This window comes from Gilliamella sp. Bif1-4, assembly GCF_001690535.1.
GTDB lineage: Bacteria > Pseudomonadota > Gammaproteobacteria > Enterobacterales > Orbaceae > Gilliamella > Gilliamella bombi.
Genome location: NZ_LZHC01000024.1, coordinates 1 through 460,592, shown reverse-complemented (window position 1 = coordinate 460,592; position 460,592 = coordinate 1). Strand labels below are relative to the sequence as shown.

Genomic DNA, 460,592 nt, shown 5'->3' with positions numbered 1-460,592 from the left:
ATACTTTCCTACAGTAAACTTTTGACTAGTTCGAGCAAGCATTAATAGCTGTTCTACAGTACTGACTAATCGATCTATACGATCAATTAACTCTGTGCAATCAATGTTATTTTTATTTTCTAACAATTCTAGATGTAAACGAATGCCTGCTAAAGGTGTCCTCATTTCATGCGCTACGTCGGCGGTAAAAAGACGTTCTTGAGATAATGTTGTACTCAGCCTAATAAAAAGATTATTCAATACAGATGTAATCGATTTAATTTCACGCATATTGCTGATTGGCGCAATGGGTTTTAGGTTCTCCTCGGTACGTTGATTAAGATCTTTCTCTAAAATTTCCAACGGTTTTGTGATCCACTTGATCGCTTTGTATGCTAAAATTAGTGTTACTGCCATCATAGAAAAAGCAGAACAAAACAAAACGAAAATCGCTTCTAATTCTTCTTCTTCAACAACTTCATCAATTTTATTTTGACTTAGAGTCAAATTAACCAATACATCTATTTGTTCTTTACTTTCGTGCCATAACCAAAGGACAGTAATAATCTGACAAACCAACATGATAGAACCCAAAGTAAAAAATAGGTTCCAACGAATACTGTGGCGTATATTACTAAGTGATTCTGAAATCATATTTTAATTATCTAATTTAAATTAATCGATTTATCAACATCCATCAATAAGTTGATAACCATAACCTCGTATTGTGCGAATGAAATTTTTACCTAATTTATTACGTAACCCGTGAATATACACTTCTAAAACATTTGAGCTGGGGTCACTTTGCCAATCATAAAGATCATTTTGCAATAAATCACGGTGGACCTTTTCGCCAGCTTTTAGCATTAATCGAGATAATACAATAAACTCTTTTGGTGTTAACACTACTTGTTGGTTATTAACAGTCACTTTTTGTTGTTTTATATCAATAGTAATAGGGCCATAACTGATAAGATTATCTGCGGTACCTTGATCTCTACGAATTAACGCTCTTACTCTAGCTAATAATTCAGTTAAAGCAAAAGGTTTAATCAAATAATCATCGGCACCATTATCTAAACCATCGACTCTATCTTCTATGGTATCGCGTGCAGTTAAAATCAAAACTGGTGTTGAAATATGATTTTTTCGCCAGCGAATCAGTAAGCCAAGTCCATCGCAATCAGGTAATCCTAAATCGAGTATAATTAAACTAAACTGCCCAAATTGAATATAATCTTCAGCTTGTTTACCATTTGTAGCAACTTCACAAACATAACCATTTGACGTTATACCATCGTATAAACCTTTTTGTAGCAAGCTATCATCTTCAACAATTAATATTTTCATTGATAATTTACCTTAATATAAATGTTGGAATCACTAAGAATGCTCAATCGTATAATTATCAGTAATTATATACTTCACGTTACATATCTAAAGCTACTAATTGCGCTCTATAAGAACATACTTATTAAGAAACTTGTTAATACTTATCCAATTTTTATTAATTAAATACCTGGATTCAAACATGAAGTGCAATTCTTCTTAACTCCTTAGAATAAAAATCGGCAGGGCTTTTAAACTTATGCCGTTTTCTTGGGCGTGTGTTCAATAGATATTGTATTTTCTTTATCTGTTCGTCGTCAACTAATGAAATGGCCGCTGACTTTGGTATAAACTGACGTATTAAGCCATTGGTGTTTTCATTTGTACCTCTTTGCCAGCTTTTATAAGGCTCCGCAAAGTATACGGTAGTATTTAAATAATGCTCAATCGCATGATGATAATTAAATTCCATCCCATTATCAAAGGTGATGCTTTTAACCATTTTTTTAAACGGCGTTAGCAATTTTATTATCATATCTTTCGTTTCGGAGGCGGTGCGTTGATTAAGGCGTCCAATGAGTACGAGTCCAGTTTTGCGCTCAACTAACGTCAACAATGCTTGCTTATCTTTACGGCTAATTATGGTATCGCCCTCCCAATGTCCTTGCGTTTTCCGACTTTCTACATAACTTGGACGTTGTTTAATTGACCGTTTATATCGGCGGTCTCCTTCTTTAATACTCGGTGCCTTGCAATGCCGATAAGCTTTGCCTTTTCGCCTTAGATAAGGCTTGAATTGTTCATAGCGCGCTTTATTTTGATAAAGGTAGTTATAGATTGATTGGACGCTGATTTTCTTTAAACGTGCAGCAATCTGCTCTGGGCTGTAATAAAGCATGAGGTATTTTTCAACTTGACGCCATACTGAAGACTCTATTGGCTTACCATTACCGCTGTTTTTTCGCCTTTTCCGAGCGAGTGTCACCGCCTCATGTGCTTGATAGGTTTGATTAGGTTTTGAGTTTCTTTTTATCTCTCGACTTATTGTCGAAGGATGTCTATTGAGTAGCTGGGCTATCTCTTTTTTATTCTTTCCGGCTTGTAATAATACGAAAATCTGGTATCTTTCCTTCCTAGAAAGGTGATTATAATGCATAGCAATCTCCAAACTGTGGTGGTGCGAAGGTGCTAGTATAAATCACCTTTCTACTTTCTTCACTCCACCGTGTTTAAAATTGCACTTCATGTTTGAATCCAGGAAACGCTTGGTATCAAGGTGTGGCACTTCACCTGGATAGGTTTTGTTATAGCGTTTAACTTGCCGTCTTAATTTATATTCAATCTATTTTTCGACTTTTAACAGACGTTTAATTCCATAACGAATGGTTTTATAACGTTCATTCTTACTGGTTAAAGGCACAAAAAGCTTCAATCGGGCTTTCTTTAGTACATTATAAATGGTAGGCCGACTGACCATAAAGCGTTTTGCCAAATCAGTGACCGTTATTTTTTCTTTATGATATAAGCGCCATATCTCTTGTCTGTAATAAGGCGTTAGTTTTTTATGTATATTCAATACAGTACTGTATCAAATTACTGTAAACAATGCGGAAAATCCTCACATTGCTATCACATTGCTAGCTACTGAAGCCGATATTATTGATCTAGATAACAAATATCGGTCTTGTGCACAAGATAGATCAGTTGGTTTATTATAAAATTTGGTGACAGAATTAACTGTCACCTTTAACTATTAAATATACAAAATTTAGGATAGGTCTGGTGGCCTATCCAGTCTTTTCCTACAACTAATTAAAAACGCGATTAATAAGCTTATTAACAACTCCACCAACAATAACCGAGGTTACAAAACTAGCTAATACTCGCCCTTCTGTTTTTATTGATTTAAGATCTTCATCTTCTTCACACGCTTTTGCTATTTTATCTTGCGCAGTATATACTGCTGCTGTTGTTAAAAGAAGCCCAGAACCCACACTAATTAATTTAAAAATTGACATGTATAACTCCTTATTGTTTTATAGCTAAATAGATAAGCACAACTTTAATTAGAAAAATAAAAAACTTTTGTTAAAGATTTTTTCCCATTATTTTTTTAAGATCTATATTATTTTTTAATATATGATTCGTTATTTTTGCATCATTGTATTTTTTTCTTAAGGTTGCTATATATAAACAAGCTGGAATTGTTACACGATAAGCTGGTCCTGTAATATTAAATAGTAGCCATAAATGGTTTATTGCCAAACAAATAGATAATACTAATTCCTGATATCGCCTCGGATAAGGTCTTGGTAACATTACTGTCATTATATTTCCTGATTTAAAACCAAAATTGTTTAAAATGCTAAATATTAAATAATTTGAAATTAAAGAAGACGAAGTCATAAAATTTTGAATCCCCATCATTACCATGGATGGTGTAACTTTAGAATTAACATTACCCAATTCTGCTGCTATTTTTTTAAGGTCTTTTTGACTTATATTTTCTAATGATTGCTTGAGAAGTGAATTTAATAAAGCATCTTCAATTTTCTCAATAAAAAAAGATGATGGTTCATTCAATATTGTGTTAGTTTTATTGCATACATCTATTAATATTTCACGATAACATACCCCTTTACCTTGCCTTAATAGATTCATTCCTGAATTTGCACCAAATGTTTGAAGCTCTGCAGCAATAGATTTCCAATATAATTGGTGGTTAGGATAATGTCGTTTATAATTTGCATCACTTGTTAATGTTTCGGTAAACCGAAGGGCATTATCCTTAGGATCAACAGTCAATATAGAAATCAATAGTTTTAAATCTTCATTAGTACATTGTTTTAAAAATACTAGATCTGAATCATTTCTATAAGTAGCCATTAATACTCTCCTTATTAATTATTTATAATAACAACACTATAGCAATCAGAGTTTCCTTAATAAGGAATTTAAGATGTTTTTAGTTCCAATTTTGTTATTACTGGTTCATTTGCTATTTTAAATTCAAAATTTTGCATGCTATAGTGTTTATCTCGATAAACTCAACCCAACTATATTTATTTTTATAATTGAGTTGATATTGTTTATCTACACGGCAGATATCTGGCCTTGTTTCATAAATGGTACATAATTTTGTTTGATGATCATAATAGCGACATACCCCATTACCACTATCAAGAAATTGTGTTTCTTGTGAGCGATTAACACTGCAACAGCAAGCTCCACATTGATAACAAGGAAACGGGGGGGAATTACTCATAATGATTTTAACCATGAATTTACTGACTCAAGATTACCTGCTTCAAATGGTAATTTAATGCCACGACGAGTTACTTCCTCTTTTAACAGAAAGCTGCGTTCTAGTTCATTATTGGTCGTAGTAAGATGCAATGTAAATGACGCTAATTGTTGTGTATCCATATTGAACTCTAGCCTTGCCAACTCTTTTAAATAATTATCTAATTCAGCATTTACAGCTTTAAAAAAATCGAGAGTTCTTTCGTATTTATCTTTAAATTTATCCAAAAAAGCCCAAATTTTTTGAGGAAGAGTCCCTTTATCTAGATAGTGATTAAATGCTAATGTTAAAATACCAGTCGCTAGTGCACTACAAAATGCAGATAATTCGGTACCGAATGGAAAAGCAAATAATTGCGAACAGATACTATAAATAGCAGTACCACAAACAACTGAAATTCCAGCGCTAATAATTTTACTTACTTCTTTAACTAATTGACCTAAAGGTAATGAATTAGGGTTGCAAAAGATTAATTTTATAGCTGCCGTAATATGCCCCCACATTTCCCGAATCATTTTTCCAAGCATTTTTTGCGTAGTGAAAAATATATTAGTAACAGTAGTGGTTACACTCGATAATGCGCCACTAACAGCACCATCTTTGAAAGAATTAAAAAAATCTTTAAATTTTAATTTTATTCGTTCCCATATAGCATTAAATACATTGTTAACATCATTTAAGAAATTTTTTATAGAAAAGTTATATTTATTATTTGCATAAATAGAAGGAAATTGATCGCGTAGTTCAAACCATGCCTCAGCAAGAATAAGCCCTAGCATCTGTCTTGTTCCCATTTTAAAACCAGAAAGGGCTGATTGATAAGCGACATCTTTAGCAAACTTACTGCTAGTATAATAGGCTATATTGACAGTTCTCTCGTATTTAGCCCGTGCTTTTTTGTCTATTTCAAGCATCTTATTGAAGTTTGCTTTTTCTTTATTTTCTAACTTTTCTAATGACTTTTTTTCTTGATCTGTTAACGATTTTTTCTGTTTTAATATAGCTATTTCTTGACGAGTTTGAGTGAGTTCATTTTGAAGTTTGTTTACAAAGTCAGACATTGAACTTGCTTTCTTAGACTTATTTAATGTTTCATTAGTGAAATATAAATTGCTACTGTCATTAGCAAGGTCAGTTCCTGATAATTCAGCTAATATTCGACCTTGATCGTGATGTATTTCATTTGCAGCAATAACGTGATCTAAATTTTTTTTATCATGTTGAGCAAATATTTCCCCTGTGTAAGCATCTTTTAAGGTATTTGCTTGATGAGCGATTTTTCCTTGTCGATTTGTCTCAATATAATTGGCATGAGAATGATACTCATGTGAATCATATTTTGAGTTTTGTTCTTTTTTTATTCTTTCTCTATCGGTTGCGTAAATGTTTTGTCGTGCATTATGAACGGTATCAACATCTCCACCTACATTATCTTTAAATAATAAAAAATCTAATCCAAATGAAGTCACCAAAGATTTGACAACGGTATTATGTAACTCTTCGCCCCAATCCATTTCCTGTTTCATCATTATTTTTAGTCCTCGTTAATATAATCAACAAAACAAAAGCCAAGTTCCCTTGGCCTTTTATCATTACACTCCCAGAATAAAATCTTTGTATTCTTTTTCTTTATTAATTAATACATTATCTAATTCTTCTTGATTAAGAACATTGAATTCATCACTATCTTTTTCGACTTCAACAATACCATCTTCAGATACTTTTTTAATTTTAAAAAGTGGGGTTGTAATAATATCGGTCATAATAGCTGCCAATAAATAACCGTTATTAATAATTCTTAAACTCTTTTCCGAATTATCGCTAATATCTTCTCCCCAACCCAGAACCACTATCTTTTGATGCAATTCTTTTAATGCAGAAAAGTATTCATTAAAGGTCTGATTAATTTTTTCTAACGATGTATGAATTTTATCTACATAGTTATTTGTATTAGATAAATGTTTATCAATTAAATCCATTTTTGTTATTGCTTTGTCAGCTTCAGATCTTGATTTTTTTGCATTTTCTAAGGCTTTTTCAGCGTGGTTTGCATACGCAAAACCAGCAATAGCAATCATTGGCGCAATGGCTGCAGCGCCTAAAACCATCGCACCACCAGCCATTCCCCAACCCCCAGCAGCAAGTGATCCACCTCCAATAGCAGCCATAGTGGCATTATATGCAGCTACGCCAGATAAAGCGGCAATAGGCGTTCCTGTTGAAGCGGCGGCAAAAGCCATCACTCCGCTATATACAGCAAAACTTGCAGCTGCTCCTGCTGCACCTGATGCTGCAACCGTACCTAAAAACTCCACTGTAGAAAAAGAATACTCTTCAATTTTATCTATATCATTTTTAGGAATAGATAACGTGAGATCTTTATTGTCTTTTTGTTTCAATTGTTTTAATAATTCGTCGGAAATTTTTTTAAATTCACCAAATGATTTACCAATATTAAGTTCTAATGTACCTAATCGCTCTAATTTCTGTTCTGAAACTTTGTTTAATACATCCAGTTCATCTTTTCGTTTATTATATCGGCTTTTAGTTCTTTCTAAGATTTCATCAGCTTCTGATTTTAGTTGATAACCATCGTATGCTTTTTTGCCACCAACTGCTGCAGCGACTGCAGCTGCACCTGCAAGAATAATAGGTAATGCCATTGTTATTTCCTCGTTAAATTTATGTTAATTAAAATATATTATGTTTGTGTTACAACAAACTTAATATGTGATCATTTTTGCTTGCTCTCCAAACCCTCTAACCCAAGCGTTTAGCTCACGTTCACTAGATGTGGTGATAGTAAGAATAATTTCACCATTTTCGATCTCTTCGATTTTTTGTTCGTCGGACCAAATTCTTTCTTTAATATAACCAGCTGCTGATTTGGCAAATTGAATTGAAAAAGTACGAGGTTCATGTTCAGGTAAACCAAACATTGTTTTATTTTCAATTGGATCAGCTATTGATATAGAGGCTTTTTGATTAATAAAATCTAACTTTTGTATTCGGTGAATTGCCAAACAAGTACTGTGTTTTAATTCTGTCGCAACGTTATTTGAAATTGCGCCATAAACATATAAGGCATGATTCATTGCAATTACTTTTTGCGGAATAAAATAGTGGTTTTTTCCTTGTTGATTACCACTAGCAATATAATGAATGTGGCAAAAAGTCTTGTTTTCAATACACTTTAATAAGTCCTCAATAATGCTAACTTTCTCTGAATAATCAATCTTCCCTTTACTAAAAAAGGCAATAGGTTTACTTAGTGAAAAGTGTTCTCTTGTATCTAACTCTAATAACAACATAGAAAGATGCAATAATGTTTGATCAATACGTTCACCAATCTCGGGGGGAATAAAGGGTTTAGACAATTCGCGGCACAAACTTAGATATCGTAATTCCTGATAATTTAAACCTAGTGTATTTTTATGATTAATCTGCAGACTATACCAACGACGATTTTTTTCCTTGCCAGAGCAGAAACATTCAGGGAAAGATAACTCGATCTGTTCAGCTAGTCGTATTACTGTTTGAGCAGAACAGTTTAGTATTTCAGCTAAATCCGATTGATAATGCGGTTTATTATCTGATAGCAAAATGTGATACATTTTCAACAGTTTTTGTCCTGCACTAACATTTGAATCTTTCTTCCTACCCATCATCTATTTACCTATTGTAACCTTTTCCCTAATTAGAAATATTGCTTTATTTTTAATCAATTATTTTTACAGAATAATATAGCTTTTCTTAACTTAAAGTATTAACTGAATTTACAAATTAAACTTTATGCTTGATCTGAATAAAAATCCGATAACATTTACATTAATAATGTTATATTCTGATTACGCATTAAATTATCAGATTGTTTTTCCTATCTACGGAAAAAGAAATAAAAAGAATTATTTTTTTATTTAATTATTGATGAATAAGAGAAAATTGTCATATCGGAATTTTCGATCAATTAATGATCATTGATCGTTTATTTCGATCAATATTACTCAATTCTATCTTTTTTGTGCTTATTTTGATGTAATTTCAGTAGAGATTAGTTAGCTAGTTTATTAAATATAGCTGAACTCAGTTTTGATAAGACTTTAGACATAAAAAAAAACCAGCTTTAAGCTGGTGTTCTTTGTGACTTGGTGCCAGTGGTCGGACTCGAACCGACACGCTTTTAAGGGCGGCGGATTTTGAATCCGCTGCGTCTACCAATTTCGCCACACTGGCATTAAACGTGTAAATAAGTAAACGTTAGCATTATACTAAGCTTTACAATATCTGCAACAGGTATTATCGTAAAGCGTTTTAGTTGCATAAAAAATCAACTACCACTTGCGTTTCCAGGCAGGTAATTTTTTAAGGATTATATAAGCAGTTTGTTTAGCTACTGCATTATCAACATTGTGATTTTGAGCATATTGTAATGTAACTTCATGCCATTTTTCATCAAATGTTTTCATTGTGCCATCTTTATGAGCGCAATGTTTACAATAGTTTTTAGACATATCGAGCAACGGATAATCGGCAATAGCAGTCATTGGCATGCCACATGCAATACACATTTTCATATTTTAAATTCCAATAATATTAAAAAGGTGACTAAATAATTGCCATCTTTATATGTATAAAAATCCTACTCTGAGTTAAACAAGATTACAATATATATTAAAAATAGATAAATAGATTTAGAAATTGAGATCGAATTGAGGTGTTACTGGATTTAAGTCTTGTTGTTGTCGTTGCTGTTTTGATAATAGATAACGGCGTTTTAATGCCCGTTGTTTACATAAACGCAAAACTTTTTGCTTTTGGCTATCACTCAAGGTTAACCAACTAAATCTTTCTTCTCTTGAGCGATAACAAGCAATACAATAGCCTTGTTTATCAGTTACACAAACCCGTTTACACGGGCTTGGAATATCAAAAAATTCAATCTGATCCAATTTATTCCTCGTTTCCTAGGCAAAACGACATATTAACTAATGTTCTTTTAATCCTAACCCTTTACTTAATACTTTAAAACAGTCATCACAATCATGTGTAGCTGCATGAAATAATGTTTGAGTCGGTGCGTGGATTAATTTATTGGTTAAGCGATGTGAAAACTCAGCAAAAACATCGTCAATGTTTGCACCCTGCCTGATGGCATTTAAGGCTTTTATTTGTAACTCACGTTTAATACTTTCTGCATTACTACGATACTGCTTAACATAAGCAACTGCATGTCTAGTCTTAAGCCAATTAATGAAAAGTTCAGCTTGTTCTTGAATAAGATATTGCGCTTCTTTAGCGGCAATAGCTCTTTGCTCTAAATTACTTTCAACCGTTTTTTGTAAGTCATCAATAGTATAAAGATGCACATTATTGAGTTGACTAACCTCTTCCTCGACATCGCGAGGAACAGCTAAATCGATAAACAGCATTTTACGGTGATTTCTAGCTCGTAAAGTGCGCTCAACCATGCCTTTACCTATAATAGGTAAAGGACTCGCAGTTGAGCTGATCACAATATCAACATCTTTAAGTCGATTAGCAATATCAGGCAATGAAATGATTTCTGCATCAATATCAACCGCAAGTTTTAATGCCTTTTCACGGGTTCGATTGGCAATAATAACTTGATTAAATCCATGCGGTTTTAAGTAACGTGAAATAAGCTCTATTGTTTCACCAGCGCCAACAAGCATAATATTTAAATTAGAGGTATCAATAAAAAGATGGCGAGCAACTAAACAAGCAGCATAAGCGACAGATGCTGTATTAGTACCAATATTGGTTTCACTACGGACAATTTTTGCTACATGAAATACTTTTTGGAATAGTTTTTTTAATTGAACAGATAAACAATTTTGTTCTTGAGAAAAACTATATGCTTGCTTAACTTGTCCTAGAATTTGTGGCTCACCAATAATCATAGAATCTAAACCACTTGCTACCGACATCAAATGTTCAACAGCTTGTTGACCGTCATACCAATAAAATGAATCTTGATATAGATTAATATCAAGATGATGAAATTGTCCTAACCAACTTTCTACAGAGTGTTTTAATCTTAAATAGTCGGTTTGATGCTCATAACTAAGATAAATTTCTGTTCTATTGCAGGTAGACAAAATAACACACCCATCAACTAAAGGATGTTGGTATAAACTGTATAGTGCTTTATCGACAATCTCATTAGGAAAAGCAAGCCTTTCCCTTAAAGCAACTGGCGCTGTTTTATGATTAACACCAAAAATTGTAATAGACATTGCATCGCTTCTTTTTTGAAGGTTATTAGGTATAATTATTTTATTAAGAGTTCTTAAACGTCCATATTATACATAAAAAACAGTAAAGGTTCTTTTTCTTATTCAGTAAATTATCAGTTATAATACTGCACTTATTGACACAAACACTAACAACTAAGAGTTATTTTATGTCTAAAATCAAATATATATTTGTTTTCATATTACCTTTACTTATCACCGCTTGCCAAATAACAAAATCTCAAAACAACGCTTCGGTTGAACAGCAGTGGCAAATCCGCCAACAAAATCTAAAACAAATAAACACATTCCAAGTTAAAGGCAGTATAGCTTACATAAGTGATAAATCTCGTAATTATGGACGATTTTTAATAGCACAACAATCAACTGATAACTACCAAGTTAAATTAACCTCCCCCATTGGTAGCAATATTTTAACATTAAACGTCGAACCTAATTATGCCCAACTGGTTGATAAAGACGGTAGAAGTTACCAAGATACCAATGTTGAAAATCTTATGAAAAAGATATCCAATGTAAATATTCCACTTAATTCTTTGCATAATTGGTTAAAAGGATTTTCAGACAACACCAACACAGACAAGTTAGATAGTTCAGGAAGATTACTTTCAACTGTCTTTATACAAAATAACAATAAATGGACATTAAAAATTCCAAGTTACTCTACTTATACTCATAAAAACAAAAAGATAGATTTACCTGCAACTATAGAGCTTACGCATGATGACGAAGTTGTTCGCTTAAAAATTAGTGACTGGATTTTACGATAAAGGATAATAGTTATGAAACAGTGGTTATCACCTGCTAAATTAAATTTATTCCTTTACATCACTGGACGCCGTTCTGACAATTATCATAATTTGCAAACGTTATTTCAATTTATTGATTATTGCGACATCCTAGTCTTTAATGTACGTCAAGATAATAAAATTAACTTATTAACCGATTTTACAAATGTACTGGTTAATAAAAACTTAATTGTTGTTGCTGCTGAACAATTGAAAACCTATACCAACCGTAATGATTTAGGTGTAGATATTACAATTGATAAAAAAATTCCTATGGGCGGTGGATTAGGCGGTGCATCATCTAATGCTGCAACAGTATTAGTAGCACTTAATCAGCTATGGCAACTTAACTTATCAACCGAAATACTAATGGATATAGGACGAAAAATTGGTGCCGATGTCCCTATTTTTATTTATGGTCATACGGCTTTTGCCGAAGGAATTGGCGATCAATTTCACCCTGTAGATATTCCTGAATATTGGTATTTAGTCACTTGCCCCAATATTGAAATATCCACAGTTAAAATATTTAATGATCCTGAACTCACTCGTAATACGCCAGTTCAAAGCATTACTGATTTACTTTCATTGCAGTTTAACGAATTAAAAAATGATTGTGAGGAAGTAGTTAGGAAACGTTATCCGACAATAGATAATATAATTACTTACCTTTCCCAATATGGTACAACTCGATTAACTGGCACTGGTGCATGTGTTTTTACACAGTGTGAATCAAAACAACAAGCATTAACTATTCAAAAAAAGCTTAACGCATTATCTATAAATAGTTTTGTTGCTAAATCGTTAAACACCTCTCCTTTATTCACAAATTAAACAAAAACCTTAATCAACAATCACTAAATGGTTAAGGTTTTATTACGTCAATATTTATATATTAAATATAACCACATTTTGACAAAGATAGAATGTGGTAATCACCAATTATATTTATAAACCATAAAAACAGTAAAATAAAAATAGTTGTCGATTTTTCGGTTGCGATGCTTACTGTTTATTTAATATGCTAACCAGATTACAAAACCCAGTTATCAATTAACTAAAATTAAGATTTTAAAAATTATGCTTATTACCAATTTAGACAAAAGAAAACAATATTATCAGGCTTTACTTGCAAAAGACCAAGGCTATATTGGGATATTCTATGCTGGAGTTAAAACAACTTCGGTATTTTGTATTGCAACTTGTCGGGCAAAGAAACCAAAATATGAAAATGTAGAATTTTTTAGCACTTTCAAAGAAGCTCTTGATGCTGGATATCGTCCTTGTAAAATTTGCAAACCAACTGAAAATTCTAACGCAGCACCATCAGAAGTCATTAAAGCTATCGCATTAATTACCCAAAATCCTAAAACAAAAATATCCGATATGATATTAAAAGAGCATCAAATAAGCCCCGAAACGATCAGACGCTGGTTCAAAAAAAATTATGGTATTACCTTCCAAGCCTATCAAAGGATGTATCGAATAAATAATGCCTTTCAAGAGCTTAAAATTGGTAAAAATGTCATTAATACCGCTTATGATACAGGATATGAGTCATTAAGTGGTTTTGGATACACTTACAAAAAAATAATGAAAAATGCCCCATCTCAAAATACTAATAACGAAATTATTTTGGTTAATCGCCTAACTACACCATTGGGACCAATGTTTATTTGCGCCACTAATCAAGGTATTTGCCTATTAGAATTCGTGGATCGTCGAATGTTAGAAACAGAATTTAAACAACTACAAACGCAACTTAATACAAAAATTATTTTTGGAGAAAATAGTCATATTGTTCAAGCTAAAAATGAAATTAATGAATATTTTCAAGGGAGAAGAAAATATTTTTCAGTTAAATTACATACCCCAGGAACTAATTTTCAACAAACTGTTTGGAACAATTTAAAACAAATCCCTTATGGAAAACTAACTACCTATAAAAAGCAAGCAGAAAATATCAATAATCCACATGCTATTCGTGCAGTTGCAAGCGCAAATGGATTTAATCGAGTAGCAATTATCATACCTTGCCACCGAGTCATCGGCTCAAGTGGTGAATTAATGGGATATGGTGGAGGATTAGAAAGAAAAAGCTGGTTAATTGAACATGAAAAAAGACATTCTTAATTGTTCCATCTAATCGCAGCGCTAAGTATATTGAAGGTTAGTTTTATTAGTTAAATTATAAGTATTGCTAGATTTCAGCATGATATTACGGTTTCTTTGTTGCAACAAAAAAGTTTGCAGGTATATAATGTAAGATTAACAACTCTTATAGAAAAACTTAAAGAGCATTTAGATGAATCATTTACAAGAAAAACTTGCATTAATTAAAGACAGCATTCTTACTATTCCAAACTATCCCAAAGAAGGGGTTTTGTTTCGCGACATCACAAGTTTACTTGCTGAGCCTGCTGCATTTAAAACCACTGTTGAATTATTAATTGATCATTATCGTGATAAAAAAATTGATAAAGTAGTAGGCACAGAAGCCCGAGGCTTTATTTTTGCTGCACCAATTGCGTTAGCGTTAGGTGTCGGTTTTATTCCTGTTCGAAAACCTAATAAATTGCCTCGCCACGTATTTAAAGAAGAATACCAACTTGAGTACGGTACAGATACGTTAGAAATTCACACTGATGCCATTAAACCAGGTGAACGAGTATTAATTATTGATGATTTACTTGCTACAGGTGGAACAATTGCTGCAACAGCGAATTTAATTCGTAAAGCTGGTGGTATTGCTGAAAATGCCGCATTTGTAATCAATTTACCAGATTTAGGTGGCAAAACAAAGTTAACGGATATGGGAATTGATTGCTTTACTTTAGTTAATTTTGACGGCGAATAATAATTATTAAGGGCACAATTAGTGCCTTTTTCCATTTTGAATACTTTTATCTCTTTTCCTTTCTAAAATAAAACAAGTAAGTTATTTTTATTGCATAAAAAATAGATATGTACTGCCACTCTATCTAAATTCAGCTATACCAATCAAAATAAAAACTAATAAAATCGCCAATAACGAATAAAAATACATTTTACATCTTGATAAAGCTCTAAACGTGAATTATTATTCATAAATAAAGCATAATTATTTAAATAAAAAGGAAGTGGATAGAATGAAAAAATTTAATCATATTATTGCAAGAACTCCAGCTAAATCACTAATTAATGGTTTAACATCGGCTAACTTAGGCAAACCAAATTATCAAAAAGCCTTAGATCAGCACAACAATTATATTCGTGCATTACAGCAGTGCGATGTTGATATCACTATTTTACCATCCGACGAACGTTTTCCTGATTCAGTCTTTGTTGAAGACGCTGTGCTTTGTACCCCATATTGTGCAATTATTACAAGGCCTGGTGTAGAAAGTCGCCGAGCAGAAACCGAAATTATATCAGACACCATTGAGCGATTTTATCCCAATAAAGTTGAGCGAATCACCGTACCAGGCACCGTTGAAGCGGGTGATATTATGATGGTTGAAAACCACTACTATATTGGCTTATCTGCTCGAACCAACCAAGCTGGTGCTAACCAAATGATAGCTATTTTAGAGAAGTACGGATTAACTGGTTCGGTAGTTAAGCTTGAAAAAGTATTACATCTAAAAACGGGTTTAGCTTATTTAGAAAACAATAACTTATTAGCAGCAGGCGAATTTATAACTAAACCTGAGTTTCAGCGCTTTAATATTATCGAAATTCCCGAACAAGAAAGCTATGCTGCAAACTGTATTTGGGTTAATGATCACGTAATAATGCCGATGGGCTATCCAACAACAAAAGCAAAAATAGAAAAACTTGGTTATCAAGTTATTGAAGTTGATACATCGGAATATAAAAAGATTGATGGTGGCGTAAGTTGCATGTCACTAAGATTTTAATCGATCTATATTAAATATTAACCTTACTAAACCACATAATAAGACAACAACATGAATACATCGGTAAGAAAAAAGCTAGGCATCCTGCCACTCACACTGTTAGTGGTTGGCAGTATTGTAGGCAGCGGTATTTTCAGCCTACCACAAAACATGGCCGAAAGTTCGGGCTCTGGCGCTATTTTAATTGCATGGATAATAACCCTATTTGGCATGTTAATGCTAACACGGATATTTCAGTATTTATCGATTCGATTTTACAAAATCAATGATGGATTATATGGTTATGTGCGTGAAGGTTTTGGCGATTATATCGGCTTTAATGCCGCGTGGGGCTACTGGATATCAGCATGGATGTCGTGCACCAGCTACCTAGTGATTTTATTTAGTGCATTAGGATCTTTTGATTGCTTGAGCTTCTTTGGTCATGGTACCACATTACCTGCCGTTATTACGGCTATCATATTTTTATGGATAGTGCACTATTTTGTATTAAAAGGAATATATCGTGCTTTTTTATTAAATTGCCTAGTAACATTAGCGAAAATCGTGCCTATTGGTTTATTTATAGTTTGTGTTAGCCTTGCCTTTAAAATATCGACATTTAAGATAGATTTTTGGGGAACACCGCAATTAGGCTCAATTATCGAGCAAGTAAAAAACACTATGCTCTATACCGTTTGGGTCTACTTAGGGATTGAAAGCGCAACTGTGTATGCTGCTAGAGCCAAAAACATGATTAGCATTGGTCGTGCCACCTTCTTTGGTTTTGCCATTACTAGCTTATTACTTGTTTGTGTCTCTGTGTTATCGCTTGGTATTGTGCCACAACAAGAACTTGCACAAATGAAAAACCCATCAATGGCCTTAGTGATTGAACACGTAATTGGTAGCTGGGGAGCAACCTTTATTAACATTGGTTTAATTATATCAGTAAGTGGCGGATTATTATCGTGGCTAATGCTAGCCGCCGAAATGCTATTTTTAAGCGGTCAAGGCAAACAGCACACGGTGCCAAGTTGCTTTGGTAAACTCAACAAAGCAGGGACTCCTGCCAACGCATTATGGTTAACAACAAGCTTAATAACGGTATTAATTATCCTTGCTCATTTCTATCAATCGAGCTATAACACCTTAATCCAGTTATCAACTTCAATGGTGCTTATCCCCTACTTACTTTCTGCGCTTTTTGTCTTTAAATTAGCCATTAAACAAGGCAAAGCCTATTTAATTATGATTGGTGCATGTGGATCAATTTATGGTATATGGCTCATTTATGCTGGGGGTGTGTCTTACTTATTACTATCAATGATACTTTATAGTGCAGGACTGCTTTTTTACCTTTATGCCAGAAAGGAACGATCTTTGCCAGCATTTAGTTACTTGCATGACAAAGTGTACGCTATTGTAATCATCGTATTAGCTATCATCGCTATTTTACACTTCTACATAACACCAAATTAATTAGTTAGGCGTTATTTTCGAAATAGATAAAAGTCAGCTAATAGCTTTCTGAAGTCTTGAGAATAACGCCCATCACCATCTCGCATACACAATTGCTGCTCATCAATTTTATTAGCCTGGATAAATGAAAAAGCCAATAATGATAACGAAAAGTCTTTATCTGCACTATATCTAACATTCATCAGTTGGAGTAAATATAACTGATTAGATTCACATAATAACCTAAACTGATTGGATAAATGATAAGGTAAAACTAAACAAAATTGCCCTTTCGGTTTTAGTAAACGCTTAACTGTATCAATAAGCTGTTGAAAGTTCAAGCATTCGGTATAACGTGCCAACTGTCTTTGGGAATTGCGACAATCAACGGCAGATTCAAAATAAGGGGGATTGGTCACAATCAAATCATAGCCCACCGCATAACTTGGCTGAAATTGATTAATATCAGCATTAATCGCATTAATCGAAGTAAACCCAGCTTGTTGGCTATTTTGCTGACATTGTGCTACCGCCTGCATATCAATATCGATGGCATCAATTTGGCTGTTATCATGTTCTAACCGCTGAGCTAACATTAACGCAATTACACCACAACCACAGCCAATATCGAGTACTTTTTGCGGAGCAAAATCAATCGGAACCCAAGCTCCTAACAAACAACTATCGGTTGTTACCTTCATTGGACTTTTATCGTGCGCCACAAAAAAACGCTTAAAAGTAAAACCACCTTTTTTTAACGGTAATGAATTATTCTGCATAAATAAACTTCTTAAACAAAGGCTTGTTAGATGCTATCGCATCAGCCCAGCGAGTCGGTTCTGGTAAACGATAGCCCCGCAAGCATAAATTAACCCATTTTAAAGCACTATCTTGACTTACTCGGTGACCTGTTGAAATAAATAAAGGATTGCAATTATTTTTACTACATAAAACCCAACCAATCTGTTCTTGCTTGTCTTGTAAAGGTGTTACATTACCTGCTTGCTTAGGTAATATTTCGTATTGACCGCAAAGCCTTTTTTTAGCAACACCAATTGTTGGCATATCTAACAACAAACCTAAATGGCTTGCAATACCTAAACGCCGAGGATGAGCAACACCTTGCCCATCAACGAACAACAAATCTGGCTTCTGTGTTACCTGTTGCCAAGCGGCAAGTAGCGCAGGGTATTCCCGAAAAGACAAATAACCAGGAATATAAGGAAACCCTGTCTCAACCCGAGCAATATGATACTCAACAACCTCGAAAGTTGGATACCGCAAAATGACGATTGCCGCTCGAGTAATCTTGCCATTATCTTCAAAACCAACATCGGTTCCACCAACGTAATTTATTGACGAATTAAAATCATCTGCACATTTAACCTGCTTGGCTAACGCCTGCTGTGTTTGCTTTAATTTTTGTAAATTGATAGACATTTTAAATCTGCTGAGTATTATTAAGCGCAATAAATTGATTTTACCAGAATTAACATGCCATATACATTAGCAAATCTAACCGAATTAACAGAAGAGATTAAAAAAAGCCGCTTTATTGTCAAGGCTGCGCCGATTACCACAGCCGATCAAGCAATGCAATTTATCGATCACGTTAGCGATCCCAATGCAACTCACAACTGTTGGGCATGGAAGATTGGTCAACAATATCGATTTAATGACGATGGCGAACCCACCAGCACCGCTGGCCGCCCTATTCTTTCCGCCATTGAAGGGCAAGATTGCGATCAAGTTGTTGTAGTAGTAATACGCTATTTTGGAGGCATAAAGCTCGGCACTGGAGGTTTAATTCGTGCCTATGGCGGATCAGCTAGCCACTGCTTACAACAAGCTGAACTTATTGAACTTATTACTCGTATTCCGTTGCAATTTCATTGTTATTATAACGAATGGCCAATTATCGAAAACCGCCTAAAAGAACTCGACGCCATTATTGAAAATCAAGAGTTTGATGCTGAAGGTGTAAAAGTAGATATCGCTATCACAAAAGATAAATTACAACATCTACAAAAATCCATTAGCGACATTACACGTGGGCGAGTGGTTATTGAATTATAAATATCACTATAAAAAGTTTGGAAAAACATTTTAGATTTTTTATGCAAGACCGAAACAGTTTTATTTGGTACTATTCGATTTTGTTAAATAGGTTAAATGCTTTATGATTACCATTTTCTTAGGCAATCATAAAGCAAATTTGATTAGTTTTAATTGTATTTATTTGTTATGGCGTTACACAAGCAGCTCTATCATAAGTTTGATAGGGATAGTGCATACCTACATAACCACCGTCTGGATTAACATGATATTGCCGCCCATCATGATATGGCTGAGCTGTCCAAAAATTGACTCCCTCCCAATCACTACCACTATAATGGCTATTTAGAGTATAACCCCACTCGTTAAATAGCCCGCCTATCCATTTACCACTACCATCTCTATAACTGACTCTTCTCTGATAATTGTTAAAATCCCTGCCTGGTATACCACCAAACCAGTCATTTCCGTTCGAATTGGTATAATCATTAATATCTGGAACTCGATAACCATAGCCTAAGTTTTGACAAAAAGATCGAGCATTAGCATACCCTCCTCCGTCTCCTGGCTGAGCTATATACCAACGCTCTATTTTGAAGCTGTATAACAATTTGTTATGGTTACTATCTGAATATAGTTTAAATAATGAAGGGGAAAACCCTTTATTACCTGAATATCTATCTGGACCTTTTAATACGATTTTTAACGCATCAACACCACCAGTATAAGCTGATATATTTCCCCATTTAGGTGTTTTTTCTTTGCTTAATAACAGATTTACACCACTGCCATTTGTTGCATACACCGTATTACCGTTTGCTGCTATCACTTGCTCAGGAGTAATTCCACCTAATAATAGGTAGAAAAACAAGTTATTTGATCCTGTTGTTGGAAAATTAGTTGTCGTGTTGCTAACATCAGACACTTTAAATCCCTTATTGGCGAACCAATCTGGACCATCAAAATCCTCAAAAGTATAACCAAGCCCTAAATTATCAGCAAATAAATTTGGCTGCGCATAGCAAGTAATTGAGCTATCTTTATTAGGATTAATATAGTAACTGTGGCTATTGCCAGTAAAAGTACTACTATTAGGAATGCCATACGACGTTGATAAGATGCCACCTGTTGCCGTTATGGTTAGTTTATAAGGTGCATCACAAAAATTTAATATTGTATTGGGGCTGTTTTTGACTTGATTTGTTATATCTACGCCACTGTTATTTTGCCACTTAATCGTTAAGTTGCCAGTTGCATTGAAGTTATTATCACCATCGCCATCATCATCTCGTCCATAGTTATACGGTGAATTAACCAACTTAGTTAACGGAATTTCAGGATAGTTTTCAATAGGCACCATGGTCTGAATACTGGCGAAAGTATCGGTTATATTTGGCATCTCAATGGGATTATCCATGCTTGAAGTATCTATTATTGCATTTGGGTAAAGTGGGCTATTTATACCTGGAGGTATATAGCTACTATTTGGTAACTTTATGCCCAATAATCCTTCAACGCTCATTATCTTAGTTGCGCCATCATCAAACGTTAAATACGGCGCGGTTCCTTGAATAACGCCTGAAGTTTGCGCTGATAATGCCTGTAAACTTATCGAATACGGTAATAATAACAATGGAGCAAAAAACAACAACGATTTTGATAAAAATTTGCGCTTTAGCGAAAATTTGAGATATTTTGCCAGCTTCAATAACAAAAATAAGAATAGCGTCTGTTTTTGACTACTGTGATAATTAGAAAGATTTAGGGAATAAGATTGCCAATGCCTTGTGCCTAATATGATAGCGCATAACATTCTACCTGTCAAGTAAATTTTTATTTTATTTGAATTTTTAATAACTAATCACTTGTTTAATGAGCGATTAATACTGCAAAAGTGTCTGAATTATAGAATACTTAAAATGACTTCGCTAGTTTTTTGTTACTATTTGTAATACTTTATTAGGTTTGAGATTAAAGTATCTATCTTTGAGATGTTTTTTGATAATTATTAGTTTCTTAGCTTTAAGCGGTATATACTCCTAAATACTTTTTATAAAAGTATAATCTAAAAAGCAAATCATAGTTGTATAAATTCCCCCCATAATCAATACACGACTTACGTAGAAAATTATGGTATTTGTTTTAATATCTTATATTCTAGAAATATCATATATTTAATACATTACAAGATCTTTATTTTTTATAAGTAATAACTCAAATCATAATAAACAACGTGAATAATTTCTACAGTTTAAGTTAATTGACTTTAGTTTTTATCGATACTTTTATCTAGAGTTGTAATAATAAAAAATTTAACATAAAAATAACGAAAAGCTAGGTTAGTTTCTGATACAATAATACAAATTTATAATAAGTTAGTAATGTCATAACACTATAAAATAAAAGGTTTTTTTAATGATCATATCAGACGCTAATAGTGCGGTGTCATCCGTCGCTTATCGGGCAAACGAAGTCATTGCTATTTACCCAATCACTCCAAGCTCAACCATGGCCGAGCAAGCTGGCACTTGGGCAGAATTTGATAAGCCCAACGTATTTGGTGATACACCAAGAGTGATTGAAATGCAGTCCGAAGCAGGTGCAATTGCAACCGTTCATGGTTCATTAATGACAGGTGCACTTGCAACTTCGTTTACTTCATCACAAGGTTTGCTTTTAATGATCCCATCACTGTACAAAATAGCCGGCGAACTGACTCCTTTTGTTTTGCATGTTGCAGCGCGTACCGTTGCAACACATGCTCTTTCAATTTTTGGCGATCATTCTGACGTGATGGCAATTAGGCAAACTGGTTTTGCAATGCTTTGTTCTAGCTCAGTGCAAGAAGCGCAGGATTTTGCCTTAATTTCGCAAATGGCCAGTTTTAATAGCCTTGTTCCTTTTGTTCATTTTTTTGATGGATTTAGAACCTCACATGAAGTTAATAAAATCTATCCAATAAGTGATGACCAAATCCGTAATTTATTACCACACGAAGCCATTAAAGCCTATCGCTCACGAGCATTAACGCCTGATAAACCAGTAACTCGAGGTACATCTGCTAATCCTGATACATACTTCCAGTGCCGAGAAGCAATAAATACTTATTATGATAATGTTTATCAACATGTTGTTGATGCTATGGACGCTTTTGCAACAGAAACAGACCGAAAGTATCAACCTTTTGAATATTATGGTGCTAGTGATGCTGAGCATATTATTGTTATTATGGGATCTGGTGCTAGCACCGCAAAAGAAGTAGTTGATGTTTTACTTAAACAAAACGAAAAAGTCGGGGTTGTGATCGTTAGGCTATTCCGCCCATTTTCAGCCAATCATCTGCTCGAAATTATTCCAAGTACTGTTAATAAAATTGCTGTGCTTGATAGAACTAAAGAGCCGGGGGCCCAAGCCGAACCACTTTATTTAGATATTATGACCGCATTTGCTGAAAGCCTGTCGCGCAAAGAACGCGCAACTATGCCTCTTATTATAGGTGGACGCTATGGGTTATCATCTAAAGAATTTGATCCTCGTTGCGTACTTGCCATTTTTACTGAACTTGGATTAGATAAACCCAAACCACGTTTTACCGTTGGTATTTATGATGATATAACTGGGCTTTCTTTACCTTTACCTGACCAATCTATACCACAAAAATCTGCTCTTGAAGCGCTATTTTATGGGCTTGGCAGTGATGGCACGGTATCTGCAACCAAAAATAATATTAAAATTATTGGTGATAATTCTCCCTTTTATGTACAAGGATATTTTGTATATGACTCTAAAAAAGCAGGAGGTTTGACGACTTCACACTTACGAGTCAGCTTAGATCCAATTGATTCACCCTATTTAATTACCAGCGCACACTTTATTGGCTGCCACCAAGATCAGTTTATCGATAAATATCAAATTGTTGATAAATTAAAAGACGATGGCATCTTTTTGCTTAACACGCCGTATAGCAAAGACGAAATTTGGCATAGACTTCCAAAAGAAGTGCAAGCTCAATTAATACAAAAACGAGCACACTTTTACATTGTCAATGCGGCAAAAATAGCTCGTGAATGTAATTTAGGTGCAAGAATTAATACCGTTATGCAGGCGGCATTTTTTCATCTAGCTGGAATTTTTAAAAACGATTTTAATATCGCCCAATTAAAAGAAGTCATTGCCAAAAGTTACAGCAGTAAAGGACAAGATTTAGTTGAAAATAACTGGAAAGCGCTCGACTTAGCTATAGCTTCGCTTGAACAAATACCACTTAGCTGTGTTGATCAAAGCAGTTCAACAATGCCATCTATTGTACCTGCTAACGCGCCTGATTTTGTTAAAACAGTCACTGCTGCAATGTTAGCTGGTTTAGGCGATAACTTGCCTGTATCAGCATTTCCACCCGATGGAACTTGGCCTATAGGTACAACTAAGTGGGAAAAACGTAACATTGCTGAAGAGATCCCTATTTGGCAACCCGAACTGTGTACCCAATGTAATCATTGTGCGGTTGCTTGTCCTCATGCGGCTATTCGAGCTAAGGTTGTTGATCCTGATGAAATGATCAATGCGCCTGATTCATTAAGCTCACTTGAAGTAAAAGCCCGTGATATGAAAGGTCAACGCTACGTCCTACAAGTAGCGCCAGAAGATTGTACTGGATGCAACTTATGTGTCGAAGTTTGCCCAGCTCGTGATCGTAATAATTTTGAAATTAAAGCCATTAACATGCAATCACGTATCGATAATCTTGAGACTCAACGAGCTAACTTTGAGTACTTTACTGCATTGCCTGATCGTGATATTAGCACGCTTGAACGCATTGATGTGCGTACATCGCAATTACTTACACCGTTATTTGAATATTCGGGTGCTTGCGCAGGTTGTGGGGAAACACCATACATCAAATTGTTGACCCAACTTTATGGTGACCATTTAGCGATTGCCAATGCCACTGGCTGTTCATCAATTTATGGTGGCAACCTTCCATCATCGCCTTATACTACTGATCGAAATGGTCGTGGACCTGCTTGGGCAAACTCATTATTTGAAGATAATGCAGAGTTTGCATTAGGATATCGTATTACTTATAACCAACATAAAAAACGAGCGTTACGCTTACTTGATTATGTTGCTGGCGACATTTCGCCCGAAATAGTCATCGCCTTAAAATCGCCAGAAACCTCTATAGCTGAAAAACGTCAACAAGTCGAGTTATTACGTGAACAGCTTGCACACTTAGATTCTTCGCAAGCACAAGAGTTGATGATAGATGCAAATTATTTGGTAGATAAGTCAGTTTGGGCTATTGGTGGCGATGGTTGGGCTTACGATATTGGATTCGGCGGGCTTGATCATGTGATGAGCTTAACTGATAACGTAAATATATTGGTATTAGACACTCAGTGTTATTCAAACACTGGAGGTCAACAATCAAAAGCTACGCCCATGGGTGCAGTATCAAAATTTGCTGATTTAGGTAAGCATAAAGCACGTAAAGATCTTGGTGTTAGTGTAATGATGTATGGCCATGTCTATGTTGCACAAGTTGCATTAGGTTCACAACTTAACCAAACTCTTAAAGCCTTACAAGAAGCCGAAGCTTATGATGGACCATCTTTAGTTATTGCTTATAGTCCTTGTGAGGAACATGGCTATGATCTGGCTAAATCGCATGAACAAATGAAAGATCTAGTTAAATCAGGATTCTGGCCTTTGTATCGTTACGACCCACGACGTATGGCAGAAGGCAAACCAGGATTAGTGCTAGATTCAAAAGCACCAAATAGTGAGTCATTAACTGGTATCTTACTAAAAGAACAACGTTTCCGTCGTTTAGAAACACTTGAACCTGTAATTGCAAATACCTTGCATGAACGTTCAACAAAAATGGCAGATTCTAAATATAAATTCTTACAGATGCTAGCAACCTATTCGGATATTGAGACACCAGCAGATAGCTAACAATAGCTATACATGATAATTACAAGCCATTATAAAGGACTGTTATTAATAACAGTCCTTTTTTATTACCGCATTTGAGCAATAAAGCACCAGAATTGTGCATATTCAAATCACAATAGCTCACATAACAACCCAATATCACTAACTTTATGTTATTGAGTAATATACAAATCAATTATCCAATGATCGTTAAAAACTTGGTATTATTTTTGCATGATTAATAATTGACCATATAAAAATTAATTAAATGGGAGGTGAATCATGATATCCAATTTAAACGTCAGTAGAAGAAAATTAATCACATTTTCCAGTGCGGCAATTGCAGGGCTATCTATTAATCAATTATTATCTAAAGCTCATGCAATAGAAGCGCAGAGCTCGGTTTCATTCTCTCTACCTATGCTTGAAAATGCAGCAACACCTGATATTAACAATCCAGTAAGGCTCAACTTTAATGAAAATGCGCTTGGTATGTCACCACGAGCAAAACAAGCTGCAATTGACGCTGTACCAAAAGCTAATCGCTATGCCAAAGCCGAAATGCCATTGCTTAACAAACGATTAGCTAAACATCATAAAGTCGATGATACTCAAATTTTATTAACTGCAGGATCTTCAGAAGGTATTCGTAGTGCTATTGCTGCATTTGTTAAGCCAAATACTCAATTAGTCATTCCAGAGCTTACTTATGGTGATGGAGAACATTTTGCAAAGATCTTTAATTTAAAAATTACTAAAGTACCAAGTTTGCCAGATTGGCAGATCGATATAAAAGGCATACAAAAAGCTGCTGAAGATTATAATGGATTTTCAATTGTCTATTTAGTTAATCCAAACAATCCAACTTCGACAGTTTTTGCAACAAGTGAAATTGAATCTTGGATAAAAAGTAAGCCTAAAAATACTATTTTTATTGTTGACGAAGCCTATGCTGAATTTGTTAATGATCCTGCATTTGAATCAGTTGATAAATTAATTACACAAGGTTGTGACAATATTATATTGCTTAAAACATTCTCAAAAATCCATGCTATGGCAGGATTACGAGTGGGTTATGTGGTCAGCTCAGTTGAAAACGTTAAGAATATAGCTCAATATGTTGCTGGTGAAAAACTTAATTATTGTGGTGTATGCGCGGCTCTCGCATCAATAGATGATCAACCCTTTTTAACATACTCTAAAAAAGCGGTTGATGTATCAAGGCAAATTATGGAAAAAGCTTTATCAGAACTAGGGTTGCATTATTTAAAATCTCAAACTAATTTTATGTTTCATAAAAGTCCAATTGATTTGAAAGATTATCGAGAACTAATGAAAAATAATTTTGTATTACTTGGTAGAGATTTCGCACCAGCAACAAATTGGTGTCGAATATCGCTTGGTTCGCCTAGCGAAATGCTTTACGTTGTAAATGTAATGCGTGAATTAAAAGAAAAAGGAAAAATTTAAATTAACTGCTTATTCTAAAGCTCTTTAAATATTAGCTAATTTAAAGAGCTTTATTTTTATTATGAGCCGTTAAAATTGAATTATTCATTGAGAATAATGACGAAAAAAAGTTAGCTACCCATAATACGACGCGTCATCCAATAATGTTTTTTCCAATAACTATCATTTAAGTTTGAATAAATTACACCTTTTGATGTTGAAGCGTGTAAAAATTTGCCGTCTGCATAATAAATACCAACATGTAAACCACTACGGCTACGGCCTGTTTTAAAGAATACTAAGTCACCTGCTTTAGGGGTGTTTACCTTAACACCCAACCGAGCTTGCTCAGCAGCACTTCTTGGTAAGTTTTTTGAAAGTTTATTTTTGAAAAAGTTCATTACAAAACCTGAACAATCACTTCCAGCTAAAGTCGTACCACCATAACGGTATGGCGTGTTTTGCCATTTTTTATAGTGAGATTCTATTTTAGCTAACATGGTTAAATTAGGACTGGGTTTAGTTTTCTTAATAGAAACTTGACGTTGGGTAGTACTACAACCAAACAACATGAAAATAGAAAAAAACAATATAGTTATTAAAAAACGTTTTTTCACGTTAGTACAGTTGCCGAGCAACGTCCCTAATAGTTGATTGTCTTTTTTTATCATTTCTTTTTGTTCCTTTATTTAACGTTGACCAATACGAATAACGCCTAGCCAATTTTAAGCTTTTAGGCAACACGCCTTTTTCCCATTCAGTTTTATCTATTTTAGATAATCTAACTGGGCTAGTATCCGCATGGCTACGATGATTCAAACTTTCTTTAAGGCGAATTAACCGCAAAGAAAGAAAACAAATAATAACATCATCAACACTTAACTTTCTATATCCAGAAAGCTGATACCGAACTCTAGAACCATAATGTTTTGCAGTCTGCATTAAACTACCAACTGCGGCACCAATTAGCGCAGCTGAGCCAAGTGAGATGCCTCCGGTCGCTAAATCAATACTAGCACCAATTGTCGCACCCTGAACAAAGCCTTTAGTCAAATGAGTACCCATCATTTTTAGAGCATCAATATTAAATAGGTCAGCATTATAACGACCTTTTATTAAAGGTAGATTCTCTTCACTTTCTTGAGTTGAATCAAATTGATACAATTTTAATAATTCATTGATCGCTATTTGTTCTCGCTTTCTAACTTTATCTTGCATATCAGCAATTGCTTGCACATCTTCTGATTTAGCCATTTCATAAAAGGCTGTAACATCAACAAGTGTTTCGGCAATAATCAGATTAGCGGTTTGATTTCGAGAATTACGAGTTTGTGCGATTTTATCTAGCCAGCTATCTAATATACCTTTAGCAGGCTCAACCAGTAAGGCAAGGCTATGATATAAACGTTCTTCACCATCCAAAGGAGGAAATATAGCGTCAAATCTAATAATAGCATGAATCCCAATGCGCGATAGTAATCTTTTCCATTCCTTTTCATTTTGGTTGCTATCTGCAGTAAAATTTAAAACAGCTAATATGGGTTTATCACTATTGGCTAAAATAGCTAATTCATCGTGATACTTTGCCAATACTGGCTCTCGTACATCTATCACATAGATAGCCGCATCACTATTTAGCAGTTGCTTGATGACTTTAGCTTCTTGATTAAATACGTTTTCAGACTCTGGGCTTTGTAAAAAAAGTGTTAACTTATCGACACCATCAAGTTTTGCATCAGTAGGAACTAATTGGTTAATATAATCATAAAGTGCTAAACTGTCTTCTAATCCTGGGGTATCATAAAAAATTATTGATTTATTATGCTCAAGTGGCAATGTTATTGATTCAACGTGTCTTGTAGTGCCAGGGCTATCAGATACATTTCCAAAATGACTATTACGAATTAAGGTGCGTAATAAAGATGTTTTGCCGACATTGGCATGACCTACCACTGCTAATTTTAATGTTGATAGCATTTTAGAGTGCCTCGCTTAGCCAGTCAGGTTGAGCCAACTGTAAAGATAATAATTGCCAATTATGATACTGTTTACCTTGATTAATAAACCAAATACGAGTCTGCTGAGATTTATTAATCAGTTGATTAATAAAATTCAATACTCCCCTATCTGGTGCTCTATCGGTATCAACCGCAATTAATAATTTTTGAGCTGGCGTTAATTGCAAATAATCTAGAATATTACTACGCTGTTCACGGGTATTTAAAAAACCTAAAAATGAGACAGATTCAGGGTAATGCCAACTTTCTTGCACATCAATGGCAACCAAAAAATTACCTTCACCAGCTTCAATTGAATGTGTTGAAAAATGCCACTGGTGACTATTGTGAGCTAATTTATCAGCATCTTCAATATTCACAAATAATGACTGTAACCGATTTGCTAATATTTGATAATCAGGATGAGAAATATTTAGCTGAATTCGACGACAACTAATAAGCCAATTAACACCACAAAACACCATACACAAAAACCGCAGCATTAATCCATAAACAATAAATACACCTAACAGCCAAATAGCCCACGATGATCGAATTTCACCAGCGCTTAACGCATGTTCACTTAGTTTAATAATTTCGTCTTTAGGAATCTCAAAACCAAGTAATGATGGTAAATAGCCCAAATAGTGCGTTAAATCAATAATCGTATCAGAACTGAGCAAAGTAGTTTGCCATTCAAAACTATAATGTTTGGTTGAAAACAACACAACTAAAACTAATAATGCACAACTTAAAATCACAGCCCAAAACAGGTTAAGCACAAATCCAATAAGCCAACGAATACGAGAGCCAAATAGTTCAACAAATGCAGGGATCAGTTGTTGCACTGTCTTTTTTTGAGAAAGCTTTTTAGCCAACCATAACCAACAATGAATCAACAAGCTACCACCAAAATTGGAAAAGAGGAAAAACGAGCCAAGCCAAATAGTTAGTGTAATTAAATGAACTCCTAATAAACTAAAAAGCGCCCAATACAAATTGATAGGGTTTTGACTTAACGCCCCCAATGCTAATGAACCACCTAAAAAAACAGATAGTAACAGCAATAATGCAAAAGACAACTTTACCGATCGCAAAAGTACTTTTTGCGCCAAATACAATCCATTTTGTTTAGACAACATGATTGCACGCATCACAATTCGATCTGAAAGCGATATCTGTTCTGCCCTTACTTGTCGGTTGATATCTTGATCAGCAAACTGCCCAGATTCTGTTTCAATTAAATGGATCGTTTCGGTCAACCAGAGTGATTTTAGCTTTTGTCGCATTAGACTTAATCTTCAACATTATAATAAATAAAATATAAAAGAAACGCGACATAAGTCGCGTTCAAAAAGTCGAATCAATTATTGTGTAATTTCACCAATTTTACTTAATAAAGTTTGAATACGTTGTTGCCATACTTGCTGATCTTGTTTTAGCTTTTCGTTTTCGTCACGTAGTGCTTTCATTTCATCTGAACTATCATTAATTAATTGCTCTAACTCTTGATTGCCTTTTTTTAAGGTTGCAATTTCTTGTTGTAATGTATTGATAGTATTTATAGTATGTTGGATTCGACTTTCTAATTGATTTAGTATTTCTAATGACATATTTTTCCTCAAGCTCAAATTATTTGGTGTATAATGCTAACCATTATACCGAATTCATTCTAAAATCAACACCTTTTTAAATCTTAAGTTGGAGAAAATTATGCGAAAACCTCTCGTTATGGGTAACTGGAAATTAAATGGTAGTTTGGATATGGCTAAAAGCTTAGTCGCAGGACTAAAAAGTGAGCTATCAAACGACACAGCATGTGATATTGCAATTGCACCACCTGTTGTATACCTTGATTTTGTAAAACACCAATTAGGTGGATCTAATATTATTTTAGGAGCACAAGATGTTGGTATTAATTTATCAGGTGCTTTTACTGGCGAAGTATCAGTTAACATGTTAAAAGAAATTGGCGTGACTCATATTATTATTGGACATTCTGAACGCCGAACTTATCACAAAGAATCTGATGAATTTATTGCAAAAAAATTTGGTGTAATTAAAGAAGCTGGTTTAGTGCCTGTATTATGTATTGGCGAAACCGAAGCAGAAAACGAAGCTGGTCAAACACAAGCTGTTTGCGCACGCCAAATTGATGCAGTAATAAAAACGCTTGGTGTTCAAGCATTTAACGGTGCGGTTATTGCTTATGAACCAATCTGGGCTATTGGAACTGGCAAATCTGCAACTCCTGCACAAGCACAAGCTGTTCATAAATTCATTCGTGACCATATTGCTAAACAAGATGCAAAAGTAGCACAACAAGTAACCATCCAATATGGTGGTTCAGTTAATGATAAAAATGCTGCAGAACTATTTACTCAACCCGACATTGATGGCGCATTAGTTGGTGGTGCATCGTTAAAAGCTGACGCTTTTGCAGCAATTGTTAAAGCGGCTGAACAAGCTAAAAAATAACACTTAAATGTGTCGAATGACAAAATAAAAAGACGCTTAATATAGCGTCTTTTTATTATTTAACTTTATATCATTTTTTAGCTTTAGACGGATAACGTGAAGGCCAAATTTTTTCGACAGGTACTTGTAAATAATCAGAAATAATCCGTTCATACTTAGGACAATGGCGATATAATGCGTTTCTTAAAGTATCAGCCTGCAAACCACTAGCTCTAGACAATGCTCTTAAATTTCCGCCTCTAATTTTAATTTCGCCTACAACTCTAGATGGTGCCCAGTCTTGATCTTGCTCTCTCATTATGAGATCCTCTATTAGTTATATTCTTACTATTGTAAAGATTATCGGTAATACAATGTTTAAAAGGATATTAATTTATATAGAACAGAATAACACAGAAAAAGACGAATTAAAACAACAAAAACAATAAAAAAATGGAATAGAGGAAAATATGATCGAAAATAAAATAAAAAAACAAATAGAAAACGAAAAAACACGAACTTTAACTAATACAGGAGTTATTAATTTTAAAAATCGATTAAGCCTAGTGTTAGAAGGTCTTTCAGGTAATGCCTTTGCTAAAAAAGTTGGCATGTCAGAAGCAGTAATAAGAGATTACTTATCAGGCAAAACCTACCCATCACTAAGTAGATTAGCCATCATAGCCCAAAAATGTAATGTTCCTATTGAATGGTTAGTAACAGGAAAAGGAAAATGTAGATTATTATCTGATTCAGATACTCAAGATTCAGTATATATTCCATTCCACCATTTAAATAATATGATAAAATCTTACTCAAAAATCGAATCAATCCCATTTGATATTAACTTAGTAAAGCATCAAGGCTGTAATTACGAAGACTTAGTCGCCGTATGGGCAAAAGGTGATAGCATGGAGCCTACAATATCAAATCATGATATTCTTATTATTGATAAAGCACATTACAAACCGATTGATGGCTATTTGTATGCTGTTGAATATGAGGATCAAATCAGTATTAAACGCATTCAAAATCAAGGAGCAAACTTAGCATTACTTTGCGATAATCCTAAGTACCCAACAATTATTAAGGATAAGCATGAGCCACAAGAATTTAAAATTATTGGGCATGTCGTTTATCTTCTAAAAGATCTTAACTAAAACCCATTTAAGCTTGGGCTAATTACAGCTTTATCAGCTTCGACTGGTAAGGCTGTTTTAATTTATTGAACTCCCGTTTTTTCTATGAATACCAAAGTAAAAAAATGTAAAAAAGTTTCAGGTAACTATATGTTTAAGTATAAAATAAATGTAAAGCTATTATAAAAAATAAATTAACTTAACAATCGTTGTCAGCATAACTTTATGCTTTTTTCACTAGTTATGTTAAAATTAGCATTAAATTTTTTATTAGTTTTACCTATTAATATAATATTATGCTAAATATAAACACTCGAAAAAAAGTCGTTGTCGGAATGTCTGGTGGCGTTGATTCTTCTGTCTCTGCTTATTTATTACAACAACAAGGATACGATGTTGTTGGGTTATTTATGAAAAATTGGGAAGAAGACGACACAGAAGAATATTGCTCTGCCGCCGTTGACTTAGCCGATGCGCAAGCAGTTTGTGATAAGTTAAATATTAAATTACACACAGTTAATTTTGCTGCCGAATATTGGGACAACGTGTTTGAGCACTTTTTATCGGAATACAAAGCAGGTCGAACGCCAAATCCTGATATTTTATGTAATAAAGAAATAAAATTTAAAGCTTTCTTAGAATATGCGGCCGAAGATCTTGGCGCAGACTTTATTGCCACAGGACATTACGTCCGTAAACGCCAAACAGGCGATAAAGTAGAATTATTACGAGGGATCGACAATAACAAAGATCAAAGCTACTTTCTTTACACCCTTAGCGAAGCACAAGTAAACCAAAGCTTATTTCCAGTTGGTGAACTCGAAAAACCAGAAGTGCGAAAAATTGCACAACAGCTTGGTTTAGCAACCGCAGCTAAAAAAGACTCAACTGGCATCTGCTTTATTGGTGAACGTAAATTTAGTGACTTTTTAGCACGATATTTACCCGCTCAAGCAGGTAACATTCGTACCGTTGATGGTGAAGTTATCGGCCAGCATCAAGGTTTAATGTATCACACATTAGGACAACGCAAAGGGCTTGGTATCGGTGGCTTAAAACAAGCTGATGACGCACCATGGTATGTTGTTGACAAAGATCTTACCAATAACGAATTGATTGTGGTACAAGGCCATGATCATCCTGCACTCCTTTCTGAAGGATTAATTGCTCAACAACTTCATTGGGTTGATCGTAAAGTGGTAACAAAACCGTTTAGCTGTACTGTAAAAACACGTTATCGTCAACAAGACATAGCCTGCCAAGTCATACCATTAACCGATGACAATATTAAAGTCATATTTAATAACCCTGTTGTAGCTGTTACACCAGGTCAATCTGCTGTCTTTTATAAGGATGAAGTATGTCTTGGTGGTGGTATTATAGAAGAACGAATTACAAGCAGTAAGGAAGACTAACGTGAATAATAAATACCACCATATTGCTATTGCCCTCGCTGGTGCGACACAAAGTGCAATACTGGTGCCACAACTTGCTAACACAGGCGTTTGTAATGTTACACTTTATGAACAAGCAATAAAAAGTTTGTTTAAAACCTTACCAAAAACAACGGATGATGTTTATGATGGTATTAAGAATATCAAAACAGGATTACAAACAGTAATACAATTATTATTATCAGGACAAAAAGAACAAGTCCAAATTATTCGTTACCTGTTTGGTACAATTGGCATTACTAACAAATTATTAAAAAATGATGACGCATTAGATAAGATTGACCAACGATTAAAACGCATTTCAGGACTTTATCTAGATATAAATGATGAAACTGTTAATACTAATATTAATGATCTGTCCTATTCATTAGCGGGAATTTATTCTGATCTCATCAGCCCAATATCAACTAGAATAAAAGTTGTTGGCAAAATCGAATTTTTACAAAACACATTGGTACAAGCAAAAGTAAGAACAGCCCTTTTAGGATGTGTTCGATCGACTATTTTATGGTATCAAGTTGGTGGACATCGTTTTCAGTTTCTTTTTTGCCGTAAACGCATTTGCAAAGCAGCACAAGAACTATTAGACCAAATTAATTGCGCAAACTAATTTGCACTTTATAACTGATATTTCAAATATTGTAACGGAGTAAAACCGATGGAATTATCTGCACTCACTGCCCTTTCGCCAATTGACGGGCGTTATGGTGAAAAAACCACAGAGTTACGCACCATTTTTAGCGAATATGGTTTATTAAAATACCGTGTTCAGGTCGAGGTTTGTTGGCTACAAAAATTAGCTTCACAAGCAGATATTTTAGAGGTTCCCACATTAAGTCAATCAGCTATTAATCATCTTAATCAAATTGTAGACCAATTTAGTGAGCAAGATGCAAATCGCATTAAAGAAATCGAAAGAACCACTAATCACGATGTTAAAGCTGTAGAATATTTTCTAAAAGAGAAAGTGAGCACTCATGAAGAATTACACGCCATTAATGAGTTTATCCATTTTGCCTGCACATCAGAAGACATTAACAACTTATCTTATGCGTTAATGTTAAAAACAGCTCGAGAAGCTGTCTTAGTGCCATATTGGAATAAACTCATTGATAAAATCACCTCACAAGCTATCGCTTATCGTGATTTACCGCTACTTTCAAGAACACATGGTCAACCCGCTACGCCATCAACCATAGGTAAAGAGTTTGCTAATGTAGCCTACCGCTTAAAGCGCCAATTAAAACAACTAAAATCGGTTGAAATACTAGGTAAGATTAATGGTGCAACAGGTAATTATAATGCACATATGGTTGCTTATCCGCAAGTGAACTGGCATAAATTTAGTGAGAATTTTGTTAACTCGCTAGGACTAAAATGGAATCCTTATACCACCCAAATAGAACCGCATGACTATATTGCCGAATTCTTTGATTGTGTAGCACGCTTTAATACCATAATGATAGACTTTGATCGAGATATTTGGGGATATATTTCACTAAATCACTTTAAACAAAAAACTATTGCTGGCGAGATTGGATCTTCAACTATGCCGCACAAAGTTAATCCTATCGACTTCGAAAATTCAGAAGGCAACTTAGGGATTGCCAACGCAATCATGAACCATTTAGGTAGCAAATTACCGATTTCCCGCTGGCAGCGCGATTTAACTGATTCTACAGTGTTGCGTAATCTAGGTGTAGGTATTAGTTATGCCATTATAGCTTATCAATCAACCCTAAAAGGATTAAACAAACTCGAAGTCAACCAAGACCACTTACTTGAAGAACTTAATCGCAACTGGGAAGTATTAGCCGAGCCAATTCAAACAGTAATGCGCCGTTATGGTATCGAAAAACCTTACGAAAAATTGAAAGAATTAACTCGAGGCAAACGAGTTGATGCAAAAGGCATGCAAGAATTCATTGACTCATTAAATCTACCCGAAAGTGAAAAAACACGACTAAAACAGTTAACACCAGCTAACTATATTGGTTATGCCGTTAGCTTTGTTGACAATTTAGAATAACAACTTAAAGTCAATATTGCCTGATACAGTCACACTATATCAGGCAATATTGACTTTCAGGTGATCATATTAATCACACTAGTGTAGAAATTACTCATTAAATATAAATCACCTAAACAAAAAATAGGGAAATTAATTGAACATTCGCATTGCAACTCGTAAAAGCCCATTAGCGCTATGGCAAGCAAATTTTGTTAAGCAACAAATTTTAACTAATCACCCAAATTTGACAGTGGAATTAATTCCCATGGTAACTAAAGGTGATGTATTGCTAGACAGCCCTTTATCGAAAATTGGTGGTAAAGGTCTTTTTGTAAAACAACTAGAACAAGCAATATTAAATAACGAAGCGGATATTGCTGTCCATTCAATAAAAGACATCCCTGCTGAGTTTCCTGAAGGATTAACATTAGCCACAATTTGCAAGCGAGATGATGTACGTGATAGCTTCATTTCAAATAAATATTCAAATATAGATGAGCTACCCAATGGTGCAATAATTGGTACATCAAGTTTACGACGTCAATGCCAATTACGAGCAAAATATCCCCATTTACAAATTAAAGATCTTCGTGGCAATGTCGGCACTCGTTTAGCTAAACTGGATAATCAACAATACGATGCCATCATCCTAGCCTCAGCGGGTTTAAAGCGTTTAGCATTAGAAGACAGAATCAAACAATATATTGATACTAACTTAATTTTACCTGCTGTCGGACAAGGTGCTATTGGTATTGAAACTCGATCAGATGATAAACAAATATTAGAGATTCTTTCAGTGCTTGATGACAAACATAGCCGAGTTTGTATTGAAGCAGAAAGAGCAATGAATAAAGCCTTACAAGGCGGATGCCAAGTGCCCATTGCTTGTTATAGCCAATTAAATAACAATATTTTGTCATTACAAGGCCTTGTTGGACGCATTGACGGTTCTAAAATAATCAAAGGGACATTAGAAGGTAGTATAACTGAAGCCGAAAAGTTAGGACAAGAATTAGCAAAACGCTTATTAGATCAAGGTGCGAAAGCAATATTAAAGGAATTAAATGGCGAATGATTTATGTAACAAGACCCTCTCCAGAGGGTGAAAACCTTACCCAACTATTTGCTCAAGCAAACTTGCCAGTACAACATCTTCCCTTTTTTACTATTTCACAAGGCAATGACCTACTAAATTTACAACAACAACTGAATAAACTTTTACCTAACGATATTGTGATCGTTGTTTCACCACAAGTTACACACGTCATTAAAACCTATATTGACAATCTAATATTACCAACGAATATTCGGTATTACGCAATAGGTAAAAAGTCAGCACAATTATTTAACCAACTCACGACAACTAAAGTAAATTATCCAGAACAAGAAAACAGTGAAGGATTATTGATAAAACTACAACAAGAATCTGTACAAAATCATACTGTTTTAATTTTATGCGGTAATTCAGGTCGGCAATTATTAGCTCAAACACTAACAAATCGAAAAGCCAAGGTAAAACCAATAACGTGTTACTGTCGTAAACCAATCACCTATCCGCCAAAGATATTATCTAGTAATATTGAAAACCAAATCATCATTATCACTAGTCTAGAACACTTAATCCAGCTTGAGTTATATATCAATCTTGAACATAAAATGCTTGCTAATCTTGTAGTAACAAGCCAACGAATTTTTGCAAAAGCAAAACAACTTAATTGGCAAAAAATCCTACTGGTTAATAGCGCAAATAATCAAAATATTTTTAAAACGGTAATGATAAATTATACTATAGCCGATAATATAAATAATCTATGATACTTGCTTATTAAGACAATAATTAAAATTTATTTAAAACAATGTTAACTCTATGTCATAATGCCAACATAAATTTCTAGAAATCTAAATGAGGTTATTTATGCCGCCAAAATATTACGGTGCCAATGCAACACTTTCAACAATAAACACAACTTCGTTTAGTCAAATAACGATAACAGCGGTTCAAAATGAAGCGAATAACACTATGAAAGAAGATAAAAAAAAACAAACAACCACTCAATCCAATCCATCAATGGAGTCTAAAACCCAACCTAAAAACAGTATTAGCGGTAACACTAAGAACACCAGCAAATCACCTGTTTCAAAATTATCAATAATTGCTATAGCATTAACCGTTTGCTTAGGTGGTTTGGGGCTTTATTATGGTCAACAGGAAATTAAAAAACAAAAAAAAACCATCTCAATATTACAAACTGAACTGGCCAATTTAAAACAAACAACCAAGCAGAGTATAACAAATGATTTACAAAGTAGTATTACCGACGCAGTTAATAAACAAAATCAGCAATTCAATTCACTAGAACAGCGTATTGATCGTAAACTGAGTGAGCAACAACAGCTACAGCAACAATTAACAACTCAAATCAATGATTCACAAAAATTGACAGAACAAAGCTTACAAAATATCAATGAACGCTTAGCGGCAATGTCAACAAGTGATCACAATGTTTGGTTAATTTCACAAGCCAATTACTTAGTACATTTAGCTGGTCGTAAAATTTGGAGTGACCAAGACTACACATCCGCACGATTACTACTAAAAAGTGCCGACGAAAGCCTAACCCAAGCTGATGACCCAAGCCTATTGCCTGCAAGACAAGCAATTAGTAAAGATATTAATTCACTTGCTCAAGTAAGCTTTACTGATACCGATGGCATTATTATGAATTTAATCGGTTTATCAGAATCGCTTACCGAATTACCTTTAGTAGGTAATTATAAAGATATCGATCTTGGCATGACAAAATATGCCGAAGATACTACAAACACACCACAAATAAACATTAACAATATAGCTAATGATAATAATAGTGAAGTATCATCATCGGTTAACGATTGGTCTGATAATTTATTAAGCAGTACTAAGACTTTTATGGATAAATTTATAACCATAGAAAAACTTGATGACAAAGAGACCAACTTTAAGGCTTGCTTAGAACAAGCAGGACAAGACGAAAAACAAATCGTCAAATGCCAAATATTAAAAGCACCACTGAATTTGGAACAGTCGCTTTACCTACGTGAAAACATCCGCTTCCGTTTATTGATTGCAGCGCAAGCCGTACCAAGACATCAAGAACTTATTTACCAACGTGCACTAAATGAAACCGCAATTTGGGTTAATGCTTATTTTGATGGGAATGCTCCAAGCGTTAAAGCATTTATTAATGAACTTGAGAATTTGCAAAATCAATCAATCAGCAATCAAAATGTGCCTGAAAGCCTAACTAGCATTGGCGAACTTGAAAAACTAATGCAAACCCGCGTTCGCTCAATGTTGTCAAAATAGGAGAATAATAATGATAAAAATACTAATTATTTTCTTAGTACTAGTGGGTGGATTCTTTTTGGGACCATTATTACAAGGGCACCAAGGTTCAGCGGTATTTGAATTTGCCAAATATCGTGTCAGCATGTCATTTAATTCATTTATGATACTTGAATTAGTTGGTCTACTTTGCCTTTATTTAATTTACTGTTTGTTGAATAAAATTTTTAATTCTAAAACAGCATTAGGCAATTGGCTACGCTTAAAGTCGCCCAAAAAATCGATAAAACGTGTTGAACAAGCGCAAATGTTATTACTTGAAGGTGATTATAAGCAAGCTGCTAAACTATTTATCAAAAGTGCCAAAGGGGCAAAAAATACCACCTTATCATATTTACTTGCAGCACAAGCTCAAATTGATAATGATGAATTAATCCCGGCTAATCAGTCGCTAGAACAAGCCGCTAAAAGTTGCCAACCTAATGAATTATTTGCCTTTCAGCTAGTACAAATTAGATTGCAACTAAAAAACCACGAATACACAACTGCACGCATCACATTAGATCAGCTACTAAACGAAAAGCCTCGCAATGCTGAAGTACTTAGATTAGCAGATCAACTTTATTATGAAATGGGTGATTATCAAGCGATTATTGACCTATTGCCTGCAATGTACAAAGCTAAAGTGTACAGCGAATCGCAACTAGATCAGTTTAAACAAGCAGCCTATATTGGTCGAATTAAGCAATTATCGACTAATAGTGATGCACAAACACTAGTAAAATGGTGGAATGAACAACCAAGAGCCATTTTAAATAATATGGCTTATCAAAAAGCGATGGCTAATTATCTAACTCAACTAGGCCAAGCTAACGAAGCTGAAAAGATATTAAAATCGATTAGTAAACTTGAACAAAAAGAAAGAACATAAAAAAGAATATAACAAGAAAAACAGGGCAATTGCCCTGTTTTTGTTTGAACTCAAAATAATGATTATTGCCCAAATAGCCATTGAAAATAATGGCTAAAAATTCAGCTATTGATTGACACAAATCAAATCATAAAATAGCGAATTAACGCCATAAAGCACATACCAGTAACAACAATACACATCAGATTCTTAGTCAAAAAGGCTACAATTGCGGTTGGAATTGTCGCTAAGCAATATTCCATATTAAAATCTGGAAAATGTCCCTCCTTTGCCACAAATAAATTTTGCACAAATAGCGCTGTTAAAATACATAAAGGTACATATGACAAGAATTGAGTCACCACATTCGGTAACTGAAACTTGCGAACTAATATAAATGGAATCACTCTTGGCAACCAAGTTACTAACCCGCAACCTAAAATAATCAATAAACTATAAGTTGTCATGCTTTTTCTCCATCGCCATACCCATAAAACAACCGCCAAATGTACTGATTAAAATAGCCATTTCAGGTGATACAAAACGCATTAATAATATTAGCAAAACAGCAACGGCTAACATAGCTAAAAGCCGATTTTTAAGACTTTTGCTATTATCGCTAATCAATTGCAAATAGAGCAAACCAATAAACATGGCGACTAAAGCATAATCTAGACCAAATTGTGTAGGATCAGGCAACCACTCTCCGATTAAAGCACCAATAAAACAAGACAAAATCCAATTAATATAAGCAGTTAAATTAAGGTCATGCATCCAAGCAGCATTAACTGGCACTTTATTTGTAATCGCATTTATTGCCACGGCAAAACTTTCGTCGGTCAATAAACTACCGATACCAATATTATTTAACAACGAGAATTTTCGAAAAGCGGGGGCTGTTGCCATACTCATTAGAAAATGACGTGAATTAACTAAAAAAACAGTAAAAATAATTGCCGAAATAGGCGTAGCTGCTATCATTAATCCAGCAATAATAAATTGCGCAGCGCCTGCATAAACAATAATAGCCAGTAATGTAATTTCAAGTACCGATAAATTTGCCGATTTGCCCACAATACCAGCAGCAATACCAATACCGATATACCCTAATAGTGTTGGGATACAAGCATAAGCTCCATCTTTAAATGATAATGGCATAGATATTCCTTAATAATAACAATACCCTATAGATTAATATTGCCTATATTGCAAATACATATTAAAACTGACTATTTAAATCTATTTTGACTAAAAAACAATTTAAGTAACTTAATTTACAATAAGCCATAATATATTGCCGAATTTTGCTATAATATCGTTTAACTAATATTGATGACAATTAAAATAACTTAATAACAATTAACGTGACAAATATATCTATGTATACAGGAACTCTATTTATCATTTCTGCACCAAGTGGTGCTGGCAAATCAAGTCTAATTCAAGCTTATCTAGCTCAAAAAAAACAATATCAAGCTAAAGTATCAATTTCGCATACTACGCGCGATCCTCGCCCAGGAGAAGCGCATGGTGAACACTATTACTTTGTGGATCACAAACACTTTGAATCCTTAATTGATCAACAAGCATTTGTCGAATATGCCAACGTATTTGACCACTATTACGGCACATCTAAAGCCGAAATAGAACAAAGCCTATCACAAGGAATTAATGTTTTTTTGGATATTGATTGGCAAGGTGCAAGGCAAGTACGTGAAAAAATGCCACAAGCAAAAAGCATATTTATACTACCACCTTCGCTTAAAGAGCTTGAAAACCGCCTAGTTAAACGAGGGCAAGATGACAACAATGTAATTGCCAAAAGAATGCAAAAAGCCCGAGCTGAAATTTCGCATTATAACGAATATGACTATGTCATTATTAACGATGATTTTGACACCTCACTAAATGCCTTAAATGCCATTATTACCACAGCCAGCCTTGAGCAATCCAAACAAGCTATCACCAATAGGCAATTATTAGTAGATTTGCTAGAGGAATAATTCGAAATAAGATGAAAAAATATCGCCAAAAAAGTGGCGATATTTTTATGGAATAAATTAATTACCTAACGCTTTATCAGCTTGATCGTTTTGGATCAACTCTAACTTATAACCATCAGGATCCTCAACAAAAGCAATAATGGTTGAGCCACCTTTTACAGGCCCTGCTTCGCGCGTTACCTTGCCTCCAGCTTGTTTGACGTCATTACTCATTTTAGCAACATCATCAACACCAATAGCTATATGACCAAATGCCGAACCGTGCTCGTATTTATCGGTACCCCAATTATAAGTTAACTCAATAACTGAGCTAGTTGTTTCATCACCATAACCAACAAATGCAAGTGAATATTTATATTCAGTATTTTCACTGGTTCTTAACACCCGCATTCCCATTACACGAGTATAAAAATCGATTGAGCGCTGTAGATCGCCAACTCGAATCATAGTATGTAATATACGCATTACTTTATTATCCCTTTATAACAATTAATAATTTGTTTGAGTTTATACGTTAGTATTCAGACAGGCAAATTTTTGTTAAAAACTGAGTGATTATAGGTAAAAGACAAACAACAAGAATTATCTTAATCAAATTATTAGCCAAAGCACTTCGCTCATCATCAAGATGAGCGAAAATTAGTTGTTATTTAAAGGCAATATGTCTAAAACTAATAAAATTAGGCATTATTTTTTTGCACTACTACCATAACGTGGTGATGCGCTAATTTGTTTACCATTAGTGACTAAACGAACAGCCTGACCAGCATAAAAATCGTTAGCCGAACCTTTTTGTACAAGAACAATATTAGATCCGTTTTCTTGCTTGATTTCTAACTCAACAGCACTAGCTTGGCTAGATTTATTTTGAATAGCATCCCCCAAAATTGCACCACCAATAGCTCCTGTTGCAGTAGCTAACACACGACCAGTACCATTACCAATAGTATTACCTAAAACGCCACCTATAACAGCGCCACCAAGACTACCTACTATACTTTCACTTTTACCATCTGATGCATTGGCTTGAATTTTAACAGGTCGTACTGAAACAACTGTACCATAACTTACTTGCTGAACCTGTTTTGCTTGATCCGCTGTATAAACATCGCCAGAATAAACATCACTATTGCTACATCCAGATAAAATTGCAGCTAAAATAGTTAATGTGACGATTTTTTTCATAATTCATTCCTCATATAATAATAGTATAAGCTTGTTATACACGGTTTAGAATAATATTTTTTTTTTTAAACAACAATACTATTTTCATTATTTTATCAATAGCCAATACAATTTATGCTTAAGTTAAGTTATACTCAGCACAAAAATTTATCAACTATGCAATGAATATATGAAACGGTTATTTTTTCTATTAACATTATCAGTTATGATAATTGCCTGTCATGATGCAAATCAAGCACCTACAACAACCGATAATGCTGCCATTAAACAGCCATCGAATGATTGTTTAGATAACAAATCAGCCCATGATTCGCATTTAGGCAAAATTCCTGCTTTAGGATGTCCCGTGAAATAATAAAATAGGCACAAGTAACATAATGAAAACTATCGAAATCGACGAAGAATTATACCAATTTATTGCTGGTCAAACTAAACACATTGGCGAAGATGCATCAAGTATATTACGACGTTTATTAAACATAAACCAATCTACATCGGCAAAAAAACAGACTATTGTACAAAAAGAGAATCATTATTCCCTTTTTAATAATTTATTAACTAGCGACACTTTCACGAACGAGAAATCCATTATTAGTCGCTTTATATTATTGCTTGGTGCGCTATATAACTATAATCCGGCCCTATTTGCCATTGCCGCAACATCCTTACATGGAAGCAAGCGACAATATTTAGCCAAAGATAAACAATTACTAGAAACATCAGGCAAAAATACCAAACCCCGAGAAATCATTGGCACACCTTATTGGGTTATCAGCAACACTAATACTGCCAGAAAATTATATATTATTGAATCAATAATGAGTGACATGGGTATATCTGAAACCATGATAAACCAAGTCACCAACGCATTTTTACCTTAATAGGTTAAATAAAAATAAAAAAGCTAAAAACGTGATATAAACTCAACAGATTCACGTTTTTAGCATATAAAATATTATTTTATGAAAGAGGAGTAAAAAATGGCCAAGCAAAGCCGCGCAGGAATGTTAGCTCAACCATCAGATCTTATCAACGTTGAAACATTACGCAATAACTATTACCAAATCCAACCTGATACGGATAATGCTAGCCAATTAGTCATTTTTGGTACATCAGGTCATCGCGGAAGCTCAAACAAAGGCACATTTAATGAAGCACATATATTAGCCGTTGCTCAAGCGATTGCCGAATACCGCAAAGCGAACAACATTACAGGCCCTTGCTTTATTGGTCAAGACACACATGCCTTATCAGAACTTGCCTTAAAATCAGTGCTTGAAGTTTTTGTTGCTAACGAGCAAACAGTGGTTATGGCTCGTGATTGGGGCTATACGCCAACGCCAGTCATTTCCCATGCTATTTTAACTTACAATCAAAACAAACAATCACAGCTATCAGACGGCATTGTCATCACTCCATCACATAATCCACCAGAAGATGGCGGAATAAAATACAACCCAACCAATGGCGGACCTGCAGATACTGACATCACCAAACAAATTGAAAACCGCGCTAACGAATTATTGAAAAACAAACTCAATGGTGTAAAACGTGTTAACTTAGGCAAGGCTCTAAATTCAAATTACATCCACACCAAAGAATACGAAACCGACTATATCAACGATCTTGAAAATATCTTAGATCTATCTCTTATCAAATCATCATCGCTCAAAATCGGTGTTGACCCATTGGGTGGTGCTGGTATTACCTATTGGCCACGCATTGCCGAAAAGTATGGTATCAACCTTAATATTGTGAATAACAAAGTCGATCCAACTTTCAGCTTTATGCATCTAGATCATGACGAAGTTATTCGTATGGACTGCTCAAGCCGTTGGGCTATGGCTGGGTTATTAAAATTAAAAGACCAATTTGATTTAGCCTTTGGTAATGATACCGACTTTGATCGTCATGGCATTGTGACACCAAAAGGGCTAATGAACCCAAATGCCTACCTTTCAACCTGTGTTAATTACTTGTTCCAAAACCGTCCACAATGGCACAAAGATATTGCTATTGGTAAAACATTAGTCACAAGCTCAATGATCGACCGAGTTGCAAATAGCTTAAACAAACAGTACTTAGAATATCCAGTTGGTTTTAAATGGTATGCCGATGGGCTTTACAATGGTAAACTTGGATTTGCTGGCGAAGAAAGTGCAGGCGCATCGTTTTTAAGAACAAACGGCAAAGTATGGGCAACCGACAAAGACGGCATTATTTTATGTCTGCTTGCTGCCGAAATGACGGCTAAACTAGGCAAAAACCCACAAGAACAGTACCAAGAACTCGAAGCTAAATTTGGTGTTTCTTATTATGGACGAATCCAAGCGCCAGCCTCGTTTAGTGAAAAACAAAAACTAGCCAAACTAGATGCCAACCAACTAACCACAGACAACTTAGCAGGTGAAAAAATTACTCAATGTTTAACCACTGCACCAGCTAACAACGCTGCAATTGGTGGGCTTAAAGTGATAACCAAAAACGGCTGGTTTGCTGCTCGCCCTTCAGGAACAGAAGATGCTTACAAAATTTATGCAGAAAGCTTTATAAGTAACGAGCATTTAAATACACTCCAACAAGAAGCCCAAGAAATTGTGGCAAAAGCGATTAAATAACCGAAAAAACAAACGCAATAAAAAACAGCAGCCAAGCAAATAGCTGCTGTTTTTTTACATAAGTCTTTTATTAGAAAGCTCCTAGATTACACCATGTAGTGCAATTCGTCTTAACTCCTTAGAATAAAAGGCGGCAGGGCTTTTAAACCAATGCACTTTTTAAATTTTACTTTAAATTTAGTTTAAATCTTCATCACCTTCCTGCACCATAAACCAACGTTGCCAGCCGGTAGTCTGATCCTCGCCAAAAAATGGACAAAAGTCGCCGCTATGATATAAACAAAAATCATAGGAGACAAATATCATGGTCAGAAAATTTAGCACCGAATAAAACCAGCCGTCTATAGCCCCACTCCGCGAAAAAGCTTGCACCTATGTGTCGCCGAAAAAACACATGACCTGACGACGGCGTGCCGCTATCTATGCCATTTATACAGGGGAAATAACGATCTACACCACACTTCGCATTGGTTAAATCCCTTACCTTCGGTATGCGATAACCCAAACTATTACACCATGCTAACGCTTCACTATAACGTCCCCTATTGATCCCATGAACAATATCCCCGATGGACGAACCACTGCCTCAAAACAAATCCATATTTTACTACCTCATCACCGGTATTAATATCTCTACCCACTAACTCAAACGTCTGCGGTAACTTTGGTACAGTAATTCGACTAGGATTCGGATTGTACCATTGATTTCTTGACTCTGAACCTGTTAGCTTAACGCGGGCTACAACTTTTCCCTTATCCCAAACAGGAATCCATCCATTAGCTACAACATTTGTCACTGTTGCAGTAATTCCCTCATGCGTAACCGGTTCCCATGTCAACTCTTCTGGTTCTATTCCTGTTATGGGTAAATCAAAATATAAATTATGCATACCTGTGGTCGGGAAATTTAGGTTGTATGATTCAGGATTGATTGAACTAAAAAGCCCTTATCATGATTCCATATGTCAGCTGGGCCTGCAAACATGCCGAGAGACAAACGTAAAGTCGGCCTTGCATAATTGATAACTGGCGACTGTGGTAGCATTATTGCATCACTACGATTACCCGCTCGAGCTTTTCTGTCATTCGCCTGTACATTCCATGAAAATGACAATAATAACAGCCCCAACACCAATAAGCTTTTTTGGAAAAATTTCGATAATAATTCGAGAGATAATTTCGACGATATAAATGATTTTCGTGTAAAAACTCGTCGAATAGGATTATTTGATAAATTTAAGACATAGGTTTGCTTGTGCCTAATCGGCACATTTTGGTACCGTGATAAGGCAAACTTATTAATATTGTGGTGCTATAAGCGTGTTTTTTGCTCTAAAATCACTCAGGTAGAGTATTGATTTTATTGGAGTTTTTATTTAAACACCTGAGTGAAATCAAACACTTATAGGCTAGTGCTTTTGTTATTATGACTACTTAATTCCACTTTATAAGGTGCATTACATGTCGCTAATACATTACTACGGCCTACTGATTGGTTATTTTTATCTATAATACTCAACATCAAATTCCCGGATGTCGTTACTCAACTTTGTCCGTCTCCATCATCTCCCAATAGTCATAACATGTCACTAAGTCACTTATACTCATTAAGTTACTTGATCTTAATGTAGGAACCATCATGCCTATATCAGCAAAACTTTGATCAACCACTGGTAGCTCAATCGGGTTTGTCGCACTTGAAGTGTTGCTTGATGGTGTGATTTTTTGTTACAGTTATTTATTTTGTATTTTAACTTAGTATACGTTTTAGACTTAACTGTCAAGACTTACTATTTAACTATATCAACTTATTGATGAGAATAATCTGGCATTTAATTATTTTGTATCGAACTACTTGGATTATATAATCTTAACTTTATTATATAAAGGATTATGAGATGTGCTTACCTATGTTTAAATATCACCCAAATGCATATCAACTCGATATTTTTGTTAATGAAAAGGGAATTTGTTCCGTTTGTAATCAAAAACGAACAATAAAATATAATTTGGTACCTTATTGTGTTGAAGATCCTGATTATATCTGCCCATGGTGTATTGCCGATGGTTCGGCTGCAGAAAAATATCAAGGTCAATTCAACGATAATTATGGTATAGAAGATGTGCCATCCGAAATATTAGACGAAATAGTATTAAAAACCCCGAGTTATTCATCATGGCAACAGGAAGTTTGGTTATCGCATTGTAACGAACCTTGCGCTTTTATTGGTTATGTTGGAGCCAAAGAAATTGAACCCTATTTTGATGAACTCTTAGATGATATCCAAGACTATCCCGAAGAATTGATAAAATCGTCTTTATCGAAAGACGGGGCGTTCGTCGGCTATTTGTTTGAGTGTGTGCAATGTGCTAAAAAAAGGTTGCATATTGATTGCGATTGATTTTAATAACTCTATACAGAGTATCGATTTAATATGCAAAATTAAAATAAGAAATAATAGTGTGCAATATCCCACTGATAAAAGGAAATAACTAGGAAAACTGCAACCATGAAAAAAATACCATTGTTATTAACTATATTGTTGTTTAGTTGGTTTAATACTAATTATACATTCGCCAATACTCAAACTGCATCATCTCAATATAAACATAGGGAGCATTTTGCCACTTTTGATGATTTTTACCAAAGTTTACCCGTACTATCTATGCCGTTTGATACTCATACTCTGGCTAAAGGTAAATTTGTGGATAGCAAGTTTTTTCATTTTGATGACGATGATTATCAATATTATGATAATCCCGCCGATAAAAAACAACGTTATTTTACATTAAAAAATCTTACCGTTATTGGTCGTTTTGAAATCGATAATATTCGATTTGTGCTTTATAGCCTGACCTTTGATAGTGAAGGCGAAGGAATTTTAGAGGATTTAAATGTATTAAATGCTTTTGATGAAAATGGAAAATATTTAGATGAGCTTATTTTGTCAGCCAAAACTGGGCATGAAGATCATTTGTTCTTTTATTCGTCTTTAGTGCTTAATAATTTATTTCATGTGCATATCAATGCCGTTTATGAGCTAGGCTATTTTATTGATGTCAAAGGTAATCATTATGACTATAAAACGAATGTTAATTTAACTTATCAATTTAAAAATAATCAATTTTGGCGAGAAGAGCATAAGCCTAATTGCCAATCTCTTGACCTTAAAGGCTATTTAAACAGCCTCGATAAAAAGCAGTTTGCTGACGTTGCTGATGTTGCCGCTTTTAATGATTATATTGCTTGCTATCCCGTATCTGAACATCTTAATACATATAAAAAAATCGCCAGCCATATCAGAGATACTCATTACCATTTTTTAAGTGATGCTAACTATAATCAACTTGAAAATCAACTTAAAATCATCTTAGAAGATTAGCAGTTATATTTCAAAACTATTTCTTTTTCTTCCATGATCGTTATAAAAACCTTGTTCGTGGCGTATTGTGTATGCAATGACGCCACAAATAGATAACGCTAGGTTAGCGCGCTATTCAAGCAATAGCGAAAATAATTTGTGCTACGGTAATTTGATATGATCAATATACCCTTTTACAATATTGACACTTTTTTCAAAGAGTTGTTTTTCATTTTCGGTAAAGTCAAGCTTAATCACTTTTTTAATGCCATGTTGGTCTAAAATAGCAGGAACACCAATTGCAACATTTTTATAGCCATATTCGCCGTCTAAAATACAACTAAGCGCTAATGCTCGGTGGCTATTAGTGAATATATGTTGGCAGATTTCGGTGATAGTACTGGCAATACCGTATTCGGTGCAGTGCTTACGGTTAGCTATTTCAAAGCCCATTTTTCGAGCTTGGGTGCCAATTTGTTCAAAATCGATTTTGTTTTTTTCTAAATCATTAAGATTAATGCCATAAACCGATGAATGCGACCAAACTGGAAACTGTGAATCACCATGTTCGCCAACAATAAAGGCGTCGATGCTTTGTGGTCCAATATCCATTTTTTCGCCCAGTAATCGACGTAATCGTACCGTATCAAGCCATACCCCTGTACCAATTACGCGGTGCCGTGGTAGCCCTGATAGTTTCCAAACTTGATAAGTAATCGCATCACAAGGGTTGGTGGCAATTAAAAATATACCTTTAAAACCATTTTTCATCATATCAGGTACTATGCTGGCAATGATTCTAGAGGTTCCTGCAAGCTCTTCTTCACGGCTTTTTTGAGCTATGCCTGAAGTTACAGTGATAATCGCAATATCAATATCGGCGCAATCGGTCGATTCGCGTAAACTGACTTTAACCATGTTTTGCCGATAAGCCGCCGCATCTAATAAATCTTGCGCATGTCCATAGGCTAATTCTTTATTAAGATCAACAAGTGCGATTTCTTCACAAATACCTCGATTTACTAATGTATAAGCCGTTGTTGATCCCACATTACCCACGCCAATAATCATCACTTTTCTCAGTTTCATACTTATCCTCCCCTATTTTATTTGGATTAAAAAGGAACCACTTGTTTACCCTTATACTCTCGTTAATTAAAGATTCAAGTCAAAATGACTAATTAATGCTATTGTTAAAAATCTATAAGGTAACAATTCTATTAAGGTTGATTATTGAACAATAATTGTTTTATTGTTAAACTAAAATCAATTATAGACGAAAGGAAATTATTAGATGAAAAATAAAATAATTCTAGGATTAACTCTAGCCACACCATTAGCAGTAAATGCACTTGAATTACAAGGAACTCAAACCTACACTGATGAAATTAATGTCCCCGTTACTCACGATTTAAATAAAGTTAATGGAGAAATCACATCAGGTATCCGTATATTAGATAATAGTAATACTATTTTTGAAAAAAATGTCACTATCAATATCCAAAGAGAAGCGAATCGCACAGAAGATGGAGTATCTATTTCTGGAATGGATAATGCTTTTTTACCTAACTCTGTATCATCTAGCACCATTTTTAATGGTGATCTTACAATTCATATGCAAGGACATGATTCTGATGCAATTTCTTTACTTGGAAATTCAACTATCATCGTTAATGGAAAAACGACCTTAAGCGTTAGCGATCGTGAAGGTTCAGATGCAATTTCCGTAACTGATGGAAATTTAACGCTAAATGGTGAATCAGTTATTGATGGTGCTATTGTTGCTCATGATGCCGGGGTGATAAAAATCAATAATAAATCAATAATTAATGGCGATATTGAAACGTATTATGGCGGAACAATTATATTAGATTTAGCTTCTGGTTCCAAAATTGTAGGTCGAGTGTCAGGATTTGGTGATCCAGATGATCCTAATAGTGGTAATCCTGATACCACTGGAGTTATAAAAATGAATCTTGCCAAAGGCGCTTCTTGGGAAATAACCGATGAAGATTCTTATCTTACCGAACTATCAGGGCAAGGTTCGATAAAATTTGTTAATGATAATTCTAATGGTAATTATGGAGAGTTAACCATTGAGAATTTAAAAGGTGAATCAAGTTTTGATTTACGTACCGACATTGCTGCTGCAAAAAGCGATAAAATTATTATTTCAAAATCAGCTGACACAAATCGCCCTATATCAGCAGAAGGAACTCATACCCTAAATTTAACAAATAATGGAGCGTCTAATACCACAGGTAAAGAAAAATTGACGTTAGTTAAAATTGATGACAATGCAACAAGTACTGCTGAGTTTAAAATCAATCATGATGTTGAACTTGGTGGTTATCAATATTCTTTAAAAAAAGATGGGAAAGATTATGTATTAACTGCTAATCCTATTACTTCGTCGGCAATGGCTAGCGCCGGATTTCTTAACAGTAATTACTTAATGAGTTATATTGAAACCCAAACACTGCTAAAACGTCTTGGCGACATGCGAACAAGTGGGCAGTTTGGTGATGTTTGGTTACGCGGTTTTTCGGGAAAGTTAGATTCGTTTTCGGGTGGTAAATTAAGTAAATTTGATATGAGCTATCATGGTTTCCAATTTGGTGCAGATAAACAGCTATCTGAAGATTCACCTTTTGTAGTCGGTGCTTTTGTTGGGCAGACTTATGGTGATCCAAATTATCATAAAGGTGATGGCTCTTTAAAATCATTTAATACCGGCCTTTACGCAACATATTTAAGCAATGATGGATTTTATGTTGATGGCGTTGCTAAATATGCTCGCCAAAAAAATCACTTCAAGGTTAAAGATACTGCCAGTAATCACGTTCAAGGAACAGGCCATACCAATGGACTGGGCTTATCTTTAGAGTTAGGTCAAAAATACAAATTAAATGATTTTTATATTGAACCACAATCTCAATTATCTTATAGCCATCAAAACGCTACATCAATTAATGCGACTAACGGGCTTAAAGTAAAATTAGGTAATTATAATTCGTTAATTGGTCGAGCATCTGCATTATTTGGATATGAAATCAATTCTGATAGCAATAATATTAATATTTATGCTAAAACAGGAATTGTTAGAGAGTTTAATGGTGATACTTACTATAACTTAAATACTAGTAAAGAAAAGCATTCATTCAAAGGTAATTGGTGGAATAATGGCGTTGGTATAAGTGCACAACTTAATCAACGGCATAATATTTATTTAGATCTAGAAAGTTCGCCAGGTAACCGATTTGATTTATTACAAGTCAACGGAGGTTATCGTTTTTCTTTCTAGTTAGCCATAAAAATTACTACCGTTACACTATAAAAAAACATAAACCGCATATTTAAATATATGTGGTTTATGGAATCCATTAAATCATTTTTCTACTTTAACTATTATTTAAATAGATGGAATTAGCTACTATTTAATTTAGTTTTATATACAATGAATTAACGATATAACTGTGTCGTAAGTTAATAGAAGTTATAAATTAATTGAAACCGCGAACTTTAAAAATTGACTTTTACTTTTAAGTGATAATAATTCTCATTAACACTTGAATTTGTTACTATAAATAATTGGTAATGCAGTTTCACTACTATAAGTAATTAAATAGAAAGATATTTGTTTGATTTGTTAGAAATAATCACTGGATTTTACTATTTGTTTATCAGTTAAACGCTAGGAGTCGCTAATGAAGTTCAATTTTTTGAAAAATCCCAAAATATTATTAAAGGTTATTTTAACTTCGTTAATTATTTTGACTGGTCTGTCCAAATGCGCCTACGCAGCAGAAAAAAAATTCAAAGTGGTTACCACTTTCACTATAATTCAAGATATTGCGCAAAATGTCGCTGGCGATGCCGCTGTGGTTGAGTCAATTACCAAAGTTGGCTCAGAAATTCATGAATACGACCCCACCCCGCAAGATATTACCAAAGTGCTTTCAGCAGATTTAGTGTTATGGAATGGCCTTAATTTAGAGCTTTGGTTTAAACGCTTTTTTGAAGATGTAAAAGATGTCCCATCTGTTGTTGTGACTGAAGGTATTGAGCCAATGCCAATCCGAGAAGGAAGCTATAAAGGTAACCCTAATCCACATGCTTGGATGTCGCCAACTTTGGCGTTAGTTTATGTCGAAAATATCCGTGCAGCATTGGTTAAATATGATCCCCAAAATACCGAGATTTATAATAAAAATGCGGCTGATTATATTGCCAAAATTAAAGCACTTGATACCCCATTACGTGAGCGGTTAGCCAAAATTCCTGATGAAAAGCGTTGGCTTGTAACTAGTGAGGGGGCTTTTAGTTATTTGGCACGTGACTATAATTTGAAAGAAGCTTACCTATGGCCTATTAATGCCGAGCAGCAAGGTACACCTCAGCAAGTTAGACGTTTAATTGATTTAGTTAATAAAAATCACATCTCTGTCGTTTTTAGTGAAAGCACCATTTCAAGCAAACCCGCTAAACAAGTAAGCAATGAAACGGGCGCAAAATATGGTGGCGTTTTATATGTTGATTCGCTTTCAACAAAAGATGGGCCTGTACCAACGTATATTGATATATTAAAAGTAACGGTTGAAACCATAGCTAAAGGATTCGAAGAATAATGACTCAAATTTGCTTAAATGTTGATGACATCACCGTGACTTATAATAATGGTCACACCGCAATTCATGATGCTAGCTTCCACTTAAGTGGTGGCACTATTTGTGCTTTAGTTGGAGTAAATGGTAGCGGTAAATCGACTTTATTTAAAAGCATTATGGGGATGGTTAAACCAACTCGTGGTCGGGTGACGTTTAATGATATGTCTGTTAATCAAGCTTTAAAGCAAAATATTATTGCTTATGTGCCACAGACGGAAGATGTCGATTGGGATTTTCCTGTTCTTGTGTCAGACGTTGTGATGATGGGGCGATATGGGCATATGTCTTTTTTACGTATTGCAAGTAAAGAAGATAAAAAGCAAGTTGATATTGCGCTTGAACGTGTCAATATGCTTGATTTTAAGCATCGCCAAATTGGCGAGCTTTCTGGTGGGCAAAAAAAACGTGTATTTTTAGCCCGTGCTTTAGCTCAGCAAGGTCGTGTTCTATTGTTAGACGAACCTTTTACTGGCGTAGATGTTAAAACCGAAAATGCCATTATTGATCTTTTGAAAACTCTGCGTGCTGAAGGTCATTTGATTTTGGTGTCAACCCATAACTTAGGTAGTGTGCCTGAATTTTGCGATCAGGTGGTGTTAATTAACCAAACGGTGTTGGCATTTGGCCCAACTGAAACCACCTTTACACCGCAAAATTTAATGACTACCTTTGGTGGTGCACTGCGTTACCTTAGCCTATCGGGCGATAAATTGCACGAAGACGAAGATCCCCGTAAAGTATCGATCTTAACCGACGATGAACGTGCTGCCATTTTTTATGGTGAAGGTAAACATGATTCTCCTCATCAAGATTTGTTGGTTAACCATGTCGAAAACGAGCAAAAAAGGCCAAAATAAATGGAACTATTACTTGAACCATTCACCTATGATTTTATGTTCAAAGCTATTTGGGTAAGTAGTCTTGTTGGTGCGGCTTGTGCTTTTTTGTCAGCTTTTTTGATGTTAAAAGGCTGGTCGTTAATGGGCGATGCGCTTTCGCATTCAGTGGTGCCGGGGGTTGCAGGCGCTTATGCCTTGGGGCTGCCTTATTCAGTTGGTGCTTTTTTTACTGGATTGCTCGCTGCTCTTGCCATTACCTTAGTACGCGCTTTTACACGGTTAAAAGCCGATGCGATTATTGGTTTTATTTTTTCAACTTTTTTTGCTATCGGTTTGTTGATCATTTCGCTCAATCCGACCTCGGTCAATGTGCAAACAATTATTTTTGGTAATATTCTTGGCATTGACGATAGCGATATGTGGCAAGTACAAATCATTATTTTGGTATCTTTTATACTACTTTTCTTTTTTTGGAAGGATTTGTTAGTTGTCTTTTTTGATGAAACTCATGCCAGATCGATTGGATTAAAACCATTAAAACTAAAAATCCTATTTTTTACTATTTTAAGCGCATGTACCGTTGCAGCATTACAAACAGTTGGGGCTATTTTAGTAATAGCTATGGTTGTTACCCCTGGGGCAACAGCTTACTTACTGACTAATCGATTTTCTCGGCTATTGATTATCTCGGTTCTTATTGGCACTATAACTAGTGCTATTGGTGCTTGGGTTAGCTACTTTTTAAATGGCGAAACTGGTGGCATTATTGTAACGCTACAAACGCTGATTTTTATTGCCGCATTTTTATTTGCACCAAAGCAAGGACTTATTGCCAATCATCTTCAGATCCGTAAAAGCCGCTTAAATAAAGGGAAAAAGATATGACAGAGTTTTGGGAATTTATCTACTATCCTCTGACACTTCCTCTTATTCAGCGTGCAATTTTAGCTGCACTAGCAACTGGTATAGTTTGTGCCTTGCTTTCTTGCTTTTTAGTTTTAAAAGGCTGGTCATTAATGGGGGATGCAATTTCGCATGCGGTTTTACCTGGAATTGTGCTAGCCTATTTAGCAGGTATTCCCATTATAATTGGTGCTTTTGCTTCAGGTCTATTTTGCTCAGTCGCAACAGGTTACATCAAAGAAAACAGCCGATTAAAAGAAGATACCGTAATGGGAATTGTATTTTCGGGTATGTTTGCTTTTGGTTTAGTATTATTTTCAAAAGTAGACACTTCACAGCATTTAAACCATATCCTATTTGGTAGTGTACTTGGCACTAGTTATGACGAGCTTAAAAATATCATATTTATTGCTACAATTGTATCAATCTTAGTTATTATCAAACGCCGCGATCTTATGCTTTACTGCTTTGATCCTGTACAAGCCAAGGTTGTTGGACTACAAGTTAAACTATTACATTATGGTTTATTGAGTGTGTTAGCTTTAACCATTGTAGGTTCGTTAAAAATAGCGGGGATGATTTTAGTTATTGCTATGCTGATAGCTCCAGGTATAACTGCTTTTTCGTTAACTAAACGTTTTGAATGGATGTTAGTAATTGCTGTGTTGGTTTCCACATTTTCAACAGTGATGGGCACCTTGATAAGTTATTATGCAGATGCATCAACCAGTGCTTGTATTGTTATTTTGCAGGCAACCATATTTTTATTTGCTCAGGTTTATCAGTTTATTGCTAGCAAGAAATTACGCCACTAAAATTATTCTTGTAACTATTGCAAAGAAGCCGTTTTTAGAAATATTTTTTTACAGCTATAAAAAACAGCGTAATGATCTCTTTAAGCCATTTTACGCTGTTATTATTAATTTAATTGTTATTCATCATCCAAATATTTACTATTATCAGCATAATTATCAAAACGTGAAAATTGACCTTGGAATTTTAATCGAACTTTACCAATTGGCCCGTTTCGCTGTTTTCCTAGAATAATTTCTGCAATGCCTTTATGTTCTGAGGCTTCGTTATAAACCTCATCACGATAGATAAACATAATCACATCAGCATCTTGTTCGATAGAGCCTGATTCACGTAAATCAGAGTTAACTGGTCTTTTATCGGCTCGTTGCTCCAAACTACGATTAAGCTGAGATAGCGCAACAACAGGAACTTGTAATTCTTTAGCCAAGGCTTTTAGTGAACGCGATATTTCAGCAATTTCTAAAGTACGATTTTCAGAGATATTCGGTACACGCATAAGCTGTAAGTAATCAACCATTATCATACTTAAGCCTTTATGTTCCCGATAAATACGTCTTGCTCTTGAGCGTAATTCCATTGGCGTTAAGCCTGATGAATCATCGATATATATGTTTTTCTTTTCGAGTAATAGTCCCATTGTGCTTGAGATCCTTGCCCAATCATCGTCTTGCAGTTGTCCTGTTCGAATTTTCGTTTGGTCAACACGTGAAAGCGAAGCTAGCATACGCATCATGATCTGCTCTGATGGCATTTCTAAGCTGAATATTAATACTGGTTTTTCTTGTTCTAGCGCGGCATTTTCGCACAAATTCATAGCAAAAGTGGTTTTACCCATTGATGGTCTTGCCGCAATAATAATTAAATCGGAACGCTGTAAACCAGCCGTTTTTTTATCTAAATCGATATAACCTGTTGAAACCCCTGTCACACCATCATGTGGGCGTTGGAACAATTCTTCGATTTTAGCTACTGTTGCTTCTAGCACTTCGGTAATGCTTTTTGGACCCTCACCTTGTTTAGTTCGGCTTTCAGCAATTTGAAATATTTTGCTTTCCGCCAAATCTAAAATTTCAGTACTATCCCGCCCTTCTGTTGCATAACAGTTATCGGCAATATCATTTGAAGCACTAATTAATTCACGCAAAATTGCTTGTTGGCGAATAATATCACTATAAGCAACAACATTAATCGCACTTGGTGTGTTTTTAGAAAGTTCAGCCAAATAAGCAAAACCACCAACATCAGCTAAAACATCTTTACTTTCAAGACTTTCAGAAAGGGTAATTAAATCAATTGGTGTCCCTTTACTAACCAATGTATGCATTTCAGAAAAAATCAGTTGATGATGACGCGAATAAAAATCGCGATCAGTGATCATTTCAGATACAGCATCCCAACGCTGATTATCAAGCATCAAGCTACCAAGTACTGCTTGTTCAGCTTCAATTGAGTGTGGTGGAAGCTTGATATTATGCAAGTTTGATTTTTTCGCTTCTTGATTTCTAGAATCTTTATTTGCGCTTGTTCGATCAGTCTTCATTACATTCATCTTTTTAATTTAATTAACTTTTTATTGTTTACTTATTATCCAACTTATTTAAAAATAATGGACCTAATGCTTGGGTTGGTATTTGATATTCTGATGGATAATCCACCTGAACTAAATATAATCCTTCAGGTTTTGCTGTTGCAGCGGCTCTTGTTCTGTCTTTAGCCTCCAAAAGTTCGCTGATCCATTCTGGATGTCGATTACCCGCACCAACTTCAAGTAAACTACCCACTATGTTACGTACCATATGGTGAACAAATGCGTTGGCTTTAATATCAACAATAATAAATTCACCTTGTCGCCAAACTTCGATATGATGAATATTACGCCAAGGTGTTCTTGATTGGCACTGCGCAGCTCTAAAAGATGAAAAATCATTCTCACCTAATAAATACTGTGCAGCTTGATGCATTAAGGTTGCATCCAAAGGTAAATAATAATGCGATACTCCTTTAGCTAAAATTGCTGGCCGATAACGATGATTATAAATCACATAACGATAACGCCGAGCAGTCGCACTAAACCGGGCATGAAAACTATCATCAACTATTTGTGACCAACGCACCGCAATATTATCAGGTAAATGAGAATTCACTCCCATTGTCCAAGCTCTAACTGATCGTACAGCTTGGGTTTCAAAATGGATAACTTGCCCAGTTGCGTGTACACCTGCATCTGTTCGGCCAGCACAAAATACGTTTATTGGTGAATTAGCAATTGTCGATAGTGCGGATTCTAATCTTTCTTGAACAGAATCAAAAGATTGCTGACGTTGCCAGCCAAAGTAATTACTGCCATCATATTCAATACCAAGGGCAATTTTATATATAGTCATTAATAAGGATCTCAAGTGTCTCAATTAACATTGATGCGCCTAAATAACGAATATTATCAGCAACTGACCAAAATTGAATTTGCTCATAATGACCGTAACTGTGTCTCAAATTAGCCAATTTAATGGTTAGCTGACCTTCAGATTCTATGCTAACTTCGGTCACTGGAGTTGGCAAATTATCGCTTTGCATTTCAACCCCAAACTCGCTAAAACGTGCCATATCTAATTCAATCGGTAAGCTACTTGATACATTAATAGCTTGTGACACCCCATAAAAAACAGGCACAATCACTGACTCGATAGAGACAGGAAGTTCATAATTACTTAATATTTTACGAATCTGATTAACTTGTGACTTTTCACCTAATATTGAATCATCATGTTCGTGCGATACGGGTAATAAGTTAAATGCTAATTGCTTGTCAAATAACTGATTATCAACTGGCATACCATTTAATAAGCGAGCGCTTTGCCCAGCCAGTTCATCCACTCCTGGCTTACCATACAATGAGGCTGGAATAAAACTGGTGACATGTAAATTAGCTAATAACTCAATATCGGTTAACGACGCAACGCAACGCAACAATTGGCAGACGGTGGCACTAGCTACAGCTATAATGTTTTCATTACGGTATTCAGTTAATACACTGTTATTAACTTTAGGTACCACTAATGGAATATGATCCTGCTGAGCAAAATAGCCACTTGCATCAATCACTAAACAACCTGATTCTGCAGCAATTTGTGCATATTTTTCACTTATTTCAGAACCTGCAACAAAAAAGGCAAAATGACACTTGCTCCAGTCCATTTGTGCACTATCGGTAACAGTTAAATTTTTACCAGCAAAACGAACAACTTCACCAGCACTATTGTCACTACCGACCAAATAGAGATTTTCAATTTTTAGACTATTGTCTTGTAAACTACGTTGTTGTAATAATTCAACTAGCGCAGAACCCACTTGCCCTGTCGCCCCCACAATAGCAATATTCCATGCAGACATATTTATAAACCCAAATAAAAAATTTAACGGTAATTATATCACTATATTGTCGAATATAGCGGAAAAAGATATTTTTCAATTTTGGAACACAGATCGACAAAACAAAATCTGATCCCTTACAAATTAACTTAATATCCGTAAAGTAATAAGCCACTTTAATCAAAATTTATTCATTAATATGACAAAAATCACTCTATCGGATATTGCTACAAAAGCTAATATTTCAGTTGCTTCGGTTTCAAGAGTATTAAAAAAACCACATTTAACTTCCCCTCAAGCTCAACTACGCGTTTATCAAGCTATTGAGGAATTAAATATAGATACATCAAAAAATTTAAAACCCTTTCAATCAATACATAACAGTAGAAAGATATTAATTATTGATAATCAACTTTTTTCAAAAAGTTTAATCAATCTTGGTTTAGAACAAGCTTTGAAAAAAGAGCAGTATCAACTGTTTTATTTGCAGTTTCCTTATAATAATAGAAACGATATCCATCATATTATTCGTTATGTAGCCCAAAATGCATTTGACGGTATTATCATTATCAATGATGCTCCATATTTAAAAACACTGGTTTCTTATAAAGATACATTACCACCCATTGTGTTAGTTAATCACTTTTCGCTTGATTTTATTTGCGTTCACTTTGATCATTTATTGATCGGATATCAAATGACGAAATATTTAACTGAAAATTCTCATACCAAAGTTGCTATTTTGCTTAATAATGACCAATTGATAAATTCAGCACTTCTGCTACAAGGTTATAAACAAGCATTGCTACGTGCCAATATTGTTATTGAGCCTCGATATATTATTCAAGGTTGTTTTACTTATCAACATGCCAGATCAGCAATAGAAAAATTAATAAACGGCAGTAAATCGCCATCAGCCGTCATTTGTGCCGATAATTTTAGCTTAACCTATTTAGATGAAATTTATTATAAAGACCTACACAATCAATCTCCTGATAGCATGGTTTTAGGAGCGTTACATCAAGCCAATGAAAATAAATCAAAACTGATTCAACCACTCACTATCTCTTATTTTAGCTCTTCTAAAGAACTTAAATATAATGAATTAGATAATTTATGTAGAATTAATAAACCACTATTTAAAATGGGACAACAGTCTGCAACTTTACTATGTGATATTATTAAAGACACAACAAAGTCTATTAAACACAATAAAATTATCAATGTTGAATCGATGTTTTACTAATACGTGTACTATCTTTAAAAGATATTCCCTATTTTGTTTTTGCTCGCTTTCATTGCAAATAATTATCTTACCTTCTGATATTGCAGAGAGTAAAAATAATTCAGGAGTCTAGAGCGTTTAATTTTATTGAGATCTGATATCACATTAGCGCTTGGCAAATTGAAATAAGGAGGGTTATAAACAAGGCAAAGTATAGCCGTAATCTTTTTCCCAGATAGTAAGCTTTTAAGTTGAATAGCCGTTTATTAAATTTCATCCATTATCATTTACAGAACTTTACCCAATGTGAATAAATTAATATGAAATTTCAATATTCGAGTATTTTTAATATAAAATTATATAAAATTCGGTGATTAAATTGCCTTTCACCTTTAATTAGCAAATACACAAAATTTAGAATTAACTCTAAAAACAAGATAATTTTTCCAAATAACCTTTATTTATTCCATTTAAGATATTAGATAGCAATTATTATGTTTGTTTAAATGTTCGCTTTATAGGTAAGCTGCGTTTAATCAGTACATAAAAAGAGGGAAGCATCCCTCTTTTTTTACGCTCCAGCTCTATAATTTGGCGGTTCTTTGGTGATAAGTACATCGTGCACATGGCTTTCTTTCATTCCAGCACCAGTAATGCGATAAAATTTAGATTTAGTTCTTAACTCATCAATTGTTGCGCAACCAGTCAATCCCATACAAGATCTTAATCCCCCCATTTGTTGGTGAACTATTTCTTTTAGCAAACCTTTGTAGGCAATACGCCCTTCTATACCTTCCGGCACAAGTTTATCAGCAGCATTGTCAGTTTGAAAATAACGGTCAGAAGATCCTTTTGTCATTGCGCCAAGTGAACCCATTCCGCGATATGATTTATATGCTCTTCCTTGGAACAGTTCTATCTCACCTGGAGCTTCTTCAGTACCTGCAAACATTGATCCAACCATCACACAAGATGCACCTGCAGCAATAGCTTTAGCAATATCACCTGAATATCGAATTCCACCATCAGCAATAACAGGAATGTTGTGTTTTTGTGCAATTTCGACAGCATCCATTATGGCGCTAATTTGAGGTACGCCAACACCTGTTACAATGCGTGTTGTACAAATTGAACCGGGGCCTATTCCTACTTTAACGGCGTTAACACCTGCGTCAATTAAGGCTTTAGCGCCTTCGGCTGTGGCGACGTTACCGCCAATAATTTGTAAATCTGGATAGGACTTTCTTGCTTGACGAATACGCTCAAGCACGCCTTCTGAATGGCCGTGCGATGAGTCAATCAATAATACATCTACACCAGCTTCTACTAATGCTGCAATACGTTCTTCATTACCAGCTGCTGCGCCAACAGCTGCTCCAACACGCAGACGACCTTGCTCATCTTTACAAGCATTAGGTTTTTGTTCAGCTTTGTTATAATCTTTGACGGTGATCATACCTTTTAGGTGGAATCGACCATCAACAACAAGGACTTTTTCAACCCGGTATTCGTGCATTTTTTGCAGTACGATTTCACGTTGTTCACCTTCATTTACAGTCACTAAGCGTTCTTTGGGTGTCATCACCGCAGTAACAGGTAAAGAGAGATCCGTTGCAAATCGTACATCGCGTGCTGTGATAATGCCAACTAGTTCTTGAGTTTCAGTCACAACTGGGAAACCTGCAAAACCATACTCTTTAGCTAGTTCGATAACTTGCTTTATAGTTGCAGTTGGTAGGACTGATACAGGATCTTGTACTATGCCACTTTCATGTTTTTTAACACGTTTTACATGATTGGCTTGATTTCCAATTGACATATTTTTATGAATAAACCCAATACCACCTTCTTGAGCAAGTGCAATAGCTAAATCAGATTCAGTTACAGTATCCATTGCGGCAGAAAGCATTGGAATATTGAGCTTGATGGTTTGTGTTAATTGAGTACTAATATCAGCAGTGTTTGGTAATACAGTTGAGTGGGCAGGAACTAATAACACGTCGTCAAACGTGAGAGCTTCTTTGACTATACGGGACATGACAATATTCACCATTGAGTTAAATTGTTGATAAAATATTGCCGAGACATTCTACTTACTTTTAACTTAAAAGGCTAGGAAAATTTTATTCTATATTGAAATAAAAAAGTAAATAAAAACACAACAGAATTAAATATAAGTGAAGATATATTGAAAACACCTCACCAATTAAATAAAACTAGTGAGGCAAAAAATCGGCTCTTAATGTTTTATTAAATAAACATATTAATAGCTAAGCATCCTACTAATCCGCAAACGGAAATTATAGTTTCTAATAGTGACCAAGATTTCATAGTTTCAGCAATACTTAAATTGAAATATTCTTTGAATAACCAAAATCCAGGATCATTAACGTGCGAAAATACAACACTTCCTGCTCCTGTTGCAATAACCATCAGTTCAGGACTTACCCCAGTTGAAGCAATGAGAGGAAACACAATGCCTCCAGCTGTCAACGCGGCAACAGTCGCAGAACCAAGCGCTAATCGAAGCAATGCCGCAATTAACCAAGCCATTACAATAGGTGAAATATTCGATGAATGCATCATTTGTTCAATGTAAACTTTTACACCACTATCAACAAGCACTTGTTTAAATGCTCCGCCACCACCAATAATTAATAACATCATGGCAATAATTTTGATTGAATTAACTAGAGTAGCATTAACTTCAGCCATGGATCGTCCACGTAAAAGACCAAATGTAAATACCGCAACTAATACAGAAAGCAAAGTCGCAATGACTGGATCACCTAGAAATTCTACATAAGGTAACACTACATGTCCTTTATCTAAAGTCATATCGCAAACCGCACGAATTGACATTAAAATAACTGGAATTAAAGCGGTAAAAACACTGACTGCAAAGCTTGGCATTTGCTCATCAGTAAATTTTTTAGAATTATATAAGCCTTCTTCAATTGGATGATTAATTACGCGAATAAATGGTAATTTTGCTAATACAGGTCCAGATAAAATTACCGTTGGGATACCGATGATAGTACCATAGAGTAAAGTACGTCCCATATCTGCTTTAAAAATTTCAGCAATAGCTGTAGGGCCAGGATGAGGAGGTAAAAAGCCATGGGTCACAGATAAAGCCGCCGCCATAGGAATACCAATATATAGTGGCGATATACGTAACGTGGCAGCAATAGTTAATACTAATGGTAATAACAGAACAAAGCCAACTTCATAGAAAAGTGCAAAACCAACAATAAAACCGGTAAGTGTAACCGCCCATTGGATTTTCTTGTCGCCAAATGTTTCAATTAGCGTTGTTGCGATACGTTGAGCCCCACCACAATCGGCCAATAGTTTTCCCAACATTGCTCCAAAGCCCATAATTAAGGCTAAACTACCAAGCGTACCACCTACTCCATTTTTTATGGATTTCACCACATCCATAACTGGCATGCCTTCCATTACACCAACACTCAGCGCAACTAGAATTAGAGCAATGAAACCATTGACTCGAAGTGGTAACATTAAAATAAGTAGCAGTGCTACACCAACAGCAATTATTATTAACGGCATAAATAGATCCTCTAAAATAAAATATCCCTTGTTATCGGTAACATGCTAAATTATAGAGGATTTAAAAAAAAATACAGGGGGGAAATATCTAAAATGAGAATTTGATCACATTTTTAAAATGATTCTGATTTTTGTGCCATTAATATATAATTTATATCCACATTTGGACTTAATTTGAATTGATTTTTAAATAAAAGATATTCCATACCAATAATACCCTCTACATCTAATTTTGCTTGCTCAACAAGCGCCATTAACTCTGATGGGCGAATAAAGCGATTAAAGTCGTGCGTACCTTTAGGCACTAGCCGAGCAATATATTCTGCTCCATAAATTAATAATAATTTGGCTTTACGATTACGGTTAATAGTCGATAAAAATAGTTTACCTTCTGGTTTAAGCAATTTTGCACAAGATTGTATGACAGAAAAAGGATCAGGCACATGTTCTAATAACTCCATACAAGTAATGACATCATACTTGGCAGGGTATTGTTGTGCATGTTCTTCAACTGTTTGCTTTTGATAATCGATCGTAAGATCATTTTGCGTGGCATGTATTTTGGCTACAGCAAGCGATTCTTCAGCAAGATCAATAGCAGTAACTTTAGCTCCTAATTTTGCTAAACTTTCAGACAATATTCCACCTCCACAACCGACATCAAGCACCAGTTTGTTAGTTAGTGATCCACATTTTTGTTTTATATAATCCATACGCAGTGGATTGATGATGTGTAACGGTTTGCATTTGCCATTTGGGTTCCACCAATCGGCAGCAAGTTGTGAAAATTTGTTGATTTCGTTTTGGTAGATGTTTTGTGACATAGTGGCTCTTTGATATCAGTAAAATCTAAAATTAACTATATGCTATGTTCTTGCGATTATCAATAAATCAGCCTGATTAATCTTGTTTATCAAAAAAATAACATATTAAACACTGCTGTTTACTATATAATTTATCCTACAAAAAGGTTATTACGTCAATTAATGAGACAGCGAGAGGGAATCGTTCTTAAATATATTTATTCAGTTCAAAATATATCATAACTTTTAACAATTATAATTGACTTTCCCTTTAATTGGCAATTTTGTTATTTTTTATTGCAGATTTCTCCTTTTTGAGTGTTTTAAATATGTTTAATGTGGTATATCGATTAGTATAATCGCTTTAAAAATAAATATTATACATTCTTATCGCTACTCGCTAAAATTTTATACAGATATAACCAATAACTTGTATAATATCTTGTTTATAGAAGTATTCCATGGCATGATTAAAATTTCGTTTATAAAAGACACACTTTTTTCACAACGCAAATTAAACTAATTGAGATTAAAGGAAACAATATTAATGAGTACTAGTACTATGAAAAAAAGTCACTCTCAGTGGAGCTCACGCATGGGATTTATGCTAGCTGCGGCGGGTTCTGCTGTTGGGTTAGGTAACATTTGGAAATTCCCCTATATGGCAGGTCAAATGGGGGGGGCTGCATTTGTACTAACCTATTTGCTATTTATGTTTGTTATTGGCTTGCCAATTTTAGTTTTAGAATGGTTAATTGGTCGTCGTGGACAAAAAAATCCAATTCATACAATGGAAGATGTCGCTGTTTCAGAAGGTCGTTCTAGATCATGGCATTGGGTGGGCATTATTGGTGTAGTAGGTTCATTTTTAATTTTATCGTTTTATAGTGTTATTGGTGGTTGGGCGACCGATTACATTGTTTTAGCTGCACAAGGTTCTTTCGAAGGTGCAAATGGTGACGTTACAGGAAAAATTTTTGAAAGTTTCCTTGGTAACGTAAACCACCTATTAACCTGGCATACCGTATTTATGGCTGTTACTGCATTTATTGTTGCAATGGGGGTTGGTGCAGGTTTGGAACGTGCTTGTAAGATTATGATGCCAGGTTTAGGGATCTTACTACTAGTGTTAGTTGGATATGCCGCTTATGTGAGTGGGCCATCTTTTGGTGAAGCTTTTAAATTTTTATTTACACCAAACTTTTCTGCTATTAATGGTACTGCTATGTTAGCAGCATTAGGGCATGCGTTCTTTAGTCTATCTTTAGGTATGGGGATTATGATGGCTTATGGTTCATACCTTGGAAAGGATGTTAACTTGCTATCTACTGCTCGTACCGTCGTAATTTTAGACGTTATTGTAGCCATGTTATCTGGTATGGCTATATTTCCACTCGTTTTTGCTAATGGCTTACAACCTAGCGAAGGTCCTGGCCTTATTTTTGTTACTTTACCTATTGCATTTGGTAATATGGCTGGTGGTACTATTTTAGGTGTAGTATTCTTTATTTTCCTAACTTTTGCTGCATTAACATCTTCTATTTCATTACTTGAACCTACAGTTGAGTTATTGGAAGAAAAAACACCACTAGGAAGAAAATCAGCCACAATAGCAAGTAGTATTGTCATTTGGGCTTTGGGTATTGCTTGTTTGTTAGCATTTAATAAGTGGGCTGAAGTAAAATTATTTGGTGAAAATATTTTTGATTTACTTGATTATCTAACTAGTAAAATCATGTTACCTCTCACAGGATTAGGTACTGTGGTATTTGGTGCTTGGATGATGAATCAAAAACGCATCCGTGAAGAATTAAATCTAAGTGATTTTTGGTTTAGTGTTTGGACAGTATTAACTCGTTATATTGTTCCTGTTGCGGTAATCATCATTTTGGTTTATGGATTTTTATAAAAACTTAAGTTAATTTTAATTCAGATAAAAGCCTTGAGTTATCAGGGCTTTTTTTTTGCCTACCATTTCATTTTTAATAAAAAACAACCAAACAATGAATAAATTTGTCTATTTGTATTGAAATTCCATTTTTCATTCCCATATAGCAATAAATCAAACCATTATGTTAATTTTATTCGATTAATCTAACTGGCAATGCGCTATTAGAATGAGCAAAATGATAAAAGTTAGTTAATAACAAATCATTTTCGTCATTAGAATTAATTGAAATGACTAAATATAATAGAGGAACTAGTCAATGAGTAAGCAAGGCACTGAAACTCGTGGATTTCAATCCGAAGTTAAACAAATTCTACATTTAATGATTCACTCTTTATACTCAAATAAAGAGATTTTTTTAAGGGAACTTATTTCAAACGCATCTGACGCCGCTGACAAACTTCGCTTTAAAGCGTTAGAAAACCCAGATTTATACGCGGGTGATGGCGAACTTGGTGTGCGCATTTCAACTAATAAAGAAGCTGGTACCCTAACCATTGCTGATAATGGCATTGGTATGACGCGTGATGAAGTCATTGAAAACTTAGGTACTATTGCTAAATCAGGTACCAAAGCATTTTTAGAATCCATTGGTAGCGATCAAGCCAAAGATAGTCAACTAATTGGTCAATTTGGTGTTGGTTTTTATTCTGCTTTTATTGTTGCTGATAAAGTCACAGTAAGAACCCGTGCAGCAACTGCAAAAGCTGATGAAGCGGTTATGTGGGAGTCAGCCGGTGAAGGTGAATATACAATATCTGACGATAATAAAGAAACTCGTGGTACCGAAATCACTTTACACTTAAAAGAAGACGAAAAAGAGTTTTTAGATGATTGGCGTTTGCGTTCTATCATTAGCAAATATTCTGATCATATTTCACTTCCTGTTGAAGTACAAACCACTGACGAAGAAAGCAAAGAAGTTAAGTGGGAAAAAGTTAACAAAGCCCAAGCACTTTGGACACGTAGCAAATCAGAAGTCACTGATGAAGAATACAAAGAATTTTATAAACACCTGTCACACGATTTTGCTGACCCATTAAGCTGGAGCCATAATCGTGTAGAAGGTAAGCAAGAATATACTAGTCTACTTTATATCCCAGCAAAAGCGCCTTGGGATATGTGGAATCGTGATAATAAACACGGCTTAAAACTGTATGTACAACGTGTATTTATTATGGATGATGCTGAACAATTTATGCCTAACTATTTACGTTTTGTAAAAGGCTTAATTGATTCAAATGATTTGCCATTAAATGTATCGCGCGAAATTTTGCAAGATAACAAAATCACTCAAAACTTACGTAATGCGTGTACTAAACGTGTGTTACAGATGCTTGAAAAACTTGCTAAAGACGATAAAGAACAGTATCAACAGTTCTGGAATGAGTTTGGTTTAGTGTTAAAAGAAGGTACTGGTGAAGACTTTACAAACCGTGAAGCAATTGCAAAATTACTTCGTTTTGCGTCAACTCACACTGATAGCGATGCGCAAACTGTTTCGTTAGATGATTACATTAGCCGTATGCAAGAAGGTCAAGAAAAGATCTACTATATTACCGCTGATAGCTATGGTGCGGCAAAAAATAGTCCTCATCTTGAGCTATTCCGTAAAAAAGGTATTGAAGTATTGTTATTGTCCGATCGAATTGATGAATGGATGATGAGCAATTTAACTGAATTTGATGGTAAACCGTTCCAATCTATTAGTAAATCAGACGAATCTATCGAAAAACTTGCCGATCAAGATAGTGAAGAGCAAAAACAAGTTGAAAAAGAACTTGAGCCATTTATTGAACGAGTTAAAACTGCATTAGGCGATAAAGTGAAAGAAGTAAAATTAACGCATCGCTTAACTGATACACCTGCAATTGTTACCACTGCCGCCGACGAAATGAGCACACAAATGGCTAAATTGTTTGCAGCAGCAGGTCAAAAAGCACCAGAAATAAAATATACCTTTGAAATCAATCCAGATCATAAGCTGGTTAAACGTATTGCCGATACGCAAGATGAAAGCGCATTTAACGATTGGGTAGAACTACTACTAGATCAGGCTTTACTTGCTGAAAAAGGTTCACTTAGCGATCCAAGTAAATTTATTCAAACCATGAATAAATTATTAACACAATAATAAAATAATAGACTAAGCAGCCTCGATACATTAACCCTATCGGGGCTTTTTTATAGTAAAAGAAAAGCAATATTTTTTTAAAATATGATATTTATCACATTTCTTTATATTTTTGCTTCCGATTTTTTTATGGCTATTCATAATAAATAAACATATATAATTAATCATACCCAATGAAAGTTTATAAAATATTAAACAACAATGTTATTGTTACACTTGATACTAAAGGTAATGAATTAATTGTTACTGGTCGTGGAATTGGATTTAAAAAACGTGAAGGTGACTTAATTGATACAAGTCTCATAGAAAAGCAGTTTTCACTCGATAATAAAGAAACATACCCTAAATTTGAAGAATTGCTTTCAAAGATTCCTTTTGAAGTGTTAGCCACATCTGAAATTATTATTAATCATGCAAAACAATGCATAGATGGCATATTACAAGACAGCATTTATATTTCGCTGACCGACCATATCCATTTTGCTATTGAGCGCCACCAGCAAGGGTTTGATATTCCTAATGGATTTCTATGGGAAATCAAAAAGTTTTACCCTAAAGAGTTTCAAATCGGTTTGTATGCCTTATCAATAATAAAAGAACGATTATCTGTTGAATTACCTGAAGACGAAGCTGGTTTTATTACTTTTCATATTATCAATGCGCAATTAAATGACACAATGCCCAATATTGTTAATATGACTAAAATCATGCGCGAAATTCTTAATATAGTAAAATATCACTTTAACTTTGAATATGACGAAAATTGCCTATCTTATCAACGTTTTGTTACTCATTTAAAATTTTTTGCTCACCGTATTTTAAGCCACAGCAAGCAAACACAACAAGATAATTCTTTGTATGAATTAGTACAACAAAAATACGAACTAGCCTATATTTGTACTAAACAAATAGATTTACATTTAATACAACAATATCAACATCCACTTTCTGATGACGAAAGTCTCTATTTAACTATTCATATTGAACGATTACGAACTGAAAAATCAATAATGTGATATAAATCACACTTTAATCATTATATTTAAACAAACTATATTCATTATTCTTAAATCATGCTAACTTTATTAAATCATTTTTGGATTGTTATTGCATAGTAAAGCAGTTAGCTATGCAAGCAAAACCTAAATTCCTTAAATTAAAGGGATTTAGGTTTTTTTTTGCATTAAAAAGGATAAGGTATGAAAAACAAACAGCTTGCCGAATCAATTATCCAACATGTTGGGGGTAAGGACAATATTATCAGTTTAGTACATTGTGCTACTCGTTTAAGATTTGTATTGAAGAATGATAACAAAGCCAATGCAGAAACATTAAAAAAGCTAGTCGGTGTGATTACAGTTGTACAAAGTGGAGGACAATTTCAAGTTGTTATTGGTAATAATGTTGCCGATGTATATAGTGACATTATGCAACTGACAAATCTTAATGAAAATAACCAACCAGCCTCGCAATCAAGCAAAAAATCGGGGATTTTCTCTAAATTGATTGATCTAGTCTCGGGAATTTTTATTCCAGCACTTGCTATACTTGTTGCTGGCGGGATTTTAAAAGGTCTAATCTCGTTGTTACAAGTAATCAATGTCATTGTTCCTGAAACACCTACTTATAATTTCCTATTTGCCATTGCTGATGCACCTTTTTATTACCTACCTATTATTTTAGGATTTTCTGCTGTTAAAAAATTTGGTGGTAACCCCTATGTGGGTATGGCAATTGGTGGTGCACTAGTTCATCCTAATATTGTCGGTATGATGGGAGGCGCATTAGAATTACAAACCGAATTTTTTTCAATTCCAATTAGCCTGATCCCTTATGCATCATCGGTATTTCCAATTATTTTAGCAAGTTGGAGCTATTCAATATTTGAAAAAAATTTTAATAAAATATTGCATGATTCATTTAAAAAATTTATCTCGCCATTACTCAGCATATTAGTTACGGTGCCGTTAACTTTTGCGGTTATTGGTCCCGTTGTGTCAATGTTAAGTGACATTATTGCTTCTGGAATTATCTTCATCTATCAATTAAATTCTGTTATTGCTTCAATGATTTTAGCTGCTGCTTGGCAAATCATGGTAATCTTTGGAGTTCATTGGGGATTAGTACCATTTTCAATGAATAACTTAGCACTTTATCAAGAAGATTTCATGTTACCAATCCTATTTCCTGCTGTCTTTGCCCAAACAGGTGCGGCATTAGCGGTAATGTTACGTTCTAAAGATAAACAACTTAAAGGATTAGCAAGTTCATCTGTACTATCTGGAATTTTCGGCGTGACTGAACCCGCAATCTATGGTGTGAACTTACCTTTAAAAAGACCATTTATAATTGGTTGTTTATCCGCCTCTATTGGGGGTGCTATTATTGGTTATTATCATACTGTCACTTATTCATTTGGTTTTATTAGTATATTTGCATTCTTACAATTAATCCCACCAGAAGGAATAGATTCAAGGTTTTATGCAGTGGTAATTGCTTCAATTCTCTCATTTACCATTGCTACACTAGTAACTTATTTTTTTGGTATGCCTAAAGATAAATCTCAAATAGATGAAATTGATAATTCATCTTCTAATAACAATATGGAAACTGAAAATAAAACCACGATCTACAGCCCAATGTCAGGTAAGGTCATTCCATTAAGTGAGGTAAAAGATACTACATTTGCCAGTGAATTAATGGGTAAAGGTATTGCAATCATTCCAACTGTTGGTAAAGCTGTTGCACCTGATAATGGTGAAGTTGTGTCATTATTTCGAACCAAACACGCAATTGGCTTTCAAACCGAATCTGGAGCTGAAATATTAATTCATATCGGTATTGATACCGTTAAATTAGATGGTCAACATTTTGAGGCCCACGTAGAAGCTGGTAACAAAGTAAAAAAAGGTGATTTGCTAATCAGTTTTGATATAGAGGCAATTAAACAAGCTGGTTTTGAAGTTACCACGCCAATTATCATCACTAATAGTGATAGTTATCAAGATATACAATGTATCTTTGAACAAGATAATATTCAAAGCGGAGAGGCTTTATTAGCGTTATCCCAAAATAAGGAGTAAAACATGTCAACAAAATTTCCTAATGATTTTCTTTGGGGCGGTGCCATTGCCGCTAACCAAGTTGAAGGGGCTTACCGTGAAGGTGGTAAAGGTTTATCTACATCAGATTGTACGCCAAATGGTTTATTTGGTGACATAATCAATCGCAATGAAACTGATATTGCTAGTATTAAAGACAACGCTATCGATTTTTATCATCGCTATCCTGAAGATATTGCTCTATTTGCTGAAATGGGTTTCACTTGTCTACGCACATCAATTGCTTGGACACGCATATTTCCTAATGGCGACGAAGAACAACCAAATGAAGCCGGTTTGGCCTTTTATGACAAATTATTTGATGAAATGGCAAAACACAACATAAAACCGCTAGTCACTTTATCACATTATGAAATGCCCTATTATCTTGTTACTCAATATGGTGGATGGGGAAATCGTAAAGTCATTGAATTTTTCACTCGTTACGCTAAAACTGTGTTTGAACGCTATAAAAATAAGGTTAAATATTGGCTTACCTTCAATGAAATCAACATGTCATTACATGAACCTTTCACTGGTGTTGGTTTGGACAGAAACAGCACCAAACAGCAAATCTACCAAGCAATCCATCATCAATTAGTTGCCAGTGGTCGAGCAGTTAAACTCTGTCATCAAATCATTCCAGATGCAAAAATTGGTAACATGTTATTAGGCGCTGTGGCTTACCCTCTTACGCCAAAACCTGAAGATGTTTGGGAAACTCATCAAGAAAATCATGGTTGGTTATTTTTTGGGGATGTTCAGGTGCGTGGTTATTACCCTACCTATATGAATCGCTTCTTTAAAGAACATCATATTAAGCTTGATATTACTGAACAAGATAAACAAGATCTAAAAGAAACAGTCGATTTTGTTTCATTTAGTTATTACATGAGTTGCTGTGCAACAGATGATGAGTCACAAAAAACCAAAGGTAATATTTTAGATATGGTACCTAACCCTTATCTTAAAGCATCCGAATGGGGATGGCAGATCGATCCAATTGGAATTCGTTATCTTCTTAATTTACTTTATGAGCGTTATCAAAAACCGTTATTTATTGTCGAAAATGGCTTAGGTGCTAAAGATAAATTAGAAGCAGACAATACAATCAACGATGATTATCGGATTAATTATATGAATGATCATTTAGTACAAATCCGAGAAGCCATTAATGATGGTGTTGAAGTCATTGGATACACCTGTTGGGGACCAATAGATCTTATCAGCGCATCTAAAGCCGAGGTCACTAAACGCTATGGATTTATTTATGTAGATCTAAATCAAGATGGCACAGGCACATTAAATCGTTATAAAAAGAAAAGCTTTTATTGGTATCAATCAGTGATCTCATCTAGAGGTGAAAGTTTAAAATAGTCAGATAATTTATGGGATTATTGTAACTAATCCCCTATTATTCAAAAAATAATTTACAAAATAAATATATCTAAAAGTAACCGTTATCCATTCAAAGGGGAATAGCATGAAAAAAATACTAAGAAAAACATTATTAACTAGTACGTTAATTATTACTACAACCCTACTAGCCAGTTGCACCCAACATTCATCTAAAACAACAAATAATAATACTGACGGTGATATCACAATCTATTTTGCTCGTCATGGTAAAACCTTATTTAATACCTATGATTTAGTTCAAGGGTGGGCTGATTCACCGCTCACAGAACAGGGAATTGAACTTGCGCACTATCTTGGTGAAGGATTTAAGGATATTCAGTTTGATGCTTATTATACCAGCGATGCTGGACGACAACGAGAAACAATGCAAGAGCTCCTTAAGCAAAAAGGGGTTAAAGATTATAAAATTTGCGAACTTAAAGGGTTACGTGAAGTATTTTTTGGTGGTTTTGAAGGTGGACCAAATACCAAAATGGTATATGCCAGTATGAAACTAGCTGGATATAACTCTATTGATGCTTTTTATAAAAATTATCAAGCCGGTAATTTGCCTATAGATATAATGATAAATTCAATTGCTAAAACAGATCCAAAACATCAAGCCGAAAATTACCAACAAGTAAAAGCAAGAACACAAACCGCTTTAAAAACCATAGTCCAAAATGCTCAAAATAGTCATGAAAAAAATATCCTTGCTATTTCTTCAGGAATGTCAATGCAGGCGATGATTTCTGATTTAACTGACAATAAAGATAAAAACAAACCGTTATCAAATGCAGCTGTTGTCAAAATTATTTATAAAAATGGCCAATATACCATAAGCGAAATTGGTAATATGGAATATGTAAATAAAGGTAGAGCAGCACTAAAAGAATAAAAATGAAACTAATGGAGTAATTATTAATTTACTCATAATTGTATTAACTAATTAAAAATTTAATTTTAGTACTATTGGATTGTTACTGCTTTGGGCAGGCAAAACCTAAATACGAGTTAGAGAATTGTTCTCTAATTTGGTATTTAGGTTTTTTTTTAATAAAAATAAAGTTTAGGAGAAACAACAATGGAAATTAAATATCTCACAATGATATTACTAGGGATATCGAGTTCTTCGACACTGGCAAATGAAATGACAAATAATTCAGTTCTAGATAATCTATTCTCTAAAGACTCTAAGTTTGAATTTTCTACCCGTAATTATTGGAAATATTTAAAAGAAAGTGCATCCCAACCTAAAGAGGTACACAGCGCTTGGGGGCAAGCATTTAGCTTTGATTATAAATCAGGTTATTTATTTGATACGATTGGTTTTGATGTCACCTATGATAACATAATAAGATTAGGTGCTAGTGATTACTTTGCGACCCGTAACCTACTTTATAACGATGGAAAAGGCTATAAAAAACATAACGCTCACGGATTTAATAAATTTACCCAACGTTATGCCAAAATAAAATTAGGTAATGATGGTATTAATTTTAATGGTAAAGCTGGATGGCATAGCTTGAAAGATTTAGGCGTCATAAGTTCAACCAAACATCTTACTCGCAATAGTTATCTTGGTTATAGCGGAATTCTAAAATATGATAACGTTTATTTTTCATTAGCTTATATTGATAGCACCCTACCCCGCGAATCCGCTAAAAAATTGCGTTTTTTAACGGCAGATCGTAAAAAAGTCATTAATAGTATTTCAACAGCTGAAATCGCTTATAAAGATAAAGATCTCACTGTAGATTATTCTTATGGTATTGCTAAAAATTATTTAAGACGCCATGTAATTGAATTGTCTTATAAACCAATACAAAAATTAATCTTAGGTGGACAATTCTACGGAAGTTATGCTCTTGACAATTATGATGCCATGAAACAAAACAAAAAGGAGTTTGAAGATCACGCATGGCACTATGCAACCGATGTTGAATGGAAAGAAGAAGACTGGAGTATTAAAGTCGGTTTAGCTTATACAGATGCTAATAAACATAACGCTATCGGATATTATAATCGACATTTAGGTAAAAATACTCGTGCTCGTTTTAATGGTCTTGCCGCTGCTGGCTCTGATTATTTACGCGATGGTGAACTGGTACTAACAACAGTAATGAGTTATGATTTTGTTAAAGATAATAGCACTGGTCTATACATGAATTATGGACAATTTAACTACAAACATAATACATTAAAAAATGGTGAAATTAACATTTTTGATATATGGAAACCAACTAGTGGCGCTTTTAAAAATTTTTCTATTTTATCGAAGGTTGGATATGGTTGGTCTTATAAAACAGTCAGTGCTTCAGACCTTACACCTAAACTTAGACATGGAAAATACCAACGTTCACCTTCACTTTCGGCGGAAACGGTAATTGATTACCGATTTAATTTATTATAAAGAGGATAAAACAATGAAAAAATTTATTATATTAATTAGTACATTAATTATTTCAATAACAACCTTATCACAAGCTTTTGCTGATGATGTTTATCTCTATGTCACTCGCCATGGTAAAACTATGTTTAATAACGTACACCGTGCCCAAGGATGGTCTGATACACCGCTGACAAAACCAGGTGTCGAGGTGGCAGAACAACTAGGACGAGGATTGAAAGGTGTCAAATTTATTTCAGTCTATTCAAGTGATTTAGGTAGAGCACGACAAACTGCTCGCATTGTTTTAGAAACTAAAGGCGATAAAATTCAAATTAATGAAATGGAAGGCTTGCGTGAACAGTGTTTTGGCGATTATGAAGGAGATTTTGATCCAAACATGTGGACACCAGCTGCACAGCATTTAGGTTATGCGTCAGATAAAGAGCTAATGGCAGATATGGCTCAAGGCAAGGTTACCCTAAAAACAATGATGGATGCAATCGCCGCAGTTGAGAAATCAGGCGAAGCCGAAGACTACAATAAAGTAAAAAATCGTATGCAAGCATCATTAAAAGCCATTGCTGAATCAGCCAAAGCACAAGGCGGTGGCAACGTGCTTGTGGTATCTCACGGTTTAGCAATTATGTCTATGGTTCAAGAGTGGCAAGATAAACCAATTACAGCTGGATTAGGTAACGCAAGTGTCACTAAAATTCGTTACACCGAAGATGGTAAATTTATTGTTGAAAGCCTTGGAGATATGAGCTACGTCGAAAAAGGTAAAAATCAAGCAAAATAACTTCAAAATGTATGGCTCACCAGTGGGCCATATTCCACATTTACTATTAGCTCATTATATTACTCGATAAATTTGTAGTATTTATCGCCATAAACAAGCATAATTTAATAGTGTATTTATTAAATATTACTAAAAGGCCAATATGTTTTATTTATGCAATTATTCATCACCAGTGGGACTAATAACCCTAGCCAGTCAACAAAATAAATTAGTTGGGGTTTGGATTGAAGGTGAAAAATATTTTGGTCATATACTCAACACACAAACAGAAGAAAAATCTAATTTACCCATTTTTAACTCAACAAAAAAATGGCTTGACGATTATTTTTCAGGAAAAAGACCGAATCCATACCAATTAGAACTTGCCCCAATCGGCACGCCTTTTCGGCATTTAGTATGGGAAATTTTATGTAAAATCCCCTATGGCCAGGTTATTACTTATGGCGATATCGCAAAACAGATCGCCCTTAAAGCAAACAAAGCAAGCATGTCTAGCCAAGCCGTAGGCGGGGCTGTTGGTCATAATCCCATATCAATCATTATTCCTTGCCACCGAGTTATCGGCGCAAACGGTAATTTAACTGGTTATGCTGGTGGAATAGATAAAAAAATAAAATTATTAACTTTAGAAGGTATTAACACAGATCAATTCTTTATTCCAACCAAAGGGACTGCACTTTAATTTACAAATAGAAAAACTGTTGCCAATATTTTAAGAACACAATCAAATTTTTATTAAGGTATATTGGCATTATGATTTTTGTTACAGATTTATAATCCACTATGCAACAGATCCTCTTTATTTAATAGTTTTCTTTTGATAACAAAAGACTAAAATCAATTAACGCTATTACTAAATCAGATTTTTCGAAGAATGTATTATTGCAGACTTAAAAAAGCATTAAATCAATTATCATAATCATGCTGTAACTATCCCCTAAAATAGTACAGCAAAAAAGTAGAAAATTCTCTATGATAAAAGAAAAGGGGATTTAATTATGAAAAAAATGACTGAACATCAAATCGTAGTTATTTAAAAAGAAGCTGAAGCTGGTATTCCTGTCAAGGAACTGTGCCGTAAATATGGCATGGGTAATTCAACTTTCTATAAATGGCGGGAAAAATACGGTGGTATGGAAATTTCGGATATCAAACGCTTAAAAGAGCTGGAGGCTGAAAATCGCAAGCTTAAGCAGATGTTTGCCGAACTGAGCTTAAAATCCCAGCTTCAGGAAGAAATCATAAAAAAGCTTTAGTGCCCACAAAGGCACGTAAAACGTGGCACAGCAACTACAACAAAATCATTCTGTTACTATTGCTATGAGCTGCGCTATCGTTGGCTTAAGCCGTTGTGCTTACGATTATCAACCTAAGTAACAGGATGATTCGGTGATTATTTGGTGTTGAATGCTATCACAGACCGGCATTTACGCTGGGGCTTTCCTAAATGCTTTAATCGTATCAAAAAACTCGGCTATCAATGGAACCATAAGCGTGTTTATCGGGTGTATTGTGAATTAAAGCTTAATCTCAGAGTAAAGCGTAAAAAACGCATTCCTCCACGATGCCCAGAAAAGTCATTGGTGCCTAATAAACAAGGTGAATGTTGGTCAATGGATTTTATGAGTGACAGTAGCCGTAATCAAAGGACATTCAATGTCATCGATGACTTTAATTGTGAGGCGTTAGGTATTGATATTGCAGTAAGCTTACCGGCAGAGAGAATTACCCGTTACTTAGATAAACTGGCCGAATATCATGGGTATCCATTAAAAATACGGGTCGATAATGGGTCAGAATTTACAGGAAAAACCTTTATAAACTGGGCTAAATCCCATGATATAGCCATTGATTATTGATCCTCGCCAAAAAAGTGGACAAAAGTCGCCTCTATAATATAAACAAAAATCATAGGAGACAAATATCATGGTCAAAAAATTTAGTATCGAATTCAAATAACAATCAGTGGATTATGCGTTATCTAATGCACACTTTTCTATCAGCGAACTTGCCAACCATCTAGGCGTGAGTAAATCAACCCTAGATAAATGGATTAGGCAACTTTCCCCGAATAAAACCAGCCGTCGAGAGTTAACAGCTGAGCAACAACGGATTATGGCGTTAGAAAAAGAGATTAAAGAACTGAAAATGGCCAATGATATACTAAAAAAGGCGCATGTGTACTTCATCAACAATCCAAGTCGGTGAAGTACGCTTATATGAAAAATCATTTAACCTGCTATCCCGTTACTAGGATATGCTCATTACTTGGTGTCAGTTCATCGGGTTATTATGCTTGGTTAAAAAGAGCAAACAAGGTGGGCACTGTCTAATATTTTGGCGATGATCAGAAAGATAAATCGGCCACAGGTAAAAAAAATTGTTATGATTATAATGAAAAACAGCAAAGAGTCTTGATAACAATACAAAGTATTTATCATTATCAAAAATACAAATATATCAATATAAAAAATAGCTGTCAGTTTAAAAACATTGATACTCAAAAGCACAGAAAATGTAATGAAGATGAATATAACGCTTGTTTGTTAAACCGAAATAATATTAATCGAGAAAATCCGCATGTGATTGGTGAAGATAATATATTGTATAAAAATATGGTATGGTACAAAGATAAATTCATTGATGCCATTGTAGATGATGAATGATTATGATGTGGCTTTAGCTAGCAATAGTCTTATATAATCGTTATTTAGTATCATAATTTAGTTAAATTATTTACAATATAAAAGCTTTTTACTAACTATTTTGCCAAATTTTTACCGCATTGGATTAATACTGCTATTTATTCACGCCATAAAAACACAACTCTTCTCGATATAATTCATAGTTTGATGCTGATCATTATCAGCATCAAACTATGAATTATCCTTTACAAATTGCATATCCTAAATCAGGATCTTCAGCTAAAAAGAAACCAATAAACCCATCATGGTTATGCACAATATAATATATCCCATGTTCACGGACATTTATAGTCCAATATCTAGACATAAAATAATCAGGATTAAATTCTTGCCATTCTGAATCAGGGTAAGAAGATTTAGTGGTCCACCCCCATTCACCCAAAATAGAGTCTCCTATGGCACGAGTGTAACTATTAGAAATTGTCAGCTTATCTCTACCTAATTCTGCTGTTTGACCTTCATATCGTGGTGAGTTTGTTAATTGAGCTAGACTTATCATATTTTGTAAACCGCCACAGCGTTGTTGTACAGCATTAAACGTTCCCCTAAAATTTTGAGGTATTCCCCAAATTGCGGTTGGATTAAAGGTATAATCGTGAACAATTGAGGGATCTCTTTTTAAAGTAGCTCTCACTGTAACATTTCCTGATGGTTTGCTATTAAGTTTTACTAATCCATTTTGATCAACCGACACTCCTCCCCCAGGATTGTTAATTAATTGATATCGGTAATCTGTTTGCGCACCAGTCATCACCAATTGAAATTTAGCCCCAGGAAATCCCGTTGCTGGAAATGTTTTTGACGACACCACCGGTTTAACCTTAAAGCCATAGTCTGGTATATAATCTTGAGTATAACCGCCACCAACAAGAGGATGGCGATTAGCATATTCAGGTCGATTAGAATAATATGCCTCCGTTTTTAAATCAACTCCAATCCATTGGTGTTCTGGATGAACAATAGTAGAATTGGGTTTGGCATAACATAGTTCTGATTTTGGTGCTATTTGATATGTTTTAGATAAAGTTAATTGCTCGCTTTCTTTTGGAAAGCCATACTCAGAATAGGCTTTTACTTTTGTTTCAAGTATCAATTTTAATGGCATCGAAAAACCACTTCCGCAACCTATAATTTTTTTCTTATCATTACCTATTATTCTTACACCATTATTGTCATACCACCAATAATTAGTCGATTCAACTTTAAACGGCTCCTGTGGATCGGCACTATCACCATCTATATCACTGTAATTTTCAACTTTATCTAAGTTTGTTAAAGTATAAATCACCACTTTAAAATCATTGAGCGTTAAATTACCATCAAATTCTTTCACTTCACTAGATTTTATACTGCCACTCGCCTCACTATAAAAAACACCGTTGACAGTAAAACCATGTTTATCTGCACTCGATAACGCCACCACTTGCGGTGCATTCCCTGTAATAACCTGACTCGAAGTTGCTGTTAGTATTGCATTAGCCGAGCCAGCGAGTGTCCATTGTGATAATAAGATCAAACCCATTATTTGAGTAAGTTTCGGTTTTGAGTGAGCTATAAGTTTTGTTATTTTGACAACAAAGTGAGATTTGCAATGGAAGTGTTTAAAACAGGAAGATAACAGTAAAAATAAAACGTTTTGCCGTAATATTAAAGGTGAAATAAAACGATTAACAAAATGCCCGATGCCCGATGCCCGATGCCCGATGCCCGATGCCCGATGCCCGATGCCCGATGCCCGATGCCCGATGCCCGATGCCCGATGCCCGATGCCCGATGCCCGATGCCCGATTAAGTCCATATTTTATCATAATTTTATTATTCCTCATACTTATTTTCTTAAATTTATTGTTATAAAATAAACAGTTAATGTTGTTTTTAGTAATTTTAACATAAAATAGTATATAACTATGCTACTCTATTTTAGAATAAAAACTTCATTTTTCATCTACTTTTTTGTAAAGTTTTGTTAAGCGTATAAAAACTCATAACTGTAGGAATTACTCACATTGTTTATAGTAATTTGAGAAAATACTGTAATCAATAGACATAAAAACAAAACTAACACCTTATCAACAACAAGCAATATTGCGCATATATCATAGAAAATAACATCACTGATTTGACTAAATATTTTATAGTTAGCCATCCAACCATATATAATACTAAATGATCTCATGAGTCTAAATAACATGGCTACCATTGTATATAAAACATGAAATAAACAGCATAATTTTTTGTAAGTTGAGTGCTCAATATGGGCATTTACCTAAATTAGATTATATTTTTGTAAAAATATTCAGGATTCTATACCGTTTGGTGATTAAGAATTCTTCAAGCGTGTATGCACACCATTATATGAATTAAAATTTCACTAGACCTGCAGCCAGCAAATGAATGGGTGATCCGGATACAAGACTAGTGCTTTAATGGAGATAGAGTATAATCAGCAAATAGTAACAATTTAAAAGATCGAAACAAAAATTTGAGCGATTTACAACAAATCGCCTTATAAGTTTTTTAGAAGATTATTTTAATTATAAAGTGTAAACAACCCGATGCTTTCCTATACCTTCTATTTTTATAACCTTCCCCTTGGTAAGGATTATCCATTGATATTGCATACATATTATGCCTTAGGGGTTTAGTTTATCAAATTTATAAATTATGATTCATCCATAATATTTACCCAACTTGGTATAATAGGTGTTCGGCAGTAATAATTAGCTGAAGGCTGTATATCTTTATTTCTAATTTTTTGAAATTCTGGCGTTTGAGGATCATCAAATAGCTCAGGATCCCGACGACGATTCATTTTGAAAAACAAGAATTCTTCATACCAACTGTTGTGTAACCATGGTTTTGGATAACCTAAAGTGGCATAAATACGGTTACAAATAAAAGTTAACCTCCCACCAAAAACGAAGAAGAAAAAGGACACAAAAGCAACAAAGCCAATACAGCTTGTTTTGGTAATTTCTATCACTTCTGGAGAATCCCACTCATGATTGAATAATATGCTAATGAAAATAAAAACATCGGTACATAATATTATCGATCCAACACCAAACATACAATACTTCAGCAATTGCAACGTCGAAAGACCAACTCCTTTAGGGAAAAATAAAGCATGGTATTTAGGAAAGCGGACGGCATAAGCTTGATATTTGTTCTTATCAATTTGTTTGACAACCATTTCGACGTAATCACCATTTTTAAAAGCGACATTTTCTAGCTTACCTTTGACTTTGACATTACCGATATAACAAACAAATGGTGTGCCTTTCAATAGCTTGGTTTGTAGTAACCCAAAAGTAAATAAACTAAGCATGAATTCATAAACAAACTTACATATAGCTGCAGTTATTAGAATAAATCCACCGATCATCTCGATAATAAATAGCCCCAAAATTGACTCAATAAAACCACAGTCTTCTGTTTTTTTATTGTGATCCTTTTCTTGATCTACTTTCAATATTTTTAAACGTCTTACTTTACCTTTTAATAAACTATACTTTCCCATTACCTTTTTACTCCGTTTAAGTAGGCTTTGCTTTTTTTAAGCTAAAACCCAAACCCTCCATAGTTAAATAACGTAATAAATATCGGCATTATAAGTGTCAATAAAAAACCTTGCGCAATAGCCGCAGGCACTATGGCTATCCCACCACCTTTTTGTAGCATTGGTAGTGTGAAGTCCATTGATGTTGCACCACATAGTCCTAATGTTGTTAATTGATGACGTTTAATTAAGCTAGGAATTAAAATAATCGCACATAATTCACGCAGAATATCATTTAAAAACGTCGCACTACCAATAATTGGGCCATGAGCTTCGGTCATTAAAATACCCGATAACGAATACCAACCAAACCCCGACGACATTGCAAGACCAACACGCGCAGGTAAATTTAGAATAAATGAGGCAATAACTCCACCTAAAAAAGCGCTTAACGTAACTAATAGCGTTGTTGTTATGCCTATTTTGTTAAGTAGAATATGTTTGATTGAAATATTATTACTGCGTAATTGTATTCCGACTAAAAACAACAAAAAAACCAACACAACTTGGGTGGTAATTTCGGCGTATTGCCAGATAAATAAAGGAAATAATCCGCAAATAAACCCCAATATTAATGCAATACAAACACGCAATGACTCAAAAATCATTTTAAAACGTGATTCATAAGTTTGATTTGCTTTAACAGCTTTAACAGGAGAACAGTAATCAAAAATAAGCAAAACCAGAAAATTGCCACCAAATGTACAAACAAACAAAACACTGGCGTAGCATAAAATAGTTCGCAAATTAGTGGTTAAATTATCTAAATGAGCCAGTTCCGATCCCATAATGAATAAAATAAGGTAAATCATCCAACTTAACGCTTGGTTAATTTTGGTCATCAAATTATCATTTTTAATCTTAATTAAGTAACCAATAAACAATGGCACTAACGCAATAAGAATACCAAAATACATATTTTATTCCTTAACTATTCCTGACTTTTATTTTTAAATAATTGGATCAAACCTATGTTTTAAACATGTTACTGCTAATCACTAAGTCAATGATGCTAAATTTTGCTCAATATTAAGTTGAAGTTGATCCAATAAAGCGTAACGATTTCGATATTCTGAACGTTTTTTACTGGCGATTTCTTCAATGGATTTTCGATTAATTTGACTTGGTAATATAAATAAACCATTGGCATCTTGTTTGCTATCAAGTGTTAACCAAAAATCATCATAATCAGACAAAATACGTTCCTGACGGCTGTTATAACGCCAATTATTATAAATATGGGTTTTATTACCCACAGCAACAATTTGCGTTAACTGATAATAACGTGCAACCGTCAACGCAGCCTCAACAGCAATACGTTTAGGAAACAATCCATAGCACGCTTTAGTTGCTTTTTGCACACGCGTGCGCGCATCATCATGTCCTGTACCTTGTAAGCCAGCAATAAACAGTGTTGGTTTGGCTTGATATTCAACAATTGAAAACGTCAAAGTGGCTAAGTCGATGCCATCACTATCATAAAAATAAAAGCTAATTTCGCCCTCTCTTGCAAATTTATTACGGGCTTGCACTGCTATTTGAATGTTTTGTTCATTTTTAACTGTTACATCCGCCAATACAAAAGGAAATTGTGGATTATAAAAAGCCTTGCTTATGCTGTCAGGTTGTTTAGCTAAAAAATCATAATGATATGCCAAAGCGTCATAACGGGCTTTTTGACTTAAGCAAGATGCTAAATAAGGACGCTGTAATTTACACGGCAAATTTGTTTGGCACGAAAAATAATAGCCAAGTAGTGGATACTGCCTTAATTTATCAAGCCATTTCAAAGTGATTGGACTTAAAAATAAGGTTCTGAAAAAAAACTTATAACGATAAGTCGGATTAAGCCATAATTCGTTTAATGGTAATTTACCAGTATAAAGCCAGTTAAAAAGTTGCCATTTACTTTTTGGCCTAGACATATTCGTAATATTATTCATAAGTAGAAATTAAAATCGTGTTAGTTATTCTGTCAATTACTGGCGATTAAATCAATACGCATTGATATTTATAATCAGCCATAAAAAAATCAAACGATAAGAGTACAACACAACCTGAGTTGGTGCAACTGTTCCAATGGTTATGTAAGATTAAATAAAAATAAAAAACGGTGAACTAGTCACCGTTTTTTAAGCAATAACGTCTTTTATAAAAAAGAATTATTGACCTTTAACTTCTTTTAAACCGTTGAATGGTGCTTTTGAACCTAATGCTTCTTCAATACGGATTAATTGGTTGTATTTAGCAACACGGTCTGAACGGCTCATTGAACCAGTTTTAATTTGACCCGCAGCTAAACCTACGGCTAAATCAGCAATTGTTGAATCTTCGGTTTCACCACTACGGTGAGAAATAACCGCAGTATAGCCTGCGTCTTTTGCCATTTTAACCGCAGCGATAGACTCAGTTAATGTACCGATTTGGTTTACTTTAACTAAGATAGAGTTAGCGATACCTTTTTCAATACCTTGTTTAAAGATTTTAGTATTAGTTACAAATAGATCATCACCCACTAATTGGATTTTGTGACCTAATGCTTTAGTTTGGTAAGCCCAACCTTCCCAATCGCTTTCATCTAAACCGTCTTCGATAGATACGATTGGATATTCATTAGTTAAACCTTCTAAGTAATGAGTAAATTCTTGAGCAGTGAATTCTTTGTTACCTTCACCTTTCAATACATATTTACCAGTTTCTTTGTTATAGAATTCAGAAGCTGCACAGTCCATCGCTAAGGTTATGTCTTTACCTAAAACATAACCTGCTTTTTCTACTGCTTCTTTAATGCATGCTAATGCTTCAGCATTTGAACCTAAATTAGGTGCAAAACCGCCTTCATCACCAACTGCAGTATTCATACCTTTAGCGTGTAATACTTTTGCTAAGTTGTGGAATACTTCAGAACCCATGCGAATTGCTTCACGAACTGTTTTAGCACCAACTGGTTGGATCATGAATTCTTGTAAATCAATGTTGTTATCAGCGTGCTCACCACCGTTGATGATGTTCATCATTGGTAATGGCATTGAATATTGACCTGGAGTGCCGTTAAGATCAGCTATGTGCTGATAAAGAGGAACACCTTTAGCAGCTGCAGCAGCTTTAGCTGTAGCTAAAGATACAGCAAGAATTGAGTTAGCACCTAAATTAGATTTAAAATCAGTTCCATCTAAGTCAAGCATGATTTGGTCGATAGCTGCTTGATCTAAAGCATCTTTACCAACAACGGCTTTAGCGATTGGTCCATTTACGTTTTCAACCGCTTTTAATACGCCTTTACCTAAAAAGCGAGATTTGTCACCATCACGAAGTTCTAACGCTTCACGTGAGCCTGTTGACGCACCAGATGGCACGATTGCAAGACCAACAAAACCACCTTCTAAATGAACTTCGGCTTCAACTGTTGGATTACCACGAGAGTCGATCACTTCACGACCATGTACTTTAACGATTTTTGCCATGTTATTTTCCTCTATATGACAGATATATTACAAATGTTAATTTAAAACTATTTTTGTTGCTGCTCTTGATAAGCTTTGGCAGCTTTTATAAAACTACTAAATAGTGGATGTCCATCTCGTGGTGTTGATGTGAATTCTGGATGGAACTGACACGCAACAAACCATGGATGATCTGGGATTTCAATAATCTCAACCAACTTTCTATCCGTTGAAAGACCGGTGACTTTTAACCCAGCTTTAACCACTTCAGGTAATAAATTGTTATTTACTTCATAACGATGTCGATGACGCTCGGTAATCGATTCATTTTTATACATATCGTATACTAATGAATTTGACTCTAAATGGCAAATTTGCGAACCTAAACGCATTGTGCCACCTAAATCACTGTTTTCATTACGTTGTACTACATTACCCGATTCATCACTCCATTCTGTAATTAAAGCAATGATTGGGTTTGCACAATCTTTGACAAATTCAGTTGAGTTAGCATCTTTAATGCCTGCAACATTACGTGCATATTCGATCATAGCCACTTGTAAACCAAGGCAGATACCTAAGTACGGGATCTTGTTTTCACGTGCATAGCGAGCCGCCATAATTTTGCCTTCAACACCACGATAACCAAATCCACCAGGAATTAAGATAGCATCTAAACCTTCTAGCAAATCAGTACCGCGTGACTCAAGATCTTCTGAATCAATATAACGAATATTCACCGTTAAACGATTTTTTAATCCACCGTGTTTTAATGCTTCGTTCACTGATTTATAAGCATCCGGTAGAGCAATATATTTACCCACCATACCAATAGTCACTTCACCAACTGGGTTAGCTTCTTCATAAATGACTTGTTCCCATTGAGAAAGATCGGCTTCTTTACAATCAAGATTGAAACGTTTGCAAACAAAAGTATCTAAGTTTTGTGATTTTAATAATGCCGGGATTTTATAAATAGAATCGACATCTTTAAGTGAAATCACTGCACGCTCAGGCACGTTACAAAATAGTGCAATTTTAGCTCGTTCATGAGCAGGAATAATGCGATCGGAACGGCAAATTAACACGTCGGGTTGAATACCAATTGACAGCAACTCTTTTACTGAATGTTGCGTAGGTTTGGTTTTGACTTCACCAGCAGAGGCCAAATAAGGTACTAAGGTTAAGTGCATAAATAATGTGTGTTCACGTCCAACATCTACCGCTAATTGACGAATCGCTTCTAAAAACGGAAGTGATTCAATATCACCAACAGTACCACCAATTTCAACAATTGCGACGTCAAAACCTTTTGCTCCATCAATTACACGTGATTTAATTGCATTAGTGATATGAGGAATAACTTGAACCGTAGCCCCTAAATAATCACCACGGCGCTCTTTTCGTAACACATCAGAATAAATACGCCCTGTAGTGAAGTTATTTTTTCGCGTCATTTTAGTGCGAATAAAACGCTCATAATGACCTAAATCAAGATCGGTTTCTGCACCATCTTCAGTCACAAACACTTCACCATGTTGAATAGGACTCATTGTGCCCGGATCGACATTAATATAGGGATCAAGTTTGAGCATGGTAACATTTAAATTGCGGGCTTCTAAGATTGCAGCAAGTGATGCTGCGGCAATGCCTTTACCAAGGGAAGAAACGACACCGCCTGTAACAAAAATATAATTCGTGACCATTAATACCAGACCATTATTAATTTATAAGAACAATGTTGCATCAATTTTTAAAGCATAAAAACCAATATAACAAATAAGAATCAGACGGGAATGCAGTATAACAGAATCTGCCTTGTCCCACAATTGAATAATTAATTTTAACTGATAAGTTGCAGGAAAATACCGAGTTGTTTACAACTCATGATTAAAATAATCTTATTGTAAATCTGCAGTAACAAATTCTAAATGTCTAAGATGAGTATAATGATCCTCGTCAACAAATGGGATAAAACATTATCTAGGTATAGCAATCATCACGATAAATTGGCAAGAAATTATATTAGTATGGCCATATTGGCAGTTGTATGATGTAACTAAAAATGTATAAGGAAGCTTATAATTAATACAAAAAATCAATAGCCCGTAACTAAACTAAAATAAAAACCTCATTTTTAAAAGAGGCTTTTATTTTATATTTTAATTAAGATTCAGGAGTATCATCATCAGGTTTAGTATCAATTGGATCTGATATACCTTGTTTATTCATTTCTTCTAATGATTTAGAACCTGCTAGCTCTGAAGTTTTAATATCCTTTACAATACCCATTTCATCAAAATAGACAACATAAGTTCTTTGGCTAACAGCGCCATGCTGCGGTTGTTGACGGAAAACATAATACCAAACACGATCCCCAAAGACAGAAGTTAGCATTGGTGAACCCATAATAAATACAACCTGTTCTTTATTTTGACCAACTTGTAATAGGTCAATAGCATCCGGTGTTACATAATTACCTTGGTTAATATCGGGTCGATATACCCAACGATCAACAACCGAACAACCAGTTAATAAAACACTCGCTACAATTGTAAAAGAGGTAAACTTACGAAACAGCATCTAACTTTATCCATAAAAAAATAATGATATATATTATCGCTGATATTTTTCATAAGTGCTAGCCAAATTAATAAATTCTTCCACAGGTAGATAATGATTCTGTTATCAGCAAATCTTAACACGAATTATCACTTGACTTTTATTCTTATATCAACCAACTTAATACTGTCATAATAGACACTATTTTTAAACATCAAAGGTACAAAATGAAACTAGAAACAATAGATCAAAAAGCAAGTTATGCTATCGGTTTGCAAATAGGACAACAACTAAAAGAATCTAGCTTAAATAATTTAGAACTTAACGCATTAAAATTAGCAATGGAAGATGTTTTAGCTGGTAATCAACCAGTACTACCTTTGCAAGAGTTACATGAAGCATTACGTCATGTGCATGAACAAGCGACCAAAGAAAAGGCCAAACAAGCAGAAAAAATTGCTCAAGCAGGTAAAGATTTTCTAGCAGAAAACATCAAAAAAGATGGCATTAAATCAACTGAATCTGGTTTACAGTATGAAATCATTAAACAAGGTGATGGCGCTTTACCGAAAGCAACCGATCATGTGCAAGTTCATTATACGGGGCAACTAATTGATGGAACCGTATTTGATAGTTCTTTTGAACGTGGACAGCCGGCTGAATTTCCAGTCAATGGAGTGATTAAAGGCTGGGTTGAAGCGTTACAACTTATGCCTGAAGGTTCAAAATGGCGTTTATATATTCCTCAAGAATTAGCCTATGGCCCTCAAGGTGCTGGCGCATCAATTCCACCTTATAGCTCACTGATTTTTGATGTTGAATTATTAAAAGTTTTATAAGCAAGATGGACGCTACTTGGCGTCCATTTGTTTTCAACTATTATCGTTTAGGAAGATAATAGGCGCTAAATGCCGCCAGTAACAATAAAATACTCGCCGAACCAAACGCAACTAAATGAGTGTGTAAATGATCGTAAGCCCATCCACCTAACCATGAACCAATCATCGCACCAATTTGATGTCCTAAATAGGTTAATCCAGAAAGTAGTCCCACAATTTTTACACCATAAATATCTGCTGTAATAGCTCCAGACATTGACAAAGCGCCAGCCCAAACCAAACCACCCACTGCTGCAATAGTAAAAAGCTGCCATTTAGTTGATGCTAAAACAAGATCTATAAAACCTAAGCCTCGTATTAAATAGACCATCATCAAAATGTTTTTTTCGTTGTACTATATCAGATAGATAACCCAAAACTAAGGTACTAAAAATAGCGACTAAACCAATTAAACCAATACCATTAGAACTGGTGATAGGGTCAAATCCATGATCGATAAGCATTGGGACTCCATGTGTTCCTAATAAATTCATAGTGAAACCACAGGTAAAAAGCCCAAAACTCAGTTGCCAAAATGGACGTGTTTTTAACACATCTATAAGTTTGATATTAGGCTCTATTTTTTGATTGATAACAGGCTCTATACTAGAATTTTCTATCTCAGATTGATTATCTTTCATAATAAACAAAGCAATAGGCAAGGCGATAATCATAAAAATTACAGCAAACAAAATTAGCGTTGTTTGCCATCCATAAATAGGAATGAAGAAGGCAAAAACTGGTAACATCACTACAATACCTGCCATACTTCCTGTTGATAAAATAAATAAAGCCAATCCTCTACGCTTGATAAACCAACGTGCCACAATGAGCGTAAAACTGACAGAACCAACAAAGGAAGTACCAAAAGATAACGCAACACCAAAAGATAGAAAAAAGTTCCAATAATCAGTTGAGTTAGCAGCCCAAACAGTAGAAATAATAATAATGATGGAACCAAATATTAGGACAAAACGAGTACCATATTTACCGACTAAATATCCCGCTATTGGCATAGCAATTCCAGAGAAAAGCATACCTATAGCAATGATTCCAGAAGTACGCTACGACTAAAATTCAGATCATTTGCAATGGGCAGAAAAAAAACCATACTCATTCTTAATCCACTAGAAAGTAAAGTTAGAAAAGAGGCCGCAATAACAATATTCAAACCAAAATACCACGGAGATCGCATAATAAACTCCTGATTATTTTTTATAGAAAACGGTTCAAAAATTCTAGCATTTAAGTTTAGTCGATGTGTATAAGTTATTTATTTTCCGCTATAATATTTATTTATCTATATTCACAAAAAGTTAAGGAAAGTTATATGTCAACAAACATGATTCGTATTGCGATCACTGGTGCTGGTGGCAAAATGGGACGGCAACTTATCCAAGCTGTTTCGCAAATCGAAGGGGTTACCTTAGGCGCAGCATTTGAACGAGCAGGTTCATCACTAATTGGTAGTGATGCTGGTGAACTGGCTGGAATTGGTATTTGTGGCATTAAAGTCACCGATAATCTAGAACAAGCTAAAGATCAATTTGACGTATTGATCGATTTTACGCGACCTGAAGGTACCCTTAAACACTTAACCTTTTGTGTTGAAAATAAAAAAATGATAATCATTGGCACAACTGGTTTTGATGATGCAGGTAAACAAGCTATTGCTGATGCAGCTAAAAACATTGCCATTGTCTTTGCTGCAAACTTCAGTGTCGGTGTTAACTTAGTGCTAAAATTATTGGAAAAAGCTACCAAAATTATGGGCGGTTATACTGATATCGAAATTATTGAAGCTCATCACCGCCACAAGGTTGATGCGCCGTCTGGTACAGCATTAGCCATGGGTGAAGCCATTGCAGATGCACTTGATTGCAACTTAAAAGATCGTGCAGTTTACTGTCGTGAAGGTCATACAGGGGAAAGACCACATGGCGCTATCGGCTTTGCCACTATCCGAGCTGGTGACATAGTAGGAGAACATACTGCTATCTTTGCCGATATTGGCGAGCGCGTTGAAATTAGTCATAAAGCATCTAGTCGCATGACATTTGCTAATGGTGCTGTTCGAGCCTCGCTCTGGCTTGCCAAACAACCCGTTGGTTTATACGACATGCGCGATGTCCTGAATCTCAATAATTTGTAATTTGAAAATGTCAGATGAAATCTGGATGCGCCATGCACTCATGCTTGCTAAACACGCCGAATCGCTTGGAGAAATCCCTGTCGGTGCAGTGATTGTTGATGAAAATAATCAAATTATTGGAGTAGGCTTTAATCAGCCCATCAGCAAGCATAATCCCACTGCACATGCCGAAATGATAGCTATTGAACAAGCTGGTAAATATTTGAATAATTATCGCTTGATTAATACGACTTTATATACCACTCTTGAACCTTGCATTATGTGTGCTGGCGCCATTATTCATAGCCGTATTAAACGTGTAGTATATGGTGCAAGTGATTATAAAACTGGCGCAGCAGGTTCTTTTATCGATATTCTTGCTCAGCAAGGCATCAACCATTATGCAGAAATTAAAGACGGAGTGTTAGCTAACGAATGTAGCGCTATTTTAAGTGAGTTTTTTAAAAAACGGCGTTTACAAAAAAAAATGATTAAAAATAGTTGTCAAAAAGTTTCAGGTAACTAGGTGTTTGAGTATAAAATACGAAAATCTGTCCCCATGTTAGTTTAATAAAAAATGGGGGCGCTTATTCTTTTTATATAGGAAAATTGTTAGAATCTAATTTAATTTTTAAAAGTTAATTTGAGCACTATTAATGAAAAAACACACATTAGAAATGATGATATCAGCGGATAATATCCAAAAACGTGTAATTGAGCTAGGCCAACAAATAAGTCAAGACTATAAAAATAGCCAAAATGAACTTATTTTAGTTGGACTTTTACGTGGCTCTTTTATTTTTATGGCCGATTTGAGCCGAGTAATTACTGTCGGGCACGAAGTTGATTTTATGACTGCATCAAGCTATGGTAATGCTGTTATTAGTAACCGTGACGTTAAAATCTTAAAGGACTTAGATGAAGATATCCGTGATAAAGATGTATTAATTATCGAAGATATTATAGATACAGGTAATACCCTTAGCAAAGTCATGGCTATTTTAGAATTGCGCCATCCACGCAGTATTGAAATTTGTACGCTATTAGACAAACCCTCTCGCCGTGAAGTAAACGTTCCAGTTAAATATATCGGATTTTCAATTCCTGATGAATTTGTTGTGGGTTATGGTATTGACTATGCTCAGCACTACCGTCACTTACCTTTTATCGGTCATGTAACTTTACTTGAATCTTAATATTATACGAGGTATATGTGTCTCGATTCTCCTGTTCATTAGGTTTACTTTTAGTTATGACAGCTACGACAAGTTATGCTGATATGAAGTTAGCCATTAAGGGATTAAAAGGCGATCTTGCAGAAAATGTTGAGGCACGAACTTCATTAATTACACCTGACAAAGTTAGTGACACACCAAATTTTAAGCGTTATTTTGAAAGCGAAACAAAAAAAGCATTACGCGCATTAGGTTACTACTCTCCTAGCTTTGAATATAACGCACAAAACCCGAAGGTTCTTGTTGTTAATATATCACCTGGCGAACCCGTATTAGTTGAACAGCTTAATGTTAATATTACTGGTGAGGGGCAACAAGATCCAGATTTTCAATATTTACTTAAAAACAACTTACCAAAAATTGGCGATGTGTTAAATCATGGTATTTATGAATCATTTAAGAAAAGCCTGCAAAATTTATCACTAAAAAAAGGTTACTTTGATGCCAATATGCCTAAACATCAATTAGCTGTATCTATGTCTGATCATCAAGCCTTTTGGAATATTGATTATACAACAGGTAGGCGATATCGATTTGGTAAAGTTACTTTTCATAATGCCAAAATTCGTGATGACTATTTAGCTAATATTGTGCCATTTAAAGACGGTGAGGAATACACAGCAGAACAATTGTCATTATTAAATAGACGCCTTACTTCTACAAACTGGTTTAATTCAGTGGTTGTTGTCCCAGATTTTCCTCATCTAACCAAAGATAGAGTTCTTCCCATTGATGTAGAAACCTCACCTCGAAAAAAAAATAATATGGACTTAGGGTTGGGCTTTTCAACAGATAACGGCGTGCATGGTAAGGTTGGTTGGAATAAACCCTGGATCAATAGTCGAGGGCAAAGTTTTCAAAGTAACTTATCACTATCTTCGCCAGAACAATTGGTGACCATGAGTTACAAAATCCCTTTAAAAAAATCACCTTTAGAGCAATATTACACTATCCAAGGTGGTTATAAAAAGATAGATAATAATGATACTTACTCACGTTCTTATACGTTCGGGGCTTTACGTAATTGGGATAATTTTTATAGATGGCAAACGGCATTAGGGTTAAATGTGTTAAATGATGACTTTACCCAAGGTGATTCAAGTTTTAAAACATTTTTGTATTACCCGTCACTTAGCATATCAAGAATCCGTTCTGATGGTAATTTATTGGCAATGTGGGGAGATTCGCAACGTTATTCCGTTGAATCAGCTGGAGAGGTATTAGGTTCAGATATTAATCTAGTGCGATTTCAAGCACAACAAACTTGGATTCGATCCTTAAAAAAATCTCATCGATTTATAGCTCGTGGCAATTTTGGCATTATACAAGCGAGCAATTTTGACCGTGTTCCACCTTCATTTAGATTTTTTGCTGGTGGTGAACGCAGTATTCGAGGTTACAGTTATCAGTCTATTTCACCTAAGGATAAAAAAGGTAAATTAAAAGGCGCCTCTAAGCTCATCACTGGTTCACTTGAATATCAATATAATTTATCTGGCTCATGGTGGGGAGCCGCATTTGTAGATACAGGTGAAGCAATAGATAAAGTTGATAAAACTAAATTTTATACAGGAACTGGTTTTGGTATTCGTTGGGCTTCTCCGGTTGGACCAATAAAGGTCGATTTAGCAACACCACTTAACAAAGATACAGGATCTATTCACCTATACATTGGCTTAGGAAGCGAATTATAATATGACTAAAAATTCAGCTAGAATTAAAAAAGTAAAAAAATTAAATCTGATACGTAAATGGAAAAAACGAAGCATAGCCATTTTGTCTGTTATCGCCTTTCTAATTGTTTTTGTTATTTTGTTTATATACACCAGTCTTGGTGTAAAAATAACCACTTATGTTTTAAATAAATTTCTACCTGAGTTAAAAATAGCTCAAGTTGAAGGGACCTTTCATGATTTGCATGTACAAGGACTTTCACTTGAATTACCGGGTGTTAATGTTCAAGTTAATGATGCTTCATTTTCACTCGCAGGACTTTGTTTATTAAAAACTGAAGTCTGCGCCAATCAATTCAATGCTAATGGTGTAAATGTTTCAATTAATACTAAAGAAATCGAAAGTTCACCAAGTGAACCTACTACTGCTACTACCACAGAACAATATTTTGTGCTCACAACCCCATTACCTATAGCTCTTAGCAGCACGCACCTTACTAATATAAAAGTCACTGTTGATGATATGCAATTTGAAATGTCTGACTTCACCGGTAAAGCTACATGGGTTAATAATCAGATTCATGTTTATCCTGCTGTTGCCACAGGGTTAAGTGCTATTTTTACAGATAATCAAAGAGCAGATGTACCAGTAAAAACGTCCGATAAAGATATCGCACTTAATGAAAAAATCTCCCAACTTTTTAATCAACCGTTGATTGAATCATTGCCTCAAGTTAATATTCCATTAGATATTAATGTAACTAGTTTAAGAGGGACAAACTGGCTATTACATATGGGGGGACAAGATTACCTATTTGATAACGTTGCAATTCAAACCAATATTGTTAATAGCCGTATTATTATAAAACAATTAGATACAGATGCTATAACTCCCTATGCTAGCGGACATGCCTCACTTTCAGGTGAAATCACATTACACGATGACTGGCCTATATTAGCTTTAATAAAAGCAAATACCGAACAAAATCGACTTGATGCACAGTTTTCAGGCAAATTGCTTGGTGAGTTGTTAACTAACATAAACCTTGATGGTTTGAATCAAATGGTGATGAGTGGACACATCAATTTTATTGAAAAATACTTACCTATAATTACTCAAATTGAAGGTAAGCATATTCAATGGCCAATTGAAGGCAAAGCTCAATATCAATTAAATGATTTTTCCGCATCAATAAACGGTAATGTAAAACAGTTTCAAATGTCAGCCAAAGGTATTATTGAAGGAAAAGAATTAACTAATACCTCATTTGATATTGTTGGTAAAGGAACTAATCAAGATGCAAGCATTGATCATGGAATCATTAAATTACCTCAAGGTGAGGTTAATATAGATGGAAATATAAGTTGGCCACAAGCATTACAATGGAATATCAACATAAAACTGAATAATGTTAATATGAACAAAGAACTACCTAACTATCCGATTCGATTAAATGGTCAATTTACAACTACAGGCGTACTAAACAAGGATAAATGGGCATTTGATTTATCCGATCTACAACTGAAAGGTAATATTAATCGTGCTAATTTTTTAGCATCTGGTAACGTATATGTTGATTCTGAAAATTTAGCCACTGCAAATAATTTTGCAATTAAATGGGGAAAAAATCAGATTGATTTAAATGGTTCAGCTGAAAAAGGCAACTTACTGGCGAAGTTAAATCTCGAATCATTATCGTTATTAGTTGATGATATGCAAGGTTCAATTGTGGGTAATATAAAACTTAATCACACACCTAATAATGCAATCATAGATACTAGTTTAGCCATTAACTCGCTATCTTTTGACTCCATCAAAATAGCTAAAGCTAATCTTACAGGTAAAGTTGAGTATAAAGAACAGATCAGTGGCAACATTAAACTCACAGGACAATCAATAGAACTTTCAAACCAAACCATAAAAAAACTAAATGTTGATCTATCTGGTAGTGAAAGCCAACATATATTAACCGTTAATATTGATGGTGAACCTGCATCACTAAAAACATCGTTAACAGGAAAACTTGATAAGGAACGCACAAAGTGGAACGGAACCATTCCTAGTGCGCTACTCAATTTAAACAAAAATAACAATTGGCAATTAGCTAAATCTGTTGACTTATTTTATGATGTTAATAATCAAATCCCAGCAATTAATGCTCATTGTTGGATTAATGGGAAATCAAGCATTTGCCTTGATAAACAATTTTTGTTAGCTAAAAATACCGATACAAGTATCACCTTAAAAAACATTAATCTATCTAGGCTACCAATACCAAATGACGGTGAAACCAAACTTACTGGTAATGCAAATGGAAAAATAACTATACAATTTAATAATAACAATACAATACCATTAATAAAAGCAAATTTGACTAGTTATGATGTTTATATTCAACAAATGGTTACCTCCCAATCGTTGCTATTGCCTTTTGATCTTTTCAAAATAGATGCTGAATTTAATGAACAACAAGCTAAATTGGATTGGAAATTTGGTCTAAATAAATTAGGAAAAATAAACGGTAATCTTGTTATTAATGATCCAATTGAACAAAAAAAATTAAGTGGCCAATTGAGTATCGATCATTTAGCATTAGCCATTATTAATCCGTTATTAGATAGCAAAAATTATGCCAAAGGTGCTATTAACGGTAACGTTAAATTTTCTGGTTCATTAAATGAACCATTGCTAACAGGTAGCATTAACTTACAAAATAGCGAAATAAAATCAAGTCAATTACCAATTGATATTAAATCGGCTAAATTTGACCTCAATTTCAATGGTAAATCATCCACATTAAAAGGTATTTTAACAACTCAAGCTGGCAATGTTAATATTAATGGTAATGCCAGCTGGAATACTATAGATAAATGGCAAGCCTCGTTAGCTGTTAATGGCGCTGCCATGGAAGTTACTGTGCCACCAATGATTGTTATGTCAATTGTTCCAGATATTAAAATCAATGCAACACAAGATGAATTAACTTTGTTAGGTAAAGTTAGCATTCCAAAAGGAAAAATAACAGTTGAATCACTTCCCGCATCAAGTGTTGATGTCTCACCAGATGAAGTAATGCTCGATATAAATCGGAAACCTATTAGGCCTCAGGAATTTGGCATTAAAATCAATAGTCATCTTGAAATTGATATTGGTGATAACGTTACTGTCGATGCTTTTGGACTAAAGTCTTCGCTTAAAGGTAGTTTAATTGCGGCACAAACCAATAAAGGACTTGATTTGCATGGTGAAGTTTTGATTCCAACAGGTCGATTCCATGCTTATGGGCAAGATTTAATTATTCATAAAGGCATCATTACTTTTTCAGGATCGGCTGATCAAGCTACACTCGATATTGAAGCAATCCGTAATCCAGAAGCAATGGAAAATAGCAATATCATGGCTGGAATTCGAGTTACAGGATCTTCTGAATCGCCCAAAATTGAAGTATTTTCAGATCCCGCCATGTCACAGCAAGAAGCTCTCTCCTACTTAATCCGAGGACAAGGACTCGATAGTACAGAACAAAGTGATAGCGATATGATGACAGCGTTGCTGGTTGGTATTGGCACAGCGAAAACAGGTAAATATATTGGTGATATTGGTAATGTCTTTGGTATTAAAAATCTAACACTTGATACTCAAGGTGCCGGTAATAACTCTAAAGTTGTGGTTAGTGGCTACATATTACCTAATTTACAGCTTAAATATGGTGTAGGCATATTTGATTCGCTGGCAACCTTTACTTTACGTTATCGCCTAATGCCTAGTCTCTATTTAGATGCTACATCAAGCTTAGCGCAAACACTGGATCTTATTTATCAATTTGATTTTTAAGAAAAATTAAATTTAATGGAATGTTTGACCTTGCCAATTATTCTGGCAAGGCTACTCATTTTTATAACCAATTAACATTTCACGCTTTATCCCAAAACCTTTACGTTTAACTACTTTGAATCCAGCATTTAGTAAATTTCGTCGCACAAACCCTGCCGCAGTAAAGGTGGCAAAAGAACCATTTAAAGCCGTTAATGTATAGAAATCTTCAAATAATGATTTTACCCACATGTCAGGATTTTTCGCTGGTGAAAACCCATCAAAAAACCAAGCATCAATCATAACATTTTGCTTTGTTAAAAAATCTGAAAAATTACTAATATCATCATTACATATCTTTAAACTAACATCGTCAAACTGGAAAGTAGAATCAATTAAAAAAGCCTGAAGTCGTTTTGATAACGAAAGTAATGTTTTATTTTTAAAAAGTACACTATTATGAATCTTTATTAATTCATTTAACGATAACGGGTACTTTTCAACACTAAAAAATGTAAGATGTTTAAGTATATGATTCGGGTATTGACTTCTAAAATGTAAAAATGTTTCCCATAAAATCAAAAAACTTAGCCCTGAACCAAAACCTGTTTCTCCAACTATAAATGTATCTTGCTTGTGATTCAAAAAACGCTGACGTAAATCATTACCTTCAACAAATACATATCTGGTTTCCTCAATTGCGCCTTCAGTATTAAAATAAACATCATCGAAATAGGTAGAGACAGGAGTTTGGTTTTCGTCCCAAGTAATAGCTGATTTATGCATAATCATCCTTTAAACAGAAGCCGTTAACGAACTATATATTAGTCTTGATTATGTATATAATACGCTAAGTTAACTTATGAGGTAAATTATGGTATTTCTTTTTCGCTTAATTATTATTGCTATAGTTGGTATTATCGTTTGTGTTTTAGGCGTTATTTTTTGCCTATTTAACCCAAGAAATCCCAAAAATGTAGCAAGATTTGCTCATTTATTTAGCTTTTTCTTTAAACCTATATTGGGCGTAAAAGTTGATACTCGTACGACCTCTAATATCAATAAAATAGGTAGCTGTATCTATATTGCGAATCATCAAGATAACTATGATATAGTTGTAGCTGGTGATGTTGTGCAACCTAAAACGGTAACAGTAGGTAAAAAAAGTCTGGCTTGGATTCCTTTTTTTGGGCAACTTTATTATCTTACAGGTAACATTCTTATTGACCGTAATAATAAATCAAAAGCTCACGACACAATCGGACAAGTTGTTAATGAAATAAAAAAGCGCAGCATATCTATTTGGATGTTTCCTGAAGGTACTCGTAGCCGTGGACGGGGATTATTACCGTTCAAAACAGGTGCCTTTAAAGCTGCCATTGCTGCTGGAGTACCAATTGTGCCGATTTGTGTATCGCAAACTAATGATATTAAATTAAACCGCCTAAATAATGGGCATATCATTGTTGAAATGTTAGAACCTATCGAAACCAAAAATCTAGGCAAAGCGGATACTAGAGCCTTAATGGAACAGTGCTATAGCCTAATGGCAACTAAAATAGCGCAAATAAATGCTGAAGCAAAACAACTAAACAATCAAAAATAAGTCATGAATAAACAAGATCGTAATTTTGATGATATCAGCAATAAATTTGCACAAAATATTTATGGCACAACCAAAGGTCAAATTCGCGAAGCGGTAATATGGCAAGAACTAGAAAAAGTTTTAGCTACCTATCCACACAATAAATCATTAAATATTCTAGATGCAGGTGGAGGGCAAGGTCAGATCGCCTGTCGGCTGGCCAAACTTGGGCATCAAATAACGCTTTGCGATATCTCTGAACAAATGCTAGAACTGGCAAAACAAAAAGCTCAATCCGAAAAGATAAATATAGATTGTCTTTGTTGCCCTATTCAGCAGCTTGATAACTTAATAAACAAACAGTTTGATTTAGTCATTTGTCATGCTGTATTAGAGTGGGTTGCTGAACCAATTGAATTAATAAAATCATTAAAACAACACCTTAAATCTGATGGTTTTTTATCGTTAATGTTTTATAACTATCATGCGCTTTTGTTTAAAACGGTCACATTAGGCAATTTTGGTTACACAAAATCAGGGTTAGCTAAGCGTAAGAAAAAGACACTTTCTCCCGATTATCCAAGAGTTCCAACAGACGTATATCACTGGCTTACACAACTTGATTTTGATATTTTGCAAAAAACAGGGATTCGTATTTTTCATGACTATCTAATCAACAAATCCAAAGCAGAAACTCATTTTGAACAACTATTAGAACTTGAACAAAAATACTGCCAAACTGAACCTTATCTTAATTTAGCAAGATATATTTTAATTACTGCAAAAAATAAAATGAATTCATAAAAAACTCGTCTTGCCCATGCTTTTTTAAATGAGCACTCGAAAAATTTATCATAAATCGCTATTATAAGCAGATTAGTTTTATTGATTAAGGAAAATGATCATGATTGTTGTAACAGGCGGCGCTGGGTTTATTGGTAGTAATATTGTTAAAGGTTTGAATGACCTGGGGCACAAAGATATTTTGGTGGTTGATGATCTAACTGACGGCACCAAGTTTTCTAATCTAGCTGATCTAGATATTGCCGATTATATGGACAAAGATGAGTTTATCGCAGCTATTATTAGTCATGACGATCTTAATATTGATGTTGTTTTTCATCAAGGTGCCTGTTCGTCAACCACAGAATGGGATGGCAAATTTATGATGGAAAATAACTATGACTATTCTAAAGACTTGTTGCATTACTGCCTCGATTTCAATATTCCATTTTTATATGCTTCATCAGCCGCTACTTATGGTGGGCGCAGTGATAACTTTATTGAAGATCGCACTTACGAAAAGCCATTAAACGTATATGGATATTCTAAATTCTTATTTGACCAATATGTGAGACAATTACTACCCCAAGCTAATTCGCCAATTTGTGGATTCCGTTATTTTAATGTCTATGGACCACGTGAATCACACAAAGGTAGCATGGCTAGCGTTGCATTTCACTTAAATGAACAAATTAATAAAGGTGAAAAACCAAAACTCTTTGCAGGTAGTAAAAACTTTAAACGTGACTTTATTTATGTTGGTGATGTCGTTGCTGTCAATTTATGGTTCTGGAAAAATAAAATATCAGGAATTTATAACTGTGGAACAGGTCGAGCAGAGTCGTTCCAAGCTGTCGCTGATGCGGTTCTTACTTACCATAAAAAAGATGAAATTGATTATATCCCCTTTCCTGAACATCTAAAAGGACGGTATCAAAGCTATACCCAAGCAGATCTGACTAAATTTAGACAAACTAAATGCCCAATTGAATTTAAAAATGTTGCAGAAGGAACTGCTGAATATATGAAATGGCTTAATGAACAATAAGATGGAATTGATTAAATGAAAACACTCATTATTGGTCCTTCATGGGTTGGCGATATGATGATGTCGCAAAGCCTGTATCGTACATTAAAACAACTTGATTCTAATAACGAAATTGATGTTTTAGCTCCGGCTTGGTGTCGAGCACTATTAAATAAAATGCCAGAAGTGAATCAAGCAATTGCAATGCCATTAGGCCATGGTGAGTTTGCTTTTAAAAAACGTCGAGAAATAGGTAAATCACTACGTAATAACCATTATGATCAGGCTATTATATTACCTAATTCATTCAAATCAGCATTGATTCCATTTTTTGCCCAAATTCCTAAACGTACAGGTTGGAAAGGCGAGATGCGCTATGGTTTATTAAATGATCTTCGTAAACTTGATAAGCAAGCATTTCCGTTAATGGTTGAACGCTATATTGCTCTTGCTTATCCTAATAGTCAGATCCATTCGGCTTCCGATTTGCCACAACCACTACTGTGGCCAAAAATCAATGTCGAACAAGATGAAATAACCCAAGCTCTTTCAACTTTTACTATAACACAAGATGAACCATTAATTGGCTTTTGTCCTGGTGCTGAATTTGGCCCTGCAAAACGCTGGCCCGATTATCATTACGCGGCACTTGCTGATATGCTAGTTAAACAGCACGCTAAAATTATTATTTTTGGTTCCCAAAATGATCGCAAAGTAGGGGAACAAATTATTGCTAAAATGATACATCGCGAGAAGTGTATCAATCTAGCAGGTCAAACACAGTTAGAGCAAGCTGTTAGCCTAATTGCTGCTTGTAAAGCCATTGTGACTAATGACTCTGGATTAATGCATATTGCAGCGGCTTTAGGCAGACCACTGCTTGCTCTTTATGGGCCAAGTAGTCCAGATTTTACCCCTCCACTATCAGATAAAGCCGAAGTTATCCGTTTAATTACTGGTTATCACCGCATCCGTAAAGGCGATGCCGAACAAGGTTACCATCAAAGTCTGATCGATATTAAACCCGATATTGTTTTCGAAACCTTGATGAAGCTCATCATGCGCTGTAAAAAGAGTAATGAATAATGAGAGTATTAGTGGTTAAAACATCATCCATGGGGGATGTACTTCATTCTTTACCAGCATTAACGGATGCTGCTAACAATTTACCAAATATAACTTTTGATTGGGTAGTAGAAGAAAATTTTGCCCAAATACCTAGTTGGCACTTTGCTGTAAACCAAGTGATACCGGTTGCAATAAGACGCTGGAGAAAAAATTGGTTCGCTAAAGCAATTCGTCATGAGCGCCATGATTTCATTAATACCTTAAGACGACAACATTATGATGTGATTATTGATGCACAAGGGCTCATTAAAAGTGCGTTTCTTATTACTCGTAAAGCACGGGGTATTAAACACGGTTTGGATCGCAAAAGTATCAAAGAACCAATTGCTAGTTGGTTTTATGATATAAAACACAATGTATCTAAACAAATGCATGCTATTGAGCGCATTAGATTACTGTTTGCAAAAAGCCTGCAATACAAATTACCTGATTCAATGGGTGATTATGCTATTGCGCGTCACTTTTTATCTTCATTACCTAACAATAATCAGCAATATCTAATTTTTTTACACGCAACAACACGAGATGACAAGCACTGGAGCGAAGATGCTTGGCGAAAATTAATTAAACTAGTTGAACCTACTGGGTTAAAAATAAAATTACCTTGGGGAGCACCACATGAGCAAGCACGAGCAATTCGTCTAGCACAAGGATACCAACACGTAGAGATACTCCCCAAACTTTCACTTTCAGATATAGCAACCATTATTGCGGGAGCAAAAGCCGTTGTTTCGGTAGATACAGGTTTAAGTCATCTAACCGCTGCATTAGATCGTCCAAATATTACTTTATTTGGCAAAACCAATCCAAAATTGATTGGTGGCTATGGAAAAAATCAATTTAGCATTATCTCAAATGAAAAATGTATGCAAACAATTCAAGCCGAGCAAGTTTACAAACAATTAGCTGGCTTTTTATAAATGGAATAAAAAAGACATGAATTTAATGAATAAATATAGCGATCTTATTTATGAAAAATACGCACAAATTGGCAGTAATGATCTAGGTTATATTGATAATGCCTTAGGCGCTGTTATGCAAGTGTTAGACGAAGTTATTCGTAACGAAAATGTCCCACAAGAACTAAAAGATAAAGCCGCTTATGCAGCAGCTAATTTACTGATCAGCGACTTTGATATTAGATAGCGGTTGGTAAATTAATAATAAAGCGAGTTGATTGCTCGTCAGATTCAGCATAAATTGAACCTTTGTGCGTTTCAATAATGGATTTGACAATAGCAAGCCCTATTCCAGTACCCGAACTATCACTACGATGACGTGATTCGTCAACTCGATAAAACCGGTCAAAAAGGTGTGGCAAATGTTTACTGTCAACTTTCTTGCCTGGATTCGAAATGATGATTCGAACTCGCCTTTCGCTTACTTGACTTAAAATTATAGTGATAGTTTGATTTTCGGGTGTATAACGAATTGCATTGGATAAAATATTACTGATTGCCCTTCTTAACATCATCTTATCACCTTGAATATGGGAGCAATTTCCTTCAAGATTAAAGGCAATATTCTTCTCGTCGGTAAGTGGTTCAAAATATTCACACATCATTGTGATCAAGCTATGTAAATCAATATCGATTAAATTAGGCACCAATTGACGATTATCTGCTTGTGCTAAAAATAGCATATCAGAAATCATCTGTGACATTTTTTCGTATTCTTCTAAATTTGAATATAAAATCTCGCGATATTCATTAGTTGTTCTGGCATTACTCAGCACAATTTGCGTTTGAGTGGCTAAATTAGTAATAGGTGTTCTCATCTCATGAGCAATATCCGCTGTAAAATCACGTTGCCGTTGAAATACATTCTCTATCCGATTAAGCATATCATTGAATGCTTTTACTAAACTAACATATTTAATTGGTACTAAAGAAGTAGGAATGCGGTAATTCAGGCTTTTAAAATTAATTTTTTCTATTTTTTTAATCAACCGATTAATTGGTTTTTGGGTAAAATAGACACTAACAAAAGAACCAATTAAAGCCAAAATACAAGCAATAAGAATAAGCAATCCTAAACCATCGTGTAATCGCCGAATGAATTCGAGATGTAAGTCACGAGCAACAGCAACTATGGTGGTATATTGTCTACCATTTTCAATCGAAACTCGTGAAGCTGCAACTCGATATGATGCTTTATCTTGATTCCAAATAGCAGTACTATGATTTGCAATAATAATATCAAAATCAATATGATTTTTAGCTACTGTTAGATTAGGACCACGTGTTCGATAAACAATTTTCCCTTTCTCATCAATAACATAAACAAACAGACGATGATGACCTGTCAAAATTAATAATAAATTTTGAATAAATTCGTCACGATTCTCATCTGGAGAATAATAAACAAGTTCACGTTCTATAGAATCAATAACCGAGTTAAGTTCAGACACATTTTGTTGGATTGAAATTTTTTCAAAAGAACGTTCAATAAAAAAACTAAAACAATAAAGTAAACCACAGGTTAATAAACAAACAATAAGAGGCAAGCGAAATGAAATTAACTTATTCTGTTTCATCCAAGACATCTAACTTATACCCCATTCCACGAACTGTATGAATCAATTTTGGTTCGAAATCAGCATCAATTTTATTACGCAATCTCCGAATTGCAACATCAATCACATTAGTATCACTATCAAAATTCATATCCCAAACTTGAGATGCAATTAATGATCGTGGTAAAACTTCTCCCGGATAACGTAAAAAATATTCTAATAACAAAAATTCTTTATTGGTTAAATCAATGCGTTTATCCCCACGTGTTACCATACGTTTAGGAAGATCCATGACCAGATCTGCAATACTTAATTGGGAATTATTGACTTGAGGGACATTACGTCGGAGCATAGATTTCACACGAGCTAATAACTCAGCAAACGAAAAAGGTTTTACTAGATAATCATCAGCACCTAAGTTTAGGCCTTTAACTTTATCATCCACACTTCCCATAGCGGTAAGTAACATGATAGGTGTCTCTTTGCCTGCTTCACGCAGTGACTGAACAATTTTCCAACCAACTATATCAGGCAACATAACATCTAAAATAATAAGATCATAATCTTCTGTCATAGCTCTATGATAACCATCAAGACCATTATTTGTTAAATCAACAACAAACCCAGATTCAACTAAACCTTGACGAAGATACTCACCTGTTTTTTGCTCATCTTCAACTACTAACAATTTCATACTTGAATATTTCCTTTGTTATTTGTCTGGTTGTCGTAATTGCATAACACAGCTATAGAATAAATGATAAACACCAAACCAATCATGATGGTTTAATGACTATTTTGTAATCATAATGTCATTAATTAGTTGGTTTATCTTTGTTATAGTAGCTACACAATGATTCATGAGGCTAGACATTATTGTTTCATTGTTTTATTTCCTTTCATCCATTCCTTGCAATTTAATGCAGCCCTAGTTTATCTAGGGTTTTTTTTGTTCTAGATCGATATAAGTTTACATACCCCCGAAACAACAATTAGTTAGGTATAAATTAAGTATATTTTAACAAAAATACTCTACATTGAATATTACTTCCTTTTACTTTTTACACAACACAATACCCGTCTCGACATGATCTGTATAAGGAAATTGATCAAACATAGCAAAATGTTGAATTGAATGTGTTTTAGTCAATAACTGTAAATTGTCACGCAATGTATTAGGATTACACGAAATATAAATAATTTTTTTATAGGTTTTTAATATATTAATGGTATTTAAATCCACTCCACCACGTGGAGGATCTACAAGTACCGTATCACACTGATATTCATCCAAATTGATTCCTTTTAAACGATTAAATTCTCGTTCTTTTTTAATTGCACTAGTAAACTCTTCGGCTGACAACCGTACAATATCAAGATTATCAATTTGATTAACTTCAATATTATGCTGAGCTGAATAAACAGACGCTTTGGCTATTTCGGTGGCCAATACTTTGCGAAAGTTTTGTGCTAGTGCAATTGAAAAGTTACCATTACCACAATAAAACTCGAGTAAATCACCAGTTGAATTTTTGGTAACCGATATAGCCCACTGTAGCATTTTAATATTTACCGCAGCATTTGGTTGAGTAAAACTATTTTCAATTTGTCGATAAATAAACGTTTTATCCATTACTGGCAACACTTCATCAACATAATCCACATCAATTGCTATTTTTTGATTACTCGCTCGCCCTACAATATTAGCAACTACTCCAAGTTCAGCTAGTTGAGCTTTTAATTTTTTTGCTTCTATGATCCATCCATCACTTAACTTTTTATGATATAAAAGCGTAATTAATAGCTGACCACTTAAAGTCGAAAAATAATCAATTTGAAACAGCATATAGCGAAGTAACAGATTATGTTGTAACAAAGGTAAAATGGTTCGCATAGCTTGATTAATTAGTTTTGTTGCAATAGGAAATTCATCAACCCGTATTCGTTTTTTTGTTTTTTTATCATACATAATATGATAAAGATCTTCACCGTCATGCCAGATTCTAAACTCAGCACGCATACGATAATGACTAATAGGTGAACAATATACCGATAATTCGGGCAGTGAAAAATCTGATAATAATGCTTTTAAATTATCTACTTTTTTTTTCAACTGTTGATTATAATTATCATTCGAGAAACATTCGGTCATATTCATTATCTGATAGTTATTAAAGAAGTTTATTTAATATGGAAATTTGAGTCAATCCGTGTTAAACCACAAAATAATTAAACATTAATTATTTAAACCAATTTAACCTCGGTAGTATAAATAATCATTATGCATGCTATCGCAAACGGACGCATATCTTATCACAAACAGCTAACAATGATAAGTTTTGCTTAAATAAAACATCTAGTTTTAGATATAAAACTATATTTTACACTGCAATAACTAGCTTACAATTAATTGCTCCATAAAGATAGAATAATATTCCATCATATTTTTATTGATTGTAGTTATAACGATTAACGTTATAATGTGCCTTATAATTTTAGATGAAAAGAACACTATGACTGCACACACTTTTTCTGGTTTAGAATTAGATGGTATTTTAATTCACAATCTCCAAACACAAAATATAAATACTCCAACCGTAATCCAAGCACAAACAATCCCTGTTGCTTTAGATGGCAAAGATATTTTAGGTTCTGCACCAACAGGCACAGGTAAAACGCTAGCTTTTTTAATTCCGGCCGTACAACATCTACTCGATTTTCCACGCCGTAAACCAGGCCCACCACGAATTTTGATTTTAACACCAACGCGTGAACTAGCCATGCAAATTGCTGAACAAGCCAGATTATTAACTGAATCAACAAATTTAAGCATTGCAACTATTACTGGTGGTGTTGCTTATATGAATCACGCTGAAGTGTTTAGTAAAAACCAAGATATCGTTATTTCTACAACAGGCCGATTATTACAGTATATAAAAGAAGAGAATTTTGATTGCCGAGCGGTTGAAATGCTTATTTTAGACGAAGCAGATCGGATGTTAGACATGGGTTTTTCACAAGATGTCGAAATGATATCTGCCGAAACCCGTTGGCGTAAACAAACATTATTATTTTCTGCCACACTGGAAGGTGAAGGACTGCATAACTTTGCTACCCGCATTTTGAATGATCCAATCGAAATCAATGCCGAGCCTTCACGCAAAGAGCGTAAAAAAATCCTGCAATTTTATTATCGTGCCGATGATTTAACTCATAAAATAGCACTTCTTATTCACTTATTAAAACAAGAAGAATTAAAAAAAACGATTATATTTGTTCGTAAACGCGAACGTGTGCATGAATTAGTTAGCTTACTGCACCAAGCTGGTATCCATAGCTGCTATTTAGAAGGTGAAATGGTACAAGCAAAACGCAACGAAGCAATAAAAAGGATCAGCAATAATACTGTCAATGTACTTGTTGCAACCGATGTTGCTGCACGAGGTATTGATATTGACAATATTACTCATGTTATTAATTTTGATGCCCCAAAAACTGCCGATGTATATTTACACAGAATTGGACGCACCGCTCGAGCGGGAAAAAAAGGAACAGCTATTATGCTAGTCGAAGCGCATGATAACGAATTACTGCAAAAAATTGAGCGCTATATTAAAGAACCAATCAAATTAAGAACGATTGATGAATTACGCCCTAAAACTAAAGCACCAAAACCAGTAACTAAGAAAAAACCTTCACAAAAAGCAAAACAAAAAAGTGCGAACAAAAAGCAAGAACAAGCAAAAAAGAAAAAGATAAAACAACGCTATCGAGACACAAAAAATAAAGGTAAACCCAAAATCAATAACTAATACCGAATAATAATTATAACTTAATAGTTTAAACTTATGATACCAATCGTTTATAACAACTTTGACAATGGATTTGAATTGCTATAATGCTACGCTACATGAGTTGCTGTTAATTATAAAGGAGAAACACTATGACACTAGTCACTCGCAAAGCACCAGATTTTACATCAGCTGCAGTTTTAGGTACTGGTGAAATTATCAATAATTTCAATTTATTACAATACATCAATGGTAAATATGCCGTTGTATTCTTTTGGCCAATGGACTTCACTTTTGTTTGCCCATCTGAAATCATTGCATTTGATCACCGCCTAGAAGAATTCAAAAAACGTGGTGTTGAAGTAATTGGTGTTTCAATGGACTCTGAATATGTACATAATGCATGGCGCAATACTCCACAAGATAAAGGCGGTATTGGTGAAGTTAGATTCCCAATTGTTGCAGATATCAAACACTCAATTATGCAATCTTATGGTATTGAACATCCTGAAGCTGGAGTTGCGCTGCGAGCCTCATTTTTTATTGACAAATCAGGAATTGTACGCCATGAAACAATTAACGATTTACCAATTGGACGTAACATTGACGAAATGATTCGTATTGTTGATGCCTTCCAATTCCATGAAGAACATGGCGAAGTTTGCCCTGCTCAATGGACAAAAGGAAAAAAAGGCATGCAAGCAAATCCAAATGGTGTTGCAAGTTTCTTAAAACACCATGCTGACGAAATTTAATTCAGTATAATTTTTTATTCATCCATATCTTATTTTACGCTTTGCGTTACCGGAGTTAATCTCCGGTTTTTTATATATAAACGCAATTAATTATAGAGTGGCATGTAATCCCACAACACCAACGATAATAATGGTGAGACCAAATATACGAGGAAAATTTTTAGGTTCATTAAATAACAGCATATTGGCCAACACCGCACCTGAAGTCCCAAGACCAACCCAAACTGGATACACAACACTCAATTCAAGATAATGAAGCGAAAAATAAAAAAGCACAAAAGAGACAAAAAAACCTCCCCAATACAAAACCAATCTAAACAGGCTTTTTTGCTCAGCATATAATTTAAGGCCTATAGCACCAATTACTTCAAAAACTGATGCAATTAATATTAACAGCCATCCCATGATTAAATTGTCCTTATTAAAATATTAACTGTCGGCACGTTTTAGTTGTACAACACCAATAATAATTATCGCCACAAAAAAAAGTTGAATTAGCTTAATCTCTTTATTAAAAAGTAAGATATCAATCAGCGTTGCACCGACAGCACCAACACCTGAAAATATGGCATAAACCGTACTTGTAGGTATTGTCTTGCAAGCATTGGTTAAAAACGTAAAATCAATAATAATGAGCGATACAATAATAACCCATTGCCAAAGCTCGGTTGCGATGCTAAATCCTAAAATCCAACATATTTCAAAAAAGCAGGTTAGCACCACAAATGCCCACTCTTTATTCATGCTAAACATATAGCTACCTCGTTTATGCTACTTTATTTTATGTCGTAATCAATTTTCTACTGCAATGTGTTTTAAGTATTGATTATGCTCTATTGCCTAAAAGCAACGACAAGACAAAAGATGGTTCGCAAATAGAATTTGCCGCCAAAAGATATCAATTGTTATATGGTCCTACCCATTAAACCAAAACGCCTAACGTTTACGAAACATCATCACAATTTTTATTATTATTTTTCAAATAAGTAAGTAATTCTATAATGAAGATATATAAATGGCAAGTACAAAATTACACAATTCAATGTTAGAGAACTTATACAAGCTAGCCAATTCGCCTTCATAGAGTATTTAATTTGCAAGATATAATAAAGATTTGTGATTTATTAGAAAAAATTTGAAAAAGTTATATCTTTTTCAATTTAATCTAAAATCGTTATAGAATACTAAAAAAACACTTTTGAGGCATTTTTTAACTAAACTGTATAATAAACATTTTGTACTTATTAAATATTGTTAATTGTAACAATATTTAATATTTTTTAAACATTAGGAAAAAGGAAGGTAGCATGTCAAAAAATACAGATAATGAATTTAAAGTTGGTATAAAAGCCTATATATCACTAATAATAGCAATTTTATTTTTTTCAGGCTTATTTTTTAATGTAGAAGGCAAAGAATGGCTAGGAGCGTTTGATTTTACCAGCTTAAGCGGTAAATTTGGCACTATGCTACATCCTGAAAAAAATACTTTTGTGGGTGAAGGAGGTAACAGTGCAAGAGCTGGATTTATTTTTGCCTTATCACTTATACCTACAGTTATGTTAGCACTAGGCGTGTTAGAAATATTTACCCATTACGGCACAATTCGTGCTGCACACAAATTATTAACACCATTATTAAAACCAATTTTAGGTGTACCAGGTAAAACTGGACTTGCATTAATTACCGACCTACAAAGCACTGATGCTGGTGCTGTATTAACTAAAGAGTTATATGACGAAAAGCAAATTACTAAAAAAGACCTTATCATTATTAGTGCTTGGCAATATTCTGGTGCGGGTTTAATTAATAACTACTTCTCAATTGGTTCGGCATTATTTGCCTCAATGACTGTAGCTATTTTTATTCCTCTTGTCATTATGTTAGTGCTTAAATTTGTAGGCGCAATAATGGTTCGCTTAGTATTAAATTCAATTTATAAAAAGGATTTTATCAATGAATAATTCGCAAAAACAAACTAATAACCCTTTAGATATTTTTGTAATTGGTGCTCGCAAAGGATTCAACATTGCTATTAACAATTTAATGCCCAATATTTTAATGGCATTTGTAATCACCGAAATTCTAAAACGTTTAGGCATAATGCAATTAATAGGAACTTATTGTGCACCTGTAATGGAGATTTTTGGCCTACCGGGCGAAGCAATTACCGTATTACTGACTGCATGGTTATCAGCATCAGCAGGTACAGGCGTTGCAATTAACTTATTTACCGCAGGAACAATCAATCCAACAGCAATAACCATATTAGCCCCAGCTATTTTCTTAATGGGTTCGCAATTACAATATATGGGACGATTATTAGGTGTTGCCGATGTACAGAAAAAATACTGGCCATTACTTATGTTAACCAGTATTTTTAATGCATTAATTTCAATGATTATTATGCGATTTTTTGTTTAATAAAGGAGATAAGCATGTCTAACGTATTAGAACATTATCAGTATTTACATCTAATTCCAGAGTTGGGATTTGAAGAACACAAAACATCGGCATATATCGCACAGCAACTGGAACAAGCAGGTTATAAAGTAACTCGCAACATCAGTAACACAACAGGAATTGTTGCGCAATACGATAGCGGAAAACCTGGACCTGTACTCGCTTTGAGGGCAGATATGGATGCTCTAGGGCACATCATTGATGGCGAACCTTGCGCAAGACATACCTGCGGTCATGATGGCCACTCATCAATATTATTAACCTCGGCACAAGAGTTAATAAAAGAAGGTAACATCAAAAAAGGTCGATTGAAACTCATCTTCCAACCTGCCGAAGAACTTGGAACAGGTGCTTTAGCTATGATTGAAGGTGGCGTTATTGACGATGTTGACATGATTATCGGCCTACATTTACGCCCTAAAGATGAATGTCCTAAAGGCTTTGCCTCAGCAGCCATGTACTATTCGGCATCCACTACCGTTGAAGCAAGTATTCACGGAATACCTGCGCATGGTGCGCGCCCACATTTAGGCATTAATGCGCTTGATGCAGCAACACTTGCCATTCAAGCGGTTAACACCATTCACCTTGCACCAAACTTAACCTATAGCGTTAAAGCAACACGTTGCATTTGCGATGCAGGAGTAACCAATGTTATTCCATCTGAAGCATATGTATGCTGGGATCTAAGAGCACCAACTAACCCTGCCATGGATGAACTAAAAACCAAAACGTTAAATGCGATAAAACTTAGTGTTGAATCTATCGGTGCGAAAGTGGATATCAATGTCACTAAAGAAATCCCTGCCGCTGAAATTGATAGTGATGTCACAAAAATTATTGCCGAAGCCATTGTGGATGTACTTGGCAAAGAGGGGCTAAAAGAACCTATTTTCACCCCTGGTGGAGAAGACTTTTTCAATTATCCTTGTGAACGTAATGTCAAAGCTGGTTTTTGGGGATTAGGAGCTGATCTAACACCAGGATTACATCATCCTGAAATGAAGTTTGATACTTTAGCATTAGAAAATGGAGTCAAAATAACCAAAGTTTGTGCATTAAAAGTACTTGGGTAATTTCCACCATTCCGCCGATACCTTACTTCGGCGGAAGATGATTTAAACCACAAACAACGGCTCTTTCCCTACCTTGTATAATACTGTTGATAAGCACTTAACATTTTTAAGTTAGGATTTTCACTTCAATGGCAAATGATTACGATATTCAACAATATCTTCAATAGTCACAACAGGCATATGATACTGTTTAGCAAATTTAACAACCTCTGGCACTCTTGCCATAGTGCCATCGTCGTTGGTTAATTCACACAGTACTGCGGCAGGCTTTAAACCCGCTAATGTTACTAAATCAATAGACGCTTCAGTATGGCCTCGGCGAACTAATACACCACCCTCTTTAGCAACTAAAGGAAACACATGACCAGGATGATTAAGATCACTTGGTTTGGCGTTATCATTCACTGCGGCCTTAATGGTCGTAACGCGATCAGAAGCTGATACACCTGTTGTAACTCCATTTGCTGCTTCGATTGAAATGGTAAACGCTGTATTATTTTTACTAGTATTATTTTCTACCATCATAGGTAAATTTAACTCATCGCAGCGTTTTTGAGGCAAACATAAACAAACAATACCACTGCCGTAACGAATGGTTAGAGCCATTTGTTCACAGGTAATGGACTCGGCAGCCCAAATAATATCGCCTTCGTTTTCACGGTCTTCATCGTCTAAAACCAGCACACCTTGACCGGTTTGAATTGATGCGATCGCTTTTTTGACACGTTCAATGGGCGTGCCAAATTCATTTAAATTAAACTGATTCATGGTAAATACCTATATTTTTTTAACTTGCTCATTTCATTATTTACCTAATTAATTTTAACTAATTATTTTACGATGTAACGACTTTACTATTTATCCATTAAATTAATTAAGTTACAAATAAAATACCAGAATCAGGGCAGTGCTCGACCAGCATGGCTTGGAAAGATAAGCAACTCTCTTTTATCCAGACTTTAACTGTCGGCTTTGGAATTTCACCAAATCTGCTTGACCTTAACCTTTTAAAACTAACCGAATAATAAAAAATCATCACAGTTAACAAAACAAATTAAGCGCTCGTGGGCTATACCACCGGAGGGGAATTACACCCCGCCCTGAGAATTTTGCCAAAAAGATTAGCAAGTCACACTATAATACAAAATGATAAAAAAAACACGGAGATTTTAAAGCGAAATATTGCCGCAAAAAGCGGCAATAATAAAAAATACGGAGTGTTAATGTATACGAGTTTCATTTATTTGACGTCGTTCAGCTTTACGCATCCATAACCATGAAATAAATCCAATTATACCAACAATCAATAAAATAATAGTTGCAAGTGCATTGATTTGCGGATCGACGCCTAATTTTACTTTTGAAAAGATCAACTTCGGTAATGTCATGGCTCCTGGCCCCGTTACGAAATTAGCAATCACCACATCATCTAGTGATAAAGTAAAGGCTAATAACCAACCAGAAACTAATGCTGGTACAATCATTGGTAATGTAATAATAAAAAATACTTTCAATGGATTAGCACCTAAATCTAAAGCGGCTTCTTCAATTGATTTATCAAGTTCACGAAGCCTTGCACTAATCACCACTGTAACATAAGCCATGCAAAAGGTCGTATGTGCCATCCAAATAGTAATGGCGCCACGATCTTTTGGCCATCCAAGAATTTGCCCCATACCAACAAATAAAAGCAATAATGCCAAACCTGTAATAATATCAGGCATAACAAGTGGTGCTGTTGTCATAAATGAAAACAGATTTGCGCCTTTAAATTGTTTAAAGCGAACAATAGCATAAGAAGCAAGTGTACCCAAAACTGTTGCAAACGTCGCTGCACATGCCGCAATTGCTAAACTCAAACCAACAGCTTTAAATAGCTCTTCATTATGCATTAGAACAAAGTACCATTTAGTTGAAAATTCAGCCCATACCGTAACTAAGCGAGAACTATTAAATGAGTAGACAATTAAAATAATCATTGGGATATATAAAAAAGAAAATACCACCAATAAAATAAGCCCTTTAAGACATCGAAAAATGAGAGCTAATGTCACAATCACTGTCACAATCAGGCTAAATATTATACTGTTAACATATAAACTTATATTAGTAAGTAGACCTAACCCAACCGAACTAATCAGTACTGATAGTAATAACGAGCCTAATAGCAATGAGATAAATACAATCACAGAAGAACGCAAGATAACAGGTAAATCATTCATTTATTTACCCTCCATTTGTCGGCTTTGAAATTTATTGAAATAGTAAATTGGCACTATCAAAATCAACAACATAACTGTCGCAACTGCAGATGCTGCAGGCCAATCGGTATCTCGAGAGAAAATAGTCCAAATTTGCGTACCAATCATAATGCTTTGAGATGGCCCTAATAACTCAGGTATCACATATTCACCAACAGCAGGAATAAACACTAGCATACCGCCAGCAATAATACCGTTTTTTGTGAGTGGTACAATAATCTTGAAAAAGGTTTTAATTGGCTTACAACCTAAATCTAACGCTGCTTCAATTAACGTCGAATCTACTTTACTTAACGAAGTATAAATTGGTAATACCACAAACGGTAAATAAGAATACACAATACCAATATAAACAGCCAAATAGGTTTTTATAATCACTAGTGGCTGATCAATAACCCCTAACCACATTAAAAAGTGATTTAATAAACCTTCTTGATTTAAAATGCCGATCCACGCATAAACTCGAATTAAAAATGACGTCCAAGACGGCAAAATAATTAATAGTAATAAAATATTACGTGTAGATTGCTTACATCTTGAAATTGCCCATGCTAAAGGGTAACCAATTAAAATACACAATATGGTTGAAATAGCCGCAATTTTTAATGATTCTAAATAAGACTCAAAATAAATATTATCATTAACTAAGTTAATATAATAACCAAAGTTCAAAGTAATATTTAGTAATCCATCATCATAACTAAATAAATCAGTATAAGGCGGAATCGAAAAGATTTTTTCAGAAAAACTAATTCTAAAGACAATTAAAAATGGTAATAAAAATAGCAATAGCATCCATAAATAAGGGATGGCAATAACAATTAAACGTCCATAAAGTGTCATCAGATCGGTATCTGAACATTGTTGTCGCATTTTTTTATAAGCAAAATAAATTGCCACAAGCCCAGCAGGAACAAATAATATACTGCCTGCAATAATCAGCCGATAGGCAAACTTAGATGGCTTATAATTTACTAAATATAGCCCCAAACATGACAATAAAAAGCTCAATGTCATTGCGGTAAATAGCGCATCTAAAAATAAGTTATCAAATGCCCCTATTGTCACAAAACGCCAATAAACATTGAGCAACACAAATGCATTTAACAACAATCCTAATACAATGGATCGCATTATGATATCCTCTTTTGTTTATTCAGTAAGCACAACACAACTATCTACTTCCCAACTTAAGTTAATTATATCCCCCCAAGTTGGCATGCCTTTACGATAACGATGCTCATTTTGAAGTTGTGCAATTATAATTTGCCCACTTGGTAATTTAACATGATAAATCGACAGATCCCCAAGATAAGCGATTTCGACGACTTCACCTGTTGCCACATTGTAGCCATCTTCTGGGATTTCATCGCATAGTTTAATTTTTTCTGGACGTAATGCGACTTGTGTTGGCACGCCTTCAACCGCTGGCGAATCATAATCGACTTTTAATGGACGCTTAATCATAGGACAGCTAATGATCAAACCATCTTCTTGTGTTTCTTGCAAAATACCGTCAAAGACATTTACCGAGCCAATAAATTCGGCACTATAACGGCAATTTGGATGTTCATAAATCTCTTCAGGTTCACCAATTTGTACAAATTGACCTTTATTCATAATAGCTATACGGCCTGCCATGGTCATGGCTTCTTCTTGATCATGCGTCACCATCACACACGTTGCACCCACTTGCTCTAAAATGCTAACCACTTCAAGTTGCATACGATCACGAAGTTGTTTATCTAATGCTCCCATTGGTTCATCAAGCAATAATAATTTTGGGCGTTTAGCCAAACTGCGGGCCAATGCAACACGTTGTCGTTGACCACCAGACAATTGATGTGGTTTACGTTTACCAAATTGCTCCATATGCACAAGGGCTAACATTTCTTCAACACGCTGTTTTATTTCAGCTGCATTTAATTTATCTTGTTTTAAACCAAAGGCAATATTCTGCTCAACCGTCATGTGAGGAAATAAAGCATACGATTGAAACATCATATTAATCGGACGATCATAAGGCGGAACTTGTGATAAATCCTTACCATCAAGAATAATTTGCCCCGACGTAGGTTGTTCAAAACCTGCAAGCATTCGTAGTAGTGTAGATTTACCGCTACCTGACGCACCTAATAAAGCAAAGATTTCGCCAGTGTAAATAGTTAAATTGACATCATCAACGGCATAATAATCATCATTAAAAACTTTGGTTAAATTTTTGATCTCCAACAGTGGAGTTATCATCTTTTTTTTAGGCTGTACCTGATTTGTTGTTTTATTGTTCACTCTTTTTTCCTCATAACAACAAGCCAAAAAAAACGAGACGGAAAGGCTAAATAACCCATCCGTCTAGAATTATTATTTAAATTCGATATACAAAATATCGACTATTTACCCGTTTTAAGTTTAGTCCACGTACGAGTAATTACGCGCTCAAGTTTAGGATCTTTAACTTGCAAAGTGAATAGTTTCTCCATCACCTCAGGTTTTGGGTAAACCGCTGGATCATTTTTCACTTCTGGTTTTATAAAATTGTCGTTTGCTTCTTTATTAGCACTAGCAAAGTTCACATCGTTAGTTACTTGTGCGGCAATTTCAGGGTTCATAACAAAATTTAAAAACTCATGAGCTTCGTCTGGGTTTTCTGAATCTTTTGGAATCGCAAAAGTATCAAAAAAGACTAATGCCCCTTCTTTTGGAATTTGATAACCAATATGCACACCGTTTTTCGCTTCGTTAGCTCTATCACGTGATTGCAAAATATCGCCAGACCAGCCTAAAATCACACAAATATCACCATTCGCTAAATCGGTAATATATTGTGAAGAATGAAAGTAACGAATATTTGGACGAACCTTTTCTAACAACTCATAAGCAGCGCCTGTGTAATCCTTCACATCAGTGCTGTTTGGATTTTTACCTAAATATTGAAGTGCGCTAGCAAAGATTTCGGTAGGTGCATCTAAAAACGCCACACCACAATCTTTTAGTTTTTCCATATTTTCAGGTTTAAAAACTAAATCCCAGCTATCAACTGGTGCGTTTTCGCCCAAACGTTCTTTAACTTTATCAATGTTATAACCGATACCTGTTGTCATCCATACATAAGGGATGGCATATTTATTGTCAGGATCATGCGTTGCCATTAACTTCATTAAATTTGGATCAAGATTTTTCCAATTTGGTAACTTGCTTTTATCTAACGGTAAATAAACATCTGATTTAATTTGTTTAGCTAAAAAACTATCAGAAGGTGAAACCACATCAAAACCAGAATGGCCTGCCATTAATTTACCTTCAAGGATTTCGTTTGAATCGTACACATCATAAACAAGTTTGATGCCTGTTGATTTTTCAAAATCAGAAATAGTATTAGAACCGATTTGACCTGCCCAATTGTAAAAATGCACAACGCGATCTTTAGCAATAGCAGATTGAGATAACGCTAGTGAAACACCAGCCACGATTGAAAGAATTGTTTTACGTTGAGTAAACATGCTCACCACTTCTCCTCTAGTTGTAGGGATATTACATGTTAGACACAAGCCCATTGCAAAGACACAACGGACCCCCAAATTTTACTATCGACATTGTTAACAATAATAAAAATTATCAAAGTAACAACCATCTAGCGAAACCGAGGTAATCAGGCAATCATAAGTCATTAATAAAATAAATGAACTAGTAGAGCTAACCTTGCATTACGAGGGATAAAATACCTTTTTTTTTAAAGATGTCTACTTAAAAAATCAAATATTGAAACTTTAAAGATTGAGTGGTTGTATTTTAACCACCCAAGGAATAAGGAACAACCAATTAACAATCAGATAACAAAATTATTCAGCATTTGCTTGCATAGTTTTAGCATTTGGTTGCCAAACACGATATTTAACTTGCAAATCGTTCGGAACATAAAAGACTAACGGTAATTGGCTGTTATAGCTAAACAAACCTAAATTATGGTTAATTGTCACAAATTGATTTTTATTAGTACCTTCAGGGCAAGCCATTAATGTTGAAATGTTACCAACAGTCTTTTCAACTACATAATAAGAGTATCCCCAACCTTTAAGCTCTTCTTGCTTAACAACACCACCTAAATTTTGCAAATTACAATCAACATTCATTTCTTTACCAATGATCACCTCAACTTTCGCATTGTTTTCATTAGCAATAGTAGGTAAATGAATAGCATAACGCGTATAGCCAACTTGAGCTGCAGGGAATGGCGCTATATCATTGACACTTTGTGCAACAGGTTGCGTTTTTTGTGAATTTGCGCATGCTGTTAATGCTACACCTAATAATGTTAATAACAATAATTTTTTCATTTTTATCTCCTTTAACTAATTAATCATAAACACCATCGTATTAATTTTCAGTGATAATGCGTATAATAACACCATCTAGATTAATAAATTTGGTGTAAAAATGCCAGCAGAAAAAAACACTACCGACTTACTTAAATTGATTTTAAACCTGTTAATTATTGGTTTACTAATCATTATTACCTATCGTGTTGTTGAAGTTTTTTTATTTGGTTTCTTCTGGGCGGTGATGGTGGTAATTGCTACTTGGCCTTTAATGATAAAAATACAACGAAAATTATTTAACAAACGCTGGTTATCACTACTGGTAATGGCTCTAATATTAGCCTTTGTTTGCATTATACCTTTCATATTAATTATTAGCTCGGTAGCACAAAATGGTCACCACCTTATTGAATGGGCAAAAACGCTATCTCATCAAAAACTACCAACACTTGACTGGCTTGAAAGCATACCTGCCTTTGGCCCTGAACTACACCAAAAATGGTTAAACTTAATACAAACTGATGGTTCTGATTTAGTTTCAAGCATACAACCTTATATTGGCACCATGATAGGTTGGCTACTTGAGCAAGCCACCAATATTGGACTATTTATCTTTCATGCTGGTGTAATGATTATTTTTAGTCTATTACTCTTTTTAAAAGGCGAAAGTATCACCAAATACGTTTACCTGCTAGCCAACCGATTATCAAAACAATATGGCGAAACCACTGTCACATTAGCAGGGCAATCCATTCGAGCTGTAGCTCTTGGTGTTGTTGTTACTGCCATTACCTTAGCCTTAATTGGTGGATTAAGTTTTATACTAACTGACATGCCGTTACCAGGTATACTCACTCTAATTTTATTTATTTGCTGTGTCGCACAAATTGGTCCCGTGATTGTAATGCTTGGGTGCATTTTTTGGCAATTTTGGGCTGGCAACACCATAGCTGGTATCGTATTAATTGTTGTTGCAATTATCTTAACCACCTTAGATAGCGTAATGCGAGCCTACTTAATAAAAAAAGGTGCCAATTTACCGTTTTTACTTATATTATTTGGTGTGATTGGCGGCTTACTTGGCTTTGGTATAATGGGATTATTTATTGGTCCTGTCGTACTAGCTTTAACTTACAAAATAATTCAAACTTGGATTGATGAACAATCTTAAACAATTTATTATCACCCAGTAAGAAGCATAAAAGCATAAACAAATTGCTAAATACGCTACATGACTTAAAGCAACTGAGCTAAAATGCATACAAATTAGAAGGAGTGTTATTTTTACTGGCTTAGCTTATATTAGAAAACAAGTTTCTAAAGTAACTTGACAGTTATAATGACAAAAAATCATGCGAATACCATTTATAAAATACAATCACCAAAAGCATCTTGACGAATTAGGTAAAATTCAGCAAGATGCCAAGCAATATCATATCTGCTATACCCCAAAAGCATATCGACTGGCTTTAATTGAAAGTATAAAAAGAGCTCAGCACCGAATTTATATAGTTGCGCTCTATCTAGAGCAAGATGAGGCAGGTCAAGAAATTCTTAATGAACTGTACCAAATCAAACGGCAACGCCCTAATTTAGATATCAAAATATTTGTTGACTGGCACCGTGCACAGCGCGGAAGAATTGGCGAAGACAAAGCCCATACCAACGCTAATTATTATTACCAACTAAAACAGCAACATCCTGATATTGACATTCCCATATATGGTGTACCAGTTAATCGCCGTGAAGTATTAGGCGTGCTGCATCTAAAAGGTTTTATTATTGATAACACTGTCATTTACAGTGGTGCTAGCATTAATAATGTCTACCTACACAAACGTGATAAATATCGTTACGACCGTTATCACTTTATTACCAATCCATTATTAGCTGACAGCATGGTGCAGTTTATTCACGACCACTTTTTACCATATCAAGCGTTGCAACTACTTAATACTGGCACCCATAAAACCCGCAAACAAATTAAGTCTGAAATTAAAGAGCTACGCCAACACTTAATGAATACCAGCTACCAATATAACAGCAATACCGACAACAACACCTTATCGGTTGCACCAATAATGGGGCTTGGTCGCAATAACTCGCTCAACAAAATCATCCATCATTTAATCAACGTAACCGAACAAAAAATCATATTTTGCACGCCGTACTTTAATTTGCCTAACATCCTAGTTCGCGATATCATTCGCTTGCTTCGTAAAGGTCGCCAAGTTGAACTGATTATTGGTGATAAAGAAGCCAATGATTTTTATATTCCACCAGACCAACCTTTTAACATATCAGGTGGATTACCCTACTTATACGAAATCAATTTAAGAAGCTTTATTGAGCGCCTACAATCTTTTATTGACAAAGAGCAACTTATCATACGTCTGTGGAAGGATGGAGAGCAAACCTATCATCTTAAAGGTATCTGGGTGGACAATACTTGGGTACTTATAACAGGCAACAACCTAAATCCACGCGCTTGGCGACTTGATCTGGAAAATGGCATATTAATACATGATCCAAAGCAAGAATTAAGCCATAAATTTAACCAAGAACTTGACACTATTCGTCAAAAAACCACATTGATCACACATTTTCAACAAATCCAAGCGAGTCAATTTTATCCAAGTCAAGTTCATAAGTTGATAAAGCGACTGAGCCGCATTAAAGTGGATAGGATTATTAAGCGGTTGTTGTAAAGGTAAGATGTTTTGAAAGAAAAGGTTTCTTAAAAAACATAATAAAAACAATATTTTTTCAGCTAATTTTGAAAAAAACAGATAATTTTGCTATGAAATAAAAAATAATCATTCAAAGGTTTTTCCTGTAAATTCGGGTCCATTATCGACCCGTATTTTTAATGGATACCCATGATATTCGGCCAGTTTATCTAAATAACGGGTAATCCTTCCTGCCGGTAAGCTTACTGCAATATCAATACCTAACGCCTCACGATTAAAGTCATCGATGACATTGAATGTCCTATAGTGACGTTGATTACGGCTACTGTCACTCATAAAATCCATTGACCAACATTCACCTTGTTTATTAGGCACCAATAGCTTTTCTGGGCATCGTGGAGGAATGCGTTTTTTACGCTTTACTCTGAGATGAAGCTTTAATTCACAATACACCCGATAAACACGCTTATGGTTCCATTGATAGCCGAGCTTTTGATACGATTAAAGCATTTAGGAAAGCCCCCAACGTAAATGCCGGTCTGTGATAGTATTCAACACCGAAATAATTACTGAATCATCCTGTAACTTAGGTTGATAATCGTAAGCACAACGGCTTAAGCCAACGATAGCGCAGCAGCTCATAGCAATAGTAACCGAATGATTTTGTTGTAGTTGCTGTGCCCACGTTTTACGTGCCTTTGTGGGCACTAAAGCTTTTTTATAATTTCTTCCTGAAGCTGGGATTTTAAGCTCAGTTCGGCAAACATCTGCCTAAGCTTGCGATTTTCAGCCTCCAGCTCTTTTAAACGTTTGATATCCGAAGTTCCATTCCGCCGTATTTTTCTCGCCATTTATAGAAAGTTGAATTACCCATGCCATATTTACGGCACAGTTCCTTGACAGAAATACCTGCTTCAGCTTCTTTTAAAATAGCTACGATTTGATGTTCAGTCATTTTTTTCATAATTAAATCCCCTTTTACTTTTATCATAGAGAATTTTCTACTTTTTTGCTGTACTATTTTAGGGGATAGTTACCAGCTCTTCGGGCAACTCAAACAACAGCAAACAAGTAGCCCTTATATTGCCACACAAAATTTACGCTTTGCGGGGCAATACTACGATAAAGAAACCGGTTTACATTACAACACATTTCGGTATTATGACCCTAACTGCGGTCGCTTTACCCAGCCTGACCCCATAGGCTTAGCTGGCGGTATCAATCTTTATCAGTATGCACCTAATGGGTTGACTTGGGTCGATCCTTGGGGGCTTATATGCCATAAACATCACTCAGATCCTAAATTTGCAGGAGGCAAATCGAAACAACCATTAACAATAATTGATGAAGATATTCATCGACAGTTACATAAGGAGATGAATGCGTTTTTAGTCAAAAAAACAAAAAAATTAAATGATGAAAGGATAGTTCATATGCGACCACAGCGCGGTAATTCAGGGGGCAAAATCTTGGAAAATTTTGGTAGAAAAAAAGTATTAAATGCCTTAGCTGAATTCTATAAAGGTCCTGGTGCTAAATATACTGAAGTAGCGGAAGATTTTTTTAAACAACATCCGGAGTTAAAGTAATGGCTGATAATTTTATTGTAATAGCTTATGATTTAAGTGCGTTTGGAAATCATGCTTATTTTTTTGATGGCGCACCTGATACTATTTTTTGCAGTCAATGTGGCTGTTGTATCGATGATAGCTATCTACCTAAAAACCTTAAAATAAGTAATAAAACCGATATAGGATATACTTATGATCGGAGACCAATTGTTTCGCAAAGATTTAAGGAGTTCATCGAAACCCTTCCCTTTCCTGTAGATTTTTATTCTGTGAATCAAAACAACACTTATTTTTTAATGAAACCGCGGGATATTATTAATTATACCGCGTCGGAAAAGAATGACTATTGTAACAAATGTCATCAATATGTCGAGCAAGTCGCGCCTGCTCCTAGTTTTTATAAAGAAACAGGCTCTATATTAGAAAATGGAATATTTTCTACCTCAACTTCATTTGGTAGTGGTCCCTCTAAATGTCCATCCATTATATTAGGAATTAAGACAGCCAAATTAATTATGGATGCAATAAAAATTAATAAATTTAGAGGTCCGGATATTCATCCTAGAAAATGCCATATTGATTACTTAATAAAATAATAAATACGGTGACCTGATTAGTGTCACCGACCCCAACAACCAGCCAACCCACTACGTTTACAATGAGCTGGGTGACCAAATAGAAGTGATTGATGCTCTGGGTAATCATTACCACTATCGTTATAACCAACAGGGCTTATTAACCACACAAATTGATTGCTCTGGTTATCGTAGCACCTTGTTTTATGATGAATGGGGCGTCCCTGAACTTAGCCAAAACGCCGTGGGTGATTCGGTGAATTATACGTTCTCCAACGCGGGGCGGTTACGAGCAATAATTTACCCACTATCAGTACGATGCATTAGGTCGAATAACCCGCCGTACAAATCACGAGACAGTCACTGTGCAACTATCCCCTAAAATAGTACAGCAAAAAGTAGTAAATTCGCTTTGGTAAAAATAACAGAGTGCCAAATCGTCTTTATATTAAAAAATAATTTAGCAAGAATTTTCTGAACCTAATTTAGAATCACAACTTCTGCTGTACTATTTGCTTGTTTTTTACAGTGGGGTTTAAACTAAGCAAGACTAGTTGATGAATGTTGATATTAAACGCTTTGACGATAATTTGTTATTTTGCATTATACCAGCGCCAATAAATTGCTTGCCTTGATAAATTCGCACTAAGGTTTCAACTTGCGTGGAGCTTTCAAGTTCAATGGTTCGTCCTAATAATATGTCTTTACCTTGCGTATCGCTAAGGGTAACTTTTGGGCGATCTTGCAATGGGCTGTCAACGGGCATTAGTAGATCATCTTTAAGTTCGATATTTTGTAGCTGTTCTAAGGTGACCATGTTTTCAATCGGGTAATTGGAAACTTGTAAACGCCTTAAATAAATAACGTGTGCTCCGCAACCCAATAATTCCCCTAAATCATCAATAATGGTTCGGATGTAGGTGCCTTTTGAGCAGTGTATTTCTAACGTTAATTCGTTTTTTATTGCATCAAATTGGATAAATTGATTTTCGTAAACGGTAATTGGTCTAGCTTCACGTTCAACCACAATACCTTGGCGAGCATATTGGTAAAGCGGTTTTCCTTGATATTTTAATGCCGAAAACATAGTTGGCACTTGTAAAATATTACCGCGAAAATGAGTTAAAGCTTGGTTGATTTGTGATTCAGTCGCTTTAACAGGTTTGGTACATATAATTTGACCATCAGCATCAGATGTATTGGTTCGTTCTCCTAGTTTGGCGATCACACGATAACGCTTATCTGAATCCAATAAATATTGTGAAAATTTGGTTGCTTCACCAAAACAGATAGGAAGCATCCCTGTCGCTAGTGGATCAAGAGCTCCCGTATGCCCTGCCTTTTTAGCATTAAATAACCATTTTACTTTTTGCAACGCATCATTTGATGTCATGCCTTGCGTTTTGTCTAGCAACAAAACGCCGTGAAGATCACGGCGAGTTTTTTTTATATTCATCATTTTTATACTGAAACACATAGTTACCTGAAACTTTTTGACAGAGTTCAGGACTATTTTTTAATATTAATCTTTATGACGCTCATTATCTTGTTTGATAACATCCGCCACCAAACTCGACATTTGCATACCTTTAACGAGCGACTCATCGTAAAAGAATTTTATCTCTGGAATGATTCGCAAACGCATCGCTTTGCCAATTAAGGTTCGAATGTAACCTTTAGCATCATTAAGTACCGTTAATCCTTGTTCAATAACTTGTGGATCATCGTCATTCAAAAAAGTCACAAAAACTTTAGCATACGAAAGATCACGCGAGATATCAACGCCTGAAACGGTTACCATACCAAGACGGGGGTCTTTGATTTCTCGTTGTAAGATAATTGCAATTTCTTTTTGTAATTCATGCCCAACTCGAGATGAACGATTAAATGCTTTTGCCATATCTATTTCCCTTATAAATGAATAAGCAAGGACTATACCTTGCTTATAACATCAAATACGTTGTAATTAGATCGTACGTTTAATTTCGATAGTTTCAAAAACTTCAATCGTGTCGCCAACACGAACATCGTTGTAGTTACGCACACCAATACCACATTCGGTTCCATTACGTACTTCGTTAACATCATCTTTAAAGCGACGTAATGATTCAAGTTCGCCTTCATAGATAACAACGTTATCACGCAATACACGAATTGGGTTGTGACGTTTAACAACACCTTCGGTTACCATACAACCTGCAATTGCACCAAATTTAGGTGATTTAAACACATCACGCACTTGAGCAAGACCAATAATTTCTTGTTTGTATTCTGGTGCAAGCATACCGCTCATAGCTTGTTTAACTTCGTCAATTAGATCATAAATAACAGAGTAATAACGTAGATCTAAATTTTCTGATTCAATCACTTTACGTGCTGAAGCATCGGCACGAACGTTAAAGCCTAAAATGATCGCATTTGATGCAGCAGCCAGTGATGCGTCAGTTTCGGTTATACCGCCCACACCTGATCCAATAATTTTAACTTTAACTTCATCTGTTGATAGTTTAAGTAATGAATCAGAAATCGCCTCAGCAGAACCTTGAACATCTGCTTTTAGAACAATATTGAGTTCAGAAACATCGCCTTCTGTCATGTTGGTAAACATGTTTTCAAGCTTCGCTTTTTGTTGACGAGCAAGTTTTACATCACGGAATTTACCTTGTCTATAAAGCGCAACTTCACGAGCTTTCTTTTCATCACGTACAACAGTAGCTTCGTCACCAGCTGATGGTACCCCAGACAAGCCAAGAATTTCAACTGGTATTGATGGACCAGCTTCAGTCACTTCTTTACCTAGTTCATTGCGCATCGCTCGGATACGACCGTATTCAAATCCACAAAGTACGATATCACCTTTACGCAACGTACCTGATTGAACAAGTACTGTTGCAACTGAACCACGACCTTTATCAAGGAATGATTCAATCACAACGCCGCTTGCCATACCTGTTTCGTACGCGGTTAATTCAAGCACTTCAGCTTGTAGTAAGATGGCTTCAAGTAGTTGATCAATACCAGTACCTGCTTTAGCAGACACATGAACAAACTGAGTATCCCCCCCCCAATCTTCTGACATTACGCCATATTGTGCTAGTTCGCCTTTTACACGCTCTGGATCAGCTTCAGGTTTATCAATTTTGTTAACAGCAACAACAATTGGTACATTTGCCGCTTTAGCATGTTGGATTGCTTCTATAGTTTGTGGCATTACACCATCATCAGCAGCAACAACAAGTACTACAATATCCGTTGCTTTAGCACCCCGCGCACGCATAGAGGTAAACGCCGCATGACCTGGAGTATCTAAGAAAGTTATTTCTCCATTTGGTGTTTTAACATGATAAGCACCGATATGTTGTGTAATTCCACCAGCTTCGCCTGAAGCCACTTTTGCTTTACGAATATAGTCAAGTAAAGAGGTTTTACCATGGTCAACGTGTCCCATAATGGTAACTACAGGTGCACGAGAAACTTTTTCTGCACCAGTATCACGATCGCTCATAAGAGATTCTTCGAGCTCATTTTCACGGCGAAGTACTACTTTATGTCCCATTTCTTCAGCCACTAATTGTGCTGTTTCTTGATCTATAACTTGATTAATAGTTGCCATTGCCCCCATTTTCATCATAGTTTTGATCACTTCGGAACCTTTTACTGCCATTTTATTCGCTAATTCAGCAACGGTAATGGTTTCACCAATAACAACATCACGATTAACCGCTTGGACAGGTTTATTAAAACTTTGTTGCAACGTACTTTTACCTTTCTTTTTATGGCCGCCACGAGTCACGGCTCGAGCTTCTTCGCGTTCCGCTTTGCCTTCTGATAGCTTGTTGCCTTTTTTCTGTTTAGTTTGTTTAGCATTTCGACCACGCCCACGAGCGCTTTCAACTTCACGATCAGTTTCATCTTCTGCTGCTCTAGCGTATTTAGAGGTTGTCACATGATAATCTTCATCTTCTGTATGATCACTATCATCAACTTCATTATATTGTTCTGCTAGCTTACGAGCTTCTTCAGCCATACGCTTGGCATCTTCCTCTAATTTTCGACGATTTTCTTCTTCCGCTTTACGTTTAATTTCATTCGCTTCAGCTTCTAATCGTGCTTTTTCTTCTTGCGCTTTTTTTACTTTTGGATCAACTGCTCGCTCTTGTGCCGCTTTCGCTTTTTCCTCTTGAGCACGCTTTTTCGCTTCTTCTTCAGCTTTCTTTTCTTTTTCTTCCGCTTCTTTACGCGCTTTTAATTCGGCTTCTTGTTTCGCTTTTAATTCTGCTTCTTGGCGAGCTTTTTGTTCAGCTTCTAAGCGTGCTTTTTCTTGCTCCGCCGCAATTTCAGCTGGATCGCGTTTAACAAAAGTTCGTTTTTTACGAACTTCTACTTTTATTTCTTTGCTTTTGCCACCACCGCTCGACACATTTAAGGTTGAGTGCGTCTTACGTTGCAATGTTAACTTTGTTGGACCTTGCTGAGGTTTTAAATGAGCAAGCAAAGCTTCTTTCTCCTTTTGTGTGACAGTGTCTGTTGCAGATTTCTTCATACCTGCATCAGCAAACTGTTGCAAAAGTGTTTGCACTGGTGTATTGATTTCTTGAGCCAGTGTTTCTATTGATACTTTGGTCATGTATTACTTTTCCTCAATTATTCATCTGCAAACCAACAAATATTACGAGCAGCCATAATAAAATCGCCAGCTTGTTCGTTTGTTATACCTTCAATTTCAGCTAAATCATCAGTACCTTGTTCTGCTAAATCTTCCAAAGTAATGATGTCATGTTGTACTAATTGATAAGCTAACTCTTGTGTCATACCAGGTAGATTTAGCAAATCTTGAGCTGGTTGTTTTTCGCCACTATTTGCTAGTGCAAGTGTTGTTAATGCATCTTTTGCTCGCGTTCTTAATGCTTCAACAAGATCTTCATCAAGTTCTTCAATTTCAAGCAATTCGTCAACTGGCACATAGGCAAGTTCCTCAAGTGAGGTAAAGCCTTCTTCAACTAAGAGCTGTGCAAGCCCTTCATCAATATCAAGATGTTTCATCAAATTATTGATTGCAGCAAAAGATTCTGCATGATGTTTTTCTTGTAAATCTTCGTTACTCATCACATTTAGTGTCCAGCCAGTAAGCTGTGAAGCTAAACGGATATTCTGACCATTTCGACCAATGGCTTGTGGTAAAGTTTCAGCATTGACGGCTACATCCATGGTGTGTTTGTCTTCATCTACAACAATTGAAACAACATCTGCCGGCGCCATAGCATTAATTACGTATTGTGCAGGATTATCGTCCCATAAAACAATGTCAATACGTTCTCCACCAAATTCATTAGATACTGCTTGTACGCGCGCACCACGCATACCAACACAAGCACCAACAGGGTCAATACGACGATCATTACTACTAACTGCGATTTTAGCACGTGAGCCAGGATCACGAGCCACGCCTTTGATGTCAATCATCTCTTCACCAATTTCAGGGACTTCAATACGGAATAACTCTTCCATCATTTCAGGGTTTGAACGGCTAATGCATAGTTGTGCAGGTTTATTATTTTGTTCTACAAGATATAAAATACCACGGACACGATCGCCTATACGGAAGTTTTCACGCGGTAACATATCATGGCGTGACATCATTGCGTCTGCATTGTTACCTAAATCAAGAATCACGCTATCGCGATTGGTTTTTTTGACAATTCCGGTCACAATATCACCAATACGATTTCTAAACATGTCAATGATCATTGCACGTTCAGCTTCGCGTACCTTTTGTACAATAACTTGTTTTGCCGTTTGTGTGGTTATACGATCAAAAGCAACGGATTCAATTTGCTCTTCAACGTAATCGCCAAGTTTAACAGCTGGATCTTCGTATTGTGCAGCGTCTAATGTCATTTCTTTAGTTGGTTGCGTAACTTCATCAACAACAAGCCAACGACGGAAAGTGTCGTAATCTCCTGTTTTATGATCTATTTTAACAACAACGTCAATATCAACATTATGCTTCTTTTTTGTGGCCGTCGCTAATGCGGTTTCTAAAGCTTCGAAAATTTTATCACGTGTAAGCGCTTTTTCGTTTGATACAGCTTCAACAACAGCTAAAATTTCTTTATTCATCCTTTACATCCGTACTCTATTTAAGGTTAAAATTAGGTACAATATTCGCTTTTTGAATATTACTAAAAGCAAATACTTCATCTTTATCATCTACAGTTAATGTAATCATTTGGCTATCGATAGACTTAATTCGTCCTTTCCACTTACGGCGATTAGCAACAGGTATACGTAGACTGACTGTAACTTCTTCACCAATAAACCGCTGATAATGCTCAAGCGTAAACAAAGGTCTGTCCATTCCTGGTGATGAAACTTCAAGATTGTAAGCATCTTTGATCGGGTCTTCTACATCAAGCACCGCACTGATTTGACGGCTTGCATCAGCACAATCATCAACCGTAATACCATTTTCACTATCAATATAGACTCGTAGTATAGGATAACGACCACGAATATATTCAACTCCGACTAATTCAAAACCAAGTGCATTAACTGGCTCTTGGATAATATCGGTTAATTGTTGTTCTATATTAGCCAAACAAACCTCCACAGCAGAAAATAAAAAAGGGCATAAAGCCCAACATTCTTTTTAAACTTACGCTTAAATCATTACACGAAAAAAAGCCTCGACATGCGAGGCTTACATTCAAAAACTAACTATAATGAAGCCACTTTATTCGAACTTTCAGACAATAACAGGATAGATTGGTTTATGAATGAAAATTTAAGTGGTTGCGGGGGCTGGATTTGAACCAACGACCTTCGGGTTATGAGCCCGACGAGCTACCAAACTGCTCCACCCCGCGATAGATGAATGAGAATTATACGGCATTTTAAATAAAATGCAACCACAAATCACACTGGTTTTATCAAAAAACTTAAAATTATTAAAAATATGCTACATGTCAATTTTAATATATATACCACTTAACTTAAGCATAACTGTTTAACTTATATTGGCACAATAATTCCGTTTTCAAGCCTATTATTGTGCCCACTACTTAGTACTATAAAGTAATATAAATTACTTGCTAGTTGCCTGTTTCATTGATTGAACAAACTTGGCTAATTGGTTAAGCATTTGTTCGGGATTGTCGAGGTTTTTCTCAATAATTTTTACTGTTGCTGATCCGCTAATTGCCCCAGCTGCACCGGATTTAATCGCTTCGCTAACTTGAGTTGGTTCTGAAATACCAAACCCTTGTAACGCTGGTGGAGCGCCAAACTCAACTAATTTTTTGATCAGATGGGTAAGCGGTTTGTTAGCTCGATTTTCAGCACCAGTAACACCTGCTCGTGATACTAAATAAGTATAACCTTTGCCTTGCTTAGCAATACTTTGAATGACTTTATCATCAGCATTTGGTGGACAAATAAAAATTGGTGCTATATTGTATTTTTCGGCGGCCACTGTAAATTCTTGGGCATATTGAGCTGGCAAATCAGCAATCAATACTGAATCAACTCCCGCTTTGGCACACTTGGCATAAAAGTCGTCGATACCATTTTTGAAAACTAAATTAGCATAAATAAGTAATCCTATTGGAATATTGGTGTATTGCGCTCTGACATTGGTTAAAATTTCAAAACATTTTTCAACTGTTATTCCTGCTTTAAATGCCCGAATATTGGCATTTTGAATAGTTGGACCATCGGCCATCGGATCTGAAAATGGGATCCCTAGCTCTAGTGCATCAGCACCAGATTCAATTAAAGTTTGAATGATTTTAAATGACAGTTCTGGCGTTGGGTCACCAACTGGAACAAAAGGAACAAAAGCACCTCGTTTTTCGGCTGTTAATGTTGCAAACAGTTTTTGATAACGGCTCATTCTATTTCTCCTTTTGCTTTTAAAATATCATAAACGGTAAAGATATCTTTATCGCCACGCCCTGACAGGTTAACTATTAGTAGCTGTTCTTTAGTTGGATTTTCTTTTATCATTTTCATAGCATAAGCTAATGCGTGTGATGATTCTAACGCAGGAATAATACCTTCATGTCGTGATAATGCTTTAAATGCATCAAGCGCTTCATCATCAGTAATTGAAACATAATCAGCACGACCAATACTATCTAAATACGCATGCTGTGGACCAACTGATGGAAAATCTAACCCTGCCGATATTGAATAAGATTCTTCAATTTGTCCTTCTTCCGTTTGCATCATCGGTGATTTCATACCGAAATAGATGCCAAGCTTACCATGTTTTAACGAAGCGCCATGTTCGCCACTTTCAATCCCATGACCTCCTGGCTCTACACCAATTAATTTGACGGATTTATCATCAATAAAATTAGCAAACATACCAATTGCGTTTGAACCACCACCAACACATGCAATTACTGCATCAGGCAAACGTCCTTCTTTTTCAAGGATTTGTTGTTTAGCTTCACGGCTGATCATCTGTTGAAACTCACGTACAATAGTTGGAAAAGGATGCGGACCTGCTGCCGTACCTAACATATAATGCGCTTTTTCATAACTGCCAGACCAATCACGTAATGCCTCGTTACACGCATCTTTTAAAGTCGCTGAACCTGTTTCAACTGGAATGACTGTTGCGCCCATCAATCGCATTCTAAATACGTTAGGAGCTTGACGTTTAACATCTTTTGCACCCATATAAATTCGGCATTTTAAGCCAAGTAGTGCGCAAGCTAAAGCTGAAGCAACACCATGTTGCCCTGCACCTGTTTCGGCTATAATTTCAGTTTTGCCCATTCTTTTAGCAAGCAATGCTTGTCCTAAAACTTGGTTAGTTTTGTGCGCACCACCATGCACTAAATCTTCTCGTTTTAAGTAAAGCTTGGTTTTGGTGCCTGCCGTTAGATTTTTACATAAAGTTAATGCTGTTGGTCTACCTGCATAATTAACTAATAAATCGTTAAACTCCTTCTGAAAGTTTGGATCGTTGATTGCAGAGATAAAAGCATCTTCAAGTTGTTCAAGCACTGGCATTAATATTTGAGGGACATATTGCCCACCAAATTTGCCAAAGTAAGGATTTAACTTAGACATAACTATTCCTTTTTTTTTAAATAAAAATTAAATTTGTTCAAATACAGCTTGGATTTTTTGTTTATCTTTAATTCCGGGTGAAACTTCAACCCCTGAATTAAGATCAACACCAATCACATTCGTCGCTAAAGCTGATTTGATATTTTCTGGATTAATGCCTCCGGCTAAAATGACATTACTTAGCTCTTGATTATCAAGTAGCGACCAATCAAAACTTTTCCCTGTACCGCCAGTACCATGATCAAAGATATAACGAGACACTAATGGATTGGTATGTTCTGGCACAACCCCATCAATACTCAATGCTTGCCAAATTTGGCAAGTTCTGGGTAATTCTTGTCGCAACGTTTCGATATAGTTTTCATCTTCATTACCATGCAGTTGAACAGCATATAAGGATAACTGTTTTGCTATTTGGCATACGGTTTCGATCTCTTCATTTCGAAATACACCAACCCAATTAAGTGGTGCTGCAGCAATAACTTTTCGAGCCTTAATTGGCTGTATATAACGTGCTGAATTTGTGACAAAAATCAAACCACCATAAACTGCACCAGCTTGATAAGCACTAACAGCATCTTCGGGACGTGTTAAACCGCATACTTTATTTTCGCCTAACATCACCTTGCGAATTGCTAAAGTTAAGTTGGCTTCTGACATTAATGCACTACCAATTAAGAATCCATCTGCAAAATGACTCAGTTCTTTAACTTGATTGTGAGTATAAATACCTGATTCACTAATAATAATGCGATCGTTAGGAATTGATTTAGCTAAGACTTTTACCCGATCTAGATCAACCGTCAGATCCCTTAAGTTACGATTATTAATACCAATTACTTTCGCACCCAGTTGGATGGCTCTTTCAACTTCGTTTTCAGTACTAGCTTCTGTCAATATACCCATATTTAGCTTATGAGCAATGTTACTTAGATGACGATATTCATCATCCGTCAATACAGATAGCATTAATAGTACTGCGTCAGCTTGATAATAACGCGCTAAATAGATCTGATATTCATCAATAATAAAGTCCTTACAAAGCACGGGTTGTGTGATTTCATTACGAACTATGGGTAAAAATTCAAATCTACCTTGAAAATATTTTTCATCAGTCAATACTGAAACTACTGAAGCATAATCTTTATAAACTTTAGCAATAGCGGCTGGATCAAAATCATCCCGAATCAATCCTTTTGATGGCGACGCTTTTTTACACTCTAAAATAAAAACCGTTTTAGGTTGATTTAGCGCTTGATAAAAATTGCGATCACTAGGTATTACTGCTGATTTGAACATTGTAAGTGGATTTGTTTCCTGCTGCTGCGTTAACCAAATCTGTTTATCGTCAATGATCTTTTTTAGTACTGTTGCCATTTCAACATTTTTTTCTAATGCTGCAATTGCCATGTTATTCTCCACTTGTTATTTTGCTGCTAGTTGTTGTAATAATGCATAAGGTTTACCACTTTGCATCATTTCAATTGCCCGTTGTGCATTTTGTTTTAAATTTGACTCGCCAAATAAGCTCATTAACATCGCAACATTAGCGGCAATTGCTGATTGGTGTGCTGGTTTTCCGTGACCTTGTAAAATGGCAATTAACATATCACGATTCTGCTCAGGTGTACCGCCTTCAATATCTTTTAAGGTAAATGTTGGCAAGTCAAAATCGTCAGGTGTAAGCGTAAAATAACGAATTTCACCATCTTTAACTTCAGCAACTTCAGTTTCGCCATGAATAGCAACCTCGTCCATACCTGCGCCATGCACCACATAAGCATGTTTATAATTAAGCATTTTTAATGTTTCAGCAATCGGTTGGATCAAATCTGGATGATACACGCCTAATAAAATACGTTTAGGACGAGATGGATTAATCAATGGCCCTAACACATTAAAAATGGTCCGAGTTTTTAATTGTTGGCGTATTGGTGCTGCATGGCGAAAACCTGAATGATATTGCTGGGCAAATAAGAAGCACACGCCGAGTTCATCTAATGCCTGACGAGATTTTTGTGCTGACATATTTAATTTAATGCCTAAGGCAGAAAGTACATCGGAAGAGCCAGATTTACTTGATACACCACGATTACCATGTTTAGCCACTTTATAACCCAATGCTGCAGCCACAAAAGCACTAGCTGTTGAGATGTTAATGCTATTGGTGCCATCCCCCCCAGTACCAACAATATCAGTAAAATCATAATCTGGAGAATCAAAAAGATCGGCATTCTCAAGCAATGCTAAAGCTGCCCCTGCTATTTCATCCGGTTTTTCACCACGAACTTTCATACTAATTATTGCGGTAGCCAATACAGTTGGTTCAATCTTACCTTGAATAATTAAATTAAATAGTATTTTACTTTCCTCTTGTGTAAGGGCTTGCCCTAAATATAATTTATTAACAATAGGTTGAATATTGTACTCTTGCTTATCAACAATAGCTTCCTGTTTTGGCTTCTCTTGTTTTTGTGGAGGATTTAGTGCCCATTTTATAGTTTGTTCTAATAATTCTACACCTTGAATGGTTAATATCGATTCTGGATGAAATTGAAAACCACAAACCCGATCCTCATCATTACGAACTGCCATTACAATATTATTGCAAAGCGCATTGATGGTTAGTGTTTTTGGAATATTTTCACCTTTTAAAGAGTGATAACGAGCCACCGGTAGCGGATTTGGTAATCCTTTAAACATTGCTTGCTCATCATGCTCAATTAAAGATGCCTTACCATGCAAAATATCACCAGCTGGCACAATCGCTCCACCATAGGATTCCACAATAGCTTGATAACCAAGACAGATACCAATAATAGGCAATTTACCTTTTAAACGTTTTAACAGTTCTGGCATGCATCCAGCGTCACTTGGTGCTCCTGGACCTGGTGATAACATTAAAATAGGGTTTTGCATTTGTGACAATTTTTCAATAATTACATTTGCAGGAATAGTATTTCGATAAATCGTCACACAATGCTTACTATTACGTAATTGATCGACCAAGTTATAAGTAAAAGAATCAATATTATCAATAAATAAGATATTAGCCATTAGAATACACCTTCTACATTATGCGCTTCCATGATAGCTCGAATAACTGCACGTGCTTTATTACGTGATTCATCAGATTCTGATTGTGGCTTTGAATCTAGCACCACACCACTACCAGCTTGTACTGTCGCTATGCCATCTTCGACATAGGCACTACGAATCACAATACAGGTATCAAGATCGCCATTCGCGGTAAAATAGCCAACAGCACCACCATAGCTACCACGTTTAACTTTTTCTGATTCAGCAATTAATTGCATCGCACGAACTTTAGGTGCTCCTGTTAATGTTCCCATATTCATAGTGGCTTGATAAGCATGAAGCGCATCTAAATCACTTCGTAACTGACCAACCACACGCGAAACTAAATGCATCACAAAAGAGTAACGATCCACTTTTAACAAATCTTTGGTATAACGGGTACCGGGTTTACAGATACGTGCTAAATCGTTGCGCGCTAAATCAACTAACATTAAGTGTTCGGCTAGTTCTTTTTTATCGGTGCGCATTTCAAGTTCTAACCTACTATCTAAATCAAAATCAATTTCACCATTTGTGGTTAATCCACGTGGACGAGTACCGGCAATTGGGTAGATTTCAACTTGATTAGTTGCTTTAGTATACTTAAGTGCACTTTCAGGTGAGGCTCCAAATAACACAAAATCACTATCTTGCATATAAAACATGTAAGGGCTTGGATTATTGTTTTTTAATATCTGATAAGCCGATAATGGTTCAGGGCAAGGTAATTTAAAACGCCGTGAAGGTACTGCTTGAAAAATTTCCCCCTGCTCAATTGCATCTTGCATTTTTTTGATAACTGTATTGAAATCATCATCACTTTTATTACATGTCACATCGATATTAGCAAGGGACTGAGTATGAATGGCTTTCATTGTGCTATTTAATGTTGCTTGTAAATTAGTTAACCGTTGCGTTAAGCGCTCAGTTTCTTTTGAATCAGAAGTGAAAACCGTCGTTTTTAAAATGGATTTATGATCTTTATGATTTATTTCTAATATTGTTTCAGCTAAATAAAAACAGAAATCTTGACAACGCTGCTCTGTAGGTAACTTAGGTAAGTTTTCAAATCCAGCGACAAGGTCGTAACAAAATAACCCACCAACAAAAATCGCATCTTGACCACATTGTTCAGGGATATTCACAATAGTCAATAATGTGCGTAATGCATCAAAGACTGATAGCGACTTTAATCTTGAATCTTCATCTTGCATACTATCAATAGTAGGAAATACCAATTTAAGTGTTTGTTCATCCACTTGTACATTATCTAACTTGTCTGTAAAAGCCTGTTGCAATAAAGGTAATAGGTTTTCACCATTTGCGGTCAATGCCTTAAAAGTCACTTCATTATTTATTGCCGAAATACGTAATGCACTATCGACAATCATGACACTTTTAATTCCTTGTTTATTATCAATTTCTGCTGATTCTAGTAACAACGTTGCCGGTTTACTATCACACAATTGATAAAACACTTGAGTCGGATCTTGATAATAACCGATAGTTTTGGTTATCTGAGTTAATATTGGCTTATTCATTGTTGACTCTCTACATTTAAATTTTTATTTAGACTGATTCGTTTAACATCCAGAAACTAAAAAACCCGCATAAAGCGGGTTGTGTAAAAAAGACAATACATCATTACATCACCCGCAAAAGGTAACGCACCACCAACCAAAGTTAGTGAATTGACGAGAAATAAGATGTAAATATTGTACTTTCATAATTTTTATCGATTAAAAATAAATTTTGTACTATTAAACTAGTTTACTAGCTCACTGTCAAGAAATTATTTATTTTTAAAAACAAACTTCTCATTTATAACTAGGCAAAAAATTTAATAATCTATAAAATGGTTGACTCAATTTTATTATAAAAAATTATAAGGATTTTTGAACTATGCCAGTATTTTATATCGTCATTGGTGTTATTGTTTTGCTTGCGTTAATTACTGTCTTAAAGGCAATTACAATTGTTCCCCAAGGTTATCAATATACTATTGAACGTTTTGGTAAATATACCCATACACTTGAACCTGGTTTAAATATCATTATTCCGTTTATGGATGGTGTTGGTCGTAAAATTAATATGATGGAGCAAGTACTCGATATTCCATCTCAAGAAGTCATTTCAAAAGATAATGCTAATGTGCAAATTGATGCTGTTTGCTTTATCCAAGTACAAGAAGCAGCAAGGGCTGCATATCAAGTAAATCAATTAGAGCGTGCTGTCATTAATTTAATGATGACTAATATCCGTACTGTTTTAGGTAGCATGGAACTGGATGAAATGTTATCGCAACGCGATCATATTAACTCTAAGTTACTAAGTATTGTCGATGAGGCAACAAGTCCATGGGGAATCAAAATTACCCGTATCGAAATTCGAGATGTTCGCCCACCAGCAGAATTGATTGCTGCGATGAATGCGCAAATGAAAGCTGAACGTAATAAACGTGCCGAAATTCTTGAAGCAGAAGGTGTTCGCCAAGCAGCGATTTTACGCTCTGAAGGTGAAAAACAATCTGAAATTTTAAAAGCGGAAGGTGAAAGACAATCTGCCTTTTTACAAGCCGAAGCGCGTGAACGTGCTGCCGAAGCAGAAGCAAGAGCAACTCAAATGGTATCCGATGCGATTGCTGCAGGTAATATTAATGCAATTAACTACTTTGTTGCCCAAAAATATACTGAAGCATTACAACAAATTGGTTCATCGGATAACAGTAAAGTAATTATGATGCCACTTGATGCATCAAGTTTAATGGGTAGCATTGGCGGTATTGCTGAATTAATTAAAAACACGAAATAAAAAATCAAATTTTATACATAGGCAAAGTGTTCCCTGAAAACTTTTTAACAAAATCGTAAACTCTATATTTAGAAATTTCACTGAATGAATCTTAGAGGTGATTGATAATGAATGGTTTTTGGATGGTTTTCTATAATCCGCCTTATTGGGGATTTATTGTTCTAGGTGGTATTTTGCTAGTTATAAAATTACTCAATACTGGCAAATATGGTTTTTGGAGTGGGATCGCTACTTTTATTATTGTTTTAATTGCTTGGATTTTACCGTTTTCTTGGCCAATTTTGTGGATCATGGATAGCATTGGCGGTATTGCTGAATTAATTAATAACACGAAATAAAAAATCAAATTTTATACTTAAACATAGTGTTTCCTGAAACTTTTTAACAAAATCTATAAACGCTATGTTTAAGATTTTTACTGAATGTATTATAAAGGTAATCAACAATGACTGATTTTTTTATGGTTTTCTATAGTTCGCCCAATTGGGTATTTATTGCTTTAGGCGGTATTTTGCTGATTATAGAATTACTTGGTACCAGCGGATACGGGCTTTGGAGTGGAATCGCTGCTATTATTGTTGGTTTAATTGCTTGGATTTTACCTCTTTCTTGGCCAATTTTATGGATTTTATTCGCAATTCTAACGCTTGTATCTGCTTATCTTTGGTGGCTTTGGCTCAAAAAGCAAGGTAAAGATAAATCAAATAAAGGCGAAATCAATCAGCCACAACAAGATTTAATTGGTATTAAAACAGTTGTCACAGATGCTATTGTTAATGGCTCAGGTCGAGTAAAAATCAAAGATGGAACATGGTCGGCAAGATGCGTTGAAAATCTTAATGTTGGGCAGCGTGTTGAAATTATTGCTGTAGATGGTTTAATTTTAGATGTGCTACCTATAAATCAATAGTTTTTTGCTAGTTATAAAAATAAATAGGACGCATTAACAATGCGTCTTTTTTATTATAAAAGCGAAAAATGAATTACAAAAAAAAGATTTTCATTGGGGTATATGTCAGAAATTACTTTTTTCAAATCACTCAAAGTCATATTCTCTTGTTGGGCATGTTTTTCGGTAAGTTGATCAAATGTAATTTGTGTAATATTAACTATTTTAATTGTACAAAAATACTCATCAGTTTCAAAAATTCCAACACGAAGCTTATCACCAACTTTAAAATGTGATTCACTCTTATCTCGAATGGTAATGACTTTTAAACCAGCTAAAATATCAGACTTAAAACGTTGATAAAAAGTAATATCATTTTGCACAGCATTATCCTATATGAAAATTACCCAAATTACTTAACAAGTATTAATCAAGCAAAGTAAATGTTTGCTTGTCCTGAGTTGTCGAATCACTACCGATATACACATTAAATTTTCCTGGTTCGGCAACATATTGCATTTTATTGTTCCAGAATTTCAGCATATCATATTTAATCACAAATTTTACTTGCCCCTTAGAGTGCGGTTTTAAAGTAATATTATCAAAACCAATTAACTCTTTCACTGGGCGGCTAACCGACGCTGTCACATCTTGCAAATAAAGCTGGACGGTCTGCATACCTTCTCTATTCCCTGTATTTTCAACATTAACGGTGACAATAATTTCACCATCTCGATTCATTTTAGTACTTGATAACGAAAAGTCCATCGCAAAATTGGTATAACTCAAACCAAATCCGAAGGGGAATAACGGCTCATTAGGACTATCAAAATACGAGGTTGTATATTTGCCCATATTTTCCGTACCACGAGGACGGCCTGTATTCAAATGGCTATAATAGACTGGGATCTGCCCAACATTATAAGGAAAAGACATGGGTAATTTACCCGAAGGGTTATAATCACCAAATAGCACATCGGCAATGGCATTACCTCCTTCAGTTCCTAAAAACCAAGTTTCAAGCATAGCATCAGCTTGAGCATATTCTTCAGATAGTGTTAAAGGACGACCATTCATTAAGACAATGACCAAAGGTTTACCTGTTTTTTTCATTGCTTTAATTAATTGTTTTTGAGTTGCTTGCAAAGATAGATCTGTTCGACTTGATGACTCATGAGCCATACCTTCTGCTTCACCAACAAAGGCAATAACAATATCAGCTTTTTTAGCTATTTTCACCGCTTCTGCAATCATTTTATCGGCTGGTCGATTATCAAATTTAGATGTTTCTCCGTATAAATTTAAAAACCGATATAAATTTTCATCATCAGAAAGATTGGCACCAAATGCATAGCTAATTGATTCAGGATTTTTAACTGCATTTTTAATACCTTCTAATGGAGTTACCGCTAAATTAGCACGCCCAGCTCCCGCCCAACTTCCCAAAATATCACGTTTTGAATCAGCTAATGGACCAATCACCGCAATTTTCTTATTTTTAGCTAGCGGTAATATCTCATTCTCATTTTTTAATAACACAATACTGCGGCGTGCCACATCACGAGCTTCTTCACGATGTAATCGATTATCAGCAAACATTGTATCGATATCTAATTTTGGATCTAAATTACGATTAGGATCACTAAATAACCCCATATCATATTTAAGTTCAAGTACATGACGACAAGCTTGGTTTATTTCATCTTCTGTAATGGCACCTTCTTCGACTAATTCAGGTAAAAATTGTAAGAAATATTCATCATTCATACTTATATCAATGCCAGCTTTAATCGCAACACGTACAGCATCTTTCGGATCACTAGCTACGCCATGATTAATAAGTTCACGAATAGCCCCATGATCACTGACAACAACACCATCAAAATGCCACTGATTCCGTAGCACTTCGGTTAACAACCAATGATTCCCCGTTGCTGGAATACCATTAACGCTCACTAACGAAACCATAACTGCCCTGCTACCTGCATCAATTGCTGCTTTATAAGGCACAAGATATTCTTGGAACATTTTTCGTTCGCTCATATCCGTACTGTTATACTCACGCCCTGCTTCAACTGCACCATAAAGTGCAAAATGTTTTACTGATGTCACCAATGATTTTTTATCGGCAAGCGATTGCTTTTGCATCTTTTCAACAAAAATACGTCCAGCTTCTGAGGTTAAATAAGGATCTTCACCAAACCCTTCAGACACGCGTCCCCATCTAGGATCACGTGTAATATCAACCATTGGCGCCCAAGTTATATTTAACCCATCCGAAGTAGCTTCGTCAGCTGATACTTCAGCAGCTTTTGCTATTGCACTACGATCCCAAGTGGATGCAATACCTAAATTAATCGGGAAGACAGTTCTATGTCCATGAATTATATCAAAACCAAAAAATAGAGGAATTTTATTGCGAGATTTTAGAGCACGCTCCTGCATTTGAGAAAGGTCAGGTTCGACAACAGTATTAAAAATGCCGCCAATTTCACCTGCTTCGATTTTATCAAGTATTTTGTCTAACGTTAGATCGCCACCAACACTAATTAGGCGCAATTGTCCCGCTTTTTCTTGAAGCGTCATTTTTGATAATAGATTATCAATAAAAACTTTCTTTATTTCCTTTACTTCGCTATTAGGTTCTTGTGCAAACAAATGCCCAGAAAAGATAAGAAAAAATAAATATATAGCTACTTTTTTCATCATAATAAATATTGTTATAATTAAGAGGATAGACAAGCAGACAGCATAACGTATTTACAAAAAATCTCGTTTTTTATCTACTTACATTCAGGTTTAAAACATCATAATAGTTATTGCATCCCCTTATTCAAACACTGTCTTTTCTGAAATTTTTTACAAAGTTTAAGGGATAATATTGCCACAATTGTTGGCAATATCAACTCAATAACACATTAATCTCTAAAATTGGTAAATTGAAACGGTTGACCAAATTCGCTATTTTTAACTAATGCCATAGTAGCTTGTAAATCATCGCGTGATTTACCTGTAACACGGACTTGTTCACCTTGTACTTGAGCTTGTACTTTAATTTTGCTGTCTTTGATCGCTTTTACAATCTTTTTAGATAGCTCTTTATCAATACCCTGCTTAAGCTTAACCGTAATGCTATAAAGTTTACCGCTGTGCTCCATTTCTTCAGGAATTTCAAGTGCACCACCGTCAATACCACGTTTAGCTAGCTTATCACGCAGAATATCGAGCAGTTGCTGTACTTGGAAATCAGATTGGCTTGTTGCTTTAATCGTTTCATTTTTTTCATTTAATTCAAACGATGCTTCAACATTTTTAAAGTCCCAACGAGTAGCTAACTCACGAGTGGCATTTTCAACACCATTTTTAACTTCTGGCATTTGAATTTCTGAAACGATATCAAAAGAAGGCATAAATTCTCCTCTTCTAATGGTTATAAAACTAAAATTATCTAGTTAATAAATAGAATAATCGTCGCCTAACAATAATTTAGGCGACTTTAAAATATAAGCGTGAATTAATCGATAGTACGAAGCAATTCATTGATACCTACTTTACCTAAAGTTTTAGCATCAACTTTTTTCACAATAACTGCACAATAAAGACTATATTTGCCATCTTTTGTTGGCAAGTTACCAGAAACAACCACTGAGCCTGCTGGTACACGACCATAATGAACTTCACCTGTTGCACGGTCATAAATTTTGGTACTTTGACCAATAAATACCCCCATTGAAATTACGCTACCTTCTTCAACAATAACGCCTTCAACAATTTCGCTACGTGCACCAATAAAACAATTATCTTCAATAATGGTTGGGTTAGCTTGTAACGGTTCTAAAACACCACCAATACCAACACCACCCGATAAATGAACATTTTTACCAATTTGCGCACAAGAACCAACTGTCACCCATGTATCAACCATCGTACCTTCATCGACATAAGCACCGATATTGACATAAGATGGCATTAATACTGTATTTCGAGCAACATAGGCACCTTTACGAGCAATAGCAGATGGAACAACACGGAAACCTTCTTGTTGGAATCTTGCTTGATCATATTCAGCAAATTTTAATGGCACTTTGTCATAATAGTTAGTTGGACCGCCATCAATCAGTTGGTTTTCGTTAATACGGAAAGAGAGCAAAACCGCTTTTTTTAACCATTGATGAGTTATCCAATCACCATTGATTTTTTCTGCGACACGCATTTTACCACTGTCTAATAAAGCAATGCATTGGTTAATCGCATCACGTGTAACTGTATCAACATTTGACGGTGTAATCTCAGCACGACGTTCAAATGCTGCTTCAATAATAGTTTGTAATTGTTGCATCTCAAGTTTCCTTTAATTTATAGTCCGTTAGCAAATAATAATTAGATGGACAGTATAATATAATCTTTCTTGCTTTTTAAGTGGTTTAATCAAAACACCACAATCAATATCCAAGCAATCAAAAACAATCGAAATCTTAGTAAAGTCATAGGAAATCACAAAAAAACAGAAAAATAAAAGCTTTAATAAAAATCAATACCTTTTCTGATCACTTTTGGGATGTAATTGCACTGCTTTTTAACACAAAACAACTCACAAAAACCACCTAAGGCTATGTTATTTGTCTTATTCCGGCGTCAGACAAATTTGTCTGGAACAAATTTGAACATCTGAGTACAGCGAAGATGGCCTCGAAAAGGCGAGTATCAGGATGATACGAGTAGCGCCGTAGACACATTATGTGCTAAAGCGTGAGGATTGCAAAAGGAGTTCGCTCTAATTCCCCTTGCTAGGACGTATTCAAGATAGCTATTTTATTCCCCAAAGGTCAATACGTCCGAAACCTTGCCGAACTAAAATAGACCACAGCTTTAAACCGCCACAGCGTAATACTGGACTACCCGCCACGCTTTCAGCGTCGGCGGCGGCGGCGGGGGCGGCGCTATTGTGGCTTTGCCACAATAGCGCAACCCTAAGGAAAACGCCCCAACTTACGCGGGGGCTTTATTCTTTGTTATATTATCCTCTCAAGCACCGTAACCCCCTTCCGCACCCTAAGGATTAAGAACTAAACGCTAAAAGCTAAGGTGCGGTGCAAAGGCCAAAGCGGGTGTCGCCGGCACTGTCGCTGCGGACGCCGACGTAGCCGCCGACCGGGTAGACAACGAACTGGGTGCTACCTGTAGCGTCGCTTGCCCAGTAGTAGTGGCCGACTAATCCCGAACCAGGGTAGTACATGCCGCCCCACTCCGTGAAAAAGCCAGCGCCTATGTGACGCATGTAAAAATTACCTGATGAACTAGGTGCTGCGCCTGAAATAGAAGGATTAGCTTTTCTGACCGCATTGGTTAAATCTCTTACCCGTGACAAACGATAACCCAAACTATTACACCATGCTAACTGTTCACTATAAAAGCCCGCGTGCATCTCCCGATTGACGAACCACTGCTTTAACACAAATCCATATTTTACTACCTCATCACCGGTATTAATATCTCTACCCACTAACTCAAACGTCTGTGGTAACTGTGGCTTAGCAATTGGGTTAGGATGAGGATTATCCCGTTGATTGCTTGCCTCTGGACCTGTTAGCGTTACGCGAGCTACAACTCCCCTATCTTCATAAGGAATCAACCACTCATGAGCGTCAACATTTGTCACTGTTGCAGTAATTCCCTCATGCGTGACTGGTTCCCATTTCAATTCATTTATATCTACTCCACTTATGAGTAAATCAAAATATAAATTATCCGCACCTGTAGTCGGGAAATTGAGGTCGTATAATTCAGGATTGATAGATTGAACTAAAAAGCCCTTCTTAAGATTCCATATGTCAGCTGGACCTGCATATTTATCACCATCATAAGCTTCAGATAGATTCGGCCTTACATAGTTGACAAACATAGATGAAGGCAAAATTATTGCATCGCTACGATTATTATGTATTCGACTAGTTTTGCTAGTTAATGCCTGCAAATTCAATGAATGTAGCATTAATAACAATACCAACAAGATTTTTTGGGTTAATTTTGATAATGATTTGGAAGATATAAATGAGCTTCGTATAAAAACTCGTCGAATAGGATTATTTAATAAATTTAAGACATAGGTTTGCCAGTGCCTTGTGCCTTGTGCCTTGTGCCTAAAATGGTACTGCATTTCGTTTTACCTGTCAAGTAATATTTTGTTTTATTTGAATTTTTATGTTTATTCGCTTATTTAATAAGCTCATTTTTCTAAAACGATGAAAGTATAGCCGTTTAAGGGATGATTGACTAGTTTTTTAGCGGACTTTTTTGTAAAGAAATGTAAAGATAAAAACGATTGGCTTTATAGATAGGTGAATTTTTTAATTAAAATAGGGTGTTAGCTTTAGGACTTTTTAACTTTTGCGGAATAATTAATATTGCTGATAACATCTAAAACACAAACACGCCCAACAGCTCAGTTTGGCGTGCTAGCTTTACTTCGTTATTGGCACATTTTGACGCTCTAATAAAGCAAGCATATTAGCATTGGGGTGCTATCGATTTGTTTTTTGCTCTAAAATTGCTCAGGTAGACTATTAATTTTATTGAAGTTTTTTGTTAAGCTCCTAGATTGCATTATGAAGTGTAATTCGTCTTAACGCTTAGAATAAAAAGCGACAGGGCTTTTAAACTTATGCCGTTTTCTTGTGTGTAAGTTCAATAGATATTGTGTATAGTTATAAATACAAAAATCTAGTATCTTTCCTTCCTAGAAAGGTGATTATAATACATAGCAATCTTCAAACTGTGGTGGTGCGAAGGTGCTAGTATAAATCACCTTTCTACTTTCTTCACTCCACCGTGTTTAAAATTGCACTTCATGTTTGAATCCAGGAAAAACAAAATAAAAACCTTAGTAAAATCAATATACTTTCCAACCGCTTTTTGACGTAATTTTTAAATAAACTTTTCATCAAAACAAAAAGCAAAGTATTAACGAAAAAAACACAATTTATTTGAGCAATGTATCACAAATCTAGAATGTCAAATAACCAATTGTTTAATTAAAATGTACTCTGCAACTATCGTGATAGTTACCAAGACAATATTATGCAAAATTGGGGATTTTCATTACTAGAACTGTTAATAACTATTTGTATTAGTGCTATTTTAGTCACAATAGGCGTTGAGCATTGGAAAGAGCAACAACTGCGTAATGAATTAGCTTATACAACCAAACAGCTAGCTTATTTTTTATATGAAGTTCAAATAAAAGCATCAAGTAAAAATAAAAATTATATTATTCATCAATTTACATCACCTTGGTGCATTACAATTACTAATGATGAAAAACCCACCTCGTGTAGTGAAGGAGTACTTTATTTTATCAAACCGGATAATTCTGTTGAAATTAGTCAATTATCAAACAATAAAAGTGCTTTGATTTTAGGTCGACGCAACTTAGCACAAACAATGTCTTTTCAATTAAAAAATAAGGCAGGTACCAGTAGGATTTTTATTTCTTTGCTTGGACGTATTCGATTCTGTGCGGAAAGCAGCTATATAACAGGTCTACCACCATGTTAAAAGCATCTGGATATTCCTTATTTGAAATGCTTATTAGTTTAATATTATCAAGTCTAATTTTTATGGGTATAACCTCGTTTTACATTCAATTACAAACAAGTATGATGCAATATTATCAAAAAACACGTTTACAACAAGCAATTGAACTTGGATTAGCTGGTATGAAAAAAGACATAAGACGAGCTGGTTTTATTGCTAATGACCCAAAGAAAATAACAGCTAAAGCGATTAAAATCGATAAACAAGGAAAATGTATTGTTCTTCGATACGATAGCGAAATTCGCAATTCTTGGGTTTGGAACAAATTTACCCCTATGAAGTCAGATGTTTTTACCTATCGCTATAAAGAAAACAATATAGCCTATAAAACAGGAGCAATAGATTGTTTTGGAACTAAATGGGAAAACTTATTTGATTCAAACGAAATCAAAGTAACCGATTTTACAATAAAGCAGCTACCCTATGCCATTAGCCTATCTGTTACAGCTGAATTAAGAAAAAATAAACAGATCAATTATCACATAACTGAAATAATCAAAAATGAAAACCAGTTTTAAAAAAATTTATACTTCCTCTGGATTTAGCACTATTTTAATGGTAATTATTTTGATGGTTGTAGGATTGGTGCTATTAATTGGTTTTAATTTACTTATTGTCTCGTGGCAAAAAAACATCTTAATGGAAACCCAATACTATCAACAATTTAATCAAGCTAGTTCATCTTTAACTTGGGCAATAACTCAAAATTGGCAAACTCCTAAAACCAATTGGCATTGTATGACTGAACCCACTTATCAATTAAAAGCATGTATAAAAAAATCTTTATTAAGAATTGATAAGTATGTGTTAGTAAGGGGTGAAGCTAAAGATTTTTATTTATATACCCTCGCACATTTTGATAACAATCGATTGATTGTTGAAAAAGGTCACTGGCTCGATTATTGCCCAGAAAAAAAGGCTATTTATTGTGAATAACAAAAAGAAAAAAATAGCTGGCTTTAGTTTAATTGAAGTTATGATAGCAACGCTATTATTTTCAATTATTATGTTAGGATTTGTTAATTACCAACAAGCATTGTTTTATAAGCATCATTACTTTACAAACTACTTACATGCCAACAAAATTGCTTTCCAGCTACTTGATAGCTACCCTTATACCACAAATCAAATTATTCCTTCTGGTTGGCACTATAAGCTCACCAGTAAAACTTATAATGCCCAGTGTAAAATAGTTGTTATAACGGTTAATGCACCTAACAAACAAGTTGCCGAGCAGCAACGATTATTTTGTAATTCACTCTAAATATTTACAAATTAAATACCATTCATTCCTCTATCCAGTTATGTAGAAGTTGCAAAACTTGTGGTGTTTTTTCTGCATGAACATTATGCCCAGCATCTTCAACTACTTCAATTTTTGCATTAGGAAATTGTTCGAAAATCACTGGATAAGTTTCATTTGTAATATAAGAAGAGTTACCTCCCCGAATAAATAACGTCGGTTTTAACCAAGGTGAGATATTTTGCCAATCGCAAATATGACCATATTGTGAATTGATTGCTTCAATATTGAACAACCATTTATCATTTTTAAACGATTTTAGTAAAAAAAGAATGGTTGGCATGTTAATACCTACTTGTTCCATTAAATTGACGATCTGCTTTTTATCGGTAATTTGGTTATCAAGGCAATACATTAACACTCTTAAAATAGTGGCATTAGCCGAGCGGTGATATTTTATAGGCGCAATATCGATAGCAACAATTTTTTGGATAGAATCTGAAAGCATTTGCGATAATTGCAAAGCAACCTTCCCGCCCATTGAGTGACCAACTAAGATTATATCTTTTAATTTTAAATCATAACAAAGTTCAACCAAATCTTCAGCCATAGCTTGATAAGTTATCTTATCAGACCAAGGAGAATGCCCATGATTACGAAGATCAACTTGCACGGTTTGATAATGCTGCTCAAAATTTTTCGCTAGCATATTTAAATTATCTAAACTACCAAACACCCCATGTAAAAACACTATCGGTTGTCCATCACCCTGTAATTTATAGTTTAATTTCATACTCTAATTCGACCAATTATTTTAAGTAGCATTATTATACGTCTATTTTCAATACCATCACCGATTAATTCAATAACCACAATTTGCATAAATATGATAGAATCTGACACCAACTTTTTAACTAGTGTTAAGCATATGTTTCAAAATAACCCTCTACTTGCACAATTAAAACAAGAACTCCATGAACAAACACCACGCGTTGAAGGCACTATTAGAGCTCATGAAAAAGGATTTGGTTTTTTAGATGTTGATAATAAAAAAAGTTATTTCATCCCTATTGCTAAAATGAAAAGAGTTTGCAATGGTGATAAGGTATCAGGGACAGTAATAAGTAATAACGAAAAAGAGTCTTTTGAACCTGAATTATTAATTGAAAGTGCATTGCAAAAATTTATTGGCAAAATAGGCTTTCAAGATCGTGCAATGGTTATTTATCCTGAAAATATGTCAACTAATCTAGCCATTCGTTGCAAAATAAACAAGCAAGTTAGCGAAAAACTAAAAGAAGGCGATTGGGTTGTGGCAACGCTTGTTTCTCACCCTTTGCAAGAAGAACGAAATCAATTTCTTGCCGAAATTGTTCGTTTTGTTGCTGAAAGCAACTCACCTTATCAACCTTGGCTAAAAACGTTAGCGCGCTACGATTTAGAAACTCACGCCCCACAGTTCGATTCATTATCAATTAACGGTACTGAACTTGATAACCGTCAAGATTTAACCGATATTAACTTTTTCACCATCGATAGTGAAGATACAGAAGATATGGATGATGCAATTGCGATATCAAAAGGTGAACAAGGAGATTATCAATTGACGGTTGCCATTGCCGATCCAACCGCTTATGTATTACAAGATAGCGAACTTGATCGTATTGCCAAAATCAGAAATTTTACCACTTATTTGCCTGATTTTAATATCCCTATGCTACCCAAAGAGCTTGCCAATGATTTATGTTCATTAAAAGCAAATCAAAAACGTCCAGCAATGATATGTAAAATGAGTATTGACGAAACGGGCAATATTAATAGCGATGAGATCACTTTTATACCAGCTTGGATTGAATCAAAAGCTAAATTAGCTTATAACAATGTTTCTAATTTTTTAGAAAATAATGATGATTTAGAAACTAACAATACAATTATTAAACAGCAACTTAAACATTTAGCTGACTTAGCAAAAATCCGCATGACATGGCGGCAAAATCATGCATTAGTTTTTAAAGATAATGGAGATTATCGTTTTGAACTTGATGAAAACCGCCAAGTTAAATCAATAATTAAAGAGTCTCGTCGGATTGCTAATCAAATAGTAGAAGAAGTCATGGTTTTAGCTAACCAAGCTTTAACACTGCAATTAAAAAATAAAATTGGTTTTGGAATTTTTAATATTCATTCAGGTTTTGATAATAAATATATTGAACAAGTAGTGACTTTTTTAAATGACAACGGAATCACTGAATTTGATAAAGAATCATTATTATCTTTCGATGGCTACGTAAATTTGCGTCGTTTAATCGACAACACTCCATTTTTGTCCACAAAACTTCGCAAGTTCCAAAGCTCTGCTGATTTTTCAACTGAACCTAAGCCACATTTTGGTTTGGGATTTGATGCCTATGCAACATGGACTTCACCAATACGTAAATATGGTGATATGGTCAACCATCGATTAATCAAAGCATTTATCCGATCACAAGAATTAATCGCACCTGATAAAGATCAATTAAAAAACATGAATGAAAGACGCAAAACATTACGCTATGCAGAACGTGATATGGCCGAAAACCTTTATGCTCAATACTTATCAAATAAAGTAGGTGAAAGTTTTTCTGCTGAAATTATCGATATCAATCGTGGTGGGGCTCGAGTTCGTTTATGTGATATAGGTGCTTTTGCATTTGTGCCACTTTCAATGATTCATTCAGTCAAGGAAGAAATTATCTCGTTACCTGAAGAAGGAATCATCAAAATTAAAGATGAGGTTTGCTACAAACTTGCTGATACTATCTCTGTTGTTATTCACCAGGTTAAAAGTGAAAATCAATCAATTATTACAAAATTAGCCAACAATTAAAGAATAAAAGAAAATTATTCTTGCTTGAATTTACAGATTTTTTGCTGTTATTTCCCCCCTGATGTAAATCTGGGGGAATAATTAAGACTTTATGATATTTTTAATATCAAACCTCTTTTTCTTATTAAAAATATCTGTTATTTTTCGGGACTAGAAATAATGAATTAATCATTAAAATGAACAATAATTCAGGGAGACTATAATGTCAATTCATGGACACGAAGTATTGCATATGATGAATGGAAACAATTATACCGAATCTTCTTTACTTGATGCTATCAAAAGCAAGTTTGGGGAAGATGCCATATTTCATACTTGTTCAAAATCCAACATGAATGCCGAGCAACTAATCGCTTTTTTGAAAGCAAAGGGAAAATTTAAACCTTCAGTTGATCATGAAACTAGATTTACAGTCGATAATAAAAAAATATGCAAACATTAGAAAAAATTGGCCGTATATAAAGTACAATTTTTATAAATTTAATTTAATCTGCTAGTGTTTTTTAAATTAATAAGAGTATATAATTTTGCGCTACACCAATAATCGTTATAAGTGGCCGTTGTTACTAATAACGTGACTAAATTAGGGGCAAATTTGCTCGCTTTAAAATTAACCTAAAGAATATGCTCATGGAATTTGATAAATGAAAGTAAGTAATATCCTTATATGCACCTTTGTTGCTATTCTTGTTACAAATTGTGCAAAAAAAAATTTACCTTTAAAAAATAATGAACCAATTTCCGAAACAGAGCAACTATCTCTATTAAAACAACAAACTGAAACTAACGACCCTTATGTTGTTGATGCTAAAAATAAATTAATTCGGTTTGTTGGTGATAAAAACTTCGATAACTACATTATTAAACAAGGTATTCTAAATTGTAAAGGCGATAATAACCTCTCCTCTTGCGTATTGAATTTTTATTTAAATGAACTATATAAATTAAAGTATCATGTGCAACTCAAAAAAGTAGTTGAGGAAAACCAAGCCGAACATAATATGGAACTAAGTAAAATAAAAGCAACTGAAAACAATATAAAAAGTTATTGCCAGTATTCAGCTGATTTCGTTGCGGCAATTTATACAAAAGATAATGCAAAAATAACACAATATTTTCGACCACAATTTAGAATGTCAGAACAAGATATATCATCCTTAAAAGCAAAGATTACTAAAGATGACTATTCTTACTTCCTAATAAACGAAAATCCAAGCATTCTTCAAGAAATGAAAGTGGATTATGTTGAGAAATGCTTAGATGATCCAAAAAACAATATTATCAATTATTTCAATATTTTTAGATAATACTAACGCGAGTTTTTTATGTGCAATTTATTTCCAATTCGTAAGTTTAATAAAACTTTAATTTGCAAGGTGCTTTGCTTAGCTTCAGTTACTTGTATTAGTTTTTCTACATGGGCTTTTTCACTTGATGATGTAGTTGAAAAAGCTGAAAAACTATCTAAAAAGGCTTATGTTCAGCCATCTAAAAATATTCCTAATGAATTAGCATCTTTACAATTTGCTGATTACCAAAAAATTCTATTTAATCATAAAAAAGCTTACTGGGGTGATCAAAAAAGTCGTTTCAAACTTGAGTTTTATCATGAAGGGATGTACTTTGATGTTCCAATAAAGATTAATGAAATTGTTAATAACCAAATAACTCCAATACAATATGATCCTAGCTATTTTGATTTAAGCCAGATTAATCTTGATAAACTAGATACTAAAAATTTGGGTTTTGCTGGTTTTAAAGTCCATTACCCAATTAATAACCCAACAAAAACCGACGATGAAATATTTTCAGCTCTTGGTGGCAGTTATTTTCGTGCGGTAGGTAAAGATCAACGCTATGGTCTTTCGGCAAGAGGGCTTGCTATTAATACTGGAGAAATGTCTGGTGAAGAGTTTCCACGTTTTAAAGAGTACTGGATTGAAAGGCCAGAACCAAATCAAAAACATTTAGTTATCTATGCATTACTTGACTCACCAAGCGTAACTGGTGCTTATAAAATTACATTGATTCCAAGTATTGATACTACTGTTACAGTTCAAGCTAAGGTCTTTTTCCGAGATTCTGTAAAAAAACTTGGCATAGCCCCACTAACCAGTATGTTTTTATTTGGGCCTAATCAACCATCACCATTGTTAAATTATCGACCTGCAATGCATGATTCTAATGGACTATCAATTTTAGCAAATAATAACGAATGGATCTGGCGTCCATTAAATAACCCTAAACGTCTATCTTTTTCATCATATAGTTTAGAAAATCCAAAAGCTTTCGGCTTAATTCAGCGTGATAAAGGTTTTGATGATTATCAAGATCTTGACGATCATTATGAAAAACGACCAAGCGTATGGACTGAAATTTTAGGCGATTGGCAAAAAGGACGAGTCGAATTAGTTGAAATCCCAACAGCAGACGAAACTAACGATAATATTGTCACTTTTTGGGTGCCAGAAAAACAATATAAAGCTGGCGATGTGCTTGATATCAAATATCGATTACATTATTCATTACATGAATTACAGCGTTATCCTAATAATATCGCAAAAGCTATTAGTACCCGATTATCGCTAGGTGATATAAAACAAGCTAATTTAATTCGTAAACTTGATGGATCTAATGCGTACGTGATTGACTTTGCTGGTTCTTCATTATCAGAAAATGACCCAGTCAAAGTAGTTTCAAGTATTACTAATGGCTCTATTGTAAGCAGTGATTCACAGTACAATCCAATAATAAAAGGATGGCGTGTAATTGTTAGATTCAACGTCCAAGATAGTAAAAAGGCAACGGATATTCGTGTACAACTCGCTTCGCAAGCAACCAATGAAGTGATTTCTGAAACTTGGAGCGGGCAATACCCAGCACAATAGTAATGTAATAGTTATTATTATAAGATAAAAATATGAAAAAAGATTACTTTACAAATCTACCTGATGCTGAAGCTTGGCGTCAAAAATATGAAAATAATACAACACCACCTGATGATGTTGAGTTCTTAAAATATCGCTTAAACCAGATTGGCGATACTGGTTCTTTTATTGATGCCCGAAAACAACAACCAAGTTATCCCGAAGTTGAACGCGTTCCAATTCAACCTCAAATCTGGAGCCAGCGCTATATTGCTAAGTCAAAACATAATTTTAATATTCTAGCTATAATTCGACGCTTTATTATGTTTGCACTCATTGTTGTACAAACATACTATGGAACCACTTATCTATCTTCTTTATTACCATACCAAAGTTGGCAAAAAATCAATTTTATGACTAATTGGGATATCAATCCTGAATTAGCCATCTACAGCATAATACCTTATATTATACAAGGAGCGATTATTATCCTGTTTGCTATTTTATTTTGTTGGATCTCTATTGGATTTTGGACCAGTATTATGGGACTAATTTTAGCCGTCATGGGTAAAGACCGTTACACTATTCCTATTCCCAAGGATCCAGCATCACATATCGACGCAAAACATCGAACCGCTCTTGTTATGCCAATTTGTAATGAAGATGTTGCTCGAGTATTTGCTGGGTTACAAGCAACTTATCAGTCCTTAGTCGAAACAAGCCACGCAGCTTATTGCGATTTTTATATATTAAGTGATACTAACGATCCCGATCTATATGTTAACGAACTTAAAGCTTGGGCTGAATTTAATGCAGCAAAACAAAACAATGGTTGCAACGTTTTTTATCGCCATCGCAAACGTCGAGTAAAACGTAAAAGCGGTAATATTGATGATTTTTGTCGTCGTTGGGGGCATCAATATGAATACATGATGATCCTTGATGCCGATAGTATCATGACAGGTGATTGTATTTTAAAAATGATCGCCATGATGGAAATGACACCTAAAGCAGGTATTTTACAATCACCTCCAAAATCAGTCAGAATGACTACGCTTTATGGTCGTATTCAACAATTTGCCAACCAGATTTATAGCGATATATTTTGTTCTGGTACGCACTTTTGGCAATTAAGTGAAGCACAATATTGGGGACATAATGCAATGATTCGCTTAAAGCCTTTTATTGAGCATTGCATATTATCGCCATTGCAAAAACGTAAAGGTCCAATTCATATCTTATCGCATGATTTAGTTGAGGCGACACTTATGCGTCGTGCTGGTTATGGCGTCTGGATTGCTTATAATATAAATGGAAGTTATGAAGAACTTCCTGGTAATATGATTGAAGATTTAAAACGTGATAATCGCTGGTGTATGGGTAATTTAATTAATTTAAGACTAATCTTCAAGAGTGGTATTAAATTGACCCATCGTTTAATGTTTGCAACTAGTGGCATGGCTTATATTTCGTCATTATTGTGGCTGGTATTTTTAATATTCTCGACACTATTATTATTGGTGTTTAATATTTCTGAGCCTCAATATTTCTTCCAACCTAACCAATTTTACCCTACTTGGCCAAGATGGGATGAACAATTAGCCATTCAGCTATTATCGACCACAATGGTTTTACTGTTTGCCCCTAAATTCTTCAGCTACGGTATTATTATAGCCAGAACTGGAGCAAAAGATGTTGGTGGTATATTTAAATTAACCTTATCCATACTTATTGAAATGGTTTGGTCAATGGTTCTGGCTCCAATTCGCATGATCTTTCATAGTAAATTTGTACTAAAAGCATGGATGGGTAGTAAAATACAATGGAAATCACCATCCCGAAGTGACGATTCTTTAACATGGGGTGAATCATTTTATTTTTGTTGGCCACTTTCATTATTAGGTATTGTCTGGTTAGGTGTAATTATCTGGTTAAATCCACAATTTACTTATTGGTATATAGCCATATTGATACCTTTAACCATTTCGCCTTTAGTAATTAGAGTATCTGGACTTTCAAGTATCGGTATGAAGGCAAAAAAATTAGGACTATTTTTAACTCCTGAAGAAACGCACCCTGCAAGAGCGGTTACTCTTACAGGCGAATATTTAATAAAAACCGAAACTGCATTTATTGAACATGGTTTTATTATGGCATTGGTCGATCCTATATATAATGCGCTAACTTGTGCTTTATCGACTTCAAGACATAGAGTTAATAATAAAAACCAACAAAACCGCAATGAGCTTATTGAACAATACCAACACATAGACTTAGAAAAAATGAGTAAAGAAAAGCAATTAGCTATTTTAGAAGACCCAATTATTCTTTCCGCATTACATCGTTATATTTGGCAACAACACGAAAAATACGACAATTTGTTCTCAATATGGCAAAATGAACGCCAGCAATAAGAAATAGGGCTTTTGCCCTATTTCACTTCTTTTTAGTAATTAATCAAAATCCATGGATATTTTTATGACTTGGCAACCTTCTGCACCTATAAATAATTTACTTAAGCGCGCAAAAATCGTTTCTCAAATTCGTCAATTTTTTGCTGATCGCTGTATTTTAGAGGTCGAAACACCTATTTTAAGCCAATATGCTGTAACAGACGTACATTTAAGCTCTTTTCACACTAAGTTTTTAAAGCCTGGTGAAATTGACGATCAACAAGGGCGAAATATGTCATTGATTACCAGCCCTGAATATCATATGAAACGCTTACTAGCAGCTGGTAGTGGTCCAATTTATCAAATGTGTAAATGTTTTCGTAACCATGAAGAAGTCAGCCGTTATCATAACCCTGAGTTTACAATGTTAGAATGGTATCGCATTCAATTTGATATGATGCAAATGATTAATGAAGTCGATGACCTATTACAAACTCTTTTAGATTGTGAATCAGCTGAACGCATCTCTTATCAAAAAGCATTTCAACGACATCTTAATATTGACCCTTTGGAAGCCGATCACGCAACCTTAGCTAATGCAGCAAATCAGCTTGATATCGGACTTAATACAGATAATTATGATAAAGATGGATTGTTACAATGCTTATTTACTTTCGGTGTTGAACCGCATATTGGTCAAGACAAACCTATTGCTGTATTTAACTTTCCATCATCACAAGCTGCATTAGCCGCTATTAGCCCAGAAGATCATCGTGTAGCTAGCCGTTTTGAGTTCTATTACAAAGGTGTTGAACTTGCTAATGGCTTTAAAGAATTGACTAATGCACAAGAACAACGAATGCGTTTTGAACAAAATAATTTAGATCGTACTAATCAAAACCTACCAGCTCAGAGTATTGACATTGAATTATTGGCCGCTATGGAAGCTGGGCTACCTGATTGTGCTGGAGTTGCTGTCGGATTAGACCGTTTAATTATGCTTGCTCTAAATTGTAATAGCTTGAATGATGTAATGTCATTTACTTTTGAAAGGGCCTAATTATGTTCAATGCTTTAGGATTAACCGAATGGATTGCCATTATTATTGGGATTGTTGCCTTAATCTTATTTGTGTTTGTTATAAAATCTCAATCAACAATTAATAATTTACAGCAACTATTCGATCTACAACTAATTCAAAAAAAAGAAGAAAACCAAACTTTAATAATTCAAGTAAAACAACTTGAGTATGAATTGGAGCAGTATCGACAACAAAATTTAGAGCAGAATGTTAAAATTAGCGAACTCAAAACGCGTTTAGAAGAAACGTTAAGTGCAACACATGAACGACAAACCATACTAGAACAAAGCGAACAACGGCTTACGACTCAGTTTGAAAACCTAGCCAATCGTATTTTCGAACAGAGTGGCAAAAAGATTGAACAACAAAATAAGCAAAGCCTTGATTTTTTACTTTCGCCACTAAAAGAGCAACTAGAAGGTTTTAAAAAACAAGTGCAAGATAGTTTTGGACAAGAGGCAAAAGAACGTCACACACTGACGCATGAAATCCGTAACTTGCAACTACTTAATGAACAAATGAGTAAAGAAGCAACCAATCTAACTAATGCGTTAAAAGGTAATAACAAAACCCAAGGGAATTGGGGGGAATTTATTCTAAGTCAAATTCTGGACAATTCAGGATTACGTTCAGGTTATGAGTACGAAACACAAGTTAATCTAACTAACGAAAGCAATCAACGATTACAACCCGATGTCATTGTTCACTTACCGCAAGGGGGTGATGTAGTTATTGATTCAAAAGTGGCCTTGGTTGCCTACGAACGCCATTTTAATAGTGATGACGAAAACGTTAAAGCAAAAGCAATGGCCGAACATTTAACGGCTGTGCGTAACCATTTAAAACAACTTAGTCAAAAAGATTATCATAAACTTATTGGAATTAATTCATTAGATTATATTTTGATGTTTATTCCTGTCGAGCCAGCATTTTTAAGTGCAATAGATAATGACCCAACATTAATTAACGATGCTCTGAAAAGTAATATTATGATAGTAAGCCCCACTACTTTATTAGTTGCATTACGAACTATCCATAATTTATGGCGATTTGAATATCAAAATCGTAATGCTGAACTTATTGCCGATAGAGCAAGCAAATTATATGACAAAATGCGTGGCTTTGTTGAAGATATGGAAAATCTGGGCAGTTGTTTAGACAAAGCTCAACAAACCTATCAAAATTCCATGAACAAATTATGTAAAGGTCGTGGCAATGTAATTGGACAAATTGAACGATTTCGTGAAATGGGTATCGAAGTTAAAAAACCGATTAATCCAGATATTACCTTATTATCAATGGATGAATTGAATAACGAAAATGAGAGTAAATAAACAAAACCTAGATTCACGATTAGGGGAAATAAGTGTATACTCATCGCACGCAAAGAGGAATTGAATATGGCAAAAAAGCAAGACAAAGAAGTAAGTTTCGAAGAGACACTTAAACAGCTCGAAACCATTGTAGCTCAATTAGAAAACGGTGATCTACCATTAGACGAAGCACTAAATGAGTTTGAAAAAGGGATTAAATTAGCAAAAGCAGGACAAAAACAGTTACAACAAGCTGAGCAACGCATTCAGATTTTATTATCTGAAAATAGTGACGCTGAACTGTCAGAATTCTCAAATGATGATAATGAATAGTTTAAAACCATTACAAGAACGAATTGACTCGTTTTTAACTACCTATATTTCACAAATTGAATCATCTCAACTTCAACAAGCAATGAGCTACAGTTTGTTGGCTGGTGGAAAACGAATTCGACCTATTTTAGTCTATTTAACGGGACAAATGTTCAATTGCCCCCTTTCTAAGTTAGATGAAGCCGCTGCTGCCATTGAATCAATTCATACTTATTCATTAATTCATGATGACTTACCTGCAATGGATAATGATGACTTACGCCGAGGCAAACCAACCTGCCATATCCAATTTGGTGAAGCTCAAGCAATACTTGCCGGTGACGCCTTACAAAGTTTAGCCTTTTCAATGCTAGCAAAAAGTAAATTAATCGATGCTGAAACTAAAATTAATATGATAACTGAACTTGCCCATGCCAGTGGCGTTAATGGCATGTGCCTTGGTCAATCGCTTGATTTACAGGCCACACATCAATCTATTAGTCTTGAACATTTGCAAAAAATACATTGTTATAAAACAGGAGCATTGATCAAAACGGCTATCCGCTTGGGTGCTTTTGCATGCGGTGAAATAGCTAAACCTTATCAGCTAATACTTGATCGCTATGCTGAGGCAATTGGGCTAGCATTTCAAATTCAAGACGATATTTTAGATATAATTGGCGAACAATCTATTATGGGTAAACCCCAAGGTTCAGACCTTACTCATGAAAAAAGTACATACCCTGTATTAATTGGGCTAGATAGCGCAGTAAAACTAACCCAGCAACTCTATCAGCAAGCTATCGATAGTCTAAAACAAATACCTTATAATAATCAGCCATTACAGGAACTTGCTGGTTATATTATTAATCGCAATAGCTAATAACTAGCTAAAATACAACATTACATAATGAATTTAGATAATTACCCTTTGTTAAAACAAATAAACTCGCCTGAGGATCTAAGGTGTTTTCCTCAGTCACAGTTATCGTCTATTTGTCACGAGCTTAGACAATATTTACTCGCATGCGTAAGTCAATCAAGTGGTCATTTAGCATCGGGACTAGGTGTGGTAGAATTAACAACAGCCTTGCATTATGTTTATCACACACCTTTTGATAAAATTATTTGGGATGTTGGTCATCAGGCTTACCCTCACAAAATTTTGACTGGTCGACGAGACCAAATGCTCACTATTCGTCAAAAAGGGGGACTTCATCCATTTCCTCATCGTAATGAGAGTGAATATGATGTACTAACCACAGGTCATTCTTCAACTTCAATTAGTGCAGCACTTGGCATTGCAATTAGTGAACAAAAAAAACAATCCGGCAAAAAAGTAGCCGCTATTATTGGCGATGGAGCATTAACTGCTGGTATGGCATTTGAAGCAATGAATCACGCTGGTCATGTTAAGCCCGATATGTTAGTGATTGTCAACGATAATGATATGTCAATTTCTGCAAATACTGGTGCACTTAACCAACATCTAACTCAAATCTTATCAAGTAAAGCCTATACATCTTTTAGGGAAAATGGCAAACGTATATTAGCTAATATTCCACCATTAAAAGAACTTATAAAAAAAACTGAAGAACACTTAAAAGGATTGGTCACACCGGCTATCTTATTTGAAGAACTTGGATTTAATTATATAGGTCCTGTTGATGGACATGATATTAATGGATTGGTCGCAACTTTACAAAAAGTTCGCCAATTAAAGGGTCCACAACTGCTTCATGTAATAACACAAAAAGGCAAAGGCTACGCACCAGCTGAAAAAGATCCGACTTTATGGCATGGCGTACCAAAATTTAATCCAAATGATGGTATATTACCTACTACTCCAAAAGTTGCGCCAACATATTCGCAAGTATTCGGCGATTGGTTATGCGAAATGGCGCAAAATGATAAACGTTTAATGGCAATAACCCCAGCAATGGGAGAAGGTTCAGGTATGACAAAATTTGCAACTAGTTATCCTGACCAATTTTTTGATGTTGCAATAGCCGAACAACATGCGGTAACCCTTGCTGCTGGGTTTGCAATTAGTGAATTAAAACCTGTTGTAGCTATTTACTCAACTTTTTTGCAACGCGCTTATGATCAAGTGATTCATGATATTGCTATTCAAAACTTACCCGTATTGTTTGCTATTGATCGTGCAGGAATTGTCGGCGCCGATGGTGAAACTCACCAAGGTGCATTTGACTTAAGTTATCTACGCTGCATACCCAATATGGTCATTATGACACCGAGTGACGAAAATGAATGTCGACAAATGCTCTACACAGGCTATTTACATAATGGTCCTGCAGCAGTACGTTACCCACGTGGTGAAGGCACTGGAACGCCATTAATCCCATTAACAGCAATTCCTTTAGGGCAATCTAAATTGTGCCGGCAAGGTGAAAATATTGCTTTACTAAATTTTGGCGCTTTACTTACCGAAGCTTTACAAGCTGCAGAACAAATCAATGCTACAGTTATTGATATGCGTTTTGTTAAACCATTAGATGAAAAAGTCCTTTTGCACATTAGCCAAACTCATAATATACTTGTCACCATCGAAGAAAACAGTATCAAAGGCGGAGCAGGTAGCGCCGTCTGTGAATACTTATTATCGAAAAAAATAAAATGTGATATTTTAAATATTGGACTCCCTGACAAGTTTATTTCTCAAGGCTCTCAAAGCGAAATAAGGCAAGAAATAGGACTAGATAAAAAACACATTATCGATAAAATTAATCGTTTTATGAATCAATAGGTTAAATATGGAAACTCAAGCTGTCACTATTCAAATTTTTGGACGAACATTAAAATTTAATTGTCCTGTTGATGAAGTCGACGCACTTAACAATGCCGCAAAAGATTTAGATGCGCGCTTAACAAATTTACGAGAAAAGTCTCCACATGTTGGCAGTGATCAACTTATTATGACTGCAGCTCTAAACATTTCTTACGAACTCTCAAAAGAAAAAGAAAAAAGCAATGAATTTGGCGATCGGTTAAAAATGTTACAACAATTACTCGATTCTGCCCTAAATCCTAATAATTAACTACTTGAATTGTAAATTTAATACAAATAGTATTGTATGATCCGTCAAATTTTGTATTATAGCATACGACTCTGAGATGATCGCCATATGGGTTAGTCCCCTGAGCCGATATTCTAAACTTAAGAACGGAGTGACTTTTAATTGGTGTGTATGCCTTACTTGTAAGGAAACCTAAAAATTAAAACACAATGTTCACCTTGAACCTTGGGTTCAAGGGTTACGACCCTAACGACATCTTGGAGCGCTCTTTTACTTTTAAACAACAGTAAAACTGATGAATATAAGGCAAATCATTCGTCAAAAACGGCGACAATTATCTTCCAGTGAACGAGACATTGCACAACACGCTATATATCAAAAAATTGCCTGTCACCAAGCGATTAACAAAGCAAAAAATATTGCCATATTTTTATCATTTGATGGCGAAGTCGAAACCCAACCTATAATTAACTATTTATGGCAACAAAATAAATCTGTCTATTTACCTATTATTCACCCTTTTTCCTCTAAACATTTACTCTTCTTAAAATATACTAGCCAAACTCAACTTATAAAAAATAAATTTGGTATATTAGAACCAAAGTTAAATGTATTAAATGTACTTCCTTACCATCAACTCGACATTGTTTTTACGCCACTAGTTGCTTTCGATCAACGAGGTTATCGTATGGGAATGGGGGGTGGATTTTACGACCGATTACTAGCAAATTATCAAACTCAACAAATTTTACCAATTGGACTTGCTTTTGCTTGCCAAAAAGTCCAACATATTGATAACAAACCTTGGGATATTCGATTGCCCGAAATTATTTACGCTTAAGTTTACTGAAGACAATTTAAAAATTGTCAAAATTTTTATAGTTATCAAAGAATAAATGATTTAGTGTATTATTTCATTAAGAACCTTTAATTTAGAAGTATACAAATTAATAAATATAAATTAGATGTTGAGAGTTTAAATATATTTTAATGTATGAAGGACACCCAATATCCAACTTTTTACTATGCACTACCGTCCCATATATATGTTTTAGTAATTTTAAATTCAAAATTAATTGATTATTTTAATTTACAAAAACGCTTTAATATACTAGAAAGGAGTGTTGCAATGTCAGAAAAAAAAGAACTAACCACCAATAACGGTGCCCCAATAGCCGATAATCAAAACTCTCGAACTGCCGGTCCCCAAGGTCCTGTGTTGATAGATGATTTTCAGCTTATCGAAAAACTTGCTCATTTCAACCGTGAAAATATCCCTGAACGACGAGTCCACGCCAAAGGTTCTGGCGCACATGGTACTTTTACAGTTACCAATGATATCACCCAATATTCTTACGCTAGCCTATTTGCCAATGTTGGTAAACAAACTCCAATTTTTGCTCGATTTTCATTGGTAGGAGGAGAGAGAGGCTCATCTGATACAGCACGGGATCCACGTGGGTTTTCAGTCAAGTTTTATACCGACCAAGGCAATTGGGATATCGTAGGCAATAATACCCCCGTATTTTTTATTCGTGATCCACTCAAATTTCCTGACTTTATTCATACGCAAAAGCGTGATCCCAAAACTAATTTAAAAGATCCACAAATGATGTGGGATTTTTGGTCTTTATCGCCAGAATCACTTCATCAAGTCACTATATTATTTTCGGATCGTGGTATTCCTGATGGTTATCGTCATATGCACGGTTATGGTAGCCATACCTATAGCTTAATTAATAAAGATGGTATACGAACTTGGGTTAAATGGCATTTTCGAACCGAACAGGGGATCAAAAATATCCATCCTAAAAAAGCAACGGAAATAGATGGAACCAATCCAGATTCTGCACAAGAAGATCTATTTAAAGCCATTGAGCGAGGAGACTATCCAAAATGGCGGCTTTATATACAAGTTATGACTGAAGAGCAAGCCAATAACCATCCTGAAAATCCGTTTGATGTCACAAAAGTGTGGTCACAAAAACAGTTCCCATTAATCGAAGTCGGCGTAATGGAACTGAATCGTAATCCAGAAAACTATTTTGCTGAAGTTGAACAAGCAGCATTTGAGCCAAGTAATGTAGTTCCTGGAACGGGTTTATCACCAGATAAAATGCTTCAAGGTCGAATCTTTGCTTATGCCGATGCGCACCGCTATCGTATTGGTACTAATTATCAACAATTGCCGATCAATGCGCCAAAATGCCCAGTGCATAATTACCAACGCGATGGCGCAATGCGTTTTTATACCCCTGATAATGCCCCTAACTATGAGCCTAATAGCGTCGATAGCGCACCAAAACAACAACCACAATATGCCGAACCACCAATGCATGTACCTGCTGGCACAATGGACAGGCACGATCATCGTGTTGATGACGACTATTACTCACAACCACGCGCATTATTTAATTTAATGCACCCAGATCAAAAACAACTGCTTATAGATAATATCGTTGGCTCTATGAAAAATGTGAACCATGATATTCAAATCAGGCAGCTCAAACACTTCTACAAAGTGCATCCTGATTATGGTTCAGGCATTGCGAAAGGATTAGGCATTGATATTGACCTAATAAAAAGTTAGTACTAAAAATAACAATGCCGACAATTTTAGTCGGCATTTTTAATTATTGGCTGTAACTAATTACACAAATATAAATTGATTACGGTACAAAATTTATAAAAAATACTTCATTCATTTAGCAAAGTCCATTACATCAACTTTGAAGAAAGTCTATTTATATAATAAAAAATAAAACATTTTATAAAAGAGTATAAATAAGGATAAGATCACAACTTGTTAAAAAGCATTTAACGATCTAAAAAACAATATTTTTTTACTGAAACGTAGGGTTACCTGAAACTTTTTGACAAAATTATACTCATTGGTTTACTTAATTTTTTAAAGACAAATGAAAAATTCATGCTAATAAAAAAGATGTTTGTTAATATATTTTTACGATTGCTTTAATTAACCGTATTGAAATTAAATTAACATATTAATTTAATCTAAAATTTAAATATTTAGATAGCCAATACGATTATAACCATCTAAATTAGGTTCTGATAGCTAATTTTTGTTTAATTTCCATTGCATGACGCCTCTTTATTTATTTGATTGTCCTTGTGCCACCGCCTGCCACACTTTCTGCGTCGGTGGCGGGTGGCGGCGCGATTGTGGCTTCGCCGCAACAGAGCAACTCTAAAGAGGGATGGCCCCAACTCTCTCTGTGGGGGCTACATTCTTTCTTATATTGTCCTCTATTGGCACCATAAGCGCCTTCCGCACCCTAAGGACTAAGAACTAAACGCTAAAAACTAAGGTGTGGTGCAAACAGCATAATCGATGGCGCCATCGTGGCCGACGACCCAGCCGCCGTGCGAGTCGACATGGTACAGCCTGCTGCTACCCGGTGCGTTACTTGCCCAGCAGCCGTAGCGGACGAAGCCCGCATCAGGGTAGCTGAGCATTTCGCCCCACTCCGTGAAAAATCCAGCGCCTATGTAACGCATGTAAGAATCACCTGATGATGACGACGGCGTGGCGCCATCTACGCCATTTATACATGGGAAATTAAAATTTACACCACACTTCGTATTGGTTAAATCCCTTACCCTCGACATGCGATAACCCAAACCATTACACCATGCTAACTGGTCACTATAAATGTTCCATTCGTCCCCCCGATTGACGAACCACTGCCTCAACACAAACCCATATTTTACTACCTCATCATTAGTTTTTATATCTCTACCCACTAACTCAAACGTCTGCGGTAACTGTGGCTTAGCAATTGGATTAGGATGAGGATTGTCCCATTGATTTCTTGCCTCTGGACCTGTTAGCTTAACACGAGCGACAACTTGTCTCTTATCTTCTTTAGGAATCCAAATATCATTAGCTACAACATTTGTCACTGTTGCAGTAATTCCCTCATGCGTGACTGGTTCCCATGTCAACTCTTCTGGTTCTATTCCTGTTATAAGTAAATCAAAATATAAACCATCCATACCAGTGGTCGGGAAATTTAAATTGTATGATTCAGAATTGATTGATTGAACTAAGAAGCCCTTATCAGGACTCCATATGTCAGCTGGGCCCGCATATTTGCCGTTACCCAATTCTAGATTCGGCCTTACATAATTGATAACTGGCGACGGTATTACTATTGCATCACTACGATTACCTGCTCGAGCCTTTTTACCATTCGCCTGTACATTCCATGAAGATGACAATAACAGTGCTGATACTAGCAAAGCTGTTTTAGGTGATTTGAGCGATAATTTCGAAGATATAAATAAGTTTTGTGTAAAAACTCGTCGAATAGGATTATTTGATAAATTTAAGACATAAGTTTGCCAGGCCTTATGCCTAAAAGGGTACTGCATTTCGTTTTACCTGTCAATTAATATTTTGTTTTATTTGAATTTTTATGTTTATTCGCTTATTTAATAAGCTCATTTTTCTTAAACGATGAAAGTATAACCGTTTAAGGAATGATTGACTAGTTTTTTTGGCGGACTTTTTTATAAAGAAATGTAAAGATGAAAACAGTTCAGCTTTAGAGATAGGTGAATTTTATAATTAAAATAGGGTGTTAGCTTTAGGACATATTGGCTTTTGCGGAATGATTAATATTGCTAATAACATCTAAAACACAAACACACCCAACAGCCCAGTTTGGCGTGCTAGCTTTATTTCGTTATCGGTATATTTTGATGCTGTGATAAGGCAAGCATATTAGCATTGTGGTGCTATAAGCTTGTTTTTTTGCTCTAAAAATCGCTCAGGTAGACCATTGATTTTATTGAAGTTTTTATTTGCGTTTCTAAATAAAATCAAACATTTATAGGCTAGTTTTTTATTACGTTGCATTTGGCTTTTTAAGAAAATCGCTTTTGTTATTTGATGATAGCTATTTTATAACAACTTGTTAATAACAGTCAGTTAATAACAAAAGCGCAAGCTTTTAAGTCGTATCGGTCGGGGTGCTATTTTGATTTTCTGCCATTAAAGCGCAAGGCTCACAGACTTTGCCTGCTCAGCGCCCCAACTTACGCGGGGGCTTTATTCTTTGTTATATTATCCTCTCAAGCACCGTAACCCCCTTCCGCGCCCTAAGGATTAAGAACTAAACGCTAAAAACTAAGGTGCGGTGCAAAGGAGGCCAGTGTGGGAGCTCCTGACACTGCGGCGGTTGACGGTGCCGTAGTACGAGGAGACAGAGAACTGGTAGCTACCTGTTGCGTCGCTCGTCCAGTAGTAGTTGCTGACGAAGCCCGCACCAGTGTAGTTCCCCATGTGGCCCCACTCCGTGAAAAAGCCAGCGCCTATGTGACGCATGTAAATATTATCTGATGAGCTAGGTGTGGCGCCTACTGCGCCTTGACATATACTTCCTGAACCCCAACCAGAACAAACTGCATTGGTTAAATCTCTTACCCGTGGCATTCGATAACCCAAACTATTACACCATGCTAACTGGTCTCTATAAGTTTTCAATTGACCACCACGATGGACGAACCACTGCCTCAACACAAATCCATATTTTACTACCTCAACGCCATATATATCTCTACCCACTAACTCAAACGTCTGCGGTAACTCTGGCTTAGCTATTAGGTTAGGATGAGGATTGTACCATTGATTGCTTGCCTCTGGACCTGTTAGCGTTACGCGAGCTACAACTCCCCTATCTTTATAAGGAATCCAGTAATCATTAGCTACAACATTTGTCACTGTTGCAGTAATTCCCCCCAAAGTAACGGGTTCCCATGTCAAGTCTCTCACATCTATTCCTGTTATAAGTAAATCAAAATATAAATTATGCGCTCCTGTAGTTGGAAAATTGAGGTTGTATGATTCAGGATTGATTGATTGAACTAGGAAGCCCTTCTTAGGATTCCATATGTCAACTGGGCCTGCAAATACGTCATCATCCAAAAATAGATTCGGCCTTACATAATCGATAACTGGCGACGGTATTACTATTGCATCACTACGATTACCTGCTCGAGCTTTTTTACCATTCAATGCCTGTAAATTCGATGAAGATGACAATAATAACAGCCCCAACACCAATAAGCTTTTTCGGGACAATTTCGATAATAAGTTGAGAGATAATTTCGAAGATATAAATAAGTTTTGTGTAAAAACTCGTCGAATAGAATTATTTAATAAATTTAAGACATAGGTTTGCCAGGCCTTGTGCCTTGTGCCTTGTGCCTTGTGCCTTGTGCCTTGTGCCTTGTGCCTTGTGCCTTGTGCCTTGTGCCTTGTGCCTTGTGCCTTGTGCCTTGTGCCTTGTGCCTTGTGCCTTGTGCCAAAATGATACTGCATATCACATTCCTTGTGCTAAGTAATACTTTTTTATTTAAATTTTTATAACTATTCGCTTATTTAATAAGCTTGTTTTCCTATAGCGGTAAAAGTATAGCTATTTAAAAAATAGTTGGCTAGTTTTTTGGCGGACTTTTTTGTAAAGAAATGTAAAGATAAAAACGATTCGGCTTTAGTGATAAGTTAATTTTATAATTAAAATACGGTGTTATCTTTAGGACTTTTTGACTTTTACGGAATGATTAATATTGCTGATAACATCTAAAACACAAACACGCCCAACAGCTCAGTTTGGTGTGCTAACTTTACTTCGTTATTGGCATATTTTGATGCTGTGATAAGGCAAGCATATTAGCATTGTGGTGCTATAAGTGTGTTTTTTACTTTAAAATCTCTCAGGTAGACTATTGATTTTATTGAAGTTTTTTGTTTTTTCTTTTTCTTGGAAATAAACAACTTTTTTGCACTCTTTCCCTATTTGATGCAATATAGTATTCTAGTAGCTATTATTTGAACATACACCAAACCCAATACACCGTGCACACATTTATTTTGTCTTTACGTAAAGTCTTTTACAGCAGTAATCTTCTTTTTAGTCTTCGGATGTTAATTAGTTTAACTGGTTCGACTTTGGTTCCGTGGTATTTTGGGTATACTTCGCTAGTTATTCCCCTTACGCTTGGTGTTGTGGCAGCAGGCTTGACCGAGATCGATACTCGTCTATTAAGCCGTTGTATTAATTTAATTTTTACGTTGATCTGTTTTGCTATTGCCACTTTTTCAGTCGAGTTGTTATTTGATTATCCTGCATTTTTTATTATCGGTTTGGTTTCTTCAACGTTTATTTTTACCATGCTTGGTTCGCTTGGGCAACGTTACGGTGTGATTGCGTTTGGATCACTTTTAATTGCTGCCTATACCATGCTTGGGCATAATTTGTTTACCGATAATTACACCTTACCCTGTTTTTTGCTGTTAGGTGCGCTTTGGTATAATGTTGTTTCGTTAATTGAATCGATCATCCAACCTATTCGCACAACCCAACAATCGCTTTCACAGTGTTTTATTGATTTAGCACAGTATCTTGATGCTAAGGCAGCGATGTTTGATCCTGATGAATCTGACGGTTTTAAAAAACAAACTTTGCAATTAAACAATAGTAATAATCAACTCATTAGTGCTTTTAATAATACCAAACGTTCGCTATTTAATCGTTTAAAAAGCTATCGAGGACAAGCTTATATTAGAAAGTTACTAAGCTATTATTTTGTTGCGCAAGATATTCATGAGCGAGCAAGTTCAGCGCATGGACATTATCAAGCGCTTAGTGTGCATTTTAAACATAGTGATATTTTATTTAGATTTGCTCGTATTTTAAATTTGCAAGCAAAAGCTTGTGCGCAATTGGCAATGACAATTAAGTTAAATCAAACTTATCAGCATGATCCGCTGTTTTCACGTTATTTTTCGTATCTTGAAGAAGCTATTAATCAATATCATGCTAGTCATAAAAGCGATATGCTGATGATTAAAGCGCTTAAAAGTTTACATCAAAATTTGCTTTCTATCGATCTGTTACTTGCTAATATTGATACTGAACAACATTTGCCAAAGGCAGAAGAAGATAATCAGTTAATCGATGAAGAACTAACCAGCTTTTATGCTATTTTTACCAAGATTAGAAACAATTTAACCATAAAATCGGCACTATTTCGTCATGCAATTCGTATGTGTGTGGTGTTTTTGGTTGGTTATATGGTGATTCATTTTTCCGATTTACAGCATGGATATTGGATTATTTTAACCAGTTTGTTTGTGTGTCAACCTAACTATTCAACCACAAAATATCGGTTAAAATTACGGGTAATAGGTACCATTCTAGGGATTATTGTAGGTATTCCTTTGACGTTTTTATTTCCAAGTGTTCCTGAGCAGTTGGTGTTGATTATTATCACTGGTTGGCTGTTTTTTCTATTTAAGAATTCACAATATGCTTACGCTACTGCGTTTATTACGTTACTGGTGTTTTTTAGTTTTAGTTTAATTGGCGAAAGTAGTATTGAAGTTGCGGTCGCACGCATTATTGCAACGTTAATTGGTTGTTTTATTGCATGGTTTGCTGTGAGCTTTATTTGGCCTGACTGGAAGTTTAGAAATCTACCTAAACTCGTTGATCGTGTTTGCCATGACGATAGCCATTACTTAGCGTTAATTGGTCGTCAGTATTTGACTGGTAAAACTAATGATGTTATGTATCGTTTAGCTAGACGTGCGGCACATGATAGTAATGCAGATTTGTCGTCATTAATTAGTTTGATGACTAAAGAGCCACATATAAATCGAGTTGTTATCGATCAGGGATTTCGTTTGTTAACACTTAATCATACGTTAATTAGTTATCTTTCGACTTTAGGTGCGCATCGCGATAAACCTCTTTCAAAACAGACGTTCGATCTATTTGATGATTTGTCGGTCTATATTATTAATCTATTAAGCATTAAAAAGATCGATGGTGAATACCAAGCTATTAAAAAATCCGTTACCGATTATATCGAAACAATTTCGGCTGTTTCAATTGATGATGATAAAACGAATAATGATCTGTTAGTTATGCAACAATTGGCTTTGATTTTGGATATTTTGCCTGAGATTGTTGAGATTGCAACTCAATTGAAATGATGAAATTTTCTAATCGGCTCAGAAAAATAATGTGCCCGACTTAATGCCGAGCATCACACCTTGGAACAAAATAGTCGTGCAGTGGATGCATAAATCGAAAAACAGGAGTACACGAAAATGATGATGCTTTGAAACCAAATACAACAGGCGGTTCATTCTTTAAAATTTTACCTGTCCATTGATATATAAACTCATCTTTTTTATTTAAGCTAGTTAGTGGGTAAAACATGTCACCTTCAGTTATACCTTCAATCTCATTCGTTATTATATTGGAGTCTGAGTCTAATATAATTAAATGTCTTGCTATGATTTCTCCACTTTGGATAAGCTCACTTTTATCTTTGTTGGTATAGTTTTGTATAAAAAAACGAAAACCATTTGCTTCAGCCAAATAACTGTCTACTTTTTTCAAACTATCCATATTTCCCCAAAATGCTACAGCGGTAATCTCATCATCTTCATCAAGAACAGGAAAATCCTGTTCATCAATTTTGTTCCAGAATAAAGGCGTTAATTGCTCTTGCACAAAAGGGTTTTCTTTGCCGATATAAACAAGGCTAGATGGATGGTCTTTAATTATTTTAGAATCTAATTTAAAACCAAACATATAATCAGATAGATAAAAAGGACCGTCACCACTGCTATAAGGATTAACAACAGCTAAAGCTTTTAAACTACTAATAGGAAATGATTTTAAATAATTTTTTTCATAGTCGTAAATAAAAACCGTATCGTCTTCAGATATCCCAACTTCAAAAAAAAATTTAGCACGATATGAATCAGTCAATAAATATTCTTTCTTTTTGTAGTTTTCCTTTTCTCCACTAGGAATTAAAAAGACTCTTTCTTTATACTCTTCATCATATAAATTAATATCGTCAGATAATGAAATGAACATAAAATCAGAGTCATCTTCAATATAATCAATAGATCCTAGCGAATATACTCGAATATCTTTTCTATAACCACTACCATCAAATTCTTTCAATTTATTACGATCAAGGTCTTGAGAATAGCCATAAAAACTCAGTGGCACTAAGATAAAAATCAGAAATAAAAAATAGAACAATTTTTTTATCATCTGTTTATCTGCTCTTTTAACCAGTTTATTTCTTGCGTCCAGATGTCGGGATCAACTGTTTCTAAGATAAGCGGAATTTCATCAATTCTTGGATCTTGCATGATATATTTAAATGCAGTTTCACCAATATTGCCTTTGCCTAAACTGTGATGGCGATCGACATGGCTAGCAAATTCGCTTTTAGCATCGTTTAAGTGCATACCTCGTAAGTATTGAAAACCAACGATTTTTTCGAACTCAGCAAAGGTTTCTTGGCAGGCTTTTTCAGTACGCAAGTCATAGCCAGCGGCAAAAGCGTGGCAAGTGTCAATGCAAACTCCAACTCGGCTTTTGTCTTCGACTTGGTCAATGATTTGCGCAAGATGTTCAAATTTATAGCCTAAGTTAGAACCTTGTCCTGCCGTATTTTCGATAACAGCAACCACATTTTGTGTTTTATCGAGCGTAATGTTAATCGATTCGGCAATGCGTGCTAGGCATTCATCAACCGATATTTGTTTTAGATCGCTTCCTGGGTGAAAATTGAGTAATGTTAATCCTAATTGTTCACAACGTTGCATTTCGTCTAAAAACGCAGTGCGTGATTTTTCAAGCTGTTCACTATCGGGGTGTCCTAAATTAATAAGGTAGCTATCGTGTGGCAAAATTTGTTTGCTGGTAAAGCCATATTTTTCGCAACGTTTTTTGAAGCTGTCGATGATTGTGGGCTCAAGCGGTTTGGCGTGCCATTGTCGTTGATTTTTGGTAAATAACGCAAATGCGGTTGCGCCAATTTGATAGGCGTTAATTGGGGCATTGTCTACCCCACCTGCTGCACTTACATGTGCACCAATGTATTTCATTTTTTGTCCTAATGATGTTGTTAGTTTATGATTAGCGGATAATTAGTTTGAGCCGCTATTGCGTTGTAGCTGATCACGCAAATTAGGTGGCACACCTTTAATAACCAGTGAGTCAATCTGTGGATCCCATTTTATACGTTCACCTAACAAATTTGAATCGAAGCTTAAGGTTAATCCGCCACCGCTGCCCGAGAACTTTTTAAGTTGGCGCAATGCACTACGATCAACGGGAAAAGTATCTTCTAAATCGTATTCACTATTTTTAACAAATTCAATAAAGTTGTTATTGTCGCTTATTGGCAGTTCGTTGGCTAGGTTTTTTAGTTCAATTTCTTCACCAGCTTGTAATTGAGCTTGACAGTAATTGTAGACACTTTCACGTGCGTTGGTTTTGTCTTGTTTGTCAAATTGCATTTCTTGGCAGTAATCATCGACCGCTTTAACCAGTGTTTTGTTTTGTGCTTTCGCATCTAATCCTTCATTAGCACCTAGGTAGTCCATAAAAAAGTCAGATACTTTTCGCCCTACTCTTCCTTTTAAAAAGGTTAAATATCGTTTTGAGTCGGTTTGGGTTTCCCATTCGGTCATGTCTATACGGGCAATAATATCGGCATGGTCAATGTCTAGATATTGCGTTTCGCTAATATCTAAGTCTTCATTAACTAACATACTTAAACAACTATTTAACACCGCAATAATTAAGTATTCAACCGCCAAATAACGATATTGACAAAACACCACCGTTCCTCCTTCTGCAAAAGGATATTTGGCAAGTTCGTTGCGTAGTTGTTTGGTTGATTCTTGGCTGAAATGTAAGAAATCTTGATTGCCTAGCCGTAGTTCTTTTAGTGATTGTTCAAATAAGCTTTCGCTATTAAATAACCCATAGGCTTTGCTTTTGTTATTATAGATGCGGTTGATATCTTCAATTAGATTAACAACCGCTTGCTCGTTGTTGAGCATTGAGTCACGAAGTTGTAGTTCAATTTCGGTGTCGCTTTTTCTAATTAATTTATGCAGTATGATCTTTTCTATTTGTACGCTCATTGGTGAGGTTCCTATTGGATCGCTATAATCATTAAGGACATTATTTTATCAAAGCGCTGAAAAAGTGCTATTAACAATTTGCCAGTCTGTTAAACTAGCACAGTTAAATCACATGAAATCTATACTGAAACGTATAGTTACCTGAAACTTCTTTACAATATTTATCAACGGAAAATTAAAAGCAATGGCTCACTCTATTGATGTTTATAATGATTTTAAAAATAAAAAAATCAGTGCACTATTTTGGCAATATGCGCTGCCAGCAGTGATTGGAACGATTGTTAATACACTTTATAATATTATTGATGGCATTTTTATTGGTCATTGGATCGGGCGCGAGGCGTTAAGTGCTGCTGGTCTTATTTTACCTGTGATGAATTTAGCAGCGGCAATTGGCATGTTAGTTGGAATCGGTTCGGCCAGTCGGATTTCAATTTTTTTAGGTCGTGGTGAAAACGACAAGGCCGAAAAAGTCGCTGGAACATCGTTTATGTTAACGGCTGTGTTAAGCGGAATTACACTTTCTACACTGCTCTATTTTATTGATCCGGTGTTACACTTTGTAGGTTCAAGTCCTGTTAACCATGTTTATGCTAGAGAGTTTTTAGAGATTTTTCTACCCGGTAGTATCTTTTTGACCCTCACTTTTAACTACAACAATATGATGCGTGCAAGTGGTTACCCTTTTAAAGCCATGGTAACTATGTTTGTCAGTGTGATTGCCAATATTATTTTAGCGCCAATTTTTATTATTGGTTTAGGTTGGGGGATGCGTGGGGCTGCACTGGCAACAACGTTGTCGATGATGATTAGCTTTGTGTTTGTTATGCAACATTTTTTAAATAAGAATAGTAATATCAAGCTGTATCGTCGTAATTTTAAGTTGGACTTTTCAATTGCAAAATCGGTTATATCAATCGGTTTATCGCCTTTTTCAATGCAAATGGCGGCATCAATCGTTGTAGTGTTTATTAACTGGCAACTTAATCGTTATGCTCCACTTGCTGGTATATCTGGCGATGATTCAATTGCTGCTTTTTCTAATGCTAACCGGCTTATTACGTTAGTGATTATGATTGTCATTGGTATCAATCAAGGTATGCAACCTATTATTGGTTATAATTATGGTGCTAAAAATTATGATCGCGTTAAAAAGACGTTCTTTTATGCTGTTAAAGTGGCTACAGTGGTGACATCGCTCGGTTTTGTGTTAGGATTTTTTATTCCAGATATGTTGGTGCGAGCTTTTAGTTCCGAGGAAGATTTAGTGCAACTTTCGGCTATTGCATTACGATTTACTACGCTCTCTTTTATTTTTGTTGGATTCCAAATGGTTACCACTAGCTTTTTCCAATGTATTGGTATGGCAAAAATTTCGATTTTTCTGAGCCTTTCAAGACAAATTTTGATTTTGTTACCAGCACTTTATATTTTGCCATTATTTTTTGGCTTCAGTGGCGTTTGGGCCGCTGCACCAACGGCCGATCTGTTATCAACCAGTACAGCTTGCCTTGTGCTTTATTGGTATTTTAAATCACTCAAAGCTAGAAATTATTGTAATTAACACAGCTTTTAAACTGATCAATTAAATAAAAAGATAATGATAATTCCAATATAAATGCAAAGAAAATTACATTTATATTGGAAGAATGTACTAATAAGCAAGTATTAACATAATAAAATTACTCAATGTTTTGTACTTGCTCACGAATTTGTTCTATAAGAACTTTTAATTCAATCGCACTGCCGGTCACATAAGTATTAATTGATTTAGAAGCAATAGTGTTAGTTTCTCGATTAAACTCTTGCATCATAAAATCCAATCTACGGCCTATGGCTTCGTTTTTCTTTAAGATCGAATAAGTTTCTTTAACATGTGTCATTAGGCGATCAAGCTCTTCGGCAACATCAATTCGCTGAGCAATCATCACTATTTCTTGCTCTAGACGAGAATGATCCAGTTCAATATTAGCTTCAGCCAATTTACTTTTTAAACGTTCTTTTTGCCATTCAAGTATTTGCGGCATCCAATTACGAATCTTATCTACTTCTACGGTAATGGCTTCTAAACGTTTAACAATTAAATCACTAAGCGCTTTACCTTCACGTTCTCGTACAGCTTTAAACTCGTCGATAGCTGTATCAAGTAACGCTAGAATTTCTTGTGATATGCTGTCAAGATTTTGTTCTTTTGCCGATAATACGCCTGGCCAACGAAGTACATCAATCGGATTGGCTTGGCCTGATTGGTGCTCTGTTTGAATCCAGTTAGCAGCATTTAAAATTTGCTTAGCAAGATCTTTATTTAACGAAAGCTCTTGATTTTGCGCTGCAGGATCTAATTCAAAGCGTAAATTACATTCGATTTTACCACGAGTTAGACGATTACGGAGTCGTTCACGTATTATCGGTTCAAGTGAGCGAAACTGTTCTGGTAGGCGGATATAGGTTTCTAAATAACGTTGATTAACTGATCGGAGTTCCCATGAGGCGGTTCCCCAAGATTGATTTAACTCTTTTCTGGCATAGGCGGTCATACTGGAAATCATAATTGCTTCCTAAATTTGTAAAAAACTTGCTGGGCATTGTACCACATATTCTGTATAATATGCTCTTAGCTTAGGCTAAACATCAACCTTATCTTGTTGATGTCCTCCTAAATAATTAGCTCAAAAAAGATATTTTTTAATTGTAACATCTGGAGAATTGCATGCGCCCGTTAGGTCGATCTGCGGAACAAGTCCGCCCTATCAAAATAACCCGTCATTATACTAAGCATGCAGAAGGTTCTGTATTAGTTGAGTTTGGTGAAACTAAAGTACTTTGTAATGCCACTATTGATGAAGGTGTGCCGCGTTTTTTAAAGGGTCAAAACCAAGGTTGGGTAACCGCTGAATATGGCATGCTACCTCGTGCAACTCATTCACGAACTCAACGCGAAGCGGCTAAAGGAAAGCAAACCGGTCGCACTATGGAGATTCAACGCCTTATTGCTCGTTCACTACGTGCAATGATCGACCTTAAATTATTAGGTGAATATACCATCACGTTAGATTGCGATGTTATTCAAGCAGATGGTGGCACTCGAACTGCGTCAATTACTGGTGCTTGTGTGGCACTAAATGATGCAATCAACAAAATGGTTATAGATGGTAAAATTAAGCAAAATCCAATTAAATCATTAGTTGCAGCTGTTTCTGTCGGTATTGTCGATGGCCAAGCAGTGTGTGACTTAGAATACATAGAAGATTCAAACGCTGAAACCGATATGAATGTTGTTATGACTGACGATGGTCGTATGATTGAAGTGCAAGGCACTGCTGAAGGCGAACCTTTTAGTCATGACGAATTATTAAAACTGTTAGAGCTAGCAAAAAATGGCATCAAAACTATTATTGATGCACAAAAACAGGCCTTAAAAGATTAATTGGAGAGGATCGATGAAATCATATAAAAGTGAATTTATTGAATTTGCATTAAATAGGCAAGCATTAAAGTTTGGTGAATTCACCTTGAAATCGGGACGCAAAAGTCCCTATTTCTTTAATGCAGGATTATTTAATACAGGTAAAGATCTGGCTTTATTAGGTCGTTTTTATGCAGCCGCACTAATGGATGCTAATTTAGAATACGATGTCATTTTTGGTCCAGCTTATAAAGGTATCCCTATTGTTTCATCAACCGTTGTTGCACTATCTGAACATCATAATGTTGACATTCCTTACTGTTTTAACCGTAAAGAAGCAAAAGATCATGGTGAAGGCGGTAATTTAGTAGGTAGTTCGATCTATCAACAACGCGTTATGTTGGTCGATGATGTTATTACTGCCGGAACTGCTATTCGTGAATCGATGAAAATATTAGCAGATAACCAATCTAAACTTGCTGGCGTACTGATTTGTCTAGATCGTCAAGAAAAAGGTCGAGGTGAACTCTCAGCAATTCAAGAAATTAAACAAACTTATCATTGCAATGTTATTTCAATTATTACGCTTGATGATTTAATCCAGTACCTCTATAAAGATCCAGCTCGAAAAGATCAAGTAACGCAAGTTGAAGCTTATCGGTCTGAATTTGGGATAAAGTAATAACAATTTACTTTTCTATATTTATAAAAACTAAAGCATTGAAAGGTGCTTTTTATTTTCATATTTTATCTAGAAATTTTTTATTATCAGTAAGATAAATTCCACAATAAAGTAAAATAATTGCTTTTATTTTTTTAAGGTTTAATCATCATATCAAGCCTTTTAAATTTTATTTATTATGTAGGAGTTACTCGCGTGGCCTCCTTAGGTAATTAGTGAAGCTACTGTAATGAATCTTCATAAAATAAAATTAACGCCGTGTCACCAACAAGCGATATGGCGTTAATATCATAAAGAAAATTATTATCAATTTGAATAAACGTATTACGGCCATTCATTCAACCGTTTGTAATACAAAAAGACTTCATGAAGCACTAACTCTCCCAGACATATCTTTATATATTTCTAAACCGCCTACACGGCGGTAAACAATTTTATGATAGTTAAAGTATCAAAATAGGTGTTTCTAAATATTGGCCTCGGCGACCTCAGGACTAAGGTCTAAGGTCCAAGGAGCAAACAACATAAGTGCTGTAAAACGGGAAGTACCCATAGAAGTTGCCAAAGTGTGAGCCCACATTGAACGGGTGGCTATCCTTAACCTTAGCAGCTTCCGTCCAGTAGTCGTCGTCGGTATCGCTCATCCAGTAGTTGTCGTCGGTATCGCTCGTCCAGTAGCGGTTGTCGACAAAGTTAGCACCAGTGTAGTCGTACATGCAGCCCCACTCGGAAAAAAAGCCTGCACCAATATAGCGCATGTAATTATTATCTGATGAAGATGGGCTGGCGCCTACAGGAAAACGAACACCTGTACTAACCGCGTTAGTTAAATCCCTGATCCTTGGCATCCGGTAGCCTATATTATTACACCATGCTAACTGGTCACTATGACGTCTACCATTAACATATCCATTGGGATTATCCCGAACGACGAACCACTGCCTCAACACAAATCCATATTTTACTACCTCAATGCCATATCTATCTCTACCCACTAACTCAAACGTTTGCGGTAACTTTGGTACAGCAATTCGGCTAGGATTTGGATTATCCCATTGATTTCTGGCCTCTGGACCTGTTAACTTAACACGGGCGACAACTTTTGCAAAATCCTCCCAAGGAATCCAACCATCATTAGCTACAACATTTGTCACTGTTGCAGTAATTCCCTCATGCGTAACAGGTTTCCATGTCAAGTCTCTCACATCTATTCCTGTTATAAGTAAATCAAAATATAAATTATGCGCTCCTGTAGTTGGAAAATTGAGGTTGTATGATTCAGGATTGATTGATTGAACTAGGAAGCCCTTCTTAGGATTCCATATGTCAGCTGGACCTGCGTATTCGTCATCACCCAAAAATAGATTCGGCCTTGCATAATGGATAACTGCCGACGGTAGCAGTATTGCATCACTACGATTACCCGTTCGAACCTTTTTGCCATTCGCCTGTACATTCCATAAAGAAGACAATAATAACAATATCAATACTAACGGAACTTTTCGGAATAATTTTGATAATAATTTGAAAAATAACTTTGAAGATATAAACGTGGTGGGGTTAAAAATCCAACTAGTGTGTTTATCTGATAAATTTAAGACATAGGTTTGCCAGGTTTGGTGTTTGGTGTTTGGTGTTTAAAATGATAATGCATTACGGTTTACCTGTCAAGTAAATTAATGATTTATTTTAATTTTCATGTTTATTTGATTGTTTAATAAACTATTTCTTTAAGGAGATTAAAGTATAGCTATTTTAAAAAAACTTGGCTAGTTTTTTATGCAATTTTTTAATTAGAATACGGTGTTAGGTTTTGTAATTCTTAACTTTTGTGGAAATAATGAATATTGGTGATAATTTCTAAACCAAGGAATTAGTGAATTACCTAACAACCAATGAACATATAATCCTTACCATGTTATAAGATGTATTACGCCCATAAAATCGCTCAGGTAGAGTATTGATTTTATTTAATTTTTTACTTCTATTAAAATCAACCAGTTATACAGAAATTTCTATTTTTATACAAAAGACCGCCTACACGGCGGTGAAGTTTTATATTAAAATGCGTAATTTTTAAGCGCATTTCTAAACTGCCTACACGGCAGTGAACACCTTGGTTACTGGGTCGAACGTGTCAGCAATTTTCTAAACTGCCTACACGGCAGTGAACTGATGCACTGGGTATTATTAGCCGTAGAGAGGTTTCTAAACTGCCTACACGGCAGTGAACTCGCGTACTCCTCTAAAACTACAAGTTATATTTTTCTAAACTGCCTACACGGCAGTGAACCTGTTTTTTTCGTGACTAAATGACTACTTGTTTTTCTAAACTGCCTACACGGCAGTGAACCTTTCGGATATTTTTCTCCTGAACGATTCACTTTTCTAAACTGCCTACACGGCAGTGAACACATAGTTAACACAAAACTATATTAAAACTACTTTCTAAACTGCCTACACGGCAGTGAATTATCAAAAACGTTTTTTGAATATTTCTTGCTATTTCTAAACTGCCTACACGGCAGTGAACCAAGTCAACCGTTAAGACTCACTTCGTCTACATTTCTAAACTGCCTACACGGCAGTGAACATTTTAAAGGGGACAGGCACGAGAGATAAGTTTTTCTAAACTGCCTACACGGCAGTGAACTAGAAGCTAATATACTATCAATATAGTATGTAAAAAGGCAAATAGGTATTTAGGTTTTAAAAACCCTTTTTTTTGAGATAAATTTAATTTATTGATTTTATTGAATTTTAAAATATAGCTAAAAAAAGGGTTTTTGTTTTTAGATTTTGTTGCTTTGTTATTTCTTAATATTTCCCAAGTTTAAAATTTAAAATACCCATTGGCTGAGTTTTTAATAAACGCCCCAGATGGAAAAATAACAACAAATCAGCTATGCTATAACACCTATAACAGGTAGCTATAAAATGGCTAATATGAAAGTAAAAATCAGTGACTTTCTAATTAGGCTGCACCGATTTTTTATTTAGGAATTTTGAAAAATATGACATCTAATAACGCTAAATCAATCACCGAAACGCAACAACGCGATCAACTACAACGCCAAATTTGGAAAATTGCCGACGAAGTCCGTGGTGCTGTCGATGGTTGGGATTTTAAACAATATGTGCTTGGTTCTTTGTTTTATCGCTTTATTAGTGAGAACTTTGCCAATTATATTGAAGGTGGCGATGAGAGTATCGATTACAGCACATTATCCGACGATGTCATTAACGATGAAGTTAAAAAAGACGCAATAAAAACCAAAGGCTATTTTATTTATCCTAGCCAATTATTTTGTAAAATTGTAGCTGAAGCTAATACCAATCCAAGTTTAAATACTGACTTGGCAAATATTTTTGATGCGATTGAAAGCTCAGCCATTGGTTACCCTTCAGAAAGCGATATTAAAGGGCTATTTGCCGATTTTGATACCACTAGTAACCGATTAGGTAATACAGTTGCCGATAAAAACAAACGGTTAGCTGCGGTACTGAATGGTGTTGCCGAGCTTGATTTTGGTGATTTTGTAGACAATCAAATTGATCTGTTTGGCGATGCTTATGAGTATTTGATTTCTAATTATGCCTCGAATGCAGGTAAATCAGGTGGTGAATTTTTTACACCACCGAATGTGTCCAAGCTGATCTCACAACTCGCCTTACATAATCAAAAAAAGGTCAATAAAATCTATGATCCGGCAGCAGGATCTGGCTCTTTATTGTTACAAGCAAAAAAACAGTTTGACGAGCATATTATTGAGGATGGGTTCTTCGGTCAAGAAATTAACCATACTACCTATAACCTTGCTCGAATGAATATGTTTTTACATAATATCAACTATGATAAATTTGAAATTGCCTTAGGGGACACACTACTTAATCCAAAATTTGGCGACGAAAAGCCATTTGATGCCATTGTTTCTAATCCACCCTATTCAATTAAATGGATTGGTAGTGATGATCCAACATTAATCAATGATGACCGATATGCACCTGCTGGCGTACTGGCACCAAAATCGAAAGCCGATTTTGCTTTTATTATGCATGCATTAAGTTACCTGTCCGAGTGTGGGCGAGCTGCTATTGTTACCTTTCCGGGGATATTTTATCGTGGTGGTGCAGAACAAAAAATTCGCAAATATTTGGTCGATAATGATTTTGTCGAAACTGTAATCTCGCTCGCACCCAACTTATTTTATGGCACATCAATTGCGGTTAATATTTTAGTGCTTGCCAAAAATAAAACCGTCAAGACAACACAATTTATTGATGCTAGCAAACTGTTTAAAAAAGAGACCAATAATAATGTGCTCACTGATGAACATATTCAAGAAATTATGCAAGTATTTGCTAGCAAGCAAGATATCGAATATTTTGCTAAATCAGTCGATAATCAAACCATTGCGCAAAATGACTATAATCTATCAGTCAGTTCATATGTTGAAGCCGAAGATACCCGTGAAGTGATTGATATCACCCAGCTTAATGCCGAAATAAAAGATACGGTAGCTAAAATTGATAGCTTACGTTGCCAAATCGATGCAATTGTGGCGGAGATTGAAGCATGATTAAGAGTAGCAATATAACTGAGTTGCTGAAAGGTGTTAAAGTAGAATTTTTACCTTTATGGAAAGTAACCACATGGGATAAAAAGTTCAATTCTGTAGACAACCACAAACAAAAACACATTATTAAGTACAATTATTTACTTGCTAATGAACTGAAAGTACTTATCTCAAATAATGGAAATGTTAAATTATTGACAACCAATACTTCTGATCTTTGGACAACTGAGAAACTTGCAGGTAAAAGAGTTAGTGAAGGTGAAATTGTTGCCATTCCTTGGGGAGGAAATGCTAATGTTCAATATTATAAAGGTAAATTTCTTACAGCTGATAATCGGATAGCAACCTCAAATAATCCCAATTTACTCAGTAATAAGTACCTCTATTATTTTTTATTAGCAAAAAAAGAGCTATTAAATTCATTTTATCGTGGTTCTGGTATAAAACATCCTAATATGGCACAAGTATTAGATTTACTAATACCAATCCCACCTATTAGTATTCAAACCGAAATCGTCCGTATTTTAGACACATTCACAGCTCTCACAACAGAGCTCACAGCAGAGCTTACTACACGAAAAAAACAATACAACTATTATCGAGATAAATTGTTGACCTTTCAAGAGGATGAGGTTGAGTGGAAGAATTTGGGAGAGATTGCGAAAATTAAAAATGGTAAAGATTGGAAAAAATTAGGTGATGGCGATATTCCTGTTTATGGTACGGGAGGAGTTATGGGCTATGTTAATACACATGCATATAATAAACCGACAGTACTAATTCCACGTAAAGGTTCAATCACAAATATTTTTTATCTTGAATCACCATTTTGGAATGTTGATACAATCTACTACACAGAAATAGATGAAGAAGAAATCATCCCTAAATTTTTTTATTATTATATGAAAACAATAGATCTAACCAAGTTAGATACAGGATCAGGTAGACCAAGTTTAACTAAAGCTATTTTAGATAATATCAATATCCCCATCCCCCCACTCAAGGAACAAGCACGTATTGTTGAAATCCTAGATAAATTTGATGTGCTCACCAACTCAATCACGGAGGGTTTACCGCGTGAGATTGAATTACGCCAAAAACAGTACGAGTACTATCGGAATTTATTATTGAACTTTCCTAAGGTGGAAGATAAATAACACAAGATAATCATAATATGAATAATACACTGATAAATATTGCTGAGCAGATTGATAGAAACGCCCAAAGCACCCAAAAAAGGAAAAATGAAAACAAAGCCCAATTGATTTATGCCTTTAACGGCACCGGTAAAACACGTTTATCGCAAGCGTTTAAAGAATTCATTGTATCGCAGAATAAAGCGGATGAAGAAGACAGTAGTACCTTAACACGGCATAAGATTCTTTACTATAACGCATTTACTGAAGATTTATTCGTCTGGGATAACGATAAATATCAGCAAGGCGAGCATCAGCTAAGCATACAACCCAATTCATTTACGGACTGGATTCTGAAAGAGCAAGGGAAGGAGCAAGATGTGACCAGATACTTCCAGGCTTATACCCAGCAAAACCTAACGCCGCATTTCATTGAGGATTTTTCCGCTATTACTTTCTCGCTTGCAGCGGGTAATGATCAGCGTATTGATAATATTAAAATATCCAAAGGAGAAGAAAGTAATTTAATTTGGAGTATTTTTTTCACCTTGATTAGTTTGGTGATTGCCGATATTGATAAAGAAAGCGAGCGTTCCACTAATGAATTTGACCAATTACGCTATATTTTTATTGATGATCCGGTTAGTTCATTGGACGAGAATCATCTGATTCAATTAGCGGTAGATATTGCCCAATTAATCAAATCCAATAAATCTGACATTAAATTTATCATCACTACCCATAATACACTGTTTTATAATGTGCTTTATAATGAATTGAACTTGTCAAACGGTTATATTCTAAGACGATTAGCAGATGGCTATTTTGAACTAGAAGAAAAAAAAGGCGATTCAAACCACAGTTTTTCCTATCATCTGTATTTAAAACAGTTGCTGCAACAAGCGATTGAGGAAAATAAAATTGAAAAATATCATTTTACCCTATTACGTAACTTATATGAAAAAACCGCCAGTTTTTTAGGCTATCAGCAATGGTCAGAATTATTGCCTGGCGATAAAAAACTTTACTTAACACGGATTATCAATTTTACCAGCCATTCAACCTTATCTAATGAAATGGTTTCCGAACCTTCTGAACCTGAAAAGCAAACCGTTGCATTTTTACTGAATCATTTACTCGAAAATTATAATTTTAAATAGTTGGAATAGAATATGACGACTTATACAAAACCCATCGCCGAAACCAATAGCTATATTATTTTAGATAACTACAATAAACTTGAAGAATCAGCGGCTGTTTATCAGACTGAAACTGATTTAGAAAACGAATTTATTCATGATTTAGCTCGACAAGGTTATGAATACTTACCAAATTTAAATACGCATGAAAAATTATTAGCAAATATTTGCGAGCAGTTGCAAACACTAAACAAAATGCAATTTACCGATGATGAATGGCAACGTTTTGTATTAGAGTATTTGGATAAACCCAATGAATCGATGATCGACAAAAGTCGCAAAATCCACCACGATCATATTTACGATTTTGTTTTTGATGATGGTCATATTCAAAATATCAAACTGTTAGATAAAAAAGATGTCACCAATAATAAATTACAGGTTATCCATCAATTTCAGCAAACAGGTAATTATGCAAATCGTTATGATGTGACTATTTTAGTTAATGGCTTGCCGCTTGTTCAAGTTGAACTAAAAAAGCGTGGTATTGCTATTCGTGAAGCCTTTAATCAAGTACATCGCTATAGTAAAGAGAGTTTTAATCAAGACAATTCACTATTTAAATATTTACAACTGTTTGTTATATCAAATGGTACCGATACCCGCTATTTTGCTAACACGACAAAACGTGACAAAAATAGCTTTGATTTTACAATGAATTGGGCCAATGTTAAAAACGAGCCGATAAAAGATCTAAAAGACTTTACCGCAACTTTTTTTGCCAGCCGAACGCTGTTAAATGTGTTATTGACTTATTCGGTGCTTGATGTGAATGACACATTGTTAATTATGCGCCCTTACCAGATCGCCGCCACCGAGCGTATATTATGGAAAATAATTAGCGCTTATCATGCCAAAAAGTGGAGTAGCTTACAAAGTGGTGGTTTTATTTGGCACACAACAGGTTCTGGCAAAACATTAACCAGTTTTAAAACGGCACGCCTTGCAACCGAATTAGAATTTATTGATAAAGTTTTTTTTGTGGTGGATCGTAAAGATCTGGATTATCAAACCATGAAAGAGTATCAAAAATTTTCAAAAGATAGTGTGAATGGTTCAAATAGTACCGCAGGGCTTAAGCGCAATATTGAGAAAACCGATAATAAAATTATTGTCACCACTATTCAAAAGCTTAATAATTTAATGAAAAGCGATGATAGTTTAGCAATCTATGATAAACATGTGGTATTTATTTTTGACGAAGCGCACCGCTCCCAGTTTGGCGAAGCTCAAAAAAACTTAAAGCGTAAATTTAAAAAATATTACCAATTTGGTTTTACTGGTACGCCGATTATGCATACTAACGCAATCGGAACGCAAACTACAGCGGATGTTTTTGGTCGTGAACTGCACGCTTATGTATTAACCGATGCAATTCGTGACGAAAAGGTACTAAAATTTAAAGTTGACTATAATGATGTGCGCCCTAATTTTAAATCGATAGAGCAAGAACAAGATCTCGAAAAACTTAGCGCTGCTGAAAATAAAAAAGCACTGCTCCACCCAAACCGTATTGAGCAAATCACACAATATATTTTGAATAATTTTAAACAAAAAACCCACCGCTTAATGGGCAAAAGTAAAGGGTTTAATGCCATGTTTGCTGTAAGTAGTGTCGATGCGGCTAAACTCTATTATGAATCATTCAAAAAACTACAAGAAGGTGCAAATCAGCCGTTAAAAGTAGCCACGATATTTTCTTATTCTGCTAATGAAGAACAAGATGCGCAAGGTAATTTTGCCGATGAAAGTTTTGAAATAGATGCCTTAAATCAAAGTGCTAAAGAGTTTTTAGCTTCTGCGATATCAGATTATAATCAGATGTTTAAAACTAACTTTGATGTCAGTAGCGATCAATTTCAAAACTATTATCGTGATTTGTCTTTAAAAGTAAAAAATCAAGAAGTCGATCTATTAATTGTTGTCGGCATGTTCCTTACAGGCTTTGATGCCCCAACACTTAATACCCTATTTGTCGACAAAAACCTGCGGTATCATGGGTTAATTCAAGCCTTTTCACGCACCAATCGTATCTATAATGCCACCAAAACCTTTGGTAATATTGTGGCGTTTCGTGATTTAGAACAAGCTACCATTGATGCAATAAAAACATTTGGTAAAAGTAATACTCATGAAGTAGTGTTAGAAAAAAGCTTTAAGGAATACATGGAAGGGTTTACTGATAAAGATTCAGGTAATTTCCACAATGGCTATCTAGCCATCGTTGCCGAGTTACAAGAAAAGTTCCCACGCCCTGATGAAATTATCAAAGAAAAAGATAAAAAAGAGTTTGTTAAATTATTTGGTGAGTACTTGCGTGCTGACAATGTGTTGCAAAATTATGATGAATTTGTTGCATTAAAAGACTTCCAACAATTAGATATGACAGACGAGCAAGCTGTTTTAGCATTTAAAAACAAGCATTATGTGACTGATGAAGATCTGCAAAAAATGCAAGCTGTTAAACTACCAACTGATCGCGCCATTCAAAATTATCGTTCAACTTATAATGATATTCGTGATTGGCTACGCCGAGAAAAAGAAGCCAATCAACAAGATCAGCAAAGATTTGACTGGGATGATGTGGTTTTCGAAATTGATCTATTAAAATCACAAGAGATCAATCTGGATTATATTCTTGAGTTAATTTATGAACAAAATAAGCAAGAAAAAACCAAACAAGACATTGTCGAAGATACTCAGCGATTAATTCGGTCAAGTTTAGAAAATCGCGCTAAAGAGGAGCTAGTTGTCGAATTTATAAAACAAACCGATCTTGACGCTATTCCAGATAAAGCCTCGATTATTGATGCATTTTTCTTGTATGCACAGCAAGAGTTGCAGGTAGAGCTTAATTCCTTAATTGAAGAGGAAAATTTAAATGAAGCGGCAACAAAACGCTATATTGCCTCATCATTAAAGCGAAAATATGCAACCGAAAACGGTACAGAGTTGAACGAGATTTTACCAAAAATGAGCCCACTGAATCCCCAATATTTAATTAAAAAGAACCGAGTCTTTGAAAAGATCGCCGCATTGGTTGAAAAGTTTAAGGGTGTTGGTGGTGAAATTTAATTATTAACAGTTAAATTCGCTAATAATTAAAGGAAGATGACTGATCGATTTCTTATTCATCTTCCTAATAACTTATCATTCAAACTTACTTTGAGTGATTTTGTATGCAAAATCTTGCATGTTCATAATGATAAATGATTTTTGAAAAATCAAATGGTTCACCTGATGAGGTGTAAAATATTTCTTCAACACAAAGTGCTGGCTCACCTGCTTGTAATCCTAAATATTGCGCCATTTCAGCATCAAGCTTTATCACTTGCATATATTTATCAGAAAAACCAATATTAATATTATAATTTTCTTGAATATAATTGAAAATTGAATTTTCAACGATCTCTTTATTTAAATAACAAATTAACTTTTTGCGATAATATGACTGCTCTAAACCATATAATTTACCTTCAACGTAACGCAGTCGTTTAATAAAATAAACTTCTTCCTGATCATCACATTGCAGATTCTCTTTCACTTTTGCACAGGGCTTGATAATATCAACATTAAGTACTTTTGATGAGCCATAAACATCTTCTAGATCAACTGTAAAACCATGGCTTTGCAAAAAATTGAGATAGCCTCTTTTTTTACGTTCACGAACAAAAATACCGCTACCTTGCACTTGATAAATAACGCCCTGCCGCTCAAGACAGTTAAGTGCTTTAACAATTGTACTACGACTGACCTGATATTGATTAATTAGTCCATCAATATTGGTAAGTTGAGTGCCTTTAGATAATTGCTGTTGATAAATCATCTGCTTTATTTTTTTTGCAACAATCTGATATTTAATCATTGGTATTTGTTTATTATTTGCTAATTGATTTAAATATTATTCTATATAGGTTATTTAAAATTTTAAATTAAATCACATAAAAAGTCGATCTAGATCACAAACAATATAATTGTTAATTAACAATTTTGAAATTGTCTATAAAATAATCTTACTGAATTGCTTTTAAGGAGTTTATGGATGTCATCAAAAATTAGAGATTATAACAAGCTAGCTGTTGATATTTTAAACGAGCTAGGTGGTGAAAATAATATTGTAACTGTTGCACGTTGTGCAACGCGTCTCCGTCTTGTAACAAAAACGACCCCAGATCAAGCAAAAGAAAACATTGCTAAATTGCCGGGTGTTATTACTGTGGTTGAAAAAGGAGGACAAATTCAAGTTGTAATAGGCACAAATGTCGATAAAGTTTATAACGCTTTTACTCAACTGATTAATACTGATAATAAAGTGACTAATGACAATAAAGCAAATATTTTAAATCGTGTTATTGCTACAATGTCAGCTGTCTTTGCACCGTTTGTTTACGTTTTAGCCGCTTCGGGGATTTTACAAGGGATCTTAATTTTAATTAAATTAACTTTCCCTGAATTTGGTGCAACTAGCACTTGTAAGGTTTTTGACTTTATTTCTTGGGCTCCTTTTGTCTTTTTACCGATTTTTATTGCGATTACCGCTTCACAGCATTTTCGTTGTAATCTTTACATTGCGGTGGCTTGTTGTGCCGCGCTACTTTCACCTACTTGGGCAGAATTAGCTACATTAATCAAAACAGGGGAAGAAATCGATTTATTTGGTATTGCGTTATCAGAAACGACCTATAACTCTACTGTGCTACCACCACTTTTTTTGGTGTGGTTACTATCTTATTTAGAACGATTTTTAGAACCCCGATTACATAGTATTATCAAACCGCTTTTAATGCCTTTAATCTGTTTAGTGATTATGGTGCCATTAACACTTCTTGCCATAGGACCAATAACTGCAAATGCAGCTCACTATATTGCCAATGGTTATAATTGGATAGTAAATCTAGCACCTTTCGTTGCTGGTGGGTTGATTGGTGCTGTATGGCAAGTATTGGTTATTTTTGGTATACATTGGGGAATTACACCTGTCATCATTGAAAATATTAATCAATATGGACAAGATTCTTTCCAAGCATTTCAAACTATTGCCGTAATTGGTCAAGTGGGTGCAGCTTTAGGTTTTTATATAAAAACTAAAACACAAGATATGAAAGGTGTTTCATTATCCGCATTTATCACCGGTTTATTTGGTATCACTGAACCGGCTATTTATGGTGTAAACTTGCGCTTTAAAAAACCATTTATTTATGGATGTATCTGCGCATCTTTGGGTGGCATTGTTGCTGGATTTTTTACACCTTATTACTACACTTATGCAGCACTACCAGGACCATTAACCATTGTCAATGCCATTAAACCCGATAATATGAGTTCATTTTTTGGTGTAGCAATTGGTTCAGCAATTGCATTAATTGGACCTGTAATTTTAATCCAAATTTTTGGTACTGGCGAAACCATACAAGATACGGTCAATAACCAAGAGACTATCAATAACGAAGATGATAACCCTAAAATCCTTCTTGACGAAGTTGATATCACAAGCCCAATGACTGGTCACGCTTTACCACTAAGCGAAGTGCCCGATCCTGCTTTTTCACAAAAACTCATGGGAGAAGGGATTGCAATTGAACCTACTGATAATCACGTTTATGCGCCTTTTGATGCCGAAGTAACCGCAGTATTTGAAAATTCTAAACATGCCATTGGGTTAACATTAGATAATGGTGTTGAATTGTTAATTCACGTGGGTATTGATACAGTTAATTTAACTAACAATGAATTTGAATATCATGTTGAATTACATCAAAAAGTAAAAAAAGGTGATTTGCTAATCAGCTTCAATCCTGAGGCCATTAAGCAAGCAGGTTATCCATTAATTACCCCAATTATTATTGTTAATACCGATCTGTATCAACAAATTTCATTAACCGATAAAACACAAGTGACAGTTGATGATATCATATTTAACATTAAGCAATAACAAGGAATAAAAAATGACTACAAAACCATTTTTATGGGGCGGTGCTTTAGCCGCTCACCAATTTGAAGGCGGTTGGAACGAAGGCGGTAAAGGCCCAAGTGTTGTAGATGTTATGACCGCAGGTGCTCATGGCGTTCCAAGACAAATCACTCAAGATATCGAAGCAGGTAAATTTTATCCGAATCATACTGCAATTGATTTTTATCATCATTATAAAGACGATATCAAACTTTTTGCCGAATTAGGCCTTAAATGTTTACGCACCTCGATTGCTTGGACTCGAATTTTTCCAAAGGGTGATGAACTTGAACCAAATGAAGAAGGCCTTCGCTTTTATGATGATGTTTTTGATGAACTAATAGCTCACGGCATTGAACCAGTTATCACCTTATCGCATTTTGAAATGCCGTTACATATTGCTCGCCATTATGGAGGTTTTAGAAACCGTAAGACAGTTGAATTTTTTGAGCGCTTTGCTACTGCATGTTTTGAACGTTATAAAAATAAAGTTAAATACTGGATGACATTTAACGAAATCAATAATCAAATGGATACTAGTAATCCTATCTTCTTTTGGACTAACTCTGGCGTACAAGTTAAACCTGATGAAAATCCGCAAGAAGTTCTGTACCAAGTTGCACACTATGAACTGTTAGCCAGTGCTAAAGCAGTAATAGCAGGTAAAAAAATTAATCCTGATTTTCAAATTGGTTGTATGGTATCGCATGTGCCAATTTATCCATATTCTTGTAATCCTGAAGATATGATGGCTTCAGAGATTGCCATGCATCAACGATTCTTCTTCCCTGATGTTCACGTTCGTGGTTACTATCCAGCTTATGCATTAAAAGAGTTTGAGCGTGAAGGATATAAACTCGATATTACCGAAGAAGATTTAGGTTATTTGAAAAAAGGTACGGTTGATTACATTGGCTTTAGCTATTATATGTCTACTGTCGTTAAAGCTGATGCCAAAAATGATAATCGTGACAACATAGTTAACGGTGCACTACCTAATGCGGTTGAAAATCCTTATATAAAAAGCAGCGATTGGGGCTGGCCAATTGATCCTGAAGGTTTACGTTATACACTTAATCGTCTGTATGATCGATATCAATTACCGCTATTTATTGTCGAAAATGGTTTTGGTGCAATTGATGAACTCGAAAACGGTAATCAAATACACGATAAACCACGTATTGAATACTTAGGTGCCCATATCAAAGCCATGCAAACCGCTATAGATTATGATGGTGTTGATGTAATGGGTTACACTGCTTGGGGAATTATTGATGTTGTATCATTCACTACGGGCGAAATGAAAAAACGTTATGGCGTAATTTATGTTGACCGTGATAATGAAGGTAACGGTAGTATGAAACGCTATAAAAAAGACTCTTTCGAATGGTACAAAAAAGTCATTAGTACTAATGGTGAAAGTTTGAAATAATCATTATTAGCTAGCTATCATTTGTTATGAGGATGTTGGAAGGTTTTGCCTGCATCCTCATTTTTATGGTTAAAAAGGCTAAAAATGAAAAACCAACTGCTTTTCAACTTGCGGATCGATTAACGTTACATGAAAACCAATTAACCGAACGCCACGCCCATTACGCCGTTCTAGCCAAACTTTATGCGCTTGCTCAATTAAATCAGCTTTATCCAATTTAGACCAAACATGTTCTTGTGTAGTTAGCTGAAAATCGTCAAACTTAAATTTTACGCCTTGCCGAGCAATCGATAAATCAGCACGCACTTTGCTTAACCGTTTTTCCATTTCATCAAATAATGGGTCGAACTGCAATAAACACTCTTCCCAACTATGAATATCATCAGTTAAAGTACGCTCAACGCCAACAGATTTACGTTGTCTATCACTACAAACTTCGCGATCATCGACACCTTGGCATCGTTCATATAGTATTCTTCCAAATTTACCGAATTGGGTAATTAATTTAGTTACATCATAATTAACAACATCATTGCATGTAAATAGTCCCAATTGGGCTAATTTCTTTTCTGTTACTTTACCCACTCCTGGGATTTTTTTTAACGATAACTGATCTATAAAACTATCCACGTTATCTGGCGTTATTACATATTGACCATTAGGTTTATTCATATCAGAGGCTATTTTGGCAAGAAACTTAAGTGGAGCAACGCCTGCCGATGCAGTTAATTCAAGTTCCTTGTAAATTGATTGACGGATATCTTGAGCAATCAAAGTAGCTGAACCATAACAAAGTTTGCAATCAGTTACATCAAGGTAAGCTTCGTCGAGTGATAAAGCCTCAATAGATTCAGTATATCGTTTAAATATTTGGTGGATCTGTTTGGAGACTTCTTTATAAACTGCATGCCTACCCGCTATAATTTTAAGGTTAGGACAAAGTTTTATGGCTTGAGCCATTGACATAGCACTGTGTATACCATACTGACGAGCTAAATAATTGGCAGTCGCAACCACACCTCGCTTACGAGGATCCCCTCCTACCGCAATAGGCATATTGCGATAACGGGGATTGTCTCTCATTTCAACGGCGGCATAAAAACAATCCATATCGACATGAATAATTTTTCGCATAGGGCTTCACAACACTCAAATATAACTGTATAAATATACAATATTATACCTTAAATATTTGTGTAAACAACCTAAGTGAATTACTTAGTTAATTTATCAAAATCAATTAAGCCATTCTTATCATAAGGATCGCCTATCCAACGAATCGATTCATGAAAATTAGGATTAACAATACTTTTTTCAGGAACATATAAGTTATAACTTAATCCAGCTAAATCAGACCAAGTATGAATCAAATCTTGAGTACTAAATTTTCGATCTACATAAGCTTGATAGTTATTAGGATGCGTTGCCACCCATGTTGGCGATTGCCAAAGCATAAATGGCACAGTATACATAGTTTTAGTTGGTGCTTTCTCGTTTCGCCCTAATACATTATGCGGTGGCGTTTGATAAACATCTTCACCATGATCTGAAAAATATAACATAAAACCATTTTCTTTACTGTTTTTGAAGATATTAAACAGTGTTGTTGTGACATAATCATTATAACTTATTGCATTATCATAACTATTATATACATCTACTTTATCGTCATCGAGAGGATATGGAATACTTTCCTTATCTTTAAAACGGTCATACTTACCGTCTTTTGGATAGCGGAACTCGTATTTCATATGCGTACCAAGCAGATGGATAACAATAAATTTCTTTTCAGCGTTGTCAGCCAGCACTTTTTTGAAAGGCTCAAATACCGATTCATCATATTGTCTTGAACTTTGATTACGATCGTTATTCATATAAAACTGTTCATCGGCTTGTTTAGAAAACATAGTCAACATGGTATTACGCTTGGTCATGGTCTGCTGGTTAGTGATCCAGAATGTTTTATACCCTGCTTGCTTCATTAGATTTATTAATGAAGGAGTTTTAAGGTATAAATCGGGATGTCGTTCATCAGCAAAAGTTAACGCTTGTTGCAAAATCTCGATAGTATAAGGTCTTGATGAAATCACATTGTTAAATACAACAAAATCGGCATTATCTTTTCTAAACTGCTCAATTTGAGGTGTGGTACTTCGACCATAACCATAAATACTCATTCTATTACGTGTTGTTGATTCACCAATAACTAACACCAACGTCCTAGGCGTGTTACCGTTAGCATCTTTTAAATTTTCAACAGGAGGTAAAGTGTCTAAATGACTTAAAATATTTTCCATATTATTAAGTTGAGATCGATAAGCCAAATAACTATTAATAAGTTGCCATGGCACAGTCGTTTCCATACGCGTTAGCAAATGAGCTCCAGCTTTTTCAATGGATGATTTTTTTATTGTCACACTAATAAACACAGGCATTATGGCATAAATAGCTATTACTAGTGATACAATCCATTTAGTGGAAGTTTTAATATAAACAGGTCTGACTTTGCTCCAAATATAAATACCCACTAAACTATAAATAATCAGTACTACAGCTAACTTAATACTAAAATACTGCTGAACGAATTCACTCGATTCACTATAATTTGATTCTGCCATAACAAAAAATACACTTTGCGAAAATTCTTGTCGATAAATCACAAAATAACCGACTGAAACCAAAGACAAACAACCGACAATAAGCCCAAAAATAGTCGCAATCTTTTTTGTATAATTAGGAAAAATCAAAACAGGAATAAGCCAAATCAAACTATAGATAATTGAATCGCGAAGTCCAATTGCATTAGAATGCCCCGAAAGAAAAATATATAACTGTAATGCACTAGAAAAATAAGTAAAAAATAAAATATTAAAGATAAGTGCTGACCAGCTAAATTTGTGGGTTGCTTTTATGTTTAGCATAGATATTTAATTTGCGTTCTTATTGATCATTAAATGCAATATACGCTTGGAAGATTAATAAAACCTTAAGCTTTAACCATTTAAATTTAAATATGTAACTTATTAAATGCTAAACTCTTACTTTTTGAGAGAATTTAAACCTAATATCTTTGCAATGTGATTATTTTCAGGTTGTTTTAGTTGGTTAGGTAAACCATTAAAAACGATCTGTCCATTATCTACCACCAAACAACGAGAAAAATAACTAAGCGAATCATTAAGATTGTGTGACACCATCATTAATGTCAAATCGAGCTCATCGCAAATTTGATCAACTAATGCTAACATCTCAAACCGTAATGCTTGATCGAGAGCTGAAAATGGCTCATCTAACAATAAAATAGGTCGACGTTGAATTAAACAACGAGCTAACGCAACACGTTGACTCTGACCACCTGAAAGGTGTTCAGGATAGCGATTATTAAAACCAGCTAAACCAACTTTAGCTAACATATCATCTATTGTTTGGCGCTCCGATATATTTAGTTTTAAACAAGGTTTTATACCTAAACCAATATTTTGTTCAACATTTAAATGATCAAATAAATTATTATGTTGAAATAAAATCGAAACGGGCCGCTTTCCTGGCTGAGTGTGAATCATATTTTGATGATTAAGTAAAATTTGCCCAGAGTTTGGTGAAATAAACCCAGCAATCAAGCTTAACAATGAGCTTTTACCTGCACCACTTGGCCCAACAATAACCACCTTTTCTTTTGTAATGATTTTGATATCAAAATACATTTTAAAATTATCATATCGATAATTAATTCGATTCAGTTCGATCATAATCTATCACAACCAGTAAGCTAAAAGATAATATTAACAATAATGCAGCTGTTACGGTACTTTCATGATAATGATAATGCGATATTTGCTCATATAAATAATAAGGTAACGTAGTAACTGACTGACCTCCAAATAACGCAATAATACCAAAATCACCCAATGATAATATTGCTGAAAAAGCAAAACTTTGGATAATTAACTTTTTTAGTGCTTTATATTCAATTAAATAAAAATGCCAAAAACCAGTAATATTAAGTGACTGGCTTAATTGCCAATAGCGTGATGTAACATCGTACATTGGTGCAGCAAGTTTTTTTAATATAAATGGCAGTGCCATTAAACTGTTACAAAGCATTGTCAAAACACAAACAAAGACAGAACTATAAGCGTACGGAAATAACAGTAAAAACAAACCAGACGCCAGCACCATGCTTGGAATAATTAAAATCAGCGATCCAACTAACATTAACCGATTACTCCAATTTATTTGCTGATTAATCAATAATCGGCTGTTTGTATAAAGTAATAATAAAGCTAGTAGCATTGCAATGCTAGCTGATCCAATAGCAATTAATAACGAAAATATAACTGCACGTTGAAAAGCCACTGAAAAAAATGACCACTGAAAGAAATAAATACCTTTTATTAATATAGTTATGATGGGTAGCAAAATAAATAATGCACCAATAACAATAATAACAATACTGGGCAAAACTAAACTAAACGAAACAGGTAAACGATAATTCTGCTTAATATAGCAAGTGTTAAATTTATAGCTATAATTAAACTTTTGCATCAGCCCCATAAAAAAAGCACAACAAACCAACTGCAAAAATGCTAAAAGCACAGCTTGTATCAGATCAAATTCACGGATTGATTGATAAATAGCAACTTCAAGTGTGGTATATTTAGGCCCTCCACCAAGTGCCAATACAATAGCAAAGCTAGAAAAACAAAGCATAAAAATGAGCGATGCCATAGGAAACAATTGTCGACGCAATAGTGGCCATTCCACCAATTTAAAATAAGTAAAACTCGAAAAATTTAATTGATCAGCTAATTGCTTGTGTTCGACAGGCACACTATTTAAGGTCTGATAAAACAAGCAACAAGCATAAGGGAAATTAAGAAATATATGTGCCAATAAAATACCTTTTAAACCATAAATGGATATCACAAAAGGCAAACCCAAATAATGACAAAACGACGCTAATAAACCATGTTGCCCATAAACAGATAATAACCCCGTTACCACAACCAACGTAGGAAAAATAAAGGTGATAGGCATAATGCGTAGCAATACATTTTTACCCAAAAAATTCACCATCGATAGGGCTTTAGCCATCAATATTGCCAATAATACAGATAGCAATGTTGATAACGTTGCTTGAAATACCGTTATCCAAACAACATGTAATAAATAGTTATCAAAATAAACAGTTAAATTATTAGACTCAAAAGCAACTAAACAAAGCGCAAATAGTGCTGATCCTAATACAACTAAAATCAAGCTTGCAGCACTAATGCCAGGGATTAACGTTCTTAATTTCAACATTATACTGAATAAAACTATTTACTAATGGTGGATTTCCATTCACGAACCCACCTCTTTTGGTTATTTTTAACTTGCTTAACATCAAACTCAAGTGCTTTATTGACTGGTTCAATTTGCTGAAAAGCTTCAGGCAACGTTATATTAATAATCGGATACATGAAATTTTTTTCAGCAAATTGACGTTGTACATCAGGCGTTAATAAATATTGTAAAAAAGCACGTGCCAATTCGGGATGCTGACTATACTTAGTAATACCCGCAACTTCGACTTGGCGATAATGCCCTTCGTCAAAAATAGCAGCAGCATAACGATGATCATTATCATTCATAATATGTGCTACTGGCGAAGTACTATAACTAAGCACAAAATCAGCTTCGCCTTTTAAAAATAGGCCATAAGCTTCGCCCCAACCTTTGGTCACTGTCACAGTATTTTTTGCTATTTTCTGCCATGCAGATGCGGAATCATCACCATATATATTTTTCATCCAATATAATAAACCTAACCCTGGAGTGCTGGTTCGTGGATCTTGATAGATAATTTTCCAGTTGGCTTTATTATCTACTAACTCATGCATGCTGTGTGGTGGATTACTGATTTTTTGTTGATCATAAATGAAAGCGAAATAACCAAAATCATAAGGCATGAAATCACTATCCCACCAGTCGGTATTTAAATTATCTGGTTTAGTGATTTGATGAGGTATAACTATTTGGGCTTGTTTGGCTTGTTCTAAAAAATTATTGTCTAACCCTAAGATCACATCAGCATTGGTTTTATTACCTTCAAGGCGCATTCGATTTAAAACCGCCACCCCATCACCTAATGTAACAATCTCAAGTTCACAGTTACACTGCGCTTCAAACCCCTTTTCAATCTCTTTTCCCGGTCCCCATTCTGAAATAAATGAATTATAACTGTAAACAGTTAAGGTTGGTTTTAAATTGGCAGCATTTGCCATAAAAGGTACCGAAAATAGCAAAGATAATAACGATTTTTTACAAAACATTTTGCCTCCAAAATAGCAAATAAAAGACAAAAGGTTTGAGCAAGAGCAATACTCAAATCCCTCCGCTGGCATGATCCAGTTCAGGTTCGGCGGGTTATGTTATGTTATCTAACATTCTCAGCCCTTCTGGGCACCCCGTTGAGAACATCGATTAGTGTAGAGGTTAGTATGAAGATTGTAAACATCAAAAGTGATAAAAATTTAATGCAGGAACAACCGCTTTATTTATTGAGGTTTAAAAAACGGCTATAAAAAATATACATGAAAAAAAAAACTAACGCCTTATCACTGACAAAAGATATGGCGTTTATATTATAAAGAAAAGGTAGCTATTACCGATTTGGCTAAACGTTTACCTTTACTTAAATTAGTTGATTGAGTAATAAAAAAATTAAGTTGTTTAGTTTCATCGAATGCTCCGTCAAGTTCTCTTGTAGCGAACTGATAACTTTGATTTGAATCTCCTGCTTTCGTACATTCTTTTATGATGGCATGTTTCGTGTGAAAAGTTTCAAGCGATGTTAACTGTTTGTATAACAAGGCTAAATTTAAAAAGCTTATCCCAATCATTTAACTGCGTTTCTACAAATTCGCGACCTTTCTTACAATCAATAACATCTAGCTGAATATTTGGTATCGTATATTTTTTAAGCTCAGAAAATTCAGGATGTTCATTTATAAAATCAACTTTTTCATTAAGCCCTTCTGTTTTTAAAGCTTCAATAAAGCTATCTTCTCGGAATAATTTGATTTTTCGATGCTGCCGTTTACCTCGTAATTCTCGAATAACATTGCCGTATTTGTCATACTGATAATGTCTGTCATCTTGAGTCAGCAGGCGGTTAGCCTTGAGTTTGCTGTGGGATTGTGGTGGTTTGTAGTGACACCATTGGTTTTGTGGGCATGTGATACGTGTTTTAATTCATCAAGAGGTATTTCACTGCCTAGTAAGTTATCTGCCCTCTCAAAATAGAAGTGTTAAAATTGAGATTTTTGTCAAAAACTTTCAGGTAACTATACGTTTTAGTATAAACCTATTTTTTAGTTGAACTAGATTTTCGGTTTTTCTTAATGCGGAATAAATAGCAAAAACAGTCGTTGAGGATTCTAAAAAGTATTTGTAAAAAAACATAGGGTATTTACACTTCATGGTTAAAATGTAGGAATTTCTAGTGTTGTTTATAATAATTTGAAAAAATATTATAAACAATGCTAGGAATCATGCATCAACAAGGCTTCAAGTTTTATTTAGCCGAAAACCGTGTTTGCTAACCAACGCTGTCCCAAAACACATCTTTAATCTTTGATTAAAGATGATCTAATCCAGCCCGTGCTTCTTTATATTGAAAGAATTAAAGCAAACCAGCAAATAAATGAAAAAATTCAGTTTACTCATTGGACTACTCATTTACAAAAATAAGCACCAATGAGTAAGTAGTCTTTATTTAGTTAAGTTTTAGTTATGACATTTATAGTAATTATAGATATGATAAATCTCGAACCATATCTTCAATATATACTTTTAATTCTGTTAATTGCTGGTCTTTTGCTGCTCGAAGCAAGCTATCTTTGGTTTGCAATGTTCCTTTACTGTAATTATGTAAATTTGATGGCACATTGCCAGAATAGATATAATCATGTTTTGCTGATGTTTGTACAACGTTAAATGATTTACTGTAACTATAGATTCCATGAGCTTCAATTTCAGTGGTCAAGGTTAATTTATTGCTGTGAGTCACCGTTTGTAAATTAAATTCTTGATCTTTATAGGTTTTAATTTGCTTTTTATTACCGTTTTCGTCAGCGAATTCAATAAATTTATCAAATATTTTTTCGGTTTTGGTTTCATTGTTAACTGATTTACCAAGATCAGAAAATTCAACATTTGTCGTTACACGGATCGTGACATCTGCTTGCCCTGGTTGGTAGATAACAAATTCTATAAAGTCTTTACTTAATAGATCTGTTACATAAGATTTTAATTCTGAAGAATTATAATAAACTTTTACTTTCCCTTCTCTTTTATATTTATCTGCTTGAAAATTTGCATCGCGAAACGATCCGTATTGGCGATAAGCCGAAGCAGCTGAAGCGTAATATTGGGCTACTTCTCGAAATTGATAACGACGTGTTGCCGTTCGAGCTAATTGTTGTGCTTGTTCATAAGCATTTTCTGCTTGTTGAGTACAGTGTTTTCTATCATTCTCAATAGAAAGTTTGTCACTATCTTTGTACTTGCCAAGAGGCTGATATACTTCCGAGGCATTATTAAATGCATCCGCAGCAGCTTTATAATTACCTTGCTGTGCTAACATTTTTCCTTGGTCATAATAATCTTTAGCAGCAAGTTGCATATATTTTTTATTTGCATTGTTATACAAACTTTCAATGTTTTTATAGTTGTATTGCTCAAATCCTTTTTTGTATAAATCGGCTTTTATTCTATAACTTTTACTATCGGTTCCTGTGATTGAATTACCATAATCATAGTACTCTTTTGCGATACTCTCTTGTAATTTAGTAAAATCATATTTATTATCAAAAAAACTAATTTCTTGGCTATAAAAGCGATCACTTAATCGCAGTTTCATTGCTAATAAATTTTGGTAGCATTCTATTCGTTTGGCATAATCCTGATTATTGGTATTTGATAAAGTTGTTTCATAATGTTGCATAACACTATTGACGATATTTTGTAGTCGTTGTACGTCTTTTTGACCTAATTTTGCAGTACCCTTATCCTCAATACTATCCGCCAATAAGTTGATGCTTTCTAAATATTTTCCTTCTTTATAAGCTTCTTCTGCTGTACGTGTATGACAAGCGGCTAATAAGAACATAAAAAAAACAGCTATAATTATACGCATAATTTTCCTTTCAATTCATTTTAGTTTATTTTTTTGCTTGTTCATCTTGTTATTAAGATGAAAACTGTTTAAATATAGATTGATTAATAAGCTAGTTGGTGAGTCTATTATAAATTAGCGTTAATTTATTAACTTTTTTTGCTAAAAATTGATTAACTAGTTACTCATTATTATTTGGCGATGAGTTTTATTTCAAATATAAAAGATTTGAATTATATTTTATGCAGGCACCCTTAAATAACTAAACTATTTAAGGGCTAAGTTAAGATTATTTTCGAGTTGCTTTTTGAGTTACTCTTTGCCGTGTTGTTTTAGTCTGTTGATTAAGTTTGACTCGTTTAGGTCTTACTATTCTTTTGTCAGAAGAAGAACTTGTGGTGAAACTTTTAGATTCAGGTGGCAAACCGACTAGTTCACGTAAGTAATTGACTGAGTTAATACCAAGTTCTAGCCAAGTTCCGCGTGATAATCCTTTGGGTAAAGTGATATTGCCATAGCGAATGCGTAGCAATCGACTAACTTGCACATCAATAGCTTCCCACATTCTACGAACTTCTCGATTACGGCCTTCTGTTATAACTACATTAAACCATTGGTTAATTCCATCACCACCTTGAGCTTTAATTGATTGAAATGAGGCTGGGCCATCTTCTAGTTGCACTCCTTTACGAAGTTGGTTAATTTGTTGATCGGTCACATTACCAAATACTCGTACTGCATATTCACGCTCAATCTCGTGCCGTGGATGCATTAATCGATTAGCTAATTCACCATCAGTTGTAAATAATAATAAACCCGATGTATTGATATCAAGTCGGCCAATGTTCACCCAACGAGCATTTTTTAATCTAGGTAACCGCTCAAAAACCGTCGCACGTCCTTGAGGATCGTTCCGTGAACAAATTTCGCCTTCTGGTTTATAATAAGCTAGTACTCGGCAAACTTCTTTTTCTTTACTTCTAAGCTGAACTAAATGACCATTGATACGAATTTTCGGATTGGCATTAACATCAACCCGATCGCCTAATGTGGCAATTTTTCCATCTACACTGATTTTACCTGCCACAATCATGGCTTCAATCTCTCGGCGTGATCCATTACCTAAATTAGCTAATACTTTTTGGAGTTTTTCAGTATTATCATGTGCCGATGTTTTGTGTATAATAGCTGGTACTCTTGAGGTTTTTGGTTTTTCATAGAGTTGCTTTTCTTTTGCGTTAACGCTATTTGTCTTTTTGCCAAGTAGTGGGAATGCTGATTTTCTATTTTTCATAAAATCCTCGCTGTTACCTTCTCAGGTATCAATTTTCTATTAATTATATTGTCGAGATATTGACAATAAAAAATGGACATTTATTCGAATGGCTTAGTGTCTCCACTTCCTTTACGAATAATTTTTGGATAATCATTAGTCAAGTCAATTACGCTAGTAGGTTGTTGACCTATATAACCACCGTGCACAATCGCATCAAGCTGATAACCTATTTTATCTTCTATTTCGTCGGGATCGGATTGTGCTTGGTCATCATTAGGTAAAATTAATGTCGCAGTCATTAATGGCTGCCCTAATAATTCGAGCAACGCTAAATCAATTTTATTATCAGGAATTCTTAGTCCAATTGTTTTGCGTTTTTCATTCATCAATCGACGGGGTACTTCTTTACTTGCCTGTAAAATAAAAACATATTTACCAGGGGTATTATTTTTTAGTAACCGAAAAGTTGTGTTATCTACAAAAGCATAACTAGATAGTTCAGAAAGATCACGGCACATCAAGGTAAAATTGTGATTTTTATCGAGTTGACGAATTTGACAAATTCGATCAACACCCGATTTATTGTCTAGTAAACAACCCAATGAATATCCTGAATCGGTCGGAAAAGCGATAACACCACCATCATTTAATATGTTGACAACTTGATTTAATAATCGAGTTTGCGGATTATCTGGATGAATATAAAAAGTTTGACTCATGATTTTCTTCTATATCAATATTATTGTTAATCTGATTTGCATGATTAAATTTTATATCGTTAACCTTATAGTGAAGCACGAATATAAATCGATTTTAATCCAGATTTATTTAGAGTTTCCAATTATTCCAAATGGGTGTAACACTACCGGGTAGTGGGGTTGTTTTCCCTAAATCTAAATAGGTGTCAACACCATGAAAATCCGATCCTTGTGAAGCCAATAGTTCAAATTCATTGGCTAATTTAGCTAATTTTTGTAAATCATCTTGTGTTTGCCTGCTTTGTGAAACTTCAATTGCATCACCACCACTAGCTTTAAACTCACTTATTAATAATTTCAATTTAGTTAAAGTGAGATCATAGCGACTTGGATGCGCAAGCACTGCTTGCCCTCCTGCTGCATGAATGGCATTAACTGCATCTGAAATACTACACCATGTTACAGGTACATAAGCATAACCACCTTTACCTAAGTACGTTTTAAAAGCGCGTTTGACGTCTTTAACATAGCCATTAGCAACTAAAAATCTTGCAAAATGAGCACGCGAAACAATGTCTCCTTTTGCAAATTGTTGTGCTTGTTGATAAGCATTTTGAATACTAACTTTAGCTAATTTATGGCTTATCGCCAACGCTCGATCGATTCTTCCTTGTTCTTGTGATGATAGCAGTGTCGTTAACTCAGGATGTGCAATATCAATATTTAACCCAACAATATGGATTTCGTTGTTTTTCCAAGAAGTTGATATTTCAACACCACAAGCTAATTTAATAGGTAAATTTTCGTTAGCAATCGTTTTTTGAGCTTCAGGTAAACCTTTAACGGTGTCATGATCGGTAATAGCCAAAATAGCAATTTGGTTATCTACAGCTCTTTTGACAAGTTCGCTAGGTGCTAAGAGACCATCCGATGCCGTAGTATGTGAATGTAAATCAACGATCATTTTTTTCTCGAAAATTATTTTTAAACGTGTAATATACCATACAATTTGCTCGACCACTAAAAGGTATATTATGAAAGATCGAATTCGTCTTGCTCAGCAAGATACTCTCGCTATTATTGAGGAGCTATTAGAAGATGGTAGCGATCCGCATGCGCTTTATATCATAGAACATCACATTTCATCACAACATTTTGATAAATTAGAAAAAGTAGCAGTAGAAGCCTATAAATTAGGCTATGAAGCAACCGACCCCGATGAAGATATTGACGATGCAGGCAATGTTGTTATCGCTTTTGATATTGTTACCGAAAGCCCACTCAATGCCGAACTAATAAATGCACAAATTTCAGAAATCATCGCACTTACTACCCAATTTGACGTCACATATGATGGTTGGGGCACTTATTTTGAAGATGGGAATGATGACGATCTTGATGAAGCTGAGCTTATGCAGACACTTCATTAAGTTTTATCAATACACTTTTTTATTACCTATTCTTATCGGTTAAACTACGGATAAGAATATTTGATTATCTCGACCTATTTCAATTCTGTTATACAGCTTATTTTTAAGTTTATTGATATAAAAACAATAAAAGAAATGACCAGCATTTCTTTTATTATTAAGATTTTTGTTTATAATCAAACATAAATAATGTAAAAACTACTTTTAAAATTAGCTTTCAGTATCAATTTCATCAAAACTTTTTACTAGTTCATCAATGGCTTTTATCTGTTTTAAGAAAGGTTCCAGTTTTGCTAATGGTAACGCTGACGGTCCATCACATTTTGCATGACTTGGATCTGGGTGGGATTCTAAAAATAACCCAGCAATACCAACAGCCATACCCGAACGTGCAAGTTCTGTTACTTGGCCACGACGTCCACCTGATGCTGCTCCCATAGGATCACGACATTGAAGAGCATGAGTAACATCAAAAATAACTGGTGACCCTTTGCTTGCTTTTTTCATAATGTTAAAACCAAGCATATCAACCACTAAGTTGTCATAACCAAAACAGCTACCACGATCACAAAGGATGATTTGATTGTTACCAGCCTCTTCAAATTTTTCAACAATATTGCCCATCTGCCCTGGACTGACAAATTGTGGCTTTTTGACATTAATTACTGCGCCTGTTTTAGCCATTGCAACAACTAAATCAGTTTGTCTTGCTAAAAAGGCAGGTAATTGAATTACATCAACCACATCGGCAACGGGTTGACACTGTACTTCTGTATGTACATCAGTAATAATTTTAACGCCAAATTGTTGTTTAAGCTCTTGGAATATTTTTAGCCCTTCTTCTAATCCTGGCCCACGATAGGAATGAATTGATGAGCGATTTGCTTTATCAAAAGAAGCTTTAAAAATATAAGGAATATTCAGTTTATTGGTAACGGTGACATAATGTTCACAGATTTTCATCGCCAAATCACGAGATTCAAGCACATTCATACCACCAAATAGTACAAAGGGTAGATCATTAGCGACAGTAATGTCACCAACGTTTACTTTTTTTTGTTGCATAATAAAATTTTCCTAGTTAAGGTTTAAACCAGCGACCAAGGGTGACTCTGTCATTACCGCTATAGTCGGTGAAGGTTTCTACTAATTGAAATCCGTGTTGTTTAAAAACAGTTTGCACTGCCTCGCCTTGTTTCCAACCATGTTCTATTAATAACCACCCATATTGGTTTAAGTGCTTAGTTGCACCTTGTACAATTAGTTTAATATCAGCTAAACCATCATCTTCAGAAACTAATGCGCTTCTTGGTTCGTAGCGTACATCACCTTGGGATAAGTGGATGTCTGTTGGCTCAATATAAGGAGGGTTACTGACAATCATTGAAAACTTTCTATTCTTTATTGGTTTGTACCAATCACCTTGTAAAAAATAAACATTATTCACCCCAATTTGGGCAGCATTTTTTTGAGCTAAGATTAGGGCATCTTTATTTTTTTCAATTGCGGTAAATAAACAGTCTTGACGTTCGGTTGCCATTGCAATAACTATCGCGCCTGTTCCCGTGCCAAGATCCAATACTTCACAAGGCACTTTAGGAAGATACTCTAAACCTAATTCAACTAATTTTTCGGTATCCGGTCTAGGTATTAAAGTGGCGTTAGAAACATGAAACTTTAAAGACCAAAACTCTTTTTCGCCAGTTATATAAGCGATAGGCTCACCATTTTTCCTGCGTTCTAAACATTCAGATAAAGCAATCAATTCATCATCAGTTAGCAATGTTTCACTGAACGCCATTAAAAATGTCCGCGTTTTTTGCGTAACAAAACTCAGTAAAATTTCAGCATCTCGCTTTGGGCTTTCACTATCTGTTAAGGTTTGAGATGCACTTTTAAGCCATTGTAAGTATGTCATTCATCTTGTTCCGATAAAGCTGCTAATTGATCGGCTTGATATTCCTGCACAATCGGATCAATTAGCATCTCTAATTTTCCTTCCATGACTTCGTCTAAACGGTAAAGTGTTAAATTAATTCGATGATCGGTTACTCGACCTTGTGGATAATTATATGTTCTGATTCTATCTGAACGATCGCCTGAACCTAATAGATTTCGACGTGTTGAAGCCTCTTCTTGTTGGCGCTTACGTAGTTCCGCATCTTGAATTCTTGCAGCTAAAACTGACATTGCTTTGGCTCTGTTTTTATGTTGCGATCGCTCATCTTGACATTCAACAACGATGCCTGTAGGAATATGGGTAATACGAATAGCAGAATCTGTTGTATTAACATGCTGACCACCTGCGCCAGATGAACGATAGGTATCAATTTTTAAATCAGCGGGGTTGATTTCAGGCATTTCTGCTTCAGGGACTTCTGGTAAAACAGCAACAGTACAAGCAGATGTATGAATACGACCTTGAGATTCTGTTTCTGGTACACGTTGGACTCGGTGTCCACCTGATTCAAATTTCAAATTACCATAAACACCATCCCCACTAACTAACATAATAACTTCTTTATAGCCACCATGTTCACCATCATTTGCACTCATAATCTCAACACGCCAATTCCGTGATTCGGCAAATCTTGTATACATTCGTGCTAAATCGCCAGCAAAAATAGCCGCTTCATCACCACCAGTTCCAGCTCTAACTTCGACAAAACAGTTATAATCATCATTAGGATCTTTAGGTAATAATAAAACTTGTAATTGCTTTTCTTGTTCTTCAACTCGACTTAATGCTTCGTTTAACTCCTCTTGTGCCATTTCACTCATTTCAGGATCAGATAGCATCATTTTAGCTGTCTCGATATCCTCTTGTGTTTGCTTCCAATCAGAAAAGCACTTAACCACCCCTGTTAATTGCGAATATTCTTTAGACAAAGTGCGAAAGCGATTTTGATCCGCAATAACCGAAGCATCTGACAATAATGCTTGAACTTCTTCATAACGCTCTTGTAGCATTTCTAATTTGTTGATAATTGAAGATTTCATAGAAGTATATTTTAGATGATAAAAATTAATTAAATTTGCGGAGCATTATATACTTAATCACTTTTAAAATACAGTTTGAGCTAGTTATCGGGCTTATATCGCATAAACAATATATAGCATGGTGAGAGGATAAACCGAAATATTATAGACATAATAAGAAGTATTTTATAAACTTAATATTGGTTTATTTGGGGCTTGGTGTTACAGTTAAAAAATTATTTTGTAACAAGTTTCTATTCCTTATCAATTACGTTAACTAAATTCTACGACAAGATAAATTTTAAAATCTAAAAAAATGATAATTGAAATTGAAAGTTTTTATGGTAATACATTAATTTCAGGCAAAGCTTCATCAATAGGGCAGTTAAAATCGCGTATGATGAAAGTTCTCAATGATGTAGGTTCCGAAAATTTTACTCACATATTTTGCTTTCGTTATGGTTATCAAATTTATCCGTATAATAAAAATATTGCTGTAGACTATGTGATTGATTTAGATATTTACCACGTTTATCAGCCTTACCATTAATCCCTAAAGATTAATTTATTTTCAAAAATTTCTCAAAAAACTAGATAAAATGATGTGCGTCTAGATTTAAAAGTACGAAGAATGACTTAACAGACAAGGCGTGTTCAAAAATTAAATTTTGATCAGCAAAAACATTCAGTTTTGACATATCAAATTCTGTTACCAACATCCAAATATTGTTTAATACTTTGTGAATCAAAATTCCAAGCTATTTAATCAAAGGCAGAAAGATAGAGTCGTGTTTTATGAATTTTATTTATAATAATTTCTATTACCAATACTTACTGAGTATTATTAGGCTGTCAACAATCAATAATAAATAGGTTTATGTTAGTATTTCTTCTATCAATTAATCATATTCAATTTTATATCTGCCTATAACATCAAAAATATGATCATAAGTACTAAGAATTATACGTTGCTTACCTTTTTTATGAACTTCGTCTACTAAATCAAAACTAGATTTTGAATATTTTTCATAAGGGTATTCATCTATTAGATAAATAGATAAGCTATCAATATCACTAAAAATAAATGTAACTTTAACTTCTGGAACATTTAAGATTTTTGGCTTACAGCCTGCTAGTGATAATGATGTATTGACCATCAAAGTGAATGGTATACATTCTAATTTAACGTCAGATAATATCAATGCATTTCGTGCATAAATAATGCCGTATTTTGTTTGTATTTCCTGTGTGTTCATATTAACCTCATTTTTTCAATTTATTTTGATTGGTATCGTTTTTTTGAAAAATCTCTTAATATACTTACAGACAAATTTATCTTAGATAAATCATCTAAATCATCTGAATAAAATCCTAAGTATTGTAATCTTTTTAATAATATAAAGACACCTGTTAATAACCAATACTAGGGTATTGACGTTTACCAAAGTTATCAAAAATATATAACTTATTTATCTCTCGTTTTCATTAAGATCAACACTTAGTTATTTGATTCATTTTTTACTGAAACGTATAGTTACCTGAAAGTTTTTGACAAAAATTATCTTATAAAAAAATAAAAATGCCGTTAGTTTGAGCTAACGGCATTTTATTAAGTATATAAATAACTTATTACTATTTCTTCTTCGCTTTAGCATTTGGTAAATCAGTGACAGAGCCTTCATAAATTTCAGAGGCTAAGCCAATTGATTCATGCAATGTTGGGTGAGCATGAATTGTTAATGCAATATCTTCAGCATCACAACCCATTTCGACAGCTAAGGTGATTTCACCAAGTAATTCACCGCCATTTGCACCAACAACCGCACCACCTAATAGGCGATTATCTGCTTTATTGAAGATCAGTTTTGTCATCCCTTCAGAGCAATCAGAAGCAATAGCTCGTCCTGAAGCTGCCCATGGGAAGATTGATACTTCATAATCAATACCTTTTTCTTTCGCTTCTTTTTCAGTTAAACCAACCCAAGCAACTTCGGGTTCGGTATAAGCGATAGAAGGAATGGTTTTTGGATCAAAGAAGTGTTTTTTACCTGCAATTACTTCTGCTGCCACATGACCTTCGTGTACGCCTTTGTGCGCAAGCATTGGTTGACCTACAATATCTCCAATTGCATAGATATGCGGAACATTGGTACGCATCTGTTTATCGACTTCGATAAATCCACGGTCAGTAACATTAACGCCTGCTTTTTCCGCACTAATTAATTTACCATTTGGTGTACGACCAATAGCCACTAATACCGCATCATAAGTATGAGTTTCGGTGCTGCCGTCTTTCTTTTCCATGGTGACATAAATTGCATCATGTTTTGCTTCAACGGTAGTAACTTTAGTTTCCAATCGTAACGTGAATTTCTTTTGGATCTGTTTAGTAAAGACTTTAATTACATCTTTATCTGCAGCCGGAATCACTTGATCAAACATTTCAACTACATCGACTTCTGAACCAAGTGCATGGTATACAGTCCCCATTTCAAGACCTATAATTCCGCCACCCATTAATAATAATTTTTTAGGAATGGTGGTTAAAGCTAAGGCATCTGTAGAATCCCAAATACGAGGATCATCATGTGGAATAAAAGGCAACTTGATTGGACGAGAGCCCGCTGCAATAATTGCATTATCAAAGGTGATCTTAGTGATTCCTTTTGATGAAGTCACCTCCATTGTATGACTACCAGTAAACTGTGCTTCACCTTGAATAACATTAACTTTGCGCATTTTGGCCATACCAGCTAGTCCATTAGTCAGTTGACTAATGACTTTTTCTTTCCAGCCACGCACTTTGTCTAATTCAAGTCTAGGTGTACCAAAATGGATACCATGTTCGGTTAATGATTTTGCTTCATCCATTACTTTAGCAACATGAAGTAATGCTTTTGATGGAATACAGCCTACATTTAAACAAACACCACCAAGTGTTGAATAACGTTCAACAAGGGTAACTTCTAGTCCAAGGTCGGCAGCACGGAACGCAGCGGAATAACCCGCTGGTCCTGCTCCTAAAACCACAACTTGTGTTTTAACATCTTGACTCATAATTTGATCTCCTTAATTACATCACTAAACGACGTAAGTCGGATAAGACGTTGACAATATGGCTTAAGAAGCGTGCACCATCAGCACCATCAATAACTCGGTGATCGAATGATAATGATAATGGCAACATTAGCCGTGGTGTAAACTCTTTGCCATTCCAAACTGGTTTCATGCTAGAGCGAGATACACCTAAAATACCAACTTCTGGCGCATTAACAATTGGTGTAAACGAGGTTGTACCAATGCCACCAAGGCTAGAAATAGTGAAACACCCACCTTGCATATCGCTACCCGTCAATTTACCTTCACGTGCCTTTTTAGAAATTGCCGCAAGCTCACGAGAAAGTTCAACAATACCCTTTTTATCAACATCTTTAAATACGGGTACTACAAGACCATTTGGTGTATCGACAGCAACACCAATATTAATGTATTTTTTGATAATTAAGGTTTGGGCATCTTCAGATAATGAGCTATTAAAGCGTGGATACGCTGTTAATGCACTTGCTACCGCTTTCATGATAAACACAAGTGGCGTGATCTTAAGATCAAGTTTTTTCTTATCTGCTTCTGCATTTTGTTGCTTACGGAATGCTTCTAAATCAGTAATATCTGTTTCATCAAATTCTGTCACATGCGGAATCATTACCCAGTTACGGTGTAAATTTGCACCTGATACTTTTTGAATTTTAGTTAATGGTAAACTTTCAACTTCACCAAATTTGCTAAAATCAACTTTAGGCCATGGTAATAGACCAGGTAATGCACCACCTGTAGCACCACTTTCAATTTGTTTAACAGCATTTTTTACGTAAGTTTGAATGTCTTCGCGTAAAATACGGTTTTTAGGACCTGTAGCAGTAACTTTTGCTAGATTGACACCAAATTCACGTGCTAAACGACGTACAGATGGTGTTGCATGAGCATAAGCATCGTTTTCAACAAACTCATTGCTTGATGAAGCAGGAGCTGATTTTGCAGCAACTGGTGCTGGCGTTGGCTCAGGTGCTGCTTTTTCAGCAACAGGCGCTGAGGCAGCTGGAGCCGATTGAGTAGCAGGAGCTGCACTAGATGTGGTTTCAAATTCCATGATTTTGGAACCTGTTTTCACTTTATCACCCACTTTTATCGTGATACTTTTAACCGTACCTGCAATGGTTGCTGGTACTTCCATTGAGGCTTTATCACCTTCAACAGTAATTAATGAATCATCAACAGATATAGTATCGCCCACTTTTACCAAAATTTCCGTCACTTCGACTTCATCACCACCAATATCTGGGACTTTTACATCTACCATTTGGCTAGTTGCAGTTGGTGTTACTTCAACTTTTGGTGCTTCTTCTGCTGTTGCTGTTGCTGTAGCTGGAGCCGCAGTTTCACCTCCTTGCTCATCAAAGACCATAATGTCTACGCCTGTTTTGACTTTATCGCCAATTTTTACAGTAATAGATTTAACAATACCAGCCTGTGGTGCAGGAATTTCCATTGAGGCTTTGTCACCTTCAACTGTCATAATTGATTGATCAGCTTCAACTTTATCGCCTATTTTAACCAGAATTTCGGTTACTTCTACTTCGTCACCACCGATATCAGGTAATTTGATTTGAATACTCATTATAATAACCTCTTATGCAATTCGTGGATTAAGTTTATCGGCATTGATTTCGAATTTTTTGATCGCATCTTCAACAACGCTAACTTCAATATCGCCACGTTTAGCAAGTTCACCCAATGCTGCAACCACAACATAAGATGCATCGACTTCAAAGTGATGACGTAAATTTTCACGGCTATCACTGCGACCAAACCCGTCAGTACCGAGCACTCGATAACTTTCAGCAGGTACAAATCCACGAATTTGCTCAGCAAACAATTTCATATAATCAGTTGAAACCACCGCTGGATTGTTATTCATAATTTGTGCAACATAAGGCACTTTTGGTGTTTCACTTGGATGTAACATATTATATCGTTCACAATCTTGACCATCACGAGCAAGTTCAGTAAATGATGTTACGCTATAAACTTCTGAGCTAATACCATAATTTTTAGCTAAGATTTCAGCCGCTTCACGAACATGGCGTAAAATAGAGCCTGAACCTAGTAACTGAACAGTCGGTTTGCCTTTTTGACCCTCAACGGTATCTAGTTTATAAATACCTCGTCGAATGCCCTCTTCTGCACCTTCTGGCATTGCTGGTTGTGCGTAGTTTTCATTGAGAGTTGTAATATAGTAGTAAACGTTTTCTTGTTCACCATACATGCGACGTAAACCGTCTTGCATGATTACCGCAACTTCATAAGCATAAGCAGGATCATATGATATACAGTTAGGGATGGTTAATGCTTGAATGTGACTGTGGCCATCTTGGTGTTGTAGACCTTCGCCATTTAGCGTTGTTCGACCAGAGGTTCCACCAATCATAAATCCACGTGCTTGTTGATCACCTGCTGCCCACATTAGATCACCAATACGCTGGAATCCAAACATTGAATAGTAAATGTAGAATGGAATCATTGGAAAATCATTTGTGCTATATGAAGTTGCCGCAGCAATCCAAGAAGCCGTTGCACCACATTCATTAATTCCTTCTTGAAGAATTTGACCTTTCTCATCTTCACGGTAATAAGCCACTTGCTCTTTATCTTGTGGTGTATATTGTTGACCGTGTGGATTATAAATACCAATTTGACGGAATAAACCTTCCATACCAAAAGTACGTGCTTCATCAGCTAGAATAGGTACTAAACGTGGAGCAAGTTCTTTATCCTTAAGCATAATATTAAGTGCACGGACAAATGCTATAGTGGTTGATATTTCTTTCGATTGAGCTTCAAGTAATGAAGCAAATTCACTTAATGGAGGAATCGAAACAGTTCCTGAAAAATGAGTTAATCTAGATGGTACATAACCATGTAACGCTTCACGACGCTCATGAATGTATTTGTATTCTGGCGTGTGTTCCTCAAATTTGATGTATGGTAATTTTTCAAGTGCTTCATCTGTCACTGGAATATTGAAGAAATCGCGAACATGACGCACGCCATCCATATTCATTTTTTTCACTTGATGAGCGATATTTTTTGCTTCAGCAGCAGCCCCCATACCATAACCTTTTATGGTGTGAGCAAGAATAACAGTTGGACGATCTTTAGTTTCTTTTGCTCGTTGGAATGCAGCAAACATTTTAGCTGGATCTTGACCACCACGGTTTAATCTAAAGATTTCTTCATCAGACATATCTTTAACTAATTCAGCAGTTTCAGGGTATTTTCCAAAAAAATGCTCGCGAACATAAGCACCGTCTTTTGATTTTAATGTTTGATAATCACCATCAAGTGTTTCATTCATTAGTCGAATTAACTTACCAGATTTATCTTTTTGTAGAAGTTTATCCCAACGGTCGCCCCAAAGAACTTTAATTACATTCCAACCAGCACCAGCAAATACACCTTCTAGTTCATTAATAATTTTACCATTACCCGTTACTGGACCATCTAAACGTTGTAAATTACAGTTGATAACAAAAACTAAATTATCTAGTTTTTCACGTGTTGCAACGGTAATTGCCCCTTTTGATTCTGGCTCATCCATCTCACCATCACCTAAGAAAGCATAAACAGTTTGTTCAGAAGTATCTTTCAACCCACGATTTTCTAAATATTTTAAAAAACGTGCTTGATAAATAGCATTAACAGGACCAAGCCCCATCGATACTGTTGGAAATTGCCAAAATTCTGGAAGCAATTTAGGATGAGGGTATGATGGTAAACCTTTACCATGAACTTCTTGACGGAAATTATCTAACTGCTCTTCGGTTAAACGTCCTTCAATAAAGGCTCGAGAGTAAATACCTGGTGAGATGTGCCCTTGGAAGTAAATTAAATCACCGCCATCTTTTTCATTACGAGCACGGAAAAAGTGGTTAAAACAGACTTCATAAAAAGTAGCTGCAGATTGGAACGATGCCATATGGCCACCAAGCTCTAAATCTTTCTTTGAAGCTCGTAACACCATCATAATTGCATTCCAACGGACAATTGAACGAATACGTCTTTCTATTTCCCAATCACCAGGATAAGCAGGTTGCTCTTCTACTGGAATAGTATTGACATAATTACTTGTTGAAGATCCAAAAAGTACTGGAACACCTCCATCTCTCGCCTTATTAACTATTTGTTCAATAATATACTGTGCACGTTCGATTCCTTCTTCTCGAATAATAGACTCAACACTTTTGAGCCAATCTTGTGTTTCAATGGGATCGACATCATTCATTTGCATGTCCGACATATAAAAACCTCTTTTTTTGTTTAGAAAAATGCATTATTTGCTATTCTTAATTACATTAAAAAACGTAGCTAAAAAAGCTTAAACTCTGCATTACGGAGCTTCATTAATATCAGTCTGCCATTTTAAAAAAAAAAGTAAAGCAAACTACCTCTTTGAAAAGAATGTTACTTCCTATCAAATTAATCAACTATTTCAATACTAATAATAAAATAAATGGTATTTATCTGATAAATAAATAAATTTTAATTAATACTAAATTTAAATATTATTTCTAACAGCTATACTGAGAATAACTACAAGTTGTCAAGTTATTACAAAATCTGTTATATAATTGTAAAAATTTCGGTAGCATTACTTGAAGGCAACAGAAAAAACTATGACCATTAATAATGTCATAATCAAAGACTTAAAAATTAAACCATATGTGTATACCTATCAAGCTATGCATGACTTTACAAAACGACGTAATGAGCATTCTCTTGATGAAATCTGGTTAGTCGAACATGAGCCTGTATTTACCCAAGGTAAAGTTGGTAAAGCTGAACATTTATTAAATCAGACAAATATCCCTGTTATTCAGACCGATCGCGGTGGTCAAATTACTTACCATGCTCCAGGTCAACAAATCATGTATATTTTATTTGATTTAAAAAGACTTAAGATAGGTATCCGAGATGTAGTTAGTTATTTAGAAAATAGTGTCATTCAAACATTGCTCCATTATGGTATTATAGCTCATGCAAAGTCTGATGCGCCGGGAGTTTATATTAATGAAAAAAAAATTTGCTCACTTGGGCTGCATATTAGTCGAGGTTGTACTTTACATGGACTAGCATTCAATGTTGATATGGATCTTTCCCCTTTTAATAACATTAACCCTTGTGGCTACGCTGGATTACAGATGACGCAACTAAAAGAATATGTCTCTCAAATTAATCATAAAGAGATAAAACAACTATTAACTAATAATTTTATTAAGCAGTTACCTCAAAGATAAGATACCAATTATGCAAAATAATGAAACAATAATCAGAAGTTCAAAATATCGCGATGCAGACAAGACACGCTTAATTCCAACTGTAACATTAGAAGATGTCGCACCACTAAAAAAACCTGAATGGATGCGAATTAAATTATCTGCTCACTCTGATAATATAGCACATATTAAAAACACCATGCGCAAACATGGATTACATTCAGTCTGTGAAGAAGCGTCTTGCCCTAATTTGGCTGAATGTTTTAATCATGGCACGGCTACTTTTATGATTTTGGGCGATATTTGTACCCGCCGTTGCCCATTTTGTGATGTAGCTCATGGTAGACCATTACCGCCAGACAGTAAAGAACCAATTAAGCTAGCGCAAACCATTCAAGAAATGAATTTACGTTATGTTGTCATTACCTCGGTTGATAGGGATGATTTAAAAGATGGTGGAGCTAGCCATTTTGCTAATTGTACTCGAGAAATCAGAGCATTAAACCCAAATATAAAGGTTGAAACATTAACACCTGATTTTCGTGGTTGTATTGATGAAGCAATTGATGTCTTAAGTAATAATCCACCTGATGTATTTAATCATAATTTAGAAAATATACCTCGCTTATATAAGAGAATTCGCCCTGGCGCTAACTATGAAGGGTCACTTAAATTACTGGCAGCATTTAAAGAACGACATCCTGAAATTCCTACAAAATCTGGTTTGATGGTAGGACTTGGCGAAACAAATCAAGAATTAATTCAAGTGTTAAAAGATCTACGCAGTCATGGTGTTACTATGTTAACGCTTGGTCAATATTTACAACCAAGTAAATATCATTTACCAGTGGAACGTTATGTTTCACCACAAGAGTTTGAAGAATTAAAGCAAACGGCATTAAATATGGGATTCACTCATGCAGCTTGTGGGCCATTTGTACGCTCATCTTATCATGCCGATTTACAAGCAATGGGCAAAGAAGTGAAGTAATCTTCACCTCTTTTTATTATTCTATTCAAAAGCTAAATCAATTATCCACAACCATAAAACGGCGATTTTCAGTGATGATTTGCAAAAAGATTGGTAAGCTAATTTTTTCTTCTTTTTGCAATTTACCATTAATATCATAAATTTTAGAACGACCAAAAGCATCTAAAACAACCGTTTTATCATCATAAAGTGCAGCTATAGTATTTTCATCACCAGCAACTAGCCATTGTCTAGGTTTTCGAGTAAATAGGTTTTTACCTTGACTGTATTGTTGAGGTGGCGTAGTAACATAAAATGCGTCTTGCATTAATGTAAGCATAATATCAGTTTGCGAAGTTGCTTCTGTTATTTGGGTACTTTCTTTATGTGGCCATGATATAATCAATGGTACTTTTAATGATTCTCTCTTAAAGTCGCTACTTGTATTGCGTGATGCTACTTTCTTCACCTCGTCAATTTTAATATCATTCGAACCAGTAATAACAATAATCGTATCATCATAGGCATTAGATAATCTTAAATATGCAATTAATGATTCGATATATTGATCTAACTTTTTAGCTTCTGATTGAAGATCAGAAATCGTGATTTTTTTATTTTTACTACCCAATGAATATTGGATTATAGAAAACAAAGGTGCATGATTAGCAAGGCTATTTTGTTCTTCATGCCAAGCCCTCCAGTTTTCTGTTATTTGTTTATTAGATTGTTTTTTAGGTTGTGGTATTGAAAAATTAGATAACAAAGCTGAACGATATAAAGGCTCAGCAAAACCATCTTCCGAAAATAGACCTAAGTTGTAGTGCTGTTTTGTAACGACATCAAGCAATACAGACGGTTTATGTCCAACAAGAATACTATTATAGTAGTTAGGATCTAATCCATAAAACAATGAAAAATCATTTAAATAGGATTGATTACTTGCACCATAATGATTAGCAAAGAAAATATTATCTTGAGAAAACTCATTTAACCACGGCATATGTTTAGTTAATAAATTAGTATTCCACCCGTCAATAACAATCATTAACACATTATTTTTTATTGGCTTTTGATTATAAACAATACTTCCCAACGGATATTCAATTGCCATCGCAAAAGGATTCCCTTCTTGAGCAACACGATCACGATAACCATTTTCTTTAATAAAACCATAGCGCTCAAGAAAATGGCGAGCAGTTAAAGGATAAGAAAGAGGAAGACTTGAGCGTTGCATAGTAATTGGTCGATAAAAATTAGCATCAGCCCAGATATGAATCAAATGTGAGGCAACGAAACAAAGAATAAAAAGAATTACTACGGGCTTTGCATAGCGTTTACGTTTACTTAAGCTACGTAATTTTTTCCAGCTCCATACCGAAAATAAAATTTCAATTAACAAAATAAACGGAATAGCAATAAATACCGTACTTAAATAAGTAACTTTTTGCGATGAAAATAATTGCCAAATAGATAAATTAAGGTGCATTCTAAAATGCGAAAAAACTTCAATATCAATAATTAGTAATGAAAGACCTACTGTTGCAAAAACAGTTGCTATAATCCTTTGCCATCGAGATGAATGAATGAAAAAACTTAACGGAAAAAGCAGAATCAAATAAGCAATAAAGGTCAAATAGCTGAAATGCCCGATTGCACTAATGATTGCATAAAATCGGCCCATAAAAGTACGAGGCCAATCTGCAATAAATAAATATTGACTACCTAGTAAAATTACAACAAAAATATTAAACAACGTAAACCAATGCCCCCAACTAACAATTTGTGAGGCACGATAGTCTTTGAAGTAAGTATTTTTGATTTTGAGCATATTAAGTCGTTGCTAATGGTGATTATTAAGATAAATAAACAATAAATTATGTTTTAGTTTACCTGATTTTAAAAAATCTTTCTGTAAATTTTTTATTTGCTACCATAAAGATTTTGGTAATTTGTTGGCGATACATCGGATACTTGTTATAATTTCAAAATGAAATAAGTTAACAAAAAGATAAAAACTTTGGCAATTAAACAACTCGACGCAAAACAGATCCAGCCTGATTTATCCTATATTTCTGAACTTAGAAACAAAACTAATAATTCAATATCATTAGCATCAGAAAAATCAGAACATTTACTCATGTGGCAACCACGTGTGGCCTCTGCCTTAGCACTGTTATGCCCACCCAAAAGAGTATGTTATAGCCCACGCTTTATGTTGCTTAAAGCGCCTGAAAGTGAGCTTTTTTTTGATTTACTAAGACAATCCATTAAATCTGATTTATCTTCACCTTCATTAGGCTATAGTTATTTTTTTAGCGAAAGTAAAATTACGCTGACCAATGCAAAGAGCAAACAAGATAATTTTGCAGCCCAAGACAATTGTTTATTTGCATCATCTGTTGATAGTGAAAAACTATTTGGTTGTGTTAGACAACCTGAAAATAGCCCTATAAAATTACAAGCTGGACTTGTTCATCGTGCTAATGGTGGCATTTTAATTTTAGGCCTTCGCTCACTACTTAGCCAACCATTGTTATGGTCTAAACTAAAACAAATGGTAATAAAGCAAGAGTTTGAATGGGTTTCAGCTGACGAATCTCATCCTTTACCTTTGTCTATTCCTCCTATGCCACTTGATTTACGAATTATTTTAGTTGGGGATAGATTAAGTTTAGCAGAATTACAAGATCTCGAACCTGAATTTTATTCAACTTCTATTTATACTGAATTTGAAAATGAATTACCAATCAACTCACCCGAGCAAATAGGACACTGGGTTAATTACTTAAAATTTATCGCTAACAAACAACAATTACCTGAAATTGATACCTTGGCTTTTGCAAAAATTTACAAAGAAGCTACTCGCTATACTGGTAATCAACATTACCTCCCTCTTTCGGTAGATTGGATTAATTCGCTATTAGTTAATGCTACACACTTTATGCAAAATAGTGTAATTGATGAATCAGCCATCGCTTCTGCTATAAAGCAAAAATCATGGCATGAAAATTATCTGCAAGAAAGGCTACATGAGGAAATATTTAGTAATCAAATAATGATTAATACTAAAGATCAAGTTGTTGGACAAATAAACGGATTATCAGTAATTGAATACCCTGGGTACCCAAAAGCGATTGGTGAACCCACTCGTCTAAGTTGTCTTATTCATTTTGGAGATGGAGAGATAATTGATATAGAACGCAAAACAGAATTAGCTGGTAATATTCACTCAAAAGGAATGATGATAATGCAGGCATTTATTATGTCTGAATTTGCTATCAATCATCAATTACCTTTTTCAACTTCTTTAGTGTTTGAACAATCTTACAGTGAAATTGATGGTGACAGTGCTTCACTTGCTGGGCTTTGTGCAATAATTAGCGCTTTGTCACAGCAACCTATTGATCAACAATTGGCTGTTACTGGTTCAGTAGATCAATTTGGTCATGTCCAATCAATTGGTGGAGTGAACGAAAAAATTGAAGGATTTTTTGCTGTTTGTAAACAGCAAGGTTTAACTGGACAACAAGGTGTAATTATTCCAGCCACTAATCAACGCCATTTAAGTTTAAATGATGATGTTATTGAAGCAATCGATCAAGGAAAGTTTTCAATATGGTCTGTTGAACATGTTGCTGATGCGCTTTATCTACTAACAGGTATTCCTTATAAAGATAAAAATAGCATTAATCTTTACCAGTTGATTCATGCACGTATGCAGGCAATATTATTGCAGGACAAAAAACAAGATAGTTGGTTAAGTAGATGGCAAAAATATTGCAAAAAGTAACAATACCAAATAAACTTTGGTTCAAAATTTTATTAATTACGGAATAGAAAAAGAAAGTTAGGTAACTTTTAATTTTTCAAAACATGTTTTAATTTACATTAAATAAAAGGTTTTTTTATGACATTTGAACGTAAATCTTCGTACGATAAAGCAGATCTGATTAAATCAGGAAATAATGAGTTATTTGGTCATGATGGACCACCATTACCATCTGATTTAATGTTAATGATGGATCGTATTATCGAAATGAATGAGGACGGAGGTAACTTTGGCAAAGGTTTTGTTGAAGCTGAACTTGATATTAATCCTGATTTATGGTTTTTTAAATGTCATTTTAAAAACGATCCAGTTATGCCTGGTTGCCTAGGGCTTGATGCTATGTGGCAATTAGTTGGATTTTATTTAGGTTGGATTGGTGGTAAAGGGAAAGGCCGAGCTTTAGGTGTTGGTGAGGTAAAATTTACTGGCCAAGTACTACCAACTAATAAAAAAGTAACCTATAAAATCCATTTCAAACGTGTAATTAATCGCAAATTAATTATGGGTATCGGTGATGGCGAAGTTTTTGTTGATGGTAAGCTTATTTACCAAGCCTCTGATTTAAAAGTAGGTCTATTCCAAGATACCAACGCTTTTTAATTTAAAGCTACTCATTCTGTCAGCCTTATTAAATACAAGTAAGGTTGACATCATCTCTTTTTTATCAAGTCCATATTTAGTTATAGCATGAAAAATCCTGTATAATGCTACAAATTTTTATAATTTTTTATTCATAATGAATCATTTAAAACCTTTATTTATTTGTATTATTTTATTTTTTTTATCAAACACACTAGTTTATGCTGATTTCAATGGTAAAGTTGTCAAAGTAATTGATGGTGATACAGTTGATATCTTAACTATCAAAAAACAAAAAATCCGTGTTCGTTTGCTTGATATCGATGCACCTGAAAGTAAACAAGCCTATGGTAATGTATCACGGAAATATTTAGCGTCACTCGTTGCCGGCAAAAATGTTTTTGTTAAAGAAAACAAAAAAGATATCTATAAAAGAACCTTAGGTACTATTTTTTTAAATAAAGTTAATATCAATGCCAAAATGGTCGAACAAGGTTATGCTTGGGCATATCGTTATAAAGGGGTAGCTAATAACAAAATGATGGTAAAATTAGAGACCAGAGCAAAACAAAACAAAAAAGGATTATGGAAAGATAAACATCCAATAGCTCCTTGGGATTTTCGACATAATAACAAATGAGGCGCCTTATAAAATACCTATTTGTTAGGGGGAGTGAAGCTTCAATATGTCAATGTGAACCAATACTAGTTTACAGTCTACTTCTTGATTATCGGCGGGTAGTGCAGAAATCTATTGTTTATTATATTCTAAGCTTTGTTTGATTATGTCAGTTTGTTACTTAATTGCTAAATCATCAGGGCTAGTTTTGAGTAGCCTATTAATTTTATAATTTTTTTTTACAAACTTTAGATAAATCAGCCATAGCTACTGAAAAAATGCCTGAAGGCGCCATAAAAACACTAATTTTTTATCTTTTATTACATTTCATTGATAACGTATTAAAAAATAATTTGAATATTATAAAATAACTAGGATGCAGTGAAGAATTTTTGGGTGGAAATACATAAATCTTATCAGCAAATGCTGATAAGATAATAAAAGAATTAGATTACACTAACATCAGCAGCAGAAGGTCCTCGAGGGCTATCTTGAATAGAAAACTCTACTTGTTGACCTTCACCTAATGTTTTGAATCCATCGCCAGAAATTGCAGAGAAATGTACAAATACATCTTTGCTACCATCAGCGGGAGAAATGAAACCAAAACCTTTACTTTCGTTAAACCATTTTACTTGACCAGTTTTCTTAGACATAATAATCTTCCTATAAATAAATTAACTTTAGCCCCTAAAGGGCTTATTCAAAAACATAAAACCTAGATTACTTATTAACACTAAGAAGAATATACTAAAGAAAACTAATCTCTAAGGTATAATAAACTACAAACTACATATATCGAAATGTTACAAAATAAATCCGCATGTTGTATGCTTGGGTCTATTTACTCATAATTAGCTTACTAATGCAAGCAATCTTTTTAAAAGATTGCTTATTATATTATTAAAAATAATCCATAATGCTAATTTAAAGATATAACATTATAAATTTTATCATATTAATCTTTTCCCATTATTTGAGATTTTTTTATCGTTGCTTCCACTGCATCAATAACAGCCGATCTAAATCCTTTACCTTCAAGTATTTGCACACCTTCAATGGTTGTACCCGCAGGTGAGCAGACCATATCTTTTAATTCACCTGGATGTTTACCTGTTTCTAATAATAGTTTTGCCGATCCTAAAACTGCTTGGGCAGCAAACTTGTAAGCTTGTTTTCTTGATAATCCGCCTTTAACCGCACCATCAGCTAATGCTTCAATAAACATAAACACAAAAGCAGGGGAAGATCCACTTGCGCCAATAACTGCGTCAATTAAATCTTCAGGAACAACTTCCGTTTCACCAATACAATTTAATAATTGTTGAACAATAGACAATTCTTCATCGGTAATTTCGGTATTAGGGGTAATTGAACACATAGCGGCATTAACAAGGGCTGGTGTGTTAGGCATAACTCGTATAATTTTTTGCTCATAACCCACGCATTTGGCAATTGTTTTAATGGTAACACCTGCCGCAATTGAAATAACGATGGTATTTTTCTTTAATTCTTTTTGAATATCAACAAGTACATCAACAATCACATTAGGCTTAACCGCAACAAAAACTATATCGGCTTCACGAGCAACATCTCTTGCTGAATCAAGATTATTTACTGAATAAGTTTGATTAAGAACTTGCCCCTTTTCTGGATGATGATCATAAACATAAATTTGGGTTCCCGGCACAATATTACTACCCAAAATACCTTGCAATATGGCATTCCCCATGTTACCTAAACCAATAAAACCAATTTTTTGTTCCATTTATTTATCGCCTTTTAATATCAATGCTTTTTTACAATTATAGAATATTTTTTGATACAAAACCCACTTTTTAACAATCTAGTTTATTGTTAACTATATTTATAAGTATTTTAAATCTAAGGTTAATTTCTATTAAAGAGTGTGCTCAATATTTGTTAGACATTTTACTTTTTAAGTAATAAAAGTAGCATTTGCTGGCGTGTTGTTTAAAAACTAATTAGCAACCATATTAATTCTTAGTTTACATCAATGCGAATTTTATTGGCTATCTAGGCAAAAAATTTAGTTCTTTCTTGCCTAAATAACCATGATTAGACGTGTTTTAGATGGTAGCTGCAAACTAAGGTGTAACGCAGGCTACTCTATAGTCTTGATCCGAATGATCTCTACCACCAACAATACCTGTATTTGTCTCTACAACGAAATTGTAATTGTACGCTTTTTGATATGAATCTGATGTCCAATAATACCCTCTTATATCCCCCCAAGAAGGTTCTCCAACACGAAAATATTCCCAATCACTATCTTTATAGTAAATCTGAGTCATACGTCCCCATTCGCTAAATAACCCACCCATCCAATAACCATTCACTTTATAACTAATTTTTCGTAAATAGCTTTCATCTGTTATACCATTTTGCCAATCCACAACGCCACGCCTTGCATTGGTAAAATCAAGCACTTTGGGCATACGATACCCACCACCATTAAAGTTATTACAAAACGCAACTCCATTTTGATAACCCCCTGCACCGCCTTTTTTAGCTACATACCAACGCTCTAATCTAAAATTATACAATGGGTTATTGTTTTTATCGTGTAAATAAAATGTTGAAGGAATAAAAGAACCAGGATTACTCTCCTTAGGACCCGTTAAGTTAATTTTTATAAGCCCTGTAGGTAGCTTATTTTCAGCATTTAACGTTAATGTTACCCCTCCCGTCGAAATTGTTCGACCATTTTTATTTACTATATCTTGCGCTTTCATTCCTGCAACACTCAAGTAAAAAAATAAATTATGAGAGCCTGTGGTTGGAAAGTTTGCTCCAGGATTCGCTGGATTATAAGCATAAAACCCTCTATATTTATTCCAATCACCATGCGGATCGTTAAGAGAAGAAACTGCACCATCGTAAGGTATATCATTTGAATGCCAATCATATTCTAAGTTAGGCATAGCATAACAAAATTGTGGTTTATCCATTTTGGGATAAAGATAATAGGTATGCCTATTTCCAGTAAATTTATCACTTTCAGAAGGAATACCATATTCTGTCTTAATGCTCACATCTTCCGCTTCTAACGTCAATTGATAAGGTGCATCACAGCCATTTAATGCTTTATCTGAGTTATCCTTCACATAATTAGTAATATCTTGACCATATAAATTCTGCCATTTAATTTTTAATTTACTTGAATTGACACGATGGAGTGTATCGCCATCATCATCCTTCCAATAACCATTGTCATCAATAACTTTATCGGTCAATACTTCTGGATAATCCCTATGAGGTACTAATGTTTTGATATCAGTAAAAGTAGCTGAAAGTTTATCTAACACGATTGGCGTTTCCATGCTAGAGCTATCATTTAATGCATTAACAATTTTGTTTCCTGGTAAGGTTATTGATAACAAGGGAATAACTGAATCTGCATGGGTTGCACCACCATCAAATGTTACATAAGGCGCAGTACCTTGAATGTAATTAGAAGTAGTAGCCGATAATGCCTGTGATTCTAATGAGTACGGCAATAATAACAACGGCGCTAATGCCAATGGGATTTTTGAAAATAATTTTGTGAATAATTTCGATAATAATTCGAGAGATAATTTCGATGATATAAATGAGTTTCGTGCAAAAACTCGTCGAATAGGATTATTTGATAAATTTAAGACATAAGTTTGCCAGTGCTTGTGCCTTGTGCCTTGTGCCTAAAATGGTACTGCATTTCGTTTCACCTGTCAAGTAATATTTTGTTTTATTTGAATTTTTATGATTATTTGCTTATTTAGCGAGCTTTTATTTAAAGATCGATGAAATTATAACTGCTTTGAAAATAATTGGCTAGTTTTTTGGCGGGTTTTTTGTAAAGCTTTGTTAAGAATGCTGTTACTTAAACTTTGAATGAAAGTTTTAAGTAGTTAGAAATTTTATTTTCTCTTTAAAAATAAAATCAATAATATACCAAGTTTTATAAGTGATTATTCAATATTAAACATAAAACTCATTTAAAATAATTAATGAGCTTTATGTTTGTTAAGGTAATTAAATAAAAGATTGATTATAATAATTAGCTACTTTTAGGCATTGCGACTAACTTTTTTAGGATAAAATTCAGAATGACACCATAAAGTGGCAAAAAGAATAATCCGCAAATTAGAATTTTAAAACTATAGTCCATTAACGAAATTTCGATCCAATGATTTGCCATAAATTCATCGTTACTTTGATAAAATGCGATAGCAAAAAAGACAATAGTATCAATACCATTACCAAATATTGCTGATGCTGTTGGGGCAACCCACCATGATTTGTTTTTTCTTAAATAGTTAAAAACAGTAATATCCATTAGTTGTCCAACTAAATAAGCGGCAAAACTTGCCAATGCAATTCGAAATACGAAGCTATTAAATTCCGTCAATGCTGATAATCCAACCCAATGGGTTTCAAAAAATAGTACCGAAATCAGGTATGAAAATAACAATGCAGGAATCATTACCACAAAAATGATTTTTCTGGCTAAACTAGCACCATAAATTCGAATAGTCAGATCGGTAGTTAAAAAGATAAACGGAAAAGTGAATGCCCCCCAAGTTGTTTGAAAACCAAAAATTTCGAATGGGATTTGGACTAAATAATTGCTTGAAGCAATAACCAATATGTGAAAAAAAGCCAACCAGTAAAGCGCTTTTTGCTTTTGTTTACGGGTAAAACTTTTTTCTATCGATTCTGAATGAACATTTAAGTACATATTTTTTCCTTTTTAATGGGGTGAGAGAACCCAATGATGAATGAATTAATTTATTTAGCTTGAGCCATATATTCTTGTAAGCCCTTATTGCGCAATAAACAACTTGGACACTTACTACATCCCCCTTCAACACCGTAATAACAGGTATGGGTATGTTTTTGGACATAATCAAGATAACCTAGTTTATCAGCCATTTCCCACGTTTGCGCTTTTGTCAAATACATCAGTGGCGTGATGAGATTAAACGCATAGTCCATGGCTAAATTCATTGATACATTCATTGATTTAATAAAGACATCACGGCAATCTGGATAACCACTAAAATCGGTTTCACAAACTCCAATAATAATGTCAGAAATTCCTTGTTGCTTTGCATGACAGCCAGCCAAAAGTAAAAAAAGCATATTACGCCCATCAACAAAGGTATTGGGGTAATCACCATCTTGAGCGGCTTTAATTTCTTGAGCGTCATCAATCAACGCATTATTTGTAGTTTGTTTGATAACTGAAGTATCAATAAAAGTTTGCTTAATACCAAGATCATCAGCGATCCATTTGGCTTTTTCAAGCTCTATTGCGTGGCGTTGACCATAGCGAAAACTGATTGCCTGAACGTTTTCACGTCCATAATCAGCAATGGCTTGCAGTAAGCAAGTGGTTGAGTCTTGCCCACCAGAAAATATAACTAGTGCTTTACGAGTTTGCATTAACTGTTCCTGTTAGGATAGATTAGATTAGCGATTATCCACTTTTTCTGGATACATGTCGTGATTGGCTAATCGATTAGCCGCAACTTGTTCCCAATGAGTACCTGATTGGCCATAATTGGCATAAGGATCAATCGAAATGCCACCTCGCGGAGTGAATTTTCCCCAGACTTCGATATATTTGGGATCCATTAGTTTAATCAGGTCTTTCATGATGATATTAATGCAATCTTCGTGGTAGTCGCCATGATTACGGAAGCTAAATAGGTAGAGTTTTAATGATTTGCTTTCGACCATTTTAATATTGGGCACATACGAAATATAAATTGTCGCAAAATCAGGTTGCCCTGTGATAGGACAAAGGCTAGTAAATTCTGGGCAATTAAATTTAACAAAATAATCGTTATTCGGGTGTTTATTGTCGAACGTTTCAAGTATTTCAGGACAATAGGTTGTTGGATAGCGAACAGACTGATCGCCTAGTAGTGTAATTTTACTCATTATTTTTCCTTAGTTTTTTAGCGTGGGAGGTTCACGAACCACGTAATAAGGCGCACACCATACTCTTTTTAAATAAAAAAGTCTAGTGCTTGGGCCTTATCCATTTGGGTCAGTGGGCGTGGATTGATGTTAAATTGACAATGATGTTACTTTGTTTTCATTGACGTTAATGTGTAATCCTCGTCCATGTTTATCAAATAGGCAACATTCGTTTATGCCACAAAAAATAGAAAGCTGATCTGAGCTATGCCAATCGATGATCATTTTGAAACTGTTGCTTAGATAATGATAAAAATAAATATCACAAGCTGGATCGTTCAGCCGTTTTATCACTAAAATGGTTAAATAATCAACCGATAATATGCCCATAGTGTCGAACTGTTCTTGCGATACATTTAGCGGAATTTCGTTATATTGATGATAGCGGTAATTTCTTGGTTTAAACTGTATTCGTTGGCTTGCTTTATCATATTTAAACAACAAAACACCTTGATTTTTACTGCTCGCGATTTTACTTAAACCCTGTTCAATATCAACATTATCTCGATATGTTAAGTAATGGTTAGAACGGCTATAATGGAATTCTTCAATTTCGTCATTTGGCGTTAACGTTAAGTACATTTCATCATTTTGATTTCTTGCTATTTGTTCAATTTGGTTTGGTGATAGGTCAACGCGCCATACAACCGATAGTTTGGTGCTGATGTCGATTACTTCAATACAATTATTATTGATGATTGTCCAATTGATACCGTCAAATTCGTCATGACAACGTTGAAATTTAATAATACCTAGATCAACCGTTTTTTTAGTACTTAAATCAACTTTGTGTATACGATAATAATCACCACACTCAGCCAATGCTAACACTTGCATTTTATTATCAGAAATGACCAATTTATCTGCCGCGATCATAAAATGTGCTCGTTGTTTACTTGTGTGATCAACAATAATTATACCTGCTTGACCTAACGCTAATAAATAGCGGTCATCCGTCAATGCTACCATGCTATAAATTGCTCTATGCCCTACTTCAGGACAACGGTAATATTGCGTTATTGTGGATTCGACTAATGAACATGGTTTGACCAATTTCAATGATGCTAATGACGAAATCGGTATATCCACACGGGTTGATTGATCTTGCGTAAATGCAATTAGTCTTGCTATATCAACTGTTGTGAGTGTGTTGGGATAAGTGACAACATCAAGCACAATGGCGTTGATTAATACACCCAACAAGCTTTTTAGGCTTTCAGCATACTTTTGTTGGGCTATTATTTCTTGCGCTATGTCTAGCCTTTTTTGATAGTAATTAGGGGTGTTTTTTATGATTGCTAAGCTGTCTTCTAGCTTATCAAGTGCATCACCTGGTTTTAAAATAAAGCGTTTGACTATCGCTTTTGGATTAAGTGGGTCAACATAGTTAAACCACTGCTCAGCAAGGTGTCGATACTGCGTTAAAGGCCAAATTGCGTCAATTGCAGCAAGCCATTCTGCTTTTTCAGCCAAAGTGTTTGCCCATTCTAGCCTTAATTTATTTGCGACCTGTTGGTTTGTCTTTTCAAGTATTAATATGGCGTTGGCAAAAATATTGTCTCGCCTTGCTATCATAATTGCTTTATCCCAATCATTTGCTAGACAGCAGAGTTTAACAATTTGTTCAGGGTCGGCGTCTCTGGCTATGGCTAACTCCATTGCTTGCTTGTAAAGTTTGCGTTCTTCTAAAAACGCCAGCCCTTCTTGTAAGTTGTTTAATAATTCGACTAGGACATAAACAGCTTGTTCTGTTTTGTTTTCTTTTGCTAGCTTTTCAAAGCTTTGAAGGTAAAGAGATTGTAAATATTGGTGAAATTTTTTGTCCAGATAAATGTTAAATGAATTGCTGTAAACTGATTCACTCAATGATAATTTATTACGCGGTTTTGGAGTGCCAAAAGATTGTGTGGTTGAGTCGTTGTTGGCACCTAGTGGAATGGCATAGCGTAAGGCGTCTTCTAAATTGCCTTTTTCAAACTTTTTTATCATGGTTTCAAGATAATGACTTTGTCGAAAAGCAATTAAACGATCCAATTTTAACACCATTGAAAATAATGATAAGTAATTACGCCAACGACTTGGCTTGCGGTTATGATTATGCCGTCGTTCAGGGATACTATTAGTATGGTTCGCTATTGAGGTGGTGTTTGCGATACTATTTTTGCTGCTTACCTGATCATCTAATTGACCATTAAAAGAAATAAATTGAGATGGCTCGATATTATCAACACAATAGGTTGAGTAAGTATGGTTGCTTGTCTGAACATAGCGGTCTTTATTATTTTGTAGTCCATCGTCCAGCTTTTTAGCACAATATAGAGACGGTTTAACAACAATCTTGTTTGAATTAATGCCTTGTTTTCTATCTTTTATCAATTTAAATAGCTCTATTACAAGTTTGATGTTTATAAAAACAGAAAATAGGAAAACAATAAACAAAAATACAACTTTTAAAACATAAGTGCTATCCTCAAGTTCAAAAAGTAAATTTCTGCTTTGCTTAGCAATATAAAAAAACAGGAATAAGACTAAAAAGATAACAATACACAATAACCATAGTTTACTCTCACTCCATTTGCAAGGTGGCTTCGATGTTACATTTTGCTTGGGGGGGGATTGCTCAGCTTTTTGTTTTTCTTGTTCTATAAATGCCATCAGTTTTGGACTAGGTGATGGTATTTTGCCATCAAATATTTGAGCCATTGATTTACTTTCAATAATGAGTTCTGGCAACGCTTGGTAGATGCTATTAAGGCTGTAGCTTTTGGTTTCAAGCAATGGGTAGTCATTTAAATCAACCCATAGCGATGGATCAATGTTTACTGCATCGCTAAAGTAGTAAGTCGAAATATGATTGCCTGTAATCAATAACAAATCAGCTTGATAGAATTGTCGATTATCTATTTTGGATAGTTTTGTCGAACACAATAATCCATTTTGATAAATTAAAGGCCAGCCTTCCAGCTGTTCGCAATGGAGCGTTTTTTCTGTAGGAAATTTAAGTAAATCGCCTTGCTCAAATTGATAAATTTCACATCCTAAAAAATAATATTTTATTACTAAACGCCGGCGCCGTTCATTATCAAACCAATGAGTAGGAAACCAAATTCCCGCTACAGCTTGAGTACCTTTTAAGGTGGGGGATCGAATAAAATCAGTCGTGTTTTCCATATATCAATCAGCTTTATTTAATTTTAATCGAATCGATTGGGTGATAAATGAATATAGCATTAAGCTTCCGTTTTCATCGGTAATTGAAAACGCTTTCGCAAATGAGTTGTAACTGTAACTGACAATTTTATGTGGGGAACGTAAGCAGATATTCGTCTGATTATTCACATAGTCAAATAGTGCTATTTGCTTTTTATCTTGGTCTATGACTAAAAAGTGAGTTTCATCACTGTGTAAATCATAAAACAATCCAAATACTAACCAATCATTAGGTATGGTTACATTTACCGATTCGTGTTGATTTGTAAACACTCGCCACTGTTGTTCTGATCCAATAGCGAGTCGACCAAAACCTTTTAACCATAAATGTTCAGCCGTAAGAAGATATTGCAAATTAGCCTGATTTTTAATGCCGCCCAAACGATAGAAACGGCCGACATTGTAATCTTTCAGACATAGCAGCCCTTGCTCATCGAAATAACAATAATAAGCTGCATTGTCATTTAATTTAAATAATGCAACAACATTGTTAGCAATAGTCTTTAGTGATACGACTTCTTTCTTTTTAGGTAAGAAACATAAACAATAAAGTGAATGATCGGAATCAATAAGCATAAACACTGATCCCTGAACACCATTAAGTGCAATAAATGATCTTAATGGCCTATTTTGGTCTATATTTAGCTCTTCGGCCAATTCAAACTGTCCATTATGGGCTTGCCATAGTGATAGCCTTTCTTGTTCGTGGATCAAAGCAACAATGCGCTTACCTTGTAAATCGATCCCCAATATTGTGCTTTTTAAGGTATGGTATTGAATTCGACAACTTTTTTTAAGCAAATAAGGAGACGACAAGGTAATACAATAAGCAACGCTACCATCACGATTAAAAGTCAAAATATGATTACCATTTGCCGAAATAATGGGATTAAAGTCAAGATTAATCGGGACTGCAGACTGTTTTATTATTTCTGCGTAGTGGCTGTCGCTAGTAAATTGACCCGATAACATCTTTGTGCAAAAAATCTCATTGGGCAAGGTTAAATAACATTGCCTTGCCGTTGTGTTGCTGTTTATTGATACTGATAGCTTTTCTTGCGATTTGATTAATCGCTCAATATTCACTTGGTGAGTAGAAAACGAGTTCAATGAGTGATTTGCACCAATTAACCAACATTCATCATAATTTTGTCCAGATTGTTGAAGATAATCATCCCACTGGTGATACATTTCATCAGTTGTTAGCACGATTTTTCTTTTATTTAGTAACAATTTTAGATCGCTAATATCATTAAATAAGTGTAATTTGGAGGGATGCGGTATGCTCCCCCAATAAAACTTGCTATGCTGACGATGGGAACGGATATCTAACAATAACATCAAAATCAAATGAACAAGGCGCGGTGCGCCTAATTGTAAGGTGCCACAATCAAAGAGTGCAATTATCACGCCATTTGCTTTGGACTTTTCTTGCATTGGCGTCAAAAATAATTGCTCACAGCTCACTACTCGACGAATAAACTCATCAGGCTCTTCTTCTGCTATTAACCATTCACTAGTTAGCAAATGCTCGTAACTACCCCGTTTACGCAAATCACCTAAACCAGAAAGTAATTTTTGCTCATTCCATTGACTTTTTTTTACTGGCCCTAATACGTTATTAAGTTGCAACAATAAATCAGCAACAAGTGGCTGTAAGCTTTCATCAAACCAAGATAACCAAGGTTGCCAAGCTTTAAATGGTTTAGGTAATGGATTATATGGCATGTTCAAGAAACTCTTTGGTTAATGGCCACTGTCTTTCTAAAGGAATAACAGCTTTCGGTTGATCCCATAAAAGCACTAGTTCTCGTTCAAATTTATGACAAATTGCCTTGGCTAAAAGAATTGGGGATATTGAAGGTTTAGCATGACATGGTAACCAAAGCCTTGGTTCTTGCCTATCAAACATCGCGTATTGCACACCATCAACCCAAGGTAATAATGATGTTTTCCCAATAATCACTAAAAAATCAGTACCTTTCACAAATTGATATTGGGATAAATCATATTTATTCAAATTCTGTGCAAGATAAGTTAATAAGCGTTGAACAACTCCATACCAAGCCACGACAGCAATCGGTGCTGTTATATCGCTATTTTGTTCCCAATGCCATGGCATATTAAGATGGTTATGCATTTTAACTAATTAACTTAATGAGTTGAGCTCGAAATGGTTTTAGTTGTGCTGGAATCGTTTCACTTGAATAATTTGCATCAATTTCTCGTAATATACTTTCAATATGATTAATGTCAATATTATCATTACCGTTATTCAAGCAATTTGTCGCCATTTCGATCAATCTTTCTAAACGGGCATTGGGTTGTTGAACGGCTGATTCAGGGGCATAAAACAGTTGAGAATTATTTGATAGAGTAAAGACATCTTTTAATATTTCTTGCCCTCTTTGCTGCATATCAATAGTTGGTAAGACATAAAACAGTGGCCATAAATCTTGTTTTCCTGCCTCCAATCGGCCATTGACTAAAGCTGCGGTGGCAATAAGTTTTAATGTTTTGACCACACGCCGATCTGATAAAAAAATACCATTTTGCCTTAATAATCGAATTGCATCAGCAAAAGGCGAGAAAATTTTATCTAGATTGACATCTTTGACTTGCTCACTTAAATCAGCAAGTTCATTCAATGATAAAGATGGATTAATTTCGGCATATTCAGCTTGCCAACCGCCAACGAGCATATCTTCAATCAAGTTATCGGCTATGGGATCAACAAAAAGGTGAAGTAAAAAACGATCTGCAAAAGCAGCTAGCCCTTCATCGTCAGGCAAGCTATTTGAGGCACCGATACAAATTTTTAATGGGCATGCAATTTGCGTGTGACCTCGCCGAAATTGACGCTCATTTAAAATACCTAACAATGTATTTAAAATTGCGGTTGATCCTAAAAACACTTCATCTAAAAAAACGATTTCAGCTTCTGGTAACATGCCTGTCGTATCAGTTTCAACCGTCCCTTCTCGAAGTTTTTTAAGATCAACCGTTCCAAAAAGTTCTGAAGGTTCGGTAAATCTGCCTAACAAATACTCAAAATATTGGCCATTGATCGTTTTTGCTATGCGCCTTACTACTGCACTCTTTGCCGTACCTGGTGCACCAATTATTAATAAATGTTCTTTAGCAATAGCAGCTAAAATGATAAGTTCAGCAAGTTGTTCACGACCAATAAAGCCTTGAGTAGCAGCTTTAATACATTGCCGAATTTTAGATGAATTTTCCATTATATTTATCTATATCTTTTTATATTCTTTACCGTTATTAAATTTAAAAAATGATTCAAATATGAATTTGAATCATCGATTATAATACAGATGTTTTCCAGAAAAATATATTCTTATTCTGCTTTAATTTCTTCATAAAATTCAGCTAATTTAGTTTTAGCTTCGCTCAATTCTTTTTGAGCATTATTTAATTTTAGTTTTTGTTTAGCTATTTTTTGGGGATCACCTTTTGATAGCGCCTTAGCTAAATCTTGTTCTTTTTCGGTAACTTTTTTAGTTTTTTCAATCATTTTTTGTTTATATTTAGCTTCTAAGTCATCATCATTGCAATACGTATTGATATCGTGTAACGCTTTTTCAAGCCCTTGAATTCGGTAAAAGTTACCATTCTTTTTTGAGTAATCAATTTGTTTTTCAATGCGTTGCTTTTTACTAAAACAAGTTACACCTTGATATTCTTCATGATTTAAAGCATACACACTAGACATAAAGGTGATAATCATTAATGTAAAAAAGATTAATTTATTAGTTGATTTTATTAATAGTTTCATATTCATCCTTTTTTAAATTATTTTCTTAATTGAACACAATTGACTTTATGATCTTTACCTTTAGTTAGAATAAGGTTCGCTCGTTCTTTTGTAGGTAAAATATTTTCAACTAAATTTAATTCATTAATTTCTCGCCAAATACGATTGGCAATATTTGTAGCTTCATGTTCTGGAAGTTTTGAGTAGTGATTAAAATAAGAGTTAGGATCGCTAAATGCACCCTCCCTAAATTTTAAAAACCGATTTACATACCAATCATGTAATAATGACATATCAGCATCAACATAAATTGAAAAATCGACATAATCCGAAACAAAAACACGATTATTCGCTTGTGGATAATTCAGCGTACTTTGCAGTACATTCAAACCTTCAAGAATCAAAATGTCAGGACTATCAATAACGATTTCTTCATCTTCGACAATATCATAAACTAAATGAGAATAAACGGGTGCTTTAACTTGTGCCTGTCCTGATTTTATATCAGCAACAAAATTAAGCAATTTTTTTATATCGTAAGACTGAGGAAACCCTTTTTTATTCATTATTCCATGTTCTTCAAGATATCTATTTGGATATAAAAAACCATCAGTTGTTACCAAAGATACTTTGCGATGTTCAGGCCAACGGGTTAATAATGCTTGTAGTACTCTAGCGGTAGTACTTTTACCTACAGCAACACTGCCTGCAATGCCAATAATGTAAGGTGTTTTTTGACTTTTACCTAAGAATTTAGATAAAACAGCTTGCCGATTAAAATTATTGCTGATGTAATAATTAAGTAATCTAGATAAAGGTAAATAAATTTCACTCACTTCATCCATGGATAAATCTTCATTAATACCTTGTAACGAAACTAATTCTTCTGCTGTTAAAGTCATTGGTACCGTATTACGTAAGCTAGCCCATTCTTGACGATTGAATTTCAGATAAGGGCTTAAGTGATTTTTCATTTTATTGTTCTCTAATTCGGTCTAACAAATTTATTCGGCTCAGATTATACATAAATTTATTTTTTTACAATCTTAAATTAGCATGACGTCTTCATCATAGCTATATTTTGGACTTACTGATAAAATACGTTTGTAAAATGATTAACCCTAATATTAGACAGAGATTTTATGTTAAAAAATAAATCAAAACAGAAAGCTAAAAAAAGCCGTCAAGAGATTAATGAAGAATCTCGGGAACTGAAGCGTAAACGCAAACACAAAGGTTTACCAAGTGGCTCTCGCTTTAATAAACTAAATAATAATAAAAATAAAAATTCGACAAAAACAACCAAAGATCCAAGAGTGGGGAGCAAAAAACCTATTTCTTTAATTGTCGAAGATTCTAACAATATAGAAAAACCTGTTAAACAATCTAAAACAATTAAAACGATTTTATCACCTCAACAAGAATTAGAACAATTAGAGAACGATCCAAAATTAGATATGTTACTTGATCTAGTCGAGCAAAAAGCCAAACTCACTAAAGATCAACAAATTTATCTTGATAGCAAATTGAATCGTATCGATGAACTGATGCAAGAGCTTGGTTATACTGATGACGACTTTGATGATTTTGATGAATTAGACGAAAAGAAAGAAGATATTGTTAGTTTATTAAAACGAAACTAATAATAGGAAAATATAATTAGCAATCGTGATAGTATGTGTCTTGATATGAGTAGGAATATCATCCAAAAGTAATATTCCTACTGATAATTTAAACTTAGAATCCATTACTTTTATTCAGTCAATTAATAATTAAAAGTGAGCAATTCATAGTGCCAATATTAATTATGTTAAGTTTATATTTTGGGTTATTGATTTGCACATTGTTATATTTAAATAAAACTAATCGAATCAAAATTAAAACCAAAATCAAGAACCAACAAAAAGCAATAGTAAAAACTCATAAAAATAACAACACTAAAGATATACATAAGCGGAAGTAAAAAGCATGGCTGATACGCAATTATGGGATCAAGCGTTAATTGAAAAATATAATTATTCTGGCCCAAGATATACCTCTTACCCTACTGCACTTGAATTTAACGAAAAATTTAATGAGCAAGAATTTTTATCGGCGGCAACTCGTTATCCCACAAAACCGTTATCGCTTTATGTGCATATTCCGTTTTGTCATAAGCTTTGTTATTTTTGTGGTTGTAATAAGCTTATTACTCGCCAAACACAAAAAGTTACCAAATACCTTGACATTTTAGATATTGAAATTGCCGAACGTGCAAAATTATTTAAACATCGCACGGTAACACAAATGCACTGGGGGGGGGGTACACCGACTTTTTTAAACGATGCTGAAATTATTCGATTGATTACCTCACTAAAAAAGCATTTTAATTTTGTTGCTAATGCCGAACTATCCATCGAAATTGATCCGCGTGAAATTACACCACAAACAATTGACCATTTAGCAAGTGTTGGTTTTAATAGGTTAAGTATGGGAATTCAAGATTTTAATCACGAAATCCAAAGCCTAATTAATCGTGAACAAGATGAAATGTTAATACGATCCCTTATTAATCAAGCACGCAAAAATAATTTTCACTCAATTAGTTTAGATTTAATTTATGGCCTACCAAAACAAACCATTGAGAGTTTTTCCGAAACGCTTAATAAAGTGATTGATATTTCTCCCGATCGTTTAAGTGTATTTAATTATGCTCACTTACCAAGTCGTTTTGCTGCCCAACGTAAAATTAAAGATGATGATTTGCCTAATGCCAATCAAAAATTGCAGATCCTACAAACTAGCATTAAAAAGTTAACCGAAGCTGGTTATCACTTTATCGGTATGGATCATTTTGCTAAGCCCTCTGATGAATTAGCTATTGCTCAACAAGAAAATAAATTGCATCGCAATTTTCAGGGGTATACAACTCAAGGCGATGCTGATTTACTTGGACTTGGTGTGTCGGCCATTAGTATGTTAGGTGATAGTTATGCGCAAAATCAGAAAGATCTAAAAATCTATCAAACTCAAGTTGAGCAAAAAGGGCATGGGTTATGGAAAGGATTTACCTTAAATCGTGACGATAAGATTCGTCGTGATGTGATAAAACAACTTATCTGCCATTTTCATTTAGATAAAAATGTTATTGAACAACAATACCAAATTCAATTTGATGATTATTTTGCTGAAGATTTGAAATTACTGGCACCATTGCAAAAAGATGGATTAGTGACAATCAATAACAATATAATCGAAGTCCAACCTAAAGGACATTTATTGATACGCAATATTTGTATGTGCTTTGATATTTATATGCGAAAAATGGTAAGGCAGCAGCAGTTTTCTAGAGTTATTTAATTTGAAGTCGTTTGTCAAATTGCTGTAAACAATATGAATAATTCCTACAAAATAAATATTATGATAATATTTAGTCTAATTTAATAAAAAATAACAAATTATTTATTTTATTGTGATTAAAGGTTAGCTTTTAAATTCGCAATTTTAGCCTTTAGACATGAAATTTTTATTTTTAATGAGGAGTATATTGATAAAATGGCATTGATGAATAAATTATTAGAAGTATTTCCAACTCGCCCTTCAAAGGTTATGAAACTAAAGTAAGAAGGAAAATTGCAGCAAATAAAATTAATTTTTGCGGCAATGTTGTTCTTTGCATTAGCTATGTTTACAGCCCTAAGATATTATCCTTGATTAATTGATGCTTATAGAATATCACGTAACCCTGTTGTGGTTAACTATCATGTAGAAGGAGAATGTCGTGTAAAAAGTATGATTAATAATTGTTCAGTGTAAATTACTACTAAAACAGGACAAGTTATTAAACGTGATTACCTTTTCATTGGCGGAAAACAAGCAAATTACCAAGTTATAACTGTAGCTTCTGCTGATGACCCATCACTAGCAACAATCAATTTAGCCCTTGAGAATATGCGAACTCAATTTGTGATTACGACTATTATTATTCTTTTTTTTACATTGATTATGTGGATGGGGTTAGTAAATATTTTAAAAATATATAAAATGATAAAAGTTATTGATGAAATTAATGGGCAAAGATTAACACCAGTCATTGTTCCAATTAAATTAAAAGTTTACGGTAAAATAATAGTAGCTTTATATAATGCGAACAATGTGCAAGGAGTAAATGTAAAATATGCAGCCAATTTTGATAAAAACTCAAATGATGGACCAATCATTATAGGTGATGTGATTAGAAATAAATGTAATGCTTTGGCCGTAATCGGAGAAAATAATCCTGTTCCTATTATTCTTAATCAAAACTTTACGCGCTGTGATTTTACTGACAACGAAATTCTAGCATTAAAAAAAGCACTATCTTAATTTTGATATGATTCAATAATAGTGAAATCAGTTTGTGTTTAAATATTTAAATTTTATATATAGGACGATAGAGTCGCCCTATTTCTTAAAAATTGTGATATATATTGCAACTTATTTTTTCTTTTAAGAAAAAATAAACAAACTACACTTATTAATGGCTTGCTAGATAAACCTTAAATTTTGTCGTTTGTGCAATCACTTCAACGCTTTTGAATGTTTCATCTAAAATGGTTTGATACGGTAAAAATGAATTTGCCACAATGCACAAATAACCATTTAATTTTAGATGTTTTTTTGCTTCTTTGATTAACGTATTAACGGCCATGTAATCAGTCTGTTTACCATCATGAAAAGGTGGATTCGAAACAATAAGATGATATTTATCATTTAGATTTGAAAAAACGTCACTCGCTACAACTGTGGCATTAACATGATTACGGTTTAACGTGGCTTTACTTGATTCAATTGCTGCACTGCTTACATCAGATAACGTTAGTGCAATATCAGGGTATAATTTACCTAACACCGTGGATAAGATGCCTGAACCACACCCCACATCTAATACATTACCTTTAATAATATCAGTACGACCCATCAATGTATTTAACAGTAATTCACTACCAGCATCTAACCCTTTTTGGCTAAAAACACCGGGTAAACTTTTGATTTCAATATTCTGATTTTCAATAGTTAAATGATAACTTAACCACCATTCATCAAGATCAAAGGCTAAACGGCTATCTGCCTGAAAATGATATAAACCACAACGTCTTGCGCTATCAATTTTTTGAATTGTACCAAAATCACTCAATAAAGCTTCCACGCTTTTTACACCTGTTCTATTTTCACCTATTATAAAAATATCACTGCCTTTTGGCATATTATGTAATAAATAAGAAAGCTGAAATTGTGCTTCGCTTTTAGTTTTTGGCCAATAGTAAATCAGTGTATTCATTCCTGCGTAAAAATCCGCTTCTGGCAACAATGAAAAATAGGTGTGATTGCCTCGTGCACTAGCTTTTAGACGTAAATAAGTATGAAATTGTGTGCAATGAATCTTAACTTGATTTGCCGACATAATAGATGGATAACTATCCTGAATATCACCAGCTATCAACACATTTTTATCGTTAAAAAATGTTTGGTGACGTTCAAGTACTTGACTTGCTGGAGTAAAAGCAGATGTTGCCATATTTCCTCAATGAAAAACCTTTATAAATTGATGCATTGATTATACAATTAACTATCTTTAATCTCTAATAAAAAACAGTAAGTCAATAATGACACTACAAGATTGGTATCTAAAGCAGTGCAATATAACTCAATACGTTTTGAGGAATGCCAATGTTTTCAAAGGTGAAATAACGACACAAATAAGAGAAGAAATTAGGTTGATTGTGGTTGCAGAACAAAAACCAACTCAAAAAATCTATTTTGATATTTTAAATGCTATCCATCTAACTGAAGAACAAGTATTGTTTTTAACGCCACAACAATTAATTATACCTGCTGATGAAATTAATACAGTAATCTGGTTTATTGATATTACCTTGAATGAATCTTGGGGTAATCCATTGACTATTCAAACAACCAGTCTAGATCAGCTTGCAAAAACACCACAACAAAAACGCCAACTATGGCAAAAATTATGTCAATATGAAAACCATTTCCACCCTGACCGAACATGATTTAATAGAAGCTTTTGAATTAGAACAGATTTGCCATGCTATTCCTTGGTCAAAACAGACATTCCTTTCAAACCAAGGTGAGTGTTATCTCAATTTTAAAATAACGATTAATAATCAAATGGTTGGATTTTGTATTTGTCAATATGTAGCAGATGAAGCAAATTTATTTAACATTGCAATACATCCCGATTTTAGAAAGCAAGGACTAGCAAGAAAGCTACTCAACCATTTGATAGATAGGTTAATAACAATAAAATCGCCCTGCCCAATCTCAACACTTTGGCTTGAAGTCAGACAATCAAATACGCCAGCAATTAAGTTATATCACACACTAGGATTTAACCAAATAACGATTAGAAAAAATTATTACCCAACAACTAATGGTAAACAAGAAGACGCTATTATCATGGCATATACTTTAGCTTTATGATTTACCGTTAAAATTAGCAAAAGGAAAAAAGTGTAATGTCACAAAATAGAGCTTTACTCTTTATTAATGGCGAACCACCACAACATAACTTTCACCATTTAGATAAGTACACCTATATCGCTTGCACAGATGGAGCTTACCATAATTATCTGTCTACTTTGTCAATCGAACCAAATTTTATTATTGGTGATTTAGATAGTTATAATCCTAACAAAGCAATTCCACCTAAAACTCAAATTATTCATACACCCGACCAAAATAAAACTGATTTTGAAAAAGCAATTTTGTTTTTAGCAGGTAAAGGGGTGAAAGCATTTGATGTTTATGGAGCTAGTGGCCATGCTAGCGATCACTTTTTGGGAAATATTTCTGTTGCAATAAAATATTATCATCAGTATCAAATCACCTTTTATGATAATTATTGCCATTTCTTTTTTGCCAAACATCATCAAGAAATAACCAATGTAAAAGATCATATTATTTCACTAATGCCACTTTCAAAAGTAACTGGTGTAACCATTACAGGCTTTCAATACCCCTTAATTGATGCCACATTATCACTAGGAGGAATTGTTAGTTTAAGAAACAAGGCGATTAGTGATTTGACTAAAATATCTTTTAAAAACGGTGATTTAATGGTCTTTATTGAGAATTGAAATAATGTCAATTGACATTTATATTTACATTACTTTACAATCTTCCTTTACAAAAGAAGAAATATAATTGTGGTTCAAGGAAATTCGCCATGCTTCTCAAAAAAGTTTCTGTGCTAGTTTGCGCATCTTTCGTTTCTTGTGTATCTTTTGCCCAAACAAATAATATACAGGATGAAACAGATAAGGTAATTGATACATTTTTGCAATGTGATAATCAGTTTTTTGAACAATTATCTAAACACCAAGAGTCAATAAATCAATACGTTGATTTAGCAACCACTCCCGATAATGTAACTTATATTCCTGTTAAATCTATTCAAAAACCCGACAAAAATAAAGTCATGTTTAAAAAACCACTTAAGTATCATGGTTTAGAAATTGTTGGCTATCAAAATATTTATATTTCAACTACTTTATCTGGTCAGTTTCTTTATTGGGGATTTATCTTTGATAACAAGCAAGATGAAATTAAAAGTGCTTTAAGCAATATTAATTGGTTACATTATAGCCAAAACACTTACATAGCAAATGCTAAAATTTATGATAAAAAATCAAAATCTAAAACATGGGAAGATGATATTTATGCCATCGATGGCGTTATTCCAAGGTTTGGTACAATTAATAAAGCACTTTATCTAGAATCTTCTGCTAATAATCAAAGTAGTATTTTTTGTTCTATTCAAGGCGATTTAGAAAAAGAAACAATTCTTATGGCTCGCCCAGATCTAAAACCAATCATCGAAAAACAAGAAGCTGAACTGCAAGAGCGAATTAAGGAATACCAAGAAAAAATGAAAAAAGAAAAAGAAAAAGAAAAAAAACAAACTCAATCACAAACTAATCCTACAGAAACTAACTCAAAAGATGGAGAAAAGATTTAAATGAAAAAGGTCAATTTATTTTTAATTCTCTTTTCTTTTGCAGCATTCAGCCATGCCTCAGAGGAAAAAGCTAATATCGATACAAAAGCAAATGAAAATACTGCTGTTGAAAGTTTAAAAGATCCAAGAGTAGGAGAACAATTCATTCCAACATCAAAAACTAACGACAATAATACTATTGGCTATTCATTTTTAGATAGAAAATCGATCAACCTTCACCCTTTCAACTCCAAAATTCGTGTATTTAGTGAAGTGACTAATTATAGCCCAGCATTGGTACAAAAAAATGATGATGGTACAGAGACTCCCTATCATTCCATAAGGATCGAATATTATGCTAATTGCGACAAAATGGAGTTAGCAAAAGGAAAGCTTAGAACAATCGAAAATAATTTTGGTGATGGAAAATTAGTCAACACAATTGAGATAGCAAACCGTTGGATAGCTATCACTCATGATAACGAGCAATATAAGCTACTTACTATTGCCTGTTCCTTACCACTCGCTAATTAGTAAATCAGTACCTACTTTTACTCTTGCCATCTTTGCTGTGGCGGAGTATATTCGTTTATGTTAATATCGCTCTATTATTTATTTGAATGAATATCTCTTTATGAATATCACACAATTTCATACCATTACCGAGCAGTTATTCAACAAAATCGAACTATTCTTGGATAATTATGTAAATGAACATGACATCGATTTAGACTATGAAACAAACGGCAATGTCATCACAGTTAGTTTTCCCAATGGCAGTAAAATCATAATTAATACGCAAGAACCACTCTTTCAGGTATGGTTAGCCACTCAAAAACAAGGTTATCATTTTGATTATATTGATAATTATTGGATTTGTAATCGTACCGACAAGTCGTTTGATCAGATTTTTTCTGAATCTGTAAAAGAACAAGCTGAGCAATAATGTATAAAAAATGGGAATTAGTTTAACAATTAATTCCCGTTCAAGAGAGTAGTAACAAAATTTTACTTAAAAGAAGTCTACAATAAAGTAAGATTTGCTAATTTAACTACTAGCCATTTTATACCTTCATTAACAAAAGCAATTTGTACTCGCTTATGATCTCCTTCGCCATCAAGGTTAACAATAGTTCCTTCACCGAAACGCTTATGTAATACTTTACGGCCTAATTTGTAACCATCACATTGAGGCTTCTTTTTAGGGTAAGACTTTATTTTTTCAGGCGACATCGTTCCCTGATAACTAATTTCATTTAATTTATCAATAGGTAATTCAGACAAAAAGCGTGAAGGTAAATTACGTTCTTCACGACCATATAGACGCCTTATCTGAGCTAATGATAATGTTAAACACTTACGTGCTCGAGTAATCCCGACATAAGCAAGACGACGCTCTTCTTCCATTTTATCAATGTCTTGAGAAGATCTTAAGTCTGGAAATATGCCCTCTTCTAGTCCTACAATAAAAACATTATCAAATTCAAGGCCTTTGGCAGAATGCAGAGTCATTAGTTGAACTGTATCTTGTTCACTAATTACATCTCGGCTTTCTAATGACGTATATGCTAAAAATGATTCTAAAACAGTTAATGCCTTACCAGTTTCTTTATCTTGAATAAGGGTATTTTCATTAAAGCGATAAAACTGCTCAGCGGCCGATACCAATTCTTCAAGATTTTCTAGCTTTGATTGCCCTTTAATACCAGGTTCTTGCTCATACATTTGCAATATGCCAGATAGTTTGATGATAATATCAAGTTGTTTATAAAATGGTTTAAGCTCCACTTTATCGAAGATAGATTCTATTAATTCCAAAAAACGACCAATCCCTGCGCTTTGCCGTTCAGTAAAAGCATTGGTTTGGATTAGCATTATACATGCATCCCATAATGAAATATTATACTGCTTTGCAGTCAATCTAACTTTATCTAGCGTGACATTACCAATACCTCGAGTTGGGGTATTGATTGTAGCTTCAAACGCCATGTCATTATTGTGATCATGTAATAGCCGTAAATAGGCAAGCGCTAATTTAACTTCTTGTCGTTCATAAAAACGAATAGTGCCATAAATTTGATAAGGTAAACCTGCTTGCAATAATGTGTCTTCAAATATACGTGATTGTGCATTATTACGGTACAATATCGCACAGTCTGCGTACTTTCCACCTTCGTCATGGAATTTTTTTATTTGACTGACAACAAATCTTGCCTCATCAATATCATTAAAACCAATATAAAGCGTAATCAGTTCACCGCCGCCTATATCTGTCCATAAATTTTTACCCAATCGATTCTGGTTTTTCGATATTAAATTATTAGCTACATCTAAAATGTTACCTGTTGAACGATAATTTTGTTCCAACCTAATAATTTCAGTTTCAGGGTAATCATTTATAAATAATTGGAGATTATCCGCATTAGCACCACGCCAACTGTAAATAGATTGATCGTCATCACCCACAATCATTACATTGGCTGTATTACCTGCTAGTTTTTGTACCAAACGATATTGGATCTTATTAGTGTCTTGAAATTCATCAATTAGGATATTACTAAAACGATGATGACAATAATTTAAAACGTCTTGATTATGGCAAAGCAGCTCATACGTTCTTAAGATTAATTCTGAAAAATCAACGTATCCAACTCTATCACAAATAGTTTGGTAGTCTCGATAAATCGCCTGCCACATTACTTGTTTAGGATCTTCAGGAACAATATCTTCCGCTCGGAACCCTTTTTCCTTTTGAGTAGAAATAAAAGTAGCACACTGTTTTGGCGACCATTGTTTTTCGTCGATTTTTAGTTCGTGAAAAATTCGCTTGATAAGCCGAATTTGATCTTCAGTATCAATAAGTTGAAAATTAGGAGGTAACTTAGCTTGCTCAGGAAACATGCGTAACAAACGATGAGTAAGCCCATGGAATGTACCCACCCACATACCATTAAAATAACCCTCGCCTACTAATGCTTGAATACGTTCTTGCATTTGAATAGCCGCTTTATTGGTAAAAGTAACCGCAAAAATTGAGCCAGGTGAATAACTCTTTTCAATACAAAGCCAAGCAATACGATGAACTAAAACACGCGTTTTACCACTCCCTGCACCTGCAAGAACAATTGAATATTGACTATCGGTAGTGACTGCTTTTTGTTGCTCTGTGTTTAGGCCGTCTAATAATATTTTATTTATTTCCATTATATGCAAACCTATTTTGATAATAGAAACCGCCAAGTAGCATTAATATTGAAAGAGTTATTAGTATTTTCATCATATTCCGAATACGTTTGTCCACTGTGATCTAACAGAATATAAATAAAGACAAAGCTTCTCAGGTAAAAATTTCCATTACTATTAAAGAAACGTACCTTTACATTTATTTTACTGTTTATTTGTACAGATAAGAAAATCAATTATAGCAGATTCTCTAATTCTGGCAATTGCGTTATTTCGATGTGAGGTAAACATCTAGTATCATTAAGCTGAAAAATATTCTGATTATAAATATTAATAAAGCAAGCTAAAAAGCCGTTATCAATTGCCCCATTAACATCCGTTAATAAATTGTCACCCACATGTAAAATAGAGTGTGATGGAATATTAAGTTTGTGAGATGCTAAGTCAAAAATTTCAGGAAAAGGTTTAGAACGCCCATGTTCACCACCACGTAGTGAAAATTGAAAATAATCACTTAAGCCAATTTTGTTAATATCAACATTACCATTAGTAATAACGGCCAAAGGATATTGAGTGGCTAACTTAGTTAATAGTGCATGCGTTGATTCAGGAACGTTCATCTTGTGCCGCCAAAAATTAAAACAACTCATTGCTTCGTCGATGACATCAGCAACTTTTGATGCTGGTATATTCGTTTTATTTAATAGCGACTTAATGGTTTGAATTCGCCAAACAATAACATCGTGATAAATTTCAGGGTCAGATGCAAGTATAGCACGCTTTTCAGCAAAATATTCGGGTAACGTAAGCGTGCGTAATTGTTCATAACCTTGAAGGGTTTTGATCATTTCTTCTTCTGCTTTTTCAACAATCATGTTGTTATTGTATAACGTGTCATCTAAATCGAAAGTAAATGCTTTAATTGTGTTAATAGATCGATAAAAGTGCATCGTTATTTTCCCCTTTTAGCGCGTGGATGGGCTGAATCATAAACTTCAGATAGATGCGAAAAATCTAAATGCGTATAGACTTGGGTCGTTGATAAATCAGCATGCCCTAACAATTCTTGTACAGCACGCAAATCACCACTTGATTCTAGCATATGAGTTGCAAATGAATGACGTAATTTGTGAGGGTGAACATGACTGCTTAACCCTTGTTTAATTCCCCACTGAGCAAACCGTTTTTCAACATTTCGCGGTGAAATACGCTTACCCAATTTGGAAATAAATAAAGCATCATCTTGTGGTGCTAAAAAATTCCGCATTGACAACCAGTGTTTAATCCATTTGATAGATTCTCGACCTAATGGCAATTTTCGCTCTTTATTCCCCTTACCCATTACGCGAATTTCACCATCAACAAGATTCAATTCTCGACAGTTAAGACCGACTAATTCAGAAAGGCGTAAGCCAGAACCATACATAACTTCAAGCATAGTTCTGTCACGAACAGAAAGCGGATCGTTATGCTCAATATCAAGCAATTGATTAATTTCGTCAATATCAATATTTTTGGGTAAGTGTTGACCTAATTTTGGGTTTAGTACACCTCGGGCAGGATTAGCAGTAAGTAGCTCATTTTTAACCATCCAATCACAAAAACTACGCAATGCAGAAAGTCTTAACGATAAGCTTCTTGCTTGTAAGCCTGTCTGTTTGCTACGGCTGATTAACAATCTAACTGCGGATGAATCCAAATTTTGCCAGTTCGAGATTTCAACCTCACTTGCCAACGAAATAAGCGCATAAAGTTGACGCCGATAATTAATCTGAGTATTTAAGCTTAGTTGCTTTTCTGACTTTAGATAATTTAAAAATTGATCAACAGGCAACGTTAATGCCGTATTATCATTTTTATTAGGCTGCGCCATACTATGTCCTTAATTTGTTCGCATAATCCATCTGCTAATTAAAATTGGTAAGATTTCACTCATTTTTTCAAGTAATAATGTACCTTGTCCTGCTTGATAATGTTCGGGATTAGCACTAGTAAACATTAAAAGCCCTAAATCACCAAATTGTCCTAACAAAGATAATGCCACTGAGCCAACGTAACCGTGTTCATCAGGTAATAAAAAATCAAGCTCAGTTGAATTTAATGTACCTAAATATTGTTGACTATACTGGAAATGTCTAACACGAATAAAATCAAATTGTGATGAATCTAAAGCTATATGATGGTAATTTGATGGCGCACTAAGCAACCATTTGTCACCAAAAAGATATAAATAAGCACCACTAAGCCCTAATGATTTTGCCCATGTGTTTAATAACACAATAAGTTGATTTAGATCCTGTGCTTTAATTAACCCAATTTGTAGATCCATTAGCTGATTAAACAACAATTCGTTGGCACTGGCATGTTCCAGTAATAATGAAATTTCGCACTCTAATTGGTTAATTTTATTGCGCTGACGCGCCATGTTCCATTCTGGTAAAGAAATCATTCCCCTGACAGGATGAGGCACTCGCATACACTCAACATGCCGGGCATTTCTCATAAAAAAATCTGGATTATCAATAATATATTGACAAACGATTTCATCATTTAATTTTAATGATGAAGACGATCGCCGAGCTTTTTTTACTCTTAAATTTTGTGTATTTTTATCATCCATAATTAGAGTCTATTGCATTACCGTGTTATCTCATGTTTCTAATGTTTTCATTTCGGTTAAAGATAAAAATCCAAATGAAATCAATATTCTACATAAAGGTTTTTTGCCTTATTATTTTCTGTCAATAAGTTTTAGAGCCTACTGGGGGATGATATTAAAGTTAAGTAGCAATAAAACCATCATATACATGTGTAGCAGGTCCAGTCATATAAAGTGGTTGATTTCCACCTTTCCATTCAATTAATAATTTGCCACCAGGTAAATTAACATTAACTTGTTGGTTTAATAATCCTTGATTGATACCTACTGCCACCGCGGCACAGGCACCAGTACCACAAGCTTGTGTTTCGCCAACCCCTCGTTCGAATACACGTAAATTAATATTATTGCGATCAATAATATGCATAAATCCAATATTGGCACGTTCAGGAAAACGTTCATGCTGCTCTAATAATGGACCTAGTGTTGCTACTTCTGCGGTTACAATATTATCGACTTGAACAACACAATGGGGATTACCCATAGATGCAACACCACATAATATAGTCAGTTCTTGTGCTCGGATTATATAAGTTTTTTCTTCTTTTATAGCTTTGAAAGGAATTTTGTTAGGTTCAAAAATAGGCTGTCCCATATTAACACGCACGGTATTATCATCATTTACGGTTAAAACAATATTGCCTTTCATGGTACTAACTTTTAACACTCGTTTTCGGCTAAGGCCTTTCAAACGAACAAAACGCGCAAAACAGCGAGCCCCATTACCACATTGCTCAACTTCAGAACCATCTGAATTAAAAATGCGATAATGAAAATCACTATCTGGTACATAAGGTGGCTCAACAAGAAGAAGTTGATCAAACCCGACACCAGTATATCGATCTGCCATACGTTTAATCATTTCTGTCGAAAGATGAACATTTTGCGTCACAGCATCAATAACCATAAAATCATTTCCGAGTCCATGCATTTTTGAAAAGTTCATCGCTAGTTTACCTTCTGTTGTCAAACATGTTTTTATTTTTAACTTTTAGTCTAAACTGTTTACCAACATCAACTAAAAGAGGAATGCTATTATAATTAAGCATTCAATAACCTGTTAAATATTATAAAACTACTTCACCTCGCCATAAATCATCAAAGGATTCACGCTGGCGAATTAATTTATGTTGTTTATCATCAATAAGCATCACTTCTGCTGGTCGTAAATGGCTATTGTAATTTGATGCCATACTAAAGCCATAAGCACCAGCACTACAAATTACCAACAAATCATCTTGTTTAACCGAAAGCTCACGCTGATAAGCCAATACATCGCTAGATTCGCAAATAGGCCCCACAACATTATAGACCAAAAATTCATCACCAGTTTGTGGTTGCTTTTCAGGTAACACTCTCATCCAAGCATCGTAAAGAGCGGGACGAATTAAGTCATTCATACCTGCATCGACAATTGCAAAATGGTTATTATCTTGGTGTTTGGTATATTCCACCTTAGTAATTAGCAAACCTGAATTAGCAACAATCGAACGCCCAGGTTCGAACAAAATTTCAATATCAGGATAATCAACTAATTTGTTCTTAAGTTCGGTTACAAGTTGCGATGCTGTTGGTGGTTGTTCGTTATCATAACAGACCCCTAAACCTCCACCTAAATCAATATGTTCAATTATAATATTATTAGATTGCAATTTATCAACTAAAGCGAGTATACGATCGGCAGCATCAAGAAATGGTGACAATTGAGTTAATTGAGAGCCAATATGGCAATCAATACCAACGATTTTAATGTTAGCTAATGAGCTTGCCTTTCGATAAACATCTAAAGCTAACTCATAGCTAATACCAAATTTATTTTCGCGAAGACCTGTTGAAATATAAGGATGTGTTTTAGCATCCACATCAGGATTGATTCTCAATGAAATCGGTGCAATTTTACCTAATCTTTTAGCAACTTCATCAACTCGGTATAATTCAGCCTCAGATTCAACATTAAAGCACTTAATACCAACTTCAAGCGCACGTTCAATTTCAACTATTGATTTAGCAACACCTGAAAAGACAATTTTTTTAGGATCTGCTCCTGCTTTTAATACTCGTTCTAACTCACCTTGTGAAACAATATCAAAACCAGCACCCAGTTTTGCAAGTAAACTCAAAACAGCCAAATTACTATTAGCTTTAACCGCATAACAAACCAAATGTTTATTATTAACCAAAGCATGTTCATATTCTAAAAACTGTTTACTTATATATTCGGCCGAATAAACATATAATGGTGTACCATACTGCTTAGCAAGATCCGCTATCGCTATCTGATTGGCAAATAAACGATTTTGTTGATAATTTAAAAAATCCATCATTTTATTCCATTATGCAATTTAAATAAATAAAACAGATTGAATTGAAGCAGTTGTTAGTTTTGTTTGTTGCATTGCTGTTTTTTCAACTGGATGATAAAGCGGACCTTTTAATCCACATCCTACTAATGCCAATGTAACAAAACAGATAGGGAGTAATTTTATAGTTGATTTCATACAATATTCGCAATTCTTTCCATTTTTTATAATACTATCTATATTACACGATAGGCACAATGCTGCAAAGCGCAAATCATCATGCGTACATAAACAGATATATAAAATAAGTAAATACATTAAATTAAAGGTACAAGGCTACATTCTACACTTCAAGTTACTATGTAATAAACGTTACACAATTAAACAATTTGCAGATTTGTAGATATGATTCAGATTGATAATTTCAAAACTTATCAGAAAAAATCAGCTAAGTTTTATGCATTAATATACTTTTCACGATTTGGAAGCCAACAATCAACTAATTGTTCAGCACTGTGTGGATGGTTTTTTTGGATGTCATAAGATATATTTTGAATTTCACTAATCAAATGCTGGTCGCGAATCAAATCAACAACTTTAAAATTAGCTGTACCCATTTGCCGAGTCCCTAAAATTTCACCACCACCACGAAGTTCAAGATCTTTTTGGGCAATAACAAATCCATCAGTACTTTCACGCATTACCTTCATGCGTGCTTGAGCAACTTTACTTAGAGGAGCTTGATACATTAATACACAATGAGATACTGCCGTGCCACGTCCAACTCGCCCACGCAACTGATGTAACTGAGCTAAACCTAAACGTTCTGCATTTTCGATAATCATTAAACTAGCATTAGGAACATCAACACCAACTTCAATAACTGTTGTAGCAACCAGCAGTTGAATTTTTCCTGCTTTAAACTCTTGCATAACTGATTGTTTTAAATCAGACTTCATTTTACCATGCACTAACGCAATATTTAAATGCGGCAAACGCATTTGCAATTCTGCAACCAGCATTTCAGCCGCTTGTGCGTCAAGCATTTCAGACTCTTCAACCAAAGTACACACCCAATAAACTTGGCGGTTTGCTAAGCAAGCTTGATTTACACGTTCAATAATTTCATCTCGGCGATTATTAGGTATTACAACCGTGTTAATTGGTGTTCTACCTGGTGGTAATTCATCAATAATAGAAACATCTAAATCAGCATAAACTGTCATAGCTAATGTCCTTGGAATAGGAGTTGCCGTCATAATTAATTGGTGTGGATAAAGATGATCTTTAATTCCTTTTTCCCAAAGACTTAGACGCTGATTAACACCAAATCGATGCTGTTCATCAATAATAACAAGACCTAACGAGGTGAATTCTACTTTATCAACAAATACTGCATGAGTACCAATTAACATAGTAATCTCACCCTTTTGAATGCGTTCATAACGCTGTCGCTTATTTTTGGCAGTTAATCTTCCTGACAACCAGTCAACACTAATTCCCAACGGCTCAAACCAAGTACTAAAATTATTATAATGTTGCTCGGCTAATATTTCTGTCGGTGCCATTAAAACTACTTGACAACCATTTTCAATTGCATTCAACGCTGCTAAAGCAGCTACTAATGTTTTACCAGAACCAACATCACCTTGAATTAATCGCATCATAGGTACTGGTTTTGCCATATCGAGATAAATCTCTTGCACAACTTGCTGTTGAGCATGGGTTGGCGTAAAAGGTAATGATGATAAAAACGGGTTAATCAAGCGTTGAGTTGGGGAAAGCAAGTGCGCTTGCTGTTTTTGATTATGTTTTTTTATCATTAACATACTCAAATGATAAGCAATCAATTCCTCAAAAATAAACCGCTTAATAGCAGGGTGAGCCCCCGACTCCAGTTGTTCAATCTCAGTATCAATGGGTGGATTGTGAATAATATTTAAAGAATCAAAAGCCGACAAAAAACGACAAGCTAGCTGTGGAGGTAAAACTTCTTCTGAAGGATTATTTTTGAGTAAAATTAGCGCAGCCATAATTGACCGTCGAATCACAGCTTGAGTTAATCCATAGGTAGTTGAATAAATAGGTGTGTATCTTTCTTGATCATCTTCTAACGTGATAGATTTTTCGTCTCGACTTGTTTTTAATTTAAATTGTGGATGAATTATTTCAAGATAATTTTTACCGCGTTTTATTTCACCATAAGCACTGATCCATTTACCTTTAATCAACGAAGCCTTCATGCTGGCAGTAAAATGCATAAATCGTAATATTGCAATACCAGAATCATCTTGAACGTAACAAACTAGCATCTGTTTACGACCAAAAGCAATTTCGCTTTTAATAATAACACCTTCAATTGTCGTAAATTCACCAATATTGGCTTCAGCAATAACGCAAGATGATGTACGATCTTCATAACGTAAAGGAAAATGCAATAACAGATCTTTAGCGGTATAGATACCTAATGTATTGAACTTTTTTTCTAGACTTTCACCAATTCCCGTTAGTTTTATCAACGGTAAATGGTCAAAAAAACGATTTATCATAATGACTAATTTATATTTCGTTTAATACTTACTACCTCGGATTGTAGTAACATTTTACGAATTAATTCATTAAGTTGTTGGGTGTTTTTTACTTCTATCTGTAGAATAACCGTATAAATCTGCCTATCTTTTTCTTCAGTATTTAACCATTGCAGGCGAGTATTTTCATCATTAATAATTGAAAGTATATGCGCCAAAGAACCTTGAGTATTTAAAATATTGAGCCAAATTTCAGCAACAAAACGTTGAGAAATATCGGGAGCCCATTTAAGTAAGATATAGTTTTCTGGATGATGTTGATAACTAGTAACATTTCGACAAGATTCATGATGCACAATTAACCCCTTCTCTGGACTAACATGCCCAACGATAGGATCATTCGGAATCGGATGACAACACTTAGAAAACGTAACAGAAACACCTTCACTGCCAGTAATAACAAGAGTTTTGTTTGGCTCTGATTTATTTTGTAATAGTGCTTTATGTTCTAAACCTTTGGCAATAAAATGACTCATAATATTACCTAATCCGATTTCGACCAAGACATCATCAAAATTGGACAATTTAGCTAACTCAACCACTCTAGCCTTTTGGCTTTCTGACAGTCCACTAATCCCGCCAGATTTAACTAACGAAAGATTCAATAAACGTCGACCCAATTCAATTGCATCTTCACGCTTAAGGGTTTTAAGCGCCTGACGAATACGCGACTTCGCTCTAGCACTAACCACAAAATTTAACCAACTCGCATTAGGATGACCTTCAGGAGAGGTAATAATTTCAACAGTTTGCCCACTGCTTAATGATTGTGATAAAGGATAAGGTTTACGATCAACAATTGCGCCAATGCATTGATAACCAATATCAGAATGGACTGCATAAGCAAGATCAACTGCTGTGGCTCCTTCTGGTAATTGTACAATGCGCCCTTTGGGAGTAAAAACGTAAATTTCTTTAGGAAACAAATCAGATTTAACGTTTTCGATAAATTCGAAAGAATTCCCTGCGCTTTGTTGCAATTCTAACAGGCTTTGCATCCAGCGCTGAGCTTTAATTTGCGCAGTAGTATTGTTTAATTCATCAGCTGCATTATACGCCCAATGAGCAGCAACACCCATTTCTGCCATTTGATCCATATCTTCGGTACGAATTTGGACTTCAACTGGTGTACCGTGAGGGCCTATTAACGATGAATGCAATGATTGGTAGCCATTCGCTTTAGGAATAGCAATATAATCTTTAAAACGATTAAGACGTGGTTTATACAAATTATGTACCAGCCCAAGAGCACGATAACAAGCATCAACATCTTTTACCACAATTCTAAAAGTGTAAATATCCATAATAGAATGAAAATGTTGTTCACGTAGTTTCATCTTTTGATAAATGACATAGATATTTTTCTCGATACCAGTAACTTTTGCATCAACATGAGCATCATGTAATCGTCCACGGATTTCAGACAAAATTTGTCGAATTAGCTCTTTTCGCGTATTTCGCGCTGTTTTAACTACTTTTTCAATCACTTTAGCTCGATTTGGATGCATTGCTGTAAAGCCCAAAATCTCAAGTTCTGTTTTAATGTGATTGATACCTAAACGATGAGCCAACGGTGCGTAAATTTCGAGGGTTTCTTTAGCAATACGACGACGTTTATCAGGTCTTAAAGCACTAAGTGTACGCATGTTATGCGTACGATCAGCAAGCTTAATTAAAATTACACGCACATCCTCAGTCATAGCAAGAACCATTTTCCTAAAATTTTCAGCTTGTGCTTCTTGTCTGTTACGGAATTTTAATTTATCAAGTTTAGAGACACCTTCGACTAAAATGGCAACATGTTTACCAAATTTTTCGGTAATATCTTGAAAGGTGACAGGAGTATCTTCAATAGTATCGTGTAAAAGTGCGGCAATGACTGTTTCATAATCAAGCCGCATTTCAGCTAGATATGTTGCAACTGCAACTGGGTGAGTAATATAAGGTTCGCCACTACATCGGAATTGCCCTTCATGTGCATTTTTAGCAAAAAGATAAGAATCTTGTATCAATTCAACTTGTTTAGACGGAAGATAAGATGCTACAACCTCTTTTAAGCTATCAAAATATTGCATAAGCAATTCCTGTAAAGCTTATTCGTATGACGGTGTATTTTCGAGAAGAACCGACTCATGAAGTGTTGCTCGTGTTTCTTCCTCTTTATTTTGGCGAGCTTGAAAATCAGCAATATCAAGAATCTGTTTATTGACAAGACCATCTTCAATTTCACGTAGAGCTATAACGGTTTCTTTGTCGTTCTCTTCAGGAACATGTGGCGATTTATTTTCCACTTGTAGTTGACGAGCGCGTCTCGCTGCTACAAGAACGAGATCAAAGCGATTACCAATTTTTTCTACTGCATCTTGAACAGTTACACGTGCCATTTTTACCTCTAATTTTTTACTAAAATACTTTATTTGAAAGATCTAATATTGTACTTAAATTTGTAGGCGATTGTCCATATTAATATTACTTTATCTGTCAATAATTGAGAAATGTCAGATAATTAAAAACAAATCCTACATTTTTGATGATTAGTCATGACAAATGTTCAGATTCATCATCAGTTTTATTATCCATATGGCCCTTACTTTGAGCTAACTTAACTGCAAAATAAAGATCATAAGCAAACTCGATATATTCATCATCAAGCTTAATATTAATCTGTTTAAACCAATTTTTAAGTGTTTTACGTCGACCAGATAAAATTAGGGTAACATTTCTTACTTTTAAAGACTTCACTAATTCATCAATTCCCGATAGCACACTCACATCTTTATAAGTAAAACAAGGGATTGCATCGACAATAACATAGCTTATTGGATCACTAGACTCATCAATATAACTGATAATTCTTCGTTTAAAATAAGCGATATTGAAATAAGTTAGCGGAGAATTAAATCGATAAATCATTGTATTACTGATCGGTTGCACATTTTGGCTTATAGAATGAATTCGACCACTTTCATCAACACCTAGTAATTGATCTTTTGGTCTAAATACTCGACGTAAAAATAAAAATAACCCCAGTAGTACCGCTAGTGCCATACCAGGAATAATTCCTATAACAAGTACTGAAATGAGTGTTATCAAACTCAAATAAAAAGCGTCTCGATCAAATTTAAAAAAGCGAACGATGATCTGAAAATTAATGAGTGAAATTGAAGAATATATTAAAATCACACCTAACACACAAGTTGGAATATATTGTAAAGGCGAAAGAAAAAACAATACCACAATACCAATTAATATTGCTGCAATAACCGAAACTAGTTGTGTTTTACCTCCATTTGCATCATTTACAGCTGTTCTTGATGATGTACCACTAACAACAAAGCCTTGTGATAACCCTGCTACAATATTAGCTATACCTAACGCTTTAAATTCAACATCGGCATTGGTTTCATAGTTATTTTTTGATGCAAAACTGCGTACAGTTATCATCATACTAACAAAACAGATGATAGCAATATTAAGTGAAGGAACAACTAAATCACGCATTAATCCTTTATCAAAATCAAGCCATGACTCAGTAGGAATAAAATCACTGCTAACATTACCAATAATACGAATATTAAAATATTCAAAATTAAATACCCACGAAAAAAACGTCATGACAATAACAGCTAATAAAGGTGCAGGATATAGGGGTTTTAATCGCTTTAAGGCAATTAAAATAGACAAAGTAAAAAACGAAACAAGTGCAGTGCCTATATGAATTTCTGACAATTTAAAAGGGAAATAGACTATTCGCTCAATCAAATAAGAATAATCGTAGCTAAAGCCTAAGGTCTTGGCTAACTGATCGACCATAATGGTAATTGATATGCCATTAAGCAAACCAATTAAAATAGGCTGACTAAGCAAGTCGGCTAAAGCACCAAGATGTAACTTTCCAGCAATGATACACCAAATGCCTATCATTATTGTTAATATAATAACTAATTGCCAGCGCAATATTGGATCATTAGCCGCTAAAGGTAACACAACAGCGGCAACTACAGCACAAGTTGCTGTATCAGGTCCTACAATCAATTGTTTAGAAGAACCAAAAAACGCATATACAATTAAAGGCAAAATGGTCGAATACAGTCCAGCTATAGCGCCAACACCAGTCAATTCAGCATAAGCAATTGACACAGGTAACGAAACAGCAGCAACTGATAAACCAGCCTTAATATCAAAATTAAGATATTCTCGTTTATACTGTAATAAACTGCCTAATCCAGGCATCCATGCAATTAGTTTTTGAAAAAAAGTACTTTTTAACAAATCAGCCATGCTAATCCTTATTTCCCCGCTATACTCATATTATCAATCAAAATTGAGCCACATTGAATACTTGTTCTGGTTTCGATATCGTTTCCAATTTCCACAATATTTTTATACATATCTTTAAGATTACCAGCAATGGTGATTTCACTAACTGGATATTGAATTTTTCCATTCTCAACCCAAAATCCTGTAGCTCCACGCGAATAATCACCAGTCACACTATTAACACCTTGCCCCATTAACGAAGTCACCAAAACACCTTTATCCAATTTTTTTAGCATCTCATCAAAACTAGCATTTGCATGGCTTGGCGATACAAACCAATTATGAATCCCACCTGCATGCCCAGTCGATTTTAAGCCTAATTTACGAGCTGAATAATTGCCTAACAAATAAGTTTGCAACACACCTTGCTCAACAATATTGCGCTTAACCGTCTTTGTTCCTTCGCTATCAAAAGGCGATGACCCAATGCCCTTTAAAATAAAAGGATCTTCATAAATTGTTAACCATTTAGGCAAAATATTCTTTCCTACACTATCTAAAAGAAAAGAAGATTTACGATAAATGGCACCGCCACTTATGGCCCCCACTAAATGCCTAATGAGTCCAACGGCAACTTCAGCACTAAATAACACTGGAGTTTGCATTGTTGCGATCTGTTTAGCGCCTAAATGTGAAATCGCTCTATCAGCTGCCTGCACACCAACCCAATCAGCAGACTTGAGCTGACTATAATCACGTGATGAAGTATAAGCATAATTACTTTCCATCTGCCCTGCTTGTTGAGCAATAACTGAGCATGAAAGTGAATGTGAACTTGCGCAATAACCTTGCAACATCCCCAAACTATTACCATAAACATAAACGCCATAGCGACTACTAAAATAACCGCCATCAGAATTAATCAATTTGGAATGATTTAACGCAGTTAATTCGGCTTGTTTAGCCTGCTCAATGGCATTATCAACGTTCAAATCACTAGGATGAAATAAATCTAAATCGGGTGGATTAAATGCCATTTGACTCACATCACCCAAACCTGAACAAGGATCTGGCGAAGTATATTGCATAATATCAATCGCCATATTCACCGTTTGCAAAATAGCCTGAGAAGACAAATCATTGGTAGAAGCACTCCCTTTACGTTTATTTTGATAAACAGTAATAGATAACGCACCATCACTATTAAATTCAACATTCTCGGTTTCACCCATGCGAGTGCTAACATTAATACCTGTTGACTTATTAATCGATACCTCAACTTCATCAACACGTGACTTTGCTTGCTCAATAGCATTAGCAACAATTGCCGATAAAGTTTCTTTTTGATTTAAAGCTTCTTGTTTAATCTGTTCAATACTCATTTTATTATTTTCTACAATTCTGCTAGCGATACGTTATAATAAGCTAGAATTACACAATAGTTAACAAAAGAAATAACATGAATCATAATCAAGAGACAAATCTAGAACCCAACTTCGCTATTGACACTGAAGATGACGAAATCATCTACGTTAGTAAAAGTGAAATTAAACGTGATGCTGAAGCTTTAAAAAAATTAGGGATTGAACTTGTCAAGCTAAGCAAAAACGAACTTGAAAAAATTCCTCTCGATGAAGATCTCTCTTATGCAATTGAACTTGCGCAGAAAATAAAAAAAGAAGGGTATCGCCGCCAAATTCAATACATTGGTAAACTGCTGCGTAACCGAGATATTGACCCAATTAGTCAAGCACTTGATAAACTTAAAAATCGCCATAATCAGCAAATCGCCCTGTTTCACAAACTTGAAAAACTTCGTGATGAATTGATTGCAACTGGCGATGCCGAAACTATTATCGGTTTGTACCCAACTGCCGATCGTCAGCAACTACGAACCTTAGCCCGTTTAGCAAAAAAAGAGCAAGAAACGAACAAGCCAACCAAAACGGCAAGGCAAATTTTTCAATATTTAAAAGAATTGAGCGACACTGAATAATCTTTATAATGTGCGCTTATTATTATTCACAAACACTATATAAATTTAGATAGAGGATACAAAAATGGGACTTTTAAATGTACCAGCAGGTAAAGAATTACCAGATGATATTTACGTTGTGATTGAAATTCCAGCCAATGCAGATCCAATTAAATATGAAGTTGATAAAGACACTGGCGCTGTATTTGTTGACCGTTTTATGGCTACAGCAATGTTTTATCCATGCAACTATGGTTATATTAATCACACATTATCATTAGATGGCGATCCAGTTGATGTATTAGTCCCAACGCCATATCCATTACAACCAGGCTCAGTTATTCGTTGCCGCCCAGTTGGTGTATTAAAAATGACAGACGAAGCAGGTCAAGATGCAAAACTAGTTGCAGTACCTCACAGCAAACTATCAAAAGAATATGATCACATTAAAGATGTTGATGATTTGCCTGAATTGCTCAAATCACAAATCAAACACTTTTTTGAACAATACAAAGCATTAGAGAAAGGTAAATGGGTGAAAGTTGACGGATGGGATAACGCTAATGCAGCCCGTAAAGAAATTATTGAGTCATTTGAACGAGCAAAAAATAAATAAAGCTCAATAAAAAATATTTTTATCAAAGCCATAAATATTATTTTATGGCTTTTTTATTTTTCATAATTTTTTAGTGACTTTAAAAATCAATTAAAATTTCAGCGATTAAAATTTGACTTTTATCAACTAAAAAATAATTTCCTGAAAATTCAATAAAACTTTTTTTTATAAAAAAAAATTATTATTCACATCTTGCTTTTGATTATAATTTATGCGGTAATATTACTGGGTAAACAACAAAGTACAAAATAGTGAATAACAATGAACCACAATAATGTATTGTTAAGCACATTATCTTGGCTTTTGGTTACATTATTAACACGATGTTAAAACCCATACGGTCGTGATGACTAATTATTAACTATTGTTAGGATGTCTAAATAAATGAATAAAAAAACAGGCCAAGTAAAATGGTTTAATGAAAGTAAAGGTTTTGGTTTTATTACCCCTGCGGATGGAAGTAAAGATGTATTTGTTCACTTTTCAGCTATTTCAGGTGATGGTTTTAAAACATTAGCCGAAGGACAACAAGTTGAATTTGCTATCCAAGATAGCCCTCGTGGACCTGCAGCTGCTGAAGTCGTTGTAATCTAATTGAAACTTTAGCATTTCATATTAGAAAAACGCTCACTCACAAAGTGAGCGTTTTTTTATCTCTAAAAAAACTAAAAATCACTCTAAAATGAGAGCATAAAAAAAGCGACTCTAAAGCCGCCTTATAAACAAAGTTAAATATCAATTATTTTTTAGAAATAACTGCGATTAAATCTAATACTTTGTTTGAATAACCTACTTCGTTGTCATACCAAGAAACAAGTTTAACAAAGTTATCACTTAATTGGATACCAGCTTTAGCATCAAATACTGAAGTACAAACTTCACCTAAAAAATCAGTAGAAACAACATCATCTTCGGTATAGCCAAGAACGCCTTTCATTGGACCTTCAGCTGCGGCTTTGATTGCTTTACAGATATCTTCATATTTAGCTGGTTTTTCTAAACGAGCAGTTAAGTCAACAACAGAAACGTCTGGAGTAGGAACTCGGAAAGCCATACCTGTTAATTTACCGTTTAATTCAGGGATAACTTTACCTACCGCCTTAGCAGCACCAGTAGATGAAGGGATGATGTTTTGAGCAGCACCACGACCACCACGCCAATCTTTATGAGATGGACCATCTACAGTTTTTTGAGTTGCAGTTGTTGCATGAACAGTTGTCATTAATGCTTCAACAATACCAAAGTTATCGTTAATAACTTTAGCTAAAGGCGCTAGACAGTTAGTTGTACAAGAAGCGTTAGAAACAATATCTTGACCAGCATAATCTTTATCATTAACACCGATAACAAACATTGGAGTGCTGTCTTTAGAAGGTCCAGTTAAAACAACTTTCTTAGCACCAGCTTGGATGTGTTTACGAGCAGTTTCATCAGTCAAGAATAAACCAGTTGCTTCAGCAACAACATCAACACCAACTTCGTTCCATTTTAAGTTTGCAGGATCTCGTTCAGCAGTAACACGAATTGCTTTACCGTTAACGACTAATTTACCATCTTTAACTTCAACTGTACCGTCAAAACGACCATGTGTTGAATCATATTTAAGCATATAAGCCATATATTCAACATCTAATAAATCGTTGATAGCAACGATTTCAATGTCTGAACGTTTTTGAGCAGCACGGAAAACAATACGGCCAATACGGCCAAAGCCATTAATACCTACTTTGATTGTCATAACAATTACCTTCTTTTTAGTGTTTTTAATGTTAAAAATCTTTCCTGTAAACTATCAAATTTTAAAGATTTATTCAAGAAGATTCCTAATAATTAAACACGAAATGATTAAATAGATTAAACCAAGTGTAAGTTATATTAATTATTATAAATAAAATCATGATATTGTAAAAAATAACCTAACGTAGTAAGCCGTACTATAATCAAAAACCATCCTAAAACTAAATAACAAACCAATAACTTAGAATTCAGTTTTAGATATATTCTAACGTCGTAAAAAGGCAGGCATATAAATTTTATAATATGTAGGATTTTTACCTTAAAATACTTCAGGTAACGTATTGATCTTATTGAAGTTTTCCACTTTTATTTTTAAATAAAATCAAACACTTATAGGCTGGTTATTTTTTTATTACGCTGAATTTGGCTTTTTAAGAAATAAGAAAATCGCTTTTGTTATTTGATAATAGCTATTTAATAACAACTTGTTAATAACAGACAGTTAATAACAAAAGCACAAGCTTTTAATTGGTATCGGTCGGAGCGCTGTTTTGGCTTTCAGTTATTAAAGCGCTAGGTTCGCAGTTTTTCCTGCTCAAGACCTCAACTTTCGCGGGGGCTACATTCTTTCTTATATTGTCCTCTATTGGCACCATAAGCGCTTTCCGCACCCTAAGGATTAAGAAATAAACGCTAAAATCTAAGGTGTGGTGCAAAGACCCCTGCCGTGAAAGGTATAGCGGACGCTGCCGTCGTGCGAGAGAACAGAGAACCGTTCACTACCTGATAACACATCGCTTGCCCAATAGAAGTCGTTGGCGAAACCCGCATCACGGTAGTAGTAGTATATGAGGCCCCACTCCGCGAAAAAACCTGCACCTATGTAACGCATGTAACGATTAAAAGATGAACTAGGTGCTGCGCCATTTATGCTATTTACACAAGGGAATCTACCATCTACGCCACACTTCGCATTGGTTAAATCCCTTATCCTCGGCATGCGATACCCCAAACCATTACACCATGCTAACGCCTCACCTCTTTCCCTCATATCTCGATTTCGATGGACGAACCACTGCCTCAAAACAAATCCATATTTTACTACCTCATCACCGGTATTAATATCTCTACCCACTAACTCAAACGTCTGCAGTAACTTTGGTACAGTAATTCGACTAGGATTCCGATTATCCCATTGATTTCTTGCCTCTGGACCTGTTAGCTTAACACGCACTAACGGCTCTACCATGACTCCATTTATCATTAGGTATTGTCACTGTCGCAGTGATTCCCTCATGCGTGACAGGTTCCCATGTCAACTCTTCTGGTTCTATTCCTGTTATGAGTAAATCAAAATATAAACCATCCAGACCAGTGGTCGGGAAATTTTGGTTGTATGATTTAGGATTGATTGATTGAACTAAGAACCCCCTGCTAAAACTCCATATGTCTGCTGGACCTGCATATGTGTCGGAACCCCAAAATAAGTTCGGCTTTGCATAATGGATAACCGGCGACTGTGGTAGCATTATTGCATCACTACGATTACCTGCTCGATATTTTTTACCATTCGCCTGTACATTCCATGAAGATGACAATAATAACAGCCCCAACACCAATAAGTTTTTTCGGGAGAATTTCGATAATAAGTTGAGAGATAATTTCGACGATATAAATGAGTTTCGTGTAAAAACTCGTCGAATAGAATTATTTAATAAATTTAAGACATAGGTTTGCCAGTACTTGTGCCAAAAATGATACTGCATATCACATTCCCTGTGCTAAGTAATACTTTTTTTATTTAAATTTTTATAACTATTCACTTATTTAATAAGCTTGTTTTCCTATTGCGATAAAAGTATAGCTATTTAAAAAATAGTTGGCTAGTTTTTTTGTAAAAAAATGTAAAGATGAAAATAATTCACTTTATAAATAAATAATTTTTAATTAAAATATGCTGTTAGCTTTATGGATTTTGAAGCTAGCAGATTGACCTTGCCGTGTTATGGAATTTTTTGCTCTAAAATTATTCAGGTAGACAATTCATTTCAGTTCAGATGGACGTTACTAGTGAAACATCAATCAAAAAAGCAGTAAAGGAAGGAATTAAATTATTTAAAAGAATCGATGTAGATGTACTAGTTAACAATGCTGGTTATGGTCTCTTTAGCGCTGTCGAAACAGCAAAAACATTGGAGCGGGAAACGAGGTTCGAACTCGCGACCCCGACCTTGGCAAGGTCGTGCTCTACCAACTGAGCTATTCCCGCTTATTGAGGTGCTTCGTAAGAAGTGGTGAGCATTATACAAAAATTTTTGTATCTCGCAACCACTTTTTATTATTATTTTTTGTCTTTCCTACTATCTTTCCAACTAAGTGATTCAAAAACACCAAATAAAAATAGCCGTAACACTTTAAATTTGTCTTGTTGTTTTTCTTGTTTGGTCATGGTTGAGTTTAACATCCAAGCTTGTAAGCCATGAGTAACAGTAAAGGCGATTAAGCCAATATTGGCAACAACATTTGCCGGTTTTGGATATGGGTGGATTAAGTTAAATAATAAAAATAACCACATTAATGAGTATAAAGTTTTACCAATAAAGATGAACATTAATTATCTTCTCGTATAAATAGATAGCTGTGAACTTGCCCTGCAATTTTTTCACGATGTAAGCGCCAGTTAGTTGGAATATAAGTTGTTAGATTATGCTGTATTTCTGTTTCAATATAAATATAAGCCAACGGTTTTAGCCAGTTGTTATTTTCAAGTTCGTTAACCGTTTTTGCAACTAATGATTGATGAAATGGCGGATCGATAAATACAATATCAAACTGTTTTACAGCTGGCCTATTTAGCCATTGTATAGTATCGGTATGATAAATGTCGATTGCGTTGCTAGCAATAATCTGTTTATTTTTGCTAAGTAGTTGTGCTACTTGTTTATCTTTTTCAAGCAAAGTAACACTTTGAGCTCCTCTTGATGCTGCTTCAAAACCTAATGAGCCACTACCCGAAAAGCAGTCCAAACAATCACTATCATGTATAACTGGCATTAACCAGTTATATAGAGTTCCTTTGATTCGATCGGTGGTTGGGCGTAATCCTTGTTTGTCTAGTACCGGCAATTTACGCCCACGCCATTTTCCGCCAATAATTCTTATTGAACCATTCATACTAAATCCTTTATTAGAATAGTTCTGAAGTATTACCTTCTGAATCTGTTACTTTCGTGCCCACCTCTTGGGTTGCATAAGTCGTTGGTTCGGTACCTTTTATAAAGTACTCTGACATTGTTTTAGATCCAGATTGAGGTAATAGACCTGTTTTTTGATCAATAGTAACAGAAATAACATTTTCAGGTTTTACATCTTCTATTACTGGTACATCTTTTAGGGCAACTTTCATATAATCAACCCATATTGGATTTGCGGTTACTGCCCCTGCTTCAGCTCGGACAGTTCGCCCCAAGTCTCGACGATGATCATCAAATCCCATCCAAACAGTAGTTACAATATTGCCTCCAAATCCAGAAAACCAAACGTCTTTAGATGAGTTAGTTGTGCCAGTTTTACCACCAACATCTTTTCTACCCAATGCTTTTACACGCCATGCAGTACCTTGCCAATCTGAACCACCAAATACGATGGAGCGAAGGCCATCTTTCATAATAAATGCAATACCGCTATTTACCGTATGCGGTGCATATTTTGGTGTTACATCAGTGACTTTATTTTCAGTATCAATATCAGGTAAAATTATATTATCATCTGCTTTTAGATTTTCTTGCTCTGGTTCTTCATTACCTAATTCGGTTGATTCATTTTCAACATTATCAAGTGATACTGGTGTAGCCCCTACAATGACGTCATCGTCAGTACAATTGTGACAAGCAATTAAAGGTTGATGCTGATAAATTAGACCTTTACCATCATTTTCTTCAATTTTTTCAATTAAATATGGTGATATTAAATAACCGCCATTAGTGATCACCGAATAAGCTCTTGCCACTTGCAATGGCGTAAATGATGCCGAACCTAAAGCTAACGATTCATTATAAGAAATATTTTCTTTAGGAAATCCAAAACGCTCTAAATAAGTCGCAGCATAATCTATACCAACTGCACGCAATGCTCTTACCATCATTACATTTTTAGACATTCCTAGGCCAATTCTTAAACGTAAAGGTCCTTCATAGTTTGGTGGTGAGTTTTTGGGACGCCATGTTGCACTACCCGCAGAACGAACAATTGGTGCATCATTAAGAAGCGTAGCCATTGTTAAACCTTGCTCTAATGTTGAGGTATAAATAAATGGTTTAATATTCGATCCTAATTGCCTTAGTGCTTGTGTTGCTCGATTAAATTTACTCAAATTAAAATCATAACCACCAACAATCGCTTTGATTGCACCATTGTCTGAATCAAGTGATACTAGCGCAGCGTTAACAGCAGGAATTTGTGATAATTCCCAATTATCACCAGTTTTTTTGACCCAAATTAACTGTCCTGCCTTGATGGTGTCAGAGACTTTTCTTGGGTAAGCGCCTTGTCTTGTATCGCTAATAAATGGGCGAGCCCATTTCATGTTTTGATATGCAATAGTAATATTACTTTTATCAGATAATACCGCTGTTGCTTCTTTATCTGAAGATGTCATGACCACCGCTGGGCATATTCCGCCATAGCACATGTATTTATTAAGAGTTTGCTGGATTTGTTCAGAATTCCATGGTGCTTCGTCTGGTTGCCATAATACTTTTTCAGCACCACGATAACCATGTCTGGTATCATACTCAATAATATGCTTTTGCACTGTTTCTGTTGCAGCTATTTGATCGGTTTTTGAGATAGTTGTATAGACTTTATAGCCATCTGTGTAGGCATTTTCGCCAAATTTGTCGTACATAAATTGACGTGCCATTTCAGCAACATAAGGCGCCGAAAACTCAATTTGTGGTGAGTGGTAACTAGCGCCTAACGGTTTTTTAATCGCTTCGTCATATTCTGCTTGAGTAATATAGGATTGATCTAGCATTCGTCCTAGTACCCAATTGCGTCTAGTTAATGCTCGTTCTGGATGTGAAATTGGATTGTAAGCTGATGGTGCATTTGGTAAACCAGCTAATAAAGCCGCTTCATCAACAGTTAACTGATCAGGTGTTTTACCAAAAAAAGTATAAGATGCAGCAGCAACACCATATGCCCTCGATCCGAAGTTAATCATGTTAAGGTATAGTGCCATGATTTCTTCTTTTGATAACTCTTTTTCCATACGGATAGCCAAAATCATTTCTTTGACTTTACGCGCTATACTTTTTTCAGGTGTTAAGAAAAAGTTCTTAGCGACTTGTTGCGTAATTGTACTGCCACCTTGAGAAAATCCTTTTTGCTTTAAGCCAATATACATCGCTCGAGCAATACCAACTGGATCGATGCCAAAATGTTCATAAAAACGAGCATCTTCAGTTGCAATGACCGCATTAATAACTATTGGAGGAATTTCATCATATTTCAGAGGGGTTCTACGTCGTTCACCAAAAATGGCAATTAATTCACCATCTTTGCTTAATACTTGCATTGGTGTTTGAAGTCGAACATCTTTTAATGTAGTAACGTCAGGAAGATCCTTTGAATAATGAGCATAACCTGCAATACCAATAATTAAGCCACAAAGAAATAAGCCAATGAATAATTTTAGAATAATTTTTAACACTCTAATTAAAATCACAAATCTTTCCTATTCTAAATTTTAAGGCAAAAATAATGGCACGAGAGTTCTCTCTGCGCCAAATTTAGTAACACTACCTTCAGATCAGGATCTTCACATTGACATTAAAAGAAAATGTCTATGGTTGATCGCTCGTTTATTAAAACACACAAAAATTATGTGCATTATCTCCCATATTTGTCTTTATTTTAAGTAATTTTTTGCAAAAAAATGAAATAATCCTAATTTAACTAAAGTAAAGAATGAATTATGTGGAGCATAAAACTTAGCATATCAAAGATACAATTACTGATTTCAACTCTTTTTTACTCAGTGTTAATCGCACTTTGTTTAGTTATGTTTGCTAACACATACTTAAATTGTTATACCTTTGTTATTATTCTATTATTAATAATAGAATGGTGGCACAGTCTGTGTTATTTCAAAACTATTAAAGACGAATTTGCGCTATTTCACTATATCAATCAAATATACTGGCACAAACAACGTTGGTACTTAATGCATAAGCCGTTGATATTTCGTTATATCATTATTTTGAATTTAAAATCCCGACATAATGGCAAACGCTGTACGCTGTTATTAATGATTGATAATCTTCAACCTAATGATTGGCGTACATTACGTTTTTACTTAAAGCAAATAGAATCAACTTGACACAAACACCTACTTTCCTGAAACTTTTTGTCATAAAAATCGTTACACTAATGGGATTTTTTGATCCAATACTGATAAGGTTGAGATTCTATTTGCAATGATAATAATTGATGATCCATATAGCGACAAAAGCTAGGTACATCACGAGTAGTTGCAAAATCATCAGCAATCACATAAAGGACTTGCCCTATAGCCAGTTCTCGGATCGCTTTTCTGATCAACATTATAGGTTCAGGACAACGCAATCCAAGCGTGTTGAGTTCTTTGTCAATAGTTATATTCATATTTAATAATTATAAAAACAGTTTACTTAGATAATGTGGTACAGCATCTTGAGCGTTCGAGCCAATAACCTCTAATTCAGGCAATAATGATTTTAATTCCGAGCTTCCGTTTTGCATTATACAACCTTTACCTGCGGCTTTTAACATTTCGTAGTCATTCATGCCATCACCAAAAGCGATACTATCTTTTAAACTGTAACCTAATTTTTCTACCACTTTTTTTAGTGCACTACCCTTAGACACATTTTCGGCCATCACTTCAAGGCAATTTAAAGTTGAAAAAGCAATACTAAGTTTGTCACCAAATTTTGCATCAAGTCGATTCTTTAATTGGACTAAATGCGAGTAAAGTGCATTATCCGTAGTCGTAAAATAAATTTTAGCAACATCGCTGGTGTCAAAATTAAGTGGATTAAATAATTGATAAGTAAAATCTGTGTCTCGAAAGTATTCTAATGAATATGTATCTTCCTTATTAATTAACCAATGATCACCACGATATACATGAGTATAAATTAAAGGATCATCCATACTCATTTTAGCTATTTCACTAGCAAGCGATGGTTCAATACTTTGGCTAAAAACTAGATTACCTTCGCTATCATGCACCCTAGCACCATTTGCTGTTATCATAAAGGCGTCAATTTCCATGTTTTCTCGCATTTGAGCGACATCAATGTGATGTCTTCCAGTTGCAAAAACAAAGTGAATACCTTTTTTACGTAACGCTTGAAGGACTTGCTTGGTATAAGGTGATAAGCTATGTTCAGGAGTTAATAAAGTACCGTCTAAATCAGAAGCAACAACATGCATAATATTCTCTACTTTTATAATTAATGGTAATAATAATATACTTTAAAACAATATTTACTTCTCAAAGCAACTGCTAAAACAAGTCAAAGTATGATACAACTCCGTTAACATTTACTCAACCAATTGCGGTGTAATAAAAATGACCAACTCTCGTTTTTGTTGTTTTTTTCTATTATGTTTAAATATATTTCCAATAATTGGCACATCGCCCGCACCAGGTACTTTTTGTTGCTCGTTGGTGTTAAGCTGTTGAAAAATACCCCCTAAAACTACTGTTTCGCCATTTTTTATTTGAACTTGTGTTTTGATCTCTTGTGTATCAATAGCTATCGCCTCTCCACCATCACTACGTTTAATTGAGCGACCGGCCGTATTTTGCGTAATGTATAAATCTAAAATCATCCTATCATCTGTTAGTACTTTCGGTGTGACCTCTAGCCCTAACACCGCAGGCTTAAATTCAATAGATGTTGCACCATTACTACCACTAGAAACCTCGTAAGGAATTTCAGTACCTTGTTTTATCGACGCCATATTTTGATTGGCTGTTAACAAATTAGGGCTGGCTATAATTTCAAGTTGATTTTCAGATTCGAGTGCTGATAACTCTAAATTAAGTAAATGACCAGATATTTTAGCTAAATTAAAACCTACAGTTGTGGTGGGATAACTAGCCCCAAGCCCCACATCGAACTTATCTAATAATTGTGATGATTTTCCTGAATATCCCCATTTTATACCTAGCTCTGACATACTCTCCTCATTCATGGTAACAATGTGCGCTGAAATATGAACTTGAGGCATAGGTTTATCCAGTGTTTTAACTAATTTTTGGATATTACCAAATTGTTTAGCTAAATCAGTAATGATAAGTGAATTTGTCCGCTTATCGAGCGTAATCTTGCCCCGTTCTGATAATAATCCTTGTTGTTGAATTGTTTCAATTAAGGTGGTGGGGTCTGCATGATTAACAGCTATAGGCAAAGAATTAAGTGGTTGGTTTAATTCTTTTTCTCTTTGTTCAGATTGCTGTTTTTTCAATAAAACTTCTGGTTCTATCGCTTTAGATACGAACAAAATATTATCGTCAATTTCGGCTTGTAAATTTGCTGAATCTAATATTATCTTTAGCGCTTTGTGCCAATCAACGTTGTTGAGTTTAATGGTTTGCTTAATTGGTATATCTTCTGCCATGACTAAATTCATCTGCTGACTATCGGCTAAAGCTTGTAAGATAATTGCAATGTCGGTTTGGTAAAATGTCATTGAGATATTTTGTTGCAAATCGACATTTACTGATTGCTTCATATTTGCGTAAGTTGTATTTATGATCATTGTTACAAATATAAAAATTATTACAGCTAACAAACTTATTATTGCTTTAGTCAATCTGCAAATACATTGTTCTAGCCATTGATACATTTGATTTTTACTATTGTTATTATTCATTTAGCGACATTGTCCATGATACAGTACTATGGCAATAATCAGGTAAATCGGCTTGCCACGTTATTTTATCGTTTAATAAAGATTGCAAACGCCAAGGAAACAAAACGTTAGGCACCACATCATCAGTTATTGCTAACCATTGATTTTCAGATGTTAACCAAATTTGCTGATAATTCTGATCAATTTGATTCATGCTTCCCCTAAAATGCCAAACTTTAATTTGTTCAAGCAGTAACGCAGTTTGCTCACTACAAGAAACCGAGTAATTTTGTTGAAAAGGATCTCGTTCTAAAGACATATCAGCCTTTAGTTCAAAACAGATAGCAATTAATAAGTTAATAAATTGATAAATATAACGTTTCACTTTATGCCTTTTTAAATAAGAGCGTAAACATGATCTGTAACTGCTGTTCTTGTTTGCTGATTTTTAGATTTTGAAAATCAAGATAATAAAAATCATCCGTTAATGATGAAATTAAAGCCATAAAATCAAAAAATTGTCCTTCTAATTCAATATCCCAATTAACCGTATTATCAGTTTGATAATGTTTAAAGGAACTTAATGCTAGATGATTTTGTTCAATAGCCAGCGCTAATTCTTTTTCAGATATCAAACTATATAAACTATTTTTACTTGCCTGATAACGCCTTACTTTTTCCTGTAACAATTCAATTTCAGTAATCTTTTGCTGATATAGCTCGGACTTTAGCTCAGCTTGTTGCTGGTTTTCTTTAATAAAAAGTTGATAAACAATAACAAAAAATGCCAAACAACATAAAATACACAATGCGTACTGTTGCCAAACTGGGCGATAGAAAAAATCACTGTTCATTAAGTTCCATTTCCATTTCAAAAAATAAATTATTTTTATTGGTCGATACTGTCTTTATTTGACTTTTAGCGATATTTTTTAGCATTAACAAATTTTGATTAAAATGAGTAAGTTCGACATAACTAAAGCTTTGCCCTTCTATCGCTACTTTTTTAGGTTCATAATAGAAAGAATCAAGCCAAATTACTGAAGGTAACTGCGCTGAAAGCAATAATAGGGATTGCTGAATTTGTTTTTGGCTTAATGACGGATTAGGCAAATAATTAGCTAATTCTTCAGTTAATTTTTGTACTACCTTTTGCTGGTGTAGTAATTTTTCATCATAAGTTTGTAAATCATTTTGAGCTTGTACCCACAAATAACAGAGCAAACAACTTATTATACCCATAAATCCAATAACCATGCCTGTCAATTGTCGTTGATGTTTTGTTTGTTTCTCTTGCCGCCAAGGTAAAAAATTAACTTTATTATTTTCAAATCGACAACCTACAAAAGTTAATAGTCGTTGATGCTTTTTAAAAAGATTGATCCAATTTTCAATATAATGACGTTCAACTATCATCACTGTAATTTGTTTTGTATGTTCAGTTGAATAAACAAAATCAAAAAACACACTTTTAGCCGACACTTGGAATAATTTATAGATGTTAGCTTCAACGTATAAACTCAATTCATTTAAATTTAGCTTTACATCAGGTAAGGTTAATTGTTGTATTTGAATTAAATTAATATCCAAATTAAGTTCAAATACCGCGCGTTCAGAAATTTTTTTTCGTAACTCATCAATAAAAATATCTATATCATTTTCATTTTGATAATTAAATACAATCAGATCTTCGCTAGTGGCTGTTGTAGCATTTCGCTTAACTGAATTTTCAATCCTATAGCGTAAAATTGTAGGTTCGACATAAATAATGACGCTACTTTTATTAAAAATCATGATGGATTATCTTCTTGTTTCTGATAATAGCATCACTTAATCATAATCATCTTTTTCTAAATAAAAATCGACAAAAGCGATTTTTGCGAACTATCACCCAAAAAATGTCTAAATTTAAATCGAACGAAGTGGATTTTAGAGAATTTTTAAAAAAAAGGTTGACTGAAATAAGTCGTGCCTTATAATGCACATCCACACGGTAAGGGTGATTAGCTCAGTTGGGAGAGCACCTCCCTTACAAGGAGGGGGTCACTGGTTCGAACCCGGTATCACCCACCAATCTTTACCGTGACGTTTCAGTAATGAAACACTTGGGGTGATTAGCTCAGTTGGGAGAGCACCTCCCTTACAAGGAGGGGGTCACTGGTTCGAACCCGGTATCACCCACCATCTTTAGATGGGTCGTTAGCTCAGTCGGTAGAGCAGCGGACTTTTAATCCGTTGGTCGAGCGTTCGAATCGCTCACGACCCACCATCTTATTGAATGATTCCTAAATAAATCCAATCAATCTAGTTAAGCAAAAAAAACGATGAGAACGATAGCGTTCGGAAAATTTGTCTGGAACAAATTTGAACAACACGTAGTGTTGACCCCAAAGGGGTGAGGCACACGATGTGCCGAATAATCGCTCACGACCCACTATTTCATGACATCAATATTTAATCAATAAACAACTTATTTAATTACGCTATACTAAACAAATACGCTAAAATAATTAAATTATTTATTTTATAAGGAAGTTGTATGCTAAAGTTTTTGCAAAACTATCATTAGTTTTATGTTTTAGTATTGTTGTTAATGCTGATCAACAAACATTATTTGATTTTAATGAGAAATATCAAAAAGCAACAGAATAAAATAGTGCCGAAGCACAAAACCGGTTAAGTTATATGTACCAGTACGATCTAAACGTTAAACAAGATTATGCTAAAGCTATTGAATGGTACCAAGAGTCGGCTAATCAGAATTACCCCTATACACAAGTGAGTTTAGGCTGCATGTACAATTACGATATCGGTGTGAAAAAAAATTTGCTTAAAGCAACGCAGTTATATGAAAAAGCAGCCTCAATTGGTTATGCTTTAGGCTTATTCAAGCTAGGAGCACTTTACTACTAATTTGCAGAAAAAAACATTATCGAAAAGGTATTGAACAAAATTTAAACAATAATATTATTAGCCAAGACTATGTTAAAGCGAAATATTTTTACGAAAAAGCAGTGCAACTAGGTAACAAAAAGGCTCAAAACAATCTGGGTAAATTTTATCATATTGGAATTGTTGTTAAAAAGAACTATACCAAAGGCTAGAAAACTATATGCACAAGCAGCCAAGCAAGGTAATATATATGCACTGCATAATTTAGCAAATATGTATTACAATGGATTAGGTGGATTAAAAAAAGATTTTGCCAAAGGTGTAGAATTAGATACTCAATCTGCACAAAGAGGAAATGCTGAAGCACAATATAGCTTAGGTTGGTTATATTATAATGGTTCTTGGTTTGAAAAAGATTATACAGAAGCTAGGAGATGGTTTCAGTTTGCCGCTGAGCAAAACCATACCAATGCACAATACAATTTAGGTATTATCTATCAACAAGGATTGGGAGTGGCAATAAATACCCATACTGCAAAATATTACTTTCAACAAGCTTGCCAAAACAACCATCAAGAGGCATGTAAACATGTCAAGAAACTTCTTTAATAAAAGTATTATATTGGCAATGGGAAATAACAAAATGGCACTATAAAAGGTATTTAAACTGGTAAACATTACTTTTAAACAATATTGTAAAAATAATATATATCAAGCTGGTCAAAAATAACCTAACACAATTCCCAAATAATAATTATTAGTTCAACGTTTTGGTTATGTATGTGCTTAATGCACATCAAATACATACATAACTAAACAATAGGCAATATAGAACATTACAGCACCAACTATACAGTCCAATATTACCCACATTCTTTTCTTTCTAAATAGCGGTATGAGTAATTTTGCTCCATAACCAAGACTAAAAAACCAGATGAATGAAACACTGACGCCACCAACCAAAAATGCAAATTTTTGTTCATTAGTTAACGTTCCAGCAATTCCACCCACAATAACAACAGTATCCAAATAGACATGAGGATTGAGTAAAGTAACAGCCAAAGTTGCCAGTACAACTTTTAATAAGTTGTTATTGTTTAGTGATTGAGATTCTATTTGTATGCTACTTGTGCCTTTAATTGCACTTTTAAACGCACAAAAACCATACCAAATTAAAAAAATCGCCCCAGAGATTGCTAAAATATTAGTAATTAAAGAATTGCTACGAATAAAAGTACCTACCCCAAAAATCCCTATTGACATTAAAGCAAAATCACAAATAAAACAAATTGCCGACACATAAAAGATATGATTTTTTAATAATCCTTGCTTGAGTACAAATAAATTTTGAGCACCAATCGCAATAATTAGACTAGCCGAAATGAAAGCACCACGTAATATTTCCAATAGCATTTAGTTATAACACCAGAATAAAGATAGGAAAATTTATTATATAATCTAAATGCTATAAGTTTATAACAAACGTATTGAATTTGTTATTTGTTATTTGTTATTTGTTATTTGTTATTTGTTATTTTTCTCTAACCACAATAGTTCGGTTTTATTTTTGTTTAAATAGAGAATGATCATTCCAATAGCTAACCAAATAATACCGACCATTTTTGCATCGTTATCAATATGTAATAATACAGGTAATAGCACTACAATACCTATAATAGGCATAAAGACGTCTAGAAACCACGAAAACCATCCTTTTGAGCCTTTTTTAAACTTAAAATAACCAATTACAGATAAATGTAACATGATAAATGCAGTTAATGCTCCAATATCAACAAATGAGACTAAAGTTGGCAACCCTTTAGCATTATTAGCAGCAACAACAACTAAACATAAATTAAATAGCGCTGCAAATATAATAGCCATTGTCGGTACACCGCTTTTTTTTCCCACTTTTGCAAAAAATGAAGGTAAACGTTTGTCACGCCCCATACTGAATAAAAGACGACTTGCTGCGGCTTGTCCAACCATTGCTGCAAATGATGCACCAATAGCTTTCATTAAACCTAGCGCCCACCCTAACCATAGATTAATTTCTTGATTAACAATATGATAGTAAACTTTACCTTGTAGTTCTGGATGACTACGCAAATATTCTGGGTTATAAGGGTTAAGTAAGCTACCGACATAAATTTGTAGCACAAATAAACAACCAGCTAAAATTAAACAACATATAATCGCTTTACTAACTAAATTATGAGGCCCGCCATTTTCTTCTGAAAAAGTAGCAATAGCGTCAAATCCCAAATAAGATAGTACAGCAATAGACACAGCATTAAATAAATTACTCCAACTGAATAAATCACCACCAATAAAAGGTAGTAACCAATCTCTATTACTACCATTAGTGGCTATTATCCAAATACCAACAGATAACACAGCAAGTAATATAATAATTTCAAATATCAAGATGATTAACGTAATTTTAGTCGATTTTCTAACACCAACTAAATTCAGCGTAGTAGTTAACATAACAGCTAAACATGTCCAAACCCATACTGGTACTTCTGGAATCAATGCATTGAACGATATACCGCTAAATAAGTACGCAACCGCAGGGATAAACATATAATCAAGTAACAACAACCAGCCTACTAAAAATCCAACACTAGGATGAATGCCAATAGAACAATAAGCATAAACGGCTCCCGCATGCGGTAAAGCGTTTGCCATTCTGGCATAAGAAAGCGCGGTAAATGCCATTACAAAAGTTGCTATGATATAAACCAAAGCAACTGCACCATCACTTATCGCATCTAAAACACCAAATAATCCTACAGGTGCTGCTGGACCAATAAAAAGCAATCCCAGAATAACCAAATCCCGGAATCGCATATTTTTATTTAACTGTTGCATAATCATTCTCGTATCACAATTATCTGTAATGATGAAATATTAAATGATTAATTCACAACATGCTAAGATCGGCTTGTTATTAGTTTATAATTATTTGTTATAAAAACATACTTTAGTGATATTCTTTAACCTCATAGGTATAAGACATTTTCGCTGTTTTACCAAGCATGATAGAGGCACTGCAATATTTTTCTGATGCAAGTTTTACAGCTGTTTCGACTGTTTCGTTATCGATATTAGTACCCGTAATAACAATATGAAAATTAATTGACGTATACACTTTAGGGGAAGATTCTGCTTGAGTTTTATCAATATCTATCCAAAGATCACGAACATCTTTTTTTTTATTTTTTAAAATCGCAATAATATCATAAGCCATACAACCAGCTGCACCATGCAATAAAAGCTCCATAGGACGAGCTCCACGATTACGACCGCCATGTTCAATACCGCCATCCATCACTAGCGAATGTCCACTTGCTGTCTCACCTAAAAAACCAAATTCATCAATCCACTTTAAACGATCTTTCATAATTATCTCCTTTAAATTTATCTTTAAACTTCTTATTAGTTACAAATTTATTAAATAACATAATCGTTTTTAACCACGCTGTCATCATTTTGATTATTACTTTATTGATCAAATATGACAATGTTAGTGAAGTTTTTACTAATAGAATCATTAAGATCTTTTAAATTATTCAGGTAAAATCACTGTATTATTTGCAACAAATAATATTAGCAATGTGTAATTAAAATCTATATTCTAATCATAATTTTTGCTTAACAAATAATTATATAGATTGGGTTACCCTACTCTAAGGATTGAATATGATTTTTAAGTTTATTATCTTCCTTTTGATAGGATCCTTGGCTGGATTATTAGCTAGTATTTTGGTGTTGACGTATTAGTTGTAACATTTTGCAAAAATATGGTGTTGATATATGAAAAACCATTGGAACATCTGCTGCTTTTACCGTTCCCATTGTCTTAGGTGGTCGCATTAACTATGATAATAGTAGCAGATTGTAATAATTCTCAATTACCAAACTACTGTTTAAGGTTTATTTACCTACTGCATTAGTTATTATGCTAACAAGTATTCCGATAGCTAAAATAGGTGCACAACTTGCACAAAAATTATCGATTAAAAAATGAATTAAATTCTTTGGTATATTTTATTATTGCTTGCAACGAAATTAATCATTTTTTAAACATCATTAATAAATAAAAAGGCCGCAAAAGCGACCTTATCAGTTTTGATACAATCCCCCCATTAAATGACTATCTAGCTTCTTTAACTGCAAGTCCTAATTGCCAAACGGCCATTGCATAATGAGTACTGTGGTTATAACGGGTGATAGTATAAAAGTTGGGTAATCCATACCAATATTGGTAACGATCACCCATATCAAGACGCAATAAACTTACCTGCGCATGCCCTTCTAATGAACTTTGTGGTTTTAATCCAGCTTTTGCCAATGTTTCAATTGAATATTTAGTACTAAAACCAGTATCAAGTGATAGTGCTTGGCCATCAGCCATTACAGCCACTTTTTTACCACGTTGCCAACCGTATGATTTAAAATAGCTTGCCACACTACCAATGGCATCAACAGGATCCCATAAATCAATATGCCCATCATGATTAAAATCAACAGCGTGACGTCTAAATGCTGATGGCATAAATTGACCATATCCCATAGCACCAGCAAATGATCCACTCAAATCAAAGGGATCAACGCCTTCATCTCGGCACATAACTAAAAAATCTTCTAATTCGTCAGAAAAATATTGCGCACGTCTTGGATAGTAAAATGCAAGAGTTGACAAGGCATCAATGATTTTAGTTTTACCCATCACTCTACCCCAACCTGTTTCGACACCAATAATGCCAACAATAATTTCAGGTGGCACACCATATTCATTATAAGCACGCTGTAATTCTTTTTGGTATTGATTCCAAAATTCAACACCACGAGGAAGGTTACTTGGTGTAATAAATTTATTTTTATATCGAATCCAAGCGCCATTTGGTGCCGTTGGCGAAGTTGCTTTTGGTGCTTGTTTATCCATTAAATTAATTACCCAATCAAGCTTATTAGCTTGAGCAAGCACATTACGGAGTTGTTGACGATTAAAACCATGCTTACTGACCATTCTATCGATAAATTTTTCTTTATCTATATCTAGTGACGCACTAGCGGTTTTAGATTGATTGTGCTCTTTTTCGAGATAAACACCGCCTTTAACATTTGCATGTCCACGGTGTTCTTTCATAGGAGATGTTGAAGATTTATTACTACTACAAGCTACAAGCAATAAAATTGTACTAATAAAAATGGCAATACGCTGCATAAAAAATCCATATTTTAAGTAATTAAAAATCGACAACATCATAAGATATTTATTGTTATTTAACAATATTTGGGCATGATTCGCCTTCCGAAACTTGTTTAATATTGTTTAACGTCGTATCAGAAATATTTAACAATGCTTCTTGTGTTAAAAAGGCTTGGTGACCCGTAAAAATAACATTATGACAAGAAGATAGGCGACGGAACACATCATCTAAAATAACATCATTAGATTTGTCTTCAAAAAAGAGATCTCGTTCGTTTTCATAAACATCCATGCCTAAAGCACCAATTTTTGTTTTCTTTAATGCATCAATAGCTGCTGTTGCATCAAGTAATGCACCGCGACTAGTATTGATAATCATTACACCGTCTTTCATCTTTTGGAAAGACTCTTTATTCAATAAATGATAATTTTCAGGTGTCATAGGGCAATGTAACGTAATCACATCAGATTTTGCATATAACTCATCTAACTCAACATATTGCGCTCCTAATTCAACTGCAACATCATTAGGATAAGGATCATAGGCAAGAATATGCATACCAAAACCTTTCAAAATGCGTATAACCGCTTGACCTATTTTCCCCGTACCAATAACACCAGCAGTACGATTGTGCATATTAAATCCAGTTAATCCGTCCAACGAAAAATTAGCATCACGAGTACGCTGATAGGCTTTATGCGTTCTTCTATTTAACGTCATCATTAAAGCCACTGCATGTTCTGCAACCGCTTCAGGGGAATAAGCTGGCACACGAACCACCGTAATACCTAACTTTTCAGCTTCAGTTAAATCAACATTATCAAATCCAGCGCAACGAAGCGCTAAAATCTTAATGCCATAACTTGCTAATTTTTTTAGTACTTTTTTATCTACTTCGTCATTAACAAATGCACAAACGGCGTCATAACCTTGAGAGGTAACCACTGTTTTACAGCTAAGTTTATGTTCATAATATTCAATATCAAAGCCATATTTTTTATTAGCGATTTCTAAATGTTCTTTATCATAATGTTTACTACTAAAAACAGCCACTCTAATTGAACTTTTCATATTGCTACACCCCTTTTAAATGGTAGTTTGTTAATCTCTTAATTAATTATTGACATTAATTTTATACTGAAACACATAGTTACCTGAAACTTTTTAACAAAGAATAGCTAAAATAATGAATCTCTAACTTTCAAAAAGTCATTGCGCATAACTTCCTTATATTGAAAACATGACTTTGGATAAAACGGTCAATCTTGGCTTGCAGAATTATTTTTTATATGTTGTGTGCTATGATAACACTTTGCCAAAAACTAACAATAAAGTTAAATAATGAATAAAAAATTAGCTCATATTTTTTTTAATAGAAAAATGTTGTTGTGCATTTATACAGGCTTTTGTTCTGGACTTCCTTTTTTCTTTATTATTCAATTAATTCCAGCTTGGCTAAAAGTTGGAGGCGTAGACATAAAAACAATTGGTGCTTTCGCATTAACCCAAATTCCTTACTTATGTAAATTTCTCTGGTCACCATTATTAGATAAGATGTCACCTTTCTCATTAGGGTATCGTAAAGGTTGGTTATTTTTAACTCAATTAGGGCTCTTAATTATCATGCCTATGTATGGTTTTTTAACTCCCCAAGATAACATTAAAATAGTCGTTGCTTTAAGTTTGTTAACAGCTTTTATTTCTGCAACTCAAGATATTGCAATTGATGCTTACAGAAGAGAAATTTTAAGCGATAACGAACTTGGTAGCGGAAATAGTATACATATTAATATTTATCGAATATCAGGATTCGTCCCTGGTGGATTATCTTTGGTTCTTGCTGATTATTTATCATGGATGGAAGTATTCGTATTTACTGCTGCATTTTTTATACCAATACTATTGATTACGATAAGATTAAAAGAGCCATCACATATCAGTGTAATTCATTCAGATAAATCTATTTTCAAACAATCAATAAATGAGTTCATTCATCGACAATCGTTGCGTAACACTTTATTTATTATTGCCTTTATTTCATTTTATAAGCTTGGTGATAGCCTTGCTACATCTTTAACTACACCTTTTTATTTAGATATGAATTTTGAAAAGAGACATATAGGAACTGTAGTTAAAAATGCGGCAGTCTGGCCAAGTTTATTAGGTGCTTTTTTAGGCGGTTTTATTATTTCAAAATATGGACTCAACCGCTCATTGTGGATATCGGGATTTGTGCAAATGTTTTCTATTTTAGGTTTTGCCTTTTTATCTTACCAAGGGCCTTTTTTAACTATTACTTATACTCAACTTATCACATTGGCGACTGTAATTAGTTTTGAATCTATTGGTGTTGGAATGGGCTCAGCTGCTTTAGTTACTTTTATATCAAAAAAAACAAGCCCATTATTTACCACAACACAGTTTGCACTACTAACTGGTTTTTCAGCTATACCAAGAACATTAATAAATTCAACATCAGGTGTTTTAACTTCACATTTAGGATGGACAAACTTTTTTTGGTTATGTTTTATTCTTGCTTTTCCCGGTATGTTATTATTGTTAAAAGTTGCCCCGTGGAATAGCCAATCTTAGGAGAAAATATGGACAAACTAACCCAAGCATTCGACTTTAGACATGCATGTAAAAAATTTGATAATACCAAAAAAATTAGTGATGATGATATTAAATATATTTTAGAAGCGGGTCGTCAATCTCCTTCATCATTTGGCATGGAGCCATGGCATTTTGTGGTTGTTGATAGTCACAAGATAAAAATTGAATTACGTAATGTTTGCTATAACCAAGAACAAGTTACCAGCTGTTCACATTTTGTAATTGTACTTTACCGCAAAGCCAATAATTTTACATTACAGAGCGATTATTTGCGACGATCAATTGCACGCACTTTACCTAATCCAGATAATCAAACTACTATTGACATCGCCTGCCAAGCATTTATCAATTTTTGCGAACAAGGACTCGCTGACGGCTTAACAATTAATCATTGGTCTGAAATGCAAGATTATATTGCTTGCGCCAATATGATGACTGCAGCGGCATTTCGTGGTATTGATTCATGTGCTATTGGTGGATTTGATCATGATAAAGTCATCAAGATTCTAGAAAAATATATTCCACAATTTGGTGGCGACTCATTCGGAATAGGACTTTGCTTAGCTTTTGGTTATCGAATTAATGAACCAACAGCGCATATTCGTTGGCCACTTTCAGACTTAACAACGTATTTAACTGATAACAGTGAAACGAATTAAACAATAGGCACCTTCAATCACAAATGGTAATTGAAGGTGTTGATAAAAATAGATAACTTAATTATTCAATTGATTGATAAAGCGCTTCGGCTTCAGATGAAGCTGAATCAATAATAAAGGCAATTCCAGATAAAATATTACCAATCTGAGGATCGGTAATATTTTGTTGTACTGAGTTTAAAATCTCTTGAGCCCAATTAATTTTTGTAAGTACAGCTTCCACACTTTCTTTTGAAGGATTACTCATTTTCTCTCCTACTGTTAGGATGTTAACTAAACCAATAACCAAAAATATATTATTAAATAATAAAAAATTTGAGATAACGGATATAAGAATAAGAAAATCGCATATTCTAAACAGTAAAAACAAAAACAAAAATTAATGTTGTTTAAATAAAGAATAAATATATTTAAAATAATTGAAAATAAAAAGATAAACTTTTAGTTTAATAAAAATTAGCGCAATACAAAAAAGCCTATTATGATTACCTATTGCTACAATAAACAATTCTTTTACACTATAAAGGTTGATAATGTTAGACTTATCAGCAATAAATTGCGTTAATTTTACTTAAAATCGTCAAAATTATTAAAATAAGTAAGGATTTAAAATGAAAACCAAACATGCTCGTTTATTAATACTCGGCTCAGGCCCTGCCGGTTACACTGCGGCCGTTTATGCTGCACGAGCTAACCTTTCACCCGTGTTAATTACTGGAATGCAAGAAGGTGGGCAACTAACAACCACAACCGATCTTGAAAACTGGCCAGCCGGTGCTCCTGATTTAACAGGACCAGAATTAATGGTTAAGATGAAAGAACATGCAGAAAGATTTAATACCGAAATTATTTTAGATCAAATCGATCGTGTCGATTTTAGCACAAAGCCATTTAAGCTTTATGGTAGCGAAACACAATACAGTTGTGATGCGCTTATTATTGCAACTGGCGCATCAGCGCAATACCTTGGTTTACCGTCAGAAGAAGCATTCAAAAGTAAAGGTGTGTCGGCTTGTGCTACCTGTGATGGATTTTTCTATCGCAACCAAAAAGTTGCCGTAGTGGGTGGTGGCAATACTGCGGTTGAAGAAACGCTTTATTTAGCCAATATCGCGAGTGAAGTGCATTTAATTCACCGTCGAGATACCTTTAGAGCAGAAAAAATATTAATGGATCGTTTAGATCAAAAGATTAAAGAAGGCAAAGTTATCTTACATACTCATCGTGTAGTTGATGAAGTTTTAGGGGATAACATGGGAGTAACTGGAGTTAGAATCCGTAGCTCACAAGATCCTAATATTACCGAAGAGTTGTCGGTTTTAGGCGTGTTTATCGCTATTGGCCACAAACCAAACACCGCTATATTTGAAGATCAACTTGAACTAAATGGCGGTTATATTAAAGTACAATCGGGCACACAAGGCAACGCTACTCAAACCAGTGTCGAAGGGATTTTTGCTGCTGGTGATGTAATGGATCATGTCTATCGTCAAGCAATCACTTCAGCAGGTACAGGCTGTATGGCCGCTTTAGATGCAGAACATTATTTGGATAATTTAAAATAAGCAGTAAAGATCTTTATGTCATTAGATAAAAAACGCCAGTCCTATCTACTTGGCTGGTTAAAACAGCAAGCAAAAATGCATAAAACTAATTTGCGTGCTTCAATTTTAACCGGCTTGGTTTTAACTATATTAGTCATTATTCAATCTGCATTGCTCGCTATAATTTTGCAAAAAATTATTATCGAACAACACCATTTTGTGAATATTCTACCTTTTTTTGGTGCACTAGTTACAGTGTTACTTGGTCGAGCAGTCTTAATTTATCTACGCGAAAAGATCAACTTTGCCATAGGCAAAAAAGTTCGTCAGCAAATTCGACAGCAATTAATTGATCAACTTGAATTGCATGGGCCCGCTTATTTAAATCAAAGCACGATCGGCGCATGGAGTACGTTGCTTATTGAACAAGTTGATAAATTGCATGACTTTTTTGCCCGTTATCTTCCTCAAATGCGATTGGCAGGCATGGCACCGATTTTAATCTGTATTGCTATCTTCCCATTTAACTGGGCTGCTGCTACTATTTTGCTTTGCACCGCCCCCCTGATTCCTATTTTTATGATTTTAGTGGGAATGGGAGCTGCTGATATTAATCGTCGTCATTTTAAAGCGCTCGCATATTTAAGCGGTCATTTTTTAGATCGTTTAAAAGGACTCAATACCATTCGATTATTCAACCAAGGCGAAAAACAAACTAACGAAATAGCCATTGCCTCTGAAGATTTTCGTATTAAAACTATGCAAGTGCTCAAAATAGCCTTTTTATCTTCAGCTGTATTAGAGTTTTTTACTTCTATTTCAATCGCCATTGTAGCAGTTTATTTTGGATTTTCGTATTTAGGCGAATTCGATTTTGGTGCATATAATGGAACTGTTACTTTATTTGCTGGTTTTTTTGCGCTAATGTTAGCCCCTGAATACTTTCAACCTTTACGTGATTTGGGCACTTACTATCATGCCAAAGCTGAAGCAATCGCAGCAGCAGATAATATCGAAACTTTTTTAAGTAAAAAAATCGCACCAAAACAAGTCAACGATAATATAACAAACATCAAATTGACTGAGCCATTAAAAACAATTGAAGCAAATAGTTTAATTGTATTATCTAACGAACAACAACCTATCGTTGGTCCATTATCATTTAGCTTGCAAGCACCATTTAAATTAGCTCTAATAGGAACTAGTGGCGAGGGTAAAACTTCGTTAATGCAAGTACTACTCGGCTTTTTACCTTATCAAGGCTCACTAAAGATTAATGGTATTGAATTTAATCAATTAGATATTAATGATTGGCAACAGCAAGTAAGCTGGATTGGTCAAAATCCTTACTTGATTAATGATACTATCCGTGAAAATATTTTATTGGGTAAACAAAATGCAAAAAGCCATGATCTGGATAACGTGATAGCCAAAACCCAATTGACCCAAGTTATTGCTAAATTACCACAAGGCATTGAAAACCAAGTTGGCGAAGATGCGATACGTTTATCAGTTGGACAAGCACAGCGGATCGCCTTAGCCAGAGCAATGCTAAAACCCTGTCAATTATTAATTCTTGATGAACCAACTGCTAGTTTAGATAAACAAACCATCCAAAATTTGGATCAGCAACACATTGCCCCGAATAGCATTACAATTACTCATCTAACAGATGACATGCAAGATTTTAAACAGATCTGGCAATTGGCTAATGGTAAGCTACACTGTGATATCAAGGGGGATTTATGCTAGCTATATTACGCCCTTACATCGCACTATATAAACACTATTTTGGGCAAATTTTATTGGGATTATTTTTGTCAATTCTTACCTTATTTGCCAGCGTATTTTTGCTCGCATTATCAGGGTGGTTTTTAGCCTCTACCGCTTTTGTTGGCGTTGCAGGTTTGTATACTTTCAATTACATGTTGCCCGCTGCCGGTGTTCGTGCGGCGGCAATTACTCGAACAGCCGCTCGCTATATGGAGCGTTTAGTTGATCATAATACCACATTTAAAATCTTAGCTTATTTAAGAACGTTAGCTTTTCGTAAGATTTTGCCCTTAAGTGCCAATCAATTAGCCCACTACCAACGGGCTGACTTGCTTAATCGCTTTATTGTTGATATTGACGCACTTGATCACTTATACCTAAAACTTTTTTCACCTATTGTAACCGCACTTGTTACCATTGTTGTTTTATTTGTTGGATTAGCAAATATAAACTTACCTATTGCGTTAATTATTACTATTATCCTTACAACCACTTTACTTGTGGTTCCGGTCATTTTTTATCAAGCAGGAAAACAACTCGGCAAAACACTAGCTAAACAACAAAGTGAATATCGTTTATTATTAATTAATTATCTACAAGGACAAGCTGAACTTATCCTATTTAATGCACAACCACGCTATCGAGCTAAACTTGATGAGCTTGAATCAAAGTGGCTTTATAACCAGCAACGTCAATCAACATTAATGGCACTATCAAGCGCATTGATTGTGCTGATTGCTGGATTTTTAACGTTGCTTGTTCTATGGCTAATTACCCAATACACCCTATCCCCTTTGGTGGCGCTATTTGTATTTGTTAGTCTTGCAAGTGCCGAAATACTTATGTCAATTCCTGGCGCATTTATCTTTTTAGGGCAAGTACTGACTTCTGCCACACGCACAACGGCTATTTTTAATCAAACACCCGACATTCAATTTGTTTCTAAAGGTAAAGAGATAGATTTAACTACGGCAAAATTACAATTTGAACAAATTAATTTCAGCTATCCAAATCAACCTTTTGCGATATTAACTGGTTTTTCCTTAACTGTTGAACAAGGTGAACATATTGGAATAATTGGTAAAACAGGTTGTGGTAAATCAACTTTATTAAGCCTAGTGAATAGGACTTGGGAGGCAAGCTCCGGCAATATTTATTTTAATGATACCCCAATAAATCAACTGGATGAAAAAACTTTACGACAAGCCATTGCTATGGTTCCGCAAGTTATTACTATTTTTAGTGAAACTTTACGGCAAAATTTACTCATTGGTAATCCTAATGCAACTGATCAACAGCTTATTGAGGTTCTACATCAAGTTGAATTGGACAAATTACTAACTACAGAACAAGGTTTAGATATGCTAATTGGACAAGGTGGGCGTACTTTATCTGGCGGTGAAATTCGTCGTATCGGCATTGCAAGAGCATTACTCCATAATTCCCCCTTAATTTTAATGGACGAACCAACAGAAAGCCTTGATCAACGAACAGAACAACAAATTATCCAATTGATCAAACAAACATGTAAAAATAAAACACTAATCATGGTTACGCATCGTTTGACTGATAATCCGCTGTTTGATCGAATTATTTCGCTTTAATAAATGGTTTAATTTATACGTCATTCAATTACGGATAAAGAGCAATATTAACTTTCGGAAATTGTAAAAATTCGAAAGTTTTGCTTATACAAATGTCCAGCTAGACTATTGTTTTTATTTGGTTTTATTTGGTTTTATTTGGTTTTTGTTTTTTATTATATGGTTATAAGAAAGTAGTTTGGATATGGTCTCTTTTAGATATTTAAAGTTGTGATATTTAAAATAGTTACACAAAACCTTTCCAAAATTCGAGTAATCTATTAAAAAGACAATCAAAATTTTTTCTTTTTAAATTTATCTATTTAAATTGGTTTAAAAAAATGGTATTTCAATAGTGAATAGCTCAATCTTTCTTGTTTAAATCTACTTTAGAACTCATTACATGTAGGAAAACACAGAGCTTAACTATTTATATATCTAAATTGGAAAATGAACTACTATTTTACCGCCTTTAAGTTAATAATAAGAAAAATCTTCAAATAGTTTTAGATCATAATTCATTGTTTTATTTTATTGGCTGGGGTACCAGGATTCGAACCTGGGCGTGGCGGGATCAAAACCCGCTGCCTTACCGCTTGGCTATACCCCACTATAGAAAGTGAAAATCACTTTTGATACGAGCAGTGAGATTCGAACTCGCACATATTTTTAAGCTAGACCTTGAATCTAGTGCATCTACCAATTCCATTATGCTCACATGAAAATAGTGAATAATTAATACACCAAACATTGATACAAATCAAAGAATGAAATACCAAAACTATGCATATTGGAATGGCTGGGGTACCAGGATTCGAACCTGGGCGTGGCGGGATCAAAACCCGCTGCCTTACCGCTTGGCTATACCCCAATAAAGGATAGATATTAAGATTAAATGGTGCGGGTGGAGAGACTTGAACTCACACACCTTGCGGCGCCAGAACCTAAATCTGGTGCGTCTACCAATTTCGCCACACCCGCACTGAATACTTTTGGTAAAAGTACTACCTAATCTTAATGGTGGCTACGACGGGATTCGAACCTGTGACCCCATCATTATGAGTGATGTGCTCTAACCAACTGAGCTACGTAGCCATTCATTCGCAACGTCGTAACCAACACTGCGAGGCGCATTATGCTAGGGTTACGCCAAATCGTCAACTATTTTTTAAAGATATTTTGAAAAAAAGTGACGATTGATTAAGATGCAATCAAATCCAGTTTAATAACGCTTCGATTCGCCTTTTTTGTAACTCAAAATGAATTTGTTTTCCTGTATAACCTTCAGAAATAATTTGCTGCACATTGACGCCATTGACGATTTTATAAGCTTCTTTTATATAACTTTCTTGTGCAAACGGTGTTGTTTTAATAAAAGCTTGGCTTGCAATAATTAATTGGTCAAGGTGCGAAGGGTTACGCCATACATCAATGCTATTTAGAAAAGAAATAATTTGTTCAGCAGTCAGGTTTTGCACTCGTTCAAGATTATTTCGATTCTGCTGAACCATGACGGCAACTTTAGTATAGTTGTTAGGTACTTTAAATTTTGTACATAATGCTTCGACCGCTAATTTATTAGGTAACTGTGCACACAGTACAGCAAAACGGATAGTTAAATCATCAGTTAATAGAGCAGATTTTTTTAGTGCATCACTAATATTGTCTGTTAAGTCTAATGGTGAAAATAATAATGGAAGCGCTCTACATTGTTCTAGCACTTGAAAATAGATCTGTGGATTTGATGTCGACAATGCTTTTTCGGTTTCTTTCCACACACGTTCAGCTGTTAAGTAACTAACCTCACCGGCTAATACCATTTGTTTCATTAGATCCAGAGTTTGAGGTGCTACAGTAAAACCGAATCGATGAAAACGAGCAGCAAAACGAGCTACACGCAAAATACGTAGAGGATCTTCTCGGAAGGCTGGCGATACATGGCGTAAGATTTTATGTTTGATGTCATCAACGCCATGATATGGATCGATGATATTACCATCTTCGTCCATTGCAATGGCGTTAATGGTTAGATCACGGCGAATCAGATCTTGTTCTAATGTGATCTCTTTACCAAAATCACAGATAAATCCAGTATAACCTCTACCCGATTTGCGCTCAGTACGAGCCAATGCGTATTCTTCTTTAGTGCTAGGGTGCAAAAAAACCGGAAAGTCTTTACCGACTTGTTGATAACCTAACGCCAAAAGATCCTCTGGCGTAGCGCCAACAACAACCCAGTCATGATCAGCAACAGGTAGGTGCAACAATTTATCGCGCACACTCCCTCCTACAAGATAGATTTTACTCATCTATCTCATCCAACGATCTTTTTTGCGTCGGCTTGGTATAATTTTTGGTAATATAAGCCCTAAAATAAGACCGCCTCCAGCAACAAGACCGCCATAGGTAAACCAAGTTACAATAAGGTCACGCCGTTTATCATCAACTTGATTTAGCATTGATTCAATTCGTGAATTTTGTTCTTTAACTTTTTGTTCTAGTGCTTCATTTTTATTTTGAAGTGTTTCTATAGATTTTTCAGCCGTCTGCAACTTTTGGATATAATCACTTAACAATTTTTGTTGATTTGACTCAGCATTATCAACTTTATCTTGATATTCTGCTAGTTTTGCTTCGAGCGCTGGAAAGAGTTCTTTATAACTAGGTTGTTCATTTAGTTTACTTGTTTCAATCCAAGCGATGCTACCATTATTAAGTTGAATGCGAGTAAATTTGCCATCTGCACTTTTTTCAAGCTCGACAACTTTTTCTCCAACTTTAACGGCATTAGAAAACGCATATTGCGAACCAGGGCCTCTACGCAAATAAATATCGACATTATCAGTCACATATTTGTCTATAGCGTAACCATTAGAAGAAATCGCAAAAAACGAAAGTAGTGCAATAATATTCTGTTTTTTCATATATTTCCAATAAGCATCTATAAATAGATTCATGATAACATAAAATAATAGCAAGACGCATATTCATTTTATAATAAATAGTTTTAAAATCTAAAATAGATATAACCCTTAACAATGAAATCGTTTACATTTTTAATGAGATCTTAATCACAAAATATGAAATTAAAAATATTATTTTATATAAATAGTTATTATTTTATATAATGAAATATTACAAATTTGGAGCCATTATGAATTATCGTCTTAGTAATAACAATATAGATATCCTTTTTCGCACTGAACCATATGCCGAATTGTGTTATTTTGGTAAACGATTACAAAAATTTCAACCTGAAATGATTGACATGCTTTACCCTGCTGTCCCTAATTCCCGTATTGATGTCAACGTTCCATTTACTCTATGCCCAGAAGAAGGTTTAGGTAATTTCAACACACCTGGACTTGAAGGACACCGAAATGGTAAAGATTGGTCTCCCGTTTTTACAACTAAAGAAGTTAATAAAACTGACAATTACATTACCATTATTAGTGAAGATAATATAACTAAACTTCGTTTAACCAGCCTTTTTATTTTAGATAAAAGTGGTGTATTGCAGTGTCAAAATACGTTAACCAATTTAGGTGATGAACCATATCAAGTTAACCGTTTTTCTATTACGTTACCTATTCCTGAACGAGCACAAGAATTAATGGCTTTTAGTGGTCGTTGGATTAAAGAGTTTTTCCCTCATCGAACTAAAATATCACATTGTGGTTATTTACAAGAAAATCGACGAGGACGAACATCACACGAATATTTCCCGGGTATGATGGTTGGAACAGAAGGTTTTAAAGAACAAACTGGCGAAGTTTGGGGAATCCACTTGGGATGGAGTGGTAATCATCGTATTCAAGTTGCAGTTAAAAGTAATGGTAAACGTTTTATTCAAGCAGAAGCTCTGTATTATGCAGGAGAAATATCACTAGCTAAAGGTGAATCTTTAAGTACTCCTTGGTTATATACTACCTATAGCGATGAAGGCTTAAATAAAATGAGTCAACATTTCCATCAATATTTACGTAGCAATATTATTAAATTCGCCAAAAATAAAGCTCGTCCTGTTCATCTTAATACATGGGAAGGTATCTTTTTTGACCATAATCCTGATTACATTATGAAAATGGCTACTAAAGCGGCTCAAATTGGTGTTGAACGCTTTATCATTGATGACGGTTGGTTTGGTAAACGTAATGATGATTACCAAGGATTAGGTGATTGGTATTTAGATGAGCGAAAATATCCTAATGGTTTAGAACCAGTTATTAAACATGTTAAAGATCTTGGTATGGAGTTTGGTATTTGGGTTGAGCCTGAAATGGTTAATAAAAACTCAGATCTTTATCGTGCACACCCAGATTGGTTACTTGAACTACCGGGTTATCAACAACCAGAAGGTCGCCATCAGTATTTACTTGATCTACAAAATCCTGCTGTTTTTGAATATCTGCATGAAAGACTAACTTGGTTACTCAGTAGTTATGATGTTGATTATATTAAATGGGATATGAATCGTGAAATTGTTCAACCTGGTCATGAAGGTAATCCCGCTATTGTTGGTCAAACTAAAGCGCTTTACCGATTGCTTGATATTTTGCAAGAAAAATTCCCTGATGTTGAAATAGAATCTTGTTCATCAGGTGGAGGTCGAATTGATTATGAGATTTTAAAGCGTACACAACGTTTTTGGACTTCAGATTCTAACGATGCATTAGATAGACAAATAATTCAACGTGGAATGAGTTATTTCTTCCCTCCTGAAGTAATGGGTGCTCATATTGGCGGTGCATTATGTCATACTACATTTCGTGAGCTACATATGAATTTACGCGGTCTAACTGCTTTATTTGGTCATATGGGAGTTGAACTCGATCCAGTAAAAGTATCTGAGCAAGAACAAAAAGGTTTTACATATTATATTAATTTACATAAACAACTGCGTCCTTTGTTACATAGCGGTAACTCTGTAAGATTGGATGTTGATGATAACCCAGCTATGCAAAGTTATGGTGTTGTTAGCCAAGACCAAAAAGAAGCTGCGTTTATTATTGCTCAACTAACATTACCAACCTACGCATTAAGCGGTAATTTACGATTGACTGGCTTGTTGGCTGATAAACAATACCAAATTGAAGTGCTAGATATGCCTGATAATATCGATCCTAAAATAAATGGTCATGTTATGAAAGAATTACCTCAATGGATGAAAGGCAAAACAATTTTATCTGGTGATTGGTTAATAAATGTTGGATTACCTTTACCAGTACTTGATCCAGCAACGGCTATATTAATAAAAGTAACTGCTAAATAATGTTATTAATACTTTTAAATTAATTATTTAGCGACTATCAGGGGATTTGCTAATCGCTGTCCCCTTAATATTCAATTTTCAATGAAACAATTCTAGTTTTCAATTCACCAATGATATTATTGGCAAAGTTTTTATTTTACCTTATTATGATCAATTAGTTCAGTCATATATCAATAGTATTGCAAGTGAATTAACTTCAAGACAGTAAAAAAGATAACCCTTTCACTTTCAGTGCTTTTTGCCTTATATTATTGTTAATCTACAGAACTCTATATTGATAAGTATTAAATATTATAATTATCGATATTTTATGGATAGTAATTAATTAAAAGGTTTTTTATGGCGACAATAAAAGATGTTGCACGTTTAGCTAAAGTTTCAGTTGCAACCGTATCTCGCGTAATTAATAACGCAAATAACGTTCGAGATAATACTAGAGATACCGTAAAAGAAGCTATGGAAAAATTAAACTACTATCCGGATGCTAATGCACGCGCTTTATCACAACAAAATTCGAATACTATTGGTATTGTTGTAGCTGATGTATCGGATCCATTTTTTGGTGCCATGGTTAGTACCGTTGAAAAAGTTGCCTCACGAACAGGTCATTTTTTGTTGATCGGTAATGGCTATCATAATGAGCAACAAGAATATAATGCTATTACTCAATTAATTGAGCATCGCTGTTCGTCGTTAGTTGTACATGCCAAAATGCTCTCTGATAGCGATCTAGAAAAATTGATGCAACAAGTACCCGGTATGGTTCTAATTAATCGTATCGTAAAAGGATTTGAAAAACGCTGTATTGCTCTTGATGATCGTTACGGATCTTATCTTGCAGTCAAACATTTAATTCAACATGGACATACTAGAATTGGTTATTTATGTTCTAATCATAATATTTCTGATTCATCTGATCGTTTACAAGGCTATAAAGACGCATTGTTAGAAAATGGTATTGATGTTAATGAAAATCTTATTGCGATGGGTTTACCAAATGAAATAGGTGGCGAACAAGCAATGATGTCATTACTTGAACGTAACTGCCATATCACCGCAATTGCTTGTTATAACGATTCAATGGCCGCCGGTGCAATGTCTGTGCTTTATGATAATGATATTAAAATTCCAAACGATATTTCGATCATTGGTTTTGATGATCTTGTTTTATCACGTTATTTACATCCTAAATTAACTACCATTCGTTATCCTTTACAGACAATGGCTGAACAAGCTGCTGAATTAGCTCTAAAGCTTGCAAAAGGAGAAAGTATTCCAACAAATTTGATTAACGTCTATATACCAACCTTAACTAAGCGTTATTCAGTCACTTTTTTTAATTAATATGTAGGAATTACTGTTTACAGTCATTTAAGAAACTACTGTAATAAATATACATAATTTGCCTTATCACAGACAAAAAATATAGAGATATTATAAAAAAATTATCCGTCACTTATTTGTCTAAACAGTTTATAGCCAATCGCGAAACTATTTATTATGCTTTATCTTCTGATGCGAAATAATAATCTTTAAAGCAAGTATATCTACCAAGATAGTCATTATTCTACTCACTTAAAATTTCCATATTACTGGTATATTTTTAAACGTTTTTTGCTGATTATTTCTAACAAATTTTTATCAATTAAAACCGATAAAACTAGATTTAATATTTTATGTATACGATTACATAAATGTTAACAAGATCACCGTATTTAATTACAGACTCCCTATAATAATTAGTAAATAAATCGGTGATAGTAACAATAATCAGAGTAAAATGGAGAACATATGAATCCTTCTTTCAATGAAATTATAAGCCGGCACGATTGGAATAATTTATCTGTTTTAAGTATTAATAAACTCGATACCCATCCAAAATTTCATAGTTGGCGAAATAAACAACAAGCTAAAAATAATAGTGATTCAGATTCTATAATATCGTTAAATGGTAATTGGTTTTTTAGTTATTTTACAAGTCCCAAGCAAGTTCCAGAGTCATGGTTACAAAAGGAACTTGATGCAACTACAATTGAGGTACCATCTAACTGGCAGTTGAAGGGATATGATGCGCCGGTTTATACCAATATACGTTATCCTTTTCCATATAACCCACCTTATGTACCAGATGAAAATCCAACAGGATGTTATTCACGATATTTTTCTGTGACTAAAGAGTGGCTGACTAAAGGTGATACACGGATTATATTTGATGGGGTTAGCTCTGCATTTCATCTTTGGTGTAATGGACAATGGGTTGGTTATTCGCAAGATAGTAGAATTCCAGCAGAATTTGATCTAACGCCTTTTTTGAAAGTCGGTAAAAACCGCATAGCAGTATTAGTCTTAAAATGGTGTGATGGCAGTTATCTTGAAGATCAAGATATGTGGCGATTGAGTGGTATTTTCCGAAATGTTTCCCTACTGAATAAACCTAAATCACACTTAAGTGATATTCACATTGATACTTTACTTGACGATTGTTATCAAAATGCAACTTTATCTCTACAGGCCGATATTCAGCATGATGGAAACATGGATTTATTGGATGTAGGTATTGAATTATGGCAGCAAGATAAGTTAGTTGTCGAGCATATGCAATCAATCGGCTTACCTTTTGTTGACGAAAAAGGAGGATACACTGACCGTTTATGTTGTCAAATACCGGTTACTAAACCACAGTTATGGAGTGCTGAAACCCCAAACCTTTATCGAATTATTGTTAGTTTATATCACAAAAAAACAGGATTAATTGAATCAGAAGCTTATAACGTTGGATTTAGGACTATTGAAATTAAACATGGACAACTATGCTTAAATGGTAAACCACTATTAATTAAAGGCACAAATCGTCATGAGTTCTATCCTGATTTGGGATATGCATTGACCGAAGAAGCAATGTTGCATGATATCAAATTGATTAAACAATATAATTTTAATGCTGTGAGGTGTAGTCATTATCCTAATGATCCTCGTTGGTATGATCTTTGTGATCTATATGGACTATATTTAGTTGATGAAGCCAATATCGAATCACATGGTATGTTTCCTATGTCTCGTTTGTCGGCCGATCCTAGATGGCTTGCAGCTTATAGTGAACGTGTAACGCGAATGGTTCAGCGCGATCGTAATCACCCTTCTATTATTATTTGGTCGTTAGGAAATGAATCGGGACATGGGGCGAACCATGATGCACTTTATGCTTGGATTAAAAGTAACGATCCAACTCGTCCTGTGCAATATGAAGGCGGTGGCGCAAACACTACTGCCACTGACATTATTTGTCCTATGTATGCCCGCGTTGAGCAAGATCAACCACACCCGAATGTTGCCAAATGGGCAATAAAAAAATGGATTTCATTACCAAATGAAAATCGCCCACTTATTTTGTGTGAATATGCCCATGCAATGGGTAATAGCCTAGGTGCATTTTATAAATACTGGCAAGCGTTCAGGCAATATCCTAGGCTACAAGGTGGGTTTATTTGGGAATGGGCTGATCATGGGATACGCTGTTCTACACCTTCTGGCGATAATTATTGGGCTTATGGCGGTGATTTTGCTGAAACTTATCATGACCGACAATTTTGCTTGGATGGATTAGTCTTTCCTGATAGAACTTCTCACCCAAGTTTGATTGAAGCCAAAAAGGTACAACAGCCATTCCAATTTAAGCTAATTAGTCAAAAACCGTTGGTTATTGACATTACAAGCGAATATCTATTTCACCATGCAAATAATGAAACTTTATATTGGGAATTATTATTTAATGGAAAAAAATATCAAAAAGGAAAAATTAAGCTTAATATTAAACCCAATAGTTCATTACAAATAACTTTACTTGACGATATAGCAAATGATTTAAATTGTGAAGACTTACATTTATCAGTTCGTGTTATTCAAAACAAGGCTACACCATGGTCACAAGCTGGTCATATTGTTGCATGGGAACAGTGGAAATTAGCTAATTCTTATATTCCTTCATTAGCTTTTTGCCAAGCAAAAAATAAACTAAAATTGACCGAAACTAAAGATGATTACATTATTAATTACAAAAACCAAAGTTGGCTATTTAATAAAAAAACAGGGCAGCTTTACCAATGGATAAAAGGTAATAAACCATTATTAGCTTCACCTTTTGCTGATCAGTTTGTTCGTGCACCTATTGATAATGATATTGGTATTAGTGGCGATTTTGATAGTAATAATAATCCATTCGCTTGGGTTGAGCAGTGGAAAGCCGCTGGCTATTACGATCTAATCCATCAATGTTTAGGTATGCATCTTACACAATCAACAGATAAGATTGTGATCGAAGCACTGCATGGGTATTTGTTCAAAAACAAAAAAGTAATTCAAACTAAATGGCAATACGAGTTCGATCAAGAAGGCAAATTCACTTTATCTGTGCAAGTTGATATTGCTAACGATATGCCCGCACCCGCGAGAGTCGGTTTATGTTATCAAATGAAACTGATTCCTAAAAAAGTAAAATGGCTTGGCTTAGGACCTCATGAAAATTATCCCGACCGAAAAACATCAGCTATTTTTGGTGATTGGTCGTTACCTTTCGCAGAACTTTATACACCTTATATTTATCCATGTGAAAATGGGTTACGTTGCGAGGTTAAAAGATTGCAACTTAATGAGATGATCATAACTGGACATCAGTTTAAATTTAACGTTAATCAATATGGGACAGAGCAATTAATAGAAAAAACTCATCGTCATTTATTGGAGCCTAGGTCATGCGCTTATATAAGTATTGATGCTTATCATATGGGAATTGGTGGAGATGATTCTTGGACACCAAATGTACATCATGAATTTTTACTGACAGATAAACACTATAGTTATCAGCTTATGTTTAAATGTTAAATAAGCCATCTAAAAATAAGGCACCGTTTTGGGTGCCTTATTTTTATTCAATTGTATTTTTCGATATGGTTATTTCTTAATAATTGTTATATTCCATTTAACATTTCACCATCAAACAGCTTATCAAGTTCTTCGATAAATTCTTGCTGAGGTAGGTGATAAAAGATGCCTTGCTCGGGCATTCCTCGTAAAAAGAGATAGTATACCCCTCCAAAATGCGTTTGGTATTGGTAATTAGACAAACGTCCTTTTAAAAAACGATGCAATGCTAAACAGTAAAGTTGATATTGTAGGTCATAGCGATGATCGCACATCACTTTTTCAAGTGCTTCTTGGCTATAAGCATCAACACATTCACCTAACCAATTAGATTTATAATCAACCACATAATATTTCCCTTCAAATTTGAAGACTAAATCGATAAAGCCTCTTAGCATACCTTGTACCGACTCAAAATCTAATTCGGGACATAACCTTGATAAATGATCATATTTTTTACACAAACTATCTAATTGCTGACTAGTGACTGTTTTACGTATAGGAAGATAGAATTGCAATTCGTTAATATGTTGACCCATTAACACTTGCGATAATATTAAATTTGGATCATGCAGTTTTGTAGTCAATATCTGTTGCATCCAATTTATTACTACGCTATTCCACTCTGTTTCTAAATTGAGCTTTTTTACCATCTGATTACATAATTCAACAAGATTATCTAATGTGATATCTTCCATAATGCTGTGCATTAATGTACCGACATATGCTCCTTTAGGAAAATGGTGGATATCATATAATGTGTCGTTTGATTGTACTCTATCGGATTCGTATGGGGATTCGTCCCAGTCATTAATAAGATCAGGCTTATAAGCCAATACATTATGATTATGCCTTTGTAATTCAGTATAACTTGTGACCCGCCAACTGTTTGAAATATTACGCGAAAATACGTTAGCCGATAATGATTGGTCTGGCAAAATTGCCGGAATATACTGTTCGCTCTCTATTGGTAATTGGACATCAATTAAATTAGCTATATTGGCAATTGATCTTAATTCACTTTTTAATAAATGATTAATAGCCGATTGGCTTTTTTTCAATGAAGCAAGTCCAATACTACAATGATAAACCGAGCGAGTCATTGCAACATATAATAGCCGCAAATCTTCAGCAAGTCGCTCTTTTTCTATCTGCTCTTTAATCTCATCAGACAGTAACCATGCATAAGTTGGCTGATAGTCATTATCTTTATCATGATAAAATTGGCTATCGGATGCACGATATATTGAAATAAATGGTAACCAAACAATCGGAAACTCTAATCCCTTTGATTTATGAATAGTAATAATCTTGACAAGGTTTTCATCACTTTCAAGGCGTTGCTGATGATTTTCTAAATTTGGATCTGGGTTAACAATTTGTTTTGTCAACCACCGAATTAAGACGTGTGGACCATCTAACTCATTTGATGTTTCTTGAAGTAATTCACCTAAATGCATTAAGTTAGTTAATGTTCGTTCGCCATCTTGGCGAGCTAAGATGTTTTCAGCTAGATGCCGTTTTTTCATCATTCGGCGTAACATAACCAATACACCATAATATTGCCAAATTGCTTGATATTGTTTGAATTCTTCGACCAAACTTTCCCATTTATCTTGATCGTCAGTGATTTGTTCAAGGTCTGTCATGGTTTGACCTAATAGCGATGTCATTAATGCTAGCTTGAGCATTGTTTCGTTTTCTGGCATTAAAACAGCTTGCAATAGGCTCAATACATCTTTTGCTTCATTTGAAGAAAACACACTACTATTGTTTGACAAGTAGACACTCTTAACACCGCAATGAGTCAATTTTTGTTGGATAACTTTGGCCTCACGTCCATTACGCACTAAGATTGCAATGTCAGCTGTAGTCACTGGACGTTGTTCGTTTTCGCTATCAATTAACATTGACGAATTAGACAGTAAAGTCACTATTTGGGTAGCACAACAACTAGCCATGTGTTCTTGATAATCTGAATTGGTTGCAATATCATCAGGCAGTAAGTAAGCAGCTAATGCCGATACTTCTTGGTTGTTAACTTGCAAAGACTTTTGCTGATTCCATTTTGCCGCTTCCATGGGTAAAAAAGGAATATCATTAAATATAAATGGATTATCGCAATTAGAAAATAATTGGTTAACAGCTTTGACCATCGAAGCAGATGAACGATGGTTTACATCCATGGTAAAAGAATTTTCCCCTGTCGATTGTTTAGCTTTTAAGTAAGTGAATATATCTGCACCTCGAAAGCTGTAAATTGCTTGTTTTGGATCACCAATAAATAATAGACCTCGATCTAACTTGTTCCTGTCATAAATACGATCAAAAATTTGATACTGAGCAGGATCGGTATCCTGGAACTCATCAATTAAAGCAACACAATATTTTGAGGCTATACTTTGCGCCAATCGATCACCTGCTTTTGCTTTTAGTGCACGATTTAGTTGCCAAATAAGATCGTCAAAGCTCATCTCGCCATTTTTGAGTTTTTCGTTATAGATTCCTTTCTGAATTACGCTGACGATATCCATTAAGATTTGGCTTCGTAGATCAAAAGGTTGTTTATATAGATCGTCAATTTGTTCAAAAAACGAATGACATGGAACACTTTTTCCTTCTTTCGTCTTTTCGATTAAAACTGATTGCTTAAATTTTTCAAGTTCGTTGGGTAATTCAAACGTTCGAGTTTCGCTGTTAGCCCATGCCGATACTTTAATTACCCAATTGGGTAGATTTCGACTACTATATGATTGTTTGCTGACACCTGATTGTATAATGATTTCAACTAATTTTTCAGACAAAGCTAACCAAGATTTTTTAATATTTTCAATTTTTTCATAACATTGTTGGTAAAAAAGCTTTATTTTTGTACTTATATCTAGGTTTACCTTGCCAGCATTGTTGAAATCTAACCCTAAATAAGGGGTGATGTATTTTAGTAATGCCGTTGGATCTTGCCATGTAGCAAGCACTAAATAAGCAAGTGGTTTATCAAGCGGTGTAAAATAGTGACGCCAAAAATCTTGGGTTACTCTTAATTTTAACTCATATTCATCAGAGATTAGCTTTTGCTCAAATAAAACACCCGATTCAAATGCATGGCTAGTTAGTATTCGTTGGCAAAAACTATGTATAGTATAAATAGCCGCATCATCCATTGACTGTTGAGCAATAGTAAGTTGCTGCACTGCAAATTTTTTATCATCAATTAATTCAATTAGTTGTTGATAAATAGGATCTTTATGATGTCCTTGTAATAGCCCTATTCGCAGTTCTTGAATATTTTGCCTTATCCGCGATCGAAGTTCTTGAGTTGCCGCTTTGGTAAAAGTCACAACCAAAATTTCGTTAACATTTAAAGGCCTTGGGTAACTATTTTGGCCAATGCCCAATAATAATCTTAAGTAAATAAAGGCAAGAGAATAAGTTTTACCAGTCCCTGCCGACGCTTCAATTAAAGTCCGACCAGTTAAAGGTAAATCAAAAAGATTAAGTTTTTTTACTCCGCTTGATGAAACCATTCAAGATTTCCTGCAGAGTTTGGTAATAAACTAATACAAGCAATTGCGGCAGTAGAAAACATAGGAGGAGCAACTTGCGGACATAGTTCATTAACTAAATATCCCACCAATGGCAAATGAGATACAATAATCACATTTTCAACCCCATCATTTAACAATATTGCTAATACGTCAGCAATATGAGATGGGCCACCACCAGGCACTAAAAATTGATTAGTTTCAACTTTTGCAACACTAACGTGTGATGATAATTCTGTTAATGTTTGTTGAGCTCGTAAATAAGGGCTAACTAAACCAATTTCAAATTGAAAATTTTGCTGTTTAAGCCATTTTCCAGCTTGATTTGACTGATTAATGCCATAATTTGTTAATGTTCTACTGGAATCCGATGAAGCAGAAAACCCTGCTTCACCATGTCTCATAATACAAACTTTCATCAATATTCAATTAACGTAATTTTAATTGGAAAATCATACATTCTGCACCACAACAAAAGGTGAATTTTGTTGATAATTTAAAGCCATTACTTATTTTATCAATATTGCTATTAATTTCACACGGCTCTGTTGCGACATCATTTGCAGCTTGAGTTAAAGATGCTAACTTAGCTTGAGCTTCTGATTCTGTCGCAAAGATGTGTTCATACTCAGCGCTACAGTCTTCGTTATCAATTATTGTACCAACATCCACACAACAACATGCTGGAGTTTCATTTGCTTTGCATTTGTTTAAAGAATCTGCCATGTTTACCTCTACTTAACTGTTAATATTTCTAATAGTATACTCTCAATCATAACTTAGGGCAAAGCGCTAACTCTGTTTTGTTTTCTATCTGAATATTATACAGTATGTGGCTACTAAACTATTTTGCTAGTTGAGATAAAGGGATTAAAGATACCTCTGCCATTTGGCAGAGGTCAATACATTAGAATTTAGGCGCCGTTGGGCGACTACGCTTTTTTGCAAACGGTTTATCAGATGTATCTGATTTACTGTTTTTACGAGCTCGTTTAGTATCAGACGCTGCTTCACTGATTAAGCTCATTTTCATTGGTTGATTAAGTACTCTTACTTTTTCAAAATGTTTTAGTATGTCTTTTGGCATACCTTTTGGTAATTCAACTGTCGAATAAGTATCATAAAGCTTGATATTACCAATGTAACGACTGCTAATATCAGCTTCATTAGCAATTGCCCCCACAATATGACGAACTTCAATACCGTTCTCTTTACCAACTTCAATACGATACATATCCATATCACCAACATCCCGTCGTTCTCGACGTTTTGGGGATTCACGATTATCACCTCGTAAACGGCGTTCACCGCCACGATTATCCCGATCTCGCATTTCACGCGATGGTTTAAACACTGGGTCTGGTGGTAAAATTAAAGGGCGTTCCCCTTGTGCTAATTTTAATAAAGCGGTGGCAATCGTTTCAAGATCGGCTCCACTATCCGCTTGTATTTTTGCTAATAACTTTTGGTACTCATCTAAATCACTACTCTCAAGTTGTTTCTGGACTTGCGCAGTAAATTTAGCTAAACGACGCTGTTCAAGTAGCTCTTTTGATGGCAACCCAACTTCTGGAATTGGTTTTTTGATAGTTTGCTCGATATTCTTAAGTAAACGACGTTCGCGGCTATCAACAAATAAAATAGCACGGCCAGCACGACCAGCACGACCCGTTCGTCCAATACGGTGGACATAAGATTCAGAATCTAACGTGATATCATAATTGATAACTAAGCTAATACGCTCAACATCTAAACCACGAGCAGCAACATCAGTTGCAATTAATATATCTAAACGACCATTTCGTAAACGATCTAATGTTTGTTCACGCAATTGTTGTGTCATATCACCATTTAATGCAGCACAACTATAACCGTGCTTTTCAAGCACTTCCGCCACATCTAAAGTAGCTGATTTTGTTCGAACAAAAATAATAGCCGCATCAAAATCTTCTGCTTCTAGAAAGCGAACGATAGCTTCGTTTTTACGCATACTCCGAACAAGCCAATAACTTTGGTCAATATCAGGAGCTGTTTGCTTGGTACCTTTGATCTGGACTTCTTTAGGATTTTGCATAAATCGTTTAGTAATACGACGAATTGGCGCTGGCATTGTTGCCGAAAATAAAGCTGTTTGATGATCATCAGGAATCGTTGTCATAATGCTTTCAACATCATCAATAAAACCCATTCTTAACATTTCATCTGCTTCATCAAGAACCAAGCCCTTAAGATTAGAAAGATCTAAGGTTTTACGATTTAAGTGATCAAGCAAACGTCCTGGTGTACCAACTACAATTTGAGGACCTTGTTTTAAGGCTCGTAATTGAACGTCATAACGCTGTCCACCATATAAAGCGAGTACTTTTACCCCTTTCATATATTTTGAATATTCAGAGCAAGCATCAGCAACTTGTATAGCCAATTCCCGCGTAGGAGCTAATACTAAAAGTTGTGGTACTTTTAAATTTGCGTCAATATTCATTAAGAAAGGGATTGAAAACGCAGCAGTTTTGCCACTACCCGTCTGTGCCATACCCAATACATCATTCCCCTCTAATAATAAAGGAATACATTCAGATTGGATTGGTGATGGTTTGCTAAAACCAAGATCATTTAATGCGTTAAGAATATCCTCAGATAAACCAAGATCAATAAAAGAAACTTCTTTTGTCATGTAAACTCGCTTATAAATTTTGAATATATAAACTTACTTATTTAGTAAAAATCCTGATAATTATTAATTAATATCAAATAAGTTTTATCTTATGTTTTTAAACCAAATAAAGAAAGCAGATATAAATTTATGCCAGCTCACTAAATTGAAAATTTACAACTCACCCCAATAACTAACTGCCTATGTTAACTCAACAAATCGAATCTAAAAAATAAACTAAGGTTAATTAGTATTTATATATCTGAGATAAAGCTAATCGCATTATCAATGTTGAGAACATATTATTTGGCAAATCAGAACTACGCTATAACAATATTTTCACTTTTAAAACTGGCATGACCCTTGTTACTCTTCTTTTTCTTCAAGTAACTTCATTTCATAAAGTGCCTGTTGATGTTCAACATAGTTATAAATATTATTGGCTAAAGCATATTTAAATAACATTTTGGCACGTTCGTTGTCACCTTTACTTTGATAATATTTACCTAAGTAAAAGTAGGTTTCACAAAGGCGTTCGGCTAATTGCCGATTATTCTCTACACCTTGTTGAAGGTTCTGCATTAATTTAGATTCACTAATTTTACCTAAATAAAATGCAATAATATTGCCACTATAACTCGTTTTATCATTAATCAGATCATAACGTTTTTGTAGCTCATTTTTGGCAGCTTTATTATCATTTTCTTTTTCAATCAAATAAAGCCATATAATACTAATAGGTTCATTCACATCATATTGATAAAACCGTAATGCATCACGCTCTGCGGCTTGATAATGGCCTGTACGATACAACGTAATAGCACGATTTAAATACGCATAGATATAAGCAGGATCAAGCTCTAATGTAGTATTAAATGACATCAAAGCTGTATCGAAATCACCATCTCTTAATGCATAAGTTCCTAGAAAGTTGTAAATGTCAGGAACTTCAGGATTTAAGCTCAACAAATAGGAAAAATCGCTTTGAGCAAAGGCTTTAAAACCCAATGAATCATAAGCAATACCTCGCTCAAATATCAGTTGCATTCGCGTTCCAGTATCAAGGCCTTTTTGAGATAGCTGTTGGCTGAGTTGAGCAATTTTTAACTCATCATCATATGAAACTTGCTCAGGAACAGCTAACAAAGGTTGAGAATTAGAACAACCTGACAAAAGAATAACAGCTAGCAAAATGCAGCATACAGCTCTCAGGTTGAATAATCCCATTTTTATCCCCTAATGAATAATAATTTTATTCTGCTGTTGAAGCAACGTCTGCTATCGGTTCGACAGCATCTTTCATACTCAAACGGATTCTACCTTGGCGATCAATTTCTAGTACTTTAACATTTACTTCTTGACCTACTTTTAGATAATCAGCCACTTTTTCAACTCGATGATCGGCAATTTGGGACACATGAACAAGTCCTTCTTTACCACCAATAACCGATACAAAAGCACCAAAATCAACGATTCTTGTCACTTTACCTGTATAAATTTTACCAATTTCGACATCAGCAACTAAGTTAGTAATACGTGCCATAGCATCTTTGGCTTTATTGCCATCTGAAGCTGCAATCTTAACAATACCATCATCAGTGATTTCAATAGTTGTCCCTGTTTCTTCGGTTAAAGCCCGAATTGTTGCGCCACCTTTACCGATAATATCGCGAATTTTGTCAGGATTTACATTCATTGTATAAATACGTGGTGCAAACTCTGAAATTTCTTGGCGAGGCTTATTAATTGCTTGTTCCATTACACCTAAAATGTGTAAACGAGCACCTTTAGCTTGATTAAGTGCTACTTGCATAATTTCTTTGGTTATACCTTCAATTTTGATATCCATTTGCAATGCACTTACACCTTCGCGTGTACCTGCTACTTTAAAGTCCATATCACCAAGGTGGTCTTCGTCACCAAGAATATCTGACAATACGACAAACTGATCACCTTCTTTTACTAATCCCATTGCAATACCAGCAACAGATGATTTGATTGGTACCCCTGCATCCATAAGAGCAAGGGAAGCACCACAAACAGAAGCCATTGAAGATGAACCATTTGACTCAGTAATTTCAGACACAACTCGAACAGTATATGGAAATTCTTCACGACTTGGCATTACAGCCGCAACACCTCGTTTAGCTAGGCGACCATGACCAATTTCTCGGCGTTTTGGTGAGCCAACCATGCCTGTTTCGCCAACAGAGTATGGAGGAAAATTGTAATGAAGTAAGAACCGTTCGGTATATTCACCAGTTAACTCATCAATGATTTGTGCGTCACGCTCAGTACCTAATGTTGCAGTAACTAGTGCCTGAGTTTCACCACGTGTAAACAGTGCACTACCATGAGTTCTTGGTAAGACATTAGTACGGATATCAAGTGCACGAATCATATCTTTTTCACGACCATCAATACGTGGTTCACCAGCAATAACACGCTTACGAACAATTTGACTTTCCAACTCAACAATAATATTAATCACTTCGTTTTCATCAAGCTCGTCATTTTGTTCTTTTAGTACAGCTAAAACTTCTTCTTTAATTAAATCGATTTGTGCATAACGTGCTTGTTTTTCAGTAATACGATAAGCTTCGCCCAAACGATCTTTAGCTAGTTCAACAATGGCGTTATATAGCTCTTCATTTTTAGCCGGTGCTACCCAATCCCATTTTTCACAATTGGCTTTTTCTACAAATTCGTTAATATTATCAATAACAACTTGTTGTTGTTCATGACCAAATACCACAGCTGCTAACATTTGATCTTCAGTAAGTAAATCAGCTTCAGATTCAACCATTAATACTGCACTTTTTGTACCAGCAACCACTAAGTCTAGACGACTAGCAGCAAGCTCTTTTACTGATGGATTTAATACAAATTCATCATTAATAAAACCAACACGTGCAGCACCAATAGGGCCGTGGAATGGAACACCAGATAAGCAAAGTGCAGCAGAAGCACCAATCATTGCAACTAGGTCAGGGCTCACCTCGGGATTAACCGAAACAACGGTTGCAATAATTTGGATTTCATTAACAAATCCTTCAGGAAATAATGGACGAAGCGGGCGGTCGATTAAACGTGCAATTAGAGTTTCACCTTCACTTGGACGACCTTCACGTTTAAAAAATCCACCAGGAATACGCCCTGCAGCATAGGTACGTTCTTGGTAATTAACTGTTAATGGGAAGAAGTCTTGACCTTCTTTTACTTTTTTATTTGCAACAACCGTGACAAATACAGCAGTATCATCCATATTAACCATAACAGCTGCGGTTGCTTGACGAGCCATAATACCAGTTTCTAAAGTCACGGTATGACGACCATATTGAAATTTTTGACATGTCGGATTAAACAAAATAGTTTCCTCTTGTTATTTGTTATGTTGAAGTTTGATATTTCGACAGGACGCAGCATTACACTACGCTTATTGATACTCTCTTCAACAATGTGGGATATATACTACAAAAAGATTATTTCACTGTCACGACTAATGACAAATCTATAAATTATAGAGCTCTCATTAGTCGCGCGAAACATGAGATATAATCTTTACTTTGTTGGCTTACATAACATAATAATTTTTAACGCTCAATATTATATCAGAGCATCAATTTTTCACAACAAAAAAGAGGCCTAAGCCTCTTTTCAAGTAGATTATCAATTAGCGACGTAAACCTAGTTTTTTAATCAATTGGTTATAACGTTCAATATCTTTACGACGTAAATAATCTAATAATTTACGACGGCTAGACACCATACGTAATAGACCACGACGGCTATGGTGATCTTTTTTATGCTCAGAAAAATGACCTTGTAAATCATTAATACGTGCTGTTAAAAGAGCAACTTGAACCTCTGTTGAACCAGTGTCGTTAGTACCACGACCATATTCGGCAACGATTTTCGCTTTAGCTTCTACAGTTAGAGACATAATAAACCTCTTAAAATAAATATAAAAAATGGAATGACCGATCTCTAATTCAGACATTCCTCGGTATTCATATAGTAAATATATGACTTAAGCAATTATACTGAAATTTATAAAAATAGCAATTTGATTTATTTAGTTAACAGCAGTATTTACTTAAGTTCAAAACCATACTCTTCTTGAATTAGTTTTTTTAGCGCCTCAATATAATTTTGAGCCGATAAGCTTAGTTGAACCTTTTGTGATGTGATCCAGCCAATTAGGATTTTTTCTTCTACATCTAACGGTATTGATAAAATATCAGTTCCATTTAAGTCAACACTTAAAACCCCAGTGCTAATGGTATAGCCATTAAGTCCGTGCAATAGGTTAAATAAGGTTGCTCTATCACTTACGTGTATACTCTTTTTATGATAAACCGTACTTAAAATTTCTTCGGAAAAATAAAATGAGTTATATTCGCCCTGTTCAAAAGAGAGATAAGGGTAATCCTTTAAATCATCTAAAGTTAATATCTTCATGGATGATAATGGATGATGGGTACTAATAAATACATGAGGATTAGCTTCAAAAAGTGGATTAAAGGTTAATCTATGTTCTTTCAGTAACCGTAAAATCACTTTTTGATTAAAATCATTCAAATACAAAATACCAACTTCACTACGTAAATTAGCTACATCGGTGATAATATCATATGTTTTAGTTTCTCTAAGTGTAAACTCATACTCATCTGTTTGATTTTTTTTAATTAAATTAACAAAAGCATTAACCGCAAAAGCGTAATGCTGAGTAGATATACTACATAACTGCTTAGAGGGTTCTTTTTTTGAGTAGTGCTGTTCCAATAGCTCAGCTTGATCTAGAACTTGTTTGGCATAACCTAAAAACTCAACGCCATCAGGTGAAAGTGAAACTCCTTTAGAACTGCGCACAAAAATCTCAATACCAAATTCAGCTTCTAGATCTTTCACCGCTGTTGATAAGCTTGGCTGAGTAATATATAAATTCTTAGCGGCTTCATTTATTGAGCCAGAACGTGCAATTTCTAAAATATAACGTAATTGTTGAAGTTTCATAATATCGGTTGACGTGTTAACACAAACTATCTTATATAACACAAATATATACTAAATAATATTTAAGTGAAGTAAATACTTATTGCTATTTTATACTCAAACATATAGTTACCTGAAAGTTTTTGACAAAAAATTTAATATAAATGAATTATGAAAGGTAAAAATGAGAAGCAGTATAATTGATAATAAAATTACTTTAGATATTTTAGGTAAAAAAATGTGAATTATTTGGCTTATAAGTATCTAAAAAAAGTTTTCGTAAATTAATTTTATACTCATAAGGGTCGAAACAGTAATTAACATTGGTCGAATTAATTTACGACCTTTGGCGATGACCATTTTAGCTCCAAGCCTTGCTCCTATAAATTGACCAACTAACATAACCAATCCAATTGACCATATTACTTCGCCCCCTATAATAAAAAACAACAATCCAGCCAAATTTGAAGCAAAGTTTAGTACTTTGGTATGTGCAGTCGCTTTAGTTAAATTAAAACCAGCTAACGTGATATAAGCTAACGCATAAAATGAACCAGCACCAGGACCAAAAAAACCATCATAAAAACCTATACCAAAGGCAGGAATTAATGCGAATTGAATAAGTGAAAGGCGACTGTTACGGTCGTTTTCTCCAATAGTTGGAGAAAGTAAAAAATAAAAACCAACACTAATAGTTAAAATAGGTAATAATAATTTTAAAAAATCAGCTTGGATACGCATCACCGATAATGTACCAATTGCTGAACCAACAAAAGCAAAAGCGATTGCCCATTTCTGTTGTTTCAAATCCACCATATGCTGTCGGATAAAATATAAGCTAGCAGAAAACGAACCACCGCAACTTTGTAATTTATTGGTTGCCAATGCACTAGCAGGTGGCAGTCCAACAGCTAGCAATGCAGGAACAGTTAATAAACCACCTCCGCCAGCAATTGAGTCAATAAAACCAGCCAAGGCAGCAATCAGGAAAAGTAAAATAAGCAGATCATAGCTCATAGTTTATTTACATCACTACATTGAGCCCGATAACGAAGGTAGTGATCCATCAGCACAATAGCAACCATTGCTTCAGCAATGGGTACAGCTCGAATACCAACACATGGATCATGTCGACCATGTGTCGATACTTCAACGCTTTCACCCAAAATATTAACTGATTGACCTGGAATTTCTATACTAGGCGTGGGTTTAAGCGCTATGCTGGCTGATATGGTTTGTCCTGAACTAATACCACCTAAAATCCCACCAGCATGATTGGATAAAAAGCCCTTAGGTGTTATTTCATCACGATTTTCGCTACCACGTTTATTAACAACAGCAAAACCATCACCAATTTCTACACCTTTCACGGCATTAATACTCATTAGTGCATGTGCAAGATCAGCATCTAGTTTATCAAATACAGGTTCGCCAAGTCCTACTGGAATATTTTCAGCAACAATGCAAACTTTCGCACCTATTGAGTCCCCCTCTTTTTTTAGTGATCGAAGCAACTGTTCAAGCGCATCTAATTTACTTTCATCTGCACAAAAAAATGGATTGCGTTCAACTTGTTGCCAGTCTTTCAATTCACAATTTACATCGCCCATTTGAGCCAAATAACCACGAATAGTAATGCCAAGCTTTTCATGTAGATATTTTTTTGCAATAGCGCCGGCAGCAACTCTCATAGCCGTTTCACGAGCAGAGGAGCGACCGCCACCACGATAATCTCGTATACCATATTTATTTTGATAAGTGTAATCTGCATGGCTTGGTCTGAAGATATCTTTAATTTTACTATAATCTTGAGAACGTTGATCGGTATTTTCAATAAGTAAACCAATACTCGTCCCTGTTGTAACTCCTTCAAATACGCCTGACAAAATTTTAACTTGATCAGCTTCTCGGCGTTGAGTTGTATAACGAGATGAGCCAGGTCTACGACGATCAAGATCAATTTGCATGTCTGATTCTGTTAACGCAAGTCCAGGAGGAACACCATCGACAACACACCCTAATGCTACACCGTGTGATTCACCAAATGTGGTTACTTTGAATAATTTTCCGATTGAGTTTCCAGCCATAATAAATTTATTCCAATGATTAAAAACAGCTTATTTAAAATAATAATGATATTGGATCAGTTCTTCACGTGTGATAGAAAACACACCCAACCCACCACGTTCAAATTCTATCCAATTAAAAGGGACATCGAGATATTGTTGTTGTAAGCTAACCCAACTATTACCAACTTCACAAACTAATACTCCTTCTGGTGTTAAATAATTTATCGCATCTCGTAAAATTTTTTTTACCAGATCTAAACCATCAAAGCCCGCTTCTAATGCTAATTTAGGTTCATATAAAAACTCGTCTGGCAAATCACTCATATCTTCACTATCAACATAAGGCGGATTAGTGACAATCAGATCGTATTGTTTTTCTGGCACATCATCAAATAGATCTGACAAAATAGGAGTAACTTGAAAATCCATTTCGTGCATTTCAATATTTGTTTTGGCGATATCTAATGCTTCTAAGGAAATATCAGTTATATCAACTTGAGCATCAGCAAACTCATAAGCACAAGCAATCCCTATACAGCCACTACCAGTACATAGATCTAAAATATTTTTAGGTTCAGTTAATATTATTTTCTCAAAATGGTTATCAATTAGTTCACCAATAGGAGAACGAGGAATTAATACACGTTCATCAACATAAAAAGCATGTCCACAAAACCAAGCTTGGTTAGTTAAATAAGGGGTTGGTACACGATCTTTTATTCGCTTTTGAATAATATCAATAATTTGATTTTTTTCATCATTAGTTAGATTTGCGGAATAAAATTCTTCAGGAATAAACAACGATAATCCTAACGTTGCTAAAACTAATTGTTTAGACTCATCAATAGGATTATCTGTACCATGACCTAAAAAGACATCTGATAGACTAAGTTGTGATGCTGTCCAGCGTATAAAGTCTTGAACTGTGCGTAAGTTTTCCATAATAACTCCAAATGATTTAGGAGAGGAAGGTATTGTTTGTCATTTTAAATAACAACTATAAATTACGAACTATTAAAATAATCTAGATAGCTAGTTTTATAGCGTTATGAACTAATGGTCCCATCTTTTAATGACTAAATATTTATGGCGGTGAGGAAGGGATTCGAACCCTTGATACGTTGCCGTATACACACTTTCCAGGCGTGCTCCTTCAACCACTCGGACACCTCACCTCATTATTAGAACCCGCTTTTCAAAAGCAAGTTGCATACTATAATGATCACTAACTAATTAATCAAGCTTTTTAATTCATACAAACAATAAAACCAAATGTTGCCAAAACAGCTAACACAGCAATAGTTGTAATTAAAGCGTATTTTAAATTTGAATCCATTATGTTATCTCCAATTATTTATTTAGCTTTCTCAATTGGTAAATCAAACGTAATAACCTCTTTAATAGAGTTATTGCCTTCAATTTTGGGATACTTAGGTGAAAAATCAAGAAGTATCTCGATAGATTCATCTAAGTAAGCATCAGGTTGTTTATAATTTTTTGGTAAATCATCTAATTTAGTAATTGATGGTAAACCTATCTTATTCAAACGTTCATTCGTTCTTTTTAAATCACGTTCCTCATTATTTTTTTGTTCTGATTCTCGTTTTTTCTTATTAAGTGAAACAATATATTGACGATCTTTTTTATCATTAAATCGTTTGATATCTTCATCAATATACATAAATTCAGGATTATGTGAAATTCTAGCCAAATGTTGTGATTCTAAATCAGGCAACAATGGCTTAATATTGGCAAGAGTCAAATAATCAGCGGACGGTATTTTATCCCACGGTAGTGCGTTATCTAAAAAACGCTCTCCCGTTTCATCAACATACTTAACTTTATTCATTTCAATATCTGGCTCAACACCTTTTAATTGAGTACTACCACCATTGATACGATAAAACTTCTGAATAGTATATTGAGCCCCACCAAGTTCAGGCCAATTTGGATGTAGTCTTGCATCAACTGGATAAGAGATGTTACGAGAAGTTTGGACGGTTCCCTTACCATAAGTGGTTTCACCAACTATTAATGCTCGCCCATAATCTTGCATAGCCGCAGAAAATATTTCTGATGCTGATGCACTATAACGATTAATCATAACAACAAGTGGTCCAGTGTATTCGATACCTTTATTCTTATCATTGTAAGTGATGACTTTTTGTAAATTATCACGTACCTGAACAACTGGTCCAGTATCAATAAATAAGCCGGTTAAATTGATAACTTCGGTTAACGAACCACCGCCATTATCACGTAAATCAATAACTAAACCTTGCAAATTTTCTTTATTTGCTTTTGATAAGAGTTCTTCAACTTTTTCCGTTAATCCCATATAGAAACTTGGTATTTCAATGACTCCAACTTTACCACGTGGATTATCGATAATATTTAATTTCGCTTCTCTATCTTCAAAATGAATTTTATCACGAGTGAGTTCAATTACTTTTGTCTTACTATTATTACCAGCAGGTAAAATTTCTAATCTTACAACAGTACCTTTAGGTCCACGAATTTTATCGACAATATCATCTAAGCGCCACCCAATAACATCTTCAATTCCAGAATTACTTTGACCTACTCCAGTAATCCTATCCCCGATGGTCAGTAACTTACTTTTTTCAGCAGGTCCGCCAGTTACAAAAGACATAATCACGGTATAGTCATCTTGCTGACTTAATGTTGCACCAATACCTTCAAATGATAAACTCATTTCGGAATCAAAATCTCGTTTTTTACGTGGTGCCAAATAACTTGTATGGGGATCAATTTCTCTGGCAAATGCATTCATAAATACTTGAAAGGCATCTTCATTATTTGATTGCATTATCGTTTTCAAAACGCGATTGTAACGTTTGCTTAAAACTTTACGGATCTCTTTTTCATTTTTTCCTGATAAGGATAAACTCAATTCATCATATTTAACACGCTTATCCCAATAAACATTAAGTTCGTTTTCTGATGTCGGCCAAGCAATTTCTTCACGATTAAAATCAATTTCATCATTGGCAGAAAAATCCATAGGCCGTTGTAAAACTTCAAGAGCATATTGATAACGGTCATAACGTTTTTTCAAAAAAAGATTGTAAATATCATAAGCGGTTTTTAAATTGCCATCAATTAACTCTTGACCTAAAGACTCTTGTCTATTTCGAAAACCATCAACATCACTTTGAATAAAAATGGATTTATTACCATCTAATAACTTGAAATAGCGATCAAAAATCTGAGCTGAAAAAGCACCATCCAAGGAAAAATTACGATAATGTGATTGGGTAAAAAAATTCGTTACACGTTTAGCAACAACTTGGTGGATATCATCTTGCTTTAGAACTGGTATTTGTTCATTAGCTTGCGGTTTTGCCTGAACATTTTGGCTAAAAATACCCAAAATAAGGCTAAGTGTAATAATACCATTGAGTAATTTATTCATTCAAACTCTCTACTTATTGATAATATGTTCAGGTTTGACCGTTAACTCCATACCTGCACCAACCTTTACCTTGATATGCTCTTTTTCAATGTTAATGACTTGTACTTTTATAGGTTTATTACCTACTACAACTTTAACAAAATCACCAATTTTTAAAACTTTAGCTTTTTTAGGAAGCATCCGAGTAGCTTTACGTTTTTCTTTTTCACGTTCTTTAAAACGCTCTTTAGCTTTTTCTTTGCTCTCTTTCAACTGCTGTTGCGCATGATCCATCTGTTCTTGACTGATAACCTCAGTAGGATTACCATCTAAATCAACACGATTGGCTCCTTCTTTTATACTATATAAGTAACGCCAACTCATTGTATATGAGCGCAGTGCGGCACGGAGTTTAGTTTTACTAAGTTCGTCATTACCATCTAGACTAGAAATAATATCTTGAAAAATTCCAATCTTTAATGGTATTGCCTCACCTTCAAGGGTAAAACAATTTGGGAATTGTTGAGCTAAATAAGCAATAATCTCTTTACTATTTGTTAATTGACACTGTTTTTCCATTGGTTATTCCATAGCAACTAAATTTTACTAGCGTTAAAGTATATCGCAGCTTATATAATAACACTAACTATCTTTTTGGGTTTATTAATAATTGTTATAAAATCTTTAATAGCTGTATATATTAGGCATAAAAGCCAAACAGCCTATTCATTAATAGATAGCTAATTAAATGCTACCACTGAAAATCGATTAAAATAAATACTAAAACGAATTAAACTATCAAATTTTCTCTTTTATTGGATGGAAAAGCATAGCATAGATACTTATGGTTATAAACTAAGATAAATTAAAAAATGGAAATAAAATTTAATGAATGATATAGAGAAGAAAATCTGATTACATTAAAAAAGTACAGCACTGAAGAATTAAATTTTTTAATTATACCTTCAGTTGATCTATCTTGAACGTTATAAAACATATGCTATTATCAATTCACATTTCATATCAACTACAAATTAACACAGTAGGCAACTATATCATGAAAAATATTAAGAAATTTCTGCTTATCCTTTGTTCTATACTTACTTTATCAGCATGCGCACAAAAAAATCTTGTTGAGCTAGGCACACCGCTTAATAACGCAAAAGTAAGCAAAATTGTTGAAGGGTCATCAACTGAATCTCAGATTTTGTCCCTATTTGGTGAGCCAATAACAAAAACAGCTATAAATAGCAACGAAACACAGTGGACATATCAATACACTAAAAATAGCTCAACAAGTCATATGTTAATTGGCGAAACGCAATACAATATTATTGAAGGAAAGCTTGATATTATTATGTCTAACGGCGTAGTAACTTGGTTCAATTATGATGAAAAGCAACGACAGAAAAAATGGTAATAAATTATCTTGTTTTATAGCACATCACCAAGATGTGCTAAAAATTTGTTGTTTCAATTCCATTGAGTTACATTACTTTATACATGTTTAAACTTCAGTCACCTATTCCCTAAAGAAAAGACATCTCTGGACAAAACTGTACATTAGGTTATACTCATCAGCGAAATTAACCAGACAATCGCTGCTTTGTTGCTATTCTTTTATTAAAGGAGACAAACAAAGGGGAGGAAAGTCCGGGCTCCATAGGGCAGAGTGCCAGGTAACGCCTGGGGAATTTTGGCGAGAGCGAAAATTCACGACAAGTGCAACAGAGAGTAAACCGCCGATGGCTTATTTTATAAGTTCAGGTAAGGGTGAAAGGGTGTGGTAAGAGCACACCGCGCAACTGGTAACAGTTGTGGCACGGTAAACTCCACTCGGAGCAAGGTCAAATAGGGATTCATTGGCGTGGCCCGCGTTGAATCCGGGTAGACTGCTTGAGCTAATGCGTGAGTATTAGCCTAGAGGAATGATTGTCCACGACAGAACCCGGCTTATCGGTTAATTTCACCTTCTACTTCTTATCGTTGTTTAATTCAATTTTTGATTGCTTTTTATTTTTTAAAAAGCGCTTAACAGCAAGAAAAATTGAAAAAATTAACCCTAACACCAACAACAAAACAGGTATTAGCATTAACAGAGACATGATCTGCTTTTCATACTCTTTAAAAACTGGCGATAATCCAAATAGGTAACCTAATGTCACAATCAAGAAAATCCATAATGTAGCACTGATTATATTATAAATATGGAATTTTCGACTATGTAGTCCTGATAATCCTGCCATCATTGGTAATAATGTACGTACAAAAGCAATAAATCGCCCAATAAATAGCGCTTGTAATCCATACTTATGGAATAATACTTCAGATTTATGATGATACTTTTCAGGTATATGTGCCATCCAACCTTGAACTAGCTTAGTATTACCAAGCCAAAGTCCTTGGGCATATCCTAACCAAGTACCTAAAGCAGCGCCAGCAATTAAAATAAAATTAATTAAACCAAAATGAAATACATTTTGGCTAATTAACACACCGGTTAAGAATAATAGACTATCTCCAGGTAAAAAAGCCGCTGGTAAAACGCCATTTTCTAAAAGAATAATGACAAACAACATTCCATATAGTGTCCATAGCACATTAGGATTTGAAAGCGTTGCAATATCCAAATTAACAAACGCATGATAAAGTGTAATTATTGTTTCCATCTATTTTAAAATCCCATTGATGTATTATTACTAGTGGTTAATGGTACCACCAACGGTTAGATTATCTACTTTTAAAGTAGGTTGCCCAACCCCAACAGGTATACTTTGCCCTGCTTTACCACAAACTCCTACACCTGAATCTAATGCTAGATCATTACCTACCATAGATATTTGCTGCATAGTTTCTATACCTGAACCAATTAATGTTGCACCTTTAACTGGAGTTGTTATTTTTCCCTTTTCAATTAAGTAAGCTACTGAAGTTGAAAACACAAACTTACCAGAGGTGATATCTACTTGTCCACCAGCAAAATTAGGGGCATAAATACCATAATCGACGCTACTAATGATATCGTCAAAAGAAGAATTTCCTGCCAACATATAGGTATTAGTCATTCTTGGCATAGGTAAGTAAGCATATCCTTCGCGACGACCATTACCAGTTGAACATGTATTCATCAATTTTGCGTTGAGCTTATCAAACATATAACCTTTTAAAATACCATTTTCAATAAGCACTGTTTTTTGGCTTGGAGTACCTTCGTCATCAATAGATAGTGAGCCTCGGCGGTTCTCAATTGTACCATCATCAACAATAGTGCAAACTTCTGAGGTGACTTGTTCACCAATTTTCCCAGAAAAAACTGAACTATTTTTACGATTAAAATCGCCTTCCAAACCATGGCCTACAGCCTCATGTAACAAAACGCCAGGCCAACCAGCACCTAAAACAACAGGCATTGTTCCTGCTGGTGCAGCTTTAGCAGAAAGAGAAACAAGTGCTTGACGCACGGCTTCTCGGGCATAGCTGTCAGCATAACTTTCTGATATTTCTGGGTTGATTGTTAAAAAATATTCATACCCAAATCGACCACCACCACCACTACTTCCTCGCTCACGTTTACCCCCTTTTTCAACCAAAACTGAAACGGATAAACGCACCAAAGGACGGATGTCAGCTTTTAATGTACCATCTGTTGCTACTATTAAAATATCTTCATAACTTCCAGTCAAACTGGCTGAAACTTCAATAACTCTAGGATCGATTGAACGTGCTAAGTGGTCAATGTGTTGCAACAATTCAATTTTCTTTTCTTTAGAAAAAGAATTGATTGGATTGATTGACGAGTATATAGAGACTGTTTGAGCAGATTTAAATGGTGTCACTCTGATAGGTGTTTGTATTTTAGTGATTGAATTGGCCGCTAATATACTTTGTTCTAATCGAGCTAATGAAAGCTGATCAGTATAAGCAAACCCTGTTTTTTCACCAACAACGGCTCTAACGCCAACACCTTGGTCACGATGAAATGAGGCATTTTTTATAATACCATCTTCAAGTAACCAGTTTTCATAATAACCTGATAGAAAATACAAATCACCAAAATCAATTTTCCTTGAGCTCAGCATATCAAGCAAATGCGAAAGATCTTGTTGGCTTAGATTGTTTGGGTTGAGTAGTCGTTCACTCACTTGAGTTACTATCATAAATTCCTTAAATTCTAATTGTGAATGAAAGTATTTTGATAATCGATTATAACTATTTGATCATAATAATTATTTAACTTTCATCATTTTTATACTGAAACGTATAATTACCTGAAACTTTTTTACAGGATATTGCTTCTACATTAGTACAACATCATATTGTTCTTGAATATAAAGTGGTTCAACTTTTACTTCAACACGTTTACCCACAAATACCTCAACTTCAGCTAAAGCATGAGACTCATCATTAGTTAAAGCATTAGCCACAGCAGCCGAGGCATAGACTAAAAAATATTCTGAATGATGCGCTTTATAAACACGAACTATATCACGTAAAATTTCGTTGCAAACTGTTTCCACCGATTTAACCATACCACGACCTTTACATGCTGGACATTCTTCACACAGAATATGCCCTATACTTTCACGTGTTCGCTTGCGGGTCATTTCGACCAATCCTAAACTCGAAAATAAATTAACTGTTGTTCTAGCCCTATCTTTAGATAAAGAATCATGGAGCGATTGTAACACCCTTTCACGATGCAGTTCTTCTTGCATATCAATAAAATCAATAATAATAATACCCCCCAAATTACGCAAACGCAATTGACGGGCAATCGCTATTGTTGCCTCAATATTAGTATTAAAAATCGTTTCTTCTAAATTTCGATGACCTACAAAGGCACCAGTATTAATATCAATAGTAGTCATGGCTTCGGTTTGATCAATAATTAAATATCCGCCAGACTTCAATTTAACTTTACGATCTAATGCTCTTTGAATCTCGTTTTCGGTATCATAAAGATCGAAAATAGGAATATTACCACGATAAAGAGATAATTTATTGGTTACTTCAGGCATAAATTCTTTTGTAAATTCAACTAATAAATCATAAGTTAATTTTGAATCCACCAAAATTCGCTCAATTGGATCACCAACAAAATCGCGCAATACACGTTGGGATAATGCCAACTCCCCATAAACTAGATTTTTACTTCCTGGGCGAGCCATGCGTTCTTGAATTTTAGTCCAAAGTCGTTTTAAAAAATTGGCATCTTGTTCTAACTCATGCGCACTTGCACCTTCTGCGGCCGTTCTAACAATAAAACCAGCTTCTGCTGTCACATATTGCTCAACAATATTTTTTAACCTTTCACGTTCTTGTTCACTTTCTATGCGTTGCGATGTGGCTACATGCGCAGAATTTGAGCCTGGCATTAATACCAAATAACGTGATGGCAAAGTAATATCAGTTGTAAGCCTAGCCCCTTTAGTTCCCAATGGATCTTTAACCACTTGTACCATTAAGTCCTGTCCTTGGCGCACAAGTTCAGAGATATCTTTTACTTGAAATTGTTCTTGCTCTGTATCTGATACGCACTCAGTATGAGGCATAATATCTGATGCATGTAAAAAGGCAGCTTTATCAAGACCAATGTCTACAAAAGCGGCTTGCATACCAGGCAAAATACGAATTATTTTACCTTTATAAATATTCCCAACAATACCGCGCCTAGATTCACGATCAACATGAATTTCTTGCAATACACCATCTTCGATATAAGCAACTCGAGTTTCAGATGGCGTTACATTCATTAATAATTCAACAGACATAAGATTCCCTTTTAATTGATAGCAAAGCTTCGTCTTATTAGTCGTAAAAATAGATAGATACCAATCCATAATAGACTATCTATACAGCTTGATATAAAAATCAATGGCGATATTGTTATAGTATGATAAATACAGACTTGAAATAAAAATACCAGTAAATTATAACATATCGATATCCCAAAGATGATAAACGACTGTTGCCATAACGCTAAATTACGTATCAATTGGAATTTAAAAACAAACAAATAAGCAATAAATGAATAAATGAAAGCATGGATTCCTAAAATAGAACCAGTACATAGGTCCATTATAGTTCCAAAAACAAAAGCTGTACCAATCCCAACTCGATGAGGAAGAGCTATCAACCAATAAGCAAAAATTAAGATCAATATATGTGGTTTAAACATACTATATGATGGAGACCAAGGAATGATTTGTAAACATAAGCCAATTAATAGCGTTATCCAAATAATTATTATTCGATTACGACCTCTCATGTTTTACTCCTTGATTTCCCCACAATAACAATAAATAACGTAAACGTTTCAAATCCGCTGTCGGTGTCGCTGAAATAATTGGGGTTGAATCTGTAATATCAAGTTTTACTGAACTAACTACTGCTACGGGATATCCTTCAGGAAAACGACCATCTAGTCCTGAAGTGACTAAAACATCACCAACTTTTATATCAACGTTATTAGGCATAAATTCTAATGTTAAATCATTACTACATCCATTACCCACAGCAATCATACCAATATCATTTCTTAATACTTGTACTGGTATCGCATGTTGATAATCGCACAATAAAATTGCACGACTAGTTGATTGAGCTGTTTCATAAATTTGCCCTACAATCCCTTTTTCATCAACAACAGGTTGCCCAACATAAACGCCATCTTGTTTACCTTTATTTACAACAAATTGATAGATATAAGGATCAGTGTCTATAAGCAATACTTGTGCAGCCATCTTTTGTTCATCATGCCTTAAAGGAGAACCTAACAATTCGCGAAGTCTATCATTTTCATGTTTTAAATGCTCAAGTAACAATAGATCGTTTTTTTGTTGTAATAAGTCTGCATGCAAATTTGCATTTTCATTTATTAATGTTTCTCGTGTTTTGGACATCTCATAAAGAGAATCAAACGACGACTTTGGTGCATTTGAAACATAATATAGAGGAGAAATAAGGGTATCTAAATAATAACGAATTTCTTTAAATGGATGATAATTGATATTTAATACAATTAGAACCAAGGCTAACGCCAGAGAAGTAAATAATTGTACACTAAGAGGGGAGCGTTTAGAAAAAAGTAATTTCATTGCCGGTACTTACCTGTTTAAAGCTCAAGATCTAATTATTTCAAAATATGACTCCGCCGACACGATTGTCGGCGGGGGAAAATATGAGATGCATGCTTAGCTATTATTTTATTAACATGAAACTAATTAACAATAACTTATTAATTACTCTTCACTAAATAGATCACCACCATGCATATCAACCATATCTAACGCCTTACCGCCACCTCTGGCAACGCACGTTAATGGATCTTCAGCCACTACTACATGAATACCTGTTTCAGCCGATAATAACTTATCAATATTACGTAATAAAGCACCACCACCGGTTAAAACCATACCATGTTCTGAAATATCAGAAGCAAGCTCAGGAGGGCACTGCTCTAATGCAACTTTTACCGCACTAACAATACCGCTTAATGGCTCTTGTAATGCTTCTAAAATTTCATTAGAGTTTAAAGTAAAGCTACGCGGCACACCTTCAGCAAGATTGCGCCCGCGTACTTCAATTTCAAGAACTTCATCGCCAGGATAAGCACTACCAATAAAATGTTTGATTTTTTCGGCTGTTGCCTCGCCAATTAAAGCCCCATAATTGCGACGAACGTAGTTAATAATCGCTTCATCAAATCGGTCACCACCAATACGAGCAGATGCAGAATAAACAACACCATTTAGTGAAATGACAGCCACTTCGGTAGTTCCACCACCAATATCAACAACCATTGAACCAGTAGGCGCAGATACAGGTAAATCAGCACCTATAGCTGCAGCCATTGGTTCTTCAATTAAATACACTTCACGAGCCCCTGCGCCTAAGGCTGACTCTCGGATAGCTCTGCGTTCAACTTGCGTAGCACCTACAGGAACACAAACAAGTACGCGAGGGCTTGGTCTTAAAAAACTATGGCTATGAACTTGGCGGATAAAGTGCTGTAACATTTTTTCAGTGACAGAAAAATCAGCAATAACGCCATCTTTCATCGGTCTAATGGCTGCTATATTGCCTGGTGTTCGCCCTAACATTAGTTTCGCAGCATGCCCAACAGCAGCAACACTTTTTGGAGTACCTGTGCGATGATCTTGGCGAATCGCTACAACAGAAGGCTCGTTTAATACTATACCTTGCCCTTTTACATAAATAAGTGTATTCGCTGTACCTAAATCGATTGATAAATCATTTGAAAACAAGCCACGAACTTTTTTGAACATAATAAAAACTCTTCCTAGAATTAATCTTGTTTAAGTATTAAAAACCACCATGGAATTAAAAAATAAATATTTCAAATTTATCAAGGCTAAATGGAGTATTATTTAATCCTTTCAAACCATAGCAAATCTCAATAGTAATTAACGGTCGATATTGTATCGCAATTATAAAATAATACCTAGAAAATAGTATAACAAGTGATTGTAAAGGAGATATATAATGACAAAATCTGTTTTACAGTGTATTCTTCCGCGTTAATGTTGAGTTACAACTTTATTACCGACTAAAAAAAAACCTTTAGTCGATAATAAAGATGCATTTAAATAATTGTTACTTATATCAAATAAACACGGTGTAATTCATGGATATACGCAAAATTAAAAAGTTAATTGAATTAGTTGAAGAGTCAGGTATTTCAGAGCTTGAAATTTCTGAAGGTGAGGAATCAGTTCGTATTAGTCGTGCTGCTCCTACTACAAACTATTCTGCGCCAGTACAAAATATTCAAATTCCTCAACCCGCTCCTGTTGTTGTTCCTCCAACCGTTCAAACAGAAGTTGTAACTGATAATGTGGTAACTGATGGTACAACAATTAAATCCCCAATGGTTGGAACTTTTTATCGTACACCTAGCCCAGAATCAAAAGCTTTTGTTGAAATTGGCCAAACAGTAAATGTTGGCGATGTGCTTTGCATCGTTGAAGCGATGAAAATGATGAACCAAATCGAGTCAGAAAAAGCTGGTACAATAAAAGCCATATTGGTTGAAAATGGTCAACCAGTTGAATTTGATCAGCCACTATTCATTATTGAATAATCTGAATTTATTATTGACAATACGATTAAGAGATTGAATATGCTTGATAAAATTCTTATTGCGAATCGTGGAGAAATAGCTCTACGTATCTTACGAGCATGTAAAGAACTTGGAATAAAAACTGTCGCTGTTCATTCTACGGCAGATAAAGACTTAAAACATGTATTACTTGCAGACGAAACCGTCTGTATTGGCTCAGCAGCTTCAGTAAAAAGTTACCTTAACGTTCCTGCATTAATTTCAGCTGCGGAAGTAACCGGATCAGCTGCTATTCATCCAGGTTATGGTTTCTTATCTGAAAATGCAGATTTTGCTGAGCAAGTTGAACGATCTGGATTTATTTTTGTTGGCCCCAAACCTGATACTATTCGCCTTATGGGAGATAAAGTATCAGCAATTCACGCCATGCAAAAAGCAGGGGTTCCTTGTGTACCTGGTTCAGATGGCCCTCTAAGTAGTGATATTGAAATTAATAAACAAATTGCCAAGCAAATCGGCTATCCTGTTATTATTAAAGCTTCTGGTGGCGGTGGCGGACGAGGCATGCGTATTGTTCGTGAAGAAAATGATCTTGAACAATCTATCAAAATGACCAAGTTAGAAGCCAAAACTGCTTTCAATAATGATATGGTTTACATGGAGAAATTCCTTGAAAATCCACGTCATATTGAAATTCAGGTACTTTCTGATGGTCAAGGAAATGCTGTGTATTTAGGTGAACGAGACTGCTCAATGCAAAGACGACATCAGAAGGTTGTTGAAGAGGCACCTGCTGTTGGTATTACGCCAAAAATGCGTAAATTCATCGGTGAGCGTTGCGTTAATGCATGTATTGAGATTGGTTACCGAGGTGCTGGCACATTCGAATTCTTATTTGAAAATGGCGAGTTTTATTTCATTGAAATGAATACCCGTATTCAAGTAGAACATCCTGTTACTGAAATGATAACCGGAGTTGATCTAATCAGGGAACAAATTTTAATCGCTGCTGGCAAGCCACTTTCAATTAAGCAAAGTGATATTGAAATTAAAGGTCATGCGATTGAATGTAGAATTAATGCCGAGGATCCCAAATCTTTTATGCCATCACCGGGAAAAATCACTCGCTTTCATGCACCAGGTGGCTTTGGCGTTCGTTGGGAATCACATATTTATGCAGGTTATAGTGTTCCACCTTACTATGACTCAATGATTGGTAAATTAATTGCTTATGGTGAAACACGTGAAGTTGCTATAGCTCGTATGAAAAATGCGTTAGCAGAACTAGTTATTGATGGAATCAAGACCAATATTGATCTTCATATTGAAATTATGAACGATAAGAGCTTCCAAAAAGGTGGCACAAATATTCATTATTTAGAAAAGAAATTAGGTATTTATGAGTAACAAAATAATCCCTATTTATTAGGGATTATTGCTTTATTTAAGTATCAATAAGGTGTGGGTAAAAACAAATGAAAAAATGGAAACGAAGTGCTGAAGAAATTTTAACCACAGGACCTGTGGTTCCAGTTATCGTTATTGAACGAATTGAGGATGCTGTACCACTAGCTAGAGCTCTTATTGCTGGTGGAGTAAAGGTACTGGAAGTAACGTTAAGAACAGCTTGTGCGATTGAAGCAATCAAGAAAATCATAAAAGAAGTTCCTGAAGCAATTGTAGGAGCAGGAACAGTAACTAGTGTTGAACAACTAAAACAGGTTACTGAAGCTGGTGTAGAGTTTGTTATTACGCCAGGAATTACCGACACTATTTTAGAAGCCGCAGTTGAAGGTCCTATCCCTGTTATTCCTGGTATTGCAACTATTTCTGAATTATTAAAAGCCCAAGAATACGGTTTAACTGCATTAAAATTCTTCCCAGCTGAAATCAATGGCGGAGTTGCAGCATTAAAGGCATTTGCCGGCCCTTGTGGATACATGAAGTTTTGCCCTACTGGCGGTGTAAATCCTAAAAACTACCGTGATTATTTAGCACTTAATAATGTATTATGTGTCGGTGGAACTTGGTTTATTCCAACTGATGCCATAGCAAAAGGTGATTTTACTAAAATCACTGAGATGGCTAAGGAAGCTGTTACTGGTGCACAGTAACTAATATTATTCCGCCGACAATATCGGCGGTTAATTACTATTTCCTAGCTTTAATTAACTTCTCAATCCTAGTCCTCTATCAATCAGTCGCCATGCAATTACATAAAGTACAGTCACAAATAAAATTAGCATTGAAAAAGTGATCCATAATGGCACGTCCGACACACCCAAAAATCCATAACGAAAACCGTTAATCATATAAACAATGGGATTAATTTTCGATACCCATTGCCAAAAAGTTGGTAACATAGTAATTGAGTAAAAAACACCACCAAGGTAAGTTAATGGTGTTAACACAAATGTTGGAATAATGCTTATATCATCAAACGTTTTGGCAAATACAGCATTGAGTAGCCCCGCTAATGAAAATAAAATAGAGGTCAATAGCAATGTAAAAATAACAAACAACCAAGAATGTACATCAAAACGAACAAAAAATAGCGATACGATAGTAACCAAAATACCCGTTAAAATACCGCGCATCACACCACCACCTACATATCCTAGAATAAGAATATTTGTTGATACTGGCGCCACCAATATTTCTTCAATGTTACGTTGAAATTTAGCACTAAAAAAGGATGAGCAAACATTGGTATAGGAATTAGTAATTACTGACATCATTATTAAGCCTGGAACAATAAATTCCATATAGCTAAAACCGCCCATGTCGCCAACACGAGAACCAATTAAATTACCAAAGATAATAAAATAAAGCGACATGGTAATAATAGGTGGAATTAAGGTTTGAATCCAAATTCTTAAAAATCGGGTTACTTCTTTACGCCAAATACTTTTTAAGGCAATCCAATATAAATTATTCATTAATGCCACCTTTTTGTTTAGTATCACTATGCAACAGCTCAACAAATAACTCTTCTAATCGATTCGCTTTATTTCGTACGCTGATAACTTTAATATTTTGTTTATTTAATTGTTCAAATAATTGATTTAATCCATTTTGTTTATCTACTTTCACTTCCAACATCCCAGGCTCAACATCGGAATAATTATAGCCATTTAACTCAATCGGCTTAGACGTCGCCACATAATCAATAACAATTGTTTCAGATTGGCTTTTCGCCAATAGCCCACGCATTGATGAGTTTGCTATCAATTTGCCGCTCTGAATAATACCAATATTTCTACAGAGCATTTCTGCCTCTTCTAAATAATGTGTAGTTAAAATAATTGTGATACCTTGACAATTGATTTCACGCAAAAAATCCCACATAGAACGGCGTAATTCAATATCAACACCTGCTGTCGGCTCATCAAGAATTAATAATTTAGGTTCATGCACAAGAGCTCTGGCTATCATTAATCGCCTTTTCATTCCACCTGATAGCATGTTAGCTCGACTATGGCGTTTATCCCACAAATCTAAAACCCGCAAATATTTTTCGGCTCGCTCTAATGCGATTTTTCGGGGCAATCCATAATAACCACCTTGATTAGTGACTATTTGTAACACTTCTTCAAATTGGTTAAAATTGAATTCTTGCGGTACAATCCCTAATTGTCTTTTAGCATTTACAATATCGGTATCTAAGTCGTAACCAAAGATTTTTACTTGCCCACAAGTTTTAGTCACTAATGAACTAATAATACCTATAGTTGTTGATTTACCAGCACCATTTGGTCCTAGCAAGGCATAAAAATCGCCAGCTTGTACAGTTAAATCGATACCTTTTAATGCTTCTATACCATTTTTATAGATTTTTTTGAGTGAGATTAACTCAAGTGCAGGAATTGATGGCATGAATATATCCTAAGTGAATCAATTGTTATTTTAATAATATGATATCATGTTAAACGAATCGACAATATAATCAATCATTGTAAAAAGCTTTTTAGTTTAGTTTTATTTATATCAATATAAATAAATTATAATTTCCAAATAGAACACATATTATTAATTAGGTACTAATAACGTATCTTTAATTATCAATCTGCGTCTAAGTTATTGCTTAAGGTATAAGTATCATGTTTAAGATTGGATTAGTTTCAGTGTCAGATAGGGCATCAAGTGGTGTTTACCAAGATGAAGGCATACCATCATTAATATCATGGTTACAAACAGCACTGAAAACGCCATTTACAACCAAAAACCATATTATCCCAGATGAACAAATTGTTATTGAACAAACATTATGTGAACTTGTTGATAGTCAACATTGCCATTTAATTTTAACTACTGGTGGCACAGGCCCTGCGACTAGAGACGTAACCCCAGATGCAACATTAGCAATCGCTGATCGTGTAATGCCCGGTTATGGTGAGCAGATGCGTCAGATCAGTTTACATTTTGTACCAACTGCTATTTTATCTAGGCAAGTTGGTGTTATTCGCAAAAAATGCCTAATCATCAACCTACCAGGTAGACCAAAATCAATTAAAGAAACACTTGAGGGTGTTAAAGATGATCAAGGTAATGTTATTGTGAGTGGCATATTTGCTAGTATCCCTTATTGTATACAACTACTAGAAGGACCTTATATTGAAACCTATGACCAAATAGTGAAATCTTATAGACCGAAGGATGCTATTAAATCAACACTTTAATTTTATGCATATTTAACGCATAATTATGTATATAATAATTGCTATTGATACATTAAAATTGGTAGTAGTTATTTTGGTTTAAATATCAATTAGACTTTATTATGAGTCTTATAACGACATTTATTAGTAGTAAAGAGTAACAAATTAGAAGCCAAGGAACATTATGAAACAAGCAAATCTCACAAAAACATTTAAAGAGATGCTTCGTCAAGAGAAGTTTAGTTCACAAGTAGAAATCGTACAAGCGTTACAAGAACAAGGATTTGATAACATTAATCAATCAAAAGTTTCACGTATGCTAACCAAATTTGGTGCGATAAGAACCAGAAATGCAAAATCCGAAATAGTCTATTGTTTACCTGCAGAAATAAGCGTACCAACAACTAGTAGCCCATTAAAAAATTTAGTGATTGATATTGATTTCAATAGTTCAATGGTGGTGATACGTACTAGCCCAGGCGCAGCTCAACTCATTGCTCGATTACTAGATTCAATTGGTAAATCAGAAGGTATTTTAGGTTCAATTGCTGGTGATGATACAATTTTTAGTACACCAACTAAAGAATGTACAGTAAAAAAATTATATCAAACCATTATTGAATTGTTTGAACGAGAGCTATAGATCTTTCCATTTTGCCATATTACAACTAAATAATTTTTAACTTTTAACCTATTGACACAATTAATAAAATCGTTAATCCTATATAGTGCTGATTTCGTAACAGAAGTTGCAAAACGAAGAGGCGCATTACTCAGGTAAGTCATTTTAGGGCCTGGAACCACTAATAAATGATCGAGGGGACGTAATGCCGAGGTTTGATTACCCATCCAGAAGTAATCAAATCGACTGCAAGGGCTGAATCCCTTGGGTTGTCACCTTAACAGGTGGAGCGCTTCATGGTTTGTACTTTTTAATTGTAAATAGAACATACCCGCTCTAACTCTGTTAAAAATAAAAATTTTTAATATGAGGAATCCATGGAAACATCATTTGTAATTGCTAAATTTGGTGGTACTAGTGTTGCCGATTATCCAGCAATGGTAAATAGTGCCAATATTGTAATAGCTAACCCTAACGTAAAGGTTGTTGTATTATCAGCCTCCGCAGGCGTAACAAATTTGTTAGTTGCATTAGCAGAAGGACGTGACGCTGAAGTAAGATCTCAACATATTGCGAAAATTCAATCGATTCAATACAACATTTTAGAACAATTACCTGAAAATCCCAAACTACGTGCTGAAATAGACCTAATCATTGCCAATATAGCTTCATTGTCAGAAGCGGCAAGCTTAGCAACATCACCAGCATTAACCGATGAGCTTGTTAGTCACGGTGAAATCATGTCTTCAAAACTGTTTGTCGAAATATTAAAAGAAAAACAGAAAAAAGCCATGTGGTTTGACGTACGAAAAGTTATGCGCACCAACAATAACTTTGGCAAAGCAACACCTAAAATTGAAGATATTAAACAGCTTTGTTGTGCCCATTTAAAGTCACTAGACAATAGTTGTGTCATTGTGACACAAGGGTTTATTGGCAGTGAAAGTTCTGGAAAAACCACTACTTTAGGACGAGGTGGAAGTGACTATACAGCAGCTTTACTAGGTGAAGCATTGGGTGCAACTCAAATTGATATTTGGACTGATGTTGCTGGAATTTATACTAACGATCCTCGCATTACTCCAGCAGCTAAACGCATTGATGAAATATCCTTTGCGGAGGCGGCCGAAATGGCAACGTTTGGAGCAAAAGTACTACACCCAGCAACGCTTGTCCCAGCTGTACGTAGCAATATTCCTGTCTTTGTTGGTTCAAGTAAAGCACCGCAAGATGGGGGAACTATTGTTTATAGCACTAATAGTATCACATCTAAATTACCTGTCTTCAGAGCATTGGCGTTACGTCGTAAACAAACCTTACTAACACTAACCAGTTTAAATATGCTACATGCACAAGGCTTTCTTGCAAATGTGTTTACGATATTAGCTAAGCATAACATTTCGGTTGATTTAGTAACTACATCAGAAGTAAGTATTGCACTAACCATCGACACTACAGGTACAAACACCAACGGAAACAGTTTATTAACGAAAGAATTATTTGACGAACTATCAACAGTTTGCCATGTCGATATTGAGGAAGATTTAGCACTCATTGCTATTATTGGTAATAACCTAACCTCAACCAGAGGTATTGCAAAAGAAGTGTTTGGGGTATTAGACGAATTTATTATTAGGCTTTGCTGTTATGGGGCAAGTACACACAATCTTTGCTTATTAGCAAAAAGCAATGATGCCGAGTCAATTATCAAAATTCTACATAAAACAATTTTCGAACAATAATATATTAAGGGAGATTAAACCTCCCTTTTAATTACGTTTAGTTATCTTCCTATATTCATCAAGTATATGTCCAGAATTGGAAACATGGTCAAATACTTTAATTTTAATTAAAAAAATCATAAGATAACAAATTACCAACATCATTTACTTGTCACACAATAATTCATTGATTATTAAAAAATTTTACCGTCGTTTATTATTTTTAATTAATTGATTAAAACTATTACATTGAGCATCAACATCTGTTAGATTTTTTAATTTATTTGAGTAAACTAAAATTAATTTCAATAAAAGAAGGAAATTATCATGGGTATTATAAGTTGGGTTATTCTAGGATTAATTGCCGGCTGGATTGCAAAGTTTTTTATGCCACTAGGACGTGTAGGGGTTATTAAAACTATTTTATTAGGCATAGCAGGGGCCTTAGTGGGTGGGTATATTAGCACCTTCTTTGGTTGGGGTAGTGTAACTGGATTTAATTTCCCTAGTTTGTTAATTTCAGTACTTGGATCGATTATACTCATTTATATCTATCGCCATTTAAAACAATAAGTTATTTTAATTTAGATTGGCGGGTAAACCGCCAATTTAAATTAGATTAAGGTTTGTATTTATAGTACATAATATTTCTCATCATCAGTCTTAAAAACATCTATACGAACTCAACAAATTTAATTCAGTTATATTGGTATATACATTTTCTCAATTTTGCTTGCAAAGTTCTCAATAAGTAATTTCGTCATATCCAGAATTTTGTTATATTATCTAACAAAATCCATCAATTTTACCCTGTAGATTATAATGTTAAAAATATTCAATACATTAACACGCGAAAAAGAAATATTTCAACCAATTACCCCTAATAAAGTTGGACTCTATGTTTGTGGAGTGACAATTTACGATCTTTGTCATATTGGTCACGGACGTACTTTCGTTGCTTTCGATGTTGTCGCACGTTATTTACGTTTTTTAGGTTACAATTTAACTTATGTTCGTAATATTACTGATGTTGATGACAAAATAATTAGACGTGCGTTCGAAAATGGTGAAACCTGTAATCAACTCACAGATAGAATGCTACAAGAAATGTATGCCGATTTTGATGCACTAAATATTCGTCGACCTGATATAGAGCCTCGTGCAACTCATCATATGCCACAAATTATCAAATTAGTTGAAGAGCTTCTCGAAAAAAAACATGCATATATTGCCAATAATGGTGATATCATGTTTTCGGTAGACAGCGATCCGAATTACGGTATTTTATCTCGCCAAAATTTAGAACAATTACAAGCTGGTGCTAGAGTTGAAGTTGTTGATGTTAAACAAAATCCAATGGATTTTGTATTATGGAAAATGTCAAAACCTAACGAACCAAGTTGGGATTCACCATGGGGTAAAGGTCGCCCTGGTTGGCACATTGAATGTTCAGCAATGAACAGCTATCAATTAGGCAATCACTTTGATATTCACGGTGGCGGTTCAGATTTAATGTTTCCGCATCATGAAAACGAAATTGCCCAATCAACTTGTGCGCATAACGGTCAATATGTAAATTACTGGATGCACTCTGGTATGGTAATGATCGACCAAGAAAAAATGTCAAAATCACTCAATAATTTTTTCACTATTCGCGATGTATTAAAGCATTATGATGCTGAAACAGTACGTTATTTTTTACTATCTGGTCATTATCGTAGTCAGTTAAATTATAGTGAAGATAATTTAAAACAAGCAAGAATGGCACTTGAGCGACTATATACAGCCTTGCGAGATACTGATGCGAATCATCCACATACGACACCTGACAGTAATTATTATCGCCAGTTTTGTAACGCAATGGATGATGACTTTAATACACCAGAAGCTTATTCAACGCTTTTTGATCTGGCTCGTGAAATAAATAAAGCCAAAGCCGATAATAATATGCAACTCGCTAATGAATTAGCAGCTGAGTTACGTTATTTATCAGCAGTACTTGGATTATTAGAGCAAGATCCTGTTAAATTTTTACAAGGTGATAAGCAAGATGATGTTGATGTGGCATTAGTCGAAGCATTAATAAAACAACGTAACGAAGCAAGAGCAAGCAAAAATTGGTCTCAGGCCGATGAAGCTCGTGACAAACTAAATGCAATGAATATTGTTCTTGAAGATAGTGCAAACGGCACAACATGGCGCAAAAAAGCTAAAAGCTAAAAGCTAACATATTAGAATTGATATTTTGATTAATAGATAAGATACTACATTAAACAGTATCAACCTTAAAATAGCACCCACAAATCTGTGGGTGTTTCTATTTGACATCAATGTAAAATTTTATTAATCGAAGTTAAAATGCCACGCAAAATATTTAGTTCCTGTTGTTCAATACGTGCACGTGTAAATAATCGACGCAAACGCCCCATAATTTGTCCTGGATGATTGGCATTAATAAAGCCTGTCTGTAATAAAGTTTGTTCTAAATGCTGGTAAAAGCGCTCTATATCAGCATCTATAGGAAACTCAGTTTCAGCCATATTCTCATTTTCCCACTCAGATTGCAGATCTTCAAGATTGAGCATTGACATGCGAATTTCATAACACAAAACCTGTACAGACATAGCAAGATTTAAAGAACTATAACTAGGGTTAGCTGGAATCCCAACATGATAATGGCACTTTTGCAATTCTTCATTAGTTAAACCAACACGCTCACGCCCAAATACCAAAGCGACTTGAGTATGGAGATTTGAAACTTCTTGAATAATCTTATCGCCACACTTTTTGGGAGTTAAATATGGCCACTGTAAACTACGAGAACGCGCACTAGTACCAATCACTAAAGTACAATCAGCAATGGCTTGTTCAAGTGAAGAAAAGATTTGTGAATTTTTTATAATATCACTGGCACCTGCAGCTAACGAAATCGATTGAGAATCAGGCTTGATGACCGGATTAACTAAACAAAGGTTAGTTAATCCCATGGTTTTCATTGCTCTCGCAGCAGAGCCCATATTGCCTGTATGAGATGTTTCAACCAAAACAATCTTCACATTATCTAAATAACTCACATTGTCCTCATTATTGAAAATTACCTATAACATAGGATAAACTAAATAATTATTAATACAGTATATATTAAATTCATGGTAAAATCAGTGTCAGCCCCTCCACCATGTTATGCAATATTCAGCCAATGGAATTTATTTCAAAATTAAATTAATAAAAATTAGACAAAAACAAAGATCTTATTGACGAGACTAAAATAATTTGCCAATGTAATAACAACATTAAAATTAACTTTGTTGATAAAAAATGAGGAGGTCAATTATGACTTTAAGTATTACCAGTAAACAAATGGATGTTACCCCTGCTATTCGTAGCTATCTAGAAGATAAATTTTCGAAGTTAGATAAATGGAGAGCACTGTTAATCAACCCTCATTTTATTTTATCGAAAGAACCAGATGGATTTATTGTTGATGCAACAATTGCCACCAAAGGAACTTCATTAGTTGCCTCTGCCAAACATATTGATATGTATGCTGCAATAAATGACCTTATTGATAAGCTTGAAAAACAACTTAATAAACTACAACACAAAAATGAATCTCGGCGTGCCATTAACAGCATAAAAGACGCAGTATTAGAAGAAGAAATTTAATTTGTCAATTTTCTTGATTGAATAAAAAGGCACTTTGATGGTGCCTTTATTTTTTTGCTTGTTATAATACAAACTATCTTTTTTAAATAACTAATAAAAAATGGCTATAAATCCTTTATTATCTTTGCGAGATAAAATTAATAAATTAGATAAAACATTGTTAGAGCTTATTGCCCAGAGGCGCCAACTTTCAACACAAGTAATTCATACAAAAATTGAAGCAAATATTCCTGTGCGTGATATTGATCGTGAGCGTTCACTTATCAGAACCTTAATCAATGAAGGCAAAGACTATCATCTTGATGATATTTTCATTAAACGCTTATATCAATTAATTATTGAAGATTCTGTACTATTACAACAAAAAATCTTGCAAGAAAAGCTTAACCTAAGCACAATCACCACAGCCAAAGTTGCCTTTTTAGGCCCCAAAGGATCTTATTCGCATTCTGCCGCTCGCCGCTATGCTAGCACTCACTTAGATGAAATGATTGAATTAAGCTGTTCAACCTTTAAAGAGATTTTTGAACAAGTCGAAAATGGTGCCGTAGATTATGGAATTTTACCAATAGAAAATTCAAGTTCAGGCTCAATTAATGAAGTTTATGATTTATTACAAAAAACTAATCTGCATATTATTGGTGAGCTCTCTTTACCTATTGATCATTGTGTTCTTGCTATACAAAATTCACAGCTAGAGCAAATCGATACTATCTATAGCCATCCACAACCATTCCAGCAATGTAGTAACTTCTTAGAGAACTATCCTCATTGGAAAATCATACACTGCGATAGTACTTCATCAGCAATGGAAACTGTAGCTAAATTGAATCAACCTAATGTTGCAGCTATGGGCAATAAAGATGGTGGTGAATTATATGGGCTACAAGTCCTTGAACATAATTTTGCCAATCAAAAAGAAAACATTACTCGTTTTATTGTGTTAGCTCGTCAGCCAATAGAAGTATCTGATCAAATCCCGGCTAAAACCACAATTCTCATGAAAACAGGTCAGCAAGCAGGTGCTTTAGTTGATGCGCTATCGGTATTACGTAACCATAACATTGTTATGACTAAACTTGAATCACGACCAATTCATGGTACGCCTTGGGAAGAGATGTTTTATATCGATTTGCAAGGTAACATTCATTCTTATGAAATGCAAACAGCTCTCAAAGAATTGGCATCAATGACTTTATATACTAAGGTACTAGGGTGCTATCCTAGTGATTCTATTGTTGCTGCAATGTAATAGCTATGACAATACAACACTTTTCGCAAGCTGTCCTGACGTGGTATGAACAATATGGCAGAAAATCGCTACCATGGCAGGTCGAAAAAAGCTCTTATCATGTTTGGTTGTCTGAAGTGATGCTACAGCAAACCCAAGTTGCAACGGTTATTCCTTACTTTAATCGTTTTATTGAGCACTTCCCACAAATAACAGATTTAGCAAAAGCGCCAATTGATGATGTATTGCATCTTTGGACAGGACTTGGTTATTATGCAAGAGCACGTAATTTACATAAAGCAGCACAATTAATTGTGGATAAATTTAATGGCATGTTCCCTACAAAGTTCGATGATATCGTCGCACTTCCAGGCATAGGACGCTCAACAGCTGGTGCAATTTTATCTCTTGCACAAAATCAACATTATCCAATTTTAGATGGCAACGTAAAACGTGTTTTAACCCGATATTTTGCTGTTGAAGGTTGGCCTGGTATTAAAACTGTCGAAAATAAACTTTGGCAATTAAGTGAACAAGTCACACCGAAACATAAGGTAGCAAAATTTAATCAAGCTATGATGGATATTGGGGCTATGGTTTGCACACGCACTAAACCTAAATGCTCCTTATGCCCATTGCAAACCCATTGTCTAGCATATAAAACCGAAAGCTGGCAACTCTATCCCACAAAAAAAACTAAAAATGCCATTCCCGAAAAGACAGCCTATTTCTTAATGCTGGAATATAATCATACAATTTGGCTTGAAAAAAGGCCTCCGTCTGGTATTTGGGGAGGATTGTACTGTTTTCCTCAATTTTCAAGTAAACAAGCAATAACTGACTGGTTAAAAAAACAAGGTATCGAAACAACAGCACCAAAGCAACTTGTTGCATTTCGCCACACATTTAGTCATTTTCACTTAGATATTTTTCCTATTCATTGTGTCATTACTAAGTATACAAAATGTTTCAATGAACCTAGTGGCTATTGGTATAAACTAAAATCTAACAACGCAAAAATAGGTCTTGCTACCCCTGTTTATAACTTATTAAAACAAACAGTTTAACCACGATTTATTATCAATATTGGTGCACTTTTTAGTGCATAATTATTATTCTTGTTTAACTATAATTTGCTAAGTACATTAGATCATGCGGCTTTAGTTCAGTTTACTTATTTTATGGTTAGATTGTTATTTCTGGAATAGATTCTTAATCTATTAAGTACCATAATTTATTTTTTATACTGAAACACATATTTTCCTGAAAGTTTTTGACAGACACAATAATAACTAGATATAAGTTTAAATTAAATATGCATAGCATATTTAATCAGTTGCTTTTTTAATAGCTGGCTATTATCAATAACATTCATACCAATTGTTCTTAACGTCTTTTTCAACAAATTATCACCATTAAACATATCTTGAATAGTTTGCATGGCCGTGAGCATAACTAACGCATCTTTGCGACGATTAAACTCAAATGATTTTAAATTTTTTGCAAGCCCAATATCTTTATTAGTTTCAATTAATTGTTTAATGGTTGAAACGAATAAAGCTGAATCTTGAAAACCTAAATTTACACCTTGCCCAGCTAAAGGGTGAATGGTGTGTGCAGCATCGCCAATAAGTACTAATCGATGCTTAACAAATTGTTTAGCAAAACGCGCTTTTAATGGAAATACAATTCTAGGGTTAATTAACTGGCATTTACCGACTTTATCGCCAGTTAACCGAAATAATTCGTTCGAAAATTCTGATTCGGAAAGCGAAGTTAAAGTAGTTGCATTATCTGGTTTTGTCGACCAAACTAAGCAACTTTTATTTACATTCCAAAGAGGAAGAAAAGCGATAATCCCATTGGGATAAAACACCTGTCTAGCACAGGATTGATGAGGATATTCAGTTTGAACAGTTGTAATGACAGCATGATGAAGATAATCACGCTCAAGAACAGAAATATTTTCACTCCTACGCACCCAAGAATGAGCACCATCAGCCCCCACCATTAATTTAGCTTGCAAAACAGCTTTATTTGCAAGTGTCAAAAAGGCAAAATCATCATTAAATGTACAATCAACTGCTTCATGGCTATAAATTTTAATATTCGAACTGTTTAAGGCAAACTGGTAAAGGTAATGAGAAATAACATTATTTTCAATTATGTATCCTAGATTAGAATAACCGTAATCTTTGGCTTGGGCAGACAAATGAGCTGGACCATTTTTTTCCCATACACCTATCTCGGTAAATTCCTGTACACGGTTGCTATTGCATAAATCGTCCCATATGCCAATTTTTGAAAAGTAACACTGGCTAGCGCCATTAATAGCAGAAGCTCTAATACTCATTTCAGCATGTGGCAAGAATTCATGCTGACGAATTTTAGTATCTATAATCGCAATGTTTAAATCACATTGGCTAAGTGCACAAGCAGTGGATAAACCAACTAATCCACCACCAACAATGACTACATCAAATTGTAAATTCATACTAAATAAATGCAACTATTTATTATCATCTAACTTATTATCACTTTTTGATTCAACTTCGTCATCATTCATCGCTTTTTTAAAGCCCTTCAACGCTAAACCAAGATCCGAACCTAAATTACGTAACTTCTTAGTGCCAAATAATAAAATCACCACGGCAAGAAACACTAAAAGATGTGGAATACTAAAAGACATAATCAAATCCTCTCAATAAATACAACGCTCTGTTAGGATAAGCTTTAAAACAGATTTTATAGAAAACTGATTATACTCTTTTTGTGAAGGAATTTCATGAATAGTTCAAAAATAAAAAAAGACCTGTATAAAACTATACAGGCCAACATGAAATATAAGAAATATAAGGAAAGAAAACAATGAAAAATCCTTATCCTTCTTATTATCCATTTTTTTTCGCTTTCGTCAACGTTTTTATTTTCTTTTTCTATTTGATTTATTTTTACACAATTAAAAAATCAAATAAAATCACAGCAATAAAAAAAAGTTATTACTAAAAATTTTTGACAAATATCAAATAAAAAATAAAAAATATTTAATTATCAAAGCAATAAATCTTTATTCGCATAAAAACACGCACATTCAAGCAAAAAAAGATAACTGAAAACTTTTTTCCAAAAACATCTGCAATCATAAAAAAATGAAAAAACAAGATAAAAAAATAAGATATAACACAAAAAAAATAAATTAACATAGGAATAAAACAAAATTAATAGATTTTTCAATGTTATTTACGTATACAAAAACAAAAAAAATACATTATAATTAATAAAATTATGAAAAAAATAATGGTTCAAAGATGAATACAATTAAAAATAATAATATTAAAACTTTTAAAGATAGATTATATAGCTCAATGCAAGGTTTATCTGTATCAGCCTTCGCTAAAAAATGTGATATGTCAGAAACAGTAATCCGAGATTATTTATCGGGTAAAACATATCCATCACTTACACGTTTAGAAGTTATTGCTGAAAAATGTAATGTTTCCTTTAATTGGCTTGCTACTGGACATAAATTAGAAGTATTAGAACCTAAAGACAGCGAAGAAGTCTATAACGAAAATATTTATCGCATCCCCGTATATAAAAAACAGTTACCAACAAAAGAAGAAGCGCAAAAAGAGCGCTTTGTTAGGGAAACGCCTCCAGTAATGAATTATCCTATTATTGAAGGTTGGGTTAACCATCGAGGATTAGATGCTAAAAAATTAATTATATACTGGGCTAAAGGTGATTTAATGTCACCAGAAATAAAGAATAATAACGGGTTAATTCTTAATACAGAAATAAATGAAATTATTGATGGTGCAATCTATCTAATTGAATATGAGGATATTACCTTTTTGAGAAAGATACGTTTAACTCTCAATGGATGGTTGTTAATCTGCAATAATAGCCAATATCCTACTATTGAAGTGCCCAAAGCAGACTTTCAGAAATGTCATATTGTTGGGCGTGTTGTACTTATTATTAAAGATATATTTTAAGTCATTAATGGCTATATATTAACTTTCAAGATATAATCATAAAATGAGGAAATATTAAACGTTTTATTTCCTCTTCAGTTTTTTAAAATTTATAATATTATAACAATTGCAGATATATATCTAACTAATATATATCTAAAATTTCATGTAACAAATTAATGCATAGATAATTTACGTCTATTTGCGCTACCCTCTTTTTTATATCATTAATTAAATTATCAATAGAAAACTTTATTATTTATCAGGCCAAATATGTATCGATTTTTTGAAAAATTAGTATCACCTTATCCAAAAGTTGAATCTCAATGTATGCCTAAAAATTTTTTTAATTTCATATGGCAATCAACTAAAGGAACTCGCTTATTTCTACTGTTATTAATCATTCTTAGTGCATTCGCTGGTGCTTTTGAAGCCTTTTTATACGCAGCTCTTGGTAAAGTTATTGATTGGCTTGCAGCGGTTGAACCCAGCAAATTTTGGCAACAAGAAAAAACGACCTTAGTGCTGTTATCCTTAATAATTATAGCAAGTACAATTATTATTGGGTTACAAACTATTATTAAACATCAATGCTTAGCTGGTAATTTTCCAATGAGAATGCGCTGGAACCTTCATCGGTTAGTACTCAATCAAAGCATGCGTTTTTTCCAAGATGAATTTGCTGGTAGAATATCAACCAAAGTCATGCAAACAGCACTTGCTGTTCGTGATACTTGTTTTTTAGTGACGGAGATTTTTATCTATGTCTTTATTTCTTTTATTACTATGGCGACAATCATCGGGCAATTAGATCTTTGGTTATTAATTCCATTTATGGGATGGTGTCTAATTTATGGTATTGCCATGTATTATTTTATTCCTCGTCTAAGTAAAGTTGCTAGCATGCAGGCTGATGCTCGTTCTACGATGACAGGACGAGTAACCGATGCCTATACCAATATCACGACAGTAAAACTTTTTTCTCATGCTGGCAATGAGGCAAAATACGCTAAAGAATCAATGGATGATTTTTTAGTCACTGTTAATAAACAAATGCGCTTAGTCAGTAATTTTGAAATTGTTAATCATTTAATGTCTATTTTGTTGATACTAAGCACGACAGGTATTGCCTTGTGGCTATGGGGCAATCAATTAATTAGTGTTGGTGCAATTGCGACAACAACTGCTGTAACGCTTCGATTAAACGGTTTTTCACATTGGATCATGTGGGAATTGGCAGCCTTATTTGAAAATATTGGCATAGTTAAAGATGGGATTAATACTTTTTCAGCCACTAAAACAGTTATTGATCAACCTAACGCAACATCACTTCATGTTACCCAAGGAAAAATTGAATTTAAGCACATCCATTTTGCTTATGATAAAAAACAACACAATTCAATTATTGAAGATTTAAATTTAACAATCCAACCTGGTGAAAAGATTGGTTTAGTCGGTCGTTCTGGAGCTGGAAAATCAACGCTTATTAATCTATTACTTCGTTTTTACGATTTACAAAGTGGTAATATTTTTATTGATGGTCAAGATATTACTGCCGTTAGTCAAGAAAGCTTACGTTCTAAAATCGGTATGGTGACACAAGATACTTCGTTATTGCATCGCTCAGTACGAGAAAACTTACTTTACGGTAACAAAAATGCTTCTGAAGAGGAGATGATAGAAGCAGCCAAAAGGGCTCATGCAGATAAATTTATTCAAACACTCGTTGATACAAGAGGTAAAACAGGATACGACGCATTTGTTGGTGAACGGGGGATAAAATTATCCGGAGGACAAAGGCAACGTATTGCTATTGCTCGTGTCATTCTAAAAAATGCCCCTATTTTATTATTAGATGAAGCAACAAGTGCATTAGACTCTGAAATTGAACAAGCAATTCAAGAAAGTCTATACACTTTAATGGAAGGCAAAACCGTTATTGCTATTGCCCATCGATTATCAACAATTGCGGCAATGGATAGACTAATCGTACTTGATCAAGGTAAAATCATCGAACAAGGAACCCATCAAGAATTAGTGAACAAGAATGGTTTATACGCACAGCTTTGGAAACATCAGAGTTGTGGTTTTTTAGCCGATAGTATTTAATTTGCAAAAAATTTCAGGACTCATAAACTAAACTTAAAATATATGTGTCCTGACTACACTTTATTAATTAATAAAATTTTTATAGAATTCTGATTCAAATCGCATGACTGCACTATTTTTGGGTTCTCCTTTATTATCAGCTTGGTATCCTGATAATAGCTGTACAAATGCAATATATTCCCCTTCAGACTTTTGGATAAATCCGGCTAAGTTATAGCAACCTTGAATATAACCTGTTTTGGCTCGTATTGTTTCTTTAAAAGGTGCTTGATTAAGACTTTTTCGATTCTGCAAAGTACCATCAACTCCAGCAATTGGTAACATTTCAATAATTCTTAATTTTGTATTATTTGTTGCAATATATTGTAGAATTTCCATTAACTTATCAGCACTAACCAAATTTAATCTAGATAATCCAGAACCATCAGCAATAACTAAATTTTCTAGATTTATACCCGCTTTTTTGCGTAAAATTTGCTTAACAGCATCACCGCCATTACGCCATGTACCTTGAACATTATAATAATGAGCACCTAAAGTCCTAAATATAGCATCTGCATACAAATTATTTGATTTTTTAAGCATAACTGTCAACAGTTCAGAAAGTTGAGCTGATTGGCTAGAGGCTAATAATGACAACTGAGCATTAGTCCTTTGGTTACGTTCAATAATAGTTCCTGTATACGTTATTTTTTTTTGTTTAAGCTCATTTTTTAAAATTTTCGAAAAATATTCAACACTATCAATTACTGCAAATTTTAACGGTATTTTATCTGAACTTACAGCAATGCATCCTGATAAATGGTAATGGTTTTTATCTGAGTAGTTTACATCTAATTCACAATATTTATCATTTAAATCCTTACTATTAGCAGCAATAGTTCTGACATCACCAGTAAGAATAATAGGAGTGTTGGAAGAGACTGAAACAGAGGCTTGGGAACCGACCTTACCCGGAATAATGGTTGCACTAAAACAGTTATTATCAATAATAGCTGCAGATGGCGGAGCACTATAACATGCAGTTAAGTTATTCCAGGACCAGCCCGATGCTTTATCATGACTTGTAAAGATTGAAGTATCCAAAATCACATTTCCTGAAATTTTCTCAATGCCTTTTTGGCTCAGTGTTGCAATCATACTTTTTAATCGATCACGAGTAAAAGTTGGATCTCCACTTAATTGAATAATAAGATCACCATTTAACTGTTTATTACTTATTGAACCATTGGTTTGTATACGCGTTATAAAACGGAAATCATTACCCAGTTCAAGCTGAGCAGCTAACGCAGTTATCACTTTTTGAGTGCTTGCTGGTTGTTTGAATTGATTACTTTTATATTTTGCTAATGTTTTAGGATTACGCCCAACAGATTGAACCAGAATGGATAAATCACTTCCTTTAGGTAAAGAAGATATATAAGGCTCTACTGGTTGTGCATATAATAATCCCGAAATAAAAGGAAGAAGAGTGAGAATAATTATCCTAAATTTTGTCATAAATACTGGCTCAAAATATTATTAAATTAAAACAGTTAAATAAGACTTGCAAATATAACTTTTTTTGATTTAGCTAGCAATATATACTCTATCACTTTTATAATTATATATTACGGTTAAATTAGATAAACCAACTATTCAAATTATCTAAAAACAATTAAAACTAGGTAATATAAATATGATGCAAAGTTCATTAGGATTTCCAATAGAGACCATGTTGGTATTTGTTGTGCTAGCCTTGGCTGCAATTATTGTTGATTTATATGCTCACCATAACGATAAACCTATCAGTTTAAAAAATGCCATTATATGGTCACTTTTTTGGATAATTGTTGCACTGGGGTTTGCACTATTTTTATACATTCACCATGGGAGTACTACTGCTAGCTTATTTGTTGCTGGTTACGTCCTTGAAAAAGCACTATCTGTCGATAATTTGTTTGTCATTATGGCTATTTTTTCTTGGTTTTCAGTACCTAATAATTATCGACATCGCTTACTTTATTGGGGAGTTATTGGCGCTATTATATTCCGCGCCATATTTGTTGTAATTGGAACAAGTTTGTTATATTTAGGTCCTTGGATGGAATTAGCTTTTTCAATATTAGTAGCTTGCACTGGAATAATAATGCTAAAAAATCAAGATAATGGTCAAGACATAAAGGATTATTCAAATCACTTAACTTTTCGCATCGCCAAACGTATTTTTCCATCTTACCCCAAAATTGTCGGCCATCACATTTTATTAACCAAAAAACAACTTGATAGAGAACTTGCAAAACCTGAGAATAGCAATTTAGTTGGTAAAATACCTAAAAGTATTTTTTATGCTACACCGCTGTTCTCATGTATTGTTGTAATTGAGTTAAGTGACGTTATCTTTGCGTTTGATTCTGTTCCTGCCGTGATTGCTGTAAGCCAAGAACCGTTAATTGTCTATAGCTCGATGATTTTTGCTATTTTGGGTCTTAGAACTATGTATTTTATTTTACAAGCCATGAAACAGTATTTAGCTCATCTTGATAAGTCAGTTATCTGTTTACTCTTTTTTATTGCCGGAAAATTGGCTTTAAATGCAAGTAATCATCTATTTGGATACGGTATTGATATAGATCCAATTACCAGTCTTTATATCGTTTTAGGTACACTAGCTTTAGGAATTATTGCTAGCATCATCTGTCCAAAAAAATAAAGTGCGATAATTAGAGTAAAAATATTGGCAGGTTTTCCTGCCATTTTTAGTATAAATTTATTGACGTTTTAAAGATCGAATAAAATAACTTACACCTAAAATAACAAACCAAATAGGTGTTGCCACTAATGCCTGGCGGGTATCAACCTCAAAAGTAAGTAATACAATCACGAAAGCAAAAAAAGCCAAACAAACGCAGCACATAAAAATACCACCTGGCATTTTAAATTGAGATTGTTCATGTAAGTTTATTTTTTTGCGACGATAAGCAATATAAGAAATAAGAATCATCGACCAAATAAACATAAATAAAATAGCCGAAATTGTAGTTACTATAGTAAAAGCTTCCATGACATTAGGCACTAAATAAATCAAAACAACTCCACCAAATAAACATGTGCACGAGAATAATAGCCCATTAGCCGGTACAGAGCGACTTGATAATTTACCAAACGGTTCTGGAGCATCTTGTTTTTTAGCTAGCCCAAACAGCATTCTGCTTGTTGAGTAAATACCACTATTAGCTGATGATGCTGCTGAGGTTAATACTACAAAATTAATAATACTTGCAGCAGCGGGCAAGCCAATTAGAGTGAATAATTCTACAAAAGGACTTTTGTTTGGAGAAATAAACATCCATGGTGTTACACTCATAATAATGATTAAAGCAAAAACATAGAAAAAGATGATACGCAAGGGTACAGAATTAATTGCACGAGGCAAATTTTTGCACGGATCAACGGTTTCAGCTGCAGTTGTGCCAACTAACTCAATCCCAACAAAAGCAAAAATAGCAATTTGAAATCCAGCAAAAAAACCCATACTACCATGAGGGAAAAAGCCCCCGTATTCCCACAAATTCGAAAATGCAGCTGTGGTACCCGTTTGTTCAGAATGAAAAGCAGTCAAAATGAGTACGAGCCCAATTCCTATCAATGCTAAAATTGCAATAATCTTAATCATTGAAAACCAAAATTCTGTTTCACCAAACATTTTTACCGTTAATAAGTTTAGTGTTAAAAGTAAGGCTACTGTTAATAACATTGGTATCCATGACTGCAGTTCAGGAAACCAATGTTGCGAATATCCAGCAATTGCAATTACGTCGGCAATCCCTGTAATTACCCAACAAAACCAATATGTCCAACCAGTAAAAAATCCAGCCCAAGGACCCAAAAGGTCATTGGCAAAATCACTAAAAGATTTGTACTTTAAATTAGAGAGAAGGATTTCCCCCATCGCTCGCATAACAAAAAAAAGGATAAAACCAATAATCATATAAACAAAAATAATAGAAGGCCCTGCAAGACTAATTGTCTTACCCGAGCCCATAAATAAACCTGTTCCGATTGCACCACTAATTGCAATTAATTGAATATGACGGTTAGAAAGATTTCGCTTTAAATCATTTTTTGAGGATGTAATGCTCATCGCTATTATTCCCTTTTATTTTCTATATTTATCGACTTACTAAGAGTCTAGGACTATAAAGTCTATAGAATAAAATCGCAAGTTGAATCGTTATGAAAACTTTTTATGGATTCATAATAATTATCTGTAGTTTCTTATAATAGAATTGTGTAGCATAACTAGCCATATTGCTTAACTTATTATAATTATTTTCCAAGATGAAAAAAAAAGATCGTTATTATTATTTTTATTTTTTAAGTATTTTACTTGTTTTATCTATTTTTATTGGTAGCCAATACTATTCAAATAAACCAACTAATCAAGGCCAACAATATAAAGATGGGAAATTATCTTTACCACTTAACATTAATCAGCCTCAATTAAGTATTCCTGTCAACATATCAGACTACATTATTCAAATAGCTAAAATTAAATCGTCATCGCCTTCTTTATATAAAAAAAATGAACATATTTATAAAGCAATAAATGAGTGGATTAGCCGTTCTTTAATGGTTGATGAATTTTACAAGGTGGGACTTAACAGTTACGAAATGGTTGGACAAGATGGGTATGGCAATGTACATTTAACAGGCTACTACACTCCGATAATCAAAGCAAGGCATCAACCAACAGCAGAATTTAAATACCCTATTTATAAGATGCCTGTTGTTAGTGATGAAGAACAACTACCAAATCGTGAACAAATTTATAATGGAGCTCTTTCTGACAGAGATCTTGAAATTGCATACAGTAATTCCTTAATGGATAACTTTATTATGGAAGTACAAGGTAGTGCCTATATTGATTTTGAAGATGGTTCACCTTTAGTCTTCTTCAGCTATGGAGGTAAAAATAATTATGGCTATTCTAGTATAGGAAGATTATTAGTAGAACAAGGCGAAATAGAAAAAGAAAAAATTTCTATACAATCAATTAAAGATTGGGCAAAAAACAAACCAGAAAATCAAATTAAAGCTTTACTAATTCAAAACCGTTCATTTGTTTTTTTTAATCCACAATATAATGCTGAAGTTACGGGTGCGGCTGAAATACCTTTGGTTGCAAATGCATCAGTCGCATCGGATAAATCAGTCATTCCTTTAGGATCTGTAGTATTAGTTGATGTGCCGCTTCTTGAAGACGATGGGCAATATCGAGGCAAACGAGAAACTCGACTTATGGTTGCACTTGATGTTGGTGGTGCTATAAAAGGTCAACATTTTGACCTTTATCTAGGAATTGGAGATAAAGCAGGAAAATTAGCCGGATACTATAACCATTATGGACGCGCATGGGTACTACAGCCTTAAACTACTAACGTCGACGCCATCAAAAGAACCTGTTAGAATAAAGCAATACAAGCTGAATTAAGGATAACTCATGAGATTATGTGACAGAGATATCGAAGCATATTTAAAAAATGGTAAATTAAAAATAACACCACAGCCTGCAGCAAGCTGTATTAATGGTGCAACTGTTGATGTTAGATTAGGTAATCAATTTCGAACTTTTCGAGAACATACTACACCTTATATAGATTTAAGTGGCCCAAAAGAAGAAGTATCTGCAGTCTTGGAACGAGTGATGAGTGAAGAAATGGTATTAACTGAAGGTGACGCCTTTTACTTACATCCCGGCGAGTTAGCATTAGCTGTAACTTTAGAATCAGTCACTATTCCTGACGATTTAGTCGGCTGGTTAGATGGTCGTTCATCACTTGCTAGATTAGGTCTAATGGTTCACGTTACAGCTCATCGTATCGACCCAGGCTGGCAAGGACAAATTGTATTAGAATTTTACAATTCAGGAAAAATTCCATTAGCACTTAGGCCTGGAATGACAATCGGCGCGCTCAGTTTTGAAACGCTAACTGGTCCTGCTACAAGACCATACAATCGAAGGCTAGATGCAAAATATAAAGACCAGTATGGTGCTGTTGCCAGTCGTATTGATAAAGACTGAATAATTGATAACCATAAAGAAGGAACATTAATATGATCAAAAAAATATTGGTTATTCTATTTGCCTTAATTCTAGTCATAACAATTAGTATTGTTTCATTGATTGTTTTTGTTGATCCCAACAACTTTCGTGGGTTTATTTCTGATACAGTTAAAGATAAAACAGGATATGAATTATCCATCGATGGAAATTTACGTTGGCATATATGGCCACAAGTGAGTATTTTAACTGATTCAATTAAGCTAACTGATGCAGGAGCTTCAACCCCCCTTTTAACTGCAGATAATATGAGATTAGACGTTGAGTTACTACCTCTATTCTCCAAAAAATTATCAGTTAAAAATGTTTTTATAAAATCAGCAGTTATCAGTATCACCAATAAAAGTAAAAGCAATATTGCAAAAAATGGTACAAAAACATCATCTAATCCGACTACGAATAAACCAACTGATTCTAAAGATCAAAAAATTTCATCTAATTGGAAATTTAGCTTAAATAAATTTGAAGTTAATGATAGTACTGTGACATTACAACATAATAATGATTTAATTAACTTTAGAAATATTAATCTAGTGTTAGAACAAAATAGTGAAAAAAACATTTCCATCGATTTAAAAGGTAATATAGATAAAAATCAACAAGATCTATCTTATTTGATACATGCATATGTCGATTTAAATCAATTTCCAGAACAAGCATTAATCGATTTAAAAAAATTAGATTTTATTTATAAAGGTGTAGACAATTCAACAAAAGAGCTAAAAGGTAACATTAGCGGTGTATTTAACTACCAACACCCACAAATGTTACTTAAAAGTCAAAATTTAACTTTTTCAATTAATGAAAATCATTTTACTGCCGCAATAAATGCTGATTTAGCAAATAAACCATATATAAATTTGCAGTTAAATTCAGATAAAATCGATCTCACTTCGTTATTGAAAACAAGTCAGAATTCAAATAAAGAAGCAAATCCTCAACAAACTTCACCAGTTGTGTCGAATGTCACAAAAACCAATAATGAATTAAACTTTCTAAATAGTTTTAATGCTAAAGCTAAATTAAATATTAAACAGATTAATGCTAACAAAATAACATTAAATAATATTGACATTGATATGGCCAATGAGGAAGGTATTGCAATATTTAAAAATATTAACTTTGATTTTGCTAACGGCCATATAACTACAGCTGGTTTAGCAAATGGTAAACAAAAAAATACACTAATCAAGCTTAATACCACGATATCTAATGTTGATTTAAATACATTTTTTAATCAATTTAATATAGCACATGATCTAGAGGGTTTATTTAACGCTAATGGGACTTTAGAAAGCAACAGCTTATCTAGTTCTAAAATCTTAGCTAACTTGCAAGGAACTCTGAATATGGTAGTGACTAATGCGAGACTCAAGAATTTAAATATTCAAAGAATTATCCAAAATGCAGCAACTCAATATTCAAAGGATATCATGACTCCTGAAAATCAAAAAAAATATACTGAATTCCATAAAATTTCAGCTATTGGTAATTTGAGGGAAGGTAATTTGGAATTGTCGACATTAAATGCTAATTCTGAAACTCTTGATGTCGTTGATGGCTCAGGGCGAGTTGGTTTTTTAAAACAAGATTTGGATGTTAATTTAAACTTAAAAATATTAGGTGGCTGGAACGGTAAAAGTGAAACAATTAGTAAACTACAAAAGTTAACAATACCACTACGTATTTATGGGCAATTTGCTAATCTTCATTATCAAATAGATATGAGTAAATTAATTACCAATGCACTAAGCGATAAATTACAAGAACGTTTAGACAAGCTTCGCGAAAAATTAAAAACTCATGACTCTAAAGATAATTCAAAATCTAAATCAAAAGCTACAGATATCTTAGGAGAGCTAATAAGAAAGTAACAATAAAAAAGGTGAAGTTGAGTAAATTCATCTTCACCTTTTTATGTTTAGAAGTTAAACTTTTTATAAAATAAACTTACTTAGATCTTCATCGGCAACAAGCTTATCTAAATGATCACTTACATATTTAGCATCAATAGTCACAGTTTCTCCACCGAGTTCACTAGCTTCAAATGAAACATCTTCCATTAAGCGTTCCAAAACAGTATGCAACCTACGGGCACCAATATTTTCATTTTGCTCATTTACTTGCCATGCTGATTCCGCAATTTTACGAATGCCATCTGAGGTAAAATCGATGTTAACACCTTCTGTTGCCATTAGAGCTTTATACTGAACAGTAAGTGAAGCATTTGGTTCGGTTAAAATACGTTCAAAATCCTCACTTGTTAGAGCTTGTAATTCAACCCTAATTGGTAATCTGCCCTGTAATTCAGGAATTAAATCAGATGGATTTGCTGTTTGGAAAGCACCTGATGCAATGAACAAAATATGATCCGTTTTAACAGTTCCATGTTTAGTCGACACTGTACAACCTTCAACCAATGGTAGAAGATCTCGTTGCACTCCTTCACGTGAAACATCTGGGCCTGAAGAATTACCACGTTTACAGACTTTATCTATTTCATCAATGAAAACAATTCCATTTTGTTCTACTGCTTCAATCGCCTCATGTTTAAGATCATCAGGATTAACCAATTTAGCAGCTTCTTCTTCAATGAGTTGTTTGAGCGCATCTTTAATCTTCATTTTACGTGGTTTTGTTTTTTGTCCACCTAAATTTTGTAACATCGACTGTAATTGATTGGTCATCTCTTCCATACCTGGAGGAGCCATAATTTCAACACCAATATTAATACCAGCTAACTCGATTTCTATCTCTTTGTCATCAAGTGAACCTTCACGTAATTTTTTGCGGAAAGCTTGTCTTGCTGTTGTATTATTATCTTCAACTTGTCCCCACCCATCTTTAGCTGGCGGTACAAGTACATCCAAAATGCGCTCTTCAGCTAATTCTTCCGCTCGATTACGATTGCGTTCAATCGCCTCTTGCCGAATCATTTTTACTGCAGAATCAGTTAAATCTCGAATAATTGAATCAACTTCTTTACCCACATAACCAACTTCAGTAAACTTAGTCGCTTCTACTTTAATAAACGGCGCATGCGCTAATTTGGCTAAACGTCTTGCAATTTCAGTTTTACCAACACCTGTTGGCCCAATCATAAGTATATTTTTTGGTGTAACTTCATGACGTAATGTTTCATCTAGTTGCATACGACGCCAACGATTACGTAACGCAATAGCAACGGAACGTTTTGCTTTTTCTTGCCCAATAATATGTTGATTTAGTTCGCTTACAATTTCACGAGGAGTCATTTCAGACATAGTTAAATTTCTCTTAAATCAGATTAATAATTAAGTTCTTCAATTGTTTGGAAATTATTGGTATAAACACAAATGTCTCCAGCAATCGATAATGATTTTTGCACAATATCGTGTGCAGAAAGTGAGGTATTATCTAGTAGTGCTCGTGCCGCTGCTTGCGCATAAGGGCCTCCAGAACCAATAGCAATTAAGTCATCTTCTGGTTGAATAACATCACCAGTACCTGTAATAATCAATGATGCACTTTCATCAGCAACAGCAAGTAGTGCTTCTAGCTTACGTAGCATTCTATCTGTTCGCCAGTCTTTAGCTAGTTCGACAGCTGCTTTAGTTAAATGCCCTTGATGCATCTCTAGTTTTCTTTCAAACAGTTCAAATAGTGTAAAAGCATCTGCTGTACCACCAGCAAAACCTGCAATCACTTTGTTATTATATAAACGGCGAACTTTACGAGCATTACCCTTCATAATAATACGTTCGCCTAGCGTAACTTGCCCATCGCCACCTATAACCACTTGCCCTTCACGACGGACACTGACAATTGTCGTCATATTCTGCTCCTTCTTTCACTTAAGTAACTTTATTCGGAATGAATAGACTATATATTGGGATGATTAATATAATTTCAACATTTTAATTTGAAGATATTGTTAATTTATTTTAAAAAATTTCTGGAAATATAGCGTTTGTGAATAAAAACTATTTTGGTTGAAAGTCAATTGTCATTGTTTTTACTTGATTATAAAATGTGCTCGCAGGTTTTGGAATAATTGCTTGTTTAGTCGCAGAAAGGGCTTCGCGACATAATGCATCATCACCACCTTTTGCACTAACATCAAGCAATAAACCATCGGGTGCAATTTGAATTTCTAACACACAATTTTGGCCACTATACAATTTATTTGGATTAATAAATTTATTACTAATTGCATTTTGAACTAATGATTTGTATTTATTTATCTCTCCATCTGAAACACCTTTACGACTAGCAGCACCACCTGATGGATTAGATGTGCCTGATGTTAACCCGCTTAGTAAATTATCAAGTTCTTTATCTTTTTTAGCTTGTGCAGCTCGCTTAGCTTTATCAGCAGCAGCTTTTTCAGCGGCTTGCTTTTTTGCTTGTTCTTCTTTTTCCTTAGCTAACTCAGCTTGTTTTTGTTCATTTTCGATTCTCTGCTTTTCAATAATTTCCTGTTCAGCTTTAGCTTTAGCTTCTTGTTCTGCTTTTTGTTTAATTAACTCTTCTTGTTTACGTTGATTTTCCTCACGTTGCTTTTCTAATAGCTCTCGTTCAGCTTTTAATTTAGCTTCTTGCTCGGCTTTTTGTTTAGCCAGTTCCGCTTGTTGTTGCTCTAAACGCTGCTTTTCGGCTTGTCTTTGTTGCTCTTCTAGCTGTTCTTTAGCTTTACGTTCATCTTCTTCTTTTTGCCTTGCAATCCGTGCCGCCTGTGCAGCCTCTGCCTCTTTCTTTTGTAGATCTTCTACTTTTAAGCGCTCTCTTTCTAACTCTTTAAGTCGTTGCTGTTGAGCCAGTTGCTGTTCTTGTAAAGCTTGAGCCTGCTCTTCTATTTGTTGCTGCCTTTGTTGCTCAGCCCGCTTTTGGCTAATCTGTGTTTTTAGTTGTCTTTGGTATTGTTCATTCATTACAGAAGGATCAACCATAATAGCATCGATAGAGTTGCCGTTAAAGCTACCATAATTAACATCATTACTATACATAACTCGGTAACCTAAAATAATAATTAAAATGATATGTAGTATAATAGATATTACAATAGCTATACTTAATTTTGAATTTGACTTATGAGACATTGCTGACATCTTTTATAATATTTAAATTGGTTGAGTCATTAATCCTACAGACTTAACACCTGCTGATTGTAATAAATTCAACGCTTTTATAATTTCTTCATAGGGAACATCTTTAGCTCCACCAACTAAAAACACTGCCTTTTCATTAAGCAACAGATGTTGCTTAACTTCTGCAACAATTTTTTCTTGTGGTAAATTAGCTTGACGATCCTGCTCAATAATTAGCGCATAAACTCCAACACCTGACACTTCAATAATGATTGGTTTAGTTTCTGATGGTGAAATCGTCTTAGATTCCGATGCTTCAGGTAGATCAACTTCAACACTTTGACTAATAATTGGTGCCGTTGCCATAAAAATAAGCACTAATACTAATAGTACATCAAGTAAAGGTACTATATTGATCTCAGATTTAGTCGAATAACAAGAACGTCTGCTTCTACTCATAATTATTTCCTAACAGCAACTGCTTGGCGTTGTAAAATTGCAGAAAATTCATCAATAAAGTTAAGATAGCTTTGTTCAATTCGACTCACACTCAATGATAAACGATTATAAGCAAGTACGGCAGGAATAGCAGCAAATAGACCAATTGCGGTTGCAATTAATGCTTCAGCAATCCCTGGCGCAACCATCTGTAACGTTGCCTGTTTAACTGCACCTAAAGAAATAAATGCATGCATAATTCCCCAAACAGTACCAAACAAACCAATATATGGACTAATAGAACCTACTGTACCTAGAAAAGGAATGTGTAATTCAAGGATATCAAGTTCACGATTCATAGCTAAACGCATAGAACGCAATGCTCCATCTAAAGCAGATTCTGCCATATTTGGATTAATTTGATAAAGCCGTGAAAACTCCTTAAAACCTGAATAAAAAATATGCTCTGTACCACTAATTTCTTCTTTATAAAATTTCGCTTTATCAAATAAAATATTTAAATCATCAGCAGCCCAAAAACTATTATCAAATTCCTCAACTTGTTTTTTAGCTTTTCCTAAAATCTTACTCCGTTGAAATATAATAGCCCATGATATAACAGAAAAAGTAAGTAGCAATAACATAACACATTGTACTAACAGACCCGCTTGCAAAAATAGATTAATAATGTTCAGATTTTCCACTTATATAAACTCCAAAACTAATAACTTAGGAAGCCCGCATGGCTTCATCTTAGCGATATCTACACAGGCAATAAGCACATCTGCTGTGCTGATAACTCGTTCATTTTGATTAACAATAGTCTGTTTGAAAATAATAGATGCTTTGCGAGTTTGATCCACCTTAGTACTAATAGTAAGCATATCATCTAAACGAGCAGGAAAATGGTAGATAATATCCATCTTTTTAACAACAAACGCAATATTTTCTTGTAATAAGGTCTGTTGGCTAATTCCTAGTTGTCTTAAAATTTCAGTCCTTGCTCTTTCAAAAAATGCTAGATATCTAGCATGATAAACTACACCGCCTGCATCTGTGTCTTCATAATAAACTCTTGCATTCCAATTGAATTGTTTCATATCCAAATCACACTAATCAAATTTGGTGTTATTATATCTGAATATAAACTTCCCTGCACTATGATATAAAAAACAGCAAATGAAAACAATTATCATTTTTCTTTATTGCTAATATTTTACTTACTAATTAAAAAGGTGACTATTTGTCACCTTTTTATTAATTTATACTTGATATTATTTGTTATTAGTTTCTTTTTCGCTACCCCTTTCAACTAACAAACCTGTAACAGCCGATAGCATACATGCAGCAATAATTCCTATAAACCACAAAATGTAATACATAATAGTTCCTTAATAAAGAGAATGTTTATTATTTTCAATATGATTTTTATCTAGTCTTCCAAACATTTTGATATATGACCAAATAGTGTATATAAGGACAATAGGTAAAAATATAAGAACCACAATAAACATAATATTAAGTGTTAATTGGCTTGATGATGCATCCCATATTGTTAAACTTGCATTTAGCATAATGCTTGAAGGCATAATAAATGGAAAAGTTGCAATACCATAGGTAAATAAAACACAGGCAATTGTTAATACTGATGAAATAAATACTAATGCATTTTTGTTTAGACTAGAAAAAAGAATAGTAAGCAGTGGTAACACCATACCTAAAACAGGGACTATCCATAAAACTGGATAATTCAGATAGTTATCTAACCATGAAGCATCAGTAGAAACTGTTTTAGTCAATGGATTAGATGCTGCATTATAATCAATCACACTGGTAACTTCATAACCATGAATGCCAAATGCAACCCAAACTCCAGCCAAAACAAATGCAATTAACATTACTAAGCTAGCAATTTGTGTAGCCTTTCTGGCTCTTAAATAAAGTTCCCCTGATGTTTTCATTTGTAACCAAGCACCACCATGAGCAACAAATAACATTAAGCTAACAACGCCAGTCAACAATGCAAAAGGATTAAGCAAACCAAAGAAGTTACCATCATAAAATACACGATAAGAGTTATCAAATCGGAAAGGAACACCTTCTAATAAGTTACCAAAAGCAACACCAAAAACTAATGCTGGCACAAAGCTACCTGCAAAAATACCAGCATCCCATAAATTACGCCATTTTGAATTTTCTAGTTTACTACGATAATCAAAACCAATTGGTCTAAAAAATAGCGCACAAAGAACTAAAATCATTGCAATATAAAAACCAGAAAACGACGCAGCGTATACCATTGGCCAAGCAGCAAATATTCCTGCACCAGCAGTAATTAACCATACTTGGTTACCATCCCAATGAGGAGCAATTGCATTAATCATAATGCGACGTTCTGTATCAGTCTTACCAATAAATGGTAATAAAATACCGACGCCCATATCAAACCCATCTGTTACAACAAAACCGATTAAAACAACACTAATCAGCACCCACCAGATGACGCGTACAATCTCGTAATCAATCATTGTGTATACTCCCTATGACCTATCTGTTACTGGTTGTGTTTTTTCGTAATGATAATTGCCTGTACCTAAAGAACTTGGTCCTAAGCGAGCAAACTTAAACATTAAGAATAATTCAGCAATTAAGAATAGTGTATAAAGTCCACAAATAAGAACCATAGTGAATAACACTTCACCAGCTGTTAATGATGAATTTGCTACTCCAGTCGGTAAGATGTCTTGAATTGCCCAAGGTTGACGTCCATACTCGGCAACAAACCAACCTGACTCACATGCCAGCCAAGGGAACGGTAAAAAAAGAATTAATATGCGGTGTAACCAACGCTTTTCACCAATTTTATTTTTATAAGTGGTCCATAAAGCAAACCCAGTCCCCAAAATCATTAATACACCAAGACCAACCATAACTCTGAAAGCCCAGAATAGAGGCCAAACTGTAGGAATTGAGTCTTCTGCCGCAGCCTTTATATGCTCTTCAGTAGCCTGAGGTATAGCCAAATTATCACGATCAGTAAAACGCTTGACTAAATAACCATAACCTAAATCAGACTTATTATCTTCAAAAGCTTTCAGTACATTAGGGTCTTGATTACCCTGATGGATCTTCTCCAAATTGCTATAGGCTAATATCCCATTGCGAATTCTTTTTTCATTATTTGCTAAAATATCTTTTAATCCTGTTACTTGAGTATCAAGTGAACGAGTGGTCATTATTCCCATAACATATGGGATCTCTATTGCAAACAAATTTTCTTTATTGCTTTGTGATGGAAAAGCAATAACATTAAATGATGCTGGAGCAGGTTGAGTTTCCCATTCTGCTTCAATTGCTGCAAGTTTAGCTGGCTGAACAGTTGTCATCTCATGACCTGCTTCATCACCCATAATCGCCACAACGATTGACATAATAAATCCAAATGTGGCTGCAACAGAGAAAGATCGTTTGGCAAAGGCAACATCACGTTTTTTTAACAAATAGTAAGAGCTAATACTTAAAATAAAAATAGCACCTGTTAAATAACCTGCTGCAACAGTATGAACAAATTTATATTGGGCAACTGTGTTAGTAATTAACTCATAGAAATTAGCCATTTCCATGCGTGAATTAATAGGGTTAAATTCAGAACCTATTGGAAATTGCATCCAACCATTAGCAACTAAAATCCAAAGAGCTGAAAGGTTAGAACCAAATGCGACACACCAAGTCACCATTAAATGTTTACCACGGCTTAATCTATCCCAGCCAAAGAAAAACAAACCTACCATGGTTGATTCTAAAAAGAATGCCATTAAACCTTCAATAGCTAACGGTGCACCAAAAATATCTCCCACATAATGCGAATAATAAGACCAGTTAGTACCAAATTGAAATTCCATGGTTAAACCTGTTGCGACACCTACTGCAAAGTTGATACCAAACAGTTTACCCCAGAATTTTGTCATATCTTTCCAGACTTGCTTACCACTAACAACGTATACCGTTTCCATAATTGCTAGCATAAACGCTAATCCTAGCGTTAATGGAACAAAAATAAAATGATACATTGCAGTAAGAGCAAACTGGAGCCGTGAAAGTTCTACTATATCTAGCATAAACGCTCCCTAATCCTTAAATGCTCACAAATTTCTACGTTATTGCCAAGCATTATACACCGATAATCACAGAATAAAATTGATATACATCAAAAAATTTATATTTTGAGTTGTTTTTTTACTGCATCACCTATATCGGTAAGGCTTGTTACAACTGTAATACCTGCAGATTGCAATGCTTTAGATTTTTCTACCGCTGTTCCTTTCTTTCCTGAAATAATTGCACCTGCATGCCCCATACGTTTTCCTGATGGAGCTGAAACACCAGCAATATAAGCTATAACAGGTTTAGTTACATGTTTTTTAACATATTCAGCTGCTTCTTCTTCAGCACTACCACCAATTTCACCTATCATTACAATAACTTCAGTTTTAGGATCTTGCTCAAGCAATGCTAAAATAGAAATAAAATCACTACCAGGTATAGGGTCACCTCCTATACCTATACATACGGATTGCCCTAAACCAATATCCGTTGTTTGTTTAACCGCTTCATAAGTTAACGTTCCAGAACGCGAAACAATGCCAACCTTTCCTGCACGATGAATATGTCCAGGCATAATACCAATTTTACATTCATCAGGAACAATAATACCCGGGCAATTTGGTCCAATCATTACAACATTATTTTGTTGTAATTTTGCCTTAACAACAAGCATATCTAGAGTTGGAATACCTTCGGTAATACAGACTATTAGTTTAATGCCTGCATCAATCGCTTCCAAAATAGAATCCTTACCAAATGCTGCTGGCACATAAATAACACTAGCTGTTGCACCAGTTGCAACAACCGCTTCTTTAACAGTATTAAAAACAGGTAAACCTAAATGGGTTGTTCCTCCTTTACCTGGTGTCACACCACCAACTAACTTAGTACCATAGGCAAGCGCTTGTTCAGAATGAAAAGTTCCCTGACTACCAGTAAATCCTTGACAGATAACTTTTGTTTCTTTATTAACTAAAATTGACATAATAACTATTCTCCATGCGTCCTATTATTTGGCAACAGCAACAATTTTTTGGGCCGCATCTAGTAAACTTTCGGCAGTAATAACATTTAATTTACTTTTAGCTAAAATTTCTCGAGCAAGCTGTGCATTGTTACCTTCAAGGCGAACAACAACAGGAACAGTAAGACCTATTTCTTTAATTGCACTAATAATTCCATCGGCAATTAAATCGCAACGAACAATACCACCAAAAATATTAACTAAAATCGCTTTCACGTTTTTGTCAGATAATATTAACTTAAATGCTTCAGCAACACGCTCTTTCGTTGTGCCACCACCAACGTCCAAAAAGTTAGCTGGCGAACCACCATGTAGTTTAATAATATCCATAGTTGCCATCGCAAGACCTGCACCATTAACCATACAACCAATATTGCCATTTAATGATACATAGCTAATACCTTGTTTTGCGGCAATTGACTCACGTTCATCTTCTTGAGTTGTGTCCCTTAAAATATTTAAATTAGGATGTCTAAAAATGGCATTATCGTCTAACACAACCTTTGCGTCTAAACAAATTAGTTCATCGGAATCAGTAATCGCTAATGGATTGACTTCAGCTAATGAAACATCATTTTCTAAAAATAGTTTTGCAAAATTAACAAATAACTTTGTAAATTGATTAATTAATTTACCTGTTAATCCCAATTTGAACGCAAGTTCACGCCCTTGGTAAGCACAAGGGCCAGTTAACGGGTCAAGTGAAGTTTTATAAATTAAATATGGTGTTTTTTCAGCAACGCTTTCAATATCAACACCACCTTCTGTCGAAGCCATAATTACTACACGCTTGGAACTACGATCGACCACTGCTCCTAAATAAAGTTCTTTCTGAATATTAGACGCTTTTTCAATTAAAATCTTATTAACTGGTTGACCTTTATCGGTGGTTTGATAAGTAACTAGATTTTGCCCTAACCATTTTTCAGCAAATTGCATTATTTCACTATAGTTTTGAGTACAAATAACACCACCAGCTTTACCCCTTCCCCCTGCATGAACTTGACATTTAGCAACCCAAGCTCCTAAATTTGTCCCTGAAGATAATTCAGCTAATGTATCTTGTATTTCACCGATTGAGTTACAAACATACCCTTCAGGTACAGGCAAATTATATTGTTTAAAAAGATATTTAGATTGATACTCATGCAAATTCATAATGAAATTCCACAGCCTAATTTAATATAAAAAATAGGCAATAATTTTAATGCAAGATAAATAAATTGTATAGCACATAATAACTTATGTTCTGTGTAATTTAGAATTATTGCTGATAATAAGTGACAATGATATACTCCTAAAATATTTTAATATCATAGATAGTAAAGGTACAAATATGAAACAAGTTGGTATTTTTTTTGGTAGTGATACAGGTAATACAGAAAATGTAGCAAAGCAAATCCAACTCATTTTAGGTAGTGACAAAGCTGATCTTTTCGACATTGCAAAAGCCACTAAAGAAAACATTGAACAATACGATTACCTATTTTTCGGTATTCCAACTTGGTACTATGGTGAATCTCAAGCTGACTGGGATGACTTTTTTCCCAATTTAGAAAAAATTGATTTTAGTGGTAAAACAGTGGCTATCTTTGGTTGTGGCGATCAAGAAGACTATGCAGAATATTTCTGTGATGCTATGGGAACACTCCGCGATATTATTGAACCTAAAGGAGCAAAAATTGTTGGACACTGGTCAACCGAAGGTTATAGTTTCGAAGCATCTAAAAGCTTAATTGATGACACTCATTTCATTGGTTTAGCCATTGATGAAGATCGTCAACCAGAATTAACTGAAGAACGTATTAACAATTGGGTAAATCAAGTCAAAACAGAAATGAAAATTTAGTCTATTGAATTGATTTCTTTTATTTACCGTACATAGTTCCTATAATGAATTATGATCAATAAATTAATTGGGAAGTAATATGACAAATCATGATAATGATAATAACGAAGCACTCAAAAGTGCTGGTTTAAAGGTTACGTTACCACGATTAAAGATTTTAGAATTATTACGAGATCCTTCATGCCAACACATTACTGTAGAAGATCTTTACAAAAAACTACTTAATATGGGGGAAGAAATTGGACTTGCAACAGTTTACCGTGTTTTGAATCAATTTGATGATGCTGGAATTGTTACTCGTCATAACTTTGAAGGTGGCAAAGCAGTATTTGAACTAGCAACACAACAACATCATAATCATTTAATTTGTTTAGATTGTGGCGAAGTATTTGAGTTTCGTGATGATATTATCAATGCTAGACAAAAAGAGATTGCCGAACAATATGGTGTTAATTTAACTTTTCACAGTTTATATCTATATGGCCATTGCCAGTCGGGTGATTGCAAAGCCCATCCCGAACTTCATCACAAAAAATAAGCCTATTCCAATAGGCTTTTTATTTAGAATATATCAATTCATCTTTAGTGCTAGGACAATAATTGAATGAAACAACTTTTAAATTTTATTCCTCTTGTATTCTTTTTTGTATTTCTAACCAAGTATGATATTTTTGTTGGCGTTCAAGCATTAATGATTGCTGCTACCTTGTGTTTTCTTCTTGTTCTAATTTTATATAGAAAATTAGATAAAGTAGAACTAATTTCTTATCTGATGGTTATGGTTTTTGGTGGATTCACACTCTATATGCGTGATCCTAATATCATAAAATGGAAAGTAACTATTATTAATTTCTTATTTGCCTCAGCCCTATTAGTTAGCCAATTTTTTTTCAAAAAAAACCTACTTCAAACAATGTTAGGGAAAGAAATACAACTAGAGATAAACATCTGGAATAAATTAAATTTATTATGGATCTTCTTTTTTATATTATGTGGCACCATTAGTTTAGGTGCGACCTATTACATGACAGATGATTTCTTTTGGATATTTAAAGTATTTATTTTACCTAGTGCATCCTTACTATTATCGTTGATATCAGGTATCTATATCTATAAAAATATGAATAAAGATACCGAAAATAAATAAATTGTACATACGGAGTAATTTAGCATGACACAAAATATAGCCCCTAAAGGTCAATTAGTACTTAGAACGCTAGCAATGCCTGCTGACACTAATCCGCATGGTCACATTTTTGGTGGATGGATAATGTCTCAAATGGATCTCGCTGGAGGTATTTTATCAAAAGAAATAGCCAGAAATCGAGTTGTAACCGTTAATGCTAGTAGTATTACATTTTACAAGCCCGCAATGGTAGGAGATGTTGTTTGTTGTTATGCTCATTGCATCAAAACTGGAAAAACCTCTATCACAATTGGTATTGAAGTTTGGGTTAAAAAAGTCATAGATACATCGGATTCAACACAACGGTTTTGCATAACAGATGCCGTATTCACATATGTTTCAGTAGATAAACATAATAATCCAAAACCATTACCTGAAGTATTTCAAAATTATGATTGTACTAAAGATCCAATAACCAAGTTAAACCTAACTGATAGCTAATTAAATATGCAATTTACCTCATTTCATGCATTAATTAGTACTTTGATCTTCCTTATTTATTGGTTGATCATTGTTTCAACAACTTTACGGATTGTCTTTAAGCGAAGACCGACAACTTATGTTATTGCATGGATGCTGGTTATTTATATTTTACCGCTTGTCGGTGTGATTCTTTATTTTTCACTGGGCGAAGCTCACTTAGGTCAGCAACGAGTTAAACGCGCACAAAAAATGCGCCCGACTATTTCCAAGTTTATTAACCAACTAAGTGACTTTCCTGACATATTCACCAACAAAGTCAGCCAAGTCAGCAAACCAATTTTTCAACTCTGTAAACATCAAACTGGTCTTGATGGAATTAATGGCAATCATATTGAGTTACTGAGTGAAACAAATATAATTTTTAACCGTTTAATTGATGATATAAATCATGCAACATCAAATATCGAAATGGTATTTTATATATGGAATGAAGGCGGTCGTGCTGATGATGTCGAGCAAGCACTTATTCAAGCAACTAAACGAGGTGTAACTTGCCGATTAATGGTTGATTCTGCTGGTAGCAGACATTTTATTAAAAGTAATGTTAGTAAAAGAATGCGTGATGCTGGTATCATCATTGTCGAAGCCTTACAAGTAAATTTACTTCGATTTATGTTTAGACGGTTGGATTTACGTCAACACCGCAAAGTAGCTATTATCGATAACTATATATCTTATACTGGTAGTATGAATATTGTCGATCCGCTTTACTTCAAACAAAATAAACATGTTGGCAAATGGGTTGATATCATGGTCAGAATGAATGGCCCTGTCACAACACTCATGGGCGCCCTATATGCCAGTGATTGGGAATTAGAAACAGGCAAATATTTAGCCCTACCAAAAATTACTGATTTTGCTGAACCACCAGAAGATAATAAACACATTATGCAATTAATTGCATCGGGTCCAGGTTATATGGAAAACATGATCCACCAAGTGTTATTAACGGCAATTTATTCGGCACAAGAACAAATTATTTTCACTACACCTTATTTAGTACCAAGTGATGATATTTTACATGCTGTATGCACAGCGGCACAGCGAGGTGTTGAAGTCATCATCATCATTCCCAAAAATAATGACTCACTAATGGTTAAATGGGCAAGCCGAGCATTTTTTTCCGAATTATTAAATGGTGGAGTAAAACTTTATCAATTTAATGATAATTTGCTACATACCAAAAGTGTTTTAATTGACAATCAATTAAGTCTTGTCGGTACTGTCAATTTAGATATGCGCAGTTTGTGGCTTAATTTTGAAATTACAGCTGTGATTGATGATGCAGAGTTCGCTAAATCTTTATCAAATCTCTTACAAAAATATTTATCTAATTCAGATGAAATAAATACCAAAGAGTGGAATCAACGCCCTATTTGGCAACGCATTGTCGAGCGGCTTTTTTACTTTTTCGCACCTTTGTTATGATTATTAACCAATTTTAAGCTTATTATGATTACTATCTGCTAATAACCATTTTGAGAAACATCTGGCAAAAACTGATTATCCTTTAATCGATAAACATCACTATCAATAGAACCATCAATCTTAAGTGTGATTTCCCGCCAACCTGGTGCATCGTCGCTTGATAATTGAAAATCGTAACATTCAGGTTTAAATTGAAAGCAAGTTGAAGGAGTTGAAAATGCCTTACAATTATGCCAAACATAATCTTGTTTTTGATGAATGTGCCCCCAGCCAATTCCTTTTACATTGGGATGTTTTTGAATAATTTTCTCTAACTGATCACTATTTTTTAAAATATGATGATCTAACCAATAGCAACCAGAATTAACTGGATGGTGGTGTAAAAAAACTAACGCATTTCTATTAGGATGTTCAGTTAAAACATTGTGTAAAAACTTAAGTTCAGTTTCAGATAAGAAACCATAAGCCTGACCAACAACTTGGCTATTTAATAAAACAATCAACCAGTTATCTCCTAACAAAACTACCTTATTATCAGCAAATTGATAATTTGCAAACACATCTTGCATATACGAATAATTATCATGATTGCCAGCCAGCCACACACAAGGAGTATCAAACTTAATTATTTGTTCGGCAAAACGAGCATAAGCTTTTTTAGAACCATCTTGTACAAAGTCGCCAGTTGCTACAATTAAATCAAACTTCTTATTACTAAGTTCAACTTCATTTATAACCGCTAGAAAGCTTGCATTAGAATTAACACCAAGCAATGAACCATTATCATCAGCGAAAAGATGAGTATCAGTTATATGTAATATTTTACCGTAATTTTTATTACAGATTGGAAGTTTTAGAAATGACTCCAAAATTCACCCCAATTGTCTATTAATCTATAATCATGGTTAATAATGTCAACAACACAATAGACATTGTGACTGAAAAAATAATTTATTATAAATCCTAGCATTCTATTAAAGTGTAAAATAGTTCACACATTTATGAAAGAAATAATTAAAAATGATGACTAAAAAAGTTATTTCCACTCTTTTCTTAATAACTCATGATTAAGTTCTAACCATTGAAGCGCAATAATTGATGCAGCATTGTTAATCACTCCATCTTTAACCCATTGATAAGCTTGAACTCGACTTACTACATGAACTTTAATATCTTCACTTTCCTCGTCAAGACCATGAATACCTTCAGCGGTTGATGAGTCAACTTCACCTACAAAAATGTGCAATTGTTCAGTTAAACCTCCAGGAGATGCTAAATAACTGATAATGGGTTTACATCTACCAATAACAACTCCCGCTTCCTCCATTGCTTCACGTCTTGCTACTTCTTCAAATGACTCATTCTCATGATCCATCATACCTGCAATAAGTTCTAGTATCCAAGGACTATCTTGGGTTTCAATAGCAGCAATCCGGATTTGCTCAATTAGCACAACTTCATCACATTTTGCATCATATGCTAAAAGTACAACCGCATGCCCACGTTCTAAAATTTCACGAGTTACAATCTCACTAATTGAACCATCAAATTTTCGATACTGAAAACGATATTCAAGCAAAGAAAAAAAACCTTTGTACAAGATTCGTTTTGTTAAATTAAACACATCATTTTTGTCAAAATTTACCAGACTGTTTTTAATTTTCATAAAAGTTCCCGAATTTAAACTGAATTTGAATAAAAAGTGCGAATGACACACAAACTATACTTACTATATACTAATTATCTGTTAAAATTACACCATTAAAAATACTACTATATTTTAATGATTTTTAAAGAGAAGATTGATGAAAAAAACCTTAACCTTTTTAATTGGCTTAGCGTTAAGCCAATCTGTCTTTGCTGAAAATTTGATACAAGTTTATGAACAAGCAAAAGAAACTAACCCAGATCTACGCAGTTCATTAGCTGAAAAAAATAAAGCATACGCAGCAATTTCAGGTTCTCGAGCAAGTTTACTACCACAAGTTGGTTTAAGTGCTTCCTATGGTGTTACTCATGGTCGACGTGATACAAGTGGAGTAAAATCTAAAAGTGGCAACTTATACCAAGTCGCATTATCTCAAAGCATTTTTAATTTCTCAAATTGGAAAGCCTTAGATATTACTAAAAAACAAGCAAGTATTGCCGATATTGCCTATCAATACCAAGGTCAAACATTAATCTTAAATACTTCTGTCGCTTATTTTAATGTATTAAAAGCACTTGATGCATTAAGCTTTATTGATGCACAGAAAAAAGCAATTGGCCGTCAGTTAGAACAAACGCGTCAACAACATCAAGTTGGTTTAGTTGCAATCACTGATGTACAAAACGCTCAAGCTAACTATGACTTAACTGTTGCACAACAAGTTAATGCATTAAATGATTTAAATAATGCCATTGAAGCATTGCGACAAGTAAGTGGTCGTTTTTATTCAAGTTTAGCAAGTGTCAATACCAATACATTTAAAACAGAATCGCCAGCACAAATCAGCGCACTGTTAAAACAATCTGAAAAATCTAATCTTAATTTATTAACAATGAGGTTAAATCAAGACATAGCGCGTGAACAAATCAAACTCTCACAGGCAGGACATTTACCTACAGCAAGTTTAGATGCATCAACTAATTTGAATAAAACTGATAGATACGGTAATAGCGTAGGGACTGGTGCTCATGGTAAATCTTATTCAGGGAATAACTATGTTGGCGTCAGTGTAAACCTACCTATCTTTTCAGGTGGTGCAACAATGTCTAAAGTTGAACAAGCACAACAAAATTACGTGAGCTTTAGCGAAAAATTAGAAAGCACCAATCGTGGCGTGATTAATCAAGTGCGCTCATCGTACAACAACATTTCATCATCAATAAGTGCAATTAAAGCTTATCAACAAGCGGCGGTTTCTGCACAAAGTTCATTAGAAGCAACCAATTCTGGCTATCAAGTTGGAACACGAACGATTGTTGACGTATTAAATGCAACAACTCAACTATACAGTTCTAAACGGAATTTATCTGATGCAAAATATAACTATTTAACCAGTTTACTACAATTAAAATATGCAGTAGGAACTTTAACTGCTAATGATTTAGTTTATCTAAACAATATGTTAGGTAAAGAAGTAAGCACTTTAGCTACAATAAAATAATTATAGAATCAATTATGGTAATTATAAAAAAGGCGATCAAACCGCCTTTTTTATTATCTCTAAAAAATATACCTATCACTTAAGACATTTCATTCAACACAAATTCAATAAATGTTTTTAATTTTGGTGGTTGCTGATGATCGGCAGTATAAAGCATATTAAGCTGCTTCGCAGGCGGTAAAAATTCTTGTAATATGGGAAATAATTTTTTTTGCTTGATTGATTCTTGTAACATAGATTCTGGTAGCATCGTGATACCTAACCCTTCAATCGCAGCTATCGCTAAAGCTGACGTCTGATTACTTTGAAATGTCCCTGATATAGGAATATTAATTATTTCACCACTAATCATAACTGACCAAACATGATCTTTTTTATTCTGATTAACATATTGGTAAATCAAGCACTGATGCTTTTTCAAATCATCTGGTGTTAATGGAACACCATATTGCGCTAAATAATCTGGTGAAGCGGCAAAAATAAGTTGATAAGGATTAAGTTTACGAGCAATGATCCCTGAATCACTTAAATCACCAATACGAAAAGCAATATCAAAACCGTCCTTAATCAAATCAACATAATAATCACTCAGTTGTATATCAACACTAATTTTGGGATAACGCTTCATAAAACGACTAATTAATGGTACCAAACTGAAATTACCAAACGTAAATGGTGCGCTAATTCTAAGTGCACCACTAGGTTCATCTAAAAACTGTTGCGCAAGCATAGAAGTAGATTTAACTGCACCTAAAATACTTAAACAACGCTCATAATACTGCTTACCAAATTCAGTAAGATTTTGTGTACGTGTTGTTCGATTAAGTAACTTTAGCCCTAATTGCGTTTCTAAAAAAAGAATATATTTCGCAACCATTTGGGGAGAGGTATTTAATGAAATAGAAGCTGATGCAAAAGAACCTGTCTTCACAGTCAATACAAAAGCCTCCATACTTCTAAAAAGATCCATATTACCAATCCACAGTTGTTAATAAAACAAATTAAAAGACATTTATCAATTTTTATTTTGCAAATATCATAGCATAAATCAAGTAAACACAAAATAAGGAGCAAATAGATGAAAAAAATCGGTATTATAGGAGCAGGATTTGTAAGTCAAGCCTGCGCAACATTATTTATACAAGCAGGATATCAAGTAATGTTAAGTAATTCTAGAGACAAAAAAACACTATTTAGTGTAGCCTCTCGCTTGAACTGCCAAATTGGAAGCCAAGAAGAAGCCATTAAATTTGGTGATATAATTCTTGTTGCCATTCCTTTTATCAATTATACACAATTACCAGCAGAGCTACTCAGCGGAAAAATAGTGCTTGATGCCACTAATTATTACCCTGACCGCGATGGTCATTTAGAACAATTAGATAATCATGCAACAACAACCAGCGAATTAGTCGCTAAACATCTTGATAAATCTAGAGTAGTTAAAGTTTTTAATGCGATTCTTGCAAAAGATGTTATTAAAGATGCAAAACCCAATGATAAATCAGATAGAAGAGCAATTCCTATAGCTGGAGATGACTTAGCTGCCAAACAAATTATTTTCACTCTACTAGAAAGTATTGGCTATGATTATGTTGATGTAGGCACTTTATCAAACAGCTGGCGGTTTGAGCGTGCAAAGCCTGCTTATTGCGTACCATTAAATCGTCAACAGTTAAATGATGCTATTGCACAAACAACAAGAGAATTTGAAGTACCACACAATTCATGGCAAACAAAAAACAAATAATCAATGAATAAAAGTATTAACAAACAGAAATAATACTAAACTTCTATTATCATGATAGAAGTGTTTACCTCACATTAAGTGATTTAAATGAACCGAACACCAACAAAAATTTAAAATATTAGAGAAAATAAAAATGACCAATACACATAAAAAATATACCGCCATAACCGGTGCTAGTTCAGGCATAGGTTATGCAACCGCTATTGCTTTTGCAAAACGAAATAAAAACCTTATTGTTATTGCAAGAAGACAAGAAAAGTTGGAACTTTTACAACAAGAAATTGCAAAAATTGCCCCAGCATTAGACGTAATTATAAAACTTTGTGATTTATCACAACCAACCAACGCTTATTCCCTTTTTAATGATTTAGACAGCTATTTTATTGAAACATGGATTAATAATGCCGGTTTTGGTCATTACGGCAGTGTTAGCGATCAAGATTTAGTAAAAATAGAATCAATGCTTCATTTAAATATTGAAACCCTAACGATTTTTTCAACACTGTATGTACGTAAATATCAAAATGAACCCGAAACACAACTAATAAACATCTCCTCCCGAGGCGGGTATACTCTCGTTCCTAATGCGGTAACTTATTGCGCAACAAAATTCTATGTCAATGCTTTTACCGAAGGGCTAGCACAGGAATTAAAGCAAGCTAACGCACAATTAACCGCAAAGGTATTGGCTCCCGCTGCAACAAAAACAGAATTTGGTGAAAAAGCCAATAATGTTAGTGAATACAACTACGATGCAACTTTTACAAAGTATCATACTGCAAAGCAAATGGCCGAATTTTTACTGGCTTTATACGATAGCAACAAAATTATTGGTGAGATTAATACTAAAGATTTCTCTTTTTCACTAAAAGACGGCATATTTCCTTATTCAGGAAATCCGTCAGAAAATCAAAAGTAAGAAAATAATGAATTTACAAGTAATGTTAAATCGAACAGCAAAATATGAATTTTAACAAAATTGAGCTTTGGCAATCGTTATTTTGATTGCCAATTTCAGGATAAAAAGAAAAATACAGCATATTGTTAAAGTGAAATTTTATTTACTTCGATCAAAAAATGGTGTTTAAATGAAATTTGGGGTAGATATGAAATAGGTTCCTAAATGTAAAAGGGAAGGTTTTTTATTGTAGTTTTTTGAATCAAGTACATAGATAAATAAAGCTTCTTCCCAAGGACTACCCTCTTCCGTCACAAAAATTAAAATATAGCACTCATCATAACTAAAGGCCATTTCTAAATAATAGCCTTCTAGTTTTTCATCATAGCAAACACCAACAACTTCAACAAACGATTTGCCTTGAGGTAATGGTTTAATGTAACATTAAATATCGATTTTATCTGTTTATCCCAAAAAATGCTTACTAAAATATTAATAAAACCCTATCAATAAGAAACTTAATAAAGTCAACAATTAATAAGCAAAATAATAAAATACCCATATTGAAAATAAATTATAAAACTAATTAATGAATAGAACTTGAATTAATATTATTACAATATAAAAACCAATATACACACAATTACATTTGAATTAGATTCATTAACGATTCTATTTTTGCAATTCTATCTTCAACTTTTTTGGCTGCACCATCCAATGAATATCCATCTTCCATCAATTCTTGAATTAAAACAATTTTTTTTATATTCGCTAAATCAAATTGACGAGACTTAGATTGTGGATCAACCGTTTTAATGATACCTTTTTCTTCCCAATATCGTAATTTTCTAACTGGAATTTTTGTCATCTCAGAAACCTCTCCAATACCAACAATCACGGTTGATAAAAAGTCATCATATGAATTTTTAACAGATATATCTTCCATAATAAAACCTTTTTCATCGTTTATTTTTTTATATTTTATCGATTAAATTATATTGTACAACAAATTATGTTGATTTAAAAACCATAATGGATATATACTCCAATTGTTGTAGTTTAAATACAACAATAAAACTTAAAGGACTCATCAATGAAATATAAGTTAATCGTAGGAACAACATTAATTCCTTTTATAGCACTTGCTGTTGTTACCCTTCTATACATTTTTTTACCCATTCCAGAAAATTTACTAATTTTTATCAAAGGTAGCACACCAAGTAATGTCAGCTTATTGACAAGTGTGTTTGGTATTTTTTACGCGATTGGACTAATTATTTGGGGAATTTTATCGGATAAAATAGGCAAAGATTTTACTTTAGCAATAGGCTTACTACTTTTAGCATTAATCACTTTTATTATTCCATTGATAAGTGGTTATTATTTATTATTGCTAGCACGTTCCATCCAAGGCTTTTGTGCAGCCTCATTTCCACCTGTTGCATTAGCGTGGATTTCGGTCAACCTTGCTGATGCAACAAAATCTAAAGCAATCTCAATTATTAGTTGTGCGTTTCTACTCGCAACAACCATTGGACAATGGTTTGGTTCAATAATGATTGTTGATTCACTGCATAAATCTATGTGGTTTTTAGGTATTATTTACGCATTAGGCGCTGTATGCTTTTATTTCAACAGTTCAAAAAGCAATAGAAAAAAAACAACGCCCCAAAAAACAACAATAACTTCAATTTTTAGTAAACTTCCCAATATTTTGTTTAATAAAAAATTATTTCCTATCTATTGTTGTTCGCTCTTTGTTTTACTTAGTTTCGTTAGTCTTTATTCAATATTACACCATAGCTCATTAATCATTTATGTACCAACACTACGTAATATAAGCATTATTGCTATATTATTTAGTCTAACAGCTGGTTATATATTTAAGCTAATCAAACCATTATACGTATTATTCATGGCATTATGCCTAATGAGCATTTCGTTATTAATTCACTGTTTTTATATTAATGACCAATTAAATTTTGTTAGTTTTTTATTTATTATCCATTTTATATTTATTTTTGGACTAGCCTATGCCATTCCATCAATGATTACATGTATTACAATCGAATCTGAAGCTGAAAGTCGTGGCATTGCCATATCGCTATACACCTGTGTTTTATTTATTGGTGCGAGTGTAGGCGCCTTTTTACCAACCATTTTTGAAACGAATACTTTAATTTTACTCGTCACCCTTTTCCTATTTATTTGTGCATTGCAACTAATGTTAAATAAAAGAAATTACCATTAAGGTTTTTATAATGAAAAAAATATTTATTAGCTTAATAATTATAACAAGTTTTTTAAATTCAACTTGTTACGCCGAAGAAATGAGTACAATAAAGGAACCCACTATGAACTCAACACAAATACAACAAGCAAAAAACATACTTAAACCAAATTTTCAAAAGTTATTACAAAATGCAGAACGTGATTTTAATTTTGTATTAACTAAACAGGGACTCCACAATAAACAGCCTGTCACTCTTTATCGTTTTGAACCCAATGAAAGCATACATCTTGAACAACAACATGTTTCATTATTAATAAATGATACTACTAAAAATTTACAAGGATTAGTAAGATTACTACCTAAATATCAGTCTTCTAGCCAACAAGTTTCCAAAGAAATCGCATTACAAATTACTCTAAATTTTCTTAAAGACTATGCACCAGATTTATTAGAAAACTATAATAATAATTGGATCAATACCCATAACGAAACTATTATTGTTGATGGCAAAAAAAACACACTAACTGGAATGAAAGTCAAATGCCGTGATTTAAATACTGGCCTCTATTTTTGGACTATTATAGGACCTGATCAAACAGTAATGGTTTTTGAAAGAGATATTGACTGGGATTTTATTCGAGCAGGAAGGCAAACTCAAAAATGGTTACATGATAGTTGGTTAGCTAAACACTTATAATAGAAAAACAACTCTAAAAAACAAACGCTACAATTATTTATCAAATAAGTAAATTTTATACTGAAACGCATAGTTTCCTGAAACATCTTAACAAGTATATTAACTTGTTAAGATGCAGTTATTTATAATAAAAATATCAATTACGAAATTCGCATTCCTGGTTTAGCGCCACTATCTAGCGATAGTAGGTACACACCTTCGCCATCATCTTTACCACTTGCACAAAGCACCATACCTTCTGAAACACCAAAGCGCATTTTACGAGGTGCTAAGTTAGCAATCATAATAGTTAAACGCCCAATTAACACCTTTGGATCGGAATAAAACTGCTTGATACCTGAAAACACATTACGGGTTTCGTCACCAATATCAAGCGTTAATTGAAGTAATTTATCGGATCCTTCAACAAAGCAAGCATGTTTAATTAAAGCAACGCGCATATCGACTTTAGCAAAATCATCAAAATTAATCGTGTCAGCGATAGGCTCTGCAACTTTAGGTTTTGCCGGTTGGGCTAATGCAGCTTGTTGTTTTGTTTCTTCAATCATGTTTGTAATTTTATCCATATCAATACGATTAAATAAAGCTTTAAACTGATTAATTTTATGACTTGTTAAAGCATTATCAATTTCATTCCATTCTAATTTGCTATTTAAAAATGCTTCTGTACGTTCAGCCAATGAAGGCACAATTGGTTTTAAATAGGTCATTAAGATGCGAAATAAGTGAATTCCCATTGAGCAAATATCTTGCAACACTTGATCTTGCCCTTCTTGTTTAGCAACCACCCAAGGTGCCTTTTCGTCAATATAGCGGTTAGCTTCGTCAGCAAGTGCCATAATTTCACGAATTGCCTTGCCTGATTCGCGTTGTTCAAAGTAGTCAGCAATCACTTCTGCTTTTTCAACAAACAAGGAATACAGTTCAGGCTCTGCCACTTTATCTGATAATTTGCCGCCAAAGCGTTTATAAATAAAACCAGCCGAACGCGAAGCAATATTAACAACTTTATTGACTAAATCACTATTTACACGTTGAACAAAGTCTTCTAAACTTAAGTCAATATCATCAATATGTGACGACAATTTAGCCGCATAATAATAACGTAAACAATCAGGATCTAAATGTTTTAGATAGGTACTTGCTTGAATAAAAGTACCGCGTGATTTAGACATTTTTGCACCATCAACAGTCACATAACCATGTACAAAAATATTGGAAGGCTTGCGATATTCGCTACCTTCAAGCATTGCTGGCCAAAATAAGCTGTGGAAATAAACAATATCTTTACCAATGAAGTGATACAGTTCTGTATTTGAATTTTTGTCCCAAAACTCATCAAAAATTGGTTTATTTTGTTTATTACAGTAATTTAAGAAAGATCCCATATAACCAATTGGCGCATCTAACCAAACATAAAAATACTTACCTGGAGCATCGGGGATCTCAAATCCAAAATAAGGTGCATCACGGCTAATATCCCACGGTTGTAAGCCTGATTCGAACCATTCTTGCATTTTATTAGCAACTTGATCTTGTAATGTTCCTGAGCGAATCCACTCTTGTAACATATTTGAAAAAGCGGGTAGATCAAAAAAGAAGTGTTCAGAATCTTTCATAACAGGTGTAGCACCAGATACTACTGATTGGGGATTAATTAAATCAATTGGATTATAAGTTGCCCCGCAAACTTCACAGTTATCACCATACTGATCAGGCGCTTTACAGCGTGGACAAGTACCTTTTACAAAACGGTCAGGTAAAAACATCTGTTTTTCAGGATCGAATAGCTGTGAAATAACTTTAGTTTTAATATAACCATTCGCTTTCAAACGCTTATAAATTTGCTCTGATATCTCACGATTTTCTGGGCTATGTGTTGAATGGTAATTATCATAACTAATATTAAAGCCAGAAAAATCACGTTGATGTTCGGTTTTAACTTCACTAATCATCTGCTCCGGAGTAATCCCCAATTGCTGAGCCTTGAGCATAATTGGCGTGCCATGGGCATCGTCAGCACAAATAAAATAGATCTCATTACCACGCATACGTTGATAGCGTACCCATACATCAGCTTGAATGTGTTCTAGCATATGACCTAAGTGAATTGCACCATTGGCATAAGGAAGTGCACAAGTCACCAATATTTTGCGTTGAGTTGTCATGTTGATTTATTACCCTTTTTTACATAATGGCAGAAATAGTACATCAATCGTGGGATTATCGCTAGATTTATGCCATAATTTGATAAAATTTATATACTCAATTCATATTTCAAAACAGAAAATAATCATTTTTTATGAGGGTAAACCAATTTACTGTTTACCGCCTTATTATTTAAGGTATTTTACGCTTTTAATGCAAGGTAATTGAAAATAAAACGAGTATAAATACTAAGGCATAAAGAGATAACCACAATGAACACTGAAGTAAAAAAAATTCTTGAAAATTTTATTCATTCAACTCTACAAAAAAATTTACTTGAACTCGATGCAATAAAAAAATGCGAAATAGTTAATCACCACTTAACTATAAATTTAACAATGCCTTTCGCTTGGCAATCTACTTTTGAAGAATTGAAAAAAATAACCACTCCAGAATTGCTTAAACTTAACAGCGTTAATGAAGTTGACTGGCATATTGAATATAAAATTGCTACTTTAAAACGTGCTAATAACCAAAATGCCATTAATAATATAAAAAACATTATCGCGATAAGCTCAGGAAAAGGCGGTGTGGGCAAATCATCAACAGCTGTCAATCTTGCGCTAGCTTTACAAAAACAAGGGGCTAAAGTGGGGATCTTAGATGCAGATATTTATGGTCCCTCGATCCCAACCATGCTAGGTACAGAAAACCAGCAACCCTTAACACCCGATAATAAACATATGACACCAATCATGGCATATGGGCTTGCTAGTAATTCCATTGGTTATTTAGTTAATCCTAATGGTGCCATGGTATGGCGTGGACCTATGGCAAGTAAAGCACTATTACAGATTTTACAAGATACGCTTTGGCCAGAACTCGACTATCTTGTCATTGATATGCCTCCAGGCACAGGGGATATCCAATTAACCCTAGCGCAAAACATTCCAGTTACTGCTGCTGTGATTATCACAACTCCTCAAGATATTGCTTTAATCGATGCAAAAAAAGGTATTACCATGTTTAATAAAGTAAACATCCCAACACTAGGAATTATTGAAAACATGAGTTACCACATTTGCGAACATTGTGGACATCATGAGGCCATCTTTGGTGAAGATGGTGCAAAACATTTAGCTGAGCAATATCAAACCAAATTGCTAGGGCAAATTCCACTTCAAAAAATGTTACGCCAAGATCTTGATACAGGAAAGCCCACTGTCATTAACCACCCTGATAGCGAATTTAGCCAACTTTATTATCAAATTGCAGGAAGTATTGCTAGTGAGTTATATTGGCAAGGTGAAGCGATTTTGCCTGATATTGCTTTTAAGACATTGTAACTTAAAAATCCAACTATTGGCTGTAAAAACAGCCAATACTAATTACATATCATTTCTATTAATTCGATAACTACTCAAATTTATTCATCATTTTGAACAATAACATTATTAACGATAATAGAAATCGGCTAATTCATCACTTAAAACAAGTTCAAGCTATTGTTCAGAGGTTGTTTTAGTTCTATATTGGATCAATTCTAAATCTATTTATCCCTAACAAGTGCAACAACTCCAATTCATTGGAAGCCATTACACTATCAACAACGCGATTCGTCACAACACTAAGGAAACTATTATGCAAAAAAGAGTTAATGAAGTCACCATGCGCGGAGCACCTATTACTTTGTTAGGCACACAAATCAATGTTGGCGACATGGCACCTAATTTTATCGTGCAAGATTTAAAAATGGAGCCCATTAAATTGTCCGATTTTAAAGGTAAAATCAGAATTATTAATTCGGTTCCATCCATTGATACCTCAGTATGTAGTGCTCAAGTGCATCGCTTTAACGTCGAAGCGGCAAAATTAAAAGACACAGTGATATTTTCAATTAGCGTCGATTTACCTTTTGCCTTAAATCGCTACTGTGCTGCTGAAGGTATTGATGCCGTTAAAGTCACCTCAGATCATAAAGAACTCAACTTTGGTTTAAAATATGGGGTTGTTATTGAAGAGTTACGATTACTTTCTCGAGCTGTATTTGTCATTGATAAAAACGACAAAATTGTTTATGTGGAATATGTTAAAGAAACCTCTTCTGAACCTGATTATGACAAAGCCCTAGCTGCAGCTAAAGCATTAGAATAAAATCGCTATAATGAAACATCGTCACCAAATACTAATATCGGTGGCGATTAAATTAAGTGTAAGATTTATTCTTAGCAACTATTTAATAGACAAACATATTCAGTTATAATCAAAAGTAATCAATATTCCCTCCATAATCTTAATCATGAATAATAGTATTAACCGATCTCGGGTTTGGTCATCAATTCTTTGCCTTGCATTTGCGGCATTTATTTTTAATACAACGGAATTTGTACCTGTCGGACTATTACCCAATATTGCTGAAAGCTTTTCAATGGACGTAGCTCATGCTGGATTACTACTCACAATTTATGCGTGGGCTGTTTCGTTATTATCATTGCCATTGACCGTATTAACATCCAAAATGGAACGGAGAAAGCTACTCATTTTTTTATTTTGCCTATTTATAGGTAGTCATGTTTTAGCTGGATTTGCATGGAATTTTTACAGTTTAATGATAGCAAGAATTGGTATTGCTTGTGCTCATGCTGTATTTTGGGCAATTACAACACCGCTTGCGGTTCGGTTAGCACCCAATGGGAAAAAAGCGAAAGCAATGGGATTTATTGTTATTGGCGTATCGATGGCAACCATTCTAGGTATTCCAATTGGCACCATCATAGGACAACTCGTTGGCTGGCGCGTGACTTTTTTATGTATTGCTGGTATCGCTTTTTGCGTGATGATATTACTACTCCGCTTATTGCCTACTGTACCAAGCATGGATATTATCTCTATCAAAGATATTCCAATGGTATTAAAACGCCCAATATTGCTAAACATTTATTTATTAATTGCCATTATTATTGCAGGTCACTTTACTGCCTATACCTATATTACTCCATTTATGAAAAATATTGGTGGATTTAATCAAAATGTTATCGTCCTTTTATTATTAGTTGTGGGCTTTTCTGGAATGATTGGTAGCGTTATTTTTGCAAGATACTCTGAAAAAAATCCAACCGCAATTTTCATCATCCCTATGCTATTATTGGTAGCTTGCTTATTATCGCTTTATGTCTGTTCATTAACGCTTTATACTGCAATTATTCAATGTTTGATTTGGGGACTTTCCATTACAATTATTGGAATGGTTATGCAAAGTAAAGTAATTGATGCCGCACCCGATGCCACAGATATAGCCACTTCAGTCTATTCTGGTATTTTCAATATTGGAATAGGAGGCGGTGCTTTTATAGGCAGTAAGGTATTAATTTTACTTTCAATTGATTACATTGGTTATGTTGGTGCGTGTTTTGTCATCATCGCACTATTATTATTCTACTTTTTATCTAGAAAATTATGGAATAATAAAACGGTTATTTAAAAACTGTTATGTAAAAAATATTATATAAAAACCTTAGGGTAAGGAAACAGCATTATTTATTTTATAACACAAATAAATAATGCTGAAAAATACTAACACTTACCTTATGATTTGCTTAAAGACTCTAACTGCTCCCATCTTTCAAAAACAGCTTCTAATTCAGCCTCTTTATCTGCCAAAGATTGTAAAATTGGACTAGTAATTTCATGAGTTTGATTAAAAAAGTCACTTTGACCAATTTGTGCTTGTAAATCAGTAATCTCTAATTCTAATTGTTCTATTTTGCTTGGTAATTGTGCCAATTCTCGTTGTTCATTATAACTCAGTTTAACTTTCTTTTTAGCGGTTCGCTCACTACTTTGATTATTAGTAGCAGCTAATTCTTTTTTAGGTTGCTCAAGTTTATTAACTGTCGTTACTTTAACTGGTTGTGCTTGCTGCTGTTGTTGCAGAGCATCGGCATAACCACCAGCATAAACACCAATATGGCCTTTTTCTTCAAAAAACCAACATTGAGTGACCACATTATCAACAAATTGCCGATCATGACTAACCAACAAGACAGTTCCTTGATAATCATTCACTAACTCTTCTAGCAATTCTAATGTTTCAATATCAAGATCATTGGTCGGTTCATCAAGTATTAATAAATTGCTAGGTTTTAAAAATAGTTTTGCCAGCAATAAACGATTACGCTCCCCTCCAGACAGTGCTCGTACAGGTGTTCTGGCACGTTTAGGCGGAAATAAAAAGTCCTGTAAATAACCAAGTACATGGCGTGATCGGCCATTAACCATAACCTCTTGCTTACCTTCGGCTAAATTATCCATCACCGTTTTTTCAGGATCGAGTTCGAGACGATATTGGTCAAAATAAGCAACTTCAAGCTTTGTGCCACAATGCACACTACCTAATGTTGGTGTCAAATTACCCAACATCAGTTTTAATAAAGTTGTTTTACCAATACCATTAGGACCAATCAGAGCGATCTTATCACCACGTAATACTTGTACAGAAAAATCATTAACTAGTAACTTATCCTCAATCTGATATGTCACATTTTCAAGCTCAAAAACAATTTTTCCTGAACGTAATGCTTCCTCGATTTGCATTTTAGCACTACCCATAACTTGGCGCCGCTTGCTATATTCTTGGCGCATTGCTTTTAATGCTCGCACTCGCCCTTCATTACGAGTACGACGAGCTTTAATACCTTGCCGGATCCAGACTTCTTCTTGGGCTAATTTTTTATCAAATTCAGCATTTTGTAACTCTTCAACACGCAATGCTTCTTCTTTACCAAGCAAATAGTTATCATAATTCCCACTCCAAGACGCAATTTTACCTCGATCCAGATCAATAATACGCGTTGCCATTTGACGAATAAACGAACGATCATGGGAAATGAACACAATACTGCCATTAAAACTTTTCAAAAAATCTTCCAACCATTTAATGGTTTGAATATCCAAATGATTGGTTGGTTCATCAAGCAATAAAACTGTTGGTTGACAAACCAACGCTTTGGCTAATGCGGCTTTACGCAACCACCCACCCGATAACGAAGACAACAATGCATCACCATCAAGCGATAATGAAGAAATAACATTACGAATACGGCTATCTAATTGCCAACCATTTTGATGATCTAACTGTTCTTGCATTTTAGCTAATTTATCTAAATTACTTTCGCAAGGATCGTGCTCAACACGATGAGCTAAATCATAGTAATCTCGTAATAACTGTGCTTGTTCGTGTAATCCTTCTGCCACAAAATCAAACACACTACCTTGCACATCACGGGGAGGATCTTGTTGCAATCGTGAAACAATCACATTATTTTCATAAATAATTTGCCCTTCGTCTAATGGTACCTCTTTATTTAAAACTTTAAGTAAAGTCGATTTTCCAGCACCATTACGGCCAACAAGACAAACACGCTCGTTTGGCTCAATAGACATATCGATATGATCAAGCAAGGGCGCATCACTAAATGAAAGATAAGCATTGGTAAGATTAATTAATGACATAGTTATTAGTGGTTTTTATTTAGATATTAAGTAATAAGGCATTATTCTATCATAAAGTTACCAAAGGCAACTAAAGCAAATACAAAAGATAAACCAATATATAAGAATTACTGGCATTATTTATACTTTCATTAATATCTAAAGTGACAGACTTCTTAAAAAGCGCATAGTTGAAACGCAGAATCATCCGCTTAATAACATCTATTCTATGTTTATTTGTATCATATTGTGGTCAGGGTGAAATAGATTGAAGTACCATCAATAAAACCATATTTTTAGTCTTGCAATAAATCTTGATGGACAAAGAATCATTAAGACTTTGGAGGGTAGAAAATGAAGAGATAAAGTTCTGGCTGTCAGTTCTCACCAAACTTAAAAGCAGAAGAGTAGAATATATTTTAATTACTTGTGTTGATGATTTAAAAGGTTTTCCAGATGCGATTAATTCGGTTTATCCAGAGACCAAAATTCAACTCTGTATTATCCATAGGGTGCGTAACAGCCTGAAATTTGTCAGTTGAAAGGATTATAAAGCGCTAACCAATAACTTAAAACTCATTTATCAGGCATCGACACAAGAATTGGCATTACAGGCACTGACTCATTTTAAAGTGGAGTGGGATGATAAGTCCCCATATATTGGTCAAGCTTGGCGACGGCACTGGGAAAATCTCAGTCCCTTTTTTGTTTATCCGCAAGATATCCGTAAGGCGATTTACAAAACTAACGCGATAAAGTCACTTAATAGCGTCATTCGCCACGCCATTAAAAAACGTAAAGTTTTTCCAACAGATGATTCGGTGAAAAGGTGCTCTATTTAGCGATACAACAAGCATCTGAAAAATGGACAATGCCGATCCAAAATTGGAAAAGCGCGATGAGTCGATTTATGATAGAATTCGGTGACTGGGTTCACCGTCACCTTTAACTGGCAAATACACAAAGTTTAGGATAGGGTCTAATACTTCACTAGAATTTTCTATCTGCATTCCTACTAACTAATCTATTACTATCAAAACAAGTTTTAGAGTAAAATAAGAATGCCTAACATTACTAATATTAAGTTTTTCATACCTAATAGCTTTCTATATCCACTATTTTTATATCAAAGTATGATAGCCAATCATATTTAACTATACAATAAATTGATTAATAATATTTTTTATATTTGAACTACATTCTAATTCTTCTACTAAACTAACATTAATTTTCATTACCGACAAACTTTTCTGATTATTAATAAACTAACCAAATATTCATCTAACTAATATCAGCCTTTATTTCCCACTATTGTAATTAGTCGGTATAATGCCAACAATTTTATTGTTAAGTGAGTTATGCATGAAAACGCTATTTGCCAGTACATCTCGTGGGCTTGAAGAGTTATTAAAAAAAGAGTTAGAACAAATTGGTGCAATTAATTGTAAAATTGCGCAAGGTGGTGTTTATTTTGATGCCGATGACAAAACGCTATATCAATCATTATTATGGTCGCGTTTGGCATCTCGCATTTTACTACCTATTGCCGAGTTCGACATCTATAGCGATTTGGATCTGTACTCTTGTGTGTTTAATATTAAATGGCCAGATATTTTTGCTGTTGATAACTCTTTTGTGATTAATTTTGTTGGTATAAACGAGTTTATCCGTAATAGTCAATATGGTTCGCTAAAGATCAAAGATGCTATTGTCGATCACTTTTTACGTCATACCAACATACGCCCCAATGTGGCTAAGCAAGATCCAGATATTCGGCTTCATGCTTATTTAAATAAAAACCGTGTCACACTATCTTTAGATCTAAGTGGTAATAGTTTACATGAGCGCGGTTATCGAGAGCAAACTGGGAAAGCCCCACTAAAAGAAAGCCTAGCGGCAGCTATTATTATGCGTTCTGGTTGGAAAATAAATGAGCCATTGCTCGATCCGATGTGTGGTTCAGGTACATTACTAATTGAAGCGGCAATGATCGCATCACAAATCCCACCTGGTTTACATCGTAAACAGTGGGGATTTTTTGCTTGGAAAGGCTTTAATCCGACATTGTGGAACGAATTGCTTTTCACTGCAAAGCATAACGTATCCAAAACAAACACACCATTTATCGGTTATGATAATAATGCTACAGTACTTAAACGAGCCAAACAAAATGCCCTCCAAGCAGGAGTGGGGGATTTAATTACTTTTTCGATGCAAGATGTTACACAACTCGCCAATCCATTGCCAACTGGAACGGTAGGCATGGTCATCAGTAATCCACCTTATGGAGAACGCTTAGAAAGTGAACCTGCGCTTATTGCTTTGCATACGGCACTTGGTCGACAAATCAAACAAAATTTTGGTGGATGGCGTTTATCATTATTTAGCGGTGCGCCACAGTTGTTAGATTGCTTACAAATGAGAGCAGAAAGACAATTCAAAGCAAAAAATGGCCCTCTTGACTGTATACAAAAAAATTATGTCATTGCTAAGCGTAATACTGAAGAAACAATCACAAATTCTACTATGCCTGCGGCTGATTTTGCTAACCGATTACGCAAAAATAAACAAAAGTTAGAAAAATGGGCTGCTCAAGAACAACTAGAATGCTATCGGCTTTATGATGCAGATTTGCCTGAATACAATGTCGCTATCGATCGTTATAAAGATAAAATAGTGATGCAAGAATACGCAGCACCGAAAAACATCGATCCACAAAAAACTCGCCAACGACTTTTTGATATTATTAATGCCACCATATCAGTGCTTGAGCTTACCGCCGATCAGTTAGTATTAAAAACAAGAGAAAAGCAAAAAGGCAAACAGCAATACCAAAAACTAGGACAAAAACAGGACTATTTCCTCGTGCACGAATATCCCATTAATCAACGACGAACCGCATTTTGGGTTAATGTGACCGATTATTTAGATACAGGATTGTTTTTAGATCATCGCTTAGCACGAAAAATGATTGGTGAAATGAGTGCAGGAAAAGACTTTCTAAACCTATTTGCCTATACAGGTAGTGCAACGGTTTATGCTGGACTTGGCGGAGCAAAATCAACCACCACGGTCGATATGTCTCGCACCTATTTGGAATGGGCAGATCGTAATTTAAAGCAAAACGGTTTAACGGGTAAAAAACATCGATTAATTCAAGCGGATTGCTTGCTCTATTTATCTCAGTCTGATGAACAATTTGATTTAATTTTTATCGATCCACCCACATTTTCAAACTCGAAACGCATGAACGATACCTTTGATGTTCAGCGTGATCACTTAAAATTGATGGCAGATTTAAAACATCTATTAAAACCTAATGGTACTATCATTTTCTCTAACAATAAGCGTAGTTTTAAAATGGATAGTATCGGTATGCAAAACCTAGGGCTAACCTATCAAGAAATTACCAATGAAACGCTATCGCTGGATTTTAAGCGCAATAAACAAATTCACTGCTGTTTTATTGTAAAACATCAATAAACACAAAACCGCCATAAGGCGGTTAATTTCCTAAAAAGATACATAAAAAATAAATAAATGATATTTATAAAGTATTTTTAATGAATATTAAATAATTTTAGATTGGTTTGTTTTGCTAAATAATACATAGGCAGTAATCACTATTAATAAAAATCAATCCTGTAAAAAAGTTTCAGGAAACTATACGTTTTAGTATATTTTTCTCTTACCTCCTTCCAAAAGAGTGATCTTAATCACAAAAATAGAAAATAGACCCATTTTAACAACGTGATACTCATCACATTTATCAATTTTTTTTAATGAATTGAATAACTAAATCCCTCTACAATAACAGCAGATGATTATATCAATCAATAAGGAAAGATTTATATTATGACAACCTCAAACATCAAATTAAAAGTCCAAAATTTTGGGCGATTCTTAAGTAATATGGTCATGCCAAATATCGGCGCATTTATTGCTTGGGGATTTATTACCGCTATTTTTATTCCAACGGGCTGGTATCCAAATGAAACCATTGCCAAGTTAGTTAGCCCGATGATCACTTACTTATTACCACTGTTGATTGGTTATACTGGCGGTAAATTAGTTCACGGTGAACGAGGCGCCGTTGTTGGTGCAATTACAACAATGGGGGTCATTGTTGGTACAGATATTCCAATGTTCTTAGGCGCTATGATAGTCGGACCGCTTGGTGGCTGGGTAATAAAACAATTTGATAAAACCATAGACGGAAAAGTCAAAAGTGGCTTTGAAATGTTAGTCAATAATTTTTCAGCTGGTATTATCGGCATGCTACTTGCACTGTTTTCTTTTTTCGCAATTGGACCTTCTGTCGTTGTTGCATCAAGTAAATTAACCCTTGCTGTTAATTTCTTAGTTGAGCATAACTTGCTACCTTTAACTTCGATCATTATTGAACCTGCCAAGATTCTTTTCTTAAATAATGCGATTAACCACGGTATATTCTCACCATTAGGTATTCAACAAGCCGCTGAGTATTCTCAATCTATTTTCTTTTTAATTGAAGCAAACCCTGGTCCTGGTTTAGGTTTATTACTCGCTTATCTGTTCTTTGGTAAAGGTTCTGCAAAAAGTTCAGCCAGTGGCGCAGCAATCATTCACTTCTTTGGGGGCATTCATGAAATTTATTTCCCATATGTATTAATGAACCCTCGCCTTATTATTGCAGTGATTTTAGGTGGAATGACAGGCGTATTTACTTTAACACTATTTGGTGCTGGATTAAGCTCACCGGCATCACCGGGTTCAATTATCGCTGTTCTTGCCGTCACTCCAAAATCATCAATGTTTGGTGTAATTATTTCTGTCATTGCGGCAACAATGGTTACTTTTATCTTTTCAGCTATTTTACTAAAAACCACCAAAGAAACAGATAAAAGTCTTGAAGATGCAAAATCGAATATTTCTACAATGAAAAAGGAATCAAAAGGGATTTCAAATGAAATGCTTGATCTTGCTAAAGTAAAAAAAATCATAGTGGCTTGTGATGCAGGAATGGGCTCGAGTGCTATGGGTGCAGGTGTATTGCGCAAAAAAGTTCAAGATGCTGATTTGGATATTTTTGTCACTAATGTAGCAATTAATAATCTGCCTGATGATGTTGACATTGTTATTACACATAAAGACTTAACCGATCGAGCAAAACAACACGCACCAAATGCACATCATATTTCATTAACTAACTTTTTAGATAGTCAATTATATAGCCAACTCGTGGCGGATCTTTTAAGCTCTCAAGCAAATAATGGAGCAAGTGAAACAGCGCCTATAAGCAATCAATCGACTGATAATATTCCTCTATTTAAATTATCACAACAAAATATCTTTTTAGGGTTGACCGCTAAAAATAAAGAAGAAGCCATTCGTTTTGCAGGGCAAAAATTGGTCGATAATGGTTATGTCACACCTACTTACATTGAAGCAATGCTAGAGCGTGAAAAATTAACATCAACTTATTTAGGAGAATCAATAGCCGTTCCACATGGCACTATTGAATCAAAAGACGATGTTATTAAAACGGGTATCGTATTTTGCCAATACCCTGCTGGGGTTCAATTTGGTGATGAAGAAGATGATAAAGCAAAAATTGTGATTGGTATTGCTGCTCACAATAATGAACATCTTGATGTCATAGCAAAACTGACTAATGCATTAGATGATGAAACTATTATTGCAAAATTAGCAACGACAAATAATATTGAAGAAGTTTTAGCAATACTAAGTTAACCTATTTCTATTTCCCGCTTTACACGGGAAATAGAGTGAAATATTTCAAATTAAATTATAAAGTTAAGGATTATTATTATGCAAGCACTACACTTTGGCGCAGGTAACATTGGACGAGGTTTTATCGGCAAATTACTATCCGATGCTGGTGTACAAGTTACATTTGCTGATGTCAATCAGGAAATTATTGATGCCATCGCCACTCGTCATGAATATCCGGTAAATGTTGTTGGCGAGCAATCCACCACTGAGATAGTTAAAAATATTGATGGAATTAATAGCACCTCTAATGAAGTAATCGATTATATTGCCACCGTTGATTTACTCACCACTGCCGTTGGTCCACAAATTTTAGCGCGTATTGCTCCAACGATTGCCCAAGGAATTATTGCAAGACATAATCGAGGTAACAGTAAGCCACTTAATATTATTGCTTGTGAAAACATGGTACGAGGTACCAGCCAATTTAAACAAGAAATCTTTAAAGCACTACCAGAAGAACTTCAGCAATGGACAAACACCCATATTGGTTTTGTCGATTCTGCGGTGGATCGTATTGTACCACCTGCAACATCAAAAACAGGCGATATACTAGAAGTGACTGTTGAGACTTTCTCGGAATGGATTGTTGATGAAACACAATTTGTAGGTATTATTCCAACCATTAAAGGTATGCAACCCGTTGATAATTTAATGGCTTTTGTGGAACGTAAGTTATTTACACTTAATACTGGTCACGCAATAACTGCTTATTTAGGATTTTATAATGGTATTGGCACAATACGTGATGCAATTCTAGATGAACGTATTCGTTTAATTGTACGCGGAGCCATGGAAGAGAGCGGGTTAGTACTTATCAAACGTTACAATTTTGATGAGCAAAAACACATGGCATATATTGAAAAAATATTATCCCGCTTTGAAAATCCTTATTTACAGGATGATACTGCACGTGTTGGGCGTCAGCCAATTCGTAAATTAGGTGCAGACGATCGTTTAATAAAACCATTACTTGGCACCTTTGAATATCAAGTTAAAAACACTAACTTACTAATTGGAGTTGCTGCTGCGCTTAACTATCGTAATAATGATGATGAGCAAGCAGTTAAACTAGAAAAACTCATTACTGAAAAAGGCGTTAAACAAGCTTTTTGTGAAATCTCTAGTATTGACGTTAATAATTCTATTGTTATGAAGGTTGAAGAAATTTATACTGCAATGCAAGATCATCAATTTGTCTAATTCTCAATGCCAGAATCGATATTACAAGAAGATATAATATTAGAAAAACTCAACCAGCAAGCTGATATTCACAGCTTGCTAAAAGTTGCCATTAAATTAATTAATGATAATGTCAACAAATTGATTCTTAAAGTCTTCCGAAAAGAGCCTCACGCCATTAAATTTGTTATTCCCTCATTGGTGGGTAAAAATGGACCTCTCAATGATACCTCAGTGTGCCTAAAACTGCTTTATGTGTTGGGTATTATTTCTCGTGAGGATTACGAAGATATAGAGCTACTGATTGCTGTTTTGGACGAACTAGAGCTAGACGACAAACAATACACTTATTTAGATGATGAAATTTTAGGTCCTATTAGCTTATTACATGATATGGTATTACCACCAAGCTGGGAATCGCAACATGAAAAAGTAAAACAATCAGGTATTGTCGATACTTTAAAATCTTCCATTTACCAAAATCGCTATCAACAAATGATACGCTCGGCACTCATCATCGCTATCACAGAGTTAACGGTTCGAATCATTAATAAACAAAAGATTGACTATTTTCCATAATAATATTGATTGTATATTTTGTTGATACGTTAAATTTACTCTGGTCGTCACTTATATCTATTTAAAGAAATGATTCGCAATTTAAAAAAATAATTTAACGAGTAAAAACATCAATTAATTCAGGCGGATTGTTTGGCTCTATTTATCTTAAGCTGATGAACAATACCTTTGATGTTCAGCGTGATCACTTAAAATTTATGACCGATTTAAAACGCTTGTTACGCACTAATGGAATAATTATCTTTTCGAATAATAAGCGTGGTTTTAAAATGGATAGTATCGGTATGCAAAACCTAGGACTAACCTATCAAGAAATTACCAATAAAACGCTATCGCTTGATTTTAAGCGCAATAAACAAATTCACTGCTGTTTTATTGTAAAACATTAATAGACGGAGCTGGAAAACAGCTAGGTAGAGTATTAATTTTATTAATGTTTTTTCAACAACACCAAAAACAAAAAATTAAATAAAATCAATACTCTACCTGAACGATTTTATAGAAATACGAAAAATAAAACAAAATAGCTAATCCATCCGAATATCAATATAGAAATGATCACTGAAGTTTATAACACCCGAAACCTGTAATTCTAAATATTTAAAAAGAATTCATTTGGATATTCACCTAATTTTATTTAATTTTTCAACAAAACTTAATCATCCTACCTAACAACTAACACCGAAGTTTTAGCACCACGAACCACCCCAGAAGCATTAGATCCTAAAAGATGAGTTGAGATATTAGGACGACGTGAGCCTAGAATAATTAAATCGGGTTGAATTTCTTCCGCTAAACGGAGAATCTCATCCCTTGGATTACCAAATGCAATAGAAAAGGATACATTTTCATGCGGTAAATCAATCGAGTCGATAAGTTTATGCAAGTCTTTTTCCGTTTGTACTGTAGCTTTATCCTTAAATTCGTCAAAACCAAATGAGTAAACATTCACAATGGCTGAAGCGACTGGTAATGTATGAAAAAAGATGACTTCAGCATTAGACAATCTGGCTAAGCACTCTACATGTGGAATCACTTTCTTGGTTAATTGGTCTTCAAGCACATCGATAGGAACTAGAATTTTTTTGTACATAACTCCCCCCTTGCTTTGTTAAAGATTCAATTATATATTCAGTGAAGCTAAAATAGGTTTTACCTAGCTAGTATGATACTAATTTTAAATGTAATCCTTAATTATTTTTATTCGTTTTATGATGGAGATCAACATGAATTGCATTATTTATCGTTCTGATGTCAAACCGACACTAGAACAAGCCACCACCCTTTATCGTCATTGTTCATTAGGCAAACGTCGTCCACTTACCGATACCGTACGCTTTCAAGCTATGTTAGATAATGCGAATTTGGTGGTAACTGCTTGGCATGATGATAAATTGATTGGCATTGCGCGTTGTTTAACGGATTTTGTTTATATCACCTATTTGGCAGATCTCGCGGTGGATGAAAATTATCAACGACAAGGCATCGGAAAGCAATTAATTAAAGAAGTGAAAAACAATACTGACAAATCATGTTCAATTACTCTGCTAGCAGCGCCACAAGCAGTTGATTATTATGGTCATATCGGGTTTAATGAACACCCTTTTGCTTGGATTTTAAGAGATAATTAAAATGAGAATCATATTAGCATCAACATCTGTATCCCGTAAAAAAGTGCTCGAAAAATTAGCTATCCCTTTTGAGTGTGTACCGCCAATTTGTGACGAAACACCCCTAGCAGGTGAATCAGCTAAGCAATTGGTGGTTCGGTTAGCTAAACTTAAAGCCCAATCATTAGCGACGCAGTTTGCTGATAGTATAATTATTGGCTCTGATCAAGTTGGTGTGTTAGACGGTAATATTGTTTGCAAACCACATACAATTGATAATGCCCGTAAACAGCTTCGACAAAGCAGCGGTAAAGCTTTCTATTTTTATACAGGTATGACAGTAATTAATACCAAAACACAACAACAAACCACTATTTGCGAACCATTTAAGGTGACTTTTCGGCATTTAACTGATTCAGAAATTGATGCCTACATTAGCAAAGAGAAGCCTCTACAATGTGCTGGTAGTTTTAAATGTGATGAACTGGGCATCACCCTGTTTGATAAACTTGAAGGTGATGATATTAATTCATTAGTTGGATTGCCATTATTAAAACTCAATAAAATTATGATCGAAATGGGTTGTAATCCACTTTTAATATAACAATTCAGTTAATAAATAAACCCATTAATCAATAAATCGCCCTGCTGACATTTTCATGACTTTTTGGCTATAACGAGCAACATCATGATCATGAGTGACAATTAATAACGCAGTGCCTTGCTGATGAATATCAGTCAGTAATTGCATGATTTCAGCAGCGCTTTCTTCATCAAGATCACTTGTTGGTTCATCAGCAATAATCATTTGTGGTTTACAAATCAGTGCTCTCAATATCGCAATACGGCGCATTTCACCGCCCGACATATTAGCTGGGTATGCATCTTGCAAATGGCTTATTTTGGCTTTTTCAAGCAACCTCTTAGCTTCATTTAAGAGATTTTGGTTTTCTCGCTTGGTTAAATAAAAAGGCAGTCGAATATTATCAATTGCTGTTAAATTAGGTAGTAAACTGCTACCTTGAGGAATATAACCAATATGCTGATTGCGAAAGGCAGATACTTGCTGATCATTAAGATCAAACAAATTTGTATTATTAATAGTGATTTTTCCTTGCGTTGGTGTAAGTAAACCAGCAATCATATTTAGCAAAGTGGTTTTACCACTGCCTGATTTACCCATAATGCATATAAAGTCATCTTTTGCCATTGAAAAACTAACATTATTCACAGCTGAAAAGGTTTGTTGCCCTCTTGTGTAATCTTTACGTAGGTTTTTAACATTCAGTAACATTATTCGCCCTCTCTAAGGGTACTATAAGTATCAAATTTAGTCATAGATAAGGCACTATAGATACTTGATAAAGGTCCTATAATTAGCGTAAGAATAAAAACAACAATTGCATATAATAATGCATCAAATAGTGAGATATTTACACACGGCAAACCAATAGATTGGCAGATTAATAAGCTAAATGCATAAAGTAATACCGAGGCGATAACAATGCCACTAACTCCGCCTAATCCACTAATTATTAAAGATTCACGAAGCAACATTTTAACTAAATCACGCCGTGACGCGCCTAATACCCGTAATAAGCTAATTTCATGCTTGCGTTCATTTAATGTTGAAGAAAATATAACAAAGATCACAATAATGGCTAAAACCCAAAAAATAGCTGATAGGCTATATACAATGGTTGAAAAGCTAGTTAACCATTTAGATATATTACTTAGCATACCTTTGGTCATAATAAAGTCAATATTATAGTCAATAGCGTATCTGGGCATAATTTGATTAACAATATCTTTAGGTTGATAATCTAAATTGACCTTAATAAAAATCGATGAGGCATAATCAGTAAAATGGTCAACATCCCCTTCAATTAATTTTGCATTTTTCATTAATGATTGTGCTGCCGGCATAGTCATAAAGACAGAGGTATCAAATCCCATCCCTGTGCTATCCATTTTAGCAATAATTTTAAAAGGATGATTAAAAAATAAGATTTCATCGCCCACATCAGAACTAATTTTGGAACCAACAACCACTTGATTATCAGTAAGTGGCTCTGAAATTTGTGATTGTAACCAAGGCTTAATTATAAAATCAGTATGCTGTTCAAAACCAATTAATTGGACTTTAGACGAACAACAACCTGCATTTAAAGATGCAATAAAAAGTTGAGGTGAAATGGCCTCAATACCTTTGATACCTTTTATTTTATCAATCAAGTCTACTTTTAAATAAAAAGTACTCGGTTCACCACGCAGCAGGGCTACTTCCATATTTTTTTCGTAACCATTAGGCACAATAAGAATATCAGCACCTAACCTGTTAGCCATGCCTGAAATACCAAGACTTAGGTTTTTCATCAGTATACTTCCACCAAACAACGTCGCCGAAAAAATCGTAATGATGATAATCAAACAGCAACTTCTAAACGGTCGCCGCTGAATATTTCGCCATGCTAAATTTTCCATGGTGATCGGTTTTTCGTGCATATTGACTTTCCTGCTTATTGGATTTAAATGCTATCTTTATCTGGTAAAGATAAGTGTGGTCTTTGTTTGCTAACAAAACGCTATCAACTTTTCGTTCTTTTATTTAAGTAATAGATGTTAATAACAGCGACAATAAATAATAAACTTGATAATAAAACTAAGGCTGGTTTAGACCCCATATTGCATCGCATCATTTCATTACCGCAAACACCAATTAGAATTGTTGGTATAGCCGCCGCTAATAAAGAAATACACGCAAGAGCCATACTTAATCCCATTCGCACAAAAGCAGTACGATTAATTAGTAGCAATGCACCAATGGCTATCACTAAACAACCAATGCCAATTTCAGCTCTTGCTGTCCAAAAACATTTCATGATTTTTCCTGTACCACTATGTATATGCCCGTTATGTGCTACCTCGCTACTAGCGTGATTCAATGTATCAACAGGCATGCTTACAACGTCTGGAAGAGGACAAACTGGCAATATATATAATGGAAATAAGATAATTAATACTCCAATAATAATAAAAATACTTGATGAAATAAGACGGTTTTTCATATATAACAACCTTCAGTTGATTAATTATCAATTACACGTGCAACTTTGCCGTGCTCTAGTACTACAGTGGTTTGTGCATGTTTTGACACTTCTAGTGAGTGAGTAACTACAATAATGGTACTGCCTTCTTTGTGCAGCTCATGTAATAAATTCATGACCATCGCTTCGTTGCTTTCATCTAAATTACCAGTTGGCTCATCGGCCAAAATCAGTTTTGGATAGTTAATCAATGCTCTAGCAATACAAACACGTTGCTGTTCGCCACCTGATAACTGCCTAGGTAAGTGTTTAGATCGAGCAGCAAGCCCAACACGTTCGAGTGCTTGCATAGCCTCTTTTTCGTCAACCATACTATGATAATATTGAGCAAGCATGACGTTTTCTAGTGCGGTTAAATACGATACTAAATGAAATTGTTGAAAAATCAGACCTATCTTATCTCGACGTATTTCGGTTAATTCTGACAAAGAAAGCTGAGTAATATCTTGCCCGTCTAAAATCACTGAACCAAGTGAAGGTTTATCCATACAACCAATGATATTCATCAAAGTTGTTTTACCACTACCAGAAGGTCCCATAATCGATAACCATTTACCTTCTTCAACTGTTAAATTCACTTCAGAAAGTGCATGAAGAGAACCATAAATTTTAGACACATTTTTTACTTCGAGCATATTCATACTTTATATCCTATTCACCGCGTAATACTAACGCAGGCTCTACTTCAAGAGCACGTTTTACTGGAATTAAACACGCAATTACCGTTACTATCACTGAGATAATGATAGTGGTTGGGATCAGATAAAACTCAATAATAATTGAACGTCCAAACACATTGGTACTAATAATTTGAGCAAAGATAAGCCCGCATATAGCCCCAATAATGCCACCAATAACACCTAAAACTAATCCTTCAGCTAAAAACTCTTTTGCAATACTTTTATTGTTGGCTCCTATCGCTTTTTTAAGACCAATTTCTTTACGACGCTCCATTACCACTGTCATCATAGTGGTAGCTACACAAATCATGGTAAGAACGAGTACAACAAAAGTAACTAAATAGAGTAACGAGGACAGTTTGCCTAATACAGATGCTTCTGACTTTGTCACCCATTTAATTAAATGAGGTTCAACTGTTGTCATTTGTTTTTTTATTTTTTCAATGTACTGTTTTAATTCTGTTTCTGTGGCGGCAATGCTTACTTCAACAACTTCGGCTTGCTCGCTTTCTTCAAGTAATTTTTCTAAATCGTGCAGATCAACAAAAATAAAGTTATCTTCGGAACGTCCAGTTTTAACAATACCTGTAACGGTGAGTTCTTCATCAAAACGAGAATCTTGTTTAGATTTGCCGGAAATCGGCATAGTGCTACCAATGTTTAATTTAGCAAAGTTAGCAATATCAGTACCAATCATTATTTCATGTGAATTTTGTGGTATTGAACCTTCAATAGACCAATAAGGACTGGTTTTTACAACTTGTTTAAAGTCGGTCCCCACAATAGTATAAGGTTGCTGATTACTACGAATTGAATTATAACGAAATGGGGTAACACCAAGTAATTTATCTTCTGGTAAAAAGGTAACCGCTTTATTAACCTCTGTCATTGCTACCGTTGATTGATTATTGGCAGGTAGTAGTAGAAGATTGGCACCATAAGAACGGAATTCTTGTCCCATTTGCCGTGGTATATCATAACAAAGTGTGATCATACCAAGAAGAACCGTTGCTCCAATAGCAACGCCAAGCAAGGCGATGGCAATGCGAGAACGGCGTCGGATAAGTGAACTTAACACGGTTTTAATTATAAAGCGCCTATTTTTATTGATCATGAGACTTACCTTTCACCTTATCGACCATGTAACACATCAGTTGGACGCAAAAACATCATAATACGCAATGCTGGTAAACTACCTAAAAAGGTAATTAAGATCACCATAATTAGGGCTAAAGGAATAATTATCATCTTAGGCTCAACAAAAGAACCAAACACTGTATGACCAATAATTTGCGCAAAACCAAAACCAATAAAGTAACCAAAAAATCCACCAAGTAAGGCAATAATAAAGATTTCAGTTAATATTAGCATTGCAACAGCTGTATTAGTTGCACCAAGCGCTTTTAATAGGCCAATTTCGGTACTGCGCTCTATAATGTTAGCAGTAACCAAATTCGAAATAGCAAGCGCCGAACAAATCAATGATAAGATAGTTAGTAATAACATTAGTAATTGTGTTTTTTGTAAAATGGAGCCTTCTGACTCAGCAACTTGCATAATAGCTTTCACACGCACATCAGGCATTAACTCTTCTAGCTGGTATGCAATTGAGCTAATATAAGCAGTACAATACCATGTATCCCATTCTGTTCTAGATAAACTGTTTGGATCTTGCGCTGCTTTACGAGCTAATTCGTTTTCTGGAGTGGTTAATGCACTAACCTCAACACGTTCAACCAGTCCTGATTTATCTGCAATATTTTGAGCAACAGGCAATGATACATAGATCTGCGTATCTTCAGCACCACCACTATGAAAAATATTATTAATCGTTAATGTAAACTTTTTGTTTGTTTTCGTTGAAATTATATCTATCGTATCGCCTAGTTTTAGATTCCACTGTTTGGCTACAGATTCACCCACCATAGCTCCTTGCAAATTATCATCGGTCATGGTGTTTCCTTCAATTGTCCACCATGATTTCATGGCTAACATGCCCGTATCAACCTGATCACCTGTTGGAATATTAAGATGTTTATTAAACCAAGTACCTACCACCGTAATTGGCTTATCATGAAATGTCGCTTGAGTTGTTAGAAAAGGTGCAAAATCAACAATATTATAAGCCCAAAAAATCATCTTAATTCTAACAAGTTCTTCTTCTTTAATATATTGCACAGCTTGCCCACTATCATTGTTATCAAGCTGGTACATTTCATTAATGACAGCACTACCACGAGGAACGATATTGAGATTAGCACCATAGGCTTTTAGCTCTTGATTCACCTTATCACCTACGTCAAACATTACATTTAGCATAGCAGTAGCAAGCGAAACACCCAATGCAACCGTTAAGGCAATAAGAAAAAGTTTCTTTTTTTGGCGAATTAAAACACTTAATAACATTCTACAAAACATACAATATTCCTTTTAATACGCTTTTATTTGAAACGACTTTTCTCTGCTTCAAGGTTAGCTGGACGAATCACCATATTGCCGTCAATAATTTCGTATTTAAGTGGAACTGGGTTACATCCTCCTGAAAATCCAATCGTTGCAATGTTCATTACTACATCGCACAAAATACAAACGACTTGATCACCGCGTTGGTAGTAACCACTTGCACCACAAATATCGCAAGCATCAAAACCTACACCATAAGCATTATCGCTTTTTTTAATAACAATAAAGCGAACTAAAGTTCCATCTGTTGCCTGATAACCATAACGATGTAAATTACCGTCGTTCACTTTATCGAGAGGGATAACAATTAAGCCATCAGCATTAGTCAATATAGGCTCTGCCGGTGTAAGTTCTACGCCTTTTTCAAAAATGTAACGTGCGCGCGTCACAGTATATGCGGTTATTGCTGTACCAGCCATAATCATTAGGGCAGATCTTCTATCGCTACGTAATTGTGCTTTAAGTTTACGAATTTGAGCAGGGTTATTACCCACTAACGAAGTTGTTTTTGATTTGATATACAAAACATTGGCTAAACAAAGCACAATTGCCATGAAAATAAAGATAAAGAAATTAACATGACCAAGAATAAAAATAATCAACTCCATCATCCATGGTTGGGATGAGATAAAACGCCTAACAATCAAAATTTGTAGAATATTAATACTATTTTGAATAGTGAAAATAATAATTGACAGTGAAGTAATAGCAAAAATAAATTTTGTCGATAATCGTCCACATATACGGAAAGTAAATAGCCCAGTTAACAAGATTATAAGTAAAGCAAATCCATAACCAACCCATTTAAACAAGTAATCATTATTAAAAATAGAGTCCATTCCGACAGAAAATTCGAATGGATAGAGCATTAAATTAGGTAAAGACTGTGCACTTATCAAACCAATACTTAGCACAAATAACATTGTAAAAAAGAATTTACCAGTTCGATTATGGGTGGATTTTTGCAAGCAAATAGCAACAATCAACGGTATAGCAATAATAACCCAAGGTATGATCACTCCAAGATCATAATATTCACGAACAGCAAACCCTGTGTTGCGTTTTAAAATGGCATAAATCAATGCAGCAATAAAGCCCAATACAAAACCAAACAAAATAATTTTTTTAATATGATGAGGCGTGGATCTTATAATTGCAGCGCTCAGTAATGCCATCATCATTGCTGGAACGAAAGTATTATCGGTAATATTGATAAGGTATTGAAGCATATTCATTGCCTAACTATTGCAAATATTATTGGTGAGCATAATGCTCACCAATAACTGATTATTAATTATTTAATATAATTAGTTATTTTAAAATCATTACCATGCGCGTGGAATGTAATCAAAGTCCCAAGAAACTTCGATAGGTTTGCTCCAAAATCGTCCTTCCACACCTGTTTCTTTATCAACATGTAGTAAATAACCTTGTTTTTCTGGGTTTTCAATCATAAATGTTACTTTATATTTACCAGCACCATCTAGTTTTATATTATTACCATAGTGAGGACCATCAGATGCATTCATTGGCATAAAGTTACCTTCAATCACTTTATCACTGCCTTGCTTTTGAATTTTATATTTTACAGTTAAGTAAGGAACAAAATCACCTACACCATAACCTAACTTATTACCTTCTGCAGCTGAAATATCAGCTTCAATGTGCATGTCTGATTTTGAGGCTGGTAAACCACCCATACCAGCGGGTTCCATATCAACAGGTTGGAAATAAACAGCACCAATGTGTAATGGCCCCACGGTTACTTCATCACCAATTGGAAACTCTTCAAATCCTTTTTGTTCGCCAGGTGCTGGTGCTGCTGCATGAACGAATGAAGATAAGGCAAGTATTGAAGCAATACCTGCTGATAAAACTAATTTTTTCATTGAAAACTCCTTCTCTTAGTTTTTGAAAATTTATTACACTTGTTTTTTTGGGTATTAACACAACTCAGTTTTTCAATCCGCATTTATGCAATTTTAAGCAAATAAGCAATATTAATAATTATTACTTTTTACAACTATGTTTAGCTTTGTAATATATGACAGAAACTACTACAATAAATACCATAATTATTTGTGGAACTAATGTCTCCACTGTTGGATAAATACCTAAAACTTCGACAGAATGTATAAAATCAACAGAGGTAACTGGGATCATATCTGCCTCTTGTAATTCTTTTACTCCACCACCGGCAAAAGCTATTGCCATGATATACATCAAAATACTAGTACCAATAAAGAATGGGCGAATTGGTAATTTCATGGTACCAAAACGAATAACGACAAAAATAATCGCAAGAATTATCGTTCCAATAGCTAGCCCATACCAAACCATATCCATGTGTTCTTTAGCTTCAACTAACATTGCTTGGTAAAACAAGATCGTTTCAGCACCTTCACGAAAAACAGCTAAAAAGGCAGCAAAACCTAAGGCAAAGCGACTACCAGATGACACTGCAGTTTGTACTTTTTCTTCAACATAGCTTTTCCAAGCCTCAGCTTCTGCCTTTGAAAACATCCAATTACTAATAAAAAATAGTACGACTGTTGCCAAGAGCATAGCAATTCCTTCAATAATTTCTTGATTTGCGCCGCTAATATCAAACACAGTATAGAGAGCAATTGCAGCTAAAATACTGGCAAAAATAGCTACAAGTGAGCTCATATAAACTACTTTTACCATGGCAAGATGTCCAGAACGAACCAAATAAGCTGAAATTGCCGCAATCACTAAAATCGCTTCCAGCCCTTCCCTAAAAATGATAATAAACGAAGCTAACAGAATGCTCCAACCGCTCTCTTGCTTACCATCTAGTTCGTTAGCATCTTCATGTAACATTTTTAAAATAGTATCAATTTCATTTCTAACAACTTTATTCGACGCACCATCGGTCATTAAACGTTTAATTTTGGCAAATTGATATTCGGTATCGGTTCCTCGTTTACCCGAAATATAAGACATAACCGCACGCTCAACCCCATGCTTTTCATAAAAGCCAAAATAGGCATTATTAACTCTAGCTTTAGCACGTTCAACATCTTTCATAAAATAGATATCATAAGCATCATTTAAGATGGTATCCATTTCGTCAACAATAGCATTCCAACTTTCGTATTTTTTTTCGGCAGCATAAGATGATGGAACCAATGCCATTAAACTTCCAATAAGGAGCAAAGCAAGTGTTAAAAATCGTTTCATATTCTGACTTTACCTTTTATTTTCCTATTAAAAGCATACCTAGTGGTTTACTGCCTTCAGGTAATTGTAGCTCTTGGCTAATAACTTCTGGTTTAATGGAGTGAATATAACGAGCGCTTAATTTTAATGCCGACGCAACTAAATAAGCGTTTTGACTCATTGCACCAACGGCCGTGTAACTAAAGTTAGCGATTTGTTCTGGATTTATATCGGTTAATGCACTAGCATCCGACACAAAAATCAATGAATAGGCTGCTCGCTTTGTAAAACTTTGCAAACCAATATCAGCACGAATATCTTTATTATTAATTTCTTTTAAATAATGACCTTCCCACTCATATAAAAAAGTACCCTTTTCACTGGCGAGGTAGATTCTCACATAAGGAGATTTACCCTTAACCATCGGCACCGTCCACCCTGTTTTACCACGATTTAAACCACTTGCAGCCCAAAGTACTGTCGAAAGTTCGTCGTCAGAAATTTTACCAGTAGGAAAACCACCTCCAGGAGTTGAAGATCGTTTTTTTAGACTTTCGAATAAACTCATTCCATCTTTAGTTTGAGGGATAGGTAACGCAATATCGGCATAACAAAAAGAGTATGAAAACAGATATACAAATAAAATAACAACTATTTTCCGTATAAACCACGGCATAGCAACCTCTGAGATTATCGCAATAAATTCCTTGATATCTTATTGCGAATAGAATTAATTATCAACCACAAATAATAACAATTATCATTTAAGGTACTATAACACTATAATTACTATTCATACAATACATACTCAATTTCGAATTTCAAAACCACAAATCAAACAATATCAACCGATATTTTTATTTTTTTATTCATTAAGTATATACTTAGGCAAAATTGATTTTTGAATATATTGAGTAACAATATCTTATGCCATTATCGACATTAATTGTTTTGCCTCTTTTTATTATTACAATTGTTTCTGCCTCGCTCTTTAGACAGAAAAAATGGCAAACGCTAATCATAACTTTACTAACGATCTTTATTGTAATGGAGCTAACTTCTATCTATTTTAGTGGTGGCTTTATTGATTATCAGTTTTATGTAAATTTAAACATTAATGACATAATCGAAGGGCTATTTATTTTTAAATTACAAGCAGTCTTAGTTATCGTTGTCTTTTTTGCCCTTATTTTTTTGCTATCAAAACTCGCTGATTTATGCAAGCGTAAATGTCATTTAGTTTTTCGTCTGTTACTAGCCTTCGTGGCAATAGTATCCATCAGTTACCATAATGGTCCATTCAGTCGATTATACGAAATCTATCAAGTTACAAGCGCACCTCGTGAGCCATTTGAGCAGGCGTTACAATCACTTAACATGACTCACTATACCAATAAAGATCAGCTTGTTAGCTATCAAGGTAAAAATATTATTGTTTTATCTTTAGAATCATTTGAACAAGGCTTTTTCGATTTTGAGGATATTACCCCTAATTTACAACAACTTCGCCAAGATTATACCTTTTTTGCTAATATGCCCATGAGTCCAGGAAGTTCTTGGACTACCGCATCAATGTACACTTATATGACCGGTATGCCCTTTCTAATTGGTGGCTACACAACATCACCACTAATGCGCGCAGAAAAGACCAATCTAGTTAGCCTAGGCGATATACTTAATCAAGCAGGCTATCAAACCCGTTATGTAATGGCTAGCCCTGATTTTGCTGGTATTGGTCACACAGCAGAACTGTTTGGTATGCAAGTCATTTCTGAAAAAAACTATGTTGGTCAATATCCACCAGCACCTTTTGGGTTGTATGACAAGGACATTTTTGATGTAGCACAAAAACAAATTACTGAAATGCGCAAAACAAAAAAACCTTTTGCTTTGTTTATTTCTACTGTTTCAACTCATGCCCCAAATGGTTTTGATGATGAAAGAATGAAATCGGTTATTTCACCAAAATCAGATAATATGTCTTTCGTTGCTGCTTCACTAGATCATAATTTGGGAATTTTTATCCAACATCTAAAAGACGAAGGTGTATTAGAAGATACTGTATTTTATATTTTTCCAGATCATTTAATGATGGGAGCAGGCACACCAACAATCAACCGTCTTTCAGAAAAAGAACGCAAACTTTATTTATTAACAAATGCACATACGCAAGATCTACAAAAAAACACTGAGCAGACTATTTATCAGATTGACTTACCTCGTTTAATTTTAAATGGAGCCCAAGTCAAAACTAACGCTAAATTTTTGACTGACTATTTAACTGAACCTAATTTCGATAAAAAACAGTTTATTGAACAAAATAAATCTAATATTGCAACGCTCAATAATTCAGCACAAGTATTTAAATAGGCACGAAAAATGACGTTTGATACATTAATTTTTGTCTCTACAATCAGCTTTTTAGGTATGATTTCACCTGGGCCTGATTTCTTTTTGGTGTTAAAAAATAGCTTAAGCTATAACCGCAAGATGGCATTGCTCACTTGTCTAGGCGTCATCATCGCCATCTTAGTTCATATGAGCTATTGTATTGCGGGCATTGCAGTACTTATCACCACCACTCCACTACTTTATAACGCCTTACGCTATGCCGGTGCCACTTACTTAATATGGCTTGGTATAAAGGCACTACTCGCTCAAAAACCAAATACCACCTATATTGGTAAGCCACAACTCATGCAGCCAATTTCAAAAAAATCAGCCTTTATGCAAGGTTTTTTATGTAATTTACTTAATCCTAAAGCAACGTTATTTTTTTTAGCTATCTTTACTCAAGTGCTTAACGCTGAATCATCAACACTTGATAAGCTCATCGTTGCATTTATTATTTGGATTGAAGGTGTTTTTTGGTGGCCTTTTGTCGTATTTATTTTTCAAAGGCAAAGCGTACAACGACGTTACTTTAAAATTCAATTTATAATTGATAAATTACTAGGAGTCATTTTAATTACACTAGGAATTAAAGTCGCCCTAGGTTTTTAGATTATTAAAAAGTAACTAGTAAATATTAAGGCTAAAATGCATACTTTTTTGAATATTTAAACATTAATTGTTAAACTAAAACCTGTTCATCTTTTATAATCGTCTTGTCCTTAATTTCCGATTATAAATGCACTGATAACACATTTTATTCAATAGGCTAATTAAATGGATAAATTATTACAATATGGTCGAGAGCTTCTTGAATTAGAGATACACGAAGCACAAAAATTACCGAATCGACTTGGCAAAGATTTTGTTAACGCATGTCAACTTATTTTAACCACCAAAGGTAAAGTCGTTGTTTCGGGTATTGGAAAATCTGGACATATAGGGAAAAAGATTGCCGCTTCGTTAGCTAGTACAGGAAGTCCTGCTTTTTTTATGCATCCATCGGAAGCCCTGCATGGCGATTTAGGAATGATAACTCAAAACGACGTAGCCATATTAATTTCATACTCAGGTCGAGCTAAGGAATTTAATTTAATTTTACCTATTATTACCGAAATGCAGGTACCTGTTATTGCTATCACTGGAGGGTTGGATTCACCACTTGCTAGATCAGCCCAAGCAATTCTTGATATTTCAATTGAAAAAGAAGCTTGTCCTATGGGACTTGCGCCAACATCTAGTTCAACTAATACATTATTAATGGGGGATGCGCTAGCGATTGCAGTAATGCGCGCACGAGGCTTTAAAGAAGAAGATTTTGCACGATCCCATCCTGCGGGTAGCTTAGGTGCAAAATTACTCAATCATGTCAAAGATGTGATGCGAATAGGTGATCGTGTTCCTAAAATACCACAAACTGCAACCGTATTTGATGCCATGCTAGAATTAAGCCGTACAGGCGTAGGGCTAGTTGCAATCTGCCAAGATAATAATAAAATAGTTGGTGTATTTACCGATGGTGATTTACGTCGCTTATTATTAAAAAATGGTACATTACAAGATAACATTATGGACGTTATGACCAGCTTAGGACATCGAATTCCTGAAAGTTGGAAGGCTGTCGAAGCACTAAAATTATTCACTGATCATAATATTACTGCCGCTCCGGTTGTTAATAACAACGGTGAATTAGTAGGTGTTTTAAACATCCATGATTTGCATCAAGCAGGTATTAGCTAAAAGTATTGGTAAATACCTATTGCCAAAAGGTACTATCTATTGAGATAATTACCGACCTAAATTTTTGTCGTTAGACGGAGATCCAAGAAAAGTTACACAATGATAAAGCGCATGATCATATAAATCAAAGCAAGTTGACATTGTGTTGTATATTTTAACCAAAATTAATAGATGATGAAACAACAATGGCAGAAAAGCGAAATATCTTTCTAATTGGCCCAATGGGGGCAGGAAAAAGCACTATAGGCCGACAAATTGCACAACAGTTAGGCATGGATTTTTTTGACTCAGATCAAGAGATTGAAAAACGTACTGGAGCCGATATTGCATGGATTTTTGACCTAGAAGGAGAAGAGGGATTCCGTGCCAGAGAAGAAAAAGTCATTAACGAATTGACTGAAAAACAAGGCGTAGTTCTTGCTACTGGTGGAGGTTCTGTCTTATCTAAAGAGACTCGCAATAGATTATCCGCTCGTGGAATTGTTATCTATCTTGAAACAACCATTGAAAAACAGATGGCAAGAACGCAAAAAGATAAACGCCGACCATTATTACAAGGTAGCAACACAACACGTGAGCTTTACGAAGAGCTAGCTGGAGAGCGCGAACCACTTTACGAAGAAATTGCTGATATTACAATTAAAACCGATGAACAAAGCGCCAAAGGTGTTGCTAATTATATTATTGATAAAATAGAGAAAATTTAAGTTGTTTATTTTAGAAATAATAGCTAATCATTAAGTAATAAATTTTTTGATAGATTAAGGAGTAAGTATGCGTGTAGATAAAGATGACCGTTATATATCAGAACAACCCAATAAGGATTCTACGCATTCATTCAGATTACTTAGTTTTCTTCAAGATCTTCCAAAGAAAAAATTAATTATTTTGGGTTCAGCAATTATTATTCTTTTAGTGCTTAGTTTGATTATTTTTCATTCTTCTCGTAAAAAAGAAGTCACCCCATTAACACCGCCAGTAGTTAATGGGGTGACTTCAGCAGAAGAAAACAATAATACAATCACTGATGAACAAAATAGTGTTGGAATTAGTGGAAATCAACCTAAAAGTACTGAACTGGTGACAGATACATCAGACAGTACATTAAATAAATTTAATACACAACAACAGCAACTTGAATCCTTTTCAGATTCAAGTGATGACTTAAACCTATCAATAGATGACTCAAATGTGGATTCTAAAGCAAATCATCATTCTACGACAACATCTAACGGTAGGGCTAAAACGAATAAAAACAATACGAAAAAAAATACCCCTAACTCTGTTAATCGTAAAAATGAAAACAATGATTTAGGGAAAAATATTAAGATAAAAAATGATCATTATGTCATTCAGCTTAGTGCATCTAAATCGCTTGAAGGTCTAAAAAAATTTGTAAAACAAAACAATATAACAGATTACCATATTTATGAAACCAAACATAAATCTGGTTCATTGTTTATTTTAACAAAAGGCAACTATTCATCAGTTGATGAGGCACATAAAGCAATCAAGTCTTTGCCAAATGCACTACAGAAAGACAAGCCATGGGTTAAATCTGGTGCAATGATTAATAAAGAAAAAGTAGCAAAATAACCAAGGATATCGTTTATTTATCCGATCAACGACAAATAGGAGTATCCGTTGAAGAAGCAACGAGCCTTTTTAAAATGGGCTGGAGGAAAATATGAGCTTGTGGAGACAATTAAACGGTATCTACCAGAGGGCGATCAGCTAATAGAACCTTTTGTTGGAGCTGGTTCTGTTTTTTTAAATACTAACTATAAAAGTTATATCTTAGCGGATATCAACCATGACTTAATTTCATTATTTACATTATTAAAATCAAGTCCAGATCAATTTATCCGTGACCTTAGATTACTATTTGTTGCTCAAAATAATCACTCAGATGCGTTTTATCAATTGCGTGATGTATTTAATGGAAGTAAAGATCAGTACATCAGATCGCTTTTATTTGTCTATTTAAATCGACATTGTTATAACGGCTTATGTCGTTATAACAACAATGGACTATTCAACGTACCATTTGGACGTTATAAGACAATTTATTTTCCTGAAAAAGAACTTTACTTTTTTGCAGAAAAAGCTCAAAAAGCACAATTTATTTGCGCACCTTACCACGAAGTAATGAAAACAGCGGCAAAAAATTCAGTAATTTATTGTGATCCACCCTATATACCCCCAAATGAAACAGCTGGATTTACGGCTTATTACTCAAATATATTTGGATTTGAAGAGCACAAAAACTTGTCAGAATTAGCTGAAACTATGGCGTATAAAAAAAACATACCCGTGCTTGTATCTAATCATTATACTGATTACACAATGAACCTTTATAATAATGCAAGCAAACTCTATCGAACAGAAATGAGACGTTCAATTAGCTGTGCTGGTAAAGGAAGAAAAAAAATTGACGAGATTTTAGCATTATACAAAAAGTCTTAAATAGCTAAATATAAGGCAAGTTATTAGAGGTAAGTTATGAAAGAATACATTATTGCTCCATCAATATTATCGGCTGATTTCGCTCGCCTTGGTGAAGATACACAAAAAGTGCTAGATGCAGGAGCTGATGTAATACATTTTGATGTCATGGACAACCATTTTGTACCTAATCTCACAATGGGAGCAATGTTTTGTAAAGCTTTACGAAACTATGGTATTAAGGCTCCCATTGATGTGCATTTGATGGTATCACCTGTTGAAGAGATAATTACCTCATTTGCCAAAGCTGGTGCAACCAATATATCTATCCATCCAGAAGCTACTGTCCATTTGGATCGTTCATTACAGTTAATTAAAGATCATGGCTGCACAGCTGGTATTGTATTTAATCCAGCTACACCGCTTGATTATTTAGATTACGTCATGGATAAAATTGATATTATTTTATTAATGAGTGTTAACCCAGGTTTTGGAGGTCAATCTTTTATACCTTCAACAATTAAGAAATTACAACAAGCTAAACAGCGCATTATTGAATCTGGACGCAATATTCGTTTAGAAATTGATGGCGGTGTAAAGATTGACAATATTGCCGAAATAGCTAGAGCTGGCGCCGATATGTTTGTTGCTGGCTCAGCGATATTTAGCCAACCCGATTATAAAACAGTTATTGACGCCATGCGTAAAGAATTAGCAGGAGTTGAACATGAATAAACTAGAAAATATTCAAGCAGTAGCTTTTGATTTAGATGGTACATTAGTTGACAGCGTACCAGGACTAGCATTAGCGACACAAAATATGTTAGCGGACTTGAATCTACCTACAATCAGCAACGAACAAATCAAAAATTTTGTAGGCAATGGTATTGATATTATGCTAGAACGAGTATTCAAAGCAATTGAAGTCGATCCATCAACAGAATTATTTGCCAAAGCTAAAGAGCTATTTAATCAGCACTATGATAAAGTCATCGATGCAGAAACAAAGCTATTTCCCAACGTTAAAGAGACCTTAAAAGTACTTCACGATAATAATTATCCACTAGCATTAGTAACCAATAAACCCGCACAATTTTTGCCTGCTTTGCTGACTTCTTTAGGCATAAAAGAGTACTTTTCATTAGTGCTTGGTGGCGGGGATGTGATTAAATTAAAACCACACCCAGCCCCTTTATATCAAGTAATGGCTAAATTTGGATTGTTTTGTGATCAGTTACTTTTTGTTGGTGATTCAAAAAATGATATTACTGCAGCCCAAAATGCTAACTGCCCAACTGTTGCATTAAGCTATGGTTATAACTATGGCATATCGATCGCCACTAGCAACCCTGACTTTTTACTAGATGATTTTAAAGATATATTAACATTATTACCTCAACCAAAAACTGAGGCAAAAAAATAATTCGCATAGATTAGGAATAAATTATGAGCAAACCGATTGTATTTAGTGGCGCTCAGCCATCAGGAGAACTAACACTTGGCAACTACTTAGGTGCTTTAAAAAATTGGGTGGCTCTGCAAGGCGAATATGATTGCATTTATTGCATCGTCAATCAACACGCAATTACCGTACGCCAAGATCCGAACAAATTACGTAAAGCCACATTAGACACACTCGCCCTATATTTAGCTTGTGGTATTGATCCGCAAAAAAGTACCATTTTTGTACAATCACAAGTGCCTGCGCATGCAGAACTCGGCTGGGCATTAAACTGTTACACCTATTTTGGTGAACTTAGCCGTATGACTCAATTTAAAGATAAATCATCTCGTCATTCTGAAAACATCAATGCGGGATTGTTTGATTACCCTGTACTGATGGCTGCGGATATTTTGCTTTATCAAGCAAACTTAGTACCAGTAGGTGACGATCAAAAACAACATCTTGAACTATCACGCGACATTGCTATGCGATTTAATGCACTTTATGGTGATATATTTACTATTCCTGAGCCCTTTATTTCGAAAGTGGGAGCTCGCGTCATGTCACTACAAGAACCTGCTAAAAAAATGTCTAAATCAGACGAAAATCGCAATAACGTAATTGGTTTACTCGAAAATCCAAAAGATATCGAGAAAAAAATAAAACGTGCAATGACCGATTCAGATGAGCCACCTGTGGTACGTTACGATCTAAAAAATAAAGCTGGTGTTTCAAACCTACTTGACATTTTAACTGTCGTGACAGGTAAACCTATCAGCGAACTTGAAAAAGAGTTCGAAGGCAAAATGTATGGCCATCTTAAAACCGAAGTAGCAACACAAGTCATTGATATGCTAACTACACTTCAAGCAAAGTATCATCAGTATCGAGATGATGAGAGTTATCTAATTTCAATAATGCAAGAAGGGGCAGAAAAAGCACGCTCAAAAGCCGAACCCACTTTGAAAAAAGTTTATGATGCAATCGGTTTTGTATAATTGAAAAATTAATAACTGATTGTTACTAAAAATAAAACAGTATGCAATGGCTTTAATATACAAGGAAAATGGGTAACAATTAAAGCCATTTAAATATACAGGTTAGTTATGAAGATTATTATTCTTGGTGCAGGACAAACAGGTAGTGCGCTTGCTGAATATCTTGTTACTGAAAAACAAAACGATGTCACGGTGATTGATGAAAATTATGATAAATTACAATCACTACAAGAACGTTTTGATTTACAGGTGATTTGCGGAAAATCATCTTACCCACAAGTTTTAGAAAGTGCAGGTGCTGAATCAGCTGATATGCTTGTTGCTGTAACTAACTCTGATGAAGTCAACATGATGGCCTGCCAAATTGGGCATGTCATGTTTAATATTCCACAAAAAGTTGCGCGCATTAGATCACCTGAATACAATAACGAAAACTACCCTCTTTTCAATAAAGATTGTATTAATATCAATCATATCATTGCTCCAGAAAATCTTATCACCAACCATATTAGTCAATTAGTACAATATCCTGGTTCGCTACAATTTGCATCTTTTTACGACAATCGTGTCTGTTTGGTTGCCGTTACCGCTTATTATGGCGGTGCTTTAGTGGGTAGTGAATTATCAGAACTCAAAGAACATTTACCACATGTTGAAGCTCGAGTAGTTGCTATTTACCGTAAAAATCGTTTTATCCGCCCGCTTAGTTCAACACTTATCGAAGCAGGCGATATGGTCTACTTTATAACTCCACCCGTTAATATCAAAGCAGTGACCAGTGAGTTACAACGGTTAGAAAAACCATATAAACGAATAATTATCAGCGGCGGTGGTGGTGTAGCTGTCGCTCTAGCAAAACGTTTAGAAAATGACTATCAAGTCAAATTAATAGAGCGGAATGCCGAACGAGCCGAATTAATTGCCGAGCAACTCGTTAATACAACAGTATTACATGGTGAATCATCGGATCAGGAATTACTCTCACAAGAACAAGTTGAACTTACTGATCTATTTATTGCTGTTACCAGTGATGATGAATCCAATATCATGTCCTCCATGTTAGCCAAAAGAATGGGAGCAAAAAAAGTAATTGTACTAATTCAACGCCAAGCCTACCTTGAACTAATTAATGATAGTGTGATTGATATTGCGATTTCTCCACAACACGCCACAATATCTGAGCTATTAAGCCATGTTAGACAAACTGGGGTTGTTAAAGTTGTTTCATTAAGACAAGGGGAATCCGAAATTGTCGAAATTATTGCCAATGGTAATAGTGAAACATCAAGACTGGTTGGCAAAAATATTAATGGTCTAAAACTCCCATCGGGTGCAACCATCGGAGCTGTAGTGCGTGGAGAAGATGTTATTATCGTTAATACTGATTTAACCATTGAAGACAATGATCATCTAATCATCTTCTTACCAGATAGAAAAGCAATTACCGATATTGAAAGATTATTACAATAGCTTGTTAAAAACAAATAATCAGTTCATAATAAAAAATCATTTTGACTCGGGGTGTTTTTTGTCTAAACAAAAAACTGAGATTTCACCCGTTGAACCTGATCTGGATTATACCAGCGTAGGGAAGTCTAAGCCATAAAAGCCTTAAACTGGCAAATTCTTCCCGACATTTATAGAACTAATAAATCAGTAAGAAAGGAAGAAATATGTCAGTAACCAAATCATTCCAAATTACCCAAACTGCTCCTTTTATCAATCATATAAAACAACAACGCCCACTTGTGCATTGCATTACTAATGATGTAGTCCAAAATTTTACCGCTAATGTGCTACTTGCTATTGGTGCCTCTCCAGCAATGGTGATTGCCGAACAAGAAGTTGCTGAATTTGTCAACATTGCCGATAGCTTACTGATTAATATTGGTACTATTCACAGCAACACAGCCCAAAGTATGCTATTAGCGGCCGACAAGGCACAGCAAACACAAACTCCATGGGTACTCGATCCTGTTGCTGTAGGAGCTGCACTTAATTATCGAACTGAAATTGCACATCAATTATTATCATTTAATCCCACAGTAATACGAGGTAATGCTTCAGAAATATTAGCACTAAATGGTCAAAAATCTTTCTCAAAAGGCCCCGACGGTCAAGACACAACTCAATCAGCTTTAAACGCTGCCCAAGAGTTTGCGCAAAAATATCAAACTATTGTCGCAATGACAGGCGATGTTGACTATATAACTAACGGAAACAGCACATATAGTATAACTGGTGGTGATATTGCTTTAACAAAAGTAACAGGTACAGGATGCTCATTATCTGCAATGGTAGCGGCTTTCATAGTTAATTCGCCTGACCCATTATCAGCCACTGCCTGTGCATGTTTTATGATGAAAAAAGCTGGTGAGCTAGCTAATAAACAACAAGGACTGGGGACTTTCTCGATATCACTATTAGATCAACTCTCAACATTTAATCCATCGCTTTAATAAGGAAATCAGATGAAAAAACAACTGGATTTAACCCTCTATTTAGTCCTTGATCCATTATTATGCGGCGGCATTAATGGCATGGTAAACACCACCAAAATTGCTGTTTCAAATGGTGTGACTGCAATACAGTTAAGATCCGAACGTGAGTTTAGCGGTAAAGATTGGTACTACGCTGCCTTAGCATTGAAAGAAGCATTAAGCGACACCTCTGTTCCACTATTTATTAATGATCATGTAGATATTGCTTTAGCGGTTGATGCCGATGGTGTCCATATTGGACAAAGTGATTTGCCTGTTGATGTAGCTCGACAACTTATCGGCAAAGATAAATGGTTAGGCCTTTCGGTAACTAACCAACAACAACTTGAAGCAGTTTCTTGGCAGAAGGTTAATTATATTGGCATAGGACCTATCTTCCCAACCATAACCAAAAAAAATGCAACGGTAGCAATAGGAACTGAACAATTAACTGAATTAGTCAAACTAAAACAGTGCCCAGCTGTTGCCATTGGTGGTATTGATGAAAGCAATATAACTAACATTATTAAAACGGGCATTGACGGTGTTGCAGTGGTTTCGGCTATCTGTGGCAAAAAAGATATTCAACAAGCAACATTATCGCTTATCAACAAAATCAAACAAGCTAAATAGGAAACACTATCATGACAACAATTGCATTAACCATTGCAGGATCTGATCCTAGTGGTGGTGCTGGTATTCAAGCCGATTTAAAAACTTTTTCTGCACTTGGTGCATATGGTATGTCAATTATCACTGCCCTAACAGCACAAAGCACTCAAGGGGTTGATGCGGTATTAGCTATATCGCCCGAATTTATTGAAGCCCAATTTAATACACTTTATCAAGATATTGAAATTGATAGCGTAAAAATGGGTATGCTAATGAATAAAGAAATAGTCGCAACCGTTCACCACCTTCTTAAAACAAACCCTATTCCTACTATCGTGTTAGATACTGTAATGGTTGCTAAAGGTGGACATCCCCTTTTAAAGTCTGATGCCGTAACAGCTATTCGTGAGCTTTTATTACCCTTAGCCACAATTATCACTCCCAATCTACCTGAAGCAGCCGCGCTACTTGATTGTGATGAAGCTAAAACCGAAGATGAAATGCAAAAGCAAGGGCATGAATTACTCAAGTTAGGCTGTAAAGCGGTATTAATGAAAGGAGGACATTTGCCCAGCAATGAAAGCCCTGATTATTTAATCACTCAAAATAACACAGTTAAAATAACCGCCCCACGCATTCAAACAAAAAACACCCACGGCACAGGTTGCACATTATCCGCAGCGATTGCCGCATTATTACCTAAAAACAGCTTGCCAGATGCAATAGCCCAAGCCAAAAATTATCTACACGGCGCAATTAGTCATGCTAACGATTTAAATATAGGGAAAGGAATTGGACCTACACACCATTTTTACCGTTGGTGGTAATAAGCCGACAATAATAAATTTTTCATCAAAATTCGTAAAAAAACAGAAGATTGATTGATTTTATTTAAATTTTAGGTGTTTTTAGTGTTTAAATTTCATATAAAAACAATAATCAAATCAGATAGTTTAAGGATTTCATGCCCAAAAAATCTTATCAAAACTAACCAAAAGCAACACCAACAAACTGGAAGCCAGCTTTATCAATCGCCACAATAACGGCTTCTTGCGAAATAGTACTATTTTCGATATCAACCTCATGTTTGGCCAAATCAACGGTTACTTTTGCTTTTGGATCAATATCATTGATTGCTTTAGTTATTGTTTTAACACAATGTTGACAACTCATATTATCGACTATAAATTTCATAAAAACCTCTCTTTTCAATATCATTTTGAATAAATAAAAAGCGAAAGTGACAATTTTTATCACCAATTTGATCCGATATAATTTATTATTTACTATTAATTTGCAGTTTAACACTTGTAGGATGTTTTAAACCTAGCTCTATCGAACGTTGAATTGACAATCCTGCCGCTAATGAAACAAAATTGACCATTGATGGTAGTGAACTAACCATTCCCGCAAGATATGGTGTTAATTATACGCTTGAATATGGCAAACATACAATGTTGTATAATAATGATTCACTCAATTTTATTGTCAAGCCAGCTAAATTTGGTGAGTCAGGTTTTATTAATCCAATACAAAGCAATTGTTTTCTATACACCGTTATACCTTAGCGTTTATATGACAAACTCCATTCACTTATTTTTATCACTACAAAAAACACATTGTAAAGCTCACCTTATTTAGCAAGTATAATAACAAGCAGACAAATAATTGAGTATTTGTTACAATTTTAACTATCTTTTACGCTATATACCCACTCAATATATTGCATTAATTATTAAAGGAAATAAATCAATAATGTTACTTAATAGCAATCAAAAATTAGGCATATTTTGTCTTACACTGTTCTCGGTTAGTTTCATTATCTTAATGCAAGTGCATTTAATGCCAGCAGTAATTGCAGGCTTATTAACCTATACATTAACTCAAAAATTAGATGATTTTTTATCACGAAAAATGATCCGTTTTAGCCATAGGTCAAAATTAATTTCGGTATTGGTACTTACAACTTTAATTATTGGCATTTTTATTGGTGGCTTTTGGTATTTATTTGCTTGGTTTGTTGATATGGCCAAGCATCCAACCGAAACATTAACAAATTTGAAATTACTGGTCAACAATGTAATCAGCAGTCTACCAACAAGTATTACCCATTATTTACCTGATGATCTAGATGAAGTTAAATCAACTATAATGACTTACCTTAAAGATCATGTGTTTTATCTACAATCTATTATTAAAAAAGTGTTTCATGATCTAATTATATTAATTGTAGGAATGATCATTGGATTAATTCTGGGTTATAAAGAAAATCAACGCAACGCTGATCATAATCAAATTACACAAAGGCCATTGACTAAAGCCTTGAAAACTAGCCTAAACCGATTAGTAGTGGTTTTCCAATATGTAGCTATCTCTCAAGTTGTGATTGCATTATTTAATACCGTAATGACGGCGATTTTACTATTTATTATTCTGCCCGTGTTTGGTATTCATTTACCATTTAGTAAAAGTTTAGTGCTAGCAACATTTATTTTTGGTCTAATTCCAATTATTGGAAACCTGATTGTCAATACAATAATCTTTTTTGTCGCATTTACCGTATCATTTTCTGTTTCAATAATAATTATTGTTTATTTAATTTTAATCCATAAAATGGAATATGTACTTAATGCTAAAATTGTCGGAACAAAAATCCATGCTGGTATCTGTGAATTACTAATTGCGATGCTATTTTTAGAAACTCTTTTTGGTGTGATTGGTTTAATTTTTGCGCCTATTTTTTATGCGTTTATAAAATTATCACTAAAAGAATTACGAATTATTTAAATCTATTCAAATTAAAATCGGGTTATTATGTTTGGCTAAAAAGATCCAACAAATCCATCAAACTTAGCGAATATATCAAAAAACAGTATTGATACCATAAGGCACGTTATTGATAGGGTTAGTTTTGGTTGATGGGGTAGGTGCTTTTTAAAGGCATAAAATCGCTCCGATAGACTATTGATTTTATTTATGTTTTACTCCTATTTTTTCAATAGTGCTATTTACCACCAAAACCTAAAGCATTCAAAATGTTGTTCTTGATGTAAGTTAAAAATACTTATTTAACTTGACCCCAATCCTCATCATCCACCTGCGCCATAAACCAACGTTGCCAGCCAGTAGTCTGTTTTTGGATGTTGTCGATGGATTGGTTGAATGAAGCAAAAGCACCGTGCGAAATCATTTTCATCTTCCAACCCACACACAACAACCCTTTAATCACATCTAACGAAGCACGAATAAGTTGTAACTGTTTAACGGCTGATTGACATTCTTCGATGTTATCTCGGTCAACGATATTAGACAATACCGCAAAGCGTATTGCCCCTGTAAGCTCGGTTAAAATCGCTTCGCCGGTGGTAAATTTAAACGATTTAGGTAAATGACAATGCGTTTGCCAATAGCATTGGTATAATGTCACTAAATCATTAAATATTTTAGGTTGAACAAAAGTTGATTTAACAGTGTTGAGCAATTCATCATGCATAATAACCTCACAAAACAATTATTAAATGCAGCCACACAAACCGCACAAAGTTTACAAAAATCGTTATCACTATTTAACATTGCTGAACTCTGTAACGAGTTAGCAAGCGATGTACTAAACCAAAAGTACCAACCAAGCACCTATACACGTTTTGCCGTTTGCGACCCAAAGCTACGCGAAATCTATGCACCAGCTTATCGTGACCGATTATTGCAATGTTGGTTAGTAAACCAAGCTGAGCCTATCCAGATCACTGGATCGTTTGGACAGATAAATTAAAATTACACAATGGTCTGGAAATAACAGAACAAACAGCAATAACTGAAAAGGTTCAGCTTGAACTATTTTCATGGGGCAAGGTATACAACCAGTTGGCTTCAGGTAGAACTTTGGGAGAAGTTATGCAATACTCCTTCGCGGCTATGGTGGTAAGTAAAATTCCTTAAATAAAAAATATATGGCAATAACATAAAGGGTAAAGTGTTTAAAAAACACTTATTTTTAATAAAAATTCAATTAATCTCAATAAATTATATGAAAAGATCACGATATTATTTAATTTTAATTATTAACTTATTTTTAGTTTTTTCACTTATGGGATGTTTTTGTAGACAAAAAATTGAAGTACTACCAAAATCTTTACCCAATGCCTTTTTCGGTAAACCTTATTATGCTGAAATAAATATTAATGGCGGTATAGTTCCAAATGATCTTTTTTTCTATCATATTGAACCTGAAAATTCAGGGCTTGAGCTATCACCATCCTATTTCGATATGCGTAATTCATATAATAATCTTACCATAAAAGGAACACCTAAAGTGAACGGAACAATTATTATTAAATTTAATGGTGGTACTCTTGGAACAATGTGTCCAGGTAGCGAGTTTGAAAAAACTTATACTATCAATGTTGAGGAATAGTTTACTTATATCTAGATAAATTATATGAAAAGATCACGATATTATTTAATTTTAATTATTAACTTATTTTTAGTTTTTTCGCTTATGGGATGTTTTTGTAGGCAAAAAATTGAAGTGCTACCAAAATCTTTACCCAATGCCGCTTTTGGTAAACCTTATTATGCTGAAATAAATATTAATGTTGGTGTAGTTCGCAGTGATTCCTATCATATTAAACCTAAAAATTCAGGGCTTGAGCTATCTCCATCCTATTTTGATTGGAATAATTCATATAATGATTTCACCATAAAAGGAACGCCTAAAGTGAACGGAACAATTAGTATAGAATTTACAGGAACTACTTATGTAACTATGCGTTGTCCAGCTAGTCAGTTTAAAAAAATTTATACTATCAAGGTTGAGGAATAGTTTACTTATATCTATATAAATTATATCAAAAAATTAAGGATAATGGTATCTCTCTTTATCGTTCAAAAAATATTTATGGCAAGGGCAGGACTTGAGCCAGAATGTAGTTAACGGTGGCATACATAAATATTACATCCGTTGGACTTGGATTGACAGAATGAAACAATTAAACATTGATAATCGAATGTTTAAAAAATAGTTGGCTAGTTTTTTGGCGGACTTTTTTGTAAAGAAATGTAAAGATGAAAACGATTGGCTTTAGAGATAAGTAAATTTTTTAATTAAAATAGGGTGTTAGCTTTAGGACTTTTTGATTTTTGCGGAATAATTAATATTGCTGATAACATCTAAAACACAAACACGCCCAACAGCTCAGTTTGGTGTGCTAGCTTTATTTCGTTATCGGCATATTTTGATGCTGTGATAAGGCAAGCATATTAGCATTGTGGTGCTATAAGTGTGTTTTTTGCTCTAAAATCGTTCAGGTAGACCATTGATTTTATTGGAGTTTTTATTTGCGTTTCTAAATAAAATCAAACATTTATAGGCTAGTTTTTTATTACGTTGAATTTGGCTTTTTAATAAAAGCGCTTTTGTTATTTGATAATAGTTATTTAATAATAACTTGTTAATAACAGCCAGTTAATAACAGTCAGTTAATAACAAAAGCGCAAGCTTTTAAGTCGTATCGGTCGGGGTGCTATTTTGATTTTCTGCCATTAAAGCGCAAGGCTCGCAGACTTTGCCTGCTCAGCGCCCCAACTTACGCGGGGGCTTTATTCTTTGTTATATTATCCTCTCAAGCACCGTAACCCCCTTCCGCGCCCTAAGGATTAAGAACTAAACGCTAAAAGCTAAGGTGCGGTGCAAAGGCCATAGCGGGAGCTGCTGACAAAGGCGTTGCCGACGAGGCCGCTGTACGAGTAGACATCGAACTGGAAGCTACCTACTGCGTCGCTCGTCCAGTAGTTGTAGGGGACGAAGCCCGCATCACGGTAGTAGTGCATGTAGCCCCACTCCGTGAAAAAGCCAGCGCCTATTTGACGTTGGTATTCACGATGTACTGACGACGGCGTGGCGCCATCTACGCCATTTATACATGGGAAATTAAAATTTACACCACACTTCGCATTGGTTAAATCCCTTACCCGTGGCATTCTATACCCCAAACTATTACACCATGCTAACTGGTCACTATAAGGTTCATATTGACCACCCCGATTGACGAACCACTGTCTCAACACAAATCCATATTTTACTACCTCAATGCCATATCTATCTCTACCCACTAACTCAAACGTCTGCGGTAACTCTGGCTTAGCTATTTGACTAGGTTTAGGATTATTCCTTTGAGTTCTTGCCTCTGGACCTGTTAACTTAACACGGGCGACAACTTTTGCAAAATCCTCCCAAGGAATCCAATAGTCATTAGGTACAACATTTGTCACTGTTGCAGTAATTCCCTCATGCGTGACTGGTTCCCATTTCAATTCATTTATATCTACTTCACTTATGAGTAAATCAAAATATAAATTATGCGCTCCTGTAGTTGGAAAATTGAGGTTGTATGATTCAGGATTGATTGATTGAACTAGGAAGCCCTTATCAGGATTCCATATGTCAACTGGGCCTGCAAATTTGTCATCACCCGAAAATAGATTCGGCCTTACATAATCGATAACTGGCGACGGTATTACTATTGCATCACTACGATTACCTGCTCGAGCTTTTTTACCATTCAATGCCTGTAAATTCGATGAAGATGACAATAATAACAATGCTAATACTAGCAAAGCTGTTTTAGGTGATTTAGGTGATTTGAGCGATAATTTCGAAGATATAAATAAGTTTCGAGTAAAAACTTGTCGAATAGGATTATTTGATAAATTTAAGACATAGGTTTGCCAGTGCTTGTGCCTTGTGCCTTGTGCCTAAAAGGGTACTGCATTTCGTTCCACCTGTCAAGTAATATTTTGTTTTATTTGAATTTTTATGTTTATTCGCTTATTTAATAAGCTTGTCTTTCTAAAGCGATTAAAGTATAGCCGTTTAAGGAATGATTGACTAGTTTTTTGGCGGACTTTTTTGTAAAGAAATGTAAAGATGAAAACGATTCGGCTTTAGTGATAAGTTAATTTTATAATTAAAATAGGGTATTAGCTTTAGGACTTTTTGATTTTTGCGGAATAATTAATATTGCAGATAACATCTAAAACACAAACACACCAAACAGCCCAGTTTGGCGTGCTAGCTTTATTTCGTTATCGGTATATTTTGATGCTGTGATAAGGCAAGCATATTAATATTGTGGTGCTATAAGTGTGTTTTTTACTTTAAAATCGTTCAGGTAGACTATTGATTTTATTTAAGTTTTCATTTTCATTTCTAAATAAAATCAAACATTTATAGGCTAGTTTTTTATTACATTGAATTTGGCTTTTTAATAAAAGCGCTTTTGTTATTTGATAATAGTTATTTAATAATAACTTGTTAATAACAGCCAGTTAATAACAGTCAGTTAATAACAGTCAGTTAATAACAAAAGCGCAAGCTTTTAAGTCGTATCGGTCGGGGTGCTATTTTGATTTTCTGCCATTAAAGCGCAAGGCTCGCAGACTTTGCCTGCTCAGCGCCCCAACTTACGCGGGGGCTTTATTCTTTGTTATATTATCCTCTCAAGCACCGTAACCCCCTTCCGCGCCCTAAGGATTAAGAACTAAACGCTAAAAGCTAAGGTGCGGTGCAAAGGCCATAGCGGGAGTCGCTGGCACTGAGGCTGAAGACGAAGCCGTAGCGCGAGTCGACAGGGAACTGGTAGCTACCTGTAGCGTCGCTCGTCCAGTAGCCGGTGCTGACGAAGCCCGCATCAGTGTAGTTGCTCATGGTGCCCCACTCCGTGAAAAAGCCAGCGCCTATGTGACGCTTGTAATGATTATCTGATGAACTAGGTGCTGCGCCTAAATTATTATAGTTTGCATTGGTTAAATCTCTTACCCGTGGCATTCGATAACCCAAACTATTACACCATGCTAAATGGTCACTATAAATGCTCCATCGACGACCCCGATTGACGAACCACTGCCTTAATACAAATCCATATTTTACTACCTCAACGCCATATATATCTCTACCCACTAACTCAAACGTCTGCGGTAACTGTGGCTTAGCTATTTGACTAGGTTTAGGATTATTCCTTTGAGTTCTTGCCTCTGGACCTGTTAACTTAACACGGGCTACAACTCCCCAATCTTCATAAGGAAGCCACCAATCCTTAGCTACAACATTTGTCACTGTTGCAGTAATTCCCCCCAAAGTAACGGGTTCCCATGTCAATTCTTCTGGTTCTATTCCTGTTATGAGTAAATCAAAATATAAATTATGCGCACCTGTGGTCGGGAAATTTTGATTGTATGATTCAGGATTGATAGATTGAACTAAAAAGCCCTTCTTAAGATTCCATATGTCAGCTGGGCCTGCATATATCCCAACCCCCCGTTCTAGATTCGGCCTTGCATAATTGATAACTGCCGACGGTAGCATTATTGCATCACTACGATTATCCGCTCGATATTTTTTACCATTCGCCTGTACATTCCATAAAGATGACAATAATAACAGCCCCAACACCAATAAGCTTTTTCGGGACAATTTCGATAATAAGTTGAGAGATAATTTCGAAGATATAAATAAGTTTCGTGCAAAAACTCGTCGAATAGAATTATTTAATAAATTTAAGACATAGGTTTGCCAGGCCTTGTGCCAAAATGATACTGCATATCACATTCCTTGTGCTAAGTAATACTTTTTTTATCTAAATTTTTATAACTATTCGCTTATTTAATAAGCTTGTTTTCCTATAGCGGTAAAAGTATAGCTATTTAAAAAATAGTTGGCTAGTTTTTTGGCGGACTTTTTTGTAAAGAAATGTAAAGATAAAAATGGTTCAGCTTTAGTGATAAATGAATTTTCTAATTAAAATAAAATGTTAGATTTGCATTTTAACCATTTCCAGAAATGGTTAATCATAGTGATAACATCCGAGCCAAGGGAATTCACTTTAAATCCTTTACTTGAGCATAAACACTGTAGCTATTTTATCCTCCAAAGACCAAAACGTCTGAAACACTGCATACTAAAATAGACCTTGGTTTAATTACAACATCAAACCCACAAAAACCGCCAACCACACCTTTACCATCATGGGTCTGGAAGGCTGTTTTGGCTTTTTAGTCATTAAAAACACTAGGCTCGCAGACTTTACCTGCTCAGCGCCCCAACGGCGCAGAGCTTGGTTCTTTACTACCTTGTTTGCTCCATAAACTTCCCTGCCCCCTAAGGATTAAGTACCAAATAATAAATGCTAAGGAGTGACACAAATAGCATTATAAGAATACCAATCTAAATTCAAACCAAGGTCTATTAAACCATCACCATTGCCACCATTGTTTACGACGAATGGTAAACCACTTTCATTAGTGTCGCTTGTTATACTATAGTAGAGAATAGGAGGAGATTCACCGGGGGAGCGATAATAAAAATAAAGTGCGCCCCACTCTGGATAAAAACCAGCACCTATTTGACGCTGGTACATATTATTTTTTGAAGGTGGCTTAGCACCAATAGCTCCCTGACACTCTTCACTCTCCAAAAGACCAGAACAGACTGCATTAGTCAGATCCCTTACCTGTGGAACACGATAACCTACACTATTACACCAAGATGTTTGATTAAAATAAGTATTCATGCTATCTCCACGATGCACAAACCACTTCTGCAGAACAAACCCATATTTTACTACCACATTTTTATTACTATCTTTACCCTCCAGTTCAAATACCTGTGGTAAATTTGGTTTGGGAATTGGATCTGGACTGTCTGTTTGTTTTTGAGCATCACTTGCCTTAGGACCTGTTAGCATAACGCGAGTTACTTTCTCTTCATTGGAAATCCCCGATTCCCACCAATCTATTTCCTTTTCTATCACAGTAGCAGTTATTCCCCCACGTGTGACTGAATCCCAAGTTAACTGCTTACTATCAACTCCACTTATGTTTAAATCAAAATACAATCCATCACTACCCGTTGTTGGAAAATTTCGACCATACTGTAACGGCGTAGCTGATTGAGTCAAAAACCCTTTATCAGAATTCCATATATCAACTGGACCAGCAAAGTTATCTTCACCTTCTCTTAAATTCGGCCTTACAAAACAGATAGCTGGCGATGATTTTGGATTGATATAATATGTTGTACGACTTTCTGTGAAGGTATTAATATCTGGTACACCATACAAAGTTTTTAAATAACCATCTGTACTACTTAACTCTACTTTATAAGGCGCATTACATATCGTTAATACTTCATTACGATTAACCGTTTGGTTATTTTTATCAGTAATACTCAGCCTGATATCCCCACTTGCTGTTATACTATCTTCTTTTCCGTCTCCATCATCATCCCCCCATTTACCCTGTGCTACTAATCCACTTATACTTATTGAGTTGCTTGATCGCGGAACCAACATGCCTATATCAGCAAAACTTTGACCTATTGCAGGTAACACAATCGGATTTGTCGGTGATGAAGGATTATTTTGCGGTGTGAATGTTCGACCGTCCGATAACTTAATACTTAATAAGTCATCTGTGGTAGTCAATTTGGTAGTGCCGTCATCAAAAATTAAATAAGGCGCAGAACCGTGAATGCGCTCAGAAGTAGTGGCCGATAATGCCTGAGATTCTAAGGAATAAGGTAATAACAATAACGGCATCAACGACAATGGAGTTTTTAAAAATAATTCCGATGATGATTTGAAGAATAATTTCGAATACATAAATGAGGTTCTTTTAAAAAACTTTCTACTAGAGATATTTGATAAATTTGAGACATAGTTTTGCCTGTGCTGAAGTCTGAAATGATACGGCATTACGATCCATCCAGTTAAATAATTTGTTTTTTGTTTATACTTGCTCATTAAATAAGCTGATTTCCCATAATGGATAGAATTATAACTATTAAGAAAAAAAGCGACTAGTTTTTTTGATGATTTTTTTGTAAAGAAATGTAAATAAACATAAATAAACGTAAATAAACGTAAAAATGAAAACAATTTAGCTTTATAAATAGGTTAATTTTTTAATTAAAATTTTGTTGGGATTATTAATATCTGCGACCACGTTCTCATCAAACCTCCCATCTGGCGTACTAACTTTACTTAATTATCGGTGCATTTTAACACCATAATAAGCTAGATATATTGGCTTTACCATATTGTGAGATTTCTTGATCTAAAATAGCTCAGATACACTATTGATTTTATTAACGTTTTAGCTTGAATTTTCAAACAAATCAAATACTTATAGGATACTTTTTTATTACATCCAGTTGGGATTTTTAAGCAAAGCTCTTTTATTATTTAATAACAGCCAGTTAATAACAAAAGCACAAGCTTTTAATTCGTATCGATCGGGAGCTGTTTTGGCTTTCAGTCATTAAAGCGCAAGGCTCACTGGCCTTGCCTGCTCAGAGACAGAAAACCTTTTATCTGCTCGATGAACAAACCACTGTCTCAACTCAAATCCATATTTGGCAACCACATTATCTAGACTATCCCTTCCCTCTAACTCGAACTTCCAAGGTAAATTTGGTGCTACTATTGGATTAGGATTATTTATCTGATTCCTTGTCTCTGGACCAGTTAATGTCACCCTTGTTACATATTTTGATGTATCAGAAATTCAGTTATCGCTGGAGCTTGGCTTAATCCATCTTACTGTTGCGGTTATTCCGCTATGCATAACTGGAGACCAACTTAACAGACTTGCATCAGCCCCCGTTGTCGGGAAATTAAGATTATAAAATAGTGGACTCGTAGATTGTGTTAAAAAACCTTTATCTAGATTCCAAATGTTAGCTGGGTCTGCAAAATCCCATCCATTAGAATTTTTACCAAAATTCAAATTAGGCCTTGTGTAACAGATTTTATTCGGTACATCAGGTTTAATGTGATAGGTTTCTGTCTTACTGCCATTACCCCACCATCTTGTCCATCATCATCACCCCAATTACCCTGTGCGACTAAATCGCTAGGTTCACAAAATTGGTTGATGTCGGTACCATCATGTCAATATTTTCAAAACTTTGATCTAATGCGGGTAACTCAATTGGATTTGTTGATGATGAAGAATTGTTTTGCGGTGTGAGTGTACGACCATCCGATAACCTAATACTTAATAAGTCATCTGTTGTAGTCACTTTGGTAGTACCCCCCTCAAAAGTTAAATAAGGTGCAGTACCATGAATAATACGTTTATAAGTCGTGGCCGATAATGCCTGCGATTCCAATGAATACGGCAATAATAATAGTAGTGTCAATGACAACGGAAATTTAGCAAGTGATTTCGATAAAAATTTTAAAGATAACTTTGATAAGATAAACAAGATTTGTGTAACACCACATCTAGCTTGGTTATTTAATAAATTTAAGACATTGGCTTGCCTCTGCTTGTGTCTAAAATGATACAGCACTTAGCGCTATCAAACACTCTACCTAAGGCAAAACATTCAGGTAGAGTATTGATTTTATTGAATTTTTTATTTATTGTTTTTTAATAAACCAATTTTTCATAAACGGTTATTTATTTTTTTCCCGCTCAATTGCACGGTAGCCAATATCATGGCGATAAAAACAACCATGCCAATAGATATCTTTGGCTTGCTGATAAGCACGTTGTTGAGCTTCAAGTACTGTGTTGCCAAGTGCGGTTACACATAATACCCGTCCACCGTTGGTGTAGACTCGCCCTTTTTCTAAACTAGTACCCGCATGGAAAATTTTGCAATCTTCGGTTGATTCTGCCGGTAGTCCAAGAATTACATCTTGGGTATGATATTCACCTGGGTAACCGCCTGCAGCTAGCACTACACCTAGTGCGGATCTTGGATCCCATTTTGATTTGACCGTATCTAATTTGCCTTCTACCGCCGCTAAGCAAAGTTTGACCAAATCTGATTGCATTCGCATCATTATCGGCTGTGTTTCGGGATCGCCAAATCGGCAGTTGAATTCAATAACTTTGGGATTGCCGTCTTTGTCAATCATTAAGCCAGCATATAAAAAGCCGACATAGACGTTACCTTCTTGCGCCATACCATTGACCGTTGGATAGATAATTTCATCCATTACCTTTGCAAAAACCGCATCAGTTACAACAGGAGCTGGCGAATACGCGCCCATGCCCCCCGTGTTTAAACCTATATCGCCGTCGCCAACACGTTTATGATCTTGGCTCGTTGCCATGGGCTCGACATTTTTGCCATCTACCATGACAATAAAGCTGGCTTCTTCCCCCTCGAGAAACTCTTCAATCACTACTCGGTGACCTGCATCACCAAAGGCATTTCCAGCTAACATATCACGAACGGCGTCTTCGGCCTCTTTTAGTGTCATGGCAACAATAACGCCTTTACCAGCCGCAAGTCCATCAGCTTTAATCACGATCGGTGCGCCCTTTTCACGGATATAAGCAATTGCTGGTTCAACTTCAGTAAAGTTTTGATATTCAGCTGTTGGAATTTTATGACGTGCTAAAAAATCTTTAGTAAAAGCTTTTGACCCTTCCAGTTGAGCGGCCGATTTTGTTGGACCGAAGATTTTTAATCCTGCTTTTTGGAAGCTATCAACAATGCCAATAACCAGTGGTGCTTCAGGACCAACAATGGTCAAATCCACTTGCTGTTGCTGGGCAAAGTTAAGCAGTCCACTCACATCGGTGGCTTTGATATTAATATTTTCTAAACTTGGTTCCAGCGCAGTACCAGCATTGCCAGGTGCAACAAAAACTTTAGAAACCAATGGAGATTGTGCTGCTTTCCAAGCAAGCGCATGTTCACGCCCACCATTACCAATTACTAATACTTTCATAAAAGATCCTTTTAAGATGCCTTTCATAATATAAAGATATATATAGATAACTAATTTTTAAAAAACTAACAAAGTGATCACACAATTAATGCCTAAAATGACGCATTTTAGTAAAGATCATCGCGATATTGTGCTCATTTGCGGCTTGGATCACTTCATCATCTCGAATCGAGCCACCGGGTTGAATCACACAAGTCACACCTGCGGCTGCAGCGGCATCGACGCCATCTCTAAATGGGAAAAACGCATCTGAAGCAACAACTGATCCAGCAACGTTTAAATTTTCATCTTTAGCTTTAATTCCCGCTATCTTAGCAGAGTAAACACGACTCATCTGCCCTGCTCCAATACCAATTGTCATATTATCTTTTGCATAGACAATGGCATTTGACTTAACAAATTTTGCCACTTTCCAACAAAATAGCGCATCTGAAAGCTCTTGAGCAGTTGGTTTACGTTTTGTTACTACTGTTAATTCATTTGGCGATATCATACCTAGATCACGATCTTGCACTAATAAACCGCCATTGACACGTTTAAAATCTAAACTTACTGATGCTGGTGTTGACCACTCACCACATTCAAGTACACGCACATTTTTTTTAGCTTGAGTAATGGTTAAAGCTTCTTGGCTAACTGATGGGGCAATAATTACTTCTACAAATTGTTTATCAACAATGGCTTTTGCGGTATCTACATCAAGTTGTCTATTAAAGGCTATAATGCCACCAAAAGCTGAAGTTGGATCAGTTTTAAAGGCTTTTTCATAAGCATGTAAAATATTATCACTAACCGCTACGCCACAAGGATTAGCATGTTTTACAATCACACACGCTGGCTCATCAAATGATTTTACACATTCAAGCGCAGCGTCGGTATCAGCAATATTGTTATAAGAAAGGGCTTTACCTTGCAATTGGTTTGCTGTTGCAATCGAGGCTTCTTTGACATCTTGCTCAACATAAAAAGCCGCTTGCTGATGTGCGTTTTCACCGTAACGCATATTCTGTTTTTTAATGAATTGTAGATTTAAAGTTCGAGGAAATTCGCCCGATGGTTGATTGGTTTCACCCATGTAAGGTGGCACAAATTGGCCAAAATAGTTGGCAATCATACCATCATATTTAGCCGTGTGTTCAAAGGCTTTAATTGCAAGGTTAAAACGATATTCAAATGAAAGGGAGTTTTGGCTACTATCCATCATATTGATGATATTTTCATAATCACCACAATCAACTACAATGGCAACATCTTTATGATTTTTGGCAGCAGATCGAACCATTGTCGGACCACCAATGTCAATGTTTTCAACCGCATCATCTAACGTACAATCTGGTTTAGCGACAGTTTGTGCAAAGGGGTAAAGATTAACAACCACCATATCAATCGGAGCAATTTGATGTTGTTGCATAATATCATCATCAATACCTCGTCGCCCTAAAATTGCCCCATGAATTTTAGGATGTAAGGTTTTAACTCGCCCGTCCATCATTTCAGGAAAACCAGTGTAATTTGATACTTCGATAACAGGTATTTGGTTTTCCATTAATAATTTTGCTGTCCCCCCAGTCGAAAGGAGTTCAACATTACGTTCTGATAAGGCTTTTGCAAATTCTAAAATACCGGTTTTGTCGGACACACTAAGTAAAGCACGATGGATAGGACGAAACTGCTGCATGAAAGGCTCCGAAATTGATATCTACAATCTAAGTATTGAGCCAACATTATATATAAAGTAAAGATAGAAGTTTAGTGTTAACTTATCAAAAACGCTCAAAGTAGTTGAATGATAATATTTGACTTTATTTCGGTTTTGACAAATCAGCTATATTTTATTCTTGACAAAATACCTAACACTTCCAACACGCTTTTTTGACGTGTTATGCTCGCTTATTTGTCGGCATATTTCGACGACGTATAAATGGTTATATTAACCTTTTAACGTTATAAAGATAGGTCTATTTTTCGTTTTACATAACTCAGGTAGTATATTTATTTTATATTTTTCCCAAAAGATAGATTGTCGTAATACTGTTACTTTTGGATACATCGGTAGTAGAAAATTTACAACATTTTGATTGAATAAAAACCCTAGACTAGCTAGGGTATTAATTAAGTTTATTGATTTAAATATTTAGCTATTAATTCTTCGTTTTATATTCAGCATAATATTCTTCTGCCAATTTACGCATTGATAATCCAATTGCGGCATATTGATATTCATTTAAGTTTGCTAACGATGCGCGAGCAGAAGGATGTTGTACAGCAAATCCCTTACCCGGTAATAGTACAACACCTGCTTCATCAGCAATTCTGAATAACATTTCAGATGGGTTTTTATTTTTTAGGATCCATTTAGCAAATTTATCGTCATATAATTCTCGGCAAATATGTTCAAGATCCACTAGAGTGTAATAATCTACACTGTTTTCATCGGTTTGATGTTTAAGACCTAAATGTTGATAAAGTGATGCTGCACGGCGTCGAATTAGCGATTTTAATGCTGTTTTATAGCTTTGATCGCTATCCATCATTTCACATAATGCAAATAATACCATTTGTACTTGCTGTGGTGTTGATAGTCCAGCAGTATGGTTTAATGCAACCGCACGACTATCGGCTACTAAGCGGTCTATAAATTTTAGATTTTCAGGGTCAGTAACAATTGAGCTATATCGTTTATTTAAGATCTGTTTGGTTTTGCTTGGTAACGCTTTAATGGCTTTATCTATTACATTATCATGTGCTGTTGCAATAACACCTAAACGCCAACCTGTAGCACCAAAATATTTAGAGAATGAATAAACTAAAATAGTATTTTGAGGGCAAATTGCAAATAAAGATTGGAAATCATCGGCAAATGTTCCATAAACATCATCAGTCAAAATGATCAATTCAGGACGTTTTTTAACAATCTCAGCAATGATTTTTAAACTTTTATCATCAATTTTAACTGATGGTGGATTTGAAGGATTAACAACAAAAAAGGCTTTAATTGATGGATCTTCTAATTTACGCAATTCTGACTCAGGATACTGCCAATTTGAGTTAGGATCAGAATTGATTAATACCTCAACTAACTGGTAATCGTTAAGTTCAGGAATTTCGAGATAAGGCGTGAATATAGGTGCGCCAATGGCAATTTTGTCACCTTTTTGGATTAATCCATTTTCTTTCATTGAGTTAAAAATATAAGCCATGGCAGCTGTGCCACCTTCAACAGCAAATAAATCGATATCATTACGATCCAGATATTGAGCACCCATTTGTTGTAAAACATATGCTTTAACCACATCTTCACTAAAATGTAGCATTCTATCTGGTACTGGATAATTACATCCTAAAATACCTTCTACCATTTCTTGTAAAAAGGCGTTTTCGTCAAGCCCTAGTTGATCACGAATATAAGAAAATGCCTTACCTAAAAAGGCAACACCAGGAGTGTTGTAATTTTGGCAAATAAAATGTTCAAAGCGTCCTGTTAGTCCTGCTTTAATTGGCATACCACCGATACCTTCATTTAAATATGAAAATGACATTTCGGATTCTTGGGTTGCAAATACACCTAATTGGAAAAAAGCTTGGCGAGGCCAAGTAGCAAGAAAGTTGGGATTGCCTCTACCTGCATTTAACATTACGCGATCGGTATGACTTTGTGCCAGTTTAATTAAGTTATCTTTTAATTCAAAAGGACTTAAATTAGCATATTGACTGTATTCTGTTTTGTTTTTCATACATTTGTATCCTTAATTTGATGGATCAATTAAACAAAAGCAACAACTAATGGTCCTAATAAAGTTAGGAAAACATTAGCTAAAGCATAAGTAATGGCAAAAGAGTTGGTTGGTGTTGAGTTACCGGCTTTATTTAGCACTTCACCAAAAGCAGGATTAGCGCTACGCGAACCCGCTAAAGCACCGGCAAACACCGCTACATTTTTATAGCCTAGTACATATTTACCAAAATAAATGGCAAGTAACATTGGCAATAAAGTAACAACAACACCAATTAAAAATAGGGATAAACCTTGTTCTTTAATCGTATTAATCGCTTGAAGACCAGAACTTAAACCAACTACCGCCACAAAACCTGCCAAGCCAAAATCTTTTAAAAGTTGCACAGCACCAGTTGGTATGTTACCGATAGTTTGATGAACAGATCGATACCAACCAAATAATAGACCTGATAAGAGTGCCCCTCCACCTGCACCTAATGTGATAGGAATGCCACTAACACGAATCACAATTAAGCCAATAATAAGACCAACAACAAGACCTAAACCATGAAATATCCAATCAGTTTTTTCACTTTTAGTGATTGGAGCACCAATTTTATCCACAACACGACGAAGATCACCATCAGCACCATAAATAGTAATAACATCACCAAGTTTTAAATTAATATCGTTATTAAGTGGAAGGGATTGTCCATCACGATGAATAGCCAAAAGGTATATTCCATGTTTTAATTTCATAACTTCGTCAGATTGAAGCACTTGAGTAAGATTTTGATCCACATAACGACTATTACGCATTTCAACATCTAGTTTGTTCATCACTACATCCATACCTGATGCTGAATTTACTTCGGTGCCAAGAAGATCTTGTGCTTTAATCATAGCGTCACGATGACCCACAACCAGAATGATATCTTTAGCCTTTAATACTGTGTCTGGTGTTGCTTCAATTATTTTATTACCACGTTTGATACGTTCAATACTGATACCATTTACAGTTTGTTCAATATGGGAAACAGTTTGGTTGATTTTATTGGTAATACGATACAAACGACCACTAATATCAGATAAAGCTAAATTTTGATCATTGCCCAATAAGAGCGAACCATGAAGCTGTTCTGCTTGTGCTTTAATTGCATCATCGCCAATATCTCTGCCCATTATTTTTGGTAGAATATTGACACACACTATAATGGCACCTAGTGAACCAAATATATAAGTCACTGCATAACCAATAGTGACATTAGCTTGCATTTTACTTAACTCTTCAGCACTTAATCCTAGCTGACTTAATGCATCAGAGGCTGTACCCATAATGGCAGATTGGGTCAATCCTCCTGCTGCTAAACCAGCGGCAAGGCCTTTGTCTAAATTGAATATTTTAGCTAAAACCACAACAGTCAAAAAGCTTGCGACAGCAATAAATAATGCTAAGAAGATTTCGCGTAATGTTTTCACGCCTAATGAGCGGAAAAACTGAGGACCACTTTCATAACCCACAGCATAAATAAATAGTGCAAAAAGAATCGATTTAACCCCAGCATCAATAGTAACGCCAAAAACACTTAAAGCAACAGCAACAAGTAACGAACCAGCAACACCACCGAGTTGGAATTTACCCATTCGAATGCCACCAATTAAATACCCTAAACTTAAAGATAGAAATAAAAGAATTTCGGGGGAGTGTTTAAGTCCATCTAAAATCCAATTTGAAAGCCATTGAAACATAGTAATTGTCCTTAAGCAAAAAATATAAAATAGTACAATTTAAAGAAAGCGCCTATCCATTAATTTTTATGGATTATTTGCATATTAAACCTATTTAGAATAATAGATATTCAGTTTTGGCAATTAATGCTATAGTTAAAAATTAACCAATGATTGGTATATTTTTATGCGAATAATCAAGGGTAAAGATTCTTTTTGGTTTCAATATCTTGTCGTGGCGACTAAATAGTATTAATAAGTTTTGACTAGATAAAAAACGAGCTATTACAGCCCGTTTTCTTGTCTGAAAAACAATCTTTCTACACTTTTTATCACGTTCTTTGAAATTCTTTCCGATAACTTTTGCCTACGTTGATAACATACTGAGATAATTTTATGTGTTTCTAAGTGAGATAAAATAAAGTCATCACTTGTACTGATTTCGTCAACTAAGCCTTTATTTTTAGCTTGTGTTGCAAACCAATGTTCTCCTGTTGCAACTTGTTCGATATCGACATTTGGGCGATACTCTTTAACAAAGTCTTTAAATAAAAGATGAGTTTCTTCTAATTCTTGTTTGAACTTTTGACGTCCTTCTTCGGTATTTTCACCAAACATCGTCAATGTACGCTTATACGCACCTGCCGTTTGTAATTCAATGTCTACATCATGTTTTTTGAGTAAGCGGTTAAAATTAGGGATCTGCGCAACCACACCAATTGAACCCACAATGGCAAATGGTGCTGCCACAATTTTGTTAGCGGTACACGCCATCATATATCCCCCACTCGCCGCAACTTTGTCAACCACTACAGTGAAAGGTATATCACGCTGTCTAAACCGTAATAATTGCGATGCAGCAAGACCATAACCGTGAACCACGCCACCTGGGCTTTCAAGCTTAATGACAACTTTATCTTCAGGCTTAATAACCGCTAATACAGCAGTGATTTCTTGGCGTAATTCTTCAACTTCGTGTGCATCCATGCTGCCATTGAAAGATAATACAAATAATTTAGGTTTAACTTGTTGGTTTGTATTACTTTCTACTGGTTTCGCTACATTATCTGAATCTGACGAAGTTTGTTCGGCAGATTTTTCTTGATTTTTAGCTTGTTTCTTTTTTTGTTTAGCTGCTAATTTCGCTTGCTTTCTCTCATTTTTTTTCTGTTTTTTAAGATCTTTCATAAACAGCTTAGCTTCTAACTCGTCCATGCTTGACATTAACATGTCGTCTTTGACTTGTTCATATTCTTGGCTAATATCTTTAACCGATAACCGCCCAGCCACCGTTGCAGACTTACGGCGTTGGCTTAATATAAAAACAAGTACAGCTAAAATTGCTATAACAACTGTTGCTGTTTCAGCTAAAAAAAGTGAATACTCAGAAAACCAATTCATTTAATTATTATCCTTTAATGAAATATATGTTGATTGAATGTATTTAGTAATTATAACAAGATAATTGCGAATTGTGCCGAAAAACAATAAAGATAAAATTGTCGCTTTATTCGACAAATCAAATTATTTATACTGATAACCCAAATTACTGTTAGATGAGAATTAATATGCCATTACATCCAATTACCGAAATAGCTAAACAATGCAACATTCCAGAAGAATTTGTCCTGCCTTACGGCAAGCATGTGGCAAAAGTTGATCTATCCATTCTTAAAACCAAACCAAACAAACCTAACGGTAAATTGGTATTAGTTACTGCTATCACACCGACACCACTTGGTGAGGGTAAAACAGTTAATACTATCGGGCTAAGTGAGGGCTTAAATTATATTGGTAAGTCAGCAATCGCTTGTATCCGTCAACCAAGTTTAGGTCCTGTGTTTGGTGTTAAAGGTGGCGCTGCTGGCGGTGGTAAAGCCGAAGTTTTGCCAATGGAAACATTAAATCTACACTTAACAGGTGACATTCATGCCATTACTGCCGCACATGATTTAGCTTCTGCCGCTTTAGATTCAAGGCTTTATCATGAAGAACGTTTAGGTGATGAATTTACCGCACAAACAGGTTTACCGCGTCTAAACATTGATGTAAATCGCATTGTATGGAAGAGAGTGATAGATCATAATGATCGTGCACTTCGTAAAATAACTGTCGGTGTTGGCGGTGGTGTTAATGGTATTACGCGCCAAGATGGATTTGAAATTACTGCAGCGTCAGAACTCATGGCAATTTTAGCCTTAGCATCAGATTTACAAGATATGCGTGCGCGCATTGGACGTATTATTTTAGCTTATAGTATCCAAGGTGAGGCGATCACCGCAGAACAACTTGAAGTTGCTGGCGCTATGACGGTATTACTTAAAAATGCGATTAATCCAAACCTGATGCAAACTGTTGAAAATACACCGGTACTTATTCATGCTGGGCCTTTTGCTAATATCGCTCATGGTAACTCATCTGTCATTGCCGATCGCATTGCTTTACAACTTGCTGATTATGTCGTGACTGAAGCAGGCTTTGGTTCGGATATGGGTATGGAAAAATTCTTTAATATCAAATATCGCCAAGCTGGTATTAAAGCTTCATGTGTAGTTCTTGTTGCAACAGTTCGTAGTTTAAAATCTAACAGTGGTAAATATAATATTAAACCAGGGCAAGCAATTCCAAAAGAAGTTTCAGAGTCAAACGTTGAATTACTTAAAATTGGTGCTGCCAATTTAGCATGGCATATCAACAATGCCAAAAGCTATGGATTACAAGTAATTGTCGCTATTAATCGCTTCCCACACGATAGTGAAGAAGAATTAGCATTTTTACAAAAATATGCGATTGAACATGGTGCATTTGCCTGTGAAGTGAGTGAAGTCTTCACTCAAGGCGGTAAAGGCGCTGAAAAATTAGCAAAACATGTTATTAAAGCATGTGATATGCCAAGTGAAATCAAATTGCCTTATCCTGATAATATGCCTCTCGCTGATAAGATTCAAACCATGGTAAAAAAATATGGTGCTAACAAGGCTAATTTATCAGCCACCGCACTGGAAAACATCAAAGAGATCGAAGAATTAAAACTGGATCATTTGCCACTTTGTATTGCTAAAACGCCAATGTCAATTAGTGCTGATGCAAACTTAAAAAATGTTCCTACCGATTTTGATGTCGATATCAGTCATTTAGCAATATCTGCCGGTGCTGGTTTTATTCGTGTTTATGCTGGTAATGTGATGACCATGCCAGGGCTAGGTACTAATCCTGCTTATAGACAAATCGATATTGACAAAGATGGTAATATTGTAGGTTTAAGTTAATGCAAGAAGTAATTATGCAAACCCAAGAACAATATAAAGCATTTATTGACGAAGAAAACTGTATTGGATGTGGCAAATGCATTCGTGTTTGCCCAACCGATGCTATAGTGGGCAGTAAGCAAGTATTACACACTATTTTGCCACAGTTATGTACCTCGTGTAGTAATTGTATTAATACCTGTCCAACAGACTGTATTACATTAAGCACTTTAGGCACTGTGTTAAGTGAATCAGAAGAGTTAGCGCTAACTGAGAAAAAGCAACAGCGATTAAATCACAACCAATTGGTGCCGCCAACAATTTTGTTTCCTCGGACCACACCGATGGCAAACAAAACTAGCACATCGATCGACCGAAAACAGTCTATCGCCGATGCCATTGCTAGAGTAAAAGCCAAAAAAAACCTCGCTAAATAGCGAGGTTTTCATATTACGATAGAACAAATATTAATTAGTCTTTGTTACCACTTCTAAATGCGCGTTTTCGGTCATTTTCCGTCAAATGACGTTTACGAAGACGGATAGATAACGGTGTTACTTCAACTAATTCATCATCGTCAATAAACTCTAACGCTTGTTCCAATGACATTTTAATTGGCGGTGAAAGTGTTGTTGCTTCGTCGGTACCTGATGCTCGCATATTAGTCAATTTTTTACCCGTTAAACAGTTAACAGTTAAATCGTTTGAACGAGTATGTATACCAATGATTTGCCCTTCATATACTTCAGCACCATGACCTAGGAATAACTTACCACGGTCTTGTAAACCATATAACGCATAAGCCAATGCTTTACCTGTACCGTTAGAAATCATTACGCCATTATTACGCTGGCCAATTTCGCCTGGGCGAATATCATCATAATGACTAAATGTAGAATAAAGTAAACCAGTACCTGAAGTCATAGTCATAAATTCAGTTCTGAAACCGATAAGTCCACGACTTGGAATTACGTAATCTAAACGTACGCGACCTTTACCATCTGGTAACATGTTTGTTAGATCACCTTTACGTAAACCAAGAGCTTCCATTACTGAACCTTGATGCTGTTCTTCAATATCAAGCGTAACTTGTTCAAATGGTTCTTGTTTTTTACCGTCAATTTCTCTAAAAATAACCTTAGGACGAGAAACACCTAGCTCATAACCTTCACGGCGCATATTTTCAATTAGTACTGATAAATGCAATTCACCACGACCAGATACTCTAAAAGCATCGGGATCTGGAGTTTCTTCAACGCGCAGCGCAACATTATGTACAAGCTCTTTATTTAAACGCTCAAGAATTTGTCGAGATGTTACATATTTACCTTCTTTACCAGCAAATGGTGAGCTATTAACATTAAAGAACATAGTTACTGTTGGTTCATCAACGGTTAATGCCGGCAGAGCTTCAACGCAACTGTTATCACAAATCGTGTCAGAGATACCGAGTTCACCAAGACCAGTTAATGCAATAATATCACCAGCTTCGGCAACTTCAGCTTCATAACGTTGCAGCCCTAAATGACCTAGCACTTGCCCTACTTTACCTGTACGTTTGTTACCTTCACTATCAACTATAGTCACTTGTTGATTAGGTTTAACACGACCACGTTTAATACGACCAATACCAATAACGCCAACATAATTATTATAATCAAGTTGAGAAATTTGCATTTGGAATGGACCATCTAAATCCACTTTTGGTGGTTCAACATGTTTAACAATCGCTTCAAATAGTGGCGTCATATCTTCAGCCATATTTTCATGATCTAAGCCCGCAATACCCATTAATGCAGAAGCATAAACAATAGGGAAATCTAGCTGTTCATCAGTAGCTCCTAAATTAACAAACAGATCAAACACTTGGTCAACCACCCAATCAGGGCGAGCTCCTGGTCGGTCTACTTTATTGATAACCACAATCGGTTTTAAACCATAAGCAAATGCTTTTTGCGTTACAAAACGTGTTTGAGGCATTGGTCCATCCATTGCATCAACGAGCAATAATACAGAATCAACCATAGACATAACACGTTCAACTTCACCACCAAAATCAGCATGTCCTGGGGTATCAACGATATTAATTCGGTAACCATTCCAATCAATAGCGGTATTTTTAGCTAAAATGGTAATACCACGCTCTTTTTCAAGCGCATTAGAGTCCATGATGCGTTCGTTATCTTCACCACGTAGATTATCTAGCGTACCTGACTGTTTTAATAACTTATCAACCAATGTTGTTTTACCATGGTCAACGTGAGCAATAATGGCAATATTTCTTAAATTTTCAATCACAATTAAAATTCCAATTAGGAGACAGATTCTATAGGCGCAGTATTGTACACCTTTTTAGCCGAAATGTTGATCTATATCACAAAGTTTCTTTAAAAGAAGTTGAACACTTGATATCTTTAGAAAAATATCAATTTATTTGTAAAAAAGTTTCAGGTAAATATACGTTTAAGTATAAAACTGTTCAGCAAATTCATCTACCTTTGCCCAATCTGTATATTCAATAACTGGTTTTGTTACATCAGTATCACCTTTTCCTAACCACATAATAAAGCGGATCATATTGCGATCAAACCAATTATATTGAGGATAATAAAGTGCACCAGCAAAAACAGCGGTAAAAGCTGGTTTCCATGCTATTTTAGCTAAAAACTTTTTGGTATATAAATTTGTTTCTGGTGTATTTTTATTGGGTTTTCTCGCAACCATATTTACCCCAAAAAATCCAGACTTCATACTATTTAATTGCTGATAATTTTTATCGATAAACGTTTTCATCACTTTGCTATAAAATCCATAACGAATCGAACTTCCCAATAAGGCTGCTTGGTATTGTGTCAGATCGATTTTAGTATCGGGTAACAGCTCAATAACATCACAATCACATCGACCATTAAGTCGTGTTTTTATGCGTTGCATAATCTTAAATGTCTGTTTTTCGTGTGTGGTATAGAGTAATAAAACTTTTATAGCGGAATTCATAACTTACTGCCTCTTTTGTTAAACTCTTTGGTAAATATCAATTTTACTTTTTTTATGATAAAAATTAAAAGATTGGGGATGATTTCATTAAAAATTTTGATTATAGTGTTACGCTAATTCAACCAGATCGGAACCAATTATGGCAATTTCACCACCAAAACTGAGTGCAATTATTTTGGCGGCAGGAAAAGGCACACGGATGCATTCCAACCTACCTAAAGTTTTACATAAAATTGGCGCCAAGCCGATGTTACAACATGTGATTGATACAGTTCAACAACTTAATACAAATAGCATCAATATTGTTTATGGGCATGGCAAACAACAGCTTGAAGATGCGCTTAAAGATCAACATGTGCAACTGATTTATCAAGCGGAACAACTCGGCACTGGTCACGCTGTTCAACAAGCTATCCCTTACATTCAAGATGACGAAGATATGTTGATTCTTTATGGGGATACGCCATTAATTTCGGTTGAAACATTAAAAAATTTAATCACTAGTAAAACAGATCACGGCATTGCATTATTAACAGTAACGTTAGATGATCCAACAGGGTATGGACGAATCGAACGTAAAAATGGCAAAGTTATCGCCATTGTTGAGCAGAAAGATGCATCTCTTGAGCAACAAAAAATCAAAGAAATTAACACTGGCATTATGCTTGTTACTGGTAAATTACTCAAAGATTGGTTATCTCGTTTAACTAATAATAATGCACAAAAAGAGTATTACTTAACGGATATTATTGCTTTTGCTTATCAAGATGGTTATGACATTAAAACATCCCAACCTACGCAACAATTTGAAGTTGAAGGTGTTAATAATCGCCTACAATTGGCAATATTAGAACGACAATATCAACACCAGCAAGCTCAAAATTTATTACTAGCTGGTGTCACCCTGCTTGATCCAAATCGCTTTGACTTACGAGGCACACTATCGCATGGTAAAGATGTTACGATTGATTGTAATGTAATTATTGAAGGAAATGTCAAACTAGGCAATAACGTATTTATTGGTGCAAGCTGTATCTTAAAAAATTGCTCAATTGATGATGATTCAACAGTCAGTCCGTATAGCATTATTGAAGATTCAACTATCGCTAAACAGTGCACTATCGGACCTTTCGCCCGTCTACGACCTGGTTCACAGCTTGATGAACAAGCCCATGTTGGCAACTTTGTTGAACTAAAAAAAGCACATCTTGGCCAGGCAAGCAAAGCCGGACACTTAAGTTATCTTGGCGATAGCGAAATTGGTAGTAACGTCAACATAGGCGCAGGCACCATCACCTGTAATTATGACGGTGCAAACAAATTTAAAACTATTATTGAAGATGATGTGTTTGTTGGTTCTGATACGCAATTAATTGCACCTGTAAAAGTGGGTAAAGGGGCAACTATTGCAGCAGGGACAACGGTTACCAATAATGTGAATGAGAACGAATTGGTCGTAAGCCGAGTAAAACAAAAACAACTTGCTGGTTGGAAACGACCAACAAAGCTAACTAACGAGGAATAAACTATGTGTGGAATTGTAGGTGCTATCGCCAAACGTGATGTTGCTGAAATATTATTAGAAGGTTTAAAACGATTAGAATATCGTGGTTATGACTCGGCAGGACTGGCAATTATTTCACCACAAGGTGAATTACAACGCGTTCGTCGTGTTGGCAAAGTACAAGCACTTAAAGATGCCATTGAACAGCATCCACTAGAAGGATCTACAGGAATTGCTCATACTCGCTGGGCAACTCATGGTGAACCAGCTGAACACAATGCTCATCCACATGTATCTGGTTTTATTGCCGTTGTGCATAATGGAATTATCGAAAATTTTGAACCACTGCGTGAAAAGCTGATCGCCAAAGGTTATCAATTTCGTTCAGAAACGGATACTGAAGTTATTGCCCACTTAATTCATAACATTATATCAACAGAAGATTGTTCCTTATTTGACGCTGTACAAAAAGCTATTCCACAACTACGAGGGGCTTACGGTACAGTCATTATGGACACTCGCAATCCAGATATACTGGTTGCGGCACGTTCAGGCAGTCCTTTAGTTATAGGTTGTGGCGTAGGTGAGAACTTTATCGCATCCGATCAATTAGCACTATTACCTGTCACTCGCCAATTCATCTATTTGGAAGAAGGTGATATCGCACTTATCACTCACCGTACGGTGTCAATCTTAGACAAAAATCATCAAGAAGTAGCAAGGCCATGTATAGAATCTGATGCAAAATATGATGCTGGCAGCAAAGCAGGCTACAGTCATTACATGCAAAAAGAGATCTACGAACAACCTAATGCAATAAAAAATACGCTTGAAGGCCGCATGGTACATGGTAAAGTTGATTTGTCCGAACTTGGTGATGAAGCCAAAGCCATCCTTAAACAGGTTGAGCATGTTCAAATTGTTGCCTGTGGTACTGCTTATAATGCAGGTATGGTTGCACGTTATTGGTTTGAAGCTTTAGCAGGAATTCCTTGTGATGTCGAGATTGCATCAGAATTCCGTTATCGAAATCCAGCTCGTCGCAAAAATAGCTTATTTATCACCCTTTCACAATCCGGTGAAACGGCTGACACACTCGCTGCATTGCGATTAGCCAAAGAAAATAATTACCTAAGCACCCTTGCTATCTGTAATGCGGCTGCCTCAACACTAGTGCGCGAAGCAGATTTAGTTCTATTAACCAAGGCGGGGGTTGAAATCGGTGTTGCGTCAACTAAAGCCTTTACCACACAATTAACGGTTTTATTGCTACTAGTTGCTAAATTAGGGCGCATAAATAATATGGCTGAAAGTACTGAGCAGGCTATTGTGCATGCGCTACAAGTCCTACCAAACCGCATTGAGCAAGTGCTCACGGCAGAACCTCAAATTAAAAAACTAGCTAGTCATTTTGTTGATAAACATCATGCGCTATTCTTAGGTCGAGGTGATGAGTATCCAATCGCTATGGAAGCTTCGCTAAAACTCAAAGAAATATCTTATATTCACGCCGAAGCCTATGCAGCTGGTGAACTCAAACATGGTCCACTTGCATTAATTGATGCGGATATGCCGGTGATTGTTATGGCACCAACCAACGAAATGCTAGAAAAACTAAAATCCAATATTGAAGAAGTTCGAGCGCGTGGTGGTCAACTATATGTTTTTGCTCAAGAAGATTCGGAATTTGTTAGTGATGACACCATGCACATTATAAACCTACCCCATATTGAAGAACTTACTGCACCAATATATTACACAGTACCTACACAACTACTGGCGTATCATGTTGCTTTAATCAAAGGCACTGATGTCGATCAACCTCGTAATTTGGCAAAATCGGTTACCGTGGAATAAGTTTGGCTTTATAAGCTACAAAGGCTCATTATTGGTTTTGATATAAGATAGCAAAACCAATGATCCGTGAAAAAACACTAAAAACACATTGATTTAATTAAAGTTTTTAAATAATAACCATATCTATCGAATTCCATAACAACAAACCACCGCGTTTGAAACTGAAGTATTAAAGGATATGTTTGATATTAACAAAAATGAGTCACAAGCTAATAACAATACCAACTATACTATTGATGAAGCATTAGCATTAATTGAACAAGATATGGATGAAACAGGATTTTTAAATGGCTAAATATAGTTTATTAAAAGGCACCATCAGCCACCTGCAAATAAAGGATGACCCGAAAGAGCTACGTGCTGATAATATCGGTCTACTGGCAGTAATTGGCTTGGCAATTGTCGGCATGTTTGAGGCAATTGGGGCTTTAATCGGGGCATTAACCGCAGGCAGCGTCACACTAGAAGGCAAACGTTTTAAATGTTATGTGGGCAATCAAAAGATACAAGGGAAATTAGAGCATATAAGTTTTAAAGACGGCGATTATGTAGAAATGGTGGTAGAACAAATTGACGATAATCATTATCAATCCTATGCCACGCGCATGCCCCAATATCATGCTTTATACTTTCCAAGATCGGTCGGAGTAACGACACTACAAATGTTAAAGTATCTTACAATAGGTGTTGGCATATTTAGCTTATTTGCTTATGTAGTTTTAACAATTATGATGTATATTCAGATAAAATTAGATATTACATCGCTAATTATTTTTACTATATCAAATATTATAACGTTCCTATTTTTTTTAGTTTTATTTTTTTTATTGTTAGGAGGTCGTTATACGTTTATCAGTAATCGTATATATTCGGCTTTGGGCTACCCTAAACCTTGGCTACATGATAGTTCAAAAGAACATGCGCGCTTTAAAAAACTTAACCGCTCAGGTGATCCCGAATTATATGATGATCCACAAACTCCGGAATTTGAACGTATTAAAAAACTTGACCCTTATGCTAACTATTATTGTCGTACCCCCATTTTGCCCAATTGGGTTAAAGTAATTGATGAACGAGGTTTTACCCCAGATCAAAGCGAACAACCAATAGAAGATCAGGGTCAAACCAATGGCTAAATACAGTTTATTAAAAGGCACCGTCAGCCACCTGCAAATAAAGGATGACCCGAAAGAGCTACGTGCTGATAATATCGGCCTACTGGCAGTAATTGGCTTGGCAATTGTCGGCATGTTTGAGGCAATTGGGGCTTTAATCGGGGCATTAACCGCAGGCAGCGTCACACTAGAAGGCAAACGTTTTAAATGTTATGTGGGCAATCAAAAGATACAAGGGAAATTAGAGCATGTAAGCTTTAAGGACGGCGATTACGTAGAAATGGTAGTAGAGCAAATTGACGATAATCATTATCAATCCTATGCCGTACGCATGCCCCAATATCATGCTTTATACTTTCCGAGATCGGTAGGTGTAACGACACTACAAATGTTAAAGTATCTTACAATAGGTGTTGGCATATTTAGCTTATTTGCTTATGTAGTTTTAACAATAACAATTTATGTTCAGATAAATTTAGATATTACTTCGCTGATTATTTTCACCCTAACAGATATCATAATGTTCTTATTTTTTGTAGTTTTATTTTTTTTATTATTAGGAGGTCGTTATACATTTATCAGTAATCGTATATATTCGGCTTTGGGCTACCCTAAACCTTGGCTACATGATAGTTCAAAAGAACATGCGCGCTTTAAAAAGCTTAACCGCTCAGGTGATCCCGAATTATATGATGATCCACAAACGCCAGAATTTGAACGTATTAAAAAACTTGACCCTTATGCTAACTATTATTGTCGTACCCCCATTTTGCCCAATTGGGTTAAAGTAATTGATGAACGAGGTTTTACCCCAGATCAAAGCGAACAACCAATAGAAGATCAGGGTCAAACCAATGGCTAAATACAGTTTATTAAAAGGCACCGTCAGCCACCTGCAAATAAAGGATGACCCGAAAGAGCTACGTGCTGATAATATCGGCCTACTGGCAGTAATTGGCTTGGCAATTGTCGGCATGTTTGAGGCAATTGGGGCTTTAATCGGGGCATTAACCGCAGGCAGCGTCACACTAGAAGGCAAACGTTTTAAATGTTATGTGGGCAATCAAAAGATACAAGGGAAATTAGAGCATGTAAGCTTTAAGGACGGCGATTACGTAGAAATGGTAGTAGAGCAAATTGACGATAATCATTATCAATCCTATGCCGTACGCATGCCCCAATATCATGCTTTATACTTTCCGAGATCGGTAGGTGTAACGACACTACAAATGTTAAAGTATCTTACAATAGGTGTTGGCATATTTAGCTTATTTGCTTATGTAGTTTTAACAATAACAATTTATGTTCAGATAAATTTAGATATTACTTCGCTGATTATTTTCACCCTAACAGATATCATAATGTTCTTATTTTTTGTAGTTTTATTTTTTTTATTATTAGGAGGTCGTTATACATTTATCAGTAATCGTATATATTCGGCTTTGGGCTACCCTAAACCTTGGCTACATGATAGTTCAAAAGAACATGCGCGCTTTAAAAAGCTTAACCGCTCAGGTGATCCCGAATTATATGATGATCCACAAACGCCAGAATTTGAACGTATTAAAAAACTTGACCCTTATGCTAACTATTATTGTCGTACCCCCATTTTGCCCAATTGGGTTAAAGTAATTGATGAACGAGGTTTTACCCCAGATCAAAGCGAACAACCAATAGAAGATCAGGGTCAAACCAATGGCTAAATACAGCTTATTAAAAGGCACTGTTAGCCACCTGCAAGTGAAGGATAATCCGAAAGAGCTACGCGCTGATAATATCGGTCTACTATGGCACTGATTATCGTTATGAAGAGCACTACAAAGGTCTAAAGGATAATGGGCAAGAGAGCCAGAGTGATAGTGACAATAACGATAATAACGACAGCGGCATTGAAAGTGGTAAGTGGTATGCTCGTATTCGCCACGAACAAAAAATTAGCCAACAAGTTATTATCCGCGGTAAAAGTAACCGCTACGCCCTTGCACCGGGACAATGGATTAACCTCAACGACAGTCCACTCGCTGACATAAAGGACGGTGTGATTATTTTAAGTGTTGAAGGACAAGGTAACCGCACTGATGCTTATCAGCTTAAGTTTACCGCCATTCCTTATCAGGCATTAAAACTCTACCGCCCAGCGCCTATTAGCTGGCCCCAAGTGAGTGGCACCTTACCGGCTCGAGTGACCAGTCCAGACAATGACACGTATGGTTATATTGACACCCAAGGACGCTACCCGAGTTAAACTGGAATGGCAACACATTTTCAAACAAAAAAATTAAGGGGGTAAGTGTTTTTTAAATTCAACGGGAGGCAAGTAGCCTAGCGAAGAATGTAATCGTTTATGATTATACCAATAGGCATAAGCCGAAAAAGCGCGTTGTAACTCAGCCGTTGAGTTGAAACGTTGGCCTTTTACAAATTCCGTTTTAATTGTTTTAAATGTCGCTTCCGCTACCGCATTGTCATATGGACACCCTTTCTTGCTTAATGAATGCGTGATATTAAATGTCTTAAAACAATCCGCTAATAACCGATTATCAAACTCTTTACCGCGATCTGAATGAAATAAATCTAATTTTGATAATGGTTGTTTAATTTGGCTTAATGCCGACATAACAAGCTCTGCTGTTTTATGTTGACCAACATGGTAACCGACAATTTGCCTATCGGATAAGTTCACTAAAACACATAAATAGTTCCAACGTTGCTTAACTTGAATATACGTTAAATCCGCAACAACAATTTGTTTTTTATCACCTACATCAAATTGTCGTTGCAGGTGATTTTCTGTGGCGGTTTCATTCACTTCCGTATTGTGAGATTGATAACGTTTAACGGTGTATTTTGATACCAATTCATATTAGATCCTTTTTTAGTTGTGATAAGTTTACTTTACCTCTTAAAAAAGTTGTATGATTTAGTGTAGTCGATCCAGTAATAACCTCGCTTAGTTATCGGCATATTTTAACACCATGATCAGGCAAGTATATTAGCCTTTCGGTGTTGTTAGATTTTTTGTTCTAAAAACGTTCAGGTAAGATATTAATTTTATTTATGTTTTTAATTAAATCAGACACTTATAGCGGGATTTGATATTGTTTGGGGTAGTGGTTTTAAATATTTTTTCCTTTTGGGGAAATGATTAATATCGGTGATAACATCCGATCCAAACATCCTTGTTTGGCGTACTACCTTGCTTAGCTGTCGCATATTCTAACGCCAAAATAAGGTTGATATATTGGCATTTGGGTGCTATAAAAACCGTTTTTCCCTGTGTTACTAGTACCTACAACTGAACAAAAGCTCAAATAGGTATGTTCTCAACAATTATTATTTTATCTGAAACATATAAAAAGCTATTTCCCTAAACGTTTATATAGCCTTTCTGGTCGTCCAATTTTTCCATGATTAAGTTCTACTGTTAATAATTTGATTTGTACACAATATTCTAAATATCGCCTAGCGGTTGTTTTGCTAACATTGGCTTTTTCGACTATTTCGTCAACAGTGAGTGCTTTATCTGTTTGCATAAATAAGTCTTTGACTTTTTGTAGCGTGATTTCTTCAATTCCTTTTGAGGGGCGATTCATATCAATAAAATCTTTAGTTTGCAAATTGAAAAGTTCGTCTATTTTTCGTTGATTGACATGTTTTTGTAAACTTTGTCGATATAGAAAGAGTTCAAAACGCTCAAGTGAATGTTTTAATCGTTGATAAGAGACGGGTTTAATCAAATAATCAAAAGCACCATAACGAATCGCTTTACTACAAGTATCCATATCACTTGCAGCTGTAATAAAAATAACATAGCAATCTAGATGATTGTTGATGATGTATTCAAATAATTCAATTCCTTTGCCATCAGGTAAATAATTATCGAGTAATATTAAGGTTGGTTTTAATTTTTCTACCATTATTTTAGCTTCTTCTAGTGTTGAAGCTATTCCAATTACTTTAACCTTTGTGTCTTTTTGAATAAACTCTGCATTCAGTTCTGCTAAAATTGGCTCATCTTCAACAATAAGCACTTTGATATTATCTTCTTGAAATTGATTCATATAATTGCCTTTTTATTATTTAGGTATAAATACAGAAAAAATTGTTCCATAAGGGGTATTATCTTCAAATGTAATATAACCATTGGCCTTTTTTATATAGGTCGAAACAAGGTGTAAACCAATACCGTGTTCTTTACCTTCTTGCGATGTGACGCCAGGTTCGAAAATTGAATCGCGAATATTTTCATCAATGCCACAACCTTGATCAGTTACCTCTAATACAACTTCATTTGTTGCGTCGCTAAGATAGAGATAAATGGTTTTATCACCACGATCATTTTTTAAGCTAGCATTAAAAGCATTATCAAGCAAATTTCCTAAAATTGACATAAATTCTATTTCGGTGATAAGTGAAGGTAATGCATTTAATTGGCATGCTGGATCAAATACTAGATTTAAGCCAATTTCGTGTGCTTTTGAATATTTGCCAATTAATAAACCACATATAGCCGGCACATTAAAATGTTTGGTAATAAAGTCTAAATTACTTTGGTTATCGGCAGAATGCAATGCAATAAATGATTGCGCTTCGTCATACCGTTTCATATATATTAAACCTGATAGCGTTGCTAACCAGTTAAGATGTTCATGCCTTAATGCGCGTAAATTATCGACATATTGCGTTACTTGCGTTAATTGCATACTTAATACATTAATATCATCAAAATTACGAAAAGTAATTACCCAGCCTTGAATTTTATCATCAATAACCACTCGAACTCGGCTGGCAATAACAATCATGTTATTGAAATAGCATATATGATCGTGTATGTCTTCAGTTTGATTTTCTTTTTTGTAGATAAAGTCACTTAAGGTGATAAATTCGCTTAAATCATGTTTATGTAACTCGTCATCATTTATCTTAATATCTAACATTGTGCGAGCAGATTGATTAATATTGATAATTTTATAATTAAGATCAATGGCGATAACACCTTCAAAAATCGATTCCATGATCGACTTTTGGCTTTTTACCAGTAGTGCGATTGCTTTAGGCTCTAAATTGAACATCTGTTTTTTAATTGCTTTTGAAAAACAGTATGAAAAGATAAATAATGCTAAGAATAACAAGGAACAAAAAATGATAAACGGTATAAACTGTTTTATATGCAATGCATAAATACCATCAATCATATAGCCGACCGAGACTATACCAATAATCTTACCGTTTTCAATAATTGGAGCTTTCCCCCTTAATGCTAGACCAAGAGAACCCTCACTAACGGTGATACTACTATTACCGTTAAGAACCTCTTGATTATCCCCTCCTACCATGGGGGAATGTAAAGGGCTATTGGCTGTATGAAATAAGCGGTTAGCATTAGCATCGCCAATAACAATATAGCTGGCATCACTTTGTTTAAATATATCTGTGATTAAATTTGCTATTTTATTTGTGTCTTTGTCTTTGACATATTCAATTAAACTTGGTAAAACAGATAACTCTTTTGCTTGAATTTGCGCTTTTTCGCCCAAACTTCGATACAAATTTGTTTCAGTTGTGTTCCAAATATAGCTTTGTAATAGCGCAAGAACAATCAACGAAAAAAACAAAAGCGATAAAAAAAGTTTTGTGGTAAACGATAAGTGGATTTTCTTTCGCATTTTTGTATTTTCTTTTTAAATTAAGTTCAAATAAGTGTATCACAGCATAAAAAAACATATATCCTTTAAAACCATAAAAACCACAGTTAATTTATGATTTATATCACAAAAATTTCATTAATTTTTTGTAAATATACCCGCCAACAATTTTGAATAAATCAACTTATTTTGGAGAAAAAAATTAATGGTGAATTTTAACTCATCTGAGAAAAACATTAATGGAAAAGAATCAACGGGTAAGACTGTTACAGAAAATCTAACTGGTTGGCCATATAATTGGTGGCGTCTGATGGATAACTACAAAATTGGTGTTATCCCACTTCCATTATTTATTATCGCAGGTATCCTTATTTTCACTGAAGTATTAGTAACAGGTAAATTACCTAGCGAAATCGTTGTAATGGTAGTTACTTGTGCTTTTTTTGGTTTTCTATGTGGTGAGATTGGTAAACGTTTGCCGATCGTTGGGAAAATGGGAGCTGCAGCAATTTGTGCAACCTTTATTCCTTCTGCATTAGATTATTATGGTATTCTTCCTGAACCAGTCGTTGTTGCAACAAAAAAATTCTATAAAGATACACATATTCTTTATTTATATATCTGTTGTATCATCGTGGGTAGTATTATGAATATGGATAAGAAAACACTTATCCAAGGATTCTTAAAAATCTTCGGCCCAATGGTATGTGGTGAAATCGTTGGTATGCTTGTTGGTGTCGGCGTTGGTTATTTACTTGGTTTAACACCATTTGAAACATTCTTCTTCTTAGTATTACCTATTATGGCTGGTGGTGTTGGTGAAGGTGCGATTCCACTTTCAATCGGATACGCTTCAATCTTAGGTATGGAGCAAGGTGAAGCGCTTGGTCGTGTGTTACCAATCGTAATGTTAGGTGGTTTAACTGGTATTATTTGTGGTGGTATTTTAAATCGTATCGGTAAAGCTTATCCACACTTAACTGGTAACGGTCGACTATTACCAGCAGATGATGAAATTGCTGATAAAAAAGCAGCAAAAACCGAATCTATTATTGATGTAACTACATTCGCTTCAGGTGTATTATTAGCCGCTATCCTTTATATGGTTGGTATGATTGGTCACAAATTGACTGGTATTCCAGCGCCAGTAGGAATGCTATTTGCCGCAGTTTTTGTTAAATTAGTGTCTGGCGTTTCACCTAAAGTATTAAGTGGTTCACAAGTTGTTTATAAATTCTTCCAAACGTCTGTTACCTATCCAATTTTATTTGCGGTAGGTGTAGCAATTACACCATGGAATAAAATCGTTGCAGCATTCACTGTGACAAATTTAATTGTTATTGTTTGTACAGTTGTTAGTTTGGTTACTACTGGTTTCTTTGTTGCTAAAAAACTTGGTATGTATCCTGTCGATGCTGCTGTTATTTCTTGTTGTCAAAGTGGTCAAGGTGGAACGGGTGATGTGGCAATCTTAACTGCCGCAGAACGTATGGAACTTATGCCATTTGCACAAATTGCAACTCGTATTGGTGGTGCAATCAATGTATCAATATCATTACTTATTCTCGGCAATTTCTTAGTATAGATTTTACATATTAAGTAACAACCTTGGTTTATACTAAGGTTGTTCATTTTTATTTAATATTTACAATTAACAAAATAGCTTTTAAGGAGTTTTCATGAAGCTTGTCAGTTATCTTGTCTCTGGTAGAGCAAGTTTTGGTCTTCTTACTCACAACGGTATTGTTGATTTAAAGCAAAAATTAGGTGATAAATATGCCGATTTAAAATCACTACTTGCCGATAAAGAAGGACTATCTATTGCCAAAACCTACCTTAATGCCCCAAGTGACATTGATGAACAAGACATTACTTATTTACCCGTTATTCCAAATCCAAATAAAATCTTGTGTGTTGGTATGAACTATGCCGAAAAACGAGCAGAATTTAATGAAACCAGTTCAGCACCAACGCTTTTTGTTCGTTTCCCTGATTCTCAAACAGGTCATAAAACCAACATTATTAAACCAGCTATTACTAATGAGTTGGATTATGAAGGAGAATTAGCTATTATTATAGGTAAAGCTGGTTTTCGCATTAAGCAAGAAGATGCGTTATCATATGTAGCTGGCTATAGCTGTTATATGGATGGATCTATTCGCGACTGGCAATATACTTGGTTTACCGCAGGTAAAAACTGGCCTAGCACTGGTGCTTTCGGTCCATGTATTACAACAAGCGATGAAATTCCTGATCCAAAAGTATTATCTTTAACTACTTATTTAAATGGCGAGCAAATGCAACATGATTCAGTTAAAAATCTTGTGCATACTGTGCCTGAATTAATTTCTTATATTAGTACTTTTACACGTTTATCTCCAGGTGATGTTATTCTTACTGGATCACCAGGTGGAGTTGGTAAAAAACGTAATCCTCCAGTATTTATGAAAGATGGCGATACAATTGAAGTCGAAATTACAGGAATTGGTCGACTAACTAATTATGTAGTAGCTGAATAGAGGTAAATTTATGTACGATTTAGTTGATTATGCCGTTGTTGATATTTCTAAAGCAGAACAAGATTATAAAGAAGTTAAACAGTTGCTATCTCGATCTGATCTTGATCTGGATTCACAAGTTACTGTTTTTATGGTAGCTAAAATCAATGAACAAATTATTGCTTGTGCAGGTATTGATCGCAATATTATTAAATGTGTTGCTATTGATCCTAATTATCGTGGCAATCAACTAAATCTAACCTTGATGGATCATGCAATAAAATATGCCAATGAAAACGGCTATTTCCATCTTTTTTTGTATACAAAACCTGAAAATATAGATTTTTTTAAAGGATGTGGGTTTTATCCTATTGTTGAAATAACAGATCTTGTTGTCCTAATGGAAAACAATCCAGTTGGAATAAGGCAATATTGTAAACAACTAAGCACGCAACAAAAAGAAGGGAGCAAAATTGGTAGCATTGTTATGAATGCTAATCCTTTCACTAAAGGCCATCAATATCTTATTCAATATGCTGCAAGTCAATGTGATTGGTTGCATGTTTTTGTCGTCAATGAAAATGCATCGTTATTTTCATTTGATACACGTTTGAAGTTAGTTAAAGATGGCACTAAACAGATAAAAAATGTTACAGTGCATGCAAGTTCGCCTTATATTATTTCAAGAGCAACATTTCCAACTTATTTTCTCAAAGATAAGACAAAAATTGATCAAGCCTATATGGGTATCGATCTGCTTATATTCCGAAATTATATTGCTCCAGCACTTAATATTAATTATCGATTTGTTGGAACTGAACCCTATGACGAAGTAACTAAGGCTTATAATGAAGCAATGTCTTATTGGCTTGAAGATAAAGCAGTTAGTAACCACTCAGCAATTACTTTTGTTGAAGTTCAACGAATAACCGAAGGTGATACTATTGTATCAGCTTCATTAGTAAGAAAATTATTGGCATCAGGGCAATATGAAGAGGTAAAAAAACTAGTTCCATCTACGACATGGGATTACCTTTCAGCTAATTTGGATAAATTTAAAATTTAATACGTTTTAAAAGGTAAAAAAATGAAAATACAAAAAGAAGCCATGGCCGGGACTCTTGAATCTAGCGATTTGTTAGTCAAAGTCATGCCAAACACGGGAATTGAAATTGTTATTAATAGTGATGTTAATAAACAATTTGGCGATCAAATCCGTGCGGTTGTTGATCAAACTTTAAATGAGCTTAATGTAACCGACGGTTTAATCATTATTGATGATAAAGGTGCACTTGATTGCGCTATTAAAGCTAGAGTTCAATGTGCAGTTTTACGTGGCGCAGAAGAAGAAAACTTAGATTGGAGTAAATTACTATGAAAAAATTACGTCGAAGTATGCTATTTCTTCCAGGTGCAAACGCCGCTATGTTATCAACTTCGTTTGTTTATAAGCCTGATTCAATCATGTTCGATCTTGAAGATGCCGTTTCAATTAAGGAAAAAGATTCAGCACGTTTATTAGTTGCACAAACTTTACTTCTTCCTGTTTATAAAGAGCACGGGATTGAAACAGTAGTACGAATCAACGCACTTGATACTCCATTTGGTCTAAAAGACCTTGAAGCAGTTGTACGAGCGGGTGTTGATGTAGTACGTTTACCTATGACTAACTGTGCTGAAGATATTCATGAATTAGAAGCTCATGTTGAAAGAATCGAAAAAGAGTGTGGGCGTGAAGTTGGTAGCACTAAATTAATGGCTGCAATCGAATCTGCTCAAGGTGTTGTTAATGCCGTTTCTATCGCTAAATCTTCTCCACGTTTAATTGGTATTGCGCTAGCTGCATTTGACTATCTTGTTGATATGCAAACTGAGCGTGGCGATGGTACAGAATTATTCTATGCTCGCTGTGCAGTATTGCATGCAGCACGTGTGGCTAAAATTGATGCTTTTGACGTTGTTTACTCTAATGTTAATGATGATGAAGGTTTCTTGAAAGAAGTCAGCTTAATCAAAAAATTAGGTTACAACGGCAAATCGCTCATTAATCCTAGACAAATTGACCTGCTCCACAATGCTTATGCTCCAACAGCAGCTGAAGTTGAACATGCTCAAAAAGTGGTTGAAGCAGCAGAAGAAGGAGAAAGAAAAGGCCTTGGCGTTATTTCTCTAAATGGCAAAATGATTGATGCACCGATTATTGCTCGAGCTAGAAAAGTTATCGAGTTGGCTAAGTATTCTGGCGTACGTAAAGAAATTTGATAGGATTGAAAAATGACTACTTCTATAAACAAAAAAATTGATGATTTGCTTAAACAGCACCCTGATCTCAAGAATATTAAGCCTTTTGTTGATGCTAACGCAACAACACCATATTTAAAAGATGAGTCTAAATATACGCGTAAATTGTGTGATTCTATTGAGCAAGCAATTAAAAAATGTGAATTGCGTGATGGTATGACTATCTCTTTTCACCATGCATTTCGTGAAGGCGATAAGGTTATCAACAAAGTTGTTGAGACTATCAGTAATTTAGGCATTAAAAATTTGACGCTAGCTTCAAGTTCTTTATTAAGCTGTAACTCAGCGTTAATTCCTCATATCGAATCTGGTGTAATTACTAAAATTTATACCTCTGGTTTACGTGGTAAATTAGCCGATGCGATTTCTCACGGTTTAATGGAAAACCCAGTCCATATCCATTCTCACGGTGGACGTGTAAAACTAATCCAAAGTGGTGAAATTAACATTGATATCGCATTTTTAGCTGTATCAACCGCTGATGAACAAGGCAACGCTAATGGTGTATCAGGAAAATCACAATGTGGTGCTCTAGGTTATGCTATGGTTGATGCGCAATTTGCTAAAAAAGTTGTACTATTAACTGAGGATATTGTTGGATATCCTAACCATCCAGCAAGTATTCGCCAAGATCAAGTCGATTATATTGTTAAAGTTGATGAAGTGGGTGACCCAACTAAAATTAGTGTGGGTGCAGCGCGTATCACTAGCAATCCACGCGAGCTGATGATCGCTCGTTATGCTGCAGATGTTATTGAACACTCTGGTTATTTTAAAGATGGTTTTTCAATCCAAACTGGTTCTGGTGCATCGTCAACTGCAGCAACTCGTTTCCTTGAAAATCGCATGCGTGCGAAAAATATCACGGCATCATTTGCTTTAGGTGGTATTACAGCAAGTATTGTTGATCTTCACGAAAAAGGATTAGTTAAACGTTTATTAGATACTCAAAGTTTTGACGGCACTGCGGGACAATCTTTAGGTAAAAATAAAGATCATATCGAAGTTTCAACTAATGTTTATGCAAATCCTGCCTCAAAAGGTGCAAGTGTTGATGAGCTTGATATTGTTATTTTAAGTGCGTTAGAAATCGACCTTAATTACAATGTTAATGTATTAACTGGTTCTGACGGTGTAATGCGCGGAGCTTCTGGTGGTCACTGTGATACGGCTGCTGGTGCAAACTTAACAATTGTTGTTGCGCCACTCATTCGTAGCCGTATTCCAACAGTAATTAAAAAGGTAACAACATTAGTTACTCCTGGTGAGAGCGTTGATGTGCTAGTCACTGACCATGGTATTGCTGTTAACCCTAATCGTCCAGAAATTGCTGAACGTTTAAAAGCTGCTAATTTACCAATTATGAGCATTGAAGAGCTTTATCAACGTGCTGTGTCTTTAACTGGTGAACCAAAACCAATCGAATTTAATGATAAAATCGTTGGTATCGTACATTTCCGCGATGGTTCAGTTATTGATGTTGTGCGTCAAGTTAAAGATTAATTTTAATCTTTATTAATATAGTAATAGCTTGCCATGTAAAAGTGTCATGCTATTACTTTTTCTATCCGATGAAAAAAATGCAAATTAAATTTGATGATGGCACTCCTATTACCCTTGAGCAAATGCTACTAGCCAAGGAAAAGCGAGTTGAAAACCAAAAGCATGCAATGACATGCTATAAATATCCAATCATATCATTAAGCATAGTTATTCCTGGTCCTATAAAAAACAGTAGCGGAGCTCGTTATCTTTTTGACGAAGCTATCAAAGCTTTACATTTCTGTTTTTTACAAAATGATATAACAATAATCAATGAAGATCATTTCCATTACATTACTGGTTCAGAAGCAATCATAGCAATTAAATGTTCGGCTAAAACCCTTAAAAAATATTGTATTGAAGTCGAAAATAATCACCCCTTAGGGCGTTTGTGGGATATTGATGTTATTGACATTGTTACACAAAATAGCCTGTCACGTTCACAATTCGAAAATCAACCAAGACAATGTTTGGTCTGCAATGAAGAGGCAAAAATTTGTGGTAGAGCTAAACGGCATTCAATTGATGAAATTTTTACCGCGATAAAAAAGAAAATAGAAAATTTCAGAAAGAATAAAACTTCACTTTAATAAAAGTGCAAATAATGGGTTGATGAAATAACCTTACAGCATTATATCATCAATCCTTTTTTAATCTAAAAATTCAATTAGATTGTTTCAAGTGCTTGCTGTAAATCAGCCAGTAAATCAGTAATATCTTCTAAACCAACTGAAATACGTAATAGCTGATCTGAAATACCCGCTGTTTTTCGTGCTTCTGCACTAATACCTGAATGTGTCATTGTTGCTGGGTGGCAGACAAGACTTTCAACGCCACCAAGTGATTGAGCTAATGTAATAATTTTAAGCGCTTTTAAAAACTTAGGCATTACATCGGCATTTCCAACCAGTTCAAAACTTAGTAACGAGCCAAACCCCTTTTGTTGTTCTTTAGCAATATCATGCCCAAGATTAGATGGTAAAGAGGGATGAAATACTTTTGCAATTTTTGGGTGATTAACAAGAAACTCAACAACTTTTTGGGCATTTTCTTGTTGCAAATTAACTCGAGCAGCAAGAGTTCGTAATCCTCGTAATAAAAGATAACTATCAAATGATGAAGTAAGCGTACCAATATTGTTGGCCCACCATAAAACATCTGTAGCAAGCTGTTGGTCTTTGAAAACTAAAATTCCCGCTAATAAATCCGAATGTCCATTTAAAAATTTGGTACAAGAATGGCTAACTATATCAGCACCAAGCTCCAACGGTTTTTGTAAAATCGGTGTCATAAACGTATTATCGACTAAAACCAAAGCACCAACATCATGTGCTTGTTGGGCTATTTTTTTGATATCAACAACACGAAGTAATGGGTTACTTGGTGTTTCAATCAATACTAATTTAGGATGTAAATTAAGTGCTTCTTGTAAGGCTATTGAATCAGATTGATCAACAAATTTCACTTTAAAATAGCCTTTTTGGCTTAGACTATTAAAAAGTCGATAGCTACCACCATAACAATCATGAGGAGCAATAACTAAGTCATTTGGCGCTAATAAAGCAACACTGATAAGGTGAATTGCTGACATACCACAGTTTGTTAAGATAGCATCGGCACCACCTTCTAATTTTGCAACAGTTTCTTCTACTAATCGCCGACTAGGATTCGCTTTTCGGGCATAATCAAACTTTCTTGGTTTTGCAAATTCTTCATAACGATAACAAGTAGATGGTGTAATAACAGGTACGACACTACCATATTGCTCATCAGTATTAATCCCACCACGAACAGCTATTGTTCCTTGGCTTAACTTGTTGGTTTGACTAACCATAATAACATTCCTCTAAATAATACTTTGCTTACTTCCAAAACAGATTGTATAAGAATAACACATTCAATAAGGACGTCAACATGTCTAGACGTCTAACTATCTTGATGTGTAGATTGCAGAGAAATAAAAAAAACGTTAGAATTGCCCACATTATTTGTGATGTAATTTGGTGACAAGATGATGGAATGGAATGGCGAATATATAAGCCCTTATGCTGAACATGGTAAAAAAAGCGAGCAAGTAAAAAAAATTACAGTATCAATTCCGTTGAAAGTTTTAAAAATATTGACTGATGAGCGTACTCGCCGACAAGTTAATAATTTACGTCACGCAACAAATAGTGAATTATTGTGTGAAGCCTTTCTTCATGCTTATACCGGTCAACCTTTACCTTGTGACGATGATTTACAAAAAGATCGTGAAGACGGTATTCCTAAGCAAGCTAAAAAGATAATGCAGGATTTAGGTATTAACCCCGATTTTGATTGATTATTAACTAAAAGACTAATTTTGGAAAAACAAAAGGCGCATTATGCGCCTTTTTAACTATTATTAATCTTGGAATATGGTTTTTTGGAAAATTATTTTTTACCGCCAACCATAGCAAAGCGTTGTTTGAACTTATCTACACGTCCACCAGTTGCAACATCACGTTGTTTACCGGTATAGAATGGGTGACATTCACCACATACGTCAAGATGAATATCATGACCAACAGTAGAATGAGTTTTAATAACGTTACCACAAGAACAAGTTGCTGTAATTGCAGTATATTCTGGATGAATACCTTCTTTCATAATAAGCCTCTTAAGTTTTTCGTATCGCTATATAAATGGCCATAAAAGCAAAATCTATACACCATACAAGTGTAAAAAAACATGATAAGACCGCAGATTATACGGCCAATAGTCGTGTTAATCAAGAAATAAAAGAACAATTAAACAGGTAATTGACCGATTGTTATTTGCAGTTCAATCTTTTCACCATTTCGCTGAACTATAATGGGGATAATTGTACCAGGTTTCAACTCGGCTATTTGATCCATTGTTTCAACAATGGATTTAACTGGTTTATTATCTACCATAATCAGAATATCATTAGCCTGTATTCCTGCTTGTAATGAAGGGCCTTCCGCTCTGGTGACTAAAATACCTAACACCACTGGCATATCACTTGGGTTTTGAGTTGGTGCAAATTCTAATCCATCAATACCTATATATCCTCTAATAACTTTTCCATCGCGAATTAATTTATTCATGATTTTAACTGCTAATGCAGTTGGGATAGCAAATCCGATTCCTTCAGGAATGTCATTTCCTAGATTTTTTGCAAAGGTAAGAGTATTAATTCCCATTAATTCACCTTTGCTATTTACTAGCGCTCCGCCTGAATTGCCATGATTTATTGGTGCATCAGTTTGAATAAAATTTTGCCTTCTGTATGGGCTCAATCCATCACGACCTGTAGCACTGATAATACCTTGTGTAATAGTTTGCCCTATATTGTAAGGGTTTCCTATGGCTAATACGACATCACCAATTTTAGGTTCGCGTTGAGGATTTATCAATATAGTGGGGATATTTGAAGCCTCTATTTTTAATACCGCTAGATCAACAAGTTTATCTGAGCCTACAGATAAAGCTTCAAATATTCGTCCATCTTGCAATGCGACGATAATTTGTTCTGCATCTTCAATTACATGATAATTAGTAACAATATACCCATTCCCATTCATAATTACTCCAGAACCGAGCGGAGTTATTGGACTATCTTGTGATTCCTGAGAAAAAGAATTAATTGAGCGACTATAAATATTAACTACTGCAGGAGCCGCAGTTTTAACGGCACTAGAAAAACTTAATGGATCATCATGAAAAATTGAGGTTGGAAAATTTGATTGGTTTCCTTTTTGTAAAGAAGGAAAAATAATCAATAACACAATAGCTAAAACCGTTCCAATTAATATTGGCCATAAAATTTTTTTGAGCATTAGTTTCAGGATTGTAATGGGAAGAATAATGAAGATTTTAACACATCTATATAAAGGTTAAAATTAAAGTTTTCGTCGATGCTAAAGCATCGACGATATAAAAAGTGACTGATTATCGTAAAATTAAATATAAACGACTATCACCACGAATAATATTTAACGCAATTACTGATGGATGACTATCAATAATTTTTCGAAGATCTGCAATATTAGTTACTCGTTCTTTATTAACTCCAGTAATAAGATCTCCCTCTTGCAAACTAAGTCGAGACGCAGGCGAATTTTTAGCAATACTTCCTATTAAAACACCTTTTTGGCCTTTAATTTCGCCATTGCTAAGCGTTGCTCCATCAAGAGCAGAATGTAGTGATTTTGCATCAGTTGTTGTCTCATCGCTATTTTTTAGTTTTACATCAACAGATATTGTTTTACCATCTCGAATTAAACCTAGCTTAACAGTTCGCCCTGCCCCAGTTGTCGCAATTTTTGCACGTAGTTCAGCAAAACTATCGACTGGTTTACCATCCATCGAAACAATAATATCGCCAGATTTAATTCCTGCTGCTTGTGCGGCTGAATTCTCAATAACTTCACTAACAAAAGCACCTTTTTGAACATCAACATCAAACGCTTTTGCTATATCCGATGTCAATTCATTACCTTTGATACCAAGCACACCACGTTTTACTTCACCAAATTCTATAAGCTGAGAAGTTAAACTTTTTACCATGTTACTAGGAATTGCAAATCCTATCCCTACATTACCACCACTTGGAGCAATAATTGCGGTATTTATACCAACAAGCTCACCATTTAAATTCACAAGTGCTCCACCAGAGTTACCTTGGTTAATTGAAGCATCTGTTTGAATAAAGTTTTCAAAACCATTCATATTAAGTCCACTACGAGCTAAAGCTGAAATAATCCCTGAAGTAACAGTTTGACCAATGCCAAATGGATTACCAATAGCAACAGCGTAATCACCAACACGTAAATTATCAGAATCTGCTAATTTAATAGCTGTTAACTTTTTGGCATCATCGATTTTAAGTAATGCTATATCACTTTGTGGATCCTTACCGATTAGTTTTGCTTTAAATTCATGCCCATCGTTTAGAGCAACCGTAATTTTATCAGCACCATCAATAACATGATTATTCGTAACAACATAGCCCTTTTCGGCATCAATAATCACACCAGAACCTAAACCTGTAAACGCTCTCGATTGGCTATCTGGATAACCAAAAAAACGCCTAAATTCTTCTGGCATATTATTTTGCATTTGAGCTGTTCCCTCAACTTTAATACTAACAACTGATGGTAATACAGTTTCAAGCATGGGCGCCAAACTTGGCAGTTGAGTATTATTATCGGTTGAGGCAGGAGGAAAAGCAGCATAAGTATTCGGAAGTACAGATAAACTTATTCCTAAACTTAACGCTAAAATACTTAATAATTTTTTTTTTCGTTTTAATGAATTAATCATCTTAGAACTCTCGCTTTTACAAAAATTTACACTCTATAAAATTGCTTGGATATTAAGTAACAGAGAATAAAATCATAGGTTAAGATTTATTTTCATCCGTTTTAAATAAGCCTGAAGAATCATCGGAATAATCTCTAGGCTGCTTATCAAGCGTAACTTCTTTTTTTTCGTTAGAATCTGTGTTTGAATCAAAATCTAAAGACTGAATCTTACCACTATCCATAAATTGACTAGAGTTTTCAGCCATATGTTGATAAAGACGACGAAAATCTTTAGCCATATTATCCAATATTTCTGCACTATGTGAAAAATGTTTAGCTATCATTTGTTTTTGCGCTATTAGTTCATCTTTTGTTTGATCTAACTCTTGTTTAACTTTGGCATATTTACGTGCCTTAGGGCTAATAACACTAATAAAAATGAAACAAATAATAAAACCAATCACGAACCCGATTATAAGATAAGTAAGCATACCTTTATCCATTATTCACTCCTTATATCTTTAAGATATATAATTTTATAAAATTGAAGACTAACTATCAGTGCTTATTTTGCATGGTTAGCAAGTTTTATCAATTGTTTTTTTAACTTGTCTGGTGCATTTTCTGCTAATGCAGATAGAAACATTGCGCTTTTTTGTGTCATCACGCTTGAAGCTAAAGATAACTTATCACTTTGATAATTGCTCTGTGACCACCTCACCGAAATATCTGGATTAATCTGATATTGAATAGAAGATAAGGAGGGTAAAATATTTTTTCGTATTTCAGATATTAAATTGCTTTGTTCATATTTCAATCTAGTTAACCAACAAGCTGAACTAACCTCTAAAATCAACACACCTTGACGATAGTTAGCAACTCGGCATTGTTGATTCAATGGTGAAGGCAATAAATCATAAACGACTTTAGCTAAAGAGCATAATGCATTAGTTCTATCTTGAATCTTAGACAGAGAAGAGGCTTGTGTCAAAATTGAGGTCAACATTTGTGGTTCGTTATAACGCATAATTATGCCTTTTATTAAAAATAATAAT

The 460,592-nt window shown here is 34.8% G+C and carries 416 protein-coding genes, 11 tRNA genes, 2 other RNA genes, 7 pseudogenes, 1 CRISPR repeat array and 5 riboswitches; of the genes and pseudogenes, 205 read left to right on the top strand and 231 right to left on the bottom strand.

The annotated features are described in order from the left end of the window. The 14 genes from A9G25_RS04920 to hemA all read right to left on the bottom strand — a co-directional run. A partial coding sequence (locus A9G25_RS04920; RefSeq protein ID WP_304363194.1) for a histidine kinase dimerization/phospho-acceptor domain-containing protein occupies positions 1-633 on the bottom strand: 633 nt, incomplete at its 3' end. A gap of 33 nt (positions 634-666) precedes the next feature. After that, complete coding sequence (pmrA, locus tag A9G25_RS04915) at positions 667-1,329, bottom strand: two-component system response regulator PmrA (protein ID WP_065625535.1); 663 nt, start codon at positions 1,327-1,329, stop codon at positions 667-669. A 175-nt stretch (positions 1,330-1,504) separates the two neighbouring features. Next, on the bottom strand, positions 1,505-2,464 hold the full coding sequence (locus A9G25_RS04910; protein WP_065625983.1) for an IS30 family transposase: 960 nt from the start codon (positions 2,462-2,464) through the stop codon (positions 1,505-1,507). A gap of 186 nt (positions 2,465-2,650) precedes the next feature. Next, positions 2,651-2,884 (bottom strand): HTH domain-containing protein, encoded by a 234-nt coding sequence (locus tag A9G25_RS12290; RefSeq protein WP_081297148.1) that lies wholly within the window; start codon positions 2,882-2,884, stop codon positions 2,651-2,653. 232 nt (positions 2,885-3,116) lie between these two features. Further along, positions 3,117-3,326, bottom strand: coding sequence for a hypothetical protein (locus A9G25_RS04905; RefSeq protein WP_034914571.1), 210 nt, complete (start codon positions 3,324-3,326; stop codon positions 3,117-3,119). Between the two features lie 70 nt (positions 3,327-3,396). After that, complete coding sequence (locus A9G25_RS04900; RefSeq protein WP_065625982.1) at positions 3,397-4,194, bottom strand: DUF3944 domain-containing protein; 798 nt, start codon at positions 4,192-4,194, stop codon at positions 3,397-3,399. Between the two features lie 112 nt (positions 4,195-4,306). After that, positions 4,307-4,573 carry a YkgJ family cysteine cluster protein gene (locus A9G25_RS04895; protein WP_065626009.1) on the bottom strand — a complete coding sequence of 89 codons (267 nt, stop codon included), beginning with the start codon at positions 4,571-4,573 and terminating at the stop codon, positions 4,307-4,309. Continuing rightward, positions 4,570-6,141 carry a cobalamin adenosyltransferase gene (locus A9G25_RS04890; RefSeq protein ID WP_065625981.1) on the bottom strand — a complete coding sequence of 524 codons (1,572 nt, stop codon included), beginning with the start codon at positions 6,139-6,141 and terminating at the stop codon, positions 4,570-4,572. Before A9G25_RS04890 ends, A9G25_RS04895 begins: the two co-directional genes overlap by 4 nt. Before the next feature lie 63 nt (positions 6,142-6,204). Next, positions 6,205-7,275 carry a chemotaxis protein gene (locus A9G25_RS04885; RefSeq protein WP_065625980.1) on the bottom strand — a complete coding sequence of 357 codons (1,071 nt, stop codon included), beginning with the start codon at positions 7,273-7,275 and terminating at the stop codon, positions 6,205-6,207. Positions 7,276-7,335: 60 nt separating this feature from the next. After that, positions 7,336-8,280 (bottom strand): WYL domain-containing protein, encoded by a 945-nt coding sequence (locus tag A9G25_RS04880; protein ID WP_065625979.1) that lies wholly within the window; start codon positions 8,278-8,280, stop codon positions 7,336-7,338. A gap of 478 nt (positions 8,281-8,758) precedes the next feature. Then, a tRNA-Leu gene (locus A9G25_RS04875) sits at positions 8,759-8,845 on the bottom strand. Between the two features lie 98 nt (positions 8,846-8,943). Continuing rightward, positions 8,944-9,186, bottom strand: coding sequence for a zinc ribbon domain-containing protein (locus A9G25_RS04870; RefSeq protein WP_065625978.1), 243 nt, complete (start codon positions 9,184-9,186; stop codon positions 8,944-8,946). 117 nt (positions 9,187-9,303) lie between these two features. Then, positions 9,304-9,561 carry a DUF1289 domain-containing protein gene (locus A9G25_RS04865; RefSeq protein WP_065625977.1) on the bottom strand — a complete coding sequence of 86 codons (258 nt, stop codon included), beginning with the start codon at positions 9,559-9,561 and terminating at the stop codon, positions 9,304-9,306. A 36-nt stretch (positions 9,562-9,597) separates the two neighbouring features. Then, positions 9,598-10,869 (bottom strand): glutamyl-tRNA reductase, encoded by a 1,272-nt coding sequence (hemA, locus tag A9G25_RS04860; RefSeq protein ID WP_065625976.1) that lies wholly within the window; start codon positions 10,867-10,869, stop codon positions 9,598-9,600. A gap of 167 nt (positions 10,870-11,036) precedes the next feature. Between hemA and lolB the strand changes: the two genes are divergently transcribed. The 6 genes from lolB to A9G25_RS04830 all read left to right on the top strand — a co-directional run bounded on the left by lolB (position 11,037) and on the right by A9G25_RS04830 (position 17,035). Further along, a complete protein-coding gene (lolB, locus tag A9G25_RS04855; protein ID WP_065625975.1) occupies positions 11,037-11,657 on the top strand; it encodes a lipoprotein insertase outer membrane protein LolB in 621 nt (206 codons plus the stop codon). A 12-nt stretch (positions 11,658-11,669) separates the two neighbouring features. Continuing rightward, a complete protein-coding gene (ispE, locus tag A9G25_RS04850) occupies positions 11,670-12,509 on the top strand; it encodes a 4-(cytidine 5'-diphospho)-2-C-methyl-D-erythritol kinase (protein WP_065625974.1) in 840 nt (279 codons plus the stop codon). Between the two features lie 246 nt (positions 12,510-12,755). Then, positions 12,756-13,808, top strand: a complete 1,053-nt coding sequence (locus tag A9G25_RS04845; protein ID WP_065625973.1) for a bifunctional transcriptional activator/DNA repair enzyme AdaA — start codon at positions 12,756-12,758, stop codon at positions 13,806-13,808. A 172-nt stretch (positions 13,809-13,980) separates the two neighbouring features. Continuing rightward, on the top strand, positions 13,981-14,532 hold the full coding sequence (apt, locus tag A9G25_RS04840; RefSeq protein ID WP_065625972.1) for an adenine phosphoribosyltransferase: 552 nt from the start codon (positions 13,981-13,983) through the stop codon (positions 14,530-14,532). A 271-nt stretch (positions 14,533-14,803) separates the two neighbouring features. Beyond that, positions 14,804-15,574 carry a dimethylargininase gene (gene ddaH / locus A9G25_RS04835; RefSeq protein WP_065625971.1) on the top strand — a complete coding sequence of 257 codons (771 nt, stop codon included), beginning with the start codon at positions 14,804-14,806 and terminating at the stop codon, positions 15,572-15,574. A gap of 51 nt (positions 15,575-15,625) precedes the next feature. After that, positions 15,626-17,035, top strand: a complete 1,410-nt coding sequence (locus A9G25_RS04830) for a basic amino acid/polyamine antiporter (RefSeq protein ID WP_065625970.1) — start codon at positions 15,626-15,628, stop codon at positions 17,033-17,035. A gap of 11 nt (positions 17,036-17,046) precedes the next feature. Here A9G25_RS04830 and A9G25_RS04825 read toward each other — a convergent pair whose 3' ends face one another. Both A9G25_RS04825 and nfi read right to left on the bottom strand, forming a co-directional pair. Continuing rightward, a complete protein-coding gene (locus A9G25_RS04825) occupies positions 17,047-17,793 on the bottom strand; it encodes a tRNA1(Val) (adenine(37)-N6)-methyltransferase (protein WP_065625969.1) in 747 nt (248 codons plus the stop codon). Then, complete coding sequence (gene nfi / locus A9G25_RS04820; protein WP_442903082.1) at positions 17,783-18,448, bottom strand: deoxyribonuclease V; 666 nt, start codon at positions 18,446-18,448, stop codon at positions 17,783-17,785. The genes A9G25_RS04825 and nfi overlap by 11 nt, the downstream gene beginning before the upstream one ends. 60 nt (positions 18,449-18,508) lie before the next feature. Here nfi and A9G25_RS04815 point away from each other — a divergent pair, with 60 nt between their 5' ends. After that, on the top strand, positions 18,509-19,090 hold the full coding sequence (locus A9G25_RS04815; protein WP_065625967.1) for an IMPACT family protein: 582 nt from the start codon (positions 18,509-18,511) through the stop codon (positions 19,088-19,090). A 166-nt stretch (positions 19,091-19,256) separates the two neighbouring features. On the opposite strand, the gene A9G25_RS04810 is transcribed toward A9G25_RS04815, so the two are convergent. Further along, positions 19,257-20,882 (bottom strand): hypothetical protein, encoded by a 1,626-nt coding sequence (locus tag A9G25_RS04810; RefSeq protein WP_065625966.1) that lies wholly within the window; start codon positions 20,880-20,882, stop codon positions 19,257-19,259. A 602-nt stretch (positions 20,883-21,484) separates the two neighbouring features. Between A9G25_RS04810 and nifJ the strand changes: the two genes are divergently transcribed. Next, positions 21,485-25,027, top strand: a complete 3,543-nt coding sequence (gene nifJ, locus A9G25_RS04805) for a pyruvate:ferredoxin (flavodoxin) oxidoreductase (RefSeq protein WP_065625965.1) — start codon at positions 21,485-21,487, stop codon at positions 25,025-25,027. Positions 25,028-25,288: 261 nt separating this feature from the next. Then, positions 25,289-26,476 (top strand): pyridoxal phosphate-dependent aminotransferase, encoded by a 1,188-nt coding sequence (locus tag A9G25_RS04800; protein ID WP_065625964.1) that lies wholly within the window; start codon positions 25,289-25,291, stop codon positions 26,474-26,476. 110 nt (positions 26,477-26,586) lie between these two features. On the opposite strand, the gene A9G25_RS04795 is transcribed toward A9G25_RS04800, so the two are convergent. The 4 genes from A9G25_RS04795 to zapB form a co-directional block, all read right to left on the bottom strand. Further along, the gene (locus A9G25_RS04795; RefSeq protein ID WP_080702319.1) at positions 26,587-27,126 is read right to left on the bottom strand and encodes a C40 family peptidase; all 540 of its coding nucleotides are present in this window, start codon (positions 27,124-27,126) and stop codon (positions 26,587-26,589) included. Then, a complete protein-coding gene (locus tag A9G25_RS04790) occupies positions 27,074-28,432 on the bottom strand; it encodes a DUF3482 domain-containing protein (protein ID WP_065625963.1) in 1,359 nt (452 codons plus the stop codon). The genes A9G25_RS04795 and A9G25_RS04790 overlap by 53 nt, the downstream gene beginning before the upstream one ends. 1 nt (position 28,433) lies before the next feature. Continuing rightward, positions 28,434-29,741, bottom strand: a complete 1,308-nt coding sequence (locus tag A9G25_RS04785; protein WP_065625962.1) for a DUF2868 domain-containing protein — start codon at positions 29,739-29,741, stop codon at positions 28,434-28,436. A gap of 78 nt (positions 29,742-29,819) precedes the next feature. Next, the gene (zapB, locus tag A9G25_RS04780; protein ID WP_065560759.1) at positions 29,820-30,065 is read right to left on the bottom strand and encodes a cell division protein ZapB; all 246 of its coding nucleotides are present in this window, start codon (positions 30,063-30,065) and stop codon (positions 29,820-29,822) included. Positions 30,066-30,165: 100 nt separating this feature from the next. Here zapB and tpiA point away from each other — a divergent pair, with 100 nt between their 5' ends. Further along, on the top strand, positions 30,166-30,930 hold the full coding sequence (tpiA, locus tag A9G25_RS04775; RefSeq protein ID WP_065625961.1) for a triose-phosphate isomerase: 765 nt from the start codon (positions 30,166-30,168) through the stop codon (positions 30,928-30,930). A gap of 70 nt (positions 30,931-31,000) precedes the next feature. Here the strand turns inward: tpiA and A9G25_RS04770 are convergent, their stop codons facing one another. Continuing rightward, positions 31,001-31,228, bottom strand: coding sequence for a helix-turn-helix domain-containing protein (locus A9G25_RS04770; RefSeq protein ID WP_065625960.1), 228 nt, complete (start codon positions 31,226-31,228; stop codon positions 31,001-31,003). A gap of 151 nt (positions 31,229-31,379) precedes the next feature. Here A9G25_RS04770 and A9G25_RS04765 point away from each other — a divergent pair, with 151 nt between their 5' ends. The 8 genes from A9G25_RS04765 to A9G25_RS04730 all read left to right on the top strand — a co-directional run bounded on the left by A9G25_RS04765 (position 31,380) and on the right by A9G25_RS04730 (position 39,769). After that, positions 31,380-32,069: a LexA family transcriptional regulator gene (locus tag A9G25_RS04765; protein ID WP_065625959.1), complete on the top strand. Its 690-nt coding sequence runs from the start codon at positions 31,380-31,382 to the stop codon at positions 32,067-32,069. A 275-nt stretch (positions 32,070-32,344) separates the two neighbouring features. Next, the gene (mnmA, locus tag A9G25_RS04760) at positions 32,345-33,463 is read left to right on the top strand and encodes a tRNA 2-thiouridine(34) synthase MnmA (protein WP_065625958.1); all 1,119 of its coding nucleotides are present in this window, start codon (positions 32,345-32,347) and stop codon (positions 33,461-33,463) included. A gap of 1 nt (position 33,464) precedes the next feature. Further along, positions 33,465-34,112 carry a lysogenization protein HflD gene (locus tag A9G25_RS04755; RefSeq protein WP_065625957.1) on the top strand — a complete coding sequence of 216 codons (648 nt, stop codon included), beginning with the start codon at positions 33,465-33,467 and terminating at the stop codon, positions 34,110-34,112. 48 nt (positions 34,113-34,160) lie between these two features. Then, on the top strand, positions 34,161-35,531 hold the full coding sequence (gene purB / locus A9G25_RS04750) for an adenylosuccinate lyase (RefSeq protein ID WP_065625956.1): 1,371 nt from the start codon (positions 34,161-34,163) through the stop codon (positions 35,529-35,531). Between the two features lie 136 nt (positions 35,532-35,667). Then, a complete protein-coding gene (hemC, locus tag A9G25_RS04745) occupies positions 35,668-36,588 on the top strand; it encodes a hydroxymethylbilane synthase (protein ID WP_065625955.1) in 921 nt (306 codons plus the stop codon). Further along, a complete protein-coding gene (locus tag A9G25_RS04740; protein ID WP_065625954.1) occupies positions 36,585-37,328 on the top strand; it encodes a uroporphyrinogen-III synthase in 744 nt (247 codons plus the stop codon). The genes hemC and A9G25_RS04740 overlap by 4 nt, the downstream gene beginning before the upstream one ends. A 100-nt stretch (positions 37,329-37,428) precedes the next feature. Then, positions 37,429-38,859, top strand: coding sequence for a uroporphyrinogen-III C-methyltransferase (locus A9G25_RS04735; RefSeq protein WP_065625953.1), 1,431 nt, complete (start codon positions 37,429-37,431; stop codon positions 38,857-38,859). Positions 38,860-38,869: 10 nt separating this feature from the next. Next, positions 38,870-39,769: a heme biosynthesis HemY N-terminal domain-containing protein gene (locus tag A9G25_RS04730; protein ID WP_065625952.1), complete on the top strand. Its 900-nt coding sequence runs from the start codon at positions 38,870-38,872 to the stop codon at positions 39,767-39,769. Positions 39,770-39,891: 122 nt separating this feature from the next. On the opposite strand, the gene A9G25_RS04725 is transcribed toward A9G25_RS04730, so the two are convergent. Together A9G25_RS04725 and A9G25_RS04720 are read right to left on the bottom strand one after the other, a co-directional pair. Further along, positions 39,892-40,215, bottom strand: a complete 324-nt coding sequence (locus A9G25_RS04725; RefSeq protein WP_065625951.1) for an AzlD domain-containing protein — start codon at positions 40,213-40,215, stop codon at positions 39,892-39,894. Further along, positions 40,202-40,906: an AzlC family ABC transporter permease gene (locus tag A9G25_RS04720; protein WP_065625950.1), complete on the bottom strand. Its 705-nt coding sequence runs from the start codon at positions 40,904-40,906 to the stop codon at positions 40,202-40,204. Before A9G25_RS04720 ends, A9G25_RS04725 begins: the two co-directional genes overlap by 14 nt. Before the next feature lie 221 nt (positions 40,907-41,127). Here A9G25_RS04720 and gmk point away from each other — a divergent pair, with 221 nt between their 5' ends. Continuing rightward, positions 41,128-41,751: a guanylate kinase gene (gmk, locus tag A9G25_RS04715; RefSeq protein WP_065625949.1), complete on the top strand. Its 624-nt coding sequence runs from the start codon at positions 41,128-41,130 to the stop codon at positions 41,749-41,751. Positions 41,752-41,808: 57 nt separating this feature from the next. Here gmk and gloA read toward each other — a convergent pair whose 3' ends face one another. Both gloA and A9G25_RS04705 read right to left on the bottom strand, forming a co-directional pair. Next, positions 41,809-42,216 (bottom strand): lactoylglutathione lyase, encoded by a 408-nt coding sequence (gene gloA, locus A9G25_RS04710; protein ID WP_065625948.1) that lies wholly within the window; start codon positions 42,214-42,216, stop codon positions 41,809-41,811. A 222-nt stretch (positions 42,217-42,438) separates the two neighbouring features. Then, positions 42,439-42,939, bottom strand: coding sequence for a glycine zipper 2TM domain-containing protein (locus A9G25_RS04705; protein WP_065625947.1), 501 nt, complete (start codon positions 42,937-42,939; stop codon positions 42,439-42,441). A 166-nt stretch (positions 42,940-43,105) separates the two neighbouring features. Between A9G25_RS04705 and A9G25_RS04700 the strand changes: the two genes are divergently transcribed. The 3 genes from A9G25_RS04700 to pgm all read left to right on the top strand — a co-directional run bounded on the left by A9G25_RS04700 (position 43,106) and on the right by pgm (position 45,554). After that, a complete protein-coding gene (locus A9G25_RS04700; RefSeq protein ID WP_065625946.1) occupies positions 43,106-43,291 on the top strand; it encodes a hypothetical protein in 186 nt (61 codons plus the stop codon). A 22-nt stretch (positions 43,292-43,313) separates the two neighbouring features. Beyond that, positions 43,314-43,817 (top strand): hypothetical protein, encoded by a 504-nt coding sequence (locus tag A9G25_RS04695; RefSeq protein ID WP_065625945.1) that lies wholly within the window; start codon positions 43,314-43,316, stop codon positions 43,815-43,817. Between the two features lie 99 nt (positions 43,818-43,916). Then, a complete protein-coding gene (gene pgm, locus A9G25_RS04690) occupies positions 43,917-45,554 on the top strand; it encodes a phosphoglucomutase (alpha-D-glucose-1,6-bisphosphate-dependent) (protein ID WP_065625944.1) in 1,638 nt (545 codons plus the stop codon). A gap of 177 nt (positions 45,555-45,731) precedes the next feature. Here pgm and A9G25_RS12790 read toward each other — a convergent pair whose 3' ends face one another. From A9G25_RS12790 to A9G25_RS12565, 3 genes are all read right to left on the bottom strand, one after another. Further along, positions 45,732-45,878, bottom strand: coding sequence for a hypothetical protein (locus tag A9G25_RS12790; RefSeq protein WP_176701074.1), 147 nt, complete (start codon positions 45,876-45,878; stop codon positions 45,732-45,734). A gap of 218 nt (positions 45,879-46,096) precedes the next feature. Then, positions 46,097-46,444, bottom strand: coding sequence for a hypothetical protein (locus A9G25_RS04685; protein WP_065625943.1), 348 nt, complete (start codon positions 46,442-46,444; stop codon positions 46,097-46,099). Positions 46,445-46,461: 17 nt separating this feature from the next. Next, positions 46,462-46,824 (bottom strand): hypothetical protein, encoded by a 363-nt coding sequence (locus tag A9G25_RS12565; RefSeq protein ID WP_141675000.1) that lies wholly within the window; start codon positions 46,822-46,824, stop codon positions 46,462-46,464. Positions 46,825-47,464: 640 nt separating this feature from the next. On the opposite strand from A9G25_RS12565, the gene A9G25_RS04675 reads away from it, so the two are divergent. Both A9G25_RS04675 and A9G25_RS04670 read left to right on the top strand, forming a co-directional pair. Beyond that, positions 47,465-47,956: a CbrC family protein gene (locus tag A9G25_RS04675; protein WP_218057539.1), complete on the top strand. Its 492-nt coding sequence runs from the start codon at positions 47,465-47,467 to the stop codon at positions 47,954-47,956. Between the two features lie 108 nt (positions 47,957-48,064). After that, the gene (locus tag A9G25_RS04670) at positions 48,065-48,937 is read left to right on the top strand and encodes a hypothetical protein (RefSeq protein ID WP_065625940.1); all 873 of its coding nucleotides are present in this window, start codon (positions 48,065-48,067) and stop codon (positions 48,935-48,937) included. Positions 48,938-49,078: 141 nt separating this feature from the next. On the opposite strand, the gene A9G25_RS04665 is transcribed toward A9G25_RS04670, so the two are convergent. Further along, positions 49,079-50,005 carry an L-lactate dehydrogenase gene (locus A9G25_RS04665; RefSeq protein ID WP_065625939.1) on the bottom strand — a complete coding sequence of 309 codons (927 nt, stop codon included), beginning with the start codon at positions 50,003-50,005 and terminating at the stop codon, positions 49,079-49,081. Positions 50,006-50,210: 205 nt separating this feature from the next. Between A9G25_RS04665 and A9G25_RS04660 the strand changes: the two genes are divergently transcribed. The 5 genes from A9G25_RS04660 (at position 50,211) to A9G25_RS04640 (ending at position 56,140) form a co-directional block, all read left to right on the top strand. Next, entirely contained in the window at positions 50,211-52,220 is a 2,010-nt protein-coding gene (locus A9G25_RS04660; protein ID WP_065625938.1) for an autotransporter outer membrane beta-barrel domain-containing protein, read from the top strand. A gap of 403 nt (positions 52,221-52,623) precedes the next feature. Continuing rightward, a complete protein-coding gene (locus A9G25_RS04655; protein ID WP_065625937.1) occupies positions 52,624-53,544 on the top strand; it encodes a metal ABC transporter substrate-binding protein in 921 nt (306 codons plus the stop codon). Continuing rightward, positions 53,544-54,440, top strand: a complete 897-nt coding sequence (locus A9G25_RS04650; protein WP_065625936.1) for a manganese/iron ABC transporter ATP-binding protein — start codon at positions 53,544-53,546, stop codon at positions 54,438-54,440. The genes A9G25_RS04655 and A9G25_RS04650 overlap by 1 nt, the downstream gene beginning before the upstream one ends. Further along, entirely contained in the window at positions 54,441-55,307 is an 867-nt protein-coding gene (locus A9G25_RS04645; RefSeq protein WP_065625935.1) for a metal ABC transporter permease, read from the top strand. Further along, positions 55,304-56,140 carry a metal ABC transporter permease gene (locus A9G25_RS04640; protein WP_065625934.1) on the top strand — a complete coding sequence of 279 codons (837 nt, stop codon included), beginning with the start codon at positions 55,304-55,306 and terminating at the stop codon, positions 56,138-56,140. Before A9G25_RS04645 ends, A9G25_RS04640 begins: the two co-directional genes overlap by 4 nt. 116 nt (positions 56,141-56,256) lie before the next feature. On the opposite strand, the gene dnaB is transcribed toward A9G25_RS04640, so the two are convergent. The 3 genes from dnaB to A9G25_RS04625 are packed head-to-tail and all read right to left on the bottom strand — an operon-like array spanning position 56,257 to position 59,531. Beyond that, positions 56,257-57,681 carry a replicative DNA helicase gene (gene dnaB, locus A9G25_RS04635; RefSeq protein ID WP_065625933.1) on the bottom strand — a complete coding sequence of 475 codons (1,425 nt, stop codon included), beginning with the start codon at positions 57,679-57,681 and terminating at the stop codon, positions 56,257-56,259. 37 nt (positions 57,682-57,718) lie between these two features. Beyond that, complete coding sequence (truA, locus tag A9G25_RS04630) at positions 57,719-58,525, bottom strand: tRNA pseudouridine(38-40) synthase TruA (protein WP_065625932.1); 807 nt, start codon at positions 58,523-58,525, stop codon at positions 57,719-57,721. After that, positions 58,512-59,531, bottom strand: coding sequence for an aspartate-semialdehyde dehydrogenase (locus A9G25_RS04625; RefSeq protein ID WP_065625931.1), 1,020 nt, complete (start codon positions 59,529-59,531; stop codon positions 58,512-58,514). The genes truA and A9G25_RS04625 overlap by 14 nt, the downstream gene beginning before the upstream one ends. Positions 59,532-59,709: 178 nt before the next feature. On the opposite strand from A9G25_RS04625, the gene A9G25_RS04620 reads away from it, so the two are divergent. Then, positions 59,710-60,756: a LacI family DNA-binding transcriptional regulator gene (locus A9G25_RS04620; RefSeq protein WP_065625930.1), complete on the top strand. Its 1,047-nt coding sequence runs from the start codon at positions 59,710-59,712 to the stop codon at positions 60,754-60,756. A 550-nt stretch (positions 60,757-61,306) separates the two neighbouring features. Here A9G25_RS04620 and guaB read toward each other — a convergent pair. The 3 genes from guaB to ubiG form a co-directional block, all read right to left on the bottom strand. Beyond that, on the bottom strand, positions 61,307-62,773 hold the full coding sequence (guaB, locus tag A9G25_RS04615; protein ID WP_065625929.1) for an IMP dehydrogenase: 1,467 nt from the start codon (positions 62,771-62,773) through the stop codon (positions 61,307-61,309). Positions 62,774-62,985: 212 nt separating this feature from the next. Continuing rightward, positions 62,986-64,308 carry a gluconate transporter gene (gene gntT / locus A9G25_RS04610; RefSeq protein WP_065625928.1) on the bottom strand — a complete coding sequence of 441 codons (1,323 nt, stop codon included), beginning with the start codon at positions 64,306-64,308 and terminating at the stop codon, positions 62,986-62,988. A 113-nt stretch (positions 64,309-64,421) separates the two neighbouring features. Further along, positions 64,422-65,132: a bifunctional 2-polyprenyl-6-hydroxyphenol methylase/3-demethylubiquinol 3-O-methyltransferase UbiG gene (gene ubiG, locus A9G25_RS04605; protein ID WP_065625927.1), complete on the bottom strand. Its 711-nt coding sequence runs from the start codon at positions 65,130-65,132 to the stop codon at positions 64,422-64,424. A 526-nt stretch (positions 65,133-65,658) separates the two neighbouring features. On the opposite strand from ubiG, the gene A9G25_RS04600 reads away from it, so the two are divergent. From A9G25_RS04600 to A9G25_RS04540, 13 genes and pseudogenes are all read left to right on the top strand, one after another. Beyond that, a complete protein-coding gene (locus tag A9G25_RS04600) occupies positions 65,659-67,020 on the top strand; it encodes a sodium-dependent transporter (protein ID WP_218057538.1) in 1,362 nt (453 codons plus the stop codon). Positions 67,021-67,318: 298 nt separating this feature from the next. Further along, positions 67,319-69,193, top strand: coding sequence for a molecular chaperone HtpG (gene htpG / locus A9G25_RS04595; RefSeq protein WP_065625926.1), 1,875 nt, complete (start codon positions 67,319-67,321; stop codon positions 69,191-69,193). 173 nt (positions 69,194-69,366) lie between these two features. Further along, positions 69,367-70,209, top strand: a complete 843-nt coding sequence (licT, locus tag A9G25_RS04590) for a BglG family transcription antiterminator LicT (RefSeq protein WP_065625925.1) — start codon at positions 69,367-69,369, stop codon at positions 70,207-70,209. A 183-nt stretch (positions 70,210-70,392) separates the two neighbouring features. Next, positions 70,393-72,276 (top strand): beta-glucoside-specific PTS transporter subunit IIABC, encoded by a 1,884-nt coding sequence (locus tag A9G25_RS04585; RefSeq protein ID WP_065625924.1) that lies wholly within the window; start codon positions 70,393-70,395, stop codon positions 72,274-72,276. 3 nt (positions 72,277-72,279) lie between these two features. Then, entirely contained in the window at positions 72,280-73,671 is a 1,392-nt protein-coding gene (locus A9G25_RS04580; protein ID WP_065625923.1) for a glycoside hydrolase family 1 protein, read from the top strand. A gap of 106 nt (positions 73,672-73,777) precedes the next feature. Continuing rightward, positions 73,778-74,590 carry a histidine phosphatase family protein gene (locus A9G25_RS04575; protein ID WP_065625922.1) on the top strand — a complete coding sequence of 271 codons (813 nt, stop codon included), beginning with the start codon at positions 73,778-73,780 and terminating at the stop codon, positions 74,588-74,590. A 252-nt stretch (positions 74,591-74,842) separates the two neighbouring features. Then, positions 74,843-76,105, top strand: coding sequence for an OprD family porin (locus A9G25_RS04570; RefSeq protein WP_141674999.1), 1,263 nt, complete (start codon positions 74,843-74,845; stop codon positions 76,103-76,105). Positions 76,106-76,118: 13 nt separating this feature from the next. Then, entirely contained in the window at positions 76,119-76,883 is a 765-nt protein-coding gene (locus tag A9G25_RS04565) for a histidine phosphatase family protein (RefSeq protein ID WP_065626007.1), read from the top strand. 142 nt (positions 76,884-77,025) lie between these two features. Beyond that, the gene (locus A9G25_RS04560; RefSeq protein ID WP_065625920.1) at positions 77,026-77,565 is read left to right on the top strand and encodes a methylated-DNA--[protein]-cysteine S-methyltransferase; all 540 of its coding nucleotides are present in this window, start codon (positions 77,026-77,028) and stop codon (positions 77,563-77,565) included. Between the two features lie 367 nt (positions 77,566-77,932). Beyond that, positions 77,933-78,139, top strand: a pseudogene (locus A9G25_RS04555) (transposase); the annotation flags it as partial. Positions 78,140-78,283: 144 nt separating this feature from the next. After that, complete coding sequence (locus A9G25_RS04550; RefSeq protein ID WP_065625919.1) at positions 78,284-78,742, top strand: DDE-type integrase/transposase/recombinase; 459 nt, start codon at positions 78,284-78,286, stop codon at positions 78,740-78,742. Between the two features lie 106 nt (positions 78,743-78,848). Continuing rightward, a complete protein-coding gene (locus A9G25_RS04545) occupies positions 78,849-79,091 on the top strand; it encodes a transposase (RefSeq protein WP_081297146.1) in 243 nt (80 codons plus the stop codon). 206 nt (positions 79,092-79,297) lie between these two features. Then, a complete protein-coding gene (locus tag A9G25_RS04540) occupies positions 79,298-79,549 on the top strand; it encodes a hypothetical protein (RefSeq protein WP_065625918.1) in 252 nt (83 codons plus the stop codon). 217 nt (positions 79,550-79,766) lie between these two features. Here the strand turns inward: A9G25_RS04540 and A9G25_RS04535 are convergent, their stop codons facing one another. The 7 genes from A9G25_RS04535 to bamE (A9G25_RS04505) all read right to left on the bottom strand — a co-directional run bounded on the left by A9G25_RS04535 (position 79,767) and on the right by bamE (A9G25_RS04505) (position 89,173). Beyond that, entirely contained in the window at positions 79,767-81,386 is a 1,620-nt protein-coding gene (locus A9G25_RS04535; protein WP_081297145.1) for a hypothetical protein, read from the bottom strand. A gap of 864 nt (positions 81,387-82,250) precedes the next feature. Beyond that, a complete protein-coding gene (locus A9G25_RS04530; RefSeq protein WP_065625916.1) occupies positions 82,251-83,108 on the bottom strand; it encodes a hypothetical protein in 858 nt (285 codons plus the stop codon). A 41-nt stretch (positions 83,109-83,149) separates the two neighbouring features. Then, a complete protein-coding gene (locus A9G25_RS04525) occupies positions 83,150-84,064 on the bottom strand; it encodes a lysine exporter LysO family protein (RefSeq protein WP_065625915.1) in 915 nt (304 codons plus the stop codon). A gap of 81 nt (positions 84,065-84,145) precedes the next feature. Beyond that, positions 84,146-85,072, bottom strand: coding sequence for a VirK/YbjX family protein (locus tag A9G25_RS04520; protein WP_176701073.1), 927 nt, complete (start codon positions 85,070-85,072; stop codon positions 84,146-84,148). A 237-nt stretch (positions 85,073-85,309) separates the two neighbouring features. Next, on the bottom strand, positions 85,310-86,611 hold the full coding sequence (gene eno, locus A9G25_RS04515; protein ID WP_034909900.1) for a phosphopyruvate hydratase: 1,302 nt from the start codon (positions 86,609-86,611) through the stop codon (positions 85,310-85,312). 47 nt (positions 86,612-86,658) lie between these two features. Next, on the bottom strand, positions 86,659-88,296 hold the full coding sequence (gene pyrG, locus A9G25_RS04510; RefSeq protein WP_065625913.1) for a glutamine hydrolyzing CTP synthase: 1,638 nt from the start codon (positions 88,294-88,296) through the stop codon (positions 86,659-86,661). A 460-nt stretch (positions 88,297-88,756) separates the two neighbouring features. Continuing rightward, positions 88,757-89,173, bottom strand: a complete 417-nt coding sequence (bamE, locus tag A9G25_RS04505; RefSeq protein WP_065625912.1) for an outer membrane protein assembly factor BamE — start codon at positions 89,171-89,173, stop codon at positions 88,757-88,759. Positions 89,174-89,379: 206 nt separating this feature from the next. Here bamE (A9G25_RS04505) and A9G25_RS04500 point away from each other — a divergent pair, with 206 nt between their 5' ends. Next, complete coding sequence (locus A9G25_RS04500) at positions 89,380-89,991, top strand: FKBP-type peptidyl-prolyl cis-trans isomerase (RefSeq protein WP_065625911.1); 612 nt, start codon at positions 89,380-89,382, stop codon at positions 89,989-89,991. 40 nt (positions 89,992-90,031) lie between these two features. On the opposite strand, the gene A9G25_RS12990 is transcribed toward A9G25_RS04500, so the two are convergent. Both A9G25_RS12990 and A9G25_RS12985 read right to left on the bottom strand, forming a co-directional pair. Beyond that, positions 90,032-90,364, bottom strand: coding sequence for an MFS transporter (locus tag A9G25_RS12990; protein WP_218057537.1), 333 nt, complete (start codon positions 90,362-90,364; stop codon positions 90,032-90,034). Beyond that, positions 90,306-91,046, bottom strand: a complete 741-nt coding sequence (locus A9G25_RS12985) for an MFS transporter (RefSeq protein WP_218057536.1) — start codon at positions 91,044-91,046, stop codon at positions 90,306-90,308. The genes A9G25_RS12990 and A9G25_RS12985 overlap by 59 nt, the downstream gene beginning before the upstream one ends. A 314-nt stretch (positions 91,047-91,360) precedes the next feature. Between A9G25_RS12985 and dapB the strand changes: the two genes are divergently transcribed. From dapB to tamB, 5 genes are all read left to right on the top strand, one after another. Then, positions 91,361-92,182 carry a 4-hydroxy-tetrahydrodipicolinate reductase gene (gene dapB / locus A9G25_RS04490; RefSeq protein WP_065625910.1) on the top strand — a complete coding sequence of 274 codons (822 nt, stop codon included), beginning with the start codon at positions 91,361-91,363 and terminating at the stop codon, positions 92,180-92,182. 7 nt (positions 92,183-92,189) lie between these two features. Continuing rightward, positions 92,190-92,687, top strand: coding sequence for a tRNA adenosine(34) deaminase TadA (gene tadA, locus A9G25_RS04485; RefSeq protein WP_065625909.1), 498 nt, complete (start codon positions 92,190-92,192; stop codon positions 92,685-92,687). A gap of 130 nt (positions 92,688-92,817) precedes the next feature. Continuing rightward, positions 92,818-93,357, top strand: coding sequence for a hypoxanthine phosphoribosyltransferase (gene hpt / locus A9G25_RS04480; protein WP_065625908.1), 540 nt, complete (start codon positions 92,818-92,820; stop codon positions 93,355-93,357). A 56-nt stretch (positions 93,358-93,413) separates the two neighbouring features. Next, positions 93,414-95,090: an autotransporter assembly complex protein TamA gene (gene tamA / locus A9G25_RS04475; RefSeq protein ID WP_065625907.1), complete on the top strand. Its 1,677-nt coding sequence runs from the start codon at positions 93,414-93,416 to the stop codon at positions 95,088-95,090. Between the two features lies 1 nt (position 95,091). Further along, a complete protein-coding gene (gene tamB, locus A9G25_RS04470) occupies positions 95,092-98,904 on the top strand; it encodes an autotransporter assembly complex protein TamB (RefSeq protein ID WP_065625906.1) in 3,813 nt (1,270 codons plus the stop codon). 51 nt (positions 98,905-98,955) lie between these two features. On the opposite strand, the gene mnmD is transcribed toward tamB, so the two are convergent. Continuing rightward, entirely contained in the window at positions 98,956-99,669 is a 714-nt protein-coding gene (gene mnmD / locus A9G25_RS04465; RefSeq protein ID WP_065625905.1) for a tRNA (5-methylaminomethyl-2-thiouridine)(34)-methyltransferase MnmD, read from the bottom strand. 88 nt (positions 99,670-99,757) lie between these two features. Here mnmD and A9G25_RS04460 point away from each other — a divergent pair, with 88 nt between their 5' ends. From A9G25_RS04460 to A9G25_RS04435, 6 genes are all read left to right on the top strand, one after another. Continuing rightward, complete coding sequence (locus tag A9G25_RS04460) at positions 99,758-100,489, top strand: 1-acylglycerol-3-phosphate O-acyltransferase (RefSeq protein ID WP_065625904.1); 732 nt, start codon at positions 99,758-99,760, stop codon at positions 100,487-100,489. A 3-nt stretch (positions 100,490-100,492) separates the two neighbouring features. Then, positions 100,493-101,272, top strand: a complete 780-nt coding sequence (locus tag A9G25_RS04455) for a methyltransferase domain-containing protein (protein WP_065625903.1) — start codon at positions 100,493-100,495, stop codon at positions 101,270-101,272. 100 nt (positions 101,273-101,372) lie between these two features. Continuing rightward, positions 101,373-102,299 (top strand): ADP-glyceromanno-heptose 6-epimerase, encoded by a 927-nt coding sequence (gene rfaD, locus A9G25_RS04450; protein WP_065625902.1) that lies wholly within the window; start codon positions 101,373-101,375, stop codon positions 102,297-102,299. Between the two features lie 15 nt (positions 102,300-102,314). Continuing rightward, positions 102,315-103,364 (top strand): ADP-heptose--LPS heptosyltransferase RfaF, encoded by a 1,050-nt coding sequence (gene rfaF / locus A9G25_RS04445; protein WP_065625901.1) that lies wholly within the window; start codon positions 102,315-102,317, stop codon positions 103,362-103,364. Next, on the top strand, positions 103,364-104,326 hold the full coding sequence (gene rfaC, locus A9G25_RS04440) for a lipopolysaccharide heptosyltransferase RfaC (RefSeq protein WP_065625900.1): 963 nt from the start codon (positions 103,364-103,366) through the stop codon (positions 104,324-104,326). The genes rfaF and rfaC overlap by 1 nt, the downstream gene beginning before the upstream one ends. Before the next feature lie 25 nt (positions 104,327-104,351). Beyond that, the gene (locus A9G25_RS04435; protein ID WP_065626006.1) at positions 104,352-104,552 is read left to right on the top strand and encodes a YaeP family protein; all 201 of its coding nucleotides are present in this window, start codon (positions 104,352-104,354) and stop codon (positions 104,550-104,552) included. Here the strand turns inward: A9G25_RS04435 and A9G25_RS04430 are convergent. From A9G25_RS04430 to trmA, 3 genes are all read right to left on the bottom strand, one after another. Beyond that, complete coding sequence (locus tag A9G25_RS04430; RefSeq protein ID WP_065625899.1) at positions 104,545-105,951, bottom strand: heavy metal sensor histidine kinase; 1,407 nt, start codon at positions 105,949-105,951, stop codon at positions 104,545-104,547. The genes A9G25_RS04435 and A9G25_RS04430 overlap by 8 nt on opposite strands. Then, the gene (locus A9G25_RS04425) at positions 105,929-106,615 is read right to left on the bottom strand and encodes a heavy metal response regulator transcription factor (protein ID WP_034914857.1); all 687 of its coding nucleotides are present in this window, start codon (positions 106,613-106,615) and stop codon (positions 105,929-105,931) included. The genes A9G25_RS04430 and A9G25_RS04425 overlap by 23 nt, the downstream gene beginning before the upstream one ends. Positions 106,616-106,975: 360 nt before the next feature. Continuing rightward, a complete protein-coding gene (trmA, locus tag A9G25_RS04420; protein WP_065625898.1) occupies positions 106,976-108,073 on the bottom strand; it encodes a tRNA (uridine(54)-C5)-methyltransferase TrmA in 1,098 nt (365 codons plus the stop codon). Between the two features lie 361 nt (positions 108,074-108,434). Here trmA and srmB point away from each other — a divergent pair, with 361 nt between their 5' ends. Together srmB and A9G25_RS04410 are read left to right on the top strand one after the other, a co-directional pair. Next, the gene (gene srmB / locus A9G25_RS04415; RefSeq protein ID WP_065625897.1) at positions 108,435-109,733 is read left to right on the top strand and encodes an ATP-dependent RNA helicase SrmB; all 1,299 of its coding nucleotides are present in this window, start codon (positions 108,435-108,437) and stop codon (positions 109,731-109,733) included. A gap of 131 nt (positions 109,734-109,864) precedes the next feature. Next, the gene (locus A9G25_RS04410) at positions 109,865-110,467 is read left to right on the top strand and encodes a peroxiredoxin C (protein ID WP_065625896.1); all 603 of its coding nucleotides are present in this window, start codon (positions 109,865-109,867) and stop codon (positions 110,465-110,467) included. A gap of 90 nt (positions 110,468-110,557) precedes the next feature. Here the strand turns inward: A9G25_RS04410 and A9G25_RS04405 are convergent, their stop codons facing one another. Both A9G25_RS04405 and A9G25_RS04400 read right to left on the bottom strand, forming a co-directional pair. Further along, positions 110,558-110,872, bottom strand: coding sequence for a DMT family transporter (locus tag A9G25_RS04405; protein WP_065625895.1), 315 nt, complete (start codon positions 110,870-110,872; stop codon positions 110,558-110,560). Between the two features lie 24 nt (positions 110,873-110,896). Further along, positions 110,897-111,220 (bottom strand): DMT family transporter, encoded by a 324-nt coding sequence (locus A9G25_RS04400; protein WP_218057535.1) that lies wholly within the window; start codon positions 111,218-111,220, stop codon positions 110,897-110,899. Between the two features lie 554 nt (positions 111,221-111,774). Here A9G25_RS04400 and A9G25_RS04395 point away from each other — a divergent pair. From A9G25_RS04395 to A9G25_RS04385, 3 genes are read left to right on the top strand one after another with little or no spacing between them, the layout of a single operon-like run. Continuing rightward, positions 111,775-112,431: a nucleoside recognition domain-containing protein gene (locus tag A9G25_RS04395; protein WP_065625894.1), complete on the top strand. Its 657-nt coding sequence runs from the start codon at positions 111,775-111,777 to the stop codon at positions 112,429-112,431. Continuing rightward, positions 112,424-112,891, top strand: a complete 468-nt coding sequence (locus A9G25_RS04390; RefSeq protein WP_065625893.1) for a YjiG family protein — start codon at positions 112,424-112,426, stop codon at positions 112,889-112,891. Before A9G25_RS04395 ends, A9G25_RS04390 begins: the two co-directional genes overlap by 8 nt. 14 nt (positions 112,892-112,905) lie before the next feature. Further along, on the top strand, positions 112,906-114,006 hold the full coding sequence (locus A9G25_RS04385) for a M20 peptidase aminoacylase family protein (RefSeq protein WP_065625892.1): 1,101 nt from the start codon (positions 112,906-112,908) through the stop codon (positions 114,004-114,006). A 120-nt stretch (positions 114,007-114,126) separates the two neighbouring features. Here A9G25_RS04385 and ribB read toward each other — a convergent pair whose 3' ends face one another. From ribB to eco, 6 genes are all read right to left on the bottom strand, one after another. Next, on the bottom strand, positions 114,127-114,774 hold the full coding sequence (gene ribB, locus A9G25_RS04380) for a 3,4-dihydroxy-2-butanone-4-phosphate synthase (RefSeq protein ID WP_065625891.1): 648 nt from the start codon (positions 114,772-114,774) through the stop codon (positions 114,127-114,129). Between the two features lie 168 nt (positions 114,775-114,942). Continuing rightward, a riboswitch (FMN riboswitch) is annotated at positions 114,943-115,118 on the bottom strand. A gap of 108 nt (positions 115,119-115,226) precedes the next feature. Beyond that, on the bottom strand, positions 115,227-116,063 hold the full coding sequence (locus A9G25_RS04375; protein WP_065626004.1) for an ABC transporter permease subunit: 837 nt from the start codon (positions 116,061-116,063) through the stop codon (positions 115,227-115,229). Positions 116,064-116,228: 165 nt separating this feature from the next. Further along, on the bottom strand, positions 116,229-117,140 hold the full coding sequence (locus A9G25_RS04370) for an ABC transporter permease subunit (protein ID WP_081297152.1): 912 nt from the start codon (positions 117,138-117,140) through the stop codon (positions 116,229-116,231). Positions 117,141-117,419: 279 nt separating this feature from the next. Continuing rightward, positions 117,420-118,556, bottom strand: coding sequence for a putrescine ABC transporter ATP-binding subunit PotG (potG, locus tag A9G25_RS04365; protein WP_218057533.1), 1,137 nt, complete (start codon positions 118,554-118,556; stop codon positions 117,420-117,422). Positions 118,557-118,657: 101 nt separating this feature from the next. Further along, on the bottom strand, positions 118,658-119,767 hold the full coding sequence (locus tag A9G25_RS04360; protein WP_065625889.1) for an extracellular solute-binding protein: 1,110 nt from the start codon (positions 119,765-119,767) through the stop codon (positions 118,658-118,660). Between the two features lie 339 nt (positions 119,768-120,106). After that, positions 120,107-120,601, bottom strand: a complete 495-nt coding sequence (eco, locus tag A9G25_RS04355) for a serine protease inhibitor ecotin (protein WP_065625888.1) — start codon at positions 120,599-120,601, stop codon at positions 120,107-120,109. A gap of 100 nt (positions 120,602-120,701) precedes the next feature. Here eco and ydiK point away from each other — a divergent pair, with 100 nt between their 5' ends. Next, positions 120,702-121,754, top strand: coding sequence for an AI-2E family transporter YdiK (gene ydiK / locus A9G25_RS04350; RefSeq protein WP_065625887.1), 1,053 nt, complete (start codon positions 120,702-120,704; stop codon positions 121,752-121,754). Positions 121,755-121,935: 181 nt separating this feature from the next. Beyond that, positions 121,936-123,291 carry a CDP-diacylglycerol--serine O-phosphatidyltransferase gene (gene pssA, locus A9G25_RS04345; RefSeq protein ID WP_065625886.1) on the top strand — a complete coding sequence of 452 codons (1,356 nt, stop codon included), beginning with the start codon at positions 121,936-121,938 and terminating at the stop codon, positions 123,289-123,291. A gap of 108 nt (positions 123,292-123,399) precedes the next feature. Here pssA and A9G25_RS04340 read toward each other — a convergent pair whose 3' ends face one another. The 3 genes from A9G25_RS04340 to A9G25_RS12560 all read right to left on the bottom strand — a co-directional run bounded on the left by A9G25_RS04340 (position 123,400) and on the right by A9G25_RS12560 (position 124,237). Further along, the gene (locus A9G25_RS04340) at positions 123,400-123,726 is read right to left on the bottom strand and encodes a DDE-type integrase/transposase/recombinase (protein ID WP_141674998.1); all 327 of its coding nucleotides are present in this window, start codon (positions 123,724-123,726) and stop codon (positions 123,400-123,402) included. 57 nt (positions 123,727-123,783) lie between these two features. After that, on the bottom strand, positions 123,784-123,981 hold the full coding sequence (locus tag A9G25_RS04335) for a hypothetical protein (RefSeq protein ID WP_065625508.1): 198 nt from the start codon (positions 123,979-123,981) through the stop codon (positions 123,784-123,786). Positions 123,982-124,075: 94 nt separating this feature from the next. Continuing rightward, positions 124,076-124,237 carry a transposase gene (locus tag A9G25_RS12560; RefSeq protein ID WP_176701072.1) on the bottom strand — a complete coding sequence of 54 codons (162 nt, stop codon included), beginning with the start codon at positions 124,235-124,237 and terminating at the stop codon, positions 124,076-124,078. A 115-nt stretch (positions 124,238-124,352) separates the two neighbouring features. On the opposite strand from A9G25_RS12560, the pseudogene A9G25_RS13340 reads away from it, so the two are divergent. From A9G25_RS13340 to A9G25_RS12280, 3 genes and pseudogenes are all read left to right on the top strand, one after another. Next, a pseudogene (locus tag A9G25_RS13340) lies at positions 124,353-124,553 on the top strand (RHS repeat-associated core domain-containing protein); the annotation flags it as partial. Positions 124,554-124,861: 308 nt separating this feature from the next. Beyond that, the gene (locus tag A9G25_RS04320) at positions 124,862-125,440 is read left to right on the top strand and encodes a hypothetical protein (RefSeq protein WP_065625883.1); all 579 of its coding nucleotides are present in this window, start codon (positions 124,862-124,864) and stop codon (positions 125,438-125,440) included. An 85-nt stretch (positions 125,441-125,525) separates the two neighbouring features. Then, on the top strand, positions 125,526-125,801 hold the full coding sequence (locus A9G25_RS12280; protein WP_176701071.1) for a hypothetical protein: 276 nt from the start codon (positions 125,526-125,528) through the stop codon (positions 125,799-125,801). 168 nt (positions 125,802-125,969) lie between these two features. Here A9G25_RS12280 and truB read toward each other — a convergent pair whose 3' ends face one another. The 11 genes from truB to A9G25_RS04265 form a co-directional block, all read right to left on the bottom strand. Beyond that, positions 125,970-126,875 (bottom strand): tRNA pseudouridine(55) synthase TruB, encoded by a 906-nt coding sequence (truB, locus tag A9G25_RS04315; RefSeq protein ID WP_141674996.1) that lies wholly within the window; start codon positions 126,873-126,875, stop codon positions 125,970-125,972. A gap of 66 nt (positions 126,876-126,941) precedes the next feature. Beyond that, positions 126,942-127,319, bottom strand: a complete 378-nt coding sequence (rbfA, locus tag A9G25_RS04310; RefSeq protein WP_065560170.1) for a 30S ribosome-binding factor RbfA — start codon at positions 127,317-127,319, stop codon at positions 126,942-126,944. A gap of 66 nt (positions 127,320-127,385) precedes the next feature. Further along, complete coding sequence (gene infB, locus A9G25_RS04305; protein ID WP_065625881.1) at positions 127,386-130,046, bottom strand: translation initiation factor IF-2; 2,661 nt, start codon at positions 130,044-130,046, stop codon at positions 127,386-127,388. Between the two features lie 17 nt (positions 130,047-130,063). Then, complete coding sequence (gene nusA, locus A9G25_RS04300) at positions 130,064-131,539, bottom strand: transcription termination factor NusA (RefSeq protein ID WP_065625880.1); 1,476 nt, start codon at positions 131,537-131,539, stop codon at positions 130,064-130,066. Positions 131,540-131,555: 16 nt separating this feature from the next. Beyond that, positions 131,556-132,017: a ribosome maturation factor RimP gene (rimP, locus tag A9G25_RS04295; protein WP_065560173.1), complete on the bottom strand. Its 462-nt coding sequence runs from the start codon at positions 132,015-132,017 to the stop codon at positions 131,556-131,558. A gap of 191 nt (positions 132,018-132,208) precedes the next feature. Continuing rightward, positions 132,209-132,285 (bottom strand) — tRNA-Met (locus A9G25_RS04290). Between the two features lie 218 nt (positions 132,286-132,503). Continuing rightward, complete coding sequence (gene trpA / locus A9G25_RS04285) at positions 132,504-133,310, bottom strand: tryptophan synthase subunit alpha (protein ID WP_065625879.1); 807 nt, start codon at positions 133,308-133,310, stop codon at positions 132,504-132,506. Then, positions 133,307-134,500, bottom strand: coding sequence for a tryptophan synthase subunit beta (trpB, locus tag A9G25_RS04280; RefSeq protein WP_065625878.1), 1,194 nt, complete (start codon positions 134,498-134,500; stop codon positions 133,307-133,309). The genes trpA and trpB overlap by 4 nt, the downstream gene beginning before the upstream one ends. A gap of 27 nt (positions 134,501-134,527) precedes the next feature. Further along, positions 134,528-135,910: a bifunctional indole-3-glycerol-phosphate synthase TrpC/phosphoribosylanthranilate isomerase TrpF gene (gene trpCF, locus A9G25_RS04275; protein WP_065625877.1), complete on the bottom strand. Its 1,383-nt coding sequence runs from the start codon at positions 135,908-135,910 to the stop codon at positions 134,528-134,530. A 15-nt stretch (positions 135,911-135,925) separates the two neighbouring features. Further along, positions 135,926-137,557: a bifunctional anthranilate synthase glutamate amidotransferase component TrpG/anthranilate phosphoribosyltransferase TrpD gene (gene trpD, locus A9G25_RS04270; protein ID WP_065625876.1), complete on the bottom strand. Its 1,632-nt coding sequence runs from the start codon at positions 137,555-137,557 to the stop codon at positions 135,926-135,928. Further along, positions 137,557-139,119 carry an anthranilate synthase component 1 gene (locus tag A9G25_RS04265; protein ID WP_065625875.1) on the bottom strand — a complete coding sequence of 521 codons (1,563 nt, stop codon included), beginning with the start codon at positions 139,117-139,119 and terminating at the stop codon, positions 137,557-137,559. Before A9G25_RS04265 ends, trpD begins: the two co-directional genes overlap by 1 nt. A gap of 361 nt (positions 139,120-139,480) precedes the next feature. Here A9G25_RS04265 and A9G25_RS04260 point away from each other — a divergent pair, with 361 nt between their 5' ends. From A9G25_RS04260 to A9G25_RS04250, 3 genes are all read left to right on the top strand, one after another. Then, a complete protein-coding gene (locus A9G25_RS04260; protein WP_034910684.1) occupies positions 139,481-140,389 on the top strand; it encodes an SPFH domain-containing protein in 909 nt (302 codons plus the stop codon). A gap of 107 nt (positions 140,390-140,496) precedes the next feature. Continuing rightward, a complete protein-coding gene (locus A9G25_RS04255) occupies positions 140,497-140,727 on the top strand; it encodes a hypothetical protein (RefSeq protein WP_065625874.1) in 231 nt (76 codons plus the stop codon). Positions 140,728-140,834: 107 nt separating this feature from the next. After that, positions 140,835-141,299, top strand: coding sequence for an NfeD family protein (locus A9G25_RS04250; RefSeq protein ID WP_065625873.1), 465 nt, complete (start codon positions 140,835-140,837; stop codon positions 141,297-141,299). Between the two features lie 53 nt (positions 141,300-141,352). Here A9G25_RS04250 and yqfB read toward each other — a convergent pair whose 3' ends face one another. From yqfB to A9G25_RS04225, 5 genes are all read right to left on the bottom strand, one after another. Then, positions 141,353-141,661 (bottom strand): N(4)-acetylcytidine aminohydrolase, encoded by a 309-nt coding sequence (gene yqfB, locus A9G25_RS04245; RefSeq protein ID WP_065625872.1) that lies wholly within the window; start codon positions 141,659-141,661, stop codon positions 141,353-141,355. Positions 141,662-141,704: 43 nt separating this feature from the next. Then, positions 141,705-143,987: a beta-glucosidase BglX gene (bglX, locus tag A9G25_RS04240; protein ID WP_065625871.1), complete on the bottom strand. Its 2,283-nt coding sequence runs from the start codon at positions 143,985-143,987 to the stop codon at positions 141,705-141,707. 209 nt (positions 143,988-144,196) lie between these two features. Further along, positions 144,197-144,688 carry a YajQ family cyclic di-GMP-binding protein gene (locus A9G25_RS04235; RefSeq protein WP_065560184.1) on the bottom strand — a complete coding sequence of 164 codons (492 nt, stop codon included), beginning with the start codon at positions 144,686-144,688 and terminating at the stop codon, positions 144,197-144,199. A 104-nt stretch (positions 144,689-144,792) separates the two neighbouring features. Continuing rightward, positions 144,793-145,617, bottom strand: coding sequence for a 2,3,4,5-tetrahydropyridine-2,6-dicarboxylate N-succinyltransferase (gene dapD, locus A9G25_RS04230; RefSeq protein ID WP_065625870.1), 825 nt, complete (start codon positions 145,615-145,617; stop codon positions 144,793-144,795). Between the two features lie 741 nt (positions 145,618-146,358). Continuing rightward, positions 146,359-147,435 (bottom strand): hypothetical protein, encoded by a 1,077-nt coding sequence (locus tag A9G25_RS04225; RefSeq protein WP_141674995.1) that lies wholly within the window; start codon positions 147,433-147,435, stop codon positions 146,359-146,361. A gap of 920 nt (positions 147,436-148,355) precedes the next feature. Between A9G25_RS04225 and A9G25_RS04220 the strand changes: the two genes are divergently transcribed. Genes A9G25_RS04220 through A9G25_RS04205 form a run of 4 tightly spaced genes read left to right on the top strand, consistent with a single transcriptional unit; the run spans position 148,356 to position 150,135 of the window. After that, positions 148,356-148,832, top strand: coding sequence for a prepilin-type N-terminal cleavage/methylation domain-containing protein (locus A9G25_RS04220; protein ID WP_065625868.1), 477 nt, complete (start codon positions 148,356-148,358; stop codon positions 148,830-148,832). Then, positions 148,826-149,389: a prepilin peptidase-dependent protein gene (locus A9G25_RS04215; RefSeq protein ID WP_065625867.1), complete on the top strand. Its 564-nt coding sequence runs from the start codon at positions 148,826-148,828 to the stop codon at positions 149,387-149,389. Before A9G25_RS04220 ends, A9G25_RS04215 begins: the two co-directional genes overlap by 7 nt. Continuing rightward, positions 149,373-149,807 carry a DUF2509 family protein gene (locus tag A9G25_RS04210; RefSeq protein WP_065625866.1) on the top strand — a complete coding sequence of 145 codons (435 nt, stop codon included), beginning with the start codon at positions 149,373-149,375 and terminating at the stop codon, positions 149,805-149,807. The genes A9G25_RS04215 and A9G25_RS04210 overlap by 17 nt, the downstream gene beginning before the upstream one ends. Continuing rightward, positions 149,800-150,135, top strand: a complete 336-nt coding sequence (locus A9G25_RS04205; protein ID WP_065625865.1) for a prepilin-type N-terminal cleavage/methylation domain-containing protein — start codon at positions 149,800-149,802, stop codon at positions 150,133-150,135. The genes A9G25_RS04210 and A9G25_RS04205 overlap by 8 nt, the downstream gene beginning before the upstream one ends. Before the next feature lie 22 nt (positions 150,136-150,157). Here A9G25_RS04205 and A9G25_RS04200 read toward each other — a convergent pair whose 3' ends face one another. Further along, positions 150,158-150,907: an alpha/beta fold hydrolase gene (locus A9G25_RS04200; protein ID WP_065625864.1), complete on the bottom strand. Its 750-nt coding sequence runs from the start codon at positions 150,905-150,907 to the stop codon at positions 150,158-150,160. Positions 150,908-151,042: 135 nt separating this feature from the next. Here A9G25_RS04200 and A9G25_RS04195 point away from each other — a divergent pair, with 135 nt between their 5' ends. From A9G25_RS04195 to A9G25_RS04130, 14 genes are all read left to right on the top strand, one after another. Next, complete coding sequence (locus A9G25_RS04195) at positions 151,043-152,980, top strand: exoribonuclease II (protein ID WP_065626002.1); 1,938 nt, start codon at positions 151,043-151,045, stop codon at positions 152,978-152,980. Between the two features lie 202 nt (positions 152,981-153,182). Continuing rightward, positions 153,183-153,422 (top strand): YecH family metal-binding protein, encoded by a 240-nt coding sequence (locus A9G25_RS04190; RefSeq protein WP_065625863.1) that lies wholly within the window; start codon positions 153,183-153,185, stop codon positions 153,420-153,422. A 202-nt stretch (positions 153,423-153,624) separates the two neighbouring features. Beyond that, positions 153,625-154,287 carry a hypothetical protein gene (locus A9G25_RS04185; protein WP_065625862.1) on the top strand — a complete coding sequence of 221 codons (663 nt, stop codon included), beginning with the start codon at positions 153,625-153,627 and terminating at the stop codon, positions 154,285-154,287. Positions 154,288-154,305: 18 nt separating this feature from the next. Next, positions 154,306-155,868 carry a glucan biosynthesis protein G gene (locus A9G25_RS04180; protein WP_081297140.1) on the top strand — a complete coding sequence of 521 codons (1,563 nt, stop codon included), beginning with the start codon at positions 154,306-154,308 and terminating at the stop codon, positions 155,866-155,868. A gap of 32 nt (positions 155,869-155,900) precedes the next feature. After that, on the top strand, positions 155,901-158,261 hold the full coding sequence (gene mdoH / locus A9G25_RS04175; protein WP_065625861.1) for a glucans biosynthesis glucosyltransferase MdoH: 2,361 nt from the start codon (positions 155,901-155,903) through the stop codon (positions 158,259-158,261). Positions 158,262-158,325: 64 nt separating this feature from the next. Next, complete coding sequence (gene epmA / locus A9G25_RS04170) at positions 158,326-159,300, top strand: elongation factor P--(R)-beta-lysine ligase (RefSeq protein WP_218057531.1); 975 nt, start codon at positions 158,326-158,328, stop codon at positions 159,298-159,300. Positions 159,301-159,302: 2 nt separating this feature from the next. Then, on the top strand, positions 159,303-160,655 hold the full coding sequence (gene rmuC / locus A9G25_RS04165; RefSeq protein WP_065625859.1) for a DNA recombination protein RmuC: 1,353 nt from the start codon (positions 159,303-159,305) through the stop codon (positions 160,653-160,655). 66 nt (positions 160,656-160,721) lie between these two features. Next, positions 160,722-160,967 carry an exodeoxyribonuclease VII small subunit gene (gene xseB / locus A9G25_RS04160; RefSeq protein WP_034910657.1) on the top strand — a complete coding sequence of 82 codons (246 nt, stop codon included), beginning with the start codon at positions 160,722-160,724 and terminating at the stop codon, positions 160,965-160,967. Continuing rightward, complete coding sequence (gene ispA / locus A9G25_RS04155; protein WP_442903081.1) at positions 160,930-161,829, top strand: (2E,6E)-farnesyl diphosphate synthase; 900 nt, start codon at positions 160,930-160,932, stop codon at positions 161,827-161,829. The genes xseB and ispA overlap by 38 nt, the downstream gene beginning before the upstream one ends. A gap of 27 nt (positions 161,830-161,856) precedes the next feature. After that, complete coding sequence (gene dxs, locus A9G25_RS04150) at positions 161,857-163,713, top strand: 1-deoxy-D-xylulose-5-phosphate synthase (RefSeq protein WP_065625858.1); 1,857 nt, start codon at positions 161,857-161,859, stop codon at positions 163,711-163,713. Positions 163,714-163,720: 7 nt separating this feature from the next. After that, positions 163,721-164,005, top strand: a complete 285-nt coding sequence (gene zapA, locus A9G25_RS04145) for a cell division protein ZapA (RefSeq protein ID WP_034910649.1) — start codon at positions 163,721-163,723, stop codon at positions 164,003-164,005. 65 nt (positions 164,006-164,070) lie between these two features. Beyond that, a non-coding RNA gene (gene ssrS / locus A9G25_RS04140) (6S RNA) lies at positions 164,071-164,251 on the top strand. A gap of 28 nt (positions 164,252-164,279) precedes the next feature. Continuing rightward, entirely contained in the window at positions 164,280-164,825 is a 546-nt protein-coding gene (locus tag A9G25_RS04135) for a 5-formyltetrahydrofolate cyclo-ligase (protein WP_065625857.1), read from the top strand. Positions 164,826-165,113: 288 nt separating this feature from the next. Continuing rightward, positions 165,114-166,574 carry a catalase gene (locus A9G25_RS04130; protein WP_065625856.1) on the top strand — a complete coding sequence of 487 codons (1,461 nt, stop codon included), beginning with the start codon at positions 165,114-165,116 and terminating at the stop codon, positions 166,572-166,574. 734 nt (positions 166,575-167,308) lie between these two features. On the opposite strand, the gene A9G25_RS04125 is transcribed toward A9G25_RS04130, so the two are convergent. Both A9G25_RS04125 and A9G25_RS04120 read right to left on the bottom strand, forming a co-directional pair. After that, positions 167,309-168,379 carry a hypothetical protein gene (locus A9G25_RS04125; RefSeq protein WP_065625855.1) on the bottom strand — a complete coding sequence of 357 codons (1,071 nt, stop codon included), beginning with the start codon at positions 168,377-168,379 and terminating at the stop codon, positions 167,309-167,311. Positions 168,380-169,136: 757 nt separating this feature from the next. Then, positions 169,137-170,330: a hypothetical protein gene (locus A9G25_RS04120; protein ID WP_065625854.1), complete on the bottom strand. Its 1,194-nt coding sequence runs from the start codon at positions 170,328-170,330 to the stop codon at positions 169,137-169,139. Between the two features lie 537 nt (positions 170,331-170,867). Here A9G25_RS04120 and yccS point away from each other — a divergent pair. Further along, positions 170,868-173,009 (top strand): YccS family putative transporter, encoded by a 2,142-nt coding sequence (yccS, locus tag A9G25_RS04115; protein WP_065625853.1) that lies wholly within the window; start codon positions 170,868-170,870, stop codon positions 173,007-173,009. Between the two features lie 40 nt (positions 173,010-173,049). Here the strand turns inward: yccS and A9G25_RS04110 are convergent, their stop codons facing one another. From A9G25_RS04110 to yejK, 3 genes are read right to left on the bottom strand one after another with little or no spacing between them, the layout of a single operon-like run. Continuing rightward, complete coding sequence (locus A9G25_RS04110) at positions 173,050-174,090, bottom strand: hypothetical protein (RefSeq protein ID WP_065625852.1); 1,041 nt, start codon at positions 174,088-174,090, stop codon at positions 173,050-173,052. Further along, positions 174,087-174,932 carry a deoxyribonuclease IV gene (gene nfo, locus A9G25_RS04105; RefSeq protein ID WP_065625851.1) on the bottom strand — a complete coding sequence of 282 codons (846 nt, stop codon included), beginning with the start codon at positions 174,930-174,932 and terminating at the stop codon, positions 174,087-174,089. Before nfo ends, A9G25_RS04110 begins: the two co-directional genes overlap by 4 nt. Before the next feature lie 42 nt (positions 174,933-174,974). Further along, complete coding sequence (yejK, locus tag A9G25_RS04100) at positions 174,975-175,979, bottom strand: nucleoid-associated protein YejK (RefSeq protein ID WP_065625850.1); 1,005 nt, start codon at positions 175,977-175,979, stop codon at positions 174,975-174,977. A gap of 184 nt (positions 175,980-176,163) precedes the next feature. Between yejK and A9G25_RS04095 the strand changes: the two genes are divergently transcribed. Next, complete coding sequence (locus tag A9G25_RS04095) at positions 176,164-177,543, top strand: MATE family efflux transporter (RefSeq protein ID WP_065625849.1); 1,380 nt, start codon at positions 176,164-176,166, stop codon at positions 177,541-177,543. 118 nt (positions 177,544-177,661) lie between these two features. On the opposite strand, the gene A9G25_RS04090 is transcribed toward A9G25_RS04095, so the two are convergent. Continuing rightward, positions 177,662-178,528 carry a YicC/YloC family endoribonuclease gene (locus A9G25_RS04090; protein WP_065625848.1) on the bottom strand — a complete coding sequence of 289 codons (867 nt, stop codon included), beginning with the start codon at positions 178,526-178,528 and terminating at the stop codon, positions 177,662-177,664. A 161-nt stretch (positions 178,529-178,689) separates the two neighbouring features. Here A9G25_RS04090 and rph point away from each other — a divergent pair, with 161 nt between their 5' ends. Both rph and pyrE read left to right on the top strand, forming a co-directional pair. Next, the gene (gene rph, locus A9G25_RS04085; RefSeq protein WP_065625847.1) at positions 178,690-179,406 is read left to right on the top strand and encodes a ribonuclease PH; all 717 of its coding nucleotides are present in this window, start codon (positions 178,690-178,692) and stop codon (positions 179,404-179,406) included. A gap of 13 nt (positions 179,407-179,419) precedes the next feature. Beyond that, complete coding sequence (gene pyrE, locus A9G25_RS04080) at positions 179,420-180,067, top strand: orotate phosphoribosyltransferase (protein ID WP_065574840.1); 648 nt, start codon at positions 179,420-179,422, stop codon at positions 180,065-180,067. 494 nt (positions 180,068-180,561) lie between these two features. Here the strand turns inward: pyrE and A9G25_RS04075 are convergent, their stop codons facing one another. Next, positions 180,562-181,548 (bottom strand): hypothetical protein, encoded by a 987-nt coding sequence (locus A9G25_RS04075; RefSeq protein WP_065625846.1) that lies wholly within the window; start codon positions 181,546-181,548, stop codon positions 180,562-180,564. Positions 181,549-182,152: 604 nt separating this feature from the next. Beyond that, positions 182,153-182,720: a CRISPR direct-repeat array (repeat unit 28 nt; unit sequence TTTCTAAACTGCCTACACGGCAGTGAAC). Positions 182,721-183,081: 361 nt separating this feature from the next. Between A9G25_RS04075 and A9G25_RS04070 the strand changes: the two genes are divergently transcribed. The 4 genes from A9G25_RS04070 to A9G25_RS04055 are packed head-to-tail and all read left to right on the top strand — an operon-like array spanning position 183,082 to position 190,054. Continuing rightward, a complete protein-coding gene (locus A9G25_RS04070) occupies positions 183,082-184,647 on the top strand; it encodes a type I restriction-modification system subunit M (protein WP_218057528.1) in 1,566 nt (521 codons plus the stop codon). After that, positions 184,644-185,801 carry a restriction endonuclease subunit S gene (locus tag A9G25_RS04065; RefSeq protein ID WP_065625845.1) on the top strand — a complete coding sequence of 386 codons (1,158 nt, stop codon included), beginning with the start codon at positions 184,644-184,646 and terminating at the stop codon, positions 185,799-185,801. Before A9G25_RS04070 ends, A9G25_RS04065 begins: the two co-directional genes overlap by 4 nt. 17 nt (positions 185,802-185,818) lie before the next feature. Continuing rightward, positions 185,819-186,940 carry an AAA family ATPase gene (locus A9G25_RS04060; RefSeq protein WP_065625844.1) on the top strand — a complete coding sequence of 374 codons (1,122 nt, stop codon included), beginning with the start codon at positions 185,819-185,821 and terminating at the stop codon, positions 186,938-186,940. Positions 186,941-186,952: 12 nt separating this feature from the next. After that, a complete protein-coding gene (locus A9G25_RS04055) occupies positions 186,953-190,054 on the top strand; it encodes a type I restriction endonuclease subunit R (RefSeq protein ID WP_065625843.1) in 3,102 nt (1,033 codons plus the stop codon). An 85-nt stretch (positions 190,055-190,139) separates the two neighbouring features. Here A9G25_RS04055 and A9G25_RS04050 read toward each other — a convergent pair whose 3' ends face one another. After that, positions 190,140-190,844 (bottom strand): GntR family transcriptional regulator, encoded by a 705-nt coding sequence (locus A9G25_RS04050; RefSeq protein ID WP_065625842.1) that lies wholly within the window; start codon positions 190,842-190,844, stop codon positions 190,140-190,142. Between the two features lie 177 nt (positions 190,845-191,021). Here A9G25_RS04050 and A9G25_RS04045 point away from each other — a divergent pair, with 177 nt between their 5' ends. Together A9G25_RS04045 and A9G25_RS04040 are read left to right on the top strand one after the other, a co-directional pair. Then, a complete protein-coding gene (locus A9G25_RS04045) occupies positions 191,022-192,911 on the top strand; it encodes a glucose PTS transporter subunit IIA (RefSeq protein WP_065625841.1) in 1,890 nt (629 codons plus the stop codon). A 13-nt stretch (positions 192,912-192,924) separates the two neighbouring features. Continuing rightward, complete coding sequence (locus A9G25_RS04040) at positions 192,925-194,361, top strand: 6-phospho-beta-glucosidase (protein ID WP_065625840.1); 1,437 nt, start codon at positions 192,925-192,927, stop codon at positions 194,359-194,361. A gap of 78 nt (positions 194,362-194,439) precedes the next feature. On the opposite strand, the gene dinB is transcribed toward A9G25_RS04040, so the two are convergent. From dinB to rnm, 10 genes are all read right to left on the bottom strand, one after another. Beyond that, the gene (gene dinB / locus A9G25_RS04035) at positions 194,440-195,495 is read right to left on the bottom strand and encodes a DNA polymerase IV (protein ID WP_065625839.1); all 1,056 of its coding nucleotides are present in this window, start codon (positions 195,493-195,495) and stop codon (positions 194,440-194,442) included. Positions 195,496-195,575: 80 nt separating this feature from the next. Then, on the bottom strand, positions 195,576-197,282 hold the full coding sequence (cptA, locus tag A9G25_RS04030) for a phosphoethanolamine transferase CptA (protein ID WP_065625838.1): 1,707 nt from the start codon (positions 197,280-197,282) through the stop codon (positions 195,576-195,578). Positions 197,283-197,399: 117 nt separating this feature from the next. After that, on the bottom strand, positions 197,400-198,110 hold the full coding sequence (gene thiQ, locus A9G25_RS04025) for a thiamine ABC transporter ATP-binding protein ThiQ (RefSeq protein ID WP_065625837.1): 711 nt from the start codon (positions 198,108-198,110) through the stop codon (positions 197,400-197,402). After that, the gene (thiP, locus tag A9G25_RS04020) at positions 198,088-199,665 is read right to left on the bottom strand and encodes a thiamine/thiamine pyrophosphate ABC transporter permease (protein ID WP_065625836.1); all 1,578 of its coding nucleotides are present in this window, start codon (positions 199,663-199,665) and stop codon (positions 198,088-198,090) included. Before thiP ends, thiQ begins: the two co-directional genes overlap by 23 nt. Positions 199,666-199,679: 14 nt before the next feature. Further along, positions 199,680-200,675 carry a thiamine ABC transporter substrate binding subunit gene (gene thiB, locus A9G25_RS04015; protein WP_065625835.1) on the bottom strand — a complete coding sequence of 332 codons (996 nt, stop codon included), beginning with the start codon at positions 200,673-200,675 and terminating at the stop codon, positions 199,680-199,682. 39 nt (positions 200,676-200,714) lie between these two features. Continuing rightward, positions 200,715-200,823: riboswitch (TPP riboswitch) on the bottom strand. A 164-nt stretch (positions 200,824-200,987) separates the two neighbouring features. Beyond that, the gene (locus A9G25_RS04010; protein ID WP_065625834.1) at positions 200,988-201,245 is read right to left on the bottom strand and encodes a hypothetical protein; all 258 of its coding nucleotides are present in this window, start codon (positions 201,243-201,245) and stop codon (positions 200,988-200,990) included. A gap of 908 nt (positions 201,246-202,153) precedes the next feature. Next, on the bottom strand, positions 202,154-203,542 hold the full coding sequence (locus A9G25_RS04005; protein WP_065625833.1) for a hypothetical protein: 1,389 nt from the start codon (positions 203,540-203,542) through the stop codon (positions 202,154-202,156). Between the two features lie 268 nt (positions 203,543-203,810). Beyond that, positions 203,811-204,815 carry a 23S rRNA pseudouridine(2605) synthase RluB gene (rluB, locus tag A9G25_RS04000; protein WP_081297138.1) on the bottom strand — a complete coding sequence of 335 codons (1,005 nt, stop codon included), beginning with the start codon at positions 204,813-204,815 and terminating at the stop codon, positions 203,811-203,813. Between the two features lie 80 nt (positions 204,816-204,895). Continuing rightward, entirely contained in the window at positions 204,896-205,516 is a 621-nt protein-coding gene (locus A9G25_RS03995) for an L-threonylcarbamoyladenylate synthase (protein WP_065625832.1), read from the bottom strand. A 109-nt stretch (positions 205,517-205,625) separates the two neighbouring features. Further along, positions 205,626-206,459 (bottom strand): RNase RNM, encoded by an 834-nt coding sequence (gene rnm, locus A9G25_RS03990; RefSeq protein WP_065625831.1) that lies wholly within the window; start codon positions 206,457-206,459, stop codon positions 205,626-205,628. 70 nt (positions 206,460-206,529) lie between these two features. Between rnm and rraB the strand changes: the two genes are divergently transcribed. Beyond that, entirely contained in the window at positions 206,530-206,925 is a 396-nt protein-coding gene (rraB, locus tag A9G25_RS03985; RefSeq protein ID WP_065625830.1) for a ribonuclease E inhibitor RraB, read from the top strand. A 210-nt stretch (positions 206,926-207,135) separates the two neighbouring features. On the opposite strand, the gene kdsA is transcribed toward rraB, so the two are convergent. The 3 genes from kdsA to prfA are packed head-to-tail and all read right to left on the bottom strand — an operon-like array spanning position 207,136 to position 209,925. Next, on the bottom strand, positions 207,136-207,990 hold the full coding sequence (kdsA, locus tag A9G25_RS03980) for a 3-deoxy-8-phosphooctulonate synthase (protein WP_065625829.1): 855 nt from the start codon (positions 207,988-207,990) through the stop codon (positions 207,136-207,138). 16 nt (positions 207,991-208,006) lie between these two features. Then, complete coding sequence (gene prmC, locus A9G25_RS03975; RefSeq protein WP_065625828.1) at positions 208,007-208,843, bottom strand: peptide chain release factor N(5)-glutamine methyltransferase; 837 nt, start codon at positions 208,841-208,843, stop codon at positions 208,007-208,009. After that, positions 208,840-209,925: a peptide chain release factor 1 gene (gene prfA, locus A9G25_RS03970; protein WP_065625827.1), complete on the bottom strand. Its 1,086-nt coding sequence runs from the start codon at positions 209,923-209,925 to the stop codon at positions 208,840-208,842. The genes prmC and prfA overlap by 4 nt, the downstream gene beginning before the upstream one ends. Positions 209,926-210,220: 295 nt before the next feature. Here prfA and A9G25_RS12975 point away from each other — a divergent pair, with 295 nt between their 5' ends. Next, complete coding sequence (locus tag A9G25_RS12975) at positions 210,221-210,454, top strand: hypothetical protein (RefSeq protein WP_065625826.1); 234 nt, start codon at positions 210,221-210,223, stop codon at positions 210,452-210,454. Between the two features lie 349 nt (positions 210,455-210,803). On the opposite strand, the gene A9G25_RS03960 is transcribed toward A9G25_RS12975, so the two are convergent. From A9G25_RS03960 to aceE, 4 genes are all read right to left on the bottom strand, one after another. Next, the gene (locus A9G25_RS03960; protein ID WP_034909822.1) at positions 210,804-211,160 is read right to left on the bottom strand and encodes a hypothetical protein; all 357 of its coding nucleotides are present in this window, start codon (positions 211,158-211,160) and stop codon (positions 210,804-210,806) included. Positions 211,161-211,536: 376 nt separating this feature from the next. Beyond that, the gene (gene lpdA, locus A9G25_RS03955) at positions 211,537-212,961 is read right to left on the bottom strand and encodes a dihydrolipoyl dehydrogenase (protein ID WP_065560236.1); all 1,425 of its coding nucleotides are present in this window, start codon (positions 212,959-212,961) and stop codon (positions 211,537-211,539) included. Between the two features lie 16 nt (positions 212,962-212,977). After that, complete coding sequence (aceF, locus tag A9G25_RS03950; protein ID WP_065625825.1) at positions 212,978-214,579, bottom strand: pyruvate dehydrogenase complex dihydrolipoyllysine-residue acetyltransferase; 1,602 nt, start codon at positions 214,577-214,579, stop codon at positions 212,978-212,980. A 12-nt stretch (positions 214,580-214,591) separates the two neighbouring features. Next, a complete protein-coding gene (gene aceE, locus A9G25_RS03945; RefSeq protein WP_034909932.1) occupies positions 214,592-217,258 on the bottom strand; it encodes a pyruvate dehydrogenase (acetyl-transferring), homodimeric type in 2,667 nt (888 codons plus the stop codon). Between the two features lie 376 nt (positions 217,259-217,634). On the opposite strand from aceE, the gene lipB reads away from it, so the two are divergent. After that, positions 217,635-218,255 carry a lipoyl(octanoyl) transferase LipB gene (gene lipB, locus A9G25_RS03940; RefSeq protein WP_065625824.1) on the top strand — a complete coding sequence of 207 codons (621 nt, stop codon included), beginning with the start codon at positions 217,635-217,637 and terminating at the stop codon, positions 218,253-218,255. 10 nt (positions 218,256-218,265) lie between these two features. Further along, positions 218,266-219,225 (top strand): lipoyl synthase, encoded by a 960-nt coding sequence (gene lipA, locus A9G25_RS03935; RefSeq protein WP_065625823.1) that lies wholly within the window; start codon positions 218,266-218,268, stop codon positions 219,223-219,225. A 37-nt stretch (positions 219,226-219,262) separates the two neighbouring features. On the opposite strand, the gene A9G25_RS03930 is transcribed toward lipA, so the two are convergent. Further along, positions 219,263-221,035: a DUF3413 domain-containing protein gene (locus tag A9G25_RS03930; protein ID WP_065625822.1), complete on the bottom strand. Its 1,773-nt coding sequence runs from the start codon at positions 221,033-221,035 to the stop codon at positions 219,263-219,265. Between the two features lie 189 nt (positions 221,036-221,224). Between A9G25_RS03930 and A9G25_RS03925 the strand changes: the two genes are divergently transcribed. The 3 genes from A9G25_RS03925 (at position 221,225) to A9G25_RS03915 (ending at position 224,255) form a co-directional block, all read left to right on the top strand. Then, positions 221,225-222,997, top strand: coding sequence for an AAA family ATPase (locus A9G25_RS03925; protein ID WP_218057527.1), 1,773 nt, complete (start codon positions 221,225-221,227; stop codon positions 222,995-222,997). A 117-nt stretch (positions 222,998-223,114) separates the two neighbouring features. Then, entirely contained in the window at positions 223,115-223,636 is a 522-nt protein-coding gene (fabA, locus tag A9G25_RS03920) for a bifunctional 3-hydroxydecanoyl-ACP dehydratase/trans-2-decenoyl-ACP isomerase (protein ID WP_065625821.1), read from the top strand. Between the two features lie 136 nt (positions 223,637-223,772). Next, positions 223,773-224,255 (top strand): thermonuclease family protein, encoded by a 483-nt coding sequence (locus tag A9G25_RS03915; protein ID WP_065625820.1) that lies wholly within the window; start codon positions 223,773-223,775, stop codon positions 224,253-224,255. A 425-nt stretch (positions 224,256-224,680) separates the two neighbouring features. Here the strand turns inward: A9G25_RS03915 and cspE (A9G25_RS03910) are convergent, their stop codons facing one another. The 12 genes from cspE (A9G25_RS03910) to coaA all read right to left on the bottom strand — a co-directional run bounded on the left by cspE (A9G25_RS03910) (position 224,681) and on the right by coaA (position 238,178). Then, the gene (cspE, locus tag A9G25_RS03910) at positions 224,681-224,890 is read right to left on the bottom strand and encodes a transcription antiterminator/RNA stability regulator CspE (RefSeq protein WP_065589950.1); all 210 of its coding nucleotides are present in this window, start codon (positions 224,888-224,890) and stop codon (positions 224,681-224,683) included. Positions 224,891-225,192: 302 nt separating this feature from the next. Beyond that, complete coding sequence (proC, locus tag A9G25_RS03905) at positions 225,193-226,002, bottom strand: pyrroline-5-carboxylate reductase (protein WP_065625819.1); 810 nt, start codon at positions 226,000-226,002, stop codon at positions 225,193-225,195. Between the two features lie 340 nt (positions 226,003-226,342). After that, positions 226,343-227,779, bottom strand: a complete 1,437-nt coding sequence (locus tag A9G25_RS03900; protein WP_141674991.1) for a hypothetical protein — start codon at positions 227,777-227,779, stop codon at positions 226,343-226,345. Between the two features lie 515 nt (positions 227,780-228,294). Then, positions 228,295-228,975, bottom strand: a complete 681-nt coding sequence (locus A9G25_RS03895; protein ID WP_065625817.1) for a 7-cyano-7-deazaguanine/7-aminomethyl-7-deazaguanine transporter — start codon at positions 228,973-228,975, stop codon at positions 228,295-228,297. A gap of 50 nt (positions 228,976-229,025) precedes the next feature. Continuing rightward, entirely contained in the window at positions 229,026-229,682 is a 657-nt protein-coding gene (gene queC, locus A9G25_RS03890) for a 7-cyano-7-deazaguanine synthase QueC (RefSeq protein WP_065625816.1), read from the bottom strand. A 27-nt stretch (positions 229,683-229,709) separates the two neighbouring features. Then, entirely contained in the window at positions 229,710-230,183 is a 474-nt protein-coding gene (queF, locus tag A9G25_RS03885; RefSeq protein ID WP_065625815.1) for a preQ(1) synthase, read from the bottom strand. 3 nt (positions 230,184-230,186) lie between these two features. Then, a riboswitch (PreQ1 riboswitch) is annotated at positions 230,187-230,231 on the bottom strand. Positions 230,232-230,312: 81 nt separating this feature from the next. Further along, positions 230,313-233,393 (bottom strand): bpX6 domain-containing protein, encoded by a 3,081-nt coding sequence (locus tag A9G25_RS03880; protein WP_065625814.1) that lies wholly within the window; start codon positions 233,391-233,393, stop codon positions 230,313-230,315. Positions 233,394-233,396: 3 nt separating this feature from the next. Continuing rightward, positions 233,397-235,160: a hypothetical protein gene (locus tag A9G25_RS03875; RefSeq protein WP_065625813.1), complete on the bottom strand. Its 1,764-nt coding sequence runs from the start codon at positions 235,158-235,160 to the stop codon at positions 233,397-233,399. After that, a complete protein-coding gene (locus A9G25_RS03870; RefSeq protein WP_141674990.1) occupies positions 235,150-235,554 on the bottom strand; it encodes a bpX5 domain-containing protein in 405 nt (134 codons plus the stop codon). The genes A9G25_RS03875 and A9G25_RS03870 overlap by 11 nt, the downstream gene beginning before the upstream one ends. Before the next feature lie 19 nt (positions 235,555-235,573). Continuing rightward, the gene (locus tag A9G25_RS03865) at positions 235,574-236,674 is read right to left on the bottom strand and encodes an AAA family ATPase (RefSeq protein WP_065625812.1); all 1,101 of its coding nucleotides are present in this window, start codon (positions 236,672-236,674) and stop codon (positions 235,574-235,576) included. A gap of 113 nt (positions 236,675-236,787) precedes the next feature. Beyond that, on the bottom strand, positions 236,788-237,225 hold the full coding sequence (locus A9G25_RS03860) for a DUF1090 domain-containing protein (protein WP_176701070.1): 438 nt from the start codon (positions 237,223-237,225) through the stop codon (positions 236,788-236,790). Positions 237,226-237,242: 17 nt separating this feature from the next. Next, complete coding sequence (gene coaA / locus A9G25_RS03855; protein WP_065589273.1) at positions 237,243-238,178, bottom strand: type I pantothenate kinase; 936 nt, start codon at positions 238,176-238,178, stop codon at positions 237,243-237,245. A 168-nt stretch (positions 238,179-238,346) separates the two neighbouring features. On the opposite strand from coaA, the gene yihI reads away from it, so the two are divergent. The 3 genes from yihI to A9G25_RS03840 all read left to right on the top strand — a co-directional run bounded on the left by yihI (position 238,347) and on the right by A9G25_RS03840 (position 241,548). Then, on the top strand, positions 238,347-238,847 hold the full coding sequence (yihI, locus tag A9G25_RS03850; RefSeq protein ID WP_065589274.1) for a Der GTPase-activating protein YihI: 501 nt from the start codon (positions 238,347-238,349) through the stop codon (positions 238,845-238,847). A gap of 325 nt (positions 238,848-239,172) precedes the next feature. Continuing rightward, a complete protein-coding gene (hemN, locus tag A9G25_RS03845) occupies positions 239,173-240,543 on the top strand; it encodes an oxygen-independent coproporphyrinogen III oxidase (RefSeq protein WP_065625811.1) in 1,371 nt (456 codons plus the stop codon). 651 nt (positions 240,544-241,194) lie between these two features. After that, entirely contained in the window at positions 241,195-241,548 is a 354-nt protein-coding gene (locus A9G25_RS03840; RefSeq protein ID WP_141674989.1) for a hypothetical protein, read from the top strand. 151 nt (positions 241,549-241,699) lie between these two features. Here the strand turns inward: A9G25_RS03840 and rsmC are convergent, their stop codons facing one another. Continuing rightward, entirely contained in the window at positions 241,700-242,740 is a 1,041-nt protein-coding gene (rsmC, locus tag A9G25_RS03835) for a 16S rRNA (guanine(1207)-N(2))-methyltransferase RsmC (protein ID WP_065625809.1), read from the bottom strand. A gap of 88 nt (positions 242,741-242,828) precedes the next feature. Here rsmC and A9G25_RS03830 point away from each other — a divergent pair, with 88 nt between their 5' ends. From A9G25_RS03830 to cyaY, 6 genes are all read left to right on the top strand, one after another. Continuing rightward, entirely contained in the window at positions 242,829-243,236 is a 408-nt protein-coding gene (locus tag A9G25_RS03830; RefSeq protein ID WP_081297135.1) for a DNA polymerase III subunit psi, read from the top strand. After that, positions 243,205-243,666, top strand: a complete 462-nt coding sequence (gene rimI / locus A9G25_RS03825) for a ribosomal protein S18-alanine N-acetyltransferase (protein WP_065625807.1) — start codon at positions 243,205-243,207, stop codon at positions 243,664-243,666. The genes A9G25_RS03830 and rimI overlap by 32 nt, the downstream gene beginning before the upstream one ends. Before the next feature lie 35 nt (positions 243,667-243,701). Next, positions 243,702-244,322: a thiamine diphosphokinase gene (locus tag A9G25_RS03820; RefSeq protein ID WP_065625806.1), complete on the top strand. Its 621-nt coding sequence runs from the start codon at positions 243,702-243,704 to the stop codon at positions 244,320-244,322. An 89-nt stretch (positions 244,323-244,411) separates the two neighbouring features. Next, entirely contained in the window at positions 244,412-245,203 is a 792-nt protein-coding gene (locus tag A9G25_RS03815; RefSeq protein WP_065625805.1) for a hypothetical protein, read from the top strand. Beyond that, positions 245,204-245,716, top strand: a complete 513-nt coding sequence (locus A9G25_RS03810) for a surface-adhesin E family protein (RefSeq protein WP_065625804.1) — start codon at positions 245,204-245,206, stop codon at positions 245,714-245,716. 100 nt (positions 245,717-245,816) lie between these two features. Then, complete coding sequence (gene cyaY, locus A9G25_RS03805) at positions 245,817-246,128, top strand: iron donor protein CyaY (RefSeq protein ID WP_065625803.1); 312 nt, start codon at positions 245,817-245,819, stop codon at positions 246,126-246,128. Between the two features lie 77 nt (positions 246,129-246,205). Here cyaY and uvrD read toward each other — a convergent pair whose 3' ends face one another. The 12 genes from uvrD to pmbA form a co-directional block, all read right to left on the bottom strand. After that, positions 246,206-248,386, bottom strand: a complete 2,181-nt coding sequence (uvrD, locus tag A9G25_RS03800) for a DNA helicase II (protein ID WP_141674988.1) — start codon at positions 248,384-248,386, stop codon at positions 246,206-246,208. A 215-nt stretch (positions 248,387-248,601) separates the two neighbouring features. Beyond that, the gene (yigB, locus tag A9G25_RS03795; RefSeq protein ID WP_065625802.1) at positions 248,602-249,315 is read right to left on the bottom strand and encodes a 5-amino-6-(5-phospho-D-ribitylamino)uracil phosphatase YigB; all 714 of its coding nucleotides are present in this window, start codon (positions 249,313-249,315) and stop codon (positions 248,602-248,604) included. 2 nt (positions 249,316-249,317) lie between these two features. Then, positions 249,318-250,238, bottom strand: a complete 921-nt coding sequence (gene xerC, locus A9G25_RS03790; protein ID WP_065625801.1) for a tyrosine recombinase XerC — start codon at positions 250,236-250,238, stop codon at positions 249,318-249,320. A gap of 9 nt (positions 250,239-250,247) precedes the next feature. Beyond that, positions 250,248-250,985 carry a DUF484 family protein gene (locus A9G25_RS03785; protein ID WP_065625800.1) on the bottom strand — a complete coding sequence of 246 codons (738 nt, stop codon included), beginning with the start codon at positions 250,983-250,985 and terminating at the stop codon, positions 250,248-250,250. 160 nt (positions 250,986-251,145) lie between these two features. Further along, complete coding sequence (gene dapF, locus A9G25_RS03780; protein ID WP_065625799.1) at positions 251,146-251,970, bottom strand: diaminopimelate epimerase; 825 nt, start codon at positions 251,968-251,970, stop codon at positions 251,146-251,148. Positions 251,971-252,091: 121 nt separating this feature from the next. Further along, entirely contained in the window at positions 252,092-253,345 is a 1,254-nt protein-coding gene (gene lysA, locus A9G25_RS03775) for a diaminopimelate decarboxylase (protein WP_065625798.1), read from the bottom strand. 21 nt (positions 253,346-253,366) lie between these two features. Beyond that, a complete protein-coding gene (gene lptM, locus A9G25_RS12780; protein ID WP_176701069.1) occupies positions 253,367-253,522 on the bottom strand; it encodes an LPS translocon maturation chaperone LptM in 156 nt (51 codons plus the stop codon). 257 nt (positions 253,523-253,779) lie between these two features. Continuing rightward, positions 253,780-255,873, bottom strand: a complete 2,094-nt coding sequence (gene recG / locus A9G25_RS03770) for an ATP-dependent DNA helicase RecG (RefSeq protein WP_065625797.1) — start codon at positions 255,871-255,873, stop codon at positions 253,780-253,782. Between the two features lie 5 nt (positions 255,874-255,878). After that, positions 255,879-257,987, bottom strand: coding sequence for a bifunctional GTP diphosphokinase/guanosine-3',5'-bis pyrophosphate 3'-pyrophosphohydrolase (gene spoT, locus A9G25_RS03765; RefSeq protein WP_065625796.1), 2,109 nt, complete (start codon positions 257,985-257,987; stop codon positions 255,879-255,881). Positions 257,988-258,005: 18 nt separating this feature from the next. Next, entirely contained in the window at positions 258,006-258,296 is a 291-nt protein-coding gene (rpoZ, locus tag A9G25_RS03760) for a DNA-directed RNA polymerase subunit omega (RefSeq protein WP_065625795.1), read from the bottom strand. A 154-nt stretch (positions 258,297-258,450) separates the two neighbouring features. Continuing rightward, positions 258,451-260,193, bottom strand: coding sequence for a SulP family inorganic anion transporter (locus A9G25_RS03755; protein ID WP_065625794.1), 1,743 nt, complete (start codon positions 260,191-260,193; stop codon positions 258,451-258,453). Between the two features lie 8 nt (positions 260,194-260,201). Then, positions 260,202-261,554 carry a metalloprotease PmbA gene (gene pmbA, locus A9G25_RS03750; protein WP_065625793.1) on the bottom strand — a complete coding sequence of 451 codons (1,353 nt, stop codon included), beginning with the start codon at positions 261,552-261,554 and terminating at the stop codon, positions 260,202-260,204. Positions 261,555-261,631: 77 nt separating this feature from the next. Here pmbA and yjgA point away from each other — a divergent pair, with 77 nt between their 5' ends. The 3 genes from yjgA to cspE (A9G25_RS03735) all read left to right on the top strand — a co-directional run bounded on the left by yjgA (position 261,632) and on the right by cspE (A9G25_RS03735) (position 263,357). Continuing rightward, the gene (gene yjgA / locus A9G25_RS03745) at positions 261,632-262,168 is read left to right on the top strand and encodes a ribosome biogenesis factor YjgA (protein WP_065625792.1); all 537 of its coding nucleotides are present in this window, start codon (positions 261,632-261,634) and stop codon (positions 262,166-262,168) included. Between the two features lie 64 nt (positions 262,169-262,232). Beyond that, complete coding sequence (ppa, locus tag A9G25_RS03740; RefSeq protein ID WP_034912536.1) at positions 262,233-262,763, top strand: inorganic diphosphatase; 531 nt, start codon at positions 262,233-262,235, stop codon at positions 262,761-262,763. Positions 262,764-263,147: 384 nt separating this feature from the next. Continuing rightward, positions 263,148-263,357: a transcription antiterminator/RNA stability regulator CspE gene (cspE, locus tag A9G25_RS03735; RefSeq protein ID WP_025315032.1), complete on the top strand. Its 210-nt coding sequence runs from the start codon at positions 263,148-263,150 to the stop codon at positions 263,355-263,357. A 145-nt stretch (positions 263,358-263,502) separates the two neighbouring features. On the opposite strand, the gene gapA is transcribed toward cspE (A9G25_RS03735), so the two are convergent. The 3 genes from gapA to A9G25_RS03720 all read right to left on the bottom strand — a co-directional run bounded on the left by gapA (position 263,503) and on the right by A9G25_RS03720 (position 266,266). Beyond that, positions 263,503-264,501 (bottom strand): glyceraldehyde-3-phosphate dehydrogenase, encoded by a 999-nt coding sequence (gene gapA / locus A9G25_RS03730; RefSeq protein ID WP_034912538.1) that lies wholly within the window; start codon positions 264,499-264,501, stop codon positions 263,503-263,505. Positions 264,502-265,200: 699 nt separating this feature from the next. Next, positions 265,201-265,749, bottom strand: a complete 549-nt coding sequence (locus A9G25_RS03725) for a hypothetical protein (protein WP_065625791.1) — start codon at positions 265,747-265,749, stop codon at positions 265,201-265,203. Beyond that, positions 265,724-266,266, bottom strand: coding sequence for a hypothetical protein (locus A9G25_RS03720; protein WP_141674986.1), 543 nt, complete (start codon positions 266,264-266,266; stop codon positions 265,724-265,726). Before A9G25_RS03720 ends, A9G25_RS03725 begins: the two co-directional genes overlap by 26 nt. A gap of 279 nt (positions 266,267-266,545) precedes the next feature. On the opposite strand from A9G25_RS03720, the pseudogene A9G25_RS13335 reads away from it, so the two are divergent. Next, positions 266,546-266,683: pseudogene (locus A9G25_RS13335) on the top strand (SDR family NAD(P)-dependent oxidoreductase); the annotation flags it as partial. A 10-nt stretch (positions 266,684-266,693) separates the two neighbouring features. Here A9G25_RS13335 and A9G25_RS03715 read toward each other — a convergent pair. From A9G25_RS03715 to A9G25_RS03700, 4 genes are all read right to left on the bottom strand, one after another. Then, positions 266,694-266,769, bottom strand: a tRNA-Gly gene (locus A9G25_RS03715). A gap of 72 nt (positions 266,770-266,841) precedes the next feature. Then, positions 266,842-267,111: a DUF1145 domain-containing protein gene (locus tag A9G25_RS03710; RefSeq protein WP_065625789.1), complete on the bottom strand. Its 270-nt coding sequence runs from the start codon at positions 267,109-267,111 to the stop codon at positions 266,842-266,844. Next, a complete protein-coding gene (rsmD, locus tag A9G25_RS03705; protein ID WP_065625788.1) occupies positions 267,111-267,674 on the bottom strand; it encodes a 16S rRNA (guanine(966)-N(2))-methyltransferase RsmD in 564 nt (187 codons plus the stop codon). Before rsmD ends, A9G25_RS03710 begins: the two co-directional genes overlap by 1 nt. Before the next feature lie 13 nt (positions 267,675-267,687). Next, on the bottom strand, positions 267,688-270,219 hold the full coding sequence (locus A9G25_RS03700; RefSeq protein WP_442903080.1) for a penicillin-binding protein 1A: 2,532 nt from the start codon (positions 270,217-270,219) through the stop codon (positions 267,688-267,690). Between the two features lie 258 nt (positions 270,220-270,477). Here A9G25_RS03700 and A9G25_RS13330 point away from each other — a divergent pair, with 258 nt between their 5' ends. Continuing rightward, the gene (locus tag A9G25_RS13330; protein ID WP_065625787.1) at positions 270,478-270,882 is read left to right on the top strand and encodes a protein YgfX; all 405 of its coding nucleotides are present in this window, start codon (positions 270,478-270,480) and stop codon (positions 270,880-270,882) included. 47 nt (positions 270,883-270,929) lie between these two features. Here the strand turns inward: A9G25_RS13330 and tusA are convergent, their stop codons facing one another. The 6 genes from tusA to A9G25_RS03665 all read right to left on the bottom strand — a co-directional run bounded on the left by tusA (position 270,930) and on the right by A9G25_RS03665 (position 275,201). Beyond that, positions 270,930-271,166, bottom strand: coding sequence for a sulfurtransferase TusA (tusA, locus tag A9G25_RS03690; RefSeq protein WP_034915044.1), 237 nt, complete (start codon positions 271,164-271,166; stop codon positions 270,930-270,932). Between the two features lie 9 nt (positions 271,167-271,175). After that, entirely contained in the window at positions 271,176-271,982 is an 807-nt protein-coding gene (locus A9G25_RS03685; RefSeq protein WP_141674985.1) for a Cof-type HAD-IIB family hydrolase, read from the bottom strand. Between the two features lie 108 nt (positions 271,983-272,090). Continuing rightward, on the bottom strand, positions 272,091-273,287 hold the full coding sequence (locus A9G25_RS03680; RefSeq protein ID WP_081297150.1) for a secretin N-terminal domain-containing protein: 1,197 nt from the start codon (positions 273,285-273,287) through the stop codon (positions 272,091-272,093). A 133-nt stretch (positions 273,288-273,420) separates the two neighbouring features. Then, entirely contained in the window at positions 273,421-273,792 is a 372-nt protein-coding gene (locus A9G25_RS03675) for a hypothetical protein (protein WP_065625785.1), read from the bottom strand. Between the two features lies 1 nt (position 273,793). Continuing rightward, complete coding sequence (locus A9G25_RS03670; protein ID WP_065625784.1) at positions 273,794-274,261, bottom strand: hypothetical protein; 468 nt, start codon at positions 274,259-274,261, stop codon at positions 273,794-273,796. Then, positions 274,251-275,201: a PilN domain-containing protein gene (locus A9G25_RS03665; RefSeq protein ID WP_065625783.1), complete on the bottom strand. Its 951-nt coding sequence runs from the start codon at positions 275,199-275,201 to the stop codon at positions 274,251-274,253. Before A9G25_RS03665 ends, A9G25_RS03670 begins: the two co-directional genes overlap by 11 nt. A gap of 203 nt (positions 275,202-275,404) precedes the next feature. Between A9G25_RS03665 and A9G25_RS03660 the strand changes: the two genes are divergently transcribed. The 7 genes and pseudogenes from A9G25_RS03660 (at position 275,405) to A9G25_RS03640 (ending at position 276,908) form a co-directional block, all read left to right on the top strand. Continuing rightward, positions 275,405-275,480 (top strand) — tRNA-Val (locus A9G25_RS03660). A gap of 35 nt (positions 275,481-275,515) precedes the next feature. Beyond that, positions 275,516-275,591 (top strand) — tRNA-Val (locus A9G25_RS03655). A gap of 9 nt (positions 275,592-275,600) precedes the next feature. Next, positions 275,601-275,676 (top strand) — tRNA-Lys (locus tag A9G25_RS03650). A 401-nt stretch (positions 275,677-276,077) separates the two neighbouring features. Next, a pseudogene (locus tag A9G25_RS13150) lies at positions 276,078-276,161 on the top strand (SEL1-like repeat protein); the annotation flags it as partial. A 24-nt stretch (positions 276,162-276,185) separates the two neighbouring features. Further along, entirely contained in the window at positions 276,186-276,320 is a 135-nt protein-coding gene (locus tag A9G25_RS13145; RefSeq protein ID WP_335340315.1) for a hypothetical protein, read from the top strand. After that, entirely contained in the window at positions 276,293-276,511 is a 219-nt protein-coding gene (locus tag A9G25_RS13325; RefSeq protein WP_442903079.1) for a hypothetical protein, read from the top strand. Before A9G25_RS13145 ends, A9G25_RS13325 begins: the two co-directional genes overlap by 28 nt. Continuing rightward, the gene (locus A9G25_RS03640; protein ID WP_065625781.1) at positions 276,483-276,908 is read left to right on the top strand and encodes a tetratricopeptide repeat protein; all 426 of its coding nucleotides are present in this window, start codon (positions 276,483-276,485) and stop codon (positions 276,906-276,908) included. The genes A9G25_RS13325 and A9G25_RS03640 overlap by 29 nt, the downstream gene beginning before the upstream one ends. A 177-nt stretch (positions 276,909-277,085) precedes the next feature. Here A9G25_RS03640 and A9G25_RS03635 read toward each other — a convergent pair whose 3' ends face one another. The 5 genes from A9G25_RS03635 to A9G25_RS03615 form a co-directional block, all read right to left on the bottom strand. Then, positions 277,086-277,712 carry a LysE/ArgO family amino acid transporter gene (locus A9G25_RS03635; RefSeq protein ID WP_065625780.1) on the bottom strand — a complete coding sequence of 209 codons (627 nt, stop codon included), beginning with the start codon at positions 277,710-277,712 and terminating at the stop codon, positions 277,086-277,088. Between the two features lie 111 nt (positions 277,713-277,823). Next, on the bottom strand, positions 277,824-279,173 hold the full coding sequence (locus A9G25_RS03630; protein ID WP_218057524.1) for an APC family permease: 1,350 nt from the start codon (positions 279,171-279,173) through the stop codon (positions 277,824-277,826). A 112-nt stretch (positions 279,174-279,285) separates the two neighbouring features. Further along, positions 279,286-279,705, bottom strand: coding sequence for an OsmC family protein (locus A9G25_RS03625; protein WP_065625778.1), 420 nt, complete (start codon positions 279,703-279,705; stop codon positions 279,286-279,288). Positions 279,706-280,458: 753 nt separating this feature from the next. Beyond that, positions 280,459-281,532, bottom strand: coding sequence for a lytic murein transglycosylase B (gene mltB, locus A9G25_RS03620; protein ID WP_065625991.1), 1,074 nt, complete (start codon positions 281,530-281,532; stop codon positions 280,459-280,461). Between the two features lie 55 nt (positions 281,533-281,587). Then, the gene (locus A9G25_RS03615) at positions 281,588-282,577 is read right to left on the bottom strand and encodes a 2-hydroxyacid dehydrogenase (RefSeq protein ID WP_065625990.1); all 990 of its coding nucleotides are present in this window, start codon (positions 282,575-282,577) and stop codon (positions 281,588-281,590) included. A 282-nt stretch (positions 282,578-282,859) separates the two neighbouring features. On the opposite strand from A9G25_RS03615, the gene A9G25_RS03610 reads away from it, so the two are divergent. Further along, positions 282,860-284,110 (top strand): AmpG family muropeptide MFS transporter, encoded by a 1,251-nt coding sequence (locus tag A9G25_RS03610; RefSeq protein WP_065625777.1) that lies wholly within the window; start codon positions 282,860-282,862, stop codon positions 284,108-284,110. 8 nt (positions 284,111-284,118) lie between these two features. Beyond that, on the top strand, positions 284,119-284,790 hold the full coding sequence (locus tag A9G25_RS03605) for an NAD(P)H-dependent oxidoreductase (RefSeq protein ID WP_065625776.1): 672 nt from the start codon (positions 284,119-284,121) through the stop codon (positions 284,788-284,790). A 61-nt stretch (positions 284,791-284,851) separates the two neighbouring features. Here the strand turns inward: A9G25_RS03605 and A9G25_RS03600 are convergent, their stop codons facing one another. Further along, positions 284,852-285,037 carry a hypothetical protein gene (locus A9G25_RS03600; RefSeq protein WP_065625775.1) on the bottom strand — a complete coding sequence of 62 codons (186 nt, stop codon included), beginning with the start codon at positions 285,035-285,037 and terminating at the stop codon, positions 284,852-284,854. A 364-nt stretch (positions 285,038-285,401) separates the two neighbouring features. On the opposite strand from A9G25_RS03600, the gene trxB reads away from it, so the two are divergent. From trxB to cydC, 3 genes are read left to right on the top strand one after another with little or no spacing between them, the layout of a single operon-like run. Further along, complete coding sequence (gene trxB / locus A9G25_RS03595) at positions 285,402-286,355, top strand: thioredoxin-disulfide reductase (protein ID WP_065625774.1); 954 nt, start codon at positions 285,402-285,404, stop codon at positions 286,353-286,355. Between the two features lie 15 nt (positions 286,356-286,370). Beyond that, positions 286,371-288,086, top strand: coding sequence for a heme ABC transporter permease/ATP-binding protein CydD (gene cydD / locus A9G25_RS03590; RefSeq protein WP_065625773.1), 1,716 nt, complete (start codon positions 286,371-286,373; stop codon positions 288,084-288,086). Further along, positions 288,080-289,711, top strand: a complete 1,632-nt coding sequence (cydC, locus tag A9G25_RS03585; protein ID WP_065625772.1) for a heme ABC transporter ATP-binding protein/permease CydC — start codon at positions 288,080-288,082, stop codon at positions 289,709-289,711. Before cydD ends, cydC begins: the two co-directional genes overlap by 7 nt. A 514-nt stretch (positions 289,712-290,225) precedes the next feature. Here cydC and A9G25_RS03580 read toward each other — a convergent pair. The 6 genes from A9G25_RS03580 to A9G25_RS03555 all read right to left on the bottom strand — a co-directional run bounded on the left by A9G25_RS03580 (position 290,226) and on the right by A9G25_RS03555 (position 292,614). Next, positions 290,226-290,300: transfer RNA gene (locus A9G25_RS03580), tRNA-Gln, on the bottom strand. A 186-nt stretch (positions 290,301-290,486) separates the two neighbouring features. Next, positions 290,487-290,561: transfer RNA gene (locus tag A9G25_RS03575), tRNA-Gln, on the bottom strand. Positions 290,562-290,586: 25 nt separating this feature from the next. After that, a tRNA-Leu gene (locus A9G25_RS03570) sits at positions 290,587-290,671 on the bottom strand. Positions 290,672-290,708: 37 nt separating this feature from the next. After that, positions 290,709-290,785: transfer RNA gene (locus A9G25_RS03565), tRNA-Met, on the bottom strand. Between the two features lie 116 nt (positions 290,786-290,901). Further along, entirely contained in the window at positions 290,902-291,999 is a 1,098-nt protein-coding gene (locus A9G25_RS03560; RefSeq protein ID WP_065625771.1) for a CCA tRNA nucleotidyltransferase, read from the bottom strand. Then, the gene (locus A9G25_RS03555; protein ID WP_065625770.1) at positions 292,000-292,614 is read right to left on the bottom strand and encodes a TIGR04211 family SH3 domain-containing protein; all 615 of its coding nucleotides are present in this window, start codon (positions 292,612-292,614) and stop codon (positions 292,000-292,002) included. 230 nt (positions 292,615-292,844) lie between these two features. Here A9G25_RS03555 and A9G25_RS03550 point away from each other — a divergent pair, with 230 nt between their 5' ends. The 3 genes from A9G25_RS03550 (at position 292,845) to A9G25_RS03540 (ending at position 299,840) form a co-directional block, all read left to right on the top strand. After that, positions 292,845-294,962: an alpha-galactosidase gene (locus A9G25_RS03550; protein WP_065625769.1), complete on the top strand. Its 2,118-nt coding sequence runs from the start codon at positions 292,845-292,847 to the stop codon at positions 294,960-294,962. Positions 294,963-295,301: 339 nt separating this feature from the next. After that, positions 295,302-296,306, top strand: a complete 1,005-nt coding sequence (locus tag A9G25_RS03545) for a substrate-binding domain-containing protein (protein WP_065625768.1) — start codon at positions 295,302-295,304, stop codon at positions 296,304-296,306. Positions 296,307-296,753: 447 nt separating this feature from the next. Next, positions 296,754-299,840 (top strand): beta-galactosidase, encoded by a 3,087-nt coding sequence (locus A9G25_RS03540; protein WP_065625767.1) that lies wholly within the window; start codon positions 296,754-296,756, stop codon positions 299,838-299,840. Positions 299,841-299,926: 86 nt separating this feature from the next. Here the strand turns inward: A9G25_RS03540 and recB are convergent, their stop codons facing one another. The 15 genes from recB to proQ all read right to left on the bottom strand — a co-directional run bounded on the left by recB (position 299,927) and on the right by proQ (position 317,132). Then, the gene (gene recB, locus A9G25_RS03535; RefSeq protein WP_065625766.1) at positions 299,927-303,403 is read right to left on the bottom strand and encodes an exodeoxyribonuclease V subunit beta; all 3,477 of its coding nucleotides are present in this window, start codon (positions 303,401-303,403) and stop codon (positions 299,927-299,929) included. Next, complete coding sequence (sixA, locus tag A9G25_RS03530; RefSeq protein ID WP_065625765.1) at positions 303,382-303,840, bottom strand: phosphohistidine phosphatase SixA; 459 nt, start codon at positions 303,838-303,840, stop codon at positions 303,382-303,384. The genes recB and sixA overlap by 22 nt, the downstream gene beginning before the upstream one ends. 10 nt (positions 303,841-303,850) lie before the next feature. Further along, positions 303,851-304,147 (bottom strand): YfcZ/YiiS family protein, encoded by a 297-nt coding sequence (locus A9G25_RS03525; protein ID WP_065560648.1) that lies wholly within the window; start codon positions 304,145-304,147, stop codon positions 303,851-303,853. Positions 304,148-304,328: 181 nt separating this feature from the next. Beyond that, on the bottom strand, positions 304,329-306,095 hold the full coding sequence (locus tag A9G25_RS03520) for a DEAD/DEAH family ATP-dependent RNA helicase (protein WP_081297133.1): 1,767 nt from the start codon (positions 306,093-306,095) through the stop codon (positions 304,329-304,331). A 345-nt stretch (positions 306,096-306,440) separates the two neighbouring features. Next, positions 306,441-307,301, bottom strand: a complete 861-nt coding sequence (gene nlpI / locus A9G25_RS03515) for a lipoprotein NlpI (RefSeq protein ID WP_065625764.1) — start codon at positions 307,299-307,301, stop codon at positions 306,441-306,443. Between the two features lie 25 nt (positions 307,302-307,326). Then, a complete protein-coding gene (gene pnp / locus A9G25_RS03510) occupies positions 307,327-309,441 on the bottom strand; it encodes a polyribonucleotide nucleotidyltransferase (protein ID WP_065625763.1) in 2,115 nt (704 codons plus the stop codon). A 306-nt stretch (positions 309,442-309,747) separates the two neighbouring features. Next, complete coding sequence (gene rpsO, locus A9G25_RS03505; protein WP_034909676.1) at positions 309,748-310,017, bottom strand: 30S ribosomal protein S15; 270 nt, start codon at positions 310,015-310,017, stop codon at positions 309,748-309,750. Positions 310,018-310,166: 149 nt separating this feature from the next. Further along, positions 310,167-311,090: a LysR family transcriptional regulator gene (locus tag A9G25_RS03500; RefSeq protein ID WP_065625762.1), complete on the bottom strand. Its 924-nt coding sequence runs from the start codon at positions 311,088-311,090 to the stop codon at positions 310,167-310,169. Between the two features lie 243 nt (positions 311,091-311,333). Further along, positions 311,334-312,086, bottom strand: a complete 753-nt coding sequence (locus A9G25_RS03495; RefSeq protein ID WP_065625761.1) for a TSUP family transporter — start codon at positions 312,084-312,086, stop codon at positions 311,334-311,336. Then, positions 312,083-313,156 carry a chorismate synthase gene (gene aroC, locus A9G25_RS03490; protein ID WP_065625760.1) on the bottom strand — a complete coding sequence of 358 codons (1,074 nt, stop codon included), beginning with the start codon at positions 313,154-313,156 and terminating at the stop codon, positions 312,083-312,085. Before aroC ends, A9G25_RS03495 begins: the two co-directional genes overlap by 4 nt. Positions 313,157-313,186: 30 nt before the next feature. Further along, positions 313,187-314,080: a 50S ribosomal protein L3 N(5)-glutamine methyltransferase gene (prmB, locus tag A9G25_RS03485; protein WP_065625759.1), complete on the bottom strand. Its 894-nt coding sequence runs from the start codon at positions 314,078-314,080 to the stop codon at positions 313,187-313,189. A 145-nt stretch (positions 314,081-314,225) separates the two neighbouring features. Next, a tRNA-Ser gene (locus A9G25_RS03480) sits at positions 314,226-314,313 on the bottom strand. A 71-nt stretch (positions 314,314-314,384) separates the two neighbouring features. Further along, the gene (gene cydH / locus A9G25_RS12545; protein ID WP_141672672.1) at positions 314,385-314,474 is read right to left on the bottom strand and encodes a cytochrome bd-I oxidase subunit CydH; all 90 of its coding nucleotides are present in this window, start codon (positions 314,472-314,474) and stop codon (positions 314,385-314,387) included. A gap of 18 nt (positions 314,475-314,492) precedes the next feature. Further along, positions 314,493-316,574, bottom strand: coding sequence for a carboxy terminal-processing peptidase (gene prc, locus A9G25_RS03475; protein ID WP_065625758.1), 2,082 nt, complete (start codon positions 316,572-316,574; stop codon positions 314,493-314,495). 9 nt (positions 316,575-316,583) lie between these two features. Beyond that, the gene (gene proQ, locus A9G25_RS03470) at positions 316,584-317,132 is read right to left on the bottom strand and encodes an RNA chaperone ProQ (protein WP_065625757.1); all 549 of its coding nucleotides are present in this window, start codon (positions 317,130-317,132) and stop codon (positions 316,584-316,586) included. 478 nt (positions 317,133-317,610) lie between these two features. Between proQ and bamE (A9G25_RS03465) the strand changes: the two genes are divergently transcribed. Then, positions 317,611-317,973, top strand: a complete 363-nt coding sequence (gene bamE, locus A9G25_RS03465) for an outer membrane protein assembly factor BamE domain-containing protein (protein WP_065625756.1) — start codon at positions 317,611-317,613, stop codon at positions 317,971-317,973. 162 nt (positions 317,974-318,135) lie between these two features. After that, an RNA gene (rnpB, locus tag A9G25_RS03460) (RNase P RNA component class A) lies at positions 318,136-318,525 on the top strand. A 1-nt stretch (position 318,526) separates the two neighbouring features. On the opposite strand, the gene A9G25_RS03455 is transcribed toward rnpB, so the two are convergent. The 6 genes from A9G25_RS03455 to A9G25_RS03425 all read right to left on the bottom strand — a co-directional run bounded on the left by A9G25_RS03455 (position 318,527) and on the right by A9G25_RS03425 (position 324,841). After that, positions 318,527-319,222 carry a DedA family protein gene (locus A9G25_RS03455; RefSeq protein ID WP_065625755.1) on the bottom strand — a complete coding sequence of 232 codons (696 nt, stop codon included), beginning with the start codon at positions 319,220-319,222 and terminating at the stop codon, positions 318,527-318,529. Between the two features lie 30 nt (positions 319,223-319,252). Further along, positions 319,253-320,710: a metalloprotease TldD gene (tldD, locus tag A9G25_RS03450; RefSeq protein WP_065625754.1), complete on the bottom strand. Its 1,458-nt coding sequence runs from the start codon at positions 320,708-320,710 to the stop codon at positions 319,253-319,255. A gap of 138 nt (positions 320,711-320,848) precedes the next feature. Next, positions 320,849-322,324, bottom strand: coding sequence for a ribonuclease G (gene rng / locus A9G25_RS03445; RefSeq protein WP_065625753.1), 1,476 nt, complete (start codon positions 322,322-322,324; stop codon positions 320,849-320,851). Positions 322,325-322,335: 11 nt separating this feature from the next. Then, positions 322,336-322,821 carry a rod shape-determining protein MreD gene (gene mreD / locus A9G25_RS03440; protein ID WP_065625752.1) on the bottom strand — a complete coding sequence of 162 codons (486 nt, stop codon included), beginning with the start codon at positions 322,819-322,821 and terminating at the stop codon, positions 322,336-322,338. Continuing rightward, positions 322,808-323,650, bottom strand: a complete 843-nt coding sequence (mreC, locus tag A9G25_RS03435) for a rod shape-determining protein MreC (protein ID WP_081297131.1) — start codon at positions 323,648-323,650, stop codon at positions 322,808-322,810. Before mreC ends, mreD begins: the two co-directional genes overlap by 14 nt. Before the next feature lie 144 nt (positions 323,651-323,794). Then, positions 323,795-324,841 carry a rod shape-determining protein gene (locus A9G25_RS03425; protein ID WP_034909698.1) on the bottom strand — a complete coding sequence of 349 codons (1,047 nt, stop codon included), beginning with the start codon at positions 324,839-324,841 and terminating at the stop codon, positions 323,795-323,797. Positions 324,842-325,200: 359 nt separating this feature from the next. On the opposite strand from A9G25_RS03425, the gene accB reads away from it, so the two are divergent. The 3 genes from accB (at position 325,201) to A9G25_RS03410 (ending at position 327,749) form a co-directional block, all read left to right on the top strand. After that, positions 325,201-325,656: an acetyl-CoA carboxylase biotin carboxyl carrier protein gene (gene accB, locus A9G25_RS03420; RefSeq protein WP_065625749.1), complete on the top strand. Its 456-nt coding sequence runs from the start codon at positions 325,201-325,203 to the stop codon at positions 325,654-325,656. 39 nt (positions 325,657-325,695) lie between these two features. Continuing rightward, positions 325,696-327,042 carry an acetyl-CoA carboxylase biotin carboxylase subunit gene (gene accC / locus A9G25_RS03415; protein WP_065625748.1) on the top strand — a complete coding sequence of 449 codons (1,347 nt, stop codon included), beginning with the start codon at positions 325,696-325,698 and terminating at the stop codon, positions 327,040-327,042. Between the two features lie 68 nt (positions 327,043-327,110). Further along, a complete protein-coding gene (locus tag A9G25_RS03410; protein WP_065625747.1) occupies positions 327,111-327,749 on the top strand; it encodes a bifunctional 4-hydroxy-2-oxoglutarate aldolase/2-dehydro-3-deoxy-phosphogluconate aldolase in 639 nt (212 codons plus the stop codon). 54 nt (positions 327,750-327,803) lie between these two features. Here A9G25_RS03410 and A9G25_RS03405 read toward each other — a convergent pair whose 3' ends face one another. Then, entirely contained in the window at positions 327,804-328,574 is a 771-nt protein-coding gene (locus tag A9G25_RS03405) for an ABC transporter permease (RefSeq protein ID WP_065625746.1), read from the bottom strand. Then, positions 328,567-329,511: an ABC transporter ATP-binding protein gene (locus A9G25_RS03400; RefSeq protein WP_065625745.1), complete on the bottom strand. Its 945-nt coding sequence runs from the start codon at positions 329,509-329,511 to the stop codon at positions 328,567-328,569. The genes A9G25_RS03405 and A9G25_RS03400 overlap by 8 nt, the downstream gene beginning before the upstream one ends. Before the next feature lie 224 nt (positions 329,512-329,735). Between A9G25_RS03400 and mog the strand changes: the two genes are divergently transcribed. The 5 genes from mog (at position 329,736) to cysS (ending at position 334,856) form a co-directional block, all read left to right on the top strand. After that, a complete protein-coding gene (gene mog / locus A9G25_RS03395) occupies positions 329,736-330,314 on the top strand; it encodes a molybdopterin adenylyltransferase (protein WP_065625744.1) in 579 nt (192 codons plus the stop codon). A 163-nt stretch (positions 330,315-330,477) separates the two neighbouring features. Next, positions 330,478-330,936: a transcriptional regulator ArgR gene (gene argR, locus A9G25_RS03390; RefSeq protein ID WP_065625743.1), complete on the top strand. Its 459-nt coding sequence runs from the start codon at positions 330,478-330,480 to the stop codon at positions 330,934-330,936. A gap of 108 nt (positions 330,937-331,044) precedes the next feature. Then, a riboswitch (Lysine riboswitch) is annotated at positions 331,045-331,218 on the top strand. 74 nt (positions 331,219-331,292) lie between these two features. Beyond that, positions 331,293-332,657 carry a lysine-sensitive aspartokinase 3 gene (gene lysC, locus A9G25_RS03380; RefSeq protein ID WP_065625741.1) on the top strand — a complete coding sequence of 455 codons (1,365 nt, stop codon included), beginning with the start codon at positions 331,293-331,295 and terminating at the stop codon, positions 332,655-332,657. A 306-nt stretch (positions 332,658-332,963) separates the two neighbouring features. Then, complete coding sequence (locus tag A9G25_RS03375) at positions 332,964-333,209, top strand: GlsB/YeaQ/YmgE family stress response membrane protein (RefSeq protein WP_065625740.1); 246 nt, start codon at positions 332,964-332,966, stop codon at positions 333,207-333,209. 249 nt (positions 333,210-333,458) lie between these two features. Next, on the top strand, positions 333,459-334,856 hold the full coding sequence (cysS, locus tag A9G25_RS03370; protein ID WP_065625739.1) for a cysteine--tRNA ligase: 1,398 nt from the start codon (positions 333,459-333,461) through the stop codon (positions 334,854-334,856). A 107-nt stretch (positions 334,857-334,963) separates the two neighbouring features. On the opposite strand, the gene trmJ is transcribed toward cysS, so the two are convergent. Then, a complete protein-coding gene (gene trmJ, locus A9G25_RS03365) occupies positions 334,964-335,653 on the bottom strand; it encodes a tRNA (cytosine(32)/uridine(32)-2'-O)-methyltransferase TrmJ (protein ID WP_065625989.1) in 690 nt (229 codons plus the stop codon). Between the two features lie 316 nt (positions 335,654-335,969). Between trmJ and raiA the strand changes: the two genes are divergently transcribed. The 3 genes from raiA to mutY all read left to right on the top strand — a co-directional run bounded on the left by raiA (position 335,970) and on the right by mutY (position 338,600). Next, positions 335,970-336,302, top strand: coding sequence for a ribosome-associated translation inhibitor RaiA (gene raiA, locus A9G25_RS03360; protein ID WP_065625738.1), 333 nt, complete (start codon positions 335,970-335,972; stop codon positions 336,300-336,302). Positions 336,303-336,402: 100 nt separating this feature from the next. Then, positions 336,403-337,554, top strand: coding sequence for a bifunctional chorismate mutase/prephenate dehydratase (gene pheA, locus A9G25_RS03355; protein ID WP_065625737.1), 1,152 nt, complete (start codon positions 336,403-336,405; stop codon positions 337,552-337,554). A gap of 5 nt (positions 337,555-337,559) precedes the next feature. Next, a complete protein-coding gene (mutY, locus tag A9G25_RS03350; RefSeq protein WP_065625736.1) occupies positions 337,560-338,600 on the top strand; it encodes an A/G-specific adenine glycosylase in 1,041 nt (346 codons plus the stop codon). 242 nt (positions 338,601-338,842) lie between these two features. Here mutY and A9G25_RS03345 read toward each other — a convergent pair whose 3' ends face one another. Together A9G25_RS03345 and A9G25_RS03340 are read right to left on the bottom strand one after the other, a co-directional pair. Then, positions 338,843-340,027 (bottom strand): FAD-dependent monooxygenase, encoded by a 1,185-nt coding sequence (locus tag A9G25_RS03345; RefSeq protein WP_065625735.1) that lies wholly within the window; start codon positions 340,025-340,027, stop codon positions 338,843-338,845. A 15-nt stretch (positions 340,028-340,042) separates the two neighbouring features. Beyond that, complete coding sequence (locus A9G25_RS03340; protein WP_034909727.1) at positions 340,043-340,222, bottom strand: Sec-independent protein translocase subunit TatA; 180 nt, start codon at positions 340,220-340,222, stop codon at positions 340,043-340,045. 619 nt (positions 340,223-340,841) lie between these two features. Here A9G25_RS03340 and A9G25_RS03335 point away from each other — a divergent pair. Continuing rightward, positions 340,842-341,531 carry a LexA family transcriptional regulator gene (locus A9G25_RS03335; RefSeq protein WP_065625734.1) on the top strand — a complete coding sequence of 230 codons (690 nt, stop codon included), beginning with the start codon at positions 340,842-340,844 and terminating at the stop codon, positions 341,529-341,531. 252 nt (positions 341,532-341,783) lie between these two features. Next, complete coding sequence (locus tag A9G25_RS03330; RefSeq protein ID WP_065625733.1) at positions 341,784-343,619, top strand: ABC transporter ATP-binding protein; 1,836 nt, start codon at positions 341,784-341,786, stop codon at positions 343,617-343,619. 63 nt (positions 343,620-343,682) lie between these two features. Here A9G25_RS03330 and dacB read toward each other — a convergent pair whose 3' ends face one another. Then, positions 343,683-345,119: a serine-type D-Ala-D-Ala carboxypeptidase gene (gene dacB, locus A9G25_RS03325; RefSeq protein WP_065625732.1), complete on the bottom strand. Its 1,437-nt coding sequence runs from the start codon at positions 345,117-345,119 to the stop codon at positions 343,683-343,685. A gap of 178 nt (positions 345,120-345,297) precedes the next feature. Between dacB and A9G25_RS03320 the strand changes: the two genes are divergently transcribed. Continuing rightward, positions 345,298-346,311 carry a TerC/Alx family metal homeostasis membrane protein gene (locus A9G25_RS03320; protein ID WP_065625731.1) on the top strand — a complete coding sequence of 338 codons (1,014 nt, stop codon included), beginning with the start codon at positions 345,298-345,300 and terminating at the stop codon, positions 346,309-346,311. 57 nt (positions 346,312-346,368) lie between these two features. On the opposite strand, the gene cycA is transcribed toward A9G25_RS03320, so the two are convergent. Continuing rightward, positions 346,369-347,742 carry a D-serine/D-alanine/glycine transporter gene (gene cycA, locus A9G25_RS03315; protein ID WP_065625730.1) on the bottom strand — a complete coding sequence of 458 codons (1,374 nt, stop codon included), beginning with the start codon at positions 347,740-347,742 and terminating at the stop codon, positions 346,369-346,371. A 197-nt stretch (positions 347,743-347,939) separates the two neighbouring features. Here cycA and mltA point away from each other — a divergent pair, with 197 nt between their 5' ends. From mltA to asmA, 3 genes are all read left to right on the top strand, one after another. Continuing rightward, positions 347,940-349,031, top strand: a complete 1,092-nt coding sequence (gene mltA / locus A9G25_RS03310; RefSeq protein WP_065625729.1) for a murein transglycosylase A — start codon at positions 347,940-347,942, stop codon at positions 349,029-349,031. A gap of 70 nt (positions 349,032-349,101) precedes the next feature. Beyond that, positions 349,102-349,683: a dCTP deaminase gene (gene dcd / locus A9G25_RS03305; protein WP_065625728.1), complete on the top strand. Its 582-nt coding sequence runs from the start codon at positions 349,102-349,104 to the stop codon at positions 349,681-349,683. Positions 349,684-349,715: 32 nt separating this feature from the next. Beyond that, positions 349,716-351,596 (top strand): outer membrane assembly protein AsmA, encoded by a 1,881-nt coding sequence (gene asmA, locus A9G25_RS03300; protein ID WP_065625727.1) that lies wholly within the window; start codon positions 349,716-349,718, stop codon positions 351,594-351,596. 63 nt (positions 351,597-351,659) lie between these two features. On the opposite strand, the gene hslU is transcribed toward asmA, so the two are convergent. The 10 genes from hslU to sucC all read right to left on the bottom strand — a co-directional run bounded on the left by hslU (position 351,660) and on the right by sucC (position 361,512). After that, a complete protein-coding gene (gene hslU, locus A9G25_RS03295; protein ID WP_065625726.1) occupies positions 351,660-352,985 on the bottom strand; it encodes an HslU--HslV peptidase ATPase subunit in 1,326 nt (441 codons plus the stop codon). A gap of 23 nt (positions 352,986-353,008) precedes the next feature. After that, positions 353,009-353,536, bottom strand: coding sequence for an ATP-dependent protease subunit HslV (hslV, locus tag A9G25_RS03290; protein WP_025316169.1), 528 nt, complete (start codon positions 353,534-353,536; stop codon positions 353,009-353,011). A 148-nt stretch (positions 353,537-353,684) separates the two neighbouring features. Next, positions 353,685-354,800, bottom strand: a complete 1,116-nt coding sequence (tolA, locus tag A9G25_RS03285; RefSeq protein WP_065625988.1) for a cell envelope integrity protein TolA — start codon at positions 354,798-354,800, stop codon at positions 353,685-353,687. A gap of 21 nt (positions 354,801-354,821) precedes the next feature. Continuing rightward, on the bottom strand, positions 354,822-355,247 hold the full coding sequence (gene tolR, locus A9G25_RS03280) for a colicin uptake protein TolR (protein ID WP_065625725.1): 426 nt from the start codon (positions 355,245-355,247) through the stop codon (positions 354,822-354,824). A gap of 2 nt (positions 355,248-355,249) precedes the next feature. Continuing rightward, entirely contained in the window at positions 355,250-355,930 is a 681-nt protein-coding gene (gene tolQ / locus A9G25_RS03275) for a protein TolQ (protein WP_034909742.1), read from the bottom strand. Then, a complete protein-coding gene (gene ybgC / locus A9G25_RS03270; protein ID WP_141674984.1) occupies positions 355,931-356,326 on the bottom strand; it encodes a tol-pal system-associated acyl-CoA thioesterase in 396 nt (131 codons plus the stop codon). A gap of 291 nt (positions 356,327-356,617) precedes the next feature. Then, positions 356,618-357,754 (bottom strand): cytochrome d ubiquinol oxidase subunit II, encoded by a 1,137-nt coding sequence (gene cydB / locus A9G25_RS03265; protein WP_065625723.1) that lies wholly within the window; start codon positions 357,752-357,754, stop codon positions 356,618-356,620. Between the two features lie 12 nt (positions 357,755-357,766). Then, complete coding sequence (locus tag A9G25_RS03260) at positions 357,767-359,344, bottom strand: cytochrome ubiquinol oxidase subunit I (protein WP_065625722.1); 1,578 nt, start codon at positions 359,342-359,344, stop codon at positions 357,767-357,769. A gap of 98 nt (positions 359,345-359,442) precedes the next feature. Further along, positions 359,443-360,315 carry a succinate--CoA ligase subunit alpha gene (sucD, locus tag A9G25_RS03255; protein ID WP_034909750.1) on the bottom strand — a complete coding sequence of 291 codons (873 nt, stop codon included), beginning with the start codon at positions 360,313-360,315 and terminating at the stop codon, positions 359,443-359,445. A gap of 24 nt (positions 360,316-360,339) precedes the next feature. Next, positions 360,340-361,512, bottom strand: coding sequence for an ADP-forming succinate--CoA ligase subunit beta (gene sucC, locus A9G25_RS03250; RefSeq protein WP_065625721.1), 1,173 nt, complete (start codon positions 361,510-361,512; stop codon positions 360,340-360,342). 178 nt (positions 361,513-361,690) lie between these two features. Here sucC and fldA point away from each other — a divergent pair, with 178 nt between their 5' ends. From fldA to cls, 5 genes are all read left to right on the top strand, one after another. After that, a complete protein-coding gene (gene fldA / locus A9G25_RS03245; RefSeq protein ID WP_034909753.1) occupies positions 361,691-362,203 on the top strand; it encodes a flavodoxin FldA in 513 nt (170 codons plus the stop codon). 79 nt (positions 362,204-362,282) lie between these two features. Next, the gene (fur, locus tag A9G25_RS03240; RefSeq protein WP_034909755.1) at positions 362,283-362,741 is read left to right on the top strand and encodes a ferric iron uptake transcriptional regulator; all 459 of its coding nucleotides are present in this window, start codon (positions 362,283-362,285) and stop codon (positions 362,739-362,741) included. A gap of 66 nt (positions 362,742-362,807) precedes the next feature. Beyond that, complete coding sequence (locus A9G25_RS03235) at positions 362,808-363,350, top strand: inner membrane-spanning protein YciB (protein ID WP_065625720.1); 543 nt, start codon at positions 362,808-362,810, stop codon at positions 363,348-363,350. Positions 363,351-363,374: 24 nt separating this feature from the next. After that, positions 363,375-363,830, top strand: coding sequence for an acyl-CoA thioester hydrolase YciA (gene yciA / locus A9G25_RS03230; protein ID WP_065560601.1), 456 nt, complete (start codon positions 363,375-363,377; stop codon positions 363,828-363,830). A gap of 6 nt (positions 363,831-363,836) precedes the next feature. After that, on the top strand, positions 363,837-365,300 hold the full coding sequence (cls, locus tag A9G25_RS03225; RefSeq protein WP_065625719.1) for a cardiolipin synthase: 1,464 nt from the start codon (positions 363,837-363,839) through the stop codon (positions 365,298-365,300). A gap of 38 nt (positions 365,301-365,338) precedes the next feature. Here cls and cpdA read toward each other — a convergent pair whose 3' ends face one another. After that, positions 365,339-366,169, bottom strand: a complete 831-nt coding sequence (gene cpdA, locus A9G25_RS03220) for a 3',5'-cyclic-AMP phosphodiesterase (protein WP_065625718.1) — start codon at positions 366,167-366,169, stop codon at positions 365,339-365,341. 167 nt (positions 366,170-366,336) lie between these two features. Continuing rightward, on the bottom strand, positions 366,337-366,966 hold the full coding sequence (gene nudF / locus A9G25_RS03215; protein ID WP_065625717.1) for an ADP-ribose diphosphatase: 630 nt from the start codon (positions 366,964-366,966) through the stop codon (positions 366,337-366,339). Positions 366,967-367,105: 139 nt separating this feature from the next. Between nudF and tolC the strand changes: the two genes are divergently transcribed. Next, positions 367,106-368,449, top strand: coding sequence for an outer membrane channel protein TolC (gene tolC / locus A9G25_RS03210; protein ID WP_065625716.1), 1,344 nt, complete (start codon positions 367,106-367,108; stop codon positions 368,447-368,449). 79 nt (positions 368,450-368,528) lie between these two features. Here the strand turns inward: tolC and A9G25_RS03205 are convergent, their stop codons facing one another. Further along, a complete protein-coding gene (locus tag A9G25_RS03205) occupies positions 368,529-369,419 on the bottom strand; it encodes a LysR family transcriptional regulator (RefSeq protein WP_065625715.1) in 891 nt (296 codons plus the stop codon). A 108-nt stretch (positions 369,420-369,527) separates the two neighbouring features. Between A9G25_RS03205 and A9G25_RS03200 the strand changes: the two genes are divergently transcribed. Then, positions 369,528-370,199, top strand: a complete 672-nt coding sequence (locus tag A9G25_RS03200) for an NADPH-dependent F420 reductase (RefSeq protein ID WP_065625714.1) — start codon at positions 369,528-369,530, stop codon at positions 370,197-370,199. 133 nt (positions 370,200-370,332) lie between these two features. Continuing rightward, positions 370,333-371,118 (top strand): SDR family NAD(P)-dependent oxidoreductase, encoded by a 786-nt coding sequence (locus tag A9G25_RS03195; RefSeq protein ID WP_065625713.1) that lies wholly within the window; start codon positions 370,333-370,335, stop codon positions 371,116-371,118. A 622-nt stretch (positions 371,119-371,740) separates the two neighbouring features. Here A9G25_RS03195 and A9G25_RS03190 read toward each other — a convergent pair. Beyond that, on the bottom strand, positions 371,741-372,043 hold the full coding sequence (locus A9G25_RS03190; protein WP_065582444.1) for a MerR family transcriptional regulator: 303 nt from the start codon (positions 372,041-372,043) through the stop codon (positions 371,741-371,743). 147 nt (positions 372,044-372,190) lie between these two features. Between A9G25_RS03190 and A9G25_RS03185 the strand changes: the two genes are divergently transcribed. After that, on the top strand, positions 372,191-373,348 hold the full coding sequence (locus tag A9G25_RS03185; protein WP_065582443.1) for an MFS transporter: 1,158 nt from the start codon (positions 372,191-372,193) through the stop codon (positions 373,346-373,348). Between the two features lie 103 nt (positions 373,349-373,451). Continuing rightward, positions 373,452-374,027 (top strand): hypothetical protein, encoded by a 576-nt coding sequence (locus tag A9G25_RS03180; RefSeq protein WP_065625712.1) that lies wholly within the window; start codon positions 373,452-373,454, stop codon positions 374,025-374,027. A gap of 140 nt (positions 374,028-374,167) precedes the next feature. On the opposite strand, the gene metG is transcribed toward A9G25_RS03180, so the two are convergent. Then, complete coding sequence (gene metG, locus A9G25_RS03175) at positions 374,168-376,195, bottom strand: methionine--tRNA ligase (RefSeq protein ID WP_065625711.1); 2,028 nt, start codon at positions 376,193-376,195, stop codon at positions 374,168-374,170. Positions 376,196-376,447: 252 nt separating this feature from the next. On the opposite strand from metG, the gene apbC reads away from it, so the two are divergent. The 3 genes from apbC (at position 376,448) to A9G25_RS03160 (ending at position 379,656) form a co-directional block, all read left to right on the top strand. Beyond that, positions 376,448-377,521: an iron-sulfur cluster carrier protein ApbC gene (gene apbC, locus A9G25_RS03170; protein ID WP_065625710.1), complete on the top strand. Its 1,074-nt coding sequence runs from the start codon at positions 376,448-376,450 to the stop codon at positions 377,519-377,521. Positions 377,522-377,816: 295 nt separating this feature from the next. Then, complete coding sequence (tpx, locus tag A9G25_RS03165; RefSeq protein WP_065625709.1) at positions 377,817-378,329, top strand: thiol peroxidase; 513 nt, start codon at positions 377,817-377,819, stop codon at positions 378,327-378,329. Positions 378,330-378,474: 145 nt separating this feature from the next. After that, a complete protein-coding gene (locus A9G25_RS03160) occupies positions 378,475-379,656 on the top strand; it encodes a sugar transporter (RefSeq protein WP_065625708.1) in 1,182 nt (393 codons plus the stop codon). Positions 379,657-379,760: 104 nt separating this feature from the next. On the opposite strand, the gene A9G25_RS03155 is transcribed toward A9G25_RS03160, so the two are convergent. Continuing rightward, complete coding sequence (locus A9G25_RS03155) at positions 379,761-381,686, bottom strand: ABC transporter ATP-binding protein (protein WP_065625707.1); 1,926 nt, start codon at positions 381,684-381,686, stop codon at positions 379,761-379,763. Positions 381,687-381,814: 128 nt separating this feature from the next. On the opposite strand from A9G25_RS03155, the pseudogene A9G25_RS13140 reads away from it, so the two are divergent. From A9G25_RS13140 to rlmL, 6 genes and pseudogenes are all read left to right on the top strand, one after another. Then, positions 381,815-382,614, top strand: a pseudogene (locus tag A9G25_RS13140) (IS256 family transposase); the annotation flags it as partial. A gap of 413 nt (positions 382,615-383,027) precedes the next feature. Further along, positions 383,028-385,148, top strand: coding sequence for a bifunctional 23S rRNA (guanine(2069)-N(7))-methyltransferase RlmK/23S rRNA (guanine(2445)-N(2))-methyltransferase RlmL (gene rlmKL, locus A9G25_RS03140; RefSeq protein WP_065625704.1), 2,121 nt, complete (start codon positions 383,028-383,030; stop codon positions 385,146-385,148). Positions 385,149-385,520: 372 nt separating this feature from the next. Beyond that, positions 385,521-387,398 carry a PTS mannitol transporter subunit IICBA gene (locus A9G25_RS03135; RefSeq protein ID WP_065625703.1) on the top strand — a complete coding sequence of 626 codons (1,878 nt, stop codon included), beginning with the start codon at positions 385,521-385,523 and terminating at the stop codon, positions 387,396-387,398. 78 nt (positions 387,399-387,476) lie between these two features. After that, positions 387,477-388,640, top strand: coding sequence for a mannitol-1-phosphate 5-dehydrogenase (locus A9G25_RS03130; RefSeq protein WP_065625702.1), 1,164 nt, complete (start codon positions 387,477-387,479; stop codon positions 388,638-388,640). A gap of 6 nt (positions 388,641-388,646) precedes the next feature. Then, positions 388,647-389,198: an MltR family transcriptional regulator gene (locus A9G25_RS03125; RefSeq protein WP_065589499.1), complete on the top strand. Its 552-nt coding sequence runs from the start codon at positions 388,647-388,649 to the stop codon at positions 389,196-389,198. Positions 389,199-389,347: 149 nt separating this feature from the next. Further along, positions 389,348-389,587, top strand: a pseudogene (gene rlmL, locus A9G25_RS03120) (bifunctional 23S rRNA (guanine(2069)-N(7))-methyltransferase RlmK/23S rRNA (guanine(2445)-N(2))-methyltransferase RlmL); the annotation flags it as partial. Positions 389,588-389,862: 275 nt separating this feature from the next. Here the strand turns inward: rlmL and A9G25_RS03115 are convergent. Beyond that, positions 389,863-390,291, bottom strand: a complete 429-nt coding sequence (locus tag A9G25_RS03115) for a universal stress protein (protein WP_065625700.1) — start codon at positions 390,289-390,291, stop codon at positions 389,863-389,865. Between the two features lie 133 nt (positions 390,292-390,424). Between A9G25_RS03115 and A9G25_RS03110 the strand changes: the two genes are divergently transcribed. Both A9G25_RS03110 and A9G25_RS03105 read left to right on the top strand, forming a co-directional pair. Continuing rightward, entirely contained in the window at positions 390,425-390,829 is a 405-nt protein-coding gene (locus tag A9G25_RS03110; RefSeq protein ID WP_034912206.1) for a GNAT family N-acetyltransferase, read from the top strand. A 1-nt stretch (position 390,830) separates the two neighbouring features. Continuing rightward, complete coding sequence (locus tag A9G25_RS03105) at positions 390,831-391,412, top strand: Maf family protein (RefSeq protein WP_065625699.1); 582 nt, start codon at positions 390,831-390,833, stop codon at positions 391,410-391,412. Positions 391,413-391,436: 24 nt separating this feature from the next. Here the strand turns inward: A9G25_RS03105 and A9G25_RS03100 are convergent, their stop codons facing one another. The 10 genes from A9G25_RS03100 to A9G25_RS03055 form a co-directional block, all read right to left on the bottom strand. Further along, on the bottom strand, positions 391,437-392,102 hold the full coding sequence (locus tag A9G25_RS03100) for an ABC transporter ATP-binding protein (protein WP_065625698.1): 666 nt from the start codon (positions 392,100-392,102) through the stop codon (positions 391,437-391,439). After that, a complete protein-coding gene (locus tag A9G25_RS03095; RefSeq protein ID WP_065625697.1) occupies positions 392,102-393,313 on the bottom strand; it encodes an ABC transporter permease in 1,212 nt (403 codons plus the stop codon). Before A9G25_RS03095 ends, A9G25_RS03100 begins: the two co-directional genes overlap by 1 nt. An 83-nt stretch (positions 393,314-393,396) precedes the next feature. Beyond that, entirely contained in the window at positions 393,397-393,876 is a 480-nt protein-coding gene (locus A9G25_RS03090; RefSeq protein ID WP_065625696.1) for a DUF4418 family protein, read from the bottom strand. A 20-nt stretch (positions 393,877-393,896) separates the two neighbouring features. Continuing rightward, positions 393,897-394,556: an ABC transporter ATP-binding protein gene (locus tag A9G25_RS03085; RefSeq protein WP_065625695.1), complete on the bottom strand. Its 660-nt coding sequence runs from the start codon at positions 394,554-394,556 to the stop codon at positions 393,897-393,899. 10 nt (positions 394,557-394,566) lie between these two features. Then, positions 394,567-395,709: an ABC transporter permease gene (locus A9G25_RS03080; RefSeq protein ID WP_065625694.1), complete on the bottom strand. Its 1,143-nt coding sequence runs from the start codon at positions 395,707-395,709 to the stop codon at positions 394,567-394,569. 17 nt (positions 395,710-395,726) lie between these two features. Next, entirely contained in the window at positions 395,727-397,013 is a 1,287-nt protein-coding gene (locus A9G25_RS03075; protein WP_065625693.1) for an ABC transporter permease, read from the bottom strand. A gap of 23 nt (positions 397,014-397,036) precedes the next feature. After that, positions 397,037-398,287, bottom strand: coding sequence for a Fe-S-containing protein (locus tag A9G25_RS03070; RefSeq protein ID WP_065589491.1), 1,251 nt, complete (start codon positions 398,285-398,287; stop codon positions 397,037-397,039). A gap of 96 nt (positions 398,288-398,383) precedes the next feature. Further along, positions 398,384-398,947: an iron transporter gene (locus tag A9G25_RS03065; RefSeq protein ID WP_065625692.1), complete on the bottom strand. Its 564-nt coding sequence runs from the start codon at positions 398,945-398,947 to the stop codon at positions 398,384-398,386. A 121-nt stretch (positions 398,948-399,068) separates the two neighbouring features. Next, positions 399,069-400,262, bottom strand: a complete 1,194-nt coding sequence (locus A9G25_RS03060; RefSeq protein ID WP_065625691.1) for an FTR1 family iron permease — start codon at positions 400,260-400,262, stop codon at positions 399,069-399,071. A gap of 16 nt (positions 400,263-400,278) precedes the next feature. Then, positions 400,279-400,917, bottom strand: a complete 639-nt coding sequence (locus A9G25_RS03055; protein ID WP_065625690.1) for a nitroreductase family protein — start codon at positions 400,915-400,917, stop codon at positions 400,279-400,281. Positions 400,918-401,168: 251 nt separating this feature from the next. Here A9G25_RS03055 and A9G25_RS03050 point away from each other — a divergent pair, with 251 nt between their 5' ends. The 13 genes from A9G25_RS03050 (at position 401,169) to thiD (ending at position 413,178) form a co-directional block, all read left to right on the top strand. Continuing rightward, positions 401,169-402,611, top strand: coding sequence for an LTA synthase family protein (locus tag A9G25_RS03050; protein WP_065625689.1), 1,443 nt, complete (start codon positions 401,169-401,171; stop codon positions 402,609-402,611). A gap of 9 nt (positions 402,612-402,620) precedes the next feature. Continuing rightward, positions 402,621-403,244, top strand: coding sequence for a LysE family translocator (locus A9G25_RS03045; protein WP_065625688.1), 624 nt, complete (start codon positions 402,621-402,623; stop codon positions 403,242-403,244). A gap of 165 nt (positions 403,245-403,409) precedes the next feature. Continuing rightward, positions 403,410-404,372: an arabinose-5-phosphate isomerase GutQ gene (gene gutQ, locus A9G25_RS03040; protein ID WP_065625687.1), complete on the top strand. Its 963-nt coding sequence runs from the start codon at positions 403,410-403,412 to the stop codon at positions 404,370-404,372. Between the two features lie 185 nt (positions 404,373-404,557). Next, positions 404,558-405,079: a shikimate kinase AroK gene (gene aroK / locus A9G25_RS03035; protein ID WP_065625686.1), complete on the top strand. Its 522-nt coding sequence runs from the start codon at positions 404,558-404,560 to the stop codon at positions 405,077-405,079. A 67-nt stretch (positions 405,080-405,146) separates the two neighbouring features. Next, complete coding sequence (locus tag A9G25_RS03030) at positions 405,147-405,968, top strand: SPOR domain-containing protein (RefSeq protein WP_065625685.1); 822 nt, start codon at positions 405,147-405,149, stop codon at positions 405,966-405,968. 48 nt (positions 405,969-406,016) lie between these two features. Next, positions 406,017-406,838 carry a Dam family site-specific DNA-(adenine-N6)-methyltransferase gene (locus tag A9G25_RS03025; RefSeq protein ID WP_065625684.1) on the top strand — a complete coding sequence of 274 codons (822 nt, stop codon included), beginning with the start codon at positions 406,017-406,019 and terminating at the stop codon, positions 406,836-406,838. A 36-nt stretch (positions 406,839-406,874) separates the two neighbouring features. Then, the gene (rpe, locus tag A9G25_RS03020) at positions 406,875-407,552 is read left to right on the top strand and encodes a ribulose-phosphate 3-epimerase (RefSeq protein WP_065625683.1); all 678 of its coding nucleotides are present in this window, start codon (positions 406,875-406,877) and stop codon (positions 407,550-407,552) included. Next, complete coding sequence (locus A9G25_RS03015; protein WP_065625682.1) at positions 407,545-408,240, top strand: phosphoglycolate phosphatase; 696 nt, start codon at positions 407,545-407,547, stop codon at positions 408,238-408,240. The genes rpe and A9G25_RS03015 overlap by 8 nt, the downstream gene beginning before the upstream one ends. Before the next feature lie 23 nt (positions 408,241-408,263). Then, positions 408,264-409,259, top strand: a complete 996-nt coding sequence (gene trpS / locus A9G25_RS03010) for a tryptophan--tRNA ligase (RefSeq protein WP_065625681.1) — start codon at positions 408,264-408,266, stop codon at positions 409,257-409,259. 108 nt (positions 409,260-409,367) lie between these two features. Continuing rightward, entirely contained in the window at positions 409,368-410,729 is a 1,362-nt protein-coding gene (gene trkA / locus A9G25_RS03005; protein ID WP_065625680.1) for a Trk system potassium transporter TrkA, read from the top strand. Positions 410,730-410,766: 37 nt separating this feature from the next. Beyond that, positions 410,767-410,868, top strand: a riboswitch (TPP riboswitch). A 64-nt stretch (positions 410,869-410,932) separates the two neighbouring features. Beyond that, a complete protein-coding gene (thiM, locus tag A9G25_RS03000) occupies positions 410,933-411,718 on the top strand; it encodes a hydroxyethylthiazole kinase (RefSeq protein WP_065625679.1) in 786 nt (261 codons plus the stop codon). Positions 411,719-411,730: 12 nt separating this feature from the next. Further along, positions 411,731-412,372, top strand: a complete 642-nt coding sequence (gene thiE, locus A9G25_RS02995; RefSeq protein ID WP_065625678.1) for a thiamine phosphate synthase — start codon at positions 411,731-411,733, stop codon at positions 412,370-412,372. A gap of 11 nt (positions 412,373-412,383) precedes the next feature. Further along, entirely contained in the window at positions 412,384-413,178 is a 795-nt protein-coding gene (gene thiD / locus A9G25_RS02990; protein WP_065625677.1) for a bifunctional hydroxymethylpyrimidine kinase/phosphomethylpyrimidine kinase, read from the top strand. Positions 413,179-413,338: 160 nt separating this feature from the next. Here thiD and A9G25_RS02985 read toward each other — a convergent pair whose 3' ends face one another. After that, entirely contained in the window at positions 413,339-413,545 is a 207-nt protein-coding gene (locus A9G25_RS02985; RefSeq protein ID WP_065625676.1) for a heavy-metal-associated domain-containing protein, read from the bottom strand. A 561-nt stretch (positions 413,546-414,106) separates the two neighbouring features. Between A9G25_RS02985 and A9G25_RS02975 the strand changes: the two genes are divergently transcribed. Beyond that, positions 414,107-415,138: an AI-2E family transporter gene (locus A9G25_RS02975; RefSeq protein ID WP_065625674.1), complete on the top strand. Its 1,032-nt coding sequence runs from the start codon at positions 414,107-414,109 to the stop codon at positions 415,136-415,138. 277 nt (positions 415,139-415,415) lie between these two features. On the opposite strand, the gene A9G25_RS02970 is transcribed toward A9G25_RS02975, so the two are convergent. Further along, the gene (locus A9G25_RS02970; RefSeq protein ID WP_065625673.1) at positions 415,416-415,844 is read right to left on the bottom strand and encodes a four helix bundle protein; all 429 of its coding nucleotides are present in this window, start codon (positions 415,842-415,844) and stop codon (positions 415,416-415,418) included. On the opposite strand from A9G25_RS02970, the gene A9G25_RS02965 reads away from it, so the two are divergent. From A9G25_RS02965 to A9G25_RS02955, 3 genes are all read left to right on the top strand, one after another. Then, positions 415,839-416,123, top strand: coding sequence for a hypothetical protein (locus A9G25_RS02965; RefSeq protein WP_065625672.1), 285 nt, complete (start codon positions 415,839-415,841; stop codon positions 416,121-416,123). The genes A9G25_RS02970 and A9G25_RS02965 overlap by 6 nt on opposite strands. A 201-nt stretch (positions 416,124-416,324) precedes the next feature. After that, positions 416,325-416,765 carry a hypothetical protein gene (locus tag A9G25_RS02960; RefSeq protein WP_081297126.1) on the top strand — a complete coding sequence of 147 codons (441 nt, stop codon included), beginning with the start codon at positions 416,325-416,327 and terminating at the stop codon, positions 416,763-416,765. Positions 416,766-416,789: 24 nt separating this feature from the next. After that, positions 416,790-417,173 (top strand): hypothetical protein, encoded by a 384-nt coding sequence (locus tag A9G25_RS02955; RefSeq protein ID WP_065625671.1) that lies wholly within the window; start codon positions 416,790-416,792, stop codon positions 417,171-417,173. Positions 417,174-418,027: 854 nt separating this feature from the next. Here A9G25_RS02955 and A9G25_RS02950 read toward each other — a convergent pair. From A9G25_RS02950 to sohB, 10 genes are all read right to left on the bottom strand, one after another. Continuing rightward, complete coding sequence (locus A9G25_RS02950; protein ID WP_065625670.1) at positions 418,028-418,942, bottom strand: hypothetical protein; 915 nt, start codon at positions 418,940-418,942, stop codon at positions 418,028-418,030. 961 nt (positions 418,943-419,903) lie between these two features. After that, a complete protein-coding gene (locus A9G25_RS02945) occupies positions 419,904-420,800 on the bottom strand; it encodes a hypothetical protein (protein ID WP_141674983.1) in 897 nt (298 codons plus the stop codon). A 733-nt stretch (positions 420,801-421,533) separates the two neighbouring features. Next, positions 421,534-423,006: a hypothetical protein gene (locus A9G25_RS02940; RefSeq protein ID WP_065625668.1), complete on the bottom strand. Its 1,473-nt coding sequence runs from the start codon at positions 423,004-423,006 to the stop codon at positions 421,534-421,536. A gap of 658 nt (positions 423,007-423,664) precedes the next feature. Next, positions 423,665-423,880, bottom strand: a complete 216-nt coding sequence (locus A9G25_RS02935; RefSeq protein WP_065625667.1) for a hypothetical protein — start codon at positions 423,878-423,880, stop codon at positions 423,665-423,667. A 370-nt stretch (positions 423,881-424,250) separates the two neighbouring features. Then, on the bottom strand, positions 424,251-424,613 hold the full coding sequence (locus tag A9G25_RS02925) for a hypothetical protein (RefSeq protein ID WP_065625665.1): 363 nt from the start codon (positions 424,611-424,613) through the stop codon (positions 424,251-424,253). 193 nt (positions 424,614-424,806) lie between these two features. Further along, positions 424,807-426,096 (bottom strand): phosphoribosylamine--glycine ligase, encoded by a 1,290-nt coding sequence (gene purD / locus A9G25_RS02920; protein WP_065625664.1) that lies wholly within the window; start codon positions 426,094-426,096, stop codon positions 424,807-424,809. An 85-nt stretch (positions 426,097-426,181) separates the two neighbouring features. Then, positions 426,182-427,774 (bottom strand): bifunctional phosphoribosylaminoimidazolecarboxamide formyltransferase/IMP cyclohydrolase, encoded by a 1,593-nt coding sequence (gene purH / locus A9G25_RS02915; protein ID WP_065625663.1) that lies wholly within the window; start codon positions 427,772-427,774, stop codon positions 426,182-426,184. 463 nt (positions 427,775-428,237) lie between these two features. Continuing rightward, positions 428,238-429,830, bottom strand: a complete 1,593-nt coding sequence (locus A9G25_RS02910; protein ID WP_065625662.1) for a bifunctional aspartate transaminase/aspartate 4-decarboxylase — start codon at positions 429,828-429,830, stop codon at positions 428,238-428,240. A gap of 29 nt (positions 429,831-429,859) precedes the next feature. Further along, a complete protein-coding gene (aspT, locus tag A9G25_RS02905) occupies positions 429,860-431,560 on the bottom strand; it encodes an aspartate-alanine antiporter (protein ID WP_065625661.1) in 1,701 nt (566 codons plus the stop codon). A gap of 264 nt (positions 431,561-431,824) precedes the next feature. Next, positions 431,825-432,940, bottom strand: coding sequence for a protease SohB (gene sohB, locus A9G25_RS02900; protein ID WP_065625660.1), 1,116 nt, complete (start codon positions 432,938-432,940; stop codon positions 431,825-431,827). 167 nt (positions 432,941-433,107) lie between these two features. Between sohB and A9G25_RS02895 the strand changes: the two genes are divergently transcribed. After that, positions 433,108-434,808, top strand: coding sequence for a formate--tetrahydrofolate ligase (locus A9G25_RS02895; protein WP_218057523.1), 1,701 nt, complete (start codon positions 433,108-433,110; stop codon positions 434,806-434,808). Continuing rightward, entirely contained in the window at positions 434,808-435,224 is a 417-nt protein-coding gene (locus A9G25_RS02890; RefSeq protein WP_051634234.1) for an RnfABCDGE type electron transport complex subunit B, read from the top strand. The genes A9G25_RS02895 and A9G25_RS02890 overlap by 1 nt, the downstream gene beginning before the upstream one ends. Positions 435,225-435,258: 34 nt before the next feature. Here the strand turns inward: A9G25_RS02890 and typA are convergent, their stop codons facing one another. Next, positions 435,259-437,085 (bottom strand): ribosome-dependent GTPase TypA, encoded by a 1,827-nt coding sequence (typA, locus tag A9G25_RS02885; RefSeq protein ID WP_065625658.1) that lies wholly within the window; start codon positions 437,083-437,085, stop codon positions 435,259-435,261. 165 nt (positions 437,086-437,250) lie between these two features. Next, positions 437,251-437,784, bottom strand: a complete 534-nt coding sequence (gene hemG / locus A9G25_RS02880; RefSeq protein WP_081297125.1) for a menaquinone-dependent protoporphyrinogen IX dehydrogenase — start codon at positions 437,782-437,784, stop codon at positions 437,251-437,253. Between the two features lie 139 nt (positions 437,785-437,923). Here hemG and glmU point away from each other — a divergent pair, with 139 nt between their 5' ends. From glmU to A9G25_RS13320, 6 genes are all read left to right on the top strand, one after another. Further along, complete coding sequence (gene glmU, locus A9G25_RS12535; RefSeq protein WP_141674982.1) at positions 437,924-439,309, top strand: bifunctional UDP-N-acetylglucosamine diphosphorylase/glucosamine-1-phosphate N-acetyltransferase GlmU; 1,386 nt, start codon at positions 437,924-437,926, stop codon at positions 439,307-439,309. A gap of 3 nt (positions 439,310-439,312) precedes the next feature. Further along, positions 439,313-441,145 carry a glutamine--fructose-6-phosphate transaminase (isomerizing) gene (glmS, locus tag A9G25_RS12530; RefSeq protein ID WP_065625657.1) on the top strand — a complete coding sequence of 611 codons (1,833 nt, stop codon included), beginning with the start codon at positions 439,313-439,315 and terminating at the stop codon, positions 441,143-441,145. 287 nt (positions 441,146-441,432) lie between these two features. After that, on the top strand, positions 441,433-442,281 hold the full coding sequence (locus A9G25_RS02865; RefSeq protein WP_065625656.1) for a hypothetical protein: 849 nt from the start codon (positions 441,433-441,435) through the stop codon (positions 442,279-442,281). Then, positions 442,274-443,122 carry a hypothetical protein gene (locus A9G25_RS02860; RefSeq protein WP_065625655.1) on the top strand — a complete coding sequence of 283 codons (849 nt, stop codon included), beginning with the start codon at positions 442,274-442,276 and terminating at the stop codon, positions 443,120-443,122. The genes A9G25_RS02865 and A9G25_RS02860 overlap by 8 nt, the downstream gene beginning before the upstream one ends. After that, positions 443,115-443,963, top strand: a complete 849-nt coding sequence (locus A9G25_RS02855; protein WP_065625655.1) for a hypothetical protein — start codon at positions 443,115-443,117, stop codon at positions 443,961-443,963. The genes A9G25_RS02860 and A9G25_RS02855 overlap by 8 nt, the downstream gene beginning before the upstream one ends. A 47-nt stretch (positions 443,964-444,010) precedes the next feature. Beyond that, positions 444,011-444,505, top strand: coding sequence for a contractile injection system protein, VgrG/Pvc8 family (locus A9G25_RS13320; protein ID WP_442903078.1), 495 nt, complete (start codon positions 444,011-444,013; stop codon positions 444,503-444,505). 33 nt (positions 444,506-444,538) lie between these two features. Here the strand turns inward: A9G25_RS13320 and A9G25_RS02845 are convergent, their stop codons facing one another. The 3 genes from A9G25_RS02845 to A9G25_RS02835 form a co-directional block, all read right to left on the bottom strand. Beyond that, positions 444,539-445,117 (bottom strand): IS3 family transposase, encoded by a 579-nt coding sequence (locus A9G25_RS02845; protein ID WP_065625653.1) that lies wholly within the window; start codon positions 445,115-445,117, stop codon positions 444,539-444,541. Between the two features lie 502 nt (positions 445,118-445,619). After that, on the bottom strand, positions 445,620-446,321 hold the full coding sequence (locus tag A9G25_RS02840) for a response regulator (RefSeq protein ID WP_065625652.1): 702 nt from the start codon (positions 446,319-446,321) through the stop codon (positions 445,620-445,622). Positions 446,322-446,336: 15 nt separating this feature from the next. Continuing rightward, complete coding sequence (locus tag A9G25_RS02835; protein ID WP_065625651.1) at positions 446,337-447,926, bottom strand: ATP-binding protein; 1,590 nt, start codon at positions 447,924-447,926, stop codon at positions 446,337-446,339. A 277-nt stretch (positions 447,927-448,203) separates the two neighbouring features. On the opposite strand from A9G25_RS02835, the pseudogene A9G25_RS02830 reads away from it, so the two are divergent. From A9G25_RS02830 to citX, 7 genes and pseudogenes are all read left to right on the top strand, one after another. After that, a pseudogene (locus A9G25_RS02830) lies at positions 448,204-449,490 on the top strand (2-hydroxycarboxylate transporter family protein); the annotation flags it as partial. Between the two features lie 94 nt (positions 449,491-449,584). Further along, positions 449,585-450,424 carry a fumarylacetoacetate hydrolase family protein gene (locus A9G25_RS02825; protein WP_065589426.1) on the top strand — a complete coding sequence of 280 codons (840 nt, stop codon included), beginning with the start codon at positions 449,585-449,587 and terminating at the stop codon, positions 450,422-450,424. 10 nt (positions 450,425-450,434) lie between these two features. Next, a complete protein-coding gene (gene citC, locus A9G25_RS02820) occupies positions 450,435-451,469 on the top strand; it encodes a [citrate (pro-3S)-lyase] ligase (RefSeq protein ID WP_065561414.1) in 1,035 nt (344 codons plus the stop codon). 21 nt (positions 451,470-451,490) lie between these two features. After that, the gene (citD, locus tag A9G25_RS02815) at positions 451,491-451,781 is read left to right on the top strand and encodes a citrate lyase acyl carrier protein (protein ID WP_065561413.1); all 291 of its coding nucleotides are present in this window, start codon (positions 451,491-451,493) and stop codon (positions 451,779-451,781) included. After that, a complete protein-coding gene (gene citE / locus A9G25_RS02810; RefSeq protein ID WP_034914409.1) occupies positions 451,778-452,665 on the top strand; it encodes a citrate (pro-3S)-lyase subunit beta in 888 nt (295 codons plus the stop codon). The genes citD and citE overlap by 4 nt, the downstream gene beginning before the upstream one ends. Positions 452,666-452,677: 12 nt before the next feature. Continuing rightward, positions 452,678-454,207, top strand: coding sequence for a citrate lyase subunit alpha (gene citF / locus A9G25_RS02805; protein ID WP_065609086.1), 1,530 nt, complete (start codon positions 452,678-452,680; stop codon positions 454,205-454,207). Between the two features lie 77 nt (positions 454,208-454,284). Next, positions 454,285-454,836 carry a citrate lyase holo-[acyl-carrier protein] synthase gene (gene citX, locus A9G25_RS02800; protein WP_176701068.1) on the top strand — a complete coding sequence of 184 codons (552 nt, stop codon included), beginning with the start codon at positions 454,285-454,287 and terminating at the stop codon, positions 454,834-454,836. A gap of 77 nt (positions 454,837-454,913) precedes the next feature. Here the strand turns inward: citX and metB are convergent, their stop codons facing one another. Further along, on the bottom strand, positions 454,914-456,080 hold the full coding sequence (gene metB / locus A9G25_RS02795; RefSeq protein WP_065625649.1) for a cystathionine gamma-synthase: 1,167 nt from the start codon (positions 456,078-456,080) through the stop codon (positions 454,914-454,916). 177 nt (positions 456,081-456,257) lie between these two features. On the opposite strand from metB, the gene metJ reads away from it, so the two are divergent. Next, on the top strand, positions 456,258-456,569 hold the full coding sequence (gene metJ / locus A9G25_RS02790; RefSeq protein ID WP_065625648.1) for a met regulon transcriptional regulator MetJ: 312 nt from the start codon (positions 456,258-456,260) through the stop codon (positions 456,567-456,569). 92 nt (positions 456,570-456,661) lie between these two features. Here metJ and rpmE read toward each other — a convergent pair whose 3' ends face one another. The 5 genes from rpmE to A9G25_RS02765 form a co-directional block, all read right to left on the bottom strand. After that, entirely contained in the window at positions 456,662-456,877 is a 216-nt protein-coding gene (gene rpmE, locus A9G25_RS02785) for a 50S ribosomal protein L31 (RefSeq protein ID WP_034914396.1), read from the bottom strand. Between the two features lie 140 nt (positions 456,878-457,017). Then, positions 457,018-458,070, bottom strand: coding sequence for an outer membrane-stress sensor serine endopeptidase DegS (degS, locus tag A9G25_RS02780; protein ID WP_065625647.1), 1,053 nt, complete (start codon positions 458,068-458,070; stop codon positions 457,018-457,020). 112 nt (positions 458,071-458,182) lie between these two features. Continuing rightward, on the bottom strand, positions 458,183-459,556 hold the full coding sequence (locus tag A9G25_RS02775) for a Do family serine endopeptidase (RefSeq protein ID WP_065625646.1): 1,374 nt from the start codon (positions 459,554-459,556) through the stop codon (positions 458,183-458,185). 79 nt (positions 459,557-459,635) lie between these two features. Then, positions 459,636-460,040, bottom strand: a complete 405-nt coding sequence (locus tag A9G25_RS02770) for a YhcB family protein (RefSeq protein WP_065625645.1) — start codon at positions 460,038-460,040, stop codon at positions 459,636-459,638. Between the two features lie 62 nt (positions 460,041-460,102). Beyond that, positions 460,103-460,592: DUF721 domain-containing protein (locus A9G25_RS02765; protein ID WP_081297122.1), on the bottom strand; the 490-nt coding region annotated here is incomplete at its 5' end.

Bases quoted from the DNA above. Each gene is read 5' to 3' on its own strand.
- A9G25_RS04530 (WP_065625916.1), bottom strand. From the start codon at position 83,108: ATGGGAAAGTATAGTTTATTAAAAGGTAAAGTAAGACGTTTAAAAATA.
- raiA (WP_065625738.1), top strand. From the start codon at position 335,970: ATGACTTTAAGTATTACCAGTAAACAAATGGATGTTACCCCTGCTATT.
- A9G25_RS04740 (WP_065625954.1), top strand. From the start codon at position 36,585: ATGATTTATGTAACAAGACCCTCTCCAGAGGGTGAAAACCTTACCCAA.
- A9G25_RS02970 (WP_065625673.1), bottom strand. From the start codon at position 415,844: ATGCATGATGAATTGCTCAACACTGTTAAATCAACTTTTGTTCAACCT.
- A9G25_RS03840 (WP_141674989.1), top strand. From the start codon at position 241,195: ATGGGGTTAGTAAATATTTTAAAAATATATAAAATGATAAAAGTTATT.
- A9G25_RS04600 (WP_218057538.1), top strand. From the start codon at position 65,659: ATGAGTACTAGTACTATGAAAAAAAGTCACTCTCAGTGGAGCTCACGC.
- A9G25_RS03125 (WP_065589499.1), top strand. From the start codon at position 388,647: ATGCCAGAATCGATATTACAAGAAGATATAATATTAGAAAAACTCAAC.
- A9G25_RS13330 (WP_065625787.1), top strand. From the start codon at position 270,478: ATGTGGAGCATAAAACTTAGCATATCAAAGATACAATTACTGATTTCA.
- A9G25_RS04185 (WP_065625862.1), top strand. From the start codon at position 153,625: ATGAAAGTAAGTAATATCCTTATATGCACCTTTGTTGCTATTCTTGTT.
- pmrA (WP_065625535.1), bottom strand. From the start codon at position 1,329: ATGAAAATATTAATTGTTGAAGATGATAGCTTGCTACAAAAAGGTTTA.
- A9G25_RS02965 (WP_065625672.1), top strand. From the start codon at position 415,839: ATGCATAATAACCTCACAAAACAATTATTAAATGCAGCCACACAAACC.
- spoT (WP_065625796.1), bottom strand. From the start codon at position 257,987: ATGCAATATTTTGATAGCTTAAAAGAGGTTGTAGCATCTTATCTTCCG.
- prc (WP_065625758.1), bottom strand. From the start codon at position 316,574: ATGAATAAATTACTCAATGGTATTATTACACTTAGCCTTATTTTGGGT.
- A9G25_RS03870 (WP_141674990.1), bottom strand. From the start codon at position 235,554: ATGCCATGGCATTGGGAACAAAATAGCGATATAACAGCACCGATTGCT.
- A9G25_RS03610 (WP_065625777.1), top strand. From the start codon at position 282,860: ATGAATAAAAAATTAGCTCATATTTTTTTTAATAGAAAAATGTTGTTG.
- pmbA (WP_065625793.1), bottom strand. From the start codon at position 261,554: ATGAGTATTGAACAGATTAAACAAGAAGCTTTAAATCAAAAAGAAACT.
- A9G25_RS03100 (WP_065625698.1), bottom strand. From the start codon at position 392,102: ATGTTACTGAATGTTAAAAACCTACGTAAAGATTACACAAGAGGGCAA.
- aroK (WP_065625686.1), top strand. From the start codon at position 404,558: ATGGCAGAAAAGCGAAATATCTTTCTAATTGGCCCAATGGGGGCAGGA.
- A9G25_RS03785 (WP_065625800.1), bottom strand. From the start codon at position 250,985: ATGGATGATAAAAATACACAAAATTTAAGAGTAAAAAAAGCTCGGCGA.
- fur (WP_034909755.1), top strand. From the start codon at position 362,283: ATGACAAATCATGATAATGATAATAACGAAGCACTCAAAAGTGCTGGT.
- aceF (WP_065625825.1), bottom strand. From the start codon at position 214,579: ATGAGTATTCAAATCAAATTACCTGATATCGGTGGTGACGAAGTAGAA.
- tadA (WP_065625909.1), top strand. From the start codon at position 92,190: ATGTCAGATGAAATCTGGATGCGCCATGCACTCATGCTTGCTAAACAC.
- lptM (WP_176701069.1), bottom strand. From the start codon at position 253,522: ATGAAATCAACTATAAAATTACTCCCTATCTGTTTTGTTACATTGGCA.
- metJ (WP_065625648.1), top strand. From the start codon at position 456,258: ATGATGGAATGGAATGGCGAATATATAAGCCCTTATGCTGAACATGGT.
- srmB (WP_065625897.1), top strand. From the start codon at position 108,435: ATGACTGCACACACTTTTTCTGGTTTAGAATTAGATGGTATTTTAATT.
- tolC (WP_065625716.1), top strand. From the start codon at position 367,106: ATGAAAAAAACCTTAACCTTTTTAATTGGCTTAGCGTTAAGCCAATCT.
- rfaC (WP_065625900.1), top strand. From the start codon at position 103,364: ATGAGAGTATTAGTGGTTAAAACATCATCCATGGGGGATGTACTTCAT.
- A9G25_RS04525 (WP_065625915.1), bottom strand. From the start codon at position 84,064: ATGTATTTTGGTATTCTTATTGCGTTAGTGCCATTGTTTATTGGTTAC.
- A9G25_RS04390 (WP_065625893.1), top strand. From the start codon at position 112,424: ATGAATAATTCGCAAAAACAAACTAATAACCCTTTAGATATTTTTGTA.
- yjgA (WP_065625792.1), top strand. From the start codon at position 261,632: ATGAATCATAATCAAGAGACAAATCTAGAACCCAACTTCGCTATTGAC.
- asmA (WP_065625727.1), top strand. From the start codon at position 349,716: ATGATCAAAAAAATATTGGTTATTCTATTTGCCTTAATTCTAGTCATA.
- infB (WP_065625881.1), bottom strand. From the start codon at position 130,046: ATGACCAAAGTATCAATAGAAACACTGGCTCAAGAAATCAATACACCA.
- dapD (WP_065625870.1), bottom strand. From the start codon at position 145,617: ATGCAACAATTACAAACTATTATTGAAGCAGCATTTGAACGTCGTGCT.
- A9G25_RS02955 (WP_065625671.1), top strand. From the start codon at position 416,790: ATGAAAAGATCACGATATTATTTAATTTTAATTATTAACTTATTTTTA.
- A9G25_RS04830 (WP_065625970.1), top strand. From the start codon at position 15,626: ATGAATACATCGGTAAGAAAAAAGCTAGGCATCCTGCCACTCACACTG.
- A9G25_RS04370 (WP_081297152.1), bottom strand. From the start codon at position 117,140: ATGCGACAACAATGTTCAGATACCGATCTGATGACACTTTATGGACGT.
- mreC (WP_081297131.1), bottom strand. From the start codon at position 323,650: ATGAAATTACTTTTTTCTAAACGCTCCCCTCTTAGTGTACAATTATTT.
- A9G25_RS03810 (WP_065625804.1), top strand. From the start codon at position 245,204: ATGAAAAAGGTCAATTTATTTTTAATTCTCTTTTCTTTTGCAGCATTC.
- A9G25_RS04250 (WP_065625873.1), top strand. From the start codon at position 140,835: ATGACTGATTTTTTTATGGTTTTCTATAGTTCGCCCAATTGGGTATTT.
- apt (WP_065625972.1), top strand. From the start codon at position 13,981: ATGAATCATTTACAAGAAAAACTTGCATTAATTAAAGACAGCATTCTT.
- gntT (WP_065625928.1), bottom strand. From the start codon at position 64,308: ATGCCGTTAATAATAATTGCTGTTGGTGTAGCACTGCTACTTATTTTA.
- A9G25_RS03085 (WP_065625695.1), bottom strand. From the start codon at position 394,556: ATGAATATGCTCGAAGTAAAAAATGTGTCTAAAATTTATGGTTCTCTT.
- yciA (WP_065560601.1), top strand. From the start codon at position 363,375: ATGACACAAAATATAGCCCCTAAAGGTCAATTAGTACTTAGAACGCTA.
- A9G25_RS04535 (WP_081297145.1), bottom strand. From the start codon at position 81,386: ATGGACTTAATCGGGCATCGGGCATCGGGCATCGGGCATCGGGCATCG.
- A9G25_RS04095 (WP_065625849.1), top strand. From the start codon at position 176,164: ATGGCTCACTCTATTGATGTTTATAATGATTTTAAAAATAAAAAAATC.
- ybgC (WP_141674984.1), bottom strand. From the start codon at position 356,326: ATGAAACAATTCAATTGGAATGCAAGAGTTTATTATGAAGACACAGAT.
- rnm (WP_065625831.1), bottom strand. From the start codon at position 206,459: ATGATCGTTGATTTACATTCACATACTACGGCATCGGATGGTCTCTTA.
- mltB (WP_065625991.1), bottom strand. From the start codon at position 281,532: ATGCAGCGTATTGCCATTTTTATTAGTACAATTTTATTGCTTGTAGCT.
- cptA (WP_065625838.1), bottom strand. From the start codon at position 197,282: ATGCTAAACATAAAAGCAACCCACAAATTTAGCTGGTCAGCACTTATC.
- A9G25_RS03635 (WP_065625780.1), bottom strand. From the start codon at position 277,712: ATGCTATTGGAAATATTACGTGGTGCTTTCATTTCGGCTAGTCTAATT.
- A9G25_RS04110 (WP_065625852.1), bottom strand. From the start codon at position 174,090: ATGATAAAAAAATTGTTCTATTTTTTATTTCTGATTTTTATCTTAGTG.
- lipA (WP_065625823.1), top strand. From the start codon at position 218,266: ATGCAAAATAATGAAACAATAATCAGAAGTTCAAAATATCGCGATGCA.
- ribB (WP_065625891.1), bottom strand. From the start codon at position 114,774: ATGAATCAGTTTAATTTAAATGAATTTGGCACGCCCATTGAACGTGTC.
- A9G25_RS03540 (WP_065625767.1), top strand. From the start codon at position 296,754: ATGAATCCTTCTTTCAATGAAATTATAAGCCGGCACGATTGGAATAAT.
- citD (WP_065561413.1), top strand. From the start codon at position 451,491: ATGAAAATACAAAAAGAAGCCATGGCCGGGACTCTTGAATCTAGCGAT.
- uvrD (WP_141674988.1), bottom strand. From the start codon at position 248,386: ATGGAAATAAATAAAATATTATTAGACGGCCTAAACACAGAGCAACAA.
- A9G25_RS03625 (WP_065625778.1), bottom strand. From the start codon at position 279,705: ATGAAAGATCGTTTAAAGTGGATTGATGAATTTGGTTTTTTAGGTGAG.
- eco (WP_065625888.1), bottom strand. From the start codon at position 120,601: ATGAAAAAATTATTGTTATTAACATTATTAGGTGTAGCATTAACAGCA.
- A9G25_RS03895 (WP_065625817.1), bottom strand. From the start codon at position 228,975: ATGTACTTAAATGTTCATTCAGAATCGATAGAAAAAAGTTTTACCCGT.
- trmA (WP_065625898.1), bottom strand. From the start codon at position 108,073: ATGACCGAATGTTTCTCGAATGATAATTATAATCAACAGTTGAAAAAA.
- dacB (WP_065625732.1), bottom strand. From the start codon at position 345,119: ATGACAAAATTTAGGATAATTATTCTCACTCTTCTTCCTTTTATTTCG.
- A9G25_RS02895 (WP_218057523.1), top strand. From the start codon at position 433,108: ATGCCATTACATCCAATTACCGAAATAGCTAAACAATGCAACATTCCA.
- A9G25_RS03075 (WP_065625693.1), bottom strand. From the start codon at position 397,013: ATGTTTTGTAGAATGTTATTAAGTGTTTTAATTCGCCAAAAAAAGAAA.
- A9G25_RS02855 (WP_065625655.1), top strand. From the start codon at position 443,115: ATGGCTAAATACAGTTTATTAAAAGGCACCGTCAGCCACCTGCAAATA.
- A9G25_RS03340 (WP_034909727.1), bottom strand. From the start codon at position 340,222: ATGTCTTTTAGTATTCCACATCTTTTAGTGTTTCTTGCCGTGGTGATT.
- accB (WP_065625749.1), top strand. From the start codon at position 325,201: ATGGATATACGCAAAATTAAAAAGTTAATTGAATTAGTTGAAGAGTCA.
- citX (WP_176701068.1), top strand. From the start codon at position 454,285: ATGCAAATTAAATTTGATGATGGCACTCCTATTACCCTTGAGCAAATG.
- A9G25_RS04655 (WP_065625937.1), top strand. From the start codon at position 52,624: ATGAAGTTCAATTTTTTGAAAAATCCCAAAATATTATTAAAGGTTATT.
- cspE (WP_065589950.1), bottom strand. From the start codon at position 224,890: ATGTCTAAGAAAACTGGTCAAGTAAAATGGTTTAACGAAAGTAAAGGT.
- A9G25_RS03605 (WP_065625776.1), top strand. From the start codon at position 284,119: ATGGACAAACTAACCCAAGCATTCGACTTTAGACATGCATGTAAAAAA.
- sohB (WP_065625660.1), bottom strand. From the start codon at position 432,940: ATGAATTGGTTTTCTGAGTATTCACTTTTTTTAGCTGAAACAGCAACA.
- A9G25_RS04890 (WP_065625981.1), bottom strand. From the start codon at position 6,141: ATGATGAAACAGGAAATGGATTGGGGCGAAGAGTTACATAATACCGTT.
- thiB (WP_065625835.1), bottom strand. From the start codon at position 200,675: ATGTTTTGTAAAAAATCGTTATTATCTTTGCTATTTTCGGTACCTTTT.
- tamB (WP_065625906.1), top strand. From the start codon at position 95,092: ATGACTAAAAATTCAGCTAGAATTAAAAAAGTAAAAAAATTAAATCTG.
- rfaF (WP_065625901.1), top strand. From the start codon at position 102,315: ATGAAAACACTCATTATTGGTCCTTCATGGGTTGGCGATATGATGATG.
- trmJ (WP_065625989.1), bottom strand. From the start codon at position 335,653: ATGGGCTCTGCTGCGAGAGCAATGAAAACCATGGGATTAACTAACCTT.
- A9G25_RS02770 (WP_065625645.1), bottom strand. From the start codon at position 460,040: ATGGATAAAGGTATGCTTACTTATCTTATAATCGGGTTCGTGATTGGT.
- A9G25_RS04700 (WP_065625946.1), top strand. From the start codon at position 43,106: ATGAAACGGTTATTTTTTCTATTAACATTATCAGTTATGATAATTGCC.
- prfA (WP_065625827.1), bottom strand. From the start codon at position 209,925: ATGAAATCTTCAATTATCAACAAATTAGAAATGCTACAAGAGCGTTAT.
- citF (WP_065609086.1), top strand. From the start codon at position 452,678: ATGACTACTTCTATAAACAAAAAAATTGATGATTTGCTTAAACAGCAC.
- rsmD (WP_065625788.1), bottom strand. From the start codon at position 267,674: ATGAATGGTTCAATAAGAATTATTGGCGGAAAATGGCGTGGGCGTAAA.
- A9G25_RS03865 (WP_065625812.1), bottom strand. From the start codon at position 236,674: ATGGAAAATTCATCTAAAATTCGGCAATGTATTAAAGCTGCTACTCAA.
- ispE (WP_065625974.1), top strand. From the start codon at position 11,670: ATGAAACAGTGGTTATCACCTGCTAAATTAAATTTATTCCTTTACATC.
- A9G25_RS04125 (WP_065625855.1), bottom strand. From the start codon at position 168,379: ATGCAGTACCCTTTTAGGCATAAGGCCTGGCAAACTTATGTCTTAAAT.
- A9G25_RS03335 (WP_065625734.1), top strand. From the start codon at position 340,842: ATGAATACAATTAAAAATAATAATATTAAAACTTTTAAAGATAGATTA.
- A9G25_RS03320 (WP_065625731.1), top strand. From the start codon at position 345,298: ATGATGCAAAGTTCATTAGGATTTCCAATAGAGACCATGTTGGTATTT.
- rimI (WP_065625807.1), top strand. From the start codon at position 243,205: ATGAAAACCATTTCCACCCTGACCGAACATGATTTAATAGAAGCTTTT.
- A9G25_RS04065 (WP_065625845.1), top strand. From the start codon at position 184,644: ATGATTAAGAGTAGCAATATAACTGAGTTGCTGAAAGGTGTTAAAGTA.
- truB (WP_141674996.1), bottom strand. From the start codon at position 126,875: ATGAATATAAAAAAAACTCGCCGTGATCTTCACGGCGTTTTGTTGCTA.
- tamA (WP_065625907.1), top strand. From the start codon at position 93,414: ATGACAGCTACGACAAGTTATGCTGATATGAAGTTAGCCATTAAGGGA.
- A9G25_RS04430 (WP_065625899.1), bottom strand. From the start codon at position 105,951: ATGTCTTGGATGAAACAGAATAAGTTAATTTCATTTCGCTTGCCTCTT.
- A9G25_RS03375 (WP_065625740.1), top strand. From the start codon at position 332,964: ATGGGTATTATAAGTTGGGTTATTCTAGGATTAATTGCCGGCTGGATT.
- A9G25_RS03820 (WP_065625806.1), top strand. From the start codon at position 243,702: ATGTCACAAAATAGAGCTTTACTCTTTATTAATGGCGAACCACCACAA.
- ppa (WP_034912536.1), top strand. From the start codon at position 262,233: ATGGGACTTTTAAATGTACCAGCAGGTAAAGAATTACCAGATGATATT.
- mnmA (WP_065625958.1), top strand. From the start codon at position 32,345: ATGCTAAATATAAACACTCGAAAAAAAGTCGTTGTCGGAATGTCTGGT.
- cydH (WP_141672672.1), bottom strand. From the start codon at position 314,474: ATGGATTCAAATTTAAAATACGCTTTAATTACAACTATTGCTGTGTTA.
- A9G25_RS04255 (WP_065625874.1), top strand. From the start codon at position 140,497: ATGAATGGTTTTTGGATGGTTTTCTATAATCCGCCTTATTGGGGATTT.
- A9G25_RS03260 (WP_065625722.1), bottom strand. From the start codon at position 359,344: ATGCTAGATATAGTAGAACTTTCACGGCTCCAGTTTGCTCTTACTGCA.
- epmA (WP_218057531.1), top strand. From the start codon at position 158,326: ATGACTTGGCAACCTTCTGCACCTATAAATAATTTACTTAAGCGCGCA.
- A9G25_RS02890 (WP_051634234.1), top strand. From the start codon at position 434,808: ATGCAAGAAGTAATTATGCAAACCCAAGAACAATATAAAGCATTTATT.
- recB (WP_065625766.1), bottom strand. From the start codon at position 303,403: ATGGTTTCATCAAGCGGAGTAAAAAAACTTAATCTTTTTGATTTACCT.
- proC (WP_065625819.1), bottom strand. From the start codon at position 226,002: ATGGAACAAAAAATTGGTTTTATTGGTTTAGGTAACATGGGGAATGCC.
- sixA (WP_065625765.1), bottom strand. From the start codon at position 303,840: ATGAAAGTTTGTATTATGAGACATGGTGAAGCAGGGTTTTCTGCTTCA.
- A9G25_RS12990 (WP_218057537.1), bottom strand. From the start codon at position 90,364: ATGATGGTCTATTTAATACGAGGCTTAGGTTTTATAGATCTTGTTTTA.
- hemA (WP_065625976.1), bottom strand. From the start codon at position 10,869: ATGTCTATTACAATTTTTGGTGTTAATCATAAAACAGCGCCAGTTGCT.
- A9G25_RS04650 (WP_065625936.1), top strand. From the start codon at position 53,544: ATGACTCAAATTTGCTTAAATGTTGATGACATCACCGTGACTTATAAT.
- tolR (WP_065625725.1), bottom strand. From the start codon at position 355,247: ATGAGTAGAAGCAGACGTTCTTGTTATTCGACTAAATCTGAGATCAAT.
- A9G25_RS04210 (WP_065625866.1), top strand. From the start codon at position 149,373: ATGAAAACCAGTTTTAAAAAAATTTATACTTCCTCTGGATTTAGCACT.
- A9G25_RS04435 (WP_065626006.1), top strand. From the start codon at position 104,352: ATGAATAAATATAGCGATCTTATTTATGAAAAATACGCACAAATTGGC.
- rpoZ (WP_065625795.1), bottom strand. From the start codon at position 258,296: ATGGCACGTGTAACTGTTCAAGATGCAGTAGAAAAAATTGGTAATCGC.
- aspT (WP_065625661.1), bottom strand. From the start codon at position 431,560: ATGTTTCAATGGCTTTCAAATTGGATTTTAGATGGACTTAAACACTCC.
- A9G25_RS04460 (WP_065625904.1), top strand. From the start codon at position 99,758: ATGGTATTTCTTTTTCGCTTAATTATTATTGCTATAGTTGGTATTATC.
- A9G25_RS02985 (WP_065625676.1), bottom strand. From the start codon at position 413,545: ATGAAATTTATAGTCGATAATATGAGTTGTCAACATTGTGTTAAAACA.
- xseB (WP_034910657.1), top strand. From the start codon at position 160,722: ATGGCAAAAAAGCAAGACAAAGAAGTAAGTTTCGAAGAGACACTTAAA.
- A9G25_RS04215 (WP_065625867.1), top strand. From the start codon at position 148,826: ATGTTAAAAGCATCTGGATATTCCTTATTTGAAATGCTTATTAGTTTA.
- cspE (WP_025315032.1), top strand. From the start codon at position 263,148: ATGAATAAAAAAACAGGCCAAGTAAAATGGTTTAATGAAAGTAAAGGT.
- trkA (WP_065625680.1), top strand. From the start codon at position 409,368: ATGAAGATTATTATTCTTGGTGCAGGACAAACAGGTAGTGCGCTTGCT.
- mog (WP_065625744.1), top strand. From the start codon at position 329,736: ATGTTTAAGATTGGATTAGTTTCAGTGTCAGATAGGGCATCAAGTGGT.
- A9G25_RS04815 (WP_065625967.1), top strand. From the start codon at position 18,509: ATGCCATATACATTAGCAAATCTAACCGAATTAACAGAAGAGATTAAA.
- lysC (WP_065625741.1), top strand. From the start codon at position 331,293: ATGGAAACATCATTTGTAATTGCTAAATTTGGTGGTACTAGTGTTGCC.
- A9G25_RS04050 (WP_065625842.1), bottom strand. From the start codon at position 190,844: ATGATTAAATATCAGATTGTTGCAAAAAAAATAAAGCAGATGATTTAT.
- trpS (WP_065625681.1), top strand. From the start codon at position 408,264: ATGAGCAAACCGATTGTATTTAGTGGCGCTCAGCCATCAGGAGAACTA.
- bamE (WP_065625912.1), bottom strand. From the start codon at position 89,173: ATGCTGTTTCGTAAGTTTACCTCTTTTACAATTGTAGCGAGTGTTTTA.
- A9G25_RS03105 (WP_065625699.1), top strand. From the start codon at position 390,831: ATGAGAATCATATTAGCATCAACATCTGTATCCCGTAAAAAAGTGCTC.
- A9G25_RS04580 (WP_065625923.1), top strand. From the start codon at position 72,280: ATGTCAACAAAATTTCCTAATGATTTTCTTTGGGGCGGTGCCATTGCC.
- hpt (WP_065625908.1), top strand. From the start codon at position 92,818: ATGAAAAAACACACATTAGAAATGATGATATCAGCGGATAATATCCAA.
- A9G25_RS04885 (WP_065625980.1), bottom strand. From the start codon at position 7,275: ATGGCATTACCTATTATTCTTGCAGGTGCAGCTGCAGTCGCTGCAGCA.
- A9G25_RS04900 (WP_065625982.1), bottom strand. From the start codon at position 4,194: ATGGCTACTTATAGAAATGATTCAGATCTAGTATTTTTAAAACAATGT.
- dcd (WP_065625728.1), top strand. From the start codon at position 349,102: ATGAGATTATGTGACAGAGATATCGAAGCATATTTAAAAAATGGTAAA.
- A9G25_RS03235 (WP_065625720.1), top strand. From the start codon at position 362,808: ATGAAACAACTTTTAAATTTTATTCCTCTTGTATTCTTTTTTGTATTT.
- A9G25_RS03560 (WP_065625771.1), bottom strand. From the start codon at position 291,999: ATGAGTAAAATCTATCTTGTAGGAGGGAGTGTGCGCGATAAATTGTTG.
- pgm (WP_065625944.1), top strand. From the start codon at position 43,917: ATGGCCAAGCAAAGCCGCGCAGGAATGTTAGCTCAACCATCAGATCTT.
- tpiA (WP_065625961.1), top strand. From the start codon at position 30,166: ATGCGAAAACCTCTCGTTATGGGTAACTGGAAATTAAATGGTAGTTTG.
- zapA (WP_034910649.1), top strand. From the start codon at position 163,721: ATGGAAACTCAAGCTGTCACTATTCAAATTTTTGGACGAACATTAAAA.
- yigB (WP_065625802.1), bottom strand. From the start codon at position 249,315: ATGCACTTTTATCGATCTATTAACACAATTAAAGCATTTACTTTCGAT.
- A9G25_RS04765 (WP_065625959.1), top strand. From the start codon at position 31,380: ATGATCGAAAATAAAATAAAAAAACAAATAGAAAACGAAAAAACACGA.
- A9G25_RS04560 (WP_065625920.1), top strand. From the start codon at position 77,026: ATGTTTTATTTATGCAATTATTCATCACCAGTGGGACTAATAACCCTA.
- dapB (WP_065625910.1), top strand. From the start codon at position 91,361: ATGTCAACAAACATGATTCGTATTGCGATCACTGGTGCTGGTGGCAAA.
- A9G25_RS04400 (WP_218057535.1), bottom strand. From the start codon at position 111,220: ATGTTTAGCATGAATAAAGAGTGGGCATTTGTGGTGCTAACCTGCTTT.
- A9G25_RS03400 (WP_065625745.1), bottom strand. From the start codon at position 329,511: ATGCCATCAATTCCTGCACTTGAGTTAATCTCACTCAAAAAAATCTAT.
- A9G25_RS04410 (WP_065625896.1), top strand. From the start codon at position 109,865: ATGACACTAGTCACTCGCAAAGCACCAGATTTTACATCAGCTGCAGTT.
- A9G25_RS04800 (WP_065625964.1), top strand. From the start codon at position 25,289: ATGATATCCAATTTAAACGTCAGTAGAAGAAAATTAATCACATTTTCC.
- licT (WP_065625925.1), top strand. From the start codon at position 69,367: ATGAAAGTTTATAAAATATTAAACAACAATGTTATTGTTACACTTGAT.
- argR (WP_065625743.1), top strand. From the start codon at position 330,478: ATGAAACAAGCAAATCTCACAAAAACATTTAAAGAGATGCTTCGTCAA.
- A9G25_RS03545 (WP_065625768.1), top strand. From the start codon at position 295,302: ATGGCGACAATAAAAGATGTTGCACGTTTAGCTAAAGTTTCAGTTGCA.
- A9G25_RS04810 (WP_065625966.1), bottom strand. From the start codon at position 20,882: ATGTTATGCGCTATCATATTAGGCACAAGGCATTGGCAATCTTATTCC.
- A9G25_RS03195 (WP_065625713.1), top strand. From the start codon at position 370,333: ATGACCAATACACATAAAAAATATACCGCCATAACCGGTGCTAGTTCA.
- A9G25_RS04730 (WP_065625952.1), top strand. From the start codon at position 38,870: ATGATAAAAATACTAATTATTTTCTTAGTACTAGTGGGTGGATTCTTT.
- prmB (WP_065625759.1), bottom strand. From the start codon at position 314,080: ATGGAAAACTTACGCACAGTTCAAGACTTTATACGCTGGACAGCATCA.
- A9G25_RS02825 (WP_065589426.1), top strand. From the start codon at position 449,585: ATGAAGCTTGTCAGTTATCTTGTCTCTGGTAGAGCAAGTTTTGGTCTT.
- zapB (WP_065560759.1), bottom strand. From the start codon at position 30,065: ATGTCATTAGAAATACTAAATCAATTAGAAAGTCGAATCCAACATACT.
- A9G25_RS04790 (WP_065625963.1), bottom strand. From the start codon at position 28,432: ATGCTATCAACATTAAAATTAGCAGTGGTAGGTCATGCCAATGTCGGC.
- A9G25_RS04825 (WP_065625969.1), bottom strand. From the start codon at position 17,793: ATGCAGAATAATTCATTACCGTTAAAAAAAGGTGGTTTTACTTTTAAG.
- A9G25_RS04520 (WP_176701073.1), bottom strand. From the start codon at position 85,072: ATGTCTAGGCCAAAAAGTAAATGGCAACTTTTTAACTGGCTTTATACT.
- A9G25_RS04135 (WP_065625857.1), top strand. From the start codon at position 164,280: ATGAATATAAGGCAAATCATTCGTCAAAAACGGCGACAATTATCTTCC.
- mreD (WP_065625752.1), bottom strand. From the start codon at position 322,821: ATGAGAGGTCGTAATCGAATAATAATTATTTGGATAACGCTATTAATT.
- rph (WP_065625847.1), top strand. From the start codon at position 178,690: ATGCGCCCGTTAGGTCGATCTGCGGAACAAGTCCGCCCTATCAAAATA.
- A9G25_RS03755 (WP_065625794.1), bottom strand. From the start codon at position 260,193: ATGGCTGATTTGTTAAAAAGTACTTTTTTTCAAAAACTAATTGCATGG.
- A9G25_RS04010 (WP_065625834.1), bottom strand. From the start codon at position 201,245: ATGATTGGGATAAGCTTTTTAAATTTAGCCTTGTTATACAAACAGTTA.
- rluB (WP_081297138.1), bottom strand. From the start codon at position 204,815: ATGAAAAATAGAAAATCAGCATTCCCACTACTTGGCAAAAAGACAAAT.
- A9G25_RS04910 (WP_065625983.1), bottom strand. From the start codon at position 2,464: ATGCATTATAATCACCTTTCTAGGAAGGAAAGATACCAGATTTTCGTA.
- tolA (WP_065625988.1), bottom strand. From the start codon at position 354,800: ATGTCTCATAAGTCAAATTCAAAATTAAGTATAGCTATTGTAATATCT.
- trxB (WP_065625774.1), top strand. From the start codon at position 285,402: ATGAAAACCAAACATGCTCGTTTATTAATACTCGGCTCAGGCCCTGCC.
- A9G25_RS03710 (WP_065625789.1), bottom strand. From the start codon at position 267,111: ATGTTCATCTTTATTGGTAAAACTTTATACTCATTAATGTGGTTATTT.
- aceE (WP_034909932.1), bottom strand. From the start codon at position 217,258: ATGTCGGACATGCAAATGAATGATGTCGATCCCATTGAAACACAAGAT.
- A9G25_RS03205 (WP_065625715.1), bottom strand. From the start codon at position 369,419: ATGGATCTTTTTAGAAGTATGGAGGCTTTTGTATTGACTGTGAAGACA.
- thiD (WP_065625677.1), top strand. From the start codon at position 412,384: ATGACAACAATTGCATTAACCATTGCAGGATCTGATCCTAGTGGTGGT.
- A9G25_RS03880 (WP_065625814.1), bottom strand. From the start codon at position 233,393: ATGGAAAACACGACTGATTTTATTCGATCCCCCACCTTAAAAGGTACT.
- A9G25_RS04425 (WP_034914857.1), bottom strand. From the start codon at position 106,615: ATGAAATTGTTAGTAGTTGAAGATGAGCAAAAAACAGGTGAGTATCTT.
- thiP (WP_065625836.1), bottom strand. From the start codon at position 199,665: ATGTTGAAATTAAGAACGTTAATCCCTGGCATTAGTGCTGCAAGCTTG.
- guaB (WP_065625929.1), bottom strand. From the start codon at position 62,773: ATGTCCCGTATAGTCAAAGAAGCTCTCACGTTTGACGACGTGTTATTA.
- ddaH (WP_065625971.1), top strand. From the start codon at position 14,804: ATGAAAAAATTTAATCATATTATTGCAAGAACTCCAGCTAAATCACTA.
- A9G25_RS03875 (WP_065625813.1), bottom strand. From the start codon at position 235,160: ATGCCATATAATCCATTACCTAAACCATTTAAAGCTTGGCAACCTTGG.
- A9G25_RS04060 (WP_065625844.1), top strand. From the start codon at position 185,819: ATGAATAATACACTGATAAATATTGCTGAGCAGATTGATAGAAACGCC.
- A9G25_RS03405 (WP_065625746.1), bottom strand. From the start codon at position 328,574: ATGAATAATTTATATTGGATTGCCTTAAAAAGTATTTGGCGTAAAGAA.
- A9G25_RS04585 (WP_065625924.1), top strand. From the start codon at position 70,393: ATGAAAAACAAACAGCTTGCCGAATCAATTATCCAACATGTTGGGGGT.
- mltA (WP_065625729.1), top strand. From the start codon at position 347,940: ATGAAAAAAAAAGATCGTTATTATTATTTTTATTTTTTAAGTATTTTA.
- dapF (WP_065625799.1), bottom strand. From the start codon at position 251,970: ATGAACTTTTCAAAAATGCATGGACTCGGAAATGATTTTATGGTTATT.
- nfo (WP_065625851.1), bottom strand. From the start codon at position 174,932: ATGAAATACATTGGTGCACATGTAAGTGCAGCAGGTGGGGTAGACAAT.
- A9G25_RS02975 (WP_065625674.1), top strand. From the start codon at position 414,107: ATGTTACTTAATAGCAATCAAAAATTAGGCATATTTTGTCTTACACTG.
- A9G25_RS04120 (WP_065625854.1), bottom strand. From the start codon at position 170,330: ATGCAGTATCATTTTGGCACAAGGCACAAGGCACAAGGCACAAGGCAC.
- thiM (WP_065625679.1), top strand. From the start codon at position 410,933: ATGTCAGTAACCAAATCATTCCAAATTACCCAAACTGCTCCTTTTATC.
- A9G25_RS03670 (WP_065625784.1), bottom strand. From the start codon at position 274,261: ATGAACAGTGATTTTTTCTATCGCCCAGTTTGGCAACAGTACGCATTG.
- truA (WP_065625932.1), bottom strand. From the start codon at position 58,525: ATGACTATATATAAAATTGCCCTTGGTATTGAATATGATGGCAGTAAT.
- A9G25_RS04660 (WP_065625938.1), top strand. From the start codon at position 50,211: ATGAAAAATAAAATAATTCTAGGATTAACTCTAGCCACACCATTAGCA.
- trpCF (WP_065625877.1), bottom strand. From the start codon at position 135,910: ATGGCAATTGCAGCATTAGAAAAAAATGTTGAAATGGCAACAGTACTA.
- A9G25_RS03425 (WP_034909698.1), bottom strand. From the start codon at position 324,841: ATGTTCAAAAAAGTTCGTGGCTTGTTTTCAAATGATTTATCAATCGAT.
- fabA (WP_065625821.1), top strand. From the start codon at position 223,115: ATGACATTTGAACGTAAATCTTCGTACGATAAAGCAGATCTGATTAAA.
- A9G25_RS03330 (WP_065625733.1), top strand. From the start codon at position 341,784: ATGTATCGATTTTTTGAAAAATTAGTATCACCTTATCCAAAAGTTGAA.
- aroC (WP_065625760.1), bottom strand. From the start codon at position 313,156: ATGGCTGGAAACTCAATCGGAAAATTATTCAAAGTAACCACATTTGGT.
- htpG (WP_065625926.1), top strand. From the start codon at position 67,319: ATGAGTAAGCAAGGCACTGAAACTCGTGGATTTCAATCCGAAGTTAAA.
- A9G25_RS03070 (WP_065589491.1), bottom strand. From the start codon at position 398,287: ATGCTTCAATACCTTATCAATATTACCGATAATACTTTCGTTCCAGCA.
- A9G25_RS04905 (WP_034914571.1), bottom strand. From the start codon at position 3,326: ATGTCAATTTTTAAATTAATTAGTGTGGGTTCTGGGCTTCTTTTAACA.
- accC (WP_065625748.1), top strand. From the start codon at position 325,696: ATGCTTGATAAAATTCTTATTGCGAATCGTGGAGAAATAGCTCTACGT.
- A9G25_RS04260 (WP_034910684.1), top strand. From the start codon at position 139,481: ATGCCAGTATTTTATATCGTCATTGGTGTTATTGTTTTGCTTGCGTTA.
- lipB (WP_065625824.1), top strand. From the start codon at position 217,635: ATGACCATTAATAATGTCATAATCAAAGACTTAAAAATTAAACCATAT.
- cyaY (WP_065625803.1), top strand. From the start codon at position 245,817: ATGAATATCACACAATTTCATACCATTACCGAGCAGTTATTCAACAAA.
- bamE (WP_065625756.1), top strand. From the start codon at position 317,611: ATGAAAAATATTAAGAAATTTCTGCTTATCCTTTGTTCTATACTTACT.
- A9G25_RS12985 (WP_218057536.1), bottom strand. From the start codon at position 91,046: ATGCCAATAGCGGGATATTTAGTCGGTAAATATGGTACTCGTTTTGTC.
- hemN (WP_065625811.1), top strand. From the start codon at position 239,173: ATGGCTGATACGCAATTATGGGATCAAGCGTTAATTGAAAAATATAAT.
- A9G25_RS04895 (WP_065626009.1), bottom strand. From the start codon at position 4,573: ATGAGTAATTCCCCCCCGTTTCCTTGTTATCAATGTGGAGCTTGCTGT.
- A9G25_RS04565 (WP_065626007.1), top strand. From the start codon at position 76,119: ATGAAAAAATTTATTATATTAATTAGTACATTAATTATTTCAATAACA.
- A9G25_RS03015 (WP_065625682.1), top strand. From the start codon at position 407,545: ATGAATAAACTAGAAAATATTCAAGCAGTAGCTTTTGATTTAGATGGT.
- A9G25_RS04190 (WP_065625863.1), top strand. From the start codon at position 153,183: ATGTCAATTCATGGACACGAAGTATTGCATATGATGAATGGAAACAAT.
- A9G25_RS12975 (WP_065625826.1), top strand. From the start codon at position 210,221: ATGATAATTGAAATTGAAAGTTTTTATGGTAATACATTAATTTCAGGC.
- nusA (WP_065625880.1), bottom strand. From the start codon at position 131,539: ATGAATAAAGAAATTTTAGCTGTTGTTGAAGCTGTATCAAACGAAAAA.
- citE (WP_034914409.1), top strand. From the start codon at position 451,778: ATGAAAAAATTACGTCGAAGTATGCTATTTCTTCCAGGTGCAAACGCC.
- A9G25_RS02835 (WP_065625651.1), bottom strand. From the start codon at position 447,926: ATGCGAAAGAAAATCCACTTATCGTTTACCACAAAACTTTTTTTATCG.
- A9G25_RS04880 (WP_065625979.1), bottom strand. From the start codon at position 8,280: ATGATGGGTAGGAAGAAAGATTCAAATGTTAGTGCAGGACAAAAACTG.
- cydD (WP_065625773.1), top strand. From the start codon at position 286,371: ATGTCATTAGATAAAAAACGCCAGTCCTATCTACTTGGCTGGTTAAAA.
- cysS (WP_065625739.1), top strand. From the start codon at position 333,459: ATGTTAAAAATATTCAATACATTAACACGCGAAAAAGAAATATTTCAA.
- A9G25_RS04845 (WP_065625973.1), top strand. From the start codon at position 12,756: ATGCTTATTACCAATTTAGACAAAAGAAAACAATATTATCAGGCTTTA.
- A9G25_RS02940 (WP_065625668.1), bottom strand. From the start codon at position 423,006: ATGTATTCGAAATTATTCTTCAAATCATCATCGGAATTATTTTTAAAA.
- A9G25_RS04640 (WP_065625934.1), top strand. From the start codon at position 55,304: ATGACAGAGTTTTGGGAATTTATCTACTATCCTCTGACACTTCCTCTT.
- A9G25_RS02860 (WP_065625655.1), top strand. From the start codon at position 442,274: ATGGCTAAATACAGTTTATTAAAAGGCACCGTCAGCCACCTGCAAATA.
- A9G25_RS04695 (WP_065625945.1), top strand. From the start codon at position 43,314: ATGAAAACTATCGAAATCGACGAAGAATTATACCAATTTATTGCTGGT.
- purH (WP_065625663.1), bottom strand. From the start codon at position 427,774: ATGCAGCAGTTTCGTCCTATCCATCGTGCTTTACTTAGTGTGTCCGAC.
- A9G25_RS03050 (WP_065625689.1), top strand. From the start codon at position 401,169: ATGCCATTATCGACATTAATTGTTTTGCCTCTTTTTATTATTACAATT.
- A9G25_RS04045 (WP_065625841.1), top strand. From the start codon at position 191,022: ATGTCATCAAAAATTAGAGATTATAACAAGCTAGCTGTTGATATTTTA.
- A9G25_RS03915 (WP_065625820.1), top strand. From the start codon at position 223,773: ATGAATCATTTAAAACCTTTATTTATTTGTATTATTTTATTTTTTTTA.
- glmS (WP_065625657.1), top strand. From the start codon at position 439,313: ATGTGTGGAATTGTAGGTGCTATCGCCAAACGTGATGTTGCTGAAATA.
- A9G25_RS04455 (WP_065625903.1), top strand. From the start codon at position 100,493: ATGAATAAACAAGATCGTAATTTTGATGATATCAGCAATAAATTTGCA.
- A9G25_RS04500 (WP_065625911.1), top strand. From the start codon at position 89,380: ATGAAACTAGAAACAATAGATCAAAAAGCAAGTTATGCTATCGGTTTG.
- cydC (WP_065625772.1), top strand. From the start codon at position 288,080: ATGCTAGCTATATTACGCCCTTACATCGCACTATATAAACACTATTTT.
- A9G25_RS03520 (WP_081297133.1), bottom strand. From the start codon at position 306,095: ATGACAAAAGAAGTTTCTTTTATTGATCTTGGTTTATCTGAGGATATT.
- mnmD (WP_065625905.1), bottom strand. From the start codon at position 99,669: ATGCATAAATCAGCTATTACTTGGGACGAAAACCAAACTCCTGTCTCT.
- A9G25_RS03500 (WP_065625762.1), bottom strand. From the start codon at position 311,090: ATGAAACTTCAACAATTACGTTATATTTTAGAAATTGCACGTTCTGGC.
- A9G25_RS04385 (WP_065625892.1), top strand. From the start codon at position 112,906: ATGTCTAACGTATTAGAACATTATCAGTATTTACATCTAATTCCAGAG.
- A9G25_RS04220 (WP_065625868.1), top strand. From the start codon at position 148,356: ATGCAAAATTGGGGATTTTCATTACTAGAACTGTTAATAACTATTTGT.
- rsmC (WP_065625809.1), bottom strand. From the start codon at position 242,740: ATGGCAACATCTGCTTTTACTCCAGCAAGTCAAGTACTTGAACGTCAC.
- mutY (WP_065625736.1), top strand. From the start codon at position 337,560: ATGACAATACAACACTTTTCGCAAGCTGTCCTGACGTGGTATGAACAA.
- A9G25_RS02865 (WP_065625656.1), top strand. From the start codon at position 441,433: ATGGCTAAATATAGTTTATTAAAAGGCACCATCAGCCACCTGCAAATA.
- apbC (WP_065625710.1), top strand. From the start codon at position 376,448: ATGAACACTGAAGTAAAAAAAATTCTTGAAAATTTTATTCATTCAACT.
- A9G25_RS04770 (WP_065625960.1), bottom strand. From the start codon at position 31,228: ATGAGAGAGCAAGATCAAGACTGGGCACCATCTAGAGTTGTAGGCGAA.
- A9G25_RS04130 (WP_065625856.1), top strand. From the start codon at position 165,114: ATGTCAGAAAAAAAAGAACTAACCACCAATAACGGTGCCCCAATAGCC.
- tldD (WP_065625754.1), bottom strand. From the start codon at position 320,710: ATGATAGTAACTCAAGTGAGTGAACGACTACTCAACCCAAACAATCTA.
- A9G25_RS04055 (WP_065625843.1), top strand. From the start codon at position 186,953: ATGACGACTTATACAAAACCCATCGCCGAAACCAATAGCTATATTATT.
- eno (WP_034909900.1), bottom strand. From the start codon at position 86,611: ATGGCAAAAATCGTTAAAGTACATGGTCGTGAAGTGATCGACTCTCGT.
- A9G25_RS03495 (WP_065625761.1), bottom strand. From the start codon at position 312,086: ATGAGCTATGATCTGCTTATTTTACTTTTCCTGATTGCTGCCTTGGCT.
- A9G25_RS04265 (WP_065625875.1), bottom strand. From the start codon at position 139,119: ATGAATAAGCCAATATTAACTCAGATAACCAAAACTATCGGTTATTAT.
- A9G25_RS04405 (WP_065625895.1), bottom strand. From the start codon at position 110,872: ATGGGATGGCTGTTAATATTAATTGCATCAGTTTTTGAAGTAATTGGT.
- bglX (WP_065625871.1), bottom strand. From the start codon at position 143,987: ATGATGAAAAAAGTAGCTATATATTTATTTTTTCTTATCTTTTCTGGG.
- gapA (WP_034912538.1), bottom strand. From the start codon at position 264,501: ATGACAATCAAAGTAGGTATTAATGGCTTTGGCCGTATTGGCCGTATT.
- A9G25_RS04575 (WP_065625922.1), top strand. From the start codon at position 73,778: ATGAAAAAAATACTAAGAAAAACATTATTAACTAGTACGTTAATTATT.
- A9G25_RS03200 (WP_065625714.1), top strand. From the start codon at position 369,528: ATGAAAAAAATCGGTATTATAGGAGCAGGATTTGTAAGTCAAGCCTGC.
- degS (WP_065625647.1), bottom strand. From the start codon at position 458,070: ATGCTCAAAAAAATTTTATGGCCAATATTAATTGGAACGGTTTTAGCT.
- xerC (WP_065625801.1), bottom strand. From the start codon at position 250,238: ATGGCGCAGCCTAATAAAAATGATAATACGGCATTAACGTTGCCTGTT.
- A9G25_RS04225 (WP_141674995.1), bottom strand. From the start codon at position 147,435: ATGCAGTACCATTTTAGGCACAAGGCACAAGGCACAAGGCACTGGCAA.
- proQ (WP_065625757.1), bottom strand. From the start codon at position 317,132: ATGGAAAAACAGTGTCAATTAACAAATAGTAAAGAGATTATTGCTTAT.
- A9G25_RS12560 (WP_176701072.1), bottom strand. From the start codon at position 124,237: ATGAAAAAAATGACTGAACATCAAATCGTAGCTATTTTAAAAGAAGCT.
- A9G25_RS04785 (WP_065625962.1), bottom strand. From the start codon at position 29,741: ATGCGACAAAAGCTAAAATCACTCTGGTTGACCGAAACGATCCATTTA.
- A9G25_RS03190 (WP_065582444.1), bottom strand. From the start codon at position 372,043: ATGGAAGATATATCTGTTAAAAATTCATATGATGACTTTTTATCAACC.
- A9G25_RS04360 (WP_065625889.1), bottom strand. From the start codon at position 119,767: ATGTTTACTCAACGTAAAACAATTCTTTCAATCGTGGCTGGTGTTTCA.
- dinB (WP_065625839.1), bottom strand. From the start codon at position 195,495: ATGCGAAAAATTATTCATGTCGATATGGATTGTTTTTATGCCGCCGTT.
- A9G25_RS03135 (WP_065625703.1), top strand. From the start codon at position 385,521: ATGACAACCTCAAACATCAAATTAAAAGTCCAAAATTTTGGGCGATTC.
- hemG (WP_081297125.1), bottom strand. From the start codon at position 437,784: ATGAATTCCGCTATAAAAGTTTTATTACTCTATACCACACACGAAAAA.
- pyrE (WP_065574840.1), top strand. From the start codon at position 179,420: ATGAAATCATATAAAAGTGAATTTATTGAATTTGCATTAAATAGGCAA.
- fldA (WP_034909753.1), top strand. From the start codon at position 361,691: ATGAAACAAGTTGGTATTTTTTTTGGTAGTGATACAGGTAATACAGAA.
- A9G25_RS03680 (WP_081297150.1), bottom strand. From the start codon at position 273,287: ATGAAGCAATCAGTAAATGTCGATTTGCAACAAAATATCTCAATGACA.
- A9G25_RS04670 (WP_065625940.1), top strand. From the start codon at position 48,065: ATGAAAAAAATACCATTGTTATTAACTATATTGTTGTTTAGTTGGTTT.
- pyrG (WP_065625913.1), bottom strand. From the start codon at position 88,296: ATGGTCACGAATTATATTTTTGTTACAGGCGGTGTCGTTTCTTCCCTT.
- A9G25_RS03060 (WP_065625691.1), bottom strand. From the start codon at position 400,262: ATGAAACGATTTTTAACACTTGCTTTGCTCCTTATTGGAAGTTTAATG.
- A9G25_RS04200 (WP_065625864.1), bottom strand. From the start codon at position 150,907: ATGAAATTAAACTATAAATTACAGGGTGATGGACAACCGATAGTGTTT.
- rfaD (WP_065625902.1), top strand. From the start codon at position 101,373: ATGATTGTTGTAACAGGCGGCGCTGGGTTTATTGGTAGTAATATTGTT.
- A9G25_RS04665 (WP_065625939.1), bottom strand. From the start codon at position 50,005: ATGAAACTGAGAAAAGTGATGATTATTGGCGTGGGTAATGTGGGATCA.
- tusA (WP_034915044.1), bottom strand. From the start codon at position 271,166: ATGAATATAACTATTGACAAAGAACTCAACACGCTTGGATTGCGTTGT.
- A9G25_RS03155 (WP_065625707.1), bottom strand. From the start codon at position 381,686: ATGTCATTAATTAATCTTACCAATGCTTATCTTTCATTTAGTGATGCG.
- A9G25_RS03930 (WP_065625822.1), bottom strand. From the start codon at position 221,035: ATGCTCAAAATCAAAAATACTTACTTCAAAGACTATCGTGCCTCACAA.
- queC (WP_065625816.1), bottom strand. From the start codon at position 229,682: ATGCAAACTCGTAAAGCACTAGTTATATTTTCTGGTGGGCAAGACTCA.
- nifJ (WP_065625965.1), top strand. From the start codon at position 21,485: ATGATCATATCAGACGCTAATAGTGCGGTGTCATCCGTCGCTTATCGG.
- A9G25_RS03720 (WP_141674986.1), bottom strand. From the start codon at position 266,266: ATGCAGTATCATTTTTGGCACAAGTACTGGCAAACCTATGTCTTAAAT.
- lpdA (WP_065560236.1), bottom strand. From the start codon at position 212,961: ATGAGTCAAGATGTTAAAACACAAGTTGTGGTTTTAGGAGCAGGACCA.
- dnaB (WP_065625933.1), bottom strand. From the start codon at position 57,681: ATGAAGACTGATCGAACAAGCGCAAATAAAGATTCTAGAAATCAAGAA.
- A9G25_RS04675 (WP_218057539.1), top strand. From the start codon at position 47,465: ATGTTTAAATATCACCCAAATGCATATCAACTCGATATTTTTGTTAAT.
- A9G25_RS04870 (WP_065625978.1), bottom strand. From the start codon at position 9,186: ATGAAAATGTGTATTGCATGTGGCATGCCAATGACTGCTATTGCCGAT.
- A9G25_RS04235 (WP_065560184.1), bottom strand. From the start codon at position 144,688: ATGCCTTCTTTTGATATCGTTTCAGAAATTCAAATGCCAGAAGTTAAA.
- ydiK (WP_065625887.1), top strand. From the start codon at position 120,702: ATGCCAGCAGAAAAAAACACTACCGACTTACTTAAATTGATTTTAAAC.
- coaA (WP_065589273.1), bottom strand. From the start codon at position 238,178: ATGAAAAATCACTTAAGCCCTTATCTGAAATTCAATCGTCAAGAATGG.
- A9G25_RS02775 (WP_065625646.1), bottom strand. From the start codon at position 459,556: ATGATTAATTCATTAAAACGAAAAAAAAAATTATTAAGTATTTTAGCG.
- A9G25_RS03130 (WP_065625702.1), top strand. From the start codon at position 387,477: ATGCAAGCACTACACTTTGGCGCAGGTAACATTGGACGAGGTTTTATC.
- A9G25_RS03725 (WP_065625791.1), bottom strand. From the start codon at position 265,749: ATGGTAGAGCCGTTAGTGCGTGTTAAGCTAACAGGTCCAGAGGCAAGA.
- gutQ (WP_065625687.1), top strand. From the start codon at position 403,410: ATGGATAAATTATTACAATATGGTCGAGAGCTTCTTGAATTAGAGATA.
- pssA (WP_065625886.1), top strand. From the start codon at position 121,936: ATGCGAATACCATTTATAAAATACAATCACCAAAAGCATCTTGACGAA.
- A9G25_RS03180 (WP_065625712.1), top strand. From the start codon at position 373,452: ATGAACTCAACACAAATACAACAAGCAAAAAACATACTTAAACCAAAT.
- dxs (WP_065625858.1), top strand. From the start codon at position 161,857: ATGAATTTAGATAATTACCCTTTGTTAAAACAAATAAACTCGCCTGAG.
- queF (WP_065625815.1), bottom strand. From the start codon at position 230,183: ATGAGTAAAATTACACTACTAGGCGATCAGTCTGTTCGCTATCCAACA.
- gmk (WP_065625949.1), top strand. From the start codon at position 41,128: ATGTATACAGGAACTCTATTTATCATTTCTGCACCAAGTGGTGCTGGC.
- yejK (WP_065625850.1), bottom strand. From the start codon at position 175,979: ATGAGCGTACAAATAGAAAAGATCATACTGCATAAATTAATTAGAAAA.
- A9G25_RS04090 (WP_065625848.1), bottom strand. From the start codon at position 178,528: ATGATTTCCAGTATGACCGCCTATGCCAGAAAAGAGTTAAATCAATCT.
- recG (WP_065625797.1), bottom strand. From the start codon at position 255,873: ATGATAAATCGTTTTTTTGACCATTTACCGTTGATAAAACTAACGGGA.
- A9G25_RS04645 (WP_065625935.1), top strand. From the start codon at position 54,441: ATGGAACTATTACTTGAACCATTCACCTATGATTTTATGTTCAAAGCT.
- metG (WP_065625711.1), bottom strand. From the start codon at position 376,195: ATGACAACTCAACGCAAAATATTGGTGACTTGTGCACTTCCTTATGCC.
- A9G25_RS03030 (WP_065625685.1), top strand. From the start codon at position 405,147: ATGCGTGTAGATAAAGATGACCGTTATATATCAGAACAACCCAATAAG.
- cycA (WP_065625730.1), bottom strand. From the start codon at position 347,742: ATGAGCATTACATCCTCAAAAAATGATTTAAAGCGAAATCTTTCTAAC.
- A9G25_RS03665 (WP_065625783.1), bottom strand. From the start codon at position 275,201: ATGATTTTTAATAAAAGTAGCGTCATTATTTATGTCGAACCTACAATT.
- A9G25_RS03995 (WP_065625832.1), bottom strand. From the start codon at position 205,516: ATGAGTCAAACTTTTTATATTCATCCAGATAATCCGCAAACTCGATTA.
- A9G25_RS03600 (WP_065625775.1), bottom strand. From the start codon at position 285,037: ATGAGTAATCCTTCAAAAGAAAGTGTGGAAGCTGTACTTACAAAAATT.
- A9G25_RS04320 (WP_065625883.1), top strand. From the start codon at position 124,862: ATGGCTGATAATTTTATTGTAATAGCTTATGATTTAAGTGCGTTTGGA.
- A9G25_RS03115 (WP_065625700.1), bottom strand. From the start codon at position 390,291: ATGTACAAAAAAATTCTAGTTCCTATCGATGTGCTTGAAGACCAATTA.
- A9G25_RS03345 (WP_065625735.1), bottom strand. From the start codon at position 340,027: ATGAATTTACAATTTGATGTAGTCATTGTTGGTGGTGGATTAGTTGGT.
- A9G25_RS03110 (WP_034912206.1), top strand. From the start codon at position 390,425: ATGAATTGCATTATTTATCGTTCTGATGTCAAACCGACACTAGAACAA.
- gloA (WP_065625948.1), bottom strand. From the start codon at position 42,216: ATGCGTATATTACATACTATGATTCGAGTTGGCGATCTACAGCGCTCA.
- A9G25_RS03960 (WP_034909822.1), bottom strand. From the start codon at position 211,160: ATGAACACACAGGAAATACAAACAAAATACGGCATTATTTATGCACGA.
- A9G25_RS03815 (WP_065625805.1), top strand. From the start codon at position 244,412: ATGCTTCTCAAAAAAGTTTCTGTGCTAGTTTGCGCATCTTTCGTTTCT.
- citC (WP_065561414.1), top strand. From the start codon at position 450,435: ATGTACGATTTAGTTGATTATGCCGTTGTTGATATTTCTAAAGCAGAA.
- trpA (WP_065625879.1), bottom strand. From the start codon at position 133,310: ATGAGCCGTTATCAAAAACTGTTTGCAACATTAACAGCCGAAAAACGA.
- A9G25_RS02910 (WP_065625662.1), bottom strand. From the start codon at position 429,830: ATGAAAAACAAAACAGAATACAGTCAATATGCTAATTTAAGTCCTTTT.
- A9G25_RS04795 (WP_080702319.1), bottom strand. From the start codon at position 27,126: ATGATAAAAAAAGACAATCAACTATTAGGGACGTTGCTCGGCAACTGT.
- A9G25_RS04620 (WP_065625930.1), top strand. From the start codon at position 59,710: ATGACAAAAATCACTCTATCGGATATTGCTACAAAAGCTAATATTTCA.
- lolB (WP_065625975.1), top strand. From the start codon at position 11,037: ATGTCTAAAATCAAATATATATTTGTTTTCATATTACCTTTACTTATC.
- A9G25_RS03185 (WP_065582443.1), top strand. From the start codon at position 372,191: ATGAAATATAAGTTAATCGTAGGAACAACATTAATTCCTTTTATAGCA.
- A9G25_RS04720 (WP_065625950.1), bottom strand. From the start codon at position 40,906: ATGCCATTATCATTTAAAGATGGAGCTTATGCTTGTATCCCAACACTA.
- A9G25_RS02840 (WP_065625652.1), bottom strand. From the start codon at position 446,321: ATGAATCAATTTCAAGAAGATAATATCAAAGTGCTTATTGTTGAAGAT.
- lysA (WP_065625798.1), bottom strand. From the start codon at position 253,345: ATGGATTTTTTAAATTATCAACAAAATCGTTTATTTGCCAATCAGATA.
- sucD (WP_034909750.1), bottom strand. From the start codon at position 360,315: ATGTCAATTTTAGTTAATAAAGAAACAAAAGTTATCTGTCAAGGATTT.
- A9G25_RS03550 (WP_065625769.1), top strand. From the start codon at position 292,845: ATGAATTATCGTCTTAGTAATAACAATATAGATATCCTTTTTCGCACT.
- rbfA (WP_065560170.1), bottom strand. From the start codon at position 127,319: ATGGCAAAAGCATTTAATCGTTCATCTCGAGTTGGGCATGAATTACAA.
- thiE (WP_065625678.1), top strand. From the start codon at position 411,731: ATGAAAAAACAACTGGATTTAACCCTCTATTTAGTCCTTGATCCATTA.
- rng (WP_065625753.1), bottom strand. From the start codon at position 322,324: ATGTCTGTTGAATTATTAATGAATGTAACGCCATCTGAAACTCGAGTT.
- A9G25_RS03160 (WP_065625708.1), top strand. From the start codon at position 378,475: ATGAATAATAGTATTAACCGATCTCGGGTTTGGTCATCAATTCTTTGC.
- hslV (WP_025316169.1), bottom strand. From the start codon at position 353,536: ATGACGACAATTGTCAGTGTCCGTCGTGAAGGGCAAGTGGTTATAGGT.
- A9G25_RS03555 (WP_065625770.1), bottom strand. From the start codon at position 292,614: ATGAAAAAACAGAATATTATTGCACTACTTTCGTTTTTTGCGATTTCT.
- mdoH (WP_065625861.1), top strand. From the start codon at position 155,901: ATGAAAAAAGATTACTTTACAAATCTACCTGATGCTGAAGCTTGGCGT.
- A9G25_RS03065 (WP_065625692.1), bottom strand. From the start codon at position 398,947: ATGAAAAAATTAGTTTTATCAGCAGGTATTGCTTCAATACTTGCCTTA.
- trpD (WP_065625876.1), bottom strand. From the start codon at position 137,557: ATGGCTAATATCTTATTTATTGATAATATTGATTCTTTTACTTATAAC.
- A9G25_RS03830 (WP_081297135.1), top strand. From the start codon at position 242,829: ATGACACTACAAGATTGGTATCTAAAGCAGTGCAATATAACTCAATAC.
- A9G25_RS04735 (WP_065625953.1), top strand. From the start codon at position 37,429: ATGCCGCCAAAATATTACGGTGCCAATGCAACACTTTCAACAATAAAC.
- rpsO (WP_034909676.1), bottom strand. From the start codon at position 310,017: ATGTCTCTAACTGTAGAAGCTAAAGCGAAAATCGTTGCCGAATATGGT.
- A9G25_RS04685 (WP_065625943.1), bottom strand. From the start codon at position 46,444: ATGCATAATTTATATTTTGATTTACCCATAACAGGAATAGAACCAGAA.
- hslU (WP_065625726.1), bottom strand. From the start codon at position 352,985: ATGTCTGAAATGACTCCTCGTGAAATTGTAAGCGAACTAAATCAACAT.
- yihI (WP_065589274.1), top strand. From the start codon at position 238,347: ATGTTAAAAAATAAATCAAAACAGAAAGCTAAAAAAAGCCGTCAAGAG.
- prmC (WP_065625828.1), bottom strand. From the start codon at position 208,843: ATGACATACTTACAATGGCTTAAAAGTGCATCTCAAACCTTAACAGAT.
- A9G25_RS04040 (WP_065625840.1), top strand. From the start codon at position 192,925: ATGACTACAAAACCATTTTTATGGGGCGGTGCTTTAGCCGCTCACCAA.
- sucC (WP_065625721.1), bottom strand. From the start codon at position 361,512: ATGAATTTGCATGAGTATCAATCTAAATATCTTTTTAAACAATATAAT.
- rmuC (WP_065625859.1), top strand. From the start codon at position 159,303: ATGTTCAATGCTTTAGGATTAACCGAATGGATTGCCATTATTATTGGG.
- cls (WP_065625719.1), top strand. From the start codon at position 363,837: ATGCAATTTACCTCATTTCATGCATTAATTAGTACTTTGATCTTCCTT.
- A9G25_RS04395 (WP_065625894.1), top strand. From the start codon at position 111,775: ATGTCAAAAAATACAGATAATGAATTTAAAGTTGGTATAAAAGCCTAT.
- thiQ (WP_065625837.1), bottom strand. From the start codon at position 198,110: ATGATCGAACTGAATCGAATTAATTATCGATATGATAATTTTAAAATG.
- A9G25_RS03630 (WP_218057524.1), bottom strand. From the start codon at position 279,173: ATGCAACAGTTAAATAAAAATATGCGATTCCGGGATTTGGTTATTCTG.
- A9G25_RS03860 (WP_176701070.1), bottom strand. From the start codon at position 237,225: ATGAAACTATTAATAAAATCAACTAATAAATTAATCTTTTTTACATTA.
- purD (WP_065625664.1), bottom strand. From the start codon at position 426,096: ATGAAAGTATTAGTAATTGGTAATGGTGGGCGTGAACATGCGCTTGCT.
- rpmE (WP_034914396.1), bottom strand. From the start codon at position 456,877: ATGAAAGAAGGTATTCATCCAGAATATACTGCAATTACAGCAACTTGT.
- nlpI (WP_065625764.1), bottom strand. From the start codon at position 307,301: ATGGGATTATTCAACCTGAGAGCTGTATGCTGCATTTTGCTAGCTGTT.
- ubiG (WP_065625927.1), bottom strand. From the start codon at position 65,132: ATGTCACAAAACATCTACCAAAACGAAATCAACAAATTTTCACAACTT.
- pheA (WP_065625737.1), top strand. From the start codon at position 336,403: ATGGCTATAAATCCTTTATTATCTTTGCGAGATAAAATTAATAAATTA.
- A9G25_RS03455 (WP_065625755.1), bottom strand. From the start codon at position 319,222: ATGGAAACAATAATTACACTTTATCATGCGTTTGTTAATTTGGATATT.
- A9G25_RS04570 (WP_141674999.1), top strand. From the start codon at position 74,843: ATGACAAATAATTCAGTTCTAGATAATCTATTCTCTAAAGACTCTAAG.
- A9G25_RS03080 (WP_065625694.1), bottom strand. From the start codon at position 395,709: ATGATCAATAAAAATAGGCGCTTTATAATTAAAACCGTGTTAAGTTCA.
- metB (WP_065625649.1), bottom strand. From the start codon at position 456,080: ATGGTTAGTCAAACCAACAAGTTAAGCCAAGGAACAATAGCTGTTCGT.
- trpB (WP_065625878.1), bottom strand. From the start codon at position 134,500: ATGTCTAAGTTAAATCCTTACTTTGGCAAATTTGGTGGGCAATATGTC.
- glmU (WP_141674982.1), top strand. From the start codon at position 437,924: ATGGCAATTTCACCACCAAAACTGAGTGCAATTATTTTGGCGGCAGGA.
- A9G25_RS04725 (WP_065625951.1), bottom strand. From the start codon at position 40,215: ATGACAACTTATAGTTTATTGATTATTTTAGGTTGCGGGTTAGTAACT.
- A9G25_RS04070 (WP_218057528.1), top strand. From the start codon at position 183,082: ATGACATCTAATAACGCTAAATCAATCACCGAAACGCAACAACGCGAT.
- A9G25_RS03095 (WP_065625697.1), bottom strand. From the start codon at position 393,313: ATGCACGAAAAACCGATCACCATGGAAAATTTAGCATGGCGAAATATT.
- tpx (WP_065625709.1), top strand. From the start codon at position 377,817: ATGCAAAAAAGAGTTAATGAAGTCACCATGCGCGGAGCACCTATTACT.
- A9G25_RS04625 (WP_065625931.1), bottom strand. From the start codon at position 59,531: ATGTCTGCATGGAATATTGCTATTGTGGGGGCGACAGGGCAAGTGGGT.
- A9G25_RS03525 (WP_065560648.1), bottom strand. From the start codon at position 304,147: ATGGCAGATTCTTTAAACAAATGCAAAGCAAATGAAACTCCAGCATGT.
- A9G25_RS04005 (WP_065625833.1), bottom strand. From the start codon at position 203,542: ATGCGTATAATTATAGCTGTTTTTTTTATGTTCTTATTAGCCGCTTGT.
- rraB (WP_065625830.1), top strand. From the start codon at position 206,530: ATGAAAGATCGAATTCGTCTTGCTCAGCAAGATACTCTCGCTATTATT.
- kdsA (WP_065625829.1), bottom strand. From the start codon at position 207,990: ATGCAACAAAAAAAAGTAAACGTTGGTGACATTACTGTCGCTAATGAT.
- cydB (WP_065625723.1), bottom strand. From the start codon at position 357,754: ATGATTGATTACGAGATTGTACGCGTCATCTGGTGGGTGCTGATTAGT.
- A9G25_RS03055 (WP_065625690.1), bottom strand. From the start codon at position 400,917: ATGCCGTGGTTTATACGGAAAATAGTTGTTATTTTATTTGTATATCTG.
- A9G25_RS03090 (WP_065625696.1), bottom strand. From the start codon at position 393,876: ATGAAAAACCGTCTTATTTCATCAAGTATTTTTATTATTATTGGAGTA.
- rpe (WP_065625683.1), top strand. From the start codon at position 406,875: ATGAAAGAATACATTATTGCTCCATCAATATTATCGGCTGATTTCGCT.
- rlmKL (WP_065625704.1), top strand. From the start codon at position 383,028: ATGAAAACGCTATTTGCCAGTACATCTCGTGGGCTTGAAGAGTTATTA.
- nudF (WP_065625717.1), bottom strand. From the start codon at position 366,966: ATGAAAATTAAAAACAGTCTGGTAAATTTTGACAAAAATGATGTGTTT.
- A9G25_RS03410 (WP_065625747.1), top strand. From the start codon at position 327,111: ATGAAAAAATGGAAACGAAGTGCTGAAGAAATTTTAACCACAGGACCT.
- A9G25_RS04180 (WP_081297140.1), top strand. From the start codon at position 154,306: ATGTGCAATTTATTTCCAATTCGTAAGTTTAATAAAACTTTAATTTGC.
- A9G25_RS03045 (WP_065625688.1), top strand. From the start codon at position 402,621: ATGACGTTTGATACATTAATTTTTGTCTCTACAATCAGCTTTTTAGGT.
- A9G25_RS04195 (WP_065626002.1), top strand. From the start codon at position 151,043: ATGTTTCAAAATAACCCTCTACTTGCACAATTAAAACAAGAACTCCAT.
- purB (WP_065625956.1), top strand. From the start codon at position 34,161: ATGGAATTATCTGCACTCACTGCCCTTTCGCCAATTGACGGGCGTTAT.